The sequence below is a fragment of the Halomonas sp. ABH4_019 genome (genome assembly GCF_056159885.1).
Genome location: NZ_JBSWWC010000001.1, coordinates 959,453 through 1,405,007, shown reverse-complemented (window position 1 = coordinate 1,405,007; position 445,555 = coordinate 959,453). Strand labels below are relative to the sequence as shown.

Below are 445,555 nucleotides of genomic sequence, written 5' to 3'. Positions count from 1 at the left end.
GACGGTTCCTCCTATCTGTACCGCGCCTTCCACGCCCTGCCGCCGCTGACCACCTCGGAGGGGCAGCCCACCGGCGCCATCAAGGGCGTGCTCAACATGCTCAAGCGGCTGATCAAGGACTACCCCGACAGCCCCATGGCGGTGGTGTTCGACGCCCCGGGCAAGACCTTCCGCGACGAGCTCTACGCCGAGTACAAGGCGCAGCGCCCGCCGATGCCGGACGACCTGCGCGCCCAGGTCCAGCCGCTGCACGACTGCGTACGCGCCCTGGGCCTGCCGCTGCTGTGCATCGAAGGCGTGGAGGCCGACGACGTCATCGGCACCCTGGCGCACCATGCCACCCAGGCCGGGCGCGACGCGGTGATCTCCACCGGCGACAAGGACATGGCCCAGCTGGTCAACGCCCACATCACCCTGGTCAACACCATGAAGGACGAGACCCTGGACGAGGCCGGGGTAACCGAGAAGTTCGGCCTGCCGCCGGCGCTGATCATCGACTTCCTGGCGCTGATGGGCGACAAGGTCGACAACATCCCCGGCGTGGCCGGGGTCGGCGAGAAGACCGCCCTGGGGCTGCTGCAGGGCATGGAGGGCGGCCTCGAGACCGTCTATGCCGACCTGGAGAAGGTCAAGACGCTGGGCTTTCGCGGCGCCAAGACGCTGCCCAAGAAGCTCGAGGAGCACCGCGACCAGGCCTTCCTCTCCTACGAGCTCGCCACCATCAAGACCGACTGCGAGCTGCCGGTGGGCCTCGACGACCTGGACATCGCCCACCCCGACCGCGAGGCGCTGCTCGAGCTCTATCGCCGCCTGGAGTTCAAGGCCTGGCTGTCCGAGCTGCTGGAGGGCAAGGACAAGGGCGTCGACGATGTGTCCGGCGGCCGCCAGGCGTCGGCGGAAGAGGGCGATGAAGAGGGCAACCACGGCGGCGAGCGCGAGGACAGCGTGATCCTCGAGCGGGCCGAGCTGGACGCCTGGCTGGCGCGCCTGAACGACGCCGAGGCGTTCTGCTTCGATCTCGAGACCACCAGCCTCGACTACATGGAGGCCGAGATCGTCGGCGTCGGGCTGTCCCTCGAGCCCGGCGAGGCCGCCTATATCCCGCTGGCCCACGACTACCTGGACGCCCCGGCGCAGCTCGACCGCCGCGCCGTACTCGAGGCGCTGACGCCGCTGTGGGCCGACGCCGGCAAGGCCAAGATCGGCCAGAACCTCAAGTACGACATCTCGGTGCTGGCGCGCCACGGCATCGAGGTGGCCGGCGCCCTCGAGGACACCATGCTCGAGTCCTACGTGCTGGATTCCACCGCCACCCGCCACGACATGGATTCGCTGGCGCTCAAGTACCTGGGCGAGAAGACGGTGAGCTTCGAGGAGATCGCCGGCAAGGGGGCCAAGCAGCTGACCTTCAACCAGATTGCCCTGGAGCAGGCCGCGCCCTATGCCTGCGAGGACGTCGACATCACCCTGCGCCTGCACCGCGAGCTGCGCCCCCGGGTCGAGGCCGAGGGCCGCCTGGCCGAGGTGCTCGATACCCTCGAGCGCCCGCTGATCCGGGTGCTGTCGCGCATGGAGCGCGGCGGCGTGGCGCTCGACGCCGAGCGCCTGCACACCCAGAGCCAGGAGCTCGGCCAGCGCATCGGCGAGCTGGAGGAGAAGGCCTATGAGCTCGCCGGGCGCGAGTTCAACCTCGGCTCGCCCAAGCAGCTCGGCCAGATCCTGTTCGAGGAACAGCAGATCCCGGTGATCAAGAAGACCCCCAAGGGCGCGCCCTCCACCGCCGAGGCGGTGCTCGAGGAGCTGGCGCTGGACTACCCGCTGCCCAAGGTGATCATGGAGCATCGCGGCCTCTCCAAGCTGCGCTCCACCTACACCGACAAGCTGCCGCGGCTGGTCAACAAGGCCACCGGCCGGCTGCACACCAGCTACCATCAGGCGGTCACCGCCACCGGGCGGCTGTCGTCCTCCGACCCCAACCTGCAGAACATCCCGATCCGCACCGAGCAGGGGCGCAAGATCCGCCAGGCCTTCGTGGCGCGGCCCGGCTATCGCATCGTCGCCGCCGACTACTCGCAGATCGAGCTGCGCATCATGGCCCATCTCTCCGGCGACAAGGGGCTGCTCGAGGCCTTCGCCGAGGGGCGCGACATCCACGCCGCCACCGCCGCCGAGGTGTTCGGCGTGGGCCTCGACAAGGTCTCCGGCGAGCAGCGCCGCAGCGCCAAGGCGATCAACTTCGGGCTGATCTACGGCATGAGCGCCTGGGGGCTGGGCCGCCAGCTGCACATCGAGCGCAACCAGGCGCAGACCTACATCGACCGCTACTTCGACCGCTATCCCGGCGTGGCACGCTACATGGAGCGGATTCGTTCACAGGCCGCGGAGGATGGCTACGTCGAGACGGTGTTCGGCCGACGCCTGTACCTGCCGGAGATTCACTCCCAGAACCGCGCCCGCCGTCAGGGCGCCGAGCGCACCGCCATCAACGCACCCATGCAGGGCACCGCGGCGGACATCATCAAGCGCGCCATGATCGACGTCGACGGCTGGCTGGCCGAGGGCGACATCGACGCCATGATGGTCATGCAGGTCCACGACGAACTGGTCTTCGAGGTCGCCGAGGACGCCGTCGAGGCCTTCATTCCCGAGGTGAAGCGGCGCATGCAGGCCGCCGCCGCGCTCGACGTGGCGCTGATCGTCGAGGCCGAGAGCGGCGCCAACTGGGACGAGGCGCACTGAGCCAGCCCTGCCGCCCGTGACGAGGCCCGCGGCTCTGACGCGGGCCTCGTCGGTTCGGTGACCTCGGCGACTCAGTCGTGAGGGGCCAGGTCGCGCAGCGCCTGGCTCAGCGATTCCACCAGCACTTCGGCGGCCATCGGCAGCGAGCGCTCGGCGGCGCTGCACAGCACCAGCCGCGCGCCGTCGACGCGCGGGTCGCGCAGCGGGCGGAACACCAGCTCGCCGTGGGCCAGTTCCCGGGCCACGTCGAGGGCGTTGAGGAAGGCCAGGCCGAGCCCCGCCCGGGCCAGCGACTTGATCGCCAGGATGCGGTTGCAGCCGGCCAGCGGGGTCAGCTCCACGTCTGACTGCGCCAGGGCCCGTTCCAGGGTCGAGCCGCGGAACATCTCGGCGTCCGGCAGGATGGCCGGATAGGCGCCGCATTCTGCCAGCCGGACCTCCGAGGCCTGCGCCAGTGGATGAGACGGGGCCATGGCGACGCCGAAGCGCAGCGCCACCGACTCGATGAAGCGAATGCGCCGGGTCGGCGGCGGGTTCATGCAGATGCCGATGTCGGCCTCGCCGGTGGCGACCCGTTCGAGGATCTCCTCGGTCAGCCCGGTGTGCAGCGCGAAGCGGACCCGGGGAAAGCGCTCGCCGAAGCGGCCCAGCAGCTCCGGCAGCACCTGGTCGGTGAGCGACTCGACGGTGGCGATGCGGATCTCGGCGCAGCCGGTGCCGCGGATGTCGCCGAGGGTCTCCAGCAGCTGGCGCTCGTCGCGCTGCCAGCGGCGAATCTGGGCCAGCATCAGTTCCCCCGCCGGCGACAGCCGCAGGCCCCGTGGCAGCCGCTCGAACAGCGGCACCCCCAGTTCGTCCTCCAGCTTGAGGATCTGACGATTCACCGCCGAGGCGGCCACGTGCAGCCGCTCCGCCGCCTTGCGCAGCGAACCCTGGCGGGCGACCTCCTCGAAGTAGCGCAACCCGGTCAGCAGCAGCTGCATGGCCCCTCCCTCGGCGTCGACTGTTGCCATAAAGGCAACGATATGAGCGAAACTTTATTATGGACCGGTACACTCGGCCGGCGCTAGCGTGAAGGGGCCTCCACAACAACAACCGAGGATGTCCCCCATGAGCATTTCCCCCGAGCCCCACGGCTCGCACGAGTCTCCGACGGAGCCGGTCGACCGGCGGCTGCCGCTGCCGTCGATGCTGTTGTTCGGCGTCCAGCACGTGCTGGTGATGGCCGCCGCGCCGATCACCGCCGTCTTCCTGGTCGGCCAGGCGATGGGCTTCGGCGACGAGGTCATGGTCGCGCTGATGAGCGCCACCTTCCTGGTCTGCGGGCTGGGCACGCTGCTGCAGTCCTTCGGCCCCTTCGGCATCGGTGCCCGCCTGCCCTTCGTCCAGGTGCCGGGCGGGGCGCCGCTGGTGATCTTCCTGACCATCGCCCAGGCTACCGACCTGCAGACGGCCACCGGCGCGGTGATCCTCACCGGGGTGTTCTACTTCCTGGCGCTGCCGTTCTTCACCAAGGTGCTGCGGTTCTTCCCGCCGATCGTCATCGGCACCATGCTGCTGCTGGTGGCGATCAACCTGGTGCGCATCTTCGGCGGACTGATCACCGGCCGCGAGGGCTCGCCGGAGTTCGCCAACCTGACCAGCATCGCCCTGGCGCTGGCGACCATGGCCGCCATCGTGCTGTGCGCCCGGCTGTTCCGCGGCGTGCTGCAGCGCATCGCGGTGATGCTGGGGCTGCTGATCGGCGCCACCCTGGCCGCGGTATGCGGGGTCATGGAGTTCGATGGCGTGCTGTCCGGCCCGGTGGTGGCCCTGCCGTCGCTGTTCCCCTTCGGCTGGCCCAAGTTCGACCTGTTCGCCTCGCTGCCGCTGATCATCTTCAGCGTGGTATCGATGACCGAGGCCACCGGCCAGACCCTGGCCACCGCCGAGATCGTCGAGAAGCGCGGCGATGCCCGCGCCCTGGTGCCGCGCAATATCCGCGCCGATGCCCTGGGCTCGCTGCTCGGCGGCTGCTTCGGCACTTCGCTGATCATCACCAGCGGCGAGAACATCGGCATCGTGCGGGCCACCGGGGTGCGCTCGCGCTACGTCACCGTCGCCGCCGGGCTGATCCTGGTGCTGCTCGGCCTGTTCGCGCCGCTCGGCCGGCTGGCGTCGCTGCTGCCCACCGCCGTGGTGGCGGGCACCGCGGTGATCGTGTTCGCCATCATCGGCGTGATGGGCATCAACATCCTGCGCCGGGTCGACTTCGACGAGCACGGCAACATGTTCACCCTGGCCTCGGCGCTGGCCATGGGGCTGCTGCCGATCCTGGTGCCCGGCTTCTACAGCGCCTTCCCTCAACACCTGCAGATCCTGCTCGGCAACGGCCTGGCCATGGGCACCCTGACCGCCGTGCTGGTCAACCTGCTGTTCCATCACCTCGGCCGCCGGCACGACGCTCCCGCGGGCGCGGGGCTGCCCCGTCAAGAGATCAAAGGAAAGTAACCCATGTCGCCGACCCCGTATTCCCCCGACCCGCTGGCCCCGGCCGACTTCACCGCCGAGACGCTGCTGCTGCTGCCCGAGGAGGTGCTGCTGGAGGAGGGCTGCGTGCGCGATCGGGCGGTGCTGGTGGCCGATGGCCGCTTCGCCGAGATCGGCGAGCGCCGCGACATGCTGGCCCGCCACCCCGAGCTCGCGCCCATCGAGCTGCCCGGCAAGCTGCTGATGCCCGGCTTCGTCGACACCCATCATCATCTGACCCAGTCGCTCGGCAAGTCGCTGGTGTTCGGCGAGCCCTCGGAGATCTTCAAGCGCATCTGGGTGCCGCTGGAGGGCAGTCTGGACGAGCGCCTGGTGCGGCTCTCCGCCCGGCTCGCCGCCCTGGAGGCGCTGCGCGGCGGCTTCACCACCGCGGTGGATGCCGGCACCCGTGCCGCCGCGGAGCTCGACGGCATCGCCGACGCCGCCGAGCAGAGCGGACTGCGCTGCGTGCTGGGCTACATCTGCAACGACCTGGGCGGCAGCCCGCGGGACGGCGCGGCGATCCGCCGCGACGCCGAGCGCCACCTGGCGCGCTGGTCGGGCCACGGCCTGGTGCATCCCTCGCTGGCGGTGTCGATCCCCGAGGTGGCCAGCGACGCCATGCTTCACGACGCCGCGGCGCTGTGCGCTGAGGGCGGGGCCATCTTCCAGACTCACGTCAACGAGCACCTGCAGGCCGTCGAGCGCTCGCTGGTGGCGCGTCGCCAGCGGCCGCTGGAGCACCTCCACGCCGCCGGCGCCCTGGGGCCGCAGACCCTGGTCGCCCACGCCACCCTGGTGACGCCAGGGGAACTCAAGGTACTGGGCGACACCGGCACCGCGGTGGCCTTCAACCCGGTGGCCAGCAGTTGGAAGGGCAATGCTGTGGCGCCGGCGCTGCACATGGCCGCCCAGGGCATCCGCTTCGGGCTCGGCAGCGACGGCACGCGCAGCGATGCCTTCCGCCTGCTCGACGCCGCCGAGACCAGCCAGCGCCTGGCCTTCGGGCTGGCCAGCGGCGACTCCTCCTGCGGCGGCGGCTGGCTGTGGCTCGACCACGCCACCCGCGCCGGCGCCGATGCGGCGGGGCTCGCCGGCGTCACCGGGGCGATCGCCCCGGGGCTGGCCGCCGACTTCCTGCTGGTGGATATCGAGGTGCCCGAGATGACGCCGTCCTGGGACCGGCCCTGGGAGCTGGTGCGCTACGCCAACCGCGACCAGATCGAGGCGGTATTCACCAACGGCCGGCTGCGGTTGTGGCAGGGCTGGCCGGTGGACTGGGACGCCCGCGCGCTGCTCGCCGAGGTGCGCGAGGCGGCCGGTGCCGCGGTGGCCAACGCGCCGATCCAGCGGGTGCACCCGACCTCGGCGGCCCATCGCCAGCGAGTCATGGCGACGCGGTCGGGCGCGGAGGCGCGGGGGCGCCATGAGTGATCCCGTCGTCTACGCCGTCCTGGCCGTGGCCACGGCTGTCGCCGCCTTCATGCAGGGCGCGATCGGCATCGGCTTCGCGCTGATCGTCGCCCCGGTGATGGGGCTGCTGCGACCGGACCTGCTGCCGGTGGCGCTGCTGGTGCTGATGCTGCCGCTCAACCTCTACGTGGCGCTGCGCGAGCGGGAGGCCATCGACTGGCGGGGCAGCGCCTGGATCGGGGTGGGGCGCCTGCCGGGGACCTTCCTGGGGCTGTGGATCCTGGTGGTGATGAGCACCAACGGGCTCAACCAGTTGATCGGCGCCTCGACGGTGCTGGCCGTGCTGGCGGCGCTGTTCGCGCCGGTGTTCCGGCCCAGGGCGGGGGCCTGCGTGTCGGTGGGGCTGATCACCGGGGTGACCGAGACCGCCACCGGCGTCGGGGGGCCGCCGCTGGCGCTGCTCTACCAGCATCGCCCCGGGCCGGAGCTGCGCTCGACCATTGCCTGCTGCTTCCTGATCGGCGAGCTGGTGTCGCTGGTGATCCTGGCCTCGGCCGGCAAGGTCGGCGCGGAGCAGCTGCGCTGGGCACTCTACCTGCTGCCGCCGCTGCTGGTCGGCAGCGTGGCCAGCCGGGTCATGCACCAGCGCCTCGATGCCCGCCGGCTGCGCCAGGGGGTGCTGCTGTTCGCGCTGGTGTCGGGGGTGGCGCTGATGATCCCCCACTAGTGTCCTGTATCGGAGGTTGACTGTAGAATTCTGGCGGCCCTTTGCGCCGCCATGCCGCGTTGCCACTCCTCGCCATAGCGCTGCTATGCCTCGTCGCGGCGCCTTGCCTGGCGACCCAATGCGCTCGCCATCTCTTCAACGAACCTCCGAAACAGGACACTAGCGTCCGAAAAGTGCTTGCGCTCGCCCATACGGTGTTTCGGCGATCCGGCAACGAACGAATGGGGCCCGCGGCATTGCCGCGGGCCCCTTGTTGTCGGTGTCCGGTGACGTCTTACCGCCAGCCGACCCGGTCGAAGGTCTTGATGGCGTCCGGGTTGTTCTCGCCGAGCACGCTGACGTTCAGCGCATCGCGCTTGAAGTCGCCCCAGGAGGCCAGCACCTCGTCGATGTCCACGCCGTCGACCACCGGGAACTCGTGGTTGCCGGAGGCGAAGATCGCCTGGGCCTCGTCGGAGGCCAGGAATTCCAGGAAGCGCACGGCGTTCTCCGGATGCGGGGCGCCCTCGACCATGCCGGCGCCGCCGACGTTGACGTGGGCACCACGGCCGTCCTGGTTGGGGAACAGGATCTCGACCTTCTCGGCCGCCTCGCGGTCGGCCGCATTATCGGAATCGAGCAGGCGCACGTAATAGTAGTGGTTGGCGACCGCCACGTCGCACTCGCCGCTGGCCACGCCGAGGATCTGGTCGGTGTCGCCGCCTTCCGGGTCGCGGGCCATGTTGTCGACCACGCCCTGGGCCCATTGCTCGGCGCCTTCCTCGCCATGGTGGGCGATCATCGAGGCCAGCAGCGACTGGTTGTAGATGTTGTTCGAGGAGCGGATGCAGACCTCGCCCGCGAGGCGTGGGTCGGCCAGGTCCTCGTAGGTGGCCGGTGCGTCGCCGTCGAATGCCTCGGGGTTGTAGAAGATGGCCCGCACGCGCTGGCTGAAGCCGAACCACTTGCCCTCGGGATGGCGCATGGCCTCGGGCAGGCGCTCGGCCAGCACCTCGGAGTCGACGCTGGCGAAGATCCCTTCCTGCTCGGCGCGCCACAGGCGGCCGGCGTCTACGGTCATCATCACGTCGGCGGGGCTGGCCTGGCCCTCGCGCTCGATGCGCTGGATCAGCTGGTCGGAGCCGCCCTCGAGGACATTGACCTCGATGCCGGTGGCCTCGGTGAAGGCATCGTAGAGCGCCTGGTCGGAGTCGTAATGGCGCGCCGAGTAGATGTTCACTTCCTCCGCCATGGCGGGGGAGGCGATGGCCGCGCCGGCCAGCAGGGCGGCGAGGGGCGTGACGAGTCGGCTGTGCTGGGGCATCGGTGACCTCGTGGGCAGGGGGATCGACGATGATCCCGAATGATAATACGTTGCATTATTCGACCGACATTGAAGCGCCTGGGCGTGATGGCGTCAACTGATGGCGTCGCCGCGACGAAACGGCGACGAAAAGACGAAGGTTTCGCGTTACCATGAAGATCCCGCTATCCCTCGGCTGAGTCGATTCCTTGCCCATGACCCATCACGCCCCGCTCGCCGCCGCCCGAGACGTCGCACCGGAGTCGGCTCCGGTGCTCGCCATGCATCGCATCCGCCACGCCTACGGTCATCACCTGGCGGTGGAGGACGTCGGCCTGGAGGTGCACCCGGGCGAGGTGGTCTGCCTGCTTGGCCCCTCGGGCTGCGGCAAGACCACCCTGCTGCGTATCGTCGCCGGGCTCGAGGTGCTCCAGCGGGGAGAGGTGGATCTCGACGGCCGCCCTGTCGGGCGCCCCGGCCGGCCCCATGTGCCGCCGGAGAAGCGCAACGTCGGCCTGGCCTTCCAGGACTCGGCGCTGTTCCCGCACCTCTCGGTGTTGCAGAACGTGACCTTCGGCCTCGAGGCGCTGCCCGTCCGGGAGCGCCGCCGGCGCGCCCTGGAGCTGCTCGACCAGCTGGGCATGGGGCGCTTCGCGGAGAGTTACCCGCACATGCTGTCCGGCGGCCAGCAGCAGCGGGTGGCCCTGGCCCGGGCGCTGGCCCCGGCGCCCCGGCTGATGCTGCTCGACGAGCCGTTCTCGAGCCTGGACGCCCGGCTGCGCGACCGCATCCGCGACGACACCCTGCACGTGCTGAAGAGGGTCGGCGCCGGGGCCCTGCTGGTGACTCACGATCCGGAAGAGGCGATGTTCATGGCCGACCGCATCGCGCTGATGCGCGACGGCCACATCGTGCAGATGGGCACCCCGAGAGAGCTCTACTGCGCGCCGACCGACCCCTTCGTGGTGACCTTCTTCGGCGAGGTCAACGAGCTCGAGGGCCGGGTGCGCGAGGGTCGCGTCGATACGCCGGTGGGCGAGGTGATGGCCCATGGCCTGGAGGAGGGTGCCCGGGCGCGGGTGATGATCCGCCCCGAGGCGCTGCGCGTGGTGGCGCTGGAGGAGGCGCCCACGGACCATCACAGCCACGTGATCATGGCCAAGCTGCTGGGCCGCACCAGCCTGCTGCACATCTGCGCCCACGGCGGCGATGGCCGCGAGTCGCACCTGCACGCCCGGGTGCCCGGGGTCTTCCTGCCCGAGGAGGGCCAGCCGGTCACGATCCGGCTGGATCCGTCACAGGTGTTCGTCTTCCCCGCGGCTCCCGGGGCGTGAGCGGCGCATCGCCAGGCTAAGCAGGATCACCGGGATGATGCCCACCGCGACGATGGTCAGCGAGGCGGTGGAGGCCTCGGCCAGGCGCTCGTCGGCGGCCAGGTTGTGGGCGCGCACCGCCAGGGTGTCGAAATCGAAGGGGCGCAGGATGATGGTCGCCGGCAGCTCCTTCATCACGTCGACGAACACCAGGATGCCGGCGGCCAGCAGGCTGCCGCGCATGATCGGCGTATGCACCTTGCGCAACGTGCCGCCGGCGGTCTGGCCCAGGGTGCGGGCGGCCGCGTCCATGCTCGGTGTCACCTTGCCGAGGCTCGCCTCCAGGGCGTTGAACGACACCGCCAGGAAGCGCACCACGTAGGCGTAGATCAGGATGAAGGCCGAGCCGCTGAAGATCAGCCCGGCGATCACCCCGTAGTGGGCCTTCAGGAAGCCGTTCAGGGTGTCGTCCAGCCAGGCGAAGGGAATCAGGATGCCCACCGCCACCACCGAGCCGGGCACCGCATAGCCCATGGCCGCCACCCGGGTGGCGGTGCGCGTCAGCGGCCCCGGATTCAGCCGCGCCCCGTAGCTCAGCACCAGCGCCAGCCCCACCGCGACCAGCGCCGCCACGGCCGCCAGCACCAGGCTGTTGCCGGCGAACTCCAGAAAGCGGGCGCCGAACAGCGAATCCCCGCCCTGGATCGACAGGTAGCCGAGCAGCCCGCTGGGAATCAGGAAGCCGACCAGCACCGGCGCCAGACAGGCCAGGGTCGCGGCGGCGGCGCGCAGGCCGCCGAGGCGGAACTCCGGCAGCTGCTGGTAGCGGCCGGTGGTGTGGAAGTAGCGCCGCTTGCCTCGCGAGGCGCGCTCGAGCAGCACGAAGACGATCACGAAGGCCAGCAGGCAGGCCGCCAGCTGGGCGGCGGCGACCTGCTCGCCCATGCCGAACCAGGTGCGGTAGATGCCGGTGGTGAAGGTGTCGACGCCGAAATACTGCACCGCGCCGAACTCGTTGAGGGTCTCCATCAATGCCAGCGACACGCCGCCGACGATGGCCGGGCGTGCCAGCGGGATGGCGATGCTGGTGAACAGCCGCCAGGGGCCCCGGCCCAGGGTGCGGCCCACGTCCAGCACGCACACCGACTGTTCGAGGAAGCTGGCCCGGGCCAGCATGTAGACGTAGGGGTAGAGCACCAGGGTGATCAGGGTCGCCGCCCCGCCCAGCGAGCGGATGTCGGGAAACCAGTAGTCGCCGCGCTCCCAGCCGAAGGCCTCGCGCAAGGCGCTCTGCAGCGGCCCGGCATACTGCAGGAAGTCGGTATAGGCATAGGCGATCACGTAGGTCGGCACCGCCAGCGGCAGCAGCAGGGCCCACTCGAACAGCCGGCGGCCGGGGAAGCGGCACATCACCACCAGCCAGGCGGTGCCGGTGCCGATCACGAAGGTGCCGAGCCCCACCGTGACGACTAGGAACAGGGTGTTGGCCATATAGCGGCCCAGCACGGTGCTGGCCAGATGCTGCCAGACGCCGCCGGCGGGCATGACGATATGGGCCAGCACGGTGAGCACCGGCAGCGCCACGACGGCGGCGATGAGCAGGGTCAGGACGCTCCAGGCATCGAGGTGCCGTGTCAGCCGGCGAACGGGCGCGGCGGGCCGATGGCCGAGGGGGCTGGACACGCGGGTTCTCCTTCCGGTGGGGGCCGATACGCTTGCCAGAGGCGATGGCCTGGCGGGCAAGCATGGTATCAGCTGCCCGGGAAGGCTGCACCGACACGCGCCGCCGCCCGCGGTGGGGCGGGCGGCGGCGCGGCGGGGCGAGACTCAGTAGCCGACGAGCAGCGCGGGCAAGCCGGTGACCAGGGCCGGGAAGAAGGCCATCAGCAGGCAGGCCAGCACGATCAGCGCGCAGAAGGGAATCACCGCCCGGTAGAGATCCAGGGTCTCGACCTCCGGCGGCGCCACCCCCTTGAGATAGAACAGCGCATAGCCGAACGGCGGGGTGAGGAAGGAGGTCTGCAGCACCACCGCCACCATCACCACGAACCACAGCACGTCTACGCCCATGCTCTCCACGATGGGCAGCATGATCGGGAAGCTGAGCAGCACGATGCCGGTCCAGTCCAGGAACATGCCCAGGATGAACACCAGGAAGAACATCAGGATCAGGGCGCCGGTGGTGCCGCCGGGCATGGCCATGACGACCTCGCTGATGACCTCCATGCCGCCGCCGATCGAGAACACGCCGGTGAAGGCGGTGGCGCCGACCAGCACCAGCATCACCATGGTGGTGGTCTTGCTGGCCTCGATCAGGGTGCGGTAGCAGGTGGAGGGCCGGCGGTCGCCGAAGATCAGGAACAGCACGAAGGCGATGGCCACGCCGATCGCCGAGGCCTCGGTGGCGGTGGCGATGCCGGCGAACAGCGACCCCAGCACCCCCAGGATCAGCGCCATCGGCGGCAGCACGTACTTGCCGAGCATGACCAGCAGCTCGCCGGTGGAGACCTCGGCCCGCTCCTCGGCGGGCACCGGCGGGCCGTAGCCGGGCTTGAGGTGGCAGATCGCCAGCACATATAGGGCGTACATCGCGCCGAGCAGCAGGCCGGGCACCAGGGCGCCGGCGAACAGCGCCCCCACCGATACCGGCGAGTAGCTGGCCATCAGGATCAGCATGATGCTGGGCGGAATCAGGATGCCCAGGCAGCCGCTGGCCATGATCACCCCGGTGCTGAGCTCCTTGTTGTAGTGGTACTTGAGCATCGGCACCAGGGCGATCATGCCCATCACCGCGATGGAGGCGCCGACGATGCCGGTGGTGGCGGCCAGCAGCACCGAGACCACCACCACCGTCAGGGCCAGGCCGCCGCGCAGGTTGGCCAGCAGCAGGCGCATCGACTCGAACATCTTCTCGGTGACCCCGGAGTCGTTGAGGAAGCGGGCCATGAGGATGAACAGCGGAATGGCCACCAGGACGTAGTTGTCCATGGCGTTGCCGTAGATGTTGTTGATCAGGATGCCCAGGGTGCTGGCGCCCGGGCCCAGCCAGGCACCGAGCACCGCGGTGCCGCCGAGCACGAAGGCCAGCGGATGGCCCATGAACAGCCCGACCAGCAGGCCGCCGAACATGAACAGGGTGAGCAGTTCTGCGCTCATGCGGCGTTCTCCTTGTGCAGGGCCTGCACGGCGCGGATCACCACCGCGACGGCCTGGAGCAGCAGCAGCACGGCGGTGACGATGATCACCGCCTTCACCGGATAGACCGGGAGGGCCACCATGCCGTAGGTGGTCTCGCCGCGGCTGAAGGAACGGTAGAAGAAGTCCCAGCCGAGGCTGAGCAGCATCCAGATGAAGGGGACGAAGAAGATCAGGTAGCCGAGCAGCTCGATGGCGGCCTGGCGGCGCCGCGACAGCAGGCGCTTGAGCACGTCGACCTCCACGTGGGCGTGATGGCGCAGTCCGAAGGCCGCCATCAGCATGAAATGGGCGCCGAACAGCATCTTGGTAACGTCGAAGGCCCAGTCGCTGGGGCGGCCGACGAAGAAGCGCATGGCGATGTCATAGATCACGATGATCGTGATCACGGCGAGCAGGGGCGCGATGAGACGCCCGAAGGCCTCGTTGAGGGCGTCGATGGCCCTGGCAATGGCATTCATGGTCGACATTTCCGAGTGCGGACGGACAGGGAGAGGCGTCGGGCTCGCCGGGGCATGGTGCCCCGGCGACGTGGCCCGGTCACTGGTTCATGCAGGCCTCGATGTCCTCCAGGGAGGGCAGGTTGTCGGTCACCCGGCTCATGTTGAAGGGCACCGAGATGTCACGCCAGTTGGCGTAGTGCTCCATGTAGCTGATCATGGAGTGGTAGACCTTGGCGTGCATGGGGTCCTCGCAGGCACCCTGCACGATCACCTCGTTGGTGATCTCCTGGATCTGCGCCAGGTCTTCCTCGGAGAGCTGGTTGATCTCGGTGCCGTCGTCGAGGAACTTCACCGTGCCCTCGGTGGACTCGCGCTCGGACCAGGCCAGCGACCAGGCCATGGTGGCCTCGGCGGCGATCTTCAGCTTCTCCTGGGTCTCCTCGGAGAGGGCGTCCCAGGCGTCCTGGTTGATCATCACCCCGAACACGCTGGCGGACTGGTGCCAGCCCGGCACCGACCAGTAGTCGGCGACCTCGGAGAAGCCGGCCTTGTAGTCCACGCCCGGGGTCGAGAACTCGGCGCCGTCGACCACGCCGCGCTCGATGGCCTGGTAGATCTCGCCGCCGGCCAGGGTCACCTGGGAGCCGCCGAGCTGCTCCAGCACCCGGCCCTGGTCGCGCCCGGAGAGGCGCAGGCGCTTGCCTTCCAGGTCGGCGATGCTCTCGATGGGGGTGCCGCCGCGGAAGCCGGATTCGTTGTTGGTGATGCCATAGGGCAGGTAGACCATGTTGTACTGGCCGTAGACCTCCTGATAGAGCTCCCAGCCGCCCCACTCCATGATCCAGTTCAGGTAGTCGACGCCGTTGAACAGGCTGGTGGTGGTGGCCAGGGGCGAGAAGGCGGAGCTGCGTCCGGCCCAGTAGCCGGGCCAGTCGCCGGCGGCCTGGATGCTGCCGGTCTCGGTGGCGTCGAAGACCTGGGTGCCGGGCATCAGGGTGCCGCCGGCGCGGAAGTTGATCGTCAGCTCGTCACCGGCCAGCTGGTTGACCAGCTCGACCCAGTGGCGGTCGATCTGGATCAGGTCCAGGTTGTCCGGCCAGGTGGTGGTCATGGTCCAGGATTCCTGGGCCTGGGCGGTGGTGGCCAGGCTGGCCAGGGCGATGCCGGCGGCGAGTCCGGTGAGGGCGAAGCGGGTCTGTTTCATCGCGATTCTCTCCTGCGGTTTGTTCTGATTGTGGAGATGGGTGACGAACGTGATGCAGTGCAAAAATTCTGGCCTCCCCGCCCGGCGAGGCGGCCGTTGCCTCAACCTAGCATGGGCCTCGTGGCGGGTTCGACGGTCGCCGATCGTCTAAGCCAGGGCGCCTGTGGCCGGCTCTCATCACTCGGGGGAAGAGGAAAAGCCTTGAATTTCAAATGTATAAAACAAGAGTATGACCGGCATGTTGCACTGCCGAAGTGCGGCCGGGCGTTGAAACGACACCGAATCCTTAGACCAAAGTTCAGCAATTGAAGGGGATGCTCATGAACGCCGGGGTGCCCGATGACCTCCTGGCCTGCCGGGCCCGCCTGGGGGAACGCCGCTGGCGAGGCCTGGTATGGCTGACGGGGGAGGCCGGAGACGCCGCCCGGCGCGCCCTGGCGCTGTGGCACGCCTGGCCCGGCGAGGCGCCGCTGTGGGTCGCCCCCGAACCTCCGGCGGGCCTGGACGAGGCCGCCTGGCTGCCCGCCGCCAAGGCGCGCACCCGGCTCGGCGGCGAGCACGACCTGATCGTCTTCGACGCGGTCTCGCCCGGGGCGGGCTTCGACCCCGACGCCTTCGGTGCGCTCTCGGGCACCCTGCGCGCCGGCGGGCTGCTGGTGCTGCTGACGCCCGCGGAGTGGGGCGCGCGTCCCGACGCCGACTATGCGCGCCTCGCCGCCCATCCCTGGCCCGCCGAGGCGCTGTCGGCACACTATCTGGCCCGCCTCGGCCACCTGCTGGCCGGATCGCCGTGGGCGATCCGCTGGCCCGCCGAGGGCGCGCTCGCGATACCCGACTGGCCCGAGGTCGCGCCCGCCGCCTCGCCCCCCGACGATCGCGACTGCCTGACTCGCGACCAGGCCGAGGCGGTGGCGCGGCTAGTCCGGCTGCGCCGCCGCCGGCCGCTGGTGCTCACCGCGGATCGTGGGCGCGGCAAGACGGCGGCGCTCGGCATCGCCTGCGCCCGGCTGCTGGACCGGGGCGAGCGAGGGCGTGGCAGGGAAGGCGAGACCGAGATCCTGGTGACCGCCCCGCGCCCGGCGGCGGTGGCCGGCCTCTTCGAGCGGCTCGCCGCGCTGCGGCCCGAGGGGCGGCGCCACGGCAACCGCTTCGAGGAGGCCGGCGGGCGAGTGGTCTTCCTGGCGCCGGACGAGCTCAGCGCCCGGGTCGAGCGCCTCGAGGCCGGCGGCGCCGGGGCCTGGTTGCTGGTCGACGAGGCCGCGGCGATTCCCGCCGGATTGCTCGGCCAGTGGCTCGCGGCCTTTCCGCGCATCGCCTTCGCCACGACGGTGCACGGCTACGAGGGCGCCGGCCGCGGCTTCGCGCTGCGTTTTCGCGAGCGACTCGAGCGTCTGACCCCCGAATGGCGCGAGTTTCACCTGGCCGCCCCGATCCGCTGGGCCCCGGACGACCCCCTGGAGGCGCTCACCGCGCGGCTGCTGATGCTCGACGCCGAGCCGGCGCCGCCCGACGGCGCGCGGGCCGCGTGGCGGCTCGAGGCGCCAGGCGAGCTGGCCCGGGACGAGCCGCGCCTGCGGGCGCTGTTCGGGCTGCTGGTTCAGGCTCACTACCGCACCACTCCGAGCGACCTGCGGCGCCTGCTGGACGGCCCCGATACGCGGCTCACCACTCTCGGTAACGACGCTGGCCCCCAGGCGGTCGTGGTCAGCGCCGACGAGGGCGGCTTCGATGCCGCCCTGGCGGAGCGGGTGGCGCGGGGCGAGCGCCGGCCCCGCGGCCACCTGATGGCCCAGTCGCTGGCCGCCCACGCCGGCGCACGGGAGGCGCTGAGCGGTCGGCTGCGCCGGGTGCTGCGCATCGCCGTGCACCCGGCGTTGCGTCGCCAGGGGCTCGGCCGGCGGTTACTAGACGCCGAGCGGGAGGCGGCGCGCGAGGCGGGCATCGCGCTGCTGGGGGCGAGCTTCGGCGCCGAACCGGGCCTGCTGGCGTTCTGGCAGGCTCAGGGCTTTCGCGCGGTGCGCCTGGGGCTGACCCGCGAGGCGGCCACCGGCGAGCATGCCTTGATGGTGGTCGCGCCGGCGGCCGAAGGCGGCGAGGCGCTGGCCGAGGGCCTGGCGGACCGCTTCCAGGCCCTGCTGCCGTCGCTGCTGGCCTTCGAGCTGCGCGAGCTGGACCCGGCGGTGGCGCTGGCGCTGCTGGCCGAGGCTCCCCCTCGGCCGCTGGACGACGCGGCGCTGCGCGACCTCACAGACGTGGCCCACGGCCACCGCGAGCCGGCCCTGGCGCGGCCCGCGGTGCAGGCGCTGGTCCTCGACGCCGCGCGGCGGGGCGAGCGCGACGAGGCGCTGGCGCTGCTCGCCGCCTGGGCCTTCCAGGGCCGCGGCACGGCCTGGCTGGCGGCGCGCCTCGGGCTCGCCGGGGGCAAGGCGGTGGACGCCTGGCGCCGCGATCAGGTCGCCCGCTGGCTGGGCTCGGGGCCGCTTTCCTCGGGCCGGGCCGAGGGGTAGAGTGCCCGGGTCAACCGCGAGACAGACAGACCATGAACGCACATCTCGAGCGGCTCTCGCCGCAGCCGCTGTGGCGGCACTTCCGTACCCTGTGCAACACGCCGCGTCCCTCCGGGCACGAGGCCGCCCTGGTGGCGGCCCTGGAGGCCTGGGCCGACGAACGCGGCCTGGCCCACGACCGTGACGCCTACGGCAACCTGCGGCTGCGCAAGCCGGCGTCGCCGGGCCACGAAGGCGCGCCGGGGGTCGTCCTGCAGGGCCATCTCGACATGGTCGCCCAGGCCAATGCCGACCACCCCCACGACTTCACCCGCGACCCCATCGACACCCATGTCCAGGACGGCTGGCTCCACGCCCGCCATACCACCCTGGGCGCCGACAATGGCCTGGGCGTGGCGGCGGCGCTGGCCATCCTCGAGGACGACACCCTGAGCCACGGTCCCCTGGAGGCGTTGTTCACCCTCGAGGAGGAATCCTCCATGGGCGGGGCGCTGAACCTGGCCGAGGGCTGGCTGGAGGGGCGCCTGCTGCTCAACCTGGACTCCGAGGACCGCGGCCAGGTCTACATCGGCTGCGCCGGCGGCGCCGACGTGGTGGTCGACGCCCAGTTGCCCACCTCGTCGCTGGCCGAGGGCGAAGTGACGGCGCGCCTGTCCCTGACCGGCCTGCGCGGTGGCCACTCCGGCATCGACATCGACAAGGGCCGCGGCAACGCCAACCGCCTGTTGGTGCGTGTGCTGCGCGATCTGGAGGCCTGCGACGCCCGCCTGGTCGACTACCGTGGCGGCACCCTGCGCAATGCCCTGCCGCGGGAGGCCTTCGCCACCCTGGCGCTGCCCGCCGAGGCCTTCGAGGCCGCCCGCGCGAGACTGACGGGCCTGGCGTCGACGATGCGCGTCGAACTGGCCGGCGTCGACGACGGGCTGGCGCTGGCCCTCGAGCGGGTGCCGGCCCCCGAGGGCGAGGCCCTGACCCGGGACGCCAGTCGTCTGCTGGTCGCCGCCCTGCATGCCGCGCCCTGCGGCGTCGAACGCATGAGCGTCGCGGTGCCCGGCGTGGTGGAGACCTCCAACAACCTGGGGGTGGTCAGCCTCGAGCGGGGACGCTTCCATCTCTGCGCCCTGGTGCGCTCGCTGCGCGACAGCGCCGTCGAGGACCTCGCCGACCGTTTCCGCGCGCTGTTCGAGCTGATCGGTGCCCGTATCCGGGTCGAGGGAGCCTATCCGGGCTGGGCGCCGGAGCCGGACAGTGCGCTGCTGGCCCGCTTCCGCGCCCTGCACGCGGCGCGGCTGGGCGTCGATCCCGAGGTCAAGGTGATCCATGCCGGCCTGGAATGTGGGATCCTCGGCGCCAAGTACCCGGACATGGCGATGATCTCCTTCGGGCCGCTGATTCGCGGCGCCCACTCGCCGGACGAGCGGGTCGAGCTGGCCTCGGTGGAGGAGTTCTGGGGGCTTCTCCGGGCGCTGATCGAGGACCTGGCGGCGCCGGCGAGCTGATCCGGCTCAGGGCCAGTCCCGCGATGGCCGGAGGAGCCGCGGCGGCCCGCCCCGGTGGACGTCTTCCCGCTGGAGTAGGGGCCAATGCCGAGACTCGCCGTGGCGCCCGCGCCGGTGGTGCTCGAAGCGCCGGCGATCGTGCCGATCGAAGCGCCACCGATCGTGCCGGTCGAGGCGCAGGTAGGGCGAGACGATGATCACCGGGGAGGCTACCCCCGGCGGAGCCGGCACGACATGCGCAGAGGCCGACTCGGGGTGGGTGCGGTAGACGCCGGGGGCGTGGCGGTGATCCGTGCCGTTGCCGTAGTGGGCCGGACCGTGCTGGTGCACCGGCCCGCTGCCGAAGGTCACGGGGCCGTGGCGATGGGGGGCGGCACTCGTTGTCATCGCGGCCAGGCCGATGGCCAGGCCGATGGCCAGGCCCAGCGTCAGGAGCGGGACCGCCAGGCGGGCGGTCGGCCGGTATCGAAGCATGATGACCTCCTCGGCGGGCGGGGCGCCGCCCGGCGTTGGCTGGCTTCTAGTATAGTGGCGTTGGCCCCGGTCTTGTGGCCGCTATCGGGCGACGTGGGCGGTCGCCACAGGGTTCAACGCCAGGCTCAACGCGAGGCTCAACACCAGGGAGGAGTGCATGCTCGAGGGATTGGCACAGGCCGGCGGCGCCATGGCGGTCGCCTTCGCCGTGACGGTCGTGCTGGCCGTCGGCGTTGGCGTCGTGCTGCGACGGCGGCTCGCCGAGGCCCACCGCGAACTGGCCGAGCGACGGGCGGCGACCGCACGCCTCGAGCAGGAGCTCACCCAGAGCGATGCCCAGCTCGACGGCTGCCGCGAGCGGCTGGAGGGCCTCGAGGCGGCCCTCGGCGAGGCTCGCGACCGGCTGGCCGAGCAGCGCGAGCGCTCGGCTCGGCTGGAGGCGGAGCGTGAGCAGACGGCGCTTCGCCATCGCGAGCAGCTGGCGCTGCTGGAGGAAGCCCGGGAGCGGCTCAAGGACGAGTTCCACCGACTCGCCGGCCAGGTGTTCGAGGAACGCCAGCAGGCCTACAGCGCCCAGAGCCGCGAGAGCCTGGAGGCCCTGCTCAGGCCGTTTCGCGAGCAGGTCGAGCAGTTCCGCCAGCGGGTGGAGACCCTGCATGGCCAGGAGCAGCGCGAGCGCGGCTCGCTCAAGGCCCAGCTCGACCAGCTGGCCGGGCTCAACGCCCGGCTCGGCGACGAGGCGGCGTCGTTGGCCCGGGCGCTCAAGGGCGACCAGAAGGCCCAGGGCAACTGGGGCGAGCTGATCCTCGAGACAGTGCTGGAGCGCAGCGGGCTGCGCCGCGACGTCGAGTACCGCCGCGAGGTGTCGGTCGAGGGCGAGGCCGGCCGGCGGCGCCCCGATGCGGTCATCTACCTGCCCGAGGAACGCCACCTGATCGTGGACGCCAAGGTTTCGCTGGTGGCCTGGAACCGGGTGGTGAATGCCGAGGACGCCGCCGAGCGCGAGGCGGCCATGGGCGATCACCTGCGCTCGCTTCGCGCCCACGTGCAGGGGCTCGCCGCCAAGGACTATCCCGGCCTGCCCGGCCTGCGCTCGCCGGACTTCGTGTTCCTGTTCGTGCCGGTGGAACCGGCCTTCGCGGCGGCCTTCGAGCGCGACCCGACGCTGTTCCAGGAGGCCTTCGACCGCCAGGTGGTGATGGTCACCCCGACCACCCTGCTGGCCAGCCTGCGCACCGTGGCCGGGCTATGGAGCCTGGAGCGCCAGAACGAGAACGCTCGGCTGATCGGCGAGCGGGCCGAGCGCCTGTTGACCAAGTTCTCGGGCCTGGTGGAGAGCCTGCAGGAGGTGGGGCGCCATCTGGAGCGCGCCGGCGACAGCCATCGGCGGGCCGTCAACCGGCTCTCCGAGGGGCAGGGCAGCCTTGTGGCCCAGGCCCGCGAGCTGGAGCGGCTGGGCGTGCGCATGAAGAAGCCGCTGCCCGCCGAGCTGGTGCGTGCCGCCGAGGGCGAGGTCCCTGACGACGAGCCCGCAGGCGACGGAACATGAAAAACGCCGCCCCGAGGGGCGGCGTCCTGTCCGGCGCTGGATGCGGGCTCAGCCCAGGTAGGCGTTGAGCATCCAGATGGTCTTTTCCTGCTCGCGGATGTAGTCGCCGACCTGGGCGGCGGTGCCCTCGTCGTCGGCATCGGAGGCCAGCGAGAGGATCTCGCGCTGCAGGTCGATCAGCTGCTGGTAGCCCCGGACCACGCCGCGCACGCAGGCGGTGCCGTCGTGCACCTGCTTGTCTTCCTCGATGCTGGCGATGCGGAAGTAGTCGCTGTAGGCGTGTACCGGCTGGTGACCGAGGGTCAGGATGCGTTCGGCGACTTCGTCGACCTTGACCAGCAGGTCGGTGTAGAACTCCTCGAACTTCTCGTGCAGCTGGAAGAACTCCTGGCCCTTCACGTTCCAGTGGTAGCCGCGCACGTTCATGTAGAAGAGCTGATAGTTGGCCAGCAGGACGTTGAGTCGCTCGGCGAGCTGGCTGGCGCTGCCTTCGTGCAGGCCGATGCTGTTGGTGTCGGTCATGCGAATGCCTCCTTGATCGCGTGGTCTGCCAGTGTAAGGGCGGGCATGGCGGTCGGATAAGCGAATTCCATGCATCGCCATCATAGCCTTGCCACATGACATGCGGGCGGCATCGGCCGCCTTCAAGGGCCGGCGCCGTTGCGGCCGCCATGCCGGTGTCGCCCGGCCGGCTGCTAGACTCAGGAAAAACGCGGGAGGAGTGAGCATGTGGAAAGGCCTGGGACTCTTGCTGCTCGCGGCGCTGGCCGGCTGTCAGGCGCTGCCGTCGCAGCTCCCGGTGGCCGAGCCGGCGCCCGCCGAGGCTTGCGTCTGGGCGCATCGCGATGAGGCAACCCCGATGACTCTCGACCGGGTGGTGGCGGCGCTGGAGGCCGACGGCTTCCGTATCCGCCATACCGAGGCGGCGCTGGGACTGGTCAGCGCCGAACGCGCCGAGCGCACCGTCTTCCATGCCGCCCCGGAGCCGGACATCTTCGTGCTGGGCGGCTCGCGCCGTCGCTTCGGCCACGGCGTCCTCATCGGCGGCGGCTTCGGCGTCGGGGGGCTCGATGACGAGGCCACCGAGATCCAGCGCGTCTCGGTGGTGGTCGGGCCCGAGACGGTGCGGGTGAGCCGCGACATCCAGCTGTTCGACTGGCGCGGCGAGCTGCGCCGGGCGCGGACCGCCAGCGACGCGGGCTTCTGTCGCGAGCTGCGCGAGGCCGTGCGTCGCCGGGCGGGGGAGGGGGCATGAGACACGCACTGCTGATGGCGGGGCTGGTGATGTGGCTTGCGGGCTGTGTCGCGACTCCGTCGCCGGCCGTGCCGGCGACCCGTACCCTCGAGGTGGCGCCCTCGACCGCGCTGGAGGAGTCGATGACGCTGCTGATGGAGCGCGGCTACGTGATCCGCCACGCCGACGCCGAGCTGGGGCGCGTCGAGGCGGAGATCGCCCGCTGGCCGGGGTATCGCGTGCGGCTGGAGGTCGAGGCGGCCGGTGCCGAGAGCCGGCTGGCCATGACCGCCTGGCGAGGCGGCAGGTCGCTGCCGCCGGAGCTGGTCGAGCCGCTGCTCACCGAGCTGAACAGCCGCCTGCTGATGCGTCCCTGAGGCCGTCAGTCCTGCGACAGGGCATCGATGCCCTCGACCATCGCCAGCAGGCGATCGCGCATCGCCGCCAGGGCGTCCAGGTCATAGGCCTCGGCCTGGCCTCGTCCCCACACCGGCCCCGGCCAGGCCGCGTCGTTCTCCCGGCGCAGGATCACGTGCACGTGCAGCTGGGGCACCATGTTGCCCAGGGTGGCGATGTTGAGCTTGTCGCCGCCCAGGGTCTCCTTCAGGGCGCGGCCGACCTGGCCGGCTTCCTGCCATAGTTGCCGCTGGGCGGCGTCGTCCAGATCGAACACCTCGACGACACCGGGCCGGCGGGGGATCAGCACCAGCCAGGGATAGCGGGCGTCGTCCATCAGCCTGAGCTGGCAAAGCGGCAGTTCGGTGACCGGGTAGCTGTCCTCGACCAGGCGGGAATCTGCTTCGAAATCCGACATGATGGCTCCTCGTGGCGTACTGGGGGGCTTGATGGCGCTATGATGGCACAGCGCGGCGCCGGGCGATGCCCGGGCGCCGCTTCACGGATCGGAAGGGATGCCATCATGACGCCACTCGAGATACTGGCCCTGTTCGCCATCGGCGGCCTGGCCGGCTTCATCAACGTGCTCGCGGCGGGGGGCTCGATGCTGACCCTGCCGCTGCTGATCTTCCTGGGGCTGCCGCCCCAGGCCGCCAACGGCACCAACCGGGTATCGGTCGCCCTGCAGAGCGTCTCGGCGGTGGTCAGCTTCTTTCGCGCCGGGGCCCACCACCTGGGCCTGAGCCTGCGGTTGGCGGTGCCGGCGATGCTCGGGGCCCTGCTGGGCGCGCGACTGGCCCTGGAGGTGAGCGACGCCCTGTTCGAGGCGGTGCTGGTCACGGTGATGGCGCTGTCGGCGCTGCTGATGCTGCTGCCACAGCCGCGCCTGGAGACCCGGTCGCTGACCCCGGAGCGTCTGACCCCGGCCGTCTACCTGGCGATGTTCGCCATCGGCGTCTACGGCGGCTTCATCCAGGTCGGGGTGGGCATCCTGTTCATCGTGGTGCTCTATCGCCTGCTGAGGATCGACCTGGCCCAGGTGAACGTCTTCAAGGTGCTGATCGTGCTCGTCTATACCCTGCCGGCGCTGGCCGTGTTCGTGTTCGAGGGGCAGGTGCGCTGGGGCTATGGCCTGGCCCTGGCCGCCGGCAGCATGACCGGCGCCTGGCTGGCGGTGAAGGTCAACATGAGCCCGCGCGGGGCGCTGTGGGTGAAATGGCTGACCGTCGCGGTGATCCTGGCCATCATGCTGCGGCTGGTGTTGACCTGAGCGGGGCTGGATCAACGCGCACGGCCTGCTAGATTGAATAAGCAACGACTGCTTTGTCCAACCGCAAGGAGTTCCCATGAAGCGGACACTACTGCTCTCGATCGCCGCCCTGTTCACCCTGTCCCTGCTGGCCGGCTGCAATACCGTGCGTGGCGTGGGGCAGGACATCGAAGAAGGCGGCGAGGCGATCCAGGATTCCTCCTACCAATAGAATACCGAGCCGTCACTCGGCGCCGTGCTCGATCTGGGCGCGGCGCCCCTCTTCCTCGGCCTGCTTGCGCAGCTTCTTGCGCATCTCGGCCTTCTCGAAGCGCAGCTTCTGGGTGTGGGTCTCGAGCGCCAGCGTCGGCACCCGGGCCGGCTTGCCCTGCTTGTCCACCGCCACCATGGTGAGGTAGCAGCTGTTGGTGTGTCGGATCAGCTTGTTCTGGATGTCCTCGGCCACCACCTTGATGCCGATCTCCATGGAGGACCGGCCCACGTGGTTGACGCTGGCCAGGAAGGTCACCAGCTCGCCGACGTGGATGGGCTGCTTGAACAGCACCTGGTCCACCGACAGGGTCACCACGTAGTGCCCGGAGAAGCGGCTGGCGCAGGCATAGGCCACCTCGTCGAGCTTCTTGAGGATGGCGCCGCCATGCACCTTGCCGCTGAAGTTGGCCATGTCGGGGGTCATCAGCACGGTCATGGTCAGCTCGTGCTGGCCGGGAAGGGCGTGTTCGTCCATCGAGAGGGGATCCTTTGGTCGATTGTCCCCCCAGCATAACGCCTTGCCCCCGCGATGGGGACAAGGCGTCGTCTGGTGCGCTCGTGGCCGGCGTGGCTCACCGCCTTCGCGTCATAGGCGCCTGAGGCAGTCGGCCGTGACCTCTTCGCCCAGTGAGGCGGGGGCGTCCACGCGCTCGGTGTTGTACCCGTATACCCGATCGATGATCTCGTCGACGTCGCCCAGGAAGGGGTTGTCGTCCGGTGCACTCGCCGTCGCCCGGCGCGTCTCGGCCTCCGTATCGCCCTTAAGGCGGTTCTCGAGCAGGCCCTCGGCGAACTGGCCGCGGATCTGGCATTCCAGCTGGTGCTGTTCGGGCGTATCGGGCAGGCCTTCGGACTGCGCCATGGCCGGCAGGGCCGCCAGGGTTGCGAGGAGGACGAACAGCGGTTTTCTCAGGGGCATGGTGTGTCCTGCGGGTGATCGAGTATCGAGGGGCGTGCCGTCGCTTCTGCCTTGCTGGCGTCGTTTGACGGTAAATGGCGCTCGGGGGAGGTCGGTGCTCATGAGCCCAGGCACCGTTCCCGGGTGAGTTCGACGAACTTTCGCGTATCGTTCTCGCCGCTCGGCTCGTAATCGTAGATCTCGTCTATCAGCCGGCGAGTGCGCTGCCGTTCCTCGTCGCTGGCATCCGGGTTGATATTCCCCAGCATGTTTTCCTTGCTGGCACCGTTTATTCGCTGTCGCATCATGATCTCTGCCGCTTGTCCCTTGAATCGACAGAGCTCTTCCTGGCTGGGCTGGTAGCCATTGGAGGCCATGGCCGGCACCGCCAAGGCGCCGAACAGGATGCAGGTCGTTACAGCAAAAGCTCTTTTCATGGGCAGTGGGCCTTTGGGCTCAAGTGAGAAGTAAAGCGATGATGTCAGGCGCGGTAAAAATCGATGAAACCGCGAATGAAAGATATGAAAGGGATCCTAACGAAGTATGACAAGTTTCGGCAAGTCTTCCGGTAGGCTGGGAGGCGGCATCATAAGTGAGCCGGTCGCTGAAGAAAGGGTATGAGGTAGGTGAGGAGAGGGTATGAGGTAGGTGAGGAGAGGGGTTTAAAGTGGGGGGGAGGTGGCTATTGCCTCGTAAGACATGTCTTACGAGAAATTCATGAAATGCTTGCATTAGTAAGTTATTGTAAAATCTTCACGGTTCAGAAAGAGACTGAAAGTCCATTTGTGACAAGAAATAATAATTTTGTCGTTCTTTTTATTGCTTTCTGGGGGCGACTGGCGTTCTTTTTTACTTTTTGTTACAGATTGGTTCGGTTTGAGCCCTGCAGGCTATGTTGCGAGAGTCGTGATGCCGGATTACTCTCCTTCTGAAATCCAAGGGGTATATTGACCCTCAGGACCCGTATTGGCGGCATGACGAGTGATCAGTTGATGCCATCAAGGGGATGACATGACGTAAGGTTATGCCTCTGAACGAATTTAAAGGAGAGAAGCATGACGCTATGGAAAGCTGCAGCGCTGATAATGCTGCTGTCGTTGACGATGGGCTGTTCTGCCCTGATGGCGAGCGATCCAACCGCCTATTTCGAGGACGAAGCCCAGCGGTCCCTGGCCGAGGCCGCCGCAGCAGGGGATGAACGCGGCATGGAGGCGGCGCTTGAGCGAGGGGCGGATCCGAACAAGGTAAGCCGGCACTCCATGACGCCACTTTTCTGGGTCACTTCGATGGAGCCCAACCTGGAAGGACTGAAATACCTTCTGGAAAATGGTGGGAATCCCAACCTTAGTATAGTCAATCCGGATTACAATAAAGATAGAATTTATCTGATCGAGTTGGCATATGAAAAGCCTGATACCACGGCCTTTCTACAGGCGGTGCTGGAGGCTGGTGCCGATCCTAGTATGCCGGTTTCGAGCCACGGTTCAACGTTGCTTTTCAAGCCGCTTGCCGATCGTTATCTGGAGCATATAAAGCTGCTGATCGATTATGGTATTGACGTAAATTATCGGAACGATGAGTATGATATGACTCCGCTAAAAGATATGATGCTTGCTAAGCATTATGAGGCTGTTGTTTTGCTTCTCGATGCTGGAGCGGATCCAACGCTGGAAGATAGGTTTGGAAAATCCCTGATGTGGGCTATAGGGCGGATTGAGGAGATGGATCTTCGCGATAGATATAGTTCCGATGGTTTTTGGAAGGTGATCGATGCCCTGAAAGCCAAGGGATATATTGATCCACAGGATACGTATTGGCGGCGTGACGAGTGATCACTTGATGCCATGAAGGGCGCAGCCGTGGCCGAAGATAACGCCTCGCAGCGACTCGGTGTAAGGAGAGAAGCATGACGTTATGGAAAGCTGGAGCAATGATAATGCTGCTGTCGTTGACGATGGGCTGTTCCACCCTGATGGCGAGTGATCCGTCCGCCTATTACGAGGACGAACTGCAACTGACCCTGGCCCGGGCGGCGGCGGCCGGCGACGAGACCGCTATGGCGGAGGCCCTGGAGCGAGGCGCCGATCCGAACAAGGTCGGTCGTCACTCCATGACGCCGATCTTCTGGGTCATCAACATGCGGCCCAACCCGGAGGCGCTCGAGTATCTGTTGGCGCATGGCGGCGACCCCGATCTCGGTGCGCCCAATCCCCAATATCCCGAGATCGACAAGGTATATCCGATCGAGCAGGCCTTTAAGCATACCGATCCTCGCTTCCTCAAGATCCTTCTCGAGGCCGGTGCCGATCCCAATATGCCGGTCTCGGGAGAAGACAATACGTTGCTTTATGAATATCAAATGGATGAGCTTCTAGACCGTCTTCAAATGCTGATCGAATACGGTGCAGATGTTAACTACCAGAATGAAGAATATGGCAGCGTCCCACTCAGAAGAATGATTACGGCGCATTACTTTCAGGCCGCCACGATGCTGGTAAAGGCCGGGGCAGACCCCACAATCGAGAACACGTTTGGCGACTCACCTCTCTTTTACTTTGATAGCGTATATGAGAATCAGCTCGCGCATAGCAGTCAGGACGAGGGCTTCTGGGAGCTTGTCGAGGCGCTGAAATCGCGCGGCTATCTCGACGAGTCCTACTGATGCCATGGTTACCGGTCGCGTCACTCGCCGGGCGCAGCAGGGACAGGCGCTGACGGAGTTCACTGTCGTCGGCCTGTTCCTGCTGGCGCCGCTGTTTTTGATCGTGCCCGTGATCGCCAAGATCATGTCGCAGAACCAGGACGTGGAAATGGCGGCCCGATACGCCGCCTGGGAACGCACGGTGTGGGACGAGCAGGCGCCCGATAGGGGCCTGTCCGGCTATGAGGGCGCGGAGCTCGGCTACAAGAGTGACGAACGCATCGCCGAGGAAGTCGATGCGCGCATCTTCGCCGAAAGCGCTCAAGCGATCCGCTCGGATGCCGATGTCGGGTATTCGCTCGACCCGTTCGCGCGGCGCCAGAACGGCGATCAGGCGGCGTTGATCACCGCGCAGGAAAACGCAGGGGGGCGAGCGATGGTAGCGACGACCAACGAGGCGCCGGGAGGCATCCTTGGGCTGACCGACAGTGTAGCCGGCCTCATGAAACTGGTAAGCCAGTTCGATATGCCCGACAAGGGGCTGGTCAATGCCCAGGCCAGCGAGGATCTGCTGGATCTGCGTGACGTGTTCGGCGATATCGCCTCGGTAGAGACGCTGCGGATCGATGCCGGTAGATGTCCTGTCAGTTGGACTTCGACTTTGCCTTTCGGATGGTCGGTGGTGATATGTTGAGCTTGGTATCATTCGTGCTGATAACCCCGCTGTTGGACGTTTTCCTGTATGTGCTCATGGCGATTGTGCTGATGATTCTGTATTCCGATGCACGTCAAGCCGAATTCAGCCAATAGCTGCCGAATCGGTTGAAGGTGATATGCGGTCGCTGACGAGCAGGGGAGACACTGAGCGACGTGACCGTCGTCTTGGTGTCTCCCCTGCTGGTGTCGTTGTTGTCGATCGCCCGGGAGGTATTAGAGCCAGGTCAGGCCGGCGGCGATGATGATGCCGGTCAGCAGCAGCTGGACCAGGCAGAAGCCCATGATGTCCTTCGCCTTGAGGCCGGCGATGCCGAGCACCGGCAGGGCCCAGAACGGCTGCAGCAGGTTGGTCCAGGCGTCGCCCCAGGCCACGGCCATGGCGACCCGGGGGATGTCCACGCCCAGCGCCTCGGCGGCGGGCAGCATCACCGGCGCCTGCACCGCCCACTGGCCGCCGCCGGAAGGCACGAAGATGTTGACGATGCCGGCGCTGATGAAGGTCCAGAACGGCAGGGTGGTCTCGGTGGCCAGCGAGATCAGCGCCTGGGACAGCGTCTCGGCCAGCCCCGACTGCACCATGATCGCCATGATGCCGGCATAGAAGGGGAACTGGATGACGATGCCGGCGCCGCCCTTGATCGCCTCGTGCAGGCTCTCGAGCAGGCTGCGCGGGGTGCGGTGCAGCACGATGGCCAGGAACAGGAACAGGAAGTTGACCACGTTGAGGTTGAGCCCGCCGCCTTGCAGCACGAAGTGGTCGACCAGGAACAACAGCCCCGGGATGCCGACCAGCCAGGCCAGGGTCATGCTGTTCTCGAGGCGCTCCGCGGGGCGGGTGATGCGCACGCGGCTCTGGTCGTCCTCATCGAGCAGGCTCGGGTCGATGAACACGCTGTCGCGCTCGTCGGGCAGCATCAGGCGGTTGAACAGCGGCACGGCGACGAACAGCGCCAGCACGATCGCCAGGTTGAACAGCGAGAAGATGGTCTCTGAGGTGCCGATCACCCCGATCTGCTCGGCGGTGAAGTGGCCCTCGGTGGCGATGGTCAGCGGCACCGAGCCTGCCAGGCCGCCGTGCCAGACGATGAAGCCCGAGTAGGCGCTGGCCACCAGCAGCCGGTAGTCGACGCGGATCTGCTTGGCCAGCTCCTTGGCGAACAGCGCGCCGACCACCAGGCCGAAGCCCCAGTTGATCCAGCTGGCGGCCAGCGACACCAGGGTGACCAGCACGATGGCCGCGCCGGGGTTCCTGGCCAGGCCGGCCAGGCGTTGCAGCAGCCGCTTGACCGGCGGCGAGCTGGCCAGCATGAAGCCGGTGACCAGCACCAGCAGCATCTGCATCGAGAAGGTCAGCAGGTTCCAGAAGCCATCGCCCCAGAAGCGCAGCACCGCCAGCGGCGTCTGGCGTTCCACGGCGATGGCTGCCGCCGCGGCGATCACCGTCAGCAGCAGCACGAAGATGTAGGGGTCGGGCAGGTAGCGCTCGACCAGTTTCACGGCCGGGCGCGAGAGAGCCTTCAGCATGGTGACGTCCCTTTATCGCTGGTGACGCCGGCGAACGCCGGCAGAGAGATTCTTTCGCCACCTGACGCTGACGTAAAGGTGAAATGTTGTCAAAAGAGACGAATGTCTAATTTCTGCCGCCGCGAGGCCCTACGGCGGACCAGCGCGTGCGCCGGTAGAGGCGGTCGAGGTGGAAGGCGGCGATCGGCACCCCCTTGAGCGCACCCCGATGGACAGGGCAAAGGTTAAGCGTCGGTGCCTGACCAGCGCGTGCGCCGGTAGTGGAGCCGAGGTGAAAGGCGGCGATCGGCACCCCCGAGCGCACCCCGATGCACAGGCAAAGGTTAAGCGTCGGTGCCCGACCAGCGCGTGCGCCGGTAGTGGAGCCGAGGTGGAAGGCGGCGATCGGCACCCCCGAGCGCACCCCGATGAACAGGGAAAGGTTAAGTGTCGGCGCCTGACCAGCGCGTGCGCCGGTAGTGGAGCCTAGGTGGAAGGCGGCGATCGGCACTCCCGAGCACACCCCGATAAGCAGGGCAAAGGTTAAGCGTCGGTGCCTGACCAGCGCGTGCGCCGGTAGTGGCGGTCGAGGTGGAAGGCGGCGATCGGCACCCCCCGAGCGCACCCCGATGAACAGGGAAAAGTTAAGTGTCGGCGCCTGACCAGCGGGTGCGCCGGTAGTGGAGATAATAGGCAATCAGTACTCCGGAGCGCACCGCAGTGAACACGCTGAAGGCCAGCCACAGGCCGTGGTTGCCGAGCCCCTGGCTGAGCCACCAGACGGGCAGGTAGACCGCCAGGGCGATGAAGATGCTGTTGCGCATCTCGCGGGTAGCGGTGGTGCCGATGAAGACGCCGTCCAGCAGGTAGCTCCACACCGCGATCAGCGGCATGGCGACCATCCACGGCAGGTAGTCGGCGGCGGCATCGCGCACCGCCGGCAGCCCGGTGAGCAGGGCGATCAGCCACTGGCCGCCCAGCGCGAAGGCCAGGGCGGCGAGCCCCGCGGTGAGCAGCGAGAAGCGCGCCGCGGCCCGCACCGCCGCGGCGAACTCGCCCCAGCGACCGCGACCCACCGCGCGGCCGGTCAGCGCCTCGGCGGCATGGGCGAAGCCGTCCAGCCCGTAGGAGGTCAACATGATGAACTGCAGCAGCACGGCGTTGGCCGCCAGCACGGTGTCGCCCTGGGCGGCGCCCCGGGAGGTGAAGAAGGCCATGGCGAACAGCAGCCCCAGGGTGCGCACGAAGAGCTGGGCGTTGACCCGGAACAGCTCGCCGTAGGCGGACAGCCGCAGCAGCCGCGAGCGACGGAAGCGGCCCCCCAGCCCGGCGAGCTGGTGGCGCACCCGCCACAGGCCGTAGGCCAGCGCCGTGTAGTCGGCGATCACCGTGGCCCAGGCCACGCCGTCGCTGGTCATCCCCAGGCCGACCACGAACAGCAGGTCCAGGGCGATGTTGACGCCGTTGGTCAGCACCAGCAGCGCCAGAGTGACCCGGGCATTCTGCTGGCCCAGGAACCAGCCCAGGATGGCGTAGTTGGCCAGCACCGCCGGGGCCGAGAGCAGGCGGATGCCGGCGTATTCCGCGGCCAGGGCGGTGGCCTCGGGGCTGCCGTCGAGCAGCTTGAGGCCCAGCGCGACCAGCGGATCGCCGGCCAGGATCAACACGCCGCCGATCAGCGCGGCCAGCAGCAGCGACTGGCCCAGCAGGTTCTTCACCGCCGCGTCGTCCTCGCGGCCCGCCGCCTGGGAGGTGAGGCCGGTGGTGCCCATGCGCAGGAAGCCGAAGCCCCAGTAGAGGAAGCCGAACAGCGTGGCCCCCAGGGTCACCGCGGCCAGGTAGCGGGAATCCGGCAGGTGGCCGACCACGGCGGTGTCGACCAGCCCGAGCAGCGGCACGGTGACGTTGGAGAGGATGATCGGCCAGGCCAGGGCCCAGATGCGCTGTGGGGCCTGGGCAGGCGTGGCGGGGGCGGTCGCGGTCACGTTGGCTCCGGTCGGGAAACGAAGCCGGCAGGATGGCCGCTGGCCTCGCCGGGCGCAAGCCTCCCGGGGCAGACCGCGCACCCGAGGCGGCACCTGCTGTCCGAGACGGGGAAGGTCAGGAGGGCGGAAACGCACGACGCCCCGCGCGGGGCGAGGCGTCGCTGTCGCTCGTCATCGCGGGGCGCTCAGGCGGCGGTGATGCGCTGGTACTTCTCCATCAGCGCCTCTCGGCTCTCCTCGCGCTCGGGGTCGAGGGGGATGCAGTCCACCGGGCAGACCTGCTGGCACTGGGGCTCGTCGTAGTGGCCGACGCATTCGGTGCACAGGCCGGGATCGATGACGTAGATCTCTTCCCCCGGCGAGATGGCGCCGTTGGGGCATTCGGGTTCGCAGACGTCGCAGTTGATGCACTCGTCGGTGATCATCAGGGACATGGGATACCTCACGAAAATCGCGGCGGCGGACCCGGGCGGCATGCCCGAGTATCCTGGTCAGGTATTGTAATGGCTCTGCAGCGCTGCGGCGACCTCGGGATGCACGTGCTTCGAGACGTCGCCGCCGAGCCGGGCGATCTCGCGTACCAGGCTGGAGGAGATGTAGGAGTTCTCGACTTCGGGGGTCAGGAAGACCGTCTCGAGCTCGGGCATCTGGGCGCGGTTCATGTTGGCCAGCTGCAGCTCGTACTCGAAGTCGGAGACCGCGCGCAGCCCGCGCAGCAGCACGCGGGCCTGCTGCTGGCGCATGAACTCGGTCATCAGCCCGGAGAAGCCGGTCACCTCGACGTTGTCCAGGCCGGCCACCACCGTGCGGGCCAGGGCGATCCGCGTGTCGAGGTCCAGCGCCGGCCCCTTGCCGGGGCTGGTGGCGATGGCCACTACCACCTTGTCGAACAGCCGCGCGGCCCGCTCGATCAGGTCGAAGTGGCCGTTGGTGATGGGATCGAAGGTGCCGGGGTAGACGGCGATGTTCATCGGCCTTCTCCGTCGTCGAGCGTGCCGAAGGGGTTGTCCACGGCCAGCGATACCGGTTTGGCGTAGCCGGGGATGCGGATGCTGTCCGCGGCGACCTCGAGCTCCGGGCCCTCCAGCACGCCTTCGCCGAAGCGGTAGCGGGGCCGGAAGCGGCCATGGTCGGCCTCGTGATGATAGGCCTCGGCGGCCCGGCGGGTGGTCTCGCGGCGGTGGCGCCAGTCGTGCAGCGCGGCCTCGCCGTGGCGGGCGGCCATCAGCCGTTCGGTCACGTCGGGGGACAGCACCACGCCGGTGGCGTTGTTGCCGCCGAAGCCCTTGGCGTTGATGAAGGCGGCGTCGGCTTTGAAGCGCTGCGGCTCGCGGAACAGCCGCAGCCGCTCGGCGTGCAGGTCGTCGGGCAGGGTGGCGTCCAGGGTGGGAATGCCCGGCAGCAGGCCGTGGGCGAAGCTGCCCAGGGCGCTGGTCAGCTGGTCGCCGGCGGCGCTGCCCTGGGAGTGGCCGACGAAGGCCTTGACCGCCACCACCGGCCAGTCCTCGATGCCGTGGGCGCGGGCCACCAGGTCGAAGACGTGGGATTCGGTGACCCGGTTCTTCGGCGTGCTGGTGCCGTGGGCGTGCAGGAAGGTGCGCTCGCGCAGGGCGGTGTCGCCGAGCAGCTCGCGGACCAGCGAGGCCGCCTTGCCGAGGGTGATGTAGTTGCCGATGCCCGGTGCCGAGATCGAGCGCTTCCAGCCGTCGGCGTTGACGTAGACGTCCGGCACGCTGCCCAGCACCTCGGCGCCGACCTCCAGGGCCAGGGCGTCGTCCATCAGCATCACGAACTGGCTGGACTCGCCCATGGTGAAGCCGCAGTTGCGGGCGAAGGGACGACTGGCGCGCTGGTAGTCCAGGTCGGTGAGCAGCTCCAGGGCGTCCAGGGCCTTGAGGCTCTCGTCGTCGGCCAGGGCGCCCATGGTGCGAAAGCCTTCGATGATCTCCGGGGTGATCGGCGCATCCGAGGTGCCGACCATCACCACCCGGCGGCGACCGGCGCGGATGTCGTCGACCCCCAGGCGCAGGTTGTAGAGGAAGCTCGCGCAGGCGCCCAGTGCGGCGCCGGTGCCGCCCACGCTGCCCAGCACGTAAGCGTTGAGGAAGTCGGCCGGCATCTGGCCGTAGCCCAGCGGCATCTGCTTGGAGGTGGCGCGCTTGCCGGAGACGAAGCTCTTGAGCAGCCCGCCCCAGCCCTCGTCGTCGAGCTGGCCGATGGAGTTGCCGGCGTAGACGGCGATCTGGTCGGGGTCGAGGCGGTCGCGCAACGCATCCCATTCCAGGCCGCTGTCGCCCAGGCAGTCGCTGGCGGCGAACACCGCCATGGACAGGCCGCGGGGATGGTGAACGCTGCGATAGAGCTGGCTGGCCTCGAAGCCCGAGGGCAGCTGGCCGGCGGCGCGCACCTGGGCGGGGCGGGTCTCGGGCAGCATCACGTCCATGTCGCCGGCCGGCACCGTGACCTCCAGGGTCCGACGGTCGAGCTCGCGGACCTGCCAGGTGGGTGGCAGGCTCTCGGGCAGCTGGCGGCGCCGCACGCGGAAGGTCATCGGCGCCTCGAGGGCCAGGCTGGCGCGGCGGTTGGCCGGCAGGCCCTCGGCGTTGAAGCGAGGATCCTCGATGCGCCGGATCAGGGTATGGTCGAGCACGCGCTGGCGGGTCTGCTCGACGATGGCCGCGGCATCGAGGGGGCGGCCATCGGCGTCGTGCCAGGCATCGTCCGCCTGGGCGCTGGCCAGGCGCATCATGGCCGCCAGGCCGAGCAGGGTCTGGGCCTGGACGTCGTCGGGCAGGGCGTCGAGCACGGTGCGGCGAAACGCCTGGTGGCCCGAGGCTCGGCCGGCGGGGTTCACGCCGCCCATGCCCACGATCACCGGTAAATGTGACAAGCCGGGTTCCTCGTAGTGCGGTTGATGTCTGGGCTGCTATTGTCCTTTTGGCCAAGGATCATAGCACCCGGCCAGGTACGCCGTCATGCGGCGCATGGCGGGGCCTCGCCCTGCGCCGGCGTGCCGCCGGCTGGTAGACTGTGCGCCCCTCTCGTTCACGGGTCATCGTCATGTCGGAGCGCTCGCGCACCATCACCTCCAACCAGCCCGGCCCCCACCAGGACCTGCCGCGCCGGGTCGCCCGGGCCTTGGCCCATCCGCTGCGCAAGCCGCTGGCCGGACACACCCGCGAGGCCTTCGCCGCCGCCGAGGCGTGGCGGGCGCCGCGCGCCGAGGCGCCGCTGATTCTCGATGCCGGCTGCGGTGTGGGGCTGTCGACGCGCCGGCTGGCCGAGGCGCACCCCGATTGCACGGTGATCGGCGTCGATCGCAGCGCCGACCGGCTGTCGCGGGAGCACGGCGAACTGCCCGGCAACGCCCGGCTGGTGCGCGCCGACCTGGTGGACTTCTGGCGGCTGGCGCTGGCCGCGGGCTGGCGGCCGGTGCGTCACTACCTGCTCTATCCCAACCCCTATCCCAAGGCCGCGCACCTCAAGATGCGCTGGCAGGGCCATCCGGTGTTCCCGGCCATCCTGGCCCTGGGCGGGCGCCTGGAGCTGCGCTCCAACTGGCGGCTCTACGTCGAGGAGTTCGCCCAGGCGGTCGAGCAGGTCACCGGCGTCGCCGCGCCGGTGGAGGCCTTCGACCCCGGCGGCGACTTCCTGACCCACTTCGAGCGCAAGTACCACCTCAGCGGCCAACCGCTATGGCGCCTGGTGGCCGAGCTGCCGCATCGCCCCGAGCTGTTGCCGGTCGAGTGAGTCGACTCAGCGTCGGCGGCGGTCGCGGAAGCGCTCCCCCAGGGTGCCGCGCAGCCAGCGGGTGATCGGCCCCTGGGCCGCGTCGCGCCGCGACACCGTCTCCACCTCGATGACCGGCAGGGTGCCCAGCGCCTCGCCGGACACGGCCACCAGGTGCTCGCGAAACGGCGGGTACTGGGCGATGTGTTCCGGCACCAGCGCCCAGCCGAGCCCGCGGGTGACCAGCTCGGCCATGGAGTAGAAGCTGTTGAGCTGCCAGAACTGGGCGCCGAGCGGCGGGGCGTCGTCGCCCTCGGAGCGCGAGGCGATCAGCAGCTGGCGGTGGGCGGCCAGGTCGCCGGGGGCGGGGGAACCGTGGGCGGCCAGGGGATGGTCGCGCCCGACCACCAGCGACTGGCGCAGGTGCGCGATCGGCACGCCCTCGAGCAGCGGGCCGCGGCCGAGCCGGCCGAGCAGGATCCCCAGGTCGGCGGTGCGGTCCTCCACCCAGCCCGCGATGTCGCCCCGGGCGCCGTACAGCAGGGTCAACTGCAGGGCGGGATAGTGATGGGCCAGGGCCTCGAGGGTCTCGTCCACCGGGGGCATCTCGACCAGCGCCTCGTCGATGGCCAGCACCAGTCGCGCTTCCTCGCCCTGGGCGATGGCCCGGGCCCGGGAATCCAGCCGCTGGCACTGGCGGAGCACCGCCCGGGCCTCGTGGAGCAGGGCCTCGCCGGCCTCGGTGGGGCGCGGCATGCGGCCGCCGCGGTCGAACAGCGTGCAGTCGAGGTCCGCCTCCAGGTGGGCGATGGCGGTGCTCACCGCCGACTGGGCCCGCCCCAGGTGGCGGGCCGCCGCGGAGAAGGAGCCGCGCTCGGCGCAGGCGATGAGCACTTCCAACTGGTCGAGGGTCCAGCGCATGGGCGACCTATCGTTTTTATAGATGGATTCCAACTCGTATCCATCATGATTCTGGCGAGAATAGGCACTCAGGTCGAGGCCCTTATGGCCTCGTGACGACGGGATCACGGGAGGCCACGATGCGCACTTGGAAAGAACGAATGACCCATGCCCTGCTCTTCGAGACCGGCGGACTGCTCATGGTGACGCCGCTGGCCAGCTGGCTGACCGGCCACGGCCTGGGCGAGATGGGCGTGCTGGCCGCGGGGCTGGCGACGGCCGCCACGCTCTGGAACCTGGTCTGGAACCGGATCTACGATGTGTTGGTGCCGACTCGCCAGCGTAGCCTGGGGCAGCGCTTCGCGCAGTCATTCGGCTTCGAGCTGGGCCTGCTGGTGATGACCCTGCCGGCGGTGGCCTGGTGGATGGACATCACCATGATGGAGGCGTTCTGGATGGACCTGGGCTTCCTGCTGTTCTTCCTGGCCTATGCCATGGTCTTCAATACCCTGTTCGACCTGGTGATGCGCCGCTACCTGGCGCGAGGAGGTGCCTGATGGCCTATCTGTACCTGGCGCTGGCGATCATCGCCGAGGTGGTGGCCACCAGCTCGCTGAAGGCGTCCCAGGAGTTCACCCGGCTGTGGCCGAGCCTGGTGGTGGTGGTCGGCTATGTCATCACCTTCTACCTGCTGACCCTGGCCCTGCGTACCCTGCCGGTGGGCATCGCCTATGCCATCTGGGCGGGGCTCGGCATCGTGCTGGTCACCCTGATCGGCATCCTGGTCTACGGCGAGCGCCTCGACGTGCCCGCGGTGCTGGGGCTGGCGATGATCGTCGGCGGGGTGGTGATCATCCAGGCCTTCTCCCAGGTATCCGCGCACTGACGTGAAGGCGGTCGAATCGCGACCGGGGCGGGGGTAGACTGCGGCGTTGCCGTCTTCTTTCATCGCCCCTGCCACGGATGACCCTCATGCTGTCTCGCTGCCTGTCGCTCTGCCTGCTCCTGCTGTTGCCCTTGACCGCCCAGGCACAGGGGTTTTCCCGTCTCGCCGAACTCGGCCAGGAGGGCTTTCGGATCGGCGCCGAGGCGCGCCTGCTGGGCAACGGCGAGCCGGGTGAGACGCTGGGCAGCCTCTCCCCGGGGCAGCAGCTGTCGCCGGCCTCGGTGTCCAAGGTCTACCTGGCGGCGGCGGCCCTCGATCGCTTCGGCCCCCAGCATCGCTTCACCACCCGGCTGGTCGGCACCGCCGAGCCCGATGCCGATGGCGTGCTGCATGGCGACCTGATCCTCGACGGCGGCGGCGACCCGGCGCTGACCACCGAAGACCTGTGGCGGCTGGTGCAGCGCCTGCATCAGGCCGGGGTGCGTGAGGTCACCGGGCGGCTGGTGGTCAGCCAGTGGCGCTTCGGCCCGGTGAGCTGCCTGACCGTCGACCGCTGCGAGGGCCAGCGCCGGGTCGACAACGCCTACAGTGCGCTACTGTCCTCGGCGGCGGTCAACTACGGCAACTGGTGCGTGACCGTGGCGCCGGCGCGCGTCGCCGGTGCGCCGGCGGTGGTCACCCCCTGCGATGGCCAGAGCGAGCTGGTGCGCATCGACAATCGCATCGAGACCAGGCCCGCCGACAGCGGCACCGAGCTGTCGGCGCTGCGGGTGACCGACGGCCAGGGCGACGTCATGCGCGTCGACGGCCAGATCTCCTCCAACGCCTACCCGCGCGAGCTCTACCGCACCAGCTCGGATCCCGCCGATCAGGCGGGCCGCACCCTGATGGCCATGCTCGCGCAGGCCGGCATCCCGGTGGCCGGCGGCCACGTCGCGACCACCCTGCCGCCGTCGAACGGCGCCCATCGTCTCGCCGCGGTGGACGGCAAGCCGCTGCAGGAGCTGCTGCTGCGCACCCTCAACTATTCCAACAATTTCATGGCCGATACCCTGACCCTGGACCTGGCGAACACGTCGCGGCCCTCGCTACTCCAGGGCGGCGATGCCATCGAGGCCTTCGCCGCGGGCCTGCCGGGCCATGGCCCGCTGCGCCTCGACAGCGGCAGCGGCCTGACGCCGGAGAATCGCACCAGCGCCGCCGGGGTGAACGTGCTACTGGAGCACATGTTCCGCCAGCCCTCGCTGTTTCCGAGCTTCGTCGCCGCCCTGCAGTCGCCGAGCAACGGCGTGATGCGCTTCATCCGTCGCGGTCCGCCGATCTTCCAGGAGCATGTGATGCTCAAGACCGGCACCCTCAACCAGCCGGTATCGGTGCGCGCCGCGGCCGGCTATTTCCGTACCCTCTCCGGGCGCTGGGGCGTGTTCAGCGTGCTGGTCAACGGCACCGGCTCGACGCCCTACCTGAGCTGGTCGATGGTGCTGGATCGGCTGTCCGAGGACCTGGCGGCCATGATCCGGGCTCACTGAGTCGCCAGCGCGACCAGGTTGTGCAGGGCCGGCGAGTCGTTGTCCGGCCGCCAGGCGAACCACAGGCTCATCTCGCAGGCATCGAGCTCGGGCAGGCGCAGGAAGCGCACGCCGGGGATGGGGTGGTAAGCGCTGGCGGCGGGCAGGATGGCGATGCCCAGGCCGGCGGCCACCATGCCGAGGATGGCGATGTTGTCGGCGCCGTACTGCACCACGCGGGGGCGGAAGTCGAGGCGCCGGAAGTGATCCTGCATGCGATCGAAGTAGTGGGGTGAGGCCTCGCGAAAGCCCCAGATGAAGTCCGCGTTCGCCGCGTCCTGCAGCGACGTCGGCGGTGTCTCCGACCAGGAGGAGTGCGCCGGCACCGCCAGGATCAGGTGATCCCGCTGCAGCAGCCGCGCCTCCAGGCCGGGCTGGCTGTCGTCGTCCAGGTAGAGGATGCCGGCGTCCAGGCTGCCGTCCTGGAGGCGCTCGAGCTGGGGCCCCGACAGCAGCGGGAAGACCTCGAAGGCCACCTGCGGATAGCGGTCGCGATAGCCCGCCAGCAGGCCGGCGACCTCCGGCACCCACAGGTGGGTCACCGTCACCCCCAGGCTAACCCGGCCGATCACCCCCTGCCCGAGGCTCCAGAGGCGCGTCCTGAGTCGCGCACGTCGGTCGAGCAGCTCCCGGGCCTCCTCCTGAAGGGCGCGGCCCGCCACCGTCAGCCGCATGCCTCGGGCGTGACGCACGAACAGCCGCGTCTCGAGATCTTCTTCTAGCAGCCGGATCTGGCGCGTCAGCGCCGGCTGGGCGACATGTACCCGGCGGCTCGCCGCCGACACCGAGCCCTCCTCGACCACGGCCAGGAAGTACTGCAGCTGTCGAAACTCCATGGATGATGCCTTGCTTGAGATGCCGAAAGGGTATGGGTGACATTCATTATAGATATTTTTGGTATCGATTGTTCTGCGCCATAGTCCAGTGACAACCCATAACAAGACTCGCCACCGGCGAGCTGGACGACTCCCATGAGCAAGACCTACCACACCCTGGTCGGGCTGCACTTCGCCCTGTGCACCCTGGCGATGATCTGGCCCGGCGCGCTGATCGCCAACCGCATCGAGCCGACCGTGTTCGGCCTGCCGTTCCTGTTTGCCTGGTACATCCTGTGGATGCTGGCGCTGTTCGCCGGCATGTGGGTGGCCTTCGCCGTGCGGCACGGAGGGCATCGCGATGAGTAATGCCATGATCGTGACCGGCGTCACCCTGGCCTACCTGCTGGTGGTGCTGTGGGTGGGCCTGCGTGCTCGCGGCCAGGGCGGTTCGAGCCTGGAGGGCTATGTCGCTGGCGGACGCCACGTCGGGGTGGTGATCCTGTTCTTCATCCTCGGCGCCGAGATCTTCTCGGCCTTCGCCTTCCTCGGCACGCCCGGCTGGGCCTACCAGCACGGCGCCCCGGCCTTCTATATCCTCGCCTACCTGTCGCTGGTGCCGATCACCATCTGGGTACTGGGACCGCGGGTCGCGGCGCTGGGGCGTGCCCGGGGCTATCTCACCCAGGGCGACATGATCGCCGACCACTACCAGAGCAAGGGCCTTGGGATGCTCGCCGGCGTGATCGGGGTGGTGGCGCTGGTGCCTTATCTGACCATCCAGATCGCCGGCGCCGGGCTGCTGTTCGCGGCCGCCACCGACGGCCTGGTGCCCTTCTGGCTGGGCGCCCTGCTGGCCTTCCTGGTGGTGGCCGCCTACGTGTTCTGCAGCGGCCTCGGCGGCATCGGCTGGACCAACCTGGTGCAGGGCATCATGATGATCGCCATCGCCTGGTTCCTCGGCCTGGCGATCCCCGAGCGGCTGTTCGACGGCGTCGGCGAGATGTTCGTTCGCCTCCAGGCCGAGGCGCCCGAGCACCTGACCCTGCCCGGCGCCAACGGCATGGGTTGGGGCTACTTCAGCACCGCCATCCTGATCAGCGCCTTCGGCGGTGCCATGTGGCCGCACCTGTTCATGAAGTTCTACTCCGCCGACAGCGGGCGCAGCCTGCGCCAGGTCAGCGTCTTCTATCCGCTCTACGCCTATCTGCTGGTGCCGCTGCTGCTGATCGGCTTCGCCGGCGTGCTGGTCTTCGCCGACGCGCCGCTGGCGCGCCCCGATACGGTGCTGCTGCGGCTGGTCATGGACGTCGCCGACTTCTCGCCCTGGGTGGTGGGATTGATGCTCTCCGGGGCCCTGGCGGCGGCCATGTCCACCGGCGCCAACCTGGCCCACACCGCGGCCGTGGTGCTGGTCCGCGACGTTTTCGGCCCCACCCTGATGCGGGACGCCAGCGAGCGAGCCACGGTGTCGGTGACCCGCTGGAGCGTGCTGGGGCTGTCGCTGGCGGCCTATGGCATCGCCCTGCTCAACCCGGCCTCGCTGGTGATGATCCTGCTCACCGCCTACGGCGTGATCGTGCAGCTGTTCCCGATGGTGCTGGGCGCGCTGTTCTTCCCGTCGCTGCGGCGCGTCAGCGTCATGGCCGGCGCCCTGGCCGGCACCCTGACCTTCCTGCTGCTCGACTTCGGTATCGGCTCGCCGCTGGGCTGGCATGCCGGCGTCTGGGGCGTGCTCGCCAACCTGGTGGTGCTGGGCGTGTGCCAGGCGCTGCTGGCCAAGCCGATGCACGGTCGGGCCGAGGCCTGAGCCGAGCCAGAATTTTCTATCCACAAGGAGTGATCGATGAGCCATTCAGCAGAGCAGGCGGGCATGAAGACATCCATCGAGGCACGGGTCGAACAGGCCCTGGAGCGGGTGCAGGGCCTCTATCGGGACCTGCATTGCCACCCGGAGCTGCCCTTCCAGGAGCATCGCACCGGCGCCAAGGTCGCCGAGGCGCTGGAGGCCCTGGGCTATGAGGTGACCCGCGGGGTCGGCGGCACCGGCGTGGTGGCCCTGCTGCGCAACGGCGAGGGGCCCACGGTGATGCTGCGCGGCGACATGGACGCCCTGCCCATCGAGGAGCAGACCGGCCTCGACTTCGCCAGCCGCGAGACCGCCGAGACCGCCGAGGGCAAGCGAGTGCCGGTGATGCATGCCTGCGGCCACGATCTGCACAGCAGCTGCCTGGTGGGCGCCGGGGCGGTGCTGGCCGGGCTTCGCGAGCAGTGGCGCGGCACCCTGATGCTGGTCGCCCAGCCCGCCGAGGAGGTGTTCGGCGGCGCCCAGGCGATGCTGGATGACGGCCTCTACGAGCGCTTCGCCCGGCCGGACATCGTGCTCGGCCAGCACAACATGCCGGCCCGGGAGGGCACGGTGGGGCATATCGCCGGCAGCGCCATGGCCGCCGCCACCACCCTGGGCGTGACCATCCACGGCGACGGCGGCCACGGCTCGATGCCGGCCCAGACGGTGGACCCGGTGGTGATCGCCGCCCACGTGGTGACGCGCCTGCAGACCATCGTCGCCCGGGAGGTGCCGCCCGAGGAGACGGTGGTGGTCACGGTCGGCAAGCTGCACGCCGGCACCCAGGGCAACATCATTCCCCACTCGGCGGAGCTCGAGATCAACGTGCGCGGCTTCGACAATGCCCTGCATCGTCAGGTGCTCGAGGCTATCGAGCGCATCATCCGCGCCGAGTGCCAGGCCGGCCGCTCGCCCCGGGAGCCCGAGTTCCGGGTGCTCACCGAGACCCTCGCCCTGTACAACGACGACGCGAGCGTCGAGCGGGTGCGCCGCGCCCATGCCGAGCAGTTCGGCGAGCAGCGGCTGTTCGCCATGCCGCGCCTCAACGGCAGCGAGGACTTTCCCTACTTCGGCAATGCCGAGGTCGGCGGCTTCGGCGGCGAGGACATACCCTGCGTGTACTGGTTCATCGGCGCGACCCCCGAGGCGCGCTGGCGGGATACGCCGGGCAACGGCGTCGCCGAGAAGATGCGCCACCTGGAGATGCCGCACTCGCCCTACTACGCGCCGGGCCAGGCGGCGACGCTGAAGACCGGCATGGCGACGCTGGCCAGCGCCGCCCTGGCCTGGCTTGGGTAACACGCGCGACGTCCGGCTCTGCTACCATCGCGGCGTCGAAGCCACTCGCTGACGGATGCCGCAGATGAAACCCGGACACACCGGCTGGCGCCACCTGGTGCACTCCACCCGCTATTCCCTCAAGGGCCTCGGGGCGGCCTACCGCCACGAGGCCGCCTTTCGCCAGGAGCTCGGCATCTGCATCGTCCTGCTGCCGCTGGCCGTGTGGCTCGGTCGCGAGCCGGTGGAGTGGATCCTGCTGGTGGGCAGCTGCCTGCTGGTGCTGATCGTCGAGCTGCTCAACAGTGCCATCGAGAGCGTGGTCGACCGCATCGGCCCCGAGCGCCACAAGCTCTCCGGTCGCGCCAAGGACATCGGCTCGGCGGCGGTGATGCTGTCGCTGATGATCGTCGCGCTGACCTGGGGGCTGATCGGCTGGGGGCGCTTCCTGGGCTGAGGGGCAGGGCAATCGCAGATAACCCCATCGTTTGGGCTGATCCGGCGACAGGTCGGCGAGGGGCGCTATGAACCCTTCCTTGGGCGCTACTTTGGCCCTGCTTCGCTCTCGCATCCTGCTCCGCTTGCAGAGCCGGCGCTGGCCATCCATGGCCAGCGCGTTCGGCGAAGATCGCCTCACCCATGGCCAAAAACCCCCTCGACGACCTGTCCCCGGCGCTCGCACCATGGCCAACTGCGATAGCCCTGGGCTGAGCTAGTGTGAGCCGCCTCGGCTTGGGTATGCTGAAGGGCATCGATCAACCGGATGCGAGATGCCCATGGCCCTGCCCGATGACTTCCTGCCGCTGGATGCCATTCCCGAGCCGCTGGCGGCGCCGCTGCGCCATGCCTGGGAGCGCCTCGGCACCGCCCTCGAGCAGGCCGACAACCTGGCCTCGCTGCAGGACCAGGAAGGGCCGGGCGAGACCTGGGCGGCGCTGGCGCCGCATCGCCGCGAGCAGCTGGCCCGGGTACTGGCGATCTCGGACTTCGCCGCCGAGACGCTGATCCGCCATCCCGACTGGCTGCCGCATCTCGATGCCGCCGGCGAGCTGGATGCCGCACCCGACGGAGCGGCGTGGCACGAGACCCTCGCCGAGTGTCTCGAGAGCGCCGAGGACGAGGCGGCCATGCATGCCGTCATCCGACGCTTTCGCCGCGCGCGTATGCTGGGCATCGTGTGGCGCGACCTGACCCGCCCGCCGGGCATCGACATGTGGGCCACCGCCGCCGCCGTCTCCCGGCTCGCCGAGGCCTGCCTGGAGCAGGCCCTGGCCTGGCTCGAGCGCCACCTCGAGGCGCGCTGGGGGCGCCCGTCGCCGCGCGCCGACGGCAGCGAGCAGCGCCTGGTGGTGCTCGGCATGGGCAAGCTGGGCGCCGGCGAACTCAACCTCTCCTCGGACATCGACCTGATCTTTGCCTTCCCCGAGAAGGGCGAGACCCGCGGCGGCCGCAAGGCCCTCGAGCACCAGGAGTACTTCACCAAGCTCGGACAGAAGCTGATCACCGCCCTGGACGCGGTGACCGCCGACGGCTTCGCCTTCCGCGTCGACATGCGCCTGCGCCCGCTGGGCGACGGCGGCCCGCTGGTCGGCAGCTTTGCCTCGCTGGCCGGCTACTACCAGGACCAGGGCCGCGAGTGGGAGCGCTACGCCATGCTCAAGGCGCGCCCGGTGGCCGGTGACCTGGGCGCCGGCGCCGAACTGCTGGCCAGCGTGCGGCCCTTCGTCTATCGCAAGTACCTGGACTTCGGCGCCATCGAGTCGCTGCGCGAGCTCAAGGCGATGATCAACCGCGAGGTGCGCCGCCGCGGCATGCAGGGCAACATCAAGCTCGGCCCTGGCGGCATCCGCGAGGTGGAGTTCGTGGTCCAGGCCTTCCAGTTGATCCGCGGCGGGCGCGACACCGAGCTGCAGGTCACCTCGCTCGCGACCGCCCTGGCGCGCCTGCCAGAGCTCGGCCTGCTGCCCGAAGAGGTGGTCGAGGAGCTCACCCCCGACTACGTCTTCCTGCGCGACATCGAGCACGCTCTCCAGGCCCTGGAGGACCGCCAGACTCAGACCCTGCCGGCCGAGGAGGTCGATCGCGAACGCCTGGCGCTGGCGCTCGACATGGCGGACTGGCCGGCGCTGATGGCGCGGCTCGACGAGGTGCGCGCCCGGGTGCGCCGCCACTTCGATGCGGTGATCGCCGACCCCGAGGAAGAGGTCGAGGACGAGGCCGCCGCCGAGGCGGGCGGCGTCGAGCTGGAGGAGTGGCGGGCGCTGTGGCGTGACGCCCAGGGCGAGGAGGAGGCCCTGGTGCACCTCGAGGAGGCGGGCTTCGCCGACCCGGCCGCCGGCTACCGCCGGTTGCGCGCGCTGCGCGACTCGCGCCAGGTGCAGTCGATGCAGCGCATCGGTTACGAGCGGCTGGAGGCGCTGATGCCGCTGCTGCTCGATGCCGCGGCGGCCAGCGACGCCCCCGACGTGGCCCTGGAGCGGGTGCTGCCGCTGGTCGAGGCGGTGCTGCGGCGCACCGCCTACCTGGCGCTGCTGCGCGAGAATCCCGAGGCGCTGGAGCACCTGATGCGGCTGTGCAGCGCCAGCCCCTGGATCGCCGAGCAGCTGGCGCGCCATCCCATCCTGCTCGACGAGCTGCTGACGCCGGACACCCTCTACACGCCCGCCGACAAGACGCGGCTGGCCGACGAGCTGCGCCAGGCCCTGGGGCGGATTCCCGAGGGCGACGAGGAGGCCGAGCTCGAGGCGCTGCGGGTCTTCAAGCACGCCCAGGTGCTGCACGTGGCGGCCTCGGATATCGCCGGTACCCGCCACCTGATGAAGGTCAGCGACTACCTGACCTACATCGCCGAGGTGGTACTGGAGACGGTGCTGGCCATGGCCTGGAAGCATCTGACCCGCAAGCACGGCTTTCCCCTGCGCCGCGACGGCGAGCGCTGCGACCGGGCCGCCGAATTCCTGATCGTCGGCTACGGCAAGCTCGGCGGCATCGAGCTCGGCTACGGCTCGGACCTGGACCTGGTGTTCCTCCACGACGGGGCGACCCAGGGCAGCACCGACGGCGAGCGGCCGCTGGACAACGCGGTGTTCTTCACCCGGCTCGGCCAGCGCATCATCCACCTGCTCACCGCGGTGACCCCGGCGGGCAGCCTGTATGAGGTCGACATGCGCCTGCGGCCGTCCGGCAACGCCGGCCTGCTGGTGTCGAGCCTCGACGCCTTCGCCGACTACCAGCGCCGCGAGGCCTGGACCTGGGAGCATCAGGCGCTGGTGCGGGCCCGGGTGGTGGCCGGCCATGAGGAGCTGGCCGAGGGCTTCGACGCCGTGCGCGGCGAGATCCTCGGCCGAGCGCGCGATGCCGAGGCGCTGCGTGACGAGGTGGTGGCCATGCGCCACAAGATGCGCGAGCACCTGGCCGGCAGCGGCGGGGGGGACGACTTCGACCTCAAGCAGGATCCGGGCGGCATGGTCGACATCGAGTTCCTGTGCCAGTACGCGGTGCTGGCGATGTCCCACGACACCCCGGCGCTGCTCCAGTGGAGCGATAACATGCGGATCCTCGAGACCCTGGAGAGCAGTGGCCGGCTGCCCGCGGAGGACTGCCGGCGGCTGCGCGAGGCCTACCTGGCCTGCCGCACCGCGGCCCACCGATCGGCCCTGACCCGCGAGCCGGGCCGCGGCCGCAACGCCGACTTCGCGGCACACCGCCGAGCGGTCATCGATGCCTGGCAACGACTGCTCGAGCCGGCGTCAGGCGCCTCCTGAGGCTCGGCGATACCAGGTCTCGAGCGCGGCCTCCAGGTCGCGCAGGTCCACTGAGGTGACCACGTCCGAGGGAAAGGGCGAAGCCGCCGGGTCGGCGGTGATGCCGATGAAGCCCGTGCCGTTGGAGCGGGCGGCGCGGTAGTCATTGTAGGAGTCGCCCACCATCACCGTGCGGGGGGCGCGATGGCCGCGGCGATTCAGCAGGTGCCCGAGCCCGGTGACCTTGTCCGGCGGGGAGCCGATCACTTCGTCGAAGTAGGGAGTCAGGTCGCGTTGCGCCGTGATCTCGCGCAGCTCGTGCTCGGGGGTGGCGGAAAGCAGATAGATCGGCCGCCGGCCGCGGTGCCGGGCGAGGAACGCCAGCGCCCCGGGAATGGCGGGCGCCGCCAGGATGCGGGCCTCGACGTTGGCCTTGAAGCGTCGGCACAGGGCCTCGATGGATGCCTCGTCGGCCTCGCGACCGAGGATCTGAGCCTCGATGTGGCGAAACTTGACCTCGCGGGGCTGGCCGCCGCGGCGCCCTAGATAGGCGCGCACCGCGCGGCGCAGGGGCTCGGGCTGGTCGTCGTACAGGGCGGCGAACGCCTCGCGCTTGAGGCTCGCCGAGTCGAGAATCACGCCGTCGAAGTCGAAGACCAGCACGCTGTCCGAGTCGCAGAAGAAATCACTCACGTCGGGCTCCGCTGCACGCGAACGCGGCCCGGAGGCCGCGTTTCGGTTAGGTTCCTGGAGCGCGTCAGCTTCGCTGGAAGCGCGACACCACCCACCGCTTTGCCGGGGTATTGCCCAACAATACCAGAACGATGACCGCGGTCAGGATCAACGATAGCGGGTTGGTGACCAGCGCCGTCAGGAAGGCCGGGATGCTGTCGCCCACCGAGGACATGGCCTGGCGGTAGGTTTCGTCGAGCAGCGGCCCCAGTATCACGCCGAGGATGATCGGCCCCATCTGGAAGCCGAAGATCTTCAGGAAGTACCCCATGATGCCGAAGCCGAGCATCCAGTAGACCTCCGTCATGCTGCTGTTGATCGAGTAGGTGCCGACCACGCACAGCACCAGGATCAGCGGGATCAGCAGGGCCTTGGGCAATTCCACGACCTTGGTGAAGATCTTGATGCCGGTCAGCCCGAAGATCAGCAGGAAGACATTGGCCAGCGCCAGGTTGCCCACGGTGAACCAGAAGATGTGCGGCGTCTCGATCATCAGCATGGGGCCGGGGTTGAGGCCATGGATGACCAGTGCGCCGATGATGATGGCGGTGACGGCATCGCCGGGCATGCCCAGCGTCAGCATGGGCACATAGGCCCCGCCCACCGCGGCGTTGTTGGCGGTCTCCGGCGCCACCAGCCCCTCGTAGGCGCCTTGGCCGAACGGCTTGGAGGGCTTCTTGACGGTACGCTTGGCGTGATCGTAGGCGAACAGCGAGGCGATATCGCCTCCGGTGCCGGGCAGGGCGCCCACCACGACCCCGATCAGCGAGGTGCGGATCGACAGCGGCAGGTACTTGAGCACCATGCTGAAGGCGGGGATGATCTTGTCGACCTTCTGGCGGACCGGGGCCTTGTCGAGATAGTGCAACTGGTAGAGCGCCTCGGCGACGCCGAACAGGCCGATCATCACCACCACGTAATGGATGCCGCCCATCAGGTTGATGTTGTCCATGGTGAAGCGGCCTTGGGCGGTGACCGGGTCCATGCCCACCAGGCCGATGATGCCCCCCAGCGCCACCGAGAAGATGCCGCGGGCCAGCGATTTGCCGGCCAGCGTGCTGACCAGCAGCAGGCCCATGACGGCGATCAGGAAATAGTCGCGAGGCGCGAACTCGAGGGCCACGTCGGCCAGGTAGGGGGCGCTGCCGGCCAGCACCAGGGTGCCCAGCAGGCCGCCGATCACCGACATCACGGTGCTCAGTCCGATGGCGCGGCCCGCCTCGCCCTGCTGGGCCAGCGGATAGCCATCGAAGGCCGTTACCACCGCCGAGGGGGCGCCGGGGATGTTGAGCAATATGGCGGTACGCGAGCCGCCGTAGACGCCGCCGCAGTAAATGCCGACGATCAGCGCCAGGGCATGGTTGACGTCCCAGGAGAAGGTAAAGGAAATCAGGATGGAGGCGGCCATCGTCACTGACAGGCCGGGGATGGCGCCGACGTAGATGCCCGCGAGCGTCCCGAGCGCTGTCAGCAGCAGCAGCTGGGGATCCAGCCACGCCATCAGCAGGTAGGAGAACGTATCACTCATGGTAAGCCTCGGGTGTCAGGGGAGGTAGACGCGAAAGACCTGGGTGAAGAGGCCATAGATGACGGCGATGGCGAACGCCGAGATGACCAGCGAACTCACGACCTTGCCTCGACGCAGGAAGATGAAGGTCAGGGCCAGGAAGGCGAAAGTGCTGGGGAAGAAGCCCAGCGGCCGAATCACGGCCAGATAAACGATGGCCAGCGCGCAGAAGGCCAGGACGACCGGCGGGAAATGCTGGCGCAGGAAGCAGGTCAGCTCGTCGAGCGGGCCTCGAGTGTCGGGACGGGCCTTGCGGCGATGGCCGACGAGCACGGCGATGGACGAGCCGATCATGATCAGCGACAGGCCGATGGGAAAGGCGCCGGCGGAGTTGATCGAGGAAAAACCGGTGATCTGATAGGCCTGGTAGAAGAGGGCGAGGCTGAAGACCAGCAGCAGCCAGTCGAAGACGCGTTCGCCGGCTTGCAGTTTGGAGGGCTTGTGGCTCATTGAGATGCTCCAGTGGGGCGGCGGGCCGTGGACCGCCGCCCCATGTCGGACGGTGCCGGGCCCCGTCAGGGACGGGGGATGCCCAGCTCTTCGGGTGAGGTTTCCACCGCCCCGGCGTCATACATCGACCAGGCGGTGACCGATTGCCAGTTGTCGAGGTACTGCTGGGCTTCCTCGCCGCTGAGGTTCAGCGGTTCGCCGCCGAAGTTGTCCAGGAAGGTCTGGAACTCCTCGTTGGCCACGGCCTGCTGATAGGCATCTTCCAGGGTCGCCTTGATGTCGTCCGGGGTGTCCTTGCGCACGAACACGCCCCAGAACGGCCCCCACGGCAGGAAGGAGTCGATCTTGGGCAAGGCCTGAGTGATCGGCGGCACGCCGGGCAGCGACTCGATCTCCTCGCTGGAGAGCACCGCCAGGCCCTTGAGCTTGCCGGCCTGAATCTGCTCGCGCGCGGCGGCCAGGCTGAGCGGCATGAAGTCGATATGACCGCCGAGCATGGCGGTGATGCCGGGGCCGTCGCCGCCGAAGGTCACGGTACGAACGTCGAGCTCGTCGACGGCGTTGACCATGGCCTTGACGGTGCTGGGCAGGCCGCCGGCACCGGTGCCGCCCATGCGCAGGGTGCCGGGCTCCTGGTGGGCGGCCTCGAGGACGTCGCCGAAGTCGTCGTAGGGGCTGTCGGCGGGGGCGGCGATGACCACCTGGCCCTGGCCGATGATGTTGATGGTGTGCATGTCGTCATAGCCGAAGTCGGCCAGGCCCATCAGCCGATAGAGCTGCGGGTTCTCGGCGCCATACAGCAGGTTGTAGCCGTCGGGACGCTGCTGCATGACGTAGTTCATGCCGATCACGCCGGTGCCGCCGGGGCGGTTGGTCAGTACCACGGTCGTATCGAGCACGTCCTCGACGTGCGGCGTCAGGCTGCGCGCGACGTTGTCGGTGGCGCCGCCGGCGCCCCACTGGATGGTGCCTTTGATGTTGCGTTCCGGATAGTCCGCCAGTGCCACGCCCGAGAGTGTCAGGGAGCCGATGGCGATGGCCAGGCCGGTGAGCAGCGGTTTGAACATCTTGGAGTCCTCCGAGTGCATCTGCTTGTTATGTCGGTGATACCCGTCGAGGGGCTGGTCGTGCCACCTGGGGCGGCTGGGAGTGCAAGAGTTCGAATGTCGAACTAAAGTGCTTTAGGCGAACAAACTAGAACCGGTTTCTAGAAGTGTCAATGCGGTTTCCTACGATCTAAGACCAAGGTCGCAGATCGGCTGGCGATAGCGGCCAAGCCTTGTCGGATGCGATGCCACGCGCCTGAAGCCGGTCACTTCCCTTCTATGCTAGGGGCTATTCCCCCGGGAAAAGTTGCTTGCCATTTCCCCCCATCCATCGTGCATAATGCGAACTAAAGAACGCTATGCGAACATTTTGGGCGTCACTCGCCGCGTCGGAACGACCCCTCAGGGGGATGTGGCGAGGATCTCATGATCCATTTGTCAGGAGGTTCTGATGCGTGCCATCGCCACCGTGTGCCTGAGTGGAGATCTGCGAACCAAGCTCGAAGCCATCGCCCGTGCCGGCTATGGCGGCGTCGAGATCTTCGAGAACGACCTGCTGTCGTTCGATGGCTCGCCCGAGGAAATCCGCGAGCTATGCGCCTCGCTGGGACTGACCATCGTCGCCTTCCAGCCGTTTCGCGACTTCGAGGCCATGCCCGAGCCCCAGCGCAGCCGCAACCTGCAGCGCGCCGAGCGCAAGTTCGATCTCATGGAACAGCTTGGCACCGATTTCCTGCTGGTATGCAGCAACGTTTCGCCTCAGGCCGTCAACGATCTCGATCGCGCCGCCGCCGACCTGCGCGAACTCGCCGAGCGCGCCGCCAGGCGCGGTATCCGCATCGGCTTCGAGGCGCTCGCCTGGGGCCGCCACATCTCCGACTATCGCGATGCCTGGGAGGTGGTGCGACGCGCCGACCATCCCCACCTGGGCATCGTGCTCGACAGTTTCCATATCCTCTCGCGGGGGCACGATCTCTCCGCCATCGGCAGGATTCCGCGCGACAAGATCTTCTTCGTGCAGGTGGCCGATGCGCCGCTGATGGACATGGACGTGCTGCAGTGGAGCCGTCACTTCCGCTGCTTCCCCGGCCAGGGGCGGCTGCCGCTGGACGCCTTCATGCGCGAGCTGGCCCGCTCGGGCTACGATGGCCCGCTGTCGCTGGAAATCTTCAGCGATGCCTTCCGCGCCGCGCCCACCGAGATCACCGCCCTGGACGGCCTGCGCTCGCTGATCTGGCTCGAGAACCTGGTCGAGGATGGCCCCTGGGCCGGGCACATACCGTCGGCGCCGCACTATCGCGGTATCCACTTCATCGAGTTCACCCTCGATGAGGAGAGCGCTGCGCCGCTGGGCGAGTTCATCGGCGCCCTCGGCTTCCGCCACGTGGGGCGCCATCGTTCGAAGAACGTCGAGCTGTGGAAGCAGGGCGACATTCACCTGGTGCTCAACTTCGAGACCGACAGCTTCGCCCACACCTTCCGCCTGCTGCATGGGACCTCGGTGTGCGCCGTGGGCTTCCGCGTCGATGACGTGGAGCAGGCGCAGGCCCGGGCCCGGGCCTTCCTGGCGCCGCGCTTCCGCGGCCAGATCGGCGAGGGGGAGATGGAGATCCCGGCGCTGCGCGGCATCGAGGGTAGCCTGGTCTACCTGGTCGATGACCAGGCCGCCGATGACCTGCAGTGGCGCACCGACTTCGAACTCTTCGACCAGGAGAGCCGCGACGAGGCGGGGCTGGTGCGCATCGACCACCTGTCCTATGTGCTGCCGGCGACCCAGCTGCTGGGCTGGCAGCTGTTCCACCGCACCGTGTTCGGCTTCGCCGCCGAGGCGGAGAACGAGATCGTCGACCCGCGCGGCATGATGGTCAGTCAGGCGGTGGTCAGCCCGGACCGCAGCATCCGCCTGCCGCTCACCGTGTCCCAGGCCCAGGAGACCCAGCCGGGACGCTTCCTCAGCGAGTTTCGCGGCGGCGTGCAGCAGATCGCCTTCGAGAGTCACGACATCTTCGCCACCGTCGACGAGATCCAGGCCCGCGGTCTGCCGCTGCTGAAGATCCCGGGCAACTATTACGACGACCTGGAAGCCCGTTTCGGTCTCGACGAGGCCCTGCTGGAGGCCTTGCGCAGCCGCAACATCCTCTTCGACCGCAACGACGACGGCGACTTCCTGCATGCCTACACCGAGACCTTCTCCGGTCGCTTCTTCTTCGAGATCGTCGAGCGACGCGGCGGTTACCAGCAGTTCGGCGAGGCCAATGCCGGGATCCGCCTCGCGGCCCAGTCCAGTCGTTAGCATCTGCTGGCTGTTGCGCTCGCGACGGCCGGCAGGACGCGCCCGAAGCTCAGAACGCACCATCAGGGGAGTCCCCCCGTTACCGGAGAAAGACCATGAAATTGGGGTTGATCGGCAAGGCAATCATGAATTCCAGCTCGCCGGACCTGCACGTGCGGCTCGGCCAGTTGACCGGCGTTCCGGCCACCTACGATCTCTTCGACGCCAACGAGATGCCCATCGAGTCGCTGGAGAGTCAGGTGCGCCGGGTCATCGCCGAAGGCTATCGCGGGGTCAACGTCACCTTCCCCTGGAAGGAAGAGGCCGTGCACCTGGCCGACCGGGCCTCCGAGGGCGCGCGCATGGTCGGTGCCGCCAATACCCTGGTGTTCGAGGACGGTGAGATATTTGCCGAGAACACCGATTTCACCGGCTTCGTCAGCGGCTTTCGCGCCACCTTCGGCGAGCGTGCGCCGGGCCGCGTGCTGCTGATCGGCACCGGTGGCGTGGGCAAGGCGGTGGCCTTCGGGCTTGGCAAGCTCGGAGCGGAAGAGGTGATCCTGCTCGACCTCGACGAGGACAGGACCCGCCGGCTCGCCGGCGAGCTGGAGGCGCAGGGGTTCCCGGCCTCGTGGATCGGCCAGGACCTGCTGGCCGAGACGGCGGCGCGCTGCGACGGCCTGATCAACTGCACGCCCATCGGCCACGAGAAGAGCCCCGGCTGCCCGCTGCCCAGGGAGCTGATCCAGGCCCATCACTGGATCTTCGACGCCGTCTACGTGCCGGCGGTCACCGAGTTCATCGCGGCTGCCAGGGCGGCCGGCGCCGGCGTGATGAGCGGCGTCAGCCTGTTCGTCTTCCAGGGCGTGGACGCCTTCAAGCGGTTCTGCGAGGATGCCGCCAGGCGCGCCGCGGCCGACGAGCAGGCCGAGACGCTGTTCGCCCACTACAAGCGGCAACTGCTGAAGGAGAACGACGGATGAGCGAGGGCAAGGTCCTGGTCCTGCATGGCCCCAATCTCAACCTGCTGGGCACTCGCCAGCCGGAGATCTACGGTCACGAGACCCTGGAAGATATCAACAACGCCCTCTACGAGCGGGCCGCGGTCAACGGCTGGGAGATCGCCTGCCGGCAGAGCAACCACGAGGGCGAGCTGATCGATGCCATCCATGCCGCCCGGCTGGACGGCACCGTCGCCATCATCATCAACCCGGCGGCCTACACCCATACCTCGGTGGCGATCCTCGATGCGCTCAACGCCTTCGACGGCAAGGTGATCGAGGTGCACCTCTCCAACGTGCACAAGCGCGAGGCCTTCCGCCACCACTCCTACGTCTCGCTGCGCGCCGACGGCGTGATCGCCGGGCTCGGCAGCCAGGGCTACCACGCCGCCCTGGAGGCGCTGATCAAGGCGGGGTGAGCACCGGGCCGGGCGTCGCCCTTTTGCCTCACCACTTTTCCTCTCCACGCCGAGCGGCGGTAGAATGCCGGAGATCTGGAACCGTGTTCAGGTTCCTCGGCATTCACCACGTTCACGGAGAGGCACGATGGCCGGCGTCATGGCGCGTACCCTGGGTATCCTGGAACTGCTGGCTCGCGAGGCCGATGGCCTGCCGCTGGCGGTGATCGCCGAGCGGCTCGGCATGCCGCGCAGCGCCGCGCATCGGCTGCTCGGCGAGCTGATGCAGCACGGCTACGTGCGTCAGCAACGGGAGCAGGGCGACTATCTCCTGACCACCAAGCTGACCTCTCTGGGGCTCGGCTTCCTCAGCGCCTCGGGGATCGTCGACGCGGCGCAGCCGCTGCTCGACGGTCTGGCGGAGAACAGCGGGGAGCTGGTGCGATTGGCCGTGGTGGACGGCGCGCGTCTGACCTGGGTGGCCAAGGCCCAGGGAGCGCGCGCCGGCCTGCGTTATGACCCCGACATGGGGGCGGAGGCACGGCTTTCCTGCAGTGCCACCGGGCTTGCCTGGCTCGCGACCCTGAGCGACGAGCAGGCCCTGGCGCTCGTCGCCGAACAGGGCCTCGGCGCCCCCGAGGCCTATGGCCCCAACGCGCCGGCCGACGAGGCGGCGCTGCTCGCCGCACTGCGGCTGACCCGGGAGCGTGGCTTCAGTCTCGCCATGGAGACCTTCGCGCCCGGCATGAATGCCATGGCCGCGCCCGTGCGGCGAGGTCAGGCGCCGGCGATCGGCACCATCAGCATCGCCGGGCCGAGCATACGCCTCACCGAGCCTCGCATGCGCGAGCTGGGAGGGGAGCTGTTGGCGGTCGCCGAGGCGCTGGCGGCGTCGACCTCGGCATCAGGCCTGTTGCGAGGCGAGTGCAGCGCCACGGTCCCGACGCGCTGACGCGGCTGGCGGGCCTCGCTACCTCATTCCACCAGCCGACGCGCCCCCTCCCGTGCCAGGCGCGCCCGTTCCAGCGCGGTGACGCCGCGTTCGCGCAGCCCCGCCGTGGGCACTTCCAGGCTCAGCGGGATGGCGTCGGGCAGTGCCATCAGCAGCGCGGCCAGGTCGATGTCGCCATCGCCCGGGAAGCGACGTTCGCCTCGGGCCTCGCGGATGATGGCCTCCATGGTGGCGGGGATCGGGCCGGCCACGTCGCACAGCTGGGCGTAGCGCATCCACTCGCGGGGCACGCCGGCCAGGTCCTCGAGCCGGCTGGCACTGCGGTCGAAGTGAAAGGCATCGACCAGCAGGCAGGCGTTGTCGTGGCCCCCCGCGCGGGCGGCGCCGACGATGCGCCGCGCCTGGTTGAGGTCCCGCACGCCGGTCCAGGGCATGAACTCCAGATGCGGGCGAAGTCCCCGCGGTGCCGCCAGCTCGCAGAGGGCGGCGAAGTGGTCGATGGTGCGCGCCTCATCGTCGTCGTTGCCCGCTACCAGCACCTCGCTGGCGCCCAGCTCGGCGCCCACGTCCAGCACTCGCGCGAAGTCCTCCCCGACTCGGCTATCGGGCCTGAGGCGCAGGATCTCGATGTCGATGACCTCAAGGCCGGTGTCGCGCAGGCTTGCCTGGGTGCGGCGCAGCAAGGCGGGATCGTCGAGCAGCGAATCGTGTGGCTCGTCGGGCGTCGCCGGGATCAGCCGCAGGCCTACGCCGTCGTAGCCCGCACGGGCGGCCACCTCGACCATTTCGGGAGGCGACAGCTCGAGCACCGTGAGGGCGGCCAGGGACAGGGGGTGACGATTCATGACGCGTGCTCCTCGGCCGCATGCCGGCCGGCGATGAAGCCGAAGGTCATGGCGGGCCCTAGGTTGATGCCGCCGGCGGGGTAGTAGCCGCCCATGATGCTGGCCATGTCGGTGCCGGCGGCATAGAGGCCGCCGATGGGCTCGCCCGCGCCGTTCAGCACCCGGGCGTGTTCGTCGGTCTTGAGCCCGGCGAAGGTGCCGAAGCAGCCCGGGACCACCTTGACGGCATAGAAGGGACCTTCCTCCAGCGGGGCCACGCAAGGGTTGGGCGTGTGGGCCGGATCGCCCTGCTTGCGATTGTAGGGGGTCGAACCGCGGCCGAATTCGGGATCCTCGCCGTGGCGGGCATGCCGGTTGTAGGTCGCCACGGTTTCCTGCAGTCCCGCCGGATCGATGCCGCAGCTGCGCGCCAGCTCCTCGACGGTCCTGCCGGTCTCGAGGTAGCCCTTCTTGATCCAGTGGCGGAAGGGCACCGGGGCCGGCCGGGTGATGCCGATGCCGTAGCGGCGCTGGAAACGGTGGCTGCAGACCAGCCAGGAGGCGACCTCCTGCCCCTCCGGCACGGCCTCGATCATGGCATCCACGTAGTCGTAGTAGCCATGGGCCTCGTTGACGAAGCGCTTGCCATCGGCCAGCACACCGATGATGCCGGGCTTGCCGCGGTCGATGATGTGGGGGAAGTGGCCGACGCGGCCGTCCCGGTAGGGTACCCGCGACACCGGGGCCCAGGCCACCGGTGAATAGAGGCCGGTGTCCACCTCGCCGCCCACCGATTCGCCCAGGCGCAGGCCGTCGCCGTTGGCGGATTCGGGCGGCAGCGGCCAGTGCTCCCGGCCGGTGGGCGTGCGCGGGAAGAGCTGACGGCGGCGCTCGACGTCCCAGGCGAAGCCGCCGGCGGCGAGCACCACGCCACGGCGCGCGTTCAGGGTGACCTCGCCGTCGGGCGTCTCCACCACTACGCCGCTGACTCGCCCGCCGCTCTCGATCAGGCGTCGCGCCGGCGACGATACCCAGGTGTCCACGCCAAGGTCGTCGGCGGACTTGGCCAGCCGGCCGACCAGCGCGACGCCGTTGACCAGCTGCATGGCCCGACCGTAGCGCGCCAGGTCGTACAGGTGGCGGGTGAAACGCTTGGTCACGTGGACGAAGGACTTGAGCGAGCGGGTCATGCTCAGGAAGGCGGCGAGATCCGGCCCGGCCTGGATCGGCATGCCCAGGAAGGCGGTCTCGGGCATGGTCCTGCGCAGCTTGCCGAGGGTGCGACGCTTCAGCTGTCGGGCGTCATAGGGCGCGGCGATCACCGAGCGACCGCCGGTGCCTGCCCCCGGGGTGTCGCCGTGAATGTCGGCGATGGCGTTGCCATCGGCGAACTGCAGGGCGGTCTGCTCATGGAAGAAGGCGACCATGCGGGGGGCGGCGTCGAGGAAGGCGTCGATCTTCACCGCGTCGTAGCGCTCGCCCAGCTCGTGACGCAGGTAGGTGCGCACGGTCTCGGCATCCTCGTCGATGCCGGCGCGCTTGGCGAGCGGGTTGAGCGGCGTCCACATCCAGCCGCCGGACCAGGCGGTGGCACCGCCCAGGGCATCGTCCTTCTCGACCACCACCACCTTCAGGCCGTGGTAGGCCGCGTTCACGGCGGCGGACATCCCGGCGGCGCCGGAGCCCACCACGACCAGATCGTAATCGCGCGTCGTGTCGCTCATGGCTCAAGCCTCCCAAGGATGGTGCGGGACCGTAGACCGGCCGGATTCGGCGGCTCGCGAGACCGCATCGATCAGCGCCAGGGTGCGGGTCGCATCCTCGACGTCCACCAAGGGGGGCGTCTCGCCGCGAGCCACGGCGACGAAGTGGCGCAGTTGGCACGCCAGCGCCGACTCGCTCTCGGGAGTGGCCCGGTCGCCGACCAGCGGCGCATGCCAGTGCGGGCTGCCGTCGTAACGCCAGTGACGAAGCCCAGGCAGTGACAGGGCCCCCGCGCTGCCGGCGAGCAGGTAGCAGGGCTGGTCCGGCTGGTGGGGATAGGCGGGGTTCTCGCCGCTGGTCAGCTCCCAGCTCCAGGGCGCGCTGGCGGCATCGCTGGCGTTGAGGGTGCCCAGGGCGCCGTCGGCGAAGCGCAGCGTCAGCGCGGCGCTGTCGGCATAGGGCAGGCCACGCAGGTCGTCACGGACCATGGCTTGCACCTCGACGATGTCGCCGCACAGGTGGCGCAGCAGGTCCAGGTCGTGGATCAGGTTGGTGTGCAGCATGCCGTTGCCGGGTTCCTGTCGCCAGGGGGCGGCGAAGTAGTCGTCGGGCTTGTGCAATTGCCACAGCGCCGTGACGTTGGTCAGTCGTCCCAGCAGGCCGCCGTCGAGCAGTTCGCGGGCCTTGGCGATCAAGGGGTTGTGTCGGCGGTGATGGCCTACCAGAAGCGGAACCGAGGCATCGCGAGCGGCGTCGACCAGGCGCGAGGCCTCGTCGAGGTCCGTACCGATGGGCTTCTCGATCAGCGCCGGCACGCCGGCCGCCAGGCAGTCCAGCGCCGTGGCGACATGCAGCGCATTGGGATTGGCGATGATCACCGCCTCGGGACGCACGGACTCGAGCATTTCGCGATGGTCGGTGTAGGCCGGTACGCCGCGCTGCGCGGCGAACTCACGGCCCGGTTCGCCGGGATCGGCGATGGCGCAGAGGCGGGCGTCGGGACAGGCGGCGATGACGTCACAGTGCTGGCGGCCCATGGCGCCGGCGCCGATCAGGGCGAGGGAGAGTGGCATGAAAGCACCATATTGGAATCGTGTTCCGGGGTAATCTAGAACACGATTCCAGTATTTGCAATGCGAACTCGTGTTCGCAAGATCGGCCTGGCCACTCGTCCGATCGTCGGCCTCTCAGGAGGTGGCGAACAGGCCGACGTGGTGGACCAGCCACAGCACCAGGCTGATGGTCACGAAGGACGCCAGGGTACTGACCATCAGGGTGGCGGCGCTGATGTCGCCGAGCCCGAAGCGCTGGCCGAACAGCGGGTAGACGCTGATCATCGGGGCGCAGGCGAACAGCAGGGCACCGGTGATCAACAGGGGGTCGACATCCGGCAGCAGCAGGAAAACGCCGAACACCGCCAACGGGTGCAGTATCAGCTTGCCGATGGCGATCTGGCCCATGTCCAGTGCCATGCCCTTGACGCGCAGGCCGAACAGCGAGCCGCCGATCACGAACAGGGCGGCGGGGCCGGCGGCCCCGGCCAGCATGTCGATGACCTTGGCCAGCGGGCGCGGCAGCGGCTGGCCCGTCGCGGCCAGCAGCACGCCGATCACCAGACCGATCAGGATGGGATTGCGCACCAGGCGCAGCCCCGTCTGGCGCAGGGTCTCGCGCAGGCCGTTGCCGGTCTGGTGGCCCAGCTCGGCCAGGATCAGGGCCAGCGGGATGATCAGCAGATTCTCGATCAGCATGTTCAGGGCCAGGAACACCGCCGCGGGCGGCCCCAGCGCCATGGCCGCGACCGGGTAGCCGATGAAGCCGCTGTTGGAGGCCGACATGCCCAGCGACTGGATGGCCCCGGCGGCCAGCGACTTGCGTTCCAGCCCCAGGGTGAGCGCCAGGCCGAGGGCGAACACCGCCAGCGAGCCCGCGCCGTAGGCCAGCAGGTAATGGGGGTCGAAGACCTCCTCCAGGGGGTTCTGGGTCAGGGCGCGGATGACGAGTGCCGGCAGCGCGAAGTACATGACGAAGGTGCCGATGCCCTGGAGTGCCTCATGGGCGATGAGGCGGCCGGCCCGGGCCAGGTAGCCCAGGCCGATGATCAGGAAGATCGGCGTGGTGATGACGAGGATCTCGAGCACAGGGCCTCCTTGCCGACGTGCGGAATGAGAGGGCTGGTGACGGGGTCAGGTGAACAGCCGCGCGGACAGCCAGGCCTGTGACAGCTCCTCAGCGGCCTGCTGCAGGCTGGGGGCCAGGCGATGCATGCGCGGCTCGTCGAGGCGCACGCTGGGGCCGGCGACGCTCAGCGTGCCCAGTACCTGGCCATCCAGCGGGTGGCGGACCACGACGGCCACCGCCGAGGTGCCGGCGCCGGCATTCTCGACCTGCCAGCTGTAGCCATGGGTGCGGGCCCGGTTCAGGCGTTCGATGAGCTCGCCATGGGAGCGGGGGGCCTGGGGCCCGTAGTCGTCCGGGTCGCCGATGCCCTGGGCCTCGACCAGGGCGATCGCGTCTTCGTTGCTGAGGCTGGCCAGCCAGGCATGCCCCGAGGCGGTGTAGTAGAGCGGCGCCTCGCGGCCCATGTCCGGGTCGTAGCGCAGCCCGGAGCGCGCCCCCTGAGCCTTGGCGATCCAGGTCTGGCGCTGGCCCTCGATGAGGCCCAGCCGGACCAGTTCGCCGGATTCCTCGGCCAGCCGGTCGAGAATCGGCTGGACGATGTCCGGCGCCCCGCTGCTGGCCAGGAAGCGGCTGCCCATGGCGACCAGGCGAGTGGTCAGCTGGTAGTGGCCGCTCAGCGGCTCCTGGCGCACGTAGCCCAGGCGGATCAGCTCCTGGCAGATGCGGTGCACGGCGCTCTTGGGGATCGCCAGTCGCTCGGCGACGGTCTGCAGCGGCAGGCCGCGGGCATCGCCGGACAGGGCGTCCAGCACGCCGAGGGTGCGCTCGATCAAGCTTGCCGCCATGGGGACCTCCTTCGCGGGGCGGAACCGCGCGGCGCGCTCGCCCTGACCGTGATGCATTCAGCTGACATGGGCGCGAATCAGCTGCACCTTGTCCTGCAGCAGCGGCAGGAAGGTGTGGGTCAGGGTGTCGAAGTCGATGCGCGCGGCATTGGTGCTGACGTTGATGGCGCCGAGCAGCTTGCCGTTGGCGTCGAAGGCCGGCACCGCCAGGGAGCGCAGGCCCGGGTCCAGTTCCTGGTCGACGATGCTGTAGCCCTGCTGGCGAACCTGCTGGATGCAGTTGCGCAGCTGCGCCTTGTCGGTGATCGAGCGTTCGGTGTGGGCCTCGAGGGTGACCCGCTCCAGGTAGGCTTCCAGCGCCTCGTCGGCGAGCTGGGCCAGCAGCACGCGGCCCATCGAGGTGTAGGCCGCCGGCAGGCGGGTGCCGACCGACAGGGTGATGGCCATCAGTCTATGCTTGGCGGAGGAGCGGGCCACGTACATCACTTCGTCGCCGTCCAGCACGCCCAGCGAGGACGATTCGCCGATCTCGGCGGTGATGTCCTCCAGGTACTGCTGGATCACCGAGCGATAGTTGTTGGCCGAGAGGAAGGCATAGCCGAGCTGCAGGACCTTGGGCGCGAGCTCGAAGTGGCGTTGCTGCTTGCGCACGTAGCCCAGGGCATGGAGCGTCAGCAGGAAACGGCGGGCGCGGGCCCGGTTCATCCCCGTCTTGGCCGCCACCTCGCTCAGCGTCATCCGCGGAGTGGTGTCGTCGAAGGCCTGGATCACCTCCAGCCCGCTGGCCAGGGCGGTGACGAAGTCACGATCGTCGGGGGTCAGTGTCTCGTCTTGCATGGGGCGCGTCATCGCAGTTGGTCGGTATCGAGTTGATAGGTCAGTGTGGATCAATCTAGCATATTGTTCGAATTGCGAACACTTGTACGACTTTGGTCAAGTGATGGGCCGGCTGACAGGCCGGTCGGTCGTCTCACCTAGGGAGATCCTGCCATGCCCGCCGCTCTGATTCAGCGCCCCTTCATGAGCCAGCACGCCCTGGCCGCCAGCCGCGACGAGGACTTCGTCGCCGCCATGCTGGCCTTCGAGCTGGCCCTGGCCGAGGCCCAGGAGGCCGAAGGGGCCATGCCCGCCGGGACCGCCGCACGCCTGCGGGCCGCGCTGGAAGGGCATGCCTTCGACGTGCCCGCGATCGCCGAGGGCATCGCCAGCGGCGGCAACGCCGCCATCCCCTTCGTCAAGGCCGGGCGGGCCGCGCTCCCCGACGACCTCAAGCGCTACTGGCACCTCGGCGCCACCAGCCAGGACGTGGTCGATTCTGCCCTGATGGTCCTGCTGACGCCACGCCTGGCCGGCCTGGAGGCGCTGCTCTCGCGCTGCCGGGCGGCGGCGTTGCCGCTGATGCGCGCCCATGCGCGGACCCCCATGGTCGGGCGCACCCTGATGCAGCAGGCGCTGCCGATCACCTTCGGCGTCAAGGTGGCCCACTGGGCGCTGGGCCTCGAGCAGGCGCGGCGCCGCCTCGCCGCGCTGGGCGAGCCGGGCCTGCCGGTGCAGTTCGGCGGGGCCGTGGGCGTGCATTCCGGTTGGCAGACCCTCGGCCTCGCCGTCATGGACGGCCTCGCCGAGCGGTTGGGGCTGTCGGCGCCGGTACTGCCCTGGCACACCGACCGCCAGCCGATCCATGCCCTGGCCACCGCCCTCGACGCCGTGGCCGGCGCCGCCGAGAAGCTGGCGCTGGACGTCTCCCTGATGACCCAGACCGAAGTCGGCGAGGTGGCCGAGCCGGCCGGCGAGGGCATGGGCGAGTCGTCGTCGATGCCCCACAAGCGCAACCCGGTGCGCTGCGCGATGATCCGCGGGGCCTGCCGCCAGATCCATGGCCACACCTCGGTGATGCTCAACGCCACGGCACAGCCGCTGGAGCGCGGTCTCGGCGAGTGGCATGCCGAATGGGCGCCGCTGGTCGACAGCGCGCTGCTGCTGGAGGGCGCGCTGGAGCAGGCCGCCGTGCTGCTCGAGGGCCTGGAGGTCCACGAAAAGGCCATGCGGCGCAATCTCGTGGTGACCGGTGGCGCCATCATGGCCGAGCCGGTGGCCAGGCTGCTGACGCCGCACCTGGGCCCCGACGCGGCCAAGGGGCTGGCGGCGGAAGCGGCGGACCAGGCCCGCCGCCAGGGGAGCGCCTATGCCGACGCGCTCGAAGCGCTGCTGGCCGCCCGTCACGGCGAGCTGGGCGCCGAGATCGGGCGGGCGGAGATCGAGGCCGCCAGCGATCCGGCCTTATACCTTGGTAGTAGCGAGGCCCAGGTGGCGCGGGCGATCGGCTGGCTGGAAGGGTGATTAATGCCTTGAAAGAAAAGGGAAAGATTCGTCCATGGAAGGGGCCGGCGCAGCCGGCCCCTGTCGTTGTGGCATTTGACGGCGCCGGGCACGCGGATTAATTTGTTCGTACTGCAAATCTATGTGCGCATAGCGGACAATGCCGATCGCACAGAGACACGAACCGCAACCGTGAACGCCGGTGAGCCTTGCGAGTCGCCGCTCCGGGCGTTCCCATCAGAGGCGATTATCATGGCCGAGATCCTCAGCCTGCATGACGCGGTGGCGCGCTACGTCGACGACGGCGCCACCGTGGCCATGGAAGGCTTTACCCACCTGATTCCCTTTGCCGCCGGGCATGAAGTCATCCGCCAGGGCAAGCGTGACCTGACCCTGATCCGCATGACCCCCGACCTGGTCTACGACCAGCTGATCGGCGCCGGCTGCGTGAAGAAGGTGATCTTCTCCTGGGGCGGCAACCCCGGCGTGGGCTCCCTGCATCGCCTGCGCGATGCCGTCGAGAAGGGTTGGCCGCACAAGATCGAGATCCTCGAGCACAGCCACGCCGCCATGGCCTGCGCCTTCGAGGCCGGGGCCGCCGGCCTGCCGCTGGCCGTGCTGCGCGGCTACGTCGGCAGCGAGCTGCCGAACGTCAACGACCAGATCAAGTTCATCGAGTGCCCCTTCACCGGCGAGCGCCTGGCCGCGGTGCCGTCCGTGCGTCCGGATGTGTCCATCGTGCATGCCCAGAAGGCCGACCGCGCCGGCAACGTGCTGGTCGAGGGCATCGTCGGCGTGCAGAAGGAAGCCGTGCTGGCCGCCAAGGCGAGCATCGTCACCGTCGAGGAGATCGTCGACGACCTGGACACCCATCCCAACGCCTGCGTGATCCCGGGCTGGGCCATCGACGCCATCGCCGTGGCCGAGAAGGGCTCGCTGCCGTCCTACGCGCACGGTTACTACCCGCGCGACAACGGCTTCTACAAGGAGTGGGACGCGATCGCCCGCGACCGCGACGCCTTCACCCAATGGATCGACGACAACGTCATGAACGCCGGGGGGAATGCCTGATGAGTACCGTCGAGAAGAGCCTGGACTACAGCGCCGGCGAGATGATGACCGTGACCGCCGCGCGGGCGCTGGAAAACGGCACCACCTGCTTCGTCGGCATCGGCCTGCCCTCCGAGGCCGCCAACCTGGCGCGCCTGACCCACGCCCCGGACGTGGTGCTGATCTACGAATCCGGCACCCTGCAGACCAAGCCCGAGGTGCTGCCGCTGTCGATTGGCGACGGTGAGCTCGCCGAGACCGCGCTGACCACCGTCTCGGTGCCGGAGATGTTCCGCTACTGGCTGCAGGGCGGCAAGATCAACGTCGGTTTCCTCGGCACCGCCCAGATCGATCGCTACTGCAACCTCAACACCACGCTGATCGGCGATTACACCGCACCCAAGGTGCGGCTGCCGGGCGGCGGTGGCGCGCCGGAGATCGCGACCAACGCCGGTGAGGTGTTCATCACTCTCAAGCACTCCAAGCGTGCCTTCGTCGGTCAGGTCGACTTCATCACCACCCTGGGCTTCGGCCGCGACGGCAAGGGCCGTGACGGCGTGCCCAACATCGGCCGTGGCCCGACCCGGGTGATCACCGACCTGTGCGTGATGAAGCCGGACCCCGAGACCAAGGAGCTCACGGTAGTGTCGCTGCACCCGGGCGTGACCGCCGAGCAGGTCCAGGAGGCCACCGGCTGGGAGATCCGCTTCGCCGAGACCCTGGAGAGCACCCCGGAGCCCAGCGCCCGCGAGCTCGAGGTGCTGCGTGAGCTCAAGGACAGGACCGCCCGCGCCCACGCCGGCCAGTAAATTCGCTCTATAACGGTCTGCGCTCGGCCATACGGCGTTGAGAGACAGCTCAAAATGCTCATTTACCCCTCTGTAAACTCCGCTTTTTCGCTGTCTCTCGCCTTGTCTGGCTGTCGCTCGACTCGCTCTAGAGGCGAATTTCATAAATTCGTCTAGCGGTCTGCGCTGCCTCGCTCCAGAGGCGAATTTTAGGAGAGTATCGAACATGACCGACGTCTATCTCTGTCATCCCCGCCGCAGCGCCATCGGGCGCTTCGGCGGCACCCTGGCCGGCGTGCGTCCCGACGACCTGGCCGCCGACATCTTCAAGGCCGTGCTGGCCGAGGCGCCGAGCCTCGAGGCCGCGGCGATCGAGGAAGTCTTCATGGGCTGCGCCAACCAGGCCGGCGAGGACAACCGCAACGTGGCGCGCATGTCGTCGCTGCTGGCTGGCCTGCCGGCATCTATCCCCGGCACCACCATGAACCGCCTGTGTGGCTCGGGCATGGATGCCGTGGGCACCGCCTTCCGCGCCATCAAGGCCGGCGAGATGGACCTGGCGCTGGCCGGCGGGGTGGAGTCCATGTCCCGTGCGCCCTACGTTATGGGCAAGGCCGAAAGCGCCTTCTCCCGCGGGCAGCAGATCGAGGACACCACCATCGGTTGGCGCTTCGTCAATCCGCTGATGAAGAAGGTCTATGAGACCCACTCGATGCCCGAGACCGCGGAGAACGTGGCCGAGCAGTTCGGCATTTCCCGCGAGGATCAGGACGCCTTCGCCGCGCGCTCCCAGGCCAAGGTCGCCGAGGCCCAGCAGGCCGGGCGCTTTGCCGAGGAGATCGTCGCCATCGAGATCCCCCGCCGCAAGCAGGAGCCGCTGGTCTTCGATACCGACGAGCATCCGCGTGCCGGCACCACCGTCGAGAAGCTCGCCAAGCTGCCGACGCCCTTCAAGGCCGAGGGCGGCAGCGTCACCGCCGGCAACGCCTCCGGGGTCAACGACGGCGCCGCGGCCATGCTGGTCGCCAGCCAGGCAGCGGTGGAGCAGCACGGCCTGACGCCCATGGCCAGGATCGTCGGCATGGCCACCGCCGGCGTGGAGCCGCGCATCATGGGCTACGGCCCGGTGCCCGCCGTGCGCCGCCTGCTCGAGCGCACCGGCGTGTCGCTGGACGAGATCGACGTCATCGAGCTCAACGAGGCCTTCGCCGCCCAGGCGCTGGCCTGCATGCGCGACCTGGGCCTCGAGGACGACGACCCGCGGGTGAACCCCAACGGCGGCGCCATCGCCCTGGGCCACCCGCTGGGCATGTCCGGCGCGCGCCTGCTGATGACCGCCGCCCATGAGCTTCAGAAGACCGGCAAGCGCTATGCGCTGTGCACCATGTGCGTCGGCGTGGGGCAGGGCATCGCCACCTTGATCGAGCGGGTCGACTGAAGGCCGCGGACTGCATGGGAGCTTCGAAGGAAGCCGTCGCCAAGGCATCAGGCGCCGGTGCCCCGCGTCGAGCGTTACCCGTGCCGTGCGTTTTGCTGGCGGTTAACGCCATCGTCGCTTTCGGCTGAGGCATGACGGAGAGGTTCGATGGCGTTCATGCGCACCGCGAGTCCCGTGTCGACGGTGGTGCTCCCCTACATACCTCCTGAACGAGCGTTCAGGCGTCACCCGAGGTTTCCATGTCGACTCCCTGTATCATCTGCGTTGCCATCACCGGCAGCCTGCCCCGCAAGGACAACAATCCCGCCGTGCCGGTGACCATCGACGAGCAGGTCGAGAGCACCCAGGCGGCCTTCGAGGCCGGGGCCAGCATCGTCCATTGCCATGTCCGCAATGACGACCAGACGCCGAGCTCGGATCCCGAGAAATTCGCTCGGCTGATGGAGGGCCTCGAGAAGCACTGCCCGGGAATGATCGTTCAGCTCTCCACCGGCGGGCGCTCCGGCGCGGGCCGGGAGCGCGGGGCCATGCTGCCGCTGAAGCCCGACATGGCCAGCCTGGCGGTGGGGTCCAACAACTTCCCCACCCGGGTCTACGAGAACTCACCGCAGCTGGTGGAGTGGCTCGCCGACGAGATGCTCAAGTACGACATCAAGCCCGAGATCGAGGCCTTCGACCTGTCCCATATCCACCAGGCGGCGAGCCTCGCCCGGCAGGGCCGGATCAAGGCGCCGCTCTACGTCCAGTTCGTGATGGGGGTCAAGAACGCCATGCCGGTGGACAAGCCGACCTTCGATTTCTATGTGGAGACCCTGCGGCGCCTCGCCCCGGACGCGCAGTGGTGCGGGGCCGGCATCGGCGCCAACCAGCTGGTCCTCAACGAGTGGTCCATCGCCGCGGGTGGCCATACCCGCACCGGCCTCGAGGACAACGTGCGTTGGGACAAGGCGTCCCTCGCTCCTTCCAATGCGGCCCTGGTCGAACGGGTGGCCGAGTTGTGCGAGCAGTACGAGCGCCCGGTGGCCACCTGGCAGCAGGCGCGAGGGATCCTGGGCCTCGCGGCCGCCTGACGCCTGGTTTGGCGCCTGTCGTGGCCGCTGCTCCGTTCCGTAGGCGAGGACGTGTCTCGAGGGCGGCATTCTTGTTTTAGTGTTGACGTTAGGCTTCAGGAGAAATTTTCATGGCATTTCTGAATATCGACGGCCGCAGCGTGGCCTATCGCCTGCTGGGCGCCGAGGCCAATCCGCTGGTGATCCTGGCCCACCCACTGGGCATGACCCAGGCGGTGTGGGATGACGTGCTGGCGGCGCTGCTGCCGCGCTATCGCGTGCTGACCTGGGACCTGCCCGGGCACGGCGCCAGCGAGGCCTGGCCGGCCGACGGCGGGGAGATCACGCCGGAGGCCCTGGCCGCCGAGGCCCTGGCCCTGGCCGAGCGGGCCGGTGCGGCGCGCTTCCACTTCGTCGGTACCTCCATCGGTGGGGTGGTCGGTCAGCAGCTGATCCAGGCGAACGCCGAGCGGCTGCTGTCGGCGACCCTGACCAACACCGGCGCGGTGATCGGCAACGCCGAGCTGTGGAATACCCGTGCCGGCCGGGTGCGCGAGGAAGGCCTGGCGGCGATGGCCGGCGAGATCGTGCCGCGCTGGTTCGCCCCGGCCCTCGTCGAGCGCGATCCGGCCCTGGAGAGCGGCTGGTGCGTCCAGATGGCGCGCACCGATGGCGAGAGCTACGCGCGGCTGTGCGAGATGCTCGGCCGCAGCGACTTCCGCGGCCGGCTCAAGGAGGCCTGTGCCGGGTCGCAGGGCGTCGACGTCCACCTGCTGGGCGGCAGCGAGGACATGGCGACGCCGCCGGAGACCCTGCAGGCCCTGGCCGCCGAGTGCAACGGCGCGCCGCTGGAGGTCCTCGAGGCCGTCGGCCACGTGCCCTCGGTGGAGGTCCCCGAGGCGTTCGCCAAGCGGTTGCTGCTGTGGATGGCCGCGGATCGCTCGTGGGTCGGTGAACAGGGCGTGGCCTACGCCGAGGGTCTCGAGACCCGCAAGCAGGTGCTGGGCGAGGCCCACGTGGCGCGCTCCACCGAGAACGCCACCAGCCTGGACGCGCCCTTCCAGCAGATGATCACCCGGCTGGCCTGGGGCGAGCTGTGGGGCAACGAGGATCTGACCCGCGCCGAGCGCAGCATGATCACCACCGGCATCCTCGCCGCCCTGGGCCGCGAGGAGCTGGAGCTGCATCTCAAGACCGCCAAGCGCATCGGCATCAGCGAGGCCCAGCTGCGCCAGGTGCTGATGCACGTGGCCATCTACGGCGGCGTGCCGGCGGCCAATCATGCCTTTGCGCTGGCCAAGCAGCTCGGCTGGGGCGGGGAGAAACTCTGACTCGCTGCTGCGCTCGAGATCCTGGTCGCCGGCGGTACTCGCTATCCTCATGTAGCTGGCTACATTCCGGGAGCTGCGCTCCGGCGTCGACCAGCCTCTCTGCGCTCGCGACGCGACTCAGGGCTTCTCCGCAAGCCTCGGGACTTTTTCAGGATGCGATATGGCATCCTTGCGAACTGGCCTAGGGTTCGGTGGTGGCGTAAGTCGAGGAGGTGGAACATGAATCATGAGCGCAGGAGAGGGAAGCCAGGGTGCTGAGCTCGCGTATCAAGCTGCGCCACCTGCAGGCCTTCCTCGAAGTCGCCAAGCGGCGTAGCTTCGCCCGGGCCGCCGACAGCCTGGCGATCAGCCAGCCGGGGATCTCCAAGACCATTCGGGAGCTCGAGGAGACCCTGGGCGCCGAGCTGTTCGAGCGCAGCGCCCAGGGCGTGGCGCTGACCCAGGCCGGGCTGACCTTCCTGCGCCACGCCGGGCCGGCGATCCGCGCGCTGGAGGAGGGCGTGACGGCGGTGGGCGATGCCCACCGGGGGCAGTGGCTGCGCGTGGGCGCGCTGTCCACCGTGGAGAGCCGGCTGCTGCCGGTCGCCATCCAGCGCTGGCAGGACGGCGCGGCGGCCGACGTCGGCGTCAACGTGGTGGCCGGCCCCAGCGCCTTCTTGCTCTCGCAGCTCAGGCTCGGCGAGCTCGACCTGGTGGTCGGGCGCATGACCGAGGCCCGCGAGATCCGCGACCTGACCTTCGAACACCTTTACTACGAGCCGCTGCTGCTGGTGGTCAGCCGCGGCCATCCGCTGGCCGGCGTCGATCCCCTGGCTCCGACGCGGCTGGTCGATTTCCCCTGGGTGGTGCCGCCGCCCCGCACCACCCTGCGCCAGCAGGTCGACAGTTTCTGCGTGCGCCATTCGCTGACGCTGCCCGGCCGGCTGCTGGAGACCCTGTCGCTGCCGATCAGCCGCCGCTTCACCCGCGAAGGGGACGCCATCTGGGTGGCCCCTCGGGAGTCGGTGCTCGACGAGCTCGCCGACGGCCGCCTCGTCGAGCTGGCGCTGCCGCTGGAGGGGCAGGGCGGTTCGGTGGGGCTGTGCACCAACGCCACCATGCAGCCCTCGCTGGCCCTGGAGGCATTCTGCGAGGTGCTGCGGGAGGTGGCCGCGGAGCCACGGCCGGGGCGGCCCGGGGAGTAAGCGCGCCGTGCCCCAGGGGAACCTCGCGGCCAGGGATAGGCCCGGAGCTCCTGGGCCGGTGTCGCGCGCCTTGCTTTAGTTATGTTATAACATTTTCCTCGAGCGCCGGCCCCGGCGCGATGCGAGTGCGACGATTCCGGAGGACATACCTTGAGCACGCGATATTCCAGGAAGCTGAGTGTGATGGCCATCGCCATGCTGTCGGTGACGGCCAGCCAGTGGGCCCTTGCCCAGTCGGCCGACGGCGAGCATGACCACGGGCATGGCCATCACGATCATGGGCACGACCACGACCACGACCACGACCACGACCACGACCACGACCACGACCACGACCACGCTCATGGCCATGGTCACGACCACGACGAGGACATCTACGCCGGCTACTTCGACGACGACCAGGTCCAGGACCGCTCGCTGGCGGACTGGCAGGGCGACTGGCAGTCGGTGTATCCGTACCTGCAGGACGGCACCCTCGACGAGGTGATGGCCGCCAAGGCGGCGGACAGCGCCGACAAGACGGCCGACGACTACAAGGCGTATTACCAGAAGGGCTACCAGACGGACGTGGCGCGCATCGAGATCGATGGCAACGACGTCACCTTCCATGACCCGCAAGGGTCGCGCAGCGGCGAGTACGCCTATGACGGCTACGAGATCCTGACCTACGAGGCCGGCAACCGTGGCGTCCGCTATATCTTCGAGCGGCAGGCCGGGGGCGAGGCGCTGCCCGAGTTCATCCAGTTCAGCGATCACGCTATCGCCCCGAACGACGCCGGGCATTACCACCTGTACTGGGGCGACGATCGCCAGGCGCTGCTGGAAGAGGTCGAGCACTGGCCGACCTACTACCCCGCCGACCTGGAGGGCCAGGAGATCGCCGAGGAGATGCTGGCGCATTAGTGTCTCGTGGTGTTGTGGCGGCGGGATGCCCCGCCATACAGGCCCCTCGATCGAGGGGCCTTTTCGTGGCCCACAGGCGGCCGAGGCGGCAACGTCTTCGACCGCTATCGAGCCGCTGCCATAACCCTGGGGTTATAGCATCCCGGCGAGACGTCAATTGGCAGCTCCTTGGCGAGACGCCACACTGGCGATACTGCGGTGGCACTCCGCCCGGGGCGGAGGCCGCCGAACCGTCCGCCAGCAAGAGACACGCCCAATGCAAGACGATAACAAGCGTTTCGTGGAACGCGACCGTGACTGGCATCCGCCGGCCTATGCGCCCGGCTACAAGACCTCCGTGGCCCGCTCGCCGAGCCAGGCCCTGGTCAGCCTGCAGTCGCCCAGCATCTCCGAGCTCAGCGGTCCCGACTTCCGCCGGCTGCGCATGGGGCGCTACGACAACGACCTGCTGATGAACTATCGGGAGGGCCAGGGGCAGGACGGCCTGCCGGCCGGGGAACGCATGATCCTGTTCGGCCGCGTGGTCGACCAGTTCGGCAAGCCGGTACCGCATACCCTGGTGGAGATGTGGCAGGCCAACGCCGGCGGCCGCTATCGCCACAAGAAGGACGCCTACCTGGCGCCGCTCGATCCCAACTTCGGCGGCGTGGGGCGCTGCCTCACCGACGAGCAGGGCTGGTATCGCTTCCGTACCATCAAGCCCGGCCCCTACCCCTGGGGCAACGGCATCAACACCTGGCGCCCGGCGCACATTCACGTGTCGGTGATGGGCCCGGCGATCTCCACCCGCCTGATCACCCAGATGTATTTCGAGGGCGATCCGCTGATCCCGGTCTGCCCGATCGTGCAGACCCTCAAGGACCCCGAGGCCGTCGAGACCATGATCGGCCGGCTCGACATGGCGCACAGCAAGCCCATGGACTGCCTGGCCTATCGCTTCGACCTGGTGGTGCGCGGCGAGCTGCAGACCTACTTCGAAAATCAATGAGCTGGTTCGAGAATCAGTGATACAGGATCAGGGGACCATCATGAAACAGCCCAATTCGACCCCCACCGCCGAGCTGATGCTGCGCGAGACCGCCTCCCAGACCGCGGGGCCCTACGTGCACATCGGCCTGGCCCTGGACGTGGCCGGCCTGCCCGAGCGCGAGGAAGAGATCTGGAACCGCATGGCCAAGCCGGAGGCCGAGGGTGAGCACATCGAGGTGGTCGGCACCGTCATCGACGGCAACGGCGACCCGGTGCGCGACGCCCTGATCGAGGCCTGGCAGGCCGACGGCCAGGGCGTATACCGGCCCGGGTTCGATCTCGAGCAGCCGTTCAACGGCTTCGGCCGCACCGCCACCACCGCCGAAGGGGCCAGCGAGTGGCGCCTCGAGACGATCAAGCCCGGGGCGGTGAGCCGGGGCGACGGCAAGGTCATGGCGCCGCACATCAACCTGGCGATCTTCGCCCGGGGCATCAACATCCAGCTGCAGACCCGGCTCTACTTCGAGGACGAGGCCGCGGCCAACGCCGCCTGTCCGGTGCTGAACGCCATCGAGTCGCCGACCCGGCGCCAGACGCTGATCGCCAAGCGCGAGGAGGCGGACGGCAAGGTGCGCTATCGCCTCGACATTCGCCTTCAGGGCGAGGGCGAGACGGTGTTCTTCGACTTCTAGCCGCTGCAACGCCTGGCGCCAACGCCCTCGCCCCGCCTCGGCGGGGGCGAGGGCGATGTCGCCTTGGCTCAGCCGTCCCGCCTGGCCTGGATGATCCGGTCGAGGATGTCCAGCAGCTGTTCCCGCTCGTCGTTTCCCATGAAGGTGGTGAAGGCCTCCTCGCCGGCCTCGACCTTCTGGTTGAGGCGCTCGGTGAAGGACTTGCCCTTGGCCGTCAGGTAGAGGGCGTAGGAGCGGCGGTCGTGCTGCGACTTGCGGCGTTCCACCACTTCCATGCTTTCCAGCTTGTCGATCGCCGCCACCATGGCGGAACGGTCCACGTCCAGGGCGTTCGACACTGCCGACTGGGTCAGCCCGGGGTTGTGGTAGACGATGGCGAGGATGCCGAACAGCCCCGGGGTGATACCTTCCCGGGCACAGGCCTCGGCGAAGACGTCGAAGTAGACCAGCTGGGCGCGCCGCAGCTTGTAGCCGAGGCGCGACTTCAGCATCGAGTAGTCGATGCCATTCCTCTCATCGTGGTTCATGTGTCTGCTCTGCTCATGAGTAAAGGGGCAGGCGCGTCGGCCTCGGGTCGCCCTCGGCGAGATCCTAGACCAATGTTTAACACATAAAATGTTTTGCGCCTAAACAGTTTGTGGAACTATTGAGGGGCATGCTATCAAGGCACCGTCGCCCGGGGTAGGGCCGAGCGGGCCTCCACGACAATGACCACAACGATTGGGTGCGACCATGTCAGTTTCCTTCCGCGACGTCCGGCTGGGTGCGTCGACGGCGCAGCTCACGCGCCGCGACGATGGGACCCAGCTGCTGAGGGTCGCCGAGCCCCTCGGCGACTACCCGGACACCCTGATGGATTGCCTGGACCGCTGGGCGGCCGAGGCGCCGGAGCGCTGCTTCGTGGCGCGGCGCGATGCAACCGGTGCCTGGCAACGGCTGAGCTACGCGGAGACGCGCCGCCGGGTGCGCCGCCTGGCCCAGGGCCTGCTCGATGCCGGCCTGAGCGTCGAGCGTCCCCTGGCGATTCTCAGCGGCAATTCCGTCGAGCACCTGCTGCTGGCGATGGCCGCCATGTACGTCGGCATCCCCTATGCCTCGGTGTCCCCGGCCTACTCGCTGGTCAGTCGCGACTTCGCCAAGCTGCGCTATATCGTCGAGCTGTTGACGCCGGGCATGGTGATGGTCGACCGGGGCGACGACTTCGCCGCCGCCCTGGCGGCGGTGAAGCCCGACGATGGCGACTGCCTGGCGGTGGAGCCAGGGACCGTGGACGGCGCGCGCCAGTTCCGTGAGTTGCTTGATACCCCGGCCAGCGCGGCGGTCGACGCGGCCCATGCGGCCGTCACCCCCGACACCATCGCCAAGTTCCTGTTTACCTCCGGCTCCACCGGCATGCCCAAGGGGGTGGTCAATACCAACCGCATGCTGTGCGCCAACCAGGAGATGCTGGCGGCGCAGATGCCCTTCCTGCGCGACGAGCCGCCGGTGCTGGTCGACTGGCTGCCCTGGAACCACACCTTCGGCGGCAACCACAATGCCGGCATCGTGCTCTACAACGGCGGCAGCCTCCATATCGACGATGGCCGCCCGGTGCCGGGCGAATTCGAGACGACCCTCGCCAACCTGCGCGAGATCGCCCCGACCATCTACTTCAACGTCCCCAAAGGCTTCGAGCTGCTGGTCGGGCACCTGAAGCGCGACGATGCCCTGCGCGAGACCTTCTTCTCGCGCCTCAAGCTGATGTTCTTCGCCGGGGCCGGGCTCTCCCAGCCGGTCTGGGACGACCTCGACCGCCTGGCTATCCAGACCCTCGGGTGCAAGGTGGGCATGCTGACCGGGCTCGGCGCCACCGAGACGGCGCCCTCGGCGATGTTCGCCTCGCTGGAGGAGTCCCGCTCCGGGGTGGTCGGGCTGCCGGCCCGCGGGGTCACCGTCAAGCTGGTGCCCGACGGCGGCAAGCTGGAGTGCCGGGTGAAGGGCCCCAGTGTGATGCCGGGTTACTGGCGTCAGCCCGAGATCACCGCCAAGAGCTTCGATGAAGAGGGCTTCTACTGCCTGGGCGACGCGGTCAAGTTCATCGACCCCGAGCGGCCCCAGCGCGGCATGCGCTTCGACGGGCGCATCTCCGAGGACTTCAAGCTCGATACCGGTACCTGGGTGAGCGTCGGTCCGCTGCGCGCCCGCATCATCGAGGCGGGCACGCCGTTCATCAAGGACGTGGTGATCGCCGGGCTCGACAGGCCCCATGTGTCGATCCTGGTTTTCCCGGAGGTCGATCAATGCCGGCGATTGGCGGGACTGCCGGGGGAGGCGTCGGCCGCAGAGGTGCTGGCCAGCGAGCCGGTGCGCGAACGCTTCCGCGGCCTGCTGGGCGAACTGGCCGCGCACAGCACGGGCAGTGCGACGCGCGTCCGACGCGCGATGCTGCTCGACGAGCCGCCGCGCCTGGACGCCGGCGAGGCCACCGACAAGGGCTCGATCAACCAGCGCGCCGTGCTGGAGCAGCGTGCCGCCTCGGTCGAGGAACTCTATGCCGCCACGCCATCCGAGAAGGTCCTGCGGCTCGACTGAGCCTCACTACGCCGAGGAGCCCATCTTGATCCACACCCATTTTCGCGCCATCGAGTGGGGCGACTGCGACCCGGCAGGCATCGTCTTCCACCCCCGCTACCTGGCCTACTTCGATCACGCGACCTGTCTGCTGTTCGCCAAGGCCGGGCTCGACCTCGAGACCCTGCAGGCGCGCTTCGCGGTGATCGGCTACCCGGTGGTCGACCTGCGCGGCCGCTTCCTCGCGCCCTGTCGCTTCGGCGACGAGGTGCGCATCGAGACCCGGGTCGCCGAGTTCCGGCGCAGCAGCTTCGACGTGCACCATCGCCTCCACCGCGGCGAGGCGCTGGCCGTGGAGGCCACCGTGACCCGGGTGTGGGCGGGACGGCACCCGGACGATCCGCAGCGACTGCAGGGCCGGCCGGTGCCGGATGAGGTGCGGGCGGCGCTGGGGCCGGGTGACGGTCGCTGGCATCGCTGAGTCCTAGGCGCCGTGACGCATCGGCACTCGACTCAGATGGTTGTTCTCATCGGCCACGGTCTGCAGCAGTCGGCAGAGGAGCGCCTTGTCTTCCTCCCCCAGGGGAGCGAGCAGCTCCTCCTGTACCTCGGCGACGGAGGGCTCGGCGTGCCGGCGCAGCTGGCGGCCCGCCTCGGTCAGGCTCACCAGCATGGAGCGGCGATCCTCGGGGTTGCGGTCGCGGCTCACCAGGTTGCGCTCCTCCAGCTTGCGCACCACCACCGCCACGGTGTTGCGGTCCAGGGCCGTGTGCCCGCCCAGGGTGATCTGGTCGATCGGCCCTTTCTCCTCCAGGGCGCAGAGGATGATGTACTGCAGCTGGGTGAGTTCGAGGGCCTCGCACTTGCGCAGGAAGACGGCAACGCTGATCTGGTGGCAGCGGCGCAGCAGGTTGCCGGGCAGGGTGCTGGCCGTCGAGAGGGCACCGCCGTCGCTTTCGCGACACGGCGCTTCACGGGAATCGGATGTTTGCATGTGTTCTGCCGGTTGCTTCAGCGGCAAGGTGTCGCGTGGCGAGCCTTGCCGCGGGTGGTGGATATCAGGACGGTATCTTAGCATCCAGCCGCCGTCCTCGGTCTGCCCCTAGGCAATGCCTGAAAACTGTCTGCGCTCGGCTATACCGCGTTAAAAATCAGCTCAAAGTCCTCATTTACACCCCGTAAACTCCGGCTTCTCGCTGATTTTTGCCTTGTTTAGCCTTCGCTCGCCGACTTTTCAGACAAAGCCTAGCGAAAGACGCTGACCAGCCAGGGATTGAAGATGGTGGCGAGGATCACCAGGCAGGCCGCCAGCACGAAGGGAAAGATCCACTTGGTGATGCGCGGCAGGCTGACGCTGCTGATGGCGGAGGCGACGTAGAGGCCGGCGCCCACCGGCGGCGTCAGCAGCCCCAGACTCAGGGTCATGCAGGTGACGATGCCGAAGTGGATGGGGTCGATGCCGTAACTCTGCTGGGCCACCGGCAGCAGGATCGGCACCAGGATGATCAGGGCGGCGATGCCATCGAGCACCATACCCACCAGGATCAGCAGGATGAAGACCAGCAGCATGAAGATTACCGGGCTCTCGGTGGTGCCCTGCATCAAGCCGGCGACCTGCTGCGGGATCTGGTTATAGACCAGCACCCAGCCGAAGGCCTTGGCCGCGGCGATCAGGAACAGCACGATGGCGGTGTTGCGGGCCGTTCTGGCCAGCACCCCGGGGAGCGTCCTCCAGCGTAGCTCGCGGAACAACAGGCCGCCGAGGATCAGCGCCATCAGCGTCGCCACGGCGGCAGACTCCGTCGGCGTGACCACGCCGAAGGCGATGCCTCCGACGATGACCAGCGGGATGCTCAGGGTGAGCAGGGCGCCACGCGTCGCGCTCCACAGCGAGATGCGGCGCTTCTCGTCGCTCCCTGTCCGGTGGGCGCGCTTGGCGACCAGGGCGATCAGGGCGCTGATCAGCAGGAAGAGCACCAATCCCGGGATGATGCCTCCCATGAACATGGCGCCGATCGAGACCTGGGCGATGACGCCATAGATGATGAAGACCATCGAGGGGGGAATGATCGGGCCGAGCAGGCCGGCCCCCGCGGTGAGGGCGGCGGCGAAGCCCTTGTCGTAGCCGTCGCGTTCCATCTCGGGCGTCATCACTCGGCTCATGATGGCGATCTGGGCGGTGGCGGAGCCCATGATCGAGGCGAGCATCAGGTTCGAGGTCAGCGAGACATAGGCGATGCTGTGGGGAACCCAGGCGAACCAGGCCCGCGCGGCGGTGATGATTCGCCGTGTGATGCCCCCCTCGTTCATGATCTCGCCGAGCAGGATGAAGAGCGGGATCGCCAGCAGGTCGAAGACTTCCAGCGAGCCGAAGATCACCTGGGGCAGGTTTTCCAGCAGGCGGAAGTTGCCCGAGGCGATGACGAAGGTGAAGGTGGCGCCCAGCAGCACGAAGGCGATGGGCATGCCGAGCAGCATGAGCAGCAGGAAGGCGGCGAGCGTCATGGGTTACTCCTCGTCGCTGGGCAGGTGGAAGACCGTGCGGGAGCGATCGGGCAGGCGCGCGATAAGGTGGAAGAGAGAACTGGCGCAGAAGATCGGCACGATCAGGTAGAAGTGCCACTTGGGCCAGTCGAGCGTGATGGCGACGTCATAGCCCACCGACGGCGAGCGCAGCCAGCCCAGGGCGTACCACAACATCACCGCCAGCATCGCCATGCAGAGCAGCTCGGTCAGCCAGTAACAGGCGCGCTGGGCGGGCCCCGGCAGCAGGCCTACCAGCATGGTCAGGCGCACGTGCTGATCGTGATGAATGGCGATGGAGACGGCCAGGAAGGCCATCCAGATCAGGATGTAGACCGCCAGCTCGTTGGCGAAGTAGAGCGGGCTGTCGAGCAGGTAGCGGGCGAAGACGTTGGCGATCAGCAGCGCGCCGAAGGCCACGATCAGCAGGCTGCATAGCGCCTGCTCGAGCGCGGCCAGGTGACGGCTCGCCCGGCCAAGTCGGGTCAGGGGACGAGATGGCATGGGGACTCCTCCGGTGTGCGCCGGGGCGTCGCGACGCCCCGGCTGGCATCACTCGGCCGCGAGGCGAGCGGTGGCCTGTTGCTGGAAGGCCTGGATCAGCGGGTGATCGCCGAAGCGCTCGGCGAAGGCCTGGTTGGCCTCGGCGAAGACGTCTTCCGCATTCTCGAGGGTGTCGACATCGATGCTCTCCTCGAGGCTGGCGAGGTTGCGCTGCTCGGCCTCGATCTGGGCGTCGATGCCCCAGGCCAGGGCCTCCTGCATGGCGCCGTCGATGATCTCGCGCTCCTCCTCGGTGAGTGAGGCGCGCGTCGCCTGGCTCATCACCGAGACGGCGGGGAAGGCCATGTGACTGGTGAGGGTCAGGTCCTCGGCGACCTCGTAGAAGCCCGAGCCGACCAGCGCATCCAGGTCGATATCGACGCCGTCGAGCAGGCCGTTCTGCAGGCCCTGGTAGACATCCGGCAGGCTGATGGGAGTGGGGCGGGCATCCATCGCGCGCCACCAGGTGTTCATCGCGGCGAAGGGGATGATGCGCATGTTCTTGCCGGCGACGTCCTCGATGGCGGTGACGTGCTGGTCGCGCATCAGGATGTGGCGCATCCCGGCGAAGGTATAGCCGAAGGCGTGCAGCCCCTTGTTCTCCAGGTTGGCCAGCATCGCCTGGGCGGCCTCGGTCGTCGTGGCTTCGGCGGCCTCTTCCACGCTGTCGAACAGGAAGGGAGTGAACCAGCCGATGAGGGAAGGCTCGCGTTGGCTGGTCAGGGCCGCCGTCATGATGCCCATGTCCAGCAGGCCGGTTTCCATCTGGGAGAACATGGCGGACTCGTCGCCCAGTTGGCCGGACGGGAAGAGCGCGACTGTCAGCGCGTCCTGGCTCTGCTCGGCGACGTTCTCGGCGAACTTCTCCGCGGTTTGGGTCCAGATATGCCCGGGTGGCGTGATCATGCCCAGCCTCAGTTCCTGGGCCAGTGCCGGGGTGCCGGCGGCCAGCAGGGAGGCCGAGAGCAGCGTCAGGGCCAGGGGGTGACGAATAGGGTGGCGTGCGGTGGTTGTCATTGTCGCCTCGCTTGTCGGTGGTCTGGGAGCGGTCACTCTTCGCTATGAATCAGTATTGTGACCATCACAGTAGTGATCAATAGTCCGAAGGTCGATAGCGCGTCGAGCCGCCATGAACGCGAGGCAGGCCGCCGAGGGTCCTTGTTGGCGGAAAGTCGTATTGTTTGCGACGATATTGATCACAATACTGATCATTGTCGTGATGACCCATGGCGGCAGCGGACACCCCCGATCCCCTGATGACCCCAATAACGACCCGTGGCAAGCGGGATGGAGCGAACAGATGCAGTACTTCCTCGACGGTTACCGCAGTGGCGACCCGCGGATCCAGCCCGCGGCCGAAGGACGCAGCGACCCGCAGGGGCCGCTGCCGGACGAGGTGGACGTGCTCATCGTCGGCACGGGCCCGGCCGGTCTGCTGCTGGCCGCCCAGCTATCGACCTTCCCGGACATCGTCACCCGCGTCGTGGAGAGGGCCGATGGCCCCCTCGAGGTGGGGCGTGCCGACGGCGTCGCCTGCCGCACGGTGGAGATGTTCGAGGCCTTCGGCCTGGCCGAGCGGATGACCACCGAGGCCTACTGGATCAACGAGACCCACTTCTGGGGGCCGGACCCCGATGACAAGGCGCGGATCTCCCGGCTCGGCCGCGTGCAGGACGTTCGCGACGGCCTCTCCGAGTTCCCCCACGTGATCGTCAACCAGGCTCGCCTGCTCGACTTCCTGCTGGAATACATGCACAACTCCCCGAGCCGCCTGCGGGTCGACTACCGCCACCAGACGCTCGATGTGGAGGTGCCCGAGGCCGCTGACGAGCGGGTATCCGTGACCCTCGACACGCCCGACGGCCAGAAGACCGTCCGGGCGAAGTACGTGGTCGGTTGCGACGGCGCCCACAGCGTCGTGCGCGAGTCCATCGGCCGTAAACCGCAAGGCCACGGTGGAGACAAGGCGTGGGGCGTGATGGATGTCCTGGCGGTGACCGATTTCCCGGATATCCGCTTCAAGTGCACCATCCAGTCCGCCGACGCGGGCAACATCCTGCTGATCCCCCGCGAGGGCGGCTACATGGTTCGGCTGTATGTCGACATGGGGGAGATCGATCCGGAGGCCTGGCTGACCAAGGAAGACGTGTTGAAGAAGGCCCAGGCGGTGTTGGCGCCCTACACCTTCGAGGTCAAGGAGACCGCCTGGTTTTCCGTCTACCGCGTCGGGCACCGGGTCACCGACAAGTTCGACGATGTCGACGACGACCAGATGGAACGCCGTACGCCGCGGGTCTTCATCGCCGGCGATGCCTGCCACACCCACACCGCCAAGGCCGGCCAGGGCATGAACGTGTCGATGCAGGACACCTTCAACCTGGGCTGGAAGCTGATCTCGGTACTCGAGGGACGCAGCCCGGCGAGCCTGCTGCACACCTACAACGCCGAGCGCCACGTGATCGCCGAAAACCTGATCGAGATGGATACCCGCTGGTCCCGGGCGATCGGCGCCGCCCAGGACTCCGATGACGCCCAGGCGGCCTTGAAGGGGCTGGCCGAGGTGCAGCGTCAGTTCGTCACCAACAGCGAGTTCACCGCAGGCTTCGCCACCCACTACTCACCGGACCTGCTCACCGGCGACGACACCCACCTGGGCCTGGCCACCGGCTTCCCGCCGGGGCGTCGCTTCCACTCCGCCGAGGTGATCCGGCTCGGCGATGCCAAGCAGGTCCATCTGGGACACGTGCATCGTGCCGACGGCCGCTGGCGGCTCTATGCCTTCGCCGACATGGTCGACCCGAGAAGCCCGGGCTCCCGCTTCAACGCCCTGATGGACTACCTCGCGAGCGACGCCTCCCCGATCCGCCGCTTCACGCCGAAAGGGGCCGATCCGGACGCGCTCTTCGATATCCACGGCATCGTCCAGCAGTCGCACCTCGAGCTGGACTGGGCCGACATGCACGAGATGCTCAAGCCGCACAAGGGGGCGCTCGGCCTGCAGGACTACCAGAAGGCCCACGCGCCGGTGCCGGGCACCGACCGCGATATCTTCGACCTGCGCGGTATCGATCGAGGCGCCGGGGCGCTGGTGGTGGTGAGGCCGGACCAGTATGTCTCCCTGGTGCTGCCGCTGGATGGCTTCGATGCGCTCGACGCCTTCTTCTCTCGCTTCATGGTGGAACCCGCCTGAGAGCGCTGTCTCGCCCTTCAACAGCCGCCCCCGGTCAGTTCGCCTGGCCGGGGGCGGCTGCTTTCGCGATGCCCGTCGGCGAGCGGGCGGCGCCCGAGCATGAGGGCCGCATGGGACGACGGAGGGCCCCGGCCGAGTGACTCGGAGGGGCGCCAGGCGTGATACCAAAGTCTGGTATCGGGGGCTGTGGTGAAGTGGCCTATAATCGCATCCAAGATAGATGTAAAAATCTATTGTTTTATAAATAAACAAATACAACGCCACCCTACCGCTGAGGTGATCCATGATGCATCGTCCCTTCAAGACCCTCGTCATCGCCGCCGCCCTGGGCGGCCTGACCGTCGCCGGCCAGGCCCAGGCCCAGGCCCGCGACCTGCGCATGGCACCGGGCGTGCCGCCGGCGCATCCGGCCCACACGCCGCTCTACACCGGTTTCGTCGACCTGATCGGCGAGGCGACGGACGGCCGGCTGGGCGGGCAGCTCCTGGGCACCGAGATCGCCTCGATCAGCAACATGCGCAACGCCATGCGCAGCGGCCTGGTGGAGGCGGGGCTGTTCCTGCCGGCCTACTTCCCGGCCGATCTGCCCGAGATCAACCTGGTCGGCGACATGGCGCTGCTCGGCACCAACTCCTATGCCATGGGCGCGGCGATGACCGAGTACATTGCCACCTGCGCGGCCTGCCAGGACGAGCTCGAGTCGCTCGGCATCGTCTATACCAGCACCCACTCCACCGATACCTATCAGCTGATGAGCACCCAGCCGGTGCGCACCCAGGAGGACCTGGCGGGGCTGCGCCTGCGCGTCGGCGGTCCGCAGTACTCGCGCTGGGCGGAGGCCATGTCGGCCTCGCCGGCCTCGATCCCGGTAGGCGAGCAGTTCGAGGCGCTCTCCCAGGGCGTCATCGACGGCACCGTGGCCTCGATGGGCGACATCATCTCGTTCCGCCTCGAGGACGCCGTCGACAGCATCACCAGGATCGACCTGGGCACCTTCCACAGCACCATCTCCCACGCCATGAGCCAGGCGACCTGGCAGAGCCTGTCGCCGGCGGATCGCGAGGCCATCGTGCGCGCCTCGACCGAGGCCAGTGCCCTGGCCATCGAGCGCTGGGCCTACGAGATGACCGACGAGGCCCTGGAGACCGCCCGCGAGCACGACATCGAGATCATCGAGCCCGACCCGGCCTGGCTCGAGGCCAACCGCGCCTTCGCCGAGCAGGACCTGGCCTACGCCGCCGAGCAGGCCCAGGAGCGCTACGGCGTCGAGGATGCCCGCGCCAAGCTCGACCGCTTCATCGCCCTGGTCGACAAGTGGAACGGTATCGTCGAGGAGGTCGGCGAGCAGCCCGAGGCCGTCGCGGAGGCCGTGAATCGCGAGGTCTGGGACAAGGTCGACTTCTCCACCTACGGCACCTGAAGCGCCATTCCCGGAGGCCGTGAACGTCGGCCTCCGGGCCCGACCACGAGGCTGGAGGCTCGCTCATGGCCGCTGTGTATCGCTTGACCCATCGTGTCGCCGTCGGGCTGGCGCTGCTGGGAACCCTCGGCATGCTGCTGATGGTGGTGCACATCACCCTGGACGTGGTGCTGCGCTGGACCCTGTCGGTGTCGGTGCCCGCCACTGTCGAGATGGTGACCCGCTATTACCTGATCGCCATGGCGCTGCTGCCCCTGAGCTGGGTGGAGCAACGCCGCGGGATGATCGCCGTGGAGGCCCTGGAAGGCATGATGCGGCCCTGGCTGCTGCGCCTCTCGGACCTGCTGGTGGCGGTGCTCTCGGCGGCGGTCTACGTCGTCCTGGCCGTGGCCACCTGGGGCAAGGCCGTGGAGCAGTTCGACATCGGCGCCTACGTGATGTCGCTCAACGTCGCCATTCCCGTCTGGCCGACCTATTTCGTGCTGCCGCTGGCCTTCGGCCTGGCGGCGCTGGTCTGTGCCGTCCGCCTGGCCGGCCTGCTCGGCGGCGAGGCCCTCGCGCCCGCCGGCCAAGGAGAGAGGTGAATCATGTCCGTCTCCATCGGCCTCTATGGCCTGGCCGCCCTGCTGTTGCTGCTGGCCCTGCGGGTGCCGGTCGCCCTGTCGCTGATCAGCGTCTCGCTGGGCGGCATGACCCTGATGCTGGGCTGGGACACGGCCATCGGCATGCTGTCGTCGTCCCCCTACGAGTTCGTCGCCAAGTGGACGCTCAGCGCGGTGCCCATGTTCCTGCTGATGGGCTTCGTCTGCTTCCATTCCGGCCTGACCCAGGGGCTGTTCAACGCCGCCAAGGTGCTGTTCCGCTGGCTGCCCGGCGGGGTGGCGATCTCGAGCATCGTCGCCAGCTCCGGCTTCGCCGCGGTGAGCGGCTCCAGCGTGGCCTGCTCGGCGGCCATGGGGCGCATCGCCATCCCCGAGATGGTCAGCGGCGGCTACAAGCCGAGTTTCGCCTGCGGCACCATCGCCGCCGGTGGCACCATCGGCGCGCTGATTCCGCCGAGCATCCTGATGATCGTCTACGGGGTGTTCGCCCAGGTCTCGATCACCCAAGTGTTCCTGGGCGGCATCACCATCGGCCTGCTGACCGCGCTGAGCTATGCCCTGGTGATCCTGCTGGTCAGCTGGTGGCGCCCGGACATCGTGCCGCGGGAGGCCGTGGGTGCCCGCGAGTTCGGCGCCCGGGAGGCGCTGGTCGACATCTGGCCGGTGCTGGTGCTGGGCGTGCTGGTGTTCGGCGGACTGTTCTCCGGCGTGTTCACCGCCACCGAGGCCGGGGCCGTGGGCGCCGCCGGGGCCATCGTCATCGCCCTGGCGCTGGGCCGCCTGAACCGCGAGTCCATGAAGGCCGCGCTGCTCGAGACGCTGACCACCACTTCGGCGCTGCTGATCATCGGGGTGGGGGCGAGCATGTTCACGCTCTTCCTCAGCCTGAGCGGGCTGGCCGGCTACATCACCGGGGCGGTCAGCGGCTGGGATCCATCCTACCTCGAGCTGATGCTGGTGGTGGTCTGCATCTACCTGTTCCTGGGACTGTTCATGGAGCCGTTCGGCGCCATGCTGGTGACTCTGCCGGTGCTGCTGCCGGTGTTCGAGCTCTATGACGTCAGCCTGATCTGGTTCGGGGTGCTGCTGGTGAAGCTGCTGGAGATCGGCATGATCACGCCGCCGGTGGGCATGAACATCTTCGTCATCAAGGGTGTCGCCGGGCAGTACGCCTCGCTGGTGGACATCTTCAAGGGCGTCGCGACCTTCCTGGTCGCCGACATCCTGGTGGTGGCGCTGGTGATCTTCTATCCCCGGATCGTGCTGATGATGACCGGCGGCTGATGGCCGCCGGCGGCGGGGAGTGGTGTGCCTCAAAATGTTTGTTATTTAAACAATATATTGATATCTCAGCATTATATGCCTCCACAAGAGGGCCGAGACAGTGAGCAAGATCATCGACAGCAGTACCGCGGCGGGGTTGATTCAGGATGGCGACACCGTCGCCTGGACCACCGCCGGCCTGTGCGGCTTCGCCGAGGCGGTGGCCGCGGCGCTGGAGACGCGCTTCCTCGACAGCGGATCGCCCCGTGACCTGACCGTGGCGCACAGCTGCGGCTGCGGCGACGGCAAGACCCGCGGCATGAACCACCTGGGGCATGCCGGCCTGGTCAAGCGGCTGGTCAGCGGCCACACCGGCCAGGCGCCGCGCATGGGCGAGCTGATCCGCGAGAACCTCATCGAGGGCTATCTGCTGCCTCAGGGCGTGATGGCCCACCTGTGGCGACACATCGCCGGCGGCAAGCCGGGGGTGATCAGCAAGGTGGGGCTCGGCACCTTCGTCGACCCGCGCCTGGAGGGCGGCAAGGCCAACGCCGCGGCCGAGGAGGAGCTGGTCAGGTGCCTCGAGCTCGAGGGCGAGGAGTGGCTGCTCTATCGCACCTTCCCGGTGGACGTGGCGGTGATCCGCGCCACCACCGCCGACGAGCGCGGCAACCTGAGCCTGGAGCGCGAGGCGATCTTCCTCGAGCAGCTGTCGATGGCCCAGGCGGCCAAGAACAGCGGCGGCATCGTCATCGCCCAGGTGGAGTACCTGGCCAAGCAGGGCAGCCTGCATCCGCAGCGCGTCAAGGTGCCGGGCGACCTGGTGGACCACGTGGTGGTGGCCGAACCCGAGCAGCACATGCAGACCATGGCGACCGGCTACAACCCGGCGCTCTCCGGCGATCTCAAGGTGCCGCTCGGCGGCATCGCGCCGATGCCGCTGGATCCGCGCAAGGTCATCGCCCGGCGCGCCGCCATGGAGCTGGTGCCGGGGGGCATGGTCAACCTCGGCATCGGCATGCCCGAGGGGGTCTCGAGCGTCGCCGCGGAGGAGGGCGTCAGCGACCTGATGACCCTGACCACCGAGCTCGGCACCTATGGCGGGGTGCCGGCCAGCGGCGGCGACTTCGCCACCTCCTGGAACGCCGAGGCGATCATCGACCACGGCTACCAGTTCGACTTCTACGACGGCGGCGGCCTGGACGTCTGCTTCCTCGGCCTGGCCCAGACCGACCACGAGGGCAACCTCAACGTCAGCAAGTTCGGCGACAAGGTGGTCGGCCCGGGCGGCTTCATCAACATCAGCCAGAACGCCCGCAAGGCGGTGTTCTGCGGCACCTTCACCAACGGCGGCGAGGTGGCGGTGGAAGACGGCCGGCTGGCCATCCGCCGGGAAGGCCATCGCCGCAAGTTCGTGCAGCGCGTCGACCAGGTCACCTTCAGCGGGCGCTATGCCCGGGAGGTCGGCAAGCCGGTGCTGTTCGTCACCGAGCGCTGCGTGTTCGAGCTGATCGACGGCGAGATCACCCTCACCGAAGTGGCGCCGGGCCTCGATGTCGAGCGCGACATCCTGGCGGCCATGGACTTCGTGCCGCGCATCGCCGATGAGCTGCGCGAGATGCCCCATGAGCTCTTCCGGCCCCGGTGGGGCGGGCTGCGCGAGCGTCTGTTGGCCGGCTAAGAGAATCCTTCACCACTCGAGGACAGCGATGAGCTGTCCGGCGACAAGCCGACGCGAGGGCGCCGTGGCCCCCTCCCCGGGCGCTACTTTTGCCATTCATGGCCAAAAGACCCTCGCCCTGGCTATCCCCGGCGCTCATCTCGCGAGACCTACTGCGTCTGGGAGACCCTAACCATGTTCAAGAACGCCTATATCCCCTACGGCGGTTATTACTCCAGCCCCTTCTGCAAGTGGATGGGCAGCCTGGCCAACGTCAACTCCATCGAGCTGGGCGCGGCCACCAGCAAGCGCTGGTTCGCGTCCCGCGATCTCGACCCGACGATCATCGACTACCTCTATCTCGGGGTCTCGGTGGGGCAGAAGTCGATCTTCTATGGCGCCCCCTGGGCGGCGGCCATGATGGGGGCCGGCCAGGCGCCCGGCCAGAACATCACCCAGGCCTGCGCCACCGCCACCACCGCGGTGTTCAATGCCGCCCTGGCGGTGGAGGCCGGCGCCTTCGACACCACCTATTGCCTGCTCGCCGACCGCACCTCCAACGCTCCCCATACCATCTGGCCGAATCCGAACGGGCCGGGCGGCGAGGTGATCGCCGAGAACTGGAACATGGACAACATCGCCGCCGACCCGGCCACCGGCAAGGACATGCTGACCACCGCCGAGAACGTGGCCCGCGAGCACGGTTTCACTCGCGAGCAGGCCGACGCGCTGACGCTGCGCCGCTACGCCCAGTATGCCGAGGCGCTGGCCGACGATCGCGCCTTCCAGAAGCGCTACATGTTCCCGCTGGAGGTCCCCGTCTCGCGCAAGGAGACCAAGCTCGTCGAGGCCGACGAAGGGGTGACCGCCACCAGCGCCGAGGGCCTGGCCGGTCTGCGCACGGTGCAGCCCGATGGCATTCACAGCTTCGGCGCCCAGACCCATCCCGCCGACGGCAACGCCGGCATCCTGGTGACCACCCGCGAGCGGGCTCGCGACCTCGGCACCGATCCCCGGCTGGCGGTGCAGGTGGTGGCCTACGGGCACGCCCGCACCAAGCCGGCCCACATGCCCATGGCACCTGCCACCGCTGCTCAGCGGGCGCTCGATCAGGCCGGGCTGACGCTCGACCAGATCAAGACGGTCAAGAACCACTCGCCGTTCATCGCCAACGACCTGCACCTGGCCAAGGCCCTGGGCCTCGATGCCGACGCCTTCAACAACTACGGCACCTCGCTGGTGTTCGGCCATCCCCAGGGGCCGACCCTGGCGCGGCTGCTGATCGAGGCCATCGAGGAGACCGCCCTCAAGGGCGGTGGCTACGCCCTGGTGACCGGCTGCGCGGCGGGCGACTCCGCGGCGGCGCTGATCGTCAAGGTGGGCTGAGGCCGCGCCGCCGCCCTTCACGCCCGGGGGCATGTGCCCGGGCAACGCAGGAAAACCACGACAGAACGGCAGTTCTCCGAGGGGCTTTCCCCTCCCATGGCTCTCTGGAAATCGAGCCTTTCATCACGACAACAATACGGAGCAACGCAGCGATGACATTCAACAACAAACTCGCACTCGCCGTGGCCGTCGCCTCCCTGTCCTCCCAGGTTCATGCCCTGGAGATCGGGGAGATCGACGGCACGACATTCAGCGTCGGCGGCTATGTGAAGGCCGAGGGCATCTTCACCAATCCCGACAACGGCGAGAGCGAGTTCGATGGTTCCGCCCGCCAGTCCCGGCTCAACGTCGAGGTGAACCGAGAGATCGAAGGGCATGATGTCACGGCCTTCGTGGAAGGGGACTTCTGGGACAATGCCACCGATGCCAGCGACACGAGCTACGCCATGCGCTTGCGGCATGCCTACGTCAAGGTCGACAACCTGACGCTTGGCCAGACCTGGACGGGACAGTTCTATGCCTCGGCGCCGTTCGATGTTCGTGTCCTGGATTTCTATGGCACGGGGATCGGCACCATCGCGGGAAGCGGGGCCGTCGTGCGGCCCGATCTGGTCCTGCACTATGCGCCCGGTGGCTTTCGCTTCAGCTTCCAGGACCCGGTCTACAGCGATGCCGGCGTTCCGGACATGGTGGCCTCCTACACCCATCGCACCGACGCCGGGCATGCGTTCAACCTGGCCGTCACCGGGCGGGAGGTCGAGACCGGGGTGGACGACTCGGAGTTCGGCGCCGCGATCTCCCTGGCGGGCAAGTTGAACTTCGGCGACACCTCCGTCGCCCTGAGCGGCTACACCGGGGAGGGGAACAACGTGCAGGCCGGCTGGGGCTATAACGGCGCGGCATCGCCGGGCACCATTGCCAGGAAGGGAGAAGTCGACGCCAACGGCGACCTGGTCAGCACGACAGGCTTTTCCGCCGGCGTGAGCCACCGCTTTACCGAGCGTCTGAGTGGCAACGTGCGCTACGGGCAGGTCACCGCCGACGAGGTCTCGCCGGCCGTGGAGGACGACACCCTGCAGGTGACCAACGTCAACCTGATCTACACCTACCTGCCGGGCCTGGACCTCGGCGTCGAGTGGCGGGATCGCAGCGCGCTTACCATGCCGCTGCGCCCGGGCGGCCAGCAGGTCGAGCTGATGGCCATGTACCGGTTCTGATGCCGTGACGAGCGGATAACTCCTTTTCCGCGTTTCGATCCATTGAAAGGCGAATCATCGGCCGTTCCGGTGCTCGATGATTCGCCTCTTTTTGTTGCGGCGGCGGGTATTCGGCGTGCCTCGACGTGGGGCGCGATACCGAGACGATCGCCCGACCGCCATAGTTCTTTCGCCCTGGAGACGAGTCTATGAAGCTGCACGAACGCGTGGCCGTAGTGACCGGTGCCGGACGCGGCCTGGGCGCCGCCATGGTCGAGCGACTGGCCGCCGAGGGGGCGCGCACCGTGGTGGTGGACATCGACGGCGGGGCCGCCCAGCGGGTGGCCGCGGCGCTGGTAGAGCGGGGCCACGACAGCCTGGCGATCGCCTGCGACGTGGCCGAGCGTGCCCAGGTAGCGGCGTTGATCCGACGCGTGATAGAGCGTTTCGGCCGCCTGGATATCCTGGTCAACAACGCCGGCATCACCCGCGACGCTGCCTTCCTCAAGATGACCGACGAGCAGTGGAACGCGGTGATGGACGTCAACCTCACCTCGATGTTCCTGTGCACCCAGGAGGTCGCCCGGCACATGGTCGAGTGCCAATCCGGGCGCATCGTCTGCATCGGCTCGCTGTCCGGCAGCGAGGGCAATATCGGCCAGGCCAACTATTCCGCCGCCAAGGCGGGCGTGATCGGCTTCGTGAAGAGCCTGAGCAAGGAACTGGCGCGCCAGGGCGTGGCGATCAACGCGGTGGCGCCGGGGTTCATCGACAGCGAGATGACCGCGCAGATCCCGGACAAGGTCCGCGACAAGCTGCTGGCGCGGATTCCCCAGGGCCGCAGCGGCCGACCGGAGGAGGTCGCGGCGGTGGTGGCCTTCCTGGCCTCCAACGACGCCTCCTACGTCAACGGCCAGACCCTCAACGTCAACGGCGGGATGTACGTATGACGTCAGGGGTTGCCATACAGAAGGCGCTGACCGCACCCGGTCAGCGCCAGGGCTATCGCAGTTGGCAGCGCCGAGGACAGGTCGTCGAGGGGGTTTTTGGCCATGGGTGAGGCGATCTTCGCCGAACGCGCTGGCCATGGATGGCCAGCGCCGGCTCTGCAAGCGGAGCAGGATGCGAGAGCGAAGCAGGGCCAAAGTAGCGCCCAAGGAGGGGTTCATAGCGCCCCTCGCCGACCTGTCGCCGGATCAGCCCAAACGATGCGGTTATCTGCGATTGCCTTGTGGTCAGCACCTTCTGGCGTGGCTTACAGCCTGCTCTCTAGCTCCGGCACCGCCTCGAACAGATCCGCCAAGAGACCAGTGACTCTCGAGAGCGCGACCGATGGGGTCGTGCCTTGCCTTGAACCTAGAGCTTCTGCTCAAGCTCCGGCAGCGCCTCGAACAGATCCGCGACCAGGCCGGTGGCTGTCGAGAGCGCGACCGTTGGGGTCGCGCCTTTCCCTGGACCTAGAGCTTCTGCTCGAGCTCCGGCACTGCCTCGAAGAGATCGGCGACCAGGCCACTGACCCTCGAGAGCGCGACCGTTGGGGTCGCGCCTTTCCTTGGACCTAGAGCTTCTGCTCTAGCTCCGGAAGGGCCTCAAACAGATCCGCCACGAGGCCATAGTCCGCGACCTGGAAGATCGGTGCTTCCTCGTCCTTGTTGATGGCGACGATCACCTTGGAGTCCTTCATGCCCGCCAGGTGCTGAATGGCGCCCGAGATACCCACCGCGATGTACAGCTCCGGCGCCACGATCTTGCCGGTCTGGCCGACCTGCATGTCGTTGGGCACGAAGCCGGCGTCCACCGCCGCGCGCGAGGCGCCGATCGCCGCGCCCAGCTTGTCGGCGACGGCCTCGAGCAGCGTGAAGTTCTCGCCGCTGCCCATGCCGCGACCGCCGGAGATGACGATCTTGGCGGCGCCCAGCTCGGGGCGATCGCTCTGTTCGAGCCGCTCGTCGACGAAGCTCGACAGGGCGTTGTCGATGCCGACCTCGACCGCTTCCACGGCGGCACTCCCCGCCTCGCCGACGGCATCGAAGGCGGTGGGCCGCACGGTGATCACCTTCAGGGCATCATCGCTCTGCACGGTGGTGATGGCATTGCCGGCGTAGATCGGGCGCTGGAAGGTGTCGGCGCTCTCCACGCCGATGATCTCGGAGATCTGGCTGACGTCCTTGAGCGCGGCGAGCCGCGGCAGCACGTTCTTGCCGGTGGTCGAGGCCGCCGCTAGCACGTGGCTGTAGTCGTCGGCCAGCGCCACCAGCAGGTCACCCAGCGGCTCGGCCAGCTGGTGGGCGTAGACGGCGGCGTCGGCGACGCGCACCTTGGCCACGCCGTCGAGTTGGGCGGCGGCCTCGGCGATGGCGCTGACGTTCTCGCCGGCCACGAGGACGTCGATGTCACCACCGGTGCTCTCTTTCACTTTCCGGGCGGCGGCGACCACGTGGGCGGTGGCCTCGGCCAGCTGACCGTCGTGGTGTTCCGCGAGTACCAGAATGCTCATCAGATCAACTCCTTATCAAAGAACTTTGGCTTCGTTCTTGAGTTTGTCCACGAGCTCGTCCACGGAGCCCACCTTGACGCCGCCCTGGCGCTCGGCCGGCGGCTCGACGCGCACGCGCTTGAGCCCGGAGGCGACCGATACGCCCAGCTCGTCCGGCGTCTGGGTGTCCAGCGGCTTCTTCTTGGCCTTCATGATGTCGGGCAGCTTGGCGTAGCGCGGCTCGTTCAGGCGCAGGTCGGTGGTGACGATGGCCGGCAGCTGGAGCGCGACGGTCTGCAGGCCGCCGTCGATCTCGCGGGTCACCTTGAGGCGCTCTTCATCACCCGTGCCATCGATTTCCACTTCGGAGGCGAAGGTACCCTGGGGGCGGCCGGTCAGCGCGGCGAGCATCTGGCCCACCTGGTTGTTGTCGCTGTCGATGGCCTGCTTGCCGAGGATCGTCAGGCCGGGCTGCTCGGCCTCAACCACCTTGGCCAGCAGCTTGGCCGCGGCCAGCGACTCGACGGCCTCGTCGGTCTGCACGTGAATCGCACGGTCGGCGCCCAGCGCCAGGGCGGTGCGCAGCTGCTCCTGGGCGGCCTTGAGGCCCACGGTGACCGCGACCACTTCCGTCGCCACCCCGGACTCCTTGAGCCGCACCGCTTCTTCCACGGCGATCTCGCAGAAGGGGTTCAGGGCCATCTTGACGTTGGTCAGGTCGACGTCGGAGTGATCCGGCTTGACCCGGATCTTGACGTTGTAGTCGATGACGCGTTTGACCGCGACGAGGACTTTCATGGGCTTCTCCTGTCTGTGAAGAGAACTTAGAGGCGGGTGTCGGGAAACCGGGCCAGGACGTTGCCGCCGTCACGCACTCCCCGGGCGTGGGAGGCCGCCTCGGGCGCCACGCTGGCCATGTAGAAGCGGGCGAGATCGATGATGCCGGCCAGGTAGTCGGCGTCGCCCTCGCCGGCGTCGAGCTGGCGCTGTGCCGCCCGGGCGGCCCGGGCCAGCTGCCAGCCACCGCATACGGTGCCCAGCAGGTGCAGCAATGGCACCGCACCGCCGTAGAGCGCGGCGGTCCGTTCCTTGCCCTGGGCGTGCAGCCAGTCGGCCGTGGCGGCCAGGGTGTCGAGCATCTCGTCCAGGCCTGCGGCCAGCTCGGCGAGGCGGGCATCCTCGACGACCGAGCGGGCGCAGGCGCGGATGTCGTCGATCAGCTCGCGCAGCGTTTCGCCGTTCTCGCGCAGGATCTTGCGGCCCAGCAGGTCGTTGGCCTGGATGCCGGTGGTGCCTTCGTAGATGGTGATGATGCGGGCGTCACGGAACAGCTGGGCGACGCCGGTCTCCTCGACGAAGCCCATGCCGCCGAACACCTGAATCGCTTCGTCGCACAGGTCGTTGCCGACCTCCGTGCACCAGCCCTTGGCCACCGGCATCAGCAGGTCGACGTAGCGCCGGTGCCTGTCGGCGACCTCGGCGTCGGGATGGTGGCGGGCCAGGTCGAACCAGCCGGCGGCGGTGTAGAGGAAGGTGCGCATGGCCAGCAGCCGTGCGCGCATGCCCACCAGCATGCGCTTGACGTCCGGATGGTGCAGGATCGGCAGCCCCGTTTCGCCGCTGACCACGTTGCGTCCCTGGACGCGCTCCCGGGCATGCTCCAGCGCCGCCTGGTAGGCGCGCTCGCCCAGCGCCAGGCCCTGCACGCCGACCCCGAAGCGGGCCTCGTTCATCATGATGAACATGGTCTTGAGACCCTGGTGGGGGTCGCCGACCAGCTGGCCCACGGCGCCGTCGTGATCGCCGAAGCTGAGCGTGCAGGTGGGGCTGCCGTGGATGCCCATCTTGTGCTCGATGGAGATGCAGCGCACGTCGTTGTGCTCGCCGGGGGTGCCGTCCGCCTCCAGGCGGTACTTGGGCACCAGGAACAGCGACAGCCCCTTGACTCCCTCGGGGGCGTCGGGCAGCCGGGCCAGCACCAGGTGCACGATGTTGGGGGTGAGGTCGTGCTCGCCGTAGGAGATGTAGATCTTCTGCCCGAAGAGGCGATAGTCGCCGTTGGCGTCGGGCTCGGCGCGCATGCGGGTGGCGGCCAGGTCCGAGCCGGCCTGGGGCTCGGTGAGGTTCATGGTGGCCGCCCACTCGCCGCTGACGATCTTCTCGAGCCAGGTGGCCTTCTGCTCCTCGCTGGCGGCGATCAGCAGCGCCTCGGCCTGGCCGACGTTGAGCTGCGGCAGCATGGTGAAGGCCATGTTGCTGGAGAACCACATCTCCCACACCGGGGTGGAGACCAGCTTGGGCAGGCCCTGGCCGCCGAATTCCGGCGGCAGCGACAGCCCCAGCCAGCCCGCCTCGCAGAACTGGTCGTAGGCGGCCTGCCAGCCCTCGGGCACGATGACCCGCTCGCCCTCCAGGCGGCAGCCTTCCAGGTCGCCCTGACGGTTGGTCGGGGCCAGCACGCCGGTGGCGAACTTGCCGGCCTCCTCGAGGATCGCCGCCACCAGGTCGGGGGAGGCCTCCTCGCAGGTGGGCAGCGCGGCCACGTCGGGAAGGCCGGCGAGCTCGGCGAGAATGAACTGCATGTCACGCAGCGGCGCTTGGTAATCGATCATGGTGGTGTCCTCCTGGCCGATGGAGCGGATGCCCGGCATTGGCGCGGCGCCGGTTCACGGCACAGGCGTCCCGCCCGGCCGCCATCGGTGGCCAGCATGTCGGGGGGCGGAGTGCCTTTTGGTGTCGTCTGCCCGTGGCGCCCGAAGCAGCGGCAAGAGCGGTCAGGCGCCAGGCAAGGGGTTAACGGGGGGCCATGCGCAGGGCGCCGTCCAGGCGGATCGTCTCGCCGTTCATCATGGCGTTGTCGACGATCTGGCAGGCCAGGCGAGCGAACTCGTCGGGCCGGCCCAGGCGGTGGGGGAAGGGGATCGAGGCGGCCAGCGACTGCTGGACCTCCTCGGGCAGCGTCTCCATCAGCGGCGTCATGAACAGCCCCGGTGCGATGGTCATCACGCGGATGCCGTGGCGGGCCAGCTCGCGGGCGACGGGCAGGGTCATCGACACGATGCCGCCCTTGGAGGCGGCGTAGCCGGCCTGGCCGATCTGGCCGTCATAGGCTGCCACCGAGGCGGTGTTGACGATTACCCCGCGCTCGCCGTCGGCCTGGGGTTCGCCCTCGGCCATGGCGGCGGTGGCCAGGCGGATCATGTTGAAGGTACCGATCAGGTTGATCTGCACCACCCGCGAGAAGGTCGCCAGCGGCTGGGGGCCCTGGCGGCCCAGCACCTTGGCGGGATCGCCGATGCCGGCGCAGTTGATCAGCCCCTGCAGGCCGCCGAAGCGCGAGACGGCCAGGTCCACCGCGGCCTGGGCGTCGGCCTCGCTGGTGACGTCGGTGCGGTGGAAGGCCGCGCGCTCGCCCGGGCCTTGCTCATTCAGCTCGGACGCCAGGGCCTCGCCGCGCTCGGCGTTGAGGTCGGCGATCAGCACTCGTGCGCCGGCGCCGTGCAGTTCGCGCACCGTGGCCTCGCCGAGTCCGGAGGCCCCGCCGGTGACGAGGAAGGTATTGTCCTGAAACTTCATGGTTCTCTCCTGAAACGGTAAACGACGTCGATAGCACGGCGCCGATTCATGTCGTGAGCGTCGCCATCCCTCGGCCTTTCCTCAGGTGCGCGGGCCCTTGCCCTTGCGCGTCAGGAAGTCCCCGATGCGCTCGGCGACCTCGGGGCTGGTCTGGGTCAGGGCGGCGGTCAGCGACTCGACGAACAGGCCGTCGTCGCTGGACATGTCGTCGATGCGCGAGATGGCCGAGACCATGGCCCAGTTGGCCATGGGCGCGTTCTCGGCGATCCGCTCGGCCAGCTGGCGGGCCTTGGCCAGGCTCTCGCCCTCGCCGACCACGTAGTGGGAGAGCCCCAGGCGCTGGCCCTCGTCGGCGTCCATGAGGCGGCCGGTAAGCATCATTTCGCACATGCGGCCGGCGCCGATGATGTTGGCGACCCGCACCGAGGCCCCGCCGCCGACGAAGATGCCGTGACGCCCCTCGGGCAACTGATAGAGGGTGTTCGGCTCGGCGACGCGCACGTGGGCGGCGCTGGCCAGCTCCAGGCCGCCGCCGATCACCGCCCCCTGCATGGCGGCGACCACCGGGATGCCGCCGTTCTGCAGGCGATCGAAGATGCGGTGCCAGCCGCGGGAGTGCTGCATCACGCCGAAGGGCTCGCGATGCTGGTGCTCGGCGAGATCCAGCCCGGCGCAGAAGTGCTTGCCCTCGGCGGCGAGGATGATCACCCGGGTGCCTTCCGGCGCGGCGATCACCGCCTCCTCGAGGGCACCGAGCAGGCGGTCGCTGACCGCGTTGCGCTTCTCGGGGCGAGCCAGGGTGATGGTGTAGATGCTGTCGTCCAGCGACGTCTTGACGAGGGGCTCGGTCATGGTGGGCCTCGGCGATGTTGAAAGTGGTGAATCAGAGCGTGATGACGGCCGTGGCCGGCGTGTCGGCGGCATACAGGGTGCTGACCCGCTCGGCGCGTCGGGTCAGCACCTGGCGCTGGTTGATGTAGCCCTTGTCGGTGATCTCGCCGGCCTCCGCGGAGGGCGGCGCCTCGAGCAGCAGGGCGCGGGTCGGATAGGTGGAGCTGCCGCCGCCCTTGGCCTTCAGGGCCCGCATGCCCTGGCGCACCCGCTCGACGACCGCGGGATGCGACAGCACGCTGGCCGCGGGAGCGTGCTCGTCGAGCTCGGGGCACAGGGCGCGGCACTCGGCGAGGTGCGGGAAGATCAGGAAACCGATCTCGTCGCGGTCGTGGCCGGCGACCACGATGTCCTGGGCGATGGGCCTGAGGGCGTCGAGGCCGGCCATGCGCAGCGCGCCCACGTGCACCCAGGTGCCGGTGAGCAGCTTGAAGTCCTCGCTGACGCGGCCGTCGAACAGCAGGCCCTGCTCGGGGCGCTCGGGGTCCACGAAACGCACGGCGTCGCCGATCATGTAGAAGCCCTCGTCGTCGAAGGCCTTGGCCGACAGCTCGGGCTGCTTCCAGTAACCGGTGAAGATGTTGGGCCCCTTGACGCGCACCTCGAGCTTGCCGGCGGTGGGTACCAGCTTGAGGGTGGTGCCCGGTACCGGCACGCCGATGACCCCGGAGCGGATCGCCGGATAGTGGCAGTCGGTGCAGATCGGCGCGGTCTCGGTGGACCCCCAGGAGGAAGCGATCAGCACCTCGCGGCCGGTGGTCTGCCGCGCCATGGTCTCGAGCTCGGTCCACAGGTGTGCGGGCAGCGCCGCGGCCGCGTAGAAGACCAGCTGCAGGCGGCGAAAGAAGGCCTCGCGCAGGGCGGCGTTCTCGCGCAGCAGCGGCATCAGCATGTCGTAGGCGCGTGGCACGCTGAAGTAGTGGGTCGGCGAGACGTCCACGAGGTTGCGGGCGGTCTTCTCGATTAGCTCCGGGGTCGGCTTGCCGTCGTCCAGATAGAGGGTGCCGCCCCAGTGCAGCACGATGTTGAAGTTGTGATTGCCGCCGAAGGTGTGGCTCCAGGGCAGCCAGTCGAGCAGCACCGGCGGACGTTCGGCCAGAGTCGGCCAGATGAGGGCCTTGGCCCGCTGGTTGGAGCACAGCATGCGCTGGGTGTTGGGCACCGCCTTGGGCGTGCCCACCGAACCCGAGGTGAACAGGAACTTGGCGACGGTATCCGGGGTGATGGCCGCGAAGGCGCGTTGCACCGAGGCCTCGTCGCGCTCGCCCTCGAGCTCGGCGAAGGGCAGGGCGCCTGCGGTGTCGCGGCTGCGGCCGCCGGCGACCAGCTCGCCGTCGTGGCAGTCGGCGATGTTCTCGAGCGCCGGGCGGAAGGGCTCGATCGGATCGGCGTAGACCATGCCCGGCTCGAGCAGCGCGATCTGGCTCCTGAGCTTGGCGTGGTCCTTCGACATCAGCGAGCTGCCCGGCGAGACCGAGCAGCAGGGCACGCCGATATGCATGGCCGCGGTCATCAGCAGCGCATGCTCGATGCTGTTGTCCGAGAGGATCACCAGCGGACGCGCCGCGGAGAGCTCCCGGCGGAGCAGGGCGCTGGCGATGGCGGTCACCCGACGATGCGCCTCGCCGTAGGTGAGCTCACGCCAGCCGCTCTCGCCATCGCGCTCGGCCAGCCAGACCCGTTCCGGGGCCTCGCGGGCCCAGTGCTCCAGCCATTCGCCGCTGCAGCGGGCATAGTCGTCGGCTAGCGGAATCGCGGAATCCAGCAGCTGGGTGCCATCCTCCCGGACCTCGAGTCGTACCCGAGGTTCGGTGAAGGACGGGGCGGCGGATGGTTCGAGTGTGGAGGCTGTCATGACGGCTCCTGGCGGTCTCCCGACGTGCGCGGCAGATATGTTGTTTTAAAATACTGTTGTTGTACTAAACATTATGTTTGAAGACTACAACAGCTTTCGCGGCGGGTCACCCTCGTCGCCTACGTCTTTGGTCTATGGCCTTGATGCGCACGCAAACGCGAACGGCGGCCCGTGGGCCGCCGTTCGCGTTGTTCAGGAAGGAAAAGGGAGGGGGATCAGGCGGGACACTGCTCCTGCAGGGCCATGGCGTCATCGTAAATCTCGGCGGCGCGATCGCCGTGCTCGCCCAGGTAACGGTCGATGGTCTCCTGCAGCACCGGGCCCCAGTCGGGGTCGTCGAGGGCGTTGTCGATGACCAGGATCTCGTCGCCGGCCGCCTCGGCCTCCTGGCGACCCTGGCGGATCAGCTCGTCGTACACCGCCGCGGCGCGCTGCGACCACTCCTGGCCGCTGTGGTCGTCGATGACCCGTTGCAGGTCGGCGGGCAGCGCCCGGTAGGCGCGCCGGCTCATGGTGGCGAACAGCGACAGGTCGTAGAGCGGGATCTCGGTGTGATGGTCGGCCAGTTCATTGAGCCGGAAGGTCTTCATGGCTTCCCAGTTGAAGCTCAGGCCGTCGACCACGCCGCGCTGCATGGCGGTGAAGACGTCCGGCGCCGGCATGCCCACCGCCTGGGCATCGAGGCGCTCGAACATGTCGCCTACCAGCGGCGTGGGGCGGCGCAGGCGCAGGCCGGCCAGGTCATCGGGCGTCTCGATCGCTCGCTCCTGGGTATGCAGGTAACCCGGCCCCGTAGTGAACAGGAACAGCGGACGGGTGTCGGCGTACTCGTCGTCCAGCGCTCCCTGGTCGTAGAGCGACTGCAGGATGCAGGCGCCCTGGGCGGCGCTCGCCGAGACGCCGGGCAGCTCGACGACCTGGGTCAGCGGGAAGCGTCCGGCGGTATAGCCCTGGGCCGAGGCGCCGATGTCGGCGATGCCGCTGGCGGTGCTCTGGTAGGTATGGTCCGACTTGGTCAGGGTCTGGCCGGGGTAGACCTCCACCTCCAGGCGGCCCCGGGAGGCGTCCTCGACGCTGGACGCCCAGGCCTGGAAGAGCTCGCGGTCGATCAGCGATCCGCCCGGCCAGACGTGGGCGATGCGCAGGGTGGTGGTCTCGGCAAGGGAGGCCTGACTGGCCAGGGTGCAGGCCAGTGCGAGGCCGGTCACGGTCGGCTTGAGTCGCATGGAATCCTCATCGTGTCGTTGTGGTTATGGGGAATCGAGGGATCAGAGGTCCAGCACCAGCACCTTGCTTTTCGCGCGCGAGCAGCAAGGGGTGAACTGGTCGTTGGCGGCGTGCTCGTGGTCTTCCAGGAACAGATCGCGATGGTCGGGTTCGCCCTCGAGCACCCGGGTCAGGCAGGTGCCGCATACGCCCTGTTCGCAGGAGACCATGATCTCGACGCCGTTCTCGGCCAGCACCTGGTGCACGGTCTTGTCGGCGGGCACGGTGTAGCGGGCGCCGCTGCTGGCGAGCCTGACCTCGAAGCTGTCATCGTCTTCGCTGGCGGTCACGGCGCCGGCGAAGTACTCGCTGTGCAGCCGGTCGTCGGGCCACCCCTGGGCCTTGGCCGTCGACATCACGGCGTCGATGAAGCCGGAGGGGCCACAGACATAGACCCGGGCATCGGGATCCGGGGTGGCAAGCAGCCCGGCCAGGTCGAGCTTCTGGTCCTCGTCGCCGTCGTCGAAGTGGAAGCGCACCCGGTCGGCGAAGCCGGCGGCGTCGATGCGCTCGCGGAAGGCCGTGCGCTCCGGCGACCGGGTGCAGTAGTGCAACTCGAAGTCGGCGCCGGTGTGCGCCAGCCGTTCGGCCATGCACAGCAGCGGGGTGATGCCGATGCCGCCGGCCAGCAGCAGGACGCGCTTGGCCGGCTCGAGCGGAAAGTGGTTCTTGGGCGCGCTGATCTGGATCAGGTCGCCTTCCTGGAGCGCGTCGTGCATGGCCACGGAGCCGCCCCGTGAGGCCGGGTCGCGCAGCACGCCGATCTGGTAGCGGTCGCGCTCCTCGGGGTGATTGCACAGCGAGTACTGGCGAACCAGTCCTTCCTGACCCTGCGATGGGACGCGCACGTCGATGTGAGCGCCGGCACCGAAGGCCGGCAGCGGCCGGCCGTGGGGATCGGCAAGTTCGAAGGTGACGATGTCGCGGGCTTCCTCGCGGCGCGTCTTGACCTCGACGATCAGCGACAGGGGAACCTGGCTCATGAGACGCCCTCCTTCTCGGAGACCTCGTTTTCCTCGGCGAGGATCCGGTCGATGATACGCCGCGCCTGGACGCCGCCGCCGTCGATGTTGAGCTTGAGCAGCTGGCGGTCGGGGTAGCGCAGCAGGTTGCGCTGCTGGGACTCCAGCATCTCCAGGTCCTCGGAGAAGATCTGGCCCTGGCCCTCGCGGATGCGGTCGGTGAGCGCCTGGTCCTCCGGCTTGAAGTTGCGCGCCATGCCCCAGAAGTACCAGATCGAGGTATCGGTCTCGGGGGTGATGAAATCGACCACGATGCTCGACGCCTTGACCTCCGCCGGCGCCTGGTAGCCGCCATGGCCGGCATGGGCCACGCCCACCTCGATCAGCACATGGCTCGGCGGGGTGAAGCGACAGATCTGCCAGCGATCCACCGGCACGTCGTCGGCCAGGCCGTTGCCGCGCAGCGCCGCCTGCCAGAAGGGCGGGGCGGGAATGCGCTCCATGTGGCGTTCGGTGATCGCCTCGTCGCCCTCGACGCGGGTCGCGGGCGCGGACTCCTCGATCTCCGGCTGGCCGATGCTGGAGGCGTGGACATAGGTCTCATGGGTCAGGTCCATGAGGTTGTCGATCATCAGCCGGTAGTCGCAGTGGATGTGATAGAGCCCGCCGCCGTAGGCCCAGTCCGGATCCTCGGCCCAGCGCAGCTCGGGAATCAGCCCGGGGTCGGCCCGCTCCGGATCGCCCGGCCAGATCCACACGAAGCCGTGGCGCTCTTCGACCGGGTAGGCGCGGATGCGCGGGAAGCCCCGCACGCGCTGCCCCGGCATGCTGGAACACTTGCCGTCGCAGCCCATCTCCAGGCCGTGGTAGCCGCACACCAGCCGGCCGTCGCGCACGAAGCCCAGCGACAGCGGGGCGCCACGATGGGGGCAGAAGTCCTCCACCGCGGCGACCTTGCCTTCCTCGCCGCGGAAGAACACGATCGGTTCATTGCAGATGGTGCGGCCCAGCGGCTTGTCTTCCAGCTCGTCGGGGGTACAGGCGACGTACCAGGTATTCTTGGGATAGGGGGCCGGGTGGGTCATGGGATCTCCTCGGGTGACGGTCCAGGATCTTTGTATTTTGGATCCAAAGTTAAGGTTCTGGGCCTATAATCGGTCAACTTATCCTTTAGTTGGATCCATAGGGACGGCGCCGCCGAAACCAATGACAACGGTAGGGAAATCAGGTGAGTAACAGTGGCAAGAGCGTGGTAAGCCAGCTGCGCCGGTTGATCAGCGAGGGAGAGCTGCCGCCCGGGCGGCGGCTCGGCGAGGTCGCGGTGGCGGAGCAGTTAGGGGTGTCCAGAACGCCGGTACGCCTGGCCTTCCGCACCCTGGAGCAGGAGGGACTGCTGCAGCGGGCCGGCAAGCGCGGCTTTCAGGTGCGCGAGTTCTCCGATACCGACGTGCGCTGCGCGGTGGAGGTGCGTGGCGTCCTGGAGGGGCTGGCGGCACGCCGCCTGGCCGAGCAGGGGCTCTCCTCGGTACTGCTCGGTCAACTGGAGTTCTGGATCCAAAAGGGCCGCGATCTGCTCGCCAAGGGTCACCTCGTCGAAGACGATGTGGTCGATTGGGGCGAGCTGAACCGAGGCTTCCACGAGGCGATCGTGGGGTCCGCGGGCAGTGGGGTCATCGGCGATGCGATCGCCCGCAATAACCATCTGCCCTTCGCGGCGGCGGACTCGATCATCCTCGACACCGCGGCGCTGGCACGGGAGTTTCGCAAGCTGCAGCTGGCGCAGATGCACCACGAGCTGGTGCTCCAGGCCCTGCGCGACGGCGAGGGCGCCCGGGCCGAGATGCTGATGCGCGAACATGCCCTGGTCGGGTTGCGCTACGCTGAGGTGCTGGAGGGAGAGGCCCGCTGAGCCCCGGCGAGCACCGATGGATCCCGTCTACGACCAAAGTCGCTTTCCCCCTCGGCGGCGGGTGGTTTACCTTTCCTCGTTATAACGAACAGATGTTCACCATGCGAACTTGCTGTGGTGATCAACGATAACGATACGAACGCTCGGAGGAAACCATGAAGACCCAGGTCACCGCTTGCCTGCTGGCGGCATCCATCGCCGGCCTGGCCACCGCGTCCGCCCAGGCCGCCACCACCCTGCGCATGGCCCACTTCTGGCCCGGGGCCTCCGGCATCAACCAGGAGATCTTCGAGGCCTGGGCCGAGACCGTCGAAGAGCAGTCCGGCGGTGAGCTGCGCGTCGAGATGTATCCCTCCGGCACCCTGGCCAAGCCCGATGCCATCTACGAGGCGGCGGCCAACGGCATCGCCGATATCGGCGCCACGGCCCAGGGCTACACCGCCGGGCGCTTCCCGCTGTCGCAGGTCGTCGAACTGCCCGGGGTCGCCGACAATGCCACCCAGGGCGCCTGCGTGCTGCAGACCCTCTATGACGAGGGGCACCTGGACGCGGAGTACGAGGATACCCGCCCGCTGTTCATGTTCACCACCGGGCCGGGCGGCATCCACACCATCGACACCGATGTCCAGGTGCCGTCGGACCTGGATGGCCTGCGCATCCGCCGGCCCACCGCGGTGGCCGGCGAGATGCTCGAGAGCATGGGCGCCACCCCGGTGGGCATGCCGGCGCCGGACATCTACACCGCCATGCAGCGCGGCGTGATCGACGGCCTGAGCTTCCCCTGGGAGGGGCTCAAGGGCTTCCGCATCAACGAGCTGGTCAGCCACCACACCGAGGTGCCCTTCTACACCCTGATCTTCGTCGCCACCATGAGCCAGCGCACCTACGATCGGCTGAGCCCCGAGCAGCAGGCGGTGATCGATGCCAACTCGGGCATGCAGTGGGCCGAGAACGCCGGGGCGGTGTTCGACCGCCTCGATCGCGAGGGCAAGCAGGAGGCCACCGAGGCGGGCCATACCATCCGCGAGGTCGCCGACCCGCTGAACGACCCGGACTGGCAGCAGCCGCTCCAGGACGGCATCGACGGCTACCTGGCCCGCCTCGAGGAGCGCGGCCTGCCGGGCCGCGAGGTCTACGAGGCGGCGCTGGCGGCCAGCGATGCCTGCGTCGCCCAGGAATAAGCCATGATGACGACCCATCTGGAACGGGCCAGCCACGCGCTGGCCCTCGTCTGTCGGGTGGTGGCCGGGGTCGCCCTGATCGCCCTGCTGGCGGTGACCATCGCCGACGTCAGCACCCGCTATCTGTATCGGCTCACCGAGGGCGCCATCGCCCTGCGGGTGACCGGCAGCGTCGAGCTGGTCAGCTACCTGATGCTGTGCTCGCTGCTGGCCGCCATGGCGGCCAACGTCGAGAAGAGCCAGGTGGTGGTCGAGGCCTTTTCCCACGGCCTCGCCCCGGCGATCAAGAACCGCCTGCACGGCGTCTACCTGCTGGGCTTCGCGGCGCTGGGCCTGGTGCTCTTCCTCGGTCTGGTCGACTCGGCGCAGAACGCGGCCTCCCACGGCGAGGTGACCCAGGATCTGCGCCTGCCGATGAGCCCCATCTACTACGCGGCCGCGGTCCTGAGCCTGCTGCTGGGCGTGCGTAGCCTGATCGAGGCGCTGCTCGGCGCGCTGTTCGGTCGCGACGCGGAGGTGTCCCATGGCGAGTGAGATGATCGGGGCGCTGGGCCTCGGCGGGCTGCTGGTGCTGATGATCCTGCGCGTGCCGGTGGCGCTGACCATGCTGATCGTCGGGGTGGTGGGCTTCGCCCAGGTGATCAGCTGGGACGCGGCGATTTCCCAGCTCAAGACGGTGCCGGTGGAGGTGCTCTCCAACTACAGCTTCAGCGCGGTGCCGATGTTCATCCTGATGGGCGTGCTGGCGGCGCACTCCGGCATGGCCGGCAAGCTGTTCCAGGCTACCCGGGTGATCTGCGGCGGCTGGAAGGGCGGCCTGGCGATCGCCGCGGTGGGCTCCTGCGGGGTGTTCTCGGCGATCTCCGGGTCGTCGCTGGCCACCGCCAGCACCATGACCCGCGTCGCGCTGCCGGAGATGGAGCGCTACGGCTACCATCGCGGCTTGGCCACCGGGGCGCTGGCCGCCGGCGGCACCCTGGGGATCATGATCCCGCCGTCCATCGCGCTGCTGATCTATGCCATCCTCACCGAGCAGTCGGTGGGCGACATGTTCATGGCCGGGCTGGTGCCGGGGCTGATGGGGCTGGTGATGTACGCCCTCACCGTGACCGTGGTGATGCGCGTGAAGCCGTCGCTGGCGGTGGCCGGCGAGCCGACCACCTGGCGCGAGAAGCTGGCCTCGCTGTCCGGGCTGGTGCCGTTCTTCGCGGTGTTCCTGGTGATGATCCTGGGCATCTACTTCGGCGTCTTCACCCCCACCGAGGGGGCCAGCGTGGGGGCCTTCGCCACCCTGCTCTACGCCCTGGCCAAGGGCCTGCGCGGGCGCGAGCTGTGGCGGGCGGTACAGGAGACCCTGGCGCTGTCGACGGTGGTGTTCTTCATGCTGGTGGGCGCCGACACCCTGGGCTACTTCATCTCGGTGTCGCGGATCTCGTTCTCGATCAGCGACTTCCTCTACGGCATGGAGCTGGCGCCGATCGTGGTCGTGCTGTGCATCCTGCTGATGTACTTCGTGCTGGGCATGTTCATGGATGCCATCGCCATGCTGGTGATCACGGTGCCGGTGGTGTTCCCGATCATCCAGTCGCTGGGCATCGACCCGGTGTGGTTCGGCATCGTCACGGTGCTGACCGTGGAGCTGGGGCTGATCACCCCACCGGTGGGCATGAACGTGTTCGTGATCAAGGCCATGGCGCCCCATGTCTCGCTGGGCGAGATCTTCCGCGGGGTGTCGCCGTTCATTGTCTCGGACTTCGTGCGCCTGGCGCTGCTGATCCTGTTCCCGGCGCTGACCGGGCTGTTCTTGCTGTAGGCAGGCGTCCGACGACGCTCGATGTCTCATAGCCGGCCCTCGGGCCGGCTTTTTCGTGGGCGCTCTGGGGCTCTCCGATCCCGCCGTGCCGTGCCGTGCCTCATTAGGTGCCTGACGTGGCCCCGTCGCGCTCCGCGACGCTCTGCTGTCGCCGAAAGTCGCGGGGCGGCATGCCAGCGAGGCGCTTGAAGAAGCGCGTGAAGTAGGCCGGCTCGGAGAAGCCGAGGCCGTCGGCTACCTCACCCACTGTCATGTTGGTGTAGGTGAGCTGGCGCTTGGCCTCGAGCAGCAGGCGCTCGTGGAGCAGCTGCAGGGCGCTGCGCCCGGCCAGGCGTCGACACAGCAGGTTGAGATGGGCGCTGCTCATGCCCAATTGCTCGGCGAACCACTCGATGCCGGGCTGCTCGGCGTAGTGCTCTTCGATCAAGGCCTGGTAGGCCTGAAGATGCTCCCTGGCCTCGCCACGCTGCCGGGGCCGCGAACGGGCCGCGCGCCCCGGCGCGGGGTCGGCCAGCCGGGCCACCTCGACGGTCAGTGCCTCCACCAGGGCCTCCAGCAGGCGACTACGGCCCAGCGCCGGATGCCGATACTCGTCGTCGATCTGGTCGATCAGGGTGGCGATACGTGCCCGCTGACGCGGCGCGTGCAGCGGATGGGCCTCGGGTCGGGCCAGCACGCCGGCCTGGCCGGCCAGGCGCTGCTGCAGTCCTTCGACCAGCGGCCGCGACAGGGTGACGATGTGGCCCTGGGTGGCCGGCGAGAAATGGAAGCCGTGGATGCTCATGGCCGGCACCACGATCAGCAGCGGGGCATCGAAGTCCCGATTGCCGCCCTCCAGCTCCAGGTTCACGCCGCCCGCCGAGAGATGCAGCAGATGGTAGAGGTCGGCATGGCGGTGGGGGCGAATGCGCCAGTCATGGCGGCGGCTGCGCTCGGGGATCGATTCGCAGTGCAGCAGGTCTGGCGTCGGCCACTGTCGGGTCTCGCCGTAGAGCTGGAAGACGGGAACGAGGGAGTCGGCCATGGCGGTTCCTGAACGGGGATGCTACGACTAAGGTAGGTGCTAGATGCCGGAAATGTCCAAGACGTGATGCGGATATTGCCTTATCCGGGCCGTGGTTTCAGTGAAAAATACAACTCATCAACCGCGAACGCATCATCACGGAGCACGCCATGAAAACACAGGTCGCGATCATCGGCGCCGGTCCCTCTGGGCTGCTGCTGGGTCAGCTGCTGAGCCGGCAGGGTATCGACAACGTCATCCTCGAGCGCAAGAGCGGTGAATACGTGCTGAGCCGCATCCGTGCCGGCGTGCTGGAGCAGGGCATGGTCGACCTGCTGCGCGAGGCGGGCGTGGACGAGCGCATGGATGCCGAAGGCCTGCCCCACGACGGGGTCGAGCTGGCCTTCGACAACCGCCGGGTGCGTATCGATCTCGCCGGGCTGACCGGTGGCAAGCGGGTGATGGTCTACGGTCAGACCGAGGTGACGCGCGACCTGATGGCGGCCCGCGAGGCCAGCGGCGGTACGACGATCTATGAGGCCGACAATGTCCAGCCCCACGATCTCGAGAGTGACGGCCCCGATGCCAGGCCCTACGTCACCTTCGAGAAGGACGGCGAGACGCATCGCCTGTACTGCGACTATGTGGCGGGCTGCGACGGCTTCCATGGCGTGTCGCGGCGCTCGATTCCCGACGACCGCATCAAGGAGTTCGAGCGGGTCTACCCATTCGGCTGGCTGGGGTTGCTGTCCGACACCCCGCCGGTGGCCGACGAGCTGATCTATGCCCGCCACGAACGCGGCTTCGCACTGTGCAGCATGCGCTCCGAGACCCGCAGCCGCTACTACATTCAGGTGCCGCTGGACGAGAAGGTCGAGGACTGGTCGGACGAGCGCTTCTGGGAGGAGCTCAAGCGCCGTTTGCCCGAGGAGACCGCGGCCCAGCTGGTCACCGGTCCGTCGCTGGAGAAGAGCATCGCGCCGCTGCGCAGCTTCGTGGTCGAGCCCATGCAATACGGCCGGCTCTTCCTGGTGGGCGATGCCGCCCACATCGTGCCGCCCACCGGGGCCAAGGGGCTCAACCTGGCGGCCAGCGACGTGAATACCCTCTATCGGTTGCTGGTCAAGGTCTACCGGGAAGGGCGTACCGACCTGATCCCGCGCTATTCCGAGACCTGCCTCAAGCGCATCTGGAAGGCCGAACGCTTCTCCTGGTGGATGACCTCGATGCTGCACAAGTTCTCCGAGGAGGAAGACTTCGGCAGCCGCATGCAGCAGGCCGAGCTCGACTATGTCACCGGCTCCGTGGCGGGGCTCACCACCATCGCCGAGAACTACGTGGGGCTGCCCTACGAGCCTCTGGAGTAGCGGCCCGAGGTCGAGGGCGAGGTTCGCGGGGCAAGGCGTGGGGGGCAAGGTGTAAGAGGAAAGGCGCGAGGCGTGAGGGCCTCTGGCATCATGCGCTCGACATTCGTGAAGGGAGCACACCATGAGCGAGCGACCACTGCGTCTGTTGCTGGCCGGCGAGGGGGGCATCGCCGGCGTCCATATGCGGGTCCTCGGCGAGATCCCCGGCGTGGACGTGGCCTGCCTGGTGGGCGGCGACGGGGCCGATGCCCGCGCCTTCGCCGCGGAGTGGGGGATTCCCGAGGTAAGCCTGGATCTCGATGTCGCCTTGGCCCGGGACGACCTCGATGGGGTGATCCTGGCCACGCCGAGCCAGCTGCACGCCGGGCAGGCCGAGCGGGTGATCGCCGCCGGCAAGCACCTGCTGTGCGAGATCCCCATGGCCCTGAGCCTCGCCGAGGCCGAGCGGATCACCGCCCGGGCCGAGGCCTCAAGCAGGGTCTGCATGGTGGCCCATACGCGGCGTTTCAACCCGCCGCACCGTGAGCTCAGGCGGCGCCTGGCCGCCGGCGAGTTTCACCTCCAGCACCTGGTGTCGGAGACCTACTTCTTCCGCCGCGAGAACCTCAACATGCAGGGCCAGCCGCGCCGCTGGGTGGACGACCTGCTGTGGCACCACGCCTGCCACAGCGTCGACCTCTTCGCCTGGCTGCTCAACGACCCCGACCCTGAGGCCTGGGGCAGCCGGGGGCCGGACCACCCCGAGCTCGGCATTCCCATGGACATGAGCATCGGGCTGCGCTCGCGTCGCGGCGTGCTGGCGACCCTGGCGCTGTCGTTCAACAATCGCGGCCCGTTCGGCGGCTTCTATCGCTACATCGGCGAGGAAGATACCTTCCGGGTCTTCCGAGATGAGCTCGAGGACCATCGGGGCGAGTCGCTTCCGTTGAGCGGCGGCGGCTTCGCGGACCAGGACCGCGAGTTCGTCGCCGCCATTCGCGAGGGCCGCGCGCCCGAGGCCTCCTTCGCCAGCTGCCTGCCGAGCATGCGGGTGCTCGATCGCCTGCAGCGGGGCATGGCCGCCGGATAGGGCACCGAGATGGCCTTTCGGTGGACAGGGCTCGTGGGAGGCGCGGATGAGCGCGGCGACCTGGGCTATCCTGAATGGTCTTCGACGCCGCGACCGGGCGGCATCGCGTCCCAGCTCGCGCCTCGGTCGAGCCTCTGATGCGGGAGATCGCATCGCCATGCCCCTCACTACCCTTTCGAAGCATCACGCCCACGCGGGAGATCGCCCATGAGGCCACTGTTCGTTGCCATCGCCGTTGCCGCCGGCTGGCTGCTCGCCGCCGGAGAGGTACAGGCCGAGGGCATTCCCGCGCTCGATTACCGCTGCCCCGGGGACATCGCCTTTCACGCAGAAGCGGGCGGGCCCTTCTCGATCAACGGCGAACGCGCCGAGACCGAGCAGTTCAGCGACACCTACTACGAGGCCACGGGGGAGGGCGTGACCGTCTCCGTGTCGCTCAATATCGATGGCACGGCCAACGTGTCCTATTCCGCCCCGGGCGGGACCCACGGGGTCTGCCGGCCGGTGGATGGCGCGCCCCGGACCCTGGGCATCCCGCTGCTCAACTTTGCCTGCCCCGGCGATATCTCGCTGCATGCCAGCGAGGGAGGCCCCTTCTTCATCAACGGCGAGCGGGCCGAGGCCGAGCGGTTCAGCGACACCTACTACGAGGCTCGGGGAGAGGACGTGACGATCTCGATCATGCCGGATGGCGCCGGCTCGGCGGACGTCTCCTATACCGGCCCCGGCGGGGCCCACGGCGTCTGCGCGCCCGAGTGACGCCATGGCTTGCGCCTGGCGGTAGAGCTCGTATGCTGGCGGCTCCGCGATTCACAAGGAGAGCGAGCCCGATGCGCCTGCTCCTGACGCTACTGGTCCTGCTGGTACTGGCCGGCTGCGAGGAAACGCCCGCCGGGCGCTCGCAGCTGGCGCTGGTGCCCGACACCCTGATGGCGCAATTGGGCGAGCAGAGTTTCGCCCAGCTGCGCGAGCGCCGACCCGCCGTGCAGGACCCGGCCCTCGACCGGCGGGTGCAATGCGTGGCCGACGCGGTGGTGGAGGCCGCGCGGCGTCACTATCCCGGGGTCGAGATGCCCGCGGCCTGGGAGGTGGTGGTCTTCGACGATGCCTCGCCTAACGCCTTCGCCTTGCCCGGCGGGCGCATCGGCGTGCATAGCGGCCTGCTGCGGGTCGCCGAGTCACCGGATCAGCTGGCGGCGGTGATCGGCCACGAGGTCGCCCACGTGCTGGCCGACCACGGCAACGAGCGGCTCACCCAGCAGCTGGGCATCAAGGCCGCGCTGCTGGTGGTGGGACTGGTCAGCGAGGGCGAGCTGGCCGGGGAGCCGCTGATGCGGGCGCTGGGCATCGGCGCCCAACTGGGCATCAGCCTGCCGTTCAGCCGTACCCACGAGGAGGAAGCCGACCTCATGGGGCTCGAGATCATGGCGGCGGCGGGGTTCGACCCCGCCGAAAGCGTCGCGCTGTGGCGCAACATGGCCGCGGCCGGGGGCGACCAGCCGCCGGAGTTCCTCTCCACTCACCCCGCCCATGCCTCGCGCATCGCCCTGCTCGACGGCCACCTCGACGAGGCCCGCGCGCTGGGACGCCAGGCCCAGGCGCCGGCCTGCGGTTGACGCCCCGTCATGCCGGGGGAGGCGACAAGCGGGCGCCGGGGGCGTAAGGTGCGGAAGTTCGTGCCCCCGACGCCGACCCGGATGCCATGAACGATCATTTCACCCCCTTCCAGCTGCTGATCCTGGTGCTGTCCTTCTACGTCCTCGGCGCCCTGGCCGCGGACGTGTTCTTCGCGTTGCCCCCCGAGCTCTCGCGGCTGCTGCACTACCTGGACCTGGTGGCCTGCCTGTTCTTCTTCACCGATTTCTGCATCCGTTTTCGAGCCGCGCCGAGCAAGTGGCGGTTCATGCGCTGGGGGTGGATCGACCTGGTGGCGAGCATCCCCGCCGGCCTGCTGTTCGCCGGCCGCCTGGTGCGGGTGGTGCAGGTGATCCGCCTGCTGCGGGCGATCAAGTCGATGCACATGATCTGGCGGCTGCTGTTTCGCAATCGCGCCAAGGGCATCTTCGCCTCGGCCGCCACCGCGACCCTGCTGCTGGTGGCCTTCGGCTCGATGACCATCCTGCTGGTGGAGGGGCCCAATCCCGACAGCGCCATCGACACCGCCGAGGAGGCGCTATGGTGGGCCTTCGTGACGGTGACCACGGTGGGCTACGGCGACTACTTCCCGGTGACCACCCTGGGGCGGGTGGTGGCGGTGGCGCTGATGGTCGCCGGGGTGGGGCTGTTCGGCAGCTTCGCCGCCTACGTGGGCTCGCTGTTCGTCGGCGACCAGGAAAGCGAGCAGGCGCGCCTGCATCGGGCCAATCGCGATCTGATCCGCGAGCTGTACGGCGAGGTGCGCGCCCTGCGCGAGGAGGTGGGAGCGCTGCGCGGCGAGCTCGCCGACCGGGAAGGCGAGCCGCTCGGCAGCGACGGCGGGCCGACTAGCGGCCGCCGTCCCGGTCCTTGACCTCGTATTGCTCTCGGGGCATGCGCCAACAGTTAATTATTTCTCATCGCTCAGCAGAGCATCGATTTGGCGCATGACAGGAGAAAGCGGCTCCCCTTTACGTCGACTATAGATCACGGGAGAAGAGATGGTCTCGTCGGCCAAGGGCTTGAAGACGATACCCTCTCGCTGAACACAACTGACCTGTTCCGGCACCAGGGTGATGCCCAGGCCCGAGGCCACCAGTCCTAGGGCTGTCTGTAGCTCGTTGGTTTCCTGCACCACGCGAATGGCGATACCACGACGCCGAAACTGACCCTGTACCATATCGGCCAGGCTGGGGCGGGGCGTAGCGGGAAACAGGATCAAAGGGTGCTCGGCCAGCTCGGCCAATGTCGGTTGTTTGTCCCTCAAAGGATGATCAGCCGGCAGGGCGGCGATCAATGGCTCATCGAAGAGTACCTTCTGTTCGATCTCCGGGTCATCAATCTTCAGGCGTCCGAACCCTAGGTCTATTCGACCGGCCTTGAGCGCCTGGACCTGCTCCACTGTGGTCAACTCTCTCAGGGAAAGCTCGACGTCATCCTTTTGTCGCAGGCTGCGAACGAGCAATGGTAACTGTCCGTAGAACACCGAGGGCACGAAACCAATGCCGAATATTGGCGCCAGACCGCGCTCCATCTGGCGAATGATCGCCATGCTCGTCTCTACCTTGCTCAGAATCTGCTTTGCCTGCTCATGCAAGAACTCTCCGGTCGCCGTCAGAGATAGACCCCTGGGGCTTCGAAAGAAAAGCTGAGTGCCGAGCTCGTTTTCTATTGCCTTGATTTTTCTTGATAAAGGCGGCTGTGTCATATGTAGCTTGGCGGCCGCTCGCGTCAGGTTAAGCTCTTCGGCGATGACGAGAAATACCCTCAGTTGACTAAGTTCCATCATACCTCCTAGGGCATGGAGCCTGTCCGAATGGATATTGGTCGGGGGACACGGGTATGACGAGAATACTTGAAAAGTATAGTTACTGGTATCGAGACACCCATGTCATCTGTGATCGAGTCCATCGAGACGCTGCTGGTCGATCTGCCGACCATCCGCCCCCACAAGCTTTCCATGGCCACCATGGCCTGCCAGACGATGGTCATCGTGCGCCTGCGCGCGAGCGACGGCATCGAGGGGCTGGGCGAGGGCACCACCATCGGCGGCCTGAGCTACGGGCCCGAGAGCCCGGAGAGCATCAAGCGCAACATCGATGCCTACCTGGCGCCGCTGCTGGTCGGCCAGCCCTCGAGCAACCTCAACGCCCTGATGGCGCGCCTGAACCGCCACGTGCGCGGTAACCCCATCGCCAAGTCGGCGCTGGAGACCGCGCTGCTGGACGCCCAGGGCAAGCGCCTGGGGCTGTCGGTGGCCGAGCTGCTGGGCGGCGCCCGCCACGCGCACCTGCCGGTACTGTGGACCTTGGCCTCCGGCGATACCCGCAAGGATATCGACGAGGCCTTCCAGCGCCTCGACGACGGCCGCCACTGCGACTTCAAGCTCAAGATCGGCGCCAACGCCCTGGAACAGGACGTGCGCCACGTGGCGGACATCAAGGCGGCGCTGGGCGACCGGGCCAGCGTGCGCGTCGACGTCAACCAGGCCTGGGACGAGGCCACCGCGGTGCGCGGCATCGCCGCCCTGCAGGAGGCCGGCATCGCCTTGATCGAGCAGGCCATCCCGGCCCGCGAGCAGGCCATCCCGGCCCGCGAGCAGGCCGGCCTGATTCGCCTGGCCGAGCGCTTCCGGGTGCCGATGCTGGCCGACGAGGCGGTGGCCGACGCCCGCGACGGCCTGGACCTGGTGGCCGGCGGCTTCAGCGGCGCCTTCGCGCTGAAGATCGCCAAGGCCGGCGGGCCGCGGCCGGCGCTGGCACTGGCGCAGCTGGCCCAGACCGCCGGCATCGGCCTGTACGGTGGCACCATGCTCGAGGGCACCATCGGCACCGCCGCCTCGCTGCATGCCTGGGCGACGCTGCCCGAGATGGCCTGGGGCACCGAGATGTTCGGCCCGCTGCTGCTCAAGGACGACATCGTCGCCGAGCCGCTGCGCTACCACGACTTCGGCGTCGACTTGCCGGCCGGTCCTGGCCTCGGCATCGCCCTCGACGAAGACAAGCTGACCCACTATTCGCGCAAGTAAGTCCGGGCGCTGAGACTGAAGAGAGAGGAGAGCATCATGCTGTTCCAGGTGGAAATGACCGTGAAACTGCCGCCGGAGATGCCGGCCGAACAGGCCGCCGAGATCAAGGCGACCGAGAAGGCCTATTCCCAGGAGCTGCAGCGCGCCGGCAAGTGGCGCCACCTGTGGCGGGTGGCCGGCAGCTATTCCAACGTCAGCATCTTCGACGTCGAGGACAACGCCGAGCTGCAGGAGCTGGTCGCCAACCTGCCGCTGTTCCCCTACATGGAGATCGCCGTCAAGCCGCTGTGCCGCCATCCCTCGTCGATTCGCGACGACGACAGCTGAGCCCGGATGCGCGTGCCCGCGAGATAACGAGACACAAGAAGAGGATGCCAGCATGACCGTGAAGATTTTCGACACTCCCGAGGTCCAGGACTTCCTGAAGGCCGTCAGCGGCTTCGAGCAGGACGGCGGCAACGAGCGCGCCAAGCAGATCATGCATCGCCTGCTCTCCGACCTGTACCGGCTGATCGACGACTTCGACGTCAGCCCCGAGGAATTCTGGAGCAGCGTCAGCGTGCTCAACGCGCTCGGCCAGGGCACCCAGTTCGGCCTGCTGGCCCCGGGGCTCGGCTTCGACCACTACCTGGACATGCGCATGGACGCCGCCGACGCCGAGGCCGGCCGCACCGGCGGCACGCCGCGCACCATCGAGGGCCCGCTGTACGTGGCCGGCGCCCCGGAACTGCAGGGCAGCGGGCGCATGGACGACGGCACCGATAGCGACGGCGAGGCGATGTGGCTGACCGGCCAGGTGCGCGACACCGACGGCCAGCCGATCGCCGGGGCCAAGGTCGAGGTGTGGCACGCCGACTCCAAGGGCGGCTACTCCTTCTTCGACCCGTCCCAGGCCGAGTACAACCTGCGCCGCTCGATCATCACCGACGCCGAGGGCCGCTACGCGGTGCGCAGCATCATCCCCTCCGGCTACGGCGTGCCGGAAGGCGCGCCCACCGACCAGGTGCTCAAGGCCCTGGGCCGCCACGGCCAGCGCCCGGCGCACATCCACTACTTCGTCTCGGCGCCGGGGCACCAGCACCTGACCACCCAGATCAACCTGGCCGGCGACCCCTATACCTTCGACGACTTCGCCTTCGCCACCCGCGAGGAGCTGGTGGTCGAGGGCCGGCGCATCGAGGACGCCGCCGCCATCGAGGCGCGTGGCTTCGAGGGCCCCTTCACCGAGGTGGTGTTCGACGTCGCGCTGTCGGCGACCGCGGATCACGACCTGCAGCATCGCCACAAGCGCCCGCGGGCCAAGGAAGATGAGCAGGACCAGGCCAGCCAGCAGGCGGGCACCGCCAAGGTCTGAGTTATGCACTGCCCGTGTGCAAGGAGGTCTGCCTAGCACGAAAAAAGTGCCGGGGGACGTCCGGAGAGTAAAAAGAATATATATAAACAGCTGTCATATATGGAGTTTTCGTGAGTTGGTATCTGGAGTGCTTTCTATTGGTAGCATCGACCTAGCCTTGAGACATGGGCTATCGATTGCTGGCCAATTTGGTTGAAATTTCATGTGATATTTTCTTTTTAGGCATTGATGCCCGATACAAGACAATCATGAGGTGCCCCGACATGGCCAAGCTATCGATAAGCGGGAATCTGATGACTTAGCAGTTTTTAACGATATTGCCGCAGAGCACCATGTGTGTCTTCAAGATGGAGCAAGAGTCCGGGGTAAAGCCTGGCAGCTGGTATGAACCGTAAAGACCAGAACCATTATCTTTGTTTGGTATGAGAGTTGGTGAAGGTTTAAGTAGAGGTCTTTGGTGGGAGCAGGATCTCTAGGTGGTGCCGCGTTTAAAAAAACAAGACGACGCTGTGCATTTGTGAAACATGAGAAACGAAAAAGGACAAGAGAAAATGATGAAGGTGAGTGTAATTGGTGGTGGCCATGGCTGTTATGCCGCGGCAGTGGAGATGGTCGAGAAAGGCTTCGATGTCGTGCTGTGGCGGCGAGATGGTGAGGCGTTGAGGGAACTGAAAGAGCTGGGAGGCATAGACGTCAAGGACGTCAAAGGCGAGCGACGTATTCCCGTCGGCGAGGGACGGGGAGAGCTGACCCTGACAGATGATTTGGCAGCCGCAGTGGAACATGCTCAGTTGTTGGTCATGCCGCTACCTTCGACCACTCACGAGAGCCTGGCAAAACAGATGGCCCCGCTATTCAAGGACGACCAGGTGGTGTTTTTACCACCGGGGACCTTCGGTAGCTATCTGTTCTACCAGGCCATGCGCGATTCCGGCAATCAGAGTCGTGTGGCGTTCTGCGAAACAGGCACACTGCCCTACCTGGCGCGCAAGCACGGGCCGAATCGCGTCGTTATCAGCGTCTACGCTACACGGCTACCGACTGGAGTATTTCCCAGCGCGTTGTCGGACCACGCCTTTAGCCTTCTTGGAAAGGCCTATCCCAGCGTCGAGCCCATCGAGGATGCTTTGAGTGGTGCGCTAATGAATGCGGGTCCCGTTATTCATCCACCGCTGATCATCATGAACGCCGGCCCTCTGCAGCATTTCGATGCCTGGGATATTCACAACGAAGGTACCCAGTCCTCGATCCGTAGCGTCACTTCCAGGCTGGACGGTGAACGTATCGCTGTGCGCGAAGCACTGGGGTATGGCCCTTCTCACTTCCCGCTTGCTAACCATTATGCCAGTGATGGTGAAGAATGGATGTACGGCCGAGGTGCCCACGGAAAGCTCACCGATAGCGGCGATTGGCGTGAAAACATCGACCTTCAGAGTCACCGGTACATGCTGGAGGACACCCGCTTGGGTCTCTCTTTCATCGTCTCTGTCGGTCGTTGGGCAGGGCAAGCCACGCCGGTCGCGGAAGGACTGCTGAACCTGGCCTCGGCGATCACCGGTCGAGACCTCTACGCCGAGGGTCGCACCCTGGAGGCGCTGGGGTTGGCGGACCTATCCCAGGAAGCGATGCAGAAGCTTCTGGGTCAAGGCTCCCATGCATGAAAGTTTCTGACCGAGGAGAGCAGTTATGACCGAGCGAATTTCTGTGCTGGGTTCTGGACGCATGGGGGAGGGTATTGCGCTTGCCTACATGCTGGCAGGTCGGGATGTAGTAATGGTCGACTTCAAGAAGCGAGACTCCGATGCGCGCGAAGTCTATTACGCTGCCATCGTCGATAGGCTGCGTGAAGAGTTGGCTTATCTCGAGGATAGAAGGATCGTCGGTTCGGGCGATATAGATATTATCATGTCGCGACTTAGCCTGGTCAGGCACAACCAGAAAGATCTAGTGTGGGATGATATCAATCTCGCTTTCGAGGCGCTTCCCGAAGTCAAGGAGATCAAGTTGGAAGCCCTCGGGTGGGCCAGTCGACACTTCAGCGACGACACGGTGATCGCCTCTACAACCTCGACCTTCCTAGTCACCGAGTTGGCCGAGATGGTTAGCCGCCCCGAGCGATTTATGAATGCTCATTGGCTCAACCCGGCTCACCTGATGCCATTGGTGGAGGTGAGTAAGGGAGCTATCACTGGAAAGGTGGCCATTGACTCTCTATTCGAGAGCCTCAAGGCCATAGGCAAGGTTCCAGTGCTATGCAACGCCTCGCCGGGCTATATCGTGCCGCGTCTTCAAGTGCTGATTATGAATGAGGCCGCGAGAATGGTGGAGGAGGGAGTGGCCAGTGCCAATGATATCGACATTGCCATTCGCACTGGGTTTGGGCTTCGCTACTCGGTGCTGGGTGTGCTGGAGTTCATTGATTGGGGTGGCGGAGATATCCTCTATTATGCTTCCAACTATCTTAGTGACGCCCTCGATGAACGCTTCCGGGCGCCTGAAGTGATTCATGCCAATATGCTCGAGGAGCGTCGTGGATTCCGCGACGGTCGTGGTTTCTTTGACTACGCCGGCATCGATCTTGCTGAACGGCGTCGTTATCGCTCAGATGACTTTCTCGAGCGCCTTCGTCTGACTCAGTTGCTACCCGTGGTCGCTAATCCGGGCGGTTGATGAAACAACGAGGAACTTGCGATGAAAACAATTATACAAGCGAAAAATAAGCGGGCCAGGCTGTTCGCCTCGTTCGTGGGATTAGGTGCTCTGTTGACAGGCCAGGGTGTCGTTCAGGCTCAGGAGAGTATTGTTCTGAATTACGCCTTCTTCGCCCCCGCGCAGAGTTTTCCAGCTGTGCAGATGAAGCACTGGGCCGAGGAGGTGGAGGATCGAACTGACGGCCTTGTCTCGGTGAATCTTTTCCCTGGGGGAACCTTGCTGACGGCCAATAACATGTACGACGGCGTATTGAGTGGCGTGGCGGACATTGGTCTGTCGGCCACTTCCTATGAGCCTGGGCGATTTCCTTTGCTCAACCTGGCCGGCACTCTGCCTGGCCAGGAGGTAAACTCTGAAGTCGCAAGCCAAATGACCTTTCAGTTGATTCAAGAATTCGATGAGTATATGCCGGCATTCGACGATTTAAAGGTCATTGCTGCTTTCACTTCGGAGCCAGCCTATCTCCAGACTCTCGATCCGATACGTAACCTGGAAGACTTGGATGAGCTGGAGATTCGGATATCCGGTGACAACTCGATTGCTCTTGAGGCTTTAGGTGCAACAGCTATTGGCATGTCACAGACGGATGCGGGTGAAGCATTGCAGTCCGGTATCATCGACGGCTACGCGGCATCCCGGGAAGTGCTGATGGATCTTAAGTTCGCGAGGATGGCCAAATATGTAACCGACTATCCGTTGACAAATACATTGTTTGTTGCGGCGATGTCACGGGATAGATGGGAGTCGCTTCCCGACGACGTTCGTCGCGTGATCGATGACTTGGCGCCAGAGATGTCGGCTTTTACTGGTCGTTATCTCGACGATCATATCGAGAACTCCTTGGAGTGGGCGAAAAATACACAAGGCGTCGAGATAGTGTCACTTTCTGAAGCTGAGCGTGAGCGCTGGAATGATCGCCTTTCCCCGGTCGGCGAAACACTACTTGATAAAGTCGAGGGTCAAGGACTTCCAGCGCGAGAATTTGCTCAGAGAATGCGCGAGCTGACGGAGGAGTATCGCACTCCCTGATTTGGCTATATCCGAAAAGGTGGAGTGGCCTCGTGTGATAAGAAAGCCATGAAAGTACGGCATGTAACTTCCATGGCGGTACATCCGAGATCCCCGCCCTTTTCTCATGCCGGCGTCATGACGGACTTCCGCCATCGCCGATGTGATCACCTCGGATGACCTGGAGTCGGAGTTTGCCGAGGCCGTCGCCCAGCCCCCCTCAAAGGCAGTAGTGGTCCCTGGGGGATCGGCTGCACGGCGAGCGCCGCAAGGTGGCGCTAGTCGTGAGGATGGGAAGCCTCGTCGCGGCGCCATCTCGCGAGCGAGGCAGGAGCACGGCAGGGAGCGATTTTTTTACCCGGGGATGCCCCCTTATATGGCTCGATGGCTCTCGAGCCTTTCAGCATGACAACAATACGGAGCAATCAAACAATGTCATTCAAGAACAAACTCGCACTGGCCGTGGCGGTCGCCTCCATGTCTTCCCAGGCTTTCGCGCTGGAGATCGCGGAGATCGACGGCACGACGTTCAGCGTCGGCGGCTATGTGAAGGCCGAGGGCATCTTCACCAATCCCGACAACGGCGAGAGCGAGTTCGATGGTTCCGCCCGCCAGTCCCGGCTCAACGTCAAGGTGAACCGAGAGATCGAAGGGCATGATGTCACGGCCTTCGTGGAGGGGGACTTCTGGGACAACGCCACCGATGCCAGCGACACGAGCTACGCCATGCGCTTGCGTCATGCCTACGTCAAGGTCGACAACCTGACGCTCGGACAGACCTGGTCCGGCCAGTTCTTCGCCTCGGCGCCGTTCGACGTCGAGCTGCTGGATTTCTATGGTACCGGGATCGGCACCGTTGCGGGGAGTGGGGCCGTCGTGCGGCCCGATCTGGTCCTGCACTACACTACCGGCGGGTTCCGCTTCAGTTTTCAGGATCCGGTCTACGCCGATGCCGGGGTTCCGGACATGGTGGCCTCATACACTCACCGGACCTCGTCGGGTCATGCGTTCAACCTGGCCGCCACCGGACGGGAGGTCGAGACCGGGATGGACGACTCGGAGTTCGGGGCCGCGATCTCCCTGGCGGGCAAGCTGAACTTTGGCGACACCTCCGTGGGCCTGAGCGGCTATACCGGCGAGGGCAATAACGTGCACGCTGGCTGGGGGTATAACGGTGCGGCATCGCCGGGCACCATTGCAAGAAAGGGTGAAGTCGATGCCGACGGCGAGCTGGTCAGCACGACGGGTTTCTCCGCCGGCGTTAGCCACCGCTTCACCGAACGCCTCCGCGGCAACGTGCGCTACGGGCAGGTGACCGCCGATGTGGTATCGCCGAGCGTGGAAGACGACACCCTGCGGGTGACCAATGTCAACCTGATCTACTCCTACCTGCCGGGACTGGATCTCGGCGTCGAGTGGCGTGATCGCAGTGCGCTCACCATGCCGCTGCGTCCGGGTGGCCAGCAAGTCGAGCTGATGGCCATGTATAGGTTCTAGCGGTGACTATCAGCTATTGGTGGTGCCGTCGGGTTTTATGCCTGCACCACCCGAGCGCTTCGGGGCCCGCGAGAGACAATAGTAGTGCCTGATGGTCGGCAGTAGGGCGATGGTGTTTCGTGTAACTTCCTGTAATTAAATAAAATTTTATTTCTTGGCCTCCTTATCGCTTAAGGAGCTTGGGATTAGACTTAAGGCAAAACCGGTCGAATTCGTGTGGTTTTGTTTGAAATTTCATGTGATATTGAGTGTATGTGATGCAAAAGCATCCGACACAACAACAAACGAGAGGTGGAACCCATGACAACGCAGCAGACCGTGACCACGATCTCCAGGCGCCTGACAGGGGCCGCTTGCCTGAGTGGGCTGCTGGCTGGCTCGCTCTTCGCTGGCAGCGCCGCCGCTAGTGAGATCACCCTCAACTACGCCTTCTTCGCACCCGCCCAGACCTTTCCTGCTGTGCAGATGGAACACTGGGCCGAAGAACTGGAGCGTCGCACCGACGGTCGCGTTTCGGTCAATACCTTCCCGGGCGGCACTCTGCTGTCCGCCGGCAACATGTATGACGGTGTGTTGAGCGGTGTCGCCGACATTGGCCTCTCCGCGACTTCTTATGAGCCGGCACGTTTCCCCTTGCTCAATCTGGCCGGCAATCTGACGGGGGTCGATGTCAATTCCACGGTCGCAAGCCAGGCGGTATACGACCTGACACAGGAGTTCCCCGCCGACCAGCTGGGCCTCGAGGACTTCAAGGTCATTACCGCCTTTACGTCCGAGCCGGGCTATCTCCATACCCGAAATCCCGTGACCTCTCTGGACGACATCCAGGGTCAGGAGATCCGTGTTCCCGGTGACAGTACCGAAGTGATGGAGGCACTGGGTGGTGTCCCCGTGGGATTATCTCAAGCCGAGACCGGCGAGGCCCTCCAGGCTGGAGTAGTAAATGGATATGTCGGTTCTCGCGAGACTCTGATGGACCTGCAATATGCACGCAGTGTTCAGTATGTCACTGACTATCCGCTGACCAACGTTGTCATGGTCGCTGTTATGAGTCGTCAGCGCTGGGAGTCTCTTCCCGAGGATGTACGACAGGCGATCGACGAGCTGGGGGGCGAGATGGCGCACTTCGCCGGTGATTATCTGGATAGTCATATCGAAGAGTCGCTGGCCTGGGCCGCCGAGAGTCACGGCGTCGAGACCCTCGCGCTGAGTGACGAGGAGGCGGAGCGTTGGTCTGAACGCCTGGAACCCATCAACGAGGCGCGCCTGACGAAGGTTGCCGAGATGGGCCTGCCCGCCGAGGCGTTCCACTCGCGCATGCAGGAGCTGGTCGAGAAGTATCGTCAGCCCTGAGGTGCGAGGAGCACGGGACCGGCGGCGAGCACGTCGCTGCCGGAAGTGACCGACCCTGCGAGGTATTCGTCCCATGTATCGATGTAATCTACTGATCAGTCGCGTCTTGCTGTTTGGGGCCGGCCTGGCCCTGCTAGCCATCGTTGCCCTGGTCGCCATCAATATCGTTATGCGCCAGGTGACGTCATCCTTCGGCGGTACGACCGAGGTCGTCGGCTGGCTGACCGCGGTGGTGGTTGCGTTTTCCCTTGCCCATGCCCAGCTGAACAAGGCCCATGTGGAGCTGGATATCCTGGTGGCGCGGTTTCCCGTTCGGTTCCAGGCGGTGCTCCAGGCCCTGGTGGCATCGGTGAGTCTGCTGTTCTTCAGCATGGTGGCCATCAAGCTCTGGGAGTACGGCTATGGGGCCATGCAGCGTGGCATGACCTCCCAGACGCTGCGGTTACTCCTCTATCCGATGATCTATTTGGTAGCCCTCGGCTTCTCCGCCTTCTGCCTGGCTCTGCTGATGGATGTCTTCGATAGTTTGAAACGAGTGGTGATGAAATGAGCATGACCCTGATAGCGGTGGTCGGCATCATGGCCCTTTTCCTGCTGATCCTGCTCAAGATGCCGATCAGTTTCGCCATGTTTATTGTCGGTTTCTTCGGGATGCTGCAGATGACCAGTCCGATGGCCGCCTACAACATCGTCAGCTCGGGGATCTGGGAGCAGCTCTCGGCCTACTCGCTGAGCGTGATACCGCTGTTTATTTTCATGGGCGAGCTGTTATTTCGCTCCGGCATTACAGAAAAGATCTTCGCCTCTGCCTATGCCTGGATCGGTCATCGACGCGGCTCCATGGCGACCACGACGATCCTTAGCAGTGCAGGCTTCGCGGCGGTCAGTGGCTCCAATACCGCCACGGCGGCCACTGTCGGAACCATAGCCCTTCCGGAGATGAAGAAGTTTGGCTATCACCGGGCACTCAGCGCGGGAAGCGTCGCTACCGGTGGCACCTTGGGTGTGATTATTCCTCCCAGCTCGGTATTGATCGTGATCGCTCTGCAGGCGGAGCTGGCGATTCGTGACCTGTTTATTGCCAGCATCGTGCCCGGGTTGCTCTTGGTTACGCTGTTCGTGATGACCATCGTATGGCTCTGTCGTAAGAATCCGTCCATGGCCCCAGCCGGGGAACGCGCCACCTGGTCCGTGAGGCTGGCATCGCTCAAGGGGGTGCTGGAGATCGCGGCACTTTTCGCCCTGGTGTTGGGGGGGCTCTTCGCCGGCTGGTTTACCTCCACCGAGGCAGCTGCCGTGGGCTGTGTGGGCGCGCTGGCTATCGTTGCCCTCCAGGGGCGATTGTCCTTGGAAGTGCTGCAGGAAGCCTTGGCTAATGCCCTAAAATCGTCGGCGATGATTCTGATGTTGGTGGCCGGAGCCGTGGTCTTCGGGCGTTTCCTTACGGTGACACGCCTGCCCTTTCTGGTCGGAGAATGGGCCGCATCTCTGCCCCTTCCGGCGGTTATGATCATGGCTTGTGTGCTGATGATCTACGTGATTGGTGGAGCCCTGATGGATGCCATGGGCTTCTTGATCATCTCGATTCCGATCTTCTTTCCGGTGGCGTTGGCACTGGGCTATGACCCTATTTGGTTCGGCATTCTGGTCTGTATTGTCACGAGTATGGGGGCCATTACGCCGCCGGTGGGTGTCAACGCCTTTATCGTCAAGAGTCTCGATACGGAGCTTAGTATCGGTGAGGTCTTCCGTGGAGTGGGCTACTTTATGCTGCCCTACCTGGTCTGCATCTTGCTGCTGCTGGCGATTCCCGAGCTGATCCTTTTCGTGCTCTAGGGATGGAGAGTGCCGGGACGTCAGTAAAGATGTCTTGAGATATTTATTATAAATTTCATGTGAAAAATACATAAAGGCTCTGGCATGACCTCTGTGATCGAAAACCTCGCCCTGGGGCGAGGCCCCAAGCGGGTGGTGGTCAAGGACACCATCGATATCGCCGGTCACCCGACTCGGGCCGGATCGGCGGCTCTGGCCGAGACGGCACCTGCCGAGTGTCACGCGGAGATCGTCGCGCGAACCCTGGCGGCGGGTTATCGCATCGTCGGCAAGGCGAACCTGCACGAGCTGGCCTTCGGCATGACTGGCCTCAACGCCTGGACCGGCACGCCCGAGAACCCGCGATTTCCGGCGCTGATCCCCGGTGGATCGTCCAGCGGGTCTGCGGCGGCAGTAGCTGCCGGGCTGGCCGACATCGGTATCGGTACCGATACCGGTGGCTCGATCCGTCTGCCGGCAGCCTGCTGCGGTCTCTATGGCCTCAAGCCGAGCTTCGGGCGTCTCGATCGTCGCGGCGTGATGCCGGCGATCAGCAGTCTCGATTGCGTGGGGCCCACCGCCGCGGATCTGGAAGAGTTGATTGCCTTCATGGCAGCGGTGGATTCCGGTTTCGCCATGCCAGCGACGCAGGGACCGCCCCGGGTGGCGCGGCTCGACGTCGAGGCCGATGACGCCATTCAGGATGCCGTGGACGAGGGGCTCGAGGCCTCGGGGCTGCCCATGGCACCGGCCGCACTGGCACTGCTGGATGAGGCCTATAACGCGGCCATGGCGGTGATCAATCGAGAGACCTTCGATGCATGCTCAACCTGGCTGGAGGGAGGCCGTATCGGTGCCGATGTGGCCAAGCGTTTGCGATTGGCGGGAGAAACCACCGATGCCGAGGTGCGCGAGGCCGAGGGGGTGCGTCACGCCTTTGCCGCCGAGGTGGATCGGCTTTTAGAGGCTTATGACCTCCTCGCGCTACCGACCCTACCGCATGCGCCCTTGACCCGTGAAGCCGCTCAGGCGGGGCAACAGGATCTGACGATTTCCGCGCTGCTGCGCCCCTTCAACCTCTCTGGACATCCGGCACTGACCCTGCCCCTGGCGTCTCGAGAAGGATACCCGATGGCGCTGCAGCTGGTGGGACGGCGTGGTGGTGATGCCGGCCTCTGTCGGGCCGCTCTTCACCTGGCCGTCGCCTTACGGGCGAACGCCACCGCATAAAACAACAGGAGAATGCTCATGCATAGCACTGTCGACAAATCCCAGTGGGGCGGCGAAGCCCGTTTTGATGCCCTGCTCGACAAGATCCGCCAGCGTCGCGAGGAGTTCGAAGCCCAGCGGCATATCTCTCAGGACATCATCGAGGAATTCCAGGCCATCGGCGTCTATCGCGCCATGGTGCCGGCCAGTTACGGCGGTGACGAAAGGTCTCCCGCCGAATTCCTGAAGATGGTTGAGGCGATCTCGGCGGCGGACGGCTCCGCCGGTTGGGTGGCCAGCTTTGGCATGAACCCCGCCTACCTGGCCGCGCTGCCCGAGGAAACGCTGAAGGAGGTGTGGCGGGACTCTCCCGATGTGGTTTTCGCCGGGGGCATCTTCCCGCCCCAGCCCGCCGAGCGGGTCGATCGCGGCTTCCGCATCAAGGGGCGCTGGAAGTTCGCCAGTGGCTGCATGGGCGCTTCCCTGTGCGGGGTGGGCATCTTGCCCGAGGAAGAGGGAGCCTTGCCGCGCATGGCGGTGCTGCCTCGCGACGAAGTGGTGATCGACCCGACCTGGAACATGCTGGGCATGGTGGCCACGGGTAGCCATGACCTGGTGGTCGAGGAAGCCTATGTACCGGAGGCCTGGACTTTTGTGCGCGGCGCCAAGCCCTCTGTGGATGCGCCCTTCTTCAGGTATCCCTCGCTGGCCTTCGCCGCCCAGGTGCTGGCGGTGACGACCCTGGGCCTGGCGCGAGAGGCGCTGGATATCGTGCGTGCCATGGCCGGTGGGCGCAAGTCCGTTACCGGGGCCCCCAATCTGGGCGAGCGGGAGTATGCACAGATCGCCCTGGGCAAGGCCGAGGCCCGGGTTCGCGCAGCGCGCGGGTTCTTTTACGACAGCACCGAGGCCGCTTGGGCGACCATCGAAGCCGGGGGTGAGCCGAGCCGCGAGCAGGTCAATCTTTTGCGCCTCTCCACCACTCATCTGACCCAGGAATGCGCCGAGGCGATTCGTAGCGTCTACCAGATCAGCGGCATGACCGGGGCCGACAACGGCCATCCCCTGTCGCGAATCCTGCGCGATTCTCAACTTTGCACCCAGCACGCCTTCATGGGCGAGATCACCTGGAAGAACGCCGGAGCCATCTTCTTCGGCCATGACCCCTTGCCGGGCTACCTGTGACCGGCCACTTCCCCACTGACGAACGGAGATTACCACTATGAACCGCGTACTGTTCTGCATCGGTATCAACCAGAACTTCATGGATGCCCCCGCCGAGGAGGGCAAGCAGGTCTGGCAGGCCTTCAGCAAGATGATGCAAGGCATCGACGAGCTGCCCGGCGTCAACATCCTGGGAATCATGGATGACGACCGCATCATGGTTGGCCCTTCCGCCACCGCGCCCTGGACCGCCTACATCATGGCCGACGTACCGGACTACGAAAGCGTCGTGGCGGCCTGCAATTTCTTCCGCACCACCCCGGTGGGCGACGGCACCTACAAGCTGTGGAAATACGCTCGCGTCGAGGCACGCATCGGCCGTGAGCTGGTCGTCCCCGAGTGACCCGCCAGCGGATGATTCATCGTAACGGATGAGGACAGGACCATGACCCAATTGATCGATATCGAAAACGTCACCGCCGACCCCGGCCACCTGGTGGAGAAGGGGCGTGTTCACAAGAGCCTCTACTCGAATCCCGAGCTCTTCGAGCAGGAGCTGGACAAGATCTTCAATCGCACCTGGGTGTGGGTGGCCCACGAGAGCGAGGTGGCCGAGGCCGGCTCCTACAAAACCGCCCATGTCGGTCGACAGCCGGTGATCGTCAGCCGTGACCGCAAGAAGAACATCCATGTATTGCTCAACCGCTGTCGTCATCGTGGCGCCACGGTGTGCGAGGGAAAGCGGGGCAAGACCCGTGCCTTTACCTGCCCCTATCACGGCTGGGGATATTCCCTGGACGGCGAGCTGCGTGCCATTCCCAAGCCGGAAGAATACGACGGCGTCATCGACAAGCAGGAACTGCCGCTGGAACGCCTGCGTCACGAGTCCTACCAGGGAATGATCTTCGCCACCTTCAACGAGGATGTCGAGCCGCTGGAGGAATTTTTGGGCGGGGCCAAGAAGTGGATCGATCTCTTCATGAAACAATCCGGCGGCTATCCGATGCAGGTGCTCGGTGACCACCGCTTCCGCTTTCCCGGTAACTGGAAGATCCAGCTGGAGAACACCACCGACGCCTACCACTTCCCCATCGTCCACAAGTCCTTTATCTCGTCGCTGGACGACCAGACATCCGAAGTCTTCGACTTCCTCGACGGCGAGGGCTTCGTCGAAGACTTGGGCAACGGCCATAGCGTCATGGTGATGATCCCCGAGCTGGTCGACCTGGAAGCCAACCTCGACGACCCCATCCCCGAGCGTTTCGCGGAGCTGGCCGCGGCGCTGCGTGAAGAGGGCCATGACGAGGCCGAGGTGCGGCGCCTGGTGCGTGCCGTGGGTGGCTCCGGCTTCAACCTCAACCTCTTCCCCAATGTGGCCTGCTCCATGGCCTTCTTCCGGGTGCTGACGCCGGTCAGCGTCGATGAGACCGAGATCCATCATGTCGCCATCGGTGGCGCTGGAGCCCCGGCCGCCTTCAATCAGACGCGCATGCGTCTCCACGAGCATTTCCAGGGCCCCATGGGCTTCGGCACCCCCGACGACGCCGAGGGCTGGGAACGGGTGCAGAAGGGCTCCCTGGCCGGCCCCGACGGCTGGATTCTGGTTAACCGCGGCCTCGAGCGCATGCAGCCCTCTGCCGACGGCAACCCCGCCGGTGCGGTCTGCTCCGAGGTCGGCATGCGCGCCGCCTACCAGATGTGGAAGCAACTGATGAGCGACGAGACAGGGGAGTAAACACCATGGCAGACAACATGTTTCAGCAGGCGATCGACTTCATCAACCAAGAAGCCGACCTGCTCGATCACAAGGCCTATTCCGAGTGGCTGGGGCTCTGGGAGCGAGATGGCAAGTACGTGGTGCCGGTGGATATCCACGAGACGGATTTCGCCAACACTCTCAATTTCGCTTATGACGACAACGCCATGCGCGAGATGCGGGTCGCGCGACTCCAGAACGGCGAGTCGGTTTCCAGTGTGGCCCAGGAGGGCACGGTGCGCAGCATGTCCCGCTTTCGACTGCTCGATGAGGACGATCAATCGATCCGCTTGCGCTGCGCCATGTTCCTGAGCGAGGTGCGCCTGGCCAAGCCGCTGCTCTATCCCGCCAATGTGGAGTACTGCCTGACCAAGACCCCCGAGGGGTTGCGCCTGCACACCAAGGTGGTGCGCCTGCTCAACGCCGGCCATCACCTCAATACCGTCGCCTTTATCTTCTGAGGAGGAAGCCATGCAACCGATTGCCGTGATCACCGGGGCGGCCCAAGGGCTGGGTAGCGTCATCGCCGGCCAGCTACTGGCGGAGGGTTTCCATGTGGCCATCACCGACCGTGATCGGGAAGGGGCCGAGCGCCTGGCCAGGGAGCTCGACCCCGAGGGTGGACGGACCCTGGCTTTGGGGCTGGATGTGACCCGCAAGGAAGATTTCACCGCGGCCCTGTCGGAAGTGAAGGCGCAACTCGGCGCTCCTACCGCCTTGATCAACAACGCCGCTATGACCCCGACGACTCCGGTGATGGAGATCACACCGGAGGAGTTCGACGCCGTGGTGGCTATCAACCAGCGCGGCACCTTCTTCGGTTGTCAGGTGTTCGGCGACTACTTCGCCGGTCGTGGCTACGGGCGCATTGTCAATATCGCCTCCTTGGCGGGACAGAACGGTGGCACCGCCTCTGGTGCCCACTATGCCGCCAGCAAGGGCGCCATCCTGACCCTGACCAAGGTCTTTGCCGGCCAGTTGGCGGGGGCCAATGTCACTGTCAATGCGGTGGCGCCGGGGCCTCTGGATCTGCCGTCGGTGCGCGCCGCGGTACCCCCCGAAAAGCTGACGGACATCATTGATCGCGCAATTCCGGTCAAGCGCCTGGGTAATCCGAACTTCGTGGCCACGACCGTGGCACGGCTGCTGGGCGACGAGGCCGATTTCGTAACCGGGGCGGCCTGGGATATCAACGGCGGCATCCATATGCGCTAGCCGCGCGTCGGCGAGGAGCAAATCATGACACAAGACACCCTGACCCTTAGGGTCGTCCGACGCCAGGAGCACACCGATGAGATCGCGGTGCTAGAGCTGGTCACCGTCGACGGCTCCGCCCTGCCGCCCTTCGAGGCGGGGGCCCATATCGACCTGCACCTTGGCGAAGGACTGGTGCGTCAGTACTCACTGAGCAATGCCCCCACCGAGGGGGACCGCTATCGCCTGGGAGTGCTCAATGACCCCGATTCACGCGGTGGGTCGCGGGCGGTCCACGAGCGCCTTCATGAGGGCGTGGAGGTGGTGGCGAGCGAGCCGCGCAACCACTTTCCCCTGGCCGCCACGGCGGAGCACAGCCTGCTGGTGGGTGGAGGCATCGGCATTACCCCGATGATTGCCATGGCGCATGCGCTCAAGGTCGCCGGTCGTTCCTTCGAACTTCACTACTGCTGTCGTTCCCGGGACAAGGCGGCCTTCCTCGTCGAGCTCGAGGGCACCTTCGGCGATTCCCTGGTGCTGCACTTCGACGACCAGGGGGCGGAGCAGCGCCTCGATATCGAGGCGCTGCTCGCCGCTCAGGGCGACACCGCCCACCTATACGTCTGTGGCCCCTCGGGATTCATGGATTGGGTGATCGGTACCGCCAGCGAGGCGGGCTGGCCAAACGAGCGGGTGCACTTCGAGTACTTCAATGCCGAAGTCGACACCAGTGGCGGCGCCTTCGAGGTGGAGGCCGCGGCCAGCGGCGTCAGTGTCTGGGTCGAAGAGGGAATGTCCATCGCTCAGGCGCTCAAGGACGCCGGGGTCAAGGTGGACGTTTCCTGCGAGGAAGGAGTCTGCGGCACTTGTATCTGCGATGTGCTGGAGGGAACCCCGGACCACCGAGACCATTTCCTCAACGACGAGGAAAAGGCCGACAACGATCAGATGGCAGTGTGCTGTTCGCGGGCCAAGAGCGAGCGGCTGGTCATCGATCTGTAGCGCAGCCGAATGGGGAGGACACGAAGATGGGGATGTGGAAACGGCGTTGGTGCGAGCGAGCCTTGGACGTCTGTGGCCTCTGCCTGCTGGCGATCGCCTTCGTGATTGCCGCGGGGGTGGCGATGCACCTCCTGGGGCTGTCCCGGCTACTCGATTTCGAGCGTTCCTACTGGCTGGTGGGGCAAGCGATTACCTTCAATAGCCTGATGGGCCTGCAGGTGTTGCTCTTCTCCATGGCCATCATGCTGGCCATCGCGCCGGTGCTGTTGCTGGATCGACATGTGCGAGTCGATGTGCTGCATGGGCGTCTCTCGCGGCGCGGGCAACGTCGGCTCGAGCTGGTCGGTCACCTGGGCTTCGCGCTCCCCTTTTTCGGTGGCCTGCTGTGGCCCGCCTGGCGCTTCGTTGAGCGTGCCTTCGTGACTGGTGAGCGCTCGATGGACGGCGGCCTGAACGATATCTATGTAATCAAGGCGATGCTGCCCATGGGCATCGTGATGATCCTGGCGGCATTGCTCATCATGATCGCAGCCCTGCTGCGTGGGCGTACCCCGCGGGAGGTCCTCCATGGCTGAGCTCTGGATGCCACTGGCGATGGTGGCGCTGCTCTTTGCCGGCATACTCTCCGGCTATCCCGTGGCGCTGGTGCTGGGAGGCACCTCGACGCTGTTCCTGCTGCTTTCCGACCTACCCATGGCCTTCGTCAATCTGATGCTGACACGGGTCTATGCCAACGCCTTAAGTAATTGGCTCTATGTCGCCATCCCCATGTTCATCCTGATGGGGCTGCTGTTGGAGCGCACTGGGTTGGCGCGGAATGCTTTTCGCGTCAGTGAGCGGCTGCTGCATCGCCTGCCGGGGCACCTCTCGCTGACCGTGCTGTTCGTGGGTGGGCTGTTGTCGGCAACCACCGGAGTGGTCGGCGCCTCGGTCGTGCTGCTATCGGTGCTGGCACTGCCTAGGATGCTCGATGCAGGCTACTCGGCCCGTGCTTCCTCGGGGCTGATCTCGGCCTCGGGAACGCTGGCGATCCTGATGCCCCCCTCGGTGATGCTTATCGTCCTGGCCAGCCTGGTCTCGGTGCCTGTCGGACAGCTTTTCCGTGCTGCTCTGGTGCCAAGTGCTCTGTTGATCCTGTTCTATACCCTCTACTCGCTGATCAGTGCCTGGGATTCGGCGCGCAAGGCGCCGGAACCCGAGTTCGCCCGGCGACCGCAGGACGAGAGAATGTCCACCCCATGGCGGGACGCCCTGGCGCTCTCTCCCTTTTTGGTGCTGATTCCCCTGGTACTGGGGGCAATCATTACCGGAGTTGCTACACCCACCGAGGCAAGTGGTATCGGCGTGGTGGCGGTGCTGCTGTTCGCTTGGTTGACCGGTAAGGCGCGCCTGGTCTCGGTGCGGGAGGCTGCCCGGGAAACCGCCGTCGCCACCGCCATGATAATGCTGCTGGTGATCACCGCGACTTGCTTCTCGCTGATCTTCAAGGGCGTCGGCGGTGACCGATTGATCCTGACGGCCCTGGGGCTGCTGGGTGCGGGCGACTGGAGCGTTATCTTTTTGATTCTGCTGCTGGTCTTCCTGCTCGGCTTCTTCCTGGATTGGCTGGAGATATCGCTGATCCTGATGCCGATCTTCGTGCCCGTTGTCGGCCAGCTCGAGCTCGGCAACGACCTGAGAGGCGGTGCCCTGATGGTGTGGTTCGCGGTGCTCTTCGCCATCAACCTGCAGACCTCATTTCTCACCCCACCCTTCGGCGTCTCGCTGTTCTACCTCAAGGGCGCCATGGGCGACCGGGTAGCCACCATCGATATCTATCGCGGCGTGATCCCATTTATCGCCATGCAGTTTCTGGTGTTGCTGATCATTCTGCTGTTTCCCGCGGTGCTATTGCTCTAGCGGTGTGACGAAGGATTCACCCCGACCCTCATTCAGGAGCCCGACAATGAACAAGACCCTGACCCAATCCATCGCCTTCGCCGGGGCTGCCCTGGCCTCCAGCGGAGCCTTGGCCCAGCCCCTGACACTGCAGTCGGCCTTTCCCTTCAGCCTGAAGGTGATCGATGCCTCCATTCATCGCTTCGTCGAGGATGTCGAGATAGCCACGGGAGGAGACCTGAGCTTCACACCCTACGATGCCGGGGCCTTCTCGCCGCCTTTCGAGATCCTCGCTAATGTCGGCAACGGCAGTCTGGACGCTGGCTGGTCGGCGGCCAGCTACTGGGCCGGCCAGCTCCCCGCCGCGGCCCTGTTCCAGAGCATTCCCTTCGGCCCCGATGTGCCCCAATACCTGGCCTGGCTCTATGGTGGAGGTGGCATCGAGCTGTGGGAGGAGCTCTATCGGCCCTACAACGTGGTGCCGATTCCCTGTGGCTCGATGATCTCCGAGGCAGGGGGCTGGTATGTCGATGAAATCACCGGTGTCGATGACCTGAATGGCATGAGTGTGCGCATCAGTGGGCTTGGTGGCGAGGCGATGAGTCGGCTGGGGGTATCCCCAGTCTCCCTGCCTGCCGGCGAGACTTTTCTTGGCCTCGATACCGGGCGCATCGGCGGCGCGGAACTCAGCTTTCCGACCATCGATACCAGCGTCGGCTTCCAGGAAGTGGCGAACCATTACTACTTCCCAGGCTGGCATCAGCCCGGAAGCCTCAACGAGCTGATCGTCAACGCCGACGTCTGGGACGGCCTGAGCGAGGGCCAGCGCCAGGCCGTTCGTCATGCCTGCAGCGATCTCAGCATTCATATGTATGCCCAGGACATGCAGGCCCAGTCGTCGGTCTTGCAGGAGTTCCGCCAGGCAGGAGTCGAAGTGGCGCGTTTCCCAGAGGAGGTGCTGGAGGCATTGCGTGGGGCATCCGCCGAGGTGCTGGAAGAGAACGCCGCCGAGGATGATGACTTTCGTCGTGTGCTCGAGTCCTACCGGGCCTTCAGCGAACGCTACGAGGAATACCGGGAGCTGACCGATTTCTAGCACCAGGCCCTGGCCGAAGCCGGGGCGAGTTAACACATTCTAATAGGAGTCATGAAATGCCTACTGTCCATGTGTACATGATGTCGGGGCGTACCCAGCCTCAGAAGGAAACCTTGATCCGCGAAGTGACGGATGCCGTCGTGACATCCGTCGATGCCCCCGAGGAGAACGTGCGGGTGATCATTAGCGAAATTCCCAAGGGCGACTACGGCATTGGCGGGACCACCGGTGAGAAGTTAGGGCGCTGAAGACGATTACATGATTGTAATGGAGGATGAATGATGAGCCTCGATACGAGAGATTTTCGCCGGGCCCTGGGCAAGTTTGCCACCGGGGTCACCGTCGTCACTACCCGCGATGCCGATGGCAAGCATTTCGGTGTCACCGCGAGCAGCTTCAATGCAGTGTCGATGGACCCGCCGCTGATTCTATGGAGCATCGACAAGGGGGCATACAGCCTGCCCGCCTACCGGGATGCGGACCACTTCGTGGTCAATGTGCTGAGCAATGAACAGGTCGATATCTCCAACCGATTCGCTAGCCGTGGCGAGGACAAGTTTTCCGGAATCGACGCCGAGGAAGGGGTGGGCGGCGTCGCCAAGATGAAAGATGCCGCCGCCCATTTCGAATGCCGCACCTGGAACGTCTATGAGGGTGGCGATCACCTGATTATCGTCGGTGAGGTGGTGCGCTATGGCTATCGAGACGCCGGTAGTGCCCTGGTGTTCCACAATGGCCGTTATGCGGTGCCCGAGCCGCACCCCATGATGCTGCCCGTGGACGAGAAGAGCTCCCCGGACGGTCGCCTGGGCAAGCATCTGCTGTACCTGATGCGTCAGGCTCTCGCCGCATATCGCGCCGATTTCTATCCGCGACTGGGCAGCCTCGGTGTCAACGACAAGGAGTGGCGGGTGCTGACCCTGCTGGCGGATCGTGGGCCCCTTGAGACCGAGGTCCTGGGCCGTCGAGTGGCCCAGCCCCTGGCGGATCTCGACGATACCCTGAACGGCCTTCTGGAGCGTGACCTGGTGGCCATCGAGGGCGAGAGCCGAGTGACGCTGAGCGCAGCGGGCCGCGCGCTGGCGCTGCGGCTGCTGACCATGGCCGATGATTACGAGAGACGCCTGCTCGAGGAGCTTGAGCCCGCCGAAGTCGATACCGTCAAGACGGGGCTGGGGCGGGTGATCGAACGTCTCGGCGTCTCGCTATAAGGCGAGCGCGCTGAATTCATTCCAGGCCCGAGGGCTCGAAACACGTTAGACACTCGGCGGGGCGGCAAGTCCGGCTCGCCGTAGTAATCAGGAAAGGAGAAGGACATGCCGGAAGTATCGAATGCCGAATGGCTGGCTTTGAAGGCACGCCTCGAGACGCTGGAGGCCGAGGCGGAGATTCGCCGGCTTCAGGCGCGCTATATGTTCCTTTGCGACACACCACTTCCCGAGTTTGGCATTAAGGATGATGTCGAGCGTATCGACTCGATCATGGCGCTCTATAGCGAAGATGCTGTCTGGGAGGGGGTCGGCGATTATTACGATAACCAATTCGGACGCCTCGAGGGGGCGGCGGCTATTCGTCGCCACTTCGAGAACTTCTGGGGGCAAAAACGCGATCCCAAGCTGCTCTTGAACGTGCACTATCTGACTTCGGAGCAGATTCATGTAAGCGGCGATAGTGCGGAAGGTCAGTGGGTGCACTGCCAACCATGGATCTTCTCCGATGGCTCTTCGCTGTTGCGCTCGTCGCGACTTAACAATGCTTTCCGTCGTGAACCGGACGGTTGCTGGAAGATCACTCGAACCCGCACCGAGAATGTCTTCGTGGCACCACTCAAGGAAGGCTGGGCCAGTGACTTTGCGGAAGCGTCGGTGTTGATGAAGGAAGCCTAGCCATCAAGGCAAGCGTGCCGTGAGGCCTTGGCCGGTAGGGCCGGTAGCGACGGTCCATGATTGTTGTCTTCTCCGGCAGGAAGGTTGCTCTGCCGGGGCCTTGCCCATCGGCGGCCGGCTGCTGGTCGATAGCGGTATATGCTAGAATAATCAACTATTTCTTCGGGATGGCATGGGCCCATGGCTGACAAGGACGCACTTTCACCCTCCTTCTTTCCCCTGTCGGAGGGGTTTCGCTCCAGGGATTACCCCTTCTACTGGATCGCTCGCTTGAATGCGAAGTACAGCGCCGATATGGATGCTCTGCTCAAGCCAAGAGGGCTGAGCTCGTCCAAGTGGCGGGTTTTGATGATCCTGCATGAGCACGGTCGGCTCAGCATGTCGGATATCGCCATTCACACTGTGGCCAAGCTGTCGACTATCACCAAGATCGTCTACAAGATGCAAGAGGCTGAACTGGTTGTCACCGCCCCTTCCGACGAGGACCGCCGCGTCACCGAAGTGGTGTTGACCGAGCAGGGAGAAGAGTACCTGGAGGTGGCTAGAGAAATGACTCACCGCTTGGTGGAGAAAGCCTTCCACGGGCTGGATGCCGAGGAGATCGTGACGTTGAACCGCTGCTTGGGCAAGATTTTCAATAATTTGAACTCGATATAGCCGCGCGGAAGCTTTTTTGCTCGGCGTTGCCATCCCCCGTCGTGGACGATTACCACTATCGCGATGGCTCTTGCCCCAGACCGGTTGGAAACGCCGCCCATGCCCGATGTCATGGGGCTGCCTTGGGGGGCATGCCGGTTTCATGGCCGCTGAGAGGGCGGTGGCCAGCTGCAGTACTAACTATCAGCCGGCGGGAACACTCGCCTTTCGCCAAGGAGTCGGCTGGGGAAACGGGACTGGCTAGTGATTGCCGTCCCGGTCCTTGACCTCGTAGTCGCCCTCGAGGACGTCGCGCTCCCCGGCGCGGCTCTGCCGGGCCTGGTGTTCCCGGGCACGGCCCTCCCGGTAGGTGGTGCCCCCCAGGTCCTGGGCCTGGTCGGCGCGCATGCGTTCCATGCGCTTCTTCATGCGATGGCGCAGGAAAGGCAACATCAGCCAGCCGATCACCAGGAACACCAGGCCGATCAGGGTGCCGATGATCATCATGGCGCCGAACAGCAGCCAGGTGAGGACCATGCGCGGCCCGCTCATGTCCCGGGAGGGGCGCGCCCGGCGCGCCCGCTCCCGCCATTGCTCGGCCGCCTGCCAGGCGGCGTTGTGGTCGCGCCCTTGGCGTCGATCAGTCATTGTCCACTCCCGTGACCTTCAGGTTGCGATCGAGGCGCAGCTCGATCTCGCGGTCGTCGGCGTCTCGGCCTTCGATCTCGATGGTGCCTCCGTCATCGACATCGAGCTGCTCGAATCGTTGCAGACCCGCTTCGCCAGCGTTGGACATGGCCTGACGCAGCTGCTCGCCGGTCAGTGCCCAATCGGGAATCCGTCCCTTGCGCTGCCATTCATGCATCACGCTACCATCCTCGACCCGTAATTCCAGATCGAGCTGCCAGCCGTCGTCGCGCCAGCCATCTATCTCCAGGTAAGTGTTATCTTCCATCGAGACTTCCTCGTAGTGGCTGAAGCCGTAGGCCTCGGCGCCATCGAGCAGGCGCAGCAGGTCGTCCTGGTTCAGGCTGCCGTCGTCGGCCATGGCGGTGCCGGCCATGCCGGTCATCCCGGCCAGGGTCAGGGGGGCGATCCATTGGGTCAGCGTTTTCATTGCGGTTCTCCTTGATGGGGCGAGGCGCCATTGCCTCGGGGACCGTTATCGCACCGCCCAGCTTGCCGTGGGCTGACGGCGCCGTTCATGATCGGTTCATGTTGCCGCGCTTTACTTCACGCCGGTCCGACCAGCGTACCGCCGGGCAGCTGTCCCCTGCCTGATCGGTGCGTTCATGGTGCGTTCATGCCCCTTCTGGCACCCTGACGCCATGAAGACGCTTTTCCGATGGGCCTCGCCCGGGGCGACCGGGCGCGGGCTGCTCGCCGCGGGCCTGCTGGCCGCCATGCTGGGCGGCTCGGCGCTCGATGTCCTGGCCGATGACGACGAGACCTGGCAGTCGCTGCACGAGGCGGTGCGCGACGGTCGCATCGTGCCCCTGCCCGAGGTGCTCGACTGGCTGGAGACGCGCTATGAGGGCCAGGTGCTCGAGGTGGAGCTGGACAGCGAGGACGACGGGCGCCGCTACGAGATCGAGATGCTGGGGCCCCAGGGGCAGCTGGTCGAGTTCGAGTTCGACGCCGAATCCGGCGAGCTGCTGGAGATCGAGGGAGTGAACATCGAGGGCATGCGACGCCGATGAAGGTACTGCTGATCGAGGACGATCGGGCCCTGGCCGAGGCGCTCGGCGAGGCGCTGGGCGACGCCGGCCTGCTGGTCGAGACCGCCGGCACCGGCGGCGAGGGCGACTTCCTGCTGCGCACCGAGCGCTACGACGCCGTGGTGCTGGACCTGGGCCTGCCCGACGGCGACGGCACCCGCTGGCTGGCCGAGTGGCGTGAAGACGCCATCGACCTGCCGGTGCTGGTGCTGACCGCCCGCGAGCGCTGGTCGGACAAGGCCGCCGGCTTCTCCGCCGGCGCCGACGACTACGTCACCAAGCCCTTCGAGACCGCCGAGGTGCTGTTCCGCCTGCACGCCCTGGTGCGCCGCAGCCACGGCCATGCCCATCCGGTGCTGGCCGCCGGCGCCCTGGCCTACGACACCCACACCGGCAGCGTGACCCTGGCGGGGCGACCGGTCTCGCTCACCGCCCAGGAGTCGCGGCTGCTGGCCTACCTGATGCATGCCGCGCCGCGGGTGGTCAGCCGCAGCGAGCTGGCCGAGCACGTCTACGACCGCGACCACGAGCCCGACTCCAACGTCATCGATGTCCAGATCAGCCGGCTGCGCCGCAAGCTCGGCGGCGAGCGCATCGAGACCCGGCGCGGCCAGGGCTACCGCCTGGTGGCGGTGGAGGACGAAGGCGCGTGATCCCGACCCGCTGGAGCCTGGCGCGGCGCCTGCTGCTGGCCGCCGGAGTGCTGGTGCTGGTGGTGTTGCCGCTGGCCGGCGGGGGGCTCGCCTATACCTTCCGCGAGACGGTGACGGCGTCCTTCGACGAGCGCCTGGACTCGATGCTGCGCGTGCTGCTGGCCGCGGTGGAGCGCGATCCTCTGGGCGGCGGGCTGAACGTGTCGCCGGCCCTCGGCGATACGCGCTTCGACCGGGTGTTCTCGGGCTGGTACTGGCAGGTCGGCGACGGTGAGGATTTCACTCGGGTCTCGCGCTCGCTATGGGACCAGCGGCTGCCCCTGCTGGAATCGGCATCGGGGGTGGTGCGTCGCGATATCCGCGGCCCCCGGGGCGAGCCCCTGCGGCTGATCGAGCGGCGCATCCGCCTGGCGGGCCACCCGCGGCCGCTGCGGGTCGGGTTGGCGGTGTCGCGCCAGGAGCTCGACACCGAGGTGGCGCGCTTCGAATGGCTGCTGTGGCTGTCGCTGCTGGCGCTGGGCCTGATGCTGCTGGGCGGGCTGGCGGCGCAGATTCGCTGGGGGCTGGCGCCGCTGCGCCGGCTGCACGCCGACCTGAGGGCCGTGGAGGCGGGTCGCGCCGAGGGCCTCGGTACCCGGCTGCCCGCCGAGCTGGCCGAGCTGGCCGGGGCCATGAACGAGGTACTGGCCCGCGATCGCCGACTGATCGAGCGCGGTCGCGCCGCCGCCGGCAACCTGGCCCACGCCCTCAAGACCCCGATCAGCGTGCTGCGCACCCTGGCCGACCGTCATCCCGAACCCCAGCGCCGGCGGGTCCGCGACGAGCTGGCGCGCCTCGACGAGGCGGTGCGCCACCACCTGGCCCGAGCCTCGGCGGCCGGCGGCGCCTCGCTGGCCGGTCCGGTATCGGTGGCCGAGGCCCTGGCGCCGGTGGTCGACGGCCTGACCCGGCTCGCCGAGCGGCGTGGCATCGCGCTCGACGCCGAGCTCGAGGCGTCGCTGCGGCTGCGGGTGGACGCCCAGGACCTGCAGGAGATGGTCGGCAACCTGCTCGAGAACGCCCTGCACTGGGCTCGGGAAAGGGTGACGCTGCGCGTGGCGGCGCGCGACGGCATGGCCTGTCTCGACGTCGAGGACGACGGCCCGGGGATGACGCCCGAGCAGCGCGAGGCCGCGCTGGAACGGGGCGCGCGCCTCGACGAGCGACGCTCGGGCAGCGGCCTGGGCCTGGCCATCGTCGAGGATCTGATGGTCCTCTACGACGGCCGCCTGAGCCTCGAGGCGGCAACCCTGGGCGGCCTGGCCGCGCGCATCCGGCTGCCGCTCGGCGGGGCGGCGTAAGTCACCCCGCCGGCGCCTTCACGCCGTTCCCGGTGTCACCTCAAGCGTCGGCCCGCCACAGGTCGGCGACGATCTCGTAGCTCCGCAGCCGGTCCTCGAGGGCGTAGACGTCGGTGTGCAGCATCAGCTCGTCGGCGCCGGTCGCCTCGAGGAAGGCTTCCAGGCCCTCGCGGACGCTGTCCGGGCCGCCGATCACCGCCGCGCCGAGGAACTGCTCGACCTGGGACTGCTCCAGCGGCGTCCAGTCCATGCGCTCCACCGGCGGCAGCGCCTGGGTGCGGCGGCCGCGCACCATGCCGAGGAACTTCTGGTAGGCGGTGGTGGCCAGGTACTCGGCCTGGAGGTCGCTGTCGGCGGCGATCACCGGCAGGCCGACCATGGCATGGGGGGCGTCGAGCACCGCCGAGGGGCGGAAGTTGTCGCGATAGACCCTCAGGGCCTGGTGCAGCTGGGCCGGGGCGAACTGGGCGGCGAAGGCGAAGGGCAGGCCTTCGCGGGCGGCCAGGCGGGCGCTGTAGTCGCTGGAGCCCAGCAGCCACAGCGGCACCCGGGTGCCCTGGCCGGGCACGGCGCGGACCCGCTGCTCGGGGCGCGCCTCGTCGAGGTAGCCCTCGAGCTCGGCCAGGCGCTGGGGGAAGTCGTCGACGCCGGCGTAGGGATCCCGGCGCAGCGCGGCTATGGTCGCGGCGTCGGCGCCCGGGGCGCGGCCCAGGCCCAGGTCGATGCGCCCCGGGTAGAGCGTTTCCAGGGTGCCGAACTGCTCGGCGATCACCAGCGGCGGATGGTTGGGCAGCATGATGCCGCCGCTGCCGACGCGGATGCGCGAGGTCTGGCCGGCGACATGGCCGATCAGCACCGCGGTGGCGGCGCTGGCGATGCCGTCGATGCTGTGGTGCTCGGCCAGCCAGAAGCGTTCGAAGCCGCGGCGCTCGGCCAACTGGGCCAGGGCGACGCTGTCGCGGAAGCTGTCGGCGGCGCTGCCTCCCTGGCGGATCGGCGCCAGGTCCAGCACCGAGAGGGGAATGTCCTTGAGGCGGGGCATGGGGGCTCCATTTGTTAGCTGGCTCAAGGGTGATATGGGGACGACCGGCCGTCGGCACAATGGGGTGCTGGCCTCGCGGCGCTTGCCCCCGTAAGCTCGATCCATAGGATGCAAAATGGACTTCGCTGATGGCTGCCTCGCGCTCCCGCCCCCCGTCACGCCGCCGGGGGGCCACGCGTCGTCGCGCGCGACGACGCTTCGACTGGACGGGCCTCGACCGCTGGCTGGATCGCCTGGTCGCCCTGGCCGTGATCACCGCCCTGGTGGTCGGCGGCTCGGCGCTGATCGTCAGCCTGGTGCTGTAGCCTGGGGGCGCGGCGAGCAGGCTGGCGCCGCGATCGGGACATGGGAGTCAAGGGGAGCGGTATGCGCGGGAGGAGCCTGGTCTTGCTGTTGGGGCTGGTCGGCGTCGGCATCGCCTTCGACAAGGGCGCCTGGACGCTGCCCGTCGGCTGGGATCCCTGGCGGCCGCTGGCGGTGGAGGACCCGCTGACCCCGGTGACGCGCTGGAAGCTCGGTCGCCTGCAGGGCGACCGCGAGGCTTGCCTGGCGGTGCTGGCTCGAGCCCCCGAGGCCGCGCTCTCCTATGTGCCGCTGGACGATCACACCCCGGTGGCGGGCTGTCCGCTCGAGAACGTGGTGCGGCTCGAGCGGGCGGGGGTCGCCTTCGGCTCGAGCTTCGTGGCCACCTGCCCGCTGGCGGTGGCCTGGCTGCGCTACGAGCATCATCGCCTGCAGCCCGCCGCCCGGGCGCTGTTCGGTCAGTCCGTGGCCAGGGTCGAACACTACGGCAGCTTCGCCTGCCGCAACATCTACGGTCGCGAGCAGGGGCGGCGCAGCCAGCATGCCACTGCGGAGGCACTGGACGTGGCGGCCTATCGGCTCGACGACGGTCGGCGCATCGAGCTGCGCCGCGACTGGGGCGAGGACGACGCCGCGGGGGCGTTCCTGCGGCGAGCCCGCGAGGGCGCCTGCGACGTCTTCGGCACCGTGCTGGGCCCCGACTACAACGCCGCCCATGCCGATCACTTCCATCTCGCCATGGGCGGCTATCGGGTCTGCCGCTGAGCGGGCTCAGCGATAGCGGTTGAGGTCGATGTCATCCGAGTCGGTGGCCGCGCCCACGCCGCCGCCGATCACCGCCCCGCGGGTGATGCTGCCGCAGCCGGCCAGAGCGGATCGCTCGGGTCGACCAGGTTGTCCTCCAGAGTCTCGATCACGCCGCTGTTATCGAGGGCTTCACGCAGCAGCAGAGCGCCGCGGTCGCTGGTGGTGGCCTGGCCGCTCAGCTCGACACAGACAGAGCCGTTGCAGGAGGGCGTCCAGGTGGTTATTGGCCATTCACCCATGGCGGGTGGTCCTCTTGAACCGTGTTCTGCGAGGAACATTTTGATGCTACAAGAGAAAATCACTCGCCATCTTCATTTTCAGGTAGGTCTCATGAATAAGGTGGACTGATCGTGATGTCTCGACTGCCCTATCTGTTAACGCACGTTATACCGCAGAGCGTAAAGCAGCAATTCTTCAGACCCAGCAATACTGAAACGACCGACTATTAAAATAGACGATCCCCATGCTTGAGCAGCATGGGGATCGTATGATTTCCAACTTAAATTACGCCTTCACCACTAGCCTCTCAATGTTGAAGTCGCCGATTCATCAACCAGCATTGTCTCAGGATCAATAGCGACACCATAGTGTTTTCTCGCTGCATCAATGCTGATATATTCGTCCAGAACATCGTCAACCACTTCCTGTACCGAGCGAGTCATCGGGTTTCCCCAGCCTCCTCCGCCAGTACTCTCAAACATAAATACATCATTGGAGTTGAATTTATGTGATGACAGCAGCGGATTCTTCCAGTTTCCGCCAGGGTCCCTACCGCCGATAACCTCCACAGCCCCGTCGGCATAGAGATGGCTGGCCCGCTGCACAACGCTGGGCAAACCTCCTGCCGAGCCAGGACTACCTTCGAGCGTTCGTGAGGTTTCCATGCCCAGCTCGCCGCTGCCCAGGAAGCGTACCTTGAAAACGGCTCCTAAGCCACCACGATGACATCCAGCACCGGCGGAATCCTTTCTGAGCTCAAACGCCTCGTAGGCAATCGGGAAAAACAACTCCGCGGTTTCTGCGGGCATGTTCATACAGTTGCCAAGAGGATCCATCGTAACGCTCATCCCGTCGGCATAGGGGGTCCCTCCCCAGCCCCCGGCGGGCAAGTCCGAAAATACGTCCGTCTTACCGTCGGGTGAAGTACAGCTGGCAACAAACCAGTTTGCCTCCGCACAAGTAGAGCCGGTGACCTTATCGGGAATCGCTTTGGCCAGCGCCTGCCAGATAGCACTAGTGATTTTCGCCGATGTCAGCGTCGTACAAGCAATCGTCGGCGCTGGCCATTGAGCATTCAGCCAACAGCCTTCCGGCAAGACGACTTCGATGGGATTGAACATGCCCTGGTTCTGGGGCGCATCAGGCGCCAAGAAGAACTGTAGCGAGTAGAGTGCTGCAGATACCGTATTGGCATGAGGTGAATTGATTGCACCCTGGCAAATAGGATCGGTACCCTCAAAATCGACTTTTATCAAGGTGTCTTCGATCTCAAGCTTCACCTTGATCTTTACCCGCTCTTCATTGATTCCATCAGTATCGGCGTAATCCTCGGCCTCATAGATGCCGTTAGGAATCTTCTTGATACTCTCTCGAATCATCCTTTCGGTATAAGCCTGGATCTTCTTCATGGCTTTCTTTACCGTGTCGATACCATAGCGTTCACACGCTCTCTGTAACTCCTGCTCGGCACCTCTAAGGCAGCCCAAGTGCGCCTGAAGATCTCCTTTGACGAAATGCGGGGTCCGAGTGTTGTTCATCATGATGGACAACACATCCTCATTAATCTTTCCCTTTGAAAAAATTTTCAAAGGAGGCAAACGCAATCCTTCTGCCGCAATATGAGTACTGAAGGCTTGCCCGCCTGCGCCACCACCCCCGAGATCCATCCAGTGACCCCTGCTAACACCGTAGCCGATCAATTCATTTTCATAAAAAATTGGCTTGATGAAAGAAATGTCGTTGATATGAGTGCCGCCACGGTACGGATCATTGACCAGCAGCACATCGCCTTCATTCACATGGTCTTTCCCGATGCTTTTGACGGCTTCCTCAGCGCTGAATTTCATTGCAGCCAAATGCACGGGACAGTTTGCGGCTTGGCTCAAAAGCTGTAAGTCAGCATCATAAATCGCGTTGGAGAAATCCAGCATATCCGCCAAAATTGGCGAGAAGGATGAGCGTTGCAGTACCGCTGCCATGCGATCGCTGGCATATTCGAAGATGCTGCGCATCACCTCAAAAGTGATAGGGTCTATATCGTTATCAATGTTGTTTTTCACGGCTTGATTGCTCATGACTAACTCCTTGATTTTATTATCCGACAGTAATCACCAATGCGCCCATGTCATTAACAACAGCATGCGTGTCGGGTGGCATCACCGTACAGGCATGGTCGTATTCGATAATAGCTGGCCCTTCAATTTCGAAGCCTTCCCCCATTGCCTCGCCATTATAGACCTTGCACTGAACCCAGTTCCCGTCAAAATACACATCACGAATAGTCTTGAGGACATCATCATCGTTTGACTGTCCTATCTCTGCGGGAGGCGGTGAGTCCATCTTGCCAATGGCGGTAACACCGAAAGATACGAAGGCAGGATCAAAATCCTCTGAGCTAACACCGAACTCCCGCATATGGGCGGCATGAAACTCTTCTTCAATTCCAGTTAAGCTATCGGCTGTCAACTCTCCATCGGGAATGGGCGTTTCCACCTCATAGGACTGACCAACATAGCGCATCTGTGCTGTCCGAATCAGCTCGACATCACTTTCGTTATTGATGCCTTGATCAGCCAGGGTAGCCTTAGCCTTCACTTCCAGCTCGGCAAGGATCTCGTTAACCTTTCCGAGGTTCGCATCTTTAACGGGAGAGTAGTAAAAGTTCTCCAGGTCCTGTCGCAAGTCCATTGCCGTAGCACCAAACGCTGAGGCAACACCGGCATAGGGAGGAACGATGACCTTGGGAATATTCATCGATTTTGCCACCATGCACGCGTGCAAGGCGCCGGCACCACCGAAGCTGGCAAAAATGAAGTCTCGCGGATCACGCCCCCGTGAAATCAACATCTTTTTCACCGCTTGCGCCATATATTCGCAGCCGATGCGAATCATGCCCTCGGCAGTCGCCAGCATGGACAGCCCAATATCTTCCGCCAAGTGGGACATCGCTTTCCCGGCAGCCTCGGTATCAAGGGCCATCTTACCGCCAAGAGTGGGCTCCAGGCGCCCCAGCAGCAAGTTGGCATCCGTGATGGTCGGCTTGTCCCCTCCTTTGCCGTAACATACCGGCCCTGGTTCGGAGCCCGCACTGTGCGGTCCGACTCTCAGGGAGCCGCCTTGATCCACCCAGCCGATGGAGCCACCGCCTGCGCCGACACTATGGATATCGAGCATCGGGACAACGACGGGCACCTCCCATTCCAGTTCGTGATTGCGCGTAATCAGACCCTTGCCATGCTCGACGATGGAGACATCGAAACTGGTTCCGCCAACATCAGAATGCAGGATGTTGTCAAACCCGCTCAACTTTGACAGGTAGCCTGCATAGGCAACGCCACCGGCGGGTCCCGATTCAAGCATGTCTTCCGGGTGTTGTCGGGCCATCTCAGCCGACATTACCCCGCCACTACTCTTGAGAATGAGCAGCTTACCTTCGAAATCATTTTTCTTCAGACGAGCTTCCAGATCGTCCATGTATTTCGACATCACCGGCATACAGGCGGCGCGAATTGCAGTTGTCGTGAATCGGCCATGCTCTCGGAATACCGGGCGCGTTTCTGCCGACAACACAACGTGAATATCCGGACAATGTTCGAGCAGAATTTCACGCATCTGCTCCTCATGCTTACCGCTGACATAGGAGTTGATGAAACCGATGCCAACCGATTGTATTCCGGCATCGCGAATTTTTTTAGCCACCTCATGAGCGGCGGCCTCGTCCAGTGGACGATCCGTTTCGCCCTTGACGTTGGTTCGCTCCGGTACAGTGAAGCGATACCGGCGTCTTACGATGGGCTTGGGTTTGGTCTGATAAGGATCGTATAGAAGCTCACGATGCTGTCGACCAATTTCGATCGTATCGCGAAAACCTTCTGTCGTTATAAAGCCTGCATCGGGATAGCTACGCTCAATCAGGGCATTGGTGGCCGTGGTGGTGCCATGCATCAGATGTGATACATCTGAAATATCAATGCCAGCTTTATGAATCGCTTCGAGAACTGCGATGGAGCGATCTTGTTTGGTGGTAAGAACCTTTGCCGTGACTTGCTTGCCTGTACCCTCTTCCCAAGCAAACAGGTCCGTAAAAGTCCCTCCGACATCTACGCCGACTCGCCACATGTTGTGTTACTCCTCTGTTCCGTCTTGTAATTTGGAATCCTCACGAACAGCACCCTGGAAATTAGACCTATAGAGAAATTATGTCAATAAAATTTCACTAAGGTTTTACCACTACCCACCGGGCCTTGGGGCTAGGCATTATATTAAATTCTTTAAAAACAATTATTTATAGTGATATTGTCACCCGGCTTTGCTCATTAATATTATTTTTGAATATCAATAGATCTTTAAAGAATTTTATATTTTCTCTATACGTGAAATCTTTGTTTTGTCTTTAATCTCAATAGATTGAAGTTCGTTGTGGCGCGATCATCACTATGCGTGAGCCTCGTCGCCTCTAGGATTGGGGTGTAGATGTAGAGTTTCACCGGGTACCGACACTGGCCTGCAGGGCACACACCCGGTGTCTCGGTAGCTCCGGCCGTTCGGTCGTGAGGCCTTCTGCCTGCCTGCGTCTATTCGGTCGATACGGTGGCGATGAGACATCGGCCAGCGGGCCGCATTCGGTGGGCATCAGTTCGCGGGTATTGCGGAGAGATCCGCAAGCAGGGCAACTGCGATCGTCGTGAGCTGTCGGTCGCTACGGCGCAGGCCTGCCTACCGTACCTGAAGGCTGCCGGCCACAGGGAAGTGCAGCATGAGTGATTCCATCACCATGCTGCACCGGATGCCTGTTTCAGTGAATCAGGATATGCTCTTGCAGTAAATTACGATATTTGTGACGCAGTAACGCTGGAAGTCGGGAAGGAAGAAGGAATAGGGAGGAGCACTGCTAGAATGACGCTGGCGTCACGAACCAGATGAGTATTGCTTCCGTATTCCCGGCATTACGATGAGCGTGAGGCTCACTGCTGGTGAACGATATGCAGTCACCCTCCTCGAGGGTGTAGGTGTCGCCCGAGACCTCGAGTTCCAGCTCTCCCTTCAGCACCAATAGTGCTTCATGTCCCTTGTGAGAGTAGGGCTCACTCCGGGTGCCGGGTGGGCAAACCGAATAGATCACTTCCAGATTATTGTTGCTGCGGGGCGTCAGCAACTGGTCGACGATCCCGTCCTGGTACTCGATCTCGATGCGTTGATCTTTTTTGACCAGTCGTCCGTCGGGCTGGCGCTGCTCTCCCTGTTGCCCCTCCTTCGGATCCGAAAACAGCCATTGCATGGTGACGCCGAGCGCCTGGGCGACCTCCACGAGAGAGGCCACCGAGGGCTGACTGATGCCCCGCTCGATCTGGCTCAGATAACCGTGGGAGAGCCCGGTACGTTGGGATAGTTGTATCAGGGTGAGGCCCTTGAGCTTGCGCAGGCTGCGGATCCGCGCGCCCTGAAGCTGGGTGGTGCTGGCCATGCGTGGTCCTGTCGTCCTAGGGCGATGTGAGCATGGCATATCCTGCCACACATGTCACCACAACGGAAGTTAAACCAAAGTATTATCTTTATAAATGAAAAAACAAGATATTTTTTTCACTTAAATAGATATCCTGTGCCGCCACCCATCCACTATTACAAGGACATCTTATGAGTATTTACTTCTGGGGACTGCTGGTCAGCCTCGCGGTCTACCTCCTGGTCGGCAACTATGCCGGGCGCAAGGTCAAGGGACTGGATGACTACTTCGTGGCGGGGCGTCGTGCGCCGTCGCTGCTCATCGTGGGCACCCTCATCGCCAGCTTCCTGAGTACTACCGCCTTTCTTGCCGAGACCGGCTTCGCCTATGAGGGGTATGCGTTTCTGATGCTGGCGCTGGTGGCGCTCCAGAACACCGGCTACGTCATCGGGGCGGTGTTCTTCGGTCGCTTCGTGCGCCGCAGCCGCTGCCTGACTCTTCCCGAGTTCTTTGCCAAGCGTTTCGATTCCCGCGCCATGCAGGTGCTGGCCGGGGGCACCACCGTGATCGGCCTGACCGCCTACCTGCTGGGCGTGACTCAGGGAGGATCGCTCCTGATCGCCGACGTGGTCGGCATTCCCTATGGCGTGGCGCTGGGCCTGATGTGGCTCGGCTACATGGTCTTCACGCTCTATTCCGGTTCAAGTGGGGTCGTGCTGACCGATACCCTCATGTTCCTGCTGTTCTCGCTGGTCTCGGTCCTGGCACTGCCCTACCTGTTCGGCGAGGGCGGCAGTTGGCAGTCAACCCTGACGGCCCTTGCCAACTTCGAGGCCAAGCCTGGCATTATCTCCTGGCATGGTCTGACCGGTGAGGCTGCCTACTGGGCCTCGGGTGGCGAGGCATTGATCTGGGCGCTGGTACTCGGCGTGTCCTGGTCGCTGGTGCTGGCGGTCAGTCCCTGGCAGACCAGTCGTTACCTGATGGCCAGGAGCGAGCATGTGGTGATGCGCTCGGCATGCATCGCCACCCTGGTGCTGGCAAGCCTCTACGTGGTGCTGATGTTCGGAGGCGCGGCCATCAACCTGGCCAACCCGGACATCACCCCCTCCGAGCGCGTCATGGTATGGGCCGGCATGAACATGATGCCGCCCTTGCTCGGCACGCTGTTGATCTCGGGGATCATGGCCGCCGCGCTGTCTTCCTGCTCGACCTTCCTGTCGCTGATCGGCTTCAGCGTCTCCAACGACATTCTCCAGGCGTCGCGCCGCGACGAAAAGAAGTCCCTGCGTTTCAGCCGCCTCATCATGTTCGCCGCCGCCACGGGCACCTTGTTGCTAGCCTACTTCCAGCCGCCGGCGGTGATGTGGATCACCTACTTCGCCGGCACCCTGTTTGCTTCCGCCTGGGCCCCCGTGGCATTCCTGAGCGTGTGGAACCGCCGTATTACCGCGCCCGCCGCCTTCGTGGGCATGCTGGTCGGCTTCGTGGTCAATATCGCCACCAAGTTGCTGGACCAGGCCGGCCTGGTCGCGCTGCCGGTCTATCTGGACCCCTTCATCCTGGGCTTCGTCGGCAATCTGGCCTGCATCGTCGCCATCACCTGCTTCACCCGGCCTCGCGACGCCGCCCTGGCCTATTTCGACTCGCTCCACCGCACGCCGGCAGAGGAACTCGACCCCATCGAGGTCAGGAAGACCCTGGCCTGGCCGCTGCTGGTCATGGTCGCCAGCGTGGCCATTGCGGGGTTGCTGGTGGCCTTCTATGCCATTCCCTATGCCGAGGCGTTGGGGCGAGAGTTCACGCTGCTCAGCGGCGAGAGCCTGCTGTCGATCGGTTATGGAGTCTCGCTGTTCTGCCTGGGGCTGCTGGCCTTCTGGCAGGTGAGGCGTATCTACGGTCGCCAGGCCAAACTCCAAATGCCGGTTCGTCAAGCATCGAAGGTTCACAGATGAGTTCCCCTCTCCCACCCCGAAGCCCCAGTCATGTTTCCGCTTTTCATCAGAGTGTCTTGATAAAGGAGCCGAGCATATGAAGATCTCCCTTGCCACACCGCTAAAGCGAAGTTTCTGGATGCAGCAGGCAGAGCCATCGGCCTGTGCTGCCAACGCGCTGTCGGGTGACACGACGGCGGATATAGCTATTGTTGGCGGCGGATTCGTGGGTCTTTGGACTGCCCTGACCATCAAGGAACATGAGCCGGACTGCCGAGTGGTCATTCTGGAGCAGGATATCTGCGGCGGCGGGGCCTCAGGCCGAAATGGCGGGCTCGTCATGTCCTGGTGGCCCAAGATCCAGTCGTTGATGTCGTTCTGCAAGACCGAACAGGCGCTGTTTCTCGGGAAATCCGCCGAAGACGCCATCACGGAGCTTGGCGAATTTTGTCAACGCCACAACATCGAGGCGGCCTTCCATCAGGGTGGTTGGTTGTGGACCGCGACCTGCGAAGCACACGCCAATGCTTGGGAAGGCACGCTGCAAGCCTGTGAACGCTTGGGGGTGACGCCCTTCGAGCGCGTGCCGAGGTCGGAGATTGCCAAACGCACGGGGTCGGACAGGCATATCGCCGGGGTATATGAGCGCAGCAATGCAACGGTTCAGCCGGCGGCGCTCGTGCGTGGCATGCGGCGCGTGGCTATCGAGGCAGGCGTAGACATCATGGAGGGCAGCGGGGTGGAGGAGATCATCCCCGGCTCCCCGGTACAACTGAGCACGGCACGCGGAAGAGTGCATGCGGGCAAGGTTGTGCTCGCCACCAATGCATGGTCAACGGCGATACCCGAGCTGAGAAAGAAAATGGCCGTCGTGGGCAGCTCGGTGGTGGTGACGGAGCCGGTCCCCGAGGAACTGGCCAGGCTTGGATGGGACAGTGGCGCATCCATTACGGATTCGCAGCTGTTGGTCGACTATTGTCGCGCGACGCCTGACGAACGGGTTGCGTTCGGCAAGGGGACGGGGTCGCTCTCCTACGCCTCAAGAATCGATGGCAGCTTCAGTGACAACAAGTGTGACCAGAGGCTCGCCGAAGAGGATCTCAGGCAAACCTTTCCCAGTTTAGGTCATGCTGGCCTGACCCATGGCTGGTCCGGGCCTATCGATCGTACCTATGACAGCCTGCCGCTCTTTGGCCACCTGAAAGGGACCGAGAATATTTTTTACGGCATCGGCTGGAGTGGTAACGGGGTGGGCCCTAGCCGGCTTGGTGGCAGAATACTCGCCGGCTTGGCGCTCGAACGCGATGATGCCTGGGCCAACTGCAGCTTGGTTGATCGCTCGAGCAGAAACTTCCCCCCCGAGCCGTTTCGTTTCCTGGGCGGCACCATGGTACGCCATGCCGTGCTTCGCAAGGATCGTGCAGAGCTGCTAGGTAACCCCGTGTCCAGGTTGGATCTCTTGCTTTCCGGGTTCGCCCCGGCGGGGCTGGAAGATAAATCCTGACGGATGGCATTCGTGTCGCCGCCCGTCTTGGCAATGGCCCATGTCTAACGCCTGAAAACCGATATCTCCGGAGCGACTCACCTGCGAATAGGGGTCGTCGCCGGTCGCCTCGAACCACTGCTCGCCGGCTGAGCCGGCGCAATGCCATGATTCAACAGGAGCTCCTCATGCTCAATCTCAAGGACAAGGATCTGCTGCGCCAACAATGCCTGATCGATGGCAGTTGGGTTGGTGCCGACGATGGCGCCACCGATGACGTCACCAATCCGGCCGATGGCAGTGTGATCGGCCAGGTGCCGCACCTGGGCGAGGCCGAAACCCTGCACGCCATCGCCGGCGCCGAGCGCGCCATGATCGAATGGCGCCGCAAGACCGCCAAGGAGCGTGCCGTACTGCTGCGCCACTGGCACGACCTTATGCTGGACCACCAGGAGGACCTGGCCCTGCTGATGACCGCCGAGCAAGGCAAGCCGCTGGCCGAGGCCCGAGGCGAGATCGCCTACGCTGCCAGCTTCCTGGAGTGGTTCGCCGAGGAAGGCCGCCGTACCTATGGCGAGACGATCCCGAGTCCCATGAGCGACCGCCGCCTGATGGTGGTCAAGCAACCGGTCGGCGTGTGTGCCGCGATCACTCCCTGGAACTTCCCGGCCGCAATGATCGCCCGCAAGGCCGGCCCGGCGCTCGCCGCCGGCTGCACCATCGTGATCAAGCCGGCGGAGCAAACCCCGTATTCGGCCCTGGCGATGGGGGAACTGGCCTTACGTGCCGGCATCCCGGCCGGTGTGGTCAACGTGGTCACCGGTGATGCTCATGCCATCGGTGGTGCCATGACCTCCAGCCCCAAGGTGCGCAAGCTGACCTTCACCGGCTCCACCCCCGTCGGTAAGCTGCTCCTTCGCCAATGCGCCGATACCGTCAAGAAGGTGTCCATGGAACTCGGGGGTAATGCCCCCTTCATCGTCTTCGACGATGCCGACCTGGAGAGGGCCATCGAAGGCGTAATTCAGGCCAAGTTCCGCAATGCTGGTCAGACCTGCGTGTGCGCCAACCGTATCTTCGTCCAGGCTGGCCTCTATGACGCCTTCGTCGAACGTCTAGCTATCAGGGTCGCCGAGCTCAGGGTCGGGCCGGGGCATGAGGAGGGCGTGACCGTCGGGCCGCTGATCGACGCCGTCGCCGCCGATAAGGTCGAGGCGCAGCTGCGTGACGCATTGGCCAAGGGTGGCCAGCTGCATTACGGCGGCGAGCGACTGTCCGGCAACTTCCTGTCCCCGGCGGTGATCGCCGACGCCACCCCGGATATGGCGTGCTTTTCCGAGGAGACCTTCGGACCATTGGCCCCGGTGTTCCGCTTCCACGAAGAGGAGGAGGTCCTGCGTATGGCCAACGACACCGAGTCCGGCCTGGCGGCCTACTGCTATACGCGGGATCTCGGTCGTGCCTGGCGCATGTCAGAAGACCTGGACTACGGCATGGTGGGTATCAACAATGGGCACCTTTCAACCTGCGAGGCGCCCTTCGGTGGCGTCAAGGCGTCCGGGCTGGGACGCGAAGGCGCCCACCAGGGCATCGAGGACTACCTCGAGACCAAGTACATCAACATGGCCATCTGAGAGCGAGCTCATAGGTAGCCACCTCTGGATGCCAACGTGACGGTCGGCGCATCGAGCTGCGCCGCGACTGGGGCGAGGACGACGCCGCGGGGGCGTTCCTGCGGCGAGCCCGCGAGGGCGCCTGCGACGTCTTCGGCACCGTGCTGGGCCCCGACTACAACGCCGCCCATGCCGATCACTTCCATCTCGCCATGGGCGGCTATCGGGTCTGCCGCTGAGCGGGCTCAGCGATAGCGGTTGAGGTCGATGTCGTCCGAGTCGGTGGCCGCGCCGGTGGCCGCCCCCACGCCGCCGCCGATCACCGCCCCGCGGGTGATGCTGCCGCCGGTGGCGGCGGCCGCCCCGGCGCCCACCGCGGCGCCGACGCCGGCCCCGCTCAGGGCCCGTTCGCCGGTGGTGGTGCCGCAGCCGGCCAGGGCGGTCGTCAGGATGGCGGCGGCCAGAATCATCATCAGTCGTTGCATGGTGGTCTCCTTACGATGGCAGTCCTCCGTTTGGAGGCGTGGCGGGGCGATAAGTTTCAGAACAATGTTTTTTTATTTGCGTGCCGCGGTGGCCCCGCGCCGAAGGGGCCGGAGCTCGCGGCTCGGGAGGCGTGTGTCGAGAACGGCGATGGCGCAGGCCATGGGAAGGGAAAGACAAGGGCCGCCGCCGACGAGCGGTGGCGGCAGGGCGGTTCAGGGGCGGGGCTGCTGCTGGGTGATGCAGTGGATGTTGCCGCCGCCGAGCAGGATCTCCCGGGCCGGCACGCCGATCACCCGGTGCGTCGGGAACAGCCCTTGGAGGATGGCGCGGGCCTCGTCGTCCCGGGCGGGGTCGAGCAGCGGCATCGCCACCACCGAATTGCCGATGTAGAAGTTGACGTAGGAGCCGGCCATGCGGTCGCCGGGGCGCCGCGGGTGGGAGTGGCTCAGGCGATCGATGCCGCTGGCCTCGTCCTCGCCGATATGCAGCGGCCCGGGCTGGGGCAGCTTGTGCACCGTCAGCCCTCGGCCCCGGGCGTCGGTGGCGCCCTCCAGCACGGCCAGCGCCTCCCGCGAGATGGCGTGCTGGGGGTCGGCCTCGTCGTCGGTCCAGGTCAGGGCCACCTCGCCGGGCGCCACGAAGCAGGCCAGGTTGTCGACGTGGCCGTCGGTCTCGTCGAGGTGGCAGCCGCGGGGCAGCCAGATCACCTTCTCCACGCCCAGGGTGTCGCACAGCACCCGCTCCATCTCGGCCTTCGACAGGTCCGGATTGCGGTTGGCGTTGAGCAGGCACTCCTCGGTGGTCAGCAGGGTGCCCTCGCCGTCCACGTGGATGGCCCCGCCTTCCAGAACCACCGGCGCCACGAAGCGCTCGATGCCGAGCATCTCGGCGATCTTGGTGCGGATGCGGCGATCCTTGTCCCACGGGAAGTAGAGCCCGCCCTCGAGGCCGCCCCAGGCGTTGAACTCCCAGTCGACCATGGCCAGGCGGCCGTCCGGATGGGTGAGGAAGGTCGGGCCCACATCGCGCATCCAGGCGTCGTTGCTGGAGAGCTCGACCACCCGTACGTGGTCGGGCAGCTGGAAGCGGGCGTTCTCGTACTGCTCGTCGTTGACGCCGACGAACACCGTCTCGCTCTCGGCGATGGCCGTGGCCACCTCGACGAAGGCCTGCTGGGCCGGCTTGGCCCCGTAGCGCCAGGTGTCGGGGCGTTGGGGCCACAGCATCCAGCAGGCGTCATGGGGGGCGAACTCGGCCGGCATGGCGAAGCCCTGGGCCGCCGGGCTCTCGGGGGTGGCGCCCGCCGGGGCGCCCTGGGGAGATGTCATCGTCATGGCAGGTCTCACAGGTGGCCGACCACCAGGAATACACCGGTGGCGATGGTGGCGGCAATCAGCACGTAGGGAAGCTGGGTCAGGGCGTGGGCCATCGGCGTGCAGCCGCTGCCCTGGGCCGAGAGCACGGTGGAGTCGCCGTAGAAGCAGGCGTGGCTGCCGAAGGCGCTGGCCGAGATCAGTGCGCCCACCACCAGCGGCATGCTGGCGTCGACGCTCGAGGCCAGCGGCAGCACGATGGGCATGGCCACGGCGAACAGCCCCCAGAAGGAACCGGTGGCGAAGGCCAGGAAGGCCATGGTGACGAACACCACCGCCGGCAGCAAACCGGAGGTCATCAGCGGCTGGACGGTGGCGATCACGAAGTCGGTCAGCCCCAGGACGTCGTTGACTTCCTTGAGGGTGAAGCCGGCCACCAGGGTGCCGAGCGGCATGATCATCGCCTTGAAACCGTCCAGGGCGGTGTCGAAGGTCTCGTGGAAGCTGAGCAGCCGCTGGGCACCGATCAGCACCAGCAGCACGGCCAGCGACACGATGACGCCGCGCAGGATGTCGATGTCGAAGTACCAGGTGAAGAAGATCAGGGTGGCGATCGGCAGCAGGAAGTTGATCAGGTGCGGGCGCGGCTTGTCCTCGTCCACTTCCAGGGCCGCGTCGTCGACGCCCTCGGGCATCGGCTGGCCGCCGGCGGCGCGGGCCTCGGCGGCCTTCATCGGGCCGATGTCGGGCATCCAGCCGAGCGCCACCAGCGGCACGATGGCAGCCGCCACCCAGGCGTAGAACATGTAGGGGATGGCCTCGATGTACAGCCCCATGCCGTTGCCGGTCACGTTGTTCTCCTCCAGCAGGCCGGCGAAGAACACCGCCCAGGTGGAGAAGGGCACCAGGATGCATACCGGTGCCGCCGTGGAGTCGACGATGTAGGCCAGCTTCTCCCGGGAGATGTTGAAGCGGTCGGTGATCTTCTTCATCGAGGCGCTGATGGTCAGCGCATTCAGGTAGTCGTCGACGAAGATCACCAGCCCCAGCACCCAGGTGGTCAGAAGGCTGTGCTGCTTGCTGTGGATGCGTCGGGTCATCACGTCGCCGAAGCTGAGCACCCCGCCGGTCTTCACCAGCAGGGCGATCAGGCTACCGAACAGGCCGCAGACCAGGATGATCCAGGTCACGGTGTCGTTGCCCAGCACGCCGAGCAGGATGTCGGAGCCCTGGGTGACCACGGTGGTCGGGTCGATCATCAGCAGGCCGACCAGGGTGCCGGCCATGAGGGATTCGATGGTGCGTCGGGTCAGCAGAGCCATGCCCAGCACCACCAGGGTGGGGATCAGGCTCCAGGCGCCATAGGTATCCATGGGGAAAGTCTCTATTGTCGTTGTCTTGCGTCGTCATGGGCGCGCGGCGCCCGCGTGGGCGCCGCGCTGGCAGTTACAGGTAGCCGTCGGCCTTGAGTGACTCCGTGGCCGCCGTCAGCGCCTCGTCGAGGATCGCCACCGCGGTGTCGACGGTCTCGCGGCTCCAGATCAGGGTCGGCGAGATCACGTTCAGGTGGCCCACCGGACGAATGATCAGGCCGCGCTTCTGGGCCTCGGCGGCGATGCGGTCGCCGACCCGGGCTTCCACCGGCAGCAGCTCCTTGGTGTCCTTGTCGGCCACGTTCTCGAGACACATCATGAAGTGGCTGCCCCGCACGTTGCCGATGGTGGCGTGGTGGGAGAGCGTCTTGAGTCGCTGCTCGAGATAGGGGCCCACCTCGCGGACATTCTCGCAGATCGCCTCGCGCTCGATGATCTCGATGCTCTTCAGCGCCGCCGCGCAGCTCACCGGATGGCCGGAGTAGGTGAAGCCGGTGCTCAGCACGCCGCCCTTGCCCTGCGGGGTACCCAGCACCTCGTAGAGCTCGTCGGAGATCAGGGTGGCGCCCAGCGGCGCGTAGCCGGAGGACAGGCCCTTGGCGCAGTTGATGATGTCCGGCCGGGTCTCGAACACGGCCTCGGAGGCGAAGAAGTGCCCCAGGCGACCGAAGCCGGTCACCACCTCATCGGCGATGAACAGGATCTCGTTGGCGCGGCACACCGCCTGCATGCGCTTGTGATAGCCCTCGGGCGCCACCAGCACGCCGCCGGCGCCCATGATCGGCTCGGCGATGAAGGCGGCGATGTTGTCGGCGCCGATCTCGGCGATGGTGTCCTCGAACTCCTTCACCAGGTGATCGCAGTACTCGGCCTCGCTCATGCCCTCGGGGCGGCGATAGCAGTTGGCCTCGCTGAGGTGGGTCACCAGGTGGTCGAGGGTGTCGAACTCCCAGTTGTTGCTCTCGATCCCGGTCAGGGTGGCGGCCAGGTAGGTGGTGCCGTGGTAGGCGTTGTTGCGCGACAGGATGCGCTTCTTGTTCGGCTTGCCCAGACGGTTGAAGTAGTAGTGCACCAGGCGAATGGTGGCGTCGTTGGCCGTCGAGCCGCCGCAGCTGTAGAAGACGTGATTGAGATGCGACGGCGCCAGCTCGGCCAGCTTGGCGGAGAGTTCCGCGGCCGGGGCGTTGGACAGGTTGTTGAAGGTCGAGAAGTAGGCCATGCGGGTGGCCTGGTCGGCCATGGCCTGACCGATCTCGGCGCGGCCGTGCCCGACGTTGACGCACCACAGCCCGGCGATGCCGTCGATGAAGCGGTTGCCCTTGGCATCCTGGACGTAGATGCCCTCGCTGTCGGTGATCAGGTCACAGCCTTCCTCGTGGAAGACGCTGAAGTCGGTGAAGGGGTGGATGAAATGATCCTTGTCCTTCTGCCACAGGGTCTCGGCATCGAGGACGGGGCGGTCGGTCGTCGGACGGGTGCTTGTTGTGGTCATGGCAATACCTCCTATCGAGTGGAGTCAGCCTAGCTAGCCCTGGGCAGGGGGCGACATATCCTGATTGGGGTATATCGGGGACTCGCGCCGTCCTCGTAAGGTCGCTGGCATGACGAACAACGACCGGAGAGGCGCACCATGACGATTTCCATCGACGGCCAGCGGCTGTGGGACACGCTGATGGCCATGGCCGAGATCGGCCCCACCGCCAACGGCGGCAGCTGCCGCCTGGCGCTGACCCCCGAGGACGCCGCCGGCCGGCGCCTGCTGCTCGACTGGTGCGAGGCGATCGGCTGCACCTGGCGGGTCGACCGGGTCGGCAACCTCTTTATCCGCCGCGCCGGCAGGCGCGACGACCTCGCGCCGGTGGCCACCGGCAGCCACCTGGATACCCAGCCCAAGGGCGGCCGCTTCGACGGCATCCTCGGCGTGCTGGCCGGGCTCGAGGTGTTCCGCAGCCTGCACGACCAGGGCATCGTCACCGAGCGCCCGCTGGAGCTGGTGGTGTGGACCAACGAGGAGGGCAGCCGCTTCGCCCCGGCGATGGTCGCCTCCGGCACCTATGCCGGCGAGTTCGCCGTCGAGGACACCCTGGCCCGCCGCGACGCCGACGGTGTGACCCTCGGCGAGGCCCTGGAGGCCTGTGGCTTCGCCGGCGACCTGCCGGTGGGCGAGCCGCGGCTGGACGGCTTCTTCGAGCTGCACATCGAACAGGGACCGGTGCTCGAGGACGCCGGGGAATCCGTCGGCGTGGTCACCGGCGTGCAGGGCATGCGCTGGTTCGATGTCACCTTCACCGGCCAGTCGGCCCATGCCGGCCCCACCCCGATGCGGCTGCGCCACGATGCTCTGGCGGCGGCGGCGCGCCTGATCGACCGCCTGCAGGCCCACGCCCTGGCCGACGCCAGCGGCGACACCAAGGTCACCTGCGGTTGCCTGGACATCGAGGCGGCCTCGCGCAACGTCATCCCCGGCGAGGTGCGCCTCACCGTCGACCTGCGCCACGTGGTGGAAACCGAGCTGGACGCCCTCCAGGCGCTGTTCGAGCGCGAGCTGGCCGCCGCCGGCGAGACCTTCGGCGTGGCCGTCTCCCAGCGGCGGATCTGGGCCTCGCCGGTGGTGGAGTTCGCCCCCGAGTGCATCGCCGCGGTGGAAGCCGCGACCCAGGCCCAGGCGGTGCCCTGGCGGCGCATGATGAGCGGCGCCGGGCACGACTCCGTCTACGTGTCCCGCGTCGCCCCCACCTCGATGATCTTCATCCCCTGCCGCGACGGCATCAGCCACAACGAGGCCGAATACGCCACCCCGGAGCACTGCAGCCTGGGCGCCCAGGTACTGTGCGACGCCATGGTCGCCCGCGCCGACCGTCCGGCCTGATCACGGGAGCTTCCTATGACCGAACATCGCCGAATTCCCCGGACCCGCGCCGACTGGCAGGCGCTGGCCGCCTCGCTGGTCGAGCGAGGCCTCGAGACCCGCGCCTGTATCGACGACGCCTTCGTCGACGCCGCCGACGGCGCGACCCTGACCACGATCAATCCGGCCACCGGCGAGGCACTCGCCGAGGTGGCGAGCTGCGACGCCGCCGATGCCGCGGCGGCGGTATCGGCCGCGCGGCGCGCCTTCGAGGGCGGCGAGTGGTCGCGCCTGGCCCCGGGTCAGCGCAAGGCCGTGCTGCTGCGGCTCGCCGCGCTGATGGAGGCCCACAAGCACGAGCTGGCGCTGCTCGACACCCTGGACATGGGCAAGCCCGTCTCCAGCTCGCTGGGCGACATGGCCGGCGCCATCGGCTGCCTGCGCCACCACGCCGAGTCCATCGACAAGCTCTACGGCGAGGTGGCGCCCACCGGCGACGATGCCCTGGGCCTGGTGCTGCGCGAGCCGCTGGGGGTGGTGGCCTCCATCGTGCCGTGGAACTTCCCGCTGATGATGACCGCCTGGAAGATCGCCCCGGCGCTCGCCGCCGGCAACAGCGTGATCTTGAAGCCCTCGGAGAAGTCGCCGCTGTCGGCGCTGCGCCTGGCCAGCCTGGCCCGCGAGGCCGGCCTGCCGCGGGGCGTGTTCCAGGTGCTGCCGGGCTTCGGCCACAGCGTGGGCAAGGCCCTGGCGCTGTCGATGGACGTCGACTGCCTGGCCTTCACCGGCTCCACCGGGGTCGGCAAGCAGCTGATGCAGTACGCCGGCCAGTCGAACCTCAAGAAGGTGTTCCTGGAGTGCGGCGGCAAGAGCCCGAACCTGGTGTTCGCCGACTGCAAGGACCTCGACCGGGTGGCCGAGCACGCCGCCGGGGCGATCTTCCACAACCAGGGCGAGGTGTGCATCGCCGGCTCGCGGCTGCTGGTCGAGAACTCGATCCGCGAGGCCTTCGTGGAGAAGGTGCTGGCCGCCGCCGAGCGCATGCAGCCCGGCGACCCGCTGGACCCGGACAGCTTTATGGGCGCCATCGTCGATGACACCCAGCATGCCCGCATTCTCGAGTACATTCGCCGCGGCGTGGAGGAGGGTGCGACCCTGCGCGCCGGCGGCGAGGCCACCGCCATCGAGGGCAAGGGGCTGTTCATCCCGCCGACGGTGTTCGACGGCGTCACCGACGCCATGGCCATCGGCCGCGAGGAGATCTTCGGCCCGGTGCTGTCGGTGTTCGGCTTCGACGGCGAGGACGAGGCGGTGCGGCTGGCCAACGACAGCGACTACGGCCTGGCGGCCGGGCTGTGGAGCCAGGACATCGACCGCATCATGCGCGTCACGCGCCGGCTGCGCTCGGGGCAGGTGTTCGTCAACAACTGGGCGGACATGGATCAGACGGTGCCCTTCGGCGGCGTCAAGCAGTCGGGCAACGGCCGCGACAAGTCCCACCACTCGCTGGAGGAGTACTCCGACCTGAAGAGCGTATGGATGACGCTCACCACTTGAGCGTCGCCTGGTCCCCGTGGGGGGCGTGAACCCCGCACCATCAACGGAAGGATAACAACAATGCCCAACAAGACTTCGACGCCGAATCGCGTCCTGCTGGCCGGCGCGCTGGCCACCCTGAGCGTCGGCGCCGTCGCCGAGCCGTCGACGCCGGCCGATACCGTGCTGCGCGACGGCAGCCTCTACACCGTCGATGCCGAGCACCCCAGCGCCGAGGCGCTGGCGGTGCGCGATGGGGTGATCGTCTACGTCGGCGACGAGGCCGGCGTGGAGGACCATATCGGCCCGGATACCCGGGTGATCGACCTCGACGGCAGGATGGTGATGCCGGGGCTGCAGGACGCCCATATCCACGGCATCACCATCGATCGGCCGCGCTGTAGCCTCGAGTATCGGCCGCTCACCGTCGAGGCGCTCACCACACGCCTCGAGGCGTGCCTCGACGAACCGGCGTTCGGCGAGGGCCCCGAAGACTGGCTGGTGGTCGATCACTGGTACGTGCAGTTCCTGTCCCCGCCCGGCACGACGGTGACCAGGAACGTGTTGGACGACCTCGATACCGAGCGGCCGATCGTCGTCAATGGCGTGTGGGGGCACTCGGCGCTGGCCAACTCACGGGCCCTCGAACTGGCCGGCATCGACGCCGACACGCCCGATCCTGCGGATGGTGTGGTCCAGCATGATGCGGAGGGTAGGCCCAACGGCTGGCTGCTGGATGGCGCCCTGGCCCTCGTGCGCCGGGCGATGCCGGAGCCTCCGCCGGTTGACCCCGTCGAGGCCGCGCGACGCGGCATGCAGGCGCTGAGCCAGGAGGGCATCACCAGCTTCCAGGCCCAGAGCGAGAACGGCGACACGGTGGCGGCGTTCGCCGCGTTGCGCGAGGCCCACGGCCTGACCGCTCGGGCCCACTTCCTGATCGACTCCGGCGCCAGGACCGGCGACGAGCTGGATACCTTCATCGATGAGCTGGATGCCATCCGCGAGGCCTTCGAGCGCCCCGAACAGCTGCCGCTGCAGGTGCGCGCCTGGCGGCCCGGCGAGCAGCAGGGCGAGCGTTTGGTGGCCGAGCCCGGAGTCGCGGTGGCCGGCGTCGGCGAGGTGATGGCCGACGGCATCCTGCAGGCGCCGACCCAGACCGCGGCGCTGCTCGAGCCCTACCGCGTCAACGCCGGCAGCGAGGCGGCGCCGGACTGGCAGCCCGGCGACAACCGCGGCGAGGCCTACATCGATGCCGCGACCCTGGGCGAGATGGCGACCCGGTTCGCCGAGCGCGGCTATCAGACGCAGATCCACTCCATCGGCGACCGCGCGGTGCGCAACACCCTGGATGCCTTCGCCATGCTGCGGGATGCCGACGCCACCGCGACGCAGGCCAGCGGCTACGACCGCCCCGGCGACTCGCGCCCGCTGATGTCCCACGCCGAGCTGGTCGACGCCGCCGATCACGAGCGCTTCGCGGGGCTCGGGGTGGTGCCGGTGATGTCCTACCAATGGGCCAAGCCGGCACCGGACTCTACCGATGCGGTGAAGCCTTACCTCGGCGCCGAGCGCTGGGCCGGCTACGAGCCGGAGGGCGAGCTCGCCGCGGCGGGGGCGAAGATCGCCTACGGCAGCGACTACCCGGTGGACCCGCTCGACCACTGGTTCGCCCTCGAGGCGGCGGTGCTGCGCGAGGCCGACTGGGGGCCGGAGTTCCCGGCCTACGCCGGCGACCTCAACGCCGAGCAGCAGGCCCTGTCGCTGGACGCGGCGATCCGCGGCATCACCCTGAATGCCGCCTACGCCATGCACCAGGACGAGGTCACCGGCTCGCTCGCGGTCGGCAAGCTCGCCGACCTGCTGGTCCTCGACCGGAACCTGTTCGAGATCCCGGCCGAAGACATCTCCGAGACCCGAGTGCTGATGACCATGGTCGGCGGCGACGTCGTCCATCGCGCCGAGGCCTTCCAGCCCTAGGCGCTGAGACCTCGGCCCGTCGGGGCGCCGCCAGCGGCGTCCTCTCGCTTCATCGACGTGCCATTGGGGAACGCTTTCCACGTCGTTTGCCGGCCCTCGGGCCGGCTTTTTTTGGGTGCTTCGCAGATCGACGTGCGGCAGGCGGGAATCGCGTATCCTGTCGGTCCCGTCGAGAGAGCGCCCGAGGAGGCCCCATGCGCCGCTTGCCCTCGTTGACCGCGCTGCGCACCTTCGAGTGCGCCGCCCGCCATGCCCACTTCGGCCGCGCGGCGGCGGAGCTGTGCGTCACCGACAGCGCCGTCAGCCACCAGGTCCGCCAGCTGGAGGAGCAGCTCGGGGCGACGCTGTTCGTGCGTCGCGGGCGTCACATGCAGCCCACGCCCCAGGCCCGGCGCCTGCTGCACAGCCTGCAGCAGGCCTTCGAGCGGGTCGGCGAGGCCTGCGAGGCGATCGCCGCCCCGGACACCCAGGCCGCGCTGCAGGTGGCCGTACCCGCCGAGCTGGCCCAGAAGTGGCTGGTGGGGCGGCTGGACGACTTCTGCCGCCGCTATCCGCACATCGATCTGCACCTGCACGCCCGGGCCTACGACGTCCAGAGCCTCGATCCCGACCTCGACCTGGCGATCATCTACGGCGCCGGGCCGGCGGATGCCCACGAGCTCTTCGTGCGCCCCCTTCCGGCGCTGCACTTCTTCCCGGTGTGCAGTCCGGGGCTGTTCAACGCGGGCGGCCTGACCGATCCCGCGGACCTGGCCCGCTGCCGGCTGCTGCACGACGACCAGGACGGCGGCACCTGGGCCGCCTGGCTGGCCACCCACGCCGGCGACGTTCGCGCCGGGCGCAACCTCTACTTCGAGCACGCCGGCCTGGCCCTGGAAGCCGCCGCCAACGGCCTGGGCGTGGCGCTCGGCGATGCCCTGACGGCCTCCGAAGACCTGGCGCGGGGGCGTCTGGTGCGGCCCTTCGCCGCGAGCGTGGGTTCGCTCGGCCAGTACGCGCTGGTCTGCGACCGTCAGCGCCTCGAGCGGCCGGCGGTCGCGCACTTCATCGACTGGTGCGTCGAGCGGCTCGAGACTCCTGAATTCCATTCAAGGGTCGCGCAATAATCGTCGTTGGTGCGTCGCGAGTGGCCGGGCCTAGCATCGGAATACCCCAACAACGAGAAAGAGGTGTTCCATGGCGCGCTTGCTGACCTCCCTGCCCAAGGCCGATGGCTTCCGGCTGCCCGGCGAGTTCGAACCCAAGGCCGGCTGCTGGCTGGGCTGGCCTGAGCGCCCGGACGTGTGGCGCAACGGCGGCAAGCCGGCGCAGCGTGTGTGGGCCGAGATCGCCGCCGCCATCGCCGAGAGCGAGCCGGTCACCGTCTGCGCTTCCGCCGCCCAGTTCGCCAGCGCCCGGCGCCTGCTGCCGCCCTCGGTGCGGGTGGTGGAGATGACCTGCAACGACAGCTGGTTCCGCGACAGCGGCCCGGCCTTCGTGGTCAACGACGCGACCGGCGAGGTGCGTGGGGTGGACCTCGAGTTCAACGCCTACGGCGGGCTCGACGGCGGGCTGTACTTCCCCTGGGACAAGGACGACCAGATCGCCCGGAAAGTGCTCGAGATCGAAGGCCTGGACCGCTACCGGGCGCCGTTCATCGCCGAGATGGGCGGCATCCAGTGCGACGGCCAGGGCACCCTGCTGACCACCGAGCAGTGCCTGCTCAACCGCAACCGCAATGGCCACCTGGGCAAGCAAGCGGTGACCCGGCATCTCGAGGACTACCTCGGCGCCGAGCGGGTCATCTGGCTGCCGCGGGGCTGCAAGTTCGACGAGACCGACGGCCACATCGACGACCTGGCCTGCTTCGTGCGCCCCGGCGAGGTGCTGCTGCAGTGGACCGACGATCGCGACGACCCGCAGTGGGAGATCTACCAGGAGGCCTACGAGGTGCTGAAGAGCACCCGCGACGCCCGCGGCCGCGAGCTCACCGTGCACAAGATGCCCCAGCCGCGCGCCCTGGAGTGGACGGCCGAGGAGGCCGAAGGCCTGGACCGGGTCGACGGCACTCACCCGCGCCAGGCCGGCACCCGCATCTGCGCCTCCTACATCAACTACTACGCCGGCAACTCGGTGATCGTGGTGCCGCTGTTCGGCGATCCCAACGATCGCGTCGCCCAGGCCACCCTGGCCGAGCTGTTCCCCCGTCACCGCATCGTCGGCATCGAGGGCTCCCGCGAGATCCTGCTCGGCGGCGGCAACGTCGCCTGCATCACCATGCCCCAGTACGCCGCCCCGACGCCGAGCGGCGGCTGATCCGGCGCGCCCGGCCGCTGCCCTCGGCGGCGGCCCTGGCCCTTTCCTCTCCAGCTCGACAGTCGGCCCCAGCGGCCGCCGGCGCCCGCGCGTGCGGGGCCTAGGGCCCCTGTGGCCGGAACCGACTCGGACAACAACCAACAAGCGAGTGAGGTATCTACGATGACGCAATCCACTACCGTCCCGGGCGAGGCCCGGGGACTCCCCCGCATCGGCGTCGACCATCCGCTGGCGATCGCCGCCGCCGTGGCGATCAGCTTCGTCGGCAACGCCGTGGTCATGGGCATGCCGCTGATGGTCGGGGCATGGGCCGACTTCCTGCACTTCGACGAGCAGCAGGTGGGCTGGCTGGCCTCGGCGGACCTGGGCGGCATGTTCCTGGCCTCGTTGGCCACCGCGGCCCTGGTGTCGCGCCTCAACCGGCGCCACTTGGCGCTGCTCGGCATCCTGGTGGCGATCGCCGGCAACTATCTGTCGACCCAGTACCACGACTATGCGCCCCTGCTGGCCATGCGCGTGCTGGCCGGCTTCGGCGGTGGCATCTGCTACTCCACCGGCATCGCCTGCCTGGCCATCACCCACAAGACCGGGCGCAACTTCAGCATCATGATGTTCGGCCTGGTGGCCATCAACGCCATCGAGCTCTACACCATTCCCCACCTGACCGGGGCCTGGGGCATCGACGGCATCTTCCTGGCGTTCTGCGTGGCCTTCGCGCTGTGCCTGGCGGTGATTCCCTGCCTCTACCCGCACACCCCGGCCGGCACCGGGAAAGCGACCGGCGAGCGCCGAGCGGATACCGCCTCGCGGCTGCCCCGGATGTTGCCGTGGTGCTGCCTGCTGGCGGTGGCGTGCTTCTACATCACCATCGGCTCGTTCTGGGCCTTTATCGAGCGCGCCGGGGTCGACGCCGGGCTGGGCGATGCCTTCATCGCCAACGTTCTGACCCTGGGCAATGTCTTCACCCTGGCCGGCTGCGTCGCGGCGGTGTGGCTGAGCCGTCGCGCCGGCCAGTCGCGGGTGCTGATGGCCGCGCTCGTCGGCATGGCCGGGGTGCTTCTGCTGCTGGCCGCGGAGATATCGGCGAGCACCTTCGTCATCGGCACCTTCGGCTTCTGCATCGCCTGGCTGTTCACCGACATCTTCCAGCTCGGCACCCTGAGCCATATCGACGCCTCGGGTCGCTACGCGGCGCTGGTGCCGGCCGCCCAGGGGCTGGCCCAGACCGCCGCCCCGGCGATCGCCGGCTTCCTGCTGGCTCGGGAGCTGGGCTACGGCGCGGTGATGATGCTCGGCGCGGCCGGCTCGCTGGCGGCGCTGTGCCTCTACGCCTTTGTCTACGCCCGGCTGCGGCGGCTGGTGCCCGGGATGGCCGACGCCGAGTAGTCGCCGCCGTCGCCCAATGCGCAAACGCCCCGGGGCCCGTGCCCCGGAGCCTTCGACGTGTCTCAGTGAGGTGCCGGCAAGCGCCTGGTGGCGGCGCCGAGCACTCGAAGGCTGTGGGCCGATTGAAGAAACACCACGGCGTGCAGCGGGCCCCGCCAGTCGGCGGCCAGTGATAGCGGCAGGCGGTGATGGAAGCCCTCGGCGGTGTCCGACTGCAGCCGGCCGATCCGCTCGAGGCGGCGCACCACTCCGTCGTGACGCAGCAGACGGCCGCCGTTCTCGCCGCGCGTGACGCGGCTGTGCAGCTCGTCCTCGGTCACCGCGAGCCAGACGTCCGCCGCGCCGGTGCCGGGCGGCAACGCCGCCGTGTGGATCTCGAGCGTCGTGGCGGCGCTGCCCTCGGCCGGCGTGACCTCCAAGCCCACCGCCAGCTTGTCGGCCTGGGCGGCACGCCGGATGGCGCGGCGGGCCGTGTCGGCCTGGCTGCCGATGAGCTCGTAGCGACCGTCGACCACCATCTGCGGCGTGTAGATCCGGGCGGTGCCGAAGCGCCGCCGCGCATAGTCCTTCTGACGCCGCGTGAACTGAGGGCTGGCGAAGAGGTCCTGCCAGCCCAGGTCGTCCCAGTAGTCCACGTGTTCACTCAGGGCGATCACCCGGATACCCGGGGCGGGCGGTGCCGACGACAGGCGGCGCAGCAGGGCGTCCGCCGGCGGACAGCTGGAGCAACCCTCCGAGGTGAAGAGCTCGACGATCACCGGGGTCGGCGAAGCGTCCTGCGCGCCGGCCGACGCCGACCAGCCGAACAGCAATCCCCACAGCAGGCAGGGCCAGAGACGATGAGGCATGGCGCATCCTCCTTGCCGCGGCGCTCAGGGCGTCGCGGCGATAACCGGCGCGTTCCGATAGAGGCCTGGGAACAGGCGCTCGAGGTTCGCGACCTTGGGCTGGTCGTGGATCACGATGTAGGGATGCTCGGGGTGGCGACGGGCGAAGTCCTGGTGGTAGGCCTCGGCCGGGTGGAAGCCGTCCAGCGCCTCGACGCGAGTGACGATCGGCTGCTCGAAGGCGCCGGTGGCGTCGAGCTGGTCGATATAGGCCTCGGCGACGCGCCGCTGGGCCGCGTCGGCGTAGAAGATCGACGAACGATACTGCGGGCCGATGTCCGGCCCCTGGCGGTTCAGCTGGGTCGGATCGTGGGCCACCGAGAAGAACACCTGCAGCAGTTGGGCGTAGGAGATCCGCTGCGGGTCATAGGTGATGCGTACCGCCTCGGCGTGGCGAGTCCGGCCGGCGCTGACGCTGCGGTAGTCGGCGCCGGCGGCGCGGCCACCGCTGTAGCCGGAGACCACGTCGGTCACGCCGTCGAGATGCTCGAACACCGCCTCGACGCCCCAGAAGCAGCCGCCGGCGAGCACCGCGGTCTGTGGCCCGCCGCCCTCGGGAACCGGGCCGGTGGTGGTCGGCGCCGGCAGGGCGAGCGCGGGCTCGGCGGCGTGGCCGAGGGGTGGCCAGGCGAAGGCGGCGCACAGTGCCAGGGCGGCGCCCAGGCCGGCGAGGATGGGCCGGGGCAGGAATGAAGCGGGCATGGCGGGACTCCTCCGTGGGATACCCGGCACACGCTAGGCGCACGGCGCGGGGGGAATCATCACGATTCGGTCACGCCGCTCGTGCGGAGTGAAAGGGCATGCCTGACGCCTTACGTGGCTAGCCCCGCTGTATGGCACTGGCCCCGAATGATGCCCACGATGCGGGCTTCGTCATCATCCTTCAGGCGATAGCGCGGCACGCTGACGCTGATGGCGCCCGCGATGTTGCCATCGGCGCCACGAACCGCCAGGCCGAAGCAGATGATGTCAGGCTCGTTCTCCTCGTCGTCGATCGCATAGCCTCGCTCCCTGGTGAGCCGCAGTTCCTCACGCAGGCTGCCCAGCGACGTATGGGTGCGGTCCGTGACCGGGTCCAGTTGAAGCTGTGACAGGTATTGTTCCCGGGTCGGCTCGTCCAGGGCGCCCAGGTACGCCTTGCCCACCGAGGTGGAGTGCATGGGCACCGGCATACCGATGTAGGAGGCCATGCGTACCGCCTCGGGCGATTCCACCTTGTCGACGAATGTCATATGGCAGCCGACGGGCACGCCGAGGTGCACGGTTTCGCCCGTCTCCTTGCCGATCGCCTTGAGCGTGCTGCGTGCCCGTTGCTGCAGGCTGCTCTCGGCCATCGTCTGTTGAGCCAGGCGAAGGATCTCCCGTCCCAGCACGTATTCGCCGCCGAGGGGGTTGCGCTCGATGAAGCCCTCCTGCTCGAGGGTGTTGAGCAACCGGTACACCGTGGGTCGGGGGAGCCCCAACCGCCGCTGGATGTTGCTGGCGCTGGCGTCCTCGGACAGCTCGGGGATGACCTGAAGCAGCCTCAGACCCTTGGTCACGGCGGCGGCACCCTGCACGACGGGCCGCGTCGGTTCGCTTTCGGTTGGGTCGCTCACGAAGGCCCTCTTCTACCAATGTCTAGTATGGAGGCGGCGCCGATCGATTGACGCCTCCTCCGAATCCTCTTAGCTTTCACAGAACATTGTCCATATTATGAACTGTATGTCCACTATGTGGACAAAAGAGGTGTCCGATGTCGCAAGACGCTCAACAGCGCATGCCCTACCAGTATCCCCAGCCCGCCGAGGCGTCAACGGAAATCGTCGTGCCTCAGGCGATCCCCGAAGACGAGCGTGTGTGGGTCCCGCAAGCCGAAAACGTCGACTTCCGGCCGCTGTGCCTGAATGCCTCACAGGGGTACTGGGTCAACCTGCTGCGGGTGCGCAAGTCCGGCGTGCTGAGTCGCCACCGCCATCCCAACCCCGTGCACGGGGTGGTGCTCAAGGGGCGCTGGCGTTACCTGGAGCATGACTGGGTCGCGACGGAAGGCAGCTATGTCTACGAGCCGCCCGGCGAGACCCATACGCTGGTCGTGGACGAAGACGTCGAGGAGATGATCACCCTCTTCCAGGTCAATGGCGTGATGTATTACGTCGACCCCTGGGGCAAGCATCTCGGTTTCGAGGACGTCTTCACCAAGATCGACATGTGTCGCCAGCACTACGAGGCCTGTGGGCTCGGCGGGGACTTCGTCGACCAGTTCATCCGCTGAGTGCCTGAAGGCGCCGGCCCACCCTGCAACACGACAACCCAGAACAACATCAGTGATGAAGGAGCCGCAGCATGATCTTCCACAACAAGTCGCTCGTCCTGTCCGCCGGCCTGCTGTCCGCCATCCTCTCGGCGGGATCGGCCCAGGCCGCCTATCCCGAGAAGCCCATCGAGTTGATCGTTCCCTGGTCCGCCGGTGGCGGTACCGATGCGGTGGCGCGCCAACTGGCCAGCGGCCTCGAGGATGTGTTGGGCCAGCGGGTCAATGTGGTCAACCGCACCGGGGGGAGCGGGATCGTCGGCCATACCGCCATGACCATGGCGGAGCCCGATGGCTATAGCCTGGGGCTGGTGACCGCCGAGATCACCACCTACCGGAATATCGGCATGGCTCCCATTTCCTACGAGGACCTGACGCCCGTGGGCATGGTCAACCTGGATGCCGCCGCCTTCAGCGTCGGGGCCGATGCCCCGTGGGGCGATCTGGAGTCGGCTCTCGCCGATATCGAGGCGAACCCCGGGGCTTACACGGTCTCCGGTTCCGCACCGGGCGCCGCCTATCATCTCGCCTTCGCCGGCTTCCTCAACCAGCAGGACATCGATCCGACCGCCGTCACGCTGGTGCCCAGTGAGGGGGCGGCCCCCGCCATGCAGGAAGTGGTCGCGGGCGGAGTGGACATCGTCTTTTCTTCGCTGCCCGAATCCGAGTCCATGCGCGAGGCGGGGCGGATCGAGACGCTGGCGGTGTTCGCCAACGAACGCCTCGAGGCCTTTTCCGATATCCCGACCTCCGGAGAAATCACCGGCGAACCCTGGGCGGCGGGTACCTGGCGGGGCCTGGTGGGGCCGGAAGGGCTGCCTGAGGAGGTGGTCGACACCCTGGCCGATGCCACCCAGCGGGTCTACGAATCGCAGGAATTCCAGGACTTCATGGCCAGCCGCGGTTTCGGCGTCGAGTGGCTGGGCCCCCAGGCCTTCGGCGACTTCATGGCCGAGGCCGATGCCAACAACGCCGAGATCATCGACAAGCTGGGCCTGGCCGAATAAGCCTCGCCCGGCATCACGAGACAGGTTCCGAGATGCGCATCAATGATCTCGTGCTCGGGCTGGTGATGGCGCTGCTCGGCGCCATCACCGTCCTGGCCTCCCAAGACTTTTCCACGCTGCCGCGCCAGGACTTCGGTGCGGGCACCTTCCCCACTCTGATCGGCAGCCTGCTGATCGTGTTGGGACTACTGCTGGCGTTGCGCGGATGGCTGAGCCGTGGGCCTCTGTTCGTCTGGCAAGGAACGGTCGCGCCCTCGCGGACCCTGATCTGCCTGGGGGCGGTGGTGGCGGCAGTGGTCGGCTACGTGTGGCTCACGCCCATCCTCGGCTTTCCCGTGGTGGCCCTGACGATGCTGACCGTGCTGATCGGCTGGCTGTCGAGGAGGCGCTGGCGCCTGGCGGTCGTGGTGGCGGCCTCGGCCACCCTGCTGATCTGGCTGGGCTTCGCCATGCTCCTGCACGTGCCGCTCGATCTGGGCTTCCTCGAGGAGGTGATCTACTGATGGCAGAATTACAACAAGCGTTGGCGATGGTCCTGGCCTGGGACGTCCTCGCGGTCATCGTCGGCGCCTCCCTGTTCGGCTTGTTCATCGGCGCCATTCCCGGCTTGACCGCCACCATGGCCACTGCCCTGCTGGTGCCGGTGACCTTCTTCATGGACCCGCTGCCCGCCATCGCGGCCATCGTCTCGGCCACCGCCATGGCCATCGTCGCCGGCGACATTCCCGGGGCCTTGCTGCGGATCCCCGGTACGCCGGCCTCGGCCGCCTACACCGACGAGGCCTACCTGATGGGGCGCCAGGGCAAGATCGGTCAGGCGCTCGGCGTCAACCTCGCCTGCTCGGTCCTTGGCGGCATCGTCGGCGTCGCCATCCTGGCCTTCTGCGCGCCGATCGTGGCGGACTTCGCCCTTCAGTTCACCAGCGACGAATATTTCTGGCTGGCACTGCTGGGGCTGTCCTGTGCCGTGCTGGTTTCCGGTACCGATCCCCTCAAGGGAGCGCTCTCCATGCTCCTCGGCCTGCTGATCGCCATGGTCGGCATGGACAGCGTCTCCGGCCAGATCCGCTTCATCTTCGGGGTGCCGGAGCTGATGGGAGGCATCTCCATCCTGCCGGTGCTGATCGGGCTGTTCGCGGTGGCCGAACTGCTGCGTCGCCTGCCGGAGATAGGCCGTGGCGCCTTGCCCACGCCGCCGCCGGTCAAGCGCCCCTTCGCCGGGGTCGCGGGGCTGGTCTGGCGCTACAAGGGCGGGGTGGCCCGCAGCAGCGTCCTGGGCACCCTGATCGGGGCCTTGCCCGGCGCCGGGGCGGATATCGCCTCCTGGATCAGCTATGCCATCTCGCGCCGCCTGTCCCGGACGCCGGAGAAGTTCGGCACCGGCCATCCCGAGGGGCTGGTCGCGGCCAGCTCGGCCAACAACGCCGCCCTGTCCGGGGCCTATGTCCCGGCACTGGTGTTCGGTATCCCCGGCGACACCATCACCGCCATCATCATCGGCGTGCTGATGATGAAGGGGGTGACGCCGGGCCCGGATGTCTTCACCACCGATGCCGCCCTGGTCAACGCCATCCTGTTGTCCTTCCTGATCGCCAACCTGCTGTTGCTACCGCTGGGGCTGCTGGCGGTACGTGGGGCCCGTCACATCCTCTCGGTGCCGGCCAGCGTGCTCTATCCGCTGATCCTGCTGTTCTGCATCGTCGGCGCCTACGCCGCCAACAACAGCATGCTCGATGTTTGGCTGATGCTGGGGCTGGGACTGATCGCCTACCTGTTGGCGGAAAACGACTTCCCCATCGGCCCGATGATCCTGGCCGTCATCCTGGGGCCGGTGGTGGAGAGCAACTTCATGCGCTCGATGATCAAGTCCGGCGGCGATCTGTCGGCGCTGCTCGAGCGGCCCATCGCCGCCGGGCTGGGCGGCCTGGCGATCCTGGTGTGGCTGGCCATCATCGTCTCTTCTCTCTGGGCGGCGCGACGCTCGGTGCGTCACCACCTTTCCACCTGATTCCCTCCCCCTTAACCCAACGAAATCAAGGAGCGCCATGAAAACCCTAGTCGTCATTGGAGGCAGCTCGGGCATCGGCAAGGCGATCGCCGAGGCGTTCGCGGCCCGCGGAGACGAGGTACACGTCACGGGCGTCGAGCCCCCGGAAAACATGCAGGTCGAGGGAGTGGCCGGCCGGCATCGGCTGGATGTCCGCGACGAGGCGGAGGTGAGCCGGTTCTTCGCGCGCTTCGAGCGCCTCGATGCCCTGGTGAACTGTGCCGGGGTCATCCAGCGCGAGGGCCGAGAGTTCACTTCCGAGGGGTTCGCGACCGTGGTGGATATCAACCTCAACGGGTCGCAGCGCTGCTGCCAGGCGGCACACGGCGCCCTGAAGGCCGCCGGCGGCTGCATCATCAACACTGCCTCCATGCTGTCCTTCTTCGGCAGCGGCCAGGCGCCGGCCTATTCGGCCTCCAAGGGCGGCGTCGCCCAGTTGACCCGCTCGCTGGCGATCGCCTGGGCCGCCGACGGCATCCGCGTCAATGCCCTGGCCCCCGGCTGGATCGCCACCGACCTGACCTCGGCGCTGACCCGGAACAGCGAGCGCTCGGCGGAACTGGTGGGCCGCACGCCCATGGCGCGCTGGGGGGAGCCCGCGGACATCGCCGGCCCGGCGCTGTTCCTGGCCTCGCCGGAGGCGCGCTTCGTGACCGGCGTGATCCTGCCGGTGGACGGCGGCTATTCGGCCCGTTGAGCGCGGCGGATGTGAGGACAACAGTATGAGCAAAACCGAATCGCCCGCCGATGCGGTCACCACAAGGCGGCCGCGCTACGATTTTCGTCACAAGGTCGCCGTGGTGACCGGCGGCAGTCGTGGGCTGGGGCGTGCCATCGTCGAGCGTCTCGAGCGTGACGGCGCCAGCGTCTGGGTGCTGGACGCCGACCCCGAGGCGGCAGCGCCGCGTCAGCTGGCCGCCGACGTCACCGATCCCGAGGCGCTGGCTCGCTGCGCCGAAACCATTCGGGCACAGAGCGGAGGCATCGACATCCTGGTCCACAGCGCCGGCATGGCCGGTCCCACGGCCCCCCTGGTGGAAAGCGATCCGAAGACCTGGCGGTGGGTCGTCGATGTCAACCTGGTCGGCACCTTCGAGGTGTGCCGCTGTTTCGTGCCCCATCTGCTGGAACGGCCGCGTGCCTGGCTGGTGAACCTGGCGTCGCTGGCCGGCAAGGAGGGCACGCCCAACGCCTCCGCCTACAGCGCGGCCAAGGCCGGCGTGGTGGCCCTGACCAAGTCGCTCGCCAAGGAGCATGCCTCCACCGGGCTGCGCATCAACGCCCTGGCCCCGGCGGCCATCGACACCGAACTGCTCGGCCAGATGAGCCCGGATCACGTCCAGACCATGATCGACAAGTCGCCACAGGGGAGGTTGGGGCGGCCCGACGAGGTGGCCGAGATGGTGGCCTGGATGGTCTCGGAGGCCTGCAGTTTTCAAACCGGGGCCGTGTTCGACCTGTCCGGTGGCCGGGCGGTGTATTGATCGATACCGCCAGGACCGTGTTGCCAATCGCAGGCCGCGGCCTGGTCGGAAACATCACATGAAGGAGGGACACGATATGGACCTGAACATCGCCGGACGCTGGGCCGTGGTGTGCGCCGCCAGCAAGGGGTTGGGTCGAGGGTGCGCGCGCGCCCTGGCCAGGGAAGGCGTCAACCTGGTGATCAATTCGCGCAGCGAGGACGCCCTGCAGGCGGCCGCCCAGGAGCTGATCGCCCTCAATGGCGAGATCGAGGTGCGCCCCGTGGCCGGCGATATCGGTAGCGAGGCGGTGCGTGCCGAGGTGCTGTCGGCCTGTCCGAGGGTCGATATCCTGGTCACCAACAACGGTGGGCCCCCGCCGGGAGACTTTCGCGACTGGGAACGCGATGACTGGTTGCAGGCGGTGGAGGCCAACATGCTGACGCCGATCGAGCTGATCAAGGCGACCGTGGATCGCATGGCGGACAACGGGTTCGGGCGAGTCGTCAATATCACTTCGGGGGCCGTGAAGGCGCCGATCGATAGTCTGGGGCTTTCCAACGGGGCGCGGGCGGGCCTCTCCGGTTTCGTCGCGGGCCTGGCGCGTCAGCCACGACTGGCGAGCCGTAACGTGACGATCAACAACCTGTTGCCGGGTAGCTTCGATACCGAGCGTCTTCGCAGCGGGCTCGCCGGGGCGGCCGAACAGGGGCACCAGACGCTCGAGGCGGTGCGCGAGCAACGCCTCCAGGGCATTCCGGCGCGGCGTTTCGGCTCCGCGGATGAATTCGGTGCCTTCTGCGCCTTTATGTGCAGCGGCCAGGCCGGCTACCTGACCGGGCAGAACATCCTCCTCGACGGCGGCAGCTACCCCGGAACCTTCTAGTTCCCGGAGGTCAGCCGCCCTGCTGGCGGGAGACCAGCGCCACGTGGTCGAGGAACAGCCGGAATAGCTGCGACTGGCTGGAGACCTCGAGGCGCTGGTAGATGTGCTTGCGGTGTACCTTGACGGTGCCGTCGCTGATGTCGAGCTCGCGGGCCGCCGACTTGGTGGAGTGGCCGGCCAGCAGCAGCCGGACGATCTCCCGCTCGCGCTGGGTCAGGGCCTCCTGGCCGAAGCTGTCGAAGGCCGCCTCCACCGGCTCGCGCTCCTCGAGCCGGGCCTGGAAGCAGTGGCCCTGCCACTTCCAGTACTCGCCGAGCAGCGCGTCCACCACCGGGGCGATATGGCGCAGCGCCAGCATGTCGCGCCGCGTCACCCGCGGACCGTCGCCGCGATAGCCCAGCGACACCACCATCACCACGTCGGCGTCGACCCGGGCGAACAGCCCGATCTCGTCGGACAGGCCGAGGGCGCGGTAGTAGTGATGGTAGTACTCGCTGCTCTCGAAGCGGTCCGGGGCCAGCTCGCGCAGCCGGTAGGCGCTGGTGTCCAGGCCATCGTGGACGGCCTTGAAGAAGGGGTCGAGCAGGTAGGCGCGGCTCAGGTAGCGCTCGATGCCCTGCTCGCGGCGCCCGGGCGGGTAGTTGTCGTGGATCAGCAGCGGCCGATGACGCCCCTTGTAGGTGTTGATCAGGATGGTGTCGAACCCGGTCAGCTCGTGCAGGGTGCGTTCCAGCATGCCCGGGAAGCCGGCATGGCCGGCGCTGCGGATCAGCTGGGCCAGGCGCTGGTGCCAGACCTGGCTGGCGGCGGTGGCGAGGGTATCGGCGGAGATCACGGTGAGGCGGTCCTGAAGGCGTGTCATGTTCCTCGGCGGGTCGAGCATACCACGGGGTGGGCCCGCTTATTGCATCAGCAACGATGCAAGTCCCGCGAGGGCCATCGCCACCAAGGAGTCTGTCCATGCAAGAGAACCGCATCCTCGACCTGGCCTACGGCATGTCCGACGCGACCCGCGACAAGATCGGACGCATCGAGAGCATCACCCGCCAGACCGAAATCCTGGCGCTCAACGCCCGCATCGAGGCGGCGCGGGCCGGCGCCGCGGGGGCCGCCTTCGGCGTGGTCGCCGAGCAGATGGGCGAGGTGTCCAGCGACATCCAGCGCATCGCCCGGACCTTCCGCGACGAGGTGGCGCGCCAGACCGCCGAACTGGAGCAGGCGGGCACGGCCATGGTCGACGACTTCCGCGGCCAGCGCCTGACCGACTTGGCCCTGAACGCCGTGGAGATCATCGACCGCAACCTCTTCGAGCGCTCCTGCGACGTGCGCTGGTGGGCCACCGACAGCGCCGTGGTGGAGGCGGCCGAGGCGCCCGGTGACGCGGCGCGCCAGGCCCATGCCAGCGACCGACTGGCCACCATCCTGCGTTCCTACACCGTCTATCTGGACCTGTGGGTCGCCGACCGCGACGGCCGGGTGATCGCCACCGGCCGGCCCGACCGCTATCCCGGGGCCATCGGCGCCGACGTCGCCCGCGATGACTGGTTTCGCCGCACGCTGTGCACCCGCTCGGGTGACGACTTCATCGTCGCCGATATCGAGCGCAATCCGTCTCTGGAGGACGCCGCGGTGGCCACCTATGCCACCGCGATCCGCGAGGGCGGCCGCGAGGACGGTGCGGTGATCGGGGTGCTGGGCATCTTCTTCGACTGGGCGCCCCAGTCCATGGACGTGGTGCAGGGCGTGGGGCTCGCCGAGGAGGAGCGCGAACGCTGTCGGGTGATGCTGCTGGACGCTCGCCACGGCATCATCGCCGACTCCCGGGGCGAGGCGGCGCTGGGCGAGACCTACGAGTTCGCGCCCGAGGGGCGGGAGCGTGGCTATGACCTCGAGGCCGGGCGCCTGGTCGCCTTCGCCGAGACGCCGGGCTACGAGACCTACGAGGGCCTCGGCTGGTACGGGGTCATCGAGTACCGCCGTGAGGCCGGGGCCGGTGACGGCCGTACCGGTGGTAAGCGTGTCTCATCGGTGCGCGATCTGGCGGCGGTTGCATCCTGATGGTGCGAGGTGGGCGTCTCGGAGGGGCAAGGGGGGCAAGGGGCGAGGGACAATAAGGGCGGGCCGTGAGGCGCAATGCGTGAGGCGGGGTGGCGGGATCGGCGTGCTGGCCTCATCATGAGGCCGACACCCATGCGATCGTTCGAAGGGAGGCCACGACGACGCCATGCTGGGATTCCTTCAGGGAGCCGCCTACGGCCTGTTCCTGACCTGCCTGCCCTGGTGCCTGGCCGGCCTGGCCAGCCCCCGCCTGGCGCTGGCCAACGAGCACCCCACCCGCTTCCAGGTGGCGGTGCGCTACGTCTTCCTGGTGCCCTTCATCAGCCTGCTGATGTGGCTGACCTCGCTGTGGGGCGGCTTCGACCCCAGCCTCGGCGGCTGGCTGGCCGGGCTCGCCGCCATCGCCGTGGAATTGCCCCTGGAGCGCCGCTGGCGGCGTTTCCGGGCGCGGCGTCACAAGCGCCGGCTCGAGGAGATGCTGCGCGCCGAGGCGGCGCGCCGGCGCCGTGACGAGGCCCGCGAGGCCGGCGTCAGCGAGCTCGATCCTGCGCATCCGCCGGATGATGCCGACGAAGTGATCCAGGCGCTGTGCCGGGCCAAGCAGGCCCTGCTGGCGGCGGAGCGCACCGACCATGCCAGCCAGGTCGATCGCTTCTACAGCCGCTATGGCCATGTGCTGGAGGTGATGGCCTCGCGCTTCACGGCCGGCGAGCTGGCCCATGAGCGGGCCCGTTCGCTAGTGGTCGAGGTGTGCCTGGGCGCGGTGGACAACTTCACCGCCATGGCCTCCCAGGCCCGCGGGGTGGCTGGCCTCGACATCGACTTCATCCGTCGTCGCCTCGGCCAGGAGGCCGACCAGCTGTCGGCCAACGAGACCAGCGCCCTGCGCCGCCGTCTGGCGCTGATCGAGGACACCGAGCGCTCGCTGCGCCGGCTCGCCGCTCGCAACGAGGCGGCGCTGACCGCGCTCGACGACACCAGCGTGGCGCTGTCGCGCATCGCCACTGACCGCCCGCAGGCCCGCGTCGGCGCCGACCAGGCCTGCGAGGAGCTGCGACGCTTCATCGACGGCGCCGGACGCTACGGCCGCGAGACGCGATAGACTGCAGGCAAGCCGCCCGTCATCGCCAGCGCCGATGGCCATTGGAGAGTGCCGGCGGCTTTTGAAAATAGAGAAGGAGAGCCCCGCCATGACCGACGCGCCCCGTTCATCGGGCAGCCCGCTGTCGCTGCCCCCCGTGGAACGCATCGCCGAGGAGCTGGAGCATCCGGCCGCGGACGAGGCCGGGCGTGCCGCGGCGGATCCGGAGCTTGCCGCCATGGCCGAGGCCTTCGTGGCCCAGACCCTGGGCGACGAGGCCGAGGGGGCCGCCGCCCGCCAGCGCCGGGCGGTGGACGAGATGGGCCTCGAGCTCCAGCAGCAGGCCGCCCGCCAGAGCGAAATGCTCAAGACGCCGCTGCGCCAGTTGGCCCGTCACGGCGAGGAGGGCGGGCCGGTGGCCAAGGCGCTGGTCGCGCTGCGCGGCCGCATGGATGCCCTGGATCCTCGCCATCATCGCCTGGAGCCCGGCCGCTTCGACCGCGTGCGGCGTCTGCTGCCGGGCACGAGCAGCCGCCTGCAGCGCTACTTTCACCGCTTCGAGACCGCCCAGCAGGCGCTGGAGGCGATCATCGCCGATCTCCAGGGCGGCCGCGACATGCTCCAGCGCGACAACCTGACCCTCGCCGATGACCAGGAGGCCATGCGCGCCACCCTCGACCAGCTCGAGCGTCAGGTGTCGCTGGGGCGGCTGATCGACGAGCGCCTGGCGGCGGCCCGCGACGAGATCGCGGACGATGCCCGGCGCGCCTTCGTCGAGGAGGAGCTGTTGTTCCCGCTGCGCCAGCGCATCCTCGACCTCCAGCAGCAGCAGGCGGTGTGCCAGCAGGGCGTGCTGGCCCTGGAAGTGATCATCCGCAACAACCGCGAGCTGATGCGCGGCGTCGACCGGGCGGTCAACGTCACGGTGTCGGCGCTGAGCGTGGCCGCCACCGTGGCCCTGGCGCTGGCCAACCAGCGGCTGGTGCTGGACCGGGTCGAGTCGCTCAACGCCACCACCAGCGAGACCATCGCCGGCACCGCGCGGGCGCTGCGCCAGCAGGGCGTCGACATCCAGACCCGGGCCGCCTCGGCCAATCTCGACATGCAGGCTCTCGAGGGCGCCTTCGCCGACGTCATGGCGGCGGTCGACGACCTGGCGAGCTATCGCCGCGAGGCCCTGCCGCGGCTGGGCGAGCAGATCGAGCGCCTGGAGACGCTGACCCGAGAGGGCAGTGGCGCCGTCGAACGCCTCGGTCGCGAGAGCGGCGGAACACGCGACGCCTCGAACTAGCCGATCGTCGCCGTGCCACGGTGACTCCTCCTGCCTGCCCCGGTATCGGTCGATGCCGGGGCATCGTCTCGTGGGGTGGCGCTCCCTCGACCGATCCTCACGATACTTTAGTGGCGTGATTAAACGCCGGCCGCCCGAGACCGGTACTAGATTGGCAAAAGTGCCATGCCACCGACGGCGTCGATGGCCATAACGATAAACATCGGGATGACGCAGGGGGAGCCTCATGCAATCGATCACCGGGAAGTGGTGGCGGCCCGGCCAGCGCCGGGCCATGGCGGACTCGGCGGCGACGGCCGTAGCGGAACGCGAGGCTGGCGCGGGGCTGGCCGAGGCGGTCATGGCATCGGCCGTGGACGGCATGGTGGTGATCGACGCGGATGATCGGGTGGTGCGCTTCAACGCCGCGGCGGAGCGCCTCTGGGGGCTGTCCCGGGAAGCGGTGCTCGGCCAGCCGGTGGGGCAGTTGGTACCGGAGCTGCTGCGCGAGGTTCACCAGGATCATCTCCGGGTCAGCCGCGCCAGCGCCCGGGATGTCCAGGTGGGCCGGCATCGCGAGGTGCGCCTGGAGCGCGCCGATGGCAGCCACCTGTGGGTGAGCATCGCCCTGTCCCGGGTGATGCTCGACGGCGGCGAGGGGTATGCCGCGGTGGTACGCGACCTCGGCGCCGGCCGCGAGGCGGAGCAGGGGCCGCGCCAGGCGCTGGAACAGTGCCTGGACGCGGTGGTCAGCATCGACGAGCGCAATCGAGTGACCTTCTTCAATGCCGCCGCGGAGCGCCTGTGGGGCTGCCGCCGCGATGCGGTGCTGGGCGAGAACGTCAATCGCCTGGTGCCCGACGCGATCCGCGACCAACACGATGGCTTCGTCGACCGCCACCGGCGCCACGGCGACGACCGCATCGTCGGCACCAGCCGCGACGTCCAGCTGGAACGCTTCGACGGCGAGACGCGCTGGGTCAACCTGGCGCTGTCGCGCTTCGTGGTCGACGGACGCCAGTGCTACACGGCCTTCGTGCGCGATATCACCGCACAGCGCCAGTTCCGCACCCTGATGGAGAGCACCCTGGAGCAGGCCATCAATGCCGTGGTGACCATCGACGAGCACAACCGGGTGACCTTCTTCAACGCCGCCGCCGAGCGGCTGTGGGGCTTCGAGCGCGACGAGGTGCTGGGCGAGAACGTCAAGATGCTGGTGCCCCACGCCATCCGCGGCCACCACGACGGCTTCGTGCAGCGCAACCGCGACACCGGCGAGGATCGCCTGGTCGGCAAGACCCGCGAGGTCGAGGTGGTGCGCAAGGACGGCACCTCCGGCTGGGCCAGCCTGTCGCTGGCGCGCATCCGCATCGATGACACCATCGTCTACACCGCCTTCCTGCGCGATGCCAGCGAGGACGTGGCCCATCGCGAGAACATGGCCAAGCGCACCGAGGAATTCGCCACGGCCAACCAGCGGGTCACCCGTTTCGCCGCGGACATCGAGGCGATCGCCATGCGCACCAATCTGCTGTCGCTCAATGCCTCCATCGAAGCGGCGCGGGCCGGCGAGGCGGGGCGCAGCTTCTCGGTGGTGGCCGAGGAGGTGCGGGCGCTGGCCGAGCGCGCCTCGGCCTCGGCCAAGGACATCGGCGAGGTGGTCCAGCATTCCCAGTCGCTGTTCCAGGAGCTGCAGGACGCCCTCCAGGCCATCGAGGATACCGCCCGGGGCCAGTGATCCCGGCGCCTTGCCGGGCCGGGCGTCTCCGCGAGCCGGTATCGCCCGCGCGGTCTGGACTATGCTGCCTAGAAGGCGGCGGTGGTGTCGCCGGAGAGGCAGCCGGGGCGAGCCCGCGATGCCTCGATAACGCGGTCGAATGGCCGCAAGGGGCAATCATGAGCGACGACGCGCGCAACGTCTTCGTGGTGGGACTCAACGACTTCAACCGGGAACGGCTCGAACACCTGAGGGGCGCCGGCGGCTGCCGCTTTCACGGGGTCATCGACCCGGCAGCGGTCTACGACACCGAGGTCTTCGACATCGCCGCCATGCTCGATGAGGCCAGCGAGCGGCTGGAGGCCTTCGACGGCAGCGTGGACGCCATCGTCGGCTACATGGACTTTCCCGTCTCGACCATGCTGCCGATCCTCTGCGAGCGCTTCGGCACCCGGACCACGTCGCTGGCGAGCCTGCTCAAGTGCGAGCACAAGTACTGGAGCCGGAAGGTACAGAAGGAGGTGATCGCCGATTACATCCCCGGCTTCACGGCCTTCGATCCCTTCGACGACGACGCCCTGACCCGCATCGGCGAGGCCGGGCTCTACTTCCCGTTCTTCGTCAAGCCGATCAAGTCCTCGGGGTCGCGGCTGGGCTTTCGCATCGACACGCCGGAGGACTTCTACCACGCCATCGAGCGGCTGCGCGAGGACATCGGCCTGATCGCCGACCCCTTCAACACCGTGCTCGAACAGGCCCGACTGCCCGACGAGATCGCCGCCGTGGACGGCCACTTCTGCATGGCCGAGGAGATCATCGGCGGCTGGCAGTGCACCGTGGAGGGCTATGTCTTCGACGGCGAGGTGGTCAGCTACGGCATCGTCGACTCGCTGCGCTACCCCCAGGTGCTGAGCTTCTTCCACTACCGCTACCCCTCGGGGCTGCCCACGCCCATCCAGGACAAGATGCGCGAACTCACCGACACGGTGATGCGCCACATCGGCTTCGACAACTCGGCCTTCAACATCGAGTACTTCTGGGATGAGGTGCAGGACCGCATCTGGCTGCTGGAGATCAACACCCGCATCTCCCAGTCCCACTGCGACCTCTTCGAGAAGGTCGACGGGGTCAGCAACCAGCAGGTCACCATCGACCTGGCGCTGGGTCGGCGCCCCGACATGCCCCATCGCCGAGGCGACTTCGCGGTGGCGGCCAAGTTCTTCTATCGGGTGTTCTTCGTCGACGCCGTGGCCACCCGGGTGCCGAGCGAGGCGGAAGTCGCCGCCCTGGAGGCGGACTTCCCGGGCACCGTGATCGCCCTGCAGGTAGCGGCCGGGCAGCGCCTGTCGACGCTGCCCGAGCAGGACAGCTACAGCTACGCGCTGGCCTACATCTGGATGGGCGCCGACAGTGCGGAACGGCTGCTCGAGGACTACGAGCGGCTGGCGGCGCGGCTGACGTTCGAATTCGACGACATCGAGGGCTGACGGAGGAGGACAGGGATGCGCATCGTCGACGACTTTCCCCGCGCGGTCCAGGAGGAAGAGACCTGGATCCCCATGGCCGATGGTACCCGGCTGGCGGCGCGCATCTGGCGCCCGGTGGACGCCGAGGCGCACCCGGTGCCGGCGATCCTCGAGTACCTGCCCTATCGCAAGCGCGACCTCACCGCCGCCCGCGACGTCCAGACCCACCCCTACTGGGCCGGCCACGGCTACGCCGGGGTGCGGGTCGACATCCGCGGCACCGGCGAGTCCGACGGGGTGCTCACCGACGAGTACCTGCCCGAGGAGCTGGCCGACGGCGTGGCGATCATCGACTGGCTGGTGGCCCAACCCTGGTGCAGCGGCGAGGTGGGCATGGTGGGCATCTCCTGGGGCGGCTTCAACGGCCTGCAGATCGCCGCCCTGGGCCCGCCGGCGCTCAAGGCGGTGATCACCCTGTGCTCCACCGACGACCGCTACGCCGACGACATCCACCACATGGGCGGCTGCCTGCTGGGCGACAACCTGTCCTGGGCCTCGACCATGTTCGACGGCAACGCCTGCCCGCCGGACCCGGCGCTGGTCGGCGACAAGTGGCGGGAAATGTGGCTCGAGCGCCTCGACGGCAGCGGCCTGTGGCTGGCCCAGTGGCTCGAGCACCAGCGCCGCGACGCCTACTGGCGGCACGGCTCGGTGTGCGAGGACTTCGCCGCCATCCGCTGTCCGGTCTACGCCATCAGCGGCTGGGCCGACGGCTACTGCAACGCCGTGTTCCGGCTGCTGGCCGGCCTCGAGGTGCCGCGCAAGGGGCTGGTCGGGCCCTGGGCCCACAAGTACCCGCACCTGGGCGTGCCGGGGCCGGCCATCGGCTTCCTCCAGGAGTCGCTGCGCTGGTGGGACCAGTGGCTCAAGGGCCGCGACACCGGCATCATGAACGAGCCCATGCTGCGGGTGTGGATGCAGGAATCGGTGCCGCCCTCGGCGCGCTACGAGGTGCGCCCCGGACGTTGGGTGGCCGAGCCGAACTGGCCGTCGCCGCGCATCGTCGAGGCCTCCTTCCGGCTCACCGCGGGCCACGACCTGCTGCCCGAGGACGACGGCGTCGATGACGAGGCCGTGCTCTCCATCCGCTCGCCGCTCTCGGTGGGGCTCTATGCCGGCAAGTGGTGCTCCTACAATGCGCCGCCGGACCTGCCCCACGACCAGCGCGACGAGGACGGCGGGGCGCTGATCTTCCAGACGCCGCACCTCGAGGAGGCCCTCGAGATCTGCGGGCAGCCGACCGTCGAGCTCGAGCTCGAGGCCGACCAGCCGGTGGCCATGGTGGCGCTGCGGCTGGTCGACGTCGCCGAGGACGACAAGGCCACCCGGGTCTCCTATGGCCTGTTGAACCTTACCCACCGTGACAGCGACGCGCAGCCCGAGCCGCTGGTGCCCGGCAAGCGCTATCGGGTGACGGTAGCCCTCAAGCATATCGCCCAGCAGTTCCCGGTCGGCCACGCCATCCGCCTGTCGCTCTCCACCAGCTACTGGCCGCTGGCCTGGCCGGCGCCGCGGCCGGTCAAGCTGACCCTGTGCCCCGGACGCAGCCGGCTGATCCTGCCGGTGCGCACGCCGCGGCCCGCGGAGGAGGCCGCCCTGCCGGCCTTCCCGGAGCCCGAGGGCGCGCCGCCGATCGCCAAGACCCTGATCCAGCCCACCCAGGAGAGCTGGCGGGTGATCCGCGACCTGGCCAACGACCAGACCACCCTCGAGGTGGTCAACGACGAGGGGCGCTACCGGCTCGACGACATCGAGCTGGAGATCGCCGCCCGGGTCACCGAGCGCTATCGCTATGCCTATGGCAGCTATGACAGCGTCAGCGGCTGGACCGAGTGGGAGCGCAGCTTCCGGCGCGGTGACTGGGAGGTGCGCACCCTGACCCGCACGCTGATGACCAGCGACCCGGACAACTTCCGGCTGCGCGCCACCCTGGACGCCTGGGAGGGCGATACCCGCATCTTCGCCCGCACCTGGGACGAGACGATTCCCAGGGACCTGGTGTAGCGCGACCGACGACGGCCGAGGGGCGCCGGAGAGCTGGCGCCGCAACAGCCCCGAGCCATCGCCTGTGGCGTCATCGGGGCGCCGTCGATAGTCGAGGCATCTCGCGGCTGCTATCTTGGCCCCTTTCTCGACAGGGGTGCCCCCATGAGCGTGACCACCGCCGACGCGCCCGCCAGGCCCTGGGCCTCGCGCAAGGAGATCCTGGGCTGGGCGATGTTCGACTTCGCCAACCAGGCCTACACGCTGCTGATCATCACCGTGGTGTTCGGCGAACTGTTCACCACGGTGATCGTCGGCGAGCGCGGCGGCGACTACCGGCTGGCCAACTTCCTGTGGAGCCTGGCGCTGGCGATCAGCTACCTGCTGGTGGTGATCACCGGCCCGCTGTGCGGGGCGGTGATGGACTACCGGGCGGAGAAGAAGCGCTTCCTGTTCGCCAGCTACGTGGTCACCATCGTCGCCACGGCGCTGCTCTACTTCGTCGCCCCGGGCTACGTGTGGCTGGGGCTGATCCTGATCGTGATCTCGAACTACGCCTACTCCATGGGCGAGTCCTTCATCGCCGCCTTCCTGCCCGGCCTCGGCCCGCCCGAGTCGCTGGGCCGCATCTCCGGCTTCGGCTGGGCGCTGGGCTACGTCGGCGGGCTGTTCGCCGCCGGCTTCACCCTGGTGGTGCTGGGCGAGGCCAGCGCCGAGAACTTCGAGCGCATCCGCTGGGTGGGGCCCTTCGCCGCCGGCTTCTTCCTGGTTGCCGCCATCCCCACCTTCCTGTGGGTGAAGGAGCGCGGCACACCGCAGCCCGTGGTGCTCTCCTACCGGGCGATCGCCTGGCGGCGGGTCTCGACCACCCTCCACGAGCTACGGCGCTTCCGCGACCTGGCCACCTTCCTGGTGTCGCTGCTGTTCTCCATGGCCGGGGTCTACATCATCATCGCCTTCGCCTTCATCTACGGCGCCCAGGTGATCGGCTGGGAGGAATCCGTCCGCAACCTGATGTTCATCATCGTGCAGATCACCGCCGCCGCCGGCGCGCTCGGCTTCGGCGCCATCCAGGACCGCATCGGCACCCGGGTCACCTACCTGATCACCCTGGTGCTGTGGGTGGCGGCGATCCTGGCCATCTGGGCCACGCCGTCGCTGACCGCCCGGCTCAACGCCACCTTCGGTCTCGCTTGGCAGGCTCAGCACCTGTTCCTGCTGGTCGGCTGCCTGGCGGGGCTCAGCCTGGGCTCGAGCCAGTCGGCCAGCCGCGCCCTGGTGGGGCTGTTCTCCCCCGGGCGCAAGGCCGCCGAGTTCTTCGGCTTCTGGGGGCTGGCCAACAAGCTCGCCGGGGTAGTGGGCATCGTCGGCCTGGGGCTGCTGCAGTCGGTGGTCGGCCTGCAGGCGTCGATCCTGCTGTGCGCGGCGCTGTTCATCGTCGCCATCCTGATCTGCCTGTTCGTCGACCAGGCCCGGGGCATGCAGGCGGCGCGAGACTGGGAGACGCGAAATGCTGCGTGACGCCGAGTCGCATCAGGGGCTTCGCCAAGCTTTGGTATGCTAGGGGTTCACTCGAGGACACAAGAACACGCCATGCCAATGCTGAACCCCCTCGTCGCCACCTCGGCGGCAATGCACGACCGTCGCACCTGCCCGTCTTTCTCCGGCCATGATGCCGTAAGGAGCGGCGCATGATCCGGGCCTGGAAACGTTTCGCCGCCTACGTGCTGATCTCGCTGGCGATCCTGGTCGGCATGGACATGGCGAAGGCCGGCGATGCGCCCGCCGGTGCCCTCGCCGAGGCGGGGCAGGCGCCGGCCCTCGCGGAGCGGGGCTCGGACTGAGCCTCGCGCGCCTGGCGCTATTGCGGCCGCTCGAGGGCGAAGCGATCGGTGGTGCGGCTGTAGTCGGCGCCCGCCAGCCGGCCGATCGGGCGCAGGGCTTCGATGGCCACGTGGCGTCCGTCCCAGACGCCGGGGTCGGCATGCACCGCCACCACCTCGGCGAGCACCAGGTTGCCGGCCATGGGCCGGTCGCCGAAGCGGATTACCTCGCGCAGCCGGCAGCCGAAGGCCACCGGGGCCTCGGCGATGCGAGGCACCCTGAGCCCGCCGAGCGCCGCCTTGGAGAGGCCGGCGTGGTCGAACTCGTCCTCGCCGCGGGGCAGCCGGGCGCTGGTGGCGTTGAGCGGCTCGGCCAGCGCCTCGCCGCCGATGTGGACCACGCACTCGCCGACCTCGTCGAGGTTGCGCAGGGTGTCCTTGGCGTTGCCCTCGCCGTCGAGCAGCGGCGAGAAGGCCAGCACCGGCGGATCGACGCTGGCCACGTTGAAGAACGAGAAGGGCGCCAGGTTGGCGCGGCCCGCGGCATCGACGGTGGCGACCCAGGCGATGGGGCGCGGGGCGATGGCGCCGGAGAACAGGCGGTAGAGGGTGCCCGCATCCAGCGTCTCGGCGGCAGGGGTGGCGTCGCTCATGGGGAATCCTGGCGGTTGACGAAAGGCCCATCCCAGCATGGGCAGCTCCGGGCGTCCAGTGTCATGATGGTGACTGGCGCAGCGTGAAGGGGGTGGGCGATGAGCGAAGGCGGCGGGGTACGGCGCACGGGGCTCGGCATGATGCTGGCCTTCTGGGTGCTGTTCGTCGGCCTCGGCACCTGGTGGTTCCAGGGCGTGCTCGAGGAGCGTACGAATCCCAATGCCCATCTGGTCGAGTCGCTGGACGGCGGCCCCCTCGAACTGGTGCGCAACGCCGCCGGCCATTTCGTGGCCACCGGGCGCCTCAACGGCGAGCCGGTGACCATGCTGCTCGATACCGGCGCCACCCAGGTGGCCGTGCCGGCCAGGCTGGCCGAGCGGCTCGACCTGCCGCGGCTCGGCGAGGCCAGGTTCTCCACCGCCAACGGGCGCGTCAGCGGGCGCTTCACCCGTCTCGACGAGGTGCGCCTGGGCGGGCTGGTCGCCCGCGACGTGCGCGGTGCCATCGTGCCCGGGCTCGAGGACGGCATGGTCCTGTTGGGCATGAGCTTCCTGGGCCGCTTCGACCTGCAGATGCGCGGCGATACCCTGACCCTGCGCCTGCCCGAAAAGGACAAGGACTGATTGACGCAAGGACTCGCCAGGCGGCGCGAGGCTGATACCATGGCCCCATGAACAGCGTCACGTCCGCCGCCGCGCTCACGGCTTCCCTGGACGATCCCTTCTATTACCTGGCGAACTTCCAGTGCGTGCTGGACTGGGTGGGCGTGCGCCACGCGGACCTGCTCTCCGAGCCCGAGCGCGCCTTCCTCGCCGACTTCCCGACCCTGCCCCGGGCCTCCCGGGCGCTGCTGGTGCGCATGGTGATGCGCAAGGGCGAGCACTTTCGCCTCTCGCGCCTGGCCTACGACGAGGTCGGCGACGCCGCGACCGCACTCGGCCCGCTGATCGACGCCGGCTGGGTCGATGCCGTCCCGGCGCTGTCTCTCGACGAACTGTTCCGCCAGCTGCGCCTGGCCGAGCTCAAGCGCGCCTTCGTCGACGAGATCGCCGCGGCGGGCCTGCCGGCGAGCGTGGCCAAGGGCGCACTGCACGCGGCCATGGCGGAGCGCGGTCTCGAACCTCGCCGGCTGGAGGACTGGTGGCCGGCGGCGCCGGATCGCGTGGTGCGCCTGACCCTGATGGCACTCTGCGACCGGCTGCGGCTGATGTTCTTCGGCAACCTGCGTCAGGACTGGGCGGAGTTCGTGCTCGCCGAGCTCGGCCTGCAGCGCTTCGAGACGGTGGCCTTCGGCGCGGATTCCCGCGCCTTCCAGCGCCGCGACGAGGTCGACGCCTACCTGGCCCTGCATCGACTTCGCGAGCGTCTCGACGATGGCGAGTGCCCGGTGGCGCTGGCCGCCGAGGTGCCGACCGCCTCCGACAACGCCTGGCTGGCCGCCCGCCGGGCGCGGCTGCTGCTGAGGCTGGGCCGCGAGGCCGAGCGCCGGGGCCAGGCCGAGGCGGCCCTCGAGGGTTATGCCGCCGCCGGCCTCGGCGAGGCGCGCGTGCGCCGGCTGCGCCTGCTCGAGCGGCGCGGCGAGTTCGCGCTGGCCCATCGGCTGATCGGCGCGGCCGAGCCGGCGGATGAGGCCGAGCGCCAGGCGCTGGCCCGGCTGCGTCCGCGGCTGTGCCGCAAGCTGGGTCTGCCATCGCCGCCCCGCGAGCCGGAACCCGTGCCCGAGCGGCTCGACCTGGTGCTGCCTTCCTCTCCCGGCGGCGTGGAGCGCGCGGTGGCCGAGCATCTGGGCTCGCCCGAGGCGCCGCTGTACTTTGTGGAGAACGCCCTGATCACCGGGCTGTTCGGCCTGTTGTGCTGGCAGGCGATCTTCGCGCCGCTGCCCGGCGCCTTCTTCCACCCCTTCCACACGGGGCCCGCCGATCTCAACCGCGAGGACTTCGTGGCCCGGCGCCGCGCCCTGTTCGATGCCTGCCTGGCCGAGCTCGACGATGGCCGCTATCGAGGCACCATCCGCGAGCGCTTCCGCGACAAGTGGGGCCTGGCCTCGCCCTTCGTGCACTGGGGCGCGCTCGACGAGGCGCTGCTGGAGCGGGCCCTGGCCGCCATGCCGCCGGCACACCTGCGGGCCTGCTTCGAACGCCTGCTCGACGACCCGCGGGCCAACCGCGCCGGGTTGCCCGATCTCATCCAGTTCTTCCCCGACGCGGCCCCTGACGAGCCCGGCTATCGGCTGATCGAGGTCAAGGGGCCGGGCGACCGGCTGCAGGACAACCAGCGCCGCTGGCTGGCCTACTTCCACGCCCACGACATGCCGGTGGCGGTCTGCCACGTGCGCTGGGAGGCCCCGTGAGCGAGGTCGTGAGCGAGGCCGGGCACCGCGTCGCCGTGCGGGCGCTGTGCGAGTTCTGCGCCCGAGAGGGCGATCTGGACCACCGCTTCACCCCGGCCCCCAGCGCCCGGGAGGGCATCGAGGGCCATGCCCGGGTGCGCAGCCGGCGCGGCGACGGCTTTGAAGCCGAGGTGGCGCTGTCCGCCAGCGTCGAGGGGCTGACCGTCGGCGGCCGCGCCGACGGCTTCGACCCCGCGGCCAACCGCCTGGAGGAGGTCAAGACCCATCGCGGCAGCCTCGAGCGCATGGCCGCCAACCAGCGCGCCCTGCACTGGGCCCAGGTCGAGGCCTACGGCGCCCTGCTGTGCGCCGAGCGCGGCCTGGCCGCGGTGACGCTGGCGCTGGTCTACCTGGACATCGCCACCGGCCGCGAGACCGTGCTGACTCGCGAGGCCGGCGCCGACGAGCTGTGGGCACGGCTCGCGGCTCACTGCCGGGCCTATGCGGAGTGGGCCGAGCAGGAGGCCCGGCATCGTGCGGCGCGGGACGCGGCCCTCGGTGCCCTGGCCTTTCCCCACGACGACTTTCGCCCCGGCCAGCGGACCCTGGCCGAGGACGCCTATCGCGCCGCCGCCACCGGCCGCTGCCTGCTGGCGGAGGCGCCCACCGGCATCGGCAAGACGCTCGGCACCCTCTATCCGCTGCTCGCCGCCATGCCGCGCCAGGGCCTCGACCGCCTGGCCTTCCTGACCATGAAGACCCCGGGGCGACGGCTGGCGCTGGACGCCCTGAGCGACCTGGGCGCCGATAGCGAGACGGAGCGATTGCCGCTGCGGGTGCTCGAGCTGGTGGCCCGGGACAAGGCCTGCGAGCATCCCGACCGCGCCTGCCACGGCGAGGCCTGTCCGCTGGCCCGGGGCTTCTATGATCGGCTGCCGGCGGCGCGCCGCGACGCCGTGGCTCGCGGCTTCTGGGATCGTGCGTCGCTGCGCGAGCTGGCCCTCGAGCACGGCGTCTGCCCCTACTACCTGGGCCAGGAGCTGGCCCGCTGGGCCGACGTGCTGGTCGGCGACGTCAATCACTACTTCGACGACGGCGCCCTGATCCACGGCCTGGCCCAGGCCGACGGCACGCGGCTCGGCGTGCTGGTGGACGAGGCCCATAACCTGGTCGACCGGGCCCGAGGCATGTACAGCGCGTCGCTCGACCAGCGCCGGCTCAACCGCTTGCGCAAGGGCGCGCCGCCGGCGCTGTCCAGGCCGCTGTCGCGGCTCGCACGGCGCTGGCAGGACCTGCTGCGCGAGGTAGAGGAGCGCGAGTGGCAGGCGCTGGAGGCGGTGCCCGGCGGGCTGCTCGGCGCCCTGCAGCAGGCGGTGGCGGCGATCACCGACTACCTGGGCGAGCATCCGACGGGCGTCGACCCGGCGCTGCAGGAGTTCCTGTTCGAAGCGCTGGCCTTCGCCCGCCGTGCCGAGACCTTCGGTGAGCATTCTCTGTGCGAGCTCGAGCGTCACGGCCGCGGCCGGGCGAGGCTTTCGATCCGCAACCTGGTGCCGGCGGACTTCCTGGCGCCGCGTTTCCGCGCCGCTCGCTGCGCGGTGCTGTTCTCGGCGACCCTGAGCCCGCCGGGCTATCATCGCGACCTGCTGGGCCTGCCCGGCGACGCCGTGACCCGCAGCGTGCCGGCGCCCTTCGCCGCCGAGCAGCTCGAGGTGCGGCTGCGCTCGGATGTCTCCACCCGGCTGCGCGACCGCGAGGCGTCGCTCGGGCCCATCGTCGCCGAGCTGGCCGGCCAGTACCGGCGACGCCCCGGCCACTACCTGGCCTTCTTCAGCAGCTTCGCCTACCTGGAGGCGGCGCTGGCGCGCTTTCGCGAGGCCTGCCCCGAGATTCCGGTGCGCGCCCAGCGGCGCGGCATGGGCGAAGAGGAGCGCGAGGCCTTCCTGGCCGGCTTCGTGCCCGGCGAGACCGGCATCGCCTTCGCGGTGCTCGGCGGCGCCTTCGCCGAGGGCATCGACCTGCCCGGCGAGCGTCTGGTCGGCGCCATCGTGGCGAGCCTCGGCCTTCCGCCGTTCGATGCCTACCATGCGGCCCTGGAGGCGCGGCTGGAGGAACGTTTCGGCCGCGGCCACGACTACGCCTACCGGGTGCCGGGGATGATCAAGGTGGTGCAGGCCGCCGGACGGGTGATCCGCGGCCCCGAGGATCGCGGCGTGGTGGTGCTGATGGACGATCGCTTCGCCCGCGCCGAGAATCGTGCCCTGCTGCCCGAGTGGTGGCGCCTGGCCCCCTGAGCCGCGCCAACGTTTTCGACATTCCGCCCCTGCCGCGAGGACACCCGATGACCCGAACCCGCCATGAGCGTCCCACCTTCCAGCTGCGACTGGTCGCCGACCGCGACGTGGTGCTGGGGCCCGGCAAGGTCGACCTGCTGGCGGCGATCGCCCGGGAGGGCTCGATCTCCGCGGCGAGCCGCTCGCTCGACATGAGCTATAAGAAGGCCTGGCAGCTGATCGAGACCATGAATCGCCACTTCCCGGGCGAGGTGATCGCCACCACGACCGGCGGCAGCCGCCGCGGCGGGGCGCGCCTCACGCCGCTGGGCGAGGAGCTGCTGGCGCGCTATCGCGCCCTCGAGCGCCGCCTCGACCCCGAGGCCAGCGACGACGCCCGGGCGCTGCTCGAGCTGCTGACGGTGGAGACGCCGGCGTCGGGCGGATCGCGCTTGCCTGAGCCTTGAGGGAACGCTAGTGTTCCGTTATTTCCAGTTAAACATAACGGGGTTTCCATGCCGCTGTTCACCGCTCGTCACCGCCCTGTGCTGGGCGCCGGCCTGGCCCTGGTCCTCGGGCTCGCCGCCGCGCCGGTCCAGGCCGAGCCCGAGGTGCGCATCTTCGCCGCGGCCTCGCTCACCGATGCCTTGAATGCCGCCATCGAGCGCTACGAGGCAGGCCACGACGTCGACGTGGTGCCGGTCTATGCCTCGTCGTCCACGGCGGCGCGCCAGGTCGCCCGTGGCGCGCCGGCCGACCTGTATTTCTCGGCCAACGAGCAGTGGATGGACTGGCTGGGCGAGCAGGGCATCGCGCTGGCGGATCGCCAGGACCTGCTGTACAACCGCCTGGCGCTGGTCGCCGCCGGCGCCGAGCCCGAGACCTTCACCCCCGGCGAGGGCGTGCCGCTGAGCGCGCTGCTGGCCGACGGCGAGCGCCTGGCGGTGGGCGACCCCGACCACGTGCCGGCCGGCCTCTACGCCCGGCAGGCCCTGGAGTCCCTCGGCGAGTGGGACGCGCTGGCCCCGCGCCTGGCCCGGGCCGACAACGTGCGCGCCGCCCTGGCGCTGGTCGAACGCGGCGAGGCGCCGCTGGGCATCGTCTATCGCACCGATGCCCTGGCCAGCGACAGAGTGCGCGAGCTGGGCCTGTTCCCGGCCGACAGCCACCCGGCGATCCGCTATCCGGTGGCGCTGATCGACCCGCCGGCCGAGGAGGCCGCCCGGGCCTTCCGCACCTGGCTGGGCGGCGACGAGGCGCGGGACATCTTCGCCCGCTCTGGTTTCGACACAGCTGGTTTCGAAACGGCCGGTGTCGACACCGCCGGCGCTGAACCGGCCGTCGAGCGCTAGCCGATGCTGTCCGCGGCGGAGGTCGAGGCGATCCTGATCAGCCTGCGCGTGGCGGGCAGCGCCGTGGCCTGGATCCTGGTGCCGGGCATCGCCCTGGCCTGGCTGATGGCGCGCCGCGAATTCCGCGGCAAGGCGCTGCTCGATGGAGTGCTGCACCTGCCGCTGGTGCTGCCGCCGGTGGTGGTCGGCTACCTGCTGCTGCTGGCCCTGGGTCGCCAGGGCTGGCTGGGCCGGTGGCTGAACGAGTGGTTCGCCGTGAGCCTGCCGTTCACCTGGCAGGGCGCGGCGGTGGCCGGCGGGGTGATGGCCTTCCCGCTGCTGGTGCGCGCCGTGCGCCTGTCGCTGGAGGCGGTGGACGTCGACCTGGAGGCGGCGGCCAGCACCCTGGGAGCGGGCCGCCTGCGGGTGCTGTTCACCATCACGCTGCCGCTGGCGCTGCCGGGGCTGCTGACCGGTACCGTGCTGGCCTTCGCCCGGGCACTGTCGGAGTTCGGCGCCACCATCACCTTCGCCGCCAACATCCCCGGCGAGACCCGCACCCTGCCGCTGGCGCTCTACAGCCTGATCCAGACCCCCGGCGCGGAGGCCGCCGCGGCCCGCCTGTGCGCCATCGCCGTGGCGATCGCCATGCTCTCGCTGCTGGCCTCGGAGTGGCTGGCCCGCCGGGCTCGGCGTCGCCTTCGCCAGCGCGATGGGTGAATTAGGAGGATGCCATGCAGCATGTGACAGCCGCCCACGCCCGGCACCCGGACACCCGGGACGCCCTGGCCCTCGACGTCGAACAGCGCCTGGGCGACTTCTCGCTGTCGGCGTCGCTGACGCTGCCCGCCAGTGGCGTCACCGCGCTGTTCGGCCCCTCCGGCAGCGGCAAGACCAGCCTGCTGCGGCTGATCGCCGGGCTCGATGCGCCGCGTCGCGGGGCGATCCGCCTCGGCGACGAGACGCTGGTGGATAGCGAACGCGGCATCCGGGTGCCGCCCCATCGCCGGCGTCTCGGGGTGGTGTTCCAGGAGGCGCGGCTGTTTCCCCACTACCGGGTGCGCGGCAACCTGACCTACGGCATGCGCGGCACGGGGCGGGCGCGGTTCGATGCCGTCGTCGAGCTGCTCGGCATCGGCGGGTTGCTGGAGCGCTTCCCGGCGACGCTGTCCGGCGGCGAGGCGCGCCGGGTGGCGATCGGCCGGGCGCTGCTCACCGAGCCGCGGCTGTTGCTGATGGACGAGCCGCTGACCGGGCTCGACGGCGCCCGCAAGCAAGAGCTGCTGGACTACATCGCCCGGCTGGCCGACGACATCGACATTCCCATTGTCTACGTCAGCCACGACCCCGACGAGCTGACCGCCATCGCCGATCACCTGGTGCTGCTGGAGCGGGGCCGGGTGGTCGCCGACGGCCCCCTGGAGGCGCTGCTGCAGCGCTTCGAGCTCACCGACCGGCTCGGCGGGTTCGATGCCGCCTCGCTGGTCACGGCGACGGTGGATGGCCACGAGCCGCACTATGCGCTGACCCGGCTGCGGCTGGCCGATGGCCAGCGACTGACCCTTCCCGCGGTCGACGCCGCGCCGGGCAGCCGGCTGCGGCTGCGCATCCCGGTGCGCGAGGTGGCGCTGGCCCTCGACGAGCCCGGCGCCACCAGCTACCGCAATCGGCTGAGGGCGGTGGTCGAGGAGATCGGCCCGTCGCGCCCGGGGCGGGCCGCCGTGGAACTGCGCCTGCGCCTCGGCGAGCAGGTGCTGCGCGCGCGCCTGACTCGCAAGTCTCTCGACGAGCTGGGGCTGCGCACCGGCATGTCCGTGATTGCCCTGGTGCGCAGCGTGTCCTTCGATACCCGCCGGGAAAGTGGCTGCGCTCGGTGATACGGCGTTAAAAATCGTCTCGTGCGCGAGCTCGGTCGAAGTGCTCATTTACCCCGTTTGTAAACTCCGCCTTCTGACTCGTGACGTCCCTGTCACTCGCTCTTCGAGCAGCAGGTCTGCCCAAATCGTCATTCCTTGACGATTTGTCGACGATTCTTGCCTTGCGACCCACACGGATGTGGGAAGTGCGTTGGCCCGTAGGGAACGGGCCTAGCCCTCACCTTCGCTCGCCGACTTTCCTCGTGGAGCTCGATGAGTTCAGCGCTCAAAAATAAGTCGACCAGGTGTCGATGACGTTCAGGCGTTCATCGACCAGGTGGATCCGGCGCCACTTGTCGAAGGTCAGGCAGGGGTGGGAGGCGCCGAAGGCGACGATATCGCCTACGCGCACGTCGCCCACGCGCATGTCGCCGGCGCCTTCCGGCAGGGCGATAAAGGCGTGCTGGTCCATCAGCTTGGTCACCCGCCAGCCGTCCACCGCCAGCGGTTCCGCGACGCTGCCGCCTTCGCGATAGCGCGCCAGCGGCTCGGGAAGCTGGTCGACGCCGATGTCGCGCTTGCCCAGCGCCACGATGGCCAGCCCCGGCTCCGGCAGCGACTGCACCTGGGCGTACACCTCGAGCGCCGGGCGCAGGCCCTCGTGCAGGTCCGGGCGCCGTGACAGCACGCCGCGCTGGGCCTCGCGATAGATGCCGTGGTCGTGTACCACGTAGCAGCCCGGACGCAGCACCGGGGTGAAGCGGCCCTCCAGTCCGCCGTCGCGGAAGGCCTCGGCGATCAGGTCGTACCAGGCCGAGCCCGAGGCGGTGACGATCGGCGCCTCGACGCCGAACAGCCCCTCCTGCGCGATCCGTTGGACACCGGCCACCAGCCGCTCGGCGTAGGCGCGGATGCCGGCCGCCGGATCGTCGCCGTGCACCACGCCCTCGTAGCCCTCCAGGCCGGCCAGCGTCAGCCCCGGCCGGGCGGCGATGTCGCGGGCCAGCGCCATCACGTCCTCGTCGCGGCGGCAGCCGCAGCGCCCGCCGTCCACCCCGACCTCGATCAGCACCGGCAGCGCCAGGCCGGCCGCGGCGAAGACCTCGCCCAGCTCGGCCACGTTGGCGTGGCCGTCCACGGTCACGTAGAGCTCGGCGCCGGCGCGCATCAGTTCGACGGCGATCGCCATGTTGGCGCGGCCGACCAGCTGGTTGGCCAGCAACAGGCGCGTCGCGCCCTCGGCGAAGGCGGCGCGGCACTGGGGGAGGGTAGCCAGGGTGATGCCCCAGGCGCCGGTCTCCAACTGGCGGCGGAACAGCGCCGGCGTCATGGTCGTCTTGCCGTGGGGCGCCAGCTCGGCCCGGTGGCGGCGGGCGAAGTCCTGCATCCAGGTCAGGTTATGGGTCAGCGGTGCCTCGTGGATGATGGCGGCGGGCAGGCTGACATCGGCCAGCAGGTCGCGGCCGGTCTCCAGGGTGCCCTTGTGGCCGCCCTGCCAGGCGGGATCGGTCATGGACGCTGCGTCGGGAGTGGGGTGGGTCATGAGAGGCTCCGGTAAGGGTCGGCCGGCTTCCATCAGTCGTCTGCGATGGGTGGCCCGGCGCGTCGGTGGCTGCGACTTTTGTTTGAAATTTTCAAAGTATCTTGACTGGTTGTTAGAAACTAACATAGCGTGAACCCCATGATCCATGCCAGTGCCAGGCGTCGCCGAGCGGACTCGATCGCTGCCGACGCCGGAGGAACCGACCCATGAGCCAACAGATCGACATCCTCTCCGGCATCACCGCCAGCGTCGGCTCGCTGAGCGAGTCGGAGCGCAAGGTGGCGGAGCTGATCTTCGAGGACATCGATTTCGTCACCGAGGCCAGCATCACCGGCATCGCCACCCGGGCCGGCGTCAGCGAGGCGACGGTGACCCGCTTCTCGCGCTCGGTGGGCTGCGCCAGCGTGCGCGACCTGAAGCTGCGCCTGACCCGCGCCCTGGCCGCCGGGCGGCGCTTCATCCAGGACGCCGATCCCGCCGAGGGGCCGGGCGTGGTGTACGATATCGCCACCCAGACCCTGGCGCTCAACCGCGAACTGCTGCTGGAGGCCGACGTGGCCGGCGCCGTGGAATGCCTCGACGGCGCTCGCCAGATCATCGCCTTCGGCTGCGGCGGCGGCTCCAGCGTGATGTGCCAGGAGCTGCAGTTCCGCCTGGTGCGGCTGGGCTATGCGGTCAGCGCCTATCCCCAGGGGCTGCTGCCGCGGATGGTGGCCTCGACGCTGGACCCCGCCGACGTGGTGGTGGTGCTCTCGGTGTCGGGCTATACGCCCGAGATGGTCGAGTCGGCCCAGGTCGCCCGCCAGTACGGCGCCCGGGTGATCGCCATCACCGCCGTGGGCTCGCCGCTCGCCGACAATGCCGACCTGGTGCTGCCGATCGCCGCCCGCGAGACCGATTTCATCCTGCATCCCTCCGCCTCGCGCTACGCGCTGATGGCGGCCATCGACGTGCTGGCCCTGGAGCTGGCCCTGCGCCATCGCGACCAGGCGCGCGACAAGCTGCGCCGCCTGAAGATCACCCTCGACGACCACCGCGGCGGCGACAACCGCCAGCCGCTGGGAGACTGAGATGCGCCATGACCTGCTGATTCGCCGCGCCGAGGTGATCGACGGCACCGGGCGTGAGGCCTTCACGGCGGACGTGGCCGTGGACGGCCAGCGCATCGTGGCCGTGGGCGACCTGGAGGGGCACGACGCCGAAGAGACGCTCGACGCCCGGGGGCTCTACCTGACCCCGGGGTTCATCGACGTCCATACCCACGATGACACCAACGTGATCCGCGCCCCCGAGATGCTGCCCAAGCTCTCCCAGGGCGTGACCACGGTGGTGGTAGGCAACTGCGGCATCAGCGCCGCGCCGGTGACCCTGAACGGCGAGGTGCCGGACCCCATGAACCTGCTGGGTGAGGCGGTCGACTTCGCCTACCCGAGCTTCGCGGCCTACGCCGAGGCGGTGGAACTGGCTCGGCCGGCGGTCAACGTGGCGGCGCTGATCGGCCACACCAGCCTGCGCAGCCAGGTGATGGACGACTTTCACCGCCCCGCCACGGACGACGAGATCGCGCGGATGCGCGCGGCCCTGGCGAAGGCGCTGGCGGAGGGCGCCATGGGGCTCAGCTCCGGGCTCGCCTACCACAACGCCTTCCACGCCCCCGACAGCGAGCTGGCGCCGCTGGTGGCGGCGGTGGGCGAGGCCGGCGGCCTCTATACCACCCATCTGCGCGACGAGTTCGCCGGCCAGGCGGCGGCCATGGACGAGGCCTTCGCCACCGCGCGTCGGGGCGGCGCGCCGCTGGTCATCTCGCACCTCAAGTGCGCCGGAGCGGGCAACTGGGGCCAGGCACCGCGAGCCCTGGCCCAGTTGGAAGGCGCCGCCGAACGCCAGCGGGTGCACTGCGACTGCTACCCCTACACCGCCGGCTCCTCGACCCTCGACCTCGGCCAGGTGACCGACGAGATCGCCATCACCATCACCTGGTCGCGGCCGCATCCCGAGCAGGCCAGGCGGTCGCTCTCCGACATCGCCGCCGACTGGGGACTGTCGCTGACGGAGGCCGCCCGCCACCTGCAGCCGGCGGGGGCCGTCTATCACAACATGAGCGAGGACGACATGCGCCGGGTGCTGGCGCACCCGCTGGCCATGGTCGGCTCCGACGGCCTGCCCAACGACCCGCATCCGCATCCCCGGCTGTGGGGCGCCTTCCCGCGGGTGCTGGCCCACTACAGCCGCGACCTGGCGCTGATGCCGCTGCCCGAGGCGGTGCGCAAGATGACCGGGCTCTCGGCGGCCACCTTCGGCCTGGTGGACCGCGGCGAGATCCGCGCGGGCGCCTACGCCGACCTGGTGCTGCTGGACCTGGCGACCCTCGAGGACACCGCCGACTACGACACGCCGGTGTCGCCGGCCCGCGGCATCCGGCGGGTGGTGGTCAACGGGGCCACGGCCTATGTCGACGGCGCCCCCGGCCGGACGCGCGCCGGACGCATGCTGCGCCGGAGCCTGAGGCTGAGCCCGTCACCCGACCGGTAGATCGCTTTTTCCCATCATCAACACGTCCATCAGGAGGACATTCCATGAGCATCACACGCTATGGCGCCGAAGGCGGCGTCGGTACCGGCGGCCAGGCGCTGCCGTTCTCCCGCGCGGTGGAAGCCGGCGGCTGGCTGAAGGTCTCGGGCCAGACCCCGATGACCGACGGCGAGGTGGTCGAGGGCGGCATCGTCGAGCAGACCCGGCTGGCCTTCGACAATGCCCTGGGCATCGCCCGGGAGGCGGGCTATTCGGTGCAGGACGTGGTGCACGTCACCGCGGTGCTGACCGACGCGCGCTACTTCTCGTCGTTCAACAAGGTGTTCGCCGAGATCTTTCGCGATCACCCGCCGGCGCGCATCTGCAGCGTCCAGGACCTGGTGGTGGACTGCAAGGTCGAGGTGGACCTGACCTGCTATCGCGCCGACCGCGCCTGAGCCCCGGGGCGGCCGGCAGACGGGCCGCTCGCGAACGAGGCGCGAAGGACCGCCAGGCATCACGCGACACCAACAACAGCGATACCAATAACAACAGGAGGCGCCGGATCCCGGCAAGGACCCGGCGCCAGGCACAGCAAACGGCAAACGTCCACTGTCCCGCTCGCGGCAACGACCGGGACGACAATTATAAGAGGTCTGTATGAACAGTCACCTTTTCCTCGGCAGCTTCTTCGTCTATATCCTGGCGATGATCGGCTTCGGCTGGTGGGTCTCGCGCAACGACCGCGGCACCGGCGACGACTTCCTGCTCGGCGGGCGCAGCGTGCCGCTGTTCCTCACCGTGGGCACCACGGTGGCCACCATGGTCGGCACCGGCTCGAGCATGGGCGCGGTGGGCTTCGGCTACACCAGCGGCTGGGGCGGCGCCCTCTACGGCATCGGCGGCTCCATCGGCGTGCTGCTGCTGGCGCTGTGCTTCTCCGGCATCCGGCGGCTGCGCTTCATGACCATGAGCGAGGAGCTGTCGTTCTACGTCGGCGCCAACCGCATCGTGCGCAACGTGGTGGCGCTGCTGATCTACGTCGCCTGCATCGGCTGGCTGGGCGCCCATATCCTCGGCGGCGGCCTCTACCTGGCGTGGATGGCCGACATCCCGGCCTGGCAGGCCAAGATCATCGTGGCGCTGGGCTTCGGCATCTACTGCGTGATCGGCGGCTACATGGCGGTGGTGTGGACCGACACCGTGCAGGCGCTGGTGCTGTTCGTCGGCTTCTTCCTGATGGCCGGCGTGGCGGTGGTCGAGGTGGGCGGCTTCGAGGCCATGACCGCGGCGCTCGACGACTCCGCCACCAGCTTCCTGGCCATCGACAAGATCGGGGTGCTGCCGGCGATCTCGCTGTCCACGGTGATCGCGGTCGGCGTACTGGCCACCCCGTCGTTCCGCCAGCGCATCTACTCCGGGGCCTCGGTGGGCTCGGTGCGCCGCTCCTTCCTGCTCACCGGCGCGCTCTACATGGCGTTTTCCATCGTGCCGGCGATCATCGGCATGGCTACCCATGCGCTGAACCCCGACCTCGAGAACAGCAACTTCGCCTTCCCCTACCTGGCCACCGAGGTGCTGCCGGTGGGGCTCGGCCTGCTGCTGCTGGTGGCCGGCCTGTCGGCGACCATGTCCAGCGCCAGCAGCGACGCCATCGCCGGGGTCACCACCCTGATCCGCGACGTCTACGTGCTGGTCAAGGGCCGCGCGCCCTCGGCCAGAAACGTGGTGTTGTTCTCGCGGGTGGGGCTGGTCGCCACCATCGGCCTGGCCCTGGCCTTCGCCCTGACCTCCGACAACGTGATTTCCTACATCACGCGGATGGTGTCCACGGTGCTGGCCGGGATGTTCGTGTGCGGCATGCTGGGCCGCTTCTGGCCGCGCTACAACTGGCAGGGGGCCATCGCCTCGCTGGTGGTGGCCTCGTCGACCTCGCTGGCGATCATCGCCCATGACGGCTGGAGCGCCTACTGGGGCAACCCGAGCATTCCGGCAGTGCTGCTGGCGGCCCTGGCCGGCGTGGCGGTGAGCCTGGCGACCCCGGCCTCGCGGCGCAGCGAGCAGGAGGCCCTGGCGGTGATCTCCGAGGAGCGCGAGCGCATGGAGGCGGTGCCCGAGGTACCGATCGGCCAGCAGAAGGCCGCCGGCGCCTGACCGCGCCCCGCGTTCGCCTGCGCCAGGCCCCGCTCCCGCCTCGGGACGCGGGGCCTGGCGTTTTGTGTCCGGCGGTCCGGCGATTCCCCGGCTCAGCGTCGTTCCGGCGGGCGCTCGGGGGCGGTGGTGGCCACGTCCTCGTCGGCCTCGAACAGTTCCTCGAGCTCCCGGGCGGCCTGCTGGATGGTCTGCATCTGCTCTCGCTTGTTGCCGAAGGCCTCGAGCTGGCGCGCCAGGGCGCGCTCGTCGTGGGGGCGGAAGGTGTCCACGGTGTGCTGGGCCTGGTCGCGGGGGATCCCGAGGCCGACCAGCACCTCGCGGGTCAGCTCCAGGCTCGCCGGCAGCAGCTCGCGGATGAGGTCGGTGACCCCGGCGCGCATCAGCAGCTGGGCGTGGTAGCGGTCCCGGGCCCGGGCATAGAGGCGCAGATGCGGGAAGCGTCGCCTGACCCGCTGGACGATGCGCATCGAGGTCTCGATGTCGCCCACCGCCACCACCAGCACCCGGGCCTTGTCGGCGCCGGCGGCCTGCAGCAGGTCGAGGCGCGAGGCGTCACCGAAGTAGATCTCGTTGCCGTAGCGGCGCACCACGTCGACGTGCTCGGCGTTGATGTCGAGCACCGTGTAGGGAATCTTCAGCCCCTGCAGGATGCGCCCCATGATCTGCCCGAAGCGCCCGAAGCCGGCGATGATGATCTGGGGGCCGTTGTGGGGCGGGCGGTCGAAGTCGCGGCGCGGCTTGCCGGCCTTGAACAGCGGCCGGATCAGCCGCGCATGCAGCTGGACGAGCACCGGGGTGGCGGCCATGGACAGCGACACCGCCAGCACCAGCAGGCCGACCAGGGCGGGGTCCAGCAGGGCGGCGGCCCCCGCCGCGGTGAGCAGCACGAAGCCGAACTCGCCGCCCTGGGAAAGCAGCGCGCCCAGGTTCAGCGCCACCTTCCAGTCGCCGCGGTAGGCCCGGGCGGCGATCACCAGGCTCAGCCACTTGGCGGCCAGCAGCGCGGCGGCAAGGCCCAGCACCAGGCCGGGGCGTTCGGCCAGCAGGCCGATCTGGGCGGTCATGCCCACCGCCATGAAGAACAGCCCCAGCAGCAGGCCGCGGAAGGGCTCGATATCGGCCTCGATGCTGTGGCGGTACTCCGAGTCGGCCAGCAGCACCCCGGCGATGAAGGCGCCGAGCGCCATGGACAGCCCGGCCAGCTCCATCAGCAGGGCGGCACCGATCACCACTAGTAGGGCGGTGCCGGCGAACACCTCGCGGCTGCGGGTGGCGGCGGCGAAGCGGAACAGCGGCCGCAGCAGGTAGCGCCCGCCGATGATCAGCCCGACAAAGGCGCCGACGGCGATCAGCGCCTCGCCCAGCAGGTGGCCCCAGCCGCCGCCCAGCGGATCGTCGCCGGCCAGCAGGGGGATGGCCGCCAGCACCGGGATGGCGGCCAGGTCCTGGAACAGCAGCAGGGCGAAGGCGTAGCGGCCGTGGCGGCTACTTAGCTCGCCGCGCTCGCCGAGCAGCTGCAGCACCAGCGGCGTGGAGCACAGCCCCAGGCTGAAGCCGACCACCAGGGCCGCGGCCGGCGAGAGCCCCGCCGCCAGCGCCAGGCCGGTGAGCAGCGCCGTGGTGATGGCCACCTGCAGGCTGCCGAAGCCGAACACCGCCTTGCGCATCAACCTGAGGCGCGACGGCTTGAGTTCCAGGCCGATCACGAACAGCAGGAAGACGATGCCCACCTGGGAGAACTGCAGCACCGCATCGGCATCGGGGACCAGCCCCAGCGCCGAGGGGCCGATCACCACCCCGGCGACCAGGTAGCCCAGCACCTCGCCGAGCCCCAGGCGCTTGACCAGCGGCACGATCAGTACCGCGGCGGCAAGGAAGATCAGGGCGTTGTAGAGCAGGGCGATGGCCAAGGCGGGTTCCTCCGGTGGCGATGCAGGTGGCGGTCGGCGAATCCCCATCCTACCGCAGAGGATCGCCCCAATGGCCAAGCAAGAACTGGGCCAGAGATTCCCTGGCGGGCGTTCACGGCCGGTCCGGCGGCTCGCCGCGGTCGCACTTGGTGCATTCCAGGGCCAGGCCCAGCCGCGAGCGTCGCCCGGCCTCGGTGGTCACCCAGGGGCGCTCGGCCCAGGGCGGCTGATGGCGGACGTGCTGGCCATGCCCGCAGGCCAGCTCGGCCACCCAGTGGCCCTCCGCGTCGCGGTGATAGCCGACGATTGCCTGGCGCATGGTCAGGGGGCACCCGGGCTACGGGTGGGCTCGGTGGTCATGGTGTGGAGCCGCCGCCTGGCGGGGCATAGAGGTCCAGGTGGCCGTCGAGGACCGCCTCGATCTCGGCCAGGGTCGCCGCGTCCAGGGCCTCGAGCCCCAGGCGGCGCAGCAGCGGCTCCCGGGCGATCAGGAAGAACACGATCTGTCCCACCAGGGTGTGGGTCTCCAGCACCACTCGGCGGTCGTCCGGGGCACGGTCGGTGAGCCGGCCGATGAGGGTCGCCAGCCGGGCCTGGACGACGCCGAAGGCGCGGCCCTGGAGGATCTCGAAGGCCTCGCCGGGATGGATCTGCTCCCGCATCACCAGCAGCAGCCAGTGGCGGCAGTCGTCGTCGGCGGCGAAGGTGCGCGCCATGCGTCGCACCATGTCGCGCAGCGCGGCCAGGGCGGCGTCGCGGTCGGTGGGCACGTCCGGCGCGTCCCCCGGCGCCAGGCGCTCGCGGAGTTGGTCGGCGATGTGGCCCGCCGCCGCCAGGTAGAGGCCGTGCTTGTTGGCGAAGTGATAGGCGATGGAGCCGATGTTGGCCCCGGCGGCCTCGGCCAGCAGGCGCGTGCTGGTGGCCCGGTAGCCGTGCTCGCCGAACAGCCGGATGCCGGCCTGGATCAGGCGCTCGCGGGTCTCGGCGGCGGACGCTCGGGAGGCGGCGGTCATGGGCGGGTCCTCCGGGAAGGTTCGCGGGTGTCGATGCCGAACAGGTAGCTGTAGAGCACCGGCACCATGCCCAGGCTCATCAGGGTGCCGACGCCGAGCCCCCCGGCCATGGCGGCGGCCATGCCGTAGAACAGCGGGTCGCGGCCGACGATCAGCGGCAGGAAGCCGAGGATGGTGGTGATCGCCGACATCAGGATCGGCCGCAGCCGGCGGGCCGAGGCCTTGACCACCGCATCGCGGCCCGACAGCGTCGGATCCCGACGCTCGATATCGATGCGATCGATCAGCACGATGGCGTTGTTGATGATGATGCCGGCCAGGCTGTAGATCCCCAGCAGCACCATGAAGCCGAAGTTGGCGCCGCTGGCGAGCAGCCCCAACACCACCCCGACGATCACCAGCGGGATGGTGGCGACGATCACCAGCGGGCGCTTGAAGGAATTGAACTGGGCCACCAGCAGCACCACGATCAGCCCCAGGCACAGCGGCAGGTTGGCCTGCAGCGCGGCCTGGCCCTCGCGGGATTCCTCGACCACGCCGTCGAACTCCAGCCAGTGCCCCGCTGGCAGGTCCGCCTCCAGCTCGCGCAGCGCCGGCGCGAGGCGCGGCACCATGTCCTCGGCGGTGAGGCTGCGGTGGCGGCCCTCCACGGTGATGGTGCGCACCAGGTTCTCGCGGTCGATGCGGTAGTAGCCGTTGTCGAGTCGCAGGTCGGCCACCTGGTTGAGCGGCACGCCCTCGCCGGGGGTACCCAGCGGGTAGACGGTCAGCGCCCCGAGGTGGGCGAGGCTCTCGCGCTGCTCGTCGGCGTAGCGCATGACCACCGGGATGATGTCGTCGCCCTCGCGATAGTGGCTGAGGTGATAGCCGTCGAGGGCGCCGGACAGCGAGCGGGCGATGTCCTCCGAGGTGATGCCGGCGGCCCGCGCCCGGGCCTGGTCGACCTCGACGCCCAGCGACGGGATGCGCGCCTCCCAGCTCTGGCGCACGTCCCGGGTGCCGTCGAGGTCACGCAGCAGGGCCTCCACCTCGCCGGCGGCGGCGAACAGCACCTCGCGGTCCGGGCCCTTGACCTGGACCTGCAGCAGGGTGCTGTCCGAGGGACCGAGGAACATCCGCGTGACCCGTGGCGAGAGGTCCGGGTGGCGCGTCGCCAGCAGCGTCCGGGTGGCCTGGATCACCGCCGCCACCCGCTCGCGGTCGGCCACGTTGAGTACCAGGAAGCCCTTGTTGGGGGCCGGGTCGAGGGGCGTCAGCGAGAGCACGAAGCGCGGCCCCCCGAAGCCCGAGTAGGCGGCCACGCCGGTGACGTCGTCGGCGAGCGCCGGGGCCTCGAGCAGTTCGCGGCTCAGTGCCTGGACGCGCCGGTCGCTGCGGTTGGCGGCGATGTCCGAGGGGAAGTCGATGGTCACCAGCACCTGGTTGCGGTCCGAGTCGGGGAAGAACTTCTTGGGCACCGCCTGCATCATCGCCACCCCGGCCACCAGGGCCAGCGCCATGGCGGCCAGGAACAGCGGGCGGTGATGCAGCACCCGGACCAGCCAGCGGCCGTAGCGCCGCGAGACCCAGTTGAAGGCGCGGTCGGAGAGGTTGGGGGCGGCCCCGGGGGCGTCGGGTCGGGTGCCGGCGCGCGGTGCCTTGAGGAAACGATGGCACAGCGCCGGGGTCACCGTCAGCGACAGTCCCCAGGAGGCCAGCAGGGTGATGGCGATGACCAGCGAGATCGAGCGGGTGTACTCGCCGGCGGCGTGCTCGGCGAGCATCAGCGGCAGGAACACCAGGATGGTGGTCAGGCTGGACGACAGCAGCGGCAGGGCCAGCTCGCCGCCGGTCTCGGCCAGCGCCTGGTCGCGGCTGCGGCCGGCCTCCAGGCGGGTCTTGAAGTCCTCGGCGACGACGATGGCGTTGTCCACCAGCAGGCCCAGGGCGATCACCAGGGTGGCCAGGCTCGCTCGCTGCAGGGTCAGCTCCGTGAGCCCCATCACGGCCAGGGTGACCAGCATCACCGTGGGGATGATCGAGCCGACGATCAGCCCGGTGCGCACGCCGAGGAACAGGATCACCACCCCGAGCACGATGGCCAGCGTCTGCAGCACGCTCTGGGTCACCCCGAAGACGGCGTTGGCCACCTGTTCGGGCTGGAAGGTCATGATGTCCAGACGGTAGCCCGCGGGCAGGCCGGCGCGCAGCTCGTCGAGGCGCTGGCGCACGGCATGGCCGAAGTCGAGCACGCTCTCGCCCTCGAGCATCGACACGGCGAAGACGATGGCCGGTTCGCCGTTGAAGTAGGCGGTCTTGTCCGCGGGGTCCTCGTAGCCGCGGGTGATCTCGCCGAGGTCGCGCAGGCGCAGGGTGGCGCCGTCGGGCAGGCGCAGTTCGGTGTCGCCCAGCGCCTCCAGGGTCGGGAACTCGCCGGAGACCTCCAGCGCCAGGCGCTGGTCGCCGGTTTCCAGCACGCCGCCCGGCGGATAGATGTTGCGGCTCTGGATCTGCTCGGCGAGCTCGCCCGGGGTCAGGCCCAGTTCGGCCAGGCGCGCCTCGGCGATATCGATGAACACCCGCTGTTCCTGGATGCCCAGCAGCTCGACCTTCTGGGTGCCCGGCACGCCGTAGAGGGCGGCGCGCACGTGCTCGGCGATCTCCTGCTGCTCGGCCTGGGGGAAGTCCTCGGCGGTGAGCGCGGCGGTGACCACGGCCACGTCGCCGAAGTCGTCGTTGATGACCGGGTCCTGGGTGCCCTCCGGCAGCCTGTCTCGGGCGGCCTCGACGCGCTGGCGCATCTCGTCCCAGATCTGGTCCAGGTCGAAGTAGCGGTCCTGGATCTCGACGTGGAGGATCGAGCGGCCGCGCATCGAGGTCGAGGCGATGCGCTCGACCTCGCCGAGGGTGCGGATGCTCTCCTCCAGCGGCTTGGTGATGTTCTCTTCCACCTGGGCGGCCGGCAGGCCGGGAAAGGCGGTGGTCACCACCGCCTCGCGGACGGTGATCTCGGGGTCCTCGCGGGCCGGCAGGGTGAAGTAGCTGTACAGGCCGAACAGCATGGCCAGCACGGTGGCCAGGTAGACGACGGGGCGGCGGCGGTAGGCGATCTGGCTCAGGTTCATGAGGGCCTCAGTGGTAGCGTTCCGGGCCCTCGCCGAGCAGGCTCACGGCCTGGCCGGCGTCGACGAACTCCGCGCCCCGGGCGACGATGCGCTCACCCGGGGACAGGGCGCCGCGCACCCGGGCGCGGCCCTCCTCGAGACGCAGCACCTCGACGTCGACCCGCTCGAGGCGCCGGTCGTCGTCGATGCGCAGCACATGGGCGCTGTCCTCGCCGTCGTAGACCAGGGCGGTGAGCGGGATCGGCAGGCCGGCGGCGCCGTCCGCGGCGGGCAGTGACAGCGCCACCCGGGCGGTCATGCCGGAGCGCAGGCCCGTGGGCGGCTCGTCCACGGCCAGGATCACCGGGTAGTCGTTGGCGGAGCGTGGCTGGGTGCCCAGCCGGCGCAGGGTGGCGGGGCTCGAGGCGCCGCCCAGGGCGGGCAGGCGGATCTCGTGGATGCTGCCCTCGACGAGGGCGCCGACCAGGGTCTCGGGCACGCTGGTCTCCACCTCGAAACCCTCGCGATCGGAGATCACCTCGAGGACGGTCTGGTTGGCGGCGACCCGCTCCGCGGGCTCGGCCTGGCGCTGGCTCACCGAGCCGGCATAGGGCGCCGTCAGGGTGGTCAGGCGCAGGTCTCGCTCGGCCAGCGCCACGGCGGCCTGGGCCGAGGCGTGGCGGGACTCGGCGGTATCCAGGGCGGCCCGGGCGGTATCCAGCCGGGTGTCGCTGACGTAGCCCTTGTCGGCGAGGCTGGCCTGGCGGCGGTAGTCCTGGCGCTTCTCGGCCAGGCTGGCCTCGGCCTCCCGGCGTTCCGCGCGACGCTGCTGGGCCACCAGGCGGTAGCGGGCGTCGTCCAGGCTCGCCAGGGTCTCCCCGGCGGCGAAGGTGTCGCCGACGTCCACCGGCAGCGACCGGATCTCGCCGGGGATCTCGAAACTCAGGGCGGTGCGCTCGGCGGCCTTGACCCGGCCCGAGAGCCGGGTCACGGCGCCGTTGCCGTCGGCCTGGATGACATGGCTGGCGACGACCCGCGGCGGCGTTTCGGAGGGCGCCGTCTCCGGTGAGCAGCCGGCCAGCATCAGGGCGAGGCCGGTCAGCGGGAACACGACGGCCGGCAGGCGGGGGAAGGGGGGCATGGCGACGATCCTCGACGGCCGATGAGCGGTGCCCGGCGTGCCCGGACGCTATCGGCCAGTGTATTAATCAGTTGATTAAATCGCAATCAGAAGGCCATCGGCTCGAGCACCCATGGCGCTCGAGCGGGGGAGAGCGCTCGAGGCGCGCCGCCTAGAAGGCCAGCGCTACGCCCGCATGGACGCTGCGGTCCGGGGCCGTGGCGAAGTAGCGTCCGCGCTGGTCGTTGATGACGATGTTGTCGAAGTGCTCGCGGTCGAACAGGTTCTGTACGCCCACGTAGGCGCGCAGCAGGGTATCGTCGCCGAGCCGCCAGCCGTCGCCGGCGCGCAGGTTGGCCAGCCAATAGTCGTCGATCCTCACGCGGTTGGCGTCGTCGGCGACCATCGAGCCGACGTAGCGGGTCTCCAGGGTGGCGAAGCGCTCGCCGATGCCCTGCCAGGTCAGCTGGTTGACCCAGGTGCGCTCGGGCAGGCCCGGGATGCGGTGGTTGGCGAAGTCGTTGCCCTCGCCATCTTCGTAGTCCTGGAACTCGTAGCGCGCCAGGGTCAGGGCGCTGTCGAGGCGCCAGTCCTCGGCGAACTGCCAGCCCAGGGCCACTTCCAGGCCGTCCTGGCGGCTGCGACCGGCGTTGCGGTAGAAGTCCCGGCCCTGATCGTCGCGGTAGGCGATCAGCGAGTCGCGCACCCGGGTCGAGAACAGCGCCACGTCGTAGTCGAGGCCGGCGTCGACGAAGCTGCCGCGCAGGCCGATCTCGCGGTTCCAGGCCTTCTGCGGTTCGATGTCCGGATTGAAGCCGCCGACGCGGGCCGGATTGGCGAACTCTGTAAAGGTCGGCGTCTCGTAGGCGGTGCCCGTCGAGAGATAGGCCTGATGGTCGGGCCGATAGCGATAGCTCAGCCCGGCGCTGCCGCTCCACTGATCGAAGCGGCGATCGCCGCCGTTGTCGCCGTCGGCGAGGTAGTCGTCGTCGATATCGAATCGGGTGTGGTCGAAGCGGGTGCCCAGCGAGAGGGTCCACTGGTCGCTCAGGTCCAGGTCGCCCTGGGCGAAGACGCCGACCGAACTGGCCGTCTGGGTCTCGTCGGCGACGCGGCCCTGGTGGACGCCGTCGATGGTGACCTCGTCGCGGTAGCGTTCGTCCTGCTGGCGGGCCAGGTCGATGCCGGTCACGGTGCGCAGCGGCAGGTCGCCGACGGTCAGCGACTGGCGATACTCGGCGCTGCCGCCGTAGTAGTCGCGATCGTAGGCGACGAAGCTGTCGCCGGCGTAGGCCAGCTGCTGCTCGAAGTCGCGCTCCAGGTAGAAACCACGCAGGGTCAGTTCGCCGGGGCCGGCGGCGAGGTCCTCGTACTCCAGGCCGAGCACCTGCTGGTCGACCGACTGTCCCGCATCGATGCGGGTCGGCGAATAGAAGGGGCTGTCGATCGTGCCCTTGCGGTCCTCGCTGACCGCCTCGGCGGTCAGCCCGCCCGGATCCTCGGCGCGCGGATTGTCGAGCAGGTTGACGATGGCGGTGAGCGAGCGGTCGGCGTCCAGCTCGCGCGTCAGCTTGGCGTTGAGCCGGTACTTCTCGACCTCGCTGTGGTCGCGGTAGCCGTCCAGGCCCAGCGCCGAGACGCTGAGGTGATGCGACCAGGGGCCCTCGACGCCGCCGTTGCTGAGATTCAGCTTGCGGTAGCCGTCGCTGCCGCCCTCGACGCGTAGCCGGGTACCGGGATCGCTCTCGCCGTCGGCGGTGGTGACGTCGATCACGCCGCCGGCGGCGTTGCCATACTGCACCGCCGCCGGGCCGCGAATCACCTCGATGCGCCGGGCGCTGTCGAGATCGATGGCATCGAGCTGGGCCTGGCCGTCGGGCAGGGTGTAGGGGATGCCGTCGACGCGCACCGTGATGCCGCGCACGCCCCAGGGCGTGCGGGCGCCGAAGCCGCGGATCGATACCCGCTCGCCCTGGACGAAGTTGTGACGGTTCTGGAGATAGAGCCCCGGCACGCTCGCAAGCGACTCGTTTAGCCGCTCGCGGGGCTGGCCCCGGGCGATCTGCTCGTCGTCCACCACGGTGACGGCGGCCGGCGTGGCGTAGAGCTCGCGCTCGAGCCGCGATGCGCTGACCGTCAGCGGCTCGAGGGTGAGCTCGGCGGCCTGGCCGGCGGCGGGCAGCAGCAGAAGGGGCGTCATCATGACGGGAGCGAGGGCGTGTCGGGGCATGAGGCGTCCTGTCGGTGCGTGGTGGGAAAGAATGTTCGCATCCTAAGTGATGCCTGACAAATCGTGTCCATGCCCCTGAATCGTCGACCAGGCGACGGATGTCTTCAACGTCGCTGGGCCTTGCTCCGTGCCCGGCGGCCGACCACCTTGAAGAGGACATCGGGAGCTGGAGGAGAGGTGGCGTGGGACGCATGATATCGCGCCCGGCCGGTGGCGGGATCTCGGTGATCGCCCTGCTGCTGGCCGCCAACGGCCTGGCCTTCCTGGCCCAGGCGATGCTGCCGGGCCCGATGCTGCGCCACCTGGCGCTGTGGCCGCTCGGCGCGGCGCCGGACACGCTGGCCATGGGCATGCCGGTGGGCGAGTTCCATCTGTGGCAGCTCATGAGCTACTCCTTCCTGCACGGCAGCGTCTTCCACCTGGGCATCAACATGTTCGTGCTGTGGATGTTCGGCAGCCCGCTGGAGCGCGACTGGGGCAGCCAGCGTTTCGCGCTCTACTACTTGCTGTGCGTGCTGGGGGCGGGGGCGGCACAGCTGCTGGCGGTGTCGGCGGGGCCTTTCGCGCCCACGGTGGGCGCCTCGGGCGGCGTCTATGCGCTGCTGCTGGCCTTCGGCATGCGCTATCCCAACCAGTACATCCTGCTGCTGATTCCGCCGATTCCCATGAAGGCCAAGTACTTCGTGATCGTCATCGGCGCGGTGGAGCTGTGGTCGGGCCTCGCCGGCACGCGCCAGGGCGTGGCGCACTTCGCGCACCTGGCGGGCATGCTGGTCGGGCTGGCCCTGATGCTGGCCGGGCGTCGGCGCCCATGACGCATGGCGTCCTGGGCGGGGTGTTCGCCGGGCCGACCGGAATTCGCCACTCACGACGGCGAGGCGGGCTCGGTGGTCCGGCATCACGCGACGAGGTGTGGCCTTCGCGACTGTCAGGCGTGCCGGATGGCTTGCCATGGCCAGCGCGGCTCGTCCGATGGCCGAGTTCATCATTGTTCACCATGTGCCGCCGACCACGCTAGACGCGCCCGTGGTCGTTGGCCCGGGGCGATTCCTGGGCTGGGCGCAGCGATCGTGCCTGCGGAAAATCGACGCTATTTCGGACTCGGGGGTGAGCCTTTCCGGCGGCATCGCGAGGCGCCGGTGCTGGGAGGTGTTCGATGAGGATATCGATGCCTCGGCGCTCGAGTGCCGTCCTTCCACCTCGGGGATGCGTTGGAGTCATGCTTCTTGGGAGGGGCGGGTTTTTCATATTGATGCCCATTTTTGTTGTGCCATCGAGAATGGCGATGGCGAGGTCTTTGACGGAAGGGGGTTGTGGATGGGTTGTAACGCCTGGTCTGGCTGCGAATATTGGTGAGGGGTAAGGGATCTTTTTTCGATGTGTTGGTCTTGTGGTGTTCGATGAATTTTGTTGTGTTGTGGCGGTGATTGTTGTCTGTCGTTGATGAGTTGGTTTTTGTGTTATTTTTGTTGTTTGGTATGTGATTTTTTCCTGGTTTTGTTTTTTAAAGATGATGTTATTTCGTTATTTGTTTGAGGTTATCGAGGGGGTTTTTGAAGGTTGTTGCGGTTGTTGATTGGCGTTTTTTGGTGCGCTGTGCCGAGAGAGGGTGCTTGGCGTCCGTGGTGCGGATGAGAGGGTGGCGCGCGATTGGATGGCGGATCTGGACAGTGTTGCCAGGGTTGGAGAATGATCTCGGTCGTGCGCCTTCCTAGACTCGAAACGTCCAAGAACCCACAAGAAGGAGCGGCGATATGCGCAACCATGGACTCGAAGGCAAGGTCGTGCTGATCGGCGGCGGCGCCAAGAACCTGGGAGGACTGCTGTCGCGTGACCTGACGCGACACGGTGCCGCGGCGGTGGCCATCCACTACAACAGCGAGACGACCCGGGACGCGGCGGAGCAGACCCTCTCCGAGGTCAAGGCCCTGGGGGGCGATGGCGCCCTGTTTCAGGGTGACCTGACTCAGCCCGGTAACGTCACCTGGCTGTTCGACGAGACGGTATCGCGATTCGGCAAGCTGGATATCGCCATCAACACCGTGGGCATGGTGCTCAAGAAGCCGATGCTGGAGATCGGCGAGGCCGAGTACGACACCATGTTCGACATCAATGCCAAGTGCGCCTTCTTCTTCATCAAGGAGGCCGGACGGGTGCTGGAGGACCACGGCAAGATCGTGACGGTGGTGACGTCCCTGCTGGGGGCCTTCACGCCGTTCTATTCCACCTACGCCGGGGGCAAGGCACCGGTGGAGCACTTCACCCGCGCCGCGTCCAAGGAATTCGGCGCCCGCGGCATCTCGGTCAACGCGGTGGGCCCCGGCCCCATGGATACGCCCTTCTTCTATGGCCAGGAAGCCGACGAGGCGGTCGCCTTCCACAAGGGCGCTGCGGCCCTGTCCGACTTTAGCAAGACGGGACTGACCGATATCGAGGACATCGTTCCGCTGATTCGCCATCTGGTCACCGATGGCTGGTGGACGACCGGTCAGACGCTGCTGGCCAATGGGGGCTATACCACCAAGTGAGTCCGTTCCGGCCGGGTCCTGTACCCGGCCGGCTCGGGGCCTCGGCGGTCGTTACCTCTCTCTGCCGCCAGCGACTAGTATGCAAACAGTGAGTCTGTCTCCAGGGAGGGAGTGATGCGTACCCTGTTGATCCTGCTGATCGGTGTCCTGGTGGTCTGGTTGCTCGCCCGTCATGTCCCGCGAGGGCGTCGGCGCCTGGCGGCGGTGCTGTTCTCGTTGGTCTGGCTGCTGGCCTGCGCCTGGAATCTCGTCGTCGGGCTTTCCCATGGCTATGCCCTCGGCGAGGAGCTGGCGATCCATGCCGTGCTGTTCGCCTTGCCCGTCGGGCTGGCGTGGTGGCGCCTGGGGCGACGCACGCCGGGCCCGCCTTGAGCGCAGTCACCGGCCGGCGCTTGCGTCCCTTCCCTCATCCACTCTCGGGAGTCGGCATGACACCGGAACGTCCTCATCCCCTGATGCGCGTTCGCGACGGTCACGAGGCCTCGGTCGGTTACGTCGAGCTGCTGTTCGACCTGATCTACGTGTTCGCCATCATCCAGGTCTCGCACTTCCTGCTCGACCATCTGAGCCTGCTCGGCGCCTTGCAGGCCCTGCTGATGTGGTTCGCGGTCTGGCTGGGCTGGCAGTACAGCGCCTGGATGACCAACTGGTTCGACCCGGACACCACCCCCATTCGGCTGGTGCTGTTCGGCACCATGGCCCTGGCGCTGATGATGGCGGCGGCACTGCCGCAGGCGTTCGAGTCCCGAGGGCTGGTGTTTGCCGGCTGTTTCGCCGCCATGCAGGTGGGGCGGGCGGTCTTCCTGCGCCTGAGCCTTGGCGGCCATCCGCTGAAGGACAACTACAGCCGGATTCTGGGCTGGGCCTGCATCGCGGCGGTGCTGTGGCTCGCCGGTGGGCTGGCCGAGGGCGGCCTGCGGCTGGGGCTCTGGGCCCTGGCGGTGCTGTGCGAGTACGTCTCGCCGATGTTCGGTTTTCCCTTGCCCGGCCTCGGCCGCTCGCGCAGCGATCGCGACTGGGACATCGAAGGGGGGCATCTGATCGAGCGCTGCGCCCTGTTCATGATCATCGCCCTGGGCGAGACCATCCTGATCACCGGCGCCACCCTGGCCCATGCCGACCCCTGGGGGAGCGCAATCCTGCTGGCCTTCGGCGTGGCCTTTCTGGAGACGGTGGCCATGTGGTGGGTGTATTTCCACCTGACCATCCGTGATGCCGCCCGCGTCATCACCGAGGCCAAGGATCCCGGGCGCATCGGGGCCTACTTCCACTATATCCACGTGGTCATCCTGGGCAGCGTGATCCTCTGCGCCGTGGGCAGCGAGCTGGTGATCGCCCATCCCACCGGGCATCTCGAGCCCCGGGCGTTGGCGGTGCTGCTGGCGGGGCCCATGCTGTTCCTGGCCGGCATGGCCGTGTACAAGTTCGTCGTCTACGGTCGGCTGCCGCTGTCCCACCTGGCGGGAATCGGTCTGTTGCCGCTGCTGATGTGGCCGCTCGCCGCCTGGCACAGCGCCCTGCTGCTCCAGGCAGTGAGCGCCGCCTTGCTGATGGCGGTCGGGGGCTGGGAGATGGTCTCCCGGCGCGGCGTGGTGCGTATCTGACGGGAGGTTCCCGACGCAGGGTGGTCATGGACAGGATCGATCAGTTGCAAGGTTTCATCCAGGTGGCGGAGATGGGCAGCTTCACGCGGGCGGCCGCGGCCTTGAAGTGGCCCAGGACGACCCTGTCGCTGGCGGTACAGCGCCTGGAGGACGCGGTAGGAGCGCGCCTGCTGCACCGCACGACGCGCCGGGTGCAGCTGACGTCCGACGGGCAGCTGCTGCTCTTCCACGCCCGCACCCTCGTCGCGGATGCCGAGCGCCTGGAGCACCTGTTCCGGGAACATCGCGAGAGCGTCTCCGGACGCCTGACCATCGACATGCCGAGCCGCGTGGCCCGGCGGCTGGTGGCCCCGGCGCTCCACGAGCTGCTGCATCGCCACCCCAGCCTGGAGGTCAGGCTGGGGGCATCGGACCGTTATGTGGACCCCGTCGCGGAGGGGCTGGACTGCCAGGTGCGCTTCGGCTCGATCGGCGACTGCAGCCTGGTGGCGCGACGCCTGGGGCGAGTCGCCATGGTGAGCTGCGCGTCCCCGGACTACCTGGCCGCGCATGGATGGCCGTTGGATCCGGCCTCGCTCGTCGCCGGGCATGCGATGGTCGGCTACCTCGATCCCAGGAGCGGGCGCGAACAGGGTTTCGAACTGGTCGAGGCGGGGCAGTCGCGGGAGCTCGGCCTGACGAGCCGCGTGGTGGTCAACAACGCCGACGCCTATATCGCCTGCTGCGTGGCCGGCCACGGGCTGATCCAGGTGCCGCGTTTCGACGTCGACGACCTGCTGCGCAGCGGCGTGCTCTGCGAGGTGCTGCCCGACTGCTGTCCCGCCGGGCTGGAGGTATCGGTGCTGTACCCCCACCGGCGGCATCGCGCCTCGCGCATCGATGCCTTCATTCACTGGTTTACCGACCTGATGGCGCCACACCTCGGGGGATGAGGGAGCTGTCCCCGGGGCTAGCGACGCCATCGGCGTTGCGCCGCTCACAGGAGCAAGAGCTTCAATGGCATCCAGATGCCCATCGCCAGCATGATCAGGTTCTCGGACAGCGACACGAGGCCCAGGGGGACCTTGCTGTTGCCGCCTACGCAGGCACACTTCAGCTCGCGCTTGTCGATATAGACGGCCTTGACGACCGAGAGGGTGCCGACCGCGCCGATGAAGAGGGCCAAGGGGGCGGCAAGCCATATCCACAGCCCCGCCAGCATCAGGACGCCGGCCAGGGTTTCCGCGAAGGGGTAGACGTAGCCGTAGCGGACATGGCGCTGGGCGAGCAGGTCGTAGTTGAGGAACATGGTGCTGAAGCTCTCGATGTCCTGCAGCTTCTGTAGCCCCAGCAGGGTCATGGCGGTGGCGATGGCGTATTCCGGCATGCGCCAGGCAAGCAGCGTGCCATGGGCCGCCCAGCTCACCGCCAGGCCGATCGCCAGGGCGGTCGCGAAGATCGCGATGACCGGCTGGTAGGTCGTGTCCTGCTCCCCGGGCACGCGCAGGCCCAGATATTTGCGTACCTCTTCGTAGCCGCCCACGCGCTGCTCATCGATATATACCTGGGGGGTGGTATCGACGCCGGCCGATTGCTTGAAGTCCTCGATGGCATCGCGGGATTCGAGGGTGTGATCGTCGACCCGGAATCCCTGACGCTTGAGAAGGGCCACGGTCTTCAGGCCGAACGGGCAGAGATGTTCGGCCGTCTTCATGCGATACACGCGTGCCGTCCTGGGCCGAGACGACGGGGTTGAAGAGAGGGTATCCATAGGCGTTCACCTCCTGACGATAGCAAGAACGCCGGGCGTCGCGGAGCCAGGGATGTCGGCTTTCCCATCGGCGGCGAAGTCCGCCCAGCGGCTTACAGCCTAGAACCTATGGGCCACCCAAGGGCCAGGCTCGTGTCGTCCGGCAGGCTCGGGCGAGGGCATGCCTCGCCCTCGGCACTCAGCGCTCCGCCGAGGCCGCCCACAGATTCACCCCGCCGTCCACCGCGTAGCGGTCGATCTCGGTCAGCTCCGCGTCGCTGAAGTCGGCCCGGTCCAGGGCCCCCACGCAGTCGGTGACCTGCTGGGGCCGACTGGCGCCGATCAGCGCCGATGTCACCCGGCCGCTGCGCAGTACCCAGGCGATGGCCATCTGGGCGAGGGTCTGGCCGCGGCGCTCGGCGATGGCGTTCAGGGCGCGCACGCGTTCAAGGTTCTCCGCCGACAGGTGGGCATCCTTGAGGCTGCCGCCCTGGGCCGCCCGGCTGTCGTCGGGCACCTCCGTCAGATACTTGTCGGTGAGCAGGCCCTGGGCCAGCGGCGAGAACACGATCGAGCCGGTACCCAGCTCGTCGAGGGTATCGAGCAGGCCGTCGTCCTCGATCCAGCGATTGACCAGCGAGTAGCTCGGCTGGTGGATCAGGCAGGGCGTGCCTAGCGAGCGCAGGATCTCCGCCGCCTCGCGGGTGCGCTGGGCGTTGTAGGAGGAGATGCCGGCGTACAGCGCCTTGCCCTGGCGCACCGCCTGGTCCAGCGCGCCCATGGTTTCCTCCAGGGGCGTGTCGGGATCGAAGCGGTGAGAATAGAAGATATCCACGTAGTCGACGCCCAGTCGCTCGAGGCTGCGGTCCAGGCTGGAGAGCAGGTACTTGCGGCTGCCCCATTCGCCGTAGGGGCCGGGATGCATCCAGTAGCCGGCCTTGGTCGAGATCACCAGCTCGTCGCGCAGCCCGGCGAAGTCGCTTTTCAGGATGCGGCCGAACAGGGCCTCGGCGCTACCCGGGGGTGGGCCGTAATTGTTGGCCAGGTCGAAGTGGGTGATGCCATGATCGAAGGCGGTGCGGCAGATCGCCCGAGCGTTGTCGGCGCTGGCATTGTCGCCGAAGTTCTGCCAGAGCCCGAGGGAGATGGCGGGCAGCTTCAGGCCGCTGCGCCCGCAGCGGCGGTAGGGCATTCGCTCGTAGCGGTCTTCCGAGGGCGTGTAGCGCATGGGTCCATCCTGTGCCGTGGGCGGGGCATCGGCCCCGCCGGGTGATCGTCTGCCACACCATTATGCGCATCGGCATGGGGCGAGAAAACTCGACGACTCGGGCGCCCCCTGCGAATCGGCGCAGCGCCAAGAACAAGGCCGACGCCGCGGCGCCGGCCCTCTCGGACATGGCCGTCAGGCGGCCGGGGCGTCAATGGGTGTGGCGTCGCTCGTCGGGCGGTCGTCGGCTGAAGCGCACCGGCGGCTGGTACTTCTCGTCCCGCGAGGCTCGCTCCGGCGCCGGGCGCACATGCCAGCCCCGGTCGGTGGCCCAGGCCTTCAGTTCGCGGTAGTCGAGCAGGGGATGGGCCCGGGTGTAGGGGTTGGGGGATGAGGAGGGAAAGGCGTGGGCCACATGCGGGTAGTGGGCCAGGGCGACCTCGTCGTCATGGGCGGCCAGTGCACGGTCCAGGGCCGATTGCCAGGCCTGGACATCGCGCTGGGCCGGGCGTTGCGGGTTGGCTTGAAGCATCGGTTGGTCCTCCATGGTGTCGCCTGGAGACAGGCGTTGTCCGGGGGCGTGGTGGCGCCCGGCGGCATGAAAATCGCCCCGCTCGGCCGAGCCGAGCGGGGCGTCATCATCGGGTAGACATCGGGCCGTCGATGGCTCGACGTCCGGCCGAGGGAGGCCAGGCCGTGCGTTCGACATCCGGGTGCCGAACGGGGTGGTGCGCTAGGGCGTAGTGCATCATGGCCGTGTCTCCGCTCGGGGGAACCGCGATCAATCCCAGCTCAGGGCGCCGCCGACCTGGTATTCGGTGACGCGGGTCTCGAAGAAGTTCTTCTCCTTGCGCAGGTCGATGATCTCGCTCATCCACGGGAAGGGATTCTCGGCACCCGGGAACTGCTCCTTCAAGCCGATCTGCGCCAGGCGACGGTTGCAGATGAAGTGCAGGTACTCCTCCATGATCGCCGCGTTCATGCCCAGCACGCCGCGGGGCATGGTGTCGCGGGCGTAGGCGATCTCGAGCTCGGTGCCCTCGAGGATCATCTGGGTGACCTCGTCCTGGAACTCGGCGGTCCACAGGTGCGGGTTCTCGATCTTGATCTGGTTGATCATGTCGACGCCGAAGTTCAGGTGCATCGACTCGTCGCGCAGGATGTACTGGAACTGCTCGGCGACGCCGGTCATCTTGTTGCGCCGGCCCATGGACAGGATCTGGCTGAAGCCGCAGTAGAAGAAGATGCCCTCGGTCACGCAGTAGAAGGCGATCAGGTTACGCAGCAGTTCCTGGTCGGTCTCCGGGGTGCCGGTGTGGAAGTCCGGGCGCGCCAGCGACTGGGTGTGCTTGAGGCTCCAGGCGGACTTGGCCGAGACGGAGGGCACCTCGCGGTACATGTTGAAGACCTCGCCTTCGTCCATGCCCAGCGACTCCACGCAGTACTGGTAGGCGTGGGTGTGGATCGCCTCCTCGAAGGCCTGGCGCAGCAGGTACTGGCGGCACTCGGGGTTGGTGATCAGGCGGTAGACCGCCAGCACCAGGTTGTTGGCGACCAGCGAGTCGGCGGTGGAGAAGTAGCCCAGGCTGCGCTCGACGATGCGACGCTCGTCCTCGGTGAGGCCGTCCGCGCTCTTCCACAGCGCGATGTCGGCGTTCATGTTCACTTCCTGGGGCATCCAGTGGTTGGCGCTGCCGTCCAGGTACTTCTGCCAGGCCCACTCGTACTTGAAGGGCACCAGCTGGTTGAGGTCGGCGCGGGCGTTGATCATGCGCTTCTGCTCGACATCGATGCGCGCCGCGCCCATCTCCAGCTCTTCGAGGCCGGCGGCCACGTCGAGCTCCTCCAGGGACTGCTTGGCGCGGGCCAGGCGGTCCTGGTCGGCGACCCGGTAGGCGCCGGCGCCGTCGCGCACCTCCTCGGCGGGGGGCTCGGCCCTGGGGGCGGGCTGCGGCGCCGGCTGAGGCGCCTCGGCGGTGGCGGTGTCGTTCTCAACCGCGTCTTCGTGGAACTCGTCCCAATCGATCATGTTCTTCCTCGTTCCTCGGAGGTGGAAGGGGCAAGAGGGAAGCGCCCTGCGGGCGGAAGAGGGGCCGTGGGCCTTCCTTCTTCACCGGCGCGCCGCGCCGTCTTCCCTCTTCCTTCTTGGTCGTTACTGGCAGGCCTCGCAGCCGAGCTCGTCGATCTCGCCCGCCGAGGGCGCTCGGGAGCCGCTGCCGCTCTTGCCCTGCAGGAAGTCGTCGATGCCCTTGGGCGCGTCCTTGGCTTCCGGCGCGGGAGCCGGCGTGGGGGCCGGGGCGGCGCCGGGCGAGGCGTTGCTGACCGCGTTGAGGTTGCCGCGATCCACGGTGGACTTCTCCACCGAGGTGGCGCCCAGGGCGCGCAGGTAGTAGGTGGTCTTGAGGCCGCGGAACCAGGCCATGCGATAGGTCACGTCCAGCTTCTTGCCGGAGACACCCTGGATGTAGAGGTTCAGCGACTGGGCCTGGTCGATCCACTTCTGGCGGCGGGCGGCGGCCTCGACCAGCCACTTGGGCTCGACCTCGAAGGCGGTGGCGTAGGTGGCCTTGAGGTCGTCCGGCACGCGGTCGATGGGCTGCACGGAGCCGTCGTAGTACTTGAGGTCGTTGATCATCACCTCGTCCCACAGCCCGCGCGCTTTCAGGTCGTTGACCATGTAGGCGTTGACCACGGTGAACTCGCCCGACAGGTTCGATTTGACGAACAGGTTCTGGTAGGTCGGCTCGATCGACTGCGAGACGCCGCAGATGTTGGAGATGGTCGCGGTCGGGGCGATGGCCATGACGTTGGAGTTGCGCATGCCCTGGCTGGCGATCTTGTCGCGGATGCGGTCCCAGTCCTGGGTCGCCGAGGTGTCGACCTCGATGTACTTCTCGCCGCGCTCGGCCTTCAGCTTCTCGATGGAGTCGATGGGCAGGATGCCCTGGTCCCACAGCGAGCCCTCGAAGCTCTGGTAGCGACCGCGCTCGGCGGCCAGGTCGCTGGAGGCCTCGATGGCATGGTAGCTGACCAGCTCCATGGAAGTGTCGGCGAAGCTCACCGCCGCCTCGGAGGCGTAGGCGATGTCCTGGGCGTAGAGGGCGTCCTGGAAGCCCATGATGCCCAGCCCCACCGGACGGTGCTTGAAGTTGGAGCGCTCCGCCTGGGGCACCGCGTAGTAGTTGATGTCGATGACGTTATCGAGCATCCGCACCGCGGTGCGCACGGTCTTCTTCAGCTTGTCGCCGTCGAAGGCGCCGTCCACCACGTGCTGGGCCAGGTTGATGGAGCCCAGGTTGCACACCGCGATCTCCTCGGGAGAGGTGTTCAGGGTGATCTCGGTGCACAGGTTGGAGCTGTGGACCACGCCGGCGTGCTGCTGGGGGCTGCGCAGGTTGCACGGATCCTTGAAGGTGATCCAGGGATGGCCGGTTTCGAACAGCATCGACAGCATCTTGCGCCACAGGTCCTTGGCGCGGACGCGCTTGAACAGCTTGAGCTGACCGCTGCGGGTCATCTCCTCGTATTCCTGGTAGCGCTTCTCGAAGGCGGCGCCGTACAGGTCGTGGAGGTCCGGGCAGGTGGCCGGCGAGAACAGGGTCCATTCCTGGTCGTCGAAGACCCGCTTCATGAACAGGTCCGGCACCCAGTTGGCGGTGTTCATGTCGTGGGTTCGGCGACGATCGTCACCGGTGTTCTTGCGCAGCTCGAGGAACTCCTCGATGTCGAGGTGCCAGCTCTCCAGGTAGGCACAGACGGCGCCCTTGCGCTTGCCGCCCTGGTTGACCGCCACCGCGGTGTCGTTGACCACCTTGAGGAACGGCACCACGCCCTGGGACTTGCCGTTGGTGCCCTTGATGTAGGAGCCCAGCGCGCGCACCGGGGTCCAGTCGTTGCCGAGGCCCCCGGCCCACTTGGAGAGCAGGGCGTTGTCGCGGATGGCGCTGTAGATGCTGTCCAGGTCGTCCGGCACGGTGGTCAGGTAGCAGCTGGAGAGCTGGCTTCTGACGGTGCCCGCGTTGAACAGGGTCGGGGTGGAGGCCATGTAGTCGAAGCTGGAGAGCAGCTCGTAGAACTCGATGGCCCGCGCCTCGCGGTCGTCCTCGTTGAGGGACAGGCCCATGGCGACGCGCATGAACATCACCTGGGGCAGCTCGTAGCGCACCTCGTCGCGGTGAATGAAGTAGCGGTCGTAGAGGGTCTGCAGGCCCAGGTAGGTGAACTGGGCGTCGCGGGTGTGGTCCAGGGCATCGCCCAGGCGCTCGAGGTCGAACTCGGCGAGCCGCGGGTCGAGCTGCTCGAACTCGATGCCCTTCTCGATGTAGGCCTGGAAGGCCGGCTTGTAGAGCTCGGCCATCTCCTGGTAGGTGGCCTCCTCGGCGATGCCCAGGAACGACAGCGCCTCGCGGCGCAGGTTGTCCTGCAGCAGCCGGGCGGTGACGTAGGTGTAGTTGGGGTCCTTCTCGACCAGGGTGCGGGCGGTCATCATCAGCGCCTGGGAGACGCCGTCGACGGTCACGCCGTCGTAGAGGTTCTTCAGGGAATCCTCGACGATCTTGCCCGGCTCGACGTTGGGCAGGTTCTCGCAGGCGTCGAAGACCAGGGTCTCGACCCGGCCCAGGTCGAGCGGGCGAGTGCTGCCGTCCGGCGCGGTGACGTTGAGCGTCGGGTGGGGCTTCTCGATGTCGCCGCCGGCTTCGGCGCGGGCGCGGGCGTGCTCCTCGCGGTAGAGCACGTAGGCGCGGGCGACCTTCTGTTCCCCTGCGCGCATCAGGGCCAGTTCGACCTGGTCCTGAATGTCCTCGATGTGGACGGTGCCGCCGTCGGGCATGCGGCGCAGGAAGGCCTGGGCGATGCCGTCCGAGGCGCGCTGCACGAAGTCGCGGACCCGCGAGGAGGTGGCGGCGTTGTCGCCCTCCACGGCGATGAAGGCCTTGCTCAGGGCCACGGCGATCTTGCCGGCGTCGAAGGGCGCGACATCGCCGGTGCGCTTGATGACACGCAGGGTCTGCGGTGCGGTAACGGAGACGGACGGACGGTCCGGGGCAGCGGTGGTATCCATGGCGCCGGGGTTCCCTACCTGGTCGGTTGAAGAAGGCCGCCGAGGGCGACGGTTGACAGCTTTCGGCAAGCTTGCTAGCGCCACATGATGTGGTGCTTTTGCCGATGTCGAGCACAAGATAGTGTGCTTTTTGCCGCCCATCAAGTGGATAACTTGTGGATGGGCTGTGGCCTTTCGGGGGGCGGTTCGACGCCTTGCCGCCAGCCCGCGTGGTTGGGCCGCCGAGGCGAATTCGTGGCGTCGACCGTCGAGCGAAGGAAGGCGATGTCGGGTATTCTTGAGCTATCGGTGGTCGGTCGCGCGCCGACGGCGACACTCTACCCGAACGCCCGTTGAGGAAGATACCGCAGAAATGGACGACAGCCTGGACCCCCACGAGCAGGACCATGTGCTGATCATCGAGGATGATGAGCGCCTGGCCGAACTGACCCGCGACTACCTCGAGGCCAACGGCTACCGGGTGACCCTCGAGCCCGACGGCGCCAACGGCGTCGAGCGGATCCTCAGCCTGCAGCCCGACCTGGTGATCCTGGACCTGATGCTGCCCGGCGAGGACGGCCTGTCGATCTGCCGCCGGGTGCGCTCGGAGTACCCCGGGCCGATCCTGATGCTCACCGCCCGTACCGACGACATGGACCAGGTGCTGGGCCTGGAGATGGGCGCCGACGACTACGTGGCCAAGCCGGTCCAGCCGCGGGTGCTGCTGGCGCGCATGCGCGCCCTGCTGCGCCGCCGCGAGGCGGAGCCGGCCGGCGAAGAGGCGCGGCTGGCGTTCGGCCACCTCGAGGTCGACAACGCCACCCGGGAGGCCTTCCTGTCCGGTGAGCGCATCGACCTGACCAGCGCGGAATTCGACCTGCTGTGGCTGCTGGCCAGCAACGCCGGGCGGGTGTTGACCCGCGAGGAGATCTTTTCCCAGCTGCGCGGCATCAAGTACGACGGCCAGGACCGCTCCATCGACGTGCGCGTCTCGCGTATCCGGCCCAAGATCGGTGACGATCCGAACCAGCCGCAGCGGATCAAGACCGTGCGCAGCAAGGGCTACCTGTTCGTCAAGGACGGCTGATGGCGACGTCCCGCCTGCTGCCCCGGGCCCTGGCCGACAGCACCTTCCTGCGGGTCTACGTGCTGCTGGCCCTGGCCCTGGTGATGAGCTTCGCCCTGGCGCTGCTGGCCATCACCGTGGTCGACAAGGTGCGTCGCCAGCACTACCAGGAGCAGCTCGCCGAGGCGCCGATGACGCTGTTCACCGCCCAGCTCGAGACGCTGCCCGCCGAGCGTCGGGGGGACTGGCTGCGCGAGCAGAGCGCGCGGCTGGACATCCAGCTGTCGCTGCACGACATGACGGAGTATCCGCTGGGCTACTTCGACCGGGCCCGGCTCGAGGGCGGCCAGACGCTGGTGCGCCAGACGGAGGCCATGGGCTGGCTGCTGCATCGGCGGCTGGCCGATGAGTCGCGGCTGCTGCGGGTGGAGCTGGCCTCGCTGGGGGAGAATCAGCTGATGGGGCTGGCCCGCCAGCTGGGCCAGTGGCTGATGGCGGTGCCGCCCGGCCAGCGGGTGGGCCGGCTCGACCGGCTGCGCAGCGGGGTGATCAAGCTGCAGCTCACCGACACCCCGCCGGAGGGGCTCGATCCGGCGCGGCTGGCGACCCTGGGCGACACCGAGGTGGTGGTGCGCCTGCTGCCCCAGCGCTGGGCGATGTCGCTGTACCTGCGGCTGTCGAGCGCCGAGGGCGACATGCAGTGGGTCGAGGTCGGCCCGCTGTACGCCTTCGAGCCGCTGCCGGCCTCGCTGTTGCTGCTGTTGCTGCTGTTGCTGCTGGCCATGCTGGCGGTGATCATCTACCTGATCGTGCGCGGCGTGGAGGCGCGCATGGCCAAGCTCGAGCTCGCCGCCACGCGTATCGCCGCCGGGCGGCTGGACACCCGGGTGAAGGTCGAAGGCAACGACTTCCTGAGCCGGCTGGGCATGGCGCTGAACGGCATGGCGGCCCAGGTGCAGTCGCTGCTGCGCGGCCAGCAGGACATGATCCGGGCGGTGTCCCACGAGCTGCGCACCCCGGTGGCGCGCATCCGCTTCGCGGTGCAGATGGTCGAGGACATGACCGACGATCCGGGGGTGCGCCGCCATCTGCAGGGCATCGACGCCGACATCACCGAGCTGGACGACCTGGTCGATGAGATCCTCACCTACGCGCGCCTGGGCAGCGAATCGGCCAACGGCGTGACCTTCGAGACCTCGCTGGTGGAATGCCGGGCCATGACCGAGCGGGTCATCGAGGCGCTGCATCCCCTGCACGCCCACCTCAGCCTCAGCCTGGCGCCCGGCGCCGAGGTGGAGGCCGCCGCCGAGACGCGCTACCTGCAGCGGGCGCTGCAGAACCTGGTGGCCAACGCCTGCCGCCATGCCCGCTCGCGGGTGGTGGTGCGCATCCATGGCGAGCCGCGGCTGGTGCGCATCGACGTCGAGGACGACGGCCCCGGGGTGCCGACGACCAAGCGCAGCGAGATCTTCAAGCCCTTCGCGCGGCTCGACGACAGCCGCGCCCGGCGATCCGGCGGCTATGGCCTGGGGTTGTCGATCGTGCAGAAGGTCATGGCCTGGCACGGCGGTAGCGTGATGGTCGACGCCAGCCCCTCGCTCGGCGGCGCCCGCTTCACGTTGCTGCTGCCCCAGCGCGCCATGGCTCGGGAGGGCTGAGCCGCCCGCTCAGGCCGGCTTGATGCCCTCCAGCACCGAGAACGAGGTCTCCCGGGCGGTGCGCAGGAAATCCTCCATCCAGGGCGAGTCCCGGGTCTCCTCGCGCAGCGCCGCGAACAGCGTGCTCCACACTCCCTGCTCGCCCAGCGGCACGGCCTTCACGTAGTCGCGTTCCAGGTATTCGGTCAGCGCCCAGTTGGGCAGCGCGCAGACCCCGCGGCCGCTGGCCACCAGCTGCATCATCATGATGGTCAGCTCGGCGGTGCGTACCTCCCGAGGCTTGCAGCCGGCCGGGTCGAGGAACTGGGTGAAGACGTCCAGCCGGGTGTGTTCCACCGGATAGGTGATCAGCGTCTCCTCGGCCAGCTCGTCCGGGGCCACGAAGTGCTGGCCGGCCAGGCGGTGCTGGCGGGCCACGGCCAGCAGCCCCTCGTAGCGAAACAGCGGCTCGTAGTGGATGCCGGGCAGCGGCTGGGGGTCGGCGGTGATCACCAGGTCGAGCTGCTCGCGGGCCAGGGCGGGCAGGGGATCGAAGTGGTGACCGCCGGGGATGTCGATCTCCACCTCCGGCCAGTGGTCGCGGAAGTGGTCGACGGTGGGCATCAGCCACTGGAAGCAGCTGTGGCACTCGATGGCCATGTGCAGCCGGCCCTGCTCGTTGCCGGCCAGCCGCGCCAGGTCGCGCTCGGCCATGCGCACCTGGGGTAATACCTGCTCGGCCAGTGTCAGCAGGCGCAGGCCGGCGCGGGTGAACTCCACCGGCCGGGTCTTGCGCAGGAACAGCGGGCTGCCCAGCCGTTCCTCCAGGTCCTTGATCTGGTGGGAGAGGGCGGATTGGGTGAGATGCACCCGTTCGGCGGCTTCGACCAGAGAGCCGGCGTCGCGCAGGGCGATGAGGGTGCGGAGGTGGCGGAGTTCCAGCATGATCCTGAGCTTTGTTCATGATAAAGATTAGTAAGTTTAGTTTGATTCAGTCATGGTGGCCAGCCAGACTCCGTAGCATCATTCATGTTTGCGGATGTTTTTCATGACAATTACTCATGTTCTGGGCTACCCACGCATCGGTGCGGACCGCGAGCTCAAGAAGGCCAGCGAGGCCTACTGGAAGGGGGACATCGACCGCCAGACCCTGGAGGCCGAGGGGCGCGAGCTGCGCCGCCGCCATTGGGCGGACCAGCGCGAGGCCGGGCTGGACCTGGTCACGGTCGGCGACTTCGCCTTCTACGATCAGGTGCTCAACGTCTCCACCCTGCTCGGGGCGGTGCCGGCGCGCTTCGCGGCCGAGGACGAGGTGGCCCGCGGCGAGGTCGGGCTCGACACCGCCTTCCGCATGGCCCGGGGCCGTGCGCCCAGCGGCGAGCCCGCGGCGGCCTGCGAGATGACCAAGTACTTCGATACCAACTACCACTACCTGGTCCCCGAGCTGCATCCGGGGCAGCGCTTCCGGCTGGCCAGCACCCGGCTGTTCGACGAGGTCGAGGAGGCCCGGGCCCTGGGGCACGACGTCAAGGTGGCGCTGACCGGCCCGCTGACCTGGCTGTGGCTGGGCAAGGGCCGCGGCGAGCAGGCCGAGGCCTTCGATCGCCTGAGCCTGCTCGACGGGGTGCTGGACGTCTATGGCCGGGTGCTGGCCCGGCTCGCCGAGCAGGGCGTCGAGTGGGTGCAGCTCGACGAGCCGGCGCTGGTGCAGGACCTGCCGGCGGACTGGAAACAGGCCTTCGAGCGCGCCTATCACCGCCTGCAGGCGGCGCCGGTGAAGCTGCTGCTGGCGACCTACTTCGGCGGCCTGGGCGACAACCTGTCGCTGGCGGTGAGCCTGCCGGTGGCCGGCCTGCACCTGGATGCGGTGCGCGCCCCGGGCCAGGTCGAGGCCGTGGTCGACCGCTTGCTGCCCCACAAGGTGCTGTCGCTGGGCGTGATCGACGGGCGCAACGTCTGGCGCGCTGACCTGGCCGCGCTGCGCGGTCAACTGGCGCCGCTGGCGGCTCGCCTGGGCGGTCGGCTATGGCTGGCGCCGAGCTGCTCGCTGCTGCACGTGCCGGTGGACCTCGCGGCCGAGCGAAAGCTCGATGACGAGCTCAAGGGCTGGCTGGCCTTTGCCCGCCAGAAGCTCGATGAGACGGTGCTGCTGGGTCGTGCCCTGGGGGGCCGGTTGAGCGCCGACGACGAGGCGCGCCTGGCCGAGGCCGGCGTGGCATTGGCCGCCCGTCGCGGCTCGCCGCGCATCCATCGCCCGGCGGTGGCCGAGCGACTGGCCGCAGTGAGCGCCGCCGACAGCGAGCGGGCGAGTCCCTACGCCGAGCGTGCCGTCGCCCAGCGTCGCCACCTGGCCCTGCCGCTGTTCCCGACCACCACCATCGGCTCCTTCCCGCAGACCGCCGAGATCCGCGCCGCGCGTCGCGCCCACAAGGCCGGCGAGCTCGCCAGCGCCGACTACCAGGCGCGCATGGAGGCCGAGATCGAGGGCGCGGTGCGTCGCCAGGAGGCCCAGGGGCTCGACATGCTGGTGCACGGCGAGGCCGAGCGCAACGACATGGTCGAGTACTTCGGCGAGCGGCTCGACGGCTTCGCCTTCACCCGCTTCGGCTGGGTGCAGAGCTACGGCTCGCGGTGCGTCAAGCCGCCGATCCTGTTCGGCGACGTGGCCCGCCCGGCGCCGATGACCGTGGGCTGGAGCCGCTACGCCCAGTCGCTGACCGACAAGCCGATGAAGGGCATGCTCACCGGGCCGGTGACCATCCTGCAGTGGTCCTTCGTGCGCGACGATCAGCCGCGCGCCACCACCTGTCGCCAGATCGCCCTGGCGCTGCGCGACGAGGTGGCCGACCTGGAGGCCGCCGGCATCCGGGCCATCCAGATCGACGAGCCGGCGCTGCGCGAGGGGCTGCCGCTGCGCCGGGCCGAATGGCAGGGCTATCTGGACTGGGCGGTGGACTGCTTCCGGCTGAGCGCCGCGGTGGCCCGCGACGCCACCCAGATCCACACCCACATGTGCTATTCGGAGTTCAACGACATCATCGCCTCCATCGCCGCCCTGGACGCCGATGTCATCACCATCGAGACCTCGCGATCCGACATGGAGCTGCTCGACGCCTTCCGCGACTTCGCCTATCCCAACGAGATCGGCCCGGGTGTCTACGACATCCACTCGCCCAACATCCCCGAGGTGGACTGGATGGTGGCGTTGATGGACAAGGCCGCCGAACGCATCCCGGTCGAGCGGCTGTGGGTCAACCCGGACTGCGGCCTGAAGACCCGCGGCTGGGCCGAGGTGGAGCCGGCGCTGGCCAATATGGTCGAGGCCGCACGGGTGCTGCGTGAGCGTCACGGCTGAGCTCTATCCAGGGAACCAGCAGGCATGCCGAGGGGCGCCGGGGACAGGTCGAAGAGGAGGTTCTACGCCATGGATGGCGTCGGTAGCGTCCAGGGATGGATTCACAGCGCCTCCTCGCAGACCTGTCGACGGATCAGCCCCGAGCGGATAATCGGCCGTGGCAGTCCTGATGCCTGGCCGCCGCGCGGAGCCAAGCCGCCCGGCGGCTGGTATCCTGGCGGGAAAAGGAGTTCATCGCACAAGGAGTCATTGCCATGCCCCGTCCTTCCTCCTCCCGGATCGTCCTGCCGCTGCTGATGGCGCTGGGGCTGTCCGGCTGCGTCACTTACGTGAACTCACCGGCCCCCGACGCCGCGCCCGACCCGGCGGCGGCCGATGCCGATGGCGGGGCGGCGACCGATAGCGGGGCGGCCGGTGCCTCGCCCAAGGCCCCGCTGCTGCCCTCGACGCTGTTCCCCGGCGAGGCCGACGAACTGGTCGGCTGGCGCTGCACCCCGGCCCAGGACCTGGTCACCGCCGCCGCCGAGGACGAGCTGCGGCTGTGGTCCGCCCATGGCGCCAATCGCCTGTCGTCCGCCGTGGTGGCCAGCGGCAGGCGCTACCAGAACGGCGGGCTGAGCGTCTGGCTCAAGGGCGACGAGGCGCTGGTCGAGAGCCAGCGCGGGCGCCTGGACTGCGAGCGCAACATCGCCATGGAGCCCCTGACACGGGAGGAGCGCCCGGGCGTGATGTTCCACGGCCGAGGCAACGAACCGGGCTGGCACGTCGAGCTGGCCAACGATGTGCCGACGCTCGACCTGACGCTCGACTACGGCAATCGCGAGCTGACGCTGCCCTATCGGGTGACCACCCTCGACAACGGCGCCGGGCGAGTGATCCTGGCCAGCGGCCAGGCGGCGCGTCCCTTCACGCTGCGCATCGAGGCCAAGGCCTGCTTCGACGACATGAGCGGCCAGCCCTGGCCGGCAAGGGTGACGCTGTCGCTCAACGGCGAGACCTATCGAGGCTGTGGGCAGGGCATCGCGCCCTAGGGAAACCCCGGCCCGGCGCTCGAGACACAAGGCTGGCCGCGGGCGGTGCCGGTGCGCCCGTCCGGGGTTGGCCCCTCGCCTCTCGTCGCTCGCGACATGAATCAGGGCTCTATTACTCCGCTTTTGTTCGATTTAATCGAAAGATAGCTGCGGTTTTTCCCGCTTATCGTGGTCAAAAACGAATATATAATGGCGATCATTCCTCAGCGCATGATGCTTCAAGGAGATCGCCATGACCCGCGTCCTCGTCCTGACCTCTTCCATCCTCGGCGGCAACTCCCAGCAGTTGGCCGATCACTTCAGTGGCCTGGCCGCCGAGCGTGATGGCGTCGAGACCACCCACCGCGACCTGGTAGCCGACGAGCTGCCTCACCTGGCCCTGCCGGAGCTTGCCAGCTGGCAGGTGGCGGCGGACGAGCGCAGCGACGAACAGCGCGAGCTGGCGGCCCGCTCCGACGCGCTGATCGAGGAGCTTCAGGCGCACGATGTCGTGGTGTTGGGCGTGCCGCTCTACAACCTCGGCATTCCCTCCCAGCTGAAGGCCTGGTTCGACCGGGTGATGCGCGCCGGGGTGACTTTCCGCTACACCGAGAACGGTCCCCAGGGCCTGCTGGAAGGCAAGCGCGCGGTGATCCTGGCCGCCCGCGGCGGCCAGTACGCCGGCACCGAGCTCGACAGCCAGACCCCGCACCTCAAAGGCATGCTGGGCCTGATGGGCATCGTCGAGGTGGACACGGTGTTCGCCGAAGGACTGGCCATGGGCGAGGCCCAGCGCGACGACGCCATGGCCGAGGCTCGCCAGGCCATCGACGGGCTGGTCGAGCGACTCTGAGTCGGACAGCCGGCAGGCATCAGTGACGAGCGGGGCGGCCTTCGGGCCGCCCCGCTGGCGTCCGGGCGATGCTCAGCAGGGCGGCGTCGCCGCCGGCCACCAGCTGGGGTCGACAAACCGGCCGAGGCACAGCCGCGGTTCCGGCGACAGCAGGCGCGCGCCCAGCCGCCGGATGGCCTCGCCGTCGTCGCGGCGCGGCGCCTCGAGCTGGCGGGTGGGCGCCAGCGGCTGCCAGGTCTCGGCGCCGCGCTCGGCGAGGGCGTAGCGGAAGGGGTGGAAGCCGGGGAAACCCAGCCGCAGGTCGGTGGCCACCAGGGTGGCCGGTGTCGTGCGTTCGTCGATCTCGTAGCGCAGGAAGGGGCCCGCGAACCAGTCCAGGCGCTGGCCGGCGCGGCCGGCCAGGGCGAGGGGCTCCCACTCGCCGCCGCGGGAGAAGGTCTCGATCCGGGGGCGATGGTCGCCGTCGAACACGCCCACCAGGAGCTCGTGGTAGCGGTCGTCGTCCGCCACGGTGGCGCGCCACAGCAGGACGTTGAAGGGCGTGGGCTGTACCAGCCGCGGCGCCCCGGCGAGGCCGCGCTCGGCCAGCACCGGCTCGAGGCGGGACTCGATCAGCGTCTTGGCGCCCAGCGACAGCACCAGGTAGGCGCACGACAGCGCCAGCCCCAAGCGGGTCGCGCCGACCCGGCCGCCGATCAGCGCCATCAGCACGCCCGCCAGCAGCGGCAGTGAGTAGAGCGGGTCGATGATAAACACCAGCGGCCAGGCGGTGGGGCGCACGTCCAGCGGCCACCACAGCTGAGTGCCGTAGGTGGTCAGGGCATCCAGCAGCGGATGGGTGAGCAGGCACAGCCCGAAGAAGGCCGCCCAGCGGCGCAGGCCGATGTCTCGCGCCGGGGCGAGGCGCGCCGCCAGCAACGCCAGGGCCGCGGCGAGCCCGGCCAGCACGAACAGCGAGTGGCTGAAGCCGCGATGGCGGGTGACGTTGGCCACCGCATCGCCGTAGTCGATGATCACGTCCAGGTCGGGCAGGGTGCCCAGGACGGCCCCGAGCAGCACCGCCTTGCGGCCCAGCCGGCGGCCCAGCACGGTGCCGCCGATCGCCGCGCCCAGCGCGGCCTGTGTCAGCGAGTCCATGGTCGCGTGCGTCCTCGAAGTGTGGCGGTCAGGTCCCGGAGGCGTCGTCCGGACGCGCCCAGGCGGGGCCGGCGGCCAGCACGCGCGCCTGGACCGGGCAGTCGTCGCGGTGGGCGCCGGGCAGGTAGCCGGTGCTCATCAGGAATTCGCCGACGATCTCCGGCCCGGTGAAGCGGAAGGTGCGCTTGAACAGCTTGACCCAGTCACCGTGGGGGCGTGGGTGGTGGGCCTCCAGCCAGGCCCGGAAGCTGCCGTGCTCGGCCTGGAGCCCGCGGACCACGCCGGCGTTGTGAATCACGGCGTCGACCTTGAGGCGATTGCGAATGATGCCGGCATCCCCCAGCAGCCGGGCCCGCTCGGCCTCGCCGTAGGCGGCCACGCGGTCGATGTCGAAGTCCTCGAAGGCCGTGCGGAAGGCGTCGCGTTTCTTGAGCACCGTCAGCCACGACAGCCCGGCCTGGTTGATCTCCAGCACCAGGCGTTCGAAGAGCACGTGGTCGCCTTCCACCGGGAAGCCGTATTCGTGATCGTGATAGGGGCCGTGAAACGGATGGGCCGGGGCCAGGTCACAGTAGTGGCTCATGAGTCCTGCTCGCGTCGGGTTTGGCGGGGTCGCGTGATCCTGTCAGCATGCCCCGGTTCGTCCGCCCTGTGAACAAGGAGAATTCCATGCAATACCTGCACACCATGGTCCGGGTCAGTGACCTGGAGGCCTCGTTGCACTTCTACTGTGACCTGCTCGGCCTCGAGGAAGTGCGCCGCAAGGACAGCGAGAAGGGCCGCTTCACCCTGGTGTTTCTCGCCGCGCCCGCCGACGAGGCGCGCTCCACGGAGCTCCAGGCGCCGGAACTCGAACTGACCTGGAACTGGGACCCCGAGACCTACACCGGCGGGCGCAACTTCGGCCATCTGGCCTACCGCGTGGCCGATATCTATGCGCTCTGTGAGCGCCTTGAGGCCGGCGGAGTGACCATCAATCGCCCGCCCCGCGACGGCCACATGGCCTTCGTCAGGAGCCCCGACGGCATCTCCGTCGAGTTGCTGCAGGAGGGCGAGCCCCAGGCGCCGAAGGAGCCCTGGGCGTCCATGGAGAATACCGGCACCTGGTGAGGAAGGGCGGATTGACTGCTGCGCTCGATATCCTGGCCGTCGGCGGTGCTCGCCATCCTCATGTAGCAGGCTACACTCCGGTGGCTGCGCGCCGGCGACGGCCAGCCTCTCTTCGCTCGCGACGTAAATCTACCCTTCCTCGCTGGACCTGTAACGGAGAGTCAGAAAAACGCCGCCGGCGGGGAAACCCGCCGGCGGCGTCGTCATGGGCAGGCCGGGGATCAGTCGGGGCGCGCCGCCATGCGCCCGCTGCCGAGGAAGATCAGCGCCAGGGCGCCGAGGAAGAACAGCCCCTGCAGCTCGAGCTGCCAGCCGCCGTTGTCGTTGAGCATGAGCAGCTCGCCGGTATGCACCAGCAGCACGGCCACCAGCATGTTGCCGGCCATCAGCAGTCCGGCGATGCGGGTCTGCCAGCCGACGATGGCCATGATCGGGGCGAGCACTTCGCCGATCAGTACCCCGTAGGCCAGCACGGCGGGCAGGCCGTAGCCCTCCAGCATGCCGCCGATCCACTCGATGGAGCCGGGGTTGAGCAGCTTGGACACGCCGTGGAAGAGCAGCAGGCCGCCCACCGCGAGGCGCAGGATCAGCTTGCCGAGGGCGTCGTTGTGCAAGGCGTTGAGCATGGGACTTCTCCGTGTCGATGGGATGCTTCAAGGATTGTCCGAAAGGCCGGCCTGGGGCAAGCTTGGGCGCGATACCGCCACTACCCGTTCAAGGACGATTCCATGATCGCGAAGATTCGCCATGCCCTGCCGCTGATGATGCTCGTGCTGCTGGCCGGCTGCGCCTCCGGTCCCGCGCCGGTGAGCCCGCCTGGCGAGGGCGAGGCCCTCTCCGGCCCGGTGGTCGGGCCGCGCTGGAACCTGCTGCTGGTGGGCACCAGCGACCGCCTCGACCTGCCGACCACCCCGCACTTCGAGATCTCGCCGGACGGTCGGGTCAGCGGCCATGACGGCTGCAACCGCTTCACCGGCAGCGTCGAGCTGGGGCCGGACAATCGCATCGCGTTCGGCCAGTTGGCCTCCACCCGGATGGCCTGCCCCCACATGGACGAGGCCGGCCAGGTGACCGCCATGCTCGATACCGCCTACCGCTACCTGATCGACCACGACCGCCTGGTGTTCTTCGGCCCCGACCAACGGGTGTTGGGCGGCTTCCGCCAGGCTAACTGAGCCCCTTGCCCTGACATGCGAACGGCCCGCCTAGGCGGGCCGTCGTTTCTGCGTAGCGTGAGGGGGTCGCAGGGCTGAGATCTTGTCGCGCTGGTCCACCAGCACCCTGTGGGCGGCCTGGCCAGGTGAACGGCGCGAGACGTGTCGCGCCGTTCTGCGAGCGCCGGAGTTAGAGTGCTGAGATCTTGTCGCGCTGCTCCACCAGCACGCGGCGAGTGGCCTGGAAATCGTCCAGCTTGTCGCGCTCCTTCTGCACCACCGCCTCGGGGGCCTTGGCCACGAAGCTGTCGTTGCCGAGCTTCTTCTCGATGCCGCCGATCAGCTTGTCCTGCTTGTCGATCTCCTTGGCCAGGCGCGCGAGCTCCGCGTCCTTGTCGATCAGCCCGGCCATGGGCACCAGCACCTCCATCTCGCCGACCAGCTGGGTGGCGGAGAGCGGCGCCCGCTCCGGGTCGTCGAGCCAGGTGGCGCTCTCGAGCTTGGCCAGCTTGGCGAGAAACGGCCGGTTGGCCTCCAGGCGCGCGCTGTCGCCCGCGGTCCCCTTGGTCAACAGCACCTCCAGCGGCTTGCCCGGGGCGATGTTCATCTCGGCGCGGACGTTGCGCACCGCCACGATCACCCCCTTGAGCCACTCGATGTCGCGGGTGGCGTCCTCGTCGATCAGCGCCTCGTCGGCCACCGGCCAGGGCTGGGTCATCACGGACGCGCTGGCACCCTCGGAGACGACGCCGGCCAGCGGCGCCACGCGCTGCCAGATCTCCTCGGAGATGAACGGCATCATCGGGTGGGCCAGGCGCAGCACGGCCTCGAGCACGCGCACCAGGGTGCGGCGGGTGCCGCGCTTGGCGGCCTCGGAGGCGGCGTCGTCCCACAGCACCGGCTTGGAGAGCTCCAGGTACCAGTCGCAGTACTCGTTCCAGACGAAGTCGTAGAGCGCCTGGGAGGCGTGATCGAAGCGGAACTCCTCCATCGCCCGGGTGACCTGGGCCTCGGTCTTCTGCAGCTGGGAGACGATCCAGCGGTCGGCCAGCGACAGCTCGACCTCGCCCCCGGCCGCGCCGCAGTCCTGGCCCTCGGCGTTCATCAGCACGTAGCGCGAGGCGTTCCACAGCTTGTTGCAGAAGTTGCGATAGCCGTCGAGGCGGCCCATGTCGAACTTGATGTCGCGGCCGGTGGTGGCCTGGGACAGGAAGGTGTAGCGCAGGGCGTCGGTGCCGTGGGGCTCGATGCCGTCCGGGAATTCGCCGCGGGTGGCCTTGGCGATGGCCTTGGCCTTCTGCGGCTGCATCATGTTGCCGGTGCGCTTCTCGACCAGGGCGTCCAGCTCGATGCCGTCGATCAGGTCGATCGGGTCGAGCACGTTGCCCTTGGACTTGGACATCTTCTGGCCCTGGCCGTCGCGCACCAGGCCGTGCACGTAGACCTGCTTGAAGGGCACCTCGCCGGTGAACTTCAGTGTCATCATGATCATCCGGGCGACCCAGAAGAAGATGATGTCGAAGCCGGTGACCAGCACGCTGGACGGGTGGAAGGTCGAGAGCTCCGGCGTCTGCTCGGGCCAGCCCAGGGTGCCGAAGGTCCACAGCCCGGAGCTGAACCAGGTGTCGAGCACGTCGTCGTCCTGGGTCAGTTCGAGCTCGTCGGCCAGGCCGTGCTTGGCGCGGGCCTCCTCGGCGGTGCGCGCCACATAGACGTTGCCCTCGGCGTCGTACCAGGCGGGAATGCGGTGGCCCCACCACAGCTGGCGCGAGATGCACCAGTCCTGGAGGTCGCGCATCCAGGCGAAGTACATGTTCTCGTAGTTCTTCGGCACGAACTCGATGTCGCCGTTCTCCACCGCGGCGATGGCCGGCTTGGCCAGCTCCTCGACGGCCACGAACCACTGGTCGGTGAGCAGCGGCTCGATGACGTCGCCGGAGCGGTCGCCGTAGGGCAGGGTGTTGTTGACGGTCTCGACCTGCTCGAGCAGGCCGGCGGCGTCCATGTCGGCGACGATGCGCTCGCGGGCCTCGAAGCGGCCGAGGCCGGCGTAGGCGGCGGGCAGCGAGGTGTCGATGTCGGGCAGCGGGCGGCCCTGGAGGTCGAAGGCCTCGGCGGCCTCGAGCACGGCGGCGTCCTTGGTGAAGACGTTGATCAGCGGCAGGTCGCAGCGCTTGCCGACCTCGTAGTCGTTGAAGTCGTGGGCCGGGGTGATCTTCACGCAGCCGGAGCCCTTGTCCATGTCGGCGTGCTCGTCGGCCACCACCGGGATGCGGCGGCCGACCAGCGGCAGTTCGACGAACTTGCCGACCAGCGAGGCGTAGCGCGGATCTTCCGGGTTGACCGCCACGGCGCTGTCGCCGAGCAGGGTCTCGGGGCGGGTGGTGGCGACGACCAGGTAGCCGAGGCCCGCGTCGGTGGTCACGCCGTCGGCCAGCGGGTAGCGGAAGTGCCAGAACTGGCCCTGCTGATCCTTGTTCTCGACCTCGAGGTCGGAGATCGCGGTGTGCAGGGTCGGGTCCCAGTTGACCAGCCGCTTGCCGCGGTAGATCAGGTCCTCTTCATAGAGGCGCACGAAGACTTCCTGCACGGCCTTGTAGAAGCCGTCGTCCATGGTGAAGCGCTCGCGGGACCAGTCGACGCTGGCGCCCATGCGGCGCAGCTGGCGGGTGATGTGGCCGCCGGACTCGTGCTTCCACTCCCAGATCTTGTCGGTGAAGGCCTCGCGGCCCAGGTCGTGGCGGCTCTTGCCTTCCTCGGCCGCGACCTTGCGCTCCACTAGCATCTGGGTGGCGATGCCGGCGTGATCGGTGCCCACCTGCCACAGGGTGTTGCGACCCTGCATGCGCCGCCAGCGCGTCAGGGTGTCCATGATGGTGTCCTGGAAGGCATGGCCCATGTGCAGGCTGCCGGTGACGTTGGGCGGCGGGATCATGATGGAGAACGGCTCGCCCTCGCCTGCGGGGGCGAAGCGGTTGTCGGCTTCCCAGCGCTCGTACCAGCGGGATTCGATCTGCTCGGGTTGGTAGGTCTTGTCCATGGAGTCTTCCGGGTCGAAGGAGGTGGCGGCCACGCGGCACGGCGGGCCCGTCAGGCCGGCGGTGCGGGACGCGAAAAATGGGCTCGATTATAGCCCGAGGGGCCGGGCGGCGTCATGGGTCGGGAGAAGGCGCCACGCGCTGTTATTGGCGAGGAGGAGAGTCGGGGCTGATCCGGTGACAGGTCTCCGAGGGGGCGCTGTGAACCCCTCCCTGGGCGCTACCGACGCCATCCCTGGCGTAGGGCCCCCTCTGCGACCTGTCCCCGGCGCCCCTCGCGACCCTGCCGAGTGCCGTCAGCCCCCGGCGCGCAGATGGTGCGGCGTGACCGGGTAGCCGCGCTTCTTGTAGGTCTGCCAGCAGCGTCGCTTGGCGGTCAGCACCGCCTGGTGCTGGTTGATGATCTCGGCGACCCGCTCGAAGCGCGAGAACCACTCGGGAATCTCCGGGTGCAGGTTGAGCATCGCCTGCACGCCGGCGTCGCCGGGCGGCGGCTCCTGCCAGCCGATGGTCACCGGCACGCTGTCGGCCTGCTCGCTGCCGAGCAGCGCATGGGGCAGATAGGCGTCGGGCCGGAAGGTCCACAGGGTGTCGTCCAGTTCCCGGGCCATGGCCTCGTCCTCGGCGTGCAGATGCAGCCGATAGCCCTTGCGGGCGATGGTCTCGGCCAGCCGGCAGGCGAACGCCAGCCGGGCTTCCAGGGTGGTCTCGGGGAGGATGTAGAAATCGATGCGGGTCATGAGACTCCGTCTAAAACGGACTGCGCTCGGCCATACGGCGTTAAAAATCGGCTCAAGCTGCTCATTTAACAACCCGTAAACTCCGCTCTCTCGCCGATTCTTGCCTTGTCTGGCCTTCGCTCGTCGGCGTTTTATCTCGGAGTCTTGGGAGCTATGGAGCCGCCTGGACGGCGATGCGGGCACCGGCGGCAAGGCGTCGCGAGGCGCTATGAATCCCTCCATGGACGCTACATCCGCCATCCATGGCGGATAACCCTCGCTTTGCCTTGCCCCTGGCGCCCTCAAGTCTGTCGTCAGATTAACCTGGCTGTGGGAAGCGCTGATTTATGTTGCGAGCACCGCCGGCGGCCAGCTTCTTTTCAACAAGAACCGAGCGCAGCAATAAATCGGTGTTTCCCTTAGACCAGGCGCGTCAGCCAGCCGTACTTGTCCTCGCTGCGGCCGTACTGCAGGTCCAGCAGGCGGGTGCGCAGGCGCTTGGCGATCTCGTTGTCGCCCTCGGCGGCCAGGCGGATGGTGTCGTCCTCGGTGACCAGCTCGCCCACCGGGGTGATCACCGCGGCGGTGCCGCAGGCGAAGACCTCGACGATCTCGCCGCTGGCCGCGCCCTCGCGCCACTCGTCGATGCTGATCGGGCGTTCCTCCGGGGTCAGGCCCTCGTCGCGCGCCAGGGTCAGCACCGAGTCGCGGGTCACGCCCTCGAGGATGGTGTCGGTCAGGCGCGGGGTGACGATGCGGCCGTCGCGGTAGACGAAGAACAGGTTCATGCCGCCCAGCTCCTCGATCCACTTGTTCTCGGCGGCGTCGAGGAAGGCCACCTGGCTGCACTCGTGCTCGGCGGCCTCCTTCTGGGCGGCCAGGGAGGCGGCGTAGTTGCCGCCGCACTTGGCGAAGCCGGTGCCGCCGGGGGCGGCGCGCTTGTAGTGGGAGGACAGCCAGATCGACACCGGCTTGATGCCGCCCTGGAAGTAGGCCGCGGCCGGCGAGGCGATGACGTAGTAGTCCACCTCGTGGGACGGGCGCACGCCGAGGAAGGTTTCGCTGGCGATCATGAACGGGCGCAGGTAGAGGCTCGACTCGTCGGCCTCGCTGGCCGGGGTCGGCACCCAGGCGTGATCCTGGGCCAGCAGCGCCTTGAGCGAGTCGATGAAGTCCTCGTCGGAGAGCTCCGGCAGGGCCAGGCGGCGGGCGCTGCGGCGAAAGCGCTCGGCGTTCTTCTCCGGGCGGAAGGTCCACACCGAGCCATCGGCGTGCCGGTAGGCCTTCACGCCCTCGAAGATCTCCTGGCCGTAGTGCAGCACGGCGGCGGCCGGGTCCAGGGTCAGCGGGCCGTAGGGGCGCACCTCGTGGCCGTGCCAGGCGGCGTCGACGGTCCAGCGCACATGGGCCATGTGATCGGTGAAGTAGCGGCCGAACCCGGGGTCGCGAAGGATGTCCTCACGGATCGGGGCCGCCGTGGCTTGGGCGGCGGGCAGCACGGTAAAACGTTCGGTGGACACGGCTTGATCTCCGCTTCATCGGGGGCTTCCCGCACCCCGGTACGCTAAACAGGATCACCGGGCCAGCTCGGCCCGGTGCGTTGCAATCGACGCCTCTTATGAAAAAGTCGTCACGCCCGGAAGGCAACCCCCGGGCGTGATGGCCCTCAGGCCTCGTCGTCCGCCTCGACCCGGCCGTCGACCTCGCGGTCCAGCAGGTACTGGGTCAGCAGGCTCACCGGGCGGCCGGTGGCGCCCTTCTGGGCGCCGGAGTGCCAGGCGGTGCCAGCGATATCCAGGTGCGCCCAGGGGAAACGGTCGGTGAAGCGCGACAGGAAGCAGCCGGCGGTGATGGTGCCCGCCGGGCGACCGCCGATGTTGGCCAGGTCGGCGAAATTGGAGTCCAGCTGCTCCTGGTACTCGTCCCACAGCGGCAGGTGCCAGGCACGGTCCCAGGCGGTCTCGCCGGCGTCCAGCAGGTCCAGCGCCAGGTCGTCGTCGTTGGCCATCAGGCCGGTGGCGTGATGGCCCAGGGCGATGATGGCGGCGCCGGTGAGGGTGGCGATGTCGACCACGCTGGCCGGTTCGAAGCGCTCGGCGTAGGTCAGGGCATCGCACAGCACCAGGCGACCCTCGGCATCGGTGTTGAGCACTTCCACCGACAGGCCCTTGAGGGTCTTGATGATGTCGCCGGGCTTGGTGGCGCGGCCGCTGGGCATGTTCTCGGCGCTGGCGACGATCGCTACCAGGTTGATCTTCGGGCGGATGGCCAGCACCGAGGTGACGGCGCCGAACACGCTGGCGGCGCCGCACATGTCGAACTTCATCTCGTCCATGCCCGCGCCGGGCTTGAGCGAGATGCCGCCGGAATCGAAGGTGATGCCCTTGCCGACCAGCACGTGGGGCGCCTCGTCGGGGTCGTCGGCGCCCTGGTACTTCATCACGATCAGCCGCGAGGGCTCGTCGCTGCCGTGGCCCACGGAGAGCAGCGAGTGGGCACCCAGCGCCTCCAGGGCCTCCTCGTCGAGAATCTCGGCGCTCAGCGCGCCGTCGGACTCGGCGGCCAGCTGCTCGGCGCGGCTCGCCAGGTAGCGCGGCGTGCAGACGTTGCCGGGCAGGTTGCCCAGGGTGCGGGCGGCGTTGATGCCCTGGCCGATGCCGTCGCCGACCCGGGCGCCTTCGCGGGCGGCCTCGGCGTTGCCGCCCTCGCTGACCAGCAGGGTCACGCGCTCGAGGCGGGGCAGGGGGCCGGGCTCGGACTTGAACTCGGTGAAGCGATAGACGGCACGGTGGGCGGCCTCGGCGACCATGCGGGCCTTCCAGTCGCAGTCGCGGTCGGGGACCGGCACGTCGGTGAAGGCCACGGCGGCATCGTCGGCCGGCAGCGCCGCCAGGGCGGTGAAGGCGGCGTCGACGGCCTTGCGGAAGGCGCCTTCCTGGCACTTGTCACGGCTCCCCAGGCCGACCAGCAGCAGGCGGTCGGCGTTCAGCCCCGGAGCGAAGGGAATCATCTGCACGTTGCCCAGCTTGGCATCGAAGTCTTCGCGATCGATCAGCTGGCCGATCAGCCGCTCGCTGGCATCGTCGAGCTTGGCGGCGGCGGGCAGCAGGTCGCCATCCTTGAACACCGGGACCACGAGGCAGGCCGTCTCGGCCTTGGCGGGATTGGCCGTCTGAACTGGGAATTCCATGGTGTCTCCACAAGACAAGCGGTGGGGGATTCTGGATAATGCCGGCACGTTGCCGAGTCGTCCCAGTGTACCCCAGGACCCCGCCGGACTTCACACCGATCTGCGGCGCCGTCGGGCGAGAGGGAACCCCGCGGCCCTCGGGCGGTCCGTCAGGCCATCGGGACGAGGCATCACCGCACGGAAGATGGCCGGGCCGCAGGGCCTCGGGCCGGGAGACAACGTTGATCATATTCCGCTACCTGACCCGTGAGATCCTGCAGACCATGGCCGCCGTGGCCGGGGTGCTGCTGCTGGTGATCATGGGCAGCCGCTTCATCCGCTACTTCGCCACCGCGGCGGAGGGCGAGATCCCCCTCGATATCCTCGGCACCCTGATGCTGTTTCACCTGCCGGGCTTCCTCGAGCTGATCCTGCCGCTGGCCTTCTTCCTCGGCATCCTGCTGGCCTACGGCCAGCTGTATCTCAACAGCGAGATCACCGTGCTGGTGGCCTGCGGCACCAGCCCCAACCGACTGCTGCAGGTGAGCCTGGTGCCGGCCACCGTGGTGGCGGTGCTGGTGGGGCTGTGCAGCCTGTGGCTGACGCCGGCCGGGGCCCTGCACAACGAGGTGATGCTCGAGAAGCAGCGCAGCCAGCTGGACTTCACGGCGCTGACGCCGGGCCGCTTCCAGGAGTTCGGCGGCGGTCGCACCGCCTACACCGAGGCGCTGACCGAGGACGACAGCCGCATGCAGGAGGTCTTCATCAGCGAGCGACAGCGCCGCTCCGACGGCACGCCCTCCACCGTGGTGACCCGGGCCGAGGCCGGCTATCAGACCGTCGATCCCGAGACCGGCAGCCGCTTCCTGGTGCTCTCCGACGGCCAGCGCTACAGCGTCGATCCCGGCCGGGCCCAGGCCGAGCGCCTGGTGTTCGGCACCTACGCGGTGCGGCTGTCGCGGGACGAACGGAGCCTCGACCTGGACGACCCCGAGTTCGCCACCACCCCGGCGCTGCTGGCCGACGATGCCGCCCCCGCGGCGGCCCAGCTGCAGTGGCGCCTGGGGCTGCCGCTGATGGTGTTCATCCTGACCCTGATGGCGATGCCCCTGTCGCGGGTCAACCCGCGCCAGGGCCGCTTCGCCAAGCTGCTGCCGGCGATCTTCCTCTACGTGGCCTACCTGAGCCTGTTGCTGGCGGCGCTGGATGCCATCGCCCGGGGCGCCTGGCCGGCCGCCCTCGGCATGTGGCCGATCCATGCGGCCTTCCTGGTCATCGGCCTGGCCATGACGCTGCAGGCCCAGCGCAAGGGGATGAGCGGATGATCGCCGACCGTCTCGACCGTTACATCGCCCGCCAGGTCCTGGGCGCCATCCTGGTGGTTCAGGTGATCCTGCTGGGCCTCGACCTGGTGATCACCTACATCAACGACCTGGGCGACGTGGAGGGCGACTACGGCGCCCTGCAGGTGCTCTTCTACCTGGTGTTCCGGCTGCCCTGGCGCTTCTACCAGTACGCCCCGGTGGGGGTGCTGATCGGCGCGCTGATCGGGCTCGGCAGCATGGCCTCGAGCAACGAGCTGACCGTGATGCGCGCCGCCGGCCGCTCGCTGACCCGCATCCTGTGGGGCGTGATGAAGCCGATCATCCTGGTGATCGCCGTGGTGCTGTTGGTCGCCGAGTTCGTCAGCCCCAGGACCGAGCAGTTCGCCAGCGCCTGGCGGCTCGAACAGATGCAGGGCGAAGGCGCGGTGCTGACCGAGAGCGGCGGCTGGCAGCGCGAGGGCGACGACTTCTATCGCTTCGGGGCGATTCGCGCCGACCAGGTGGTTCTGGACCTGACCCGCTACCGCTTCGAGGGGCGCGAGCTGCGCTCGACCCTCAACGCCCGCCGCGCGGTGTGGCGCGACGGTGCCTGGGTGCTGGAGGACGTCTCCGAGACCCGGGTCATGGACGACCGCACCCTGGCCAGCCATCAGGCGACGCGCCCCTGGGAGACCGAGCTGACCCCGCAGAGCCTCGAGCGGCTGTTGCGGGACGTGGAGACCCAGGCGCCCAGCGAGCTGTGGGCCTATGCCACCCACCTGCGCGCCCAGGGCCAGGACGCCACCCAGCCGTTGATCTACTTCTGGCAGAAGGTGCTGATGCCGCTGACCATGGCCTCGCTGGTGCTGGTGGCGGCCTCCTTCGTGTTCGGGCCGCTGCGCAGCGTGGCCGCCGGCACCCGGGTGTTCTACGGCGTGGTCACCGGGCTGGTGTTCAAGTACCTGCAGGACCTGCTGGGGCCGGCCTCCACGGTGTTCGGTTTCTCGCCGGCCTGGGCCGTGCTGGTGCCCACCCTGCTGTGCGCCGGCCTGGGGCTCTACCTGCTGCGCCGCAGCGGCTGACTCGGAGACCGCCATGCCGCGACGCTTCGACCGCCTCGACGACGTCTGGCCCGCCGGCCTCGGCCGGCGCCTGGGCGCCATGCTCTACGACGGCCTGCTGGTGCTGGCGCTGTGGATCCTCCTCGCCGGGGCCCATGTGGCGGTGAGCCGGCTGGCGCTCGGCCTGCCCCCCGAGCGGGTCGGCCTCGGCGCCGCCCAGGTGTGGTCGCTGCGGGCGCTGTTGGCCCTCGCCGCCTGTGGCTTCTTCGCCTACTTCTGGACCCGCGGCGGCATGACCCTGGGCATGCAGGCCTGGCGGCTGCGCGTGCAGACCCGCGACGGCCATGCCATCGGCTGGCGCCGGAGCCTGGTGCGTTGCCTGGTCGGCGCGCTCGGTTGGCTGGCGCTGGGCCTCGGTCACCTGTGGGTGCTGTTCGACGGCGAGCGACGCAGCTGGGCGGATATCGCCTCGGGGACTCGGCTGGTGGTATTGCCCAAGGCCGCCAAGCGACGGCCGTAGGCAGCGCGGGGCGCCGACCCGCCGCCCGTGGGTCCTGATACATCAGCAGCTTTTAATGTGGATGAGAAATTTTCTCAGTCTATGGTTGCGATAGCCCATGCGAATCATTTACATTCGATCCCATGATCGATGTGAGGTGATGTCATGTACGTGTGTCTGTGCAAGGGTGTGAGCGACAAGGCGATCCGTCGCAGCGTGGAGGAAGGCGCGCGCAGCTGGCGCGAGGTCCAGCGCGAGACGGGCTGCGGCACCCAGTGCGGCAAGTGCGCCTGCATGGGCAAGGGCATCACCCGCGAGGCCATCCAGGAAGAGCTGAGCATGGCCCAGCAGGGACTCGCCTACGCCGTGTGATGGCAATCGCTATCGTTTCTTTTGGCGTTCTCAACCATTTGATTTTCTTGAGTTTTTATTGATATTGCCTAGACTGTCGTTATACATGGCGGCATGCTCCCGTGCGTGCCAAGCTGACCAATGACCCTGACGACAGCAACGAGGTAGTGTCATGAAAGGCGACAAGAAGGTCATCGAGTATCTCAATACCGCCCTCGGTAACGAGCTGGTGGCCATCAACCAGTATTACCTGCACGCCAAGATGTACCAGGATTGGGGTCTGGCGGCATTGGGCAAGTTCGAGTACGAAGAGTCCATCGACGAGATGAAGCACGCCGACAAGCTGATCGAGCGGATCCTGTTCCTCGAGGGCGTGCCCAACCTGCAGGACTACGGCAAGCTGCTGATCGGCGAGGACACCAAGGAGATGCTCGAGTGCGATCTCAAGCTCGAGCTCCAGGGGCGCGACGACTATGTCGAGGCCATCGCCTACTGCGAGTCGGTGCAGGATTACGTCACCCGCGACCTGTTCCGCGACATCCTGGCCGACGAGGAAGAGCATATCGACAAGCTCGAGACCGAGCTGTCGCTGATCGACAAGGTCGGCATCGAGAACTACCTGCAGAAGCAGATGCACGACGCGGAATAGCATGACGCCTGATGGGGCGGCGGCGAATATGAGCGAGGGTTATCCGCCAGGGGTGAGGCGGACTCCGCCGAACGGGCTGTCCAGGGACGGACAGCACCGGCCCTGCAAGCGAAGCAGGAAGCGAAAGCGCCGCAGGTCGGATGGAGCGCCCAGGGAAGGGTTCATAGCGCCTCGCGAAGATTTGCTGCCGGCCATGACGCATCAAGCGATGAAAGAAGGCGCCCCATGGGGCGCCTTCTTGCGTTCGGCGTGAGTCTGGCCGAGCTCAGGAAAAAGCCTTCTCCAGGGCGAAGCGCGGCAGCGGCTCGCCTTGCACCTCGACGGTTTCCATGAACATGTCCAGCGGGCGTACCCACAGGCCATAGTCGCCGTAGAGGGCGCGATAGGTCACCAGCGGCTCCTCGGTCTCGCTGTGATGGGCCACGCCGATCACCTCGTAGAGCGGGCCCTTGTAGTGGCGATAGATGCCGGGCACGGGATGCGATACGTCCATGGGATCTCCGGGTCAGGGGGAAGAAGCGGCGTCGCGGGCCAGCCTGGCCAGGGTACGCGACGCGGCCACGAAGCCGAAGCTGCCGGTGACGAAGGTCGCCGCCCCGAAGCCCGAGGCGCAGTCGAGGCGCGTGGCCTCGCCGTGGCCGGGCTTGGCATGGCAGATTTCGCCGTCGGCGCCGGGGTAGACGAGCTGTTCGTCGGAGTAGACGCACTCCACCGAGAAGCGTCGCTTGGGGTTGCGCGAGAAGCCGTGGTCGCGGCGCAGCCGCGAACGCACCTTGGCCAGCAGCGGGTCGTGCTCGGTGCGCGTCAGGTCGGCGACCTTGATGCGGGTCGGGTCGCTCTGGCCGCCCGCCGCGCCGGTGACGGTGATCGGCAGCTTGCGGCGCTTGCACCAGGCGATCAGCGCCGCCTTGGCCACCACGCTGTCGATGGCGTCGATCACGTGGTCGAGATCCTCGGGCAGCCGCTCGGCCAGGTTGGTGGGGGTCACGAAGGCGGTGTCCGCCACCACCTCGATGCCCGGCTGGATGGCCCGGCAGCGTTCGGCCAGCACCTCCACCTTGGGGCGGCCGACGGTGCCGTCCAGGGCGTGCAGCTGGCGGTTGACGTTGGACACGCAGACGTCGTCGAGATCGATCAGCGTCAGCTTACCGATGCCGGAGCGGGCCAGGGCCTCCACGGCCCAGCTGCCCACGCCGCCCACGCCGATCACCGCCACGTGGGCGCCGCGGAAGCGGGCCAGGGCACGCGCGCCGTAGAGGCGCCGAATGCCGCCGAAGCGCAGCTCGTGGTCGTCGGTCTCGAGAGAGGCGGGGCTCGGGAAATCGTTCATGGCAGTTCACCGGGCTCGGGGGAGGGGGCGCGGCGGTTGGCGGGCAGGTGACCCGCCCAGCCGAAGCGCTGGAACAGTTCGGTCATCGGCGCATCCAGGGCGCAGCCCAGGTCCAGGCGGTGGCCCTCCACCGGATGGTCGAGGCTCAGGCCCACGGCGGCCAGCAGCAGCCGCGGGCAGTCGAGCCGCTCGGCGAAGAAGCGATTGTGCACGCCCTTGCCGTGCTTGGCGTCGCCGATGATCGGGTAGCCGCGCCGGGACAGGTGGCGTCGGATCTGGTGGCGCCGCCCGGTCAGCGGCCGCGCTTCCATCAGCGAGTAGCGGCTGGTGGGGTAGCGGTCGACCCGCACCGGCAGCTCGACGCTGTCCAGGCGTCGCACCTCGGTGACGGCCTCCATGGCCGGCATCTCGGCCTTGGGGCGGCGACCGTCCTCCTCGCGCAGGGCATAGTCGAGGCGCTCGGCGGCCGGCCCGCTGCCGCGCACCACGGCGAGGTAGCGCTTGGCGACCCGCTGCTGCTCGAAGGCCTCGCCCAGGCGACGGGCGACCTCGGACGACAGCGCGAACACCATCAGCCCCGAGGTGGGGCGGTCGAGGCGATGCACCGGGTAGACCCGTTGCCCCAGCTGGTCGCGCAGGGTCTGCAACAGGAAGTGGCGCTCGCCCCGGGCCAGGGCGCTGCGATGCACCAGCAGCCCGGCCGGCTTGTGCACGGCGACCAGGTGCTCGTCGTGGTGGAGGATGGGCAGCGGTTCGGTCATCGGGCGGCTCGGGGGATTCTGCGAGGGCGCCCATTGTCGCCGCCAGCCGCCCCGATGTCATCTGCCATCGGCGCGGCGAAGCCGTGTGGGCGAGCCTGGTGATCGCGCGAGTCACTCTCGTCGACAAGCCCGCGAGGAGACGCCGTCGACACGTCCCTGCAGGCTCCGGACGTCATCTCTGACGAAGCTGCTCCTGTGGGGCTTGTCCCCGAGGACTTTCTGCTCGACCGCGGCGAAATATGGCAAGCTGGGGCGAGTGTTCCGATTCGCGAGACGACCATGAGCGATGCTTCCCGCCCCCATCTGGTGGTGCTGACCGGCGCCGGCATCAGCGCCGAGAGCGGCATCCAGACCTTTCGCGCCGCCGACGGCCTCTGGGCCGACGAGCCCGTCGAAGCCGTGGCCACGCCGGAGGGCTGGGCCCGGGACCCGGCGCGGGTGCTGCGCTTCTACGACGCCCGCCGCGAGCGGGTGCGGCGGGCGCGCCCCAATGCCGCCCACCTCGCCCTGGCCGAGCTCGAGGCGGACGGTTTCCGGGTCAGCGTCGTCACCCAGAACATCGACGACCTGCACGAGCGTGCCGGCTCGCGTCGCGTGCTGCACCTGCACGGCGAGATCCTGATGGCGCGTTCCAGCGTCGACCCGGCGCTGCGCTACCCGCTGCCCCGCGGCGGCATCCGGCTGGGCGACGTGTGCGACAAGGGCGGCCAGCTGCGCCCCGACGTGGTGTGGTTCGGCGAGGCCGTGCCGCACTATCCCGTGGCCTGCGATATCGTCGCCGAGGCCGACCTGCTGCTGGTGGTGGGCACCTCGCTGGCGGTGATGCCGGCCGCCATGCTGCTCGACCAGGCGCCCCTCGACGTCCCCTGTGCCCTGGTGGATCCCGAGGCCCATGCGCTGGCGCCGCCTGGGGTGACGAAGATCGCCCGGCCCGCCGGCGAGGGCGTGCCGGCGCTGGTCCGCCACTGGCGCGAGACGGGGGCGCTGCGGCTGCCGGAGTGACGTGTGGGCTGCCAGGGGCAAGGACCAAGGAGCAAGGTGCAAGGTGCAAGGTGCGAGGTGCAAGGTGCGAGGGCCAGAGAGGCGTCGGGGTCATGCTAGAATGGCGCTCCCCTTTCCGGCCCGACGATGACCCATGCAGGACGACACCCCCCGCCCCGATCATGCCGATATCGATCCCGGTACCGGCCGACCGCGCCCGCCGCGTCGCGAATTCAAGGCCCGCGGCAGCTTCGTGCGGCGCTGCGAGGGCTGCAACCTGCCGGCGCTGAACTGCCTGTGCCCCTATCGAGTGACGGCGGACAGCCGTACCCGCGTCTGGCTGCTGACCCACCCGCTGGAGCACTACAAGCCCACCAATACCGGCCGCCTGATTCGCGAAGTGCTGCCTACCACCGAGGTCTTCACCTGGTATCGCACCGCGCCCGACCCGCGGCTGCTGGCGCTGCTCGAGGACGAGCGCTATGCGCCCCTGGTGATCTTCCCCGATGACCAGGCCGATTACGCTCATCGCGTCGTTGGCATGGAGGCGGTGGCGGCGCGTCAGCAGGCGGGGCGGATTCCGGTGTTCCTGATCCTCGACGGCACCTGGCGCCAGGCGCGGCGCATCTTCCGCAAGAGCCCCTACCTGGCCGAGCTCCCGGTCCTGCCGCTCGCCACCGACCGGCTGACCCGCTACCGGCTGCGCAAGCCGGCCTGTGCCACGCACCTGTGTACCGCCGAGGTGGCCGCGGAGCTGCTGCGCCAGGCCGGCGACCTCGAGGCCGCCGGCCGGCTCGACGACTACTTCGACGTCTTCAACGACAGCTACGCCGCCAGCCGCCGCCATGGCAAGATCGAGACGCCGACCCCGGCCATGCGGCGGCTGCTGGCGGCGCGTTAGGGAAGCGCTGATTTATGTCGCGAGCGACGAGAGGCTGGCCGCCCGGGTGTGCCGGAAGAAGGCCGCCTGCTCGCGCAGGTGGTCCGCCGCGCGCTCGATGTCGGAGGCCGGTTCGCGACCGCGCCGTGACAGGAAGCCGCCCAGCCGTGCCAGGGCGTCGGCCACCGCCTGGGGGCGGTCGCGCAGCGCGTCCAGCTGGCGCAGGGTGGCGACGATCGCCCGGCGCTCGCGAGCGGACAGCGTCCGGTCCTCGCGCAGGGCCTGCAGGGCGAGCACCGTCCGGCCGAGGTCATACACCGCCAGGCTGCCCCGGGTGGCGGCCTGGGCCGGGTCGCCGAGACGATGGCTCCACTGCATCAATGCCATGATTCGGTGATGCAGCCGGGCGCGCCAGACGGCGGCCCGGGGAGCGGCATCCGGGCGCGTGGCCATGGCCTGCAGCTCGCGGATCATCATCGCCTTGAGGCGGCGCTGGCGGCGCCGGGCATCGGTGGGGAAGATCAGCGTGAAGGCGATGACGGCCAGCAGCGGGCCCATCACCACCGCGATGGCGGTGGTCAGCGAGCCGGCGATATCGATGGCGTGTGGCAGGCCGGGCTGGGACAGCAGCAGCAGGACCATGACGTAGTCCACCGAGCCGGTCATGGTGCGGCGATGGGCAAACGGCAGCACCGCCGCCAGGATGAAGGGCATCAGCATGGCCAGCTGCTGCCATTCGCTGCCGGCCAGCGGCCATAGCGCCCAGTGGCAGACCAGCGATGCCGCGGCACCGACCGCCTGCCAGGCCAGGATCCGCCGCATCAGCCAGGCCGGATTGTCGAACGTGGAGAACAGCGTGACCATCACCGAGGTGCCGAGCAGCACGTAGGCGCCCGGTGCCCAGCCACTGAGCGCCCAGGCGCCGCCGACGATCAGCATGACGCCGCCGGTACGCAGGAAGGCCTGCCGGCCGTGCACCCAGTCGCGATGGCGGATCACCTGGCGCCTGAGCGTCTCGCTCCGGGTGGTGCCGGTGTCGTGATAGCGGGCCCTCTGGCGATGCGCCTCGGCGATTTGTCCGAGGCACAGCGCCAGGGAGGGGGCGCTGGCGGCTCGGGCTTCGGCTCGGGTGAGCGCGACCAGCAAGGCATCGATCGCGTCGTCGGCACCATCGAGGGCTGCGGCCGCCCGATCGAGGGCCGCGGCGATGGCGGGGCCCTCGTCGGGCAGGGTGTCGGGGCGTTCGAGCCACAGCAGGGCCTCGACCTGGGCGGCGAGGATGGCCCGCAGCGAGCGCGCCGAATGGCGGCGCCGGCGCGATCCCGCGCCATGGGCGTCGAGGGTGGCCTCGATGGCCGCGGCCTCGCTCAGCAGGGCGGTGAGCTCGGCGGCCGAGGGGCTCGGCCGGCCCCGCAGGCGCTCGGCCAGCCGCTGGAGCACCAGGATCATCAGGCGCCGGGTGCGGCCGCTGGCATCGTCTTCCTCGGCGCGGGGGGCGAGCAGCAGGCCGATGACCAGGGCCACGATCACTCCGACCAGCACCGTGGCGAAGCGGTCGACGCCCAGCGCCGTTACGCCCATGGGCGCCGACTGGCCGAGCAGCGCCACCATGGAGGCGGAATAGCCGGCGAGCAGGGCGCCGTAGGAGCGCAGCCCGTGCAGCAGGTTGCCGGTGCCGGCACAGAGCCCGACCCACAGCGCCAGGCCGAGCACCAGCCAGGCGGTGTGGTCGCCCACCGCCGCCAGCAGGGCCACGCCCACCAGGGTGCCGACCAGCGTGCCCAGCGCCCGGAAGGCGCTCTTCTCGAGCAGCATGCCGCGCACCGGCTGGGAGGCGGCCCAGACGGTCATGGCCGACCACTGGGGATGCTCGAGCCCCAGCGCCCAGGCGACGACCAGCGCCAGGCAGGACGCCAGGGCCGTACGCAGCCCGAACGACAGCCGTTCCGGGGCGAGGCCGTACCGGGCGAGGCGCGCGCTCATGACGGCTCCTCCCGGCCCTCGGGGGCGCCCTGCAGGCGTCGGTCGAGGAGGTCCAGGGCCTCGACGAGGACCTCGAGCCGGGCGTCGTCGAGATCGTCGAGCAGGGCCCGTTCGGCGTCCCGCAGATCGACGCTCAGGGCGCTGGCCGCCTCGCGGCCCGCCGCGGTCAGGAAGACCCGCTTGGTGCGGCGGTCCCGTGGGTCGCTCTGCCGGCGCACCAGGCCCCTGGATTCCAGGCGATCCAGATGGCGCACCAGGCTGGAGCCTTCCATGCCCACGGCCCTGGCCAGGTCCTTCTGGCTGAGGCCGTCGCCACCCGCGTCGAGATGGATCAGCGGCGCCCAGCTGGCGTCGGTGTGGCCGGCGAGGGCCAGCCGATGGTCCAGGGCGCGGCGCCAGCGGCGCGAAACCGTGGTGAGGCGGATGCCGAAGCGGTCCCGGGCGGAGGTCGGTGTCATGCAATAAATTCTCTTGCTAATTATTTGCCAGAAACTTATCACGTCCGGGCGGGCTTGTCAGCCATTGCCCGCGCGCCGCGTTGCGACGACCATAGGAGGCCGCGGGGCGACCCGCGAACGAACGAGCCGGAGAGGCCGCTAACCATCAACGCAAGGACACGTCATGTCATTCTTCGAACGCTTCAACCGCCTGTTTCCCGTCTGGGCGGTGCTGCTGGCGGCCCTGGCCGCCTTCCAGCCGCAGCTCTTCACCGGCCTGGCCGGCAGCATCAAGACGCTGCTGGTGGTCATCATGTTCGCCATGGGGCTGACGCTCTCGAAGGCGGATTTCGCCCGGGTGGTGAAGTCGCCGGCGCCGATCGCGGTGGGCGTGGTGCTGCAGTTCTTGATCATGCCGGTGGCGGCGCTGGCGATTTCCCGGCTGCTGGGACTGTCGGACGCCCTGACCATCGGCATGGTGCTGGTCGGCGCCACCGCCGGGGGGACCTCCTCCAACGTCATGACCTGGCTGGCCGGCGGCCGGGTGGCGCTGTCGGTGTCGATGACCATGGTCTCGACCCTGCTGTCGGTGGTCGCCACGCCGCTGCTGACCCTGCTGCTGGTCGGCCAGAGCGTCGACGTGCCGGTGGCGGGCATGCTGACCAGCATCGCCCAGCTGGTGGTGGCGCCGATCCTGATCGGGGTGATCGTCAATCACTGGCTGGGCGAGCGCATCGCCCGGGTCGAGCCGGCGCTGGCGAGCCTGGCGATGCTGGCCATCGTGGTGATCATCGCCATCGTGGTGGCCCTCAATGCCGAGCGGCTGGCGACCCTGGGGCCGATCGTCGCCCTGGCGGTGATCGCCCATAACGCCGTCGGCCTGGCCGGCGGCTACGGCCTGGCCCGGGCGCTGCGCTTCGACGAACGCACGGCCCGAACCATCGCCTTCGAGGTGGGGCTGCAGAACTCCGGGCTCGCCGTGGCGCTGGCCAACCAGTTCTTCACCGCCACCGCGGCCCTGCCGGGGGCGCTGTTCTCGGTGTGGCACAACGTCTCCGGCTCGCTGCTGGCAGGCGCCTGGAAGCGCCGCCCGGCGGACGACGAGACGTCGGCGGCGCTCCAGACGCGCTGACGCGGGGCGTTGCCTGCCGCGGTACGACAAGGGCCCCGGGCAGCGATGCCCGGGGCCCTTGCGTCGTGGGGACGACGGCGAGGTCAGCCGCCGAACAGGGCGCCGGCGATGCGGAAGCCGGCGATCCAGGTGCCGGCGGCGGAGCCCAGGGTCGCGGCGAGGAACACCAGCAGGGTGCGCGAGACCCGGTTGCGCCACCAGCCCTTCAGCTCGGTGACGTCGTGGCGCAGGGTGGCGAAGTCGCGCACCTTGGGCTTGCGCATGGCGAGCTCCACCCCGGCGGCCACGAAACCGGCGCCGATGGTCGGATTCAGCGAGGTCAACGGCGCGGCCACCACGGTGGCGGCGACAGTCAGGGGATGGGCCAGGGCCACCAGGGTGGCGGCGCCGGAGAGCACGCCGTTGATCAGGAACCATTCGGCCACCAGCTGCCAGCCGAGCTCGGTATTGCGCGAGAAGCCGATGGCGAAGCCGGTCAGCACCAGGGCGGTGACGACCCAGGGCAGCGCCTTCCACAGCTTCGACGGCGGCGGCGTGGCCTCGAGCGACTCGCGCTCCGGGGTCGGCGCCTCGGGCAGCGGTTGCTCCAGGTGCTCGGCCATGCCCTTGAGATGGCCGGCGCCGATCACCACCAGCACGTGTCGGTAACGCCCCGGCGGGCACTGCTCGGCCAGGCGCAGCACCATGTAGCGGTCGCGCTCGCTGATCAGCGGCGTGTAGAGGGTCTCGGACTCGGCGGCGAACTCGCTGAAGGTGGACTCCAGCACGTCGCCCTCCTTGAGGCGCTCGATATCCGCCGCGGAGACGTCCTGGCGCGACAGTACCCCGCCGAGCAGCCCCGAGAACAGTGAGAAGCGCTGCCACCAGGGCACGTTGTGGTAGATGCGCTTGAGGGTCACCCCCACGTCGCGGTCGATCAGCACCAGCGGCAGATTTCGAGCCCGGGTCCCCTCCAGGGCGGCGCGCATCTCGGCGCCGGGCTCGATGCCGGACTGCTCGGCGACGCGCTGCTGGAAGGCGCCCAGCGCCAGGCTGGCGGCCACCATGCCGGCCTTGCCCTGGCGGAAGATCTGGAACAGGTCCTGCTCGCCCAGGGCGTCGGGGTTGGCGAGATTCTGGTGACGCGAGTCGCACAGCTCGATGGCCACGGCATCGAACTCGCCGGAGTCGATCAGCTCTCGCACCTCGGCAGCGCTCTCGGCGGAGACGTGAGCGGTGCCCAGCAGGGTGTAGCGGGTCTCGCCCACCTGGAGGGTGCGGCGCGGACCGCCGCCGGCGGCCTGCTCGCGATCGACGGTCGCGGTGTCCTGGGAGTCGGTCATGGACGCTCGGGTCTGGAGGGTGGAGGCTCGATTATCCACGAAGCCCGCCGGCGGGCCAAACCCGCCGCGCACGCTTGCACCGGCTTTGCGCGTTGTCGCTGCCCCGCGTCCGATGGAATGTCGCGGGAAGCGCTGATTTATGTCGCGAGCGAAGAGAGGCTGGTCGCCGCCGGAGCGCAGCTACCGGAGTGTAGCCTGCTACATGAGGATAGCGAGCACCGCCGGCGGCCAGGATGTCGAGCGCAGCAATAAATCCGCGTTTCCCTACTTGCGCCAGAACATCTGGGTGAACAGCACCAGCACGGTGAGGATCTCCAGGCGGCCCATCAGCATGCCGATGCACAACAGCCACTTGGCGGCATCGGGCAGGGAGCTGAAGTTGCCCGAGGGGCCGATGATGTCGCCGAGACCCGGACCGACGTTGGCGACCGCCGTGACCGCGCCGGACAGCGCGGTGATCAGGTCCAGGCCGAGCAGCGACAGTCCCAGGGCGAGCCCGGCGATGGTCAGGAAGAAGAAGAACGAGAAGGCGATGACCCCGCGGGTGACGTCGTCGGTCAACGGGTGGCCGTTGTAGCGGGCCGAGAAGACGCCGTTGGCGTGCACCAGAAAGCGCAGCTGGTTGCGCAGCAGGATGGTGGCGACCTGGAAGCGGAACACCTTCATGCCGCCGCTGGTGGAGCCGCTGCAGCCGCCCACGAAGCTCAGGTAGAAGAAGGCCACGGCGGACAGGCTGCCCCAGGCCGCGTAATCGTCCGCGGCATAGCCGGTGGTGGTGACCACCGAGACGACGTTGAAGGTCACCTGGGTCAGGGATTCGAAGGCCGCATCGCCCAGCCAGATGCGCCAGGCGGTGAGCATAACGATGACGATCGCCAGCAGGCCCAGCAGGCCGCGCACCTGCTGGTCGTGCCACAGGGCCATATGGGCCCCGCGCAGCACCCGGATGTAGATCACGAAGGGCAGGGCGCCGCCGAGCATGAACAGGCTGCCCATCCACAGCAGGTGGGGCTGGTCGGCGTAGGCGCCGAAGGAGGCGTCGGAGTTGGCGAAGCCGCCGGTGGCCACCGAGGTCATGGCATGCACGACGGCATCCAGCGGGGCCATGCCGCCGAGCCAGTAGCTCGCCACCGCGGCCAGGGTCATCCCGCAGTAGATGGCCAGGGTCGCCTTGGCGATGCCGCCGGTGCGCGGCATGACCTTGTCCGACCAGTCCGAGGACTCGGTGTGGAACAGGCGCATGCCGCCGACCTTGAGGAACGGCAGGATGGCGATGCCCATGACGATGATGCCGACCCCGCCCAGCCACTGCATGATGCCGCGCCACAGCTTGAGGCCGTCGGACAGCCGGTCGATGTCGGTCAGCACCGTGGAACCGGTGGTGGTGATGCCCGATACCGATTCGAAGACGGCATTGGCCAGCGACAGCTCCGGTACGCCCAGCGCCAGCGGCAGGCAGGCGAAGCCGCTGATCGAGACCCAGCTCAGGGTGGTCAGCACGAACATCTGCCAGGGCTTGAAGCTGATCTCCACGCGCAGCGTCGACAGCAGCACCGCGGCCACCGAGCCCAGCACGATCAGGATCGACAGGCCGAACGCCGTGGCATCGGCGTCCCGCTCGAGCAGCAGCACCAGCCAGGGCACCAGCATGAAGGCCGCCAGCACCAGCCACAGCAGCGCCAGCACCTTGAACACCGGGGCCCAGTGGCGGGCCCGATACAGGGTCGTCCCGGTGGTCTGCAGGCTCATGGGCGGGGCTCCGCATGGCGTGCGGTCAGACGGCTGGCGACGTCGGCGAGCGATGACGGATGTCTCATGCGGGGTCCCTTCCCTTGCGTGCAGGCGGCGGCGGGGCTCAGAAGAAGGTCAGGCCGACCTGGAAGAGCCGCTCCACGTCACGGATGCGGCGCTTGTCGATGACGAACAGGATCAGGTGGTCGCCGGACTGGATGACCACGTCGTCGTGGGCGATCAGCACGTCCTTGCCGCGCACCACGGCGCCGATGGTGGTGCCCCGGGGCAGGTCAATGTCGCCGATGGCGCGCCCCACCACCTTGGACGACTGGGTATCGCCGTGGGCGATGGCCTCGATGGCCTCGGCGGCGCCGCGGCGCAGCGAGTGGACGTTGACGATGTCGCCGCGGCGCACGTGGGTGAGCAGGCTGCCGATGGTGGCCTGCTGGGGCGAGATGGCGATGTCGATCTCGCCGCCCTGGACCAGGTCCACGTAGGCGGCGTTGTTGATCAGGGTGAGGACCTTCTTGGCGCCCATGCGCTTGGCCAGCATCGACGACATGATGTTGACCTCGTCGTCGTTGGTCAGCGCGCAGAAGATGTCGCACTCCTCGATGTTCTCCTCCTCCAGCAGGCGCTTGCTGGTGGCGCTGCCGTGGAGCACCACGGTGCGGTCCAGGCGCTCGGAGAGCTGGGTGCAGCGCTCGAGGTTGTGCTCGATGATCTTCACCTGGTGGCTGTGCTCCAGGTGCTCGGCGAGGCGCTCGCCGATGTTGCCGCCGCCGGCGATGATCACCCGGCGGAAGTCCCGCTCCAGGCGCCGCAGTTCGCTCATCACCGCCCGGATGTCGCGGCGGTCGGCGATGAAGAACACCTCGTCGTCGGCCTCGATGACGGTGTCGCCGCGAGGAATGATCGGCCGGTTGCGGCGGTAGATGGCGGCCACCCGGGTGTCCACGCTGGGCATGTGACGACGCAGGAAGCCCAGCTCCTGGCCCACCAGCGGGCCGCCGTAGAAGGCCTTGACCGCCACCAGCTGGACCAGCCCGCCGGCGAATTCCAGCACCTGCAGGGCGCCGGGGTGCTCGATCAGCCGGCGGATGTGGTCGGTGACCACCTGCTCGGGACTGATCAGCACGTCGATCGGCACCGCCTCGTGGGCGAACAGGCCCTTGCGGGTCAGGTAGGCGGTGGCGCGGACCCGGGCGATCTTGGTGGGCGTGCGGAACAGTGTGTAGGCGACCTGACAGGCGATCATGTTCACCTCGTCGGAATTGGTCACCGCGATCAGCATGTCGGCGTCTTCGCAGCCGGCCTGGCGAAGCACCATGGGATAGGAGCCGGCGCCGGTCACGGTGCGGATGTCGAGCCGGGTGTGAAGCTCGCGGAGCTTCTTGGCGTCGGTGTCCACCACCGTGATCTCGTTCTCTTCGCGTGCCAGGTGCTCGGCCAGGGTACCGCCGACCTGGCCGGCGCCGAGGATGATGATCTTCATCGCGTGTCACAGTCCGCAGCAAGACGGACGGCGCCGCGGGTGCGCCGTCTCATGGGTGGCGGCAAGCCTAAGGAAACGCTGCACAAATGTCTATGCGGGCAAATTGCTGCGTTACGCGGTGCTGGTGCGCCAGCCCGGTCAGACTCCTCACCTATACCGCATAGGCTCCGGTTCTTGCGCTCCGGTCGCCTTGCACTTTACGCCGCTCGTCGATTTGTTCAGCGCTTCCCTAAACCAGCCGGGGGTGGATGAACAGGGCGGGGCCCGTCAGTCCAGGGTGAAGCCGACCTTGAGGGTGACCTGCCAGTGGGCCACCCGGCCGTGCTCGATATGGCCGCGGGTATCGATGACCTCGAACCAGCGCATGCTGTGCAGGCTCTCCGAGGCCTTGGCCAGCGCGCCCTGGATGGCGTCCTCGATGCCCTTCTCGGAGGTGCCGGTCAGCTCGATATGCTTGTAGGTATGGCTCATGGTGTCGTCCTTTGGCAGCGGGGAAGTACCAGGATGCCCACCGATCCGCGCTCGCGGTCATGGTCGGCACCCTCCGGCCGCTCAAGCGGCCCGCTTCCTCAGTCTGGCATAGAAGAAGCCGTCATGGCTGTCGATGCTCGGCAGCAGCTGGCGCCCGGCCCCGGCGGCACGGCCCCAGGCCACGCCCTCGGGCGTGGTCGCCTCGGCATCCGGGGTGCGCGACAGGAAGGCGGCGACCTGGTCGGCGTTCTCCTCGGGCAGCACCGAGCAGGTGGCGTAGAGCAGGGTGCCGCCGGGCGCCAGCAGGGGCCAGAGGTTGTCGAGCAAGCGGGCCTGGAGCTCGGCCAGCTTGGTGATGTCCGAGGGCCGACGCAGGCGCTTGATGTCCGGATGCCGGCGGATCACGCCGCTGCCCGAGCAGGGGGCGTCGAGCAGGATGGCGTCGAAGGCGGTGCCGTCCCACCAGTCGCGCCCGGTGGCGTCGCCGTGGGCCAGGTCGGCGGCCAGCCCGAGCCGCGACAGGGTGTCCTCGACCCGCGCCAGGCGAGCGTCGTCGCTGTCGACGGCCTGCAGCTCGATATCGAACAGCTCGAGCAGGTGGGCGGTCTTGCCCCCCGGCGCGCAGCAGGCGTCCAGCACCCGGGCGCCGGGCCGCGGGGCGATCACCGGCCCGAGCAGCACGGCGGCGAGTTGGGCCGCTTCGTCCTGGACGCTGACCAGGCCCTCGTCGAAGCCGGGCAGGGTGGTGACGTCGCGGGGGGCCTCCAGGGTCAGCCCCTCGGGGGCGTGCGGGCACAGTCGGGCGCCGATGCCCGGCGCGTCGAGGCGTTCGAGGTAGGTCTCGCGGTCGCCATGGCGACGGTTGACGCGCAGCGTCATCGGGCCGGGCTGGTTGTTGGCCTGGCAGATGGCGCGCCAGTCGTCCGGCCAGGCCTGGCGGAAGGCCTTGAGCCACCACTTGGGATGCAGCAGGGCCACGGCGGGGTCGCGATCGACCTCGGCCTGCAGGGCGGCGGACTCGCGCTGCAGGCGGCGCAGGCAGCCGTTGAGTACCCGGGTCGCCCAGGGCTTGTTCAGCAGGCGCGCCGCGCCGGCGGTCTCGCCCACCGCGGCATGGGCCGGGATGCGCAGGTAGAGCAGCTGGTAGATGCCCACCAGCAGCAGCGCCTGGACGTCGGCATCCCGGGCCTTGAAGGGCTTGTCCAGCAGCTGGCCGGCCAGCGCCTCGAGTCGGCACAGGGTGCGGCAGCTGCCGAAGCACAGTTCCTTGAACAGGCCGCGGTCCCGGGACACCACCTGGTGGTCGTCGAGGTTGTTGAGCGAGCCCTTGCCGGTGATCACCGGGGCCAGGGCCCGGGCGGCGGCGGCGCGCACCGCCAGGCCGTTGTCGAGGGACTTGGAGCGTCCGCCGTGGTTGCTCATGCGCTGGCCTCCTGGTCCGGCTGGCCCAGGCATTGGCCCGGGGAGAAGCGATCCGCGCGGGCCTTGAGCAGCTCGCCCACGTCCAGCGCCTTGCCGCCGGGCAGCTGGGCCCGGGTCACGCGCAGCACCTGGTCGCCGGCCGCGCCGCAGGCGATGTGCAGGGCATCGCCCTCGGCGGCGAGCAGGGTGCCCGGGGCGGCGGCCTTGCCGTTGCCCGGCGCGGCCTCGGCCATCAGCAGCCGCAGGCGGTCGTCGCCGAAGGCGCACCAGGCCACCGGCCAGGGATTGAAGGCGCGGATGCGGGCGGCCAGGGCCTCGGCCGCCTCGCGGAAGTCCAGCTCGGCCTCGGCCTTGGAGAGCTTGGCGGCATAGGTGACGCCGGCCTCGGGCTGGGGGGTGGCCGCCAGGCCGTCGCCGGCCAGGGCGTCCAGCGCCTCGACCAGCGCCCGGCCGCCCAGGGCGGCCAGGGTGTCGTGCAGCTCGCCGCCGGTGGTGGCGGCGGTGATCGGCGTGCGTTCGATGTGCAGCATGGCGCCGGTGTCCAGGCCCTCGTCCATCTGCATGATGGTCACCCCGCTCTCGGCGTCGCCGGCCTCGATGGCGCGCTGGATCGGCGCCGCACCGCGCCAGCGCGGCAGCAGCGAGGCGTGGACGTTGACGCAGCCCAGTCGCGGCGCGTCGAGCACGGCGCGGGGCAGGATCAGGCCGTAGGCCACCACCACCATGATGTCCGCCTCCAGGGCGGCCAGCTCGGCCTGGGCGTCCGGCGCCTTCAGGGAGGCCGGCTGGTAGACCGGCAGGCCATGCTCCTGGGCCAGCGCCTTGACCGGGCTGGGGGTAAGCTTGCGGCCGCGGCCGGCGGGGCGGTCGGGCTGGGTATAGGCGGCGACGACGCGGTGGGAGCTCGCCAGCAGCGCCGCCAGGCTCTCGGCGGCGAAGTCGGGCGTGCCGGCGAAGATGACGCGCAGGGGTCGGGACATGGGATCGGGGGCCTTGCCGGAATGAATGCTCCCTATGATAACGGAGCGGGGCGCAAACGACGAAGGCCGGTGCCCTCAACGGCACCGGCCCATGATGTTTTAGCGATCACAAGGTACGTCGTTCGTCCTGATCCGGCGACAGGTCTTCGAGGAGGCGCTGTGAACCCATCCTTGGGCGCTACCGACGCCATCCATGGCGTAGGACCTCCTCTTCGACCTGTCCTCGGCAACCTTTTCTAGGCCTGTGCTGTCACGAGCATTGCTGAAAAAGGCTCAGGCGGGCTGCTGCAGCTTGTGGCGCTTCTGCATCTTCTTCATCACCCGGTCGCGCTTGAGCGGCGAGAGGTAGTCGACGAACAGCACGCCCTCGAGGTGGTCGTACTCGTGCTGGATGCAGTGGGCCAGCAGGCCCTCGGCCTCCAGCTCGTAGGGCTGGCCATCGCGGTCCAGGGCCTTGAGGTGGACCCTGAGCGCCCGGGGCACCTCCGCGTAGTACTCGGGGATCGACAGGCAGCCCTCCTGCAGTGGCTCGCGCTCGTCGCCGATCGGCGTGTACTCGGGGTCGATCAGTACCAGCGGCGTGCTCTGGTCGTCGCTGACGTCCATGACGATGACCCGCCGATGCACGTCCACCTGGGTGGCCGCCAGGCCGATGCCGCGGGCGTCGTACATGGTCTCGAGCATATCGTCGACCAGCCGGCGCACCTCGTCGTCGACCGTCTCCACGGGGGCCGCCTTGGTGCGAAGCCGCTCGTCGGGGAATTCGAGAATGGGGAGTTTGGCCATGGCGTTGGTGTCACCGTTATGCTGTCATTCAGGGGATGCGATCATTCTAGAAGCCCGCGGGTCGCGGTGAAACCGTGCCCCGCGCATCGTATCGATAGCATCAGACTATACCACGGCGGCGAGGTTCCTGGGGCTGCCGCGATCACCGGGCGAGGGACCGTGGGTATGAGACACACTGGACGCGTCAGGCTCGCGAGGTGCCGGCGAGTAGCGCTGGCCCTGGTCCTGGGGTGGGGGCTGTGCACCGTGGTGGCCGCCCAGGCGCAGGGGGTGTCCTGGGGCGATGGCCTGCGCGACGACGCCCCGGACCGCTACACCGTGGCCCGCGGCGATACCCTCTGGGGCATCGCCGGGCGCTTCCTGCACCATCCCTGGCAGTGGCCCGAGGTCTGGCGGGGCAATCCCCAGATCGAGAACCCGCACCTCATCTATCCCGGCGATACCGTCATTCTCTCCGACTGCGGCGGTCGGCCCTGCCTGGGGCTGGAGCGCGGCCGGAACGTGGTGCGCCTCTCGCCGGAGATGCGCCGCGTCCCGCGTCGCGAGGCCATCGCGCCGATTCCGCTGGAGACGGTGCGGCCCTTCCTGCGCGACCATCGGGTGGTCGGCGACCCCGAGGCCCTCGGCGAGCTGGCCTACGTGGTGGGCGGCGACGGCGGCCGCTTGATCAGCGGTGCCGGCGATCGCTTCCATGCCCGGGGGAGGGTGCCCGCCGTCGGCAGGGTCGGCCTCTATCGTCCCGGCGAGCGCTACGTCGACGCGACCAGCGGCGAGCCGCTGGGCCTCGAGCTCGAGCGCGTCGGCGAGGCCCGCCGGGTGCGCCAGGAGGGCGACATCGCGGTGCTGGAGGCCACCCGGGCCAACCGGGAGATCCGCAACGACGACCTCGTGCTGCCGCTGGAGGCCGACTTCCCGGCTGACGGCTTCCGCCCCCAGGCGCCGTCGCGGCCGATCGAGGGCCGCGTGCTGGCGGTGCCCGGCGGGGTGCGCTTCTTCGGGCGGTTGCAGATGATTGCCCTGGACCGCGGCACCCGCGACGGCCTGGCGCCCGGCCATGTGCTGGCGGTGGAGCGGCGCGGCGAACTCGTCGACGACCCGCGCACCGGCGACATGCTGAGGCTGCCCGGCGAGGAGGCCGGCCTGGTGATGGTCGTGCGCCCCTTCGAGAAGATGAGCTACGGCCTGGTCATGCGTGCCAGCCGTCCCCTGGCGGTGGGCGACCGTCTCCACAATCCGCGCCCGGCCCTGGGCACGGCGCGGCGCTAGGTGAACCATGCCGACCGCCAGGGAGTGGCTGCTGCTGTCGCGCCTGCCGGGGCTCGGGGCCGTGGGGCTCGCCGAGCTGGCGGCCCGCTCACCGGCCTGGCCCGAGGGCTGGCTGGCGGTGATGCCGCTACCGGCCGCCAAGGCGCTGCAGCTGTGGCTCGACCACCCCGACAAGAGCCCGCTGCACGAGGCGCTGGAGGCCGACGAGGCCTGGCTGGCCGCCGCCCCGGGCCGCCACCTGCTGCATCCCCAGCATCCCCGCTGGCCGACGCTGCTGGCCCAGATTCCCGATCCGCCCCCGGTGCTCTGGGCCTGGGGCGATCTCGCGGCCCTCGCCCCGCCGCGGCTGGCCATGGTCGGCACGCGAAGGCCGACCCGGGAGGGGCTCAATAATGCCGCGGGCTTCGCGAGGGCGCTGGTCGACCGCGGCTGGGGCGTGGTCAGCGGCATGGCATTGGGCATCGACGGCGCCGCCCAGCACGCGGCCCTGGAGGCCGGCGGGCGCAGCGTGGCGGTGCTGGGCGGCGGGGTGGACGTGGTCTATCCCGCCCGCCATCGCGCCCTGCACGAGCGACTGCGCGAGCCGGGTGGACTGCTGCTCGCCGAGCACCCGCCGGGCACCAAGCCGCACCCGGCCTATTTCCCGCGCCGCAATCGCATCGTCACCGGCCTGGCACGCGGCGTACTGGTGGTGGAGGCCGCCGAGCGCAGCGGCTCGCTGGTCAGCGCCCGGCTGGCCGGGGAGCAGGGCCGCGAGGTGTTTGCCGTGCCGGGCTCGATCCATAACCCCCAGGCGCGCGGCTGCCTGGGGCTGATCCGCGACGGCGGGGTGCTGGTGCGCGACGTCGACGATATTGTCGCCGAGCTGCCGGCCTGGAACGCGCCGCAGGAGGCGCCTCCCGCGCCGCGCGAGGCGGGCGACGCGTCGTCGTCATCGTCGTGCGAAGACGATCCGCTGCTGGCCTGGCTCAGCGACACCCCGACGCCGGTGGACGCCCTGGTCGGCCTCACCGGGCTGTCGGTGGCCGACTGTCAGCGCCGGCTGCTGGCGCTCGAGCTCTCGGGGCTCGCCGGTCCCGCCGTCGGCGGCTGGGTGCGCCTGCCGGGCCCCGGGGGAGCATGGTAGAATCCCGGTCCATGTCGGACACCATCGGAACCCCGCGATGACCCAGGAGCCCTCTCTCGCCGCCGCCGTGGCCGCCCTGCGCGCCGGCGGCGTGATCGCCTACCCCACCGAGGCCGTGTGGGGCCTCGGCTGCGACCCCGACGACGCCTCGGCCCTGACCCGGCTGCTCGCCCTCAAGCGCCGCGACCCGGCCAAGGGGGTGATCCTGGTGGCCGCCGACCTCGCGCAGCTGGAACCCTGGCTGGCGGGGCTCGACGCCGAGCGCTGCGCGACCCTGGCCGTGCCCCGGGAGACGCCGACCACCTGGCTGGTGCCGGACAACGGCCGGGCGCTGGCGCTGGTGCGCGGCGAGCACGACCGGGTGGCGCTCAGGATCAGCGACCATCCGCGAGTGGTAGAGCTGTGCCGGGCCTTCGGCGGGCCCATCGTCTCGACCTCCGCCAACCGCGCCGGCGAGCCTTCGGCGATGAGCGCCGAGGAGATCCATGCCATCTTCGGTGAAGGGACCGGCGGCGAGCTCGACGCCGTGCTCGACGGCCCCCTGGGCGGCCACGACCGCCCCAGCACCATTCGCGACCTGGTCACCGGCCGGGTGCTGCGCGACTGAGAGACCGCTGGAGATATCCGGCGCATAAGCGCCGGATCGCTCATTTCTCGCCATTCGACCGATCGTGGCATGGCGTTTTCGCCGCTCAGCTTTGCCGCTTAACACAAGGAGGCCCCGTGGCCTACGCCCATCTCGACCCCGTGAAGACCTACCTGCTCGACCTTCAGGACCGGCTGTGCGAGGCCCTGGCCGCCGAGGACGGCCGGGCGAGCTTTCGCGAGGATGCCTGGCAGCGCGCCGAGGGCGGCGGCGGTCGCTCGCGGGTCATCGAGCACGGTGCGCTGTTCGAGAAGGGCGGCGTCAACTTCTCTCATGTCCATGGCGCGACCCTGCCGCCCTCGGCCACCGCCGCACGCCCCGAACTCGCCGGCCGGGGCTTCCACGCGGTGGGCGTGTCCTGGGTGCTGCACCCGGAGAATCCCCACGTGCCGACCAGCCACGGCAACGTGCGCTTCCTGATCGCCGAGAAGGAAGGCGAGGCCCCCGTGTGGTGGTTCGGCGGGGGCTATGACCTGACGCCCTTCTACCCGGTGCTCGAGGACGTGCGCCACTGGCATCGGGTGGCCCGTGACGCCTGCGCGCCCTTCGGCGACGACGTCTATCCGCGCTTCAAGGCCTGGTGCGACGACTACTTCCATCTCAAGCACCGCGACGAGACCCGCGGCGTCGGCGGCCTGTTCTTCGACGACCTGAACGAGGGCGGCTTCGAGCACTGCTTCGCCCTCCAGCGCTCGGTCGGCGACAGCTTCCTCGACGCCTACCTGCCGATCGCCCGGCGCCGCCGCGAGACGCCCTGGGGCGAGCGCGAGCGCGACTTCCAGCTCTACCGCCGCGGGCGCTACGTGGAGTTCAACCTGGTCTGGGACCGCGGCACCCTGTTCGGGCTGCAGAGCGGCGGGCGCACCGAATCGATCCTGATGTCGATGCCGCCCCTGGCCCGCTGGGAATATGACTGGTCGCCGGCGCCGGATAGCCCCGAGGCGGCGTTGACCCGAGATTACCTGCATCCCCGGGACTGGCTGGGCGAGGAAAAAAGGGAGCATCATCAATGACGGACCGCTACTGCGTCTTCGGCCACCCGGTGGGCCATTCCAAGTCACCGGCCATCCATGCCGCCTTCGCCGAGCAGACCGGCGAGCGGCTCGAATACACCGCCATCGAGGCGCCGCGGGACGACTTCGCCGGCGCCTGGCGCGCCTTCGTCGAGGCGGGCGGGCGCGGCGCCAACGTCACCGTGCCGTTCAAGGAAGACGCCTATCGGCTGTGCGATGCGCTGACCCCGCGGGCCGAGCGCGCCGGGGCGGTGAACACCCTGATCCTCGAGGCCGACGGCCGCACCCGCGGCGACACCACCGACGGCGCCGGCCTGGTCGGCGACCTCGAGCGCTGCCGTGTGACGCTGCCCGGTGCACGCCTCCTGGTGCTCGGCGCCGGCGGCGCGGTGCGCGGCGTGCTGGAGCCGCTGCTCGCGGCCGGCCCGGCGAGCCTGCACGTCGCCAACCGCACCGCCGGGAAGGCCGACGCCCTGGCCGCGGACTTCGGCGATCTGGGCAAGGTGAGCGGCGGCGGCTTCGAGGCGGTCGAGGGCCCCTTCGATGTGGTGATCAACGGCACCAGCGCGAGCCTCGGCGGCGAGCTGCCGCCGCTGCCCGACGACCTCTTCGCCCCCGGGGCGGTCGCCTACGACATGATGTACGGCGCCGAGCCCACCGTCTTCCTGCGCTGGGCCGCCGAGCGCGGCGCCGTGACCCTCGACGGCCTGGGCATGCTGGTCGGTCAGGCCGCCGAGTCCTTCTTCCTGTGGCGGGGCGTGCGCCCGGACGTTACCCCGGTGCTGGAGACCCTGCGCCGGGCGCTGTGAGCCGCATCATGACCCGCGCCTGGCACCTGGCCCGCACGCCGCGGGGCGTGCCGGTCGTCGAGGACTTCGCCTGCCGTCGGCTGGCCCTGGCCGCGCCGTCGCCCGGCGAGGCGCTGGTCGCGCCCCGCTGGCTGTCGGTCGACCCCTACATGCGCACCCGCATGCAGCCGACCGGCTACGACTACCTGGACAAGTGGCGACCGGGCAGCCCGCTGTCGGCCTGGGGCCTGGCGCGGGTGATCGAGGCGCGCGGGCCCTGGCGGGAAGGCGATTGGGTCATCGGCCACATGCCGGTGGCCGAGCGTTGCCTGCTGCGCCCGGCGTCCGCCGAGGGCGGCCTGCCGCTGGTGCTGCCGGCCGACCAGCCCCGGCCCGAGCGCTGGCTCCACGAGCGCGGCATGACCGGCTTCACCGCCTGGCTGGGGATGCGCCGCTATGGCCGGCCTCAGTCCGGTGAAAGCGTGCTGGTGTCGGCCGGCGCCGGCGCGGTGGGCGGTCTCGCCGTGCAGTGGGCCCGATGTGCCGGGGCGCGGGTCGTTGCCACCGCGGGCAGCCAGGCCAAGCGCGACTGGTTGCGGGAAACCCTGGGCGTGGCCGTGGCGCTCGACCATCACGCTCCCGATATCGCGGCCCGCCTCGCGGCGTCGGTGCCGCAGGGCCTCGACCTGGACTTCGAGCAATTGGGAGGAAGGGTGTTCGAGGCCGCCATCGAGGCTCTGGCCCCGGACGGACGGGTGGTGCTGTGCGGCCTGGTCAGCCAGTACCACGACGCCGAGCCCCGGCGGGCCCCGCCCAACCTTGGCCGGCTGACGCGGCGTGGCGGCCGGCTCACGCCCTTCGTGGTGCCGGGCCACGAGGCGGCCCATTGGGCCGACTTCCAGCGCGAGACGGCGGCGCTCGACGGGGTGCTACGGGCGCCGCTAGACGTCGTCGAGGGCTTCGCGGCCTGGCCGCACGCCTTCTGCGGCCTCTTCACCGGCGACACCGGCATCGGCAAGCGGGTGGTGCGCCTGGCCTGAGCCGGCCTCAGCGTCTTTTGACATATCGCCCCGCCATGCATATCGCCAGGCCGGCCAGCGAGAGCAGCAGGCCGCCGTTGACCAGCCAGGGGCGGCGGTCGATCCAGGGCACGAAGGGCTGCGGGGCGTCGCGGCACACGCCCGCGAGGTAGTCCCAGTGGCCCTGCTGGATCAGCTGGCACTCGCGCACGTTGCCGAGCTCCAGGAAATAGGCGCCCATCAGCCCCAGCGGCGGCAGGATCAGCAGGACGAGGCCCAGGCGCAGCATGCCTCAGGGCGTGCCGCAGTCCGGCGCGGGGCCGGCCTGCCGGTAGCGTTGCAGCGCCTCGGGCATCCCGGCCTCGAGGCCGGCGATGCGGCTGCCGTGACTGGGGTGGGTAGACATCCACTCCGGCGGCTGGCCGCCCCCGGCGCGTTCCATGTTCTGCCACAGGGCGATGCTGGCCCGCGGGTCGAAGCCGGCGTCGGCCATCAGCCGCAGGCCGATGGTGTCGGCCTCGCTCTCGTGGCGCCGCGAGAAGGGCAGCAGAACGCCGTACTGGGCGCCCATGCCCAGTGCCGCCATCACCTGCTGGCCGCCGGCGCCCTCCAGGCCGGCGGCCGAGGAGATCACCGAGAGGCCGAGGTTGGTGGCGCTCTGGGTGGAGGCGCGCTCGTTGGCGTGCTGGGCCAGCACGTGGCCGATCTCGTGGCCGATGACCGAGGCCAGCTGGTCCTGGTTGTCGGTGATCTCGAGCAGCCCGGTATTGATCCCCACGTAGCCGCCGGGCAGGGCGAAGGCGTTGGCCGAGTCGTCGTCGAAGACCCGCACCTGCCAGTTTTCCCGCTGCAGCTCGGCCGGCAGGGCGGCGACGATCTCGCGGGTGATGCACTGGGCGAGCCGGTAGGGGGCGCCGCCCACGGTGGTGCGCTCCTGCTGGTACTGGGCGAAGGCCTGGGCGCCCATCTGGTCGAGCTGCTCGTCGGACATCAGGGTCAGCTGCGAGCGCCCGGTGGGCGAGGTGGTGCAGGCGGCCAGGGTGGCGGCGAGCGCGCCCACGGCGAGACAGTGAATCCAGCGCATGAAGGACCTCCTGTGAGCCGACCGTGGCGGTGCCACTGGACGGCGGATAAGGGTTCGCCACAAGATACCCCGACTGCCTGCAAGATCAACCGCGAAACCTGCAATCATGGAGGAAGTGCATGGACGACGAGCTGGCGCAGCGCCTGATGCGGCTGCTGGAGCGCGTGGAACCCTGGCTGCCGCCGGCCGCCGAGGGCGTCGACTGGCAGCGCGACGTGGCCGCGCTCTGGGAGCGCCACGCCCTGGGCGGCCGCCTGGTGCCGGTGCCGCCTCGTGACGCCCTGGCGCTGGACGACCTACTCGGCATCGAGCGCCAGAAACGGGCGCTGGTCGACAACACCCGCACCTTCCTGCACGGCCATCCGGCCAACCACGCCCTGCTGTGGGGCGCCCGGGGCAGCGGCAAGTCGTCGCTGGTGCGGGCGCTGCTCAACGGCCTGGCGGGGGAGGGCCTGCGCCTGGTCCAGGTGGATCGCCACGACCTGGCCGGGCTGCCGGCGCTGGTCAACCAGCTGCGCCATCAGCCGCACCGCTTCGTGGTCTATTGCGACGACCTCTCCTTCGAGGGCCACGACGACGCCTACAAGGCGCTGAAGAGCGTGCTCGACGGCACCCTGACCGGGCCGCCCGAGAACGTGCTGCTCTACGCCACCTCCAACCGTCGCCACCTGCTGCCCGAGTCGATGGCCGACAACGACGCCACCCGCCTGGTGGGAGAGGAGCTTCATCACGGCGATGCCGTCGAGGAGAAGATCTCGCTCTCCGACCGCTTCGGGCTGTGGCTGGCCTTCCATCCCTTCGCCCAGGACGCCTACCTCGAGGCCTGCGAACACTGGACCCGGCGCCTCGGCCGGCAGGACGACTGGAGCGAGGCGGCGCGAGCCGAGGCGCTGCGTTTCGCCACCCTGCGCGGCGGGCGCAGCGGTCGGGTGGCCTGGCAGTTCGCCTGCCAGTGGATCGGTCGGCGGCGGCTCTACGACGAGGCCTGATCGCCGAGCGGTCGCAGCGTGCCGTCCTCGCCCACGGTCAGGCGCAGGGTCGGCGTCAGCAGCCCGGCCGGCAGGGTCATGCCCAGGCCGCTGAGATCGCCGGGGGTGATGGCCAGTTCGCTGCCGGCGGGCAACTCGCCGGTACGGCCCATCTGCCGGGCCAGGTCGACCAGCGGGGCCAGCCGGCTGCGGTCCCCCTGCAGCAGGTCGAAGGCCACCGGCAGGCGCAGGTCGGCATCGTCGCCCGGGCTCAGGGCCACGTCCTGCTCATAGCGGCCGTTGACCGCCTCGAGCCCCGGCATGTCCAGGTTCCAGTCGAAACCGCTCATGCGCACGGCGGGCAGCCCGGCGGGCAGGCCCAGGCCCATGGCCATGGTGGCCTGCACCGGCAGGCTGCCGGTGCCCAGGCCGGAGGCGATCAGCGAGGTGAGGTCCGAGGTGTCGAGGCCGGCATCGAGGGCGTAGGGCCCGATGCGGATGTTCTCGACGCCGAGAGAGGTGACGGCCAGGCGGAAGGCGAACAGGCCGGTCTGGGGCAGCGCCAGGCAGCCGCCGAGCAGCAGGACCAGGCAACCGGGGATCAACAGGCGCGCGCGGCGGCGCAGGAGGGAAAGCAGCATGATGACTCTCGCTAACGGAAGGGACAACGTCTCCGGGGCGCCCGCCGGGCCGTGTCGTCGACGGGACGACGAGGCATCGCGATGTCCCCCCCCTGGGCGCGGCTCCTGTCCCTCCTGGCAAGAGTCCCTCGGCGTTCCGCCACCGGCGCGCGACGGCGATCGCCTCGGGGTGACATACGCGAACCGCCGGCCTCGGGGCCGGCGGTGGGTACTATCGTCGAGATTCGATCGGGCGTCGAGAGTCGACTCGCGGAGACGTCAGGTGTCGGCGCGAAGAGACATCAACGCCGGCCGCGGCGCGACTCCTTGGTGCGGTTGAGCTCGCGCTTCTTGGCCTTCTCGCGATCGCTGGCGCCGGCCATGTGGTCGTAGGGGTTCTTGCCCGAGCGGAACTCGAAGCGCATCGGCGTGCCGCGCACCTTGAGCACCTTGCGGAAGGTGTTGGTCAGGTAGCGCTTGTAGGCCTCGGGCAGCGACTCGGTCTGGTTGCCGTGGACCACGATGATCGGCGGGTTGCTGCCGCCCTGGTGGGCCATGCGCAGCTTGATGCGCCGGCCGTGGATCATCGGCGCCGGATGCTGCTCCACGGCGTCGCGCAGGATGTTGGTCAGGCGGTTGGTCGACCAGTGGCTGTTCGCCGAGGCGAAGGCGCGCTCGATGGACGGGTAGAGGTCGCCCACCGCGGTGCCGTGCAGCGCCGAGATGAAGTGCAGGTCGGCGTAGTCGGCGAAGCCCAGGCGGCGCTTGATCTGGGCGCGCATCTTGTCCTTGGCCTCGCTCTCCAGGCCGTCCCACTTGTTGACCGCCAGCACCAGGGCACGGCCGCTGGTCAGCACGTAGTCGAGCAGGTGCAGGTCCTGTTCCACCAGGCCGCTTCGGGCGTCGAGCACCATGATGGCGACGTGGCACTCCTTGATCGCCTCGAGGGTCTTGATAATCGAGAACTTCTCGGCGGTCTCGCTGACGTTCTTGCGCCGCCGCACGCCGGCGGTGTCGACCAGCACGTAGGGCTCGCCGCGCCGCTCGAAGGGGATCTCGATGGCGTCGCGGGTAGTGCCGGCCTCGTCGAAGACCACCACCCGTTCCTCGCCGAGCAGGCGGTTGACCAGCGTCGACTTGCCCACGTTGGGGCGCCCGATCACGCCGATGCGGATGCCCTTGGTGCCGGTGTCGGCCGGCACGTCGGCGTCGCGCTCGGGGAAGGGCGTGAGCACCTCGTCGATCAGCGCGGTGACGTTGCGGCCGTGGGCGGCGGCGATGGGGTGCGGGTCGCCGAGGCCGAGCTGCCAGAAGTCGGCCATGGCGGAGTGTTCCTCCAGGCCATCGGTCTTGTTGACCACCAGCCAGGTCTTCTTCTGGTTGACGCGCAGGTGGTTGGCGATGGCCTCGTCGGCCACGTTCAGCCCGCTGCGGCCGTCGACCAGGAACAGCACGATGTCGGCCTCGTCGATGGCCTGCAGCGACTGCTCGGCCATGGCCGCGTCGATGCCTTCCTCGTCGCCGCTGATGCCGCCGGTGTCGATCACCGTGTAGGCCTTGCCACCGAGCACGCCGTTGCCGTACTTGCGGTCCCGGGTCAGGCCCGGGAAGTCGGCCACCAGGGCGTCGCGGGTGCGGGTCAGGCGGTTGAACAGGGTCGACTTGCCCACGTTGGGGCGGCCGACCAGGGCGATCACGGGATTCATGGTTGCAGTTCCAGGGCCTCTAGGCTGCCGTCGTCGGCCAGGGCATAGACGCGCTTGCCGTCGGTGAGCGGGGGCACGCTGAGGCCGGAACCGTCGATCTCGGTGCGGCCGACCAGGGTGCCCTCGCGGGCGTCGATCAGGTGCAGGTAGCCCTCGAAGTCGCCCACCACCAGGCGGCCGTCGGCGAAGGCCGGGTCGGTGAGCTCGCGGCCCTCGAGGTCGTCGAGCCGCCACAGTGTCTCGCCGCTGTCGGCATCGAGGGCGACCACGTGGCTGGCCTCGTCGACCACGTACAGGCGGCCGCCGACCAGCACCGGGCTACGATAGCTGGACAGTTCCCGGGACCACAGGGTCTCGCCGGTGGTGGCCTGCAGGGCCACCAGGCGGCCCTGGTAGCTGGTCACGAACAGCCGGCCGTCCGGGGTCAGCAGCGGCTGGGCGGCCAGGTCGACCAGTCGCTCGATCTCGCTGCGGCCCTGGGGGGTGGCGATGCGCCGCTCCCACAGCGGCTGGCCGCCGCGGTTGTCCAGGGTGACCAGCCGGCCGTTGGCCTGGCCGGCGAAGGTGACCTGGTCGATGACCCGCGGAGTGCCGGTATGGCGCAGGGTCAGGGCGGGCCGGGAGCCGCTGTAGACCCAGCGCTCGGCGCCGCTCTCGCGGTCCAGGGCGGTGACGCTGCCGTCCACGGCCTGCACCACCAGCAGCTGGCGGTTGGGCTGGGGCGCGGCCAGCACCTCGCTGTTGACGCGGGTGCGCCACAGTACTTCGCCGTCGGCCTGGTCGAGGGCCACCACTTCGCCGTTGCGGGTGCCCAGATAGACCCGCTCGGCCACCGCGGTCAGGCCGCTGGAGGCGCCGGCGTCGAGCTCGATACTCCAGCGGGGCTCGCCGCTGGCGGCGTTGATGGCCTGGACCAGGCCGTGCTGGTCGGCGGCGAACAGGGTCGCGCCGTCCCGGGCCGGGGCCAGCGGATAGCCGCCCTGGCCGAGGCCGTCGCCGACCTGTTCCTGCCACAGCACGTCGACGCGGGTGGTGCCGGCGGTGTCGCCCAGTTCCTTGGGCGGATACTCGGGCTCCACCTGGCCGGCGCAGCCGGTCAGCAGGCCCAGCGCAGCGGTGGCGGCGATGGCGAGAGTCGTCTTGTTCATGAGGCCTCCTCGGCGCCCAGGTCATCCAGCTTGAGTTGCACGCCGTAGAGCGGTTGATCCCCGGCCTCGGAGAGGCTCAGGGCTTCCCGCCAGGCCTCGCGGGCGGCCGCGCGATCGCCGAGTGCCAGATGGGCGTCGCCGCGGATGTCGGCGCGCTGGGCGGCCAGCGGGGCGGGTATCTCGCCCTCGAGGGTGGCCAGTGCCGCCTCGGCGTTTTCGCCGGCCAGCTGCAGGCGGGCCAGGCGCAGCCGGGCGAGCCCCTGCGGATAGGGGCGCTCGCCCTCGGCGACCAGGGCTTCCAGGGCGGCTTCGGCGGCGGCGGTGTCGCCGGCCTGCACGGCCAGTCGCGCTTCCAGCAGGCGTGCCAGGTCGGCATAGAGGCTGTCGCCGTGGTCCTCGGTGAGGGTACCCACCAGCTGCTCGGCCTGCTGCCGGGCGCCCTCGTCGAGGCTGTCCTGGCCGCTCAGGGTCAGCAGCTGCTGGTAGCTGGCCGAGGCCGCCTCGGCCTGGCCGGCCTGGTAGTCCTGCCAGGCCTTCCAGCCGAACACCCCGGCCGCGGCGATCACCGCGCCGGCGATCAGCGAGGTGCCGTTCTCCTTCCACCAGCGCTTGAGCGCTTCCAGCTGTTCTTCTTCGCTTCTCAGCTCCGCCACGGGCGGTCTCCTTTATGTGTCCGTGGGCCGTCAGGCGGGGGCTGCGCCCGCCAGCAGGGATGTGAGGGTCTGGTCGAGGGCGTCCTGGTCGAGGCGTTGCTGTTCGCGATCCTCGCGCAGGAACTTCAGCGTCACGGCGTTCTCGGCGAGCTCGTCCTCGCCGAGCAGCAGGGCCAGGCGGGCGCCGCTCTTGTCGGCCTTCTTGATGCGGCTCTTGAAGCTGCCGCCGCCGCAGTGCAGCTGCAGGCCGAGGCCGGGCAGCGCCTCGCGCAGGCGCTCGCCCAGCAGCAGGGCGGCGGGCTCGGTGGCCTCGCTCATCGGCAGCAGGTAGACGTCGAGCTCGCCCCGGGCCTCGTCGGGCACCAGGTCCAGGGTGTCGAGCAGCAGGATCAGCCGCTCGATGCCCATGGCGAAGCCGACCGCCGGCACCGGCTTGCCGCCGAGCTGCTCGACCAGGCCGTCGTAGCGGCCGCCGGCGCACACCGTGCCCTGGCTGCCCAGCGCCGTGGTGGTCCACTCGAAGACGGTGCGCGAGTAATAGTCGAGTCCGCGCACCAGCCGCGGGTTGACCACGTAGGCGATGCCGGCGGCGTCGAGCATGGCGGTGAGCCGCTCGAAGTGCTGCTGGGATGCCTCGTCCAGGTGGTCCATCAGCCGCGGCGCGTCGGCCAGCATCGGCGCCATGTCCGGGTTCTTGGAGTCGAGGATGCGCAGCGGGTTGGAGGTCAGCCGGCGGCGGGAGTCCTCGTCGAGCACCTCGAGGTGCTGCTCGAAGTAGGCCACCAGGGTGTCGCGGTAGGCGGCGCGGGCCTCCGGCGAGCCCAGGGAGTTGAGCTCCAGGGTGACGTGCTCGTACAGGCCGAGCTGCTTCCACAGCCGGGCCGAGAGCAGGATCAGCTCGGCGTCGATGTCCGGCCCCTCGAGGCCGAAGGTCTCGACCCCGACCTGGTGGAACTGCCGGTAGCGGCCCTTCTGGGGGCGCTCGTGGCGGAACATCGGCCCCTGGTACCACAGCCGCTGGGTCTGGTTGTGCAGCAGGCCGTGCTCCATGGCGGCGCGCACGCAGCTCGCGGTGCCCTCGGGACGCAGGGTCAGGCTGTCGCCGTTGCGGTCGTCGAAGGTGTACATCTCCTTCTCGACGATGTCGGTGACCTCGCCGATGGAGCGCTTGAACAGCGCCGTCTGCTCGACGATGGGGGTGCGGATCTCGTCATAGCCGTAGCGGCCCATGAGGGTGCGCACCTGGCCCTCGAAGTACTGCCACAGCGGGGACTGCTCCGGCAGCAGGTCGTTCATGCCACGAATGGCCTGGATCTTTTTCTTGCTGGTGTCGGACTTGCTCAATGCTGGCTCCTTGTCGGCACGCCTCAGGCGTCCCGGGCGATGACGTCCTGCTCGGCCTGTTCCTTCTCGCGGACCTTGTCGCGGATCATCCGCTCCAGGTCGTCGACCAGGTGGTCGTTGCGCAGCTTGCTGGCCGGCTTGCCGTCGATGTAGACGAGGTTGGCGGGGCTGCCGCCGGTCAGGCCGATGTCGCTTTCCTTGGCCTCGCCCGGGCCGTTGACCACGCAACCGATGACCGAGACGTCCAGCGGCGTGAGCACGTCGTCGAGGCGTTCCTCGAGCTCGTTCATGGTGCCGATGACGTCGAAGTTCTGGCGCGAGCAGCTCGGGCAGGCGACGAAGTTGATGCCCTTGGCCCGCAGGCGCAGGCTCTTGAGCATGTCGAAGCCGACCTTGATCTCCTCGACCGGATCGGCGGCCAGCGACACGCGGATGGTATCGCCGATGCCGTCCATCAGCAGCATGCCGAGCCCGATGGACGACTTGACGGTGCCCGAGCGCAGCCCGCCGGCCTCGGTGATGCCGAGATGCAGTGGCTGCTCGATGCGGGTGGCGAGATCGCGGTAGGCAGCCACCGCCATGAACACGTCGGAGGCCTTGACGCTGACCTTGAAGTCGGGGAAATCGAGGCGCTCGAGGTGGTCGATGTGGCGCATCGCGGACTCGACCAGGGCCGCGGGGGTCGGCTCGCCGTATTTCCTCTGCAGGTCCTTCTCCAGGGAACCGGCGTTGACGCCGATGCGGATCGGGATGCCGTTGTCGCGGGCGGCGCCGACCACGGCCTTGACGCGGTCCTCGCGGCCGATGTTGCCGGGGTTGATGCGCAGGCAGTCGACGCCGAGCTCGGCGACGCGCAGGGCGATCTTGTAGTCGAAGTGGATGTCCGCCACCAGCGGCACCTCGACCTCGCGCTTGATGCGGCCGAAGGCCTCGGCGGCGTCCATGCTGGGCACCGAGACGCGCACGATGTCCGCGCCGGCCGTCTCCAGCTGGCGGATCTGGGCCACGGTGGCGGCCACGTCCAGGGTGTCGGTGTTGGTCATGCTCTGGACGGAGATGGGCGCGCCGCCGCCGACCGGCACCTTGCCGACATGGATGCGGCGTGACTGGCGACGGGTGATGGGCGATGTAGCGTGCATCGGACTCATTCTCCCAGAGTGAAACGGGCGACGTTGTTGGCGCCGGTACGCGGCGCCAGCTCCACCGGCTCGCCGCGCCAGGCCAGCTCGACGCCGGTGGCGTTGCCCACGGTCAGCCGGAAGGGCGGTTCGCCTTCGACGCGTGCCGTGGTACCGGGTTCCTGGAGGCCGACGAAGACGCGCTGCCCGCTGGCATCGAAGATCTCGGTCCAGGACTGCTCGTTGAAGGTCAGTTCGAGTATCCGGCGATCGCCCGCCGGCTCGGCGGCCTGGTCGGCGCCGTCGGTCTCGGCGTCTTCCGCGGCGACGGACTCGCCCTCGGCCTGGCCGTCGGCCTGTTCGCCGCCGTCCACGGCGTCGGCGGCATCCGCCGCCTGGGCCGGCGCGTCGGCCGGTGCTTCAGTCGAAGCGGCCTCGCCGTCGGCCGTCGCGGCCTCGGCGGTGGCCTCGTCGGCGGCAGTGGTTTCGTCGCCACTGGCGCCGTCGTCGGCCTCGGTGGCGACCTCGTCGGACCAGTCACCGGCCGCGGCGCCGGTCTCGTCGGTTGCCGGGTCGCCGCCCTCGGTGATGGTGGTGCCGTCGAGGCTGTCCACCGCCACCGGTGCATTGTCGCCGGGCGTGGGCGGCTGGCTGCCGCCGCGGCTCTGCCACCACATCAGGGTCAGGCCGACCAGGCCGGCGATCACCAGCAGGGTGGCCAGGCGAAACAGCCAGGCGCCGAGGCGTGAGGGCGGCTTGCTGACCACGTGCACCGGGGTGACCTTGCGCTCCGTGTCCTCGCTGCCGAAGCGCGCCTGGTAGGCGGTCAGCACCCGCTCGACGTCCATGCCCAGCAGGTTGGCGTAGCTGCGCAGGTAGCCGCGCCGGTAGGTGGCGATCGGTACCTCGTCGTAGACATCGTGCTCCAGGCCCTCGATCACGGCCGGGCGCAGGTTCAGGGCCTCGGCGACCTCATCGCGCGACAGCTCCAGGGCCTCGCGCTCGCGGCGCAACAGCTCGCCGGGCGAGGCCTGGTCGGCGGTCGCGTCGGGCTCCAGATAGGGGGTGTCGCTCATGGCGTGGCATCCTTCATGGGAAATACGGGATCAGGGCGCGTCATCGGATGCCGCCGACCGGCCACCGGAGGCGCGTGCCAGCTCGTCGGCCAGCCGCCTGGCCGCCGGCGTGGGGCCGGCCAGGCGCATGAAGGCCTCGAGCTGCTGCTCTGCCCGGGCATGGCGGCCTTGCGCATGTTCCAGCCGGGCCAGCCGCAGGTAGCTGCCTGCGCGGCGCGGGTCCAGGCTCTGGGCGCGCTCCAGGCTCTCGCGGGCGGCCGCGACGTCGCCGAGGCGTCGCTGGCACTGGCCCAGGTTGGAGAATAGCTGGGCGCGATTGGCGTACTGGGGGTCGGCGGTGGCCTGCTCGAGCTGGCGGCAGGCCTCGCGGATGCGCCCCTGATCATACAGGAAAGCGGCGTAGTTGTTGCGTGCCCGCGTCAGTTCAGGGGCGGCGTCGAGCGCCCGGCGAAAGGTCTCGTCGGCGAGCTCCGCCTCGCCCTGGCGCTGATAGACGATGGCCATGGCCTGCAGCGCCTCGGCGTCGCCCGGGGCGATCTCCAGGGCGCGGTCCAGGGCCGACAACGCCCGGGGCAGGTTGTTGCGTTCCAGGTAGGCGGTGCCGAGCCGGGTATAGGCCTCGACGGGGTCGGGCGTATCCGCCGCGGGCGGTGCCGTGCCGCCGGGGGCGGCACAGCCGGTCAGCCAGAGAGCGCTCGCCAGGACGACGGTGACGGAAAACTGTCGATGACCGGGCGGGCGGCGTGTCATGGCATCCTCTCTGAGGCAGCGGCGTGGGGGCCGCTCGACCGTGGGTAAAAAAGGCCCGACCATCAAAGCGTCGTGCCCGGTCGAAGTCAAGGCGGGCGCGGCTCAGTCGGCGTCGATCTGGATCGACTGGATATAGCGCGCGTGGCGCTTGGTGCGGTCCTTGACGCGCCCCACCAGCTGGCCGCAGGCGGCGTCGATATCGTCGCCGCGGGTGCTGCGGATCGGCGCCGTGTAGCCGAGATCGGCGAGCCATTGCTGGAAGCGCATCGTCTGGTTGCGCGACGGCTTCTCGTAGCCCGAGTGGGGGAAGGGATTGAACGGGATCAGGTTGATCTTGCACGGCAGCTCGTCGAGCAGCTCGGCGAGCTCTCGGGCGTGTTGCTGCTGATCGTTGACGTCCTTGATCAGGGTGTACTCGATGGTGATCAGCCGGGTGTCGCCGCACTTGGCCAGGTAGCGCTGGCAGGCGTCGAGCAGGGTGCGGATGTCGTACTTGCGGTTGAGCGGTACCAGCTCGTTGCGCAGCTCATCGTTGGCGGCGTGCAGCGAGATGGCCAGGCTCACGTCGAGCTCGTCGCCGAGGCGGTCGAGCATCGGCACCACGCCGGAGGTGGAGAGCGTGACGCGGCGCTTGGAGAGGCCGTAGCCGTTGTCGTCGAGCATCAGCTTCATCGCCGGCACGACGTTGTCGTAGTTCAGCAGCGGTTCGCCCATGCCCATCATCACCACGTTGGTGACCGGGCGGTTGGCGGTGTCGTTGCGCGGGCCGAAGCTGTTGCTGGCGACCCAGACCTGGCCGATGATCTCGGCGGCGGTGAGGTTGCGCTGGAAGCCCTGCTTGCCGGTGGAACAGAAGCTGCAGTCCAGCGAGCAGCCGACCTGGGAGGAGACGCAGAGGGTGCGGCGCTTGCCGTTCTCGGCGGGAATCAGCACCGTCTCCACGTAGCTGCCGTCCTCCACTTCCAGCACCCACTTGCGGGTGCCGTCGCTGGAAGAGCCCTCGTAGACCACGCCCGGGCCGCGGATCTCGGCGACCTCCTCGAGGCGCGCTCGCAGTGCCTTGGACAGGTTGGTCATGGCCGCGAACTCGGCGCAGCCCTCGTGATGGATCCATTTCATCACCTGGGCGGCACGAAACTTCTTCTCGCCGATGGAAAGGAAGAAGGCTTCCATCTCCTCGCGCGTCATGCCGAGCAGGTTGGTGCGTTGGGGAGCGGTCGTGGCGGTCATGGGCAGTCAGCGGGTCGGTGGGGGCGGGCGGGGGCAGGATGCCCCCGCCGGCGACAGGGGATCAGCCGCGCGGGCAGATCTCGCTGTCCTGGAAGAAATAGGCGATCTCGCGCGCCGCGGACTCCGGCGAGTCGGAGCCGTGGACGGCGTTGGCGTCGATGGACTGGGCGAAGTCGGCGCGGATGGTGCCGGCCTCGGCTTCCTTGGGGTTGGTGGCGCCCATCAGGTCGCGGTTGGCGGCGATGGCGTTGTCGCCTTCCAGCACCTGCACGACCACCGGGCCGGAGGTCATGAAGCCGACCAGGTCACCGAAGAAGGGACGCTCCTTGTGCTCGGCGTAGAAACCTTCGGCCTGCTCCTGGGAGAGCTGGAGCATCTTGGCGGCGACGATCTTCAGGCCGGCCTTCTCGAAGCGGCTCTCGATCTCGCCGATGACGTTCTTGGCGACGGCGTCGGGCTTGATGATGGACAGGGTGCGTTCGGTAGCCATGGGGCTTGTCTCCAGTCTGGAAAGTCACGAGCGTTACGGCCTCGCGCCGCCCCGGGAGGGCCGGGGCGGCGCGAGGCCGGGGATAAGTGCGGTCCGGCGCCGGGCGCCGAATGGGCGCAGAGTATACCGCCCCGGGGCGGCGATGGACAATCGCGCCGGGTCAGACGCTGAAGCTCTCGCCGCAGCCGCATTCGTCCTTGACGTTGGGGTTGTTGAAGCGGAAGTAGCGGTTCAGGCCCTCCGCGACGTAGTCCACCTCGCTGCCGTCGAGTACTTCCAGCGCCTCGGGGGCCACGTAGACCCGTACGCCGTGTTCCTCGACGATGATGTCGTCGTTCGCCGCCTCGTCGGCGAAGTCGAGCACGTAGCTGTAGCCGGAGCAGCCGCTGGGCTTGACCGAGACGCGCAGGCCCAGGCCGTGGCCGCGCTCGTCGAGCACCCGGCGGATCTGGTCGGCGGCGGCGTTGGTGATCGAAAGTGTCGCCATGGTGTATCTCCTGCGGAGTCGGAGGTTCGTCGACGGGAAGCCGGCACCTGCCGTGCTTCTCGTCAGCGGCGCAGCCCGATCAGGGCATGCCGCAGGGCCTCCAGGGTACGGTCGATGTCGGCCTCGGTGGTGAAGCGACCGAAGCTGAAGCGTAGCGAGGCGAGCGCCAGGCGGCGTGGCACGCCGATGCCTTTCAGTACATAGGATGGCTCGACGCTGGCCGAGTTGCAGGCCGAACCGGTGGACAGGGCGATGTCGCGCAGCGCCATCAGCAGCGACTCGCCGTCGACCCCCTCGAAGGCCAGGTTGAGGATGTTGGGCACGGCGCTCTCGAGCGCGGTGTTGCGATGCACCCCCTCGAGGTCGTCGAGGCCGGCCAGCAGGCGGTCGCGCAGCGTGCGGATGCGCGCCTGGTCGGCCTCGCCCTCGCGGCTGGCGATGGCGAAGGCCTCGCCCATGCCGGCGATCTGGTGGGTCGGCAGGGTGCCGGAGCGCATGCCCCGCTCGTGCCCGCCGCCGTGGATCAGCGCCTCCAGGCGCAGGTCCGGGTCGCGTTTCACGTAGAGCGCGCCCACGCCCTTGGGCCCGTAGACCTTGTGGCCGGACACCGACAGCAGGTCGATGCCCTGGGCGGCGACGTCCAGCGGGATGCGCCCTACCGCCTGGGCCGCGTCCACGTGGAAGACCGCGCCGCCGGCGTGGGCCACCTCGGCCAGGGCGGCCAGGTCGTGGATGACGCCGAGCTCGTTGTTCACCGCCATCAGCGAGACCAGCACGGTATCGTCGCGCATCGCGGCGCGCAGGGTCTCGGGGGTGATGCGGCCGTCGCGATCCGGGCTCAGCCAGCTGACCTCGAAGCCTTCCTGCTCGAGCGCCTTGGCGGTGTCGACCACCGCCTTGTGCTCGATGGTGGAGGTCACCAGATGGCGACCGCGCGCGCGGTTGGCGCGCATGTAGCCGGTCAGCGCCAGGTTGTCGGCCTCGGTGGCGCCGCTGGTCCAGACGATCTCGCGGGGGTCGGCGCCGAGCGTGTCGGCGACCTGGCGACGCGCGCTCTCCACGGCCTGCTCGGCCTGCCAGCCGGGCATGTGGCTGCGCGAGGCCGGGTTGGCGAAGACGCCCTCCTGGGTGAGGTGGCGACTCATGACCTCGGCGACTCGCGGGTCGACGGGGGTGGTGGCGGCGTAATCGAGGTAGACGGGTGCGCTCATGGGCTCGTGACGGTAAATGGGTTCAGGACGAGACGGTCGGGATCTGGTCGTCGTCGAGGCGACGACGCTGGCGCTGGGCGATGCGACGGAACTCGTCGCGACCGGCCAGCTGGCCGAGGGTCACGCCCTCCAGGTAGCCGTGAATCTGCTCGGACAGCTCGTTCCACAGGTGGTGGGTCAGGCAGGTGTCGCCCTGCTGGCAGTCCGACAGGCCGCCGCAGCGGGTGGCGTCCACCGACTCGTTGACCGCGTCGATCACTCGGGCCACCGAGATGGCGTCCGGTGCCAGGGCCAGCAGATAGCCGCCGCCGGGCCCGCGCACGCTGTCGACCAGGTGCGCGCGCCGCAGGCGGGCGAACAGCTGTTCGAGATAGGACAGCGAGATCTCCTGGCGCCGCGAGATGTCGGCGAGGCTGGTGGGGCCCTCGTCGGCATTCATGGCCAGGTCGAGCATGGCGGTGACGGCGTAGCGTCCCTTGGTGGTCAGGCGCATGGAGTAATCACCTCGGTGCCGGCACGGGCGTCGACCATCGGTGAAGCGGGCCGACGCTCGCGGCGTCGGGTCGGCCGAGTATTATGATAAAGCCCGAGCGTGGCGGTCAACCATTCTGGCGGCGACGCGGCTTCTCGGTGGCGGCCGGCTCGCCGGTCGCGTCGGTGGACTCGTCCTGCTGCGGGCCGCAGCAGCTGTCCACGTCGGCGAGGATGTTGGCGAAGTCCTCGTCGCGCAGCTCGGGCAGGCGGCCGTCGCGGAAGCCGGCATCGATCTGGCGCAGCGTCGAGCACATGCGCTCGATGCGCTCGTCCACCGCATGCATGTGATCGAGCATGGCCTGCATCGAGCGCGCCACCGGGTCGGGCATGTCCTGGCTGACACCGTAGGCGTCGAAGCCGAACTTGCGGCGCATGGCCTCGCGGCGTTCGGGGTCGACCTCGAGCGGGGTGACGATGTCGGGGTCGTCGCGCTTGACCACCTTGCCGGGGATACCCACCACGGTGGCGCCGACGGGCACCTCCTTGGTGATCACGGCGTTGGAGCCGACCTTGGCGCCGGCGCCCACGGTGAAGGGGCCGAGGATCTTGGCGCCGGCGCCGACGATCACGCCGTCCTCCAGGGTCGGGTGGCGCTTGCCCTTGCTCCAGCTGGTGCCGCCCAGGGTCACGCCCTGGTAGAGGGTGACGTCGTCGCCGACCTCGGCGGTCTCGCCGATCACCACCCCCATGCCATGGTCGATGAAGAAGCGTCGGCCGATGGTCGCCCCGGGATGGATCTCGATGCCGGTGAACCAGCGCGCCAGGCTCGACAGGGTGCGCGCCAGCCACTTGAGGTTCTTGCCCCACAGCCAGTGGCTGAGGCGATGGACGAGCAGGGCGTGCAGGCCCGGATAGTTGGTGAGCACTTCCAGGAAGTTGCGCGCCGCCGGATCACGGGCGAATACGCTGTTGATGTCCTCGCGCAGACGTTGAAACATGCGGCGGGTCCTTGATGTGACGACAAAGGGCGATGGCGGCCAGCGGCTCGAGACGCGTCGATCCTCTTTATAGTGGGGGCGTGGCGGGCCGGCTTCAAGCCGCGGTGCCCGCCGTCGAGCCGGCAAGGCTCGGGTGCCGCCCCTGGGGCTCGTTCCGGGGCGCTGCTCGCCCGTCGCCCCGGCGCCGCGCTCAGTCGTCCTCGCGCCGCGGGGCCAGCCGTTCGGTGTAGGAGAGGATGCCGCGCAGGATGTTGACCTCCATGCGCTCCGGCCGCGCGCGCAGCACGAAACGGCGCAGTCGCGCCATCAGCTGGCGCGGCTGCGCCGGGTCGTGGAAGCCGATGGCGATCAGCGTGCGCTCCAGGTGGGAGAAGTAGTGCTCGAGCTCCTCGTGGCTGGCCAGCGGCTGCTCGGGCGGCGCCGGAGGATCGCCGGCCTGGTGGTCCAGCCAGGCCAGCCGGCACTCGTAGGCCAGTACCTGCACCGCGGCGGCCAGGTTCAGCGAGCTGAAGTCTGGGTTGGTGGGGATGTGCACGTGGGCGTGGCAGCGCTGCAGCTCGGCATTGGTGAGCCCGCTGTCCTCGCGGCCGAAGACCAGGGCCACGCGGCTCTCCGCGGCGGCCAGCTCCTCGGGCAGCCGCTCGCCGAGCGCCCGGGGCGTGATCATCGGCCAGGGCAGGGTCCGCGAACGGGCGCTGGCGCCCACCACCAGGGTGCAGTCGGCGACGGCCTCCTCCAGCGTTTCCACAGTGCGCGCGCCGTGGACCAGGGCGTCGGCGCCCGAGGCGCGGGAGACGGTGTCCGCGGTCAGCGGTTCGCAGCGCGGTGCCACCAGGGCCAGGTCCGCCAGCCCCATGTTGTGCATGGCGCGGGCGGTGCCGCCGATGTTGCCGGGATGGCTGGTGCCGATCAGGACGATGCGGATGCGCTCGAGCATGGGAACTTCCGGTTGGGACTGTCGAAGATGGGAAAGGCGCAGTCTAGCATGCTGGCTTCGAGCTTCGAGCTTCGAGCTTCGAGCTTCGAGCTTCGAGGGGTGAGGGGTGTGCATGGCGCGGGAGCCGTGCTTCTGCTAGGATTCGCGCCGACCGTTCTTTAACACCACCGACTCCCCAAGGCCCGATCATGCATCCGATGGTCCAATACGCGCTGCGTGCCGCTCGCAGTGCCGGCGAACAGTTCCTGCGCATCCGCGAGCGCATCGAGAACGCCCACGAAGAGCACAACCTCGACAAGCTGCTCGAGGACACCGCTCGCAACGCCGAGGCGCTGATCACCCGCCAGCTGTCCCGCGGCTATCCCCAGCACGGCGTCGTCGGCCGCTACACGCCGCACCGTGCCGGCGAAGGCGAGGGCGCCGACGTGCTGTGGCGCATCGAACCCTTCCATGGCTACTCCAACCTGGCCGTCGCCGCGCCGAGCTTCGCGCTGTCGCTGGTGTGCCTGGTCAAGGGCCGTCCGGAGCATGCGGTGGTGATCTGCCCCTTCAGCGACGATGAGTACCTGGCCAGCCGCGGCCGCGGCGCCCAGCTCAACGGCAAGCGCCTGCGCGTCTCCAAGGCCACGTCGATTCCCGGCACCCGAGTCGCCATGAGCCTGCCGGAAAGCTGGCTGCGCGACCGCCAGCTGCCCTCCTACCTGACCCTGACCCAGCAGCTGGCGCCCCAGCTGGACCTGCTGCGGGCCTCCGGCAGCGGCCTGCTGGACATCGCCGAACTGGCGGCCGGCCGCGTCGATGCCGCCTTCGTGCTGGGCATTGAGGAGCAGGACCTGCTGGTCGGCTCGCTGCTGCTCAAGGAGACCGGGGCCCTGCAGGGCACGCCGGACGGCCAGCCGGCGGTGACCGCCGAGGGGCAACTGATGGCCGCTGGTCCGCGGCTGTTCAAGGCGTTGCTGAAGCAGCTCAAGCCGCACTTCTGAGGGAGCGCGAGCGACGGCGGTATCCGAACAGGAGCCGTCGTTCACTCCGGTTGATCGAGACGCCCCCGTGGCCTGGCCGCGGGGGCGTCTTGCGTTCGGGGCCGTTACATCCGGTGACGTTCGCAAGACTGTTCTGTACGCGCGAGTGGGTGTAGCTTGGAGGGGTCGGTGGCGTTCACCGCCCCGGCTCCATGCGTCCCCGGCCGCGACGCTCGCCGAGGCCGGGCCATGACCCTCATTCGCGAGAGGAGTGATGATGGAACCGCTCAGCTATTACTACTACAACGTGCTGGAAAGCCTGGAGAAACCCTGCGACGTGCCGGCGCTGCATCTCCAGGAAGGTTACGACCTGCTGTATCGCTACGGGGGCCGGGTCGAGATGGACCTGATCCGTCGGGCGGAGACGGCCAGCGCGAATGGCGAGCCCTACCACTGGCACGAGGCCCTGGACGACGAGCAGCAGGACAAGCTGCGCCGAGCCCTCGACGATCAGAATCCCGCCAAGATCCTCAAGGTGATGCAGCGCAACGGCTACGCCGGGGTGCTCTATCACCATGCCCGCGAAGTCTATTCGCCCGATGAGGCCGACGAGGCCCAGGGCGTCGCCTAGGCACGACCCGAGGCGAGCCCCGCCGCCGTTCGCGCGGCGTGACGCGGCATCGAGAAGCCCCCGGCGACCCCGGGGGCTTTTTGCTGCCCGGCCTCAGCCGGCGGAGCGCGCAAGCTCCCGTGCCAGCCACTCGACCAGTTGATCGATGTCCCGACGCGGCCCGCCGGGCGGCAGCCACAGGGCGAGCCGTGCCGGGGTCTCGATGAAGCCCCAGGGCGCGACCAGCCGGCCCGTGCGCAGGTCCTCCTCCACCAGGTAAGACGGCGCGATGGCAACGCCCAGGCCCACCAGGGCGGCCTCCAGCATGTAGTGCAGGTGTTCGAACGACTGGTCGTGACGCATCGTCGCGGGGTCCAGCCCCCGGGCCGCGAACCACTGCGACCAGGCCTGGGGGCGCGACTGGGTATGCAGCATCGGCAGCGTCGTCAGCTCGGCGGGTTCAGGCGCCTGGGCGTCGCGAGAGGGCGCGTCGAGCAGCTCCGGTGCCAACACCGGCCCCATGCGTTCCGGCGCCAGTTCGACCACCCGCACCTCGGCGGGCCAGGGCGGCTCGGCGAAGCGCAGCACGGCGTCGACCTCGATGCCGAGCCGGCCGGTCACCTCCTCGTCGGCGGTCAGGTGCAGGTTCAACGCCGGGCATTGGGCCTTCAGGCGATCCAGCCGAGGAATGAACCAGCGGGCGAGGAAGCTGCCCGGGCAGCCGAGCACCAGCGGCGCCTCCGTGGCGCGCCGTCGCAGCTGGGTGCAGGCCTGGCCGAGCCGCTCGAAGGCCTGTGAGGTCGAGGCACGCAACAGCTCGCCCTCCCGAGTCAGCGCCAGGCCGCGTCCCTGGCGGTGGAACAGCGTCACCCCGAGCTGCTCCTCGAGCTGCTTGAGCTGGCGGCTGACCGCACCGTGGGTGACGTGCAGCGCCTCGGCGGCGCGCGTGACGCTCAGCGTGCGGGCCGTCTCGTCGAAGGCGCGCAGGGCATTCAGCGAGGGCAGGCGGTCACTCATGCGGGCTCCTGACATGTCAGCTTTTCTCACAGGTTAGCGAGCAATGATCGCTAATCACAAGGCGCTGTGCGAGGTATCTTGGTGGCCATTCCCCACTGACCGTCAGGAGTCGTCCCCATGGGTCTGCCGCACCCCACCGCCGAACTCGCCCCCGATGCCGATGGCTTCTTCGGCCGCTTCGGTGGCCGCTTCGTCGCCGAAACCCTGATGCCGCTGATCCTCGAGCTTCAGGCGGCCTATGAGTCGGCCAAGCAGGACCCCGAGTTCCACGCCGAGCTGGACGCCCTGCGCCGCGACTACATCGGCCGCGAGAGCCCGCTCTACCTCGCCGAGCGGCTGACCGCGGCGCTCGGCGGCGCGAGGATCTACCTCAAGCGCGAAGACCTGATGCATACCGGCGCGCACAAGATCAACAACTGCATCGGCCAGGTGCTGCTGGCCCGCCGCATGGGCAAGCAGCGCATCATCGCCGAGACCGGCGCCGGCATGCACGGCGTGGCCACCGCCACCGTGGCGGCCCGCTTCGGCATGGAATGCATCATCTACATGGGCAGCACCGACATCGACCGCCAGCAGCCCAACGTGCAGCGCATGAAGCTGCTGGGCGCCAAGGTGATCCCGGTGACCAGCGGCACCGGCACCCTGAAGGATGCGATGAACGACGCCCTGCGCGACTGGGTGACCAACGTCGCCGACACCTTCTATATCATCGGCACCGTGGCCGGCCCGCACCCGTACCCGGCCATGGTGCGCGACTTCCAGTCGGTGATCGGCCAGGAGGTGCGCGAGCAGTTGGCCGAGAAGGAGGGCCGGCTGCCCGATTCGCTGGTGGCCTGCATCGGCGGCGGCTCCAACGCCATGGGCCTGTTCCACCCCTTCCTCGAGGACGAGGAGGTGCGCCTGATCGGCGTGGAGGCCGCCGGGGAAGGGCTGGACACCGGCAAGCACGCCGCCAGCCTGCAGGGCGGCAGCCCCGGCGTGCTGCACGGCAACCGGACCTTCCTGCTGCAGTCCGCCGAGGGCCAGATCACCGACGCGCACTCCATCTCGGCGGGCCTCGACTACCCGGGCATCGGCCCCGAGCACGCCTGGCTGCACGAGGTCGGCCGCGCCGAGTACGTCGCCGTGACCGACGACGAGGCGCTGGAGGCCTTCAAGACCCTGTGCCGTCTGGAGGGCATCATCCCGGCCCTGGAGTCGTCCCACGCCATCGCTCACGCGATCAAGCTGGCGCCGACGCTGCCCGAGGATCACGTCATGGTGCTGAACCTGAGCGGGCGCGGTGACAAGGACATGACCACCGTCACCGAACGCCTGGCCGACGAGCTGACAGCCGACGCACCGGCAGAATGAGGAGAGAGACGATGACCCAACGCCACGACCGCATCGCGCGCCGCTTCGACGCGCTCAAGGCCGCCGACCGTGCCGGCCTCGTCACCTTCATCAGTGCCGGCGACCCCGACTACGCCACTAGCCTCGAGACCCTGCTGGCGCTGCCCGAGGCGGGCGCCGACCTGATCGAACTGGGCATGCCGTTCACCGACCCCATGGCGGACGGCCCGTCGATCCAGGCCTCCACGCTGCGTGCCCTGGAGGGCGGGCAGACCATGGCCAGGACGCTCGCCATGGTGCGCGCCCTGCGCGAGCGCGACGATGCCACCCCGGTGGTGCTGATGGGCTACTACAACCCCATCTACTGCATGGGCGTCGAGGCCTTTCTCAGTGATGCCGCCGAGGCCGGCGTGGACGGGCTGATCGTGGTCGACCTGCCGCCGGAGCACGACGCCGAGCTATGCCTGCCGGCAAAGGCCCATGGCCTCGATTTCATCCGCCTGGCGACCCCGACCACCGACGCCGAGCGCCTGCCGCTGGTGCTCGAGAACACCTCGGGTTTCCTCTATTACGTCTCCAGCACCGGCGTGACCGGCGCCGCCGCGCCGTCCGCCGAGCGCGTGGCGCAGGAAGTCGAGGCCATCCGCGCGCACTCCGCGCTGCCGATCGGCGTCGGCTTCGGCATTCGCACTCCCGAGCAGGCCGAGCGCATCGCCCGCTTCGCCGACGCGGTGGTGGTCGGCTCGGCGTTGACCGACAGCGTGGTCCGGGCCGAGAGCCCGGCCGAGGCCTCCCGCGGCGTGCTCGAGCTGACCCGCTCGCTGGCCGGCGCGGTACGCCGCGCCCGGGAGGCGACCTCGACCGAGGCCTGAGCCTCGTCCTGCCAGGCCCGGCAAGCCACGAATCTCGCCACGCAGGCGTCCCGCCATGAAAAGAGCCACCCCGAGGGGTGGCTCTTTCGTGGGCGGGAGAGGCGCCGCTCAGGGCAGCTCTTCGCCCTCCGGGTCTTCCTTCTTGGCCGGGATCAGGTCCTCGCGGCTGAGCTTCAGCGGCAGCAGCAGCGCCGCGGAGACGTAGATGGACGAGAAGGTGCCGATGACGATGCCGATCAGCAGCGCCACGGCGAAGTAGTGGATCATGTCGCCGCCCAGCGTCACCAGGGCCAGCAGCACCAGCAGGGTGGTGCCGGAGGTCGCCAGGGTGCGCGACAGGGTCTGGTTGATGGCCTCGTTGAAGATGGTCGGCATGTCGTCGATGCGCGACTTGCGGATGTTCTCGCGGATGCGGTCGTAGACCACGATGGTGTCGTTGAGCGAGTAGCCGATCACCGCCAGCACCGCCGCCAGCACCGTGAGGTCGAACTCGAAGCCGAACAGCGCGAAGGCGCCGACCACGATCACCACGTCGTGGATCAGGGCCAGCAGGGCGCCGAGGGCGAACTTGTACTGGAAGCGGGCCGCCACGTAGAGCATCACGATGCCGAGCGCCACCAGCATGCCCATGCCGCTCTGGTCGCGGAGCTGGTCGCCGACCTGGGCGCCGACGAACTCGGCGCGCACCAGCTCGACGCTGGCGTCGCCCTGGTCGAGCAGCTCGACGACCCGGTCGCCGACGCCGGCCTCGAAGGCCTGCTGCAGGCGGATCAGCACCTCGGTGGAGGCGCCGAAGGTCTGCACCGCCACGTCCTGGAAGCCGGCGGCCTCCAGGGTCTCGCGCACGCTGGCCAGTGCCGGGGCCGAGGCGTAGCGGACCTCCACCAGGGTGCCGCCGGTGAAGTCCAGGCCCAGGTTGAGCCCGTTGAGCAGCAGAGCGGCGATCGATGCCAGCAGCATCAGCCCGGAGGCCGCGAACGCCAGCCGACGCCTGCCCATGAAGTCGAGCTGTCGATTGATGAACGATTGCATGGCCTTCTCCTAAATCCAGAGCTTCTTCACGGGCTTGCCGCCATAGCACAGGTTGACCATGGCGCGGGTCACCAGCAGGGCGGTGAACAGCGAGGTCAGGATGCCCAGCGACAGCGTCACGGCGAAGCCCTTGACCGGCCCGGTGCCGATCGAGAACAGGATCAACGCCACCAGCAGGGTGGTGATGTTGGCGTCGACGATGGAGGTGAAGGCGCGCTCGTAGCCGGCGTGGATGGCCTGCTGCACCGACAGCCCGGTGCGCAGCTCCTCGCGTATCCGCTCGAAGATCAGCACGTTGGCGTCCACCGCCATGCCCAGGGTCAGCACGATGCCGGCGATGCCGGGCAGCGTCAGGGTGGCGCCGAGCAGCGACATGGCGGCCACCAGCAGGGTCAGGTTCAGCGCCAGGGCGACGTTGGCGAAGATGCCGAACACCTTGTAGCGGATCAGCATGAAGGCCACCACCAGTAGCAGGCCGATCTGCACCGAGAGGATGCCGCGCTCGATGTTCTTCTCGCCGAGGCTCGGCCCGATGGTGCGCTCCTGGGCGAAATAGATCGGCGCGGCCAAGGAGCCTGAGCGCAGCAGCAGCGCCAGGTCGGCCGCCTCGGTGGGCGAGTCGAGCCCGGTGATGCGGAAGCTGTTGCCCAGTGCGCTCTGGATGGTCGCCAGGCTGATCACGCCGCGCTCGGTGTAGGGGGTGCGGACGACGACTTCCTCGCCGTCCTCGATCACCGTGCGCTCGCGGGTCTTGTGCTCGATGAACAGCACCGCCATGTTGCGGCCGATGTTGGTGCGCGTGGCGCGGTTCATCAGGGTGCCGCCGGTGCCGTCCAGGTTGATGTTGACCTGGGGGCGGCCGTTCTCGTCGAAGCTGTGATTGGCGTTGGAGACGCTGTCGCCGGTGATGATGACGTCGCGCATCAGGGTGGCGCTGCGCGAGGGCTCGTTGCGGAACGGGAAGCTCTGGGTCTCGGCCTCCGGCGTGTCCGGGCGGGCCTCGAGGCGGAATTCCAGGTTGGCGGTGGCGCCGACGATGCGCTTGGCGGCGGCGGTATCCTGCACCCCGGGCAGCTCGACGACGATGCGCGCCGGGCCCTGGCGCTGGACCAGCGGCTCGGCCACGCCCAGCTCGTTGACGCGGTTGCGCAGCGTGGTCAGGTTCTGGTTGACCGCGTAGTCCTGGATCTCCTCCACGGCGACATCGGTCAGCGCCATGGCCAGGCCGGCACCGCGGGAGCGTTCGAGGTCACGGTACTCGAACTCGGGGAAGTCGCGGCCGATCAGGCGGCGGGCCTCGTCGCGGTCTTCCTCGTTCATGAAGTCCATGGTGATCGAGCGGTCCTCGACCTCGGTGTTGCGGTAGCGGATTCGCTCGTCGCGCAGGGTCTCGCGCATGGCGCTGGCGTTGACCTCGAGGCGCTGGGTCAGGGCGGCCTCCATGTCGACCTCGAGCAGGAAGTGCACGCCGCCGCGCAGGTCAAGGCCGAGGGTCATGGGAGAGGCGGCCAGGGACTCCAGCCAGGCCGGGGTCGACTCGGCCAGGTTCAGGGCCACGACGTAGTCGTCGCCCAGCGCCTCGCTGAGCATGTCGCGGGCCTGGATCTGGCCATCGGCGCTGTCGAGGCGGATGAGCACGCTGCCGGGATCGCGTTCGACGGACTTGATGTCGATGCCGGCGTCGGCCAGGGAGCCCTCGAGGCGCTCGAGCTGGCGCTCGTCGAGGCTGAAGTCGCCGCCGTCGCTGCTGATCTGTACCGCCGGGTCCTCGGGGAAGAGGTTGGGGAGGGAGTAGATCAGGCCGACGAGGAGCACGAGGAGTATCAGCAGATACTTCCACAGGGGGTAACGGTTGAGCATGGGGGCCCTGCCCTCAGGTTGCTGATGATGGAACGGACGCTATGCCATCACGAGCACCGGGCGGAGCCGGTCGGCCGGGCCCCGCCTCGGTGGTCGCAGGGCAGCCCGCGCCGCCGTTCGGCGGGGCGGGCGCGGGGGCGTCCGGTCAGATGGACTTGAGCGTGCCCTTGGGCAGGACGGCCGCCACGGCGGTCTTCTGCACGCTGACCTCGGTGCCCTCGGCGATTTCCATGGCCAGGAACTCGCTGTCGTCGCTGACCTTGGTGATGCGGCCCAGCATGCCGCCGCCGATGACGATCTCGTCACCCTTGGCCAGGCCGGCGACCAGCTGCTTGTGCTGCTTGGCCCGCTTGGCCTGGGGGCGCCACAGCAGGAAGTAGAAGATCAGCACGAAGCCGACCAGCATCACGATCTGGGCGATGCCACCGCCCGGGGCGGCGCCGGCGTCCTGGGCCAGGGCCGGGGAAATGAAGAAGTCCAGCATGTACGACAATCTCCTGAGTCGCGGGAAAACCAGGCGCCTTCCATCGGCGCACGGCGAGCGGCCACCGGGGCCGGCCGCCGATCAATTCGGTGCGGGGGGAACCGGCAAGCCGCGCTGCGCGTAGAACCCTTCCACGAAGTTGGCCAATGTACCCGCTTCGATAGCACCGCGCAAACCGGCCATCAGGCGCTGATAATGACGCAGATTGTGGATGGTGTTGAGCATCGAGCCGAGCATCTCGCCGCAGCGGTCCAGGTGGTGCAGGTAGGCGCGGGAAAAGTTCTGACAGGTATAGCAATCGCACCCTTCCTCCAGCGGCCGGGTGTCGTGGCGATGCTTGGCATTGCGGATCTTGACCGTGCCTTCCGCGGTGAACAGGTGGCCGTTGCGCGCGTTGCGGGTGGGCATCACGCAGTCGAACATGTCGACGCCGCGGCGCACGCCCTCCACCAGATCCTCGGGCTTGCCCACGCCCATCAGGTAGCGCGGCTTGTCGGCCGGCATCCACTCGGGCAGGTAGTCGAGCACCTTGATCATCTCTTCCTTGGGCTCGCCCACCGACAGGCCGCCGATGGCATAGCCGTCGAAGCCGATCGCTTCCAGGCCCTCGAGGGAGCGCCGGCGCAGCTCGGGATACATGCCGCCCTGGATGATGCCGAACAGCGCCGAGGGCGAGTCGCCATGGGCATCCCGCGAGCGCTTGGCCCAGCGCAGCGACATCTCCATGGATTTCCTGGCCTCGTCCTCGCTGGCCGGGTAGGGGGTGCACTCGTCGAAGATCATCACGATGTCGGAACCCAGCGAGCGCTGCACGGCCATGGATTCCTCGGGCCCCATGAACACCTTTGAGCCGTCTACCGGCGAGCGGAAGTGCACGCCCTGCTCGGTGATCTTGCGCATCTCGCCCAGCGAGAAGACCTGGAAGCCGCCGGAGTCGGTGAGGATCGGCTTGTCCCACTGGGCGAAGTCGTGCAGGTCGCCGTGACCCTCGATGACCTCGGTGCCCGGGCGCAGCCACAGGTGGAAGGTGTTGCCGAGGATGATCTCGGCGCCGATCTCCTTCACCGACTCGGGCGTCATGCCCTTGACGGTGCCGTAGGTGCCCACCGGCATAAAGGCGGGAGTTTCCACGGTGCCTCGCGGAAAGCTGAGGCGGCCGCGGCGCGCCCGGCCATCACTGGCCAGGGGCTCGAAATTCATGAAGCATTCGTCTCGCATGGGGTCTCTCGAAATTCGTCGGAGCGGGTGGCCGTCGGTCGCTCGGCTCAGCGGGCGCGCGTCAGCAGCATGGCGTCGCCATAGCTGAAGAAGGCGTATTCTTCGCGGACCGCCTCCTGATAAGCGGCCATCACCGTCTCGTAACCCGCGAAGGAGGACACCAGCATCAGCAGGGTCGACTCCGGCAGGTGGAAGTTGGTGATCAGGGCGTCGACCACCCGCCAGTCATAGCCGGGATAGATGAAGATGTCGGTCTCGCCGCTGTAGGGGGCGATCTCGCCGTCGGCGCTCTTCAGGCAGGTCGATTCCAGGCAGCGCACGCTGGTGGTGCCCACCGCGATCACGCGGTTGCCCCGGGCCCGGGCGGCGCGCACCTGCTCGCAGACCGCCTCGGACACCTCGATCCACTCGCTGTGCATCTCGTGGTCGCGGATGTCGTCGGCGCGCACCGGCTGGAAGGTGCCGGCGCCCACGTGCAGGGTGACGAAGGCGCTCTCCACGCCCTTCTCCGCGAGCGCCTCGAGCAGCGGCTCGTCGAAGTGCAGCCCCGCGGTCGGCGCGGCCACCGCGCCCTCGCGGCGGGCGTAGACGGTCTGGTAGCGCTCGCGGTCGGAGAGCTCGTCCTCGCGGGTGATGTAGGGCGGCAGCGGCATGTGGCCGTGGGTCTCGAGCAGCTCCACCAGCGGCGTCTCGCCGAAAAAGCGCAGCTCGAACAGCGCCTCGCGGCGGCCCTCGACCACGGCGCGGATGCCGCCCTCGAATTCGAGCTCGGTGCCGGGCTTCGGCGACTTGCTCGCACGCAGATGGGCCAGGCCGCGATGGGCGTCCAGCGGACGCTCCAGCAGCATCTCGACGCGCCCGCCGCTGGCCTTGTGGCCGTGCAGCCGGGCCGGGATCACCCGGGTGTCGTTGAACACCAGCAGGTCGCCCGGGGCGAGGGTCTCGACCAGGTCGGGGAAGCGGCGGTGCGCGAGCGCGCCGCTCTCGCCGTCGACGCACAGCAGGCGACAGTCGCTGCGTTGCTCGGAGGGGTAGCGGGCGATCAGCGCCTCGGGAAGCTCGTAGTGGAAATCGGCGCGCTGCATGGGGACGTCGGGCTCGAAAGAAGGTGAAAGGGCGCCCTAGGATACCGCTTCCTGACTGGCAAGTCAGGAAGCGGCGAGCGAGGACTTACCAGAGGGTGGTGATCAGCAGGTAGGCCAGCAGGCTGACCACCAGGGTGCTGATCAGGTTCAGGGCGAAGCCGGCGCGGATCATCGACTGGATCTGCATGTGCCCGGTGGCGAAGACGATGGCGTTGGGAGGCGTGGCCACCGGCATCATGAAGGCGCAGCTGGCAGCGATGGCCGCCGGCACGGTGATCAGCAGCGGCGAGATGCCAAGCGACACCGCCAGGGCGCCGAGCAGCGGCAGGAAGGCCGCGGCGGTGGCGGTGTTCGAGGTCACCTCGGTGAGGAAGATGATCACCAGCGCCACCACGCCGATGATCGCCAGGGTCGGGAAGGCGCCGAAGACCGAGAGCTGCTCGGCGATCCACTCGGCGAGCCCCGAGCGACTGATGGTGCCGGCCAGGGCCAGGCCGCCGCCGAACAGCAGCAGGATGCCCCAGGGCAGCTTCTGGGCCTCTTCCCAGACCATCAGCCGCTCGCCGTCGCCGCGCCCGCTAGGGGTCAGGAACAGTGCCATGCCGGCGGCGATGGCGATGCCGGTGTCCGAGAGCCAGTCGAGGCCGGCGTTGTTGAGCAGCGGTCGGGCCACCCAGGCCAGCGCTGCCAGCAGGAAGATCAGGCCCACTCGGCGTTCGGCGGCGTTCATCGGGCCCATTCGGGCCAGCTCGTCGTGGATCATTCCGGCGCTGTCGTCGCCCACCGCTAGCTGGAAGCCGCGGCGGGTGAGCCACCACCAGGCGCAGACCATCATCACCACGCTGATCGGCAGCCCCACCAGCATCCATTGGGCGAAGCCGATATCGATGCCGCGCTCCGAGGCCAGATAGCCGGCCAGCAGGGCGTTGGGGGGCGTGCCGATCAGGGTGGCGACCCCGCCGATGCTGGCGGAGTAGGCGATCGCCAGCAGCAGCGCCGTGGCGAAGCGATTGAGCTCCTTGGGGTCGCTGCCGCCGAGCAGGCTGAGCACCGAGATGCCGATGGGCAGCATCATGATGGCGGTGGCGGTATTGGAGACCCACATGCTGAGGAAGCCGGTGGCGATCATGAAGCCGGCGATCTGGCGACGTGGCTGGCTGCCCACCACCCTCAGCACGTGCAGGGCGATGCGCCGGTGGAGGTTCCAGTACTGCATGGCGATGCCCAGCAGGAAGCCGCCCAGGAACAGGTAGATGATCGGGTTGGCGTAGCTCGACGCCGTCTCGCTCATGCCGCCGATGCCCAGCGCCGGGGCCAGGATCAGCGGCAGCAGCGAAGTGACCGGGATCGGGATGGCCTCGGTGGACCACCAACTGGCCATCAGCAGCGCCATGCCGACGCAGGCCCAGGCCGGCTCTGCCATGCCGCCGGGGGCCGGCACCAGCAGCGTCAACAGCAGCCAGACCGGCCCCAGCCACAGGCCGATGCGGCCGGCCCGGGTGGGGCGCTGGGTATTTGGCGAAGAATTCGGCGAGGAAGGGGGACCTGACATGACGGCTCCTGGGCAATGACGGCGGAGGGGGCCAGCGTCCCGTTCGCTGGCCCGAGCGGCGCATTCTACCAAAGTCGTGTCTTCCGCGACGACGGCTAAGTCATTGACCTGCACCGCCGCCCCCGTATAATGCACCGCCGTTGCCGGTGTGGCGGAATTGGTAGACGCAGCGGATTCAAAATCCGCCGGGTGCAAGCCCTTGTCGGTTCGAGTCCGACCACCGGTACCATGAAATCAAGCGCTTACCTCCCTCCTTGTGCTTGTTCTGAATTAGAAATTCTTAAAGTGTCAACGGAATGACGACGGAAGATCTACGCGTCGTCGCGCCTTTCTCGTGCATGCCTGTCATTGCTGCTCACGGCTGGCCATACGGTCAAAGTCATGATGTGGGCCCATATATAAGCGCTTTCCGGTAAAACTCCCGCGAAATTGATCATGAATAATGGCGGTGTGTCAGCTCCCCTGCATGGCACATTTCCCGTTTCCGGCGGCCCTAGCGGGCCGCTTTTTTGTGTCTGCTCGTCGCGCGGCCGGACGATTCGTGGCGGATTGGCGCGGGGCCTGTCCGTGGGTGTTGGCTTCGGCACACAGGAGTTCCGCCGGGGTGGAAGGGCGTCGGACGCTAAATAAATACAAATATTGCCTTTTAGACCTATGTCTAACACGATGTCCATGGTCATGTCTCAGGCGCCAGATTTATCTATAAAAAGATAAAAATCAATAATTTGAAGACAACTTCGGGCCGTAGGGATTATCACTCTCCGACGCTCATGAGCCTGAGGTAGGCAAATTTGTAAAAAGTTGTTTGAAAAGCCTCCCGCCACTTCCTATAGTGAGCCTGCCATCCACAGAGCCACTCGGCGGAACCATGAGCATCATCAACGATTATCCCCATCCAGAACTCTCCAGCCTGACCCGTGAACGCCTGATGAAGGCGTCGACGGCGTCACTCCATACCCTGCTGCACAAGCGAGGCCTGAAGAACACCTACATCCAGGGCGTGGGCCGCATGAACGACGACCAGGTCAAGATGGTGGGGCAGGCCTATACCCTGCGTTACATCCCTGCCCGGGAAGACCTGGACGTGGTCGCGGCCTTCCGGGACCCGGAGCACCCCCAGCGCCTGGCGGTGGAGAACGTGCCGCCGGGGCGCGTGCTGGTGTCCGACTGCCGTCAGGACGCCAGCGCCGCCAGCGCCGGGAGTATCCTGCTGACCCGTCTCCAAGTGCGCGAATGCGCGGGTTTCGTGTCGGACGCGGGCGTACGTGACTCCGAATACGCCGAAACCATGTCCATGCCGGTGTTCTGCACCAAGCCCAGCGCGCCGACCAACCTGACCAAACACCATGCGGTGGATATTCAGCAGCCCATCGGGTGCGGTGGGGTGCCGGTCTATCCCGGTGATGTGCTGGTCGGTGACGGCGACGGCGTCATCGTGGTGCCGCTGGAGCTCGTCGATGAAGTCGCCGAAGAGGCCATCGGCATGGAGGCCTTCGAGGACTACGTGCTGGACAAGGTAAACGCCGGCGCCGCCGTCATCGGCCTCTATCCGCCGAATGAGCAGGCGCAGGAGGAGTACCAGGCTTACCTGCGCCGGCAGGAAACCCGCGGCTGATCGCGGGCGATTTCGACCCAACGACAATCACAACCATCAGGAGCCGCCATGTTCGCTTTCAACACTCTCGACTCATCCCTTCGTCAACGCCTCGCCAAGGGGGTGGCGGGCGCGACCCTGGCCACCGCGGCCCTGGCCGCCGTGGCGAGCGTGCCCGTCGCCCAGGCCGATTTTCCCCAGCGTGATATCCGCATGATCGTGCCCTGGCCGGCCGGTGGTGGTGCCGACGCGATCTCACGCAAGATCAGTAGCCTGGCCGAAGAGTCCCTACCGACGTCCATCTACGTGGAGAACATCGGCGGTGCCGTGACGGCCACCGGGCTGATGCAGCTCGCCAAGGCCAGACCCGACGGTCACACCATCGGCGTGTTGACGTACGACAGCGTCGTCACCCTGCCGCGGGGCAACATGGTGCCCGGCTATTCGCTGGACCAGCTCGAGCCCTTCGCCCGTGTCACCCAGGAAGCCGACGCCATCGTGGTGTCGAAGCAGTCCGGTTATTCGTCCTATGAAGAGCTGATCGAGGCGGCCAGGGCCAACCCCGGCACCGTACGCATCGGGGTGGCGCCGGAGGGCTCCGGCCCCTACCTGGCGGTGCGGCGGCTGGAAGCGGCCACCGGGGTGTCCTTCAACGTGATTTCCTACCCCGGCTCCTCCACCGCCGAGGCCGAAGCGCTGCTGTCCGGCGAGATCGATGCCGCCATCTCGAGCCTGGGCGACTTCTCCGGCATCCTGTCGTCGGGAGACGCCATGGGCGTGGTCGAGCTGTCCGATGCCCAGAATCCCGCCTATCCTGAGGTGCCACCGATCTCGAACTTCGGCGTGGAGCTGGAGACCGGCAGCTTCATCGTGCTCGCGGCCCCGGCCAATACCTCCGAGGAGGCCATCGAGACCCTCGAGTCCACCTATCACCAGGCCTTCCAGAGTGATGAGTTCCAGCAGTGGGTCACCAGCATCGGGGTGACGCCGGGCTGGCTCGGCAGCGAGGACGTCAACGAGTGGATCGATGACTACCAGCAGCGGACCTTCGCCGCGATGGATGAGCTGGGGCTGTAAGATTCGGTGATCTCGTGGGGCGGCGGCGTCGCTTGCCGCCCGGTATGGGCCTCTTCCTCTGCTGCGGGGCATGGCCACGGGGAAAGCGGCGGCCCGCCGTCCTACCGCGAGTTTCGATTCAACGATCAATGCGTGTCGGCCTCCCTTGCCGGAGGCCGGGAGAGGTGCTGCATGTCTCGTTTGCTGTTGTCTTCCCTGTTCGGGTCCGGCGCGGCCAGGTTCCATGGCGTGCTGGGGCTGTTGTCGCTGGGTTACCTGATCGGTGCCCTGATGATGGGGCCGCCCCTCGAGGGGGGCAAGTTGACCCCGTCTTTCTTCCCGCTGTTGATCGGCCTGCTCGCTACCTTGCTGTGTGGCCTGCAGTGGTGGTCGGCAGTGCGCGCCGGGGCCTCCGGCGCGGCCGAGGAGGCGCCGTCGGGAAGCGCCAGCCGGCGACGCTTCCCGCCTGAGCTGGCATTGATGCTGGCGACCCTGGTCTACGTGCTGATCTTCCAGCTGCTGGGGTATGCGCTGTCTACCCTGGCCTATGTGCTGACGGTGATGCTGCTGTTCTCCGGTCGGGAGAAGTGGCTGAGCAAGGCCGCCATCGCGCTGGCGATCACCGGGGCGGGGTATCTGTTGTTCGACCAGGTCTTCAATGTCCGTCTGCCGATGCTGTGGGGGTGAGCCATGACGACTGACGTAACCCGCCCGTCGATGCATACCGGGCGCCTTTCCGGGGGTAACCCATGGATTTCCTGACTCAGGTGATGGCGAGCTTCGGCCTGTTGCTCGATCCCACCGTACTGTTCTACGTGGTGGCCGGCTTCCTGATCGGCACCATCTTCTCGGCGATTCCCGGGCTGACCGCCACCCTGGCGCTGGCGCTGTTGTTGCCGCTGACCTATAGCCTGGACGTGACCACGGCGCTGATGGCCTGTGCCAGCATCTACATGGCCGGCATGTGCGGTGGCAGCATCACCGCGACCACCATCAATATTCCCGGTGCCCCGTCCTCGATGATGACGGCGCTGGAAGGCTACCCCATGCAGCAGCGTGGCGAGGGGCCCCTGGCGCTGGGGCATGCGTCCTTCGGCTCGATGATCGGGGGCGTGTTCGGCGCCGTCTTGCTGGTGTTGCTGGCGCCGCTGATCGCCGACCTGTCGCTGCTGGTGCAGACCACCGGCAAGTGCGCCCTGATCCTGTTCGCGCTGATCGTCATCGTCATCGCCCAGCGGGGCAACGTGCGTCGCGCGGCCATCGCCGCCTGTCTCGGCCTGATGCTGGCCACCGTGGGGCTCGATGCCATGGTGCCGGTGGCCCGTTTCAGCTTCGGCCTGGGGGACCTGGCGGCGGGGATCGATCTGATGCCGGTGATCATCGGCACCTTCGCCATCAGCGAGCTGCTGACCCAGCTGGCCGAGAACGACGCGGCCAAGCGCATCCGCGAGCAGCTGAAGGGGGTGGCGCGCATTCGCCGTCGGGACTTCATTCCCCCGCGCTCGGCGATCCGTCGCATCGGGGCGGCCTGCTACTTGAAGTCGTCCACCATCGGTTATCTGGTCGGCACCCTGCCCGGCGCCGGTGGCTCCATGGGCGGCTTCCTGGCCTATGTGGAAGCGGTGCGCACCTCTCGCGAGCCTGACAGCTTCGGCAAGGGCAACCCCCAGGGAATCGCGGCGGCGGAAAGCGCCAACAACGCGGTGTGCGGCGGTGCCCTGGTGCCGATGCTGACCTTCGGCATTCCCGGTGACCCGATCACCGCCATCGTGCTGGGGGTCCTGGTGATCAACGGCATCCAGCCCGGGCCCCAGCTGATGGAGTCCCAGGCCGGCCTGATCGCCCCCATGCTGGCGGCGCTGATCTTCAGCGCGCTGATCCTGATTCCGCTGACCATGTACCTGCTGGGGCCCTACTTCATCCGCATCGTGCGCATTCGCCGTGACGTGCTGTTCGGCTCGATCGCCATGCTGGCGGTAGTGGGCAGCTATGTGGCGACCTACTCGACCTTCCAGATGATGATGACACTGGTGATGGGGGTGCTGGCCTTCTATCTGCGCAAGCACGGCTATCCGGTGGTGACGCTGCTGCTCGGGTTCATTCTCGGGCCAGGCCTCGAGGAGTACCTGCGTCGCACCCTGACGCTGTCCAACGGGGATCTGACGGTGTTCGTGACCCAGCCGGACAGCCTGTTCTTCATCGTGCTGACCGGCATCTTCGTCTACTTCCTGGCGATTCGTAAGCCGGTGCAGTTGAAGGGGCACGAAAACGCCAGCTGAGGCAACGAAAAGACCCAAGCGGGAAGCTTCGGCGCCTGACCCTTGGCACATCGCCATGGGCAGGCGCCATTTTTATGTGGGGCATGGGGTCGCGCGATCATGAGTCGGCGCAAAGACGCCTGCGTGCTGCTTCGAGCCACTCGAGGCCACCATCGCATCGGCCGTGCCCGTGAAGGGCAGCATATCCGCGTTCCGGGAACCGCCGGCAGGGGCGCTGGCGCGGGGGCAGCCGGTGCACACGTCACCAGCCAAGCCCTTCCTTGGCCAGGGCATCGCTCACTAGCCAATGAAAACGCGGACACGTCCTGGGGCGGGGAGGATGTTGGCCGGCCCGTCGGCACGGGCGGCATGTCGCGGGCGGTTCAGCACCCCTGCATGGGTGGTCAGCAAGGCGCGTGTGCCATCGGTGCCGATCATGAAGAAGGCCCTCGCCGATGGCGAGGGCCTTGCTGCATGGCCGGTGGCGCTGGGCCCGATGCGGGCCGGCGGTTCAGCGCTTGCCGTTCACCTGGCGAGGCAGGTCGAGCGGGTTGTCCGACTTGAGGGTGTCCGGAGCCAGTGCTTCCGGTATCGCCTGGTAGCACACCGGGCGCAGGAAGCGCTGGATCGCCGCGCTGCCCACCGAGGTGGTGCGGGAATCGGAGGTCGAGGGCCAGGGGCCGCCGTGGACCATGCTGTGGCACACCTCGACGCCGGTGGGCCAGCCGTTGAACAGGATGCGGCCGGCGCGACGCTCGAGCAGTGGCAGCAGCTGGTCGGCCAGCGCGTAGTCGGCTTCCTCGAGGTGAACCGTGGCGGTCAGCTGGCCTTCCAGGGCGGACAGCACCAGCTCCATCTGCGCCACCGATTCGCACTCGACGACCAGGGCGCAGGCGCCGAACACTTCGTCGTGCAGGGCATCGTTGCCCATGAAGGCCGTGGCGGTGGTACGGAACAGGTGGGGCTGGCAGGGGCAGGCGAGGTGCCCGGTGGCCTGGCCCTTGGCGACCAGGGAAACGTCCGACTGCTCGCCAAGCTGGGCCACGCCCTGCTGGTAGGCGGCGTGGATGCCGGGGGTCAGCATCAGTTGGGGCGCGGCTTCGCGCACCGCCTCGCCGGCGCGATCGACGAAGCGTTCCAGGGCGGGGCCGGAAAGCGCCAGGATCAGTCCGGGGTTGGTGCAGAACTGGCCGGCGCCCATGGTCAGCGAGGCGACGAAGGCATCGCCCAGGGCCTCGGCGTTGGCCTCGAGATGCTGCGGCAGCAGCAGCACCGGGTTGATGCTGCTCATCTCGGCATAGACCGGGGTCGGCTGCGGACGCGCCTGGGCGGTGCGTAGCAGGGCGGTGCCGCCATTGCGCGAGCCGGTGAAGCCCACCGCCTGGATGCGCGGGTCCTTGACCAGGCCCTGGCCGAGCTCGCTGCCGCTGCCGTAGAGGAGTGAGAACACGCCCTCGGGCATGTGGCAGCGCTTGGCGGCCTGTTGCAGGGCGCGTCCGACCAGTTCGGAGGTGCCGGGGTGGGCGGAGTGGGCCTTGACGATCACCGGGCACCCCGTGGCCAGCGCCGCCGCGGTGTCGCCGCCGGCAACCGAGAAGGCCAGCGGGAAGTTGCTGGCGCCGAAGACGGCCACCGGACCCAGCGGTACCTGCTGCTGGGCCAGTGAGGGCCGCGGCATGGGAGCGCGCTCGGGCAGGGCATCTTCGACGCGCACGTCCAGGTAGTCGCCGCGGCGCAGGACCTCGGCGAACAGCCGGAGCTGACCGCAGGTGCGGGCGCGTTCGCCTTCGAGGCGTGCCCGGGGAAGTCCGGTCTCGGCCATGGCACGCTCGGTCAGGGTATCGCCGAGGGCATCGATATTGTCGGCGGCGGCTTCGAGGAAGGCCGCGCGCTCTTCAAGTGGCAAGCGACGGTACGGCAGGAAGGCCTGCTCCGCCAGCCGACAGGCGTGCTCGACCTCGGCCTGGCCGGCCAGCGGGTACCGAGGGGCGAGGGCTTCGCCGGAGGCGGGGTTGACCGCCGCGATGCTCTGGGCGTCGGTGGTGCCGGCCTGGGAGGCGAAGCCGATCAGGTGATGACCTTCGATAGTCATGGGGGCTCCTGAACAGGGTGGTGATGACGATGAAAGGGGCTCGGCGGGAGAGGGTGTCACGGAACCTGGCTGGCCCAGAGACCTCGTTGCCGAGCCATGAAGCGCTTGGCCAAGCGGTCGGCAAGGACGCCGGCCGCTAGGGGCTCAGGCGGCCGGTGGCGCCGGCCCGTCAGCCCGGCGACGCGATCCGCCTCAGGGGCACATCTGGCCACCGTTGACGTCGATCACCTGGCCGGTGATGTAGCCACTGGCGGCGTGAGACGCGAGGAACAGGAAGGACGGCGCGACCTCCTCGGAAGTGCCGACTCGGCCCATGGCGATGGTGGAAGCGATCTTTTCCATCAGCTCGGGGCTCTTGTCGGCATGGAAGGCGGTGTCGATGGTGCCCGGGGCGACGATATTGAAGCGCACGTTATCCTTGGTGAATTCCTTCACCCAGTTACGGTGCAGGTTGTGCAGCATGGCCTTGGAGCCGCCGTACAGGGAGGCGCCCAGCCCGCCGCCTTCGCGACCGGCGATGGAGCCGGTACTGATGACACTGGCGGTTTCGCCGCGCTTCTCGGCGGAGGCCTTCAGGTGCGGCATGGCGAAGCGGGTGGTCATGATCACGGAACGCAGGTTCAGGTCCATCACCAGGTCGAAGTCTTCGTCCTCGAGCGTCTCGAGCCCCTTGCGAACACCGAGCCCGCCGGCGTTGTTGATCAGCACGTCGAGGCTGCCGAACTGCTCGACGAATTCCTTGACCAGCGTCTCGCACTCGTCGCTCTTCTTGAGGTCGCGCTCGTAGTAGTCGAAGCGTGCGCCCTCGGACTCCAGCTGGGCGATCAGCTCTTCGGCCGCCTCGTCCCGTTGGTGGCTGTTGATGCCAACGATGGCGCCCTGACGGGCGAAGGCCACCGCGGCGGCGCGACCGATGCCCTTGGTAGAGCCGGTGACGAGTACGGTCTTGTCGTTGAGATCGGCGAACATGAAATGCTCCTGATGACTCGGGCCTGCAGTAGGCCGTATATGGGGGATGGGGAAGTCAGAGTGATGTGTCGCTTGGTGCCAAGGCCCAGGAGGTCCCGCCGGTGCTTTCCCCGAGCCCCGGTGGGAAGGCCGCGCATGGGCGGCCGGAATGACCCGCCCAACCTTAGACCAGCACTCGGCGGCTTTCAAACAAATAATAACAAGTAGGCCGGGCGAGATGGCATGAGGGGGCCGACGGCATGCTGGTCTAAGGTCGGGTAAAGGAGGAGGGAGGGACCGGATGTTTTTAATTAACATTCTGATATTTAATGATTAATAAGGAGGACGCCCGGGTTTGGCGACGACCGTGATCACGGGGGAGAACGGAGCATCTAAGCACAAAGTCTAATTTGTAATAACTTGTCTATTTTTCGCCGAAGGATCAGGCTTACGAACGTGCTTCCCGGTAGCGGGCCCAGTGGGCCCTGACCCGGGCCCTTCTGACGCTCAACGACAAGAGAGATAACTCATGCGAACGCTTCCTCGTCTCTTCTGCGCTTCCTTGGTGATGGCCGCGTCGACGGTCGCTTTCGGCGACGACTACCCCTCCAAGCCCATCACGCTGATCGTCCCCTGGTCGGCCGGTGGCGGTACCGATGCGGTGGGGCGGCAGTTCGCGGCCGGCCTGCAGGACGAGCTGGGCCAGCCGGTCAACGTGGTCAATCGCACTGGCGGGTCCGGCGTCGTCGGCCACATGGCGATGAAGATGGCGCCGCCGGATGGTTATACCCTGGGCCTGGGCACGGCCGAGATCGCCACCTATCAGCACATCGGCACGGCCGACCTGTCCTATGAGGACTTCACGCCGATCGCCCTGCTCAACCTGGACTATGCGGCCTTCACCGTGAATGCCGACTCGCCCTGGCAGACCCTGGACGAGGCGCTGGCCGATATCGCCGATTCGCCCAATGAATACACGGTTTCCGGGTCCGCGCCGGGTGCCGCCTATCACCTGTCCTTCGCCGGCTTCCTCGACCAGCAGGGCATCGACCCCAATACGGTCAACCTCGTGCCCAGCGAGGGGGCGGCCCCGGGGCTGCAGGAGCTGGCCGCCGGCGGGGTGGACATCGTGTTCTCGTCGCTGCCCGAAATCGAGTCCATGCGTGAGTCCGGTCGTGTCCGCACGCTGGCCGTGCTGGCCAATGAGCGTGAGGATGCCTTCCCCGGTGTGCCGGCCGCCAAGGAAGTGACCGGTGACGACTGGTCTCACGGTTCCTGGCGCGGCCTGGTAGCGCCCGAGGGGCTGCCGGAGGACATCGCCCAGCGGCTCGAGGCTGCCGCGGAAAGCGTCTGGAATTCCGAGGACTTCCAATCGTTCATGAGCGGGCGTGGTTATGGCGCCGTGTGGAAAGGGCCCGAGGGGTTCGAGGCGTTCATGGCCGAGCAGGACAGCAATAACGAAACCATCATCGACAAGCTGGGACTGGCCCAGTGACGAGGTCGTTCCGACAATCCGGAGGTGTTCGAGATGCGCACCAGTGACGCGGTGTCGGGCACGATGGCGGCAGCCCTTGGGGCTGCCCTCATCGTGGCGTCGGCCGATCTGAGCCCTCTGCCTCGCCAGGTCTACGGGGCCGGCACCTTTCCCAAGGTGGTGGGTGGGCTGCTGCTGATGATGGGGGGCCTGATGGTGATCAAGGGGCTGAGGCAGCGCCAGTCCTGGTGTCGCTGGACGAGCAAGGTCGCGCCTCGCCCCTTCCTGCTGACGCTCGCCGCCGTGGTGGCGAGCGTGGTCGCCTACGTATGGCTGACGCCGGTATTGGGCTTCCCCATCGTTTCTTTCGTGCTGCTGAGCCTGCTGTTTCGCGCCTATCACCGCCGAGGATGGTGGCGGGCGATGTCGATCGCGGCATTGGCCACGGTGGTTATCTGGCTGCTGTTCGCCCAGCTGCTGCATGTGCCTCTGGAGCCTGGTCTCCTCGAACAGGTGTTGTACCCATGACCGAATTGCTGCAAGCGACAGCCATGGTGTTTCAGTGGGAGGTGATCCTGGTGATCGTGGCCGCCTCCCTGTTCGGCCTCTTCATGGGGGCTATTCCTGGCCTGACGGCGACCATGGCCACGGCCCTGCTGGTGCCGGTGACCTTCTTCATGGACCCGCTGCCGGCCATCGCCGCCATCGTCTCGGCCACCGCCATGGCCATCGTCGCCGGGGATATTCCCGGTGCCTTGCTGCGCATGCCGGGCACGCCCGCGTCCGCGGTGTATGCCGACGAGGCCTTCCTGATGGGCAAGCGGGGCAAGCTTGGCTTGGCGCTCGGCATCAACGTCACCTGCTCGATGCTCGGTGGCGTCATCGGGGTCGCGGTGCTGGCGCTCTTCGCCCCGCGTATCGCCGAGTTTGCGCTGGAATTCACCAGCGATGAATACTTCTGGTTGGCGCTGCTGGGGCTGTCCTGCGCCATCCTGGTGGCCGGAGGTGACCCGCTCAAGGGGGCGATCTCGATGCTGATCGGCCTGGCCATTGCCATGGTCGGCATGGATAGCGTCTCCGGTCAGGTGCGTTTCACGCTGGGCAACTACAACCTGCTGGCCGGCATCTCGCTGCTGCCGGTACTGATCGGGCTGTTCGCCATCACCGAGCTGCTGCGTAGCCTGCCGACCGCAGGGCGAGGGGCCTCCCGCAAGGAGACGCCGCGCCGTGAAGGGTTCGGCGGCGTTGCGGGCACCACCTGGCGCTACAAGGGCGGCGTCGCCCGGGGCGGGCTGCTGGGCACCATGATCGGCGCCCTGCCGGGGGCGGGGGCCGACATCGCTTCCTGGATCAGCTACGCCATCAGTCGCAAGCTGTCCCGTGAGCCGCAGAAATACGGCACCGGCCACCCCGAGGGGCTGGTCTCCGCCAGCGCCGCCAACAACGCGGCCCTGTCCGGGGCCTATATCCCTGCGCTGGTCTTCGGCATCCCCGGCGATACCGTCACCGCGATCATCATCGGCGTACTGACGACCAAGGGGATCACCCCGGGGCCGGATGTCTTCACCGAGCAGGGGGCGCTGGTCAATGCCATCTTCCTGGTCTTCGTGCTGGCCAACCTGTTGCTGCTGCCCCTGGGGTTCCTGGCGATCAAGGGCGCCGGGCGCCTGCTCTCGGTGCCGACGGGGGTTCTCTACCCATTGATCCTGATGTTTTGTATCGTGGGCGCCTTCTCCGCCAACAACAGCATGTTCGATGTCTGGGTGATGCTCGGCCTGGGTCTGGTGGGTGTCTTCCTGATGGAGAACGACTTTCCTCTGGGCCCCTTGATCCTGGCGTTCATCCTCGGGCCGATCATCGAGAGCAATTTCATGCGTTCGATCCTCAAGTCCGATGGCGATCTGACCGCCTTCGTCGATCGTCCCATCGCCATGGTGCTGGCGGGGCTCGCGATCCTGGTCTGGACGCTGATCATCGCCAATGGGATCTGCAGGCGACCGGGCCGAAGGCTAGCGGCAAGCGACACGGCGGCCGGGTCATGAGTGCCACCGTGACGGGGATGCAAGGCGTGGTGGGGGCGGGGGCGCTCGGCGTGCCCGTCTGGAACGTCTGACATTGGCACCCACCTCGGTGATCGGGCCATCAGGGAGCAGGTAAGCGGAGCAAGGAATATGGCACAAGACGAGAAGTTTTCACTGGCTTCGGCGGTGTACGAAAAGATCCTGGCGGCGATCATCGACGGCCAATACCCGGTCAACAAGAAGCTGCCGACCGAGGCGCAGCTCTGTCAGTGCTATGAGGTGTCCCGCCCGGTGCTGCGCGACGCCCTGGCCCGGCTCAAGGAGGACGAGCTGGTGGTGTCCCGTCGCGGGTCGGGCAGCTTCGTGATTCGCCAGCCCGACAGTGCCGTGCTCGAGTTCGCCCCCATCTCGAGCATTGCCGATATCCAGCGCTGCTTCGAGTTTCGCACCAACGTGGAGGCGCAGGCGGCGCATCTGGCGGCGTTGCGTCGGACCCAGGTCCAGCTCGATCACATTCGGCGCTGCTACGACGTCATCGACGCCGCCAATGCTCGCCAGGACCTGGCCACCGATGAGGATTACCGCTTTCATCTGGCCATCACCGAGGCGGCCAGCAATCACTACTACACCACCGTGCTGAAGTCGCTCAACGAGAGCATCAAGAACGGCATGAACCTGACGCGCGGCCTCTCGCTGATGGCGTCCCAGGCGCGCCTACGCAAGGTACAGGACGAGCACCTGGCCATCGTCGAGGCCATCGAGGCGCAGGATGGCGAGGGGGCCGAAGCCGCCATGCGGGCGCACATCGACAATGCGCGTCACCGCATGTTCGAGGGCACCCACTAGTACAAGCCTGACGGTGTTGGTTCTCGATGCTGTCACTGCCCTGTGCCCGGATCGGCTGTCTCCGCAAGGGTGGGGCCTCCACCCAGGTCGTCGAGTTCCGGGGGCATAACCTCACAGTCGGCCTGTTCTTCCGCTTCAGTCGAGGATGGCATATGCCCGAGACACCCCAGTTCCAGGGCTCAGGTGAGGCCGATGATCACCAGGGCCAGGGTGGTGCCGGTCAGCAGGTAGGCCACCAGCGCCATCAGGCCGTCCTCGGCGAGCAGCGCCAGGCCGAACAGGGTCAGCGCCAGGCCACCGCCGTTGGCGGAGAAGGGCACCAGCTCCATCGGCGGCATGGCCAGCCCGATCAGCAGGCAGGTCAGCGCCACCGGCAGGTGGGCCGGGGAGCGGGTGAGCCAGGTCAGGCGCGCCCTCAGGCAGCAGTCGACCCAGCGGGCGGGCTTCTCCAGCCAGCCGGTGGCCCGCAGGAACCGCTCGCGGGATATCCGCCGCGCCAGCAGGAAGCGCGGCAGCCAGAAATGCCGTCGGCCCAGCAGCAGTTGGGCGGCCACCAGGACCACCAGGCTGGCCATCAGGGTGGGGACGCCGGGGATGTCGCCGATCAGCGGGGCCAGGGTGACGAGCCCCGCAATCAGCAGGAAGGGCGCGAAGCTGCGTCGCCCTACCGCGTCGAGGATGGCTTCCAGGCTGATGTCGTCCCGGCGGTGGCCGGCCCGTTGTACCCGGGCGATCAGCGTCGACAGGTTGCGGGGGTGTTCGAGGGGCGAGCCCTGGGGGATGTCGCTGGCCATGCGTTACCTGCAGGTTCGTGAGGGGCGAAGGCGTATCGCGACCCTATCATGGGCAACGCGATGAGAGGTGCCCGCCCGCCGGCAATGGTGGGTTTCGCGGGCGGCTCTGTTGCCGGGCACCGCGATGTCGTATGGTAAGCGCTTCTCATGCCCGAGTGCGCCCTGGCTTCGTCAGGCCGGCAGGCGTACCTTTACCGGTTCCCGGACCCGTCGTGCCGACGCCATGAGCGCTGCCCCGACCGGCCTGGCAAGGTGACGGTGCTGAGAGACACATCATGAGGCCCTTCGATGTCCCTCTCGTGAATATCTGGTTTGCCACGTTATCTATGGCCGCTCCCCCCACATTCGCCCAGCAGCTTCTACGCCATCCGATTCGTACCCTGTCTCGGCACTATCACCGGTGGCGGTACGATTACGCGTCGGGCGCGGGCGTCCCGCAGACGCTTCGCACCGCGGTGCTCTACGTGCCCAAGAAGATCGGCGATGGCATGGCGGTGTTCCCCGTCATCCGGGCCTTGCAGGCACGTGGCGTGCCGCGCATCGTGATCGTGGCCTCGGTCTACAACGAAGTCGTGTTCCGCTGGATCGACGACGAGCGGGTCGAGGTGATGACGATCGACCAGTACCGGGATCTCGGGGCGACCCGCGCCGCGGCTCGCGACCTGCAGGCCCGCCACGGCCGCATCGATCTGTGCATCGAGGGCACCATCCGCGACAGCTCCGCGGCGTGCTGCTTCGTCGGCACCCTGCGGGCGCGCTGCAATCTGCGGCTGGGCGGCGCGCCCCTGCGCTGCTACACGCCGCTCGGCGAGGCCGCCAGGTCGCTGCATGATCGCGGTGGCGCTCGCCCCCACTGCTGGGCCGCGCTGATGCGAGAGGCCGGTATCGCCGAGGTGCCCGGGACCTACGAGTTCCCGATCGCCGCCGAGGATGAACAGCGGGTCCGGCAGCTCGTGGCGCCCCTGGGGCCCTACGTGGCGTTGAACCTGGAGGGCAGCCATCCGTCACGCCAGCTTTCGCTGGACCAGGGGCGCCGACTCTGCGACCTTCTTCATCACGGGCTCGGGCTGCCGGTGGTGATGGTCTGCGGCCCCGATGGCGAGGACAAGGCGCAACGGCTGGCGACCGACTTGCCCTGGGTGCACCTCCTGGCGCTGGAGACCAGCCTGCCGCACAGCGTCGCCACCGTGAAGCATGCCGCCCTGGTGGTGACACCCGATACGGCGGTGCTGCACATGGCCAGTGCCTGGAACCGGCCGACCCTGGGGCTCTTCGCCCGCCCCCAGCGTCGCTGGCGGCCGTTGGCCGAACATAACGCGATGATCGAGACCGGCAGCCACCTCGCCGATCTCGACATGGACGAGGTGGCCCGGGCACTGGCCGCCTTGCCCCTCGGCGACGACGCAGGAAGCGAGCGCGCCGATCGGGTTCACCCCTGAGCCCGGACCCGGATGATCCAAGGAGACCGTGATGCCGTTTTCACTGTGGATGTCCCTGGCCGCGATCTGCGCCATGGGAGCCATGTCGCCGGGGCCGAGCCTGGCATTGGTGCTGCGCCATACCCTGGGTGGGGGGCGGCTGCCGGGCATCATGGCGGCGCTGTCCCATGCGCTGGGGGTGGGGCTCTATGCGCTGCTCACGGTCTGGGGGCTGGGCGCGCTGATCGTGCGTTTCCCGCTGCTGTTCCAGGCGCTCACCTGGGGCGGGGCGGCCTACCTGGCCTGGCTGGGCATCAAGGCCCTGCGGGCGGGACGCGCCGGGGCCCTTCAGGCCGATGCCATGGTCACCACCGGTGGCCAGGCGGCCCGGGACGGCATGCTGGTGGCGCTCGGCAATCCCAAGCTGATCCTGTTCTTCGTCGCCCTGCTCAGCCAGTTCGTGACGCCGGACATGAGCCTGGCCGCCCGGGCCATCATCGTGCTGACGGCGATGATCATCGACGGCGGCTGGTACGTGCTGGTGGCGGTCGGCTTGTCCCATTCGCGGGTGCTGCCCTGGCTGCAGGCCCGTTCCCACTGGATCAACCGGGCGACCGGGGTGCTGCTGCTGGCCCTGGCGTTGCGGGTGGTAGCGGGCCCCCTCCACTGACGATGGGGATGATCGCTCGCCGGCCGGCCGCGTGGTGCCCGTCACCCCCGAGGGAGCTTGCCGACCGGATGTCCCCGCCATGAACGTCTCTTCGGCCCCGACCCTGGCGATGGTGCTCGAGGACGACGCCGATGCCGCCGCCGCGCTGGCGGTGCAGCTTCGGGTGCTGGGCATGGAGACCCGCTATTGCCGCCATGCGCGTCACCTGGTCGATGAGGTCATGGCGCGACGGCCGTGCCTGGTGGTCATCGGGCTGGCCTTCGGCGAGCGTGACGACATCGTCGCCTTGAGGCATCTCGCCGAGTGCGGCTACGCCGGCAAGGTGCTGCTGCTCAGCGGCGTCGAGCGCAAGGTGGCGCGCATCGCCGAACGGCTGGGCGAGTCCCTCGGCCTCGACATGCTGGCCTCGCTGGACAAGCCCATGCTGCTCGCCGAGCTGCGCGAGCGGCTGGATGCCCTGGCGCGGCCGGCGACGCCCGACCCCGGGCAGGACCGGCCGCTGTTCCGGCATGACGAACTCGACCAGGCCTTCGAGCGCCAGCAATTCATCCTCCATTACCAGCCCCAGTTCGACCTGGCGACGCGTCGGCTCTCCGGCGTGGAGGCCCTGGTGCGCTGGGCGCACCCGGAGCTCGGCGTGCTGGCGCCCGGTGAGTTCCTGCCCTGGCTGAACGCGGCCCAGGGCCGCCGGTTGACCCGATGCGTGCTGCAGCTGGCCATGCAGGATGCCGCCCGCTGGCGCCGGGACGGGGTGCACCCGTCGCTGTCGCTCAACGTGACGCCCGACGACCTGCTGTGCCCGGAGCTGGTCGAGCTGGTGAGGGCCGGCTGGCGATCGTCGGGCGGCACGCCGCTGGTGCTGGAGATCACCGAGTCGTCGTCGATGGAGGACGAGCTGCTCGGCAGCGAGGTGGCCACGCGGCTGCACCTGGCGGGCCTCGAGGTCTCGGTGGACGATTTCGGCGTGGGTTTCTCCTCCCTGGCGCGACTGCAGCGGCTGCCGATCAGCGAGCTGAAGATCGATCGCAGCTTCGTCGGCGGCTTCCTGGAGGACGTGCAGGATGCCGCCATCGTCGAGGCCGTGGCGCTGCTCGGTCGCCGCCTGGGGATCCGGGTGGTGGCCGAGGGCGTGGAGGACCTCGCCTGTCTCGAGCCCCTGGCGCGTTTCGGCTGCACCCATGTCCAGGGCTTCGGCCTGGCCCGGCCGCTGCCCGCCGACGAGATCCCGCCCCTGGCCGGGCATGCCGCGCCGTTAACGCCGGCCGGCGGCTAGCCGGGCAGGCGGTCGAGCAGGGCGCCCAGCGGCGCTTCCCCGGGCAGCACGCCGTAGGCGGAGCTCGCGGCGCCGAGCCGGCTGCCACAGAAGGTCCGGCCCACCGCCTCCGGGGCGTGGCGCAGCAGCAGCGCGGCCTGCAGGCACTGGGCCAGCCGCTGGGTCAGCCAGCGGGCGCGGGGCTCCAGCGCCTCCGGTGCCTCGCCCATCAGGCCTTCCAGCTCCGCCAGGGCGCGGTCGAGCTCGGCGGACGTCCCCTTCACCGCGGCGAACTCCCGCTGCAGCGCCTCCCGGGCCTCGGGATGTCGGCCGAGCACGCGCAGCACGTCCAGGCAGATCACGTTCCCCGACCCCTCCCAGATCGAGTTGACCGGTGCCTCCCGGTAGAGCCGCGCCAGGGGCGTCTCCTCCACGTAGCCGATGCCGCCCAGGCACTCCATGGCCTCGGCCAGGAAGCCCGGCGCGCGCTTGTTGTGCCAGTACTTGGCCAGCGCCGGCAGCAGCCGGGCCAGGGCGCTTTCGTGGGCGTCGCCCCGGGCGGCGCCGTCGAAGGCCCGCGCGGTGCGCATCACCAGCGCCACCCCGGCCTCCACCTCCAGGGCCAGGTCGGCGATCAGTACCCGCATCAGCGGCTGCTCGGCCAGCCGACGGCCGAAGGCCTGGCGTTGCCGGACGAAGCGCCAGGCCTCGACGAGGCCCTGGCGCATCATGGCCACCGGGGCGGTGGCGGCGTCCAGCCGGGTCTGCTGGACCATCGACAGCAGGGTCGCCACGCCGCGGCCCGGTTCGCCCAGGGGCTCGGCCCAGGCGCCGCGGTACTCGATCTCCGCCGAGGCGTTGGCGCGGTTGCCGCACTTGTCCTTGAGGCGCTGCAGCTCGATGGGGTTGCGGGTGCCGTCCGGGGCGAAACGCGGCACCAAAAAGGCGCCGAGCCCGTCCTCGGTCTGGGCCAGGGTCAGGAAGGCATCGGACATGGGCGCGCTGCAGAACCACTTGTGGCCGGTCAGCCGCCAGCCGTCGGCCTCCGGCTCGGCGCGGGTGGTGTTGGCGCGCACGTCGCTGCCGCCCTGCTTCTCGGTCATCGCCATGCCGAAGGTCAGGGCGCTCTTGCGCTCGGCGGGCAGGGCGCGGGGGTCGTAGTCCCAGGCCAGCAGGCCCGGCGCCCACTCGGCCCGCACCGTGGGCGAGGCGCGCAGCGCCGGCATGGCGGCGTGGGTCATGGTCACTGGGCAGCAGAAGCCCGGCTCGGCCTGGGTCAGCAGGTAGAGGGCGGCCACGTGGGCCTGGTGGCCGCCGCGGCCTTCCTCCTGCCAGGCCACGGCCTGCCAGCCGTGGTCCATGGCCAGGTGCATCAGCTCGTGATAGGCGGGGTGGTAGGCGACCTCGTCCAGGCGGCGGCCGTGGCGGTCGAACAGGCGCAGCTCGGGCGGATGGCGATTGGCCGCCTCGCCCAGGGCCTGCACCCGCTGGCTGCCCACCTCGCGGCCCAGCGGGGTCAGGCGACGGGCCACCCAGTCCGGTGCCTCCCGGGCGAGGGCTTCCTGGAGCGGCAGGTCGTCGGCCAGGGCATCGCGGTCCTCGGGGGGCGGTGGCTGGTTGGTCACCGTATGGGTGGCCAACCGGTCGCGGGGAGCATGATCCTGCATGATGGGTCTCCGGCAGGCGGGCTTACCTGAGCATGGTGCCTGCCGGCGGGGCGGTCAAAGGCCTGCCGGGCGGCCTACAGCGAGCTGCGTACCGACCACAGCTCCGGGAAGAACTGCAGGTCCAGCGCCTTGACCAGGTAGTTCACCCCCGCGGTGCCGCCGGTGCCGCGTCGATAGCCGATGATGCGCTCCACGGTCTTCATGTGGCTGAAGCGCCACTTCTGGAAGTTGTACTCCAGGTCGACCAGCTTCTCGGCCAGCTCGTAGAGGTCCCAGTGGGTCGTGGTGTCGCGGTAGACCGCCGCCCAGGCGGCCTCCACCGCGGGCGAGGCGGCGTAGGGCTCGGCCCAGTCGCGCTCGAGGTGGCTCGCGGGGATATCGAAGCCCCGTGCGGCGAGGCGCTGCAGCACGATGTCATAGAGGCTCGGCGCCTCCAGCACCGTCTTCAGGTGGGCATAGTGCCGGGGGTGGCGGCGGTGGGCCTCGATCATCCTCGCGTTCTTGTTGCCGAGCAGGAATTCCAGCTCCCGGTACTGGTAGGACTGGAAGCCCGAGCTCTGGCCCAGCTCGTCGCGGAAGCCCGAGTAGTCCGCCGGGGTCATGGTCACCAGCACTTCCCAGGCCTTGATCAGCTGCTCCTGGATGCGGGCGACCCGCGTCAGCATCTTGAACGCCGGGCGCAGGTGGTCGCGGCGGATGTGCTCGGCGGCGCCGTGGGCCTCGTGGAGGCACAGCTTCATCCACAGCTCCGAGGCCTGGTGGATGACGATGAACAGCATCTCGTCGTGCTGATCGGAGCGCGGGTGCTGGCAGTCGAGCAGCGCCTCGAGGCCCAGGTATTGGCCGTAGCTCAGGTCCTGGTCCCAGTGGATGGCTTCGCTGTCGAGGTCGACGCTCGAGCGTGGTGGGCGAGGATCGGTCATGGCGGTCTCCCGGGTGAGTAAGCGGTGGCGGCACTGGCTCGACTCTACTCGGCGACAGCGTGGATGGGGATGACCCGCCATGGACGCTGCGGCGTGTCGGCACCGAGCCGGTCGGGCGTGACCCCTCGGGCACGACTGGGTAGGCTGAAGGCATTTCTCCGGAGAGCCCGTGATGACCGACGACGCCCTGGCCCCCGCGCCGCTGCCCGCCCCCCGCATCGCCGACGAGAGCATCCAGCTGGTGGACGCCCGCAACCGGCCCTGCGGCAGCGCCCCGCGAGCCACCATGCGGCGCTACCGCTACTGGCATCGCGCCACCTACATCGTGGTGCGCAACAGCGCCGGCGAGATCTGCGTGCAGCGCCGCACCCTGACCAAGGAGGTGTTTCCCGGCGGCCTCGACCTGGCCGCCGGCGGGGTGGTCGGGGCCGGCGAGGCGGTGCACCTGGCCGCCCGGCGCGAGCTGGCCGAGGAGCTGGGCATCGTCGGCGTGCCGCTGCGCCACGTGCTGGAGTTCGTGCATGCCGCCGGGGGGCATCACATCTTCGGCAGTGCCTATCTGGTGGACCATGACGGCCCGCTGCGGCTGCAGGCCGAGGAGGTCGCCGAGGTCTCCTGGCATTCGCCCGCCGAGGCCCTGGCGCTGGATGGCGTGACCCCGGACACCCGCCAGGCCGTGGAGGCCCTGTGGCGGGCTGGCCGGCTCGGGGAAGCGTCGTGACCCGCCGGGCGCGGGGACTGGCACCGCGAGGCGCGGCGTGGCATCGTGTCGGTATAGACAGTGAGCCGGCGCCATGAGCATTCACGATCACGACTGCCGCACCTCCCGTGGCGAGCCCTTCAACCTGCGCGCCCTGCGCGGCCAGGTGCTGCTGATCGTCAACGTGGCGAGCAAGTGCGGCTTCACGCCCCAGCTGCGCGACCTCGAGCGGCTCTATCGCCGCTATCGCGATCGCGGCTTCACCGTGCTGGCCTTCCCCTGCAACCAGTTCGCCCACCAGTCGCCGGAGACGGCCCAGGCCTTCTGCGCCTTCGGCGAGCGGGAATACGGCGTGACCTTCCCGATGATGGAAAAGATCAGGGTCAACGGCCACCACACCCATCCGCTGTTCGTGGAGCTCAAGCGCGCGGCCCCCGGCGTGCTGGGCACGGGGATGATCAAGTGGAACTTCACCAAGTTCCTGGTGGGCCGCGATGGGCGGGTGATTCGCCGCTTCTCGCCCCGGGACGGCGAGGCGGCGCTGGTCGAGGCCCTGGAGAAGGCCCTCGACGAAACCTGAGGGTGACAAGACAAGGACGACGCTTCGCCGACGACCCGGCTGCCTTCACTCGCGAAAGCGGTCCGCGCCTCTCGCCGGCTCAAGAGGGCAGGTCTTCCCCCCGGGCGATCATCAACCGTTCGATCAGCTCGTTGAAGCGGTGGCGGGCCATCATGGTGGTCAGCCCCGAAAACAATGCCCAGGTCTTGCGCCGCCAGCCGGTCAACCGCAGGTTGTGGGCCACCAGGCGCTTCATCAGCTGGTAGTCGTCGAAGCGGCGCCACTCTCCGGTCACCGACATCTGCTGACGGGTCAGCACCGGGGCCAGTTCCAGGCGGAACACCCACTCCAGTTCCCGCATGTCGAGGCCGTGGCGCTCGATCTCCTCGATCATGCGCGCGTAGTCGGACTCGCGGGGTTCCCGCTCCAGCCATAGCGGCGCCAGCGCCAGCCAGAGGTCGCCGCGGGTGTCGACGAGGGTCTGTGCGTCCATGGGATCTCCTGGCGGAAGGGGAATGCCGAGCATCCTGCCCCAGCCGGCGGCGTCGCTCAAGGGCGGACAGCGCCCATCGAGGTCGCTAGAATGTCGCCACGTACGAATTCCATTTCATCGGGGCGGCGACCGTTTGCCACCCCGCTGCGAACGCCAAGAGGTCTCACGTGATCATCAAGCCCAAGGTCCGCGGTTTCATCTGCACCACCACCCATCCCGTCGGCTGCGAGCAGAACGTGCTCGAGCAGATCGAGGCGACCCGCGCCCGGAAGCTGGACAAGAGCGCCGGGCCGAAGAAGGTCCTGGTGATCGGGGCCTCCAGCGGCTATGGCCTCTCGGCGCGGATCACCGCCGCCTTCGGCTACGGTGCCGATACCCTGGGCGTGTTCTTCGAGAAGCCGGGCACCGAGCGCAAGCCGGGCACCGCCGGCTGGTACAACGCCGCGGCCTTCGACAAGTTCGCCAAGCAGGAAGGGCTGTACAGCAAGTCGATCAACGGCGATGCCTTCTCCCACGAGGCCCGCGACAAGGCCATCGAGCTGATCAAGCAGGACCTGGGCCAGGTCGACCTGGTGGTCTATTCGCTGGCCTCGCCGGTGCGCAAGCTGCCGGACAGCGGTGAAATGAAGCGCTCCAGCCTCAAGCCGATCGGCGAGACCTACCGCGCCACCGCCATCGACACCAACAAGGACGCCATCATCGAGGCCGAGGTGGAGCCGGCCACCCAGCAGGAGATCGACGACACCATCGCGGTGATGGGCGGCGAGGACTGGGAGCTGTGGATCGACGCCCTGGACAAGGCCGGCGTGCTGGCCGAAGGCGCCAAGTCGGTGGCCTTCAGCTACATCGGCACCGAGATCACCTGGCCGATCTACTGGCACGGCGCCCTGGGCCGCGCCAAGGAAGACCTCGATCGCGCCGCCGGCGAGATCAATGCTCGCCTCGAGCCAAAAGGCGGCGGCGCCAACGTGGCGGTGCTCAAGTCCGTGGTCACCCAGGCCAGCGCGGCGATTCCTGTGATGCCGCTCTACATCGCCATGGTCTACAAGGTGATGAAGGCGCAGGGCCTGCACGAGGGCACCATCGACCAGCTCAACCGCCTGTTCGGCGAGCGGCTCTATTCATCGCAAGGGCAGGGCGACAGCGCCGATACCGACGAGGCCGGCCGCCTGCGCCTCGACGACTGGGAGCTGCGCGACGATGTCCAGCAGGCCTGCAAGGATCTGTGGCCGCGGGTGACCACCGAGAACCTGTTCGAGATCACCGACTATGCTGGGTACAAGCACGAGTTCCTGAAGCTGTTCGGCTTCGAGCGGGACGACGTCGACTACGACGCCGACGTGAATCCCGCGGTGGAATTCGATGTCGTAGAGCCGTAGGGCCCGGCGCGCCGGCGCCCTGCCTCCCGATCCTCGAGCCCAGGAGGTGCGCATGGATACCAGGGAAAGCAAGACGCCGGAAGAAGCGCTGGAACACCTCCACGAGGTCAGCCAGCCCGAGGACTATGAGCATCCCGAGCCGGACGAGGACCAGCCCGAGGCCCGCGAGCCCGACCACGGCATGGCCTGGCTGCTGCCCGCGATTATCGTCGTGGTGGCGGTGGTGGTGGTCGGCATGCTGGTGATCGGCATGGCCGGCTGAGTCATCGTCGTTTGCGCGACGCCGGGCTTCCCGCCCGGCGTCGTCGTGTCCGGGCGGCTGTTACGCTCGGCGCCGACGGCCTAGAATGGGGCTTTCATCGCCCGCGAGAGAGTCCCCATGCCCGACGCTCCACCCCCTGCCCCCGCCGTGCCCGTGTCCCGGCATGTCGGCGTGGTGGTGCTGCCCGGCTTCTCGCTGCTGGCCCAGGCCTGCGCCACCGAACCGCTGGTGGTGGCCAACCGCCTGGCGGGGCGCAGCCTCTATCGGCTCTCCACCTTCGCCGTCGACGCCCGCCCGGTGGCCAGTGCCGCCGGCCAGGCGCTGCTGCCCCAGGCCACGGCCGGCGAGCCGGACCAGGCCCTGGACATGCTGCTGGTCTGCGCACCCGGGCCGCTGTCGGGCAGCGTGCCCGAGGCGCTGCTCGAGTGGCTGCGGCGCCTGGCCGCCGCCCGAGTGGTGCTGGGCGGCATCGGCGGCGGCACCGAACTGCTGGCCCGGGCCGGGGTGCTCGAGGGCTACCGGGCGACCCTGCCCTGGACGCGCTTCGAGGCCTTCGCCCGCGACCATCCCCGGGTGCGGCTCTCCCAGCAGCTGTTCGAGATCGACCGCGACCGCCTGACCTGCGGCGGCGGCACCGCGGCCATGGACATGATGATGACGCTGATCGGCAGCCAGCACGGCGCCGAGCTGGCCGAGCGCATCTCCGAACACTTCGTGCTCGAGCGCATCCGCATGGGCGACGAGCCCCAGCAGGTGCCGCTGCGCACCCGGCTGGGCAATGCCCCCCAGAGCCTGATCGACGCGGTGGCGCTGATGGAGTCCAACATCGAGGAGCCGCTGACCACCCACGAGCTGGCCGAACACCTGGGCATCTCGCGGCGCCAGCTGGAGCGGCTGTTCAAGAAGTACCTCCAGGCGGTACCCAGCCGCTACTACCTCAACCTGCGCCTGCAGCAGGCCCGCAAGCAGCTGCGCGAGAGCGACCGGCCCGCCGGCGAGATCGCCCTGCAGACCGGCTTTTCCTCGGCGGCCCACTTCTCCACCGCCTATCGCAACCACTTCGGCATCACGCCCCGGGAAGAGCGCCTGGGCTGACGACGCTTGGGAGGGCATTGCACCCGATGGCCGAAATGGTCCGCATGTTGACCGGTCGGGGCACTCGCCGTGGACGTCACGGCGCTATGGTGATCGCTCCGCTCCCCATGAGAGACTCGACCCATGACCACCGCCCTGCTGCTGATCGATGTCCAGGCTTCCTTCCCTGCCCGCGACTACTGGGACGAGGCCCTGGCCGGCCCCTGGCGCGAGCGCCAGCGCGCGCTGCTGGATCTGGCCCGTGAGGGGGGCCTGCCGCTGATTCGCATCCTCCACGAGGAGCCGGGCAGCGGCACGCCCTTCGATCCCGAGCGTGGCCTGATCCGTCCGCTGGACGGCTTCGACGATCCTGCTGCCGCGACCTTCCACAAGCGTGCCCATAACGCCTTCACCGACACCGGGCTCGAGACCTGGCTGCGCGAGCGCGGCATTCGCCGGGTGGTGGTCGGCGGCATCCGCACCGAGCAGTGCTGCGAGACCACCACGCGGGTGGCATCGGACCTCGGCTTCGCGGTGGACTTCGTCGGCGAGGCGACCCTGACCTTTCCCATGACGCGCCACGGCCGCACCTGGAGCGCCGAGGAGATTCGGGCGCGCACCGAGCTGGTGCTGGAGGGGCGCTTCGCGCGGATCGTCGATGTGGCGACCCTGCGGAAGGAGTGGTGCGGTGTCGCCGCCTGAGCGGAGCGAACTGCGGGTCGGGGTGCTGATGCTCCCCGGCCAGGTGCCGCTGGACCTGGTCGGGCCGTTGCAGGTGCTGCACGCCGCCCAGAAACTGGCGGGCGGCCTGGCGATCCGTTACTTCGGCCCCCGCGCGTCGCTGGACTGGCTGGGGCCGCTGACGCTCGGCGGCATCGAACCGCTGCCGCCGGCGCTCGAGCCGCTGGACCTGCTGGTCGTGCCCGGCCAGTACCGGCGCGGCATCGATCCCGCCCTGCAGCCGGCCTGCGTCGACTGGCTGCGTCGCCAGGCCGGCCAGGCCGATACCCTGATGGGCATCTGCTCGGGCTCGCTGCTGATGGCCGAAGCGGGCCTGCTGGATGGACGGCGCTGCACCACCCACCACACCCTGCTGGCGCGGCTACGCGCGCTGGCGCCCGACGCCCGGGTGCAGGGCGACTGCATCTTCATCGAGGACGGGCCCTGCCTGACCAGCGCCGGCATCTCCACCGGCATCGACACCATGCTGCACTGGCTGACCCGGCGCCTGGGGCATCGCCTGGCGCTGGCCGTGGCCCGGGAGATGGTGCTCTACCTGCGGCGCAGCGGGCACGAGCCCCAGCTGGCCGGCTGGCTCGCGGGGCGAAACCATGTCGACGAGCGCATCCATCGCCTGCAGGACCAGCTCTGCGCGCGGCTCCGGGAACGCTGGACCCTGGCCGCCATGGCCGATGCCGCGGCGATCAGCGAGCGCCACCTGCGTCGCCGCTTCGTCGCCGTGGCGGGCATGGCGCCGGGAGACTACCTGACGCGGCTGCGCTTGCAGCTGGCGCGCCAGTTGATGGAAGAGACGCCCTGGAGCCTGGCGCGCATCGCCGGGGAGGTCGGGTTAGGCGACGATCGCCAGCTCAGACGCGCCTGGAAACGCCTCGAGGCGGAGTCGCCCCAGGCATGGCGCCGTCGCCATGCGACGTCGGCTTGAGCCCGGCAATATTGTCAGGCTGTGTTTGAAAAGTCGGCGAGCGAAGGATAGACAAGGCAAAAATCAGCGAGAAAGCGGAGTTTACGAGCTGTAAATGAGCATTTTGAGCTGATTTTTAACGACGTATAGCCGAGCGCAGTCACTTTTCAGACATTGCCTTTGCGCGCCAGCAGGGCACGGAACAGCGACCCCATCATCACCGGCCGGTCGGCCTCGATGACGAAGCCGGCCCCTTCCAGCAGTGGCCGGGCCTGGCGGGTGATGTCGGTGGCGATCGCCGAGGTGGTCAGGTTCAGCGCCCGCCGGCCCAGCCCGGCCGGGCGCTCGTCGGCCTGGAACTTGTCCATCACGCACAGCTCGCCGCCCTCGGCCAGCACCCGATGGGCCTCGGCCAGGCCGCGGGCCGGGTCGGGCATCACCGCCAGGATCAGGTGCATCACCACCGCGTCGAACTGGCCGTCGGGATAGTCGAGCGCCTCGGCGTCCATCACCTCGGCCTCCACGTCCCGCCCCAGGGCCTCGGCCCGGCGCTCGAGGCGCCGCAGCATGGCCGGGGACAGGTCGGTGGCGTGCAGCTCGATGTCCCGGGGCAGCCAGGGCAGGTCGAGTCCGGTGCCGGCGCCCACCAGCAGCACCCGCATCCCGGGGCGCCAGTGCGCCTGGCCCAGGGCCTCGCGCCGCGCCCGGCGAAAGGCGCGCTCGGCCACGGCATCGTAGACCGGCGCATAGAGGTCATAGCGCAGGCGGTTCCAGGCGGTGGTGTTGAGCATCTCGTTCTCCTCGGTCTCGCGTCACCTTAGCCGATCCCGCCCGGCGGCGCGCCGCGGCGCTCCTGCCTTTTTCACAAATCGCCGTCCCATTGCTGAAAGCCTCCCCGGGAGGCGCTCCCTATACTCGAATGATCCGATTCATCCTGAACGAGCCTGGCTCGAGACAACGGAGAACGACATGACCCAGACCCCGACCCGCAGCGATTTCGACCAGTACATGGTGCCCAACTACGCGCCGCAGAAGGCCATTCCGGTGCGCGGCGAGGGCAGCCGCCTGTGGGACCAGGAAGGGAAGGAGTACATCGACTTCGCCGGCGGTATCGCGGTGAACTCCCTGGGCCACTGCCACCCGGTGCTGGTCGATGCCCTCAAGGCGCAGGCCGACAAGCTGTGGCATCTCTCCAACGTCTATACCAACGAGCCGGCGCTGGCGCTGGCGCGCTCGCTGGTCGAGCGCACCTTCGCCGACAAGGTCTACCTGTGCAGCTCCGGCGGCGAGGCCAACGAGGCCGCGCTCAAGCTGGCGCGTCGCTGGGCCCACGATACCCACGGCGAGCACAAGCATCGCATCGTGTCCTTCTACCAGTCCTTCCACGGCCGCACCTTCTTCACCGTCAGCGTCGGCGGACAGCCCAAGTACTCCCAGGGCTTCGGTCCGGTGCCGGGCGGCATCGTCCACGGCGAGTTCAACGACCTGGACAGCGTGCGCGACCTGATCGACGGCGATACCTGCGCGGTGATGGTCGAGCCGATGCAGGGCGAGGGCGGCATCCTGCCCGCCGAGCCGGCATTCCTGCAGGGCCTGCGCGATCTGTGCGACGAGCACGATGCGCTGCTGATCTTCGACGAGGTGCAGACCGGCGTGGGCCGCAGCGGCTCGCTGTTCGCCTACATGGAATACGGCGTGACCCCGGACATCCTGACCAGCGCCAAGTCGCTGGGCGGCGGCTTCCCGGTGGGCGCCATGCTGACCACCGACCGCATCGCCCCGGCCATGGCCATCGGCACCCACGGCTCCACCTACGGCGGCAACGCCCTGGCCTCCGCCGTGGCCCTGGCCGCCGTGGAGCACATCGACACTCCCGAGGTGCTGGACGGCGTCAAGCAGCGCCACGACCTGTTCCGCGAGCACCTCGAGGCGATCAACCGCAAGCATGGGGTGTTCAAGGAGATCCGCGGTATGGGCCTGCTGATCGGCGCCGAGATGAGCGACGACTACCACAACCGCGCCAAGGACATCCTGCCGCTGGCCATCGAGGAGGGCCTGATGGCGCTGGTCGCCGGCCCCAACGTGCTGCGCATGGCGCCCTCGCTGGTGATCCCCGAGGCCGACATCGCCGAGGGCATGGCGCGCCTGGATCGGGCCATCGCCCGGCTGGTGGCCGCCCAGTGAGCCGCGGCCACGCCATGCAAGATCCGGAACCATCCGCGGGAGGCCAAGCCATGCTGGTCGTACGTCCCACCCGGCCGGCGGACCTGCCGGCCCTGGAGCGGCTGGCGAGCAACGCCACGCCGCGCCTGACCAACCTGCCGGCCCATCGGGACCGCCTGGAGGAGCGCATCACGCGCTCCCAGCGCGCCTTCGAGGCCGAGGTGGAGTTCCCCGGCGACGAGCACTACACCTTCGTGCTCGAGGACCAGGAGCGCGGCGAGGTGGTGGGCACCGCCACCGTGCGCGCCCAGGCCGGCGCCCGGGAGGCCTACTACACCTATCGGCAGGAGACCCTGATCCACGCCTCGCAGCAGCTCGACGTGCGCCGCGAGGTGCAGACCCTGTCGCTGTCCCACGAGGTCTCCGAGGCGAGCCTGCTGTGCGCCTACTCGCTGGATCCGCGCTATCGCGGCACCAGCGCCGAGAGCCTGCTGCGCCGGGCGCGGCTGATGTTCATCGCCCAGTACCCGGAGCGCTTCGCCGAGATCCTGGCCATGGCCTTCCCCGGCTACCTGGACGAGGGCGGCCAGTCGCCGTTCTGGAACAGCGTGGGGCGCCACTTCTTCGTGCGCGACTACCAGGAGATCAACTACGTGGCCGGGGTGCGCTCGAAGAGCTTCATCGCCGAGGTGATGCCTCAGTTCCCGCTCTACCTGGCGCTGCTGACCCCCCAGGCGCGGGCCGCCATCGGCCGCGAGCATCCGGACCACGAGTCGGCTATGGACGAGATGCTGGGCGAGGGCTTCCTGCGCTCGCGCCACGTCGACATCTTCGACGCCGGCCCGGTGATCAAGGCCGAGCGCGACCGCCTCTCGAGCTTCCGGCGCGCCGCCTGGCATCCGGTACGCATCCGCCCGGCCCACTCGCTGCCGGACGCCGAGCCGGCGATGGTCGCCAACCAGCGGCTGCACGACTTCCGCTGCGTGGTGGCGCGCTACGCGCTGTCGCCCACCGGCCAGCTGATGCTGTCGCCGGAGCACGCCGAGCAGCTCGGCGTGGAGGAGGGCCGCGCCGTGCTGGCCGCGCCGCTCGCCCTGCCGGGCGACGCGCACGACCCGGGCTACGACGAGGGAGAGCTGTGATGCGCATCCGACCCATTGCCCCGTCCGACCTGGACGAGCTGCAGGCCCTGGCCCGGGAGACCGGGGTGGGCTTCACCTCGCTGCCCGACAACCGCGACTTCCTGGCCGCCAAGATCGACACCGCGGTCAGTGCCTTCGGCCAGCAGACCCCGGCGGACCAGCGCCTCTACTTCTTCGTGCTCGAGGACGAGGCCACCGGGAGGCTGGCCGGCTGCTGCGCCATCGAGGGTCAGGTAGGCCGCGAGGTGCCCTTCTATCACTACCGGGTCGGCACCCTGGCCCATTCCTCGGTGCAGCTCGACCTGCACCGCACCATCGACACCCTGTTTTTGAGCTCGGATCACACCGGCGATGCCGAGGTGGCCTCGCTGTTCCTGCGCCCCGAGTATCGCGGCGCCGACCGCCGGGCCGAACGCAACGGCGCGCTGCTGTCGATGATGCGCTGGCTGTTCATGGCCGAGTTCCGCGACAGCTTCCCCGACAAGGTGCTGGCGGAGATGCGCGGGGTGTTCGATGCCGATGGCAAGAGCCCCTTCTGGGAGTGCCTGGGCAGCCACTTCTTCCCCATGGACTTCAATGAAGCGGACAGACTGACGGGGCTGGGCCAGAAGAGCTTCATCGGCGAGCTGATGCCCAAGTTCCCGATCTACACCCCCTTCCTCTCCGAGGAGGCCCGGGCCTGCATCGGCCAGGTCCACGAGCACACCCGCCCGGCGCTGGCGATGCTCAAGAAGGAGGGCCTGCGCTGGGAGGGCTTCATCGACATCTTCGACGGTGGCCCCACCGTGGAAGCCTATGTCGACGACGTGCGCGGCGTGCGCCTGTCGCGGACCTGCCGGGTGGAGGTCAAGGCCGGCGAGCTTGCCCAGGCCGAGCGGCCGCGCTGGCTGGCCGCCACCACCTCCATGGCCGGGTTTCGCGCGGCCTGGCTGGGGCGTGGCCCCGACGACGATGGCGTGGTGACCCTGAGCGAGGCCGAGGCGGCGCGTCTCGAGGTCGGCTCCGGCGACACCCTGCGCATTCTGGATAGCGACGAGGAGGCATGATGAAGGCGATGCAACGGCTGCTGATCGGCGGCCACTGGCAGGACGGCGAGGCCGCGGGCTTCGCCAAGCGGGACCCGGTCTCGGGCGAGACGCTGTGGCAGGGTCAGGCCGCCTCCGAGGCCCAGGTGGGCGTCGCCGTCGACGCCGCCCGTGCTGCCTTCCCGGGCTGGGCGCGTCAATCCTTCGAGGCGCGCCAGGCCGTGGTCGAACGCTTCCGCGAGGTGCTGGAAGGCCACCGCGAGGACCTGGCCACGGCGATCGCCGCCGAGACCGGCAAGCCGCTGTGGGAGGCGCGCACCGAGGTGGGCGCGATGATCGGCAAGGTGGCGATCTCGATCCGCGCCTATCAGGAGCGCACCGGCGAGCGCGAGCGCGACCTGGGCGACGCCCGGGCCGTGCTGCGCCACCGGCCCCACGGCGTGATGGCGGTGTTCGGGCCCTACAACTTCCCCGGCCACCTGCCCAACGGGCACATGGTGCCGGCGCTGCTGGCCGGCAACACCGTGGTCTTCAAGCCCAGCGAGCAGACCCCGCTGACCGCCGACCTGACCCTGCAGTGCTGGCGCGAGGCCGGCCTGCCGGAGGGCGTGATCAACCTGGTGCAGGGCGCGGCCCCGGTGGGCCAGGCGCTGTCCGCCCATCCCGGCATCGACGGCCTGCTGTTCACCGGCAGCGCCAAGGTCGGCGGCCTGCTGCAGCGCCAGTTCGCCGGCCAGCTCGACAAGATCCTGGCGCTCGAGCTTGGCGGCAACAACCCGTTGGTGATCAAGGACGTGCCCGACCAGGACGCCGCCGTGCTGACCATTCTGCAGTCGGCCTTCCTGTCCGGCGGCCAGCGCTGCACCTGCGCGCGCCGGCTGATCGTGCCGGAAGGCCAGGTGGGCGACCGCCTGCTGGAGGCCCTGTCCGACGCCATCTCGCGGCTCCGCGTGGCCGGCCCGTTCAGCGAGGACGCCCCGTTCTATGGCGGTCTGGTGAGCGTGGCGGCCGCCGACGGCCTGCTGGCCGCCCAGGACGACCTCGAGGCCCGCGGCGGCACGGTGCTCGCGCGCATGCACCGCCTGGAGGAGGGCACCAGCCTGCTGTCGCCGGCGCTGATCGACGTCACCGGCCTGGAGATTCCCGACGAGGAGCACTTCGGCCCGCTGCTCAAGGTGTATCGCTACCGCGACTGGGACGAGGCGATGGCGCTGGCCAACGATACCCGCTATGGCCTCTCCGCCGGGCTGATCGGCGGCGAGCGCGAGGACTGGGACGACTTCCTGCTGCGCATCCGCGCCGGCATCGTCAACTGGAACCGCCAGACCACCGGCGCCTCCGGCGACGCGCCCTTCGGCGGGGTGGGCGACAGCGGCAACCATCGCCCCAGCGCCTACTATGCGGCCGATTACTGCGCCTATCCCGTGGCCTCCATGGAGAGCGAGGCGCTGAGCCTGCCCGATAAGCTGCCGCCGGGGGTGCACCTATGACGAACGTTTGCGAGGTCAACTTCGACGGCCTGGTAGGCCCGACCCACAACTACTCGGGACTGGCCCACGGCAACGTGGCCTCGATGAGCCACGAGGGGCTGGTGGCCAATCCCCGCGAGGCCGCCCTGCAGGGCCTCGAGAAGATGAAGTCGCTGATGGACGCCGGCTACGCCCAGGGCGTGCTGCCGCCCCAGCAGCGTCCGGACCTCGGCGCCCTGCGGGCGCTGGGCTTCACCGGCAGCGATGCCCGGGTGCTGGCCGGGGCCGCCGAACAGGCCCCCCAGGTGCTGCGCGCGGTGTGCTCGGCCTCCAGCATGTGGACCGCCAACGCCGCCACGGTGACGCCCAGCGTCGATGCCCCGGACCGCCGGGTCCACTTCACGCCGGCCAACCTGCAGTCGAGCTTCCATCGCTACCTTGAGCCGGCTACCACCGGCCGGGTGCTGGCGTCGATGTTCCGCGACGAGCGCTTCTTCGCCCATCACCCGGTGTTGCCGGCGACCCCGGCCTTCTCCGACGAGGGGGCGGCCAACCACACCCGGCTGGCCGGCGATCACGGCGAGCCCGGCGTGCACCTCTACGTCTACGGCCGCCAGGCATTCGGCGGCGATGGCGTCGCGCCCAGTCGCTTCCCGGCCCGCCAGACGCTCGAGGCCAGCCAGGCGGTGGCCCGCCAGCACGGCCTCACCGACGCCCAGACGGTGTACGCCCAGCAGCATCCCGAGGCCATCGACGCCGGCGTCTTCCACAACGACGTCATCGCCGTGGGCAACGGCCCGGTGCTGCTCTACCACGAGTACGCCTTCCGCGACGAGCAGGGCACCCTCGACGCGCTGCGCGCGAAGATGGCCACCCCGCTGATCCCGGTGCGGGTGCCGGTGGAGGCGGTGAGCCTGGACGATGCCGTGGCCTCGTACCTGTTCAACTCCCAGCTGCTCAGCAATCCGGACGGCACCATGACCCTGGTGGTGCCCGGTGAGTGCCAGGAGCGCGAGGCGGTGTGGCGCTGCCTGCAGGATCACCTGCTGGCGGGGAACAACCCCATCGCCGAGGTGGTGGTGAAGGACGTCAAGCAGTCGATGCGCAACGGCGGCGGACCCGCCTGCCTGCGGCTGCGGGTGGCGCTCTCCGAGGAGGAGCGGGCCGCGGTGTCGGGCCGTGTACTGCTCGACGACGCCCTGCACTTTGATCTCACCGCCTGGGTCGAACGCCACTACCGCGATCGTTTGGCGCCGGCCGACCTGGCCGACCCGGCGCTCGCCCATGAGACGCTCACCGCCCTGGACGAGCTGACCCGCCTGCTCAAGCTGGGCAGCGTCTACCCCTTCCAGCATTGACCGTCAGCGAACCCGATGCTCTCTCGTTGCCCCGCCTTGGCGGGGCTTTTTTTGTCCCCGCGGGCGGCTATGCTGGAAGCGATTCGCCCATCCCTCGCCGAGGAGGTCGCCGTGGCCGGAAGCAGCCTGCTGACCCTGATCGACGATATCGCCACGCTGCTCGATGACGTCACGCTGATGACCCAGGTCGCGGCCAAGAAGACCGCCGGCGTGCTGGGCGACGACCTGGCCCTCAATGCCCAGCGGGTCACCGGCGTGCACGCCGATCGTGAACTGCCGGTGGTGTGGGCGGTGGCCAAGGGCTCGCTGCGCAACAAGGCGATGCTGATCCCCGCGGCGCTCGTGATCAGCGCCTTCCTGCCGCTGCTGGTGACGGTGCTGCTGATGCTGGGCGGCGCCTACCTGTGCTTCGAGGGCGCCGAGAAGCTGGCGCACAGGTTCCTGCACGGCGAGGAGGACGAGGCGGCGCATGCGCGCCGCGTCGATGCGCTGGCCGACGAGGGCGTCGACATGCGCGAGTTCGAGCGCCGGCGCATCCAGGGGGCCATCCGTACCGATTTCATTCTCTCCGCCGAGGTCATCGTCATCACCCTGGGCAGCGTGGCCGGGGCGGCCCTGGGCCAGCAGGTCGCGGTGCTGATCGGCATCGCGGTGCTGATGACCGCCGGGGTCTATGGCCTGGTCGCCGGCATCGTCAAGCTGGACGACCTGGGGCGCTACCTGAGCCGCCGCGAGGGGGTCCAGGCCGGGCTGGGACGCGGCCTGGTCGCCGCCGCGCCCCGGCTGATGAAGCTGCTGTCGGCGCTCGGCACCCTCGCCATGTTCCTGGTTGGCGGCGGCATCCTCGCCCATGGCGTGCCGCTCCTGCATCGCCTCGCCGAGGGGGTGGCCGAGGTGGAGCTGGCCGTACCGGGCCTCGATGCCATCGTCCACGGCCTGGGGCCGATGCTGCTCAATCTCGGCATCGGGCTGGTGGTCGGCGCGCTGGTACTGGGGGCGGTGACGCTGGTCCAGACGCGGCGGCGCGGTTGATCGCCGGCTCGCTGCCGGGGCCGCCCTGCTATGATGGCGGCGAGAACGGCAAGGGAGAGGCAATGTGACGGGGTGGGTCTACTGGCTGGACATGGCGGGGGTGATTGTCTTCGCGCTTTCGGGGGTGATACTCGCCTGTCGCTCGCGAATGGATCCCTTCGGCATGCTGGTGCTGGCCGCGGTGACCGGCATCGGCGGCGGCACCCTGCGCGACCTGGTGCTCGGCGTGCGCCCGGTGTTTTGGGTCAGCGACCCCGCCTACCTGTGGGTGATCCTGACCACGGTGGCGCTGTCGATCCTCGGCTTCCACTACATCCATCGCCTGTCGCGAATCTTCCTGCCGGTGGCCGATGCCTTCGGCCTGGCGCTGTTCACGGTGATCGGCACCCTCAAGGCACTGAGCCTGGAGACCCCGGGCGTGGTGGCGGTGCTGATGGGGCTTTTGACCGGGGTGGCCGGCGGCATGATACGCGACGTGCTGGCGCGGCGGGTGCCCATGGTGCTGCGCCAGGAGATCTATGCCACCGCCTCGATCGCCGGCGGGGTGGTGCTGGTCGGCCTGGAGGCCCTGGGTGCGCCCTTCGCCGTGACCGTGGCCGCGTCCCTGGCGACCACCCTGGCCCTGCGGCTGTCGGCCATCCACTGGCACCTGGCGCTGCCGGTCTTCGCCTGGGTGACGGTGGCGCGACCCGCGCCGCCTCCGCCCGCCGGTGAGGAGGCCGCGCCGCCGCGTCGCCCCAAGGTGCGGGTCAAGCTGATCCCCCCGGAACGCTCGCGTCGCCGCAGGAGGTCGCCATGAGCGCTTGCCGAGGCCGCGCCTGGTGGCTGGGCTGGGTGCTGCCGATCCTGCTCCTGCTGGCGGGCTGCGCCCTCGGCCCGTCGTCGGCCCCGCCGTCGGATCGGGCGGTGGCCGAGGAGATCCGCGTCACCTATGAGCGGGCCTTGCCGACCCTGCCGACGGGCAAGCAACGCCACTATGCCCAGCGGCTCTACCGCATCACCGGCGCGTCGCGCTACCTGCCGCTCAACCGCGCCTATGGCAAACGACTGGTCGAGGAACTGCGCGGCGAGATCGCAGGCCTGGCCACGCCCGGCCACGTGGCGCGGCGCGCCCGGGCGATGCTCGACGCCTATCCGCAGCGCACCGAGAAGCAGCGGCGCCGCAAGCGCATGCTCGCCGACTGGCAGGAGATCCTCTATGCCAAGGGGCTGGCCTTCGACCTGACCCAGGCGCACTATCACGGCCTGCTCGACGAGCGTGTGCTGCCGGGTCATCGGCGGGCCCTGGAATACCTCGCAGGGGTCGACTTCGCGGCCTTCCTGACCGATCCACGGGTGCTCGACGTCTATGCCGCCCAGGTGGCCAACCTGGTCTACTACCTGCATGACCTGGGCGTGGCGGACCTGCGCGACGAGACCATCGCCGCCTTCCGCGATCGCTTTCCGCCGTCCCGGGACGGCGCGCTGGACCGGGCGCTGTTCCGCAACAAGATCTATGGCATGACCCACTTCGTGATCGCCGCCAGCGACTACTACCAGCGCCCGGTGTCCGCGGACGAGTTCGCCTGGATCCTCGACTACTTCACCGCCCGGCTGGGGCGGATCCTTGCCGACACCAAGGAAGACATCTACACCGAGGTGGGCATCGCCTTCCTGCTGGCCGGACGCGACGACTCGCCGGCGCTGCGGCGCCTGCGCGACGCCCTGATCGCGGCCTACGACCCGCGGGCCGGCATGGTCCCGTCGGAGTCGGGGGGCACCGACCTGGCGCGCGGCGAGCATCGCAACGTGCTGGCGATCATGCTGCTGGACTGGCCCGACCGGCTGTATCCCGGCCCGCGCCTGGCACCCGTTCAGGACGAGGTCGCGACGGCCCGCTGGGGCATGGCCCCGTCCAGCTGTGGCGCCAGCGTCGCCATGATGTGCCGGTAGAGCGGCATCAGCTCGCGGTTCATCTCCGCCTCGACGCGGCGCTGGTCGATGTAGAAGGCGTTGCGCCTGCCGTGGAACTCGAGGGTCTCGCCGACCCGGGTGAAGTGGAACCCCGACATCCGCAACAGGCGCGGCAGGCGCGGCTCCATCATGGCGAAGGCATGGGGTCGGTTCGACAGCCCCAGCAGGGCATAGGTGGCCAGGAACAGGCCGATCACGATCAGCGGGAAGGTCTCGCGTTCCTCGGCGCTGAAGGGGTGGCGGTGGCGGACGAGGCTGTCGATCTCGTCGGTCGTCGAGTGCTTGCGAAACAGCGGCGAGATCGCCAACCGCGAGATCTCGCATACCTGGTCGTGGCACAGCCGGGCCGGGTGCAGGCTCTCGTGGGTCAGGCTATCGGCGCCGTGTTCCTGCAGGGGCAGCCGGCAGTCGTGGGCCTCGGGGCCGGCATCGGGCAGCACCAGGCGCATGCAGCCGGCGGCGAGGCCGCTGTCCTTGTGCTCGATCAGGCACAGGATGGAGCGCTCGTCGTAGGCGTCGAATTCCAGGTGATGCCGGGCATCCGCCGGGGCCTCGAAGCCCAGCTCCTCGCAGTAGATGTCGTAGCGCAGTCGGAAGATGCGGCGACGGGTCTCGTCATCCTCGGCGAGCCGGAAGGTGAACTCTTCGCGAAAGCGGGCATACAGCTCGGGCGCGATACGCAGCCGGCGCCGGGATTCCTGCGAGGTGGGCGAAGTCATGGCGGGACGTCCCTGGTTCGATGAGCGTGGGTTGAGGTCCATGGGTCAGGGCTCGGCATCGAAGATGACGTCGAGCGGCTGGGGCCTGCCGAGATGGAAGCCCTGGCCGTAGGCGATGCCGTAGGCGGTCAGCAGCGGTAGCACCTTGTCGTTGTCGACGAACTCGGCGATGGCCTGCTTGCCGAAGCCGGCGGCGATGTCGGCGATGGCCTTGACGATGACCCGGTTGTCCGCGCTCAGCGCCAGGCTGCGGATGAAGGAGCCGTCGATCTTGATGTAGTCAACCGGCAGCTGCCCCAGGTAGTGGAAGCTGCTGAAGCCCACGCCGAAGTCGTCCAGGGCGGTACGGCAGCCCAGGTCGCGCATCGACTGCAGCACGCCGCGGGCGGTCGAGAAGTCGGTGACGGCGGCGGTCTCGGTGACCTCGAGGATCAGGTGGTGGGGGTCGGCGCCGCTGTTGGCCAGCTCGTCGGCCAGGAACTGCTCGAGCCCCTTGTCGTGCAGCGACTGCCCCGACAGGTTGACCGACAGGCTGATGCCCTGCTCCTGGACCCGACGCAGGGCCTTGAGGCTGTGGTGCAGCACCCAGCGGTCCAGCTCGACGATCATGCCGTTGCGCTCGGCCACCGGGATGAAGTGAGCGGGAGAGGCCAGGCGGCCGTCCTCCTCGCGCATGCGGATCAATACCTCGTAGTGCTTCACGTCCTGGTCGGCGAGTCGCACGATGGGCTGCACCATCAGCGCGAAGCCATCCTCCTGCAGCGCCTTGCGCAGCCGCTCGCCCCAGTAGACCCGCTCCTGCAGCTCGCTCTTGGCGCTCTCCAGGGTCGACAGCAGGTGCCAGCGCTGGGGGCCGTGTTCCTTGGCCTTGTACATGGCGACATCGGCGCTGGCCATCAGGTCGGCGGGGCTCTCGCCGTGGATGGGGTACTGGGCGATGCCGATGCTGGCCACCACCCGGTGGCGACGACCGCCGGCGCGGAAATGCAGGCTGTCGAGCAGCTGGTTGCACTGCTGGGCGATGCCGATCGCCTGGTCGGCGTCGGTGTGCTCCAGCAGGATCGCGAACTCGTCGCCGCCCAGGCGCGCGATATGGCCGCGATGCCCCAGGTGGAGGCGCAGCACCTCGGCAACCTCACGCAGCAGCTTGTCGCCGGCATGATGCCCGCTGAGCTCGTTGACCTCCTTGAACTGGTCGAGGTCCAGCAGCAGCAGCGCCCCCTGGCCGCCTCGCTGCAGGGCGCCCTCGATGGTCTCCTGGAAATAGCGGCGGTTGTAGAGCTCGGTGAGCGGGTCGCGTTCGGCCAGCCAGGTCAGCCGCCCTTCGGCGGCCTTGCGCTCGGTGATGTCGAGCCCCACTGAGATCCACGCCATGCCGCTATCGCCGCCGCCGGGCAGCGGCGCGTGGTACCAGGCGATGGTCAGCACCTGGCCCTCGGGGGTGAGCAGGGTGCGCTCTTCCTGTTCGGCCGTCCTGGCCTCCGCCACCGGCGATTGGCCGGGCAGGGTGAAGATGTCGTCGAAGCGGCGGCCGATCAGGGTCGCCTCCTCGACCTTGAGCATCGACAGCGCATAGGCGTTGACCAGGTCGATGCGTCCCATGCCGTCCAGGGCGATGATGAAGACCCGCGCAGTATCGAGCAGCCCGCCGACGAAGTCGCGTTCCTTGGCCAGTTCCTCGACCCGTTCGGCGAGCTGTTCGCCGCGGGCCTGGACCTCTTCCTCTAGCACCTCGAGCTGTCGGGAGAGTTCGATGGTGGTGCCTTCGAGGACGTCGATCTCGTTCGGCCAGCGCGGGGTCGAGGCGGGGATGGTGCGTCGGGCCTCGGCGAAGCCGCCCCGGGCCAGGGCCGGCAGCACGCCGGCGACGCGACGCAGGCGGGCCATGGGGCCGAGCAGGATGACCAGCAGCAGTAGCTCGGCGGCGAGCCAGCCGGCCACCCCCGCCCCCAGCAGGGTACGGGTATCGTGACTGATGGACTGGACCTGGGCGGTGATGTCGGAGATCAGCAGGAAATAGCCGCCGCCCGGACGATCCTGCTGCTCTGCCACGCGAATCGCCGAGAGCTCCTCCAGGCGGTCGCCGTGGCGCAGGCTCAGGGGAGCCTCGGTGAGCGCCTCCAGGGAGGTGCGCTCGGCGGCCCGTTGCAGCAGCGGCAGGCCCAGGTCCTGCTGGGTCAGGGCCAGCAGCCGGCTTTGCCAGGCCGGCAGGCGTTGGGTCGTCGGCTGGGCAGGCTCGTCGCCATTCGAGCCGGTGACCAGCAGGGCGATCTCGCTGCCGGAGACCGACTTGGTCTGACGGATGACATCGGCCAGCGAGCGCGACAGCAGGACCAGCCCCACGCTGCTGCCCTCCACCAGCACCGGCACGGCGGCATACTGCCGACAGCCGGTGGCGCAGCGCAGGGTGGTGAAGGGCATCTCGCTGCTCAGGACGCGCCTGGCCCAGGTCTGGACGGGCTGCGGGCTGGTCTGGCGCTGGCCCCAGCTCGCCAGGGTGGCGCCCTGGCGATCCAGGATCTGAACCTCGTCGATGCCCGAATCCAGCTGCAGGGTCGGCCACTGAGGGGCCAGGGAGGCCTGGACGGCTCCCTCGTCTCGGGCCTGCAGGGCGGGGCCGAGCCCCGGAGAGGCCGCGGTCAGGCTGGCGAGCTGGCGCAGACCCTCCTCGGAGCGCTGCAGGGCCAGTTGCACCTCGCGCTGCTGGCGGGCGTGGTGTTGCATGCGGCCTTCCTGGAACTGGCGGGTCAGGTTGCTATGACCCAGCCAGGTGAACAGCGACACCAGCACCAGCAGCAGCAGGCTGCTGAGCGCGACCACGCGCCAGGTCAGGCTCAAGGAGCGATGATTCCGGAACAGCGTCGTGAAGGACATGTCTCCGATTCCTCGGGGTTGGGCAACAGGCTCGGAGACGGCCTAGAAGCGCAGCGACATCTGGAACAGCAGCATGTTCCAGTCCTCGACGGTGTCGGCGGGATCCGGGTTGTCGCGGGCCGGTAGCCAGCCGGTGCCTTCGACGATGTGGTACTCGCCGGCGAGCAGCACCCTGGGGTGGGGGGTCCACTGCAGTCCGAAGGTCCAGTCCTTGGCGAACTGCGAGTGAGCGGGCAGGGCGCCGCCGGTGTTGCGCTCGAACGCCGAGCCGTCCCGATCGTCGCGGTTGGCCACCAGGCTGTCGTAACGCACCAGCCACTGCCAGTCGTCGTGGAAGCGGCGGGTGTACTGCAGGTACCAGCTCTCGCCGGTGGTGTCGAAATTGAAGCGGGGATCGTTGAAGTCTTCCATCCCCGAGCGGCGCAGCGCGTATTCGCCCGTGAGGCTCCACAGTTCGGCGTTGTACTGCAGCGACAGCACCCAGGGCCGGAAGTAGAAGTCGCCGTCGCTGAGCCCGGGCTGGCGCGAGTCGAAATGGGCGCCGACATCGGCGGTGCTCAGGGCCGCGACGATGCGGCCCCCGTCGTGCTCGTAGCGGACCTGGCCGATGGCGGAGGTCTGCGGTTCGAGGTCGCCGGGGATCTGATCGAGTCGCAGGGTGCGGCGCAGGTCGTCACCGGCCTGGACGCGCCCCAGGCCGGCCTGGAAGCGCAGCGAGCCCTGCGGCAGGCGTTCCTCGTAGTAGCCCAGCACGCCATCGGCGGACAGGGCCAGTGAGCGGGTACGATCGAAGTAGATCGACTGGGGCAGCAGGATGCTGGGGCGAGTGAAGGCCACGTCCCGGGTCTGGTTGTAGAAGCCGAAGGGGTTCTTGAAGCGCCCCAGCTGCACCCCGTAATTGCGCTGCTGGCTCGACTGGATCTGGTAGTCGATCAGCCCGTAGTCCAGCTCCGGGCCGGCATCGCTGGCGTCGCCCCCGGCCCGACGGCTCAGCACCTGGGCCGCGATCAGCACGTCCTCGTGGGGGCGCAGGGAGACGTTGGCCCCCACCTCGGTGAACTTCAGGCTGCCGCCGCTATCGCTGCTGGGGCCGAAGAAGTCGTTGTGGTCGGTGATCACCAGCGCCTGGCTCAGGAAGCCGTGGAGCTGCAGCGTATCGAGCACGCCGCCCTCGTCCGCGTATGCCTGGGGGAAGGCGGTCAGGGACAGCGCGCCCAGGAGCAGGACATGGCGCGACTTACTCCATGGTAATGACTTGGACGCGGTCATCCACATACTCCCTTTCCAGGTAGCCCAGGGCGCCGGGGGTGGCGGCGAGCTGCTCGAGCATCTCGTCCTGGCTGAGGACACGATCGGGGGCCTGTCCGGTGCCCGAGAACACCATCCTGTCCCAGGCGAGCTGCAGTTGGTGGGGATAGACGGAGAGGCGTTGCTTGACGAATCGGGCATGGACGGGGTGACGGTTGGGTAAGACGAAGATGCGGGCGGCCTGACCATCGGGCCAGGTGCGCTGGCGCATGGCGAACAGCGCTCGGGTGGTATCGCGGGTCAGGCGTTGGGTCTCGACCTCGGCATTGGCCACCAGCAGCACCGATGGCTCGTCGGCCCATGCCGAGGGGCACAGGCCGAGCAGCAGCGACAGCCACAGGGCGCGAGCCAGACGACGCATCATCGAGCCCCCCCGGCGGGGCATGCCCCGCCGTCGCCTCGCTCGGCCGGGCCTAGGCGGCCCGCCGGGAGGCGGTTCCATGACCGGGCTGTCGGCAGCGGCAAGCGGAAGGGGGCGATAGCGCTGTCTCCCTGCGGCCCTGTCGGGGCGTCGTTGTTATCGAGGCGTCGGGGTCGATCGTACCCGCGCGGGCTGTCGAGCGAATATGTCGGCACAGCTTACCCTCATTCACTATATAACGGGAAGGCAATGAAAGGTATGCGCATGGCGATCTCCTGCCGGCCGGTCAGCTGTAGACGGCGAAACTGGCCGCATTCAGCCACAGGTGTACGGCCACGCTGGCGGCATAGCCCAGGGCGATCACCGGCATCCAGCGCAGGTGCCCCATGAAGGTATAGCTGCCCCGGGCCTGGCCCATCACCGCCACGCCGGCCGCCGAGCCCACCGACAGCAGGCTGCCGCCGACCCCGGCGGTCAGGGTGATCAGCAGCCAGTGGCCATGGGACATCTCCGGCTCCATGGTCAGCACCGCGAACATCACCGGGATGTTGTCGACCACCGCCGAGACGACGCCCAGCACGATGTTGGCGCCGGTGGCGTTCCAGCCGGTGTAGAGCGCATCGGACAGCAGCGCGAGGTAGCCCATGAAGCCCAGGCCGCCCACGCACATCACCACGCCGTAGAAGAACAGCAGGGTGTCCCACTCGGCCCGGGCCACCCGCTTGTAGACGTCGAAGGGCACCACGCTGCCCAGCTGCTCGAGCATCTTCCAGTCGCCGCGCTGGGTGTAGAGGGTGCGCTTGCGCTCCAGCGAGCGTGGCAGGGTCTGGCGCAGGTAGTAGCCGAAGAACTGGAGGTAGCCCAGGCCGGTCATCATGCCCAGCACCGGCGGCAGGTGGAGCAGGGTATGGCAGGCCACCGCGGTGGCCACGGTGAGCAGGAACAGGCCGATGATGCGCCGGGCCCCGCGCTTGAGGGTGATGTCGTCCTCGAGGCTCCCCGGCACGCGGTTCTTGATGAAGGCGCTCATCACCACGGCGGGAATCAGGAAGTTCACCAGCGACGGCACCAGCAGGGCGAAGAACTCCTGGAAATGCACGATGCCGGCCTGCCACACCATCAGGGTGGTGATGTCGCCGAAGGGGCTGAAGGCCCCACCGGCGTTGGCCGCCACCACGATGTTGATGCAGGCCAGGTTGATGAACCGCTTGTCGCCCTCGGCCACCTTGGTCACCACGGCGCACATCAGCAGTGCCGTGGTCAGGTTGTCGGCCACCGGCGAGATCAAAAACGACAGCACGCCGGTCATCCAGAACAGGGTCCGGTAGCTGAAGCCCTTGCGCACCATCCAGGCGCGCAGCGCGTCGAAGACCCGGCGCTCATCCATGGCATTGATGTAGGTCATCGCCACCAGCAGGAACAGCATGAGCTCGGTGAACTCGAGCAGGGTGATGCGGAAGGCATGTTCCGACTCGCTCGGCATGCCGGACTGCACGTAGACCCAGCCGATCAGGCCCCAGATGATGCCGGCCGCCACCAGCACCGGCTTGGACTTGCGCATGTGCAGCTTCTCTTCGGCCATGACCAGCGCATAGGCCAGCACGAAGATCACCACCGCCAGGCCGCCGACGAAGGACTGGGTCAGGTCGAGCGAGCCGGTGGCGGCGACGGCCGGCGTGGCGGCCAGCATCGCGAGGAGGAATACCAGAACCAGAGGGCGAAGGCCGAATCGTCCCGTGTCATGACGAGGCCTGGGGGGGAAGCGACAGGGGGTCTGCATGGTGAATGTCATCCGAGGCTGATGGAATGAGAAGAATCACCTCCCAGCGTACCCAGCCAAGGCGCTGATGTGCTTGCCTCTTTGGTAGGGGGCGTCGGGCTTGGGTCAACGCTTGCGGCGTTGCACTATGGAAGGATCGGCCGCCCGACCCGGGCAATTTTGTGGCATCATCTCGCCTCTCCGGCTTCGGCCGTGACCGGATCCGCATCGCCAACGACTTCAGGGCAGGCTCTCGACGCATGTTTCTCGATGATTACCACTCGCGCGCGGGCTCGCGACTCTGCATCACCGCAGAGCAGGCGAGCCGCTTTGCCAAGCGCGTCGCCGGTGACTTCAATCCCATCCATAACCCGGATGCACGGCGCTTCTGCGTGCCCGGCGATCTGCTCTTCGCCCTGGTGCTGGCGCGCTTCGGCCTGTCCCGGCACATGACCTTCCGCTTCCTGAGCATGGTCGGCGCCGAGGTGCCCCTGGCCTTCGACGAGGACGACGACGGTCGGATCCGCGTGCGTGACGACAGCGGCAAGTGTTACCTCGAGGTGGAGCGCAGCGGGGACATCACCCGCGACGAGGCCGTGGTGGAGGCGTTCACCCGCTGCTACGTGGCCTTCTCGGGCAAGAACTTCCCGCACTACCTGAAGCCGCTGATGGAAGACAAGGGCGTGATGTTCAACCCCAAGCGCCCGCTGGTGATCTACGACAGCATGGGCTTCTCGCTGGAGCGCCTGAACGGCATCGAGCCCGGCCTGGAACTGATCGACTCGTCCCTGGAGGTGGCCGGCAAGCGCGGCGACGCCCTGCTCGAGTTTCGCATCCGCGCCGGCGGCGAGGAGGTCGGCATCGGCTCCAAGAAACTGGTGGTCAGCGGGCTGTGCGACTACGATCCGGGCGCCATGGACGCCGTGGTCGAGGAGTTCTATCGCCTCAAGGCCGCCCACGAGGCCGAGGCCTGAGCCCCGCTCGTATCACCATGCTCGACAGGGCCGCCCACCAGGGCGGCCCTCGTGTCAGGGGCCCGGCGTCCGGGCCAGACGCTCAGGGCGTCGAGGGTAGGCCCAGCAGCATGCCGCCCAGGCCACAGACCAGCACCACCGTCCAGGCCGGCCGCCGCCATACCGAGAGCAGCGCGAAGCTGAGCAGCGCCAGGGCGAACTCGGCGGGCCCGAGGATGGCGCTGGTCCACACCGGCTGATACAGCGTCGCCACCAGCAGACCCACCACGGCGGCGTTGGCCCCGCGCATCAGCGCCTGGACCGCGGGTCGGGTGCGCAGCCGGTCCCAGAACGGCACGATGCCCACCACCAGCAGCATCCCCGGCAGGAAGACCGCCAGTAGGGCCAGCAGCGCTCCCGTCACGCCGCCCGTGGCCATGCCCAGGTAGGCGGCGAAGGTGAACAGCGGCCCCGGTACCGCCTGGGCCGCTCCGTAGCCGGCCAGGAAGGCATCGGCGCTCACCCAGCCGGGGCGCACGACTTCGGCCTCCAGCAACGGCAGCACCACGTGGCCGCCGCCGAACACCAGCGCGCCCGCGCGATAGAAGGCATCGAACAGCGCCACGCCCTGGCCGGCGACGACCATCGCCAGCAGCGGCAGCCCCACCAGCAGCAGCGCGAAGCCCGCCAGGCAAGCCAGGCCGGTGCGCCGCGAGAGGCCGAAGCCCAGCGCCGCCGGCGGTGGGCGGCCGGCCTCCCGGCAGGCGGCCAGCCCGATGAGTCCCCCGAGGACGATGGCCATTACCTGGCTGCCCGCGCCACCGGCGGCGGTCACCAGCAGGGCGGCGCCCACGGCGATCGTGGCCCGGGGGCGATCGGGGCACAGGGTGCGGGCCATGCCCCATATCGCGTGGGCGACGATGGCCACCGCCACGACCTTGAGGCCGTGCAGCAGCCCGCTGCCGAGCGGGCCCGTCAGGCTCGCCGCCCCCAGCGCAAAGCCCATCAGCAGCAGCGCCGAGGGCAGGGTGAAGGCCGTCCAGGCGGCCAGGCCGCCGAGGGGGCCGGCGTGCATCAGGCCCAGGGCGAAGCCCACCTGGCTGCTGGCCGGCCCCGGCAGGAACTGGCACAGCGCCACCAGGTCGGCGTAGGCGTGCTCGTCGAGCCAGCGGCGTCGGACGACGAACTCCTGGCGGAAGTAGCCGAGGTGGGCCACGGGCCCGCCGAAGGCACTCAGGCCCAGCAGCAGGAAGGCGCGGAAGACCTCGCCGGGGCGGCGCGGGGTGTCGGTCATGCTGTCTCCATCGTCTCGGGGCTGGGCAAGGCGGCGGGCCTTGCCGCAAGATGCGGCCATTGTCCCGGGAAAGGATGACCATGCGATGATACGCACGCTGCTGGTGGATGCCGACGGGCGCCTCGCCCACGGCGACGAGTCGCTGATCGAGCGTTGGCGGGCAGAGCCGGAAAGCCGCCTCTGGATCGATCTGCAGGGCGAGCCCCCGGAGGCCGAGCGGGCGCTGCTGGAGGCCTTCGGCTGCCATCCGCTGGCCATCGACGACGCCCACCGCGAGCGCCACCCGCCGAAGATCGAGGAGTTCGAGGATCATACCCTGATCCTCTATCGCGGCATCTCCTCCTTCGACGCCGAGCTCGCCTACGTGCCGCAGCGGGTCGCCTTCGTACTCGGCGAACGCTTCCTGATCAGCCTGCATCCGGGGCTGGCGCTGAGCATCGATCGGCTGATGGCCCAGGACGCCGGCCAGCTGCTGGCGCGCTCGCCGGAATACGTGGCGCTGCGGGTCATGTACGCCTCCGCCGGCTACTACCTGGACAGCCTGCTGGCCTTCGAGAACGAGCTGAGCGACCTGGAGGATGCCCTGGTCGAGGACGGCAGCGATGCCCTGATGCGCCGGCTGATCGCCTATCGCTCGCGGCTGGTGAAGATGCGCCGGGTGTTCAACTATCACCTGGGCATCACCCAGGAACTGATCGCCTACGATTACGCCCACCTGTCCCGCGGCGACGAGGAGACACTGCACGCCATCAACGACGTGCACGAGCGCTTCGAGCGGCTGCACAGCCTGACCCAGATGTACTACGACATCTGCGGCGACCTGATCGACGGCTACCTGTCGCTGTCGTCGCACCAGCTCAACCAGACCATGCGGGTGCTCACGGTGATCACCGCCATCTTCGTGCCGTTGACCTTCATCGCCGGCATCTATGGCATGAACTTCGCCCACATGCCGGAACTGGCCTATCGCTACGGCTACTTCATCGTGATGGGGGTGATGCTGGCGATCGGCGGGGGGTTGCTGTGGTGGTTCCGGCGCGTGAAATGGCTATGAACCGCGGGGGTGGGGCATAGTGCCGCAGCGTTGACGCCACTCACGCCGGCGAGGCGCGCCTCGATCGAGGCTAACGCCATGATTGCATGGCGTTATGGCCCGCCTTTCCGGCCCGTGCGCTGCCCATGCGCGGGGCGAGGCAGGGTGAACGCCGCCGCCGGGCCACGTAGTCTCGGGGCTTCCACCCCTTCACAGCCCCGACCATGCATCCCCAGCGCGAACAACTGCACAACGAACTGCACGCCCGGCCCTCGATCTACTTCGCCGGCCCGGCGCACCTTCACCACTATGCCTTCCTCGACACCGACGGCGTCTGCGACGGCATCGTCCAGCGGCTGTGCGAGCTGACCGGCAGCGTCCCGGCGCCCGACGCCGTCCAGGGCATCCTGACCCTCGACGGCGGCCGAGTGCTGAAGTGGGAGCGCCACACCGAGTTCTTCACCCTGACGTTGATGGCGCCGATCGCCGACGGCGAGCCGCTGTGGCCCGCGCCGCCGCCCCGGCTGGCGGAGATCGCCGAGACCCACCGCGAGGCGCTGATCAACGCTACCCTGATCCGGGTCGAGACCGAGGCGAGCTGGGCCGGCGACACCGCGCACTACGGCTTTCGCGACCCGGCCGGCTCGCGGGTCGCCGGCGGCGATGCCACGGCCTGGAGCGACTTCCAGCTCGACGAGGCCGGCATCAACCGGCTGCTGATCGTCAATCGCGCCCTCAACGACTTCCGCCTCGGGCGTATCGCCCGTCGGCTGCTGGAGATCGAGACCTACCGCATGATGGCCTCGCTGGCGCTGCCCCAGGCCAAGGCGCTGGGCAGCGAGCTGGCGGCCTTCGAGGCGGAGCTCGGCGAGCTCTCCGACCGCAACGCCGAGGACCGCCCCGAGGGTCCGCGGCCGCTGCTGGCGGCGATCGCCTCGCTGTCGGCCAGGCTCGAGCGCAGCGGGGCGCGTAGCCGCCACCGCTTCGCCGCCACCGAGGCCTATGCGCGGATCGTCTTCGCCCGGGTCGAGGAGCTGCGCGAGACCCGGGTCGGCGACTGCCAGCGGCTGGGCATCTTCCTGATGCGCCGCTTCCAGCCCACGGTGCGCTACTGCGCCGCGGTGGATCGCCGCCAGGAGCGGCTGGCCGAGAACGTGGCGCGCCTCAACGACCTGCTGCGAACCCGCGCCCAGGTGGAGATCGAAGAGCAGAACGTCGAGATGCTGCGCAGCCTCAACGAGCGCACCAGCAGCCAGCTGAAGATCCAGAAGGCCGTCGAGGGCCTGTCGATCATCGTCATCAGCTACTACATCTTCAGCCTGATCAAGCTGGCGCTGGGCAGCCTCGAGGCGCTGGGCATGGCGATCGCCCCGTGGCGGGCGACGGCGATCTTCGCGCCGCTGGCGATCCTGGTCATCGCCGTGCTGGCCTGGCGGATCTGGCGGGTGAGGCGGCACGAGTAGGCGGGCGCCGACCGGCGCCCCGGGGAACGGGCCCGCATGCGGGCCCTTGGCCAGGGGCTACTTCAGGTAGATCTGGCCCTGCTCGTAGAGCGCGCGGCAGTCGTTGGCATCGTGGTAGCGGTCCTCGTCGAGGTTGATCGAGTGCACACCCGGCCCGTCGAAGCGCGGATCGTCGCATTCGCCGTCGTTGGCCCACTGGCTGGTGTTGTCGCCCCATTCGATGCCGTTCGCGGCGCTCGCCGCGCTGCCGGAGGCGGCGATGTCCTCGTCCCAGGAGGGGCTGGCCTCGGAGATGTAGAGGGTGGCCTCGGGAAGGCCGCCCGAGCCGTAGGTGCCGACCCAGATGTTGTAGTTGCCCGTGGGCGGATTGCTCCACTTGATCCCGGGATTGGTGCCGGCCGCCGTGGAGAAGTCGTCGTTGCAGTGCCAGTTGCCCGCCGCGTCGTAGACCACCAGGGTGATGTCCTCGGAGGCCTCGGCATAGATGCTGAGGGTGTACTGCCCGGCCTGGTAGTTGAGGTCCAGGTCGGGCGTACCGCTGACGTAGCCGCTGCAGTTGGGCCCGGCCTCGCCGGCCGAGCGGCTGCCGCCGGCGGAGACCGAGGTCACGTAGGGGTCGGGCTGGAAGCCGGAGTTGAGGTTGACGGTGCCGTAAGTGGGGGAGGCCTCCCATTCGAGGGCCTGGGCGCCGGCACTGAGGCACAGCAGTGGAAGGGCCACGAGCGCAGCCTTGCGATGAGTCGACGACAGCATTGGTCTGTTCCCTTGCGTATTTTGGTCGTGGTGCGTGGCGCACCCGGCCATAGTACTCGGCCCCCCTGGAAAGTCACGCCGGGGCGGCCTCCCGGCGCAGCCGCTCCAGGCGGGTGTAGAGGTGCTCGGTGAAGAAGCCGTGCATCAGGAAGCGCTGGCTGAGGTTCCAGGGCCCGACCAGGTAGTGCGGGTACTTGTTGTAGGCCAGCTCGGCGAGGTTCGGCTCGTCGATGATCCGGCCGATGCGCAGGGCGATGGACTGGTCGAGGTTGAAGCCGTTGATGGCGTCGCGGTACTCCTCGCGGGTCAGCAGCAGGCAGAACAGGCACATGAACAGCACGTGGGCGCTCTCGAAGTCGAGCACCTGGGTACTGCGGCGCTCGACGCTGAACTCGGCCATGTCCAGCGGTCGCCAGTGATCCCAGCGCAGCGCCTCCGGGGGCCGCGGCGCCGTGTCCTGGCCGCGCTCGCCGAGCTCGGCAAAGGCCCGGAACAGCTCCTGGTCGTGGTCGACGAAGCTCGCCGAGAGCATGTCCTCGATGCGCCGCGGATACAGCGCCAGCGGCTCGACCTCGCCGGCGGCGCCGTTGTCGATCAGGAAGTTGATCACGTTCGATTCGGTGGCGTAGTGGCGCAGGATCAGCAGGTTGGCCTCGGGGCTGACCACGTGGCGGCAGAACCAGCAGATCAGCCGCTGCAGCAGGCCGTGGGCGCGAAACTGCGGCAGCGGCAGGCGCTTGAAGAACCAGGTCAGGTGCAGCACCGCGCCCAGCACCAGCTGCAGCAGCGGGCGCAGCGACCAGCGGGTGGGGCGTTCCAGATCGTCGAGCCACAGCCGCAGTGCCTCGCGCTCGATGGGCAGGGTGTCGTCGGCCTCCAGGGCGCGCAGGAAGGGGCTACGCCGGCTCATGATCGATCTCCTCGAGCTGCAGGGCGTACAGCCGCGCCACCACCCGGGCGGTGCGCAGGATGGCGCGGCGCTCGGCCTCGCCGCGACACACCCGGTCGAGCAGCGCGTAGAGCTTGTCCAGGTGGGCGTCATCGTTGGCGCCGTGATAGCGCATGAAGCGCGTGGCGCCGCCGTCGCCGCCGAGGGCCGCGTCGATGCGCCGGGCCCAGTCGTCGGCCATCTTGTGGCCGAGGCCCTCGATGATCCACATGGAGCCGATCAGGTCGACGGGATTGGGCTGGCCGGCGCGATACATCATGAAGGCGTGCAGCGCCTCGCTGCCGGCGTTGCGCTCGGCCGCGACGATCGTCTCCCGCTCGCCGCCGGCCGCCACGTAGTCGGCCTCCAGCATCTCGTAGTCGCGGTGCTCCTCCCGGGCGTGCTCGATCACCATCGAGCGCACGTCGGCGAAGTCGCGCTCGAAGCTCGAGGCGCCGCGGGTGATCCAGCGTGCGCCCTCGATCACCTGCTGGCGCAGGTGGCACAGCAGCCGGCGGTAGTCCTCGTCGGTGAAGCGGTCGCGTTCCAGGCGCTGGAGGATCGGCACCCGGCCGAGCTGGCGCTCGAAGTCGAACCAGACGCGCATCAGGCCCTGCAGGCAGGCCTGGCCTTCGGGGGTGGTGACCTTGTCGCTCATGAGGTGGCCTCCCTGACCACGGTGAGGTGCATGTAGACGTTGTTGAAGCGCCCGCTCTCGGGCACGAAGCACAGCAGGGTCTCGCCCTCGGCGAGCTCACGGGTGCGGCGGAACTCGTCGAGCATGATGAACAGCGAGGCGCAGCCGGTGTTACCGCGGGTGTAGAGGTTGGTGTACCACTTCTCCTCGGGAATGGCAGCGCCGGCCTGAACCAGCATGTCGTAGATCTGGCCGCGGAAGTGATGCGACGAATAGTGGCACAGCAGGTGGTCGACCTCGTCGACCCTCACCCTTCCCTCATCGATCAGCCGCAGCAGGCCGTCGACGCCGAGCTTCACCAGATGGTCGAGCAGCCGCACGTCCTGGCGGATCAGCAGCGCGCCGTCGGCCTCGGCCTCGGCGTAGGTGGGGTAGTCCTGCCAGCTCGTGTGGCGCCCCTGGGCGTTGGGCCGACCCACGCTCATGCACACCGGGAAGGCGTCGGCGTGGGACACGCCGCGAATCCAGTCGATGCGAAAGCTGAGGCCGCGCGGGCGATCCTCCAGCAGCAGGGCGCCGGCGCCGTCGGAGAGCATCCAGCGCAGGAACTCGGCGTTGAAGTCCGGCGTGGCGCCGGCGGCCTCGAAGCGGCTGGCCTTGAACAGCCGCGAGGCCAGCTCGCTGGCAACCACCAGGGCGTTGCCGTGCTCGCCGGCGCGGATCGCCGTATAGGCGGCCTTCAGCGCCATCATGCTGCTCGAGCAGATGCCGTGGCTGGTGTGCAGCTCCAGGCTCGGCAGGCCCAGCTCGGCCTGCACCATGCTGCCGAAGCCCGGCAGCACCAGGTCGCCCTGGCTGGTGGCCACGCTGAGCATGTCGAGGCGGGCGTCGGGCAGGTAGCCCCGATCCAGGCAGTCGCGGCCGGCGAGCGCGGCCATCTCGCCGTTGCTGACGGTGGTGCGATGGGCGGCATCGATGGCGTAGTGGCGCGTGCGGATGCCGTTGGCCTCGAGGATGCGCCGCTTGAGCCGGCTGGGTTTGCCATGGACCCGGCCCAGCACCTCCTCGATGCGGTCGTTGTCGACCGGCTCGCCGGGCAGATGATGGCCGGTGCTGGTGATGTAGACGCTCATGCCGACCTCCTGCGCTTCAGGGCGAACACCAGGCAGCGCAGGTTCTCCTCCGCGTAGGGGAAGATCGCCAGCACCGCCATGAAGGTCAGGTAGACCGGCAGGTAGCCGGCGCCGCCGTGGGGCACGGTCAAGGGGACCAGCGACAGCTGGCCGGCCCAGTCGAGCGTCAGCAGGTCCGCCACCACCGGGCCGTTGAGCACCGCGATCAGCGCCAGCATGTACAGCGGCAGGCTGGCCAGGTAGTTATGGGCGTGCATCTCCCAGATGCTGATGTGCCGCCGCGTGGCGGCGTAGTGGACGTCCCAGTGGGCGACCAGCTCGTGCATCACCCAGGCCACCAGGCAGATCAGCAGCACCAGCACGTTGACCTCGAACAGCAGGCACAGCAGGATCGGCGCGCCGACCTGGATGCCCATCAGCGAGTGGACCAGCGACTCCTTGAGCCCCGAGGTGGCCTCGATGCGGGTCGCGCGATGGCAGCACCAGTCGACGAAGCCGGCGATGCCCCAGAGCGGCAGGAAGACGTAGAGCAGGACCTGGATCAGCAGCGCATCGGTGGTCATGGGGTGACCTCGCGGCGGTGATGGCGAGAAGCGGTGGGCGACACGACAAGTTCTCCTTTCCATGGAGGGGTATTGGCGTTTGGAAACGCTGTTCGAAAATGATTCTAGTCGCTCCCTGCGCAAATGCAAACGCTCGTTTTATTTCTTCCTCGCCCGGTCAGGCCTCCGGTGGGCGAGGTGCACGAGTAGCATTGTGGAATATAAGCCATAATGAATCTGATGACTCATGATCTGCGACCGCTCGAGGAGCGACAGCTGACGACGTTGCAAGGCTGGTTTCCCGACGCCGACAGCTGTCGGCGCTGGGGTGGCCCGGCCTTTCGCTACCCCTTCACGGCACCAGGCTTTCGGGATGACCTGGGGTTCGACGAGCTGGCCAGCTTCGGCCTGCTGGGCGACGCGGGGGAGCTGCTGGGCGTCGGTCAGTACGCCGAGCGCTGGGGGCGCTGCCACCTGATGCGGCTCGCCGTCGCGCCCCACGCCCGTGGCCGGGGACTGGGCGCCGAGCTGATCCGACGCCTGGCATCGCGCGGGGGCGAGGCCCTGGGCGTCGAGACCTGTTCGTTGTTCGTGTATCCCGACAATCCCGCGCTCGCGCTCTACCGTCGCCTGGGCTTCGCCGAGTCGGCCCTGCCGAAGGGAGAAGCGGGGCCCGAAGGCTGTCGCTACCTGGTCGCCCAGCGAGTTCGCTGAGACGCGCGTGACGACATCGGCAGTGTCGTGGGTAGCGGCTATGCTGGGAGGATACTCGCAGTTAATCCGTATACGCTAATTCTCTGGAGGTAGGCATCATGGAAACGACCACACGCGCCGCCCGGCTCGGCCTGGGCCTGTCGCTGACGCTGCTGCTGGCCTGCCCGTCGCTCGCCAGCGAGGGGCAGGACCTGACCTTCCAGGGCGACGCCAGTTTCCACGGCCCCCACGGCGGCCAGGCCCTGCAGGCGGCGCTGGTGGACGCCGCCAACGGCGACACCATCGCGGTGAAGACCGGCGAGGTCTCCGCCGAGGCCGATCCGAGCTTCTCGTTCACCTTCCCCGGGGCGCTGATGGAAGACGGCGACTACGCCGTGCACTACTGGATCGATTCCAACTTCGGTGGCGGCACCGCCGGCAACTGCGACGGCATGCAGCACGACCACCAGTGGCGCGTGGCCATCGAGCCCACCGGCGGCCCGGTGACCCATACCGAGCGGCACGACCCCTCGGCGCAGACCGCGGTCTGCGATACCTTCCGCTGAGCCGGCGTGGCCCTCACGGCCGGTGTCCTGGGCCGGCCCCGTGGTCCTCAGGGCTTGACCTTGCCGCGCAGCGCCTTGGTCTTGCCCTTCTTCACCTTCTTGTCGACCCGCCGGCGCTGGGAGGCCTTGGTGGGGCGGGTCGGCTTGCGGGTCTTGCGCTGGCGGATGGCCTGGCGGATCAGCTCGCGCAGCCGGTTCAGGGCATCCTCCTTGTTGAGCTCCAGGGTGCGATGCTCCTGGGCCTTGATGACGACGACCCCGTCCTTGCTGATGCGCTGGTCGGAGAGCGCCAGCAAGCGGTCCTTGTAGAAGTCCGGCAGGCTGGAGGCGCGGATGTCGAAGCGCAGGTGCACCGCCGAGGCGACCTTGTTGACGTTCTGGCCGCCCGAGCCCTGGGCGCGGATCTGGTGGATCTCGATCTCGTGATCGGGAAGCTCCACGGTGTTGGAGATGCGCAGCATGATCACCTCGTCGGTCGACGTTCAGTCACGATGTCGGAGCGGTTCGAGCAGGTCGGACAAGCCGTTGTGATCGATCTCGTGCATCAGCGCCAGCAACCGGCCGATCTGCCCTTCCGGGAAGCCCTCGCGGGCGAACCAGGCCAGGTAGGGGCCGGGCAGGTCGGCGATCAGGGTGCCCGCGTGCTTGCCGAAGGGCATGCGCAGGGTGACCAGGCGTTGCAGGTCCTCGGGATGCAAGGCGCCGCTCCTCATCGTGGGGTTCGTGGAATGACGTGGCAGGTTACGTGAGCGGGGCGCGCGGGGCCAGCCCATGAGAGGCCTTGCCCATGGGCGGCAGGGGAGGCGCCCTTGAATCCCGCCGGGTCGGCCCGCATGAACCGAAGGCAGTCACCCCGACGAGGAGATCCCATGACGACCCTGGTGATCGGTGCCAACGGCCAGATCGGCCGGCAATTCTGCGAGCTGGCCCGGGCGGCCGGCGAGCCCATCAAGGCCATGGTGCGCGGCGAGGACCAGCGCGCCTGGTTCGAGGAGCGCGACATTCCCTGCGTGGTCGCCGACCTGGAGGGCGACTTCGCCCACGCCGTCGAGGGCTGCGACCAGCTGGTGTTCACCGCCGGCTCCGGGCCGCATACCGGCCCCGACAAGACCTTGCTGATCGACCTCTACGGCGCCATGCGAGCCGTGGACCTGGCGGCCGAGCGGGGCCTCGCGCGCGTGCTGATGGTCAGCGCCCTGCGGGCCGAGGATCCCCAGGCGGCGCCCGAGAAGCTGCGCCCCTACATGGCCGCCAAGCTGGCCGCGGACGCCTACCTCAAGGCCTCCGGCGTGCCCTGGACGATCCTCAAGCCGGGGCGCTTGATCGACGCGCCGGCCACCCGCCGCGTGGCGACCTCGCTGAGCGAGACCGGGGGCGAGAACACCGTGTCCCGGGCCAATGTGGCCGAGGCGCTGCTGCACCTGGTGCGGGCCCACGACCTGGCGGGTCGCGAGTTCCTCTTGCTGGACGGCGAGCGCGAGATCGCCGCGGCGCTGGACTGAGCGGGAACGCGCTCAGTCCGGCGCCGGCAGCACGCGATCGCGTCCCGCGGCCTTGGCGCGATAGAGCGCCCGGTCGGCGCGCTCGATCAGGGCATGGCTGGCCTCGCCGCCGGCCGCTTCGGCCAGCCCGGCCGAGACCGAGAGGCGCAGCCCGGGGCCGGCCAGCGGTGTCTCCGACAGGGCGCGGCGCAGGCGTTCGAGGCTGGCCTCGGCGTCCGGCCGGCTCACCCCGGGCAGGATGATCAAGAACTCCTCGCCGCCCAGGCGAGCCAGCACGTCGTAGCGCCGCAGCTCGCGCAGCAGCGTCTCGGCGGCGCCCTGCAGGGCCTCGTCGCCCACCGCGTGACCGTGCCGGTCGTTGACCTGCTTGAAGTGGTCCAGGTCGCAGATGGCCACGCACAGCGACCCGCCGAGTCGGCGGTGCCGCTCCAGCTCTTCTTCCAGGCGGGCCAGTCCGGCGCGACGGTTGAGCAGGCCGGTCAGCTCATCGTGTCGGGCCAGGTAGTCGAGCCGGCGCTCCAGGGCCTTGCGCGCGGTGATATCGGTGACGAAGGTGACCTTCTTGGCCTCGCCGTCATCGTCGAAGATGCGTGCCGCCTCGGCGATGACGGTGCGGCGCTCGCCGTTCTTGCGCCGCACCTCCCACTCCTGGCGCCGCGCCAGGTCCTCCTCGCCGCGAATCAGCCGCCGGTGCATCGCCTGCAGGCGCGGGCGCTGCGCCTGGGCGACCATCATGGTGAAGGGGCGCCCCAGCAGTTCGCGTTCCTCGTAGCCGTAGAAGTCGCAGTAGGCGGGGTTGACCATGACGTAGCGTCCCGCGGCGTCGGTGATGGAGATGCCAATCGGGGCGGCGCGGATCAGTCGCGGAATGTCGTCGGCCCCGGTCAGGGTCAGCGGCATGCGTCGGCCCTCCGCGGGGCGGCGTGGAGGGCCTCGATCCGTGCCGTCGGGACCGCGGCCAGGGCATCCAGCGCCGGCCGGGCGAAGTAGTAGCCCTGCTGGAGCCCGATGCCGACCTCCAGCAGCCAGCGGCCCTCCGCCGCGGTTTCCACGCCCTCGGCGATCAGCGTCAGCCCGAGCCGGCGCGCCATGAGGACGGTGGCCTCGATCAATGCCTGGCGGCGCGGGTCCCGGTCGCAGTTCGCCACCAGCCGGCGATCCAGCTTGAGCTTGTCCGGGTGCAGGTCGGCCAGCATGTCCAGGTTGGCGTAGCCGGTGCCGAAGTCGTCCAGGGCGACCCGGAACCCGCGTTGCCGGTAGGCGGTGATGATGGCCATCAGGTGGTCGCGGTCGCTGACGTGTTCCGACTCGACGATCTCGAAAATCAGCTTCTCCTGCGGCCAGCCGACCCGCCGCGAGACCTCGAGGGTGGCCTCGAGGCAGGCCTCGGGCTCGTAGACCGCGTTGGGCAGGAAGTTGATCGACAGCGCCTCGCGCATGCCCAGCCGACTGGCCTGTTCGATGGCCTTGACCCGGCAGGCCTGGTCGAAGCGATAGAGTTCCGTGGCGGTGACCCGGTCGAGCACCTGCCTCGCCGGCTCGCCGTCGAGGCCCCGCACCAGGGCTTCATAGGCGTGGATGCGGCGGCGCTCCACGTCGACGATGGGCTGGAAGGCCATGATGAAGTCGAAGGGCAGGGCGCCCTCGCAGCGTCGGCAGCGTCCCGCGGTCCGTGCACAGTGTCCCATGAAGATTCCCCGAGGTCTGGGCATCGTGTGGCGAGGCCCAGTGTCGTTATGGTGTCGGCATTGTACAAAGCGGCGCGACGCGACTCGACGGACGCGGCTGCCGTCGGCATGATCGGGCCCGTCGACCCCGCCACTGGAGAGCCCAAGTGCCCGATTCCCGGCCCGACCCCGACCTGATCCGGCGCGTCCGCCACCTGCTCGAGACCGCTCCCGAGACCGCGCTGCCGCTGACCTACCAGCGACTCGCCGAGGCCCTGGAGCTCACGCCGCCGCGTACCATACGCCGCGTCGCCCTGGCGCTGGAGGCACTGATGCACGAGGACGCCAGGGCCGGGCGCCCCTTCCTCGCCGCCCTGGTGGTCAGCCGCCAGGGCGAGGGCCTGCCCCGGGCGGGGTTCTTCGAGCTGGCGGTGGCGCTGGGGCGCTTCCCCGAGGGCTCGGATGCCCAGGCGGCGGCCTGGCGCGAGGAATATCGCCGCGCCCTGGCGGCACGGCCGGACGCTCGCTGAGCGACGCCGACGGGCTGTCTATCGGCCGTGCGGGCATGAACTGAAGACATTTTCGCCTCGCGGGAGGCGTGGGACATCGATGCCTGCCTCGGCGCTCATGTCGGAGCCGATCGGCTTCGTAGGCGGGCGGTACCGAGGCGGCGGGTTCGGCCGCCCGGCGCGTGCTACCCTGGCGCGTCATCCATCCACCGGAGCCGCGCATGGACGATATCGGCCTGAGGGAGCTGCTGGGGCAGGGCGTCAGCCTGGTGGCGCTGGCGCTGTGCGTGATCGGCTTTGCCAGCAAGCGCGACCAGCGGTTGTTCGGCCTGCTGCTGGTCGCCAACGTGGCCTTCGCCGCCCAGTTCGCGTTGTTCGAGAGCTGGGTGGCGGCGGGGATCTCGGCGCTGATCGTGCTGCGCATCGCCCTGGTGCGCCGCTATCCGGGCCACGTCGGCATCATGGCCGCGATGCTGGTCGCCACCCTGGCGATCGCCGCCTTGACCTGGAGCGGCCCCCGCGACGTGCCGGCCCTGCTGGCCGGGCTGCTGGGCACCTATGGCATGTTCATGCTGAGCGGCATCGCCATGCGGGTGGCGCTGGCCGCGGCCGCCTTCTGCTGGATCATCAGCAACCTGCTGGCCGGCTCCATCGGCGGCACCCTCGCCGAGACGCTGATACTCGTGACCAACCTGATCACCATCTGGCGGCTGCGCCGCGCCGCCCGCCGCCTCGGGCTGGGCGGTAGCGGCTGAGTCGGATCCGGCCTCGGGCGGTCTCGGCCCCCTTGCACGCGTCTACCCGCTCGGCTTCGGCCTGTTCGGCCAGCCGAGCGGGGGCGTGGCGCACCGCGCTGTTGCTGGGCGGCTGCGGCGTGAAGGGCCGGACGGCGCGAGGTGAGGCGGGCAGGGGCGCCCGGTTTACATCTGGGCGACGAGGTAGTTCTCGCGGCCGACCAGCTTGATCAGCCGCAGCTGCTGCTCCAGCCAGTGGGCGTGGTCTTCCTCGGTGTCGGAGAGCAGCGGCAGCAGGATGGCGCGGGTGTTGAAGTCGCGCTCGCGCTCGCACAGGGCGATGGCGGCCTTGAGGGCGTCGCCCACCTCGTATTCCAGCTGCAGGTCGTTGGCGAGCATCTCCTCCACGTCCTGGCCGATGCGCACCGGGGTGCGGGTGTGGATGTCCGGCTTGCCCTCGAGCATCAGGATCCGCTCGATCAGCTTCTGGGCGTGGCCCTTCTCGTCGTAGAACTCGTGGTCGATGCGCTCGTGGAGCTTGCTCAGCCCCATGTCGGCGTACATCTCGGCGTGCACGAAGTACTGGTCCATGGCGGCGAGTTCGGCGGCGAGCAGGCCGTTCAGGGCGTCGATGATCTGCGGGTTGCCTTGCATGGTGTCCTTCCCTGGCGAGAATGTCTGGCAGGCATCCTAGTGTGCGCTCCGTGATTGGTCAATTTTTCTTTTATTTTCAGGTGGTTGAGACTATCTTTGCGTGCGATTCGCATTCGGTCCAGGGTTCGCGTCTCGCTCTTTTCCTGGCGCCGCCCTCAGGCGGCGGGCGGCACCCCGAACACGCTCTTCAGGTAGTTCACGTATTCCGGGTCGCGGGTCGTCGCCTTGCCCGGGGCGTCGGAGATCTTGGCCACCGGCTGGCCGTTGCAGGCCACCATCTTGATCACGATGTTCATCGGTTTCACGCCGGGCAGGTCGCAGGTCAGGCTGGTGCCGATACCGAAACTGGTGCCGATGCGCCCGTCCAGGGCGGTCTTGATCGCCATGGCCGAATCGAAGGTCAGGGCATCGCTGAAGATCAGCGTCTTGCCGCGCGGGTCGATGCCCAGCCGTTTGTAGTGGCGAATGCACTTCTCGGCGAACACCATGGGGTCGCCGCTGTCGTGGCGCAGGCCGTCGAACAGCTTGGCGAAGTACAGATCGAAGTCCGCCAGGAAGGCATCCAGGGTGATGGTGTCGGTCAGCGCGACGCCGAGGTGGCCGCGATACTCCTGCACCCAGGCCTCAAGCGCGGCGCGCTGGCTGTCCACCAGGCGGCTGCCGAGCTGCTGGTGGGCCATCACCCACTCGTGGGCCATGGTGCCCATCGGCGCCAGGCCGTGGCGCCGCGCGATGTCGACGTTGCTGGTGCCGACGAAGCGACCGGGAAATTCCTCCGCCAGCACCTCGACGATGGCCTCCTGCACCGGCTGGGAGAGCCGCCGACGGGTGCCGAAGTCGGCCAGCCGGAAGTTCGCCAGCTGGGCCGGCGTGTAGTCGCGGCGCAGCCGGGCCATCTTCTCGCGCAGCCGTTCCACGGCTTGGTCGACGCTCGCCTCGGGGGTCAGCGTGTGGTTGCGCACTTCGCTGATGATCGCCAGGATCACGATCTCGAACAGGATGCTGTGCGTCCAGGGCCCGTCGATGAGGATGCACAGCTCGCTGCCCTCCATGCGCAGGTCCACGTACTCCGGCCGGAAGCGGTACAGCTCCAGGAAGCGGATGAAGTCCGGCGACAGGTAGGCAAACTCGCCCAGGTAGGCCGACTCGGCCTCGCCAAGCGACAGCGACGCCAGGCCGTCGATCTGGGCGCGGATCTCGTCGAGGTAGGGGGCCAGGTCCTCGGCGTCCCGGCAGCGGAACTCCCAGGCCACGCTGGCGTTGGGATACTTGTGATGTACCCCCTGCATCATGGTGAGCTTGTACCAGTCGGTATCCAGCAGCGAGGTGATGATCTGACCCGGGGCGCGGTAGGTGGCCGCCATGAAGGAACTCCCAGTGAGTGACGATGCGCCCGGCGTGAGCCGGCCCATAATGGTAGCGTGTTCACTATTCGGTGACGAATCGATGCCGTCCAGCGGTATCAGGAAGGCAGGCGGGCGGCCAGGTCCTCAAGGAAGGTCTGGATGCGCGCCGCGTTGGTGCCGAGGTCGCTCTGGCCGAGGCGCGAGGCCGAGCGCATGTCCACCTTCGTGCCACTGTCGGTCGGGGTCAGGCGGATCACGATATCGTCCTTGAAGCCGAACCAGCGGGTGGTGGCCATCGCCTCGATGCGCCGTTCCGAGGTGGCGGCGATCTCCCAACCGCGCTCCCGGGCCAGGGCCTCGGCGGCGGTGCGCACCTCGGGGAGCGGGCGGGCGATCTCGAGCGGCCCCAGGTTCGGGTAGCCGGCGCGCTGCTGCTCGGCGAAGTCGCGGGGGTAGGCGAGCGCATTGGGCGCGGCCTGGCGCGCCTCGGCCAGCGCCTCGAAGGCGGGCGGGTTCGTCGGGTCGGTGGTGATGTCGTGGATCGGCGGCACGCTGCGGGCCAGCTCGCGCAGCTGCAGGGGCTGTGCCACCAGCGCCACCACCGTGGCGATCACCAGCATGCTCGCCAGGGCCGGCTTCCAGCGCCGGCACAGGCCGGCCACCACGAAGGCCAGCACGCCGAGTCCGGCCGCTCCCAGGGACAGCAGGGCGCCCCGGCGCAGCAGCGAGAAGGACTCGCCGAGGGACAGCCATTCCAGGCGATAGGCCGGCCCGGCGCCGCCCATCAGCAGCGCCGCCACGGCCAGCAGCACCGCGGCCAGCCAGGCCAGCGCCACCGGCCAGCGGCCGCCCCGGGGGCGGGGCTTGAAGGTCAATGACATCGTGCGAGCGTCCTCCCTCCGTCGTTGGGCGTAGCCTCCTAATATAGTGCCCGAAGCGCCCGCTTGCCGATGCCCTGCAGTGAACCCGTGCGCCGGGCGGGTCCGCAATAATGTCCAAGCCAGCGGCGGGGGAGAGGGCCTAGACTTGGCCTGGTTGGTGCTCAAGGAGAGATGGCATGGCGACACGGCCCAGCCGGTTTCAGTACGTGAAGAGTCGGTTCATTCCCGAACTCACAGTGCTCCATGCGCAAATGAGCGACTTCAGCTACGACCGGCACGCCCACAAGGAATATGCCTTTGGGGTCACCCTGTCCGGGCGACAGGACTTCTTCAGCGGCGGCGAGTTTCATCGCAGCCCGCCGGGGCACGTCATCCAGTTCAATCCCGAGGAGGTACATGACGGCCACCCGGGTGGCGAGAGTCCGCTCGGATACGTCATGGCCTATGTCTCCCCGGCGCCGCTGGAGGCGTTGTTTGCCGCAGCGCTGGGGGACGAGTGCGCCGGCGGATTCAGAAACAGTGAGACGCTGATGTCGGATCCCACCCTGCGCGTCGCCATCCTGGAGCTGGTGCACCTGGTGACCAGTGGGGTCGGCAGTCGCATCGACCAGGAGCATGCCCTGAATCGCATGGCGACGGCGCTGGTGCGGCGTGCCGGAGCGTGCCAGCCGGGCGGCACCGCCAGTCGCGCCGATGCCCTGCTGCTGCGCGCCAAGGACTATGTCCTCGCGCATCTCGAGGAGGACGTGTCGCTGGACGACATCAGCCAGGCCGCGCATCTCTCGAAGTATCACTTCCTGCGGCTGTTTCGTCAGCAGTTCGGCATCACGCCGCACCAGTACGTCATCAACTGCCGGATCAATGCCGCGCGCACTGCTCTGGAGGCCGGTACTGTGCCCAGCGACGTGGCCCTTCGCTATGGCTTCACCGACCTCAGTCATTTCAATCGCCGCTTCAAGCGCATCTACGGCATGACGCCCTTCCAGTACCAGCGAAACGTCATCGACTGAACGAGGATTCCCCCATGCTCGAGATCGTCGCCTATGCCCTGGGCGTCATGTACACCCCTGGGCCTGTGAATCTACTCGGCCTGAATGCCGGTCTCCACGGTCAGGCCAGAACCTCGCTGGGGTTCTTCCTCGGCGTGGGTCTGGCCATGCTGGTGCTGTTCGTGATGTTCGGCTGGATTGGCGCCGCCTGGGTGGGGGGCGACCTGTTGGCCTTGGTGGCGGCTCTGGGCTGTGGCTACATCCTCTACCTGGCCATCAAGATCGCCCGTTCGAGCATCGGCCTGGAGGCCGCGCGACAGGCGCCGCGGGTGCTGCGCCTGCGTGACGGCCTGATCATGCAGCTCTGCAACCCCAAGGGCATCATCGCGACCCTGCCGATCGTCACCATCCAGTTCCCCGCCGCCGGGATCCATGGCCTCGGCCTGCTGGCCTGGTCGCTCGCGCTGGCCGTGCTGGCAACCGGCGCTCCCGGCAGCTACGCGCTGATGGGGGCCCTGCTGGGGCGGCGCATCGAGAATCCCTCGGTACTCTGGGGCTTCAGCCTGGCGATGTCGGCCCTGCTGGTGGGGGTCTCCATGTCGATCGGCTATGAACACGTCTGGCTGCCGCTCACCGCCGGTCTGGGGTGAGGCGCCGTCATCACGATGGAAGATCGTGAGCCGGTTAAGTATCTTGGTGGGGTTCGACACCATCGATATCGACTTCCACGAGGCCTCATGAACCCGACCATCGAACTGCTGAAGTCCCATCGCTCGGTGCGCAAGTTCACCGAGCAGAAGATACCCCACGAGCTGCTGCTGGAGCTGGTCCGCGCCGGCCAGGCCGCGGCGACCTCCAGCCACGTCCAGGCCTACAGCGTCATCCACGTCACCGACCCGGCGAATCGCGAGGCGATCGCTGAGCTCGCCGGCGGCCAGGGCTATGTGGCCAGCGCCTCCGACTTCCTGGTGTTCTGCGCCGACATGAAGCGTCCCACCGAGGCCTCCGAGCGCACCGGCGCCAACGTGGTGCGCGGCATGACCGAGCAGATGCTGGTGGCCAGCGTCGACACCGCGCTGATGGCGCAGAACGTGGCGGTGGCCGCCGAATCCGAAGGCCTGGGCATCTGCTACATCGGCGGCATTCGCAACAACCCTCAGGCCATCAGCGACCTGCTGCACCTGCCGGAGCATGTCTTCCCGGTATTCGGCATGTGTCTCGGCTACCCGGCTCATGACCCGGACGTGAAGCCGCGGCTGCCGGTGGAGGCGATCCTCAAGACGGATCGCTACGATGCGGACGACGAGCAAGTGGCGGCCTTCGACGACACCATGCAGCAGTACTATCGCCAGCGCAGCGGCGGCAACAAGGATTCCGACTGGTCGCGCAACCTCACCCCGCTGTTCGACACCAAGCTGCGCCCCCATATGCGCGACTTCCTGATCGAGCGCGGCTTCGAGATGAAGTGAGCTCGGCGCCGGCCCCAGCGCCGGCATGATGCGTGGGGGTTGCGTCACCGGCGCTCGGTGGTGTGCTCCCGCGCGTCGTCCGGCGGCGGGCACAGCCCGCCGGGCACCCTCAATACCCAGTCGCGGATCGCCTGTATCGTCGGGTCCTCGCGCCGGCCCTCCGGGTAGACCAAGTAGAACGGCTTACCCTCCAGCGCCGGCCCGAAGGGCTGTACCAAGCGACCCTCCGCCAGTTCGTCGGCGATCAGCTGGCGGCTCATCAGCGCCACGCCCTGGCCGCCGATGGCAGCGGAGACGGCGTGGGTCTCGTCGGAGAATACCAGTCCGGCGTTCACGTCCAGCCCCGGCACTTCGGCCCGCTTCTGCCAGCCGGCCCAGTCCAGTGGCGCCACCGATGCGCACTGGGGCCGAAAGTGGATCAGCGGATGGTCGGGCAGCCCGGACGGCTCAGTCAGCCCCAACTGCGGGCTGCAGGCCGGAATAAAGGTATTGTCGAACAGCTTTTCCGCCACCAGCCCCGGCCACTGGCCATCGCCGTAGCGAATCGCCAGGTCCGCGGCCACGCCGTCCAACGCCATCGGCTCGTGGGAGGCGTGGATACGCAGGTCGATCTCCGGGTGGGACTCTCGCAGCAGGCACACCCAGGGCAGCAGCCAGCGCACCGCCACCGCCGGGGTGGTACTGAGCGTGGCGGCCTGGCGGGCGGGGGGCGCCTGCAGCCGCGCCAGGGTCTCCCCGATGCTGTCGAAGGCCGTCTCCAGGGTCTGGAAGAGCTCGCGCCCCTGGGGCGTGAGCAACAGTTGCCGGGGCTTTCTCACGAACAGCGCCACCTCGAGGGCATCCTCCAGGCCGCGAATATGGTGGCTGATGGCCGTGGCTGTCACGGACAGCTCTTGGGCCGCCTGCTTGGCGCTCTCGTGGCGGGCGGCGGCCTCGAAGGCGCGCAGGGCAGACAGCGAGGGGAGTCGGCGAGGGTTCATGGCTGAGATCAACTCACTTGTACCGGCAAATATTCATCGTTTGTGGCGCTGCTGGGCTGGGAATAGGCTCAGTTCACCATCAACGATGAGTGAGTTCATCTCACAAGACAAGGAGCCCGACATGCCCCATCTCCTGCAACTCGACGCCAGCGCCCGCCCCGGCCTCGCCGGTACCGACGAGCACGGTTCCCTCAGCCGTCGCCTCACCCACCGTTTCGTCAGCGGCTGGCGGTCTCGCCAGCCGGAGGCCACCGTGACCCGGCGTGACCTGGGCGGCACGCCGCCGGCCTTCATCGACCAGCGTTGGATCCAGGCGGCCTTCACGCCCCCGGAGCGCCAGGAGCCCTGGATGGCGTCGGTGCTCGACGAGAGCGACCGGCTGATCGACGAACTCATGGCCGCCGATGTCCTGGTGATCGGCGCCCCGCTGTACAACTTCGGCATGCCGGCGGCGCTGAAGGCCTGGGTGGATCAGGTGGTGCGCATGGGACGCACGGTGGACTACGACCCGAGCCGCCCGGACGCTCCCTTCACGCCGCTGCTGGCCGACCGGCCGCGCCACGCCATCATCCTGTCGTCGCGGGGCGGTGCCGGCTTCGACCCCGGCGGCGAGCTGGCCCACATGAACCACCTGGAGCCGGGGCTTTCCACGGTGCTGGAATTCATCGGCATCACCCGCATCCACCGGGTGGCCATTGAGCACCAGGAAGAGGGCGGTGAGCCCCTGGCCGCCTCCATCGAGGCGGCGGAGCGCCGCATCGAGGCGCTGATCGATGAGCTTCAGGCGCAATCCCTGTCCAGCCGTGAGCCGGCCGTGACCGTCTGAGGGGCGATGACCGGACGCTGGAAGCCCTGCTTGGCCCGAGCCGGCGGGGCGGGCGTGCCCGATCATGGGCCACCTGACAGCCCTGCCGCCGGCTTCTAGGCTGGCTGGAGGTGGGACGCCCACGGCGCGGGCGCTGCCTCAATATGCCAGGTCACGACAGCCGAGGTGAGGGATGAGGGTGAAACGCATCATGGCCAATGTGGCCACGGAAGAACTCGACCAGGCGGAAGCCTTCTACGGGGGCATCCTGGGCCTGGAACGGCTCATGGATCACGGCTGGTTTCGCACCTACGGCTCCGACGAGCGGATGCGGGTTCAGGTCAGCTTCGGCGCCGAGGGCGGCTCGGGCACGCCGGTGCCCGATCTCTCCATCGAGGTCGACGACCTTGCGGCCGCGCTGGCGCGCTTCGAGGAGGCGGGCGTGGCCATCGAATACGGGCCCGTCAGCGAGCCCTGGGGCGTGCGGCGCTTCTACGTCCGCGACCCCTTCGGTCGACTCGTCAATATCCTGCAGCATGAGTGAGCATCGACGCCTTTCGGTCGATGACGCGTCTCGTCGGCCAGGCGGCAGGCGCTCGACGGTGACGGCTTTTCCTCTCGCCTCGAACCGGACGAGTGACCCAGCGGGGAGCCGGCGATACGGTTGGAAGGCGCGCCCTGACCGATAGGGCAGGATGGAACGGATGTCGCTGTCCGCTCAGGCGGCCGGCAAGGGACATGGTTTCCTCTCGGTGCCGTCAGGCGCCGCCCCGCCATTCCTGGAGCAACCGCTTCATAAGCTCTCCGGCGGGCAGTTCGCGTGCCAGCGGCGCGCCTTGTCCGGCCCAGTGGGCCGCGAATTCATGATGGCCTAGCCCGGCCGCCGCCGCGTTGAGCCGCTTGGCCGCGTCGTACGCCACCGGATAGGCGGGAGGCGTTATCCCGGGCGTGGCATCGGCATGACGGATCAGGCGATTGAGGATGCCGCGCGCCGGTCGTCCCGAGAGTGCCGACGTCATGCGGGTCTCTGCGGCGCGTTCGCTCCTGAGGTTCGCGCGATAGCCTTCGTTGGCCGCCGATTCGGGACACAGGATGAAGGCGGTTCCCAGCTGGGCGGCGCAGGCGCCCAGCGCCAGGGCCGAGCGGATGCCCCGGCCATCCATGATGCCGCCGGCCGCGACGATCGGCAGCGTCGTCTCCTCGACGAGCCGGCGAACGAGCACCGACGTGCTCAGGTTTTCATCGTTCGCCTCCGGGTCGAAGCAGCCGCGGTGCCCACCCGCTTCAAAGCCCTGAGCCACGATCGCGTCTATGCCCCGCGCCTGGATATCGCACGCCTCCTGCGGGTTCGTCGCCGTCGCCAGGGTGTAGATGCCGGCCTCCCGCAGGGCGCGTATCCGTGCCTCGCACGGCACGCCGAAGTGAAAGCTGACCACGGCGGGGCGCGTCTCGAGCAGCATCTCGAAGGCCGCATCGTCCTCCTTGATGCTGCGGTAGATCTCATCGAGCTCGGTTGGCGGCTCGCTGCCACTTTCCCGGAACAGCGGCGCCAGGTGCTCGAGCCAGGCCGTTTCCCGGGCCGCGTCGCGCCGTGCGGGGGCATGGCAGAAGACGTTGACGTTGAGCGGGCGGGTCGTCAGCGCCTGGGTCCGCTCGATCATCTCCCGTGCCCGGTCGACGCCGCTGGCGCCGATCCCCAGGGAGCCCAGGCCGCCGGCATTCGATACGGCCGCCGCCAGCGCCGGCGTGGCCACGCCGGCCATGGGCGCCTGGATGATGGGCTGGATGCCCAGCCGGGCGGTCAGGGGATGCGACGATGGCATGTGAACGGCCTCCATGAGTGCGGAAACGATGGCTTTCATTGATTCTCAAATTGAGAATAAAATAGAATTATTGATCTTGAAAGGCGAGGTATATGGATCTGGAAACCCTGAGAATCTTCGAGGCCGTCGCCGCCGAATTGAGCATGACGCGTGCCGCCGCACGGCTCGGGCGTGCGCCGTCCAACGTCACCACGCGCATACAGCAGCTGGAGGCGGAGCTGGAGGCAGAGCTGTTCGTTCGTCTCGGCAAGCGCATCACGCTCTCGACGGCGGGGCAGCGCTTCCTGGCCTACGCGCAGCGCCTGCTGGCGCTGGAGGACGAGGCCCGTCAGGCCGTGGGCGGCGGTGGCGGCGGCAGCCTGCGTATCGGCAGCATGGAGAGCACGGCGGCCAGCCGGTTGCCGGCGCCGCTGGCGGCCTTCAACCGCGCCCATCCGGCCACCCGGCTCGAGGTCAGCACCGGCCCCTCGGGGCCGCTGGTGGATGAGGTGCGCGATGGGCGGCTGGACTGCGCCTTCGTGGCCCTGCCCGCCGAGCTCGAGAACGAGCCGGCCCTGGCCGAGATGGGGCTGCAAAGCGCGCCGGTCTGGAAGGAATCGCTGCTGCTGCTGCTGCCGCCCGCCGATGCCAAGGCCACCGCGACGGCGGAGCTTGGCACCCGCACCCTGGCCGCCTTCAGGCCGGGCTGTACCTACCGGGCCATGGCGGAGCAGCGGCTCGGTATCGTCGCCGGAGGCGAATGGCGCATCCAGGAACTGGGGTCCTACCATGCCATGGTGGCGGCCGTCGCCGCGGGCGCCTGCGTCACCCTGCTGCCGCGCAGCGTGCTGGAGCTGAGCCGCGTGCCGGACGACCTGGCCACGCTGGAGATGGGCACCGTCAGCACGCGCCTGCTGTGGCGTCGCGGCTACGAGACGCCCGCTTTCCAGGCGTTCGCGGGTGAGTTCCTGGGGGAGGCATGACACGCTTTCCTCGGGGATGCGTTCTGCACATGATGCGTCTGAGAGGGCGGATCGAGCACAGGCCGCCAGGGCACCACGAGGAATGAGCGTCTCATGAGCCCTGACGCGCCGCACAACCGACGCGATGTACCCTGAGTGCCGTCAGGTGTTCGACGCCTTTCCCGTTCCTGTTCCAGATTGGCTGGGGAGTAAGCAAGTGGGGCAGCATTCGACCCTCCAGGCCGAACTGTCGGCCTTCTATCAACGAAACGGCTTCGGCCCCGTGCTCGGGGAAAGGCCGAAAACCGTGCCTGTATTCACCGGCTGCCTGCTGGTGCCCCTGCCCAACGTCGAGGTGCGGCATCGCTATCTGAAGTACCACGACCTGCATCACCTGGTCACGGGCTATACGGTCGGGCGAATCGGAGAAGGGGAGGTCAGTGCGTGGGAGCTGGGGGCGGGTTCGGCGTTCGAATCTCCCATGCTCGGGCTCATGAACCTGATCGCGCTGTCTACCGGTCTCGTGCTCCAGCCGCGTCGCATGTGGCGGGCCTTCGTGCGCGGGACCGTCAGCCGTCACCTGTATGCCGCCGACGCTCGTGCGGACGTCGACGTGGGACGCTGGGCCGATCTGGCCTCGTTGCGCGCTCATTGCCTGGACGCTCGCCGGGCATGGGGATGGCGACCGATTCGGGCGCTGGAGTTCGGCGCCTATTGCGCCCTGGCCATGTGTATTCACGCGGCCATCGCCGGACCGGCGGTCGTGGCCCGTTTCATCACCGACATCACGCTGGGGTACAGCGTGTTCCAGGCGATCAAGCCGAAGAAACGCAGCGACATATACTGAGCGGGGCTGCCTGGCTGCAGCGTTCCGTGGCTCGCCGCTCCAACTGATACGCTTTTCTGGCCGGTTTCTGACCCTGTTATGTGTTTGCCCCTTCTGTCATCTTGTCCGCCTACGACAGGGGCGGCGACGCGCCCCATGGGTGGCCAAGCGTTCGGGCCGGTATCCAGGGTGTTGAGGGGTGATGATGATCTACGTGGCGTTCTTCCTGATCTTCGTCGGCGTGACGTTCGCGCTCCATCAGGTGTACAGCGTGCACTACGCGATCAACTTCGAGGACGAGGAGGAACGCCCGGCGCGGGTCAACCAGGCCTTGAAGACGCTGGCCGACGAGGCCGGGGGATGCGCCGATGGCGAGCCGTCGGCGAGCTTCGTGCAGGCGGTGAAGCGCATCGTCGGCGATGACGTCGACCCGCGGCTGGTACTGGCGGCGATGGCGCCCGGCAGGCGCAAGGCCTTCGCCGAGCCGCTGCTGCGCCGCAAGGGCCGGATCGAGACGGCCGGCGAGCTGACCATCGCTCACCTGCCGTTCTGGAAGACCCGCCCGCCGATGCACTATCGGCGTGGGCCGGTGCTGGTGCTGGTGATGGCCTGCAGCCTGCTGGCGCTGTTCTGGGGCGGGATGAGCATCTTCACGCTGGCCTACCCGGTGACCGTGCCGGCGCTGGCCTGGGCCAACGACCTGGCCGTGCTCACGGTGCTGGTCTATGCCTCGGCGCTGCTGGCCTTCGGGGCCTCGAAGCTCGACTTCTACCTGCACGATATCCAGCAGATCGGCCGGCTGGAGCGGCGCCTGAACGAGGGCGAATGAGCGCGCGTATCAAGAGGCGTCGATCAGCTCGCCCAGGGTTTTCAGGGCCGCTTCGCTGCGCGGCGTCCAGGGGTGGCCGTAGCTCAGGCGCAGGCAGTGGCGAAAGCCCTGGGTGGCCGAGAAGATCGGGCCCGGTGCCAGGCTGATGCCCCGCTCCCGCGCCTGGCGAAACAGGCGTAGCGAATCCACCCGCTCGGGGAACTCGAACCACAGGAAGTAGCCGCCGGCCGGGTGCGTGGCGCGGGTCTCGGCCGGGAAGTGGCGTGCGGCCGCGGCCAGCATCTGCCCCTGCTGGGTCTCCAGGGCATGGCGCAGCCGACGCAGGTGGCGATCATAGCCGCCGTGCTGGAGGTAGTCGGCGATCGCCGCCTGGGCCGGTAGCGAGGGCGAGATGGTGGTCATCAGCTTGAGCCGCGAGATCGGCTCGGCGAAACGGCCGCCCGCCACCCAGCCGACCCGATAGCCCGGCGCCAGGCACTTCGAGAACGAGCCGCAGTGGATGACCAGGCCGGCGTCGTCGAACTGCTTCACCGGCTTCGGCGGCGTGGTGGCGAAGTGCAGCTCCGCGTAGGCGTCGTCTTCGATCAGCGGCACCCGGTGGCGCTTGATCAGCGCGTACAGTTCGCGCTTCTTGTCGTCATCGAGGCTCGCCCCCAGCGGGTTCTGCAGGTGGCTCATGAACCAGCAGGCCTTGATCGGCAGCCGGGCCAGGCTGTTCGCCAGCACGCCCAGGTCGATGCCCTCGCGGGGATGCACGGGAATCTCCACCGCCCTGAGCTGCAAACGTTCCAGGATCTGCAGGCTGGCGTAGAAGGCCGGCGACTCGATGGCGACCAGGTCGCCGGGCGAGGTCACGGCTTGCAGCCCGAGGTTCAGCGCCTCCATGGCGCCGCTGGTGATCACCAGCTCCTCGGGGGGCAGCGGCATGCCCTTCAGCGTGTAGCGCAGCACGATCTGGCGGCGCAGGTCGGTGTCGCCCGCCGTCATGTCCTTGAGCATGTCGCCGCCGGCCATGCCGCGCAGCCCCTTGGCCATGCTGCGGGCCAGGCGCGCCAGCGGAAACAGCTCGGGGCTGGGGAAGGCCGAGCCGAAAGGCACCGTCTCGGGGTCCTGCAGCGAGTCGAGCACCGAGAACGCCAGCTCGCTGACCGCCACCTCGGCGGTCTCCTGGCGGGGCGGCGCCATGCGCGGCTCGTGCAGCACGCGTCGCGCCTGCTCGCGCACGTAGTAGCCGGAGCGCGCCCTGGCCACGACCAGTCCACGATCCTCCAGCAGGTAATAGGCCTGGAAGACGGTGGAGGGGCTGATGCCATACTCGCGGCTGGCCTGGCGCACCGAGGGCACCTGCTCGCCCGGGGCCAGCACGCCGTCGCGGATCAGCTCGGCGATCTCGTCGGCGAAGCGTTCGTAGCGTTTCATCGGCAGTCCGGCATGCCCGCTCCTGGCCCCGTAATGGAAAAGAGGGGCAATTCCACCACGGCCGGCGCGGCAGGGAAAGCCCGGTGGGAGGGCGGGAAAGCGCCCCGGCGGGCGTGCCAGACCGGGGCGGTATGGCCAGAAGGGAAGGGTGGCGGAAGGGGCCGGCTTACTTGAAGCGCGACCGCGCCTTCTCGATGGATTCGCTCAGCGAGTCCCAGGCCCGTTCGGCGCCGGCGCGGATGTCGTCCCAGGCACTGTCGCTGGACTGTCTCAGTTCCTCGAGCTTGTGGCGCATTTCCTCACGCTTCGCCTCGAGCCGGTCGACGTCCTTTTCCCGCTCGATACGGGAATCGGCATCGGCGCTCTTGGCGCGGGCCTTCAACTTGTCCACCTCGGCCTGCAGCTCGTCCAGCTTGGCGCGCAGCTTCTGTTCGTAGGCATTCCTCTCGCTCATGGGGAAGCTCCTTTCCATGTTCGGATCAGTGGAACCTTGAAGATAGCCTGTCGCGGGTCCGCAAGGCGCTGTCGTTTCAGGGTGGCATAGCGGCCCGGGTGGATGGCAAGGTCAGTGTTGGCTCTGCTCAAAAGTGCCTGCGCTCGGCCATACGGTGTTAAAAATCGGCTCGTGCGCGAGCCCGGTCAAAGTACTCATGTACCGCCTGTAAACTCGCACGCGAGCCCGGTCCGTCTTTTCACCGATTTTTGCCTTGTCTGGCCATCGCTCGGCGACTTTTCAGACAGATCCAAGCGAGCCATCGGCGCTGCCTGGCCGCAATAATGAGTCCTGATCTCTGGCATTCACCTGGCGGAGCCGCCATGAAATCTCTCTCGAGCACCGGGTTTGCGATCTTCGGCGCGGCGCTGATCGCGATCAGCTATGGGCTGGCGCGCTTCGCCTTCGGGCTGTTCGTGCCGCAGATCCGCGACGCGCTGGACCTGGCGCCGGACGTGATCGGCGTGATCGGCGCGCTGCCGCTGATCAGCTTCCTGCTGGCCACGGCGGTCGCGCCCTTCGTCACCGATCATCTCGGGGCTCGCTACACGGCGGTGTTGTCCGGAGCCTTCGGCGTCGGCGGCCTGGCGCTGATCGGCCAGGCCTCCAACGCGCCGATGCTGGGCGCGGGGGTGTTCGCCTGTGGCATCTGCACCGGCCTGATGATGCCCGCGCTCACCGCCGGCATGCAGGCGATCGTCAGGCGCTCGCTGCACGGGCGGGTCAGCTCGGTGATGAACGCGGGCACCAGCATCGGCGTGATCGTCGCGGTGCCGACGGTGCTGTTCCTGGTCGGCGCCTGGCGGCTGGCCTATCTGTCCTTCGCCCTCTGCGCCGCCCTCGGGGTGATCGCCGCCTGGCTGTTCCTGCCTTCGGTGTCGCGGATCGTGCCCGCCAACGCCGCGCCGCCGGCGCCGCTTCGCGAGCTGCCCTGGTCGCGCCTGGTGCGCCTCACGCTGTTCGCCTATGTGATGGGCGTCGTCTCCTCCGCCTACTGGATCTTCGCGCCGGACCTGGTGGTCACCCTGGGCCGTTTGCCGTCCGCCTCCACCGGCTGGCTGTGGCTGGCGGTGGGCATCGCCGGCCTCGGCGGCGCCGTGGTGGCCGACCTGGCCGATCGCAACAACCCGCCGATCACCCATGCGCTGATGCTGATGATGCTGGCCGCGAGCCTGGCGCTGCTCGCCGCCAGCCCCGCCCAGACGCTGCTGGCGGCGTTTTCCGCGCTGGTCTTCGGGCTGGCCTACATGAGCCTGACGGGGCTCTACCTGATGACCGGCATCCGCCTGCTGCCGGGCCGGCTGTCGATGGGGCCGGTGCTGCCCTTCATGGCGGTCTCGCTCGGGCAGGCCACCGGCTCTCCGGTGGTCGGCAAGCTGGTCAATGCCCTCGGCTACGCCGACGCCTTCTCCATGTTCGCCGCGCTGGGCATTCTGGTGGCCATCCTCTCGCCCTTCTACCCGGGCCATATCGAGCACGGCGACGAGGAGGAAGCCGAGGAGGATACCGGCCTGCAGGCGGCCTACGACCACCAGCTCCAGAACGAGGAGGGCGAGCCGCTGGCGGACCCCGAGGAGGACGAGGCGCACAAGCCGGCGGTCGGCGCCTGAGGGCTCAGGCGTCGCCCCGCTCGGCGCGTTCGTTCGGCTGCGGGGGCGTGGGGACCGTGACGGTGCGCGTCAGATGGCCGAGCCGCGGGCCGCCGAGGCGCAGTGTCACCTTGCCCTCGCCCTGGAGGATCCAGCGGGCCGTGGCCTGATGGCCGTTGCCGCCCGAGCGCTGGAACCAGGGCATTTGCGAGGCCTCGCCCAGGCCGCGCCCCCAGCCCGCCAGGTGGCCCAGCGTCTGGCGGGCCCGCTCGGGCTGGCGCAGCCGGCAGCCTTCCACGCTGACGCTTGCCTCGACGCCGGTGTTCCAGGGCCGCTCCCGCGCGGCATTGACCCCATGGGTCGGCAGGTAGCCGCGGTTCTCCACCGTGACCCGCAGCTCCCAGTGCCCGGCGCCCAGCGGTGTGCAGCGCGTGTCGGCGATGGCCAGCCGCGGCAGCATCGCCGACACTCGTAGCCAGTAGCCGGCGATGCCCTGGCAGATCGCGGGCAGCTCCTCGGGGGGCGGGTTCCAGAGGCCGGTCACCGGGTCCAGTCCGCCGACCTCCACCTCGCCGAGCTGGGGATGGCGCACGGCCCGCCAGGGCCGGAACAGCCGCCCGCGGTTGTGTTCGCGCTCCCACCGGGCCAGCCATTCCATGTCCTCGCGGTCGAGCGCCGCATAGTGCTCCACGAAGCGCTTGGGGCGGGGCCGGCTCATGCGCTGGAACAGGTCCCACAGCTCGCAGACCTGGGCCAGGCAGCCGCGCTGGTGGTAGGCGAACTCGGTGAGGTCGCCGTGCAGCGGGGTGTCCGGCTGGTAGGTGAACTCCTCGAAGCCGCTGACTGTGGGGTAGCCGACCTCGGCGTGCCCCCAGGCCTCGAGCTGGCGATAGAGGGCCAGGTCTTGCTGGTCCATGCGGCTGTCGGGGGCGTCGATCAGCGGGCGGATGAACACGCCGCCGAAGGTGTGCAGGTTCAGCCAGGCATAGAGGTTCGGATGGGCCACGGCGAAGTCGATCACCGCCCGGGCCTCGGGCTCGGAGCCGGGGTAGGGGCCGGCGCCGACCTGCTCGGGCTCCGGCCGCCAGCTCCACGGGAAGTTGCGGTTGAAGTCCGGCACGCCCGCCAGCCATTCGGGCTCGGGGATCGTTTCGCCGTCCCAGTGCTCGATCACTCCCTCGGGGTAGAGCCGCCAGTAGGGCGGCGGGTCGTCGAGCCGACGCGGCAGCATCAGGCCGGGCGCCTCGGGCGAGGCGACGAAGTCGCCGGCCTCGTCCTTTACGCGCAGGTAGCGGCAGCGACCGTCGCCGTCGAGGTCGTGGGCGCGCCAGTAGGGCGCGGCGGCGGCTTCCGGCGAGCGGCGCGGGGCGGAGCGCACGAAGCCGCCCTGGCGGAGCACCTGCTCGGCGCCATCCGGCGAGATGCGCGGGCAGACGTAGAACAGCACGTCCCGAAGGAAGCGGCGCAGATGCTCGGGTAGCTCCCCGGGCAGCGGCAGCGCATCGGTGTGCAGCGCCAGGGCCGCCTCGGCCACCGCCAGGGCGACGCTGGAGCCGGCCAGCTCGGTGCCGTGCATGTTGCCGTCCACCCACACGGCGGGGCGCTTGCGCGCCGGCTCGTGGCCGACGGTGAGCACCCAGATCTCCCGTCCCTCGGGGCTCACGCCGATGCTCTGCAGGTGGGCCAACGCCGGATAGGCCTGCACCCACGCCTTGAGCCGGTGGGTCAGGGCGTCGTGGCTCAGGTAGCGGTGTCGGAAGCGGCTGTCGTGAACACCCCGTCCCATGTGCCTGCCTCGCTCGGCCATGCCTGATGACAGTATGGCGCAGCGCCGCGAGGCGCCGGAGCCTGAGAAAACTCAGGCGTCGGTGCTAGGCTGAGTCTCTGAGCATCATAACTATAACCCACCGCCAGCTCCCGGAACGCCACCGTGGCAACCGGTTCCCCGCCACTCATGGCGATCGTCATGCGGACGATCGCCGGCAGGGGAACCGGTTGCCGCGTGGTGCTATTCAACCTCCAGGGAGACGAGAGGATCACGATGAGCGAAGCATCGACCATGGATATCAGGCTGGCGGAAGCGCAGGACCTGCCGAGGATCGTCGAGATCTACAATGCCGCGGTGCCGAGCCGCCGCTCGACGGCGGATACCGAGACGGTGACCCCGGAATCCCGTCGCGAGTGGTTCCACCGGCACGAGCCGGAACGTCGCCCGCTGCTGGTCGGCGAGGACCAGGGCGACATCGTCGCCTGGATGAGCTTCGAGGACTTCTACGGCCGGCCAGCGTACGCCCACACCGCCGAGCTCAGCATCTACATCGCGCCGGACTACCAGGGCAGGCTGCTCGGGAAGCGGCTGTTGCAGCGAGCGGAAGCGCTGGCCCCCAGCCTGGGCATATACACCCTCGTCGGCTATGTGTTCGCCCACAACGCACCGAGCCTGCGCCTGCTGCGTGCCAGTGGCTACCAGGAGTGGGGGCGGCTGCCGGACGTCGCCCGCATGGACGGCAGCGACTACAGCCTGTGCATCATGGGCAAGCGCCTGGAGAGCGCCCCGGCCCCGCTGGAGCAGCCGGCTGGCTCGGGTTAGCCGCGGCGCCTGAGTCAGCCCGGCGGCTTGCTCAGCCGTACTTGTGCTGCCAGCCCTTCACCGCGATCTGCTCCTTGAGCAGTTCCAGCATATCCACCAGCACCTGTTCGGTAATCTGCTCGGTCTTGGGATCGGTGCGCAGCCAGGCATCGAAGCCGCTCTCGGCCAGGTGCTCCACCAGGGAAGAGAACTCCGACGACTGCAGGCCCGCCAGCGCCTCGTCGACCAGGCGGCAGGCCAGGTCGGAGAACGAGGCCTCGAGCCCGCGGGTCAGCTGGCCGCCCAGCGGCAGGCGCCCGAGGCGGCGAATCTCCGGGCTCTCCGACAGGGTGCGGCCGACCAGCCCGCGCACGTAGCGCAGGGTGTCGTCGCGGTGGTGGGCATAGGCGTCGCCGGCCATGGCCTCCAGCCGCTGGCTGATCTCGCGGATCAGCGCCTGCTTGCGGGGCTGCACGATCCGTTCGATCACCGGGGTCGAGAGCCCGTCGCCGGCGCGGATCTCCTGCTGCACGTTGTCGAGCATGCGGATGGCGATGCGGTCGGTGAGTTCCTCCAGCAGGATGTCGTAGTACTTGGCGACCACGGTGTAGACATACCAGCGGCGCACGTCGATCAGGCCCATGCGCTGCAGGCGGTGCAGCAGCGAGATCACGCGCAGGATACGCAGCAGCCGGAAGCCACCCAGCGGGATGCAGCCGAGCACGTCGTACCAGTGCACGAAGGGGTAGAAGAACCAGCGGTGGTAGTGGCGTTCGGCGATGGCCACCGCCCAGCCCAGCAGCACGTCGAGCAGGAAGACGGCCACGAACGCCAGGTCGATGGTGAGAAAGTGGGCGTGGATGTTCCGCTCGTAGGCGCCGTGCAGGCCCGGAGCCACCGCCTCGAAGGCGGCGTTCAGCGGTGGCAGCAGGAACAGGCTGTCGAACAGCAGCAGCGCCAGGTTGGCGATCACCAGCACGATGATCAGCAGGTCCCACACCAGATGGGCCCGTTCCAGGGCGGGCGAGGTCGTGCGGGTGGCGGGCATGATCTCTCCTCAATCGGTTCCGGGAAGTCCTTTCCCACCCAGCCTAGAGCGTCCAGGCGTTGGTGGCATGACAAACGCGCGGGCAGGTACGTTCACCCTCTCGGCGGGAATAGCGCCACGGGCCGCATCGGTCCAGCGCGGCGCCCGCGCATGTCGGGAATGCGAAGCGGCTGTGGATATGTCGAAGCGCTGGGCGTCTCCCCGCGTGATATATTCGCCTTGCCGCACACCATCGATGTGGCCGAGGTGCGAGGGGAACATCGAGGATGCCTAGGCGGTTTCTTGCCGGCGAACCACGGGGAAAAGCCATGAGGCTGCGTCTGTTCTTGTCGCTCTTGGCCATCGTCGTGCCGGCCTCTGCGGACTCATCGATAGGCGTCTCGTCCCTGGTGGATGACTCCGATGGCAATCGCCCGATCGAGCTATCCATCTGGTATCCATCCGAAGGCGGTTCGCCTTCCATGGTTGGCGGGAATGCCGTTTTCCAGGGCGTTTACGCCTCGCCTAATGCCTCGGTGCTGGACGGGAAGTTTCCTCTCGTGGTGGTGTCACACGGCGGTTTGCGGTCCGCCAGCGATTCAGGGGCATGGCTTGGCGCCGGCTTGGCAAGGGCAGGCTTTATCGCCGTGGAGGTCAATGCGCCACGCCCCGCTAGCGCGGCAATGGCGGTAAACGAGATATGGCAGCGTCCTCGAGACATCAGCCGCAGCCTGGACCTGATGCTGGGCGACCGGCGCTGGGCGGAGCACCTCGATCACGCAAGGATTTTCGTGGTGGGGGTTGCCCTGGGTGGAACGGCGGCGCTTGCCGTGTCCGGGGCCGAGCTTGATGCCGAGCGCTACCTTCAAACATGCAACGATGATGGCGAAGCAGGGCCGGACTGTGAGTGGTACCGGGCGCAGGGCGTCGCTCTGGATCAGGTTGATTCCGGGGAGCTCGGGCAATCCAGGTACGATCACCGCATCAAGGCTGCGGTCGCCATCGATCCCGAGTACCTGACGGCCTTTTCGGGTGACGGCAGGGCGCCTGTCGCTCCGGCTCTGTTGATCTCGCTCGGTGACCAGGGACGCAAGACAACGCAGCTGCCTCGGGCCGAGCACGTCGCGATCCCAGAGGCCGACCGCTTCGATGCCTTCGCCGTGTGCACCGAGAGAGGGCCGCAGATCCTGCGGGAAGGGAGAGGCGATGTGGCCTTGTGTGGTGCCTCACAGGGAGCGAGAGCGCGCCATCACGCTACCATCACCCGTGCGCTCCTGGCGTTTCTTCAGGCTTATCCATAAGCGCCGAGTGTCCGGCTTTACGGATCGCTTCGGGCTTTCCAGCTCTGCCTGTCAGCGGCGACGCCTTGCCAGGCTTTCCTTGCCTAGCCAGTGAGTGTTCGAGCGATGACAGGGCGCTTCGCTCTATGCTTTCCACGGTGCCGCCTGGAGGCGATGCCTGCTGCATTGCCCGGCCGAGACCGCTGCTTCGTTTCCCTTCATGGTGGAGTGCTTGATGAACGTCGAAGATGTAAAGAAGGAAGACTATCGTGAGCTGCTGGACGTCTGGGAGGCCTCGGTCAGGGAGACGCATGACTTCCTGCGCGAGCAGGATCTCCTGGAGCTGAAGCCACTCATCTACGAGCAGTATTTCGGCGCCGTCGATCTAACGTGCATCAAAGGTAAGAGCGGTGACATCCTGGGCTTTTGCGGCGTGCATGACGGCAATATCGAGATGCTTTTCGTCGCGCCGCATGCGCGCGGCGAAGGCATCGGCTCCTTGCTGCTGGATGACGCGGTGACCGTCCAGGGCGCTACGAGGGTGGATGTGAACGAACAGAACCCACAGGCGCTGGGCTTCTACCAGCACAAGGGCTTTTCCGTCAGGGACCGCTCACCGCTCGACGGACTGGGAAAGCCCTACCCGCTGCTGCATATGGCGCTGGTGGGCACGCCGTGACACGCCTTGCCCCTGGCCTCGACGGTGGCGCCTCAGCCCGCCAATAAGCCCTCGTCGAGCGCTTCCCCCAGCCGATCCACGGCGGCGGCCAGCTTCTCGTCGATCACATGGAGATACTCCGTCCAGTCGTCGACGTGGTTGAGCTCCGCCTTGCCGTCCGAGATGCCGCGCAGCACCACCAGCGGCACGTCTAAGCGGGTGCAGGCGCGCAGGCAGGCGTAGCTCTCCATGTCCACCATGTCAGCGGCGATGGCCGCATAGGCCGCCCCCGAGACGATGTTGGCGCCGGTCGAGAGCGACGCCTCGCGAATCCCGGGAATGCGCAGCGGCAGGGGCAGGATAGCCGGCAGGTCGAGGAAGGGCGTGACGCCTTTCTCGAAGCCGAGCGGAGAGGCGTCCATGTCGCGGTAGGCCACCGAGGTCGCCTGATAGACCTCGGTCTGCTCGAGCGCCCGGCTGCCCGCCGAGCCCAGCGACACCACCAGGTCCGGCCGTTGCCCGCGAGCCGCAAGCTCCGCCAGCGCCGCGGTGAGCTCCACCGCCGCCTCCACCGGTCCCACGCCGGTCATGAAGGGCACGAAACGCTCCCGCAGATGCGGCCCGTATTCGGCGTCTGCCGCCATCACGAACAGCACGGAGCGGCCGCCCAGCGTGGTCAGCGGCGCCGGTGCGCGTGGTGTCTGGTTCATCCCGAAGTCTCCCGCAGCTGATAAAGGCCACCATCATGGCGGGCAGGCGCGTTGGCGCCAAGTGTGCGGGGACCATGGCTGCTTAGCAGGGCGTTTCTTAAGACAGGCGAAAATGAAAAGCCGAAGCACAACTCTCTTTACTCGATGAAATTATGTGTCTCTAGCTTTAGATTGATGTTTCGTCTACCAGTAAGAGAGTGCCAAAGCTTATTCAAGTTGATGATTGTAGTTTTGTTGTGTGCATACTTACGTTTTGGGTGCGCATTCTAGGTAAAATGCCTGGCTTTTTTGTTGTTTCACTATCACGTTCATCATCTTCTCTGTAAATATTCTTAGAGATGGCGTGGATACTTTTAAGGTTGCTACCCAGAGATGTTGCCTAGAAATCCATGGTTGGCTTGTTGATTTTTTTTATCTTCTGTCTTATATTTAAACACTGCTGTGTAAGCGTTCTTCTTTTTTGGTGCTGCGAAGAATTTTATGGATCGACTGCCTAGAAGCTAAACGTGAAATATCTTCGTCAGACTTCACAAGTTGGTTTGTAGTGTTAAGGAATAGCAATGAAAGGGATTTGGGGTAAGCTTGAGCAGAATCCACGTTTTTTTACATGTTTTTGGGGTGCTATAGGTTCGTTTTTAGTCTGGCTTATTGTTGAGTATTCAGGTGGTGCTCTGTTGTTTCTTGGGAGTAATACTCTAAGCTTTTTGACGGATTATATAGATAGTAGGTATGAAAAAGCTTCGATCCTGCAAAACACGACATATTCGTATTTTATATTAAGTCTGATTTTTGTGGTTGTTGCTGTAGCTTGGGGGGAAGTTTCTTCCAAGATATCTTATGGTTTTAAAAAGTCGAAGGTGAAGGATGGCGGAAAAAAGGGCGATCCGGCGTGGGCTCCCTTTGTTTTTTTAGTGGTCAAGTTGGTAGTGTGGTTTTACCTTTTGATGGCCCTTTTGTTTTTGGCAGGCGAGTCTATAGTTTTGAACGCTTCTTCAGATTTTAAGCAACATATGAGGGTTGTCGCCCCGTATATTTCGGATCAAGAAGAAGAGCTTCTCTTCTCTGAGTGGTCACAGATGGAGTCGCTGGAAGATTATAATGCTTTGTATGAAAAGCTAACCCCTGTAGCAAAAGAACATGGGCTGCGGTTGAAGCGTAATCATCATTATTAGTGTTAGATACGCTTTGTAAAGGCCCTTAGTGTCCTGCTTCGAAGGTTCGTTGAAGACATGGTTAACACATTGGATTATCAATCAAGGCGTTGAAGTGACCCTCTCCATAGCTGCACAGGGTGATAGTGCAGCCATCAGGAGGGGGTTACATTAGCTGCGTAGGGTGTGCAGAAATAAGCGGTATTACAATGGGTTTGACAAGGGGAAGTTAGGCCTTCCCCTTGTTATATGCTTCTGGTCGTCTAAATGTTTGGCGCTATCTCAGATGGCTCTTGGAGGTATTGTTTTGTTTGTTTTGTCCATCTGAGTGCTGAGTATCCAGCTATAAGGCGGTGCCCTACCCAACGAAGGTCTACAGTTGGAGGGAAGCCTGGCTTGTTTGTTAGTAGTAATTTCCCCATCAGAGAGGTCCATTCGTCATGGTCAATTAATATGCCACCATAGCCATGGTATGATCTTCCGCTCTTATACCAAGCAATGCTTTTGAAAAGTTTTTCTCCTATATACGGTTGAAGCTTGCTTAGCTGAACAGAAGACTTGGTTGACATGTCTATCATGGGGATATGTAAAAGCTTTCCTTCTTTTGTCTTTGTTTTTGAGTGCAAGGCCAGCTCCATCTTTGGAGGAGTTTCTTTTATTATTTCAATTATTGTTTCTTCTTTCAGGAAGTCTGTTTTTGACAATGTCAGTTCTTGCCTTCCATCGCTAAGTGACTGAGGAATGTACTCATAGTAGCTCAGATAAATTTCAGATATGTTCTCCGAAGAGTTCTCTATGACTTTTCTGGCATGCCAGTAAGGATGGTTGGGATTTATTTGCATGTTCAAAGCTTCATCCCCGACAAGGTCTGATATGTTTCGGTTGAGAAGTTATCAGTCATCCCTGATAAGAAATCAGTAACCAAGTGAGCGCGAAGGTTCCATTCTTTAAACTTGAAGTTTTCATCTGTATTGTCAAGTTCAGACCTGTCGTCCTCATAAGCTTTTATATAGTTTTTTGGAAAAAGGGATAGCAGCTTCTTCTCTATTATGATAGGCTTTCCTTCCCCGTCTTTGTTTTTTGAGTAATCTAATGCACAATTAAATCGTTCATGATCGCAATCTAGCAAGCAGCGAAAGTGGTCCATTAATCCATAAATTGCTGTATATCCGGCAAGCTCAATTTTTTGCACTGACTCATGGCAGTAGACGTTGGAGCGGCAAAAATACTTTAGAGATTCTAAGGCTTTCCCGGCTGGTGAATTGTTGGGTATAAGAGATGGGAAGTCCCCCTTTGCTACTTCTTCGTGATTCTCAATATACTGATTGGCACTATAGGTGGCTAATACTCTGTTAAGACTTGTCCTAAAGTCGATGTAAGTAAATGCAGTCTCATCCTCTCTGGAGCCACGGATTGCATTTTTGAAAATATCATGGATTGTTTTTTCTGTTTCTTCTTCCTTGAGATGCCCCTCTTGAGTGAGGCGTTCTTGCCAATCTTTATATATTTTTTCCAGAGAGGGTGTTTTTTCTACCAAACCCTTTTCTATTGAGTCTTCAAGATCGCTGATGCAATAAGCAATGTCGTCAGCTGCTTCCATTATGTATGCGAGTGGGAATCTTTGCGGTTTTTTGAATTCAAAGTTTTCCCATATGGCCCTAACTAATTTTTCTTCCGTTGAGAAATATCCTCCTTTCTTTTTGAATGGAGAATCAACGCTTTCAGGCTTTTGTGTACAGCATCTTACGTACTTAATATATGAGGCTAGTGTGGTTTTTGTTAGATTTAGTCCGAACTCATCTGAGTTTCTTTGAAGCTTTGCTGCGACGCGTAATCCTTGAGGGTTTCCATCAAACTGAAGAAAATCGGAGATTGCTTCTATAATGCGGGGGTCTTCGTTCCCTAGTCCGCTTTCTCGACTTCTGCTGCTACAGGATTTGATTAGGGATTCAGCCCCATTTTTTCTAAACCATTCCGAAATGGCAGCTTCACCAAAATGCCCAAATGGAGGATTTCCTATATCATGCATCAAGCAAGCTGTTTCGATGAATGCGACAAATGCACTGCTTTGTTCCGCAGATATTATATTTTTTTCTCTAAGCTTTTCAGAAGCCTGGTCGGCAATGTATCGACCCATTTGCGAAACTTCAAATGAATGTGTGAGTCTGCTCCTGACTGCGGCGTTTGGCTCCATTGAAAATACTTGGGCTTTTTGTTGGAGTCTTCTGAAGGCAGGGCAGAAAAGCAGTCTGCCTCTATCGCTTTCAGCTTCTATGTCAATTTTTCTGTCAGCGACTCTTGAGTTTCTGAATCTTTCTGAAGAAAGTATCTTTGAATAGAATTCTTGCATTTTTATCTCCCTGGCTAAAGGCTAAGGTGTTTTTCGTGATTTTGTTTTTTATGCATGATACAAAATAGGTGCTTTCTAATAAATAGCTGTTGTCTTTACGACGAGCTGGATAAGGGGTGGGGTTGTGGTCTTTGTTCCAACCCACTCACCCGCATCACTCTTCTTTGCGCCGCGTCCATCAGCTGGCCGCGGCCGGTTTCCACCAGCGTCAGCCAGTGGCGGGCGCGGGTGATGCCGGTGTAGACCAGCTCTCGGGTGAGGATGGGGTTCGGCGCGTCGGGCAGCACCAGGGCGGCGTGGGTGAACTCCGAGCCCTGGGACTTGTGCACCGTCATCGCGAACACCGTCTCCACCGCCTGCAGGCGCGAGGGCAGCACCCACTTGATGCGGTCGGTGCCGTCGCCGGCGGGGAAGGCCACCCGCAGCAGGCGGCGGCTGCCATCGCCGGGGGACGTGTTCGGGCGAGGCATATCCAGGGTGATGCCGATATCGCCGTTCATCAGCCCGAGGCCGTAGTCGTTCCTGGTGACGAGTACCGGGCGGCCGGGATACCAGCGCTGGCGGCCGTCCTGGCTGTCGATCAGCCTTTCCCTCTCCAGCGCCTGGCGCACTCGCTCGTTCAGGCCTTCCACGCCCCAGGGGCCGCGGCGCAGCGCGCACAGCAGCTGGAAGTCGCCATGGGCCGCCAGTACCGCGCGGGCCCAGGCATCGAAGGCGTCCTGATCCGCGTCGTCGGCCGGACGGTGCTCGGCCATCACGTTCAGGAAGTGGCGATAGCCCACCGGCGGTGTGTCGGCGCTGTGGGCTCCGGGAAAGCGCTCGGGGCAGCCGGTCACCGCCAGGCGGGCCAGGCCGCGCTCGTCGTCGGCGGATAGCTTTTGGTGGGAGAGGTCCGCGAATCCGTGGCTGAGAGCGCCACCGATCGCTTTGCGCTTGGCGGCGGGCTCGGCCTCCAGGTTGATCGCCGCGGCCAGCTGGCCGATGCCGCTGTCGGCGGTGAAGCGGTGGCTGACGCGCAGCATGGCGATGGCCTGGTCGAGGGGCTGGCCGTCGGCATCGAGGGTGTTCGCGGGCAGCGGTTGGCCGGTGGCCTGGGCCAGCCACTCGGCGGTGGCCGGGGTGTAATGGCCGCCCTCGGCCCGGGCGCACAGGTCGCCGAGCACGGAGCCGGCCTCCACCGAGGCGAGCTGGTCCTTGTCGCCCAGCAGCACCAGCCGTGCCTTGGGCGGCAGCGCCTCGAGCATCGCGGCCATCATGCCCACGTCGACCATCGAGGCCTCGTCCACCACCAGCACGTCCAGCGGCAGCGGGTTGTGGCGGTCGTGGCGGAAGCGGCGGGTGTCGGGCCGCGAGCCGAGCAGGCGGTGCAGGGTGCTGACCTCGGTGGGGATCGCTTGCTCGAGTGCCTCGGCGGGATTTTCGCGCAGCAAGCTGCGCTCCCACGGGGAGGCGGTTTCTGGCTGTGTGGTGCCTGGCGTGTCTGGGGCCTGGTCATGGGATTCCCACAGGGCGGCCAGCTTGTCGAAGGGCAGGCGCCGGACCTGGCCGGCGATGGACTCGTTGAGCCGGGCGGCGGCCTTGCCGGTGGGGGCGGCCAGGCGGATGCGCAGGGCTCGCTCTCCTTCTCCCTGGCCTTCGCCGAGGGCCTGGGCCTGGAGCAGGGCGAGCAGGCGCACCACGGTGGTGGTCTTGCCGGTGCCGGGGCCGCCAGTGATCACCGCGAAGCGCGAGCGGCCGGCCAGCGCGCAGGCGGCCTTCTGCCAGTCGAACGGTTCCCGGGGTGGGAAGAGGGTGTCGAGGATCGGGCGCAGGGCTTTGGGGTTGATGGGGCGCTTGTCGGCGCCAATCGCCGATACGTCGGACCGGCGCGAAGCTGCGCTCCCACAGGGGGAGTTCTCCTCCCTGGTGGCATCTTCCTTACCAGGGGAGGTGGTGTTGGCGTCGTCGAGCCGGGCGAAGATCCGGCTGTGGATATCCTGCTCGTGCTGCCAGTAGCGGCGTAGGTAGAGCCGTGGGCGCGCGGCAGTGCCGGCGAGCACCAGTGGGGTGTTGCCGGGGCCTTCGGCTACCAGGCCGGGCTCGGTCAGGGCGGCGCGCCAGGTGTCCAGCTCCAGCGCGGCCATCACCCGGCTGGGCAGCGGCGGCGGGTCTTCGAGGCTGTCGCCCTCCGGCGGCAGCGAGAGCGCCAGGTCCGGGGTGGCCAGCGTCTGGGCCAGGTCCAGGCACACGTGGCCGCGGCCGAGCTGGTGGCTGGCCAGGGACGCCGCCAGCAGCAGCAGGGGTGAGGCCTCACTGACCTCGCTCTCCTTATTCTCCGCGCTTTCCCGGCTGCCCCGGCTCGCCTCGCGATGCAGGAAGGTGGCGAAGGCGCGGTCCAGCGAGCGCAGCCAGCCGCGGTCGACCCAGCGGTCGAGCAGGGCGAACAGCGCCGCGTGATCGGCCAGCGCGCGCTCGGGGGCCTGAGTCAGCGACTGTTCGGGCGCGGCAGTGTGGTTCGGGATATCCGGCATCATGCGGCGGCCTCCTCGGCGCGGAACAGAGCATCGAGCGCGAGGATCAGCTCGCTCGGCGGGCGTTCGGCGTGCACGCCGCGGGAGGGCGCGCGGGTGCCGCGCAGGAAGACGTAGAGCGCCCCGCCCAGGTGGCGCTCGATGTCGTAGTCCGGCAGCCGGGCCTCGAGCAGCCGGTGCAGGGCCAGCAGGTAGAGGCAGTATTGCACGTCGTAGCGCTTCTCGAGCACGGCCTCGGCCATCGCCGCCTCGGTGTAGGCGGCATCACTCGCGCCCAGGTGGTTGGACTTCCAGTCGAGCACGTAGAAGCGGCCTTCGTGCTCCACCACCAGGTCGATGAAGCCCTTGAGCATGCCGTTGAGGGTGTCGGGCTCCAGCGCCGGGCGGGGGCGCCCGCCGAGTGTGTGAGCGCTTACGAGGGCGTCCATCTTGCGCGTGTTGACCTTATGCGCGGCGAACCAGAATTCCAGCTCGATCCGGTAGTCGGACGCGCGATGCAGGGCATCGAGGCGCAGCGGCGCGGCCTCGCCATCGCCCGAATCCGGCACCGGCAGCGGCGTGGTCAAGAGCTCCGGTAGCCACTGTTCGAGGGCGGCGATCTGGCCCTCCCAGCCGCGGCGGTTGGCGCGCCGGGCCAGGGTGTCGGCGCGCAGTTCGGCGTCTTCCGCCACCCGGGCGAAGCCTTCCTCGCCGGCCCATTCCAGCAGGCCGTGCAGGAAGGTGCCCGCCGAGGGGCCGCGGGGGAAGCGGTGAAGCGAGCCCTCGCTCACCGTGGCTGCGGCAGCATCGAAGGGCTCGTCGATCACCTCCATGGCCGTCGCCTCGTCGGCGGTGGTGGGTTCGGGGGCCGGTTCGGCCTCGACGGCGGTGGCTGCTGCGCTGTCCTCCTCCGGCGTGGCGCCGGTGCGCAGCGCTGAGTAGCTGGCGATCCACCAGTGCTCGCGGATCGCCCGGGTGGGTGCGCGGGCCTCGCCCAGCGGCGCGTCGTCGGTGGCGAGCTCGACCGGCGTGGCATCGGCCTCGGGGGCGTCCTGAACCGTTACGCGATTTGCGTTGTCGCCGGTCAGCGCCTCGAGCGCCGGGCGCAGGTTGTCGGGCGAGAGCGCTTCGCCCCCCTTGAGGAGATGGCCGACGGCGCTGCGCTCCATGGCCTCCAGCGGTGACAGGCCGAGCCAGGTGGCGTGGCGGGCGCGGGTCAGGGCGACGTAGAGCTTGCGCAGGTCCTCGCCCAGGCGCTCGTGGTCGGCGCGGGCCAGCGTCTCCTCGTCGGCGGAGAGCGTCAGGCGCAGGTGGCCGTCGTCGTCGTGCCATCGCAGCGGCAGGTCGCCCTGCTTCACCGGGCGGAAGGCGGCGATGAAGGGCAGGAACACCAGCGGGTACTCCAGGCCCTTGGACTTGTGGATGGTGACCACTTGCACCAGGTCGGCGTCGCTCTCCAGGCGCAGGCGGTGAGTGTCGGACTGCGCCTGGGGATGCGCGCGGGACTCGGCGAGAAAGCGCAGCAGGGCGTGCTCGCCGTCGATCTCGGCGCTGGCCTCCTGCAGCAGCTCGCCGAGGTGCAGTAGGTCGGTGAGCCGTCGCTCGCCCTCGGGCACCGCCAGCAGTCGGCCGGGTACGGCGAAGTCGGCCAGCAGCCGGTGCAGCATGGGTAGCACGCCGCGGCGCTGCCACTGGCGGTGGTAGTCGCGGAACTGCATCACCCGCGCCTCCCAGGCCAGCTCGTCCTGCTGGGGGCCGCCGTTCAGGGCGTCGAGCTCGGCGAGGCTCAGGCCCAGGCTCGGCGTGGCCAGCGCGGCGCGCAGGCAGCGCTCGTCGTCCGGCGCGGCGCAGGCGGCCAGCCACACCTCCAGCTCGGCGGCGGCCTCGGTCTCGAACACGCCCTCCTTGTCGGAGAGGTAGACGCTGCGGATGCCGCGGGCCAGCAGGGCGGTGCGAATGGCGCGGGCCTCGCTGGCGTTGTTGACCAGCACGGCGAGGTCCGACGGCGCCAGCGGTTGGAAGTCTTCCTCTTTCTGGAAACCGGTCTGCCCGGCCTGGCCCTCGCGCAGGAGACTCGCCATCTCGGTGGCGCAGCGCCCGGCCAGCTCGCTGAGGTAGGCGCCCTTGGGCAGGGTGTCGTCGCTGGCCAGGTGCCAGAGCGTCATCGCCGGCTGGGCGGCGCCGTGGCGGGTGAGGGCATCCTTCCTGCCATTCGCTTTAACAGGACTGAAAGGGACGGGATTGTCGTCGCCGCGGCGGAACAGGAAGGCGCCGGCCTCGTTATTGGCCTCGGCGTGGGCGAACACCCGGTTCACGGCCTCGACCATGGGCGTGGCGGAGCGGAAGTTGGTGCCCAGCGTGACGTGGCGGCCGGTGGTGTCGCGCCGGGCCTGGAGGTAGGTGTGGATATCGGCGCCGCGGAAGGCGTAGATCGCCTGCTTGGGGTCGCCGATCAGCAGCACGGCGCTGTCATCCCGGTTGTTCACCAGTTTATAGACCCGGTCGAACAGTCGGTACTGCACCGGGTCGGTGTCCTGGAACTCGTCGACCAGCGCCACCGGGAACTGCTCGCGGATGCGCGCGGCCAGGGTCTCGCCGGCCTCCCCCGCGAAGGCGGCGTCCAGCCGATGCAGCAGGTCGTCGGGGCCGAGCTCGGCGCGGCGGCGCTGCACGGTCTCGCGGCGCGCGGCCATCCAGTGCACGGCGTGGGCGAGCAGGTCGGCGAACGGGTCGGGCAGCTCGGCGAGGCGCTCCGGCAGCGCTTCCAGGGCCTCCAGCGCCGGCAGATTCGGGACGGGATCTTCTTTCCAAATCTCGGCGATGCCCTCCGGCGTCAGGCGCTTCCAGGCGGCGGGGGTGAGATCGGGACTCGCCAGCTCGGCGTCATTGACCCAGTCGCGCAGGGCGGCGAGCCAGTTGACGCGGCTCTTGGCGTTGAGCTTCTGGCCGTTGAACGCCTTGCGTTTGGCGGCGGCCTCGAGCAGCGCCTCCAGCTCGTCGAGCCAGGCCGGCCAGGGCGCCTTGAGCTCGGCCAGCGCCGTGGCGCGCCGCTCGCGGTAGTGGTCGATCGCCTCGGCCGGCGGCGGCGCCGCGGGCAGGGCGGCGGCGTGGGTGCGCAGCCGGGCGGCGGTGTCGTTGAGGGCGTCCGGCGTCGACCATTTGCAGTGGCCGTTGATGATCTCCAGCGCTTGGGGGTCGAGGTCGTAGTAGAAGCTGCGCCAGTAGTCCCGGGCGATCTCCAGGTCCATCTCCGACTGGTCCAGCGACATCTCCAGGGCGAACAGGCTGCCGCTGTCGAAGGCGTGCTCGCGCAGCATGCGGTGGCACCAGGAGTGGATGGTGGAGACCGCGGCCTCGTCCATCCACTCGGCGGCCAACCGCAGCCGGCGGGCGCAGGTCGGCCAGCTCTCGCGAGGGTAGCTGTTACGCAGGGCGATCAGAGGGTCCTGGCTGCCGTCATCGTCGTCTGCGGGGATATCCACCGCGGAAGCGTTATCCACCGGTGGTTCGGCGAAGAGGTCCCCTGTCATCGGACCACCGTTTCGGTACGTCCCCGGCGCTTCGTCTTCGTCGATTGGCTGGAAGGCCTCGGCGGCCTCCACCAGCCGGGCGCGGATGCGGTCGCGCAGTTCCTGGGTGGCGGCGTTGGTGAAGGTGACGACCAGGATCTCCGGCGGGGTTAGCGGTCGCGGGAAGCTGGCCGCATCGTCCTCGTGCTCTTTGTTTGAGACCCTGGGCCCGAGCACCAGGCGCAGGTAGAGCAGGGCGATGGTGAAGGTCTTGCCGGTGCCGGCGCTGGCCTCGATCAGCCGGCTGCCGGTGAGCGGCAGCGCTACGGGATCGAGCCGAGGCGTCTCGGCCGCTTGCATGGCTTCCGTCATCGTCATGCCTTGCCTCCCTGGCCCTTGCCGCCTTTCCTGTCGCGCTTCTTATCGCCGCCCTTGGCCTTCACCGCGTCGTGAAGTGGTGCATAGAGCGCGGCGGTCAGCTCGGTGAAGTGCCGCCCGGCGGCCTCGTGGCGCACCAGGCTTTCGAGGTCGCGCCACTGGCGGGCGAGGTACGGATCGCGGCCAAGCTCGCCATGGTCGCCGTTGAAGCCGGTGCCATGGAAGGCGGTGACGGCGGCCTTCCAGGCCTTGAGATCGGCCTCCTCCGCTTTCGCCTCGTCGCGGAAGACGCGGGCCAGGGCGCCGGGGTCGCCGCCCTTCTCGTGCCAGGCGAAGGCGGTGTCGCGGGCCAGCGGCAGCGGTGTGGTCATGCCGGCGCGCCAGGCGCGGGCGATGGCTTCCAGATGCGCCCGGGCGGTGTTGGCGTCCAGCGGCGCCAGGGTGCCGCCGCCGGCGCGGGAGATCAGCTCGGTGGTCATGGGGCCGAGGGCGAGCTGGCCGGCCAGGTGGGCGACCCAGGGGGCCAGCCAGTGCTTCCAGTGGTACTTCCGCTTGTTGATCAGGCTGCTGGTCAGCAGCACCAGCCGGCAGCGCTCGCCCGCTTCGTTCTCGCGCAGGCCGTCCAGCCAGTCCTCGACGGCTAGCGGGCCCTCTTCGGTGGCGAGTGTCAGCGACACGGCGGCCGGCGTCTCCCAGGCGTGGGGCCAGGCCTCGAGCAGCTCGGCGTAGTCGCTGAACACCTTGTCCAGCGGCTCGACCAGCTGCTCGCGCATCAGCTCGGCGAAGCCGCCCATGGCCAGGCGCCCCTCGCGCTCCAGGCGCGCCAGGGTGTCGTGCACGGCGGGCGTCGGCGGTTCGGCGACGTCCACGGCGCGGCGACCGGCCTCGATCAGCGCCTGCTGGAGCTGCCAGTGGTCCAGGCCGTCCAGGGCGAAGGGCTCGTGGTCGGGGCTCTCCAGCGCCTCGCGCTCGAGATGGACGCCGAGCCGGGTGGTGAAGAAGGCCTTCACCGGGTCCTTGAGGAAGCCGCTGAGACGCGCCAGCGGCAGGGCGGTATCGAGCTCCATGGGCGGCAGTACGCCGTCCGCGACGTCTTGCGGCGTTGTCTCGACAGCGTGCACCGCCCGCCATTCATGGGCATAGGTAAACAGCGTTGGATCTTCTGAAAAGTAGCTGCGACTGAACGGCTGCAGCGGGTGCTCGGTGGTCAGGGCGTCGACCAGGGCCTGGCCGGCGTCGTCTTCGTGCTCGTGTCCGGCGAGCGTCCAGCCGGCGGCGAGATGGTCGCGCAGTTGGCCGAGCAGCACCGAGGGCGGCTGGGTGGCGTTGTCGTGGATGCTGCGGCCGACCCAGCTGATCATCAGGCTGTCGCGGGCCGAGAGCAGCGCCTCGAGGAACAGGTAGCGGTCGTCCTCGCGGCGCGAGCGGTCGCCGGGGCGGTAGTCGTGGCCCATCAGGTCGATGTCCAGTGGGCGCTGTACCCGCGGGTAGTCGCCGTCGTTCATGCCGAGCAGGCAGACGTGGCGGAACGGGATGGCGCGCATCGGCATCAGGGTGGCGACGTTCACCGCGCCGGCCAGGAAACGCTGGGAGAGGTTGGCCTCGTCGAGCTGGCCGAGCCAGTGCTCGCGCACTACCGAGAGCGGCAGCGCCTCGGTGAGGCCGGCGTCCTCGCTGGTCTCCTGCCAGTCTTCCAGCAGTTCGCCCAGGCGGTTGAGGGTGGCGAGGTCGGCCTCGTCCTCGGCGGCGAAGCACTCGGCCAGCAGGTCTCGCAGGCGGCGGCACCAGGTGGGCACGTCGGCGGGCTCGGAGAGCGCGCGCCACTGGGCCTCGAGGGCGTCGAGCAGGTCCATCAGCGGGCCGGCCAGCGCGGCTTCCAAGCCGCCGATGTCGCCGAAGGGTTCGATGTCGTGCCAGGGGTCGTCGGCGCCTTCGTTCTCCGTCTGGCCCACGGCGTAGCCCAGCATCAGGCGGCGCAGGCCGAAGGCCCAGGTGTTGGCGGTGAGCCCGCCGGGCAGGTCGAGACGGGCGCGCTGCTCGGCGTCGAGCCCCCAGCGGATGCCGGCGCCCTCGATCCAGCGGCGCAGCACCGGCAGGGCGTCGGCGTCCAGCCCGAAGCGGCCGCGCAGGGCGGGTACCTCCAGCAGGTCGAGCAGGTCGCTGACCGTGAGCCGCGCCTCCGGCAGGTGCAGCAGCGCCTCCAGCGCCACCAGCAGCGGCTGGCGGTGGCGGCTGGTCTGGTCGGAGAGCGTGAAGGGGATGTGGCGCGGGTCGTCCGGCGGCAATCGGCCGAACACCGCCTGCACGGCGGCGGCGTAGGTGTCGATGTCCGGCACCATCACCAGCACGTCGCGCGGGCGCAGCGAGGGGGCGGCGTCGAAGGCGGCCAGCAGCTGGTCGTGGAGGATCTCGACCTCGCGCAGCGCGCTGTGGGCGACATGGAAACGCAGGCTGCGGTCATGGGCCGGGTCCACCGCCGGCCAGGCCTCGCGGGTCTCCTGGGGCGGGCGAAGCTCGAGGATGTCGTCCTGCAATTGCTGCAGCAGCCCGGGGGCCTTGGCCTGCTCGAGGGGCGAGTCGAACAGGTCGATGCGCATCGCCTCGGCGTCGAACAGCGCCCGGTAGGCGTCCTGGTCGTCGAACTCGTCGAGCAGGCGCAGGTAGTCGCGGCCCTGCTTGCCCCAGGCGGCCAGCAGCGGCTGGGCGTGGAGGTGCAGCTGGGTGTCGTCGAGCGCCAGCGGCATGCCGGGGCGCTGGCGCTGGCGCCGGCGGGCGGCCCGCAGCAGGTCCTTGTGCTCGATGATGTCCGCCCAGTAGTGGCGGCAGGGATTATGCACGCACAGCAGCACCTGGGTGACCTTCGACACCGCGGCCAGCGCCTCCAGGGTCTGGCGGGGCAGCGAGGAGATGCCGAACACCACCACCCGGCGCGGCAGGCCATGGGGTCTCGTCTCGGGTGTCAGCGCCCGGCAGGCCTCGAGGAAGCGGGTGTGCACCCAGGCGCGGCTGGTGGCGAGGCCGTCCACGCCGATGTCGTCGCGCAGCCGCCGCCACAGCGCCGGCTGCCAGCGCTGGTCTTCGGAAAGCGCGCGGGCCTGGCCGCGGGCGTCGATCAGCTCGTCGCGGCCCTCGGCCCAGGCGGAAAGCCAGTCGGCGCGATAGACCTGGTACTGGTCGAACAGGTCGGCCAGTCGCTCGGCCAGCTGGTGGCGCTTGCGGCGGTCCTCGTCGTCGGCCAGGAAGCGGGCCAGGGGAGCGAAGGTCGCGTCATCCGTGAGCTCCGGCAGCAGGCGCATCAGCCGCCAGATCAGGCGTGGTTTGTCCAGGGGCGAGGCCGGCGGCACGGCCTCATGGCCCAGCACCGCGCGGTAGGCTTGCCACAGGTAGCGTGCCGGCAGGGTGACGTCCATCGCCGCGGCGATGCCGGCGCCGGCGGGCGGGTCGGCGGCCAGCGCCAACTTCAGCCACTGGCTGATGCCGTTGCTCTGCACCAGGATCACCTCGTCCTCGAGCGGCGAGAGCGGATGCTGGCGCAGCCACTCCACCGCCAGGTCGCGCAGCGATTCCAGGCGGTTGCCGTGGATCACCATGAAGCCGGGCGTCAGGGCGGTCTCTGCGGTGGCGAGCATGGCGAATCCTTCGCGGCGATGAAACGGGGCTTCATGGTGCCATAAATGCCGTGGCGTCGTGCCAGGGGCTCGGGCATTCAGCGGGCCTTGTGAATCGTGGCCCGGTCGAAGGCGGCGGCTTCGTTCAGCAGCCAGTCGATGAAGCGCGCAACGGCGGGCGGCGCCTCGCCGCTCGGGGGCGTCAGGAGGTCGTAGGTCATGGGCGAGGCGAGCACATGGCGCTCGCCGAAGGGCCGCACGAGCACGCCGCTTTCCAGCCGATCCATGGCCACGGGATGATTGGCCAGCATGATGCCGCGTCCGGCGATGGCCTGATCCATGGCCAGACCGGACAGCGAGTAGCGGCGCTGTGGCGGCGGCACCCGGTCGGCGACGCCGGCGGCCTCGAGCCATTCCCGCCAGCCTGGAAAGGCGACGCCCTGGGAGGACTCCCAGCAGACTTCCAGCAGGCTGTGGCGGGCCAGGTCGGCGGGCGTCATGGGACGAGCTCCGCGCTCCAGCAGCGATGGGGCACAGACGGGAAACAGCTCGTCGCCGAACAGGCGCTGGCTCGTCACGTCCGGCCAGGGGCCGCGGCCGTAGCGAATCGCCAGGCGGGCCCCGTCGCCTTGCCAGGCCGGAACCGTCAATGACTGGCTGGCCTCCAGCGAGATGTCGATGCCGCCCACCCTGGCGTCGAAATCCGCCAGCCGTGGCAGCAGCCACAGCTGCATGAAGGAGGGCGGGGCGCTGAGCGTCAGCATGGGTGCTCGTCGTGCGCTCTCCTGAGCGTTCTGGACGCCGGCGGCGATACGCTCGAGGCCGCTGTCGATGTCCTTGGCCAGCTGTCGTCCGGCCTCGTTCAACTGCACGCCGTTGGCATGCCGGGCGAAGAGCGATATGCCGAGCCGGTCCTCGAGCTGCTTGATCTGGCGGCTGACCGCGCCGGGGGTGACGCCCAGCCGGCTGGCGGCTTGCTTGAAGCTTTCCGCGCGAGCCGCTTCGGCAAACGCCCGCAGCGCATTCAGGGGGAGGCGTTCGATCTTCATGGATTGAGTTTTCCTGAACCTTGGCCTCCAGATTAATCGTTTGGCGACGCCGCCGGCAAATGCTCCACTTGGTCTCCATCACGGCCAAGGGGGCGATATGCAAGGGACCAAGCAGTTGAGCAATGCTATGGCAACTACCGGCGGCGTGGCGCGCCGGCACCTGGATATGCAGGCCAGTCTGCTGATGGTGCTGTTCTGCCTGGCGCTGGGCTTTCAGCAGGTGGCCATCAAGATGGTCGCGGCGGATATCTCGCCGCTGGCCCAGATTGCGCTGCGCTCATCCCTGGCGGCGCTGCTGGTGGCGGCGCTGGCCTACCGGCAGGGCATTCGAGTGGCCGACCTGCGCGCCCATCTCGGCCCGGGCATCCTGGTGGGACTGGGGTTTGCCGCCGAATTCGTGTTCGTGGCCTGGGGGCTGAACTACACCCTGGCCTCGCACATGTCGGTATTCCTCTATACCGCTCCGGTGTTTGCGGCCCTGGGGCTGCACCTGCTGGTGCCGGGGGAGCAGCTGACGCGGCGCCAGTGGATGGGTGTCGGGCTGGCCTTCGGCGGCATGGTGCTCGCCATGGCACCGGCCACCGATATCGCCAATGCCGGCGACATCCTGCGGGGCGATCTGCTGGGGCTGCTGGCCGGCCTCGCCTGGGCCGCCACTACCCTTGTGATACGCCGCTCCTCGCTGTCCGAGGCGCCCCCGGTCCAGACGCTGTTCTACCAGCTCGCTTTCACCGGCCTGCTGTTGCTGCCCGTGACCGCGCTGCTCGGCGATCTCGGCCGCCTTCAGGCGACAGGCGCGGTGGTGGCCAGCCTGGCCTTCCAGACGTTGGTCATCTCGCTGGCCGCGCTGCTGCTGTGGTTCGCGCTGCTGCGGCGCTATTTCGCCTCCCAGCTGGGGATCTTCTCGTTCCTGTCGCCGGTGTTCGGCGTGCTGTTCGGCGCGCTGCTGCTCGGCGAGCCGCTGACGGCCAACTTCCTCGCCGGCGGGGCGGCCTTGTTACTCGGCCTGCTGGTGGTGACGCGGTAGGCGAGCGCCTCATGAACGCCCTCGCGGAGAACATGCCATTGCCGCCATACCCGGTGGGCGGCCTCGAGACGCTTGCCACTCACTCCGGCCGCACCTGGGCGTGACGCGGCTTGGCCAGCCCGGCCCGGCCCATATTCCTCCATGGGCATCGGCCGAAGTGCGGTGACTTCCTGCCTCGATCCGGCTCGTCAGTTCGCCCGGTAAATGGGGTCCACTTCGCCGAGGGTAGGTGATATCGTTAACAGTTGACGATTTAGGCTTGCCACAAGGGCCCGATATGGACTCAACCAAGGATCGAATCGGTCAGCGACGTTCCAACACGCTGACGTCCATTGCTCGAGATGCCATAGAGCAACTGATCATCTCCGGAGAGCTGTCCGCCGGGGACCGTATCAACGAAAGCGCCCTGGCGGCGAGGTTCGATATCAGTCGCGGCCCGATTCGCGAGGCCTGCCGCAGCCTCGAGTATGCCGGGCTGATCCGCAACGTCGCCAATCACGGTGCCTACGTCCGCGAGATGAGCCTGGAGGAAGCCCGTGAGCTCTATGAAGTCCGCCGTGCCTTGACCGCCCTGGTGGGAGAGTTGCTGGTCGAGAGGGCCACGCCGGAGGTGATCGCGGAACTGAATCGGCTGGTCGATCGGATGAACGAGGCCGCCGAGCGAGAAGACATGGATGGCTACTATCAGCTGAACCTGCAATTCCACGACACCATGATGGCCAATACCGGGAATAGCGCCCTGGGCCGCTACTATGACGACATCATCAAGCAGCTGCACCTGTTTCGCCGCCGTGGGCTGGTACAGCGGGGCAACCTCAAGGCCTCCAATGCGGAGCACGTCACCATCGTGGAGGCGATAGCCGAGCGTGACGCCGAGAAGGCATCCAAAGCCCTGCGAGACCATGTGATGGCGGGGTGGCGCCGCATGGCGGAAGCACTCGGAGAGACCTGAATCGTTCATGGCGGGCCGTGCCCCTGTCGCCTTCTTGCCCACCACGCGGCGTCTTCCGGGTGCGTCAGGGGGGCGCCCCGGGAGCGTCCCTCACGCCATGGCCTTGCAGGACCGGGGACGAGCCTTTATCGATGCTGTAGACCAATGTCTACTAATGACGAGGCGAGGGGTTTGCTAGTTTTGCGCCATGTAAACTGTTAACAGTTTACAGATGCTTTCGAGACACGCCTTCCTACAACGACTACAAGGAGCATCACCATGCCTCATTGGTTCACAACCGGCATGCTGGCGGTGGGCATTGCATCCGCCTCCATTGCCACCTCTGCACAGGCGGCAGACGACTTCCCGACCGAGCCGGTCGAGATCGCCGTGCACACCTCGCCTGGCGGTGGCACCGACACGACCGCCAGGATGGTGGCTCTCTCGACCCAGGAACAAATCGACCAGAACGTCTTCGTCCAGAACAAGAAGGGCGGCGGCGGCTCCGTGGCGATGAGCTACGTCAGCGACAAGCCCGCCGACGGCCATACCCTGATGGCCGTCACCCCGACGCACCTTTTCACCATGCTGCGTGGCAACGCGCCGATCGGCATCGACGACATCCAGGGCGTGGTGCGGGCCACCGATGACCCGATCATCATCATGGTCCAGGGCGATAGCGACTACGACACCATCGATGACCTGGTCGAAGCCGGCCAGTCGGGCACGATCAAGTGGGGGGGCACCCAGATCGGCGGCGTTGATCATATTGCCGCCATGAGCTTCGCCAATGAGGCGAATCTCAATGTCTCCTATGTGCCGTTCGATAGCGGCGCGGAGTTTGCCGCCGCCCTGTCCCGCGGTGACATCGATGCCGCCGGCCTCAATATCTCTGAGTCCCAGGACCAAGTCGACGCGGGCGACTTCCGACCCCTGGCGGTGATGGCAGAAGAGCGCATGGGCGCCCTTCCGGACGTGCCGACACTGGCCGAAAACGGCATGGACGTCGCCTTCTCCACCGTGCGCGGGTATGTGGTTCTCAAGGATACCCCCCAGGAGCGTGTCGGCACGCTCGAGCAGGCCATGCTCGCTGGCATGGAAAGCGACCGGTATCAGGAATACCTCGATGGCATAGGCCTCGACAACGCGAGCATTGCCGGCGCGGAGGTATGGGACAAGCAGATTCGTCGCATGTACGAGTCGGGCAGGAAGACCATGATGGATCTCGGTCTTCTCCAGTGAGCCGCATGGCGGGGGCATGCACAGCCCCCGTCACTTTCTCTTGCGAGACGAGGAGACGCTCATGATTCGTCATTGGCGAGACCTGCTCCCGGGTTGCGTACTGCTGGCGCTGGTCGGCGTGTTGGGCTGGATTACCGCGGGCTTCGACACGGTGCCGGCATCCTTTGCCCAAGGCATGCAGGCGGCGGACATGCCGCGCTTGATCCTCGGCGTCATCGCCGTGTTGTCCCTGGTGATGATCTACCAGGGCCGCGGCCATGAAGAAGAGGACAAGCCGGTCATCTCCTGGCGCATGTGGGCCACGGCGCTGGTGCTGCTGGCCTCTGTGTTCCTGTTCGGCGTGCTCGGGCTGACGCTCACCACCATGCTGACCTGCCTGATCATCCCGCTGCTGTGGGGAGAGCGACGCAGGCTCTACGTTCTGATCTATGCCATTGCGGTGCCGGCGTGCATCTACCTGCTCTTTACCTTCGCACTGAAACTCAGGTTGCCGCAGGGCGTGCTCAGCCCGTGGCTGTCCTGAGGGAAGGAGACGACCATGGATCCGATTCTGACAGGGTTCGGCATACTCGCCGACCCGATTTCCCTCGCCGTCATCCTGCTGGGCACCATCATCGGCGTGCTGGTAGGGGCGTTGCCGGGGCTGAGTTCATCAATGGCGGTAGCGCTGCTGCTGCCCTTCACCATCTATCTGGAACCGATCCCGGCGATCGCGATGCTGGCCGCGCTTTACTGCGCCGGCACCTTTGGGGGTTCCATCACGGCCATCCTGATCAATGCTCCGGGAGCGCCGCCCGCCGCTGCCACGGCCTTTGACGGCTTTCCCATGGCGCAGCGGGGGGAGGCCGGCCGCGCCCTCGGCATGGCGGCGGTCTCCAGCGTCATCGGCGGCATCATCTCGCTGATCGTGATGGTGCTGGCGGCCCCGGCCCTCGCCGGCATCGCGCACTCCTTCGGGCCGCCCGAGTACTTCGCACTGGCGATCTTCGGGCTGTCCATGCTGGCCTCGATCAGCGGCAAGTCGCCGGTCAAGAACCTGATCGGGGGTGCCCTCGGGCTGTTGATCGCCACTATCGGGGTGGATCTGACCACCGGCGTCGAGCGCTTCACCTTTGGCGTGCCGGAGCTGTACGAAGGTATCAGCTTCATCCCCATCCTGATCGGCCTGTTCGCGGTGTCGGAGCTGCTTTCCCAGTCCGACGTCGTCGACAGGGCCAAGGACCGGATCACCCTCAACGCCATCAAGCTGCCCTCCCGAGAGGACTTCAAGCGGGTGTGGAAGACCATCCTGCGCTCCTCGGGTATCGGGACCTTCATCGGCATCCTGCCGGCGGAAGGCAGCACCATGGCGTCAATGATCGGGTACAACGAGGCGCGTCGCTGGTCGAAGCATGGGGACAAGTTCGGCACCGGTGAGGTCGAGGGCATCGCCGGCCCCGAAGCCGCCAACAATGCCGCCACCGGCGGTTCCATGGTGCCGACGCTGGCGCTGGGGATTCCCGGGTCAGCCACCGCGGCCGTGATCCTGGGTGGCCTTCAGATTCACGGGATCCGCCCCGGCAGTTATCTGTTCGAGAAGCAGCCGGACCTGCTGTATGCGATTTTTGCCGCCATGTTGGTGGCCAACCTGGTGTTCCTGGTCTTCGGCCTGGCCGGGGCCAAGCTGTTCTCGCGCATCTCTCTGATTCCCAGAACCTTCCTGTGGCCTGCGGTGTTTGCCCTCTGCGTGGTGGGCGCCTACGGCGTCAACCAGAGCCTGGTGGACGTCACCATCATGCTGATCGCCGGCTTCGCGGGCTTCTGGCTCAAGCGTTACGGCTTCGGTGCGGCGCCGATCATCATGGGAGTCGTGCTGGGCTCGCTGGTCGAGAACTCCCTGGCGCAGTCGATGATCATCTTCGATCAGGACGCGACCCGCTTTATTGAGCGCCCGGTGGCTCTGCTGTTCTTTGCCCTGGCCGCGCTGAGCATCTTCTACAAGCCGATATCCAGCGCCGTGCGTCGCATGCGCGGTGGCCCGATCACTTCACAGGGAAGCCAGTGACATGTCTCTGCCACTCGAAGGACGCATTGCCCTGGTGACCGGCGGCAGTCGCAATATCGGTCGTGCCGTGGCGCTTGGGCTCGCCGAGCAGGGGGCCGATGTGGCGATCGTTGCGACCCATCATGGCGAGTCCATGAAGAACACCCTGACCGACATCGAGGCGCTCGGGCGCCAAGGGCTCGGACTGGCGGCGGACATTGCCGATCCCGAGGCGATGGAGGGCGCCGTGGCCAGGGTGGGCGAGCGTTTCGGACGGCTCGATACGCTGGTGTGTTGTGCCGCCATTCGTCCCCACAAGCCCTTTGCCGAGCTGACGATCGAGGATTGGCGCCAGGTCATGGCCGTCAATCTGGATGGGCCTTTCCTGGCCGCCAAGGCCAGCCTGCCGCTGCTGCTGGACTCCGACCAGGCCGCCATCGTCACCTTCGGCGGCGTCAGCGCACATCTGGGGGCCGCCGAGCGGGCCAATGTCATCGCCTCGAAGATGGGAGTGGTGGGCCTGACCCGGGCGCTGGCGGTGGAGTACGGCGAGCATGGAGTGACCGCCAACTGCATCGTGCCGGGGCAGATCGATACCGAGCGTCCTGCTGGATCCCCGCCTCCCAGGTTGGCGGCCGGCAAGGGGGGGCTGGTGCGCCGCTTCGGGCGACCCGATGAGGTCGCGGCCATGGTCTGCCATCTGGCCGGCCCCATGGGGCGCTACAGCACCGGCCAGACGTTTCATCTCAACGGCGGAAGCTACCTCGGCTGATCCATGACCATCTATCTGAAACCCGATCGTCACCGGAACGTCCTGGGGTACTGGTGGCAGAACTTCCTGCTGCCCGCCGGTATCGCCGTCGCCGGTGGCGGTGTCTGGGACGCGCTGGAACTGCCGCTCGGCTGGCTGCTTGGGGCGGCCATCGCCACCGGCATTTGGGCGGGCGTCGGGCGACCGGCTCGCGCGCCCAAGCCGATTCAGCGCGCGGGGCTGGTGGTAGTGGGGGCCAGTGTCGGGCTCTGGATCACCCCCGAGGTGGCGCGGCAGCTGCTCGGCTGGCTGCCGGTGATGCTGGCCTCGGCGACCCTCGGCGTGGCGCTGGCCATTCTGGTCACACCGCTGTATGCGCGGCTTTCCGGACTCGACAAGGCCTCCGCCTATTTCTGTCTGCTGCCGGGGGGAGTGATCGAGATGGCCGAAATCGGCGAGGGCTATCGCGCCAACCGGGCGGCCATCGCGGCACTGCATGCCATTCGAGTCGGCCTGATCGTCACCCTGCTGCCAGCGGCGCTCTTCGTGCTGAGCGCTACCCCTTCGGTGCCGCCGGCCGTCGATGGGGGACAGACCCTCGCCCCGCTGTCGCTGGCCGGACTGCTGGTGCTGTGTGCGGCGGTGAGCTGGTGCATGGGGCGTCTGAGGATGCCATCCGCCTGGTTCCTGACGCCCCTCGTCGTTGCCGGGGTACTGGCCGGAAGCGAGGCGCTGCCCTCGGCGCATATGTCGCCGGGGCTCCTGGTCGCCGCTCAGGTGGTGGTGGGCTTCAGCCTCGGAGCCAAGTTCCAGCGTGCCACGCTCAAGGCGCTTCCCCAGGCCATTGTCACCGGTGTGCCGGTGCTCGTGCTGATCGGGCTGGTGGTGGCGATGGTCGCCCTCTCGGTGGCGGGGCTGTCGTCTTCCGCTGAATCCCCCGCGACCCTCGTTCTCGGGTTTTCCGTGGGCGGCATGGCCGAAATGACCCTGACCGCCCAGGCCCTTGGCCAGAACGCCGCCCTGGTGGCCGGTTTCCATGCCATTCGCGCCTTGTCGGTGAACCTCTTCGCAGGGCCCCTGTGGGCGCGACTCTCGCGCCTGCCACGGTTCCAAGACTCACGCTCATGCGTATCTGATTAAGGAGAATTTCATGTCTGTTGCTACCAATGTCTTCGCCAACATGCCAAAGGACACCCGGATCACCGCCGAGGCTGCTGCGTTCGTGGAGTCGGTTCGCTTCGAGGAGATTCCCGACGAGGCATTGCGTATCGGCACCCGCTGCGTGCTGGACGGTGTCGGGCTCTTCGTCGCGGGCTCCGAGGAGCACTCGGTGCAAATCCTGGCCGAGGAGGCCGCCGAGAGCGGCGGCCGGGCCGACGCCCTGGTACTGGGCCAGCGTGGCATCAAGGCGCCGATGGCCCAGGCCGCCCGGGTGCTGGGTACCGCCGGCCACGCCCATGACTGGGACGACAGCCAGGTCAGCCAGGACCCGGCGCACATCTATGGTCTGCTGACCCACCCGACCATTCCCCCGCTGAGCGCCTCCCTGGTAGTCAGCCAGCGCCTGGGCGGCGTAGACGGCAAACGCTTCATGGAAGCCTTCCTTACCGGCTTCGAGGTCGAAAGCAAGATCTCCGAGTGGATGCTGCCCCAGCACTATATGCAGGGCATGCACTCCAGCGGCACCGTGGGTACCTTCGGCGCCTTCGCCAGCGCCGCCAAGCTGATGGGCTTGAAGGGCGAGGTGCTGCGACATGGCTTCGGCATCGCCGCCAGCCTCGCCGCGGGCATCCGTTGCAACTTCGGCACCATGACCAAGCCCCTGCACGTCGGCCGCGCGGCGGAAAATGGTGTGACCGCAGCGCTGCTGGCAAGCCGTGGCTTTACTGCCGACCCGGAGGCGCTGGACGGTCCCTGGGGCTTCATGGCGGTGCAGGGCGGCGGGGCCAGCGAGGACAAGCTGTCACAGGGCTTCGGCAAGACCTGGTCCATCGTCGAGCCGGGGGTCTCCATCAAGCCGTACCCCTGTGGCGTGCTGACGCATCCGACCATCGACCTGATGCTGCGCCTGGTGCTCGAGATCGACGCCAACCCCGATGACATCGAGGAGGTGATCGTCCACGCGGGGTCGAATATCTTGAACCCGATCCGCTACCCGATCGCCGCCAATCACCTGCAGGCCAAGTTCTCTCTGCCTGCGGCACTGGCGATGATCGCAATCAACCGTCAGGCGGGTAAGGTCGAGTTTTCCGATGAGTTCGTGGCATCGCAGGCCATGCAGGACATGCAGCGTCGAATTCGCACCGAGTTTGACGAGGCGATCGAGGCCCAGGGCTTTGACAAGATGCGCTCGCGCATCACCCTGCGCCTGAAAAATGGCAAGGAGGTCAGCGGCTGGGCCGACGAGCGCTACCGCGGTGGTCCGGAAAATCCCCTCAGCGATGATGAGGTCGAGCAGAAGGTGCGCTCCTGCTGCGACGGCGTCCTGGGCGACCGGGCCCAAAGCGACCTGATCGCCACCGTGTGGAAGATTCAGGCGCTCGAGGACGTGAGCGCCCTGGCCGAGAAGTTGAATGGGTAACAACCGAGTGTATGGCTAGAAAACGTGGATTGACGCATCACGAGGAGGGGCAATGCCCCTCCTTTTTCATGCGGCGCTGGCCGATTCCATCGAGCGACGTCACCATGAGGCGAGATCGCAGAACGGGAGCCGTGCATGACCCCTGAGCGTTTCGAGCTCGACGCGCCGATCGGCGTGATCGCCGACACCCACGGCACGCTGCGCGACGAGGCGCTGGCGATGCTTGAGGGCTGTGGGCTGATCCTGCATCTTGGCGACGTGGGCAGCCGGGACCGAGATGAGGCGATCCTCGATCGGCTGGGCGAGCTGGCGCCGGTGTTCGCCGTACGCGGCAACGTCGATACCGCCGACTGGGCCGAGCGTCTGCCCTGGCACCGGGACCTCGCGGTCAACGGCTGGCGGCTGCACCTGGTGCATGAGCTCGCCGACTTCGACGAGGCCACCGCCTGTGACGCCGTGCTCCACGGCCACTCCCACAAGTCGCGCCACGAGTGGCGTGCCGGCCGGCTGCTGTTCAACCCTGGCGGCGCCGGCCGCCGCCGCTTCACGTTACCACTGACCCTGGGCAAGCTGTGGGCCGACGAGACCGCCCTGCGCGGCGCCATCCTTCAGCTGCCGGTGTAGGGCACTACTGAGGCGGGAGCATGGGCAACCAGAGAGCCAGGGCCACCAGGGCGGCCAGCAGCACCGGTGGGGTGATGATCAGCCCGACCCTCATGTACTGCCCCCAGCCGATGCGGTAGCCCTTGCCGGCCAGCACGTGCAGCCAGAGCAGGGTGGCGAGGCTGCCGATGGGCGTGAACTTGGGCCCCAGGTCATTGCCGATGACGTTGGCATAGACCATCAGCTGCTGGGTCGTCGTCGACACCTGGGCCTGGTCGATGGCCAGCGCGCCCATCAGGGTCGAGGGCATGTTGTTCATCAGCGAGGCGAGGAGCGCCGAGGCGAACCCGGTCCCCACGGTGGCCACGAAGGCGCCCTGGCCGCCGAGCCATTCCAGCACCGAGGCGGCCTCGGCGGTCAGCCAGGCATTGCCCAGGCCGTAGACCACCAGGTACATGCCCAGCGAGAACAGCACGATCTGCCAGGGGGCGTTGCCGATGACCTTCCTGAGCGAGATGACGTGCAGGTGGCTCGAGGTGAACCAGCGCCCGGCGATGGCCATCAGTACCAGGGCCGCCACCCCCATGATGGCGGCGAACGGGACCGGCCAGCGGGTGGTCAGGAACAGCGCGACCAGCAGCCCGGCGAGCAGCGGGAAGGCGGCGCGGAAGACCTGGCGGTCGCGGATCACCGTGGCCGGTGCCTCGAGCCGCTCGACGTCGTAGCGGCCCGGCACGTCGTGGCGAAAGTACCAGCCGAGTACCACCAGCGTGGCCAGAAGCGACACCAGGTCGACCGGCACCATCACCTGGGCATAGCGAGAGAAGCCGATATCGAAGTAGTTGGCGCTGACGATGTTCACCAGGTTGGAGATGACCAGCGGCAGGCTGGTCGAGTCGGCGACGAAGCCGGTGGCGATGATGAAGGCCAGGGCGGCCCCGGGGCGGAAATCGAGACGCGCCAGGATGGCGACGACGATGGGCGTCAGCAGCAGGGCGGCGCCGTCGTTGGCGAACACCGCGGCGATCATCGCGCCGAGCATCACGATCAGCGGGAACAGCAGTCGCCCTCGGCCGTTGCCCCAGCGGGCGATGTGCAGGGCGGCCCAGGCGAAGAAGCCGGCCTCGTCGAGGATCAGCGAGATGATGATCAGCGCCACGAAGGTGAAGGTGGCATCCCAGACGATGTGCCAGACCGTGCCTACGTCGCCCCAGTCGACGACCCCGGTGGCCAGCGCCACCGCGGCGCCGCCCAGGGCGCTCCAGCCGATGCCGAGCCCCCTGGGCTGCCAGATGACCAGCACCAGGGTGACCACGAAGATGGCGAACGCCAGCATGAAGGACTCCTTTCCCGGTGGTTCGGCTTAGGTTTTGTGCGAAAAGTCGGCGAGCGATGGCCAGACAAGGCAAAAATCGGTGAAAAGACGGACCGGGCTCGCGTGCGAGTTTACGTGGTGTAAATGAGTCCTTTGAGCCGATTTTTAACGCCGTATGGGCGAGCGCAGACAGTTTTCGTACGAAACCTAGTGCGTCGCCTGATTGACCCGGTGTGACACCGCCTCGGCGCTCTCGACCCGCTCCGAATAGCGGTCGGTCAGGTAGGCGGAGCGGCCCCGGGTCAGCCAGGTGAACTTCACCAGTTCCTCGCAGACGTCGACCACGCGCAGGTAGAGCGGCGACAGGCGCATGCGCCCGGCCTCGTCGAACTCGTTGAAGGCTCGGGGCACCGAGGACTGGTTGGGGATGGTCAGCATGCGCATCCAGCGGCCGAGGATGCGCAGCTGGTTGACGGCATTGAAGCTCTGGCTGCCGCCGGAGACCTCCATCACCGCCAGGGTCTTGCCCTGGGTCGGCCGAACGCCGCCCAGGGCCAGGGGGATCCAGTCGATCTGGGCCTTCATGATGCCGGTCATGGCGCCGTGGCGTTCGGGGCTGACCCACAGCATGCCTTCGCTCCACTCGGCCAGCTCGCGCAGTTCCCGCACCTTGGGGTGATCAGCCTCGGCGTCGTCCGGCAGCGGCAGGCCGGAAGGATCGAAGGTGCGCACCTCGCAGCCGTACCAGCGCAGCAGGCGGGAGGCCTCCTCGGACAGCAGGCGCGAGTAGGAACGCTCGCGCAGCGAGCCGTACAGCACCAACAGGCGCGGGGCATGGCGCGGCTCATGCGGGCCCGCCAGGGCGTCGACGTCGATGGGGCGCAAGAGGTCGGGGTCGATGTGGGGGAGCGCGTCGCGCGTCATGATACGGATTCCTCGCAACGAATGATTTCGCCGTCTTCCTTGGTGAACTCGGCGACGGGGTTCGGCAGCAATCCCAGTACCGTCTCCGACGGCCGGCACAACCGGGTGCCGCGCTCCGTCACCACGATGGGGCGATTGATCAGGATGGGATGGGCCAGCATGGCGTCGATCAGCTGCTCGTCGGTCAGCGCCGGGTCGTCCAGGCCGAGCGCGCCGTAGGGCGTGCCCTTGCGGCGCAGCAGTTCGCGAGGCGACATGGCCATCGCCGCCAGCTGTTCGAGCAGCTTCTCGCGGCTGGGCGGCGTCGTCAGGTAGTCGATGACGTGAGGCTCCTCGCCGGAGGCGCGGAGCATGGCCAGGGTATTGCGGGAGGTCCCGCAGGCCGGGTTGTGATAGATCACGCTGATCATGCCGGGGGATCCTCCGACGGGGGGCAGCAGGGGCGCAGCTCCTCGAGGAGCGGCTCGCAGAGTTCGGGGCGGCCGGCACAGCAATCGCGCACCAGGAAGCTGAGCGTCTCGCGCATGTGATCGAGGCTGGCGCGGTAGATCACCGAGCGGCTCTGGCGGCGCGAGACCACCAGCCCCGCTCGGGACAGCACGCCCAGGTGGGTCGACATGGTGTTGTGCGGCACGCCCATCAGCCGGGCGATCTCGCCGGCCGGCAGGCCTTCCGGCTCGTGGCGCACCAGCACCCGGAAGGTCTCCAGGCGGGTCGCCTGGGAGAGGGCCGTGAAGGCCTCGAGCATCTGTTTTGTGTCCATATGTCTAGAATTACAGACATATTGGCGAGAATCAAGAGGCGCCGAAGGGGGAGCGCGCCTGAAGCGCTCGATAACGCCGCATTCGCCCCCGCTCCGGCACTAGGTTTTGTCTGAAAAGTCGGCGAGCGAAGGCTAGGGCTAGGCCCGTTCCCTACGGGCCAACGCACTTCCCACATCCCAGTGGGTCGCAAGGCAAAAAAGCAGCGAGAAGGCGGACCGGGCTCGCGTGCGAGTTTACGGGGTGTAAATGAGGACTTTGACCGGGCTCGCGCACGAGCTGATTTTTAACGCGGTATAGCCGAGCGCAGCCAGTTTTCAGACATTGCCTAACGGCGCCCCACCGGCGACAGGACACAGGCGCCGAGCGACTCACGGCACGGGTGGCGCCGGGTGCGAGCGCTCAGCCCAGCGCGAAGGGAATCTCGCCGGCCTCGTGCGCCAGCAGCCACTGTTTGCGGCCGATGCCGGCGGCGTAGCCGGTGAGCCGGCCGTCGCTGCCGATCACCCGGTGGCAGGGCACCACGATGGCCAGCGGATTCTTGCCGTTGGCCGCGCCCACCGCGCGCTGGCCGCCCTTGCAGCCGAGCTGTTCGGCGATCTCGGCGTAGCAGCGGGTCTCGCCGAAGGGGATCGTCGCCAGCGCCTGCCAGACGCGGCGCTGGAAGTCGGTGCCCGCGGGGGCCAGCGGCAGGTCGAAGGCCTGGCGGGTGCCGGCGAAGTACTCGGCGAGCTGGGCCCGGGCCTGCTCGGTGTGGGCGTTGGGCCGGGCCGGCGCGTCCTCTTCCATGACGAAGGCGATCCGGGTCAGGCCTGCGCCGGAGGCTTCGAGGCGAACCAGGCCGAGGGCTTCGCTCTCCGGCGGGCGGAAGTAGTCCAGGGCGTTGTCAGTGCTCATTGGCTTGGCTCCTTGCGTCATGCGTGGGGAGTGGCTGAGACCAGAGCTGCAGGGTCAGGTAGCTGCGCCAGGGCGCGGCGGTGGCCGGGTCGGCGCCGTGAAGGCGGGGCAGGGCCCGGCGCACGCCGGCGTCGCCGGCAAGCCACACATCGGGATGGCCGGTGCCGCGCAGGGCCGCATAGCTGGCCGTCCAGGGCCCGATGCCCTTGAGCGTCGTCCATTCCGTCGGCGCGTCGCCGGCCTCGCCGTCAGCGTACCAGCTCGCGAAGCGCTGCAGGGTCGCCTTGCGGGCACCGGGCATGCGCAGGCAGTCGAGCGCGCTGCCGGCGACGGCCGCGGGCGTCGGGAACTGATAGCCGTTTCCGACCGGCTCGCCCAGGGCCTCGACCAGCCGGGTGACCAGGCCGCGGGCGGCGTCGGTGGAGACCTGCTGGCCGAGGATGGCGCGCACGCCGGCCTCGAAGGGCGACCAGATGCCGGGCAGGCGCAGCCCCTCGACGAGCTCGAGCGTGGGGAAGGCGTCGGCCAGGTGGGCCTCGATGGTGGCGGTGTCGGCGTCCAGGTCGAGCACTCGGCGGATGCGTCGCACCACTGGTGACAGTGTGCGCAGGTCGTCGAGCTCGAGGCGGACCCGGAAGGCGTGGCGTTCCGGTACGTGCTCGGCGATGAACCGGCCCGTCGCCGTTCTACCGTCGGCCGCGTCCCAGCGAATGTAGCGGCCGTAGTGATCCTCGCCGACCCACTCCAGGCCGGGAATGGCGCGGCCGGCGTGGAAATCGCGCAGCTCCGGCCAGGCATAGGGCGGGCGGTAGGCCAGCCACAGCGTCAGGGGCTCGGCGGATTGGCCGGGCGCGGCGGCACGGCGGCGCAGCGCCCGCGGGGCCAGGCCGATGCGGGTCAGGAAGGCGTCGTTGAAGCGCCGCAGGCTGCGAAAGCCGCTGGCGTAGGCGATGTCGGTGATCGGCAGCGTCGTCTGGTGGAGCAGCTGCTTGGCGAACAGGCACTGGCGGTGCTGGGCATAGGCCTTGGGTGAGACGCCGAGCTGCTCGTGGAACAGTCGGCGCAGGTGGCGCTCGCCGACGCCCAGCCGCTCGCACAGCGCCGCCAGCGAGCCGGTCTGCAGGGCGCCGTCGTCGATCAGCCGCAGCGCACGCTCCAGGGTGGTGCGGGTGCCGCGCCAGGCCGGGGAGTCCGGTGCGCTGTCCGGCCGGCAGCGCAGGCAGGGGCGAAAGCCCGCCTCGGCGGCGGCCAGGGCGCTGTCGAAGTAGCGCACGTTGGTTTCCCGGGGCGGCGTGGCCGGGCAGATCGGCCGGCAGTAGATGCCGGTGGTGGTCACGGCGACCACGAAGCGGCCGTCGAAGCGGGCGTCCCGAGCCAGTCGGGCCTGGCGGCACTGGGCGGGGTCCAGCATGGCGGCTTTCCTCGATTCCGACTCTTCCTCGCCAGTGTATCGCGTCGCGCGGACAAGACTCGCCGGAATCGGACGTCTAGCCGAGCTTGCTTCCGGCCAGGCTCTCTTCCAGCCGGGCTCGGTAGGTGCCTGGCAGCCGGGAGGGAGAAGCGATGCCCTGTGCGGGGCATGGCGGCGGCCACGAAAAGGGCGAGCGTCCGTCGTGGACGCTCGCCCCGCTCGTGTTGGCCATTGACCCCGGGCCGGGAGATCTAGCGGCCCGGCCGTCGAGCTCAGTAGCCCAGATAGTGCCCGGCGATCAGCGCCACCCAGCACATGGCGTAGACCAGCACCATCAGCGGCATGATCACGCGCAGCCACTGGGCATAGGAGACCCGGCCGAGGGCCAGCATCGCCAGGGTGCCGCCGGAGGTGGGCACGATGAGGTTGGTCAGGCCGTCGCCCACCTGGAAGGCGGTGATCATCAGCTGGCGGCTCATGTCGATCAGGTCGGCCAGCGGGATCAGGATCGGCATGGTCACCAGCGCCTGGCCGGAGCCGCTGGGCACGAACAGGTTGATCACGCCCTGGATGACGCTGGCGGCCACCGCCGCCAGCGCGGTCGGCATGTCGCCCACCAGGCCGCTCAGGCCGTGGACGATGGTGTCGATGATCTGGGCGTCCTTGAGGATGACCTGGATCGACGCCGCGACTCCGATCACCAGCGCGCCGGCGGTAACGGTGGAGGCGCCTTCCATCATCTGCTTGACCAGTTCGTTGGCGCCCAGGCCGTTGGCGAAGCCGATCACGATCGCCATCAGCAGGAACATGCCGGCGATCTCGTTGATGTACCAGCCGCGGGTGAACACCCCGATCAGCATGATCACCAGGCCGCCCACGAAGATGCCCAGGGTCATCAGGTCGCGGCGCGTCAGGGTGTAGTCCTCGAGCCGCTTGGTGAGCTCGGCGGGCTGGTCGTCGCGGTAGTCGATGTGGACCACGTAGCGGCAGATGAAGGCGCTCAGGGTGGCCAGGCAGCCGACCACCATCAGGGTCCTCAGCCACCAGCCGGAGAAGGTCGGCAGCTCGCCGATGCCCTGGGCCACCCCGACGGTGTAGGGGTTGATCGGCGAGAGGGCGAAGCCGATCCCGATGCCACCCACGGCCATGGTCACGCCGACCAGCCGTGAGCAGCCGATGGCGGTGGCGATCAGCACGCCGATGGGCACCAGGGCGATGTTGTTCTCGAAGCCGACCGCCACGCCGAAGAAGCCGTAGATGAAGGTGCCGGCGGCGATGATCAGGTTGCGGCTGCGGGCGTTGTTCTCGGCGCCGACCCGATGGACGGCGACGCCGATGGCGTTCTCCAGCGCCCCGGTGCGCTGCAGGATATGGAAGAGCCCGCCGGCGATGAAGACGATGAACAGGTACTGAGAGGCGGCGATCAGCCCCTCGGGGATGGCCACGAAGATGCTGAAGACGTGGAGGTTGGCCACGTCGGCGAGATAGCGGAAGGAGTCGGGAATGACCGAGGTCCTGCCGTTGTCGAGCATTTCACGCTGGTACTCGCCGGCCGGCACGATGAAGGTCATCAGATAGGCGGCCACCAGGATCAGGAAGATCAGGACCATCGGGTCCGGCACGCGCTGGTACCACTTCGGCGCGGCCGAGGCCGATGATGCCGAGCTCTGGGCGTTTTGTCGGGATTGGCTCATGGTCGACCCTCGGAGCGTTGTCGGTGTTGTCGTGGGGGTGGAACGAGTCGGGAATGGGAGTCATGCCGCGCCCTGGCGCTTGGCCAGGCGTTGGCAGACGTGGACCAGGACCTCGACGGCGGCCGTCAGGTCCTCGGGTTCGATGGCCTCGGCGGGGTGATGGCTGACGCCCCCTTCGCAGCGCAGGAAGAGCATGCCGATATCGCACAGCGAGCGCATGGCCAGGCCGTCATGGCCGGCTCCGCTGAACAGCACCCGCGGCGGGAGGCCGCCGTCGCGCACGGCGCCCTGCAGCTCCTCGGAGAGCCAGTCGGAGCACTGCACGGCGGACTGTTCGTAGGTCAGCTGGTGGTCGAGCCCCAGGCGGGCGCCGGACAGGGCGACGTCGATGCGCTCCAGCAGCGTCGCGCGTGCCTGGCGACGGATCTCGTCGTTCGGCGAGCGCAGCTCGATGGACAGGGTGGTGGTCTGGGGGATGACGTTCACCCCGTTGGGGGCGTTCTCGATCTTGCCCACCACGCCGACCAGGTCCTCTGTCTCCCGACACAAGGCATCCACCAGGCGGATCACCTCGGCGGCGCCGACCAGGGCGTCCTGGCGTACGTGCATGGGCACCGTGCCGGCGTGGCCGGCCAGGCCGTGGATGGTCAGGCGATGACGCTCGATGCCGGTGATGGCGCTCACCACCCCGACTGGCAGGTCCTCGAGCTCGAGCTGGGGGCCCTGCTCGATATGCACCTCGAGGAAGGCGAGCACGTCCTCGGGGGCGTAGCGGTCCTCGGCGATGCGCTCCGGGCGGCAGCCGAAGGCCTCGAGGGCCTCGCGCAGCGTCATGCCGCCGTCGTCGCTGGCCTCCAGCATGGCGTCGTCGAAGCCGCCGGCGAGCACCTTGGAGCCCAGCAGCGTCGAGCTGAAGCGGGTGCCTTCCTCGTCGCTGAAGGCCACCACGTCGATATGGAAGGGCAGCGCGATGGCGTTGTCCTTCAGGTACTTGACCAGCGCCAGCGGCAGGATCACGCCGAGGATGCCGTCGTACTTGCCGCCGTGGGGCACGGTGTCCTGGTGCGAGCCGAGCAGCAGCGTGCGGGCGCCGGGCGTCGCGCTGGCATGGCGGCCGATCAGGTTGGCGCCGTTGTCCATGCGCACCGTCATGCCGAGCTCGTGCATCCAGCCGCCCAGGGCGTCCAGCACGCTGCGGTGTTCCGGCGTGGCGCAGCGCCGGGTGACGCCCTCGCGGTCCGGGTCCCGGGTCTCGCTGAAGCGGGCCGCGGTTTCCAGCCACTGCCAGGCCTGTCGGGCCGCCGGTTCGTATGAATGACTCATGGATTCCCCTTGCCGAGGCGGCCGGTGGGGCATCGCCAGGGCGTCTTCAATTTATCATGATAAATAGAGGCTAGCGGGGCTCGGCGAGAACTGTCAATCGACGCCGCATGCCCCTTGGAGGCAGCGGTTCGCTCCCGGGTGGGCGGAAGCGGGCGAAAACAATTTGTTATGATAAATATCCGCTCGGCGTGGCTCGCCAGGCTACGACGATGGTCTAGTCGCCCGGTGCCGCCGGGGCGGCAGGCGGGGCAGAGGCAAGGGAAGAAGGAAGAGGCAAGAAGGAAGAGAAACGACAGGGCGAAGGCACTTGCGAACCGCTCGGCGCGCCCCTTGGCGTGCCCCGAGCGCCGGCCGGCACGGGGCTCGGGAGACTCGCCAGCGGCTAGCGGGAGGGGGGCGTCGAGGGAGCGATGGCGTCGGACAGGTCGCGCAGCGCCAGGTACTCGCGACTCGGCGTCTCGCCGGCGCTGTCGTCGGCCCTGAAGAAGGCCTTGTCGAGGGTGGCCTCCCGCGCTTCCATCAGCGCCTGGGCGGCCTGCATGTGCTCGGTCATGACCTGACGTGCTCGGTCGATGTCGTCGTCACGCAGGGCGTCGAGCAGCCGGCGCTGGAAGTCGTAGCCGCGCTGGCGCAGCTCCGGGTAGGGCCGGTCGTAGATCCGCTGGCAGGTGGTCAGGCTCATCAGCAGGCGGATCATGAAGCGGCACATCAGCGCCAGCAGCGGATTGGGGCAGTAGTCCACCAGCACCAGGTGGAACTCCAGCTCCTTGATGCGCTGGGTGCGTTCTTCCTCCAGGGTGGCGGGGGGATGGGTGTAGTAGGCCATCACCGCCTCCAGGCGCCGGAAGGCGTCGTCGTCCAGCACGCCCTCGAGGCTGGCCACCATGGCGGGCTGGAGCTGCTTGCGCACCTCGTAGATGTCATGGATGGTCGGCGGGCGGAAGAAGAAGTAGTTGCCCAGCAGCTCCATGGCCCGGTCGTCGCTCACCTCGCTGATGAAGGCGCCGCCGCCGGGGCCGGTGCGGGTCTGGAGCAGGCCCTGGGCCGACAGGCCGCGCAGGGCCTCGCGGATGGTGCCCTTGGAGGCGTCCAGCGCCTCGACCAGGTGGGATTCCTGGGGCAGGCGATCCCCCGGGCCGAGTCCGTGGCGGGCGATGTATTCCTTGATCGCCTCGCCGATGACCTCGGGGCGGGCACGGCGCGCGGTGTGTCGTGGTGACTGGCTCATCACTCTCCTTGCGGGCGGGGCCGGGACGGCCGGTGGCAACGGGCCCGATGATCCGGATTCTCCGATACCCTGTCCAGATGGGCCCTCGTTCCGACGGCGATTGTCGTCGACTCGACTGTCATGCTATTTGTCATGATAAATAGCCGCGGTGCCTGGCGCCAATGCCGCCGGGCCTCTCACCGGAGTGTGCCATGACCTTCAGCCTGATCGCCCTGGATCGCGACCGACGCACCCTGGGTGTCGCCTGCGCCACGGGCGGCCCCGCCCTGGGCGGCTTCGTGCCCCACCTGCATGCCGGCGTCGGGGCCGCGATCACCCAGGGCTACAGCACCAATGTGATGGCCGCCGAGCGCGGCCTGGCTCGGCTCGCCGCCGGCGAGGCGGCGGCCTCGGCGGTGGCCGAGCTGCGTCGCGAGGACCGCGGCGAGGCCTGGCGGCAGCTGGCGTTGATGAATCGCCACGGCGAGGTGGCGGGCTGGACCGGAGCGAGCAACGTGCCGGTCTGCGACCTGCACCTCGAGCCCGGCCTGGCCGTGGCGGGCAACATGCTGGGCAGCGACGAGGTGGTGCCCGCGATGATCGCGGCCCATCGCCAGGCGATGGCGTCCGGCGAGGCGCTGGCCGAGGCGCTGCTGGCCGCCCTGGACGCGGGCCGGCGAGCCGGCGGCGACCGGCGCGGGCTGGTGTCGGCGGCGCTCAAGGTCCGCGCCCCCGGCGGTTTGCCCCTGGACCTGCGCATCGACCACTCGGACGAGGCGGTGACGGCGCTGGTCGAGCTGCACCGGCGGGTTCGGGCCGACCGGGACTTCCAGGCCTTCCTGGCACGCCTGCCCACGGGCGAGGCCCCGGATCGGCACTAGGCTCTGTACGAAAACTGTCTGCGCTTGCCCATACGGCGTTAAAAATCGGCTCGTGCGCGAGCCCGGTCAAAGGACTCATTTACACCGCGTAAACTCGCACGCGAGCCCGGTCCGTCTTTTCACCGATTTTTGCCTTGCGACCCACATGGATGTGGGAAGTGCGTTGGCCCGTAGGGAACGGGCCTAGGACGAGCCATCGCTCGCCGACTGTTCGTACAAAACCTAGATCCGGGCCAGGCGCGAGCGCCTTCGGGAGCTTATCCCACCAGCCGGGGCAGTGGCGTGGCGTCCGTCGCTACGCTCAGCGTCTTGCCGTGAAAGCGGGCCAGGATGTCGGCCAGGATCGCCAGGGCGATCTGCGCCGGGGTCTTGCTGCCGAGGGCCAGTCCGATCGGCATGTGGATCCGGGCGATCGCCTCGGCGTCGAGGCCGCCGGAGCGGGCCAGGCGCTCGGCGCGCTTGGCGGAGGTTCGCGCCGAGCCCATCACGCCGATGTAGAAGGCCTCGGTGCGCACCGCCTCGATCATCGCCAGGTCGTCGATGCGCGGGTCGTGGGTCAGGGCCACCACCGCCGTGGCGCCATGGGCGCCCCGAGTGGCCAGGTAGCGCGAGGGCAACTCGCAACGCACCTCGGCCGACGCCACGGGGAAGGCCTCGCAGGCTTCGGCTCGGGGATCGCAGACGATCACCTCGAAGCCCAGCGACACCGCGAACTCGGCGCAGTACTCCGAGACCGGCGAGATGCCGGCGATCACCAGCCGCACGCCGGGGGTGACGCGAATCTCGACGATCTCGTCCGGTCCCTCGCGGCGGCGGGTGACCCGTTCCCCGGGGCGATCGTCGTCGCCCAGGGCGAGTCGGCCACTGGTCAGGCACACCTCGCGGCGCAGTCGGTCCTTTCCCGCCAGGCTGTCCTGCACTCTGGCCAGGTGCTCCCGCGTCGCCGGGTCGGGCCTCAGGCGCTCCACCAGTACCTCGAGGTTGCCATCGCAGGGCAGGCGCACCTCGGGCGCCGTCACGCCCCCCGCGCCGTAGCGCAGCAGGGTCACCGGCTCGCGGCACTCGCCGCGAGCCAGGCGCTCGAGGAAGTCCTCCTCCACGCAGCCCCCCGACAGCGAGCCGAGATGCGCGCCGTCGTCGCGCACCGCCAGCAGCGAACCGGGCCCCCGCGGCGAGGAGCCGTAGGTGGCGAGCACCGTGCACAGCCAGACGCCATGGCCCGCGGCGAGCCAGTCGCGAGCACGGGCGATGACGCGGGTATCCAGGGGTTGCATGAGCGCGCCTCCTACGTTGTCCGGCGGCCCGTCATCAGGCCTTGACCACCGCGTTCAGCCAGTCGCGGCACTCGTCCGCCCGGTGGGCGGGCCAGTCGATGCGCAGCCGGGTGTCGCCCTGATCGAGTTCGATGTGGATATGGTGCGCCGAGGCGGCGGGGGCCCGGCCCAGCAGCCGTGACCACCAGGAGGCCCGGGCCGGCCGGCTCGCCGCGGCGGGCGGCGCGCTCGCCTCGGCGCGGGGAGCTGCGGGGGTGGCCTCGGAGAGCGCGGTCTCGGTCGTGGTGGCTGCGGCCACGGGCTCGCCGTTCAGGCGGCGGGTCAGGTTGACGCCGAACTCGTCCCACATGCGGTCGGCCTTGGTCTTCATCACCGCCAGGCCGAAGGTGCCGAGGCGGCCGAAGACGTCGGCCCGGACCCTGACGCGCAGCTCGGTGCCGCCGTCCTCGCGCTCCTCGAGGAACATCTCGCTGGTCTGCTTGATGGAACTCGCCACCGAGGCGTCCTCGCCGGTGCCCTCGGCGCGCAGGTAGCGCGGTGCATCTTGCTCGACGATGCGCGTGTTGAGGGTGAAACGGGCGCTGATGAAGGAGATCTTGACCTGCATGTGGGCGACGTATTCGGTGTCGCTGACGACCTCGACGGACTGCATGCCGGGCACACAGACGCCCATGGCCTCGGGGTCGAGTACGAATGCCCAGACCTGCTGCGGTGGGACATCCAGGGTGAGGGACTTTTCAATTTCCATGCAGCTTCTCCGCGGCGTGTTGAATGGATTCGACGATCTGGGTGTAGCCGGTGCAGCGGCACAGGTTGCCGTTCAGGGCCTGGCGAATCTCGTCGCTGGTGGGGCGGGGGATGTCGGCGAGCAGGGCACTGGCCGCCATCAGGAACCCCGGGGTGCAGTAGCCGCACTGCAGGCCGCCGCCGTCGACGAAGCTCGCCTGCAGAGGGTGGAGGGTCTCGCCGTCGGCGAGGCCCTCCACGGTGTCGATGTGCTGGCCGTCGGCCTGCACGGCCAGGCCCAGGCAGGACTTGACCAGCCGCCCCTCGACGAGCACCGAGCAGGCGCCGCAGATGCCGGTCTCGCAGCCGCGCTTGGTGCCGGTGAGGCCCAGGTCGTCGCGCAGGAAATCGCTGAGCAGGCGCCGGGCGGGCACGTTGGCCGTGACGGGTTCGCCGTTGATGATGACCTCGATGCGGTGTTCGCTCATGGCTATGACTCCAGGGAAATGCCGAAGAGGTGGGCGAGGTTGCGCCGGGCGATGACGCGCACCATGTCGCGGCGATATTCCGCCGAGCCGCGGGCGTCGGAGAGCGGCGAGATGTCGGCGGCGACGAGCTCGGCGGCCTCGGCCAGGGTGGCGGCGTCGAGGGGGCGTTCGATCAGCAGCGCCTCGGCCCGGGTGGCCCGGGTCGGCACCACGGTGGAGGCGCCGACCACCAGCCGTGCCGCCTCGCAGCCGTCGCCGCGCCGGCGCGCCCAGGCCGCCACGCTGACCAATGGCCGGTGCTCCGCCGCCGTGCGCAGGTAGCGGGCGTAGTGGCCGATGTCGCCCTCGGCGGGGGGCGGCAGGCGGATCTCGGTGATCAGCTCGCCGGGCTCCAGGGCGGTGGTGTAGTAGTCGACCAGAAACGCTTCCATGGACAGCCGACGCGCGCCCCGGGGGCCCTGGATCACCACTTGGGCGTCCAGCGCCATCAGGCAGCCGGGCGGGTCGGTGGCGGGGTCGGCGTAGCAGAGGTTGCCGCCGAGCGTTCCCTGGTTGCGCACCTGGGGGTTGGCGACCCGGCCGGCCATGCTGGCCAGCATGGGGTAGTGCGCCTGGACCTCCGGCGAGGCCGCCAGCTCGGCGTGGCGGGTCAGGGCGCCGATGGCAAGGCCCCGCTCGGCGTCGAAGCGAATGCCGCGCAGCGCCTCGAGCCGCCCCAGCGAGACCAGCCGCCGGGGCGACAGCATGCGCTGGCGCATGCCCAGCATCAGGGCGGTGCCACCGGCGATCAGGCGGCCTTCCTCCGGGGCTTCCAGGAGCATCCGGCTGGCCTCGGCGGGCGAGCCTGGCGTGAGGAAATCGAAGTCATGCATGGGACGTCTCCTCCTGCTTGGCGCGCAGCGCGGCGAGCACCTTCTCCGGGGTGATGGGCAGCTCGGTGATGCGCACGCCCACGGCGTCGAAGACGGCGTTGGCGATCGCCGCCGGCCCGGGCAGGATGGCGGTCTCGCTGGCGCCCTTGGCGCCGTAGGGGCCGTTGGGGTCGTGAGACTCGACGATGCCGGAGGCCAGCAGCGGAACGGCGTCGGCGGTGGCCATGGTGTAGTCGGCGAAGTTGCCGTTCATGATCCGGCCCTCCTCGACCTGCAGCCGTTCGTAGAGGGTCCAGCCGATCGCCTGGGCGGCGGCGCCATTGCTCTGGCCGTGGATGGCCAGTGGGTTGAAGGCCTTGCCGCAGTCGTCGGAGATGAAGCTCTCGACCACCTCGACGCGCCCGGTCTCGGTGTCGACCTCGACTTCCACCGCCTGGGCGGCGAAGGAGTAGGCCGGGGCGATGTTGCCGTAGAGGTTGTCGTCGTGCATGCGGGTCTGCGGGTCCCAGGTGGCCGAGACCTGCAGGCCCTCGCCGCCGTGGCGCCAGATATGCTGACGGGCCAGGGTCGCCAGGTCGGCGACGACGTCGCCTCCATCCTGGACGCGCACCACGCCGTCGACGAGCTCCAGCGCGTCCTCGGCCTGGCCCGACAGCTCGGCGGCCAGGGCCAGCAGTTGGCCCTTGGCCTTGCGGGCGGCGAGAATGGCGGCGTGGCCGCCGGACATGGTGACCCGCGAGGCCAGCGAGCCGATGGCGAAGGGCGAGCTGTCGGTGTCCGGCGGTATCACCTGTACGTGGGCCAGCGGCAGGGTCAGCTCGTGGGCGACCACTTGGCCGAGCATGGTCATGGCGCCCTGGCCCATGTCGCACTCGCCGCTTTGCACGAAGGCGCGGCCGTCCTCGTTGAGCTTGATCACCACCGTGGAGCCGTCCCAGTTGCCGATGGTGCGGTTGCCGCTGACGTGCATCGCCGCGCCGATGCCCACGCCGCGGCGACGGCTGCCGACCTGCCCGCCGCGGCGGCGCTTGGCGGGCCAGCCGATCGCCTCGGTGCACTGGTCGAGGCACTCGGAGAGCCCGGTGCTGCCGACCTGCCAGCCGTGGATCGAGGTATCGCCGGCCCGGATGGCGTTCAGGCGGTGGATCGCCACCGGGTCGAGGCCCAGTTGTTCGGCCATGGCGTCGATATGGCTGTTGAGGGCGAACAGCATCTGGGTGCCGCCGAAGCCGCGGAAGGCGCCGTGGGGCGGCGTGTGGGTATAGCTCAGCACGGCGCGGGAGCGCACGTTTTCCAACCGATGCATGTTGTCGCTGCGCATCGCCGAGACGTGCATGACCTCGTTGGTCAGGCCGCAGTAGGCGCCGCAGTCGGCGAGGATCGTCACGTCCTTGGCGACGATGCGCCCCTCCCGGGTCATGCCCAGCTTGAGGGTGATGCGTTCGGGGAGGCTGGAACAGGCGCCCTGGAAATCCTCCAGGCGGCTGTTGACCAGACGTACCGGGCGGCCGGTCTTCAGGGCCAGCAACCCGGCGATCAGGTTGTTGGCGTCCTCGACGATCTTGCCGCCGAAGCCGCCGCCGGTGGTGGTCTGCATCACCCTTACCCGGGACGTTGGCAGCTCCAGGGCCGCCGCCAGGCGGGCCCGTGCCAGGAATACCGACTGGGTGGAGGTCCACACCTGCAGGCGGCCGTCGCCGTCGAGGCGCGCCACGCTGGCCATGGGTTCGAGGTAGCCGGGGTACTGGGCGTGGGTGGTGTAGGTGGCCTCGTGAATCAGATCGGCCTGGGCGAAGCCGTTTTCCACGCTGCCGCGCTCGAAGGCGATCCGGTGGGCCACGTTGTCGCGCTCGGGATGGATGCCAGCGGCGTCCTCGGCCAGGGCGTCCTCCGGGGTGAACAGCGCCGGCAGCGGTGCATAGTCGATGCGCACCAGCTCCAGGGCGTCGCGGGCTATCTCGTCGCTGGTGGCGGCCACGGCCACTACCTCCTCGCCGGCGAAACGCACCACCTCGCGGGCCAGGATGCGGCGCTCCTTGTGGTGCACACCCCACAGGGTATCGGGGGCATCGGCGCCGGTCAGCACCGCCTTGACGCCGGGCAGGGCGCGGGCCTCGCGGGTGTCGATACGGACGATCCGCGCATGCGGATAGGGGCTGCGCAGCACCTTGCCGTGCAGCATGCCGGGCAGCTGGATGTCGCCGGCGTACTCGGCGCGCCCGGTCACCTTGGCCTTGGCCGTGACCTGGGGCGTGTCGCGGCCGATGGGGGATGTGGGCATCTCGACCCTCCTGTCGACTGATGGGGATCCGTGGGGGCTGGTCGGGGCGTTCATGACGAGGCGACCTCGCCGCCTGACGTGGCGCGCCGCCGGCGGCCGGCGATGGCGGCGCCCAGGGCCCACAGCAGCAGCGCCAGACACACGGCCAGCAGGCCGCCGCTCACCGGGCGTTCGATAAAGGTCATGGGGTCGCCGCGGGACAGCAGCAGGGCGCGGCGCAGGTTCTCTTCCAGCAGCGGGCCGAGCACGAAGCCCAGCAGCAGCGGGGCGGGGCTGAAGTTCAGCAGGCTCAGGCCGTAGCCCAGGGCGCCGATCGCTGCTACCACGTAGACGTCGAAGACGTTGTTGTTGACGCTGTACACGCCCAGGCAGATGAACACGATGATCGCCGGGTAGAGCATGCTGAAGGGGATGCGCAGCAGGGCGGTCCAGATACCGATCAGCGGCATGTTGAGCACCAGCAGCAGCAGGTTGCCGATGCCGAAGCTGACCACCAGGCTCCAGAACATCACCGGATTCTCGGCGATCATCAGCGGCCCCGGCTGGATGCCGTGCAGCATCATGGCGCCGAGCATCAGGGCCATGACCACGTCGCCGGGGATGCCGAGGGTCAGGGTCGGCACGAAGGCGGTCATGGCGCCGGCGCTGTTGGAGGACTCGGCCCCGGCGATGCCCTCCACGGCCCCCTTGCCGAAGCGCTCGGGCTCCCGGGCCAGCTTCTTCTCCACCGCGTAGGACATGAACGGCGACAGGCCGGAGGCGGTGCCGGGCATGGTGCCGAAGAAGCTGCCGATGGCGGTGCCGCGCAGCATGGCAGGCACCGCGCGGCGGATATCGAGCCACTTGGGCAGCATGGCACGCAGCGAGAAGCGGGCCGTGTGCCGGTCGCCGCCGCTCAGCCGCATGCTGGTGATCACCTCGGAGAGCCCGAACAGGCCCATGGCCAGGGCCACCAGGTTGATGCCGTCCATCAGCTCCGGGAGGCCGAAGTTGAAGCGCGCCACGCCGGTGTTGATGTCGGTGCCGACCATGCCCAGCAGCACCCCCAGCACCACCATGGCCAGGCTCTTGGCGGTGGAACTGGCGCCCACCGCCGAGGCGGCGATCAGCCCCAGCAGCATCAGCGAGAAGTACTCGGCGGGGCCGAACGCCAGGCCGATCTCGGAGAGCAGCGGGCCGATGGACGCCAGCAGCAGCAGGCCGAGAATGGAGCCGGCGAAGGACGATGACATGGCGATGAACAGGGCCACGCCGGCGCGCCCCTGTTTTGCCATCGGGTAGCCGTCCAGGCTGGTCACCGCCGCGGCGGGCGTGCCGGGGATGTTGAGCAGGATCGAGGCGATGGAACCGCCGTACTGGGAGCCGTAGAAGACCCCCGCCAGCATCGCCAGGGCGGCGGTTGAGGGGATGTAGTAGGTGATCGGCAGCAGCAGCGAGATCGCCGCCATGGCGCCGACGCCTGGCAGGACCCCGACCAGGGTGCCGAGGAAGACCCCGATGAAGCAGTACAGCAGCATGGTGGGCTGGGTCGCGTCCTGCAGGCCCAGCATCAAGGCTTCCAGAGTGCCCATGGTTGCACCTCTCCGGATCGTGGGTGGTAGTGAAGGGACTAGCCCCGTCGTGACTCGCCGGCGCGGGGCGCTAGCCCGACCAGGGCCAGGCGGGCAGGGTCATGCCCAGTGCCGCGACGAAGATCAGATAGGTGATGGCCGCGATGGATACGGCCACCTTGCACTTGGTGGACCAGGCGAGTCGGCGGTCGGGGACCAGCGCCACCAGGGCAGCGGCCAGGGTGGCGACCACCAGTCCGAGCCGGGGCAGCAGCAGGCCGAAGAGCACGATGCTGGCGACCACGAAGCCGGCGTTGGCCCATTCGGCGCGGATCGATGTGCCAGGGCGGCGCCAGGCCGGCACGGCCACGATCAGCCCCAGCAGGGCCAGCACGCCGCCGAGGATCACGGGCAGGTAGCCCGGCCCCATGCGCGCGACGTTGCCCAGCGCGTAGTGATCATGGGCGTACCAGGTGGTGAACAGGCCGAGCGCCACCAGCAGCCCCCCGCCGAGGAGGCCTTGGATATCTCGTTCGAGCATGAGGAATGTCCGTCGCTGTCAACGTGGAGCGAGCCGGGGGCACGAGCGGCCCCCGGGCCGGTGCCGGGAAGGCGTCAGTCGACGCTGATGCCCAGATCGTCGATGACCAGTGCCAGGCGCTCGTAGTCGTCGGCGTTGATCTCGGCCAGGGCCTCGGGCTCGCCACCTACCGGGACGGCGCCGACCTGGGCCATCTGCTCGACGACCTCGGGCAGCTCGAGGATCTCGTTCATTTGGGCGTTGAGCGTCTCGAGGATCTCGTCCGGGGTGCCCTTGGGCGCCATCAGGCCGTGCCAGGCGCCGAGTCGCACCGCGTCGTAGCCCTGCTCGGCGACGGTCGGCACGTCTTCCAGCACCGGCGAGCGCTGCGGGTCGGTGATGGCGACCAGGTTGAGGCGACCCGATTCGATCAGCTGGGCCACCGGGCCGTAGGTGACATAGCCCAGGTCGATGTGGCCGGCCAGCACGTCGGGGACGATGGGGCTGACGCCGCGATAGGGGATGTGCAGGGTGTCGATGCCGGCCTCGCGGTCCAGCCACTCGGCGGCGATGTGCATCGGCGAGCCGGCGCCGGGGCTGCCGTAGGTGAGGTTCTTGCCGTCCTTGGCCTGGCTGACCAGGTCCTCGACGGTCTCGATGCCGGTATCGGGGTTGGCCACCATCAGCACCGCCTGATAGTTGGTGAGGACCACCGGGTCGAGGCCGTCGACCACGTCGTAGCTGACGTCGTCGGGCAGGTTCATGACCAGCGGGGCGGTGGTGAAGGGGTTCGGGGTGAACAGCAGGGTGTAGCCATCGGCGTCGGCCCGGGCGACGTAGTTGTTGCCGATGGTGCCGCCGGCACCGGGCCGGTTCTCCACTACCACCGGCTGGCCGAGGCGCTCGCCGAGCTTGTCGGCGAACAGCCGCGCCATGCCGTCGGTGTCCGCACCCGGCGGATAGGACACCACGATGGTCACCGGCTTGGTGGGGAAGGCCTCCGCCTGGGCGCTGCCGGCGCCGAGGGTGGTGGCGGCGATCGCGGTGGTGATGAACAGTCGGCGCATCAGGGTCATGCGTTGTCTCCTCTCGGCCGGGTTCGGCCAGCGATTTGTTGATCTTGTTGTTCCCGCCCCGGTGGGGCTCGGCGCGGGGATGCCAGTGTCGTCAGGCCTGCGGGACGGCCTGACTCCATCGTTATTCTTTTATGAAACCTTGTTTTTTATCTGGTCCAGGGAAATTAAGCAGCCGGGCTCGCGGGGAGTCAAACGTCAGTCGGCGGCATTGATAGACGGCTAACGGATGATTTCCCGCTCGCTCAAGGCGGCGACGAGACCGGCCGTCGACCGCCCTTCGGGGACATGCATTGGAGTGAAAATCCGCTTGTCGCGGGCACTTGCGGGCGAACCATGGCGGCGCCGGTTTCGCTGCCTGGGGCGCCTCGGGTAGGGCGGGCATGGCGACGCGGAGCGTCTCAGGTGTTCCCCATTAGTTGTCACTGCGGAAAAAGTGTCGCTATCTAGTCAACGCGTGACGGCGCCGAAAGGCATGACGGCCTTGCCGAACGCCTTCCCTGGACGTCATGCGTGGCCGGTGGGGTGTCGGGGAGATGGCGGTTCAGCGCGACGTCAGCGGCGAGGCGGGGCGCATGTGGTGGGCGAACAGCTCCGCCATGGGGCGCGCCGCGGCGCTCAGCGGCACGCCGCGCAGGGTCAGGATGCCCAGCGTCATCGGTGGCGCGGGCGGCAGGTGGGCGAAGCGCTGCATGCCGGTGTTGTAGATCGGATCCTCGAACAGCGGGCTGGGGCCGAAGCCGATCAGGTCGGTGCGCCGCGTCAGTTCGAGCATCAGGGTCGGCGAGGTGCTCAGCACCGGGTTGTCCGGCGGTGTCAGCCCGGTCCGCGCCAGCCAGTCGAGCAGGTACTGGCCGGTGCTGCCATGGGTGAGGTTGAGCACCCAGCGGGCGCCTTCCAGTTCGGACCAGTCACGGGCCTCGGCGAGCGGGTGCCCGACCCGGCCGACCACGCAGGCGGTGATCTTGCCCAGCGGCTGGAAGGTCACCTCCGGTGGCAGGTGATCGGGGTCGGTGATCACCACCGCGAAATCGATGCTGCCCTCGTGGAGGGCGGGGATGGCGCTGGTCATCATGCCCTCGATCAGCGTCAGGCGGGCGTCCGGCTGGCGGCGTTCGAAGTCGCGCAGCACCTGGGGCAGCACCGTGACCGCAATGGTCGGGGTGATGGCCACGGTGAGCTTGGCCCCGGCACCGCCGCGCAGCAGGCGGATCTCGTCGCGGGCCGTGTCCAGGGTCGAGAGCACCAGGCGGGCCCGCACCAGCAGGGCGTTGCCGGCGGGGGTGAATTCCACGCCCTTGTAGCTGCGGGTGAGCAGCTCGGCGCCCACGTCCTCCTCCAGCTCGCGCAGCGCCTTGGTCAGTGCGCTGGGGCTGAGATGCATGGCCCGGGCCGCCGCACGAATCGAGCCGCTGTCGGCGACCTGGACCAGGGCCTTGAGCTGGTGATCCTTCATGGTGTTAACCCATGGTTGCCATGATGGGAATTATCATTGTCGACGCAATCACCGACGGTGGCCAGTCGTGGCCCGGCCACGGTTGGGTTCAGGCCCCTTACGGGCCGGCGGCGATCTTCAGCGCTCCGCCGCTCTTGAGCGACTCCATGGCCACCTGGGTGGCGACGTCGTGGAGGCCGTCGAGCGGGCTCACCGCCTCGGCGAGGAAGGTCGACAGCGCACCCAGGCTCTCGACCACGACCTTGAGCAGGAAGTCATGATTGCCGGTGACGGTATGGCACTCGGTGACCTCGTCGCGGGCCAGCAGCGCCGCCACGGCCTCGCGGGGGTGGTGCATGCGCGACTTGTCCATGGAGATGAAGATGAAGGCGGTTACCGCAAGCCCCAGGGCGGGCGGGTCCAGCCGCAGCGAGTAGCCTTGGATGATCCCTTCGCGCTCCAGTCGCGCCAGTCGCCGCGAACACTGACTGGGGGAGAGGCTGACCGCCTCGGAGAGGGCGCCGAGGGTGAGGCGGGCGTCGCGCTGCAGGGCCTGCAGTAGCTTCAGGTCGAAGCGATCGAGTGATGTCATTTGTCGTTTTTCTCTATTTAGTGCAAAAGCCTTGCACATAAGGTGCTGTCGAGCGCATAAGAACGCAACCCTGCGTCATCTGTCTCCCCCTAGAATGTTCCCAGGCGATTCCCTTTCCTTTCCGGAGACCCGACATGAGCGTGAGCCTGGAACGCGTCCGCGAGCTCGACCGCCAGGATCCCCTGGCCGACTTCAAATGCCGCTTCGCCCTGCCCGAGGGCGTCCTTTATCTCGACGGCAACTCCCTCGGTGCCCAGCCGACGGCGGCCCGGGAGGCGGTGGACGGAACCCTGGACCAGTGGCGCGACGAGCTGATCAAGGGCTGGAACCAGGGCTGGTTCGACGCCCCCGAGCGCCTCGGCGACCTGATGGCGCCCATCATCGGCGCCGGCGACGGCGAGGTGGTGGTCACCGACAACATCACGCTCAATCTCTTCAAGCTGCTGGGCTACATCACCGGGCAGCGCGGCGACGGACGCCGCGTGGTGCTCAGCGAGGGCGGCAACTTCCCCACCGACGGCTATATCGCCCAGGGCTTCTGCCGGGTCAGCGGTCACGAGCATCGTTTCCTGCCCGAGGGCGCCGAGCTCGACGCGCACCTGGACGGCGTGGCGGTGGTGGTGCTGAGCCAGGTCAACTACCGCACCGGGCGGCTGCGCGACATGGCGGCCACCACCCGGCTGGTGCACGACCACGGCGCCGAGGTGATCTGGGATCTGGCCCACTCGGCGGGGGCGCTGCCGGTGGACCTCGACGGCTGCGGCGCGCGCTATGCGGTGGGCTGCACCTACAAGTACCTCAACGGCGGCCCCGGGGCCCCGGCCTTCCTGTACGTCCATCGCGACCACCAGGCCGGCGGCTGGCAGCCGCTCTCCGGTTGGCACGGCCACGCCGCCCCCTTCGCTTTCGAGGCCGACTATGCGCCGGCAGGGGACATCAGGCACTTTCGTACCGGCACTCACTCGGCGTTGATCTACGGCGCCCTGGAGGCCTCGCTGTCGATGTGGGCCGAGGTCGACCTGCAGGCCCTGCGCGACAAGAGCCTGGCGATGAGCGAGCTGTTCCGCGAGTGCCTGGCTGACCTGTTCGAGGCCCACGGTATCGAGGATCTCACCCCGCCCGCCGAGGCGCGTGGCAGCCAGGTCTCGCTGGTGGACACCGAGCACGGCTACGCCATCGTCCAGGCGCTGATCGCCCGAGGGGTGATCGGCGACTACCGCGAGCCGGGGCTGATGCGCTTCGGGTTCACGCCGCTCTACCTGAGCTATGAGGACGCCTGGCGGGCGGCGCGGCATTTCCGCGAGGTGGTCGAGAGCGGCGAGTACCGGGAGCCGCGCTTCCGGGTGCGCGGCGCGGTGACCTGAAGTCAGGGATAGCAAGGAGAGCGGATGTCATGACCGACCAGGCCCTGGACCACGCCTACTCGCCGAGCCGCTTCGCCCGCGACGTCGAGGCCACCCTGGCGCGCCAGGCCGCCGCGGGCCGCGAACTGGCGGCGCGCCTGCGCCCTCTGGAGCTGGCCGGCGGCGACGATCCCGCGGCCCGCCTGAGCCTGTTCGTGCCTGCGGGCGAAGGCCCCTGGCCCTTGATGGCGTTCATCCACGGCGGCTACTGGCAGGAACTGGATCACACCGCCACCGACTTCCTGGCCGAGCGCTACCTGGCCTGCGGCATGGCCTTCGCTTCCCTGGGCTATGGCCTGGCCCCGGCGACCTCGATCGAGGCCATGGTCGCGCAGTGCGACCTGGGGCTGGCGGCGGCCCGCGCCGCCCTCGTCGAGCGTGGCGGCGTCGGGCCCGTGACCCTCGGCGGCCACAGCGCCGGCGCTCAGCTGGCCTGCCGAGTGGCCAGCGAGGGCAAGACGAGCGTCGACGCGCTGCTGCTGGTCAGCGGCGTCTTCGATCTGACCCCGCTGGTCGACACCTACGTCAACGCACCGCTGGGCCTCGACCGGGCGCGGGCCCGGTCGCTGAGCCCGCTGTTCGGCGATCTTTCGGCGCTGCCGCCCGCCCGGGTGGTGATCGCCGCGCACGACCCGCCGGCCTTCCGCCGCCAGGGCCGCGACTTCGTGGCCGCGCTGCGCGCCGCCGGCCGCCAGACGGCCTTCGTCGACCTGCCGGGCTGCGATCACTTCGACATTCTCGACCACCTCTAGTCCGCTGCCGGCGGCCACTACAACAACAGCGGAGTCGTGAAGCGACTCCCTTGGGATCCTATCGTCATGAATACAACAAGAGCACAGTTTTCCTCCCGCTTCGGCTTCCTGATGGCCGCGGCCGGTGCCGCCGTGGGGCTCGGCAATGTCTGGAGTTTCCCGTCCATGGCCGCCAACAACGGCGGCGGCGCCTTCCTGCTGCTGTACTTGGTGATGGCCTTCGTGCTGGCTTATCCGGCGCTGATGGCCGAGCTGACCTTGGGACGCTATGCCCAGAGCGGCATCATCACCGCCATGTCACGGGTCGGTGGTGACGGCGGCGCGGGGCGACTGGGCGCGGCCATCGGCGGGTTGGCGATCCTCACCGCCTGTCTCGGCCAGGCCTTCTACGCCATCGTCACCGGCTGGCTGATCGGCGACACCCTGACCCCGCTGCTCGACCTGCTGGGCCTCGAAACCTGGGCCGTGCGGCTCGATGACGCCGGCTTCTGGAAGGACTGGGGGTTGGCCAGCCTGGCCATGCTGGTGACGATCGGCGTGGTGCTGGCCGGCGTCAACAAGGGCATCGAGCGCTGGTCCAAGCGCCTGATGCCGCTGCTGATCGTGCTGATGCTGGCGCTGATCGCGGTGGTCATGACCCTGCCCGGGGCCATCAGTGGGCTCGCCGCCTACCTGGTGCCGGACGTCTCGCGGGTCACCGGACAGCTGGTGATGGATGCCATGGGCCAGGCCTTCTTCTCGCTGTCCATCGGCGTTGGCGCCATGGTGATCTACGGCTCCTACCTGAGCCGCGAGGCCAGTCTGCCGAAGACCGGCGCCCAGGTGATGTTCATCGACATGGGCGTGGCCTTCATCGCCGGGCTGCTGATCGTGCCCTCGATGTTCGTGGCCGACGAGCTGGGGGTGGACATCTTCGATGCCGACGGTCAACTGCAGAGCTCCTCGACCCTGCTGTTCGACGTCATGCCGGCGATGTTTTCCCAGTTGGGAGGCCTGGGGGCCGGCCTCGAGGTACTGTTCTTCGCCCTGCTGGCGATCGCCGCCCTGACGTCGATGTTCCCGGTGCTGGAGGTGCCGGTGGCGACCATCGTCGAGACCGGCCGGTTCTCGCGGCGTGGGGCGACCCTGCTGATGGGCGGGGTGATCTTCGCGATCTCCACGCTGATCCTGGTGCATTTCGAGACGCTGTTCGGCTGGGCGATCACCGTCACCATCAACTACAACATGCCGCTGATCGGCGCCCTGGTATGCCTCTACGTGGGCTGGCTGCTGTCGCGCAACGCCAAGCTGCAGGAGTTGCGGCGCGGGGCGCCGGAGATCGAGGACTCCCTGTTCTGGAAGCTGTGGCCCTGGTACATCCGCTTCGTGTGCCCGGTGTTGCCCATCGTCGTGTTGGTCAACGGCCTGTAGCGTTGGGGACGGCTACACGAGCACCTGCCACCATCGTGGGGGGCGACCCGCCCAATGCAGGCGGAGCGGGTCGTATCACCTCACACCAGCTCGCGCTGCTCCCCTCGGGCCTCGCGGCGGTCGCGCAGCACGGCGCGGCAGATCAGCACCAGTACGCCCAGGGTCAAGGCCGGCCATATCAGGACGTAAAGGGTAAAAAGCGTGGTCATGATCGAACTCCTGTCGAGGAGCGCCAGCGCAGCGTGCGGGCGCTCCGATAGGTGGAAAGGTATCAGCGCTGGGCGGCGAGAGAGATGCCCTCGGACCGCTCTTCGGTGGTGACGGAGACCGAGTCGGCAGAATGGTCGTCGTAGTCACCGACCCGCTCACGGATGCTGTTGAAGTCGAAACGCTCCTGGCGGCTGACCAGGCTCATCACTACGCATACCAGGGTGCTGGTGCCATAGGCCGTCAGGGAGGCCAGCAATACCGTGTAGTCGCGCAGGAAGTCGGTGGCGAACACCAGCATTGCCACCAGCGCCAGGGTCCCCGCGATGAAGCCGGCCACGCGGCCGAGGAAGCCGAACACCATCAAGCCGATGATGATGCCGCCACCGATGCTGGCCAGGAGCTCGAACAGCAGGCCCGTGGCGCCGGCCAGCGGCAGCCATTCGAAGCGAGCCAGGCAGAACATCGCCATGGCGACGATCACCGAGGTGGTGAAGGCGGCGTTGGTGACGCGATTCCAGAAGCAGCTGGCAATGACCGGGAACACGATGGCCCCCCACAAGGCGCCGACGAAGACCAGCATGACGAGGATATCCAGCGAGAAGCTCGCGAAGATGATGCCGACGGCGGTCGCCGTGATCATGGTCAGGCGGCCGACCAGCAGCATGCGCTGTGGGTCGGCCTTGCCGCGAGCGATATTCTTGCCGTAGACATCGGCCATCATGATGGCCGAGAGGGCGGAGAGATCGGAATCGGCGGTGGACGATAGGGAGCCGATCACCAGGATGAAGAACAGCGCGATAAAGATCGGCGGCAGGTAGCCGGACACCATCTGGGGAATCAGGTTGTTCATGTCGCCGTTCAGCGGCTCGATGCCCAGCGTCAACGCCATCAAGCCGATCATGCCAAGGCCGATGACGATGGCGCCGTAGCCCACCGTGGCGGTCAGGAAGGTCGGCTTTATGTGGTCTTCGTTGACGGCGAACAGGCGCTGGGAAATGGTCTGATTGCCGATGGCATAGGCCAGTACGGCGACGAAGAAGGGAGCTCCCTGGTTGAGGATGGCCTCCATGGAAAAGAAGTTGGCCTGTTCGGCTGTCAGGTTGTCGAGACCGGCCACCAGTTCGCTCGGCCCGCCCATGGCGAAGAAGACGGCGGGGATGATCAGGACGGCGATAGCCATCAGCGCCACCAGCTGGGCGAAGTCGGTCAGCACCGAGGCGCGAAAGCCCGACCACAGCGTGTACAGCAGCACGCCGACGCCGGCGATGATCACCCCGGCCTGGAACGACAGCGGCGAGAGCACCGCGACCAGGGCGCCGGCGGCGGTGAAGTTGACCATCAGGCTGATCACGCTGCCGAGGATGTTGGAGAGCGCCAGGATCAGCTGGCTGGAGGACCCGTGACGCGCGTGGATCAGCTCGCCCAGGGTATGGGCGTTGGGCGCCAGACGGCGGAAACGGCGACCGAACGGATAGATGAACAGGATCATCAGGGCGCCCCATAGCCCGTAGTGGATCGGACCCGAGACCCCGTAGGTGTAACCGGAGGTAGCGGCGGCATAGAAGGAAGCGGCCCAGATCCAGGTGGCGGTCATGCTGGCCGCGCCGATGCCGAACCCGACCCGGTGATTGGAGACCATGAAGGCGTCGGCATCCTCCTTCTTCTTGCGAATGCTCAGGGTCAGCAGGTAGGTGCCGCCGTAGAAGGCGAGCATCAGCAGGATCACCGTCAACGTCGAGAATTGATGGAGTGAGGCGTTATTCAAGGACAGTTCCTTTGTGGGGGACACGAAGGCGCACAACGACTGCCGAGCGGGCGCGGCAGTGCGAGCGCGATGGGAGGACGCTGGGCGAGGCACGCACGACCATGGGCGCCGGGCCTGATCGGGTCAGGGGCGGGAGTCGGGTCGGCTGGCGGTCGCTCGGCGGCGGATAGCCGCGGGCAGCGTCGTTAGCTGGGGAGGAAGAGCGTGGGTGGCGGGCGGCGCGGCATGCATCGGCCCGCTTCGGCATAGTGGGGCGACATGGATTCCCTCTCTATCGATGGCGTCGGCGACGGACAGTCGAAAGTGCTGGCGATCCCGTCTGCAACAGGGCAGGACTCGTGGGTCCCTGGCAGGACCTTTCCGGGCCGGGCCGGCCCAGGATGCGTAACCCTACTGGCAAGATGCGAAAAAGTCCAACCGGTGCCGAGCGTGTGGGCAACGCCCGGCAGTGTCTGGAAAAATACCGAACGGGTATCTCGTGGTCGGGCTTGCCGGCGATCGCCAGGCTTGCTTGACTGACGGGGCCGCGGGACTGCGGCCCTCGTCTGCTACCGGGAGTTCATGCATGTCGCCACCCCTGACGCGCCATAACCGCCCCCGCCAGGTGCTCGATGCCATCGACGCCGCCAACGCGAGCCTTTCCGAGGCCGACCGCGCCGCCAAGTACGCCAAGCTGGCCGAGTCGCCGTACCGCTTCTTTCGCGGTACCAACCACCTCTACTGGGACGACGTCTGGCACGACTGGCGCTTCGCCCTCTACGGCGGGTTGCCGGAGACCCAGACCTGGCTGCAGGGCGACGCCCACGTCTACAACTTCGGCGCCTACGGTCACCACGACGATGCCGTGCGCTACGGCATGGACGACTTCGACGACGCCCTGGTCGGCGACTACCAGTACGACCTGTGGCGGCTGGCCATCAGCCTGGTGCTGGACGCCCGGGAGAACGCCGGGCTGTCGCCCAAGGGCATCGGCAAGGCGCTGGCCACGCTGCTCGAGGCCTACTTGGACGAGCTGGACGACCACGCCGAGGGCGAGGCGCCCGATGCCGTGACCCTGGCGACCGCCAAGGGGCCGCTGGGCCCCTTCCTGGAGAAGGTGGCGCGCAAGGAGAGCCGGGCCAAGATGCTCGACAAGTGGACCACGCTCGGCGACGACGGCCGGCGCTTGGCCGTCGAGGAGCGCCCGGCGAAGCTGGGCCGGCTGCCGGCCCACCTGGCCAGCCAGCTGCGCAAGGCCGTCGAGGGCGAGTACCGCGACACCCTGCGCGGCGCTCGCGCCGAGGCCGAGGAGGATCACTTCCGGGTCAAGGACATGGCGCGGCGCCTCGATGCCGGCACCGGCTCGCTGGGGCTCGACCGCTACTATGTGCTGATAGAGGGCGGGCGCGACCACGCCCACGACGATGTCATCCTCGACGTCAAGCAGCAGACCCCGCCCGAGGGCTGGCGGCTGATGAATGCCGCCGAGAAGCGCGACTGGCGCCGTGCCTTTGCCCACGAGGGCGCCCGCCACGCCGCGGCCTTCGCCGCCATCGCCGAGCATCCGGATGTCTACCTGGGCTGGCTGCACCTGGGCGAGGCGGTGTTCTCGGTGCGCGAGCGCTCGCCCTTCAAGGAAGACTTCCCGACCCACAAGCTCGACGGCGACAAGCCCTACCGCAAGCTGGCCAAGCAGTGGGGGCGGATTCTCGCCCGCGAGCACCTGCGCGGCGCCCGAGCGCTGCATGCCGACGACCCCGGGCGATTCGCCCGGGCGGTGGGGGAGCGGATCGAAGGGGGCCGGGACCACTTCATCGACATGACGACGACCCTGGCGCTGAGCTATGCCGACTGCGTGAGCCTGGACCATCACACCTTCGTCGAGGCCCGGGAGGCGCCGACGGAATAGGCCTGGGTCCCGACGGGCGCCTAGACTGACACCATCGGCGGCCACTTTCCCCGGAGGGGTGGCGATGGGGGCGATCATCGACCGCGAGGCCTTCTCCGCGTCGGACTACCAGCGCTTCGGCAAGCGCCTGCGCGAGAGCCTCGATATCCTGCGCGAGCGGCTAGACGCGCCGGGCTTCGGCGTGGATGCGCCGACCCTGGGCGCCGAGCTTGAGGCCTACATCGTCGACGAGGGCGGGGACGTCGCGCTGCTCAACCAGGCCTTGCTCGAGCGCCTGGGGGATCCCCAGCTGCAGCTGGAGCTCAACCGCTTCAACATCGAATACAACCTGGCCCCGCTGCCCCTGGCGGGGGCGCCCCTGCATGCCCTGGAGGCCCAGCTCGGCGAGGCCCTGGCGCGCCTCGAGGCGGTCGCCACGCCCCTCGGCGCCCATGTGGTGCCGATCGGCATCCTGCCCACCCTGCGCCGCCGCGACCTGGGCGAACACGCCATGAGCGAGCTGCCGCGCTACCGCGCCCTGGAACAGGGCATCAGGCGCCTGCGCGGCGAGGACTTCCGCGTGGCGATTCGCGGTGAGGAGGAGCGGGTGCGGGTCTCCAGCGCCCATGTGGTGCTGGAGGGAGCCAACACCTCCCTGCAGCTGCACCTGCGGGTCGACCCCGAGCGCTTCGCCGATACCTTCAACGCCGCCCAGCTGGTCACGCCCCTGGTGCTGGCGCTGGCCGCCAACTCGCCGCTGTTCCTGCAGCGTCGCCTGTGGGACGAGACCCGCATCGCGCTGTTTCGGCAGGCGGTGGAATGCCGGCCGGGCGGCGTCCGCTGGCGCCAGCCGGGTCGGGTGGGCTTCGGCCAGGGCTGGGTGCGCGAGGGCGCCTGGGAGCTGTTCGCCGAGGCGGTGTCGCTGCATCCGCCGCTGCTGCCACTGTGCGCCGAGGCGCACCCCGCAGACTGTTCGCCGGGCAGCACGGCGCCGGGGCTGGCGGAGCTGCGCCTGCACATGGGTACCGTCTGGCCCTGGAACCGGGCCGTCTACGATCCCGTCGGCGACGGCCACCTGAGGGTCGAGATGCGCGCCCTGCCGGCGGGGCCGACCCCGCTGGACATGGCGGCCAACGCGGCCCTGCTGCTGGGCCTGGTGGCGGCCCTGCGCGACGAGATCGCGCCCTGCCTGTCGGCGATGCCGTTCCGCCATGCCGAGCACAACTTCTACCGTGCCGCCCGGGACGGCCTCTCGGCCACCCTGCTGTGGCCACATCCGCGCCATCACCGGCTGGAGGAGGTGCCGGTGACGGCCCTGCTCGAGCGCCTGCTGCCCGAGGCCAGTCGCGGCCTGCGCGCGCTGGGCGTGGGCTCCGCCGATGCCCGGCGCTACCTGGCGGTGATCGGCGAGCGGCTCGAGGCCCGCACCAGCGGCGCCCGCTGGCAGCGGCGGGTCCTGGCCCAGTGCGAGGCGCGGGGGCTCGGCCGTCTGGCGGCCTGCCGGCGCCTGCTGGGGGCCTATCGCGCCGGCGTGGCGGGCGGAGAACCGGTGGCCCGCTGGGCGGAGGAGGGCTGAATGGGCGCGCTCGAGTTGCCCGTGATTCGCGACCCCGGTGTCGCGCACCCGGACGTCGCGGCCTGGCTGCAGGCCCTGGGCGGCCCGGCGTGGCTGATCCTCGAGGGTGAGGACACCCGGCGCTGCCGGGCGGTCACCACCCTGCTGCACGGCAACGAGCCGTCCGGGGTGCTGGCGCTGCATCGCTGGCTGATGGACGGGCCGCGGCCCCGTACTCGTCTGGCGGTGCTGCTGGCCAACGTGGGCGGGGCCCTGAGCCATCCCGTCTTCACCCATCGCCATGCCCCGGACGGTCGCGACCTCAACCGCTGCTTCCGGCCGCCCTTCGAGGGGCCGTCCGGGGCCCTGGCCCGGGCGATCGCCCATGACCTGGCGGCGCTGGCCCCGGAGGTCGTGGTCGACCTGCACAACACCTCGGGCAACGGTCCGGCCTTCGCCGTCGCCACCCGCCGGCATCCGCTCATCGAGGCGCTGGCCGGTCGCTTCTGCGAGCGGCTGATCGTCACCGACCTGCGGCTCGGCAGCCTGATGGAGCTGCCCCACGAGATGCCCGCGCTGGCCGAGTGCCCGGTGTTCACCCTGGAGTGCGGTGGCGCCCTGCAGCCCGCGGCCCGTGAGGTCGCCGAGGCGCTGTTGCGCTTGCTCGCCGAGTGTCCCGAGCCGGCCTCCCTGCCGCCGTCCCCGGGCCTCGAGGTGCTCGTCCATCCGCTGCGCGTCGAGCTGCGCCCGGGGACCTGCGTCGTCTACGCCCGGGAGCGACGGCCCGGCGTCGACCTGACGCTGTGGGCGCGCATCGACGAGCACAATCGCGGTGTGACCTCGCCGGCGGCGCGCCTCGGCTGGCTGGGCGAGCGGGGACTGGCCTGCCTGACCGCCCGCGACGGCCAGGGGCGCGAGCGGCTGGCCGAGCTGCTCGAGGCGCGGGACGGCCGGCTGCATGCCCGGCGGCCGCTGCGGCTGTTCATGGCCACCACCAACAGCGAGATCGCCCGCAGCGACTGCCTGTTCTATGCGGTGCCCGCGTAGTTCGACTGTGGCCTACGCTGATAGCAACCCCGCCCGTGCCTCGAGGTCGACATCGGCCGCCGCGGCCGGGCACACGACGATTCGGGAGGGCTCGATCATGCAGGATTCCCCGGTGAGGCTGTTGCTGATCGAGGACAACCCCATGCACCGCAAGCTGATCATGAAGCTGCTCGGCGATGATCCCCAGCTGCGCTGCGAGGTCGAGGCGGTGGGCAACCTGGCCGACGGCCTGACCCGGCTGGTCAAGCAGGGCGTGGACCTGGTGCTGCTGGACCTGGTGCTGCCCGACAGCGAGGAGCTGGAGACCCTGTTCCGGGTACGGCTGGTGGCGCCCCAGGTGCCGGTGGTGGTGCTCACCAGCCTCGACGACGTCAAGCTGGCGGCCCGGGCCGTGGAGTCCGGCGCCTACGACTACCTGGTGAAGTCGCACCTCAAGAGCGTGTCGCTCGGCCGGGCGATCCGCTACACCCTGTCGCGGGCCCGGGCGCGAGGCGGCGAGTGGGACTCGCCGATGTTCCGCCTGGCCCAGCAGCAGTTCCTCAAGGCCGCCCAGTACATGGGGCTGGACGACAACTTGCGCCAGCGCCTGCTGTTTCCCCAGCGCACCCAGATGGTCAGTTTCCCGTTCTTCCGCGACGACCGCCACCAGGTGGAGACGGTGTTCGGCTACCGGGTCCAGCACCTGCTCTCCATGGGGCCGACCAAGGGCGGCATTCGCTACCACGAGGACGTCGACCTGGGCGAAGTGGCGGCGCTGGCCATGTGGATGACCTGGAAGTGCGCGCTGATGAAGCTGCCCTTCGGCGGCGCCAAGGGCGGCGTGCGGGTCGATCCCACCACCCTCAGCGACCGCGAGCTGCAGCGCCTGACGCGACGCTACACCACCGAGATCATCGACATCATCGGCCCCGACAAGGACATCCCGGCGCCGGATCTGGGCACCGACGAGCGGGTCATGGCCTGGCTGATGGACACCTACAGCCAGCAGGTCGGCCACAGCGTACCGGCGGTGGTCACCGGCAAGCCGGTGGTGCTGGGCGGCTCCCTGGGGCGCAAGGAGGCCACCGGCCGAGGGCTGGTCACCCTGATCGAGGCCTCGGCCCGCCACCTGGGGTTCGAGCTCGACGGCGCCAGCGCGGTGGTGCAGGGCTTCGGCAACGTGGGTAGCCACGCGGCGCGCTTCCTCGCCGAGCGCGGGGTGCGGATCGTCGGCGTCGGCGATGCCTCCACCGCGCTGCACGACGAGGCCGGGCTCTCGGTGGAGGCGCTGATCGCCCATGTCGACGAGCATCGTCGCCTGGAGGGCTTTCCCGCGCCGGAGATCGTCGACCGCGACGAGCTGCTGGAGCTCGACTGCGACATCCTGGTGCTGGCCGCGTTGCAGAACCAGGTCACGGTGGAGAACGCCGGGCGGCTGGAGTGCCGGCTGCTCGCCGAGGGCGCCAACGGCCCGACCACGCTCGAAGCCGACGACATCCTCCAGGAGCGCGGCATCTTCGTGCTGCCCGATATCCTCGGCAATGCCGGCGGCGTCACGGTGTCCTACTTCGAGTGGGTGCAGGGCATGCAGAACCTGATGTGGACCCGCGACGAGGTCCACCAGCGCCTGCAGGCGATCCTGCTGGACGCCTTCGAGCGCACCCTGGCCCGGGCCGAGGCCCAGCACCTCGACATGCGCACCGCGGCGCTGATCGAGGGCGTCAGCCGGGTCACCGAGGCCAAGCTGCTGCGCGGCGTCTTTCCGTGAGCCGCCGGGGCGGGGAGGGGCGATGAACGACGACGCCCGCCAGCGGACCGACCAGGCGCTGCGCGAGAGCGAGCGCCGCCTGGCGACGCTGATGTCCAACCTGCCGGGGATGGCCTATCGCGGTCGCAATGACCGTGACTACTCCATGACCTTCCTCAGCGAAGGCTGTCGCGAGTTGACCGGCTACACGCCGGACGACCTGATCGGTGGCCGGCCCCACTACGCCGAGCTCGTGCACCCGGACGACAACGAGGACCTGTGGCGGGACGTCCAGGCGGCGATGGCGGCCCGCCGGCCGTTCCGCGTCGAGTACCGCCTTCGTCTCCGGGGCGGCGAGACGAAATGGGTCTGGGAGCAGGGGCGTGGGGTGTTCGACGAGGCCGGCGAGCTCCAGGCCATCGAGGGCTTCATCACCGATATCACCGAGCAGCGCCGGGCTCGGCGCGCCCTGGCGACCCAGGTGGAGGCCACCCGCGCCGAGCGGGCCCGGGCCGAGGCGGCGCATCGCCAGCTGGTCGAGGCCCTGGAGGCCATCTCCGAGGGCTTCACCCTCTACGACGCCGAGGATCGCCTGGTGGCCTTCAATCGCCGTTTCCGCGACGACTGCTCCGGCGTCCCGGAGATGATCCGGGTCGGCATGCGCTTCGAGGACCTGATCCGCACCGTGGCCGAGCGGGGCGTCATCCTCACCGGCGAGCGTTCGGTGGAGGCGTGGATCGCCTGGCGCCTCGCCCAACGCCGCGACCCCGGGCCGCCCTTCAAGCTCGAGCGCGGCGACGGGCGGCGGCTGCGGATCAGCGAGCGACGCACCCGCGACGGCGGGGTGGTGGCCATCTATGCCGACATCACCGAGCTGGAGACCCAGCGCGAGCGCCTCGAGGACCAGGTGCGGCTGACCGAGCAGGCTCGCCACCAGCTCACCGAGGCGCTGGAGTCGATCGCCGAGGGCTTCGCGATCTTCGACGCCGAGGATCGCCTGGTGCTCTACAACTCGCGCTTCCAGGAGCACTTCGTCACCCCGCGGGACGTGGTCGAGCCCGGGTTGCGCTTCGAGGACCTGCTGCGGGCCGTGGTCGCCCGGGGCATGACCCCACGCGACTATGCCAGCGGCGAGCAGTACGTCGCCGAGCGCCTCGCCCAGCACCGCGAGCCGGTCGGCCCCTACCAGTTCACCCGCAGCGATGGCGTGTGCGTCCAGGTCAGCGAGCACCGCACCCGCGACGGCGATCATGTCGCCGTCTACTCCGACATCACCGAGCTCGAGCGACACCGGCATCGCCTGGAGGAGCTGGTCACCGAGCGCACCGCCGAGCTGCAGACCACCACCGAGGCGTTGCGCCGCTCCCAGGACGAGCTGCGCCGCGCCCGGGACCAGGCGGAGCGGGCCAGCCAGGCCAAGGGCGAGTTCCTGGCCAACATGAGCCACGAGATCCGCACGCCGATGAACGGCGTGATCGGGGTGGCCGAGCTGCTCGAGCGCACCGAGCTCAGCGAGCAGCAGGCCGAGTACGTGGCGCTGATCCAGAAGTCCGCCGATACCCTGCTGGGGCTGATCAACAACATCCTCGACTTCTCCAAGATCGAGGCGGGCCGCCTCGAGCTCGAGGCCACGCCCCTGGCGCTGCGCGACACCCTGAGCGATACCCTCCAGACCCTGTCGCTGCATGCCGCCGACAAGGGCCTGGAGCTGGCGGTGCATATCCCGCCCGAGGTGCCGGACCGGGTGCTGGGCGATCCCGTGCGGCTGCGCCAGGTGGTGGTCAACCTGGTCGGCAACGCCATCAAGTTCACCGAGCGCGGCGAGGTGGTGGTCGACCTGCGGCTGGTCGCCCGCGAAGCGGGGCGGATCCGGCTGGGCGTCGAGATCCGCGACACCGGCATCGGCATTCCGCCGGCCAAGCGGCGCCGGATCTTCGAGGCCTTCGGCCAGGCCGACAGCTCTACTACCCGCCAGAGCGGTGGCACCGGCCTGGGGCTGTCGATCGCCGCCCAGCTGGTGGAGATGATGGGCGGCCATATCGAGGTCGACGCCGGGCCGGGCGGGCAGGGCAGTCGCTTCGTCTTCGAGCTCGACCTGGCGCTGCCCGAGCACGATGACGAGGCGGCGGTCTCGCCGAGCGGCCTGCAGGGGCTCGCCGTGCTGGTGGTGGACGACAACGCCACCAACCGTCGCATCCTCGACGAGATCCTGGCCGGCTGGGGCATGCGTCCGCTATGCGTGGAGAGCGGTCGCGAGGCCCTGGCGGCCCTGGCCCGGGCCGAGCAGGCAGGGGAATGCTTCCCGCTGGCGCTGCTCGACATGATGATGCCGCACATGGATGGCCTGACGCTGGCCGCGCGCATCCGCGCCCATCCCTCCCATGCCGCGATGCCGATCCTGATGCTGTCCTCCGGCGGGCGTTCCGGGGACGTGACCCGGCGGCGCCGGCTGGGCATCGCCCGGCTGCTGCTCAAGCCGCTCAAGCAGTCCGAGCTGCTCGATGCCATCGGCGAGGCCCTGGGCGGGCAGGGCCTGGCCAGGCGGGACAGCGGGCCGGCGCCGATAGCGGCGGTGACACCGCGGCGGGTGTTGCTGGTCGAGGACGGGCGCATCAATCAGCGGGTCGCCTGCGACCTGCTGCGCCAGCGCGGTCATGAGGTGGTGCTGGCCGAGAACGGCCGCCAGGCCGTCGAGGCCGTGGCCCGGGAGGCCTTCGCGATGGTGCTGATGGACATCCACATGCCGGTGATGGACGGCCTGCAGGCCGCCCGCGCGATCCGCGACGCCGGTCATCGCCTGCCGATCGTCGCCATGACCGCCAGCGCCACCCGCGAGGATCGCGAGCGCTGCCTGGCGGCCGGCATGGACGATTTCGTCTCCAAGCCGTTTCGGGCCGCCGAGCTCTACTCGGCGGTCGAGCGCCCGGCGACGGGCGAGGGCGGTGGGGAAGATGCCGCCTCGGGCGCGTCGATCACCGCGGCGGTGGCGGGCGGCGTCGAGCCGTCGGACGAGGACGAGACCGCGCCTTGCCTGGACTGGGCCGGGGCGCTCGATGCCCTGGAGGGCAACCGCACGATGCTCGTCGAGATGGTCGCGATGTTCCGCGACGAGGGCCCGCGGCTGCTCGAGGACATCGATGCCGCCCTGGCCGCCGGCGAGGCCCGTGCGCTGCGCCGCGCCGCCCACACCCTCAAGGGCTCGGCGCGGGTGGTGGGCGGACTGGCCGTCGGCGAGGCCGCCCGGCGGCTGGAGGCGCTGGCCAAGGCCGGCGAGCTGGCGCAGGCCGCGTCGGCCCGGGATGGGCTGGCGCGTCGCCTGGACGCGCTGATGCCGGCCCTGGAGGCGGCATGCCGCGACGCGGACGGGTGAAACGCCGGGAATCTTGGTCGACCCCCGACTGTCCCTGTAGGGTGAGCGTGCCCAACCATGAGGAGGCGCCATGTTTCCCCCCTTTACCCTGCGCTATGTGCGTTTCCCCGACCGGCTGCGCGCCGAATGCCTGCCGACCCCGGTCGAGCGGCCGCGGCTGGTGGCCTTCAATCGGCCCCTGGCCGAGGAGCTGGGCTTCGATCTCGCGGCCTTCGACGCCGAGCGGGCCGCCGAAGCGCTGTCCGGCAACGTCGTGCCCGAGGGCGCCGAACCCGTGGCCATGGCCTACGCCGGCCACCAGTTCGGCAACTTCGTGCCCCAGCTCGGCGACGGCCGGGCGCTGCTGCTGGGCGAGGTCAGCGACCGGGCGGGGCGGGTGCGCGACCTCCAGCTCAAGGGCAGCGGGCGCACGCCCTTCTCCCGGGGCGGCGACGGCCGGGCGCCACTGGGGCCGGTGCTGCGCGAGTACCTGGTCAGCGAGGCCATGCATGCCCTCGGCGTGCCCACCACCCGGGCACTGGCCGCGGTGACCAGCGGTGAGCGAGTGTTCCGGCGCATCCCCGAGCCCGGCGCGGTGCTGACCCGGGTGGCCGCCAGCCACCTGCGCGTGGGCACCTTCCAGTACTTCGCCGCCCGCCGCGATACCGAGGCCCTGCGGCTGCTGGCCGACGAGGCGATCGAGCGCCATTATCCTCACCTCGCCGAGCGCGAGGGCGGCGAGCGCTGCCTGGGCCTGCTCGAGGCGGTGGTGTCGGCTCAGGCCGAGCTGGTGGCCCGCTGGATGGGGCTCGGCTTCATCCACGGGGTGATGAACACCGACAACGCCGCCATCTCCGGCGAGACCATCGACTACGGGCCCTGCGCCTTCATGGACGCCTACGACCCGCGCACCGTGTTCAGCTCCATCGACGAGCGCGGCCGCTACGCCTACGTCAACCAGCCGGCCATCGCCCAGTGGAACCTGGCGCGCTTCGCCGAGACGCTGCTGGCGCTGATCGACGACGATACCGATCGCGCCATCGAGCGCGCCACGGCGGCGATCGAGGCCTTCACCGAGCGCTTCGAGGCCGCTCGGCTCGGCGTGATGCGCGCCAAGCTGGGGCTCGAGATGGCGGAGGAGGGCGACGCCGAGCTGGTCGAGGCGCTGCTGGCGGCGATGCACGCCGGCCGCGCCGACTTCACCCTGACCTTCCGTCGCCTGGCCGACGCCTTGGAGGGCCCGGAGGGCGAAGCGCGCCTGGCCGAGCCGTTCGCCGACCGCGAGGCGCTGGACGCCTGGCTGCCGCGCTGGCGCGAGCGGCTGGCTCGAGAAAACGCCGACGCCGCCGAGCTGGCGCGGCGCCTGCGCGCCACCAACCCGGCGGTGATTCCCCGCAACCATCGCGTCGAACAGGCCATCGTCGCGGCCGCCGAGGACGACGACTTCGGCCCCTTCGAGGCGCTGCTGGCGGCGATCACCCGGCCCTTCGAGGAGCCCCACGGCGAGGTCGACTACCTGTGCCCGCCCCGCGACGACGAGAAGGTGCTGCGGACCTTCTGCGGTACCTGAGCGACCGGCCATACGACACCGCCGCGCCGACCCTCGGGTCGGCGCGGCGGTGTTTGGCGAGTAGGAAAAGAGGGCCCCGCCACCGCGAACGGCGGCGGGGCCCGGCGGCCGATCAGGCCAGGTCGAAGCGGTCGGCGTTCATCACCTTGGTCCAGGCGGCCACGAAGTCGTCGACGAACTTCGCCTCGTTGTCGTCCTGGGCGTAGACCTCCGCGTAGGCGCGCAGGATGGAGTTGGAGCCGAACACCAGGTCGATGCGGCTGGCGGTCCACTTCACCTGGTCGCTCTTGCGGTCGCGGATCTCGTAGATCCCGTTGCCGGCGGACTTCCAGGAATTGGCCATGTCGGTCAGGTTGACGAAGAAGTCGTTGGTCAACTGACCCTCACGGCTGGTCAGCACGCCGTGCTTGGTACCGCCGTGGTTGGTGCCCAGGGCCCGCATGCCGCCGATCAGCACGGTCATCTCGGGGGCGGTGAGGCCCATCAGCTGGGCGCGGTCGAGCAGCAGCTCCTCGGGCTTGACCACGTAATCCTGCTTCTGCCAGTTGCGGAAGCCGTCCGCCAGCGGCTCCATCGGCTCGAAGGACTCGGCATCGGTCATCTCGTCGCTGGCGTCGCCGCGACCCGGCGAGAACGGCACCAGGATGTCGTGGCCGGCGGCCCGGGCCGCCCGCTCGATGCCCACGCTGCCGCCCAGCACGATCAGGTCGGCCAGGCTGGCACCGGTGTCGGCGGCGATGCCCTCGTAGACCTTCAGCACCTTGTTCAGGCGCTCGGGCTCGTTGCCGGGCCAGTCCTTCTGCGGGGCCAGGCGGATGTGCGCGCCGTTGGCGCCGCCGCGCATGTCGGAGCCGCGATAGGTGCGCGCGCTGTCCCAGGCGGTGGCGACCATCTCGGCGACGGAGAGCCCGCTCTCGGCGATCTTCCGCTTGGCGACCTCGACCGAGTAGTGGGTATTGCCGGCCGGCACCGGGTCCTGCCAGATCAGGTCCTCGTCCGGCACTTCCGGGCCGATGTAGCGGGCTTTCGGCCCCATGTCGCGGTGGGTCAGCTTGAACCAGGCGCGGGCGAAGCAGTCCTCGAAGTAAGCGGGATCCTGACGGAAGCGTTCGATGATTTCCCGGTAGGCGGGGTCCATCTTCATCGCCATGTCGGCGTCGGTCATCATCGGGTTATGGCGAATCGACGGGTCGCTGGCGTCGACCGGCTTGTCCTCCTCCTTGATGTCGACGGGTTCCCACTGGTTGGCGCCGGCGGGGCTCTTGCGCACCTCCCACTCGTGGTCGAGCAGCATGTCGAAGTAGCCCATGTCGAACTTGGTCGGGTACTTGGTCCAGGCCCCCTCGAGGCCGGAAGTCACCGCGTTGGTGGCCTTACCGTGCATGTTGGGGTTTCGCCAGCCCATGCCCTGTTCCTCGACGCCGGCCGCTTCGGGCTCCGGCCCGAGGGCATCGGCGTCGCCGTTGCCGTGGGTCTTGCCGACGGTGTGGCCGCCGGCGGTCAGGGCGGCGGTTTCCTCGTCGTTCATCGCCATGCGCTTGAAGGTCTCGCGCACCTGCTCGGCGGTCTTGAGCGGGTCCGGGTTGCCGTTGACGCCCTCCGGGTTCACGTAGATCAGGCCCATCTGCACCGCGGCCAGCGGGTTCTCCATGGTCTCGGGCTGGTCGACGTTCTCGTAGCGTTCGTCCGAGGGCGCCAGCCATTCCTTCTCGGCGCCCCAGTAGGTGTCCTTCTCGGGATGCCAGATGTCCTCGCGGCCGAAGGAGAAGCCGAAGGTCTTCAGGCCCATGCTCTCGTAGGCGGCGTTGCCGGCGAGGATGATCAGGTCGGCCCAGCTGATCTTGTTGCCGTACTTCTTCTTGATCGGCCACAGCAGGCGACGCGCCTTGTCCAGGCTGACGTTGTCCGGCCAGCTGTTGAGCGGGGCGAAGCGCTGGTTGCCGGTGCCGCCGCCGCCGCGACCGTCGGCGATGCGGTAGGAGCCGGCCGCGTGCCAGGCCATGCGGATCATCAGGCCGCCGTAATGCCCCCAGTCGGCGGGCCACCACTCCTGGCTGTCGGTCATCAGGGCGTGCATGTCCTTCCTGAGCGCTTCGAAGTCGAGCTTCCTGACTTCCTGGCGATAGTCGAAGTCCTCGCCCATCGGGTCGGTCTTGCGGTCGTGCTGGTGAAGGATGTCGAGGTTAAGCGCTTCCGGCCACCAGTCCATGTTGGAGTGGCCGGTGGCGGTATTGCCGCCGTGCATCACCGGGCACTTGCCTGCATTGCCTTGCTGCGTTGCGTCACCCATCTCGTCTTTCTCCTTCATCGCGTGGTCGTGAGCTGCTGCGGATGTCATCGCATGAGCCTTCCCTGGCTCGTCTCGCTGGCCGACGCCTGTCGCTCGACCCGGGGATCTCCATCCTCTTGTTTTCAGCTTAGTGATGAGGGTCGAGACTTCCATTGTTCTTTCTCGAAGGCGTCGATAGCCCTCCTTTATCGTGAATCGTGCATACAGCCGTGGCCGGCGCGCCGATCATTCTCGACCGGGCGGCATTCGAGCGCGCATGCCGGCCGCGACGAGCCGGTAGAGCAGGTACAGGAAGCCCAGCGGGAACAGGATCGTCTGGGTGAGGAAGATCATGGTCAGGTCGATGACGCGGTCGGTGAGCGCATCGAAGCGTTCCGTCATGCCTTCCACGGGGTTGTCCACCAGGCTGCCGACGCGATCGGTCAGGCCTTCCCACCAGCCCTTGTCCTCGGCCTCGCCCCGGGCGAGGCGTTGCTCGGCGAGCGTCTCCAGGCGCTCCTGGCTGCTGCGCAGCTCGGTCATGGCCTGCTGACGCGGCGTCTCCAGAAAGGCCTGCTCGGCCATCCCGCTGGCCAGGGCGACGGCGACCACGGCGAAGCGCAGGAAGGCGCACACCAGCACGCCTCGCAGCGCCGCACGCCGCCAGCGCGGCGCGTCGACGATCAGCGTGGTCGCGGCGACCAGGCAGGCCAGGCTGAGCAGGCCCTTGATGAGGGCGCTCGAGGAGATGCCGAGCAGCAGCTTCTGCAGCGCCAGCGATCCCGAGGCGGCGAACATCACCCAGGAGAAGCGCTCGATCATGTCGTTGGCCGGATCCAGCGCCTCGCCGACCGAGAGCTGGAAGACCTGGAAGTCCAGGGTCGAGGACTGCAGTACCGAGATGCTGGCGTTGAGCCCCTTGGCGATGGCGAAGGCCGAGAAGGCATCGCCGAGGGCGGCGTCGAGGGTCTCGGTGGCCAGGCTGCGGGGCAGCTCCAGCCAGGCCAGGGCGGCAAGCAGCAGCAGCGCCGCCGGCCACAGCGAGCGTCGTGTCATGTCGGCTCCGTGGGGGCCTCGAGGGCCCCGGTGGGCGAGGAGGGTTCGGCGGCGGGGATCACCAGCTCGCCGCGTCGTTCGCCCATCAGCAGGTCGCGGTTGGCCTCGACGGCCTCGCGCAGGAAGTCCCACAGCAGGCGGACCCGGGACAGCCGTCGCTGTTCCTGGCGGGTGGTGATCCAGAACTGGCGCACCACCTCCACCTCGTCGTCGAGCACGGCGACCAGGTCGTCGTCGGGTTCGGCCATGAAGCAGGGCAGGATCGCCAGGCCCGCGCCCTGGCGAACGGCACGGTACTGGGCGGTGACGCTGGTGCTGCGGATGCCGAAGTGGGGCGTGGCCTCGACCCGGCCCGGGGCGAGCAGCGGATCCAGGTAGTGCAGCTGGTCGCTGAAGATCAGGTCGTCGACGTAGCCGATCAGCCGGTGCCGGCCCAGCTCGGCGAGCCGTTCGGGGGTGCCGTGGCGGGCCAGGTAGTCGCGGCTGGCGTAGAGGCGCAGCCGGTAGTCGCACAGCCGCGAGGTCACCAGGCCGGCGCTGCCGGGGCGTTCCACGGTGATCGCCAGGTCGGCCTCGTGGCGGCTGAGGTTGACCACCCGCGGCAGGGCCAGCAGGTCCAGGGTCAGGCGGGGGTGGCGCTCGCCGAACCCCGCCAGCAGCGGGGTGATCACCCAGGTGCCGAAGCCCTCGGTGACGCCGAGGCGGATCTGACCGCTGAGCTGGCGGTTCTGATCGCTGAGCGTCTCCAGGGCCTCGTTGGCATGCCGGGCCATCTCCTCGGCGTGGGCGAGCAGCCGCTGGCCGGCCTCGGTCAGCCGGTAGCCGTGGGTGCTGCGCTCGAACAGCTGGGCGTTGAGCCGCTGCTCGAAGCGGCGGGTGCGCCGGGACAGGGTGGAGTGGTCGACGCCCAGGCGTCGGGCGGCCTCGGTGAGGCGCTCGGTGTGCGCCACCTCGAGGAACAGCTGGATGTCCTGCCAGTCGAGGATCACGGGGCGTCTCCGGTCGAACTGCTTGTGCATAATGGCACAAGCAATGTGCGCGCCTGGCGGTTGCCTGTCAATTCGCCTCCTTCCTACACTCGAAACACCCGCTTTCGGCGAGATGGCCTTGTCGATATGCACATAAGGTCGAATATCGGATAACAACCACAATGCCCGGGTCTATAGGAGGAGGGTGGCACCCCGAGCCATCCCTTCCAGGGCCCGCCAAGGAGCCGCTACCATGACTGTTCGAGAGATCCCGCTGTACATCGATGGCCAGGCCGTGCCGTCCCAGAGCCAGGAGTGGCGCGACGTGGTCAACCCGGCCACCCAAGAGGTGGTCGCCCGGGTGCCGTTCTGCACCGTGGAGGAGGTCGACCGGGCCGTGGCCAGCGCCCAGGCCGCCTTCCGTGAGTGGCGCAAGACGCCGCTGGCCAAGCGCCAGCGCATCATGCTCAAGCTGCAGGCGCTGATCCGCGAGCACACCGAGGAACTGGCCGCGCTGATCACCGAGGAACACGGCAAGACCCTGCCCGATGCCGCCGGCGAGGTGGGCCGCGGCCTGGAGGTGGTGGAACACGCCTGCTCGATCACCTCGCTGCAGCTCGGCGAGCTGGCCGAGAACGCCGCCACCGAGGTCGACGTCTACACCCTCAACCAGCCGCTGGGCGTGGGCGCCGGGATCACCGCCTTCAACTTCCCGATCATGCTGCCCTGCTTCATGTTCCCGCTGGCCATCGCCACCGGCAACGCCTTCGTGCTCAAGCCCTCCGAGCAGGATCCCAGCTCCACCATGCGCCTGGTCGAGTTGGCCCATGAGGCCGGCGTGCCGGCCGGGGTGCTCAACGTGGTCCACGGCGGCCCGGACGTGGCCAATCGCCTCTGCGACCATCCGGACATCAAGGCGGTGTCGTTCATCGGCTCGACCCACGTGGGCACCCAGCTCTATCGCCGCGCCTCCGAGGCCGGCAAGCGCGCCCAGGCGATGATGGGCGCCAAGAACCACTGCGTGGTGATGCCCGATGCCAACCGCAGCCAGGCCATCAACAACCTGCTCGGCTCGGCCTTCGGCGCCGCCGGCCAGCGCTGCATGGCCAACTCCGTGGTGGTGCTGGTGGGCGAGGCCCGGGCGTGGCTCGACGACCTGGCCGAGGCCGCCCGCCACATGAAGGTCGGCCCCGGCACCCAGCGCGACGCCGACCTCGGCCCGCTGGTGTCGCCGGCCGCCAAGGCGCGGGTGGAAGACCTGATCGCCACCGGCGAGCGAGAGGGCGCCAGGCTGCTGGTCGACGGCCGCGGCTGCCAGGTGGAGGGCTACCCGAACGGCAACTTCGTCGGCCCGACCCTGTTCGGCGACGTGACCGCCGAGATGACCATCTACCGCGAGGAGATCTTCGGCCCGGTGCTGTGCGTGGTGAGCGTCGAGACGCTCGACGAGGCGATCGCATTCGTCAACGCCAACCCCAACGGCAACGGCACCTCGATCTTCACCAACTCCGGCTGGGTGGCGCGGCGCTTCGAGACCGAGATCGACGTCGGCCAGGTGGGCATCAACGTGCCGATCCCGGTGCCGGTGGCCTACTTCAGCTTCACCGGCTCGCGGGCCTCCAAGCTCGGCGACCTGGGCCCCAACGGCAAGCAGGCGATCGCCTTCTGGACCCAGACCAAGACGATCACCGCTCGCTGGTTCGAACCGGAGAACGTCTCCAGCGGTATCAACAGCACTATCTCGCTGAGCTGATCGAGATTCGTTCCCGGCCACCGGCGGCCCCGTCTCGTGAGAGGCGGGGCCGCCGTCGTCGTAGGCCACGAAAGGCGAGTGGAAATTAGCTTGACGTTGACGTTAACTGAAGTCTGTCGCCCGTCACGATCATCGCTCCAGGAGCCACCATGACCGCCCCGATCAGCCGCTTCCCCGTGCCCGAGTCCCTCGATGACCTGCCCGATGATATCCGCGAGGCCATCCTGGCGGTACAGGAGAAGGCCGGCTTCGTGCCCAACGTCTTCCTGATGCTGGCCCACCGGCCGGCGGAGTTCCGGGCCTTCTTCGCCTATCACGACGCCCTGATGGAGCGCGAGTCCGATACGCTCACCAAGGCCGAGAAGGAAATGATCGCGGTGGCCACCAGCGCTCGCAATCGCTGCCTCTACTGCGTGGTAGCCCACGGCGCCCTGGTGCGCATCTACAGCAAGGACCCGCTGCTGGCCGACCAGGTGGCCATCAATCACCGTACCGCGCCGATCATTGAGCGGCACCGGGTGATGCTCGACTTCGCCCTGTACTGCGGCCTGGAGGTCGGCGAGCTCACCGACGAATGGGAGACGCGCCTGACGGCGGCCGGCTTCACCCGGGAAGACATCTGGGACATCGGCGCCGTCGCCGCCTTCTTCGGCCTCTCCAACCGCCTGGTGACCCTCACCGCCACCCCGCCCAACGACGAGTTCTACCTGATGGGCCGGGTGCCGCGGGAGGGGTGAGGGCCGCGGTAAAGGGGGGACGTCGCGTCAGCGCGGGTCGAGCGGCGCTAGACGCCGCACTCCTCCAGCAGCTGGGCCACCGGCTCCAACTGGCTCTCGTGCAGCAGCAGCACGCTCTCGCCGGGCTCCCCGTCGGCGGGCAGGGTCACGGCGAACTCGCCTTCCTCGAGATGGAACTCGTGGACCTGTCGGGTGCCGTCCGGCGTCTCGCAGCGGATCGCGCGGTAGGCGTCGTCCTCGCCGTAGGTCAGGCGGTGATAGACCTTGAAGAAGGTATAGAGCGACAGGCCCCAGGGGAAGGCCGGCCAGCGTGCGGGATTGTCGCGGGTCTCGGCGTCGACCTCGAGGTCGTTCGCCTGGGCGGCGGCGATCGCCGTGGCCAGCGGCTCGGCGAGTAGCGAGTCGGCATCCTCGGGCAGCGGCGCCAGGGCCTCGCTGGCCCGCCGATAGCGCTCGGCCACGGCCCGGTAGTCCGCCAGGTCGCCCAGGCGGTGGTCGCCGTGGCGCAGGTCCGCCGGGGCGCAGCCGCCGTTCTCCCAGCCGTGGATCACCCGCAGCGTCAGGCGCCCCTCGCGCATCGGCGTCGCCAGCAGGGCCTGCAGGGCCACGCGCAGGTGGAGCAGGCGTTCGCCGACATGATTGTCGAAGGCGCTGTAGGGATCGGCGAAGATCCGGTGCAGGCACCCTGGGGCATGTTCCTTGGCTTCGGTGAATGGCATGGCAGGCTTCCGGCGTGTGGGACGTTCGAATTCGGGCGTCGTTGTGTCATGCTGGTCGGGCGATACCGATATCGGCCGATACGGCCGTGGCTTGAGGGTCGCCCTCACAATTCATTCACTGTCGCCAGGGGAGTCCCGCCATGGGCGGGGCTGAGAGAGCGTTCGTCGCTGACCCTGGAACCTGATCCGGTTCATGCCGGCGGAGGAAGTGCGACATGCCTTACCTGACGTCAGCCGTGCTCGGCGCGGCGCTGCTGTGCTTTACCCTTCTGGGCCTCAGGGCCCGCCGGGCCGATGGCCCCCTCGACGACTACGTCACCGCCCGCAACTCCCAGGCGGCCCCGACCCTGGGGCTGTCCTTCCTGGCCTCGGGGATGGGCGCCTGGATCCTCTTCGCACCGCCGGAGATCGGCGCCTTCGTGGGGCCGTTGGGCCTGGCCGGCTATGCCATCGGCTCGGCGCTGCCGTTCATCGTGCTCGGCGCCTTCGGGCCGGCCATCCGCCGCCGGCTGCCCGAGGGCCGCAGCATCGGCGAATACGCCGAGACCTGTTTCGGCGCCGGCGTGCGGCGCTGGGTATCGCTGGTCTCGGTGCTTTACATGGGCTGCTTCCTGGCCGCCGAGCTGACCGCCATCGGCGCCATCACCGGCCTGCTGTCCGAGGTGCCGGCCGACCTGGTGGTGATCGGGGTGGCGGTGGCGACCCTGCTCTACACCGCGCTGGGTGGCCTGCGGGCGAGCCTGGCCACCGACCGCTGGCAGGCCTGGCTGCTGCTGGCGCTGCTGCTGGTGGTGGGCGGCGTGGCGCTCGCCCGTTTGCCTGCGCTGCCCGTCGACGCCGCGCTGCCGTCGATCCCCGCCGGTGACGCCCTCTCCGTGGCGCTGACGCTGGTGATCGCGGTGACCGCGGCCAACCTCTTTCACCAGGGCTACTGGCAGCGGGTGTGGGCGGCCCGGGACGAACGGGCCCTGGGTCGCGGCGCCTGGCTGGGCGGCGCGGCCACCGTGCTGGTGGTGGCGGTGGTCGGCGGCCTGGGCATGCTGGCCGCCATGGCCGGGGTGTCGCTCGGCGAACCGCCGATCCCCTTCTTCGCGCTGCTCGCCGAGGCGCCGGGCTGGCTGGCCCTGCCGGCCCTGGTGCTGGCGGTGACCCTGGTGGCCTCCAGCGTCGATACCCTGCAGAACGGCATCGCCTCGCTGGTGGTGGCCGGCAGCGGCCGGCGCGGCCTGTCGCTGGGCGCGGCTCGCTGGGTCACCGTGGCGCTGATGGTGCCGGTGGTGGCGATCGCCCTGCAGGGGCTCTCGGTGCTGCGGCTGTTCCTGATCGCCGATCTCTTGTGCGCCGCCATCGTGGTGCCGGTGCTGCTGGGGCTGTGGGCGCGGATGAGCGCCGCCGCGGCCCTGGCCGGCGGGGTGGCCGGCCTGGCCGGCGCCGTGCTGCCGGGCTGGATCGCCTCCGGCAGCCCGGTCGAGGGCCTGCTGGCGGCGAGCTTCCCCGGCGGGGTGCCGACCCTGCCGCCCTTCCTCGGGGCGCTGGTGGCCTCCAGCCTGGTCGCCCTGCTGGTGGCCTGGTGGCGCCCCGCCGAGGCGCAGCGCACGGCCTGAACGGTTGCCAGCAGGAGCCCAGGCGGCCACCCTCTGAAGGTTCCCCCAGAATCGAACAGAGGAGCCGCCCCATGAGCGATACGCCCCAGGACCCGCGTCGACGGCATTCCGCGCCGGTGGTGGACGGCGTCGGCAAGTCGGCCAGCCGCGCCATGCTGCGCGCGGTGGGCTTCGAGGACGCCGACTTCACCAAGCCCCAGGTGGGGATCGCCTCCACCTGGAGCCGGGTCACCCCCTGCAACAGCCACATCGGCGAGCTGGCCGAGCGGGCCAGCGACGGCGCCGATGCCGCCGGCGGCAAGGGGGTGGTCTTCAACACCATCACCATCTCCGACGGCATCGCCAACGGTACCGAGGGCATGAAGTACTCGCTGGTGTCGCGGGAGGTGATCGCCGACTCCATCGAGACGGTGGCGGGCTGCGAGGGCTTCGACGGCCTGGTGGCCATCGGCGGCTGCGACAAGAACATGCCCGGCTGCCTGATCGGCCTGGCGCGGTTGAATCGTCCCAGCGTCTTCGTCTATGGCGGCACCATCCTGCCCGGGGCAGGGCACACCGATATCGTCTCGGTGTTCGAGGCCATGGGCGCCCACTCCCGCGGCGATCTCGACCGCATCGAGCTCAAGCAGATCGAGGAGACGGCGATTCCCGGCCCCGGCGCCTGCGGCGGCATGTACACCGCCAACACCATGGCCTCGGCGATCGAGGCGCTGGGCATGAGCCTGCCGGGCAGCTCGGCCCAGAATGCCGTGTCGCAGGAGAAGCGCGACGACTGCCATGCCGCCGGCGCCGCGGTGCTGGAACTCCTCGATCGCGACATCAAGCCCGCCGACATCATGACCCGCGAGGCCTTCGAGAATGCCATCACCGTGGTCATCGCGCTGGGCGGCTCGACCAATGCGGTGCTGCACCTGATCGCCATGGCCGACGCCATCGGCGTGTCGATCACCCTCGATGACTTCACGGCGATCGGGAAGCGAGTGCCGGTGCTGGCCGACCTGCGGCCCAGCGGCCAGTACATGATGAGCGAGCTGGTCGAGATCGGCGGCATTCAGCCGCTGATGAAGACCCTGCTCGAGGCGGGGCTCTTGCACGGCGACTGCCTGACCGTGACCGGTCGGACGCTCGCCGAGAACCTGGCCGACGTCGCGCCTTATCCGGACGGCCAGGACATCATCGCCCCGCTCGAGGCGCCGCTGAAGGCCCAGAGCCATCTGCGCATCCTCTACGGCAACCTGGCCCCAGCCGGGGCGGTGGCCAAGATCACCGGCAAGGAGGGCACCCGCTTCTCCGGCACGGCGCGGGTGTTCGGCTCCGAGGAGGAGGCCCAGGCGCGCATCAACGACGGCAGCGTGGTGGCCGGCGACGTGGTGGTGATCCGCTACGAGGGGCCGCGGGGCGGGCCCGGCATGCGCGAGATGCTGACCCCGACCTCGGCGATCATGGGCCGCGGACTCGGTAGCGAAGTGGCCTTGATCACCGACGGCCGCTTCTCGGGCGGCAGCCACGGCTTCGTGGTCGGCCACGTCACCCCCGAGGCCTTCGACGGCGGCCCGTTGGCGCTGGTGGAGGATGGCGACACCATCACCATCGACGCCGAGGCGGACACCCTCGAGGTGGCGCTGGAGGCCGCCGAGCTCGAGCGCCGGCGCGCGGCCTGGCAACGGCCGGCGCCGCGCTATACCCGCGGGGTGCTGGCCAAGTATGCCCGCACGGTCGGGCCGGCCTCCGAGGGCGCGGTCACCGACCGCCCGGAGTAACACGCCGTGCCCCGGTGGCGGCGATGGGCGGCGCTTGTCGGCGTCGCCTGGCTGGCCGGCTGCGCCGTGACTCCGGTCTGGCGGGCCGACCCGACGCCGGACCAGCGACAGTGTCGCGCCCGGCTCGCCGCCTTCGACGCCGCCGTGGCCGAGGCCGGCGTCGGCGATGCCGGGGCGGCCCGCATCGCGGGCTTTCCCTACCTGCGCACCGACCGGCTGCTGGCGAGCTTCGCCGACGAGCTGCGCGATTCTCCCGAGACGCCGCGCCATGCCGACTGGCTGGCGCGGCTGCGTGGCCTGGACGCCGAGGCGCGTCGCATCGAGGCGGCCAACCTGCCCGCCGAGGCCCGACACCGCCTGACCCGGCGCTTCGGCGCTACCCCGGCCGTGGCCGCCAATGCCTGTGCCGAGCGCCTGCTGGAAAAAGAACTGCAGGGCAAAGAACGGCTGGATGAGGAACTGCGCGGGCCGAGGGGCCGCTCGGCGCGTCGGGCGCTGCACGAGGCGGTCGAGATGCCCGACCACTACGTCGACGCCTGGCGGGTGCTGGGGCTCTATCCGCTGACCCGGCTGGGGCTGGCCTGGGGCTATGCCCGCTGGCGGGAGGGATATCTGGCGACGTTCGGCCGGCCCTTCCCGACGAGCGCCGAGGTGCGTCGCTATGCGCCCGAACCGTCGGCGGCCGAGGCCCTGGATGCCGCCTCGGCCGCTCGGCTGGTGCGCGAGGCACCGCGCAGCCCGCTGGGAATGCTGGCGCTGGGTAACGCCGGCCTGCGGCGGCTGGCGGCCTATCATGCCCCGGCCTTCGCCATCGAGACGCGCAGTCACGACGATCGCCCGGGGGCGCCGGTCTGGCGGCGCGGCGCGTCGGGGCCGCGGCCGGGCGTGGACACCACGAGGCCCAAGGTGGACGTACGGCTGGCTCATACGCGCTTCCACGGCGCCGTGCTGCCGCAGCTGGTCTACACGCTGTGGTTCCCGGCGCGAACGCGCAGCGGGGCCTTCGACATCCTCGGCGGGCGTCTGGACGGGGTGGTCTGGCGAGTGACCCTGGGCGAGGACGGCCGGCCGCTGATCTACGACAGCATCCATGCCTGCGGCTGTTATCACCTGTTCTTCCCGGTGCTGCCGCTGCATCGAGTGCCGGTGGCGGCGGACCATGACCTGCGCGAGGCGCCGCTGACGCCAGCCATGGCGCCTCGCCGGAGGTCAGGGGAGCGCCTGACGCTGCGCCTGGCGGCGGTCAGCCATTATCTGGTGGGGGTCGAATCGGCAAGCGACGCGGGAGCATCGTCGACGGCCTATGCATTGACCTCGGTTCGCGAACCGCCGCGCTTCGGCCAGCGCTCTCTGGCACTGCCGAGCGGCGGGCGGCGCAGCCTCTACGGGCCTGAGGGCATCGTGGCGGCCTCGGCGCGTCGCGAGCGCTTGCTGCTGTGGCCGGCGGGGATCCAGAGCCCCGGCGCCATGCGCCAGTGGGGCACCCACGCCACGGTGTTCGTGGGTCGGCGCCACTTCGACGACCCCTACCTGTTCGAGCCGGCCTTCGCGCTGCCAATGCCCGCCCCTTGAATGACGATGCCGCGCCCCAGCAGGGGTGCGGCGTCCGTGGTGGCGATGCCTCGGTCTACTGCGAGATGGTCGAGCGCATCATGTCCTCGAAGGTCATGGCGTTCTCGGGCAGCTCGAAGGCGCCTGCTGCCGGGGCCTCGTCGGACAGTTCGGCGATGCGGAAGCGGTCGCCGAAGCGCAGCATGCCGAGCTCGCGCTCTGCCAGCGTGGTGGCGATCGGGTCCGGTTCGCCGGTCATGGTCTGCTGATAGCGATGGAAGGCCGCCATCAGCTCGCGGACCTGAGGATCGTCGCTCAGCACCAGGGTGTCTTCATGGGCGTCGCCGGCCTTGTCGGTCCACTGCAGGCGATAGACGTCGCCTTCCAGGCCGGCGATGGTTTCCTGCTCGCCGGTGGCCTCCAGGGAATCGACCGAATCGGCCTGCTGCTCGGTGAGCCCGGCCGCGGCCTTGTCGCCGCCCATGCTCTCGGCCATCTCCTTGAGTCGGGCCATGTCCATGACCATGGTCTGGCCCTGCATCTGGGTGACCATGTAGCCCTTGCCGTCCCTGAGCAGCATGAAGCCCGCCTGGGCCTGCTGGGGGAAGTCCATGCGCAGGTTGTCGCCCGCCCAGCTCACTTCCATGGTGGCGCTGCCCTGGGCAGACTGGCTCTCCAGGGTGGCCTGGCCGTCGGCCAGGGCGGGAAGCGAGGCGGCCAGCAGCAGGCCGGTGACGAGGTGTCGCATCGGGAGTCTCCCTAGTGTCTCGAATCCATGAGGCGGGACGGGCCGGCGGTGACCGGCCCGGGCCCGAGTCGCGCCGGCGACTAGGGCGGAGTGAGTTCGTGGTCGATGGTCCGGCGCAGCGTCTGGAGCTCGTCGAGGCTGAGCTGCTCCAGGCGTCCGGCGAGGAGGTCGCTGATCTTCTGCATCGGCAGGCCCGCGCGGCGGGCGATCTCTCGGTTGCCGAGATCCGACACGGCGATCAGCCGGGTGATGATGCGCATGAGGCGTGTTCGTTGTTCGAGATCCCTGACGTCGAGGTCAGGGCACCTTGGCGGAGGTTCGACGCAATCCGCGCCGGTGGAAGGGCTTGCCGTGCTCATGATGCTCCAGAGGACAGAATCGACCGCTACAGCATGAAGCCTTTTGCCGGGTTTCGCCAGCCCCGAAATGGTCTTCGCGACCCGGGTGAACGGCGTGACGGGCCCCCGTGGCGGGGCTTTCGGGGGAGGGCGGCAGGCGCTTCGACTAAAGTGTGATCCGAGGCGGCGCGCCTCGGCTTGTGGCCTGGCAGTGGAGTGGATATTTTGTCGATGTTTTTTTAAAAAATATTAATTAATACAAAAAATCGTCTTAACAAGGAGAGCAAGGACATGACCCACGACCCGTCTTCCACGACGCAACTGACGCGGGTGCTCGCCCGCAAGGATGTGCTGGCCCTGGCCTTCGGCGCCATGATCGGCTGGGGCTGGATCGTGCTCACCGGCAACTGGATCCAGTCCGCCGGCAGCCTCGGCGCCATCACCGCCTTCCTGCTCGGCGGCGCGGTGATCGTGCTGGTGGGCCTGACCTACGCCGAG

Annotated in this window: 406 protein-coding genes, 1 tRNA gene, 2 pseudogenes and 1 riboswitch (2 of these 410 cut by a window edge); of the genes and pseudogenes, 227 read left to right on the top strand and 182 right to left on the bottom strand. The window is 68.4% G+C overall.

The genetic code is table 11. From position 1 onward, the window contains the following. Positions 1-2,739 carry the 3' portion of a DNA polymerase I gene (gene polA / locus ACXAFN_RS06395; protein WP_474987194.1) on the top strand. The gene continues 27 nt to the left of window position 1, outside the view, so the window shows 2,739 of its 2,766 coding nt (coding positions 28-2,766); its start codon lies beyond the left edge, outside the window; it ends in the stop codon at positions 2,737-2,739. A gap of 71 nt (positions 2,740-2,810) precedes the next feature. Here the strand turns inward: polA and ACXAFN_RS06390 are convergent, their stop codons facing one another. Next, a complete protein-coding gene (locus ACXAFN_RS06390) occupies positions 2,811-3,722 on the bottom strand; it encodes a LysR family transcriptional regulator (protein ID WP_474987192.1) in 912 nt (303 codons plus the stop codon). Between the two features lie 127 nt (positions 3,723-3,849). Here ACXAFN_RS06390 and ACXAFN_RS06385 point away from each other — a divergent pair, with 127 nt between their 5' ends. Genes ACXAFN_RS06385 through ACXAFN_RS06375 form a run of 3 tightly spaced genes read left to right on the top strand, consistent with a single transcriptional unit; the run spans position 3,850 to position 7,387 of the window. Continuing rightward, a complete protein-coding gene (locus ACXAFN_RS06385; protein WP_474987190.1) occupies positions 3,850-5,229 on the top strand; it encodes a uracil-xanthine permease family protein in 1,380 nt (459 codons plus the stop codon). A gap of 3 nt (positions 5,230-5,232) precedes the next feature. Then, a complete protein-coding gene (locus ACXAFN_RS06380) occupies positions 5,233-6,681 on the top strand; it encodes an amidohydrolase family protein (protein ID WP_474987188.1) in 1,449 nt (482 codons plus the stop codon). After that, the gene (locus ACXAFN_RS06375) at positions 6,674-7,387 is read left to right on the top strand and encodes a sulfite exporter TauE/SafE family protein (protein ID WP_474987187.1); all 714 of its coding nucleotides are present in this window, start codon (positions 6,674-6,676) and stop codon (positions 7,385-7,387) included. The genes ACXAFN_RS06380 and ACXAFN_RS06375 overlap by 8 nt, the downstream gene beginning before the upstream one ends. Before the next feature lie 274 nt (positions 7,388-7,661). Here ACXAFN_RS06375 and ACXAFN_RS06370 read toward each other — a convergent pair whose 3' ends face one another. Further along, entirely contained in the window at positions 7,662-8,690 is a 1,029-nt protein-coding gene (locus tag ACXAFN_RS06370) for a Fe(3+) ABC transporter substrate-binding protein (protein ID WP_474987185.1), read from the bottom strand. Between the two features lie 194 nt (positions 8,691-8,884). Here ACXAFN_RS06370 and ACXAFN_RS06365 point away from each other — a divergent pair, with 194 nt between their 5' ends. After that, positions 8,885-10,003 carry an ABC transporter ATP-binding protein gene (locus ACXAFN_RS06365; protein ID WP_474987183.1) on the top strand — a complete coding sequence of 373 codons (1,119 nt, stop codon included), beginning with the start codon at positions 8,885-8,887 and terminating at the stop codon, positions 10,001-10,003. On the opposite strand, the gene ACXAFN_RS06360 is transcribed toward ACXAFN_RS06365, so the two are convergent. The 4 genes from ACXAFN_RS06360 to dctP all read right to left on the bottom strand — a co-directional run bounded on the left by ACXAFN_RS06360 (position 9,965) and on the right by dctP (position 14,824). Next, positions 9,965-11,590, bottom strand: a complete 1,626-nt coding sequence (locus ACXAFN_RS06360) for an ABC transporter permease (protein WP_474987481.1) — start codon at positions 11,588-11,590, stop codon at positions 9,965-9,967. The genes ACXAFN_RS06365 and ACXAFN_RS06360 overlap by 39 nt on opposite strands. A gap of 219 nt (positions 11,591-11,809) precedes the next feature. Then, on the bottom strand, positions 11,810-13,138 hold the full coding sequence (locus ACXAFN_RS06355; protein WP_474987181.1) for a TRAP transporter large permease: 1,329 nt from the start codon (positions 13,136-13,138) through the stop codon (positions 11,810-11,812). After that, on the bottom strand, positions 13,135-13,638 hold the full coding sequence (locus ACXAFN_RS06350; protein ID WP_474987179.1) for a TRAP transporter small permease subunit: 504 nt from the start codon (positions 13,636-13,638) through the stop codon (positions 13,135-13,137). Before ACXAFN_RS06350 ends, ACXAFN_RS06355 begins: the two co-directional genes overlap by 4 nt. 79 nt (positions 13,639-13,717) lie before the next feature. Next, complete coding sequence (gene dctP / locus ACXAFN_RS06345) at positions 13,718-14,824, bottom strand: TRAP transporter substrate-binding protein DctP (RefSeq protein ID WP_394590450.1); 1,107 nt, start codon at positions 14,822-14,824, stop codon at positions 13,718-13,720. Positions 14,825-15,144: 320 nt separating this feature from the next. Between dctP and ACXAFN_RS06340 the strand changes: the two genes are divergently transcribed. Together ACXAFN_RS06340 and ACXAFN_RS06335 are read left to right on the top strand one after the other, a co-directional pair. Further along, positions 15,145-17,331, top strand: a complete 2,187-nt coding sequence (locus ACXAFN_RS06340; RefSeq protein WP_474987177.1) for a tRNA(Met) cytidine acetyltransferase TmcA — start codon at positions 15,145-15,147, stop codon at positions 17,329-17,331. 32 nt (positions 17,332-17,363) lie between these two features. Then, the gene (locus ACXAFN_RS06335; RefSeq protein ID WP_474987175.1) at positions 17,364-18,830 is read left to right on the top strand and encodes an aminoacyl-histidine dipeptidase; all 1,467 of its coding nucleotides are present in this window, start codon (positions 17,364-17,366) and stop codon (positions 18,828-18,830) included. 6 nt (positions 18,831-18,836) lie between these two features. Here ACXAFN_RS06335 and ACXAFN_RS06330 read toward each other — a convergent pair whose 3' ends face one another. Then, positions 18,837-19,304, bottom strand: coding sequence for a hypothetical protein (locus ACXAFN_RS06330; RefSeq protein ID WP_474987173.1), 468 nt, complete (start codon positions 19,302-19,304; stop codon positions 18,837-18,839). Positions 19,305-19,461: 157 nt separating this feature from the next. Between ACXAFN_RS06330 and ACXAFN_RS06325 the strand changes: the two genes are divergently transcribed. Next, positions 19,462-20,853, top strand: coding sequence for a DNA recombination protein RmuC (locus ACXAFN_RS06325; RefSeq protein ID WP_474987171.1), 1,392 nt, complete (start codon positions 19,462-19,464; stop codon positions 20,851-20,853). A gap of 48 nt (positions 20,854-20,901) precedes the next feature. Here the strand turns inward: ACXAFN_RS06325 and ACXAFN_RS06320 are convergent, their stop codons facing one another. Further along, on the bottom strand, positions 20,902-21,375 hold the full coding sequence (locus ACXAFN_RS06320) for a Dps family protein (protein ID WP_474987169.1): 474 nt from the start codon (positions 21,373-21,375) through the stop codon (positions 20,902-20,904). Between the two features lie 205 nt (positions 21,376-21,580). On the opposite strand from ACXAFN_RS06320, the gene ACXAFN_RS06315 reads away from it, so the two are divergent. After that, positions 21,581-22,108 carry a hypothetical protein gene (locus ACXAFN_RS06315; RefSeq protein ID WP_474987168.1) on the top strand — a complete coding sequence of 176 codons (528 nt, stop codon included), beginning with the start codon at positions 21,581-21,583 and terminating at the stop codon, positions 22,106-22,108. Further along, positions 22,105-22,464 (top strand): hypothetical protein, encoded by a 360-nt coding sequence (locus tag ACXAFN_RS06310; RefSeq protein WP_474987166.1) that lies wholly within the window; start codon positions 22,105-22,107, stop codon positions 22,462-22,464. Before ACXAFN_RS06315 ends, ACXAFN_RS06310 begins: the two co-directional genes overlap by 4 nt. Before the next feature lie 5 nt (positions 22,465-22,469). Here the strand turns inward: ACXAFN_RS06310 and ACXAFN_RS06305 are convergent, their stop codons facing one another. Next, positions 22,470-22,901, bottom strand: coding sequence for an HIT domain-containing protein (locus tag ACXAFN_RS06305; RefSeq protein WP_474987165.1), 432 nt, complete (start codon positions 22,899-22,901; stop codon positions 22,470-22,472). A 105-nt stretch (positions 22,902-23,006) separates the two neighbouring features. Between ACXAFN_RS06305 and ACXAFN_RS06300 the strand changes: the two genes are divergently transcribed. Then, complete coding sequence (locus tag ACXAFN_RS06300; RefSeq protein WP_474987163.1) at positions 23,007-23,753, top strand: sulfite exporter TauE/SafE family protein; 747 nt, start codon at positions 23,007-23,009, stop codon at positions 23,751-23,753. A gap of 76 nt (positions 23,754-23,829) precedes the next feature. Beyond that, positions 23,830-23,964, top strand: coding sequence for an entericidin A/B family lipoprotein (locus ACXAFN_RS06295; RefSeq protein ID WP_474987162.1), 135 nt, complete (start codon positions 23,830-23,832; stop codon positions 23,962-23,964). A 12-nt stretch (positions 23,965-23,976) separates the two neighbouring features. Here the strand turns inward: ACXAFN_RS06295 and ACXAFN_RS06290 are convergent, their stop codons facing one another. From ACXAFN_RS06290 to ACXAFN_RS06280, 3 genes are all read right to left on the bottom strand, one after another. Next, positions 23,977-24,480, bottom strand: a complete 504-nt coding sequence (locus tag ACXAFN_RS06290) for an acyl-CoA thioesterase (RefSeq protein ID WP_474987160.1) — start codon at positions 24,478-24,480, stop codon at positions 23,977-23,979. A gap of 111 nt (positions 24,481-24,591) precedes the next feature. Beyond that, positions 24,592-24,924, bottom strand: coding sequence for a hypothetical protein (locus ACXAFN_RS06285; RefSeq protein ID WP_474987159.1), 333 nt, complete (start codon positions 24,922-24,924; stop codon positions 24,592-24,594). A gap of 98 nt (positions 24,925-25,022) precedes the next feature. Then, positions 25,023-25,340 carry a hypothetical protein gene (locus ACXAFN_RS06280; RefSeq protein ID WP_474987157.1) on the bottom strand — a complete coding sequence of 106 codons (318 nt, stop codon included), beginning with the start codon at positions 25,338-25,340 and terminating at the stop codon, positions 25,023-25,025. Positions 25,341-25,958: 618 nt separating this feature from the next. On the opposite strand from ACXAFN_RS06280, the gene ACXAFN_RS06275 reads away from it, so the two are divergent. The 3 genes from ACXAFN_RS06275 to ACXAFN_RS06265 all read left to right on the top strand — a co-directional run bounded on the left by ACXAFN_RS06275 (position 25,959) and on the right by ACXAFN_RS06265 (position 28,238). Further along, positions 25,959-26,735 (top strand): ankyrin repeat domain-containing protein, encoded by a 777-nt coding sequence (locus tag ACXAFN_RS06275; protein ID WP_474987155.1) that lies wholly within the window; start codon positions 25,959-25,961, stop codon positions 26,733-26,735. A gap of 74 nt (positions 26,736-26,809) precedes the next feature. Further along, on the top strand, positions 26,810-27,565 hold the full coding sequence (locus tag ACXAFN_RS06270) for an ankyrin repeat domain-containing protein (RefSeq protein WP_474987153.1): 756 nt from the start codon (positions 26,810-26,812) through the stop codon (positions 27,563-27,565). A gap of 4 nt (positions 27,566-27,569) precedes the next feature. Next, complete coding sequence (locus tag ACXAFN_RS06265; RefSeq protein ID WP_474987151.1) at positions 27,570-28,238, top strand: hypothetical protein; 669 nt, start codon at positions 27,570-27,572, stop codon at positions 28,236-28,238. 236 nt (positions 28,239-28,474) lie between these two features. On the opposite strand, the gene ACXAFN_RS06260 is transcribed toward ACXAFN_RS06265, so the two are convergent. The 5 genes from ACXAFN_RS06260 to ACXAFN_RS06240 form a co-directional block, all read right to left on the bottom strand. Beyond that, entirely contained in the window at positions 28,475-29,785 is a 1,311-nt protein-coding gene (locus tag ACXAFN_RS06260; RefSeq protein WP_474987149.1) for a short-chain fatty acid transporter, read from the bottom strand. Between the two features lie 623 nt (positions 29,786-30,408). Continuing rightward, the gene (locus ACXAFN_RS06255) at positions 30,409-31,749 is read right to left on the bottom strand and encodes an MATE family efflux transporter (RefSeq protein ID WP_474987147.1); all 1,341 of its coding nucleotides are present in this window, start codon (positions 31,747-31,749) and stop codon (positions 30,409-30,411) included. A 185-nt stretch (positions 31,750-31,934) separates the two neighbouring features. Then, positions 31,935-32,183, bottom strand: coding sequence for a YfhL family 4Fe-4S dicluster ferredoxin (locus ACXAFN_RS06250; RefSeq protein ID WP_474987145.1), 249 nt, complete (start codon positions 32,181-32,183; stop codon positions 31,935-31,937). Between the two features lie 57 nt (positions 32,184-32,240). Continuing rightward, the gene (coaD, locus tag ACXAFN_RS06245) at positions 32,241-32,720 is read right to left on the bottom strand and encodes a pantetheine-phosphate adenylyltransferase (RefSeq protein WP_474987144.1); all 480 of its coding nucleotides are present in this window, start codon (positions 32,718-32,720) and stop codon (positions 32,241-32,243) included. Then, entirely contained in the window at positions 32,717-34,612 is a 1,896-nt protein-coding gene (locus tag ACXAFN_RS06240; RefSeq protein ID WP_474987479.1) for a beta-ketoacyl synthase, read from the bottom strand. The genes coaD and ACXAFN_RS06240 overlap by 4 nt, the downstream gene beginning before the upstream one ends. Positions 34,613-34,809: 197 nt before the next feature. On the opposite strand from ACXAFN_RS06240, the gene trmB reads away from it, so the two are divergent. Further along, entirely contained in the window at positions 34,810-35,499 is a 690-nt protein-coding gene (gene trmB, locus ACXAFN_RS06235) for a tRNA (guanine(46)-N(7))-methyltransferase TrmB (protein WP_474987143.1), read from the top strand. 6 nt (positions 35,500-35,505) lie between these two features. Here trmB and ACXAFN_RS06230 read toward each other — a convergent pair whose 3' ends face one another. Next, positions 35,506-36,399, bottom strand: coding sequence for a LysR family transcriptional regulator (locus ACXAFN_RS06230; RefSeq protein ID WP_474987142.1), 894 nt, complete (start codon positions 36,397-36,399; stop codon positions 35,506-35,508). 119 nt (positions 36,400-36,518) lie between these two features. Here ACXAFN_RS06230 and ACXAFN_RS06225 point away from each other — a divergent pair, with 119 nt between their 5' ends. The 3 genes from ACXAFN_RS06225 to dacB all read left to right on the top strand — a co-directional run bounded on the left by ACXAFN_RS06225 (position 36,519) and on the right by dacB (position 38,793). Then, positions 36,519-36,935, top strand: a complete 417-nt coding sequence (locus ACXAFN_RS06225) for a PACE efflux transporter (protein WP_474987140.1) — start codon at positions 36,519-36,521, stop codon at positions 36,933-36,935. Continuing rightward, a complete protein-coding gene (locus ACXAFN_RS06220; RefSeq protein ID WP_474987478.1) occupies positions 36,932-37,264 on the top strand; it encodes a DMT family transporter in 333 nt (110 codons plus the stop codon). The genes ACXAFN_RS06225 and ACXAFN_RS06220 overlap by 4 nt, the downstream gene beginning before the upstream one ends. An 86-nt stretch (positions 37,265-37,350) precedes the next feature. Beyond that, entirely contained in the window at positions 37,351-38,793 is a 1,443-nt protein-coding gene (gene dacB / locus ACXAFN_RS06215; protein WP_474987139.1) for a D-alanyl-D-alanine carboxypeptidase/D-alanyl-D-alanine endopeptidase, read from the top strand. Here dacB and ACXAFN_RS06210 read toward each other — a convergent pair. Next, positions 38,787-39,668, bottom strand: coding sequence for a LysR family transcriptional regulator (locus tag ACXAFN_RS06210; RefSeq protein ID WP_474987138.1), 882 nt, complete (start codon positions 39,666-39,668; stop codon positions 38,787-38,789). The two genes, dacB and ACXAFN_RS06210, sit on opposite strands and share 7 nt — an antisense overlap. Before the next feature lie 135 nt (positions 39,669-39,803). Here ACXAFN_RS06210 and ACXAFN_RS06205 point away from each other — a divergent pair, with 135 nt between their 5' ends. The 5 genes from ACXAFN_RS06205 to glnE all read left to right on the top strand — a co-directional run bounded on the left by ACXAFN_RS06205 (position 39,804) and on the right by glnE (position 46,538). Further along, on the top strand, positions 39,804-40,016 hold the full coding sequence (locus ACXAFN_RS06205) for a hypothetical protein (RefSeq protein ID WP_474987136.1): 213 nt from the start codon (positions 39,804-39,806) through the stop codon (positions 40,014-40,016). Continuing rightward, entirely contained in the window at positions 40,009-41,457 is a 1,449-nt protein-coding gene (locus ACXAFN_RS06200; protein ID WP_474987134.1) for a sodium:solute symporter family protein, read from the top strand. The genes ACXAFN_RS06205 and ACXAFN_RS06200 overlap by 8 nt, the downstream gene beginning before the upstream one ends. A gap of 36 nt (positions 41,458-41,493) precedes the next feature. Continuing rightward, on the top strand, positions 41,494-42,795 hold the full coding sequence (locus ACXAFN_RS06195) for an amidohydrolase (RefSeq protein WP_474987133.1): 1,302 nt from the start codon (positions 41,494-41,496) through the stop codon (positions 42,793-42,795). Positions 42,796-42,859: 64 nt separating this feature from the next. Continuing rightward, entirely contained in the window at positions 42,860-43,231 is a 372-nt protein-coding gene (locus ACXAFN_RS06190; protein ID WP_474987132.1) for a diacylglycerol kinase, read from the top strand. 319 nt (positions 43,232-43,550) lie between these two features. Next, positions 43,551-46,538, top strand: a complete 2,988-nt coding sequence (glnE, locus tag ACXAFN_RS06185) for a bifunctional [glutamate--ammonia ligase]-adenylyl-L-tyrosine phosphorylase/[glutamate--ammonia-ligase] adenylyltransferase (RefSeq protein ID WP_474987130.1) — start codon at positions 43,551-43,553, stop codon at positions 46,536-46,538. Here the strand turns inward: glnE and ACXAFN_RS06180 are convergent. The 4 genes from ACXAFN_RS06180 to ACXAFN_RS06165 form a co-directional block, all read right to left on the bottom strand. Next, positions 46,524-47,210, bottom strand: a complete 687-nt coding sequence (locus ACXAFN_RS06180) for an HAD family hydrolase (protein ID WP_474987128.1) — start codon at positions 47,208-47,210, stop codon at positions 46,524-46,526. The two genes, glnE and ACXAFN_RS06180, sit on opposite strands and share 15 nt — an antisense overlap. Positions 47,211-47,274: 64 nt before the next feature. Beyond that, complete coding sequence (locus ACXAFN_RS06175) at positions 47,275-48,777, bottom strand: tripartite tricarboxylate transporter permease (RefSeq protein WP_474987127.1); 1,503 nt, start codon at positions 48,775-48,777, stop codon at positions 47,275-47,277. Positions 48,778-48,792: 15 nt separating this feature from the next. Next, positions 48,793-49,266, bottom strand: a complete 474-nt coding sequence (locus ACXAFN_RS06170; protein ID WP_474987126.1) for a tripartite tricarboxylate transporter TctB family protein — start codon at positions 49,264-49,266, stop codon at positions 48,793-48,795. A gap of 65 nt (positions 49,267-49,331) precedes the next feature. Next, complete coding sequence (locus ACXAFN_RS06165; RefSeq protein WP_474987124.1) at positions 49,332-50,333, bottom strand: tripartite tricarboxylate transporter substrate binding protein; 1,002 nt, start codon at positions 50,331-50,333, stop codon at positions 49,332-49,334. Positions 50,334-50,763: 430 nt separating this feature from the next. On the opposite strand from ACXAFN_RS06165, the gene ACXAFN_RS06160 reads away from it, so the two are divergent. The 4 genes from ACXAFN_RS06160 (at position 50,764) to ACXAFN_RS06145 (ending at position 54,935) form a co-directional block, all read left to right on the top strand. After that, positions 50,764-52,605, top strand: coding sequence for a bifunctional sugar phosphate isomerase/epimerase/4-hydroxyphenylpyruvate dioxygenase family protein (locus ACXAFN_RS06160; RefSeq protein ID WP_474987122.1), 1,842 nt, complete (start codon positions 50,764-50,766; stop codon positions 52,603-52,605). A 95-nt stretch (positions 52,606-52,700) separates the two neighbouring features. After that, complete coding sequence (locus tag ACXAFN_RS06155; RefSeq protein ID WP_474987120.1) at positions 52,701-53,567, top strand: shikimate dehydrogenase family protein; 867 nt, start codon at positions 52,701-52,703, stop codon at positions 53,565-53,567. After that, positions 53,564-54,004 (top strand): type II 3-dehydroquinate dehydratase, encoded by a 441-nt coding sequence (gene aroQ / locus ACXAFN_RS06150; RefSeq protein WP_474987118.1) that lies wholly within the window; start codon positions 53,564-53,566, stop codon positions 54,002-54,004. The genes ACXAFN_RS06155 and aroQ overlap by 4 nt, the downstream gene beginning before the upstream one ends. Positions 54,005-54,131: 127 nt before the next feature. Then, complete coding sequence (locus ACXAFN_RS06145) at positions 54,132-54,935, top strand: IclR family transcriptional regulator (protein WP_474987116.1); 804 nt, start codon at positions 54,132-54,134, stop codon at positions 54,933-54,935. 23 nt (positions 54,936-54,958) lie between these two features. Here ACXAFN_RS06145 and ACXAFN_RS06140 read toward each other — a convergent pair whose 3' ends face one another. The 6 genes from ACXAFN_RS06140 to ACXAFN_RS06115 all read right to left on the bottom strand — a co-directional run bounded on the left by ACXAFN_RS06140 (position 54,959) and on the right by ACXAFN_RS06115 (position 61,266). After that, a complete protein-coding gene (locus tag ACXAFN_RS06140) occupies positions 54,959-55,780 on the bottom strand; it encodes a sugar phosphate isomerase/epimerase family protein (protein WP_474987114.1) in 822 nt (273 codons plus the stop codon). Then, positions 55,777-57,483: an FAD-dependent oxidoreductase gene (locus ACXAFN_RS06135; protein ID WP_474987112.1), complete on the bottom strand. Its 1,707-nt coding sequence runs from the start codon at positions 57,481-57,483 to the stop codon at positions 55,777-55,779. Before ACXAFN_RS06135 ends, ACXAFN_RS06140 begins: the two co-directional genes overlap by 4 nt. Positions 57,484-57,486: 3 nt before the next feature. Next, positions 57,487-58,536: a Gfo/Idh/MocA family protein gene (locus ACXAFN_RS06130; RefSeq protein ID WP_474987110.1), complete on the bottom strand. Its 1,050-nt coding sequence runs from the start codon at positions 58,534-58,536 to the stop codon at positions 57,487-57,489. A gap of 114 nt (positions 58,537-58,650) precedes the next feature. Next, positions 58,651-59,604, bottom strand: coding sequence for an AEC family transporter (locus ACXAFN_RS06125; protein ID WP_474987108.1), 954 nt, complete (start codon positions 59,602-59,604; stop codon positions 58,651-58,653). A 45-nt stretch (positions 59,605-59,649) separates the two neighbouring features. Beyond that, on the bottom strand, positions 59,650-60,429 hold the full coding sequence (locus ACXAFN_RS06120) for an IclR family transcriptional regulator (protein WP_474987106.1): 780 nt from the start codon (positions 60,427-60,429) through the stop codon (positions 59,650-59,652). A gap of 57 nt (positions 60,430-60,486) precedes the next feature. Continuing rightward, positions 60,487-61,266 (bottom strand): IclR family transcriptional regulator domain-containing protein, encoded by a 780-nt coding sequence (locus ACXAFN_RS06115; RefSeq protein ID WP_474987104.1) that lies wholly within the window; start codon positions 61,264-61,266, stop codon positions 60,487-60,489. 153 nt (positions 61,267-61,419) lie between these two features. Between ACXAFN_RS06115 and ACXAFN_RS06110 the strand changes: the two genes are divergently transcribed. The 10 genes from ACXAFN_RS06110 to pcaG all read left to right on the top strand — a co-directional run bounded on the left by ACXAFN_RS06110 (position 61,420) and on the right by pcaG (position 72,152). After that, the gene (locus ACXAFN_RS06110; protein WP_474987102.1) at positions 61,420-62,769 is read left to right on the top strand and encodes a class-II fumarase/aspartase family protein; all 1,350 of its coding nucleotides are present in this window, start codon (positions 61,420-61,422) and stop codon (positions 62,767-62,769) included. 231 nt (positions 62,770-63,000) lie between these two features. After that, positions 63,001-63,819: a CoA transferase subunit A gene (locus ACXAFN_RS06105; protein WP_474987100.1), complete on the top strand. Its 819-nt coding sequence runs from the start codon at positions 63,001-63,003 to the stop codon at positions 63,817-63,819. Then, the gene (locus ACXAFN_RS06100; protein ID WP_474987098.1) at positions 63,819-64,607 is read left to right on the top strand and encodes a CoA-transferase subunit beta; all 789 of its coding nucleotides are present in this window, start codon (positions 63,819-63,821) and stop codon (positions 64,605-64,607) included. The genes ACXAFN_RS06105 and ACXAFN_RS06100 overlap by 1 nt, the downstream gene beginning before the upstream one ends. Positions 64,608-64,812: 205 nt before the next feature. After that, on the top strand, positions 64,813-66,024 hold the full coding sequence (gene pcaF / locus ACXAFN_RS06095) for a 3-oxoadipyl-CoA thiolase (RefSeq protein WP_474987096.1): 1,212 nt from the start codon (positions 64,813-64,815) through the stop codon (positions 66,022-66,024). Between the two features lie 239 nt (positions 66,025-66,263). Beyond that, on the top strand, positions 66,264-67,094 hold the full coding sequence (locus ACXAFN_RS06090) for a 3-oxoadipate:acetyl-CoA acetyltransferase (RefSeq protein WP_474987094.1): 831 nt from the start codon (positions 66,264-66,266) through the stop codon (positions 67,092-67,094). A 110-nt stretch (positions 67,095-67,204) separates the two neighbouring features. Next, the gene (locus ACXAFN_RS06085) at positions 67,205-68,404 is read left to right on the top strand and encodes an alpha/beta fold hydrolase (RefSeq protein ID WP_474987092.1); all 1,200 of its coding nucleotides are present in this window, start codon (positions 67,205-67,207) and stop codon (positions 68,402-68,404) included. A gap of 251 nt (positions 68,405-68,655) precedes the next feature. Next, entirely contained in the window at positions 68,656-69,588 is a 933-nt protein-coding gene (gene pcaQ, locus ACXAFN_RS06080) for a pca operon transcription factor PcaQ (protein WP_474987090.1), read from the top strand. A gap of 150 nt (positions 69,589-69,738) precedes the next feature. After that, positions 69,739-70,491, top strand: coding sequence for a metal-binding protein ZinT (locus ACXAFN_RS06075; protein WP_474987088.1), 753 nt, complete (start codon positions 69,739-69,741; stop codon positions 70,489-70,491). Between the two features lie 256 nt (positions 70,492-70,747). Beyond that, the gene (pcaH, locus tag ACXAFN_RS06070) at positions 70,748-71,479 is read left to right on the top strand and encodes a protocatechuate 3,4-dioxygenase subunit beta (protein WP_474987086.1); all 732 of its coding nucleotides are present in this window, start codon (positions 70,748-70,750) and stop codon (positions 71,477-71,479) included. 40 nt (positions 71,480-71,519) lie between these two features. Beyond that, positions 71,520-72,152, top strand: a complete 633-nt coding sequence (pcaG, locus tag ACXAFN_RS06065) for a protocatechuate 3,4-dioxygenase subunit alpha (RefSeq protein WP_474987085.1) — start codon at positions 71,520-71,522, stop codon at positions 72,150-72,152. A 68-nt stretch (positions 72,153-72,220) separates the two neighbouring features. Here pcaG and ACXAFN_RS06060 read toward each other — a convergent pair whose 3' ends face one another. Then, entirely contained in the window at positions 72,221-72,679 is a 459-nt protein-coding gene (locus ACXAFN_RS06060) for a MarR family winged helix-turn-helix transcriptional regulator (RefSeq protein WP_474987083.1), read from the bottom strand. 205 nt (positions 72,680-72,884) lie between these two features. Between ACXAFN_RS06060 and ACXAFN_RS06055 the strand changes: the two genes are divergently transcribed. Both ACXAFN_RS06055 and ACXAFN_RS06050 read left to right on the top strand, forming a co-directional pair. Next, positions 72,885-74,723: a feruloyl-CoA synthase gene (locus ACXAFN_RS06055; RefSeq protein WP_474987081.1), complete on the top strand. Its 1,839-nt coding sequence runs from the start codon at positions 72,885-72,887 to the stop codon at positions 74,721-74,723. A 25-nt stretch (positions 74,724-74,748) separates the two neighbouring features. Next, the gene (locus ACXAFN_RS06050) at positions 74,749-75,183 is read left to right on the top strand and encodes an acyl-CoA thioesterase (protein ID WP_474987079.1); all 435 of its coding nucleotides are present in this window, start codon (positions 74,749-74,751) and stop codon (positions 75,181-75,183) included. Between the two features lie 3 nt (positions 75,184-75,186). On the opposite strand, the gene ACXAFN_RS06045 is transcribed toward ACXAFN_RS06050, so the two are convergent. The 4 genes from ACXAFN_RS06045 to ACXAFN_RS06030 form a co-directional block, all read right to left on the bottom strand. After that, positions 75,187-75,696, bottom strand: coding sequence for a MarR family winged helix-turn-helix transcriptional regulator (locus ACXAFN_RS06045; RefSeq protein ID WP_474987077.1), 510 nt, complete (start codon positions 75,694-75,696; stop codon positions 75,187-75,189). 251 nt (positions 75,697-75,947) lie between these two features. Beyond that, a complete protein-coding gene (locus tag ACXAFN_RS06040) occupies positions 75,948-77,207 on the bottom strand; it encodes a TRAP transporter large permease (RefSeq protein ID WP_474987075.1) in 1,260 nt (419 codons plus the stop codon). A gap of 3 nt (positions 77,208-77,210) precedes the next feature. Beyond that, positions 77,211-77,729, bottom strand: a complete 519-nt coding sequence (locus ACXAFN_RS06035) for a TRAP transporter small permease (protein WP_474987073.1) — start codon at positions 77,727-77,729, stop codon at positions 77,211-77,213. Positions 77,730-77,777: 48 nt separating this feature from the next. Continuing rightward, positions 77,778-78,785 (bottom strand): TRAP transporter substrate-binding protein, encoded by a 1,008-nt coding sequence (locus ACXAFN_RS06030; protein ID WP_474987071.1) that lies wholly within the window; start codon positions 78,783-78,785, stop codon positions 77,778-77,780. A gap of 283 nt (positions 78,786-79,068) precedes the next feature. Here ACXAFN_RS06030 and ACXAFN_RS06025 point away from each other — a divergent pair, with 283 nt between their 5' ends. From ACXAFN_RS06025 to fabG, 8 genes are all read left to right on the top strand, one after another. Further along, positions 79,069-80,958, top strand: coding sequence for an FAD-dependent monooxygenase (locus ACXAFN_RS06025; protein WP_474987069.1), 1,890 nt, complete (start codon positions 79,069-79,071; stop codon positions 80,956-80,958). Positions 80,959-81,241: 283 nt separating this feature from the next. Next, complete coding sequence (locus tag ACXAFN_RS06020) at positions 81,242-82,378, top strand: C4-dicarboxylate TRAP transporter substrate-binding protein (protein WP_474987067.1); 1,137 nt, start codon at positions 81,242-81,244, stop codon at positions 82,376-82,378. A 65-nt stretch (positions 82,379-82,443) separates the two neighbouring features. Continuing rightward, a complete protein-coding gene (locus ACXAFN_RS06015; RefSeq protein ID WP_474987065.1) occupies positions 82,444-82,962 on the top strand; it encodes a TRAP transporter small permease in 519 nt (172 codons plus the stop codon). A gap of 3 nt (positions 82,963-82,965) precedes the next feature. Further along, positions 82,966-84,264 carry a TRAP transporter large permease gene (locus tag ACXAFN_RS06010; RefSeq protein ID WP_474987063.1) on the top strand — a complete coding sequence of 433 codons (1,299 nt, stop codon included), beginning with the start codon at positions 82,966-82,968 and terminating at the stop codon, positions 84,262-84,264. Between the two features lie 100 nt (positions 84,265-84,364). Continuing rightward, positions 84,365-85,924 (top strand): acyl CoA:acetate/3-ketoacid CoA transferase, encoded by a 1,560-nt coding sequence (locus tag ACXAFN_RS06005; protein WP_474987061.1) that lies wholly within the window; start codon positions 84,365-84,367, stop codon positions 85,922-85,924. 174 nt (positions 85,925-86,098) lie between these two features. After that, positions 86,099-87,289 (top strand): thiolase family protein, encoded by a 1,191-nt coding sequence (locus tag ACXAFN_RS06000; RefSeq protein ID WP_474987059.1) that lies wholly within the window; start codon positions 86,099-86,101, stop codon positions 87,287-87,289. A gap of 152 nt (positions 87,290-87,441) precedes the next feature. After that, the gene (locus ACXAFN_RS05995) at positions 87,442-88,506 is read left to right on the top strand and encodes a hypothetical protein (protein ID WP_474987057.1); all 1,065 of its coding nucleotides are present in this window, start codon (positions 87,442-87,444) and stop codon (positions 88,504-88,506) included. 188 nt (positions 88,507-88,694) lie between these two features. Further along, on the top strand, positions 88,695-89,435 hold the full coding sequence (gene fabG / locus ACXAFN_RS05990) for a 3-oxoacyl-ACP reductase FabG (RefSeq protein ID WP_474987055.1): 741 nt from the start codon (positions 88,695-88,697) through the stop codon (positions 89,433-89,435). Between the two features lie 608 nt (positions 89,436-90,043). Here the strand turns inward: fabG and ACXAFN_RS05985 are convergent. The 9 genes from ACXAFN_RS05985 to ACXAFN_RS05945 form a co-directional block, all read right to left on the bottom strand. Continuing rightward, on the bottom strand, positions 90,044-90,982 hold the full coding sequence (locus ACXAFN_RS05985; protein WP_474987053.1) for an electron transfer flavoprotein subunit alpha/FixB family protein: 939 nt from the start codon (positions 90,980-90,982) through the stop codon (positions 90,044-90,046). A 15-nt stretch (positions 90,983-90,997) separates the two neighbouring features. Continuing rightward, positions 90,998-91,759 (bottom strand): electron transfer flavoprotein subunit beta/FixA family protein, encoded by a 762-nt coding sequence (locus ACXAFN_RS05980; RefSeq protein WP_474987052.1) that lies wholly within the window; start codon positions 91,757-91,759, stop codon positions 90,998-91,000. 26 nt (positions 91,760-91,785) lie between these two features. Beyond that, a complete protein-coding gene (locus ACXAFN_RS05975; RefSeq protein ID WP_474987050.1) occupies positions 91,786-93,573 on the bottom strand; it encodes an acyl-CoA dehydrogenase in 1,788 nt (595 codons plus the stop codon). Between the two features lie 181 nt (positions 93,574-93,754). Then, a complete protein-coding gene (locus ACXAFN_RS05970; RefSeq protein ID WP_474987048.1) occupies positions 93,755-94,537 on the bottom strand; it encodes a 3-hydroxyacyl-CoA dehydrogenase in 783 nt (260 codons plus the stop codon). Positions 94,538-94,618: 81 nt separating this feature from the next. Continuing rightward, positions 94,619-95,389 carry a crotonase/enoyl-CoA hydratase family protein gene (locus tag ACXAFN_RS05965; RefSeq protein ID WP_474987046.1) on the bottom strand — a complete coding sequence of 257 codons (771 nt, stop codon included), beginning with the start codon at positions 95,387-95,389 and terminating at the stop codon, positions 94,619-94,621. 31 nt (positions 95,390-95,420) lie between these two features. Continuing rightward, a complete protein-coding gene (locus ACXAFN_RS05960; RefSeq protein ID WP_474987045.1) occupies positions 95,421-97,283 on the bottom strand; it encodes a feruloyl-CoA synthase in 1,863 nt (620 codons plus the stop codon). Positions 97,284-97,498: 215 nt separating this feature from the next. Then, positions 97,499-98,509, bottom strand: coding sequence for a TRAP transporter substrate-binding protein (locus ACXAFN_RS05955; protein ID WP_474987043.1), 1,011 nt, complete (start codon positions 98,507-98,509; stop codon positions 97,499-97,501). Positions 98,510-98,551: 42 nt separating this feature from the next. Then, a complete protein-coding gene (locus tag ACXAFN_RS05950; protein WP_474987041.1) occupies positions 98,552-99,532 on the bottom strand; it encodes a PDR/VanB family oxidoreductase in 981 nt (326 codons plus the stop codon). Then, positions 99,529-100,596 carry an aromatic ring-hydroxylating dioxygenase subunit alpha gene (locus ACXAFN_RS05945; RefSeq protein ID WP_474987039.1) on the bottom strand — a complete coding sequence of 356 codons (1,068 nt, stop codon included), beginning with the start codon at positions 100,594-100,596 and terminating at the stop codon, positions 99,529-99,531. Before ACXAFN_RS05945 ends, ACXAFN_RS05950 begins: the two co-directional genes overlap by 4 nt. A 143-nt stretch (positions 100,597-100,739) precedes the next feature. Here ACXAFN_RS05945 and ACXAFN_RS05940 point away from each other — a divergent pair, with 143 nt between their 5' ends. From ACXAFN_RS05940 to ACXAFN_RS05925, 4 genes are all read left to right on the top strand, one after another. Next, positions 100,740-101,420 carry a GntR family transcriptional regulator gene (locus ACXAFN_RS05940; protein ID WP_474987037.1) on the top strand — a complete coding sequence of 227 codons (681 nt, stop codon included), beginning with the start codon at positions 100,740-100,742 and terminating at the stop codon, positions 101,418-101,420. A 155-nt stretch (positions 101,421-101,575) separates the two neighbouring features. Next, a complete protein-coding gene (locus ACXAFN_RS05935) occupies positions 101,576-102,601 on the top strand; it encodes a TRAP transporter substrate-binding protein (protein ID WP_474987035.1) in 1,026 nt (341 codons plus the stop codon). Between the two features lie 3 nt (positions 102,602-102,604). Continuing rightward, positions 102,605-103,135, top strand: coding sequence for a TRAP transporter small permease (locus ACXAFN_RS05930; protein ID WP_474987033.1), 531 nt, complete (start codon positions 102,605-102,607; stop codon positions 103,133-103,135). Continuing rightward, complete coding sequence (locus ACXAFN_RS05925; protein ID WP_474987031.1) at positions 103,125-104,414, top strand: TRAP transporter large permease; 1,290 nt, start codon at positions 103,125-103,127, stop codon at positions 104,412-104,414. The genes ACXAFN_RS05930 and ACXAFN_RS05925 overlap by 11 nt, the downstream gene beginning before the upstream one ends. 103 nt (positions 104,415-104,517) lie before the next feature. Here the strand turns inward: ACXAFN_RS05925 and ACXAFN_RS05920 are convergent, their stop codons facing one another. Continuing rightward, positions 104,518-105,438, bottom strand: coding sequence for a helix-turn-helix domain-containing protein (locus tag ACXAFN_RS05920; protein WP_474987029.1), 921 nt, complete (start codon positions 105,436-105,438; stop codon positions 104,518-104,520). Between the two features lie 149 nt (positions 105,439-105,587). On the opposite strand from ACXAFN_RS05920, the gene pobA reads away from it, so the two are divergent. The 5 genes from pobA (at position 105,588) to ACXAFN_RS05895 (ending at position 110,362) form a co-directional block, all read left to right on the top strand. Then, positions 105,588-106,784, top strand: a complete 1,197-nt coding sequence (gene pobA, locus ACXAFN_RS05915) for a 4-hydroxybenzoate 3-monooxygenase (RefSeq protein WP_474987027.1) — start codon at positions 105,588-105,590, stop codon at positions 106,782-106,784. 121 nt (positions 106,785-106,905) lie between these two features. Then, complete coding sequence (locus ACXAFN_RS05910) at positions 106,906-107,853, top strand: Gfo/Idh/MocA family oxidoreductase (protein ID WP_474987025.1); 948 nt, start codon at positions 106,906-106,908, stop codon at positions 107,851-107,853. A 207-nt stretch (positions 107,854-108,060) separates the two neighbouring features. Further along, on the top strand, positions 108,061-108,612 hold the full coding sequence (locus tag ACXAFN_RS05905) for a hypothetical protein (protein ID WP_474987023.1): 552 nt from the start codon (positions 108,061-108,063) through the stop codon (positions 108,610-108,612). 71 nt (positions 108,613-108,683) lie between these two features. Beyond that, on the top strand, positions 108,684-109,469 hold the full coding sequence (locus ACXAFN_RS05900) for a M48 family metallopeptidase (RefSeq protein WP_474987021.1): 786 nt from the start codon (positions 108,684-108,686) through the stop codon (positions 109,467-109,469). Between the two features lie 86 nt (positions 109,470-109,555). Next, a complete protein-coding gene (locus ACXAFN_RS05895) occupies positions 109,556-110,362 on the top strand; it encodes an ion transporter (protein ID WP_474987019.1) in 807 nt (268 codons plus the stop codon). A gap of 36 nt (positions 110,363-110,398) precedes the next feature. On the opposite strand, the gene ACXAFN_RS05890 is transcribed toward ACXAFN_RS05895, so the two are convergent. Next, the gene (locus tag ACXAFN_RS05890) at positions 110,399-111,274 is read right to left on the bottom strand and encodes a LysR family transcriptional regulator (protein ID WP_474987017.1); all 876 of its coding nucleotides are present in this window, start codon (positions 111,272-111,274) and stop codon (positions 110,399-110,401) included. A 102-nt stretch (positions 111,275-111,376) separates the two neighbouring features. Between ACXAFN_RS05890 and ACXAFN_RS05885 the strand changes: the two genes are divergently transcribed. The 24 genes from ACXAFN_RS05885 to ACXAFN_RS05770 all read left to right on the top strand — a co-directional run bounded on the left by ACXAFN_RS05885 (position 111,377) and on the right by ACXAFN_RS05770 (position 134,097). Continuing rightward, positions 111,377-112,516, top strand: a complete 1,140-nt coding sequence (locus ACXAFN_RS05885) for a muconate cycloisomerase family protein (RefSeq protein ID WP_474987015.1) — start codon at positions 111,377-111,379, stop codon at positions 112,514-112,516. Between the two features lie 36 nt (positions 112,517-112,552). Continuing rightward, on the top strand, positions 112,553-112,843 hold the full coding sequence (gene catC, locus ACXAFN_RS05880; protein WP_474987013.1) for a muconolactone Delta-isomerase: 291 nt from the start codon (positions 112,553-112,555) through the stop codon (positions 112,841-112,843). Positions 112,844-112,895: 52 nt separating this feature from the next. Further along, the gene (gene catA, locus ACXAFN_RS05875) at positions 112,896-113,870 is read left to right on the top strand and encodes a catechol 1,2-dioxygenase (RefSeq protein ID WP_474987012.1); all 975 of its coding nucleotides are present in this window, start codon (positions 112,896-112,898) and stop codon (positions 113,868-113,870) included. A 551-nt stretch (positions 113,871-114,421) separates the two neighbouring features. Beyond that, positions 114,422-115,531 carry an NAD/NADP octopine/nopaline dehydrogenase family protein gene (locus tag ACXAFN_RS05870; protein ID WP_474987010.1) on the top strand — a complete coding sequence of 370 codons (1,110 nt, stop codon included), beginning with the start codon at positions 114,422-114,424 and terminating at the stop codon, positions 115,529-115,531. A 25-nt stretch (positions 115,532-115,556) separates the two neighbouring features. Continuing rightward, the gene (locus ACXAFN_RS05865) at positions 115,557-116,540 is read left to right on the top strand and encodes a 3-hydroxybutyryl-CoA dehydrogenase (protein WP_474987009.1); all 984 of its coding nucleotides are present in this window, start codon (positions 115,557-115,559) and stop codon (positions 116,538-116,540) included. Positions 116,541-116,561: 21 nt separating this feature from the next. Then, positions 116,562-117,611, top strand: coding sequence for a TRAP transporter substrate-binding protein (locus ACXAFN_RS05860; protein ID WP_474987007.1), 1,050 nt, complete (start codon positions 116,562-116,564; stop codon positions 117,609-117,611). A gap of 411 nt (positions 117,612-118,022) precedes the next feature. Further along, positions 118,023-119,087, top strand: coding sequence for a hypothetical protein (locus ACXAFN_RS05855; RefSeq protein ID WP_474987006.1), 1,065 nt, complete (start codon positions 118,023-118,025; stop codon positions 119,085-119,087). 300 nt (positions 119,088-119,387) lie between these two features. After that, the gene (locus ACXAFN_RS05850; RefSeq protein ID WP_474987004.1) at positions 119,388-120,440 is read left to right on the top strand and encodes a TRAP transporter substrate-binding protein; all 1,053 of its coding nucleotides are present in this window, start codon (positions 119,388-119,390) and stop codon (positions 120,438-120,440) included. A gap of 73 nt (positions 120,441-120,513) precedes the next feature. After that, complete coding sequence (locus ACXAFN_RS05845; RefSeq protein WP_474987002.1) at positions 120,514-120,990, top strand: TRAP transporter small permease; 477 nt, start codon at positions 120,514-120,516, stop codon at positions 120,988-120,990. Then, positions 120,987-122,276 (top strand): TRAP transporter large permease, encoded by a 1,290-nt coding sequence (locus ACXAFN_RS05840; protein WP_474987000.1) that lies wholly within the window; start codon positions 120,987-120,989, stop codon positions 122,274-122,276. The genes ACXAFN_RS05845 and ACXAFN_RS05840 overlap by 4 nt, the downstream gene beginning before the upstream one ends. Before the next feature lie 84 nt (positions 122,277-122,360). Continuing rightward, positions 122,361-123,485, top strand: coding sequence for an amidase (locus ACXAFN_RS05835; RefSeq protein ID WP_474986998.1), 1,125 nt, complete (start codon positions 122,361-122,363; stop codon positions 123,483-123,485). Between the two features lie 18 nt (positions 123,486-123,503). After that, positions 123,504-124,649, top strand: a complete 1,146-nt coding sequence (locus tag ACXAFN_RS05830; protein WP_474986996.1) for an acyl-CoA dehydrogenase family protein — start codon at positions 123,504-123,506, stop codon at positions 124,647-124,649. A gap of 37 nt (positions 124,650-124,686) precedes the next feature. After that, positions 124,687-125,031 (top strand): IacB protein, encoded by a 345-nt coding sequence (locus tag ACXAFN_RS05825; protein ID WP_474986994.1) that lies wholly within the window; start codon positions 124,687-124,689, stop codon positions 125,029-125,031. Between the two features lie 42 nt (positions 125,032-125,073). After that, positions 125,074-126,363, top strand: coding sequence for an aromatic ring-hydroxylating oxygenase subunit alpha (locus tag ACXAFN_RS05820; protein WP_474986992.1), 1,290 nt, complete (start codon positions 125,074-125,076; stop codon positions 126,361-126,363). Positions 126,364-126,368: 5 nt separating this feature from the next. After that, a complete protein-coding gene (locus ACXAFN_RS05815; protein ID WP_474986991.1) occupies positions 126,369-126,845 on the top strand; it encodes an aromatic-ring-hydroxylating dioxygenase subunit beta in 477 nt (158 codons plus the stop codon). 10 nt (positions 126,846-126,855) lie between these two features. Next, positions 126,856-127,599 (top strand): SDR family NAD(P)-dependent oxidoreductase, encoded by a 744-nt coding sequence (locus ACXAFN_RS05810; RefSeq protein WP_474986989.1) that lies wholly within the window; start codon positions 126,856-126,858, stop codon positions 127,597-127,599. A 24-nt stretch (positions 127,600-127,623) separates the two neighbouring features. Beyond that, positions 127,624-128,580 (top strand): PDR/VanB family oxidoreductase, encoded by a 957-nt coding sequence (locus ACXAFN_RS05805; RefSeq protein ID WP_474986987.1) that lies wholly within the window; start codon positions 127,624-127,626, stop codon positions 128,578-128,580. A 62-nt stretch (positions 128,581-128,642) separates the two neighbouring features. Then, on the top strand, positions 128,643-129,155 hold the full coding sequence (locus tag ACXAFN_RS05800; protein WP_474986985.1) for a TRAP transporter small permease subunit: 513 nt from the start codon (positions 128,643-128,645) through the stop codon (positions 129,153-129,155). Next, positions 129,148-130,479: a TRAP transporter large permease gene (locus tag ACXAFN_RS05795; protein WP_474986983.1), complete on the top strand. Its 1,332-nt coding sequence runs from the start codon at positions 129,148-129,150 to the stop codon at positions 130,477-130,479. The genes ACXAFN_RS05800 and ACXAFN_RS05795 overlap by 8 nt, the downstream gene beginning before the upstream one ends. A 46-nt stretch (positions 130,480-130,525) precedes the next feature. Next, positions 130,526-131,554 (top strand): TRAP transporter substrate-binding protein, encoded by a 1,029-nt coding sequence (locus ACXAFN_RS05790; protein ID WP_474986982.1) that lies wholly within the window; start codon positions 130,526-130,528, stop codon positions 131,552-131,554. Beyond that, positions 131,530-131,802: a 2-hydroxymuconate tautomerase gene (locus tag ACXAFN_RS05785; RefSeq protein WP_474987476.1), complete on the top strand. Its 273-nt coding sequence runs from the start codon at positions 131,530-131,532 to the stop codon at positions 131,800-131,802. Before ACXAFN_RS05790 ends, ACXAFN_RS05785 begins: the two co-directional genes overlap by 25 nt. 30 nt (positions 131,803-131,832) lie before the next feature. Continuing rightward, on the top strand, positions 131,833-132,765 hold the full coding sequence (locus tag ACXAFN_RS05780; protein ID WP_474986981.1) for a flavin reductase: 933 nt from the start codon (positions 131,833-131,835) through the stop codon (positions 132,763-132,765). 105 nt (positions 132,766-132,870) lie between these two features. Beyond that, entirely contained in the window at positions 132,871-133,440 is a 570-nt protein-coding gene (locus tag ACXAFN_RS05775; protein ID WP_474986979.1) for a nuclear transport factor 2 family protein, read from the top strand. Between the two features lie 180 nt (positions 133,441-133,620). Next, positions 133,621-134,097 (top strand): MarR family winged helix-turn-helix transcriptional regulator, encoded by a 477-nt coding sequence (locus ACXAFN_RS05770; RefSeq protein WP_183385987.1) that lies wholly within the window; start codon positions 133,621-133,623, stop codon positions 134,095-134,097. Between the two features lie 240 nt (positions 134,098-134,337). Here ACXAFN_RS05770 and ACXAFN_RS05765 read toward each other — a convergent pair whose 3' ends face one another. Together ACXAFN_RS05765 and ACXAFN_RS05760 are read right to left on the bottom strand one after the other, a co-directional pair. Further along, entirely contained in the window at positions 134,338-134,724 is a 387-nt protein-coding gene (locus ACXAFN_RS05765; RefSeq protein ID WP_474986977.1) for a copper transporter family protein, read from the bottom strand. Beyond that, complete coding sequence (locus ACXAFN_RS05760; protein WP_474986975.1) at positions 134,717-135,193, bottom strand: hypothetical protein; 477 nt, start codon at positions 135,191-135,193, stop codon at positions 134,717-134,719. Before ACXAFN_RS05760 ends, ACXAFN_RS05765 begins: the two co-directional genes overlap by 8 nt. A gap of 211 nt (positions 135,194-135,404) precedes the next feature. Between ACXAFN_RS05760 and ACXAFN_RS05755 the strand changes: the two genes are divergently transcribed. From ACXAFN_RS05755 to ACXAFN_RS05745, 3 genes are read left to right on the top strand one after another with little or no spacing between them, the layout of a single operon-like run. After that, positions 135,405-135,776, top strand: a complete 372-nt coding sequence (locus ACXAFN_RS05755; RefSeq protein ID WP_474986973.1) for a PepSY domain-containing protein — start codon at positions 135,405-135,407, stop codon at positions 135,774-135,776. After that, positions 135,773-136,447, top strand: a complete 675-nt coding sequence (locus ACXAFN_RS05750; protein ID WP_474986971.1) for a response regulator transcription factor — start codon at positions 135,773-135,775, stop codon at positions 136,445-136,447. Before ACXAFN_RS05755 ends, ACXAFN_RS05750 begins: the two co-directional genes overlap by 4 nt. After that, on the top strand, positions 136,444-137,787 hold the full coding sequence (locus ACXAFN_RS05745; RefSeq protein ID WP_474986969.1) for a sensor histidine kinase: 1,344 nt from the start codon (positions 136,444-136,446) through the stop codon (positions 137,785-137,787). The genes ACXAFN_RS05750 and ACXAFN_RS05745 overlap by 4 nt, the downstream gene beginning before the upstream one ends. 40 nt (positions 137,788-137,827) lie before the next feature. On the opposite strand, the gene ACXAFN_RS05740 is transcribed toward ACXAFN_RS05745, so the two are convergent. Continuing rightward, the gene (locus tag ACXAFN_RS05740; protein WP_474986967.1) at positions 137,828-138,829 is read right to left on the bottom strand and encodes an LLM class flavin-dependent oxidoreductase; all 1,002 of its coding nucleotides are present in this window, start codon (positions 138,827-138,829) and stop codon (positions 137,828-137,830) included. A 128-nt stretch (positions 138,830-138,957) separates the two neighbouring features. On the opposite strand from ACXAFN_RS05740, the gene ACXAFN_RS05735 reads away from it, so the two are divergent. Both ACXAFN_RS05735 and ACXAFN_RS05730 read left to right on the top strand, forming a co-directional pair. After that, positions 138,958-139,134, top strand: a complete 177-nt coding sequence (locus ACXAFN_RS05735) for a hypothetical protein (RefSeq protein WP_474986965.1) — start codon at positions 138,958-138,960, stop codon at positions 139,132-139,134. Between the two features lie 61 nt (positions 139,135-139,195). Continuing rightward, positions 139,196-139,897 (top strand): extensin-like domain-containing protein, encoded by a 702-nt coding sequence (locus tag ACXAFN_RS05730; RefSeq protein WP_474986964.1) that lies wholly within the window; start codon positions 139,196-139,198, stop codon positions 139,895-139,897. 104 nt (positions 139,898-140,001) lie between these two features. Here ACXAFN_RS05730 and ACXAFN_RS05725 read toward each other — a convergent pair. From ACXAFN_RS05725 to ACXAFN_RS05710, 4 genes and pseudogenes are all read right to left on the bottom strand, one after another. Continuing rightward, positions 140,002-140,217, bottom strand: a pseudogene (locus tag ACXAFN_RS05725) (hypothetical protein); the annotation flags it as partial. A 240-nt stretch (positions 140,218-140,457) separates the two neighbouring features. Then, the gene (locus ACXAFN_RS05720; protein WP_474986962.1) at positions 140,458-142,233 is read right to left on the bottom strand and encodes a hydantoinase B/oxoprolinase family protein; all 1,776 of its coding nucleotides are present in this window, start codon (positions 142,231-142,233) and stop codon (positions 140,458-140,460) included. Positions 142,234-142,252: 19 nt separating this feature from the next. After that, positions 142,253-144,277, bottom strand: coding sequence for a hydantoinase/oxoprolinase family protein (locus ACXAFN_RS05715; RefSeq protein WP_474986960.1), 2,025 nt, complete (start codon positions 144,275-144,277; stop codon positions 142,253-142,255). A 772-nt stretch (positions 144,278-145,049) separates the two neighbouring features. Further along, on the bottom strand, positions 145,050-145,622 hold the full coding sequence (locus ACXAFN_RS05710; RefSeq protein ID WP_474986958.1) for a helix-turn-helix domain-containing protein: 573 nt from the start codon (positions 145,620-145,622) through the stop codon (positions 145,050-145,052). Positions 145,623-145,792: 170 nt separating this feature from the next. Between ACXAFN_RS05710 and ACXAFN_RS05705 the strand changes: the two genes are divergently transcribed. The 4 genes and pseudogenes from ACXAFN_RS05705 to ACXAFN_RS05690 all read left to right on the top strand — a co-directional run. Further along, positions 145,793-147,556, top strand: coding sequence for a sodium:solute symporter family protein (locus tag ACXAFN_RS05705; RefSeq protein WP_474986956.1), 1,764 nt, complete (start codon positions 145,793-145,795; stop codon positions 147,554-147,556). A 76-nt stretch (positions 147,557-147,632) separates the two neighbouring features. Then, complete coding sequence (locus ACXAFN_RS05700) at positions 147,633-149,039, top strand: NAD(P)/FAD-dependent oxidoreductase (RefSeq protein WP_474986954.1); 1,407 nt, start codon at positions 147,633-147,635, stop codon at positions 149,037-149,039. 167 nt (positions 149,040-149,206) lie between these two features. Continuing rightward, a complete protein-coding gene (locus ACXAFN_RS05695; protein ID WP_474986952.1) occupies positions 149,207-150,652 on the top strand; it encodes an NAD-dependent succinate-semialdehyde dehydrogenase in 1,446 nt (481 codons plus the stop codon). A 47-nt stretch (positions 150,653-150,699) separates the two neighbouring features. Further along, positions 150,700-150,870 (top strand): annotated as a pseudogene (locus tag ACXAFN_RS05690) (extensin family protein); the annotation flags it as partial. Between the two features lie 6 nt (positions 150,871-150,876). Here the strand turns inward: ACXAFN_RS05690 and ACXAFN_RS05685 are convergent. The 4 genes from ACXAFN_RS05685 to ACXAFN_RS05670 form a co-directional block, all read right to left on the bottom strand. Beyond that, entirely contained in the window at positions 150,877-151,116 is a 240-nt protein-coding gene (locus ACXAFN_RS05685) for a hypothetical protein (RefSeq protein ID WP_474986950.1), read from the bottom strand. Positions 151,117-151,329: 213 nt separating this feature from the next. Next, complete coding sequence (gene aguA, locus ACXAFN_RS05680) at positions 151,330-152,445, bottom strand: agmatine deiminase (RefSeq protein WP_474987474.1); 1,116 nt, start codon at positions 152,443-152,445, stop codon at positions 151,330-151,332. Positions 152,446-152,459: 14 nt separating this feature from the next. Further along, complete coding sequence (locus ACXAFN_RS05675; protein WP_474986948.1) at positions 152,460-153,803, bottom strand: Na+/H+ antiporter NhaC family protein; 1,344 nt, start codon at positions 153,801-153,803, stop codon at positions 152,460-152,462. Between the two features lie 73 nt (positions 153,804-153,876). Next, positions 153,877-155,295 carry an aminotransferase gene (locus ACXAFN_RS05670; protein ID WP_474986946.1) on the bottom strand — a complete coding sequence of 473 codons (1,419 nt, stop codon included), beginning with the start codon at positions 155,293-155,295 and terminating at the stop codon, positions 153,877-153,879. Between the two features lie 138 nt (positions 155,296-155,433). Here ACXAFN_RS05670 and ACXAFN_RS05665 point away from each other — a divergent pair, with 138 nt between their 5' ends. From ACXAFN_RS05665 to ACXAFN_RS05640, 6 genes are all read left to right on the top strand, one after another. Next, positions 155,434-156,672 carry a M20 family metallo-hydrolase gene (locus ACXAFN_RS05665; protein ID WP_474986944.1) on the top strand — a complete coding sequence of 413 codons (1,239 nt, stop codon included), beginning with the start codon at positions 155,434-155,436 and terminating at the stop codon, positions 156,670-156,672. 15 nt (positions 156,673-156,687) lie between these two features. Continuing rightward, positions 156,688-158,208, top strand: coding sequence for an aldehyde dehydrogenase (locus tag ACXAFN_RS05660; protein ID WP_474986942.1), 1,521 nt, complete (start codon positions 156,688-156,690; stop codon positions 158,206-158,208). 60 nt (positions 158,209-158,268) lie between these two features. Continuing rightward, positions 158,269-160,164, top strand: coding sequence for an amidohydrolase (locus tag ACXAFN_RS05655; protein ID WP_474986940.1), 1,896 nt, complete (start codon positions 158,269-158,271; stop codon positions 160,162-160,164). 194 nt (positions 160,165-160,358) lie between these two features. Beyond that, positions 160,359-161,270: a LysR substrate-binding domain-containing protein gene (locus ACXAFN_RS05650; protein ID WP_474986938.1), complete on the top strand. Its 912-nt coding sequence runs from the start codon at positions 160,359-160,361 to the stop codon at positions 161,268-161,270. A 70-nt stretch (positions 161,271-161,340) separates the two neighbouring features. Continuing rightward, on the top strand, positions 161,341-162,459 hold the full coding sequence (aguA, locus tag ACXAFN_RS05645; protein ID WP_474986937.1) for an agmatine deiminase: 1,119 nt from the start codon (positions 161,341-161,343) through the stop codon (positions 162,457-162,459). 162 nt (positions 162,460-162,621) lie between these two features. Continuing rightward, positions 162,622-163,845 carry an MFS transporter gene (locus ACXAFN_RS05640; protein ID WP_474986935.1) on the top strand — a complete coding sequence of 408 codons (1,224 nt, stop codon included), beginning with the start codon at positions 162,622-162,624 and terminating at the stop codon, positions 163,843-163,845. Between the two features lie 62 nt (positions 163,846-163,907). Here the strand turns inward: ACXAFN_RS05640 and ACXAFN_RS05635 are convergent, their stop codons facing one another. The 3 genes from ACXAFN_RS05635 to ACXAFN_RS05625 all read right to left on the bottom strand — a co-directional run bounded on the left by ACXAFN_RS05635 (position 163,908) and on the right by ACXAFN_RS05625 (position 166,330). After that, positions 163,908-164,693, bottom strand: coding sequence for a DUF1223 domain-containing protein (locus tag ACXAFN_RS05635; RefSeq protein WP_474986933.1), 786 nt, complete (start codon positions 164,691-164,693; stop codon positions 163,908-163,910). Between the two features lie 24 nt (positions 164,694-164,717). Further along, a complete protein-coding gene (gene msrA / locus ACXAFN_RS05630; protein WP_474986931.1) occupies positions 164,718-165,434 on the bottom strand; it encodes a peptide-methionine (S)-S-oxide reductase MsrA in 717 nt (238 codons plus the stop codon). A 110-nt stretch (positions 165,435-165,544) separates the two neighbouring features. After that, on the bottom strand, positions 165,545-166,330 hold the full coding sequence (locus tag ACXAFN_RS05625; protein ID WP_474986929.1) for an IclR family transcriptional regulator: 786 nt from the start codon (positions 166,328-166,330) through the stop codon (positions 165,545-165,547). 137 nt (positions 166,331-166,467) lie between these two features. Between ACXAFN_RS05625 and ACXAFN_RS05620 the strand changes: the two genes are divergently transcribed. The 7 genes from ACXAFN_RS05620 to ACXAFN_RS05590 all read left to right on the top strand — a co-directional run bounded on the left by ACXAFN_RS05620 (position 166,468) and on the right by ACXAFN_RS05590 (position 172,428). Beyond that, on the top strand, positions 166,468-166,986 hold the full coding sequence (locus tag ACXAFN_RS05620; protein ID WP_474986927.1) for a 2,4'-dihydroxyacetophenone dioxygenase family protein: 519 nt from the start codon (positions 166,468-166,470) through the stop codon (positions 166,984-166,986). Positions 166,987-167,057: 71 nt separating this feature from the next. Further along, complete coding sequence (locus tag ACXAFN_RS05615; protein ID WP_474986925.1) at positions 167,058-168,032, top strand: Bug family tripartite tricarboxylate transporter substrate binding protein; 975 nt, start codon at positions 167,058-167,060, stop codon at positions 168,030-168,032. 32 nt (positions 168,033-168,064) lie between these two features. After that, entirely contained in the window at positions 168,065-168,535 is a 471-nt protein-coding gene (locus tag ACXAFN_RS05610) for a tripartite tricarboxylate transporter TctB family protein (RefSeq protein WP_474986923.1), read from the top strand. Continuing rightward, positions 168,535-170,040: a tripartite tricarboxylate transporter permease gene (locus ACXAFN_RS05605; RefSeq protein WP_474986922.1), complete on the top strand. Its 1,506-nt coding sequence runs from the start codon at positions 168,535-168,537 to the stop codon at positions 170,038-170,040. Before ACXAFN_RS05610 ends, ACXAFN_RS05605 begins: the two co-directional genes overlap by 1 nt. 37 nt (positions 170,041-170,077) lie before the next feature. Continuing rightward, positions 170,078-170,776 carry an SDR family NAD(P)-dependent oxidoreductase gene (locus ACXAFN_RS05600; protein WP_474986920.1) on the top strand — a complete coding sequence of 233 codons (699 nt, stop codon included), beginning with the start codon at positions 170,078-170,080 and terminating at the stop codon, positions 170,774-170,776. Between the two features lie 25 nt (positions 170,777-170,801). Beyond that, entirely contained in the window at positions 170,802-171,563 is a 762-nt protein-coding gene (locus ACXAFN_RS05595; protein WP_474986919.1) for an SDR family NAD(P)-dependent oxidoreductase, read from the top strand. 76 nt (positions 171,564-171,639) lie between these two features. After that, on the top strand, positions 171,640-172,428 hold the full coding sequence (locus ACXAFN_RS05590) for an SDR family oxidoreductase (protein ID WP_474986918.1): 789 nt from the start codon (positions 171,640-171,642) through the stop codon (positions 172,426-172,428). A gap of 10 nt (positions 172,429-172,438) precedes the next feature. On the opposite strand, the gene ACXAFN_RS05585 is transcribed toward ACXAFN_RS05590, so the two are convergent. After that, positions 172,439-173,290, bottom strand: coding sequence for a helix-turn-helix transcriptional regulator (locus ACXAFN_RS05585; protein WP_474986916.1), 852 nt, complete (start codon positions 173,288-173,290; stop codon positions 172,439-172,441). A 98-nt stretch (positions 173,291-173,388) separates the two neighbouring features. On the opposite strand from ACXAFN_RS05585, the gene ACXAFN_RS05580 reads away from it, so the two are divergent. The 8 genes from ACXAFN_RS05580 to ACXAFN_RS05545 all read left to right on the top strand — a co-directional run bounded on the left by ACXAFN_RS05580 (position 173,389) and on the right by ACXAFN_RS05545 (position 183,907). Next, positions 173,389-174,486: a cache domain-containing protein gene (locus tag ACXAFN_RS05580; protein WP_474986914.1), complete on the top strand. Its 1,098-nt coding sequence runs from the start codon at positions 173,389-173,391 to the stop codon at positions 174,484-174,486. 166 nt (positions 174,487-174,652) lie between these two features. Further along, positions 174,653-175,588, top strand: coding sequence for a cobyrinic acid a,c-diamide synthase (locus ACXAFN_RS05575; RefSeq protein WP_474986913.1), 936 nt, complete (start codon positions 174,653-174,655; stop codon positions 175,586-175,588). 88 nt (positions 175,589-175,676) lie between these two features. Beyond that, positions 175,677-176,858, top strand: coding sequence for a toxic anion resistance protein (locus ACXAFN_RS05570; RefSeq protein ID WP_474986911.1), 1,182 nt, complete (start codon positions 175,677-175,679; stop codon positions 176,856-176,858). A 226-nt stretch (positions 176,859-177,084) separates the two neighbouring features. Beyond that, positions 177,085-178,575 (top strand): PAS domain S-box protein, encoded by a 1,491-nt coding sequence (locus ACXAFN_RS05565; protein ID WP_474986909.1) that lies wholly within the window; start codon positions 177,085-177,087, stop codon positions 178,573-178,575. A gap of 158 nt (positions 178,576-178,733) precedes the next feature. Further along, a complete protein-coding gene (locus ACXAFN_RS05560) occupies positions 178,734-180,041 on the top strand; it encodes an ATP-grasp domain-containing protein (RefSeq protein WP_474986907.1) in 1,308 nt (435 codons plus the stop codon). A 15-nt stretch (positions 180,042-180,056) separates the two neighbouring features. After that, positions 180,057-182,084, top strand: coding sequence for a CocE/NonD family hydrolase (locus tag ACXAFN_RS05555; protein ID WP_474986905.1), 2,028 nt, complete (start codon positions 180,057-180,059; stop codon positions 182,082-182,084). Between the two features lie 144 nt (positions 182,085-182,228). After that, complete coding sequence (locus tag ACXAFN_RS05550) at positions 182,229-183,584, top strand: MFS transporter (protein WP_474986903.1); 1,356 nt, start codon at positions 182,229-182,231, stop codon at positions 183,582-183,584. Between the two features lie 170 nt (positions 183,585-183,754). Beyond that, the gene (locus tag ACXAFN_RS05545; RefSeq protein WP_474986901.1) at positions 183,755-183,907 is read left to right on the top strand and encodes a hypothetical protein; all 153 of its coding nucleotides are present in this window, start codon (positions 183,755-183,757) and stop codon (positions 183,905-183,907) included. A 17-nt stretch (positions 183,908-183,924) separates the two neighbouring features. On the opposite strand, the gene ACXAFN_RS05540 is transcribed toward ACXAFN_RS05545, so the two are convergent. After that, positions 183,925-184,539 (bottom strand): flavin reductase family protein, encoded by a 615-nt coding sequence (locus ACXAFN_RS05540; RefSeq protein WP_474986899.1) that lies wholly within the window; start codon positions 184,537-184,539, stop codon positions 183,925-183,927. A gap of 99 nt (positions 184,540-184,638) precedes the next feature. Here ACXAFN_RS05540 and ACXAFN_RS05535 point away from each other — a divergent pair, with 99 nt between their 5' ends. The 7 genes from ACXAFN_RS05535 to modC are packed head-to-tail and all read left to right on the top strand — an operon-like array spanning position 184,639 to position 192,350. Further along, entirely contained in the window at positions 184,639-185,163 is a 525-nt protein-coding gene (locus ACXAFN_RS05535) for a retropepsin-like aspartic protease family protein (protein WP_474986898.1), read from the top strand. 47 nt (positions 185,164-185,210) lie between these two features. Beyond that, entirely contained in the window at positions 185,211-186,890 is a 1,680-nt protein-coding gene (locus tag ACXAFN_RS05530; RefSeq protein WP_474986896.1) for a VRR-NUC domain-containing protein, read from the top strand. Next, positions 186,887-189,163 carry an ATP-dependent DNA helicase gene (locus tag ACXAFN_RS05525; RefSeq protein ID WP_474986894.1) on the top strand — a complete coding sequence of 759 codons (2,277 nt, stop codon included), beginning with the start codon at positions 186,887-186,889 and terminating at the stop codon, positions 189,161-189,163. The genes ACXAFN_RS05530 and ACXAFN_RS05525 overlap by 4 nt, the downstream gene beginning before the upstream one ends. A 47-nt stretch (positions 189,164-189,210) precedes the next feature. Next, positions 189,211-189,609, top strand: coding sequence for a winged helix-turn-helix domain-containing protein (locus ACXAFN_RS05520; RefSeq protein WP_474986892.1), 399 nt, complete (start codon positions 189,211-189,213; stop codon positions 189,607-189,609). A 48-nt stretch (positions 189,610-189,657) separates the two neighbouring features. Continuing rightward, positions 189,658-190,494: a molybdate ABC transporter substrate-binding protein gene (gene modA, locus ACXAFN_RS05515; RefSeq protein WP_474986890.1), complete on the top strand. Its 837-nt coding sequence runs from the start codon at positions 189,658-189,660 to the stop codon at positions 190,492-190,494. A 3-nt stretch (positions 190,495-190,497) separates the two neighbouring features. Continuing rightward, complete coding sequence (gene modB, locus ACXAFN_RS05510; protein WP_474986888.1) at positions 190,498-191,193, top strand: molybdate ABC transporter permease subunit; 696 nt, start codon at positions 190,498-190,500, stop codon at positions 191,191-191,193. 14 nt (positions 191,194-191,207) lie between these two features. Then, positions 191,208-192,350, top strand: coding sequence for a molybdenum ABC transporter ATP-binding protein (gene modC / locus ACXAFN_RS05505; protein WP_474986887.1), 1,143 nt, complete (start codon positions 191,208-191,210; stop codon positions 192,348-192,350). 265 nt (positions 192,351-192,615) lie between these two features. Here modC and ACXAFN_RS05500 read toward each other — a convergent pair whose 3' ends face one another. Next, positions 192,616-193,872 (bottom strand): amino acid deaminase, encoded by a 1,257-nt coding sequence (locus ACXAFN_RS05500; protein ID WP_474986885.1) that lies wholly within the window; start codon positions 193,870-193,872, stop codon positions 192,616-192,618. Between the two features lie 206 nt (positions 193,873-194,078). Here ACXAFN_RS05500 and ACXAFN_RS05495 point away from each other — a divergent pair, with 206 nt between their 5' ends. The 4 genes from ACXAFN_RS05495 (at position 194,079) to ACXAFN_RS05480 (ending at position 198,537) form a co-directional block, all read left to right on the top strand. Then, complete coding sequence (locus ACXAFN_RS05495; RefSeq protein ID WP_474986883.1) at positions 194,079-194,942, top strand: MurR/RpiR family transcriptional regulator; 864 nt, start codon at positions 194,079-194,081, stop codon at positions 194,940-194,942. 1 nt (position 194,943) lies between these two features. Next, positions 194,944-196,404 (top strand): N-acyl-D-amino-acid deacylase family protein, encoded by a 1,461-nt coding sequence (locus ACXAFN_RS05490; RefSeq protein WP_474986881.1) that lies wholly within the window; start codon positions 194,944-194,946, stop codon positions 196,402-196,404. Positions 196,405-196,448: 44 nt separating this feature from the next. Further along, positions 196,449-196,841 (top strand): RidA family protein, encoded by a 393-nt coding sequence (locus ACXAFN_RS05485; RefSeq protein WP_474986879.1) that lies wholly within the window; start codon positions 196,449-196,451, stop codon positions 196,839-196,841. A gap of 202 nt (positions 196,842-197,043) precedes the next feature. Beyond that, positions 197,044-198,537, top strand: coding sequence for a sodium:solute symporter family protein (locus ACXAFN_RS05480; protein WP_474986877.1), 1,494 nt, complete (start codon positions 197,044-197,046; stop codon positions 198,535-198,537). Between the two features lie 92 nt (positions 198,538-198,629). On the opposite strand, the gene ACXAFN_RS05475 is transcribed toward ACXAFN_RS05480, so the two are convergent. From ACXAFN_RS05475 to ACXAFN_RS05450, 6 genes are all read right to left on the bottom strand, one after another. Further along, complete coding sequence (locus ACXAFN_RS05475; protein WP_474986875.1) at positions 198,630-200,447, bottom strand: monovalent cation:proton antiporter-2 (CPA2) family protein; 1,818 nt, start codon at positions 200,445-200,447, stop codon at positions 198,630-198,632. Positions 200,448-200,559: 112 nt separating this feature from the next. After that, positions 200,560-200,766, bottom strand: coding sequence for a DUF3565 domain-containing protein (locus tag ACXAFN_RS05470; RefSeq protein WP_474986873.1), 207 nt, complete (start codon positions 200,764-200,766; stop codon positions 200,560-200,562). A 37-nt stretch (positions 200,767-200,803) separates the two neighbouring features. Further along, a complete protein-coding gene (locus ACXAFN_RS05465) occupies positions 200,804-201,460 on the bottom strand; it encodes a CerR family C-terminal domain-containing protein (protein WP_474986871.1) in 657 nt (218 codons plus the stop codon). After that, complete coding sequence (locus tag ACXAFN_RS05460) at positions 201,457-204,564, bottom strand: efflux RND transporter permease subunit (RefSeq protein ID WP_474986870.1); 3,108 nt, start codon at positions 204,562-204,564, stop codon at positions 201,457-201,459. The genes ACXAFN_RS05465 and ACXAFN_RS05460 overlap by 4 nt, the downstream gene beginning before the upstream one ends. A 7-nt stretch (positions 204,565-204,571) precedes the next feature. Next, the gene (locus ACXAFN_RS05455) at positions 204,572-205,684 is read right to left on the bottom strand and encodes an efflux RND transporter periplasmic adaptor subunit (RefSeq protein ID WP_474986869.1); all 1,113 of its coding nucleotides are present in this window, start codon (positions 205,682-205,684) and stop codon (positions 204,572-204,574) included. A gap of 151 nt (positions 205,685-205,835) precedes the next feature. Then, positions 205,836-207,893 (bottom strand): TonB-dependent receptor family protein, encoded by a 2,058-nt coding sequence (locus tag ACXAFN_RS05450; protein ID WP_474986867.1) that lies wholly within the window; start codon positions 207,891-207,893, stop codon positions 205,836-205,838. A gap of 191 nt (positions 207,894-208,084) precedes the next feature. On the opposite strand from ACXAFN_RS05450, the gene ACXAFN_RS05445 reads away from it, so the two are divergent. The 6 genes from ACXAFN_RS05445 (at position 208,085) to ACXAFN_RS05420 (ending at position 212,957) form a co-directional block, all read left to right on the top strand. Then, positions 208,085-208,708 (top strand): rhomboid family intramembrane serine protease, encoded by a 624-nt coding sequence (locus ACXAFN_RS05445; RefSeq protein ID WP_474987472.1) that lies wholly within the window; start codon positions 208,085-208,087, stop codon positions 208,706-208,708. A gap of 136 nt (positions 208,709-208,844) precedes the next feature. Next, positions 208,845-209,249, top strand: coding sequence for a hypothetical protein (locus tag ACXAFN_RS05440; protein ID WP_474986866.1), 405 nt, complete (start codon positions 208,845-208,847; stop codon positions 209,247-209,249). A 398-nt stretch (positions 209,250-209,647) separates the two neighbouring features. Continuing rightward, complete coding sequence (locus ACXAFN_RS05435; protein ID WP_474986864.1) at positions 209,648-210,421, top strand: SDR family oxidoreductase; 774 nt, start codon at positions 209,648-209,650, stop codon at positions 210,419-210,421. A 114-nt stretch (positions 210,422-210,535) separates the two neighbouring features. Further along, entirely contained in the window at positions 210,536-210,793 is a 258-nt protein-coding gene (locus tag ACXAFN_RS05430) for a hypothetical protein (protein WP_474986862.1), read from the top strand. A gap of 56 nt (positions 210,794-210,849) precedes the next feature. Then, positions 210,850-212,025, top strand: a complete 1,176-nt coding sequence (locus tag ACXAFN_RS05425) for a low temperature requirement protein A (protein WP_474986860.1) — start codon at positions 210,850-210,852, stop codon at positions 212,023-212,025. A 26-nt stretch (positions 212,026-212,051) separates the two neighbouring features. Continuing rightward, positions 212,052-212,957, top strand: a complete 906-nt coding sequence (locus tag ACXAFN_RS05420) for a LysR family transcriptional regulator (RefSeq protein WP_474986858.1) — start codon at positions 212,052-212,054, stop codon at positions 212,955-212,957. Between the two features lie 44 nt (positions 212,958-213,001). On the opposite strand, the gene ACXAFN_RS05415 is transcribed toward ACXAFN_RS05420, so the two are convergent. The 5 genes from ACXAFN_RS05415 to ACXAFN_RS05395 all read right to left on the bottom strand — a co-directional run bounded on the left by ACXAFN_RS05415 (position 213,002) and on the right by ACXAFN_RS05395 (position 220,023). Beyond that, a complete protein-coding gene (locus tag ACXAFN_RS05415) occupies positions 213,002-213,718 on the bottom strand; it encodes a glutaredoxin family protein (protein ID WP_474987470.1) in 717 nt (238 codons plus the stop codon). Between the two features lie 235 nt (positions 213,719-213,953). After that, positions 213,954-214,982 carry an L-glyceraldehyde 3-phosphate reductase gene (gene mgrA, locus ACXAFN_RS05410; protein ID WP_474986856.1) on the bottom strand — a complete coding sequence of 343 codons (1,029 nt, stop codon included), beginning with the start codon at positions 214,980-214,982 and terminating at the stop codon, positions 213,954-213,956. Between the two features lie 190 nt (positions 214,983-215,172). Continuing rightward, positions 215,173-215,493, bottom strand: a complete 321-nt coding sequence (locus ACXAFN_RS05405; RefSeq protein WP_474986854.1) for a hypothetical protein — start codon at positions 215,491-215,493, stop codon at positions 215,173-215,175. Between the two features lie 249 nt (positions 215,494-215,742). Continuing rightward, positions 215,743-216,990 carry a ribonucleotide-diphosphate reductase subunit beta gene (locus ACXAFN_RS05400; RefSeq protein ID WP_474986852.1) on the bottom strand — a complete coding sequence of 416 codons (1,248 nt, stop codon included), beginning with the start codon at positions 216,988-216,990 and terminating at the stop codon, positions 215,743-215,745. Positions 216,991-217,113: 123 nt separating this feature from the next. Next, the gene (locus ACXAFN_RS05395) at positions 217,114-220,023 is read right to left on the bottom strand and encodes a ribonucleoside-diphosphate reductase subunit alpha (RefSeq protein ID WP_474986850.1); all 2,910 of its coding nucleotides are present in this window, start codon (positions 220,021-220,023) and stop codon (positions 217,114-217,116) included. 352 nt (positions 220,024-220,375) lie between these two features. Between ACXAFN_RS05395 and ACXAFN_RS05390 the strand changes: the two genes are divergently transcribed. Then, the gene (locus ACXAFN_RS05390) at positions 220,376-221,089 is read left to right on the top strand and encodes a winged helix-turn-helix domain-containing protein (RefSeq protein ID WP_474986849.1); all 714 of its coding nucleotides are present in this window, start codon (positions 220,376-220,378) and stop codon (positions 221,087-221,089) included. Next, complete coding sequence (locus tag ACXAFN_RS05385) at positions 221,089-222,726, top strand: ATP-binding protein (RefSeq protein ID WP_474986847.1); 1,638 nt, start codon at positions 221,089-221,091, stop codon at positions 222,724-222,726. Before ACXAFN_RS05390 ends, ACXAFN_RS05385 begins: the two co-directional genes overlap by 1 nt. Before the next feature lie 9 nt (positions 222,727-222,735). Here ACXAFN_RS05385 and ACXAFN_RS05380 read toward each other — a convergent pair whose 3' ends face one another. Next, positions 222,736-223,650: a LysR family transcriptional regulator gene (locus ACXAFN_RS05380; protein WP_474986845.1), complete on the bottom strand. Its 915-nt coding sequence runs from the start codon at positions 223,648-223,650 to the stop codon at positions 222,736-222,738. A gap of 103 nt (positions 223,651-223,753) precedes the next feature. Here ACXAFN_RS05380 and metE point away from each other — a divergent pair, with 103 nt between their 5' ends. From metE to ACXAFN_RS05365, 3 genes are all read left to right on the top strand, one after another. Beyond that, entirely contained in the window at positions 223,754-226,060 is a 2,307-nt protein-coding gene (gene metE / locus ACXAFN_RS05375) for a 5-methyltetrahydropteroyltriglutamate--homocysteine S-methyltransferase (protein ID WP_474986843.1), read from the top strand. A gap of 254 nt (positions 226,061-226,314) precedes the next feature. Then, positions 226,315-227,091, top strand: a complete 777-nt coding sequence (locus ACXAFN_RS05370) for a COG3650 family protein (RefSeq protein WP_474986842.1) — start codon at positions 226,315-226,317, stop codon at positions 227,089-227,091. A gap of 232 nt (positions 227,092-227,323) precedes the next feature. Beyond that, entirely contained in the window at positions 227,324-227,923 is a 600-nt protein-coding gene (locus ACXAFN_RS05365) for an FMN-dependent NADH-azoreductase (protein WP_474986840.1), read from the top strand. 72 nt (positions 227,924-227,995) lie between these two features. Here the strand turns inward: ACXAFN_RS05365 and ACXAFN_RS05360 are convergent, their stop codons facing one another. Further along, positions 227,996-229,060, bottom strand: a complete 1,065-nt coding sequence (locus ACXAFN_RS05360) for a metal-dependent hydrolase (protein WP_474986838.1) — start codon at positions 229,058-229,060, stop codon at positions 227,996-227,998. Between the two features lie 28 nt (positions 229,061-229,088). Beyond that, the gene (locus tag ACXAFN_RS05355; protein WP_474986837.1) at positions 229,089-229,643 is read right to left on the bottom strand and encodes a DNA-3-methyladenine glycosylase I; all 555 of its coding nucleotides are present in this window, start codon (positions 229,641-229,643) and stop codon (positions 229,089-229,091) included. Positions 229,644-229,729: 86 nt separating this feature from the next. Here ACXAFN_RS05355 and ACXAFN_RS05350 point away from each other — a divergent pair, with 86 nt between their 5' ends. After that, positions 229,730-230,170 (top strand): VOC family protein, encoded by a 441-nt coding sequence (locus ACXAFN_RS05350; protein ID WP_474986835.1) that lies wholly within the window; start codon positions 229,730-229,732, stop codon positions 230,168-230,170. A 221-nt stretch (positions 230,171-230,391) separates the two neighbouring features. On the opposite strand, the gene ACXAFN_RS05345 is transcribed toward ACXAFN_RS05350, so the two are convergent. After that, positions 230,392-230,796 (bottom strand): DoxX family protein, encoded by a 405-nt coding sequence (locus ACXAFN_RS05345; RefSeq protein ID WP_474986833.1) that lies wholly within the window; start codon positions 230,794-230,796, stop codon positions 230,392-230,394. A 102-nt stretch (positions 230,797-230,898) separates the two neighbouring features. On the opposite strand from ACXAFN_RS05345, the gene ACXAFN_RS05340 reads away from it, so the two are divergent. Further along, positions 230,899-231,345 (top strand): META domain-containing protein, encoded by a 447-nt coding sequence (locus ACXAFN_RS05340; protein ID WP_474986832.1) that lies wholly within the window; start codon positions 230,899-230,901, stop codon positions 231,343-231,345. A gap of 169 nt (positions 231,346-231,514) precedes the next feature. Here the strand turns inward: ACXAFN_RS05340 and ACXAFN_RS05335 are convergent, their stop codons facing one another. The 4 genes from ACXAFN_RS05335 to ACXAFN_RS05320 form a co-directional block, all read right to left on the bottom strand. After that, positions 231,515-234,364, bottom strand: a complete 2,850-nt coding sequence (locus ACXAFN_RS05335; protein WP_474986831.1) for a valine--tRNA ligase — start codon at positions 234,362-234,364, stop codon at positions 231,515-231,517. A 294-nt stretch (positions 234,365-234,658) separates the two neighbouring features. Then, entirely contained in the window at positions 234,659-235,102 is a 444-nt protein-coding gene (locus tag ACXAFN_RS05330) for a DNA polymerase III subunit chi (protein WP_474986830.1), read from the bottom strand. Positions 235,103-235,500: 398 nt separating this feature from the next. Then, positions 235,501-236,601 carry a branched-chain amino acid aminotransferase gene (locus ACXAFN_RS05325; RefSeq protein ID WP_474986828.1) on the bottom strand — a complete coding sequence of 367 codons (1,101 nt, stop codon included), beginning with the start codon at positions 236,599-236,601 and terminating at the stop codon, positions 235,501-235,503. Positions 236,602-236,747: 146 nt separating this feature from the next. Then, entirely contained in the window at positions 236,748-238,271 is a 1,524-nt protein-coding gene (locus ACXAFN_RS05320) for a leucyl aminopeptidase (protein WP_474986826.1), read from the bottom strand. A gap of 221 nt (positions 238,272-238,492) precedes the next feature. Between ACXAFN_RS05320 and lptF the strand changes: the two genes are divergently transcribed. From lptF to bfr (ACXAFN_RS05295), 5 genes are all read left to right on the top strand, one after another. Then, complete coding sequence (lptF, locus tag ACXAFN_RS05315; RefSeq protein ID WP_474986825.1) at positions 238,493-239,575, top strand: LPS export ABC transporter permease LptF; 1,083 nt, start codon at positions 238,493-238,495, stop codon at positions 239,573-239,575. Further along, positions 239,572-240,636 carry an LPS export ABC transporter permease LptG gene (gene lptG, locus ACXAFN_RS05310; RefSeq protein ID WP_474986824.1) on the top strand — a complete coding sequence of 355 codons (1,065 nt, stop codon included), beginning with the start codon at positions 239,572-239,574 and terminating at the stop codon, positions 240,634-240,636. The genes lptF and lptG overlap by 4 nt, the downstream gene beginning before the upstream one ends. A 13-nt stretch (positions 240,637-240,649) precedes the next feature. Then, entirely contained in the window at positions 240,650-241,135 is a 486-nt protein-coding gene (locus ACXAFN_RS05305; RefSeq protein ID WP_474986822.1) for an RDD family protein, read from the top strand. A 144-nt stretch (positions 241,136-241,279) separates the two neighbouring features. Further along, positions 241,280-241,486: a (2Fe-2S)-binding protein gene (locus ACXAFN_RS05300; protein ID WP_474986820.1), complete on the top strand. Its 207-nt coding sequence runs from the start codon at positions 241,280-241,282 to the stop codon at positions 241,484-241,486. Between the two features lie 151 nt (positions 241,487-241,637). After that, complete coding sequence (bfr, locus tag ACXAFN_RS05295) at positions 241,638-242,114, top strand: bacterioferritin (protein WP_394590620.1); 477 nt, start codon at positions 241,638-241,640, stop codon at positions 242,112-242,114. A 265-nt stretch (positions 242,115-242,379) separates the two neighbouring features. On the opposite strand, the gene ACXAFN_RS05290 is transcribed toward bfr (ACXAFN_RS05295), so the two are convergent. The 3 genes from ACXAFN_RS05290 to ACXAFN_RS05280 are packed head-to-tail and all read right to left on the bottom strand — an operon-like array spanning position 242,380 to position 244,205. Then, positions 242,380-242,607 carry a DUF1653 domain-containing protein gene (locus ACXAFN_RS05290; RefSeq protein ID WP_394594505.1) on the bottom strand — a complete coding sequence of 76 codons (228 nt, stop codon included), beginning with the start codon at positions 242,605-242,607 and terminating at the stop codon, positions 242,380-242,382. A gap of 12 nt (positions 242,608-242,619) precedes the next feature. Further along, positions 242,620-243,444, bottom strand: a complete 825-nt coding sequence (gene tcdA / locus ACXAFN_RS05285; protein ID WP_474986818.1) for a tRNA cyclic N6-threonylcarbamoyladenosine(37) synthase TcdA — start codon at positions 243,442-243,444, stop codon at positions 242,620-242,622. Then, positions 243,441-244,205, bottom strand: a complete 765-nt coding sequence (locus tag ACXAFN_RS05280) for a pseudouridine synthase (protein ID WP_474986816.1) — start codon at positions 244,203-244,205, stop codon at positions 243,441-243,443. Before ACXAFN_RS05280 ends, tcdA begins: the two co-directional genes overlap by 4 nt. A gap of 279 nt (positions 244,206-244,484) precedes the next feature. Between ACXAFN_RS05280 and ACXAFN_RS05275 the strand changes: the two genes are divergently transcribed. Both ACXAFN_RS05275 and ACXAFN_RS05270 read left to right on the top strand, forming a co-directional pair. Continuing rightward, a complete protein-coding gene (locus ACXAFN_RS05275; RefSeq protein ID WP_474986814.1) occupies positions 244,485-245,207 on the top strand; it encodes an SIR2 family NAD-dependent protein deacylase in 723 nt (240 codons plus the stop codon). A 133-nt stretch (positions 245,208-245,340) separates the two neighbouring features. After that, the gene (locus ACXAFN_RS05270; RefSeq protein ID WP_474986812.1) at positions 245,341-246,087 is read left to right on the top strand and encodes a tRNA-uridine aminocarboxypropyltransferase; all 747 of its coding nucleotides are present in this window, start codon (positions 245,341-245,343) and stop codon (positions 246,085-246,087) included. Between the two features lie 12 nt (positions 246,088-246,099). On the opposite strand, the gene ACXAFN_RS05265 is transcribed toward ACXAFN_RS05270, so the two are convergent. Further along, the gene (locus tag ACXAFN_RS05265; protein ID WP_474986811.1) at positions 246,100-248,049 is read right to left on the bottom strand and encodes an FUSC family protein; all 1,950 of its coding nucleotides are present in this window, start codon (positions 248,047-248,049) and stop codon (positions 246,100-246,102) included. Beyond that, on the bottom strand, positions 248,046-248,507 hold the full coding sequence (locus tag ACXAFN_RS05260; RefSeq protein ID WP_474986810.1) for a MarR family winged helix-turn-helix transcriptional regulator: 462 nt from the start codon (positions 248,505-248,507) through the stop codon (positions 248,046-248,048). The genes ACXAFN_RS05265 and ACXAFN_RS05260 overlap by 4 nt, the downstream gene beginning before the upstream one ends. A gap of 163 nt (positions 248,508-248,670) precedes the next feature. Here ACXAFN_RS05260 and ACXAFN_RS05255 point away from each other — a divergent pair, with 163 nt between their 5' ends. Further along, positions 248,671-249,618, top strand: a complete 948-nt coding sequence (locus ACXAFN_RS05255; RefSeq protein WP_474986809.1) for a bile acid:sodium symporter family protein — start codon at positions 248,671-248,673, stop codon at positions 249,616-249,618. Positions 249,619-249,701: 83 nt separating this feature from the next. Here ACXAFN_RS05255 and ACXAFN_RS05250 read toward each other — a convergent pair whose 3' ends face one another. The 7 genes from ACXAFN_RS05250 to def all read right to left on the bottom strand — a co-directional run bounded on the left by ACXAFN_RS05250 (position 249,702) and on the right by def (position 257,828). Further along, on the bottom strand, positions 249,702-250,940 hold the full coding sequence (locus ACXAFN_RS05250) for a TraB/GumN family protein (protein ID WP_474986807.1): 1,239 nt from the start codon (positions 250,938-250,940) through the stop codon (positions 249,702-249,704). Between the two features lie 264 nt (positions 250,941-251,204). Then, complete coding sequence (locus ACXAFN_RS05245) at positions 251,205-252,689, bottom strand: TrkH family potassium uptake protein (RefSeq protein ID WP_474986805.1); 1,485 nt, start codon at positions 252,687-252,689, stop codon at positions 251,205-251,207. Between the two features lie 106 nt (positions 252,690-252,795). Further along, a complete protein-coding gene (gene trkA, locus ACXAFN_RS05240; protein WP_183385908.1) occupies positions 252,796-254,169 on the bottom strand; it encodes a Trk system potassium transporter TrkA in 1,374 nt (457 codons plus the stop codon). Between the two features lie 267 nt (positions 254,170-254,436). Next, positions 254,437-254,640, bottom strand: a complete 204-nt coding sequence (locus ACXAFN_RS05235) for a dodecin (RefSeq protein ID WP_183385907.1) — start codon at positions 254,638-254,640, stop codon at positions 254,437-254,439. Between the two features lie 81 nt (positions 254,641-254,721). Further along, the gene (gene rsmB, locus ACXAFN_RS05230) at positions 254,722-256,062 is read right to left on the bottom strand and encodes a 16S rRNA (cytosine(967)-C(5))-methyltransferase RsmB (protein WP_474986804.1); all 1,341 of its coding nucleotides are present in this window, start codon (positions 256,060-256,062) and stop codon (positions 254,722-254,724) included. After that, on the bottom strand, positions 256,059-257,042 hold the full coding sequence (fmt, locus tag ACXAFN_RS05225) for a methionyl-tRNA formyltransferase (RefSeq protein ID WP_474986802.1): 984 nt from the start codon (positions 257,040-257,042) through the stop codon (positions 256,059-256,061). Before fmt ends, rsmB begins: the two co-directional genes overlap by 4 nt. A 273-nt stretch (positions 257,043-257,315) precedes the next feature. Beyond that, a complete protein-coding gene (gene def / locus ACXAFN_RS05220; RefSeq protein ID WP_474986801.1) occupies positions 257,316-257,828 on the bottom strand; it encodes a peptide deformylase in 513 nt (170 codons plus the stop codon). 165 nt (positions 257,829-257,993) lie between these two features. Between def and ACXAFN_RS05215 the strand changes: the two genes are divergently transcribed. The 6 genes from ACXAFN_RS05215 (at position 257,994) to ACXAFN_RS05190 (ending at position 263,707) form a co-directional block, all read left to right on the top strand. Beyond that, positions 257,994-259,094 carry a LysM peptidoglycan-binding domain-containing protein gene (locus ACXAFN_RS05215; RefSeq protein ID WP_474986799.1) on the top strand — a complete coding sequence of 367 codons (1,101 nt, stop codon included), beginning with the start codon at positions 257,994-257,996 and terminating at the stop codon, positions 259,092-259,094. A 7-nt stretch (positions 259,095-259,101) separates the two neighbouring features. Continuing rightward, positions 259,102-260,220: a DNA-processing protein DprA gene (dprA, locus tag ACXAFN_RS05210; RefSeq protein WP_474986798.1), complete on the top strand. Its 1,119-nt coding sequence runs from the start codon at positions 259,102-259,104 to the stop codon at positions 260,218-260,220. A 37-nt stretch (positions 260,221-260,257) separates the two neighbouring features. Next, on the top strand, positions 260,258-260,827 hold the full coding sequence (tsaC, locus tag ACXAFN_RS05205; RefSeq protein ID WP_474986797.1) for an L-threonylcarbamoyladenylate synthase type 1 TsaC: 570 nt from the start codon (positions 260,258-260,260) through the stop codon (positions 260,825-260,827). 116 nt (positions 260,828-260,943) lie between these two features. Continuing rightward, a complete protein-coding gene (gene hemF / locus ACXAFN_RS05200; RefSeq protein ID WP_474986795.1) occupies positions 260,944-261,879 on the top strand; it encodes an oxygen-dependent coproporphyrinogen oxidase in 936 nt (311 codons plus the stop codon). Next, entirely contained in the window at positions 261,876-262,688 is an 813-nt protein-coding gene (gene aroE / locus ACXAFN_RS05195; protein ID WP_474986793.1) for a shikimate dehydrogenase, read from the top strand. The genes hemF and aroE overlap by 4 nt, the downstream gene beginning before the upstream one ends. Positions 262,689-262,696: 8 nt before the next feature. Beyond that, the gene (locus ACXAFN_RS05190) at positions 262,697-263,707 is read left to right on the top strand and encodes a zinc-binding dehydrogenase (RefSeq protein ID WP_474986791.1); all 1,011 of its coding nucleotides are present in this window, start codon (positions 262,697-262,699) and stop codon (positions 263,705-263,707) included. A 7-nt stretch (positions 263,708-263,714) separates the two neighbouring features. Here ACXAFN_RS05190 and ACXAFN_RS05185 read toward each other — a convergent pair whose 3' ends face one another. After that, positions 263,715-263,975 (bottom strand): hypothetical protein, encoded by a 261-nt coding sequence (locus ACXAFN_RS05185; RefSeq protein WP_474986789.1) that lies wholly within the window; start codon positions 263,973-263,975, stop codon positions 263,715-263,717. A 3-nt stretch (positions 263,976-263,978) separates the two neighbouring features. Then, a complete protein-coding gene (locus ACXAFN_RS05180; RefSeq protein WP_474986787.1) occupies positions 263,979-264,770 on the bottom strand; it encodes a M48 family metallopeptidase in 792 nt (263 codons plus the stop codon). Positions 264,771-264,889: 119 nt separating this feature from the next. Here ACXAFN_RS05180 and ACXAFN_RS05175 point away from each other — a divergent pair, with 119 nt between their 5' ends. Next, complete coding sequence (locus ACXAFN_RS05175) at positions 264,890-265,759, top strand: ATP-binding protein (protein ID WP_474986785.1); 870 nt, start codon at positions 264,890-264,892, stop codon at positions 265,757-265,759. On the opposite strand, the gene ACXAFN_RS05170 is transcribed toward ACXAFN_RS05175, so the two are convergent. The 15 genes from ACXAFN_RS05170 to trmJ form a co-directional block, all read right to left on the bottom strand. After that, complete coding sequence (locus ACXAFN_RS05170) at positions 265,744-266,379, bottom strand: hypothetical protein (RefSeq protein ID WP_474986783.1); 636 nt, start codon at positions 266,377-266,379, stop codon at positions 265,744-265,746. The genes ACXAFN_RS05175 and ACXAFN_RS05170 overlap by 16 nt on opposite strands. Positions 266,380-266,660: 281 nt before the next feature. Next, positions 266,661-268,064, bottom strand: a complete 1,404-nt coding sequence (der, locus tag ACXAFN_RS05165) for a ribosome biogenesis GTPase Der (protein WP_474986781.1) — start codon at positions 268,062-268,064, stop codon at positions 266,661-266,663. Then, positions 268,061-269,212 carry an outer membrane protein assembly factor BamB gene (bamB, locus tag ACXAFN_RS05160; RefSeq protein ID WP_474986780.1) on the bottom strand — a complete coding sequence of 384 codons (1,152 nt, stop codon included), beginning with the start codon at positions 269,210-269,212 and terminating at the stop codon, positions 268,061-268,063. The genes der and bamB overlap by 4 nt, the downstream gene beginning before the upstream one ends. Next, on the bottom strand, positions 269,209-269,865 hold the full coding sequence (locus ACXAFN_RS05155) for a YfgM family protein (RefSeq protein WP_474986778.1): 657 nt from the start codon (positions 269,863-269,865) through the stop codon (positions 269,209-269,211). Before ACXAFN_RS05155 ends, bamB begins: the two co-directional genes overlap by 4 nt. Positions 269,866-269,895: 30 nt before the next feature. Continuing rightward, positions 269,896-271,209: a histidine--tRNA ligase gene (gene hisS, locus ACXAFN_RS05150; RefSeq protein ID WP_474986776.1), complete on the bottom strand. Its 1,314-nt coding sequence runs from the start codon at positions 271,207-271,209 to the stop codon at positions 269,896-269,898. A gap of 23 nt (positions 271,210-271,232) precedes the next feature. Next, complete coding sequence (ispG, locus tag ACXAFN_RS05145; RefSeq protein WP_474986775.1) at positions 271,233-272,348, bottom strand: flavodoxin-dependent (E)-4-hydroxy-3-methylbut-2-enyl-diphosphate synthase; 1,116 nt, start codon at positions 272,346-272,348, stop codon at positions 271,233-271,235. Between the two features lie 5 nt (positions 272,349-272,353). Further along, entirely contained in the window at positions 272,354-273,403 is a 1,050-nt protein-coding gene (locus tag ACXAFN_RS05140; protein ID WP_474986774.1) for a RodZ domain-containing protein, read from the bottom strand. A 30-nt stretch (positions 273,404-273,433) separates the two neighbouring features. Further along, on the bottom strand, positions 273,434-274,153 hold the full coding sequence (gene pilW, locus ACXAFN_RS05135) for a type IV pilus biogenesis/stability protein PilW (protein ID WP_474986772.1): 720 nt from the start codon (positions 274,151-274,153) through the stop codon (positions 273,434-273,436). Positions 274,154-274,255: 102 nt separating this feature from the next. After that, positions 274,256-275,383: a dual-specificity RNA methyltransferase RlmN gene (rlmN, locus tag ACXAFN_RS05130; protein WP_474986770.1), complete on the bottom strand. Its 1,128-nt coding sequence runs from the start codon at positions 275,381-275,383 to the stop codon at positions 274,256-274,258. A 61-nt stretch (positions 275,384-275,444) separates the two neighbouring features. Next, positions 275,445-275,873 (bottom strand): nucleoside-diphosphate kinase, encoded by a 429-nt coding sequence (gene ndk, locus ACXAFN_RS05125; RefSeq protein ID WP_474986768.1) that lies wholly within the window; start codon positions 275,871-275,873, stop codon positions 275,445-275,447. A 160-nt stretch (positions 275,874-276,033) separates the two neighbouring features. After that, positions 276,034-276,360 (bottom strand): HesB/IscA family protein, encoded by a 327-nt coding sequence (locus ACXAFN_RS05120; protein ID WP_474986766.1) that lies wholly within the window; start codon positions 276,358-276,360, stop codon positions 276,034-276,036. Between the two features lie 62 nt (positions 276,361-276,422). After that, positions 276,423-277,571 (bottom strand): aminotransferase class V-fold PLP-dependent enzyme, encoded by a 1,149-nt coding sequence (locus ACXAFN_RS05115; protein WP_474986764.1) that lies wholly within the window; start codon positions 277,569-277,571, stop codon positions 276,423-276,425. Positions 277,572-277,593: 22 nt separating this feature from the next. After that, complete coding sequence (locus ACXAFN_RS05110; protein WP_474986762.1) at positions 277,594-278,064, bottom strand: Rrf2 family transcriptional regulator; 471 nt, start codon at positions 278,062-278,064, stop codon at positions 277,594-277,596. A 106-nt stretch (positions 278,065-278,170) separates the two neighbouring features. Continuing rightward, the gene (gene cysE / locus ACXAFN_RS05105; protein ID WP_474986760.1) at positions 278,171-279,043 is read right to left on the bottom strand and encodes a serine O-acetyltransferase; all 873 of its coding nucleotides are present in this window, start codon (positions 279,041-279,043) and stop codon (positions 278,171-278,173) included. 190 nt (positions 279,044-279,233) lie between these two features. Beyond that, complete coding sequence (trmJ, locus tag ACXAFN_RS05100) at positions 279,234-279,980, bottom strand: tRNA (cytosine(32)/uridine(32)-2'-O)-methyltransferase TrmJ (RefSeq protein WP_474986758.1); 747 nt, start codon at positions 279,978-279,980, stop codon at positions 279,234-279,236. Between the two features lie 188 nt (positions 279,981-280,168). Between trmJ and ACXAFN_RS05095 the strand changes: the two genes are divergently transcribed. Beyond that, complete coding sequence (locus ACXAFN_RS05095; protein WP_474986757.1) at positions 280,169-280,963, top strand: inositol monophosphatase family protein; 795 nt, start codon at positions 280,169-280,171, stop codon at positions 280,961-280,963. 253 nt (positions 280,964-281,216) lie between these two features. Beyond that, a complete protein-coding gene (locus ACXAFN_RS05090) occupies positions 281,217-281,573 on the top strand; it encodes a hypothetical protein (RefSeq protein WP_474986755.1) in 357 nt (118 codons plus the stop codon). Between the two features lie 93 nt (positions 281,574-281,666). Here ACXAFN_RS05090 and ACXAFN_RS05085 read toward each other — a convergent pair whose 3' ends face one another. Next, on the bottom strand, positions 281,667-282,569 hold the full coding sequence (locus ACXAFN_RS05085; RefSeq protein ID WP_474986754.1) for a LysR family transcriptional regulator: 903 nt from the start codon (positions 282,567-282,569) through the stop codon (positions 281,667-281,669). Positions 282,570-282,686: 117 nt separating this feature from the next. Between ACXAFN_RS05085 and trpB the strand changes: the two genes are divergently transcribed. Both trpB and trpA read left to right on the top strand, forming a co-directional pair. Continuing rightward, complete coding sequence (trpB, locus tag ACXAFN_RS05080) at positions 282,687-283,922, top strand: tryptophan synthase subunit beta (RefSeq protein WP_474986753.1); 1,236 nt, start codon at positions 282,687-282,689, stop codon at positions 283,920-283,922. A gap of 11 nt (positions 283,923-283,933) precedes the next feature. After that, on the top strand, positions 283,934-284,773 hold the full coding sequence (trpA, locus tag ACXAFN_RS05075; RefSeq protein ID WP_474986751.1) for a tryptophan synthase subunit alpha: 840 nt from the start codon (positions 283,934-283,936) through the stop codon (positions 284,771-284,773). A 108-nt stretch (positions 284,774-284,881) separates the two neighbouring features. Here the strand turns inward: trpA and secF are convergent, their stop codons facing one another. The 6 genes from secF to ACXAFN_RS05045 form a co-directional block, all read right to left on the bottom strand. Beyond that, a complete protein-coding gene (secF, locus tag ACXAFN_RS05070; protein WP_474986750.1) occupies positions 284,882-285,805 on the bottom strand; it encodes a protein translocase subunit SecF in 924 nt (307 codons plus the stop codon). Positions 285,806-285,814: 9 nt separating this feature from the next. Further along, on the bottom strand, positions 285,815-287,665 hold the full coding sequence (gene secD / locus ACXAFN_RS05065) for a protein translocase subunit SecD (RefSeq protein WP_474986748.1): 1,851 nt from the start codon (positions 287,663-287,665) through the stop codon (positions 285,815-285,817). Between the two features lie 145 nt (positions 287,666-287,810). Beyond that, positions 287,811-288,149 carry a preprotein translocase subunit YajC gene (gene yajC / locus ACXAFN_RS05060; protein ID WP_474986747.1) on the bottom strand — a complete coding sequence of 113 codons (339 nt, stop codon included), beginning with the start codon at positions 288,147-288,149 and terminating at the stop codon, positions 287,811-287,813. 81 nt (positions 288,150-288,230) lie between these two features. Further along, positions 288,231-289,349, bottom strand: coding sequence for a tRNA guanosine(34) transglycosylase Tgt (gene tgt, locus ACXAFN_RS05055; RefSeq protein WP_474986745.1), 1,119 nt, complete (start codon positions 289,347-289,349; stop codon positions 288,231-288,233). 65 nt (positions 289,350-289,414) lie between these two features. After that, positions 289,415-290,452, bottom strand: coding sequence for a tRNA preQ1(34) S-adenosylmethionine ribosyltransferase-isomerase QueA (gene queA, locus ACXAFN_RS05050; protein WP_474986743.1), 1,038 nt, complete (start codon positions 290,450-290,452; stop codon positions 289,415-289,417). Between the two features lie 85 nt (positions 290,453-290,537). Next, positions 290,538-292,004 (bottom strand): SLC13 family permease, encoded by a 1,467-nt coding sequence (locus ACXAFN_RS05045; protein ID WP_474986741.1) that lies wholly within the window; start codon positions 292,002-292,004, stop codon positions 290,538-290,540. Between the two features lie 142 nt (positions 292,005-292,146). Between ACXAFN_RS05045 and ACXAFN_RS05040 the strand changes: the two genes are divergently transcribed. From ACXAFN_RS05040 to ACXAFN_RS05020, 5 genes are all read left to right on the top strand, one after another. Beyond that, positions 292,147-292,233, top strand: a tRNA-Leu gene (locus tag ACXAFN_RS05040). 639 nt (positions 292,234-292,872) lie between these two features. Next, positions 292,873-293,619: a ribonuclease activity regulator RraA gene (locus ACXAFN_RS05035; RefSeq protein WP_474986740.1), complete on the top strand. Its 747-nt coding sequence runs from the start codon at positions 292,873-292,875 to the stop codon at positions 293,617-293,619. Between the two features lie 48 nt (positions 293,620-293,667). After that, positions 293,668-294,675, top strand: coding sequence for a Bug family tripartite tricarboxylate transporter substrate binding protein (locus ACXAFN_RS05030; RefSeq protein ID WP_474986738.1), 1,008 nt, complete (start codon positions 293,668-293,670; stop codon positions 294,673-294,675). Positions 294,676-294,846: 171 nt separating this feature from the next. Further along, the gene (locus tag ACXAFN_RS05025; protein ID WP_474986736.1) at positions 294,847-295,341 is read left to right on the top strand and encodes a tripartite tricarboxylate transporter TctB family protein; all 495 of its coding nucleotides are present in this window, start codon (positions 294,847-294,849) and stop codon (positions 295,339-295,341) included. Positions 295,342-295,403: 62 nt separating this feature from the next. Further along, entirely contained in the window at positions 295,404-296,933 is a 1,530-nt protein-coding gene (locus ACXAFN_RS05020) for a tripartite tricarboxylate transporter permease (RefSeq protein ID WP_474986734.1), read from the top strand. Positions 296,934-297,423: 490 nt separating this feature from the next. Here ACXAFN_RS05020 and ACXAFN_RS05015 read toward each other — a convergent pair whose 3' ends face one another. After that, positions 297,424-299,004 (bottom strand): aldehyde dehydrogenase (NADP(+)), encoded by a 1,581-nt coding sequence (locus ACXAFN_RS05015; RefSeq protein WP_474986733.1) that lies wholly within the window; start codon positions 299,002-299,004, stop codon positions 297,424-297,426. A gap of 192 nt (positions 299,005-299,196) precedes the next feature. Further along, entirely contained in the window at positions 299,197-299,973 is a 777-nt protein-coding gene (locus ACXAFN_RS05010; RefSeq protein ID WP_474986731.1) for an SDR family NAD(P)-dependent oxidoreductase, read from the bottom strand. A gap of 508 nt (positions 299,974-300,481) precedes the next feature. Here ACXAFN_RS05010 and ACXAFN_RS05005 point away from each other — a divergent pair. The 4 genes from ACXAFN_RS05005 (at position 300,482) to ACXAFN_RS04990 (ending at position 304,293) form a co-directional block, all read left to right on the top strand. After that, complete coding sequence (locus ACXAFN_RS05005) at positions 300,482-301,447, top strand: Bug family tripartite tricarboxylate transporter substrate binding protein (RefSeq protein ID WP_474986729.1); 966 nt, start codon at positions 300,482-300,484, stop codon at positions 301,445-301,447. Positions 301,448-301,480: 33 nt separating this feature from the next. Continuing rightward, a complete protein-coding gene (locus tag ACXAFN_RS05000) occupies positions 301,481-301,954 on the top strand; it encodes a tripartite tricarboxylate transporter TctB family protein (protein ID WP_474986727.1) in 474 nt (157 codons plus the stop codon). Next, entirely contained in the window at positions 301,951-303,468 is a 1,518-nt protein-coding gene (locus ACXAFN_RS04995) for a tripartite tricarboxylate transporter permease (RefSeq protein WP_474986726.1), read from the top strand. Before ACXAFN_RS05000 ends, ACXAFN_RS04995 begins: the two co-directional genes overlap by 4 nt. Positions 303,469-303,597: 129 nt before the next feature. Beyond that, positions 303,598-304,293 carry a FadR/GntR family transcriptional regulator gene (locus ACXAFN_RS04990; protein ID WP_474986725.1) on the top strand — a complete coding sequence of 232 codons (696 nt, stop codon included), beginning with the start codon at positions 303,598-303,600 and terminating at the stop codon, positions 304,291-304,293. 179 nt (positions 304,294-304,472) lie between these two features. On the opposite strand, the gene ACXAFN_RS04985 is transcribed toward ACXAFN_RS04990, so the two are convergent. Continuing rightward, entirely contained in the window at positions 304,473-305,087 is a 615-nt protein-coding gene (locus ACXAFN_RS04985) for an exopolysaccharide biosynthesis protein (RefSeq protein ID WP_474986723.1), read from the bottom strand. 464 nt (positions 305,088-305,551) lie between these two features. On the opposite strand from ACXAFN_RS04985, the gene ACXAFN_RS04980 reads away from it, so the two are divergent. The 3 genes from ACXAFN_RS04980 (at position 305,552) to ACXAFN_RS04970 (ending at position 308,448) form a co-directional block, all read left to right on the top strand. Further along, a complete protein-coding gene (locus ACXAFN_RS04980; RefSeq protein ID WP_474986722.1) occupies positions 305,552-306,526 on the top strand; it encodes a glycosyltransferase family 9 protein in 975 nt (324 codons plus the stop codon). A 31-nt stretch (positions 306,527-306,557) separates the two neighbouring features. Beyond that, on the top strand, positions 306,558-307,175 hold the full coding sequence (locus ACXAFN_RS04975; protein ID WP_474986720.1) for a LysE family translocator: 618 nt from the start codon (positions 306,558-306,560) through the stop codon (positions 307,173-307,175). 79 nt (positions 307,176-307,254) lie between these two features. Continuing rightward, complete coding sequence (locus ACXAFN_RS04970) at positions 307,255-308,448, top strand: EAL domain-containing response regulator (protein ID WP_474986718.1); 1,194 nt, start codon at positions 307,255-307,257, stop codon at positions 308,446-308,448. Here the strand turns inward: ACXAFN_RS04970 and ACXAFN_RS04965 are convergent. Both ACXAFN_RS04965 and kynA read right to left on the bottom strand, forming a co-directional pair. After that, positions 308,445-310,094: an acyl-CoA dehydrogenase family protein gene (locus tag ACXAFN_RS04965; RefSeq protein ID WP_474986716.1), complete on the bottom strand. Its 1,650-nt coding sequence runs from the start codon at positions 310,092-310,094 to the stop codon at positions 308,445-308,447. The genes ACXAFN_RS04970 and ACXAFN_RS04965 overlap by 4 nt on opposite strands. A gap of 74 nt (positions 310,095-310,168) precedes the next feature. Continuing rightward, positions 310,169-311,017 carry a tryptophan 2,3-dioxygenase gene (gene kynA / locus ACXAFN_RS04960; protein WP_474986714.1) on the bottom strand — a complete coding sequence of 283 codons (849 nt, stop codon included), beginning with the start codon at positions 311,015-311,017 and terminating at the stop codon, positions 310,169-310,171. Positions 311,018-311,189: 172 nt separating this feature from the next. Between kynA and ACXAFN_RS04955 the strand changes: the two genes are divergently transcribed. Both ACXAFN_RS04955 and ACXAFN_RS04950 read left to right on the top strand, forming a co-directional pair. After that, positions 311,190-311,738, top strand: a complete 549-nt coding sequence (locus ACXAFN_RS04955) for an NUDIX hydrolase (protein WP_474986712.1) — start codon at positions 311,190-311,192, stop codon at positions 311,736-311,738. Between the two features lie 73 nt (positions 311,739-311,811). Next, positions 311,812-312,297, top strand: coding sequence for a glutathione peroxidase (locus ACXAFN_RS04950; RefSeq protein ID WP_474986710.1), 486 nt, complete (start codon positions 311,812-311,814; stop codon positions 312,295-312,297). A 79-nt stretch (positions 312,298-312,376) separates the two neighbouring features. Here ACXAFN_RS04950 and ACXAFN_RS04945 read toward each other — a convergent pair whose 3' ends face one another. Beyond that, a complete protein-coding gene (locus ACXAFN_RS04945; protein WP_474986708.1) occupies positions 312,377-312,769 on the bottom strand; it encodes a DUF7079 family protein in 393 nt (130 codons plus the stop codon). A gap of 167 nt (positions 312,770-312,936) precedes the next feature. On the opposite strand from ACXAFN_RS04945, the gene fabV reads away from it, so the two are divergent. The 5 genes from fabV (at position 312,937) to ACXAFN_RS04920 (ending at position 317,147) form a co-directional block, all read left to right on the top strand. Continuing rightward, a complete protein-coding gene (gene fabV, locus ACXAFN_RS04940; RefSeq protein ID WP_474986707.1) occupies positions 312,937-314,148 on the top strand; it encodes an enoyl-ACP reductase FabV in 1,212 nt (403 codons plus the stop codon). Positions 314,149-314,200: 52 nt separating this feature from the next. Next, positions 314,201-314,410, top strand: a complete 210-nt coding sequence (locus ACXAFN_RS04935; RefSeq protein WP_474986705.1) for a hypothetical protein — start codon at positions 314,201-314,203, stop codon at positions 314,408-314,410. 117 nt (positions 314,411-314,527) lie between these two features. Next, positions 314,528-315,505 (top strand): GlxA family transcriptional regulator, encoded by a 978-nt coding sequence (locus tag ACXAFN_RS04930; protein ID WP_474986703.1) that lies wholly within the window; start codon positions 314,528-314,530, stop codon positions 315,503-315,505. 123 nt (positions 315,506-315,628) lie between these two features. Continuing rightward, on the top strand, positions 315,629-316,186 hold the full coding sequence (locus ACXAFN_RS04925) for an isochorismatase family protein (RefSeq protein WP_474986702.1): 558 nt from the start codon (positions 315,629-315,631) through the stop codon (positions 316,184-316,186). Then, the gene (locus ACXAFN_RS04920) at positions 316,173-317,147 is read left to right on the top strand and encodes a GlxA family transcriptional regulator (RefSeq protein WP_474986700.1); all 975 of its coding nucleotides are present in this window, start codon (positions 316,173-316,175) and stop codon (positions 317,145-317,147) included. Before ACXAFN_RS04925 ends, ACXAFN_RS04920 begins: the two co-directional genes overlap by 14 nt. A 146-nt stretch (positions 317,148-317,293) precedes the next feature. Here ACXAFN_RS04920 and ACXAFN_RS04915 read toward each other — a convergent pair whose 3' ends face one another. Beyond that, on the bottom strand, positions 317,294-317,917 hold the full coding sequence (locus ACXAFN_RS04915; protein WP_474986699.1) for a class I SAM-dependent methyltransferase: 624 nt from the start codon (positions 317,915-317,917) through the stop codon (positions 317,294-317,296). A gap of 178 nt (positions 317,918-318,095) precedes the next feature. On the opposite strand from ACXAFN_RS04915, the gene ACXAFN_RS04910 reads away from it, so the two are divergent. The 8 genes from ACXAFN_RS04910 to ACXAFN_RS04875 all read left to right on the top strand — a co-directional run bounded on the left by ACXAFN_RS04910 (position 318,096) and on the right by ACXAFN_RS04875 (position 327,247). Continuing rightward, the gene (locus tag ACXAFN_RS04910; RefSeq protein WP_474986697.1) at positions 318,096-319,310 is read left to right on the top strand and encodes an aspartate aminotransferase family protein; all 1,215 of its coding nucleotides are present in this window, start codon (positions 318,096-318,098) and stop codon (positions 319,308-319,310) included. Between the two features lie 50 nt (positions 319,311-319,360). Then, positions 319,361-320,431 (top strand): arginine N-succinyltransferase, encoded by a 1,071-nt coding sequence (locus ACXAFN_RS04905; protein WP_474986695.1) that lies wholly within the window; start codon positions 319,361-319,363, stop codon positions 320,429-320,431. After that, entirely contained in the window at positions 320,431-321,477 is a 1,047-nt protein-coding gene (astA, locus tag ACXAFN_RS04900; protein WP_474986693.1) for an arginine N-succinyltransferase, read from the top strand. Before ACXAFN_RS04905 ends, astA begins: the two co-directional genes overlap by 1 nt. Further along, positions 321,477-322,946: a succinylglutamate-semialdehyde dehydrogenase gene (astD, locus tag ACXAFN_RS04895; RefSeq protein WP_474986692.1), complete on the top strand. Its 1,470-nt coding sequence runs from the start codon at positions 321,477-321,479 to the stop codon at positions 322,944-322,946. The genes astA and astD overlap by 1 nt, the downstream gene beginning before the upstream one ends. Continuing rightward, positions 322,943-324,283, top strand: a complete 1,341-nt coding sequence (gene astB, locus ACXAFN_RS04890; protein WP_474986690.1) for an N-succinylarginine dihydrolase — start codon at positions 322,943-322,945, stop codon at positions 324,281-324,283. Before astD ends, astB begins: the two co-directional genes overlap by 4 nt. A gap of 111 nt (positions 324,284-324,394) precedes the next feature. After that, positions 324,395-325,315 carry a DUF808 domain-containing protein gene (locus ACXAFN_RS04885; RefSeq protein ID WP_474986688.1) on the top strand — a complete coding sequence of 307 codons (921 nt, stop codon included), beginning with the start codon at positions 324,395-324,397 and terminating at the stop codon, positions 325,313-325,315. 64 nt (positions 325,316-325,379) lie between these two features. Further along, complete coding sequence (locus ACXAFN_RS04880) at positions 325,380-326,114, top strand: trimeric intracellular cation channel family protein (protein WP_474986687.1); 735 nt, start codon at positions 325,380-325,382, stop codon at positions 326,112-326,114. Further along, positions 326,111-327,247 carry a DUF3541 domain-containing protein gene (locus ACXAFN_RS04875; protein WP_474986686.1) on the top strand — a complete coding sequence of 379 codons (1,137 nt, stop codon included), beginning with the start codon at positions 326,111-326,113 and terminating at the stop codon, positions 327,245-327,247. Before ACXAFN_RS04880 ends, ACXAFN_RS04875 begins: the two co-directional genes overlap by 4 nt. Here ACXAFN_RS04875 and ACXAFN_RS04870 read toward each other — a convergent pair. From ACXAFN_RS04870 to nhaD, 5 genes are all read right to left on the bottom strand, one after another. Next, on the bottom strand, positions 327,169-327,987 hold the full coding sequence (locus ACXAFN_RS04870) for a PEP-CTERM/exosortase system-associated acyltransferase (RefSeq protein WP_474986684.1): 819 nt from the start codon (positions 327,985-327,987) through the stop codon (positions 327,169-327,171). The two genes, ACXAFN_RS04875 and ACXAFN_RS04870, sit on opposite strands and share 79 nt — an antisense overlap. A 45-nt stretch (positions 327,988-328,032) precedes the next feature. Next, positions 328,033-330,861, bottom strand: coding sequence for a bifunctional diguanylate cyclase/phosphodiesterase (locus ACXAFN_RS04865; RefSeq protein ID WP_474986682.1), 2,829 nt, complete (start codon positions 330,859-330,861; stop codon positions 328,033-328,035). Between the two features lie 42 nt (positions 330,862-330,903). Continuing rightward, positions 330,904-332,130 carry a hypothetical protein gene (locus ACXAFN_RS04860; protein ID WP_474986681.1) on the bottom strand — a complete coding sequence of 409 codons (1,227 nt, stop codon included), beginning with the start codon at positions 332,128-332,130 and terminating at the stop codon, positions 330,904-330,906. Further along, entirely contained in the window at positions 332,099-332,533 is a 435-nt protein-coding gene (locus ACXAFN_RS04855) for a hypothetical protein (RefSeq protein WP_474986680.1), read from the bottom strand. Before ACXAFN_RS04855 ends, ACXAFN_RS04860 begins: the two co-directional genes overlap by 32 nt. Positions 332,534-332,816: 283 nt before the next feature. Continuing rightward, on the bottom strand, positions 332,817-334,220 hold the full coding sequence (nhaD, locus tag ACXAFN_RS04850; RefSeq protein WP_474986679.1) for a sodium:proton antiporter NhaD: 1,404 nt from the start codon (positions 334,218-334,220) through the stop codon (positions 332,817-332,819). Positions 334,221-334,549: 329 nt separating this feature from the next. Between nhaD and ACXAFN_RS04845 the strand changes: the two genes are divergently transcribed. After that, positions 334,550-335,263, top strand: a complete 714-nt coding sequence (locus tag ACXAFN_RS04845) for a DUF3581 family protein (RefSeq protein ID WP_474986677.1) — start codon at positions 334,550-334,552, stop codon at positions 335,261-335,263. A gap of 82 nt (positions 335,264-335,345) precedes the next feature. Here the strand turns inward: ACXAFN_RS04845 and chrA are convergent, their stop codons facing one another. Next, a complete protein-coding gene (chrA, locus tag ACXAFN_RS04840) occupies positions 335,346-336,536 on the bottom strand; it encodes a chromate efflux transporter (RefSeq protein WP_474986675.1) in 1,191 nt (396 codons plus the stop codon). Positions 336,537-336,621: 85 nt separating this feature from the next. Here chrA and ACXAFN_RS04835 point away from each other — a divergent pair, with 85 nt between their 5' ends. Continuing rightward, positions 336,622-337,590 (top strand): magnesium transporter CorA family protein, encoded by a 969-nt coding sequence (locus ACXAFN_RS04835; RefSeq protein ID WP_474986673.1) that lies wholly within the window; start codon positions 336,622-336,624, stop codon positions 337,588-337,590. Positions 337,591-337,793: 203 nt separating this feature from the next. Beyond that, positions 337,794-339,032 (top strand): DUF3422 domain-containing protein, encoded by a 1,239-nt coding sequence (locus ACXAFN_RS04830; RefSeq protein ID WP_474986672.1) that lies wholly within the window; start codon positions 337,794-337,796, stop codon positions 339,030-339,032. Between the two features lie 57 nt (positions 339,033-339,089). Here the strand turns inward: ACXAFN_RS04830 and ACXAFN_RS04825 are convergent, their stop codons facing one another. The 5 genes from ACXAFN_RS04825 to ACXAFN_RS04805 form a co-directional block, all read right to left on the bottom strand. After that, positions 339,090-339,752, bottom strand: a complete 663-nt coding sequence (locus ACXAFN_RS04825; protein WP_474986670.1) for a hypothetical protein — start codon at positions 339,750-339,752, stop codon at positions 339,090-339,092. A gap of 106 nt (positions 339,753-339,858) precedes the next feature. Then, positions 339,859-340,695 (bottom strand): DUF6999 family protein, encoded by an 837-nt coding sequence (locus ACXAFN_RS04820; RefSeq protein WP_474986668.1) that lies wholly within the window; start codon positions 340,693-340,695, stop codon positions 339,859-339,861. After that, positions 340,682-341,371, bottom strand: coding sequence for a hypothetical protein (locus ACXAFN_RS04815; RefSeq protein ID WP_474986667.1), 690 nt, complete (start codon positions 341,369-341,371; stop codon positions 340,682-340,684). The genes ACXAFN_RS04820 and ACXAFN_RS04815 overlap by 14 nt, the downstream gene beginning before the upstream one ends. After that, positions 341,368-342,483 carry a beta-ketoacyl-ACP synthase III gene (locus tag ACXAFN_RS04810; protein ID WP_474986666.1) on the bottom strand — a complete coding sequence of 372 codons (1,116 nt, stop codon included), beginning with the start codon at positions 342,481-342,483 and terminating at the stop codon, positions 341,368-341,370. Before ACXAFN_RS04810 ends, ACXAFN_RS04815 begins: the two co-directional genes overlap by 4 nt. Next, positions 342,480-343,046, bottom strand: a complete 567-nt coding sequence (locus ACXAFN_RS04805) for a diguanylate cyclase (RefSeq protein WP_474986664.1) — start codon at positions 343,044-343,046, stop codon at positions 342,480-342,482. Before ACXAFN_RS04805 ends, ACXAFN_RS04810 begins: the two co-directional genes overlap by 4 nt. A 219-nt stretch (positions 343,047-343,265) precedes the next feature. Between ACXAFN_RS04805 and ACXAFN_RS04800 the strand changes: the two genes are divergently transcribed. Next, positions 343,266-343,739: a GNAT family N-acetyltransferase gene (locus ACXAFN_RS04800; protein ID WP_474986662.1), complete on the top strand. Its 474-nt coding sequence runs from the start codon at positions 343,266-343,268 to the stop codon at positions 343,737-343,739. A gap of 98 nt (positions 343,740-343,837) precedes the next feature. Then, positions 343,838-344,284 (top strand): hypothetical protein, encoded by a 447-nt coding sequence (locus ACXAFN_RS04795; RefSeq protein WP_474986661.1) that lies wholly within the window; start codon positions 343,838-343,840, stop codon positions 344,282-344,284. Between the two features lie 47 nt (positions 344,285-344,331). Here ACXAFN_RS04795 and arfB read toward each other — a convergent pair whose 3' ends face one another. Together arfB and ACXAFN_RS04785 are read right to left on the bottom strand one after the other, a co-directional pair. Then, positions 344,332-344,745, bottom strand: coding sequence for an alternative ribosome rescue aminoacyl-tRNA hydrolase ArfB (arfB, locus tag ACXAFN_RS04790; protein WP_474986659.1), 414 nt, complete (start codon positions 344,743-344,745; stop codon positions 344,332-344,334). A gap of 21 nt (positions 344,746-344,766) precedes the next feature. Then, positions 344,767-344,982 carry a DUF3820 family protein gene (locus tag ACXAFN_RS04785; RefSeq protein ID WP_474986657.1) on the bottom strand — a complete coding sequence of 72 codons (216 nt, stop codon included), beginning with the start codon at positions 344,980-344,982 and terminating at the stop codon, positions 344,767-344,769. A 171-nt stretch (positions 344,983-345,153) separates the two neighbouring features. Between ACXAFN_RS04785 and ACXAFN_RS04780 the strand changes: the two genes are divergently transcribed. After that, a complete protein-coding gene (locus ACXAFN_RS04780) occupies positions 345,154-345,786 on the top strand; it encodes an SDR family oxidoreductase (protein ID WP_474986655.1) in 633 nt (210 codons plus the stop codon). 12 nt (positions 345,787-345,798) lie between these two features. Here ACXAFN_RS04780 and ACXAFN_RS04775 read toward each other — a convergent pair whose 3' ends face one another. Together ACXAFN_RS04775 and ACXAFN_RS04770 are read right to left on the bottom strand one after the other, a co-directional pair. Continuing rightward, positions 345,799-346,686, bottom strand: coding sequence for a GGDEF domain-containing protein (locus ACXAFN_RS04775; RefSeq protein ID WP_474986653.1), 888 nt, complete (start codon positions 346,684-346,686; stop codon positions 345,799-345,801). Beyond that, on the bottom strand, positions 346,677-347,474 hold the full coding sequence (locus ACXAFN_RS04770) for an EAL domain-containing protein (protein WP_474986651.1): 798 nt from the start codon (positions 347,472-347,474) through the stop codon (positions 346,677-346,679). Before ACXAFN_RS04770 ends, ACXAFN_RS04775 begins: the two co-directional genes overlap by 10 nt. Positions 347,475-347,620: 146 nt before the next feature. On the opposite strand from ACXAFN_RS04770, the gene ACXAFN_RS04765 reads away from it, so the two are divergent. Next, on the top strand, positions 347,621-347,983 hold the full coding sequence (locus ACXAFN_RS04765) for a hypothetical protein (RefSeq protein WP_474986649.1): 363 nt from the start codon (positions 347,621-347,623) through the stop codon (positions 347,981-347,983). A gap of 200 nt (positions 347,984-348,183) precedes the next feature. Continuing rightward, complete coding sequence (locus ACXAFN_RS04760) at positions 348,184-348,717, top strand: YgjV family protein (RefSeq protein ID WP_474986647.1); 534 nt, start codon at positions 348,184-348,186, stop codon at positions 348,715-348,717. A 165-nt stretch (positions 348,718-348,882) separates the two neighbouring features. On the opposite strand, the gene bfr (ACXAFN_RS04755) is transcribed toward ACXAFN_RS04760, so the two are convergent. The 3 genes from bfr (ACXAFN_RS04755) to ACXAFN_RS04745 form a co-directional block, all read right to left on the bottom strand. After that, a complete protein-coding gene (gene bfr, locus ACXAFN_RS04755) occupies positions 348,883-349,350 on the bottom strand; it encodes a bacterioferritin (RefSeq protein WP_474986645.1) in 468 nt (155 codons plus the stop codon). Between the two features lie 155 nt (positions 349,351-349,505). Continuing rightward, a complete protein-coding gene (pncB, locus tag ACXAFN_RS04750) occupies positions 349,506-350,714 on the bottom strand; it encodes a nicotinate phosphoribosyltransferase (RefSeq protein ID WP_474986643.1) in 1,209 nt (402 codons plus the stop codon). Positions 350,715-350,812: 98 nt separating this feature from the next. Next, positions 350,813-351,577 (bottom strand): DUF1499 domain-containing protein, encoded by a 765-nt coding sequence (locus tag ACXAFN_RS04745; protein ID WP_474986641.1) that lies wholly within the window; start codon positions 351,575-351,577, stop codon positions 350,813-350,815. 176 nt (positions 351,578-351,753) lie between these two features. Here ACXAFN_RS04745 and ACXAFN_RS04740 point away from each other — a divergent pair, with 176 nt between their 5' ends. From ACXAFN_RS04740 to nfsA, 3 genes are all read left to right on the top strand, one after another. Then, on the top strand, positions 351,754-352,587 hold the full coding sequence (locus ACXAFN_RS04740) for an AraC family transcriptional regulator (protein WP_474986639.1): 834 nt from the start codon (positions 351,754-351,756) through the stop codon (positions 352,585-352,587). Positions 352,588-352,601: 14 nt separating this feature from the next. Next, a complete protein-coding gene (locus tag ACXAFN_RS04735) occupies positions 352,602-353,216 on the top strand; it encodes a LysE family translocator (RefSeq protein ID WP_474986637.1) in 615 nt (204 codons plus the stop codon). Between the two features lie 87 nt (positions 353,217-353,303). Then, positions 353,304-354,035, top strand: coding sequence for an oxygen-insensitive NADPH nitroreductase (gene nfsA / locus ACXAFN_RS04730; RefSeq protein WP_474986635.1), 732 nt, complete (start codon positions 353,304-353,306; stop codon positions 354,033-354,035). A gap of 44 nt (positions 354,036-354,079) precedes the next feature. On the opposite strand, the gene ACXAFN_RS04725 is transcribed toward nfsA, so the two are convergent. After that, entirely contained in the window at positions 354,080-355,015 is a 936-nt protein-coding gene (locus ACXAFN_RS04725; RefSeq protein WP_474986634.1) for a LysR substrate-binding domain-containing protein, read from the bottom strand. A gap of 121 nt (positions 355,016-355,136) precedes the next feature. Between ACXAFN_RS04725 and ACXAFN_RS04720 the strand changes: the two genes are divergently transcribed. Then, a complete protein-coding gene (locus ACXAFN_RS04720) occupies positions 355,137-355,841 on the top strand; it encodes an FMN-dependent NADH-azoreductase (protein ID WP_474986632.1) in 705 nt (234 codons plus the stop codon). A 172-nt stretch (positions 355,842-356,013) separates the two neighbouring features. Further along, positions 356,014-356,364 carry a VOC family protein gene (locus tag ACXAFN_RS04715; protein WP_474986631.1) on the top strand — a complete coding sequence of 117 codons (351 nt, stop codon included), beginning with the start codon at positions 356,014-356,016 and terminating at the stop codon, positions 356,362-356,364. Positions 356,365-356,578: 214 nt separating this feature from the next. Here ACXAFN_RS04715 and ACXAFN_RS04710 read toward each other — a convergent pair whose 3' ends face one another. Next, entirely contained in the window at positions 356,579-357,643 is a 1,065-nt protein-coding gene (locus ACXAFN_RS04710) for an NAD(P)H-dependent flavin oxidoreductase (RefSeq protein ID WP_474986630.1), read from the bottom strand. Between the two features lie 92 nt (positions 357,644-357,735). Here ACXAFN_RS04710 and ACXAFN_RS04705 point away from each other — a divergent pair, with 92 nt between their 5' ends. The 3 genes from ACXAFN_RS04705 to ACXAFN_RS04695 all read left to right on the top strand — a co-directional run bounded on the left by ACXAFN_RS04705 (position 357,736) and on the right by ACXAFN_RS04695 (position 360,239). Further along, a complete protein-coding gene (locus ACXAFN_RS04705; RefSeq protein ID WP_474986627.1) occupies positions 357,736-358,605 on the top strand; it encodes a LysR family transcriptional regulator in 870 nt (289 codons plus the stop codon). Between the two features lie 145 nt (positions 358,606-358,750). Then, positions 358,751-359,431 carry a hypothetical protein gene (locus ACXAFN_RS04700; RefSeq protein ID WP_474986625.1) on the top strand — a complete coding sequence of 227 codons (681 nt, stop codon included), beginning with the start codon at positions 358,751-358,753 and terminating at the stop codon, positions 359,429-359,431. Between the two features lie 181 nt (positions 359,432-359,612). Continuing rightward, complete coding sequence (locus ACXAFN_RS04695) at positions 359,613-360,239, top strand: hypothetical protein (protein ID WP_474986624.1); 627 nt, start codon at positions 359,613-359,615, stop codon at positions 360,237-360,239. Positions 360,240-360,248: 9 nt separating this feature from the next. On the opposite strand, the gene mapR is transcribed toward ACXAFN_RS04695, so the two are convergent. Then, positions 360,249-361,658, bottom strand: a complete 1,410-nt coding sequence (gene mapR, locus ACXAFN_RS04690; RefSeq protein WP_474986622.1) for a GntR family transcriptional regulator MpaR — start codon at positions 361,656-361,658, stop codon at positions 360,249-360,251. Between the two features lie 166 nt (positions 361,659-361,824). Beyond that, positions 361,825-362,112, bottom strand: a complete 288-nt coding sequence (locus tag ACXAFN_RS04685) for a sll1863 family stress response protein (protein ID WP_474986621.1) — start codon at positions 362,110-362,112, stop codon at positions 361,825-361,827. 362 nt (positions 362,113-362,474) lie between these two features. Between ACXAFN_RS04685 and ACXAFN_RS04680 the strand changes: the two genes are divergently transcribed. After that, positions 362,475-363,761 carry an MFS transporter gene (locus tag ACXAFN_RS04680; RefSeq protein ID WP_474986619.1) on the top strand — a complete coding sequence of 429 codons (1,287 nt, stop codon included), beginning with the start codon at positions 362,475-362,477 and terminating at the stop codon, positions 363,759-363,761. Positions 363,762-363,765: 4 nt separating this feature from the next. On the opposite strand, the gene ACXAFN_RS04675 is transcribed toward ACXAFN_RS04680, so the two are convergent. Beyond that, positions 363,766-365,526, bottom strand: coding sequence for a M14 family metallopeptidase (locus ACXAFN_RS04675; RefSeq protein WP_474986617.1), 1,761 nt, complete (start codon positions 365,524-365,526; stop codon positions 363,766-363,768). Between the two features lie 255 nt (positions 365,527-365,781). Between ACXAFN_RS04675 and ACXAFN_RS04670 the strand changes: the two genes are divergently transcribed. After that, entirely contained in the window at positions 365,782-366,330 is a 549-nt protein-coding gene (locus ACXAFN_RS04670; protein WP_474986616.1) for an N-acetyltransferase family protein, read from the top strand. Between the two features lie 31 nt (positions 366,331-366,361). Here the strand turns inward: ACXAFN_RS04670 and ACXAFN_RS04665 are convergent, their stop codons facing one another. Then, complete coding sequence (locus tag ACXAFN_RS04665; RefSeq protein WP_474986614.1) at positions 366,362-367,357, bottom strand: ion transporter; 996 nt, start codon at positions 367,355-367,357, stop codon at positions 366,362-366,364. A 308-nt stretch (positions 367,358-367,665) separates the two neighbouring features. On the opposite strand from ACXAFN_RS04665, the gene ACXAFN_RS04660 reads away from it, so the two are divergent. Both ACXAFN_RS04660 and ACXAFN_RS04655 read left to right on the top strand, forming a co-directional pair. Next, a complete protein-coding gene (locus ACXAFN_RS04660) occupies positions 367,666-368,637 on the top strand; it encodes an alpha/beta hydrolase family protein (protein ID WP_474986612.1) in 972 nt (323 codons plus the stop codon). Between the two features lie 214 nt (positions 368,638-368,851). After that, positions 368,852-369,295 carry a GNAT family N-acetyltransferase gene (locus tag ACXAFN_RS04655; protein ID WP_474986610.1) on the top strand — a complete coding sequence of 148 codons (444 nt, stop codon included), beginning with the start codon at positions 368,852-368,854 and terminating at the stop codon, positions 369,293-369,295. 32 nt (positions 369,296-369,327) lie between these two features. On the opposite strand, the gene ACXAFN_RS04650 is transcribed toward ACXAFN_RS04655, so the two are convergent. Then, positions 369,328-369,984, bottom strand: a complete 657-nt coding sequence (locus tag ACXAFN_RS04650; RefSeq protein ID WP_474986608.1) for a 5'-methylthioadenosine/S-adenosylhomocysteine nucleosidase — start codon at positions 369,982-369,984, stop codon at positions 369,328-369,330. Between the two features lie 560 nt (positions 369,985-370,544). On the opposite strand from ACXAFN_RS04650, the gene ACXAFN_RS04645 reads away from it, so the two are divergent. Next, positions 370,545-371,156, top strand: a complete 612-nt coding sequence (locus ACXAFN_RS04645; protein ID WP_474986606.1) for a hypothetical protein — start codon at positions 370,545-370,547, stop codon at positions 371,154-371,156. Between the two features lie 242 nt (positions 371,157-371,398). Here the strand turns inward: ACXAFN_RS04645 and ACXAFN_RS04640 are convergent, their stop codons facing one another. The 6 genes from ACXAFN_RS04640 to ACXAFN_RS04615 form a co-directional block, all read right to left on the bottom strand. Continuing rightward, entirely contained in the window at positions 371,399-371,977 is a 579-nt protein-coding gene (locus tag ACXAFN_RS04640) for a primase 1D-like protein (RefSeq protein ID WP_474986604.1), read from the bottom strand. Positions 371,978-371,979: 2 nt separating this feature from the next. Next, the gene (gene dgt, locus ACXAFN_RS04635; RefSeq protein ID WP_474986602.1) at positions 371,980-373,485 is read right to left on the bottom strand and encodes a dGTPase; all 1,506 of its coding nucleotides are present in this window, start codon (positions 373,483-373,485) and stop codon (positions 371,980-371,982) included. Positions 373,486-373,580: 95 nt separating this feature from the next. Next, positions 373,581-375,998 (bottom strand): exodeoxyribonuclease V subunit alpha, encoded by a 2,418-nt coding sequence (gene recD / locus ACXAFN_RS04630; RefSeq protein WP_474986600.1) that lies wholly within the window; start codon positions 375,996-375,998, stop codon positions 373,581-373,583. Continuing rightward, positions 375,995-379,861 (bottom strand): exodeoxyribonuclease V subunit beta, encoded by a 3,867-nt coding sequence (gene recB, locus ACXAFN_RS04625; protein ID WP_474986598.1) that lies wholly within the window; start codon positions 379,859-379,861, stop codon positions 375,995-375,997. Before recB ends, recD begins: the two co-directional genes overlap by 4 nt. Then, positions 379,858-383,490 (bottom strand): exodeoxyribonuclease V subunit gamma, encoded by a 3,633-nt coding sequence (recC, locus tag ACXAFN_RS04620; RefSeq protein ID WP_474986597.1) that lies wholly within the window; start codon positions 383,488-383,490, stop codon positions 379,858-379,860. The genes recB and recC overlap by 4 nt, the downstream gene beginning before the upstream one ends. Before the next feature lie 77 nt (positions 383,491-383,567). After that, positions 383,568-384,518, bottom strand: a complete 951-nt coding sequence (locus ACXAFN_RS04615; protein ID WP_474986595.1) for a LysR substrate-binding domain-containing protein — start codon at positions 384,516-384,518, stop codon at positions 383,568-383,570. Positions 384,519-384,615: 97 nt separating this feature from the next. Here ACXAFN_RS04615 and ACXAFN_RS04610 point away from each other — a divergent pair, with 97 nt between their 5' ends. The 9 genes from ACXAFN_RS04610 to ACXAFN_RS04570 all read left to right on the top strand — a co-directional run bounded on the left by ACXAFN_RS04610 (position 384,616) and on the right by ACXAFN_RS04570 (position 393,697). After that, on the top strand, positions 384,616-385,545 hold the full coding sequence (locus tag ACXAFN_RS04610) for a DMT family transporter (protein WP_474986593.1): 930 nt from the start codon (positions 384,616-384,618) through the stop codon (positions 385,543-385,545). Positions 385,546-385,822: 277 nt separating this feature from the next. Beyond that, positions 385,823-386,497, top strand: coding sequence for a GntR family transcriptional regulator (locus tag ACXAFN_RS04605; RefSeq protein ID WP_474986591.1), 675 nt, complete (start codon positions 385,823-385,825; stop codon positions 386,495-386,497). Between the two features lie 258 nt (positions 386,498-386,755). Next, positions 386,756-387,718, top strand: a complete 963-nt coding sequence (locus ACXAFN_RS04600) for a Bug family tripartite tricarboxylate transporter substrate binding protein (protein WP_474986590.1) — start codon at positions 386,756-386,758, stop codon at positions 387,716-387,718. Positions 387,719-387,779: 61 nt separating this feature from the next. After that, positions 387,780-388,241 carry a tripartite tricarboxylate transporter TctB family protein gene (locus ACXAFN_RS04595; protein ID WP_474986589.1) on the top strand — a complete coding sequence of 154 codons (462 nt, stop codon included), beginning with the start codon at positions 387,780-387,782 and terminating at the stop codon, positions 388,239-388,241. Between the two features lie 15 nt (positions 388,242-388,256). Next, a complete protein-coding gene (locus tag ACXAFN_RS04590; RefSeq protein ID WP_474986587.1) occupies positions 388,257-389,762 on the top strand; it encodes a tripartite tricarboxylate transporter permease in 1,506 nt (501 codons plus the stop codon). A gap of 1 nt (position 389,763) precedes the next feature. Then, positions 389,764-390,513: an SDR family NAD(P)-dependent oxidoreductase gene (locus tag ACXAFN_RS04585; protein WP_474986585.1), complete on the top strand. Its 750-nt coding sequence runs from the start codon at positions 389,764-389,766 to the stop codon at positions 390,511-390,513. Between the two features lie 3 nt (positions 390,514-390,516). Further along, positions 390,517-391,632: an AbrB family transcriptional regulator gene (locus ACXAFN_RS04580; RefSeq protein WP_474986584.1), complete on the top strand. Its 1,116-nt coding sequence runs from the start codon at positions 390,517-390,519 to the stop codon at positions 391,630-391,632. A gap of 10 nt (positions 391,633-391,642) precedes the next feature. After that, positions 391,643-393,073, top strand: a complete 1,431-nt coding sequence (locus tag ACXAFN_RS04575) for an MmgE/PrpD family protein (RefSeq protein ID WP_474986583.1) — start codon at positions 391,643-391,645, stop codon at positions 393,071-393,073. 135 nt (positions 393,074-393,208) lie between these two features. Next, on the top strand, positions 393,209-393,697 hold the full coding sequence (locus ACXAFN_RS04570; RefSeq protein ID WP_474986581.1) for a metallophosphoesterase family protein: 489 nt from the start codon (positions 393,209-393,211) through the stop codon (positions 393,695-393,697). 4 nt (positions 393,698-393,701) lie between these two features. On the opposite strand, the gene ACXAFN_RS04565 is transcribed toward ACXAFN_RS04570, so the two are convergent. The 9 genes from ACXAFN_RS04565 to ACXAFN_RS04525 form a co-directional block, all read right to left on the bottom strand. Then, the gene (locus ACXAFN_RS04565; RefSeq protein ID WP_474986579.1) at positions 393,702-395,012 is read right to left on the bottom strand and encodes an arsenic transporter; all 1,311 of its coding nucleotides are present in this window, start codon (positions 395,010-395,012) and stop codon (positions 393,702-393,704) included. Positions 395,013-395,198: 186 nt separating this feature from the next. Beyond that, positions 395,199-395,915, bottom strand: a complete 717-nt coding sequence (arsH, locus tag ACXAFN_RS04560; protein WP_474986578.1) for an arsenical resistance protein ArsH — start codon at positions 395,913-395,915, stop codon at positions 395,199-395,201. Continuing rightward, positions 395,912-396,325 carry an arsenate reductase (glutaredoxin) gene (arsC, locus tag ACXAFN_RS04555; protein ID WP_474986576.1) on the bottom strand — a complete coding sequence of 138 codons (414 nt, stop codon included), beginning with the start codon at positions 396,323-396,325 and terminating at the stop codon, positions 395,912-395,914. Before arsC ends, arsH begins: the two co-directional genes overlap by 4 nt. Next, entirely contained in the window at positions 396,322-396,663 is a 342-nt protein-coding gene (locus ACXAFN_RS04550) for an ArsR/SmtB family transcription factor (RefSeq protein ID WP_474986574.1), read from the bottom strand. The genes arsC and ACXAFN_RS04550 overlap by 4 nt, the downstream gene beginning before the upstream one ends. Before the next feature lie 415 nt (positions 396,664-397,078). Continuing rightward, positions 397,079-397,573 (bottom strand): methylated-DNA--[protein]-cysteine S-methyltransferase, encoded by a 495-nt coding sequence (locus ACXAFN_RS04545; protein WP_474986573.1) that lies wholly within the window; start codon positions 397,571-397,573, stop codon positions 397,079-397,081. Then, entirely contained in the window at positions 397,563-398,984 is a 1,422-nt protein-coding gene (locus ACXAFN_RS04540; protein ID WP_474986571.1) for a DNA-3-methyladenine glycosylase 2 family protein, read from the bottom strand. The genes ACXAFN_RS04545 and ACXAFN_RS04540 overlap by 11 nt, the downstream gene beginning before the upstream one ends. A 272-nt stretch (positions 398,985-399,256) precedes the next feature. Further along, positions 399,257-400,678 (bottom strand): YfcC family protein, encoded by a 1,422-nt coding sequence (locus tag ACXAFN_RS04535; protein WP_474986569.1) that lies wholly within the window; start codon positions 400,676-400,678, stop codon positions 399,257-399,259. A 60-nt stretch (positions 400,679-400,738) separates the two neighbouring features. Beyond that, positions 400,739-402,001, bottom strand: coding sequence for an allantoate amidohydrolase (locus tag ACXAFN_RS04530; RefSeq protein ID WP_474986568.1), 1,263 nt, complete (start codon positions 401,999-402,001; stop codon positions 400,739-400,741). 382 nt (positions 402,002-402,383) lie between these two features. Continuing rightward, a complete protein-coding gene (locus ACXAFN_RS04525; RefSeq protein ID WP_474986566.1) occupies positions 402,384-403,229 on the bottom strand; it encodes a FadR/GntR family transcriptional regulator in 846 nt (281 codons plus the stop codon). A 191-nt stretch (positions 403,230-403,420) separates the two neighbouring features. On the opposite strand from ACXAFN_RS04525, the gene ACXAFN_RS04520 reads away from it, so the two are divergent. Continuing rightward, positions 403,421-404,089, top strand: a complete 669-nt coding sequence (locus ACXAFN_RS04520) for a DUF1028 domain-containing protein (protein WP_474986564.1) — start codon at positions 403,421-403,423, stop codon at positions 404,087-404,089. 257 nt (positions 404,090-404,346) lie between these two features. On the opposite strand, the gene ACXAFN_RS04515 is transcribed toward ACXAFN_RS04520, so the two are convergent. The 10 genes from ACXAFN_RS04515 to ACXAFN_RS04470 form a co-directional block, all read right to left on the bottom strand. Further along, on the bottom strand, positions 404,347-405,363 hold the full coding sequence (locus tag ACXAFN_RS04515; protein WP_474986562.1) for an XdhC family protein: 1,017 nt from the start codon (positions 405,361-405,363) through the stop codon (positions 404,347-404,349). 34 nt (positions 405,364-405,397) lie between these two features. Next, the gene (locus ACXAFN_RS04510) at positions 405,398-406,111 is read right to left on the bottom strand and encodes a CoxG family protein (RefSeq protein WP_474986560.1); all 714 of its coding nucleotides are present in this window, start codon (positions 406,109-406,111) and stop codon (positions 405,398-405,400) included. After that, positions 406,101-406,577: a (2Fe-2S)-binding protein gene (locus ACXAFN_RS04505; RefSeq protein WP_474986559.1), complete on the bottom strand. Its 477-nt coding sequence runs from the start codon at positions 406,575-406,577 to the stop codon at positions 406,101-406,103. The genes ACXAFN_RS04510 and ACXAFN_RS04505 overlap by 11 nt, the downstream gene beginning before the upstream one ends. A gap of 2 nt (positions 406,578-406,579) precedes the next feature. After that, positions 406,580-407,449, bottom strand: a complete 870-nt coding sequence (locus tag ACXAFN_RS04500; RefSeq protein WP_474986557.1) for an FAD binding domain-containing protein — start codon at positions 407,447-407,449, stop codon at positions 406,580-406,582. Continuing rightward, on the bottom strand, positions 407,442-409,730 hold the full coding sequence (locus tag ACXAFN_RS04495) for a xanthine dehydrogenase family protein molybdopterin-binding subunit (protein ID WP_474986555.1): 2,289 nt from the start codon (positions 409,728-409,730) through the stop codon (positions 407,442-407,444). The genes ACXAFN_RS04500 and ACXAFN_RS04495 overlap by 8 nt, the downstream gene beginning before the upstream one ends. A 50-nt stretch (positions 409,731-409,780) precedes the next feature. Next, positions 409,781-411,301 carry a tripartite tricarboxylate transporter permease gene (locus ACXAFN_RS04490; RefSeq protein ID WP_474986553.1) on the bottom strand — a complete coding sequence of 507 codons (1,521 nt, stop codon included), beginning with the start codon at positions 411,299-411,301 and terminating at the stop codon, positions 409,781-409,783. Between the two features lie 70 nt (positions 411,302-411,371). Then, complete coding sequence (locus ACXAFN_RS04485) at positions 411,372-411,821, bottom strand: tripartite tricarboxylate transporter TctB family protein (RefSeq protein ID WP_474986552.1); 450 nt, start codon at positions 411,819-411,821, stop codon at positions 411,372-411,374. Between the two features lie 74 nt (positions 411,822-411,895). After that, positions 411,896-412,876, bottom strand: coding sequence for a Bug family tripartite tricarboxylate transporter substrate binding protein (locus ACXAFN_RS04480; protein WP_474986550.1), 981 nt, complete (start codon positions 412,874-412,876; stop codon positions 411,896-411,898). A gap of 541 nt (positions 412,877-413,417) precedes the next feature. Further along, on the bottom strand, positions 413,418-414,329 hold the full coding sequence (locus tag ACXAFN_RS04475; RefSeq protein ID WP_474986548.1) for a LysR substrate-binding domain-containing protein: 912 nt from the start codon (positions 414,327-414,329) through the stop codon (positions 413,418-413,420). A 97-nt stretch (positions 414,330-414,426) separates the two neighbouring features. Next, positions 414,427-414,900 carry an Lrp/AsnC family transcriptional regulator gene (locus tag ACXAFN_RS04470; protein ID WP_474986546.1) on the bottom strand — a complete coding sequence of 158 codons (474 nt, stop codon included), beginning with the start codon at positions 414,898-414,900 and terminating at the stop codon, positions 414,427-414,429. Between the two features lie 134 nt (positions 414,901-415,034). On the opposite strand from ACXAFN_RS04470, the gene kynU reads away from it, so the two are divergent. From kynU to ACXAFN_RS04455, 3 genes are all read left to right on the top strand, one after another. Beyond that, complete coding sequence (gene kynU / locus ACXAFN_RS04465; RefSeq protein WP_474986544.1) at positions 415,035-416,264, top strand: kynureninase; 1,230 nt, start codon at positions 415,035-415,037, stop codon at positions 416,262-416,264. A gap of 29 nt (positions 416,265-416,293) precedes the next feature. Then, the gene (locus ACXAFN_RS04460) at positions 416,294-417,055 is read left to right on the top strand and encodes an alpha/beta hydrolase (RefSeq protein WP_474986543.1); all 762 of its coding nucleotides are present in this window, start codon (positions 416,294-416,296) and stop codon (positions 417,053-417,055) included. Between the two features lie 66 nt (positions 417,056-417,121). Next, positions 417,122-418,465, top strand: coding sequence for a sodium-dependent transporter (locus ACXAFN_RS04455; RefSeq protein WP_474986541.1), 1,344 nt, complete (start codon positions 417,122-417,124; stop codon positions 418,463-418,465). An 80-nt stretch (positions 418,466-418,545) separates the two neighbouring features. Here the strand turns inward: ACXAFN_RS04455 and ACXAFN_RS04450 are convergent, their stop codons facing one another. Both ACXAFN_RS04450 and ACXAFN_RS04445 read right to left on the bottom strand, forming a co-directional pair. Next, a complete protein-coding gene (locus tag ACXAFN_RS04450; protein WP_474986539.1) occupies positions 418,546-418,674 on the bottom strand; it encodes a putative transporter small subunit in 129 nt (42 codons plus the stop codon). A gap of 62 nt (positions 418,675-418,736) precedes the next feature. After that, positions 418,737-420,440 carry a sodium:solute symporter family protein gene (locus tag ACXAFN_RS04445; RefSeq protein WP_474986537.1) on the bottom strand — a complete coding sequence of 568 codons (1,704 nt, stop codon included), beginning with the start codon at positions 420,438-420,440 and terminating at the stop codon, positions 418,737-418,739. Positions 420,441-421,005: 565 nt separating this feature from the next. Between ACXAFN_RS04445 and ACXAFN_RS04440 the strand changes: the two genes are divergently transcribed. The 6 genes from ACXAFN_RS04440 to ACXAFN_RS04415 all read left to right on the top strand — a co-directional run bounded on the left by ACXAFN_RS04440 (position 421,006) and on the right by ACXAFN_RS04415 (position 431,554). Further along, a complete protein-coding gene (locus ACXAFN_RS04440) occupies positions 421,006-422,328 on the top strand; it encodes a DUF2252 domain-containing protein (RefSeq protein ID WP_474986536.1) in 1,323 nt (440 codons plus the stop codon). Between the two features lie 64 nt (positions 422,329-422,392). Beyond that, positions 422,393-423,883, top strand: a complete 1,491-nt coding sequence (locus ACXAFN_RS04435; protein ID WP_474986534.1) for a glutamate-cysteine ligase family protein — start codon at positions 422,393-422,395, stop codon at positions 423,881-423,883. Continuing rightward, positions 423,884-424,909 carry a M14 family metallopeptidase gene (locus ACXAFN_RS04430; protein ID WP_474986532.1) on the top strand — a complete coding sequence of 342 codons (1,026 nt, stop codon included), beginning with the start codon at positions 423,884-423,886 and terminating at the stop codon, positions 424,907-424,909. It begins immediately after the preceding gene. 97 nt (positions 424,910-425,006) lie between these two features. Beyond that, entirely contained in the window at positions 425,007-426,656 is a 1,650-nt protein-coding gene (locus ACXAFN_RS04425; protein ID WP_474986531.1) for a Glu/Leu/Phe/Val dehydrogenase dimerization domain-containing protein, read from the top strand. Between the two features lie 22 nt (positions 426,657-426,678). After that, positions 426,679-430,005 carry a response regulator gene (locus ACXAFN_RS04420; RefSeq protein WP_474986529.1) on the top strand — a complete coding sequence of 1,109 codons (3,327 nt, stop codon included), beginning with the start codon at positions 426,679-426,681 and terminating at the stop codon, positions 430,003-430,005. Positions 430,006-430,075: 70 nt separating this feature from the next. Continuing rightward, positions 430,076-431,554 carry a protein adenylyltransferase SelO gene (locus ACXAFN_RS04415; RefSeq protein ID WP_474986527.1) on the top strand — a complete coding sequence of 493 codons (1,479 nt, stop codon included), beginning with the start codon at positions 430,076-430,078 and terminating at the stop codon, positions 431,552-431,554. A 112-nt stretch (positions 431,555-431,666) separates the two neighbouring features. Here the strand turns inward: ACXAFN_RS04415 and katG are convergent, their stop codons facing one another. The 3 genes from katG to ACXAFN_RS04400 form a co-directional block, all read right to left on the bottom strand. Then, positions 431,667-433,844 (bottom strand): catalase/peroxidase HPI, encoded by a 2,178-nt coding sequence (gene katG, locus ACXAFN_RS04410; RefSeq protein WP_474986526.1) that lies wholly within the window; start codon positions 433,842-433,844, stop codon positions 431,667-431,669. A 225-nt stretch (positions 433,845-434,069) separates the two neighbouring features. Next, the gene (locus tag ACXAFN_RS04405; protein WP_474986524.1) at positions 434,070-434,879 is read right to left on the bottom strand and encodes an SH3 domain-containing protein; all 810 of its coding nucleotides are present in this window, start codon (positions 434,877-434,879) and stop codon (positions 434,070-434,072) included. Then, a complete protein-coding gene (locus ACXAFN_RS04400) occupies positions 434,876-435,868 on the bottom strand; it encodes a LysR family transcriptional regulator (RefSeq protein ID WP_474986522.1) in 993 nt (330 codons plus the stop codon). Before ACXAFN_RS04400 ends, ACXAFN_RS04405 begins: the two co-directional genes overlap by 4 nt. 232 nt (positions 435,869-436,100) lie before the next feature. Between ACXAFN_RS04400 and ACXAFN_RS04395 the strand changes: the two genes are divergently transcribed. Continuing rightward, positions 436,101-437,600: a CoA-acylating methylmalonate-semialdehyde dehydrogenase gene (locus ACXAFN_RS04395; RefSeq protein ID WP_474986520.1), complete on the top strand. Its 1,500-nt coding sequence runs from the start codon at positions 436,101-436,103 to the stop codon at positions 437,598-437,600. Positions 437,601-437,749: 149 nt separating this feature from the next. Continuing rightward, the gene (locus ACXAFN_RS04390; protein ID WP_474986518.1) at positions 437,750-438,337 is read left to right on the top strand and encodes a peroxidase-related enzyme; all 588 of its coding nucleotides are present in this window, start codon (positions 437,750-437,752) and stop codon (positions 438,335-438,337) included. Between the two features lie 47 nt (positions 438,338-438,384). On the opposite strand, the gene ACXAFN_RS04385 is transcribed toward ACXAFN_RS04390, so the two are convergent. Next, positions 438,385-439,056 carry a hypothetical protein gene (locus ACXAFN_RS04385; RefSeq protein WP_474986516.1) on the bottom strand — a complete coding sequence of 224 codons (672 nt, stop codon included), beginning with the start codon at positions 439,054-439,056 and terminating at the stop codon, positions 438,385-438,387. Positions 439,057-439,172: 116 nt separating this feature from the next. Then, a riboswitch (TPP riboswitch) is annotated at positions 439,173-439,282 on the top strand. On the opposite strand from ACXAFN_RS04385, the gene ACXAFN_RS04380 reads away from it, so the two are divergent. The 3 genes from ACXAFN_RS04380 to ACXAFN_RS04370 all read left to right on the top strand — a co-directional run bounded on the left by ACXAFN_RS04380 (position 439,272) and on the right by ACXAFN_RS04370 (position 443,992). Beyond that, entirely contained in the window at positions 439,272-440,660 is a 1,389-nt protein-coding gene (locus ACXAFN_RS04380; protein WP_474986514.1) for a sodium:solute symporter family transporter, read from the top strand. Its footprint overlaps the riboswitch before it by 11 nt. Before the next feature lie 71 nt (positions 440,661-440,731). Then, positions 440,732-442,420, top strand: a complete 1,689-nt coding sequence (gene ilvD, locus ACXAFN_RS04375) for a dihydroxy-acid dehydratase (RefSeq protein ID WP_474986512.1) — start codon at positions 440,732-440,734, stop codon at positions 442,418-442,420. A 66-nt stretch (positions 442,421-442,486) separates the two neighbouring features. Then, entirely contained in the window at positions 442,487-443,992 is a 1,506-nt protein-coding gene (locus tag ACXAFN_RS04370) for a hypothetical protein (RefSeq protein WP_474986510.1), read from the top strand. A gap of 55 nt (positions 443,993-444,047) precedes the next feature. Here ACXAFN_RS04370 and ACXAFN_RS04365 read toward each other — a convergent pair whose 3' ends face one another. After that, positions 444,048-444,719, bottom strand: coding sequence for a hypothetical protein (locus ACXAFN_RS04365; protein WP_474986509.1), 672 nt, complete (start codon positions 444,717-444,719; stop codon positions 444,048-444,050). An 80-nt stretch (positions 444,720-444,799) separates the two neighbouring features. Next, positions 444,800-445,078 (bottom strand): XRE family transcriptional regulator, encoded by a 279-nt coding sequence (locus ACXAFN_RS04360; protein ID WP_474986507.1) that lies wholly within the window; start codon positions 445,076-445,078, stop codon positions 444,800-444,802. A 270-nt stretch (positions 445,079-445,348) separates the two neighbouring features. Between ACXAFN_RS04360 and ACXAFN_RS04355 the strand changes: the two genes are divergently transcribed. After that, a protein-coding gene (locus tag ACXAFN_RS04355) for an APC family permease (RefSeq protein WP_474986505.1) crosses the window boundary here: on the top strand, positions 445,349-445,555 show its start. Its footprint extends 1,233 nt past the window's final position; 207 of the gene's 1,440 nt are visible here — the first part of the coding sequence; it begins with the start codon at positions 445,349-445,351; the stop codon falls past the right edge of the window.

Excerpts from the sequence above, each read along its gene's own strand:
- ACXAFN_RS04930 (WP_474986703.1), top strand. The coding sequence starts at position 314,528 with ATGCCCGACGCTCCACCCCCTGCCCCCGCCGTGCCCGTGTCCCGGCAT.
- ACXAFN_RS04610 (WP_474986593.1), top strand. The coding sequence starts at position 384,616 with ATGCAAGGGACCAAGCAGTTGAGCAATGCTATGGCAACTACCGGCGGC.
- aguA (WP_474987474.1), bottom strand. The coding sequence starts at position 152,445 with ATGACATCTCCCCAGGGCGCCCCGGCGGGCGCCACCCCCGAGAGCCCG.
- ACXAFN_RS05815 (WP_474986991.1), top strand. The coding sequence starts at position 126,369 with ATGGCAGACAACATGTTTCAGCAGGCGATCGACTTCATCAACCAAGAA.
- bfr (WP_474986645.1), bottom strand. The coding sequence starts at position 349,350 with ATGCAAGGCAACCCGCAGATCATCGACGCCCTGAACGGCCTGCTCGCC.
- ACXAFN_RS04760 (WP_474986647.1), top strand. The coding sequence starts at position 348,184 with ATGGACGATATCGGCCTGAGGGAGCTGCTGGGGCAGGGCGTCAGCCTG.
- ACXAFN_RS05560 (WP_474986907.1), top strand. The coding sequence starts at position 178,734 with ATGAGCGACGACGCGCGCAACGTCTTCGTGGTGGGACTCAACGACTTC.
- ACXAFN_RS05435 (WP_474986864.1), top strand. The coding sequence starts at position 209,648 with ATGCGCAACCATGGACTCGAAGGCAAGGTCGTGCTGATCGGCGGCGGC.
- ACXAFN_RS05930 (WP_474987033.1), top strand. The coding sequence starts at position 102,605 with ATGATGACGACCCATCTGGAACGGGCCAGCCACGCGCTGGCCCTCGTC.
- ACXAFN_RS05925 (WP_474987031.1), top strand. The coding sequence starts at position 103,125 with ATGGCGAGTGAGATGATCGGGGCGCTGGGCCTCGGCGGGCTGCTGGTG.
- ACXAFN_RS05170 (WP_474986783.1), bottom strand. The coding sequence starts at position 266,379 with ATGCTGCTTTCCCTCCTGCGCCGCCGCGCGCGCCTGTTGATCCCCGGT.
- ACXAFN_RS05620 (WP_474986927.1), top strand. The coding sequence starts at position 166,468 with ATGTCGCAAGACGCTCAACAGCGCATGCCCTACCAGTATCCCCAGCCC.
- recB (WP_474986598.1), bottom strand. The coding sequence starts at position 379,861 with ATGACGATGACGGAAGCCATGCAAGCGGCCGAGACGCCTCGGCTCGAT.
- ACXAFN_RS06210 (WP_474987138.1), bottom strand. The coding sequence starts at position 39,668 with ATGGAGTTTCGACAGCTGCAGTACTTCCTGGCCGTGGTCGAGGAGGGC.
- ACXAFN_RS06280 (WP_474987157.1), bottom strand. The coding sequence starts at position 25,340 with ATGAAAAGAGCTTTTGCTGTAACGACCTGCATCCTGTTCGGCGCCTTG.
- ACXAFN_RS06290 (WP_474987160.1), bottom strand. The coding sequence starts at position 24,480 with ATGGACGAACACGCCCTTCCCGGCCAGCACGAGCTGACCATGACCGTG.
- fabG (WP_474987055.1), top strand. The coding sequence starts at position 88,695 with ATGAAGCTGCACGAACGCGTGGCCGTAGTGACCGGTGCCGGACGCGGC.
- ACXAFN_RS04520 (WP_474986564.1), top strand. The coding sequence starts at position 403,421 with ATGACCTTCAGCCTGATCGCCCTGGATCGCGACCGACGCACCCTGGGT.
- pcaF (WP_474987096.1), top strand. The coding sequence starts at position 64,813 with ATGACCGACGTCTATCTCTGTCATCCCCGCCGCAGCGCCATCGGGCGC.
- ACXAFN_RS06250 (WP_474987145.1), bottom strand. The coding sequence starts at position 32,183 with ATGTCCCTGATGATCACCGACGAGTGCATCAACTGCGACGTCTGCGAA.
- ACXAFN_RS04905 (WP_474986695.1), top strand. The coding sequence starts at position 319,361 with ATGCTGGTCGTACGTCCCACCCGGCCGGCGGACCTGCCGGCCCTGGAG.
- ACXAFN_RS04975 (WP_474986720.1), top strand. The coding sequence starts at position 306,558 with ATGCCGTTTTCACTGTGGATGTCCCTGGCCGCGATCTGCGCCATGGGA.
- ACXAFN_RS05865 (WP_474987009.1), top strand. The coding sequence starts at position 115,557 with ATGACCGAGCGAATTTCTGTGCTGGGTTCTGGACGCATGGGGGAGGGT.
- ACXAFN_RS06350 (WP_474987179.1), bottom strand. The coding sequence starts at position 13,638 with ATGAATGCCATTGCCAGGGCCATCGACGCCCTCAACGAGGCCTTCGGG.
- ACXAFN_RS04945 (WP_474986708.1), bottom strand. The coding sequence starts at position 312,769 with ATGGACGCACAGACCCTCGTCGACACCCGCGGCGACCTCTGGCTGGCG.
- ACXAFN_RS05380 (WP_474986845.1), bottom strand. The coding sequence starts at position 223,650 with ATGCTGGAACTCCGCCACCTCCGCACCCTCATCGCCCTGCGCGACGCC.
- ACXAFN_RS04510 (WP_474986560.1), bottom strand. The coding sequence starts at position 406,111 with ATGGAAATTGAAAAGTCCCTCACCCTGGATGTCCCACCGCAGCAGGTC.
- ACXAFN_RS06170 (WP_474987126.1), bottom strand. The coding sequence starts at position 49,266 with ATGAGCCACAAGCCCTCCAAACTGCAAGCCGGCGAACGCGTCTTCGAC.
- ACXAFN_RS05415 (WP_474987470.1), bottom strand. The coding sequence starts at position 213,718 with ATGAAGACGGCCGAACATCTCTGCCCGTTCGGCCTGAAGACCGTGGCC.
- ACXAFN_RS06090 (WP_474987094.1), top strand. The coding sequence starts at position 66,264 with ATGTCGACTCCCTGTATCATCTGCGTTGCCATCACCGGCAGCCTGCCC.
- ACXAFN_RS05245 (WP_474986805.1), bottom strand. The coding sequence starts at position 252,689 with ATGAGCCTGCAGACCACCGGGACGACCCTGTATCGGGCCCGCCACTGG.
- recD (WP_474986600.1), bottom strand. The coding sequence starts at position 375,998 with ATGATGCCGGATATCCCGAACCACACTGCCGCGCCCGAACAGTCGCTG.
- ACXAFN_RS06230 (WP_474987142.1), bottom strand. The coding sequence starts at position 36,399 with ATGCGCTGGACCCTCGACCAGTTGGAAGTGCTCATCGCCTGCGCCGAG.
- ACXAFN_RS06295 (WP_474987162.1), top strand. The coding sequence starts at position 23,830 with ATGAAGCGGACACTACTGCTCTCGATCGCCGCCCTGTTCACCCTGTCC.
- ACXAFN_RS04830 (WP_474986672.1), top strand. The coding sequence starts at position 337,794 with ATGCATCCCCAGCGCGAACAACTGCACAACGAACTGCACGCCCGGCCC.
- ACXAFN_RS05485 (WP_474986879.1), top strand. The coding sequence starts at position 196,449 with ATGAGCATCACACGCTATGGCGCCGAAGGCGGCGTCGGTACCGGCGGC.
- ACXAFN_RS05365 (WP_474986840.1), top strand. The coding sequence starts at position 227,324 with ATGACCCGCGTCCTCGTCCTGACCTCTTCCATCCTCGGCGGCAACTCC.
- ACXAFN_RS04595 (WP_474986589.1), top strand. The coding sequence starts at position 387,780 with ATGATTCGTCATTGGCGAGACCTGCTCCCGGGTTGCGTACTGCTGGCG.
- ACXAFN_RS06310 (WP_474987166.1), top strand. The coding sequence starts at position 22,105 with ATGAGACACGCACTGCTGATGGCGGGGCTGGTGATGTGGCTTGCGGGC.
- kynA (WP_474986714.1), bottom strand. The coding sequence starts at position 311,017 with ATGACCGATCCTCGCCCACCACGCTCGAGCGTCGACCTCGACAGCGAA.
- trkA (WP_183385908.1), bottom strand. The coding sequence starts at position 254,169 with ATGAAGATCATCATCCTCGGCGCCGGCCAGGTCGGCGGTACCCTGGCC.
- ACXAFN_RS04775 (WP_474986653.1), bottom strand. The coding sequence starts at position 346,686 with ATGCCGCTGACCCTGACCGGGGCCGACGACATTCCGCGACTGATCCGC.
- tsaC (WP_474986797.1), top strand. The coding sequence starts at position 260,258 with ATGACCCAGGAGCCCTCTCTCGCCGCCGCCGTGGCCGCCCTGCGCGCC.
- ACXAFN_RS06195 (WP_474987133.1), top strand. The coding sequence starts at position 41,494 with ATGAGCCATTCAGCAGAGCAGGCGGGCATGAAGACATCCATCGAGGCA.
- ACXAFN_RS06370 (WP_474987185.1), bottom strand. The coding sequence starts at position 8,690 with ATGCCCCAGCACAGCCGACTCGTCACGCCCCTCGCCGCCCTGCTGGCC.
- ACXAFN_RS05760 (WP_474986975.1), bottom strand. The coding sequence starts at position 135,193 with ATGAAAACGCTGACCCAATGGATCGCCCCCCTGACCCTGGCCGGGATG.
- astD (WP_474986692.1), top strand. The coding sequence starts at position 321,477 with ATGAAGGCGATGCAACGGCTGCTGATCGGCGGCCACTGGCAGGACGGC.
- ACXAFN_RS04820 (WP_474986668.1), bottom strand. The coding sequence starts at position 340,695 with ATGAGCCGGCGTAGCCCCTTCCTGCGCGCCCTGGAGGCCGACGACACC.
- ACXAFN_RS04395 (WP_474986520.1), top strand. The coding sequence starts at position 436,101 with ATGACTGTTCGAGAGATCCCGCTGTACATCGATGGCCAGGCCGTGCCG.
- ACXAFN_RS05885 (WP_474987015.1), top strand. The coding sequence starts at position 111,377 with ATGTCATCTGTGATCGAGTCCATCGAGACGCTGCTGGTCGATCTGCCG.
- ACXAFN_RS04845 (WP_474986677.1), top strand. The coding sequence starts at position 334,550 with ATGTTTCTCGATGATTACCACTCGCGCGCGGGCTCGCGACTCTGCATC.
- ACXAFN_RS04835 (WP_474986673.1), top strand. The coding sequence starts at position 336,622 with ATGATACGCACGCTGCTGGTGGATGCCGACGGGCGCCTCGCCCACGGC.
- ACXAFN_RS04970 (WP_474986718.1), top strand. The coding sequence starts at position 307,255 with ATGAACGTCTCTTCGGCCCCGACCCTGGCGATGGTGCTCGAGGACGAC.
- ACXAFN_RS05460 (WP_474986870.1), bottom strand. The coding sequence starts at position 204,564 with ATGAACCTGAGCCAGATCGCCTACCGCCGCCGCCCCGTCGTCTACCTG.
- ACXAFN_RS06365 (WP_474987183.1), top strand. The coding sequence starts at position 8,885 with ATGACCCATCACGCCCCGCTCGCCGCCGCCCGAGACGTCGCACCGGAG.
- ACXAFN_RS05665 (WP_474986944.1), top strand. The coding sequence starts at position 155,434 with ATGACGATTTCCATCGACGGCCAGCGGCTGTGGGACACGCTGATGGCC.
- rsmB (WP_474986804.1), bottom strand. The coding sequence starts at position 256,062 with ATGAGCAACCACGGCGGACGCTCCAAGTCCCTCGACAACGGCCTGGCG.
- ACXAFN_RS04720 (WP_474986632.1), top strand. The coding sequence starts at position 355,137 with ATGCCCCATCTCCTGCAACTCGACGCCAGCGCCCGCCCCGGCCTCGCC.
- ACXAFN_RS04365 (WP_474986509.1), bottom strand. The coding sequence starts at position 444,719 with ATGCGACACCTCGTCACCGGCCTGCTGCTGGCCGCCTCGCTTCCCGCC.
- ACXAFN_RS04805 (WP_474986664.1), bottom strand. The coding sequence starts at position 343,046 with ATGACCACCGATGCGCTGCTGATCCAGGTCCTGCTCTACGTCTTCCTG.
- ACXAFN_RS04955 (WP_474986712.1), top strand. The coding sequence starts at position 311,190 with ATGACCGACGACGCCCTGGCCCCCGCGCCGCTGCCCGCCCCCCGCATC.
- ACXAFN_RS04810 (WP_474986666.1), bottom strand. The coding sequence starts at position 342,483 with ATGAGCGTCTACATCACCAGCACCGGCCATCATCTGCCCGGCGAGCCG.
- ACXAFN_RS06010 (WP_474987063.1), top strand. The coding sequence starts at position 82,966 with ATGTCCGTCTCCATCGGCCTCTATGGCCTGGCCGCCCTGCTGTTGCTG.
- ACXAFN_RS04865 (WP_474986682.1), bottom strand. The coding sequence starts at position 330,861 with ATGTCCTTCACGACGCTGTTCCGGAATCATCGCTCCTTGAGCCTGACC.
- ACXAFN_RS06315 (WP_474987168.1), top strand. The coding sequence starts at position 21,581 with ATGTGGAAAGGCCTGGGACTCTTGCTGCTCGCGGCGCTGGCCGGCTGT.
- catA (WP_474987012.1), top strand. The coding sequence starts at position 112,896 with ATGACCGTGAAGATTTTCGACACTCCCGAGGTCCAGGACTTCCTGAAG.
- ACXAFN_RS05965 (WP_474987046.1), bottom strand. The coding sequence starts at position 95,389 with ATGACCGAGCCCCTCGTCAAGACGTCGCTGGACGACAGCATCTACACC.
- ACXAFN_RS05455 (WP_474986869.1), bottom strand. The coding sequence starts at position 205,684 with ATGCCCCCCTTCCCCCGCCTGCCGGCCGTCGTGTTCCCGCTGACCGGC.
- ACXAFN_RS05370 (WP_474986842.1), top strand. The coding sequence starts at position 226,315 with ATGCCCCGTCCTTCCTCCTCCCGGATCGTCCTGCCGCTGCTGATGGCG.
- ilvD (WP_474986512.1), top strand. The coding sequence starts at position 440,732 with ATGAGCGATACGCCCCAGGACCCGCGTCGACGGCATTCCGCGCCGGTG.
- ACXAFN_RS04480 (WP_474986550.1), bottom strand. The coding sequence starts at position 412,876 with ATGACCCTGATGCGCCGACTGTTCATCACCACCGCGATCGCCGCCACC.
- bfr (WP_394590620.1), top strand. The coding sequence starts at position 241,638 with ATGAAAGGCGACAAGAAGGTCATCGAGTATCTCAATACCGCCCTCGGT.
- arsH (WP_474986578.1), bottom strand. The coding sequence starts at position 395,915 with ATGACGCGCGACGCGCTCCCCCACATCGACCCCGACCTCTTGCGCCCC.
- ACXAFN_RS04485 (WP_474986552.1), bottom strand. The coding sequence starts at position 411,821 with ATGCTCGAACGAGATATCCAAGGCCTCCTCGGCGGGGGGCTGCTGGTG.
- ACXAFN_RS05720 (WP_474986962.1), bottom strand. The coding sequence starts at position 142,233 with ATGAGCAATCAAGCCGTGAAAAACAACATTGATAACGATATAGACCCT.
- ACXAFN_RS05345 (WP_474986833.1), bottom strand. The coding sequence starts at position 230,796 with ATGCTCAACGCCTTGCACAACGACGCCCTCGGCAAGCTGATCCTGCGC.
- ACXAFN_RS04815 (WP_474986667.1), bottom strand. The coding sequence starts at position 341,371 with ATGAGCGACAAGGTCACCACCCCCGAAGGCCAGGCCTGCCTGCAGGGC.
- ACXAFN_RS05450 (WP_474986867.1), bottom strand. The coding sequence starts at position 207,893 with ATGCCCCGACACGCCCTCGCTCCCGTCATGATGACGCCCCTTCTGCTG.
- aroE (WP_474986793.1), top strand. The coding sequence starts at position 261,876 with ATGACGGACCGCTACTGCGTCTTCGGCCACCCGGTGGGCCATTCCAAG.
- ACXAFN_RS05020 (WP_474986734.1), top strand. The coding sequence starts at position 295,404 with ATGGATTTCCTGACTCAGGTGATGGCGAGCTTCGGCCTGTTGCTCGAT.
- recC (WP_474986597.1), bottom strand. The coding sequence starts at position 383,490 with ATGCTCGCCACCGCAGAGACCGCCCTGACGCCCGGCTTCATGGTGATC.
- ACXAFN_RS05255 (WP_474986809.1), top strand. The coding sequence starts at position 248,671 with ATGTCATTCTTCGAACGCTTCAACCGCCTGTTTCCCGTCTGGGCGGTG.
- ACXAFN_RS05585 (WP_474986916.1), bottom strand. The coding sequence starts at position 173,290 with ATGACACGCCTTCAGGACCGCCTCACCGTGATCTCCGCCGATACCCTC.
- ACXAFN_RS06020 (WP_474987067.1), top strand. The coding sequence starts at position 81,242 with ATGATGCATCGTCCCTTCAAGACCCTCGTCATCGCCGCCGCCCTGGGC.
- ACXAFN_RS04745 (WP_474986641.1), bottom strand. The coding sequence starts at position 351,577 with ATGTCATTGACCTTCAAGCCCCGCCCCCGGGGCGGCCGCTGGCCGGTG.
- ACXAFN_RS04570 (WP_474986581.1), top strand. The coding sequence starts at position 393,209 with ATGACCCCTGAGCGTTTCGAGCTCGACGCGCCGATCGGCGTGATCGCC.
- ACXAFN_RS05610 (WP_474986923.1), top strand. The coding sequence starts at position 168,065 with ATGCGCATCAATGATCTCGTGCTCGGGCTGGTGATGGCGCTGCTCGGC.
- ACXAFN_RS04715 (WP_474986631.1), top strand. The coding sequence starts at position 356,014 with ATGAGGGTGAAACGCATCATGGCCAATGTGGCCACGGAAGAACTCGAC.
- ACXAFN_RS06115 (WP_474987104.1), bottom strand. The coding sequence starts at position 61,266 with ATGCAAGACGAGACACTGACCCCCGACGATCGTGACTTCGTCACCGCC.
- kynU (WP_474986544.1), top strand. The coding sequence starts at position 415,035 with ATGAGCGTGAGCCTGGAACGCGTCCGCGAGCTCGACCGCCAGGATCCC.
- ACXAFN_RS05445 (WP_474987472.1), top strand. The coding sequence starts at position 208,085 with ATGATATCGCGCCCGGCCGGTGGCGGGATCTCGGTGATCGCCCTGCTG.
- ACXAFN_RS04615 (WP_474986595.1), bottom strand. The coding sequence starts at position 384,518 with ATGAAGATCGAACGCCTCCCCCTGAATGCGCTGCGGGCGTTTGCCGAA.
- ACXAFN_RS04915 (WP_474986699.1), bottom strand. The coding sequence starts at position 317,917 with ATGCTCAACACCACCGCCTGGAACCGCCTGCGCTATGACCTCTATGCG.
- ACXAFN_RS04600 (WP_474986590.1), top strand. The coding sequence starts at position 386,756 with ATGCCTCATTGGTTCACAACCGGCATGCTGGCGGTGGGCATTGCATCC.
- ACXAFN_RS05830 (WP_474986996.1), top strand. The coding sequence starts at position 123,504 with ATGCATAGCACTGTCGACAAATCCCAGTGGGGCGGCGAAGCCCGTTTT.
- ACXAFN_RS05395 (WP_474986850.1), bottom strand. The coding sequence starts at position 220,023 with ATGGATACCACCGCTGCCCCGGACCGTCCGTCCGTCTCCGTTACCGCA.
- ACXAFN_RS04475 (WP_474986548.1), bottom strand. The coding sequence starts at position 414,329 with ATGAAGGATCACCAGCTCAAGGCCCTGGTCCAGGTCGCCGACAGCGGC.
- ACXAFN_RS05550 (WP_474986903.1), top strand. The coding sequence starts at position 182,229 with ATGAGCGTGACCACCGCCGACGCGCCCGCCAGGCCCTGGGCCTCGCGC.
- ACXAFN_RS05740 (WP_474986967.1), bottom strand. The coding sequence starts at position 138,829 with ATGCCCCGCCTCAAGGACATTCCCCTCTCGGTGCTGGACCTGGCGCCG.
- ACXAFN_RS06135 (WP_474987112.1), bottom strand. The coding sequence starts at position 57,483 with ATGAGCGACACGACGCGCGATTACGATCTGGTCGTGGTGGGCTCCGGC.
- ACXAFN_RS04740 (WP_474986639.1), top strand. The coding sequence starts at position 351,754 with ATGGCGACACGGCCCAGCCGGTTTCAGTACGTGAAGAGTCGGTTCATT.
- ACXAFN_RS04855 (WP_474986680.1), bottom strand. The coding sequence starts at position 332,533 with ATGATGCGTCGTCTGGCTCGCGCCCTGTGGCTGTCGCTGCTGCTCGGC.
- dacB (WP_474987139.1), top strand. The coding sequence starts at position 37,351 with ATGCTGTCTCGCTGCCTGTCGCTCTGCCTGCTCCTGCTGTTGCCCTTG.
- ACXAFN_RS04540 (WP_474986571.1), bottom strand. The coding sequence starts at position 398,984 with ATGCTGGACCCCGCCCAGTGCCGCCAGGCCCGACTGGCTCGGGACGCC.
- ACXAFN_RS04495 (WP_474986555.1), bottom strand. The coding sequence starts at position 409,730 with ATGCCCACATCCCCCATCGGCCGCGACACGCCCCAGGTCACGGCCAAG.
- ACXAFN_RS05945 (WP_474987039.1), bottom strand. The coding sequence starts at position 100,596 with ATGACCCACCCGGCCCCCTATCCCAAGAATACCTGGTACGTCGCCTGT.
- ACXAFN_RS05520 (WP_474986892.1), top strand. The coding sequence starts at position 189,211 with ATGACCCGAACCCGCCATGAGCGTCCCACCTTCCAGCTGCGACTGGTC.
- ACXAFN_RS04505 (WP_474986559.1), bottom strand. The coding sequence starts at position 406,577 with ATGAGCGAACACCGCATCGAGGTCATCATCAACGGCGAACCCGTCACG.
- ACXAFN_RS05795 (WP_474986983.1), top strand. The coding sequence starts at position 129,148 with ATGGCTGAGCTCTGGATGCCACTGGCGATGGTGGCGCTGCTCTTTGCC.
- ACXAFN_RS05910 (WP_474987025.1), top strand. The coding sequence starts at position 106,906 with ATGAGCGAGCGACCACTGCGTCTGTTGCTGGCCGGCGAGGGGGGCATC.
- ACXAFN_RS06270 (WP_474987153.1), top strand. The coding sequence starts at position 26,810 with ATGACGTTATGGAAAGCTGGAGCAATGATAATGCTGCTGTCGTTGACG.
- ACXAFN_RS04385 (WP_474986516.1), bottom strand. The coding sequence starts at position 439,056 with ATGCCATTCACCGAAGCCAAGGAACATGCCCCAGGGTGCCTGCACCGG.
- ACXAFN_RS05975 (WP_474987050.1), bottom strand. The coding sequence starts at position 93,573 with ATGATCGATTACCAAGCGCCGCTGCGTGACATGCAGTTCATTCTCGCC.
- ACXAFN_RS05190 (WP_474986791.1), top strand. The coding sequence starts at position 262,697 with ATGACCCGCGCCTGGCACCTGGCCCGCACGCCGCGGGGCGTGCCGGTC.
- tgt (WP_474986745.1), bottom strand. The coding sequence starts at position 289,349 with ATGAATTTCGAGCCCCTGGCCAGTGATGGCCGGGCGCGCCGCGGCCGC.
- ACXAFN_RS04680 (WP_474986619.1), top strand. The coding sequence starts at position 362,475 with ATGAAATCTCTCTCGAGCACCGGGTTTGCGATCTTCGGCGCGGCGCTG.
- ACXAFN_RS06225 (WP_474987140.1), top strand. The coding sequence starts at position 36,519 with ATGCGCACTTGGAAAGAACGAATGACCCATGCCCTGCTCTTCGAGACC.
- ACXAFN_RS06060 (WP_474987083.1), bottom strand. The coding sequence starts at position 72,679 with ATGAACCACGATGAGAGGAATGGCATCGACTACTCGATGCTGAAGTCG.
- ACXAFN_RS04500 (WP_474986557.1), bottom strand. The coding sequence starts at position 407,449 with ATGCATGACTTCGATTTCCTCACGCCAGGCTCGCCCGCCGAGGCCAGC.
- pcaG (WP_474987085.1), top strand. The coding sequence starts at position 71,520 with ATGAAACAGCCCAATTCGACCCCCACCGCCGAGCTGATGCTGCGCGAG.
- ACXAFN_RS04415 (WP_474986527.1), top strand. The coding sequence starts at position 430,076 with ATGTTTCCCCCCTTTACCCTGCGCTATGTGCGTTTCCCCGACCGGCTG.
- ACXAFN_RS04655 (WP_474986610.1), top strand. The coding sequence starts at position 368,852 with ATGAACGTCGAAGATGTAAAGAAGGAAGACTATCGTGAGCTGCTGGAC.
- ACXAFN_RS05265 (WP_474986811.1), bottom strand. The coding sequence starts at position 248,049 with ATGAGCGCGCGCCTCGCCCGGTACGGCCTCGCCCCGGAACGGCTGTCG.
- ACXAFN_RS06045 (WP_474987077.1), bottom strand. The coding sequence starts at position 75,696 with ATGCAAACATCCGATTCCCGTGAAGCGCCGTGTCGCGAAAGCGACGGC.
- ACXAFN_RS04585 (WP_474986585.1), top strand. The coding sequence starts at position 389,764 with ATGTCTCTGCCACTCGAAGGACGCATTGCCCTGGTGACCGGCGGCAGT.
- ACXAFN_RS04925 (WP_474986702.1), top strand. The coding sequence starts at position 315,629 with ATGACCACCGCCCTGCTGCTGATCGATGTCCAGGCTTCCTTCCCTGCC.
- ACXAFN_RS05035 (WP_474986740.1), top strand. The coding sequence starts at position 292,873 with ATGAGCATCATCAACGATTATCCCCATCCAGAACTCTCCAGCCTGACC.
- ACXAFN_RS04590 (WP_474986587.1), top strand. The coding sequence starts at position 388,257 with ATGGATCCGATTCTGACAGGGTTCGGCATACTCGCCGACCCGATTTCC.
- ACXAFN_RS04710 (WP_474986630.1), bottom strand. The coding sequence starts at position 357,643 with ATGCCATCGTCGCATCCCCTGACCGCCCGGCTGGGCATCCAGCCCATC.
- ACXAFN_RS04685 (WP_474986621.1), bottom strand. The coding sequence starts at position 362,112 with ATGAGCGAGAGGAATGCCTACGAACAGAAGCTGCGCGCCAAGCTGGAC.
- ACXAFN_RS04985 (WP_474986723.1), bottom strand. The coding sequence starts at position 305,087 with ATGGCCAGCGACATCCCCCAGGGCTCGCCCCTCGAACACCCCCGCAAC.
- ACXAFN_RS06390 (WP_474987192.1), bottom strand. The coding sequence starts at position 3,722 with ATGCAGCTGCTGCTGACCGGGTTGCGCTACTTCGAGGAGGTCGCCCGC.
- ACXAFN_RS05695 (WP_474986952.1), top strand. The coding sequence starts at position 149,207 with ATGCTCAATCTCAAGGACAAGGATCTGCTGCGCCAACAATGCCTGATC.
- ACXAFN_RS05480 (WP_474986877.1), top strand. The coding sequence starts at position 197,044 with ATGAACAGTCACCTTTTCCTCGGCAGCTTCTTCGTCTATATCCTGGCG.
- ACXAFN_RS04470 (WP_474986546.1), bottom strand. The coding sequence starts at position 414,900 with ATGACATCACTCGATCGCTTCGACCTGAAGCTACTGCAGGCCCTGCAG.
- ACXAFN_RS05025 (WP_474986736.1), top strand. The coding sequence starts at position 294,847 with ATGTCTCGTTTGCTGTTGTCTTCCCTGTTCGGGTCCGGCGCGGCCAGG.
- ACXAFN_RS05140 (WP_474986774.1), bottom strand. The coding sequence starts at position 273,403 with ATGAGCGACACCCCCTATCTGGAGCCCGACGCGACCGCCGACCAGGCC.
- ACXAFN_RS06275 (WP_474987155.1), top strand. The coding sequence starts at position 25,959 with ATGACGCTATGGAAAGCTGCAGCGCTGATAATGCTGCTGTCGTTGACG.
- nfsA (WP_474986635.1), top strand. The coding sequence starts at position 353,304 with ATGAACCCGACCATCGAACTGCTGAAGTCCCATCGCTCGGTGCGCAAG.
- ACXAFN_RS05495 (WP_474986883.1), top strand. The coding sequence starts at position 194,079 with ATGAGCCAACAGATCGACATCCTCTCCGGCATCACCGCCAGCGTCGGC.
- astA (WP_474986693.1), top strand. The coding sequence starts at position 320,431 with ATGCGCATCCGACCCATTGCCCCGTCCGACCTGGACGAGCTGCAGGCC.
- ACXAFN_RS04725 (WP_474986634.1), bottom strand. The coding sequence starts at position 355,015 with ATGAACCCTCGCCGACTCCCCTCGCTGTCTGCCCTGCGCGCCTTCGAG.
- ACXAFN_RS05280 (WP_474986816.1), bottom strand. The coding sequence starts at position 244,205 with ATGACCGAACCGCTGCCCATCCTCCACCACGACGAGCACCTGGTCGCC.
- ACXAFN_RS05120 (WP_474986766.1), bottom strand. The coding sequence starts at position 276,360 with ATGGCGACACTTTCGATCACCAACGCCGCCGCCGACCAGATCCGCCGG.
- ACXAFN_RS05980 (WP_474987052.1), bottom strand. The coding sequence starts at position 91,759 with ATGAAAGTCCTCGTCGCGGTCAAACGCGTCATCGACTACAACGTCAAG.
- dgt (WP_474986602.1), bottom strand. The coding sequence starts at position 373,485 with ATGCAAGAATTCTATTCAAAGATACTTTCTTCAGAAAGATTCAGAAAC.
- ACXAFN_RS05545 (WP_474986901.1), top strand. The coding sequence starts at position 183,755 with ATGATCCGGGCCTGGAAACGTTTCGCCGCCTACGTGCTGATCTCGCTG.
- ACXAFN_RS05500 (WP_474986885.1), bottom strand. The coding sequence starts at position 193,872 with ATGACCCACCCCACTCCCGACGCAGCGTCCATGACCGATCCCGCCTGG.
- def (WP_474986801.1), bottom strand. The coding sequence starts at position 257,828 with ATGGCCAAACTCCCCATTCTCGAATTCCCCGACGAGCGGCTTCGCACC.
- astB (WP_474986690.1), top strand. The coding sequence starts at position 322,943 with ATGACGAACGTTTGCGAGGTCAACTTCGACGGCCTGGTAGGCCCGACC.
- ACXAFN_RS06380 (WP_474987188.1), top strand. The coding sequence starts at position 5,233 with ATGTCGCCGACCCCGTATTCCCCCGACCCGCTGGCCCCGGCCGACTTC.
- ACXAFN_RS05890 (WP_474987017.1), bottom strand. The coding sequence starts at position 111,274 with ATGGAACTTAGTCAACTGAGGGTATTTCTCGTCATCGCCGAAGAGCTT.
- ACXAFN_RS05400 (WP_474986852.1), bottom strand. The coding sequence starts at position 216,990 with ATGATCGATTGGGACGAGTTCCACGAAGACGCGGTTGAGAACGACACC.
- ACXAFN_RS06320 (WP_474987169.1), bottom strand. The coding sequence starts at position 21,375 with ATGACCGACACCAACAGCATCGGCCTGCACGAAGGCAGCGCCAGCCAG.
- ACXAFN_RS06385 (WP_474987190.1), top strand. The coding sequence starts at position 3,850 with ATGAGCATTTCCCCCGAGCCCCACGGCTCGCACGAGTCTCCGACGGAG.
- ACXAFN_RS05440 (WP_474986866.1), top strand. The coding sequence starts at position 208,845 with ATGGCCAGCGCGGCTCGTCCGATGGCCGAGTTCATCATTGTTCACCAT.
- ACXAFN_RS05635 (WP_474986933.1), bottom strand. The coding sequence starts at position 164,693 with ATGCCTCATCGTCTCTGGCCCTGCCTGCTGTGGGGATTGCTGTTCGGC.
- ACXAFN_RS05705 (WP_474986956.1), top strand. The coding sequence starts at position 145,793 with ATGAGTATTTACTTCTGGGGACTGCTGGTCAGCCTCGCGGTCTACCTC.
- ACXAFN_RS04420 (WP_474986529.1), top strand. The coding sequence starts at position 426,679 with ATGAACGACGACGCCCGCCAGCGGACCGACCAGGCGCTGCGCGAGAGC.
- ACXAFN_RS06085 (WP_474987092.1), top strand. The coding sequence starts at position 67,205 with ATGGCATTTCTGAATATCGACGGCCGCAGCGTGGCCTATCGCCTGCTG.
- ACXAFN_RS05730 (WP_474986964.1), top strand. The coding sequence starts at position 139,196 with ATGCGCGGGAGGAGCCTGGTCTTGCTGTTGGGGCTGGTCGGCGTCGGC.
- ACXAFN_RS06175 (WP_474987127.1), bottom strand. The coding sequence starts at position 48,777 with ATGAGTGATACGTTCTCCTACCTGCTGATGGCGTGGCTGGATCCCCAG.
- ACXAFN_RS05290 (WP_394594505.1), bottom strand. The coding sequence starts at position 242,607 with ATGGACGTATCGCATCCCGTGCCCGGCATCTATCGCCACTACAAGGGC.
- ACXAFN_RS04950 (WP_474986710.1), top strand. The coding sequence starts at position 311,812 with ATGAGCATTCACGATCACGACTGCCGCACCTCCCGTGGCGAGCCCTTC.
- ACXAFN_RS05530 (WP_474986896.1), top strand. The coding sequence starts at position 185,211 with ATGAACAGCGTCACGTCCGCCGCCGCGCTCACGGCTTCCCTGGACGAT.
- ACXAFN_RS04795 (WP_474986661.1), top strand. The coding sequence starts at position 343,838 with ATGGAAACGACCACACGCGCCGCCCGGCTCGGCCTGGGCCTGTCGCTG.
- ACXAFN_RS05390 (WP_474986849.1), top strand. The coding sequence starts at position 220,376 with ATGGACGACAGCCTGGACCCCCACGAGCAGGACCATGTGCTGATCATC.
- modC (WP_474986887.1), top strand. The coding sequence starts at position 191,208 with ATGCAGCATGTGACAGCCGCCCACGCCCGGCACCCGGACACCCGGGAC.
- ACXAFN_RS05335 (WP_474986831.1), bottom strand. The coding sequence starts at position 234,364 with ATGGACAAGACCTACCAACCCGAGCAGATCGAATCCCGCTGGTACGAG.
- ACXAFN_RS04455 (WP_474986541.1), top strand. The coding sequence starts at position 417,122 with ATGAATACAACAAGAGCACAGTTTTCCTCCCGCTTCGGCTTCCTGATG.
- ACXAFN_RS04435 (WP_474986534.1), top strand. The coding sequence starts at position 422,393 with ATGGGGGCGATCATCGACCGCGAGGCCTTCTCCGCGTCGGACTACCAG.
- mapR (WP_474986622.1), bottom strand. The coding sequence starts at position 361,658 with ATGAAACGCTACGAACGCTTCGCCGACGAGATCGCCGAGCTGATCCGC.
- ACXAFN_RS05790 (WP_474986982.1), top strand. The coding sequence starts at position 130,526 with ATGAACAAGACCCTGACCCAATCCATCGCCTTCGCCGGGGCTGCCCTG.
- ACXAFN_RS05535 (WP_474986898.1), top strand. The coding sequence starts at position 184,639 with ATGAGCGAAGGCGGCGGGGTACGGCGCACGGGGCTCGGCATGATGCTG.
- arfB (WP_474986659.1), bottom strand. The coding sequence starts at position 344,745 with ATGCTGCGCATCTCCAACACCGTGGAGCTTCCCGATCACGAGATCGAG.
- ACXAFN_RS04430 (WP_474986532.1), top strand. The coding sequence starts at position 423,884 with ATGGGCGCGCTCGAGTTGCCCGTGATTCGCGACCCCGGTGTCGCGCAC.
- modB (WP_474986888.1), top strand. The coding sequence starts at position 190,498 with ATGCTGTCCGCGGCGGAGGTCGAGGCGATCCTGATCAGCCTGCGCGTG.
- ACXAFN_RS04780 (WP_474986655.1), top strand. The coding sequence starts at position 345,154 with ATGACGACCCTGGTGATCGGTGCCAACGGCCAGATCGGCCGGCAATTC.
- ACXAFN_RS05350 (WP_474986835.1), top strand. The coding sequence starts at position 229,730 with ATGCAATACCTGCACACCATGGTCCGGGTCAGTGACCTGGAGGCCTCG.
- ACXAFN_RS06285 (WP_474987159.1), bottom strand. The coding sequence starts at position 24,924 with ATGCCCCTGAGAAAACCGCTGTTCGTCCTCCTCGCAACCCTGGCGGCC.
- ACXAFN_RS06000 (WP_474987059.1), top strand. The coding sequence starts at position 86,099 with ATGTTCAAGAACGCCTATATCCCCTACGGCGGTTATTACTCCAGCCCC.
- ACXAFN_RS04875 (WP_474986686.1), top strand. The coding sequence starts at position 326,111 with ATGAGCGCTTGCCGAGGCCGCGCCTGGTGGCTGGGCTGGGTGCTGCCG.
- pobA (WP_474987027.1), top strand. The coding sequence starts at position 105,588 with ATGAAAACACAGGTCGCGATCATCGGCGCCGGTCCCTCTGGGCTGCTG.
- ACXAFN_RS05090 (WP_474986755.1), top strand. The coding sequence starts at position 281,217 with ATGATGGAACCGCTCAGCTATTACTACTACAACGTGCTGGAAAGCCTG.
- ACXAFN_RS05850 (WP_474987004.1), top strand. The coding sequence starts at position 119,388 with ATGACAACGCAGCAGACCGTGACCACGATCTCCAGGCGCCTGACAGGG.
- ispG (WP_474986775.1), bottom strand. The coding sequence starts at position 272,348 with ATGCACGCTACATCGCCCATCACCCGTCGCCAGTCACGCCGCATCCAT.
- ACXAFN_RS05015 (WP_474986733.1), bottom strand. The coding sequence starts at position 299,004 with ATGACTATCGAAGGTCATCACCTGATCGGCTTCGCCTCCCAGGCCGGC.
- ACXAFN_RS05855 (WP_474987006.1), top strand. The coding sequence starts at position 118,023 with ATGTCATTCAAGAACAAACTCGCACTGGCCGTGGCGGTCGCCTCCATG.
- ACXAFN_RS05770 (WP_183385987.1), top strand. The coding sequence starts at position 133,621 with ATGGCTGACAAGGACGCACTTTCACCCTCCTTCTTTCCCCTGTCGGAG.
- trmB (WP_474987143.1), top strand. The coding sequence starts at position 34,810 with ATGTCGGAGCGCTCGCGCACCATCACCTCCAACCAGCCCGGCCCCCAC.
- ACXAFN_RS05900 (WP_474987021.1), top strand. The coding sequence starts at position 108,684 with ATGCGCCTGCTCCTGACGCTACTGGTCCTGCTGGTACTGGCCGGCTGC.
- ACXAFN_RS04405 (WP_474986524.1), bottom strand. The coding sequence starts at position 434,879 with ATGACACGACGCTCGCTGTGGCCGGCGGCGCTGCTGCTGCTTGCCGCC.
- ACXAFN_RS04705 (WP_474986627.1), top strand. The coding sequence starts at position 357,736 with ATGGATCTGGAAACCCTGAGAATCTTCGAGGCCGTCGCCGCCGAATTG.
- ACXAFN_RS04380 (WP_474986514.1), top strand. The coding sequence starts at position 439,272 with ATGCCTTACCTGACGTCAGCCGTGCTCGGCGCGGCGCTGCTGTGCTTT.
- ACXAFN_RS06120 (WP_474987106.1), bottom strand. The coding sequence starts at position 60,429 with ATGGCGGCAAGCTTGATCGAGCGCACCCTCGGCGTGCTGGACGCCCTG.
- ACXAFN_RS05715 (WP_474986960.1), bottom strand. The coding sequence starts at position 144,277 with ATGTGGCGAGTCGGCGTAGATGTCGGAGGGACTTTTACGGACCTGTTT.
- dctP (WP_394590450.1), bottom strand. The coding sequence starts at position 14,824 with ATGAAACAGACCCGCTTCGCCCTCACCGGACTCGCCGCCGGCATCGCC.
- glnE (WP_474987130.1), top strand. The coding sequence starts at position 43,551 with ATGGCCCTGCCCGATGACTTCCTGCCGCTGGATGCCATTCCCGAGCCG.
- ACXAFN_RS04650 (WP_474986608.1), bottom strand. The coding sequence starts at position 369,984 with ATGAACCAGACACCACGCGCACCGGCGCCGCTGACCACGCTGGGCGGC.
- ACXAFN_RS05845 (WP_474987002.1), top strand. The coding sequence starts at position 120,514 with ATGTATCGATGTAATCTACTGATCAGTCGCGTCTTGCTGTTTGGGGCC.
- ACXAFN_RS04425 (WP_474986531.1), top strand. The coding sequence starts at position 425,007 with ATGCAGGATTCCCCGGTGAGGCTGTTGCTGATCGAGGACAACCCCATG.
- ACXAFN_RS04360 (WP_474986507.1), bottom strand. The coding sequence starts at position 445,078 with ATGAGCACGGCAAGCCCTTCCACCGGCGCGGATTGCGTCGAACCTCCG.
- ACXAFN_RS05735 (WP_474986965.1), top strand. The coding sequence starts at position 138,958 with ATGGCTGCCTCGCGCTCCCGCCCCCCGTCACGCCGCCGGGGGGCCACG.
- ACXAFN_RS05000 (WP_474986727.1), top strand. The coding sequence starts at position 301,481 with ATGCGCACCAGTGACGCGGTGTCGGGCACGATGGCGGCAGCCCTTGGG.
- ACXAFN_RS05250 (WP_474986807.1), bottom strand. The coding sequence starts at position 250,940 with ATGACCGACTCCCAGGACACCGCGACCGTCGATCGCGAGCAGGCCGCC.
- ACXAFN_RS06260 (WP_474987149.1), bottom strand. The coding sequence starts at position 29,785 with ATGCTGAAGGCTCTCTCGCGCCCGGCCGTGAAACTGGTCGAGCGCTAC.
- cysE (WP_474986760.1), bottom strand. The coding sequence starts at position 279,043 with ATGTTTCAACGTCTGCGCGAGGACATCAACAGCGTATTCGCCCGTGAT.
- ACXAFN_RS05840 (WP_474987000.1), top strand. The coding sequence starts at position 120,987 with ATGAGCATGACCCTGATAGCGGTGGTCGGCATCATGGCCCTTTTCCTG.
- ACXAFN_RS05185 (WP_474986789.1), bottom strand. The coding sequence starts at position 263,975 with ATGCTGCGCCTGGGCCTCGTCCTGCTGATCCTGCCGCCGCTGGGGCTG.
- ACXAFN_RS05805 (WP_474986987.1), top strand. The coding sequence starts at position 127,624 with ATGACACAAGACACCCTGACCCTTAGGGTCGTCCGACGCCAGGAGCAC.
- ACXAFN_RS05860 (WP_474987007.1), top strand. The coding sequence starts at position 116,562 with ATGAAAACAATTATACAAGCGAAAAATAAGCGGGCCAGGCTGTTCGCC.
- chrA (WP_474986675.1), bottom strand. The coding sequence starts at position 336,536 with ATGACCGACACCCCGCGCCGCCCCGGCGAGGTCTTCCGCGCCTTCCTG.
- pncB (WP_474986643.1), bottom strand. The coding sequence starts at position 350,714 with ATGGCGGCCACCTACCGCGCCCCGGGTCAGATCATCACCTCGCTGCTG.
- der (WP_474986781.1), bottom strand. The coding sequence starts at position 268,064 with ATGAATCCCGTGATCGCCCTGGTCGGCCGCCCCAACGTGGGCAAGTCG.
- ACXAFN_RS05085 (WP_474986754.1), bottom strand. The coding sequence starts at position 282,569 with ATGAGTGACCGCCTGCCCTCGCTGAATGCCCTGCGCGCCTTCGACGAG.
- dprA (WP_474986798.1), top strand. The coding sequence starts at position 259,102 with ATGCCGACCGCCAGGGAGTGGCTGCTGCTGTCGCGCCTGCCGGGGCTC.
- nhaD (WP_474986679.1), bottom strand. The coding sequence starts at position 334,220 with ATGCTGGCCGCCACGCCGGCCGTCGCCGCCACCGGCTCGCTCGACCTG.
- ACXAFN_RS06145 (WP_474987116.1), top strand. The coding sequence starts at position 54,132 with ATGGCCGGCGTCATGGCGCGTACCCTGGGTATCCTGGAACTGCTGGCT.
- aroQ (WP_474987118.1), top strand. The coding sequence starts at position 53,564 with ATGAGCGAGGGCAAGGTCCTGGTCCTGCATGGCCCCAATCTCAACCTG.
- ACXAFN_RS04490 (WP_474986553.1), bottom strand. The coding sequence starts at position 411,301 with ATGGGCACTCTGGAAGCCTTGATGCTGGGCCTGCAGGACGCGACCCAG.
- ACXAFN_RS05005 (WP_474986729.1), top strand. The coding sequence starts at position 300,482 with ATGCGAACGCTTCCTCGTCTCTTCTGCGCTTCCTTGGTGATGGCCGCG.
- modA (WP_474986890.1), top strand. The coding sequence starts at position 189,658 with ATGCCGCTGTTCACCGCTCGTCACCGCCCTGTGCTGGGCGCCGGCCTG.
- msrA (WP_474986931.1), bottom strand. The coding sequence starts at position 165,434 with ATGCCCGCTTCATTCCTGCCCCGGCCCATCCTCGCCGGCCTGGGCGCC.
- ACXAFN_RS05755 (WP_474986973.1), top strand. The coding sequence starts at position 135,405 with ATGAAGACGCTTTTCCGATGGGCCTCGCCCGGGGCGACCGGGCGCGGG.
- ACXAFN_RS05590 (WP_474986918.1), top strand. The coding sequence starts at position 171,640 with ATGGACCTGAACATCGCCGGACGCTGGGCCGTGGTGTGCGCCGCCAGC.
- ACXAFN_RS05580 (WP_474986914.1), top strand. The coding sequence starts at position 173,389 with ATGCAAGAGAACCGCATCCTCGACCTGGCCTACGGCATGTCCGACGCG.
- ACXAFN_RS04640 (WP_474986604.1), bottom strand. The coding sequence starts at position 371,977 with ATGCAAATAAATCCCAACCATCCTTACTGGCATGCCAGAAAAGTCATA.
- ACXAFN_RS06055 (WP_474987081.1), top strand. The coding sequence starts at position 72,885 with ATGTCAGTTTCCTTCCGCGACGTCCGGCTGGGTGCGTCGACGGCGCAG.
- ACXAFN_RS06305 (WP_474987165.1), bottom strand. The coding sequence starts at position 22,901 with ATGTCGGATTTCGAAGCAGATTCCCGCCTGGTCGAGGACAGCTACCCG.
- ACXAFN_RS06190 (WP_474987132.1), top strand. The coding sequence starts at position 42,860 with ATGAAACCCGGACACACCGGCTGGCGCCACCTGGTGCACTCCACCCGC.
- ACXAFN_RS05935 (WP_474987035.1), top strand. The coding sequence starts at position 101,576 with ATGAAGACCCAGGTCACCGCTTGCCTGCTGGCGGCATCCATCGCCGGC.
- arsC (WP_474986576.1), bottom strand. The coding sequence starts at position 396,325 with ATGATCAGCGTGATCTATCACAACCCGGCCTGCGGGACCTCCCGCAAT.
- ACXAFN_RS05320 (WP_474986826.1), bottom strand. The coding sequence starts at position 238,271 with ATGGAATTCCCAGTTCAGACGGCCAATCCCGCCAAGGCCGAGACGGCC.
- ACXAFN_RS04800 (WP_474986662.1), top strand. The coding sequence starts at position 343,266 with ATGACTCATGATCTGCGACCGCTCGAGGAGCGACAGCTGACGACGTTG.
- ACXAFN_RS05765 (WP_474986977.1), bottom strand. The coding sequence starts at position 134,724 with ATGACTGATCGACGCCAAGGGCGCGACCACAACGCCGCCTGGCAGGCG.
- ACXAFN_RS05095 (WP_474986757.1), top strand. The coding sequence starts at position 280,169 with ATGCATCCGATGGTCCAATACGCGCTGCGTGCCGCTCGCAGTGCCGGC.
- ACXAFN_RS05330 (WP_474986830.1), bottom strand. The coding sequence starts at position 235,102 with ATGACCCGCATCGATTTCTACATCCTCCCCGAGACCACCCTGGAAGCC.
- ACXAFN_RS04660 (WP_474986612.1), top strand. The coding sequence starts at position 367,666 with ATGAGGCTGCGTCTGTTCTTGTCGCTCTTGGCCATCGTCGTGCCGGCC.
- ACXAFN_RS05540 (WP_474986899.1), bottom strand. The coding sequence starts at position 184,539 with ATGAGCGACGCCACCCCTGCCGCCGAGACGCTGGATGCGGGCACCCTC.
- ACXAFN_RS04440 (WP_474986536.1), top strand. The coding sequence starts at position 421,006 with ATGTCGCCACCCCTGACGCGCCATAACCGCCCCCGCCAGGTGCTCGAT.
- ACXAFN_RS05960 (WP_474987045.1), bottom strand. The coding sequence starts at position 97,283 with ATGACAGCCTCCACACTCGAACCATCCGCCGCCCCGTCCTTCACCGAA.
- pilW (WP_474986772.1), bottom strand. The coding sequence starts at position 274,153 with ATGACACGCCGCCCGCCCGGTCATCGACAGTTTTCCGTCACCGTCGTC.
- trpB (WP_474986753.1), top strand. The coding sequence starts at position 282,687 with ATGGGTCTGCCGCACCCCACCGCCGAACTCGCCCCCGATGCCGATGGC.
- ACXAFN_RS05340 (WP_474986832.1), top strand. The coding sequence starts at position 230,899 with ATGATCGCGAAGATTCGCCATGCCCTGCCGCTGATGATGCTCGTGCTG.
- ACXAFN_RS05820 (WP_474986992.1), top strand. The coding sequence starts at position 125,074 with ATGACCCAATTGATCGATATCGAAAACGTCACCGCCGACCCCGGCCAC.
- ACXAFN_RS06300 (WP_474987163.1), top strand. The coding sequence starts at position 23,007 with ATGACGCCACTCGAGATACTGGCCCTGTTCGCCATCGGCGGCCTGGCC.
- ACXAFN_RS04870 (WP_474986684.1), bottom strand. The coding sequence starts at position 327,987 with ATGACTTCGCCCACCTCGCAGGAATCCCGGCGCCGGCTGCGTATCGCG.
- ACXAFN_RS05595 (WP_474986919.1), top strand. The coding sequence starts at position 170,802 with ATGAGCAAAACCGAATCGCCCGCCGATGCGGTCACCACAAGGCGGCCG.
- ACXAFN_RS04390 (WP_474986518.1), top strand. The coding sequence starts at position 437,750 with ATGACCGCCCCGATCAGCCGCTTCCCCGTGCCCGAGTCCCTCGATGAC.
- ACXAFN_RS05615 (WP_474986925.1), top strand. The coding sequence starts at position 167,058 with ATGATCTTCCACAACAAGTCGCTCGTCCTGTCCGCCGGCCTGCTGTCC.
- bamB (WP_474986780.1), bottom strand. The coding sequence starts at position 269,212 with ATGAACAAGACGACTCTCGCCATCGCCGCCACCGCTGCGCTGGGCCTG.
- ACXAFN_RS05570 (WP_474986911.1), top strand. The coding sequence starts at position 175,677 with ATGACCGACGCGCCCCGTTCATCGGGCAGCCCGCTGTCGCTGCCCCCC.
- ACXAFN_RS05420 (WP_474986858.1), top strand. The coding sequence starts at position 212,052 with ATGGACAGGATCGATCAGTTGCAAGGTTTCATCCAGGTGGCGGAGATG.
- ACXAFN_RS05180 (WP_474986787.1), bottom strand. The coding sequence starts at position 264,770 with ATGCGCTGGATTCACTGTCTCGCCGTGGGCGCGCTCGCCGCCACCCTG.
- yajC (WP_474986747.1), bottom strand. The coding sequence starts at position 288,149 with ATGCTGGACTTCTTCATTTCCCCGGCCCTGGCCCAGGACGCCGGCGCC.
- ACXAFN_RS06030 (WP_474987071.1), bottom strand. The coding sequence starts at position 78,785 with ATGACAACCACCGCACGCCACCCTATTCGTCACCCCCTGGCCCTGACG.
- ACXAFN_RS06015 (WP_474987065.1), top strand. The coding sequence starts at position 82,444 with ATGGCCGCTGTGTATCGCTTGACCCATCGTGTCGCCGTCGGGCTGGCG.
- ACXAFN_RS05490 (WP_474986881.1), top strand. The coding sequence starts at position 194,944 with ATGCGCCATGACCTGCTGATTCGCCGCGCCGAGGTGATCGACGGCACC.
- ACXAFN_RS04565 (WP_474986579.1), bottom strand. The coding sequence starts at position 395,012 with ATGCTGGCGTTCGCCATCTTCGTGGTCACCCTGGTGCTGGTCATCTGG.
- ACXAFN_RS05655 (WP_474986940.1), top strand. The coding sequence starts at position 158,269 with ATGCCCAACAAGACTTCGACGCCGAATCGCGTCCTGCTGGCCGGCGCG.
- ACXAFN_RS05750 (WP_474986971.1), top strand. The coding sequence starts at position 135,773 with ATGAAGGTACTGCTGATCGAGGACGATCGGGCCCTGGCCGAGGCGCTC.
- ACXAFN_RS06335 (WP_474987175.1), top strand. The coding sequence starts at position 17,364 with ATGAACGCACATCTCGAGCGGCTCTCGCCGCAGCCGCTGTGGCGGCAC.
- ACXAFN_RS05995 (WP_474987057.1), top strand. The coding sequence starts at position 87,442 with ATGACATTCAACAACAAACTCGCACTCGCCGTGGCCGTCGCCTCCCTG.
- mgrA (WP_474986856.1), bottom strand. The coding sequence starts at position 214,982 with ATGCGCTACACGCCCTCGGAAGACCGCTACGAGCGAATGCCCTACCGC.
- ACXAFN_RS06375 (WP_474987187.1), top strand. The coding sequence starts at position 6,674 with ATGAGTGATCCCGTCGTCTACGCCGTCCTGGCCGTGGCCACGGCTGTC.
- ACXAFN_RS05405 (WP_474986854.1), bottom strand. The coding sequence starts at position 215,493 with ATGCTTCAAGCCAACCCGCAACGCCCGGCCCAGCGCGATGTCCAGGCC.
- ACXAFN_RS05970 (WP_474987048.1), bottom strand. The coding sequence starts at position 94,537 with ATGAAGTTTCAGGACAATACCTTCCTCGTCACCGGCGGGGCCTCCGGA.
- ACXAFN_RS05955 (WP_474987043.1), bottom strand. The coding sequence starts at position 98,509 with ATGCGACTCAAGCCGACCGTGACCGGCCTCGCACTGGCCTGCACCCTG.
- ACXAFN_RS05110 (WP_474986762.1), bottom strand. The coding sequence starts at position 278,064 with ATGCGCCTGACCACCAAGGGACGCTACGCCGTCACCGCCATGCTCGAC.
- ACXAFN_RS06325 (WP_474987171.1), top strand. The coding sequence starts at position 19,462 with ATGCTCGAGGGATTGGCACAGGCCGGCGGCGCCATGGCGGTCGCCTTC.
- ACXAFN_RS05270 (WP_474986812.1), top strand. The coding sequence starts at position 245,341 with ATGCAGGACGACACCCCCCGCCCCGATCATGCCGATATCGATCCCGGT.
- metE (WP_474986843.1), top strand. The coding sequence starts at position 223,754 with ATGACAATTACTCATGTTCTGGGCTACCCACGCATCGGTGCGGACCGC.
- ACXAFN_RS04515 (WP_474986562.1), bottom strand. The coding sequence starts at position 405,363 with ATGCAACCCCTGGATACCCGCGTCATCGCCCGTGCTCGCGACTGGCTC.
- ACXAFN_RS05030 (WP_474986738.1), top strand. The coding sequence starts at position 293,668 with ATGTTCGCTTTCAACACTCTCGACTCATCCCTTCGTCAACGCCTCGCC.
- ACXAFN_RS05385 (WP_474986847.1), top strand. The coding sequence starts at position 221,089 with ATGGCGACGTCCCGCCTGCTGCCCCGGGCCCTGGCCGACAGCACCTTC.
- ACXAFN_RS05565 (WP_474986909.1), top strand. The coding sequence starts at position 177,085 with ATGCAATCGATCACCGGGAAGTGGTGGCGGCCCGGCCAGCGCCGGGCC.
- ACXAFN_RS04580 (WP_474986584.1), top strand. The coding sequence starts at position 390,517 with ATGACCATCTATCTGAAACCCGATCGTCACCGGAACGTCCTGGGGTAC.
- ACXAFN_RS05670 (WP_474986946.1), bottom strand. The coding sequence starts at position 155,295 with ATGACCACAACAAGCACCCGTCCGACGACCGACCGCCCCGTCCTCGAT.
- ACXAFN_RS04910 (WP_474986697.1), top strand. The coding sequence starts at position 318,096 with ATGACCCAGACCCCGACCCGCAGCGATTTCGACCAGTACATGGTGCCC.
- trmJ (WP_474986758.1), bottom strand. The coding sequence starts at position 279,980 with ATGCTCGAGCGCATCCGCATCGTCCTGATCGGCACCAGCCATCCCGGC.
- ACXAFN_RS05045 (WP_474986741.1), bottom strand. The coding sequence starts at position 292,004 with ATGTCAGGTCCCCCTTCCTCGCCGAATTCTTCGCCAAATACCCAGCGC.
- ACXAFN_RS04990 (WP_474986725.1), top strand. The coding sequence starts at position 303,598 with ATGGCACAAGACGAGAAGTTTTCACTGGCTTCGGCGGTGTACGAAAAG.
- ACXAFN_RS05660 (WP_474986942.1), top strand. The coding sequence starts at position 156,688 with ATGACCGAACATCGCCGAATTCCCCGGACCCGCGCCGACTGGCAGGCG.
- ACXAFN_RS06130 (WP_474987110.1), bottom strand. The coding sequence starts at position 58,536 with ATGCCACTCTCCCTCGCCCTGATCGGCGCCGGCGCCATGGGCCGCCAG.
- ACXAFN_RS05605 (WP_474986922.1), top strand. The coding sequence starts at position 168,535 with ATGGCAGAATTACAACAAGCGTTGGCGATGGTCCTGGCCTGGGACGTC.
- ACXAFN_RS04995 (WP_474986726.1), top strand. The coding sequence starts at position 301,951 with ATGACCGAATTGCTGCAAGCGACAGCCATGGTGTTTCAGTGGGAGGTG.
- ACXAFN_RS05260 (WP_474986810.1), bottom strand. The coding sequence starts at position 248,507 with ATGACACCGACCTCCGCCCGGGACCGCTTCGGCATCCGCCTCACCACG.
- rlmN (WP_474986770.1), bottom strand. The coding sequence starts at position 275,383 with ATGACCGCCACGACCGCTCCCCAACGCACCAACCTGCTCGGCATGACG.
- ACXAFN_RS06240 (WP_474987479.1), bottom strand. The coding sequence starts at position 34,612 with ATGGGCGGCGTGAACCCCGCCGGCCGAGCCTCGGGCCACCAGGCGTTT.
- ACXAFN_RS04695 (WP_474986624.1), top strand. The coding sequence starts at position 359,613 with ATGATGATCTACGTGGCGTTCTTCCTGATCTTCGTCGGCGTGACGTTC.
- ACXAFN_RS05895 (WP_474987019.1), top strand. The coding sequence starts at position 109,556 with ATGAACGATCATTTCACCCCCTTCCAGCTGCTGATCCTGGTGCTGTCC.
- ACXAFN_RS04665 (WP_474986614.1), bottom strand. The coding sequence starts at position 367,357 with ATGCCCGCCACCCGCACGACCTCGCCCGCCCTGGAACGGGCCCATCTG.
- ACXAFN_RS05640 (WP_474986935.1), top strand. The coding sequence starts at position 162,622 with ATGACGCAATCCACTACCGTCCCGGGCGAGGCCCGGGGACTCCCCCGC.
- ACXAFN_RS05300 (WP_474986820.1), top strand. The coding sequence starts at position 241,280 with ATGTACGTGTGTCTGTGCAAGGGTGTGAGCGACAAGGCGATCCGTCGC.
- ACXAFN_RS05555 (WP_474986905.1), top strand. The coding sequence starts at position 180,057 with ATGCGCATCGTCGACGACTTTCCCCGCGCGGTCCAGGAGGAAGAGACC.
- ACXAFN_RS06330 (WP_474987173.1), bottom strand. The coding sequence starts at position 19,304 with ATGCTTCGATACCGGCCGACCGCCCGCCTGGCGGTCCCGCTCCTGACG.
- tcdA (WP_474986818.1), bottom strand. The coding sequence starts at position 243,444 with ATGAACGATTTCCCGAGCCCCGCCTCTCTCGAGACCGACGACCACGAG.
- ACXAFN_RS05175 (WP_474986785.1), top strand. The coding sequence starts at position 264,890 with ATGGACGACGAGCTGGCGCAGCGCCTGATGCGGCTGCTGGAGCGCGTG.
- ACXAFN_RS05870 (WP_474987010.1), top strand. The coding sequence starts at position 114,422 with ATGATGAAGGTGAGTGTAATTGGTGGTGGCCATGGCTGTTATGCCGCG.
- ACXAFN_RS05985 (WP_474987053.1), bottom strand. The coding sequence starts at position 90,982 with ATGAGCATTCTGGTACTCGCGGAACACCACGACGGTCAGCTGGCCGAG.
- catC (WP_474987013.1), top strand. The coding sequence starts at position 112,553 with ATGCTGTTCCAGGTGGAAATGACCGTGAAACTGCCGCCGGAGATGCCG.
- ACXAFN_RS05780 (WP_474986981.1), top strand. The coding sequence starts at position 131,833 with ATGATGAGCCTCGATACGAGAGATTTTCGCCGGGCCCTGGGCAAGTTT.
- coaD (WP_474987144.1), bottom strand. The coding sequence starts at position 32,720 with ATGAACATCGCCGTCTACCCCGGCACCTTCGATCCCATCACCAACGGC.
- ACXAFN_RS05810 (WP_474986989.1), top strand. The coding sequence starts at position 126,856 with ATGCAACCGATTGCCGTGATCACCGGGGCGGCCCAAGGGCTGGGTAGC.
- ACXAFN_RS05115 (WP_474986764.1), bottom strand. The coding sequence starts at position 277,571 with ATGAGCGCACCCGTCTACCTCGATTACGCCGCCACCACCCCCGTCGAC.
- ACXAFN_RS05775 (WP_474986979.1), top strand. The coding sequence starts at position 132,871 with ATGCCGGAAGTATCGAATGCCGAATGGCTGGCTTTGAAGGCACGCCTC.
- ACXAFN_RS04550 (WP_474986574.1), bottom strand. The coding sequence starts at position 396,663 with ATGCTCGAGGCCTTCACGGCCCTCTCCCAGGCGACCCGCCTGGAGACC.
- ACXAFN_RS04530 (WP_474986568.1), bottom strand. The coding sequence starts at position 402,001 with ATGAGTCATTCATACGAACCGGCGGCCCGACAGGCCTGGCAGTGGCTG.
- ACXAFN_RS05950 (WP_474987041.1), bottom strand. The coding sequence starts at position 99,532 with ATGAGCCAGGTTCCCCTGTCGCTGATCGTCGAGGTCAAGACGCGCCGC.
- ACXAFN_RS04535 (WP_474986569.1), bottom strand. The coding sequence starts at position 400,678 with ATGAGCCAATCCCGACAAAACGCCCAGAGCTCGGCATCATCGGCCTCG.
- pcaH (WP_474987086.1), top strand. The coding sequence starts at position 70,748 with ATGCAAGACGATAACAAGCGTTTCGTGGAACGCGACCGTGACTGGCAT.
- trpA (WP_474986751.1), top strand. The coding sequence starts at position 283,934 with ATGACCCAACGCCACGACCGCATCGCGCGCCGCTTCGACGCGCTCAAG.
- ACXAFN_RS05235 (WP_183385907.1), bottom strand. The coding sequence starts at position 254,640 with ATGAGCCATACCTACAAGCATATCGAGCTGACCGGCACCTCCGAGAAG.
- ACXAFN_RS06110 (WP_474987102.1), top strand. The coding sequence starts at position 61,420 with ATGCCCGCCGCTCTGATTCAGCGCCCCTTCATGAGCCAGCACGCCCTG.
- ACXAFN_RS05905 (WP_474987023.1), top strand. The coding sequence starts at position 108,061 with ATGAGGCCACTGTTCGTTGCCATCGCCGTTGCCGCCGGCTGGCTGCTC.
- ACXAFN_RS05355 (WP_474986837.1), bottom strand. The coding sequence starts at position 229,643 with ATGAGCCACTACTGTGACCTGGCCCCGGCCCATCCGTTTCACGGCCCC.
- ACXAFN_RS05470 (WP_474986873.1), bottom strand. The coding sequence starts at position 200,766 with ATGCGCCAGGCAATCGTCGGCTATCACCGCGACGCGGAGGGCCACTGG.
- ACXAFN_RS06140 (WP_474987114.1), bottom strand. The coding sequence starts at position 55,780 with ATGAATCGTCACCCCCTGTCCCTGGCCGCCCTCACGGTGCTCGAGCTG.
- ACXAFN_RS05275 (WP_474986814.1), top strand. The coding sequence starts at position 244,485 with ATGAGCGATGCTTCCCGCCCCCATCTGGTGGTGCTGACCGGCGCCGGC.
- katG (WP_474986526.1), bottom strand. The coding sequence starts at position 433,844 with ATGGGTGACGCAACGCAGCAAGGCAATGCAGGCAAGTGCCCGGTGATG.
- ACXAFN_RS06035 (WP_474987073.1), bottom strand. The coding sequence starts at position 77,729 with ATGCCATCTCGTCCCCTGACCCGACTTGGCCGGGCGAGCCGTCACCTG.
- ACXAFN_RS05710 (WP_474986958.1), bottom strand. The coding sequence starts at position 145,622 with ATGGCCAGCACCACCCAGCTTCAGGGCGCGCGGATCCGCAGCCTGCGC.
- ACXAFN_RS04935 (WP_474986705.1), top strand. The coding sequence starts at position 314,201 with ATGGATACCAGGGAAAGCAAGACGCCGGAAGAAGCGCTGGAACACCTC.
- fmt (WP_474986802.1), bottom strand. The coding sequence starts at position 257,042 with ATGTCCCGACCCCTGCGCGTCATCTTCGCCGGCACGCCCGACTTCGCC.
- secF (WP_474986750.1), bottom strand. The coding sequence starts at position 285,805 with ATGCAATCGTTCATCAATCGACAGCTCGACTTCATGGGCAGGCGTCGG.
- ACXAFN_RS04965 (WP_474986716.1), bottom strand. The coding sequence starts at position 310,094 with ATGCAGGATCATGCTCCCCGCGACCGGTTGGCCACCCATACGGTGACC.
- ACXAFN_RS04770 (WP_474986651.1), bottom strand. The coding sequence starts at position 347,474 with ATGGGACACTGTGCACGGACCGCGGGACGCTGCCGACGCTGCGAGGGC.
- ACXAFN_RS05430 (WP_474986862.1), top strand. The coding sequence starts at position 210,536 with ATGCGTACCCTGTTGATCCTGCTGATCGGTGTCCTGGTGGTCTGGTTG.
- ndk (WP_474986768.1), bottom strand. The coding sequence starts at position 275,873 with ATGGCTACCGAACGCACCCTGTCCATCATCAAGCCCGACGCCGTCGCC.
- ACXAFN_RS04525 (WP_474986566.1), bottom strand. The coding sequence starts at position 403,229 with ATGAGCCAGTCACCACGACACACCGCGCGCCGTGCCCGCCCCGAGGTC.
- ACXAFN_RS04860 (WP_474986681.1), bottom strand. The coding sequence starts at position 332,130 with ATGACCGCGTCCAAGTCATTACCATGGAGTAAGTCGCGCCATGTCCTG.
- ACXAFN_RS05465 (WP_474986871.1), bottom strand. The coding sequence starts at position 201,460 with ATGACCGCCGCCTCCCGAGCGTCCGCCGCCGAGACCCGCGAGCGCCTG.
- ACXAFN_RS04450 (WP_474986539.1), bottom strand. The coding sequence starts at position 418,674 with ATGACCACGCTTTTTACCCTTTACGTCCTGATATGGCCGGCCTTGACC.
- secD (WP_474986748.1), bottom strand. The coding sequence starts at position 287,665 with ATGCTCAACCGTTACCCCCTGTGGAAGTATCTGCTGATACTCCTCGTG.
- ACXAFN_RS04545 (WP_474986573.1), bottom strand. The coding sequence starts at position 397,573 with ATGAGCACTGACAACGCCCTGGACTACTTCCGCCCGCCGGAGAGCGAA.
- ACXAFN_RS05360 (WP_474986838.1), bottom strand. The coding sequence starts at position 229,060 with ATGGACTCGCTGACACAGGCCGCGCTGGGCGCGGCGATCGGCGGCACC.
- ACXAFN_RS04460 (WP_474986543.1), top strand. The coding sequence starts at position 416,294 with ATGACCGACCAGGCCCTGGACCACGCCTACTCGCCGAGCCGCTTCGCC.
- ACXAFN_RS04735 (WP_474986637.1), top strand. The coding sequence starts at position 352,602 with ATGCTCGAGATCGTCGCCTATGCCCTGGGCGTCATGTACACCCCTGGG.
- ACXAFN_RS05675 (WP_474986948.1), bottom strand. The coding sequence starts at position 153,803 with ATGGATACCTATGGCGCCTGGAGCCTGATCCCCACCCTGGTGGTGCTG.
- lptG (WP_474986824.1), top strand. The coding sequence starts at position 239,572 with ATGATCGCCGACCGTCTCGACCGTTACATCGCCCGCCAGGTCCTGGGC.
- ACXAFN_RS05835 (WP_474986998.1), top strand. The coding sequence starts at position 122,361 with ATGACCTCTGTGATCGAAAACCTCGCCCTGGGGCGAGGCCCCAAGCGG.
- ACXAFN_RS05575 (WP_474986913.1), top strand. The coding sequence starts at position 174,653 with ATGCTGGGATTCCTTCAGGGAGCCGCCTACGGCCTGTTCCTGACCTGC.
- ACXAFN_RS06040 (WP_474987075.1), bottom strand. The coding sequence starts at position 77,207 with ATGACGCTCGCCGCCTTCCTGCTGCTCATGCTGCTCGGCATGCCCATC.
- ACXAFN_RS06340 (WP_474987177.1), top strand. The coding sequence starts at position 15,145 with ATGAACGCCGGGGTGCCCGATGACCTCCTGGCCTGCCGGGCCCGCCTG.
- ACXAFN_RS06100 (WP_474987098.1), top strand. The coding sequence starts at position 63,819 with ATGAGTACCGTCGAGAAGAGCCTGGACTACAGCGCCGGCGAGATGATG.
- ACXAFN_RS06165 (WP_474987124.1), bottom strand. The coding sequence starts at position 50,333 with ATGTTCAAACCGCTGCTCACCGGCCTGGCCATCGCCATCGGCTCCCTG.
- ACXAFN_RS04645 (WP_474986606.1), top strand. The coding sequence starts at position 370,545 with ATGAAAGGGATTTGGGGTAAGCTTGAGCAGAATCCACGTTTTTTTACA.
- ACXAFN_RS05600 (WP_474986920.1), top strand. The coding sequence starts at position 170,078 with ATGAAAACCCTAGTCGTCATTGGAGGCAGCTCGGGCATCGGCAAGGCG.
- ACXAFN_RS05305 (WP_474986822.1), top strand. The coding sequence starts at position 240,650 with ATGCCGCGACGCTTCGACCGCCTCGACGACGTCTGGCCCGCCGGCCTC.
- ACXAFN_RS05650 (WP_474986938.1), top strand. The coding sequence starts at position 160,359 with ATGCGCCGCTTGCCCTCGTTGACCGCGCTGCGCACCTTCGAGTGCGCC.
- ACXAFN_RS04575 (WP_474986583.1), top strand. The coding sequence starts at position 391,643 with ATGTCTGTTGCTACCAATGTCTTCGCCAACATGCCAAAGGACACCCGG.
- ACXAFN_RS06200 (WP_474987134.1), top strand. The coding sequence starts at position 40,009 with ATGAGTAATGCCATGATCGTGACCGGCGTCACCCTGGCCTACCTGCTG.
- ACXAFN_RS06025 (WP_474987069.1), top strand. The coding sequence starts at position 79,069 with ATGCAGTACTTCCTCGACGGTTACCGCAGTGGCGACCCGCGGATCCAG.
- ACXAFN_RS05425 (WP_474986860.1), top strand. The coding sequence starts at position 210,850 with ATGACACCGGAACGTCCTCATCCCCTGATGCGCGTTCGCGACGGTCAC.
- queA (WP_474986743.1), bottom strand. The coding sequence starts at position 290,452 with ATGCAGCGCGCCGATTTCCACTACGAGCTTCCCGAGGCGCTGATCGCC.
- ACXAFN_RS04670 (WP_474986616.1), top strand. The coding sequence starts at position 365,782 with ATGAGCGAAGCATCGACCATGGATATCAGGCTGGCGGAAGCGCAGGAC.
- ACXAFN_RS05920 (WP_474987029.1), bottom strand. The coding sequence starts at position 105,438 with ATGGCCGACTCCCTCGTTCCCGTCTTCCAGCTCTACGGCGAGACCCGA.
- ACXAFN_RS06155 (WP_474987120.1), top strand. The coding sequence starts at position 52,701 with ATGAAATTGGGGTTGATCGGCAAGGCAATCATGAATTCCAGCTCGCCG.
- ACXAFN_RS04605 (WP_474986591.1), top strand. The coding sequence starts at position 385,823 with ATGGACTCAACCAAGGATCGAATCGGTCAGCGACGTTCCAACACGCTG.
- ACXAFN_RS06205 (WP_474987136.1), top strand. The coding sequence starts at position 39,804 with ATGAGCAAGACCTACCACACCCTGGTCGGGCTGCACTTCGCCCTGTGC.
- aguA (WP_474986937.1), top strand. The coding sequence starts at position 161,341 with ATGGCGCGCTTGCTGACCTCCCTGCCCAAGGCCGATGGCTTCCGGCTG.
- ACXAFN_RS04675 (WP_474986617.1), bottom strand. The coding sequence starts at position 365,526 with ATGGGACGGGGTGTTCACGACAGCCGCTTCCGACACCGCTACCTGAGC.
- ACXAFN_RS06265 (WP_474987151.1), top strand. The coding sequence starts at position 27,570 with ATGGTTACCGGTCGCGTCACTCGCCGGGCGCAGCAGGGACAGGCGCTG.
- ACXAFN_RS05215 (WP_474986799.1), top strand. The coding sequence starts at position 257,994 with ATGAGACACACTGGACGCGTCAGGCTCGCGAGGTGCCGGCGAGTAGCG.
- ACXAFN_RS05825 (WP_474986994.1), top strand. The coding sequence starts at position 124,687 with ATGAACCGCGTACTGTTCTGCATCGGTATCAACCAGAACTTCATGGAT.
- ACXAFN_RS05685 (WP_474986950.1), bottom strand. The coding sequence starts at position 151,116 with ATGCAACGACTGATGATGATTCTGGCCGCCGCCATCCTGACGACCGCC.
- ACXAFN_RS06355 (WP_474987181.1), bottom strand. The coding sequence starts at position 13,138 with ATGAGCGCAGAACTGCTCACCCTGTTCATGTTCGGCGGCCTGCTGGTC.
- ACXAFN_RS05010 (WP_474986731.1), bottom strand. The coding sequence starts at position 299,973 with ATGTTCGCCGATCTCAACGACAAGACCGTACTCGTCACCGGCTCTACC.
- ACXAFN_RS06160 (WP_474987122.1), top strand. The coding sequence starts at position 50,764 with ATGCGTGCCATCGCCACCGTGTGCCTGAGTGGAGATCTGCGAACCAAG.
- ACXAFN_RS05700 (WP_474986954.1), top strand. The coding sequence starts at position 147,633 with ATGAAGATCTCCCTTGCCACACCGCTAAAGCGAAGTTTCTGGATGCAG.
- ACXAFN_RS06105 (WP_474987100.1), top strand. The coding sequence starts at position 63,001 with ATGGCCGAGATCCTCAGCCTGCATGACGCGGTGGCGCGCTACGTCGAC.